This window comes from Mycobacterium sp. SVM_VP21, from assembly GCA_024758765.1.
Taxonomy (GTDB): Bacteria; Actinomycetota; Actinomycetes; order Mycobacteriales; family Mycobacteriaceae; genus Mycobacterium; species Mycobacterium heraklionense_C.
Genome location: CP101406.1, coordinates 3,801,018 through 4,258,499 on the forward strand (window position 1 = coordinate 3,801,018; position 457,482 = coordinate 4,258,499).

Here is a 457,482-nt window from a genome sequence, read left to right on the forward strand (position 1 = left end):
CCGGGCACGTGCCCTCGGCAGCGGTGCCCACCACTGACGATCTGCGGGTGGCTACCGAGCGGCTGCTGGCTCACAAATTGCACCCCGGCACGGACTCCGGAGCCTAAAGCACCCATCTTCCGGCAGCATCTGCATTGGGCGCGATGTCGGCCGGGGGATCAACCACCATGTCGCCGAACAGTTTTCGGGCTCGCTCGAGCAACGCGAGGACCTCGCTCAACTGCGCTGCACAACCCGTGCTCGGGGACCCGACATCAGCCACGATTTGCACGCTACCGACCGCCCCAGGAGCTGACAATTCACCGCGCGCAGTGGCTGTGGAAGGTTGCCCGAAGGCCGTCGGCGACGCGGCCCGATGAGGGCGAATTCGGACAAGAGCGCCGGGACGGCAACGGTACGCTTGCGCGGTGGCACTCTTCGGTCGACGGTCGGCGCGCCAGCGCCTCCGGAGCGCGGCCCGGGAATCACTGACGATCCCGGCCTTCAGCGCTCCGGTCGACTGTAGTTCCTGGGTGCTCGGCGGCCTGTGGCCCGCCGAGCTCGCGACGATCACCCCGGAGACCGCCCCACTTGCCGATTACCTCAATGCCGACCTGCAGCGCATTGCGCATTCGGCCAACGAGAAGCTCCACACCATCAGTCGATCAGATCTGGCCGGCCCGGCACGCCAGGCCGCGGAGACCCGGGTTATCAACGTCGCCAGAGCTTTCGCCGTCCTCCGGGTGGAGTCCACGGTTCGCCAACTCCACAAGGAAGCCCTGGACTTCGGCAGGGAGTACGTGAGCCTCAACCCGGCCCCGGCCGAGCCCGTCGCGGCGCCTCGCCCGCCCGAACCACCCGAGCAGCCTTCGGAGAAACTTGCCCAGCGGGCCCGGCATCGGCTGCCGAAATCCGGTGCCGCCGTCGTGTCTGAGGTAGCACCACCCGATCCGCCACCGGTGACTGCGTCGCCGGCTGCGGTGACTTTTGAGCCTTCCGAGACGCCACCGCAGGCGCCCACGACTCCGGAGGTATTGGAACCGGGGCGCCTCGCGGAGCCATACGCCCCGAGGCCGACCGTGATCGACGGCGGCGAGGACCAGCAACCGCCGACAGCCGCATTCTCGACCGAAGCGATCGACGTATCGCCGCCCGAGCCGGCTCCCGCAGCCCCGCAACCACCTGCGCCGGCCCAACCCGAACCCGTCGCGCCGACGCCCGTCCCGCCAACGGTCGCCGAGTCCGGCGAACAGCGACTCCAGCGCTTACTGGCCTTCGTCGCCCGCCAGGAACCCGGACTGCGCTGGGCGATCGGCGCCTTTGCCGACGGCACCGTCTGCCTGGTCACCGATATCGCCAACGGATGGATCCCGTCCGGGATCGAGCTGCCAGACGGGGTGCAACTGCTCGAACCCGGCCGCCGCAACGGCACCGCCGCCGAGATGCTGGGCAACCCGACGGAGTCGGCCACCTACAGTCCCGGCGATCGTCTCGGGTGGGCCAGTGATTTCGCGGTCACCGACACCTCGGTACAGCCCCGCAACCTGGATCCCATCGACGATCTCGGCTGGCGACTCAGCGAGGCCACGCATTGGCGCGAAGGACTGCCGCGGATGGCCAATACCCTAGTGAAGGCAGGCGCCGCCGGCACCGGCGTAGTCGATGCCGAAATCGACTTGCTACGTGTGCATCTGGACACCATGCGCTACCAGCTGTTGGCGCAGTATCCCGACTCCGACACCGCCTTGGTGCTGAACTGCATGCTGTTGGCCGCCTCCGAAGGCATCGCGACCGGAGACACCGTTTCGGCGAACTACCACTACAGCTGGTTTCGGATGCTCACCGCACCGCCCGCCGGCCCGTGGGATTCACAGACTTAGCTGCCGTCGATGAATTGACGCTGTTCATACCGGCTGGACATACTTAGCCAATGTCGGGGGCGGAGAGCCGCGCGGAACTCAGCGACAAGGACCTCGTGGAGTCCGTGTTGCGGGATCTGCGCGAGGCCGCCGAGAAATGGGAAGCGCTGGTCGCCGAGGCCGAGAACACAACCTACAGTGTCGATCTCGGCGACGTCCGTGCCGTGGCCAACGCCGACGGCCGGCTGCTCGAACTGACGCTGCACCCGTGTGTGGTCAGCGATTACACCCACAGCGAGTTGGCGGATCGGCTCAATCGCGTCTTCACCGCACTGCGCGAGGAAGCCCAGTCGGACTTCGAGACCCGGTACGGCACCAGCGCGGTCTGACAGCGGCCCGCAGTCCTACCAGTTCAGGGCGGCCATCTCGCGCTTTGTGTCGCACACGGCCCGCACCGCGGAGTCGATGTCGACGGCGGTGATGGTCTTGAGGTCGTCGATCGTCACCGGCTGCCCGGCACGCTTCTGGGCGGCCACCCGAGTGTCGCGGGCCAGTTCGGCCTCCTCGATCACGTTGCGGGCGAACCGGCCGTTGTGCATGACGTTGATGCCATGCTCGCCACGTGGGCTGACATAGCCGCGGATCGTGGTCACCATCGCCAGGAACCGCTGGCGTGCCTCGGGATTCAGGACGGTGGCGCGACTGGAGCCGTAGCGCTCACCGATCTCGACGATCTCTTCGGGGGTGTACGACTCGAACCGGATCTTGCGGTTGAACCGGCTGGCCAGACCCGGGTTGACGGTCAGGAATTCGTCGACCTGGTCTTCGTAGCCGGCGGCGAGGAAGCAGAAGTCGAAGCGGTGTTTCTCCAGCGCGATCAGCAGCTGGTTGACTGCCTCCATGCCGATCATGTCCGGAGTCCCGTCCTGGTGACGTTCCACCAGTGAATAGAACTCATCCATGAAAAGGATTCCACCCAAAGCCTTTTCGATCAGCTCATTCGTCTTGGGCCCGGACGATCCGATGTGTTCGCCGCAGAAGTCGGAACGACGGACCTCGGTGATCTCCGGGTTGCGCACGATACCCATGCCGGCGTAGATCTTGCCCAAGGCCTCGGCGGTGGTGGTTTTGCCGGTGCCGGGCGGGCCGACCAGCAGCATGTGGTTGGTCTGGCCTTCCACAGGCAGGCCGTGCTCGAGCCGCATGGCCCGGATTTCGAGCTGGTCTTCCAACGCCTTGACCGCCCGTTTGACCTCGGCCAGGCCCACCTGCTTCTCCAGTTCGGCACGGCCCTGCTCCAACAGCTCAGCGCGGCGGTCCAGCGCGTTGTGCTCGTCGAGTTCCGCGCGGCTCTTCGCCGAACCGGCATCCCAACGGTCGGTGCGGCTGTCGATGATCTGTTCCTCGGTAACCACCAGGCGCAGCTTCGGTTCAGCCAGCGCGGCCTTGGCCGGTTCGGTCAGCACACCGTTGATGGCCGCCTTGGACAACCAGACCTGCGCCTTGTCCTCCTCGCCGAGCTGGCGGTGCACCATGCCACGCAGGTAGGCCAGATCCGCAGCCAACAACGGGATCTCGCTGGGGTTGATCGACGCGGTGAGCACACCTGCCGGGAATCGTTCCGAGGAACGCGTCTGCCCGATGATGTCGACGCGGTCCAGCCAATCCAGTGCTACCCGGCCCTGGCCCAAGTGCGCGGCCGCATAGCCGGCGAGGGCGCACACCGACGCGGTGACCGCGGGCATCACGATCGCCCGGTCGGGGAGTTCTTCGGCGGCGACGGTCAGCAGATCCGGCCAGCGCTGGGTGACGAACATCAGGTAGGCGCGGCCGAGCTGATGCCACTGGTAGTTGATCCAACTGTCGAGCAGGGCCTTGTCGGCCAGCAGGGCGTCGGCACGCTCGTATTCACCGGCAACGGTTAGCGCCGATGCCAGGGCCAGACCCACGTGCGAGGCGTCGGTCACCGTGATCGACAGATACGGTCCCAGCGGGATCTGGGCGGCCAGGTGCCGGCCCAGCCGGGTGGTCTCCTTGTGCAGCCAATCGCTGTTGGCGTACAGACGCTTGAGTGTGTCCAGCTCGGTGTCGCCGCACGCGATACGGCCCAGCCAGGCATCGGCCATAGAGGGATCGGCCTCAGTTGCGGCGACGAAGTCGACTAACGCGTCGGGGGAGCCGTAGCGCCCGTCCATGCTCACCATGGCCCGGTCGAAGTGTCGACGGGCCGCCAGCAAGTCACTCAATGTCTGTCGTCCTCTGTCGCGCGTCCAGGGTCTCCGGCTGACAACCGATGCGATGCGGTGTCATCGCGACGACATCGGGGCCAGCGCCTCCGGGCTGCAGTACCGGTTTTCCGCCCGGAACAACTCCACCGTAGCCAGCCACGATTTCCCGGCGGCCGCAACCCGTACCGCGTTCCGGTCGATCTGCTCGATACTCACTTCGACCGCGTCCGGTGGTGGCGGCGGCGTCCCGGGCGGAGCCACGGTGATCACGGTGGCCGGCCGCGGCGACGGCGCTATCGGCCCGTCCACCACGCTGACGGTGGTGCGTGGCGTCGGCCGGGATTCGCCGACCACGGCCACCTCGGGCATTCGGACGCTGGCCCAGCGGGCCTTGTCCCGGGTGTGCACGCAGACCCGTTCGCCGGCACCCGCGGCCCGGATGACGATGCGCTTGGCGATCAGGTCCTCGGCGGCGATGAAGACGCGGCTCAATTCACCGGAGTCGGTGAGCGGCACCATCAGCCGGTCGCCGTTGGCCAGCTTGCCGATCAGGACGCCCGACGGGCCGATCTCGATGGGCAGGCTGGCCGGCAGCCGGCCGGGGCGCAGCCCGCGCAGCTGTGGGCGGGGGGCACACATGTTGGCCTCCAGCGCAGCGGCCTGCTCCCCGTTGAGCCGGTGCAGCACCACCGACGGGGGAGTCGGGGCCGGCTGCGGGGTCTGCAGGGTCACGGTGGCCGTACACGTCCCGTTCGGGAACACCGTGACGTTCTGGATCACCTCATCGACCGGCAGAGTCCACGCCTGCGCCAGCAGCTGGGCACTGATCTCGCGGGCCGGATAGGCATAGGTCGTCACCCAGCCGCCCTCGGTGCGCAGCGTCTTCCAGCGCTCGGCGCCGGCCAGCAGCGAACCGCCGCCGAGGCGCCGATCCAGCTCGACCAGGTCGCTGGCGGTGGCCACCCGGGTGCGCAGGCCATCGCAACGCAGCAGGCCGGCAATCCGTTGCGCGACGGCAACCGCGGTGGCACCCAGCGTGGTGCGCCACCGCAGCGCCGCGGTGTTGTCGATGACCCGCAGTCTCAGCACCAGCCAGGTTTCCCGTTGGCCGGCGTAGGGCGGGGTGCCGATCTCGGTGTCGTAGACCCGCGGGTAGTCGCCGGTGGTGGCCCGGCGGGCTCCGATGCTGATCACACTCATGGACTCCAGGACCAGCCCGAGTGCGTGCCGCAGCATTGGTAGCAGCTCGGCGACGTCCACGACGTTGTCGGTCTCCACGTTCACCGATCCGGTGGCCACGGTGGCCGTATGCGCCCGGCCCAGCAGATGGACTGCCACCACCGCCACACCGTCGGAGATGCGAACCCCGCCGCCGGCACGGTTGTTGGCCACCGTGATCGGCTCGCTCCAGGCCGCCTTCAGCGCCTTTGCCGGGCGCCGCAACCACAGCAGTGCCCAGGACCACGCCGGCTGCCCCCACCACGGCACCAGCACCACCAGCACCGCCAGCAGGACCGCCACTGTCAGGCCGATCAGCCCACCCAGCGTCCAGCCCGCCAGAGCGGACAGGGCGATCGTCGTCGCGCACAGCAGCCGCCGGTTGCTCGACGCCGGGAACCCGGTCAGCCGGACCCGGTTCTGACTCACTTGCTGGCCCTCCGGATCCGCGCAGTGATCGCGGCGGCCAGGACGGTCGCGGCGATCACGCCGAGGAATCCCAGGGCCACGGTCCGGGCCCGATGGTCCGGCGGCGGTGGCGGCGGCGCCGGGGTGATCACCCGCTGTTGCGAGCCCGGCGTCAGCGGGTCACCCACCGGCACGTTGAAGGTCAGCGCCGCGACCGGGTCGACCAATCCGTAGCCCACCCGGTTGTCGACGCCGGCGGGCGGATTGTGTGCGGTCTGCATGATCCGGTTGATCACCTGATGTGCGGTGAGCTGCGGGTATTTCGCCCGCACAAGTGCAGCGACGCCGCTGACGTAGGCGGCCGAGAAGCTGGTGCCCCAGAACGGCATGTTCTTCTCGCCCACCCGAATCGGCGGGTAGGCGTTGACCGGGACACCGCCCTGCGGGGATAGGCCCATCACGTGGGTGGCCGGGGCGGCCACCCCCACCCAAGGGCCGGCCATGCTCTTGTCGATCGGTGCTCCGGTGGCGTCCACGCCGCCCACAGACAAGACGTAGTCGGAGAACCACGACGGGCTCGAGATCACCTTGACCTGGTTCCAGTCCCGCGGGTCGCTCGGGTTCAGCGGGTCGAACATCGGGTTGTCGGCGCAGCCGGCTTCGCCGACATTGCCGGCGGCCGCGACGATCACCGCGTCCTTGACCGTCGCCGCGTACCAGAGGGCTGCCCCCAGCACCTGCTGGTCGAGTCCGGCCGCCACCTGAACGCAGGACGTCACCGAAATGTTGATGACCTTGGCGCCCATGTCGGCCGCGTGGACCACGGCCTTGGCCAGCGTGGCCAGCGTGCCCGCCTTGACCCGCTCGTCGTCGTAGCTGAACCGTTGCGGGTTGACCGGCTCGAACGCCCGCGACGACTGGCGGATCGAGATGACGGTGGCGTGCGGGGCCACCCCGACCACACCGTCGGGGGCGCCTGGCGGCGGCGGGGGAACTGCGGGCTCGTCTTCGGTCTGCGGATCGGCCGGCCCCGAGGCCGGTGCTACGGCACCCTCCGGCGGTGGGGGTGGAGGTGCCACCTGGGTGATGGTCACGGGAGCCGGGATCGGCGGCGGGGCCGGTGGGCCGGGCACGTCAGCCGGCGGGAGTGGTTCGCCGATGCTTGGCGGAGGACCGCCGGGCGGGGGGAACGCCGGAACTTCTGGCATCGGGCGGGGCATCGGCAGCACACCGAGCGGGGCCGCGGCGATGATCGATGCGGCGATGGTGCCGTGCGCATCGCAGTCCTGCAGACCGTCCAGCCCCTCCGCGCCGCCCATGATGTAGTCGCCGCCGGCGATCGCGGGCAGCCGTGGGTTCGGTGTGACGCCGGTGTCGATGACGGCCACCGGCACGCCGTTGCCGGTGGAGTACTGCCATGCCGCGGCGATCCCCAGCATGTCGAATCCCGGTGCCAGCTGGGCCACATCGGGGTTGCTGACGGTGATCGGCACACTGCACGAATTCGAGCGGCGCATCGGCTGATCCGGCCCGGGTACCCCGTCAGCTGGCACCAGGACCGGATCGACGGACGGCGGCTCGATGGCCCGCGCCGGCGGAGGGCTGCTCGACAGACTCACCAACAGCATCACCGCGGCGACCGCTGCCCAGCGGGCGCGCGCGGGGTTCAGTTGCGCACCCACACGAACAGTCCTCCCAGCCAAGCGCCAAGCACCCCCACCACAATGAACGCCAGTACTTCGAGCCATTCGACGGCCAGCCGGATCCAGGGCACGAACTTGGTCTCGGGGACTAGCAGGCCGGCGGCCACCCCGAGCCCGGTGAAGACCGCGATGGCGGCGGCCGGCCACAAGAACCCGCCGGCGGTGTCACCCGGGTTCGCCAGCGCGTATTTGACGATTCCGGTGAGCACGGCCGCGCACGCCCCGCTCACCAGGGCGATCGCTTGGACGCGGCCGGCGAAACCGCGGCCCTGGGTGACGAACAGGCCTGCCACCAGACCGCACAGCACCAGCGCACCACGTGGCCGGGCGCCGCCCGGTTCCAATACCATCCAGACCGCGATCGGCAGCGCCGTGGCGATCGCGACACACATCCCGACCTGCACCGCGTTGATCAACCGCGCGGAGGCCGCGATCGCGGCGCCGCGTGCCGAGATGTCGACCAGGTCGTCCTCGTCGTCCTCGCCGTCCTCCGGACTGACCGGGGAGACCGTATCGATCGGCATGTTGGCGCGCCGGGCGAACAGATCCCGCCCGGTGATCGAACCGAAGTACGGCGGGCGCACCCGGGCAACCCACAGCGCGATCGTTGGCGACATGCGCAACAGGATCAGCAGGCCCAACAGCATGCAGATACCGATCACCTGCGGCGATACCGGATGCCACATCCGCGCTGCCGCCACCGCCCCGCCGACCGCCGCGGCGGTGACGATCGCGGTGGCTACCGCGGTCTGCGAACGCAGCAGCACGCTTAGCCCAATCGCGCCCAACGCCAGGACCGTCAGCCCGATCAACAGGTGAGGCGCGCCCAGGGCCCCGGGTGCCGCGCATAGTGCGGCGCAGGACAGCGCGAGAACGGCCAGCCAGCCGAATCCGCTGAGCAGGTCATCGCGGGCCGGCCAGTTCCGCCGGATCACCGTGGCACCCAATGCGAGCAGTCCGCCGAGGCCGGCCAGGACCGCCGCGGGCGGCCAACTGTCGCTGAACGTCCGGGCCCGAACCGCCAGCGTCGACAGCACGACCACCGCCATGGCCATCAGCCCGATCGCGGTGTGTGCCGCGGTCAACGCGGTGACCGGGGCGAACATCCGATCGACTTTGACATTGAGCAGCCGTGTCACGGTCTGTTCGTCGGCTTTGTGCCCACACTCCTGGCACTTGATCTCGGGTTGCGCACCGAGTCGGCGGGCCGTCGCGGCCAGCGCACTCGATAGCGATTCGTACTGCGGCTCGAACGAATCGCCACCCACCGCCGGAACCAGAACCAGGGTGTCGCCGTCCTGTACGCCCAGGTCGTCGAGGCTGCGAGTGATGTCCAGCCGGACGCCGTTGACTTTGTGCAGTTCGTAACTGCCTGGGGGGAGAGCCACCCCGTCGAAACCGTGGTGTCGCAGATCCTCGTCGAGCAGCTCGACCATTCCCTCGAAGAATTCCTCCACCGGAATGCCGGCCGGGAAGACCTGGGAGACGAGGTGTTTGTCGTAAGCGAGACTCACCGCACAGCGTGCCGGAAACGCGACTTTAGCTGTTGTCGGAGAAGTCACCGCGCTTACCTTTCGGTGTCGGGCACGAATTTGTCGGCCAGACCGGCGGTTATCTCAAATAACCGCAGCCGGGTCTTCTTCTTCACCTCGTTATGGACGTCGATGATTCCGCCCTTTGCCAGATGGGCGTCGTGCGGCATGACTTCCACGGTGGCGCCGGTTTTGCTGAACCGTTCGGTCAGATAGGCCACCGCGGCGCTGTCCTCGCCCGGTGCGGAGTGGTTGAGGATCACCGTGGACCGTGACACCAGCTCGTGGTAGCCCTGCGAGGCGAGGTAGTCCACCGCCCGCAACACCGGGCGGGACTGGTCCGCGGTGATCCCGGAGACGAAGACCAGGGTGTCGGTGTTCTCCAAGACCGGCTTCATGACCGGGTGCTCCAGGTCTGCCGAGGTGTCGACCAGGATCACGTTGTGGGTTCGCCGAAGCCGCGACAACACCCCGCTGAACATGGCAGGGACGAGCGGGCGCAGCTGATCCGAGGTGCGGTTGCCGGCCAGGACATCCAGGCCGACGGCGTTTTGCCCGAGGTGCTCGCGGATATCGGAATACCCCTGCACGTCGGTGTCGCTCAGAACGGCCGAGTAGTCGCCGGGCGGGTGCTCGTCGATGCGATCGGACAGGGTCCCGAAGCCCGGAACGGCGTCAATCGCGATCACATTTTCCGGTCGGCATTCCCGGAACACGCTGCCGATAGCGGCGGTCATCGTCGTTACACCGGTGCCGCCTTTTCCGGACACTAACGTGATCACGTACTGACGCCGGATGTGCCGCCGAATTCTATTGCGCAAATCACGGTAATGACGTTCGCGCGGAGATTCCCCGGGATTAATAACTTTCGCCGACACGACATAGATCAGTTTGCGCCAGCCCGAGCCGGGAGGAATTTTGCGCGGTGTCGCCAGATCGGAAATGCGCATGGAATCCGATACGGAATCCCGGTAGCGGTGGCTGGATGCCGGATCCCATCGCCCGGATGAGCCTTCGTCAGGCATATTCTGGCTATTCCATGGGCTCGTCACGTGCGTGATGTTAACACGATTGCTGATTCCGTGTTTGCGACGTTTCTGATGGGGGACGGTAATGCACGGTAATGGTGAAGATGTGAATTCACTGTCATACAACGCGCCGATGTGAATGCCAGTCCGCACCGGCTGGGAGTCGAGCGATGAGCCGCAGGATGGCGTTGGCGATGTCGGCACGTGTACCGGGGGAGACGATCTGGTAGCGGCGACCGCTGTTGTCGATGTTCTCCACACAGACGCGGCCCGACGGGGTGTCCGAGATCAGCACCGCGGTGTCCGCGATCGCCATCCGCGCCAGCCCCTCGGGGCCGGCACCTGGCTGGATCGCGACGATGTTGGCCTGGCCGGACAATTCCGGGTCGGCGGCCAGCGCCACCATCTGCTGCTGGTCGATGTCGAGCCGTTGTGCGGCCAGGTAGCGACGCAGACTGTCCTGGTCTCGGACCCGCTCGAGCAGTTCCTTGGTGTCGAGGGTGACCGGCCGCAGCTTGGCGGCCTCGGTGACGCCGCACAACCGCTCGATCTGGCCGACCAGCAGATCACCCGCGGCCGCCTGGTCGGTGGCGCTGCCGGCGGGGTAGAGCCGCACCTCTTGGTCATGGCGTTCGAGCACCACCCACCAGGAGGCGAACCGGCTGATCGAGACGCGGGTCAGGTGCTGGGGCTCGCCGGAGGGCCGCCCGGGGAAATGCAGGTTCAGCATCAGCGCGATGTCGCGCCGCATGATCACCGTCAGCCATTCCCGGACCATCGAGTCCACTTCGCCTTGGTCATCGAGCACACCGATCGCGGTGAGTTCCTCGGCGATGGGGTGTCGCAGCGCCCGCTCGGCGGTGTCCAGGCGGGGCAGTAGGGGGCGAAGTCCCAGTTCCGGACAGAGCGTCTCGATCCCGGTGACGGCCTGCAGTACCCACAGCCCGTCGAGCGTCGTAGTCAGCACGTCACCCTCGTCTCACCTGTGGTTGCGGTAGTCGGCCTGACGCACGAAATGGGGCATCTGCGCCGGTGGCGCAGACACCCCACCTCGGTGACGATCGGGGTCGATCAGAAGAGCGACTGGATCGTCTGGTCGGTCGAAATAGCCCCTTCCAGCACGGAGCCGATGGTCGAACCGTGCTGCCCGATGGTCTCGATCAGGCCCTGCAGGCCGGACAGCATCTGGGCCTGGGCTTCGAAGAAGCCGGTGGCACCGTGGCCGGCGAAGTACTCGGTCAGCATCTGGGTGAGCTGGTGGGAGTCCTGGTGGATCTGGTCGAGGGTGCCGGCGCTGCTGACCACGCTGTGGGCGTGGTCGGAGACGGGGCCGGGGTTGTAGGTGATACCGCCACTGTCTGCCATGGGGATCGTTGTCCTTTCGAGTACGGGGGTGGGGGTTAGGCGGACTGTCCGCCGAAGAGCGCGTGGAAGGCGTGCTCGGAGTGGGACTCGTGAGACTCCATCAGGGCAGCGGCCTGGTTGAGGCCCTCGGTCAGGCGGTGGCCGCCGGTGAGGACTTTCTGCATGTCTTCGTGGATCTGCGCGGCGGTGGCGTACGAGGCCTTGGAGCCGCCACCGTCCCACGTCCCAGCGCCCAGGATGTTCTCGTGGTCGGCCAGGTACTGGTTGGCGATCGCCTGCGCGTGTTCGATGTGCTGCGACAACTTCGACGCGGTGTTCCGCATCAGTTCGGGCGTGACGACAATGGCTGCCATCGGTTCCTCCTCGGTTGTAGAACAACCCCCCCGGGTTCGGTGGGATATAGCTGGCGGTAGTGTATTGGCTCCTCTCGGATGTGTCGATTCACCCTGTATTCATCAAACGCCCAGGTCACACCCGGTCGTCGACAACTCGCACGGTGTTGGTCCGCTCGGAGGACCGGTCGCCTTGACCGTTTCCGGAGCCCTTTCCGCCCGCCCCGGCGCCGTGGGCCATGGGCATGCCGCCCATGCCTCCGGCGCTGGTGGTCGTCACCCGCTGGGACTCGACCGAGCCCAGCGCGCCGCTGGGCCGCAACCCCACCGGACGCCCGCCACCTGACTCGAATGCGCTCACGGGTCGGGTGAACGCTGACACCGGCGCGCCCGCGCCGCCGCCCCCGAAGCCGCCCGCGCCGGGTGCGGACGTCGCATTGGCCAGCATGGCGGTGGCCGGCACGCCACCGGCTCCCGCCGGATTGAGAGCGCCGCCCAGCATGCTCGGGTTCATGAACATGCCCATCAGCGACTGCATCGGGCTCATCATCGACTGGGGCATCTGCATCAGCGACTGCGGCGCCTGCATCAACGTAGAGCCGATCTGCTGGACCGGTCCCAGCATCGAACTCATCTGCGAGCCCATGCCCTGGGCCGCGTTGGCGCCCTGGCCAGCGGCATTGCTTGCCGTCGACGTACCGGTGTAGGCGGCGCGCATGGCACCGCCGGCCGCGGCCTGCGATGCCGCTTCGCCGACCGCGCTGGCCGCTGCCGCCGGAGCCGCGGGTGAAGCGCCCATCCCGGCCACCGGGGCCGGAACCGTCAGGCTGGAAATGAGCGCGGTAAGCACCGCCCCGTAGGAAGCGCCCACCGCGGCGTTGTTGGGCCAGAACAGGCCGTAGTACTCGAATTCGAGCGACGTGATGCGCGGCGTCAACGCCCCCAGCACCGACGGATTGATCCCGTAGTCGGTGGCCGTCTCGACCCGGTTCTCCTCGCACTCCTGAGTGGTACGCATGCTGCCGTAGGCCAGCTGGTAGGCCTCGACTGCCGCCGCGACGATCGGCGCCTTGACATCCACCCAGCCCGCGAGCCCGTGCAGGGCCACGTTCAGCAGGGTTGCGTTGAGAACCGACCCCTCCGATCCGGCGCCGATCCAACCGATCGAGGTCAATGCCGTGTTGACCGCCGAGGCGATTCCCGACGCGTGGTGGGCCACACCCAAAGACGTCCATGCCGCCCCGTTGGTCAGCATGGTCGCAACGCCCGCGCCGGATTTAATCAACATGTCGTTGGTCTCCGGTGTGCGGGCGGCCCACCCCGGGTCGGCCACTGATTAGCCGCCGAGTGCGACGGTGGCGGCTCGCAGCGCTTCGGTGGCGCCGTACACACCCGAGGCGGTGGCCTGCGCACCGGAGAACAGCCCGCGCTGCGCCGAATGCTCGGCGACGATGCCGAGGTATTCGGATCCGGATGCCAGCAGGGCGGCCTGGAACGCGATGGAATCGGGGTCGTTGCCCATCGGCAGAACGCCCAGCAGGGCCGGGCTGGCCGCGGAGGCGGCCGCCTCCGTTTCAGCGGTGATTCCCGCTTCGACGCCCGATGACGCCAGGACTGCTTCCGGTTCGACAGAGAACATAATTTCCTCCCCTATAGGCCTCATCAGCCTCATCGCTGATATGCCGACGTTGGCAGGTCGGAGTTGATCGTAAACCGATATCGGGACGCCGTCACTTCACGATGTAAATACCGGTTATTGCTGCTCGAAATCGTGGATCATCGACGAAGGCACTCCGACCAGCACACCTTCCACCTCGGAATCGTTGACCAGTAAACCCCGGCCCGCGGGCAACGCCTGTGCCCGCACCATCCGATTGACCTTGTTCTGCGGGTCGTTGTCCATGAACAAAGTGGGCACCTTGGCGGCGCGTTGCGTCTTGACCCAGGGGTCCATCTCCAGCTGGCCGAAGTTGGACGAGTTCCTGGTGGTGAACACGTGCAGCCCGATCTGGCGGCCCCGCTCCATCAGCTTCCACAACGCCGCGCCCACCGGGGGCTTGGCCGGATGGATCTGCGCCGGACGCAAATCCTGCACGTCGTCGATCAACACGAAATGGCGCGGTCCCTCCCAAGGCTTGAGTGCGCGCAGCTCCTCCTGGCTGAGGCCCTTGGCGGGCAGCCGGGGCAGCAGAACCTGCTGGGCCAGCGTGGTCAGCACCTCGTCGATCTCGTCCTGGTCGTAGGCGTAGGCATTGACGTAGCCGGCGCCCTGCAGGTCGCGCAACGGTCCGGTCTTGGGGTCGACGATGGTGATCTGGGCGTCCTGCGGGCTGAACCGCGCCATCACCGCTTCGCCGACGGCGGCCAGGGTGGCGCTCTTGCCGCATAGGGCCCGCCCCAGAATCATCATCCCGGGATGTTCGGACAGCATCAGCGGCACCGGCAGCAGATCGTGCTGCTCGCCGATCATGAACGCGATCGACGGGGCGGTCTGGGCGAGCGGACGCTGTGCCACGTCGTAGGCCAGGATCTCCGACAGCGCCACCGCGGGCGGCAGCCGCTTGAGCGTGGCGTGCTTGGTCACCCCGGCGACCTCGGCGACCCGCGCCCCCAGTTCTCGGGTACCGATCCGGGCGCCGTCCTCGGCGGCCAGCTCCGGCACCCCGATCAGCATCTCGTGCAGCGACTCGGTCAGGCCGAAGCCGGGCCGGTTCACGGTGCGCTTGGCGGCATCGCGGGCGTCCAGAGACGCCGTACCCATCTCGTTCTCGCCCGGGTTTTGCAGACGCAGCTGGATGCGTACGTCCGAGTTCTGCAGCAGCGTCTGGCGCTGGCCGTGGATCCAGCCAGAAGCACTGGTCATCAGGTGCACGCCGTACTCGGGACCGACACCACTGAGGGCGATGATCCGGTCGCCGAGCATGGTGTCGGCGGCGTAGAGGTCGGAGAAGTCGTCGATGACCAGGAACACGTCGCCGTACGGGTCATTGGGATCGGTGCCCGCGAGGCTTTCGCCGCCGGAACCGAAGCGCCGCTCCCGAAATTCGTTGATATCGATCTTGTCGCGACGGAAGGTGTCTTGGCGGGCGCTGATCAGCGCGGCCATGGTCGCCACAGTGCGCTCCACGCCCTCGCGGTCAGCCGGTGAGACGATGTCGGCCACATGCGGCAGGGTCTCGGCGTAGCCCAGTGTGGCGCCGCCCACGCAGAAGAACGTCAACCGCGCCGGGGAATACATCAGCGCCGCCGAACACATCAGCGTCATCAGTGTCGTCGTCTTGCCGCGGCTCTTGGCGCCGACCACCATCACGTTGCTGCGCAACACGTCGACGCAGTGAACCAGCTGCTGGGCGTCCTCGGGGATGTCTCTGACGGCCAGCGGCCACACCAGCCCGGGGTTGCGGCCGTAGTCCACGTCCCACGGCTTGCCCCGGTAGCGGGCCACCAGCTCATCGACCGATTCGGAGATCTCCAACGGGGGCAGCCACGGCAGGTGCGGTGCCGTGCGGTCGGCGGCGATCAGGGACTCGCGCAGCACGTCGACGATCTTCTTCTTCTTGAACCCGTCGGCGTGCAGGAGGAACTCGTCGGGCTCGGCGTCGGTGGCCGACATGTCCTGCAGCGCTTGGGCGTCCACCTCGTCCAGCGGCTGGTACTGCCAGGTGTAGAGCCGCGGCTTGGTCAAGGTCATGTCGAGGGTTTTGCCCGTCGACGACTTGCGCTTGGGGACGACGAACGGCGCCGACAGGTAGAAGCATCGGAACGGGTCCAGGTCGCGCGGGCCGACTTTCAGAAGGCCGAAGCCGTTCTCTTTCGAGGGCAGGTGATAGGCGGCATCCGAGCCGATCACCTCGCGGCTGTCGTCACCGGACTCGGCGCGCAGTGCGACCCGGAAGGCGATGTTGGACTTGACTTTCTGCAACGATGACAGGTCCAGGCGCTGCCCGCCGAGCATGAAGAAGACGTTGGCGCCGCGGCCTTCCTGGCCGATGTGGATGATCAGGTCGATCCACTTCGGGTGATTCTGGAACAGCTCCAGGTATTCGTCGATCACCACCAACAGGATCGGCACCGGCTCCAGATCCCGGCCGGCCAGCCGGATCTCCTCGTAGTCGTTGGCATCGCGCGCGCCGACGGAGTTGAACAGGCGGTAGCGCCGGGCGATCTCACCGTCGATGGCCCTGCGCATCCGTTCGGCGAGGTGTCGCTCGTCCTTACCGAGGTTGGACAGCGCCGCCGACACATGCGGGATGCCGAGGATGTCCTGGGCCGCGGACTCGAACTTCATGTCCACGAAGATCACGTTGAAGGTCTCCGGCGAGTGCGTCAGCGCGATGCCGTACACCAGGGACAGGAAGAACTCCGATTTGCCCGAGCCGCTGGTGCCGATCACCACGGAGTGGAAACCGAAGCCGCCGAAGTCTTTTGCGCGCAGCACGACGTTCTGCAATTCGCCGTTGGGTTTGGCGCCGACCGGGATCTCCGCCCAGCGCTCGTCGCCGCGACTGCGTCGCTCGGCCCACAGTCGGTCGACGTTGAGCTCACGCGCGTCGTCGATTCCCAGCGCGCGCAACAGTTCCAGGGCGCCGCTGCCCGCGTCGGCGACATCGACACTGGCCGTCGGGGACCAGCGTGCCATCGCCCGCGCGTACCGGTAGGCGCGCGGCACCGACAGCTGGTCGGCATGGGCGAAGAACTTGCCGCCGGAGCGCAGCATGGGCCGTGAAGGATTGCCGATCACCTCGAAGACCTCGTCGCGGGCGAACCCGACGCCGTTTCCGAGCCGGGAGGCGACCCGCAGCACCGTGATGCCTTCCTTGCCGACGCGCCCGACGACGCTCTCCCAGGCCTCGGGGCTTCCGGTGTTGTCGTCGACGATCACCCAATGCGGACCCAGATCATGCCCGTCAGTGCCGGTCTCCAATGCCGAGCCCATGGTGGTGGGACTCGGCGCTGACGGCGGCCGCCAGGCGCCGCGCTTGCCTTTCATGTGCAGGTCGGCGCCGAGCGTCGCCTCGAGTTCGGTGGGGCTGGTGAACACCAGGCGCCGCCACCCGCAGGCGTCGAACAGCTCGTCGTGCTGGTTGTGCGGCAGCCAGACCATCCACGACCACAGCTCGGGGTGTCGGGTCACCACCATCAACTTGAGGTCCAGCGGATTGTGAAACACCGCCAGCCCACTCAGCACCGAACGCAGCAACGATCGGACCCCGTCGAGATCCTCGCCGACGAAGCTGAAGCCGGGGCGGGAGCGCAGGTTGACCACTTTCGCGATGTCGCGGATCTTGCGTTGTTCGAGGATGAAGTCACGCAATGCCTGGCCGGTGACCGGCTCCAGCTCCTCGTCGATCGGGATCTCCGGCCACTGCACCGACAACACCGAGTCGGGGGCATGCTGCACGCCGACGCCCACCCGCACATCAAGGAAGTCCGGGTCGGAGCGGCGACGTTCCCACATCTGCGGCCCGCCGATGACCGCGCCCAAGCCTTGCGGGTTGGAGTGCACCAACTCCTGGGAACTGCGCTGGGCGCAGACCGCCTTCTGGATTTCGTCGCGCTCGCTGTCGAGGGAACGCAGATAGCTGCGCCGATTCTTTTCCTGCTCACCCCAGCTGATCTTGCGGGCCCGCCCGAATCGCCCGGAGAACATCAACATGCCCAGACCTGCCATGCCCACCATCGGGAACATGCCCGAACCCAAGCTGCGCACCCCGGACACGTAGAGCATGACGATGGTGCCGATCAGCGCGACGATCAGCGCGGGCATGCCGATCATCACCCACAGGTTGCGTGGCTCGCGTTCGGGAAGGGCATCCGGTGCGCGGGGCGCGACCCGCACCGGCTTGGGCTCGGGCACCTGCAGACGGACCGGAACGAATGCGCGCTTTGACATCGCCTCAGTGCCCTCCCGGGACGCCCTGCTGATCGTTGGGGGCCACCGGCTGCACCGCGCCCGTCGACGCCACGGTGTCGCGGGCCAGCAGCGCGGCATGCCGCGACAGTTCCGGACCGGTCGCGAAGGTGCGCAGCAACGGCCACGGCGCCTGCTGCGCCGAGCCGGGATCCAGTCCGAGGCCCCGCAGGGTCTCGCTCTCGCCGGCGATGCCGAACCGAACACCGTTGGGCGACACCCAGAACAGGGTTTCGCGGGAATCGGAGTCGAGCAGTTCGCTGGTCGAGGTGACGAAGTTAGTTGCGCCCGGCAACACCAAGACCTGGTTGGCCACCACCGAGGTGGGGCTGCGGTCATCGCGCACCAACCGGACGATCCGGTTGTCCATCGCGGGCGACACCGGCAGGCCTCGCCCGCTGTACAGGGTGATCCGTGCCTGCCGGTCGCCGGGTGCCTTCTCCCAGCCCACGCACGTGGTCGGGTCGGCGGTGGTGTCGACGAACGTGAGCCTGCTGTTGGGGTAGTACTCCACGGGCAGCGTGCTGACTTCCGGGATGTTGACCAGCTTGTCCGGGCTGACCACCAGCGGCGCCACGGACCCGAACGAGTTCGCACTGCGGATCAGGTCGGCCACGAAACTGGTGATCTTCTGGACCCCGTCGGGCACCAGCACGTAGAACTGGGAGCCGCCACCCGCTGTCCGGGTCTCCAGCACCGCACCGACCTGGGAGCCTGGCACCCACGCCGACGGTGTGCCCGCCAAGGGGATCACCGGGACGCGCAGCGGCTCGGTGCTCGGCAGGGCATCGAACAGCGCCCGCGACATCTCCACCGGAACGGTGAGGCCCGGGTCGATGCCGAGGCTCAGCGTGATCGCCCGATCGGCGGGATCCACCTGGGAGCGCTTGCCGCCCCAGACGACGTAGGTGGCGCCCTGGAAGCGGGTCAGCACGGCTGCGCCCGGGGCCAGCGGGGCGGCGCGGCCGGCCGTGCTCAACGGGCCCGCGATCGAGGTCACCACGGGTGGTTCGGCACGGCGCGGAGAGCCCGCGGTGTCGCAGACCGCCCAGGCCGAGGGGGCGCCGGTGTTGGCGACCAATGACGTCGGGGCGCCGGGGATTCCGATCGTGGGGCCGGTCGGATATTTGGCGATCTCGGCGGGTTTGACCCAGGTGGGTACCTCCGCGTGGCCGACCGCCAGCCGCGCCGAGGTGATGTTCAGCGCCGGGTACAGCCGCCCGTCGATGCGCGCGTAGATCGCACCGGAGTCGCGGTCACCGACGATCGACGATGTGCGCACGATCCCGGCCGGACGCAGCACGTTCAGCAGCAGCATCCAGCCCATGCCGATGAAGATCAGCACGATAGAGAGCACGATGGCGGCGGTCTGTTTGCGGTCGTCGTGCTTCATGCGCACCGAGAATTTGGTGGTGGCTGCGCGCAGTCGTCGGTTGTAGAACAGGTGACCGGAGTTCTGGTCCCGGTTCGACAGACTCAGCGGCATGCTCTGCTACCGTTGCCTTTTGGTGGGCAAACGTGAGTGTGTCCCGTTTGCGTGTTCATTAGGCAGCCTCGCCTTGCGGTGAGGTGGTCCCCGTCTGATCCACCGGCTGGTGGTGCAGGTTTGACGTTTCATCGCCGGCTGCGTTGCCCGCTGGCGCGGGTTCGGTCTCACGCGTGGCTCCACGTCCTGCCGCCGGGCCACTCCCGGCGGGACTGCGTTCACCCCAAGGGGGTTCGCCGAGTCGGGCGAGGTTGATCGCAGCACCCAGATCACGGTCGATCCGCACACCGCAGTCGTCACACTCAAAAACTCGATCGGCGAGGGTGAGGTTTGGCTTTCGCCCCCCACACGCCGAGCACGTCTTCGACGACGGAAAATACCGGCCGGCCTCGATCAGATGGCTGCCATACCAACGGCACTTATAGGCCAGCATGCGCCGGATCTGTGCCAGGGCGGCATCAGCGAGCGCCCGATTCAGGCCGCGTTTGCGGGCGCCACCTTTGGAGCGCATGCCGGAGGCGTTCAGGGTCTCCACCACGACAACGTCGTGCTGTTGGGCCAAAGTGGTGGTGGCCTTGTGCAACACGTCGCGGCGCACCGCCGCAGCATGGGCGTGGACGCGGCCGATGCGGGCCTGGGTGGCCCGCCACCGCTTCGACGGCACACGCCTGGCCTTGGTGGCCGGGTCATACGGGCCGTGCTGGCGGGCAGCGCGGCGCTGCAATATTCGCAACCGGGATTGGGCGGCGGTCAACGACTTCGGCGCCGGCACCCGGGCGACCTCACGCCCGTCCGGGGTGGCCACCACCAACAAGCTGTCGGCTTTCACCCCGACATCGACACCAACCACCCGATGAGCCGAACGGCGTGCGTGTGCAGGCCGCATCTTGGCTTCGACGATCACCTGCAGGGCGCAGTGCCAGCGCCCGGCCGTGTCGCAGCGCACGGTGGCCGACAAGATCCGCGCCGTCCCGGCCTCCATCCGGCGGGCCAACTTACGGGTCGATTCATGCGTGCGGACCGCACCCAACCGCGGCAACGTGACATGGCGACGGTCAGCTTCGACCCGGATGACTCCGGTCGTGAACCGCACTGATTTCGTTGCGCGAGCAGCCTTGAACCGGGGAAATCCGACCGCCTTGCCGGCACGCTGACCACGCCGCGAGGCCGACCAGGCGTCCAAGGCGCGGGCTAACCCGTCCAGGCCGGTGTTATAGGCCTCCTTGGAGTTCTCGCCCCACCACGGCGCCACAGTGGGCTTGCGCGCATTCCAGACCTTGCGCAGCGCCGGCAACGACCACCCCAACACCGGGGTCAACTCAGACTCGCCCACACCGTAGCTACGCTCAGCCGCCCGCTGGTCCATCACGGCCTTCACCAACGCCAACATGTGATTGTGCGCGAACCGCGCCGCACCAGCATGAGACGCCAACGCCCGCAACTGCCCCTGCGTGGGATCCAACGCGAACCGATACGCCTGCGCGGTCCAACCGTCGGGAATCTCGAACCTAGCCATCACCCAACAACCTCAGCGTGTTTGGTTGCGGTGACCGCTCGCATAGCCCGGTTCCGCGCGCCACGGCGGCCATACAGGCGTGCGCACATCAAGGTCAGCACCTCAATCATGTCCCGCACCAGGTCATCGGTGGTCTCGCCGGGGTCAGCGACGATCACCTTGCGGCCCTGCGCGGACAATGCGGCTTCGAGGTGCTCCACCCCAAAGCGCGCCAACCGGTCACAGTGCTCCACAACCACCACGCAAACAGATGGGTCCGACAGAATCCTACGCAACTTCGGTCGTTTCCCGTTCACCCCTGACCCGACCTCGGTCACAACTTCGCCGATTACATGCCCGTTCGAGGTAGCCCAATCAGTCAGTCGTGCAACCTGACGGTCCAGATCCGATCGCTGATCATGCGAAGACACCCGCGCATAGACGACGGTATGACCAGCCTCCCCTGCGGCCGGAGCATCGACCCAGATCGTCCCCGACTCCAACCGACGAGCAGGCACCGGCATCCGGCCCTCACGGAACCACCGGTACGCAGTCTGCGGATGCACACCAGTCGCACGCGCCCACTCAGCCAACTTCACACACTCACCAAAACACACATTCGATCACAAACACTCACATTCAAACGAGCAGTTCAAAACCCCCTAACGGCGCACGCTCGGCGGTGCTGCGCCGCCCCCTGCGGCGACAAAGCGCACCGCGACGACATTACTGGCCTTGGCCAGCGGGAACCAGTCACTTGCGCACACGCGATGACGCCGACGCGCGTACCTTTTGGGCTATGCCTGACCAGTTGGGCGCCTTCGCCGCTGCCGCCCGCACGCGAGAAGAGCAGTTGGTGCAGCGGCTGGTCACGTCGGTGGAACTCGACGGACGCTTCGAGGGGATCCTGCGCGGTGCGCACCAGCACAACGTGCAGGCGCGGCAGCGTTTGGATGCGATCGAGGCCGCGATCCGCCAGGCCGCCGCCAGTTGGCCGGGCCTGGACACCCCGGCCGGGGCCCGTCAGTTCCAGACCTTTCTCGTGGGCAAGACTCGGGAAATCCACCAAGTCGTCTCCGATGCCGCAGCGGATAGTCAGCAGCGGAGCGCGCAGGTGCAGGCGCTGACCGAGCGATACCGGGCTCCTGAAGATCTGGCGTCCAGTGGGCCGAAGGGGCCAACAGGCCCGGACGGCGCGAACCAGTCGGCGCAAATGGTCGGCTTTGGGCACGGCATTGGAAATCCGCAGTCACCTCCGTTCAAGCCGGACCCATCTGATCCGCCGATGCCGCAACCCCCCACCGGGCATCCGCTTTCGGAATTGCCGCCGGAACTCGGTGGTAGACCGTCGGGTGAGACCCCTCAGGTGCCACCGGTGAAATTTGGGCCATATTGGGTTCCCCCTGAAGTCGCGGAAGCAGGGACCCAGTGGATTAACAACCATGTTCCAAACCGGACTCCAGCGGAGTGGACGCAGGCATTGTCCGACACACTAGGAGCGGGCTACGCGAAGGGGCAGCAGGAGCAGGTGATCCGCGTACTGCAAGCGGCGCAGGCGGGCCAATGTAGCGTTGACGACGCAGCTAGAAGCCTTTTCGCGCTCGGATTGGATGGTTTGGGGGTCGCCGGCGCGGTACCGCTTGCGGAGGCTCCGCCGATCGCGATCGTCGCTGCCGCGGGGGCGCTGGGAGACGGTGTGCTGAATATCGGCGACATTATCCGGTGCTTGAGCGGATCAACGTAATGCGGACGGTTTCCTTCGGTGTCGAACTAGACATCCTTCGAGCGCTAGGTGATCAATTTGTTCCGTGATTTATTCCAGGTACTGCTGCCATTGTTAGTAGCGGCAGGGACGTTGCCTTTACTGGATAAAAACCCCGGCCGGGTAAGAGCGTTCGGCGTGGCACTCCTCGTTTTTGCGGTGCTCTGTGTTCCCCTCCTCATGATCGAGCTGTCTTCGGGGAATGGAAAGGTCTGGCTGGCCGCGCTGCGCATGGTGTCCTGCCTACTCGGAGGTGTCTATCTGCTTGTCCGGGTTCATTTTTCGCGGCGCGAGGTGGACCAATGATTCGGCCGAGTGTGTCACAACGGCACATGTAGTCGCCGCTTCGATCAGCGCTGCGACGGGTCTGTCACTTCGAGGAGTCGTTCTTGTCCACGATGCGCTTGAGCGGTGTGATGCCAGGGTGCCCGGGATCTTTTGCGACGGACTTGGTCACCGGCACATTGGGCGGGGCCGTCGTGCGGCCCTTGACGGGCTGGCCGTTGGCCACGCCGGGGGCGGCGATCCGCTTCGCGTCCGTCTTGTCGTCTTTGCCGCCCTTGCCGCCGGCGCCGGCCCCGCCGGGCATCATCGGCATCATCCCGCCGCCGCCCGCACCCGCGGTGGGCGCACCGCCTGCGGGACCGGCCGCACCGGTATTGGCCAGGGAGCTGGCCGGCGTTGTCGGCGTTGAGGTCCCTGGAACCGGGGGCGGGCCGAGGTTGCTGGCCGGCGTGGTGCCCACGCCCAGCCCTCCGCCGCTTCCGCCGGAGCCGATATCTCCACCGCTCATTCCGGGGTCGGGACTGATGTTCGAGGCCAGCGTGGTGCCGCCGAGCCCGGCCTTGCCCAGCGATGACGCAGCGCTCATCAGCGGCGACAACGCACCCTGGCCGGCCTGCATCAATCCCTGGGGCAGCTTGCTCACCGCGCCGAGGGCCCCGCTGAGCGCGCTGGTGATGCCCTGCATCGCGCTGTTGACACCCTGCATCGCCCCGCCCATGGCTTCCTGCGGTGATTGCTGTGCCATCAGGGCGTCACCCTGCGAGGCGACGTTCTGGAACTTCGATGCCGCGTCGGCCTCGTGCTCGGCGAACTTTCGCACGGCATCGGCGGCGTGGCCGGCGCGGTCTCGGTGATCGTTGGCGAGTTCGGTGTTCTCCTCGACCAGGTTCAGGTTGGTTGCGGCACCGAAGGCGGCCATCGTGGCGTCGACCGGGGACGATCCACCGGGATGGACCGGTCCAGGGGGGATCGCCGCCGGGGGCTGGGAGAGCGCAATGTGCAAGAAGTCCGCACCGTAATGCTTAACGAAGTCGTCTGTCATGGCATCACCCCTCCATGCCGTACTGCCACTGCCAGGTACCACGCCAGGTGGTAGCGGGCGAGCTCTTCGCTTCCGTCGATCAGGGCGTCGATGGCCGCCAGCAGCATCCAGTCGGCGACATCCCGCGGAGCATGCTGGGGATAGGCCGACAGTACTCGCGCCTGCGTGTCGGTGACTACCTGCTGAAACAGCTCGATTTCGTTGTCGGCGACGCCGGATCTGCGGGCCACTGCGCGTGCCACGGTCTGCACGATCCGCGGTAGGCCATCGTTGGTGCCGGCGATGTCGATGAGCGTGGGACCGAGTTCGTCGACATGGTGGCCATAGCGGGCGCGCTCCCCGCTGCCGGGAATCGGATCGTTCGGGCTGGCCTCGGTGACGTAGGTGTTCGGTTGATGGGCGGCGGCCGCGATCACCGCACCCAGCAGATCGACCGCGCTGGTGTCGCGGCGGCGGTGGGCCGGATCGAGCAACGTGAGCCCGGGCGGGAGTTTGACGGTGGGCGGGATCCAGCCGCCCGCCAAGTCGGTGGCCAGCACGGTGGTGGTCTCGTCGTCGCGAAGACCGGCCGCCCAGGCCAGATTCGGCGCCTGACGGGCTACCGCGTCGACTTTTCGCTGCAGGTCCTGATGTTCGGCCAAACGCCGGGCCGCCGTACCGGCTCCCGCCCCGGCCGTGCCCCCGGCGCCCATGCTGCCGGCCACCGATGTGCCGGACTGGCTGGGTGCGCCGGGCGCCGGCTTGCCTGGTGCCGGACGATCGCTGGCGGAGGCGACCGCTGGTCCCCCGGACGTCGGCGTCGTGGCGCCGCCGGGCGAGGGCGGGGGAGTTGGGCCCGCGGGTCCGACTGGCGCCGTGGGTGCGGCCGGGACGGCTCCAGCAGCTGGGCGCAAATCTGCCCCGTAGCCGGGCAAGGGGCCCGACGGGGCCACCGGGCCGGCGCTGATCGTCCCCGACGATCCAGAGGTCGGGCTCGCTGTCACTGGCGGTGCCGTTGGTGCTGCCGGTGTCGCGCCGGCGGTGGGTGCGGACGGGGCGATCTCAGTGTTGGGGGTGGCCAATTGGGCCATATTGCCTAGCGCACCACCCGCCATCGGCGTCACCGACGGCGAGGGGGGAATCTGCGATGGCTGACCAAATCCCCCGGGGCCTGCTCCGCCCGGCGCCAATGGCGATGGCGGTCCGCCCGGTCCGGCAGGCCCACCGCCAGGCATACCGGACGCGAACGCCTGAGCGGGCCCCGCGCCGGGAAGGCCGGGGGGCATTACGCCGCCGGGCGAGCCGCCCAGGCCTGACATGCCGGTGGCCACGGGAGGTGGCATGCCGCTGCCCATCGCAGTTGCGTTGGATACGCCGCCGGGGGCAGGCGGTGTGCTTACGCCGGGTGTTCCGAGGCCGGGGATAATTGTTTGGCTGCCTGGCGATCCAAGGTTGCCGCTACCCCCTGTGCCGCTGGATTCGCCGCCCATGCCGCCGCTGGCTCCGCCACCGCTGCCGCTGTTACCCGTGCCGGCCGTGGCGCCGCCTGTTCCACTGCCGCCCGTGCCGCCGCTGTTGGTGCCGCCGGCGCCGCCGCTGGTTCCGCCAACGCTATTGCTGGTGCCGGCTGTGGCATCGCCGGTTCCGCCACCGCTGCCGCTGTTGCTCGTGCCGGCTGTGGCGCCGCCGGTTCCACTGCCCCCCGCGGCTCCAGTGTCGTTGCCGCCTGCGCCGCTGTTGGCGCGGCCTTCCGGAAGAAGAAGAAGAAGGAGTTCGTCCACGCTCTTGGGAGCTGCGTGATTTTCCGCGTACCCGTTGCCGTACGGGAATGGAAGCTGGTCGGTACCAGCCGCCTTTCTGCTCAGATCTTCGGCGGTGGGTAGTTGGGACGGTGGTGGGCCGAATTTTGCGCCGTTATCTTGCAGCCACTTCTGGGCGTCGCCTTCGATGCCCAGATCCTTGAACATCTGTTGGGTTACCTCAATGATCTGTCGGTTGGCTTCTGAGCTATGTTCGGTTGCTTTGCCGTTGGCTTCGACGATTAGTCCGACAGCTTCGGTCATTGCCTCGGGTGTATTTTTCGCTACCAGGCCGTCGATTTTTGGGTTGTACTGGTCGGCGATATTCGTCAAGTTCTGACGGAGGTCTTTAACGGCCTTGGCGACGCTGTCGCTAGCTGTGCTTTTGCTTCTGCAGTGTTCGGCGGCGTTCGTCAGACGGTTGTAGCCGATACGTAGCCGGATCAGCTCGTCTTCCGTAGTCTTTCCACTGTTCCTCGCACTTACGCCGTATGTGAACTCCCGGAGTTCGATAGCCTCATTCTCTTTGGCGCCGGATTGACTAGACCAGTGCTGGGCACCCTCCTCGGGTTCCGTTGGGGGGGCGGGCCACCACGCACCGACCAAGTAAAACGACCATTTACCCGGCGGTAGGTCAGTCGGCAGATCAGTCACCGCACAAATCCTTTAATGCGCCATTCTTTAGCGTTTGCGGCGTCTACCGCTGAATCGAATCGTGAGTCACCCGCTCCACCTCTGGACGACTCAACAACCAAGCTCTCGTACGTCTGCACCACCGCGTTCGCAGAATCGCGATAGGTGGATTCCAATGCGGGGCTGGATGCCGCGGTTTCGAGGATGAGGGCGCCGTTCACCAAGGCGATACGCCCAAAGCCTGCGTCGGGACCGTTGGTCTCGATGTGGACAGCGTCCATGGCAGGTTTGAACTGACCGCATAAATCGGTCTTGGCGACCGTCTTTTGGGCCGCCGAATAGGTCCGGTTGGTTGGGGGGCGAGTGAGCGCCACGATTGCGAGGATCATCGAGGCGATACCCAACAATGCACGTAGTGTCGCGAACACTAGGGCAGACCGCTGGCGCTGCTGACCGGTGGGAAGCGCCGGCCAAGAGGGCGATGGCATGGTCACATTGCGGATGGTAGCCCTCAACGCGATTTCACGTTTACATCCTGATTGAGACTGCGTTCGCTCGGCAGGCGGACGTCCTGGACGCTGAACGTAATGGCAGGGGAAGCGCGTTATCTGGCCCCTGGGAAAGGTCTACTTGACACTTCAGCGGGATACGGTCTCGGCGTTCAAATCGGACAGGCACATCGCGCGAGTGGGTTGTGTAGGAGCCGACATCGCCGCATCGGCGCACCTTCGAACGGTGTCGACGTCCCATCGAAGGAGGCTAATCGCCACACAGGTCGATCATCACGCGGTCCTTGGTGTTTGCGTCGGTGATCGCCGCCTCGAGCTCCGGGTTGCCTTCGCCTCTGCCCGTGGAGACAGCCACAAGGGTCTGGTAAGTGAGTGCGAGTGCGCGGGCAGCATCGCGATACTCAGCGTCGAGGGCGGGGTCCGCTGCGGCCGTCCCCAGGATCAGGGCGCCGTTCGTTGCCGAGAGACGCGCTAGCGCAGTGTTGTTAGGCGTGTTCGTCTCAATGTGTTCCGCGTGAGCTGCAAGCTTGTAGCTGTCGCAGAGACGCTTCTTGGCGTCGGCTTGCTGCGCGGCCGTGTAACGAGGGGTTGACCCGTCTGCTGAGCGGGTTAGCGAAATGATCGCCACGATCAACGCGGCGACTGACAGCAATGCAGCAAGCGCCGCGAATACCGCAGTGGACCGCCGCGGTGACTGAGCGGGAGGCGGCGTGGGCCAAGGAGGTGGTGTGGTGGTCACATTCCGGATGGTAGCCCTCAACCAGGCGCTAAGCCCCTACATCGTTGCCTCGCAATAGGGGCGAACTCAGGGCGGGACAACCTGTTATCCAGGGGACCGGCCGTGCTTAACCGGTTGACCCCTTACCGCCCCAACGGCTTATAGAACACCAGCCCATTGCCCTTGTTGTCGTAGACCACAGCCCGGCGCTCGTGGGCGTCGTCGTAGGGGCCCTTCACGATTCCGCCGCCGCTGGCCTCGATAGCTTTCGCGGCGCCGTCGACGTCGTCGGTCTTGATCCCGACCACCACCTGCCCGTGAATGGGGTGGTCCACCGCGGTCGCCAACGCCAGCGTCACCGACCCGCCGTCGAGCGCAGCGAAGTGCGCGCCGTCGCGAAACTTCAGCGGCATGCCCAGGGTTTCGCTGTAGAACTTGATCGATTCGTCCAGGTCGTCGGTGGACAAGACGATCATCCGAATGTCGTGGTCGCTCACTGCTACCTCCTGTGGATTCGATCTCGATCCAGGCTAGGACCGGGATACGGTCAGCGGGTGGGTAAACGCCTTGCCGCTTTGGTCATCACGCTCGTCCTTGTCGCCCTGCTGGTCAATGCCATGGTTACCGACCGCATCGCACGAGTTGCTGAGCCGTTCGCGCAGGGGCGGGTGCTCGAGTTGCCGGGACCGGATCTCAACGTCCGTGAGTACGGCTCGGGTGGGGACCGAGCCATTGTGCTGCTGCACGGCTATTCGGCGTCGATCCAGTGGTGGGAGGCGGTGGCGCCGGCACTGGCACAAGGTGCCCGCGTGGTCGCGATCGACCTGGTCGGCCATGGCGGTTCGGAGGCGCCGAGCGACGCGGCAGCCTACAGCGCGATGGGACAGGCCACCGCCGTGCACCAGGCGCTCGACGCCCTGGGCGTGCGGCATGCGGTGTTGGTCGGGCATTCGATGGGTGGGACGGTGGCCACCGCGTTGGCCGAGAGCGCACCGGACCTGGTGGACCGCGTGGTCGTCTCCGACACCCCCGCGGCGCTGGGGATGACCGCCATGCCCGCGCTGAGCAACGCGGTGTGCTGGCCGGTGCTCGGTGCCGCAGTGGACAAGTTGCGCAGCCTCGACGCCGTCGACAAGAGTTCGCTGCAGACCGGATTCGACGCCGACTTTCCGGTTCCCGCGTTGGCCTACCGGTCGTTGAAACAGATGACCCACAACGCATTGTGTGACGCGAAGACCGCGGGCTGGATCAACGAACAGCAAGCGGTGGCCGACCGCTTGGCGGGTCTGGGCAAGCCGGTGCTGGTGGTGTGGGGTGACAGTGATGTGCTGACCCCGACTGCCCAGAACGTCGATCGCTATCGCCAGGCCGGCCTGCAGCCGGTCGTCATCGCCGGATCAGGGCACAGCCCACTGGTGGAGAAGCCAAGCGAATTCATCAGCACCATAAAGTCTTTCGTCAACGGAGAACACAGGACCTAGGTCCACCAGGTCTCGCGTGCCACCCGGTGGAAGTTGCGGCCGAGCACGGCGTTGACGTCGCCGTCGGCCCAGCCGCGTGCCGACAGGTGATGGCGCAGGCCCAGCCAGGTCTCCGGAGGCATCCACTGGATCGGGCCCCAGCGGGTGTAGCTCTCGTCGAACAGCTGCGGGTTAGCGAGTAGCTCGGCATTGAAGTCGACGTGGTCGAAGGAGTGGTCGGTGCTGACGCCGACGTGCTCGATACCAACCAGCTCGACCGCGTACTCCAGATGGTGCGCTACCGCGTCGAGGGTTGGAGTGTTGGGGCCCAAGAAGATTCCCACCGCAGTGATGCCGACGACACCGCCGGTGGCCGCGCACGCTCGGGCCTGATCGTTGGTGATGTTGCGCGGGTGATCCCACAGGGCGCGCATACACGAATGGCTGTAGATGACCGGGGCGGTCGAAACAGCACACATATCCAGGCCGGTGCGGGCGCTGCAGTGTGACCCGTCGGGAACCATGCCCACGGCGTTCATCTCGGCCACGATCGCGCGGCCCCACGCGGTCAGTCCCTCGTCCACGGCGTCCAGGCAGCCGCTGCCTGCACGGTTGGCGTGGTTGTAGGTGGGTAACAGGGTGCGAATCCCATGCTCGGCCAATACGGCCAGGTTGGTCAGGTCGTCGTCGAGCGGGTTGGAATCCTCCAGGTCGAACACCACCGCGATGCCCCCGGCGCCGGTGATCGCGTCGACGTCGCGGACGGTGGCCGCCACCGTGAGATCTGGATGGACGTCGATGGCACGGCGGAAGTGCCGCAGGAGGGCCAAGGTGTCGGCCAAGCGCTGCGGAGCGTAGCCCGCATTCACCGACAGCAGTGCGCCGCCAGAGTGCTGGTAGCGGGTCAGCGGGGCCACCTCGGCGCTGTCCTGCAATGGCAGGCAGGTGTGCTGGTCCCACAGCAGCGTGCTCATAGTCGCTGATCTTGCTCTGCACACCGCCCGAATGCGACGCATTAACCTAGCCCCATGGCAATCGACTCGCGGCCCGCGCTGAAATCGGACATCCCCTCGCTGGCGCAGGCGTTGGGGCGCGCGTTCTACGACGACCCAGTATCGATGTGGCTGCTTCCCGACGACCAGGCCCGCACCGAGCAGTTGACGACGTTCTTCGGCACCTCCACGCGGGTTCATCACCTGGCGGGCGGTGGCGTCGAGGTGGCCGACGATGGCGCAGTCGTCGGGGCGGCTGCGCTGTGGGACCCGCCCAACCGCTGGAAGCAGTCGATCTGGTCGCAGCTGCGCATGGTGCCGTCGTTGTTCCGGTCCTTCGGCTTCCGGCTTTCGCAAGGTCGCGCGCTGACAGATCTATTGGATGCCAGCCACCCCGAAGAGCCGCACTGGTATCTGGCGGTGATCGGCAGTGACCCGGCGGTGCGGGGACGCGGCTTCGGGCAGGCCGTCATGCAGCCGCGGCTGGATCGCTGCGATGCCGAACTCTGCCCGGCCTACCTGGAGTCCAGCAAGCACGAAAACGTGCCGTACTACGAGCGTTTCGGATTTCGGGTGATCGGCGAGATCAACGTCCCCAACGGTGGGCCGACACTGTGGAAGATGTGGCGGGAGCCGCAGACTCGCTAGGGGCGCAGGAGTGCAAGGTGCTAGGTGGCAAACAAGCGGAAGCGGCCACCACGGAGGGCATCTGCCACCCGGCGGGCGCTGTGCTCCTCCGCTTCGCTCGAGGTGTCGAGTACGTGGTTGTCGAACTCACCGAGATCGGCGAACTGATCCCACATCGACAGGATCGGCGCCTCGTCGGTGAGGGCGCTCGGCGCTGTTCGGGCCCGGGCCCGCTGCAGCGTGATGGCGCGCTGCGGCCGGAGGACCACGTAGTCGAGCGGCAGGTCCGGGTGCTGTGTTGCGCGGATTCGGAAGTGATCAAGCATCCACGGCCCAATGATCCCGTCGATCACGGTGATGAAGCCGCCGAGCGCATAGGCATAGGCGGCACCCGCGATCACGTCCATGACAGTCTGGTTCTGCGTCTCAGAAGCGGGATCGTACGGGGGTATCGCGCCCGAAACGATGTAGTGCCAGAAGTCGTCCGTGTGCAGATGAACGCCCTTGCCATAGCCGGAGGCAATCTTCGAGGCGAGCGTTGACTTTCCCGACCCGGGTGGGCCGGTCAGGATGATCACGCGTCCGGTCACGGACGCCAAGCTACCCGCGAAGTCGAGCAGCGACGGACAAACGAGGGTCAGTCGCTGACCGAGCCGCCGAGTCGTTCGGCGGCGGCGATGTAGTCCTCAACGAACTCGAACACGACGTCCCGCGCGGGCTTCACCTTGTTCATCAGCCCGACACCCTGGCCGACGAAATAGGTGGACAGGGCTTGGGCCCCAGCGTGTCCGGTGGCAGCCAGCTTGTCGATGCGACGCAGTGTGGGTTCGGCGATCATCGACTGCAGCGGTAGCGGCAGGGTCGGGTGACCCTTGTCGTTGGGCCGCCACGCATCAGTCCAATCGGAGATCAGTTGACGAGCGGGCTTACCGGTGCGTCCGGTGGAGCGGATGGTGTCGCGCGAGGTGGCCGCGAGCATCTTCTGCACGGTGTGCGGAGCCGTTTCGGCCTCCTCGGTGGTGAGCCACACCGAGCCCGTCCACGCCCCGGCGGCGCCCAACGCCACGCAGGCCGCCATCTGTCGACCGGTGACGATCCCGCCGGCGGCAAGCACGGGCACGGCGTTGTCGATGGCTTCGATGACTTCGGGAACAACGACCAGCGTGGAGACTTCGCCGCAGTGCCCGCCTGCCTCAGTGCCCTGAGCGACAATCAGATCCACACCTTGTGCCACCTGCTTGAGAGCATGCTCCTTGGCGCCGACTAGGGCCGCGACCGGGATGTCGTTGTCCTTGCCGGACTTGATCATGTAATCCGGCGGTACGCCCAGCGCGTTGGCCATCATGCGGATGGGATGGGCGACGGCGACTTCGAGCAGTTGTTCGCCGTTGCTACCGGCGAGCATGGCGGATCCCAACCGGGGCTTCTCGTCGGGCTCAATGTCATGCTGCGCCAGCAGGTCTGCGATGAAGGCCTTGTACTCATCGGGGATCCGGTCGGACAGTTGCCGTCCGGAGAGGTTCTCGCCCTTGCCTTCGAATTTGGCGGGCACGATGATGTCGATGCCGTAGGGCTTTCCCTTGACCTGCTCGTCGATCCAGGTCAGTTCCTGATCCAACTGCTCAGGGGTGTAAGCGGCGCCGCCGAGCACGCCGAACCCGCCGGCGTTGGTCACCGCGGCCACCACGTCACGGCAGTGGCTGAAGGCGAAAAGCGGGAAATCGATCCCGTACTGCTCGCAGATGGGGGTCTTCACGGTGTCGCCGCTCCTTTGGTCAACAGAGGTCGAGGAGAGCCGCCAGGCCAGCTCCACTGACCTGGCGGCATATCGGCGTGCGAAGAGCTATTAGCTGACCAGCGAGTCGAGTAGACCCGACAGGTCGAGGTTGGGCAACAACGACTCCAGCCCGGTGTACTCAGAGCTTCCCGGAGGCGGCAGCGGCGCGTCGGTCGGCTCAATGACTCCGGAGCCCGTCAGGTAGCCGACACCATGGGCCACCAGTTGGAGCGCGTCCACCGTCAGCCCGCCAAAGAAATCGTTGATCTGCTGGGCGACTTCGGCCAGCCCACTGATCAGGAAGATGTCCTGGTCGACGATTCCCTGCAGGAATTTGTCGATGTCGGCGACCCAACCGTTGATCACGTAAGGGACGGTGGCGACTGCGGTACGGATGGCCAGGGAGACGTCATTGCCGATGTTCGGGTAGCCGTACATCGCGATCGCGTCGGTGAGCGCCTGCTTGAGGTCGACCGGCGAGACGATGCCGTTCAAAACGGTCGGGTCGAACGCCATCGAGACACCGTCGAAGTCCGACCGCATCGGGACGCCGAACAGCGACAAGATGGTGGGCGTGATGTCGGCGATCGAGTAGTTCAGGTTCTGGCTGCCGTCGGTGGCGTGATCGCCGGCCTGGTCGAAGATGACGAACTGCGTCGTCTCGTTGGGCGACTGGAAGCCGTGCCCGAAGCCGAGTGACTGCTGGTGGCCGTGGTCGGTGGTGATGATGATCGACCAGTCGTCGCCGGTGGCCGCCTTGGCCTGCGCCACTGCGGCCAGGATCTGTTGAATGTTGTCGCCGACGTTGATGACGGCCTGCTTGTATTCCTCGGACCCGCCGCCGAAGCTGTGCCCGGCCTCGTCGGCCTGCACCTGGTAGGAGAACATGAAGGTGTCGATGTTCGGGTTGGTCGTGGTCGCCAGAATCTGGGCGATGGTCTGGGCCGTGACCTCCGCGTCGGTGTCGGCCCAGCTGTTCTGGAACGGCACGAACAGGTTGTTGTCGGCGCCGTAGCCGCCCGCGGCGGCCATGTCGTTGATGTAGTCCCAGTCGGCGATCACCGTGGTCTCGATATTCGGGTTGTGGTACTCGAGCAGGTTGAACACCGTCGGCCACTTGTCGTACGGCTCGGGCTCGAACACGTTGTTGATCACACCGTGCTTGTCGTCCCATACCCCGGTGAGGATCGTCGACCACGACGGACCGGAGATCGTGGTGTGGTTGACCTCGGTTGCGGCCCCGGTGATGCCTTGGTCCATCGCGGTCTTGAAGCCGCTGTCGTAGGCGTACTCCAGGATCTTGGAGAGGTTGGTGCCGTCGGTGCCGATCAACAGCACGTGCTCGGCAGCAAGCAGCCAGTCGGCCGTCGTTGCGGACAGCCCAGCGGGAGCCCCGACGGCGGCACCAGTCCCGGCAACCAGGCCGGCGACGGCCACACCGCTGAGGAACTTCTTGATTGTTGTCACTATCGGATTCCCTCGTCGAGTTGTGCCAGCCAATTGGGCGTAACACTAACAGTTACCCAGCGAAAACTCAGCTTTCTGTCCAAAATCGCTCATGTGAGCAGGGTGTTGCTGAGGAGGACTGTGGTGTTATTTCACCTGATGCGACGCGCGTCAGCGGAGCTGTATCAGCTCAACAGGGCATCCACGTCGGGCAGCGGGGGAAGGTCGGCGCCGCCCAGGTCGGGTGCGGTAGAGCCGTGGTCCGCCAGCAAGGCCTCCAGCCCTCCGGTGAATTCGGCGGCTCCCGGCAGCGGCAGCGGTGCGTCGTTCGGCGGGATGACACCGGCCCCGGTGAAGTACGCGACCACCCGGCCGATGTCGGTGAGTACGTCGGCCGTGGCGGCACCGACGGTCTTGAGCACCCACTGGGCGCCCTCGGCGAGTCCGCTAATCAGGAAGATGTCCTGGTCGACGATTGTCTGCAGGAAGTTGAGGATCGGGGGGAGGGCATAACTCTCGAGGAAGAAGCCGGCGCCGGCAGCCAGCGCACGGAGGCTCAACATGATGTCGGTGCCGATGTCCGGGTAGCCGAAGCTGTTGATCGCGTCGGTGAGGGCCTGCTTGAGATCGGCCGGGAACACCACACTGTTGAGCAGGTCTGGGTCGAGCTGCATCGGGGTGCCGTCGAAGTCTGAGCGCATCGGGATGCCGAAGGCCTGCAAGATCGTCGGGGTGATGTCGATGGTCTGGTAGGCCAAGCTCTGCCCGCCGGCCTGGGCTTCGTTCCCGGCCAGCGACAGCATGACGAAGCTGGACGTCTCATTGGGTGACTGGAAGCCGTGGCCGAGGCTGAATCCGAACAGGTCCGGGTTCTGCTGGTGGCCGTGGTCGGTGACCGCGATGATCGTCCACTTGTCACCGGTGGCCGCCTCGGCGGCGGCGACGGCCTCCAGGATTTCCTTCCAGTTGGCCCCGACGTTGATGACGGCGTCGCGGTACTCGTCCGACCCGCCGCCGTACGAGTGCCCGGCATGGTCGACCTGCGACTGGTAGGAGAACATGAAGGTGTCGATATTCGGATTGTTGGTGGTCGCCAGGATCCGGGAGATGGTCTCCTGGGTGACCAGTGCGTCCATCTCCGCCGAGGTGGAGCCACCGCTGATGCCGATGATGTTGTCGGCCGGGTAGTTGCCGGTGGACGCAATCTCGGTGAACAGGCCGCGGCCGGAGATGACCGTGGTCTCGATCTCCGGCTTGTTGTACTCGAGCAGGTTGAACACCGACGGCCAGGTCGTATACGGCTCGGGCCGATAGACGTTGCTGACCACCCCGTGCTTGTCATCCCAGACTCCGGTGAGGATCGTCGACCACGACGGTGTGGACATCGTCATATGGCCTGCGATGGTGGTGGCCGCGGTGATACCCCGATCCATCAGCATCTTGAAGCCGCTGTCGTCGTTGTAGGCGTACTCCAGGATCTTGTCCAGGTTGGTGCCGTCGGTGCCGAGCAGCAACACGTGTTCCGCGGCGAGCATCCACTCGGCGGTCACGGCAGACAGACCCAGCTGCGTCCCTACTGCCGTGGCTCCCGTTCCGGCAACCAGGCTGGCGACGGCCGTAGCGCACAGAAACTGCTTCACCCTCGTCACGATCGGGTCTCCTCGTTGAAGTGGTTGGTGCGGCTGCCGTCGGCTTCGGCGGATCAGCCCAGCAGGGCCTCGATGTCGAACAGCTGAGCCAGGTCGGAGAACTCGGCGCTGCCCGGCAGCGGCAGCGGTGCGTCGTCGGGCGCGATCACGCCCGCCCCGAGCAGATGCGTGACTCCCATTGCCAGCGTGTTGGTCACGCTCACCGTAAGTCCACCGAAGAAATCGTTGATCTGCTGGGCGACCTCAGCCAGCCCGCTGATCAGGAAGATGTCCTCGTTGACGATTCCCTGCAGGAAGTTGTCGATCTGGGTCATGAACTTGTCGATGAAGTACGGCACGGACCCGAACACCGTCCGGATGGCCAGCGTGATGTCATTGCCGATGTTCGGGTAGCCGTACATCGCGATCGCGTCGGTGAGCGCCTGCTTGAGGTCTTCGGGCGTGACGTGGCTGTTCAGGACGGTCGGGTCGAACGCCATTGAGACACCGTCGAAGTCCGAGCGCAACGGGATGCCCAGCAGCGACAAGATCGTCGGCGTGATGTCGGCGAGCGAGTAGTTCAGGTTCTGGGTGCCGTCGGTCGCGTGATCGCCGGCCTGATCGAAGATGACGAAAGACGTTGTCTCGTTGGGCGACTGGAGGCCGTGGCCCATGCTCAGACCGGGCAGTGTCACTGTTTCCTGGTGGCCGTGGTCGGTGGTGACGATGATCGACCAGTCGTCGCCGGTGATCGCCTGCACCTGAGCGATCGCGGCCAGGATCTGCTGGATGTTGGCCCCGAGGTTGATGATGGCCTGCATGTATTCGTCCGACCCGCTGGCGAACGAGTGCCCGGCGTGGTCGCCCTGCGACTGGTAGGAGAACAGGAAACTCGAGATGTCATCGGGGTTGTCCGCGGTCCCGAGGATCTGAGCGATGGTGAGCGCGGTGACCATGGCGTCGCTGTCGGCGGCACTGTCCCCGGCCGGGACGAAGATGTTGTTGTCCACCGGGTATCCGCCGGCGTCGGCCACCTGGTTGAGGTACTCCCAGTTGCTGATGATCGTGGTGTCGATCTCCGGTTTGTTGTACTCGATCAGGTTGAACACCGACGGCCACGCATTGTAGGGCTCGGACCGGAACAGGTTGTTGAAGACGCCGTGCTTGTCGTCCCAGACTCCGGTGAGGATCGTTGACCACGACGGCCCGGAGAGGGTGGTGTGGTTGGTCAGACTCGCGGTCCCGGTGATGCCCTGGTCCATCGCGGTCTTGAACCCGCTGTCGTCGTTGTAGGCGTACTCCAGAACCTTGGAGAGGTTCACGCCGTCGAGGCCGATCAGCAACACGTGCTCGGCGGCCAGCATCCAGTCGGCGGTCACCGTCGACAGGCCCACCTGCGTCCCCACCGCCGCGCCGGTTCCGGCGACCAAGCCGGCGACGGTCACGCCGCACAGAAACTGCTTCACCTTCGTCACGATCGATCTCCCTCGCCGGAGTTACGCGGACCACTGAGCGGCAAGCCTAGCAGCTGGCCCCCAGGAAAAACTCAGCTTAATGCCCAGTTTCGCTCATTTACCCAGAAAGTTACTGAGGAATCTCGGTTAACCGTCCAGGTGCAGCGTCGTAGGCCGGTTCCGGACTAGAGAATTTTCTCGCTGCTCAGCAACGTCGCGCGAAACTGCATCACCCGGTATGGCCAGCCGTGCGCGGTGTTCCACTGCGACACCATCAGGCCCACCCCGCCGGTGCGATCCACCCGCGAGCCGGGCAGCACATAGCCGCCGTAGAGCTGGGCGACTCGGCCTCGCGCGTGATCCTCGTCGCCCCAACCGCTCCCAAGCAGCGGGCGTTGCAGCGGGGCCCCGGCCAGTTCGGCGGTGGGGGACTCCAGGACTCGGTAACCCAGGGCGTAGCGCGACGATACGAACCCGCCGAGCACCCAGGTTCCGGGAGCCAGTCGTCGCAGCGACAGCTCGCCCCATGCCTCGCCGGGTGGGGTGATGGGCACCGGGGCATGGCCCCAGGCCCGGCGCTCGCCGCGGTAGCCCCAGCCCGCGTATTTGCTCGGATCTCCGAGGTGCGCGGGGCGCACCCTTCGCAGGATGACGCCTTTGTCGCGCTGGAACCCGGTCGAGACCACATAGACCCAGCCGTCCTCGGGGTCGTAGTCCCAGGACCAACATTGGGCGTACCCGCGATGCAGCCGCGCAGGGAACCGCGCCCCCATGTTGTGCCAGCTGATTCCGTTGTCGGCCGATTGCCAGATCTCGGTCCATGCCACCTTGCTGAACCCGCGGTTGACGATGGCGTGCAAGTAGAGCATCTGGTCCACTCGCAGCAGATCGGACGGGATCACGGTGCTGATGGCGTAGCGGTCCAGCCGAGAGACCGGTTGGCGGTGTCGGTAGTGCCATAGCTGGCGGGCGTAGTGCGGGTCGGCGCCGCCGGCTTGCTGGTAGCGCACCCGGTGGGCGGCGTCGCCGGTGCCGATCAGGATTACCGGGGAGCGCCAATCGCCCTGGCCGACCCGCTCGCCGGCGAAGGTGTCACCGAACACCGATACCAGGGTGCCGTCAGGAGCCAGTACCGAGGCGCCCAGGTCCGCGCATGTAACGCCCCACCGGTCGGTGATGCCTGGGCCGGTGATGTCGGCCAGTTTCCCGGGGGCGTTCCGCGCGGCGGGGTGCACCGCTCAAGGCTTGCTGCGCCAGCCGCCGGCGGCGAGCGCGATCATCCGGAGTTGTTTGACGGCAACGTGTTTGATCTCGGCGAGCGTCTCGGCATCCGGGGCATCCTCGATCGCCTCCGCGGTGACGATCATCGCGTTGACGAACAGTCCCGCCAGGACGTTGAGGTCCTCCGCGCTCCAGGCATTGAATCCGGGGAAACGCGCCAGATCCGTGGCCAGCTCGGAAGTGATCAGCCGGATCTCGGTGCGGATCGCATAGCGCAGCACCGTCATCCCGCTGAAGCGTTCCCGGTTGATGAATCGCCAGTACTCGTGGCGGGAGGCGACGCTGTCGACCAGGACCTCGACCGAGGACTCGATGACCCGGCTGGGGTCCACCCCACCGGTCCGGGCGTCGCGCAGCGTCTCGCGCAGCGCCCGAAACGATTCGTCGATAAGCACCAGGCCCAGGGCATCCATCGACTCGAAATGTCGGTAGAAGGCGGCCGGCACGATATGGGCGGCGCGCGTCACCTCGCGCAGGCTCAGTGCGCTGAAGCTGCGTTCGTCCAGCAGGGTGAGCGCCGCGTTGATGATCGCGCGACGGGTGGCTTCCTTGCGTTCCTCGCGCGAAACACGCTCCGGCCGTTCTGGGCGGGGCGTGCGTTCGGGACGGGTGACACGGGGAGGCCGTTCGGGCCGCGGTGGCCGCGTGCGCCCCGACCGTGAATTCGGCGTACGACTGTTCACTGTTGTGAAGCGTAACACAACGGGCAAATAGCCCTTGACTCGTCGTGAACAAGTGTTCACTGTGTACATATGTTCACTCAAACTTTGACGCGGCGGGTACTGGGCTCCAGCCTGGTCGATCTGCTCACCGGTCCCCACGGGGTCGACCGCTACACCGAGCTGGTGTCGCCGACGTGGACCCAGAACGACGCCCGTGCCCGGGTCGTCGCCGTCCGGCGCTCCACCCCGCGCAGCGTGACTCTGCTGCTGGAACCCAACGACGCGTTCGGCTGCTTCCCCCGTTTCCGGGCGGGCCAACACGTCAACCTGTCGGTCGACATCGACGGGCGCCGGCGCACCCGGTGCTACTCGCCGGCCAGCGCCGAAGGCCAACGGCTCCTGGAGCTCACCATCGGACGCCACGAAGGGGGCCTGGTCTCCGAGCACCTGTACCGCAAGGCCCAGGCCGGCATGGTCGTCGGACTGGAGAAGGTCGGCGGCGACTTCGTGCTCCCGGCGATCCGCCCCCGCCGCATTCTGCTGATCTCCGGCGGCAGCGGTATCACCCCGGTGATGTCGATGCTGCGCACGCTGATCGCCGAGCGTTACGACGGCCGGGTGACGTTCATCCACTACGCGCGCAGTCGCGAAGAGGCCTGCTACCACGATGAACTCGCCGAAATGTCGCGGGTGCGCGTGCTGCACGGCTACACCCGCGCCCCCCAAGACGGCGACCTGCAGGGCTATTTCGGCGCCGAGCATCTTGCGGCGGCGATGCCGAATCCGGAGGCGGTGTACGTGTGTGGGCCGCCGGAGCTGGTGTCGGCCGTGCGCGAGCAGTGCCCCGACGCGATCTCAGAGAGCTTCGTCCCCCCGGTCTTCACGGTGCCGGCCGACCCGTCCGGTGGGCAGGTGAGTTTCCTCGGCAGCACCGTCTCGGTGGTCGACGACGGCCGGCCTCTGCTGGAGCAGGCCGAATCAGCCGGTTTGAAACCGGCCAGCGGATGCCGAATGGGCATCTGCCACAGCTGCACGTGCCGCAAAACCACTGGCGCCGTGCGAAACCTGATCACCGGTGCGATCTCCACCGCCGAGAGCGAAGACATCCAGATCTGCGTGTCGGTGCCCGTCGGCGACGTCCAAATCGACCTCTAAACCCCAAGGAGCCAACCATGACGCAGTCAGTCCTCGAGCCGCCGCGGGCGCTCGAACAGTCGCAAGTTCTCCAGCGATCGGATCTGCCGGCAAACCTCGACGCATTCGGCGCCGAGCTCGACGCCCTCCGTCAGAGCGTCCTCGACGACCTCGGCGAGCGCGACGCCGACTACATCCATCGGGTCATCAAGGCGCAGCGCACCTTGGAGGTCGGCGGTCGCGCCCTGCTGTTCCTCGGCATCATCCCGCCGGCCTGGCTGGCCGGCACGGTCATGCTGGGGTTGTCGAAGATCCTCGACAACATGGAGATCGGCCACAACGTCATGCACGGCCAGTACGACTGGATGGGCGAACCGGCCTTGTACGGCAAGGATTTCGAGTGGGACAACGCCTGCCCGGGTGACCAGTGGCGGCACTCGCACAACTACATGCACCACACCCACACCAACATCGTCGGAATGGACCGCGATGTGGGCTACGGCATCCTGCGGATGAGCGAAAAGCAGTCCTGGGAGCCCTACTTCTTGGGCAACCCGCTCTACGCCTTCCTGCTGATGGTGCTGTTCCAATACGGCGTGGCGGTGCACGAGCTGGAGGCCGAGCGCATCCGGGCCGGTGAGATCGGATTCGCCGACAAGAAGGAGATGCTGCTCGAGACCTGGCAGAAGGTACGTCGCCAGACCCTCAAGGACTACGTCGCGTTTCCGCTGCTGGCCGGCCCGTTCGCGCCGCTGGTGTTCGCGGGCAACATGACCGCCAACCTGATGCGCAACGTGTGGTCCTACACGATCATCTTCTGCGGGCATTTCCCTGACGGCACACAGGAATTCACGATCGAAGAGACCGAGAACGAGTCCCGCGGCATGTGGTACTACCGCCAGATCCTCGGCTCGGCGAACCTGACCGGCGGCAAATGGTTCCACATCTTCAGCGGCAACCTGTCGTTCCAGGTGGAGCACCATCTGTTCCCCGACCTGCCGGCACACCGCTACGCCGAGATCGCCCCGCAGGTGCGGGAGATCTGCGAGCGCTATGGCGTCCCGTACAACACCGGCCCGCTGCTCAAGCAGTTCGGCAGTGTGGTCCGCAAGATCTGCAAGCTGGCGTTGCCCTGGAACTGAGTCAGGCCCGGGGGCCCAGCAGCGCGATCGACGCGTCGATGGCCGGCTCGGTGATGACGCCGATGTCGGCGCCGTCCTCGACGGCCAGCGCGGTCAGCTCGCGCAGGCCACCCAGCAGGATCACCGCCAGGGCCGGGCTCAACGCCGGCAGGTTCGCCCGACGAAACCCCGGACTGCCGCTGAGCTCGATGAGCAGGTTTGACATCAGCTCCAGGCCGCGGCGCTGCGCCGGCCGGGCCACCTCGCCCAGTGACGGCATGTCGCGGATCCAGCTGAGCGTGATCGCCGGCCGGGCCCGGATCTGGGCGACGTAGGCGTGCACCGCCTGACGGATCTGGACCTGCCAATCGGCCTCTGGATCCACCTCCGCCTGGATCCGTAGCGCCAACTCCTCGTTGTCGGCGCGCAGCAGTTCCAGCAGGCACTCTTCCTTGCTGGCGAAGTGGTCGTAGAAGGTGCGTTTGGAGGTGCGGGCGGCGCGCACGATCTCAGCGACGGTGCTGGCCCGATACCCGCGCTCGGCGATCGAATCGGCCAGGCCGTCGAGCAATCGACGCCGAAAGGGGTCGGCAGCGGCGGTCGCCGGCGCATCTGTCGTAGGCGTCGTCATCGCCGCACCTCCCCGCGCGTAGACCTTGCCACTTGTTGGTACTAAAGAGTACCGTGTTCCGCAAGCATTGGTACGCGTCGGTACCAAATATCGCGTCGGGAGGCGTTCGTATGACCCACACGGTTGTCAGCACGGCCACGGACACCGTCGAGACCCCGGATTCACCGGAGATCAACCTGCCCCCCGGCCCGCGTGGGTCCAAGCTGGCGGCGGGACTGCACTTCATCCTGGCCCGGCGCCAGGCGCTGCGACGTCAGACCCGTAAATACGGTGCCGCCTTTACCGTCGACATTCCGATGTTCGGGCCGACGGTGATCGTCACCGATCCGGAACTGGCCAGGCAGGTGCTGCTGACCAACCCCGAAGATCTCGGCAATATCCAGCCCAACCTGTCCCGGATCCTCGGATCGGGTTCGGTGTTCGCCCTCGACGGTGCGGACCATCGGCGCCGGCGCAATCTGCTGAGCCCACCGTTCCATGGCAAGCGGGTGCGGGCCTACGAGGAGATCATCGTCGAGGAGACCCTCCGCGAGATCGCCACCTGGCCTATCGGGAAACCCTTCGAAACGCTGCGCCCGATGAACCGGATCACTATCAACGTGATCCTGCGGGCGATCTTCGGGGCCGAAGGCGCCGAACTGGACAAGCTTCGGGTAGGCCTGCCCAAGTGGGTGACGCTGGGGTCCCGGCTGGCGGCGCTGCCGATTCCGGTCCGCGGCTACGGCAGGTTCACCCCGTGGGGCCGGTTGGCCGCCTGGCGTGCCGAGTACGAGACCGTCCTGGACAAGCTGATCAGGGACGTCCGTGCCGATCCCGACTTCGGGAACCGCACCGATGTGCTGACCCTGCTGCTGAACAGCACCTACGAAGACGGCACGACGATGACCCGCCAGGAGATCGGCGACGAACTGCTGACCTTGCTGGCTGCCGGACATGAGACCACGGCATCGACGTTGGCCTGGGTCTTCGAGCGGCTGAGCCGCTACCCGGACCTGCTCGAGGAACTCACCGCCGAGGCGGACGCCGACGGGAGCACGTTGCGGCGCGCCACGATTCGCGAAGTGCAGCGGGTACGCACCGTGATCGACTTCTCCGGACGGCATGTGTACGCGCCCAGCGTTCAGATCGGCGAGTGGGTGATTCCACGCGGCTACTCGGTGATCGTCGCGATCAACCAGGTCCACCAGAACCCCGGCGCCTTCACCGACCCGGAGGGGTTCGACCCCAAGCGCTACATCGCCGGAAGTCCCTCGGCGTTCGAGTGGATGCCCTACGGAGGCGGCACTCGGCGGTGCCCGGGCTCGACGTTCGCCAACCTGGAGATGGACGTGGTGTTGCGGACGGTGTTGCAGCGCTTGATCATCGAGCCCACCACGGCGCCGGGGGAGAAGGTCCATTCCCGCGGCATCGCGTTCACCCCGAAGGACGGGGGCCGGATTACGGTGCGCCGCCGGGACTGACCCCGGTCAGCGCTGTGGCTGCAGCTGCCAGTTCGGCCGGATGTAGTGGCAGGTGTAGCCGTTCGGGAACCGCTCGAGGTAATCCTGATGCTCGGGCTCGGCCTCCCAGAAGTCGCCGGCCGGGCTGACCTCGGTGACCACCTTGCCCGGCCAGCGGCCCGAAGCTTCCACGTCGGCGATGGTGTCCAGCGCGATCTGGCGCTGCTCGTCGTCGAGGTAGAAGATCGCCGAGCGGTAGCTGGTTCCGACGTCGTTGCCCTGCCGGTTACGCGTGGTCGGGTCGTGGATGGCGAAGAAGAACTCCAGCAGGTTGCGGTAATCGGTGGCCGCGGGGTCGTAGGTGATCTCGATGGCCTCGGCATGGGTGCCGTGATTGCGGTAGGTGGCGTTCGGGACATTGGGGTCGCCGGTGTAGCCGACGCGGGTACTCACTACGCCGGGCTGCTTGCGGATCAGGTCCTGCATGCCCCAGAAGCAGCCGCCGGCCAGGATCGCTCTCGGGAAATTGGTCATGCCCCGATTATCCGCAGCTATCGGTGACCCGCCAGTGGATAGGAACGGTAGCTGGTCAACACGGCACTCGGCTCGCGGTGCGGCGGCGCCTGCGCCGTCAACTCGGGGAAACGGTCGAACAGGGCCAGCAGGCCCAACCGGATCTGCATACGGGCCAACGGCGCGCCCAGGCAGACATGCGGACCGAACCCGAATCCCAGGTGGCCGGTCTGCGAGCGGGCCAGGTCCAGCCGGTCGGGGTCGGGGAACATCGCCGGGTCCCGGTTGGCGGCCGCCAACCCGAGCAGGATTGGGGCACCGGTCTCGATCACGGTGTTGTTCCGGTCACCGACTTCGATCGGCGCGCTGGCCACCCGGGAGATCATCAGGGCCGGGCTGATCATTCGGACCAGTTCGTCAACGGCATGCGGGGAGTCGGCCAGCAGGCCGCGTTGCCCAGGGTCGTCGATCAGCAAGGCGGCCGCCCCGGTCAGCACGGCCGTGGTGGTGTCATGTCCGGCCGACAACAAGAAGATGGCGTTGTGCAGCAGCTCATCGTCGGACAGTGGCAGTCCGCTGGTGGCCACCACCGACAGCAGGTCGTGGCCGGGATCGGCGCGGCGCAGCACCAGCAGATCGGCGAGCAGGGCCTTCATCCCGGCGGCGGCGTCGTCCGCGGCAGTGAAAACGGTGCGAGATGCCGCCGGTTCCAGCGCCGCGATCAGCGCCATCGACCAGGTCGCCAGGTTGTCCAGTTCGCTGTCGGGCACCCCCAGCAAAGTGGCTATCGCCCCCAGCGGCAACGGCTTGGCGAACTCTGCCACCAGGTCGAATCCTCCCGGGTCCAGTCCGGCCGCCAAAGACCGTGCCCGGGAGGCGACTTCGGCTTCGAAGGAGGCCAGCGCCCGCGGCGTGAACGCCCGCGACAGCGGCGCCCGTAGCCGGCGGTGGTCGTCACCGGAGCGGTAGAACAGGTTGTGCTCCACGTGGGTCAGATACGGGCGACCCGGATCGAGCTTGTTGCGGTACAGGTTTCGCCGGTCGGTGCTGGCTCGCTCGTCGCGCAGCATCGCCAGCACGTCGGCGTAGCGGGTCAGCACCCACAGCCCCTGGCTGTTGCGGTGCACCGGCTCGGCTTCGGCGAACCGTCGCTGATACGCCAACGGATCGGCGTGCAGCTCCGGGTCGCGGAAGTCGAAGTCGAGCGTGCCCATCAGGTGCGTTCGGCGATCCAGGACGCCACCAGATCGGCGCAGATCGTGCGGCTGTCCGTCGGCTGCTCCAGGTAGTGGTCGCCGGGGATGAAATGGAGCTGCTTGTCGGTGCTGGCCAGCGAGTCGTGGATGTGGTGAGCATCGCTGGGGAAGACGCCGGTGTCCGCGGTGCCCTGGATCACCAACGAGGGCAACGTGATCCGGCCCAGGTGCGGAGCGCCCTGACAGAACGACGTCTGCAGGCTCCACATGGACAGCCAGGTCCGCAGGGTGCAGTGCGCGGCGATGTTGTATGGCGCGCGGTTGGCGCGCCTCGGGTCACCCAGGTAGCACGAGTTCAGCGGACGGTCCGACGGATCGAGCGAGGCGTCGAGGTAACGCGGGTCGGCCCACACCCGGTGCACCGAGAAGGAGCGGTCGTAGGTGCCGCCGGCCTTGAGCCGCTTCAGTTCTGCCTGCGCCCACGCGGTGATTCGGTCATTGCGGTCGCGCTGGGCCTGGCGGTAGCGGGCGATGAATTCCGGGGTGTAGGGCGGGGTGTTCTGCTCGGCGTACATGTCCAGAGACGGGTCGCAGGACAGCGGGTCGGTCTCGTCGGTCACCGACGGGTCGATCCACGCGGTCAGCACCTCCGGGCGCCCGGCGTGCGCCTGGGTGGAGACGTACAGATCGCCGGGCGGCAGCGCATTGACCGCGTCGGGCACCGGGCCGCCGCCGACTGCTGTGATGTGCGGGTCTATCGCCTGCGACTGGTAGGCGGCCATCAACGATCCACCGCCGGAGTTGCCGAGCAAGACGATCGTCTCGACGCCGGCCTGTTCACGCAGCCATTGCACGCCGGCCGCGATATCGAGCAGTGCGTGCTCGAGCAGGAACAACGACTCACCGCTGCGATACCGGGTGTTCCAACCCAAGAAGCCGTAGCCGTGTTCGGCCATGAGCGGCGCCAGGTAGTGCTCGGCGAAGTCCACGTTGTAGTGACTGGCGATCACCGCCACCTTCGGCTTGACGCCGGCCGGGGTCCAGTACAGCCCCTGGGCCGGGTGATAACCGGCGGGGTTGACGCCCGCCGATGCCGAAGTGAGCGAAACGAATTCGCGGGTTACTGCCACTGCATTACTCCTTTGGTCATGAACCCTGATCGCGCCAGCTCACCGAGCGATACCAGGTGTCAGTGAGCGTCTTGATTGCTGCTTCCTCGTCCAGTTCGCGGCCCGCGACGTCGCCGCCGGCCACCAGCCAGACATAGGTGAAGTGGTTGAGCATGGCGACGATGGCGGACCCGACCAGTTCCGGGTCCGCGTCGGGTGAATAGCCCTGGCGTTGCGCCATTCGCACCGTCTGTGCCACCCAGTCGATGGCGTCGGCGCACATCTCCCGCCAGCGCTGGGCGAACGCGTCGTCGATCATCGCCAGCTGGAACACCCCGACCATGACCCCGAGATGCTCGCGATAGGTGTCCCAGTGCGCGCGCACCGACTCCTGGATGATGTCGTGCAGATCCTGGCCCGGGTGCAGGGCCTGCACCGCACGGCTTTTGGCCGAGGCGCGGAAGTCCTCCGCCAGCGACGCCAGCAGGTCTTCCTTGGACCCGAAGTAGTGGTAGAACGACGCCGGCGAGCGTTTGGCGGCGGAGGTGATGTCGGTGATCGTCGTCTTGAAAAACCCCTTGCGGGCGATCACCTCGCGGGCCGCCCGTTCCAGGCGAGCCTGGGTGTCGCGGCCCCGGACGGTGGGACGGGTGGCCGACCCGTCCGCGACTTCGCCGTCCGCGGATGTCACGCCGGCTCCGTCTGCTCTAGGTCGGCAACCAGCTCGGCCAGTCGGCGTTCGCCATCAAGGGTCTGGCCGCCCGCGGCCAGAAAGCGTTGCATCTTCGGCAGCGCGGTGCCGCGGCCGAGCATCTGGGCGAACGCGGAGCGCTCCACCGCCAGGCCCGCGGCGAGGTCCGGGGCGGCCAGGGTGGCCTTGACATCGGCGATGTCGGCCAGCGGCACCGTGGCGATGCGCTGCACCAGCCGGTCCAGGAAGGGTCCGACGACGTCCGCGTCCAACGCCCGGTTGACCAGCCCGTAGCGCTCGGCGAGGCCCGCGTCGAGGTCGTCGTGGGCGAGGATGACCTCCAGCGCCCGGCCCCGGCCCAGTAGGTGAAGTAGGTGTTGCGGACCCGAGCCGGCCGGGATGACGCCGATCCCGGTCTCGATCTGGTTGAACAGCGCTCGGCCGGTGACCGCAAACCGCAGATCGAGGTTGACCAGCAGCTCCATCCCGCCACCGGCCACCCGCCCGGCGACCACCCCGATGGTGACCTGGTCCAGCGCGCGGAAGGCGCCGACCAGGTCCTGGAAGGAGCCGCATGCGGCCTCGGTGTTCTCGACCGAGGCAGCCAGCAGCGCCAGGTCCACGTGGGCGATGAAGAAGTCGGGGTTGGCGCTTTCCAAAACCACCACCCGTACGGTGTCGCCCGCCGCGCGCAGCCACTTCACCAGTCGCCACAGGTCGCCCATCATGGTGGCGTCCATCAGGTTGATCTCGCCGTGGCTGATGCACACCCGGGCCACCGGTCCCTCGTGGGTGACCGTCAGCGACGTCAGCGAATCGAGACCCATGAGTGCCCGGCTCAGCCGAGCTGGGTGGTGGTCGTCTTCGACGTGACCACCTTGGGGTCAGCGGCCCGCTCGGTGCTGTTCAGCAACTTGTGTGCCTGCTCGGGGTCGGGTTCGAACCCGGGAGTGTCGCGGCACAGCTCGATCATGATGCCGTTGGGATCCAGGTAGTACAGCGAGTGGCACCAGCCGTGGTCGACGTCCATCAGCGCCTTGATGCCGGCGGCGTCCATCCGGGCCCGGACTTCGTTCTGCTTCTCTTCGGTGGCCCGGAACGCGAAGTGGTTCACCCAGACCGGCAGTCCGTTCGGACGTGACAACGAGCTGGACCAGTCGGGCTTCTCCCCGACGCCGTGCAGGTCGAAGAACGCGATGCACGAGCCGTCGCCGAGGTCGTAGAACACATGGCGGAAGAAGCCTTCTTGCAGGTGCTCGACTTCGGTGTGCACCAGTGGCAATCCCAGCAGGTCCTCGTAGAAGTGGTTCGTGGCCTCCAGGTCGGCGCAGGCGTAGGCGGCGTGGTGCAAGCCGACGGCGGGCTTAGGGGACGTCACTGGCTGCCGAACCTCCTTACGGCCCGCGGTGGGCCGACGGCGTCACCGTAGCACTGCCGGTGAATATAAACCCAGATTCGATTCTGAGCGTGGACCCTCGACAACCTCGCTAGAACGTGTTCTAGTTCTTGGCATGACGAAACCGCAGTTCAGCCGCGCAGAACTCGCGGCCGCATTTGATGTGTTCGAGCAGACCGTCGCTCGCGCCGCCGAGACCCAGGACTGGGATGCCTGGGTGGCGCACTACACCCCCGACGTCGAATACGTCGAACACGCGATGGGCACCATGCACGGGCGCGACGAGGTGCGCAGCTGGATCCGCAAGACCATGTCGACCTTCCCGGGCAGCTACATGACCGAGTTCCCGGCACTGTGGACCGTCATCGACGAGGACGGCGGGCGCATCATCTGCGAGCTGGACAACCCCATGCGCGACCCGGGCGACGGCACCATCATCAGCGCCACCAACATCTCGATCGTCACCTACGCCGGCGACGGCCTGTGGTCCCGCCAGGAGGACATCTACAACCCGCTGCGCTTCGTCGCCGCGAGCATGAAATGGTGCCGCAAAGCCCAGGAGCTCGGCACCCTCGACGACGAAGCGGCCGCCTGGATGAAGCAATTCGGAGGAAACGTATGAGCCGCAAGCCCAAGCTTGTCATCGGGGCCAACGGGTTCCTGGGATCGCACGTCACCCGCCAGCTCGTCGACGCCGGAGAAGACGTACGGGTGATGGTGCGCCCGAGCGCCAACACCATCGCCATCGACCATCTCGACGTCACGCGGTTCCACGGCGACATCTTCGATTCGGCCACCCTGGCCGAGGCGATGGCCGGCTGCGACGACGTTTACTACTGCGTCGTGGACACCCGCGCGTGGCTGCGGGACCCGAGCCCGCTGTTCCGCACCAACGTCGAGGGCACCCGCAACGTCCTGGCAGTGGCCAAAGATGCCGACCTGCGCCGATTCGTGTTCACCAGCAGCTACGCCACCGTGGGCCGGCGTCGCGGTCACGTCGCCAACGAGGACGACATCATCAACCCGCGCGGACTGACGCCCTATGTCCAGTCCCGGGTGCAGGCCGAAGAGCTGGTGCTGCGCAGCGCCGAAGCCGGCCTGCCCGCTGTCGCGATGTGTGTGTCCACCACCTACGGCGACGGCGACTGGGGTCGGACCCCGCACGGAGCGTTCATCGCCGGGGCAGCGTTCGGGAAGCTGCCGTTCCTGATGAAAGGGATCGAGCTGGAAGTGGTCGGGGTCGACGACGCCGCCCGCGCGATGATCCTGGCCGCCGACCGTGGACGCAACGGCCAGCGTTACCTGATTTCCGAGCGGTTGATCCCGCTGCAGGACGTGGTCAAGATCGCGGCCGACGAAGCGGGTATGCCGGCGCCGTCGCGTTCGATCTCGGTGCCGGCGCTGTATGCGCTGGGCGCACTCGGCAGCCTGCGGGCGAGCCTGACCGGTAAGGATGCCGAGCTGAGCCTGAAGTCGGTGCGGATGATGCGCGCCGAAGCTCCGGTCGATCACAGCAAGGCGGTGCGCGAGCTCGGCTGGCAGCCACGACCGGTTGAGGAATCGATTCGGGAAGCGGCGCGTTTCTGGATGAAACTGCGGAACGCCAAGAAACGAGGTTCGCCGGCATGACACACGGACATTCAGGCAGACGACCGATACACATCCCGAGTGACGAGTACCCGATCACCGTGACCCCGACCGGGCGGCAGGTCACGGTGCGGATTGGTGGCGAGATCATCGCCGACAGCGGCAACGCGCTCACCCTGCAGGAGTCGAATCACCCTGCGGTGCAGTACATTCCACTGTCCGATGTCAAGACCGATCTGCTGACCCGCACCCAGACCACCAGCTATTGTCCGTTCAAGGGCGATGCCGCCTACTACAGTGTCACCACCGTGGCCGGCCAGACGATCGCCGACGCGATCTGGACCTACGAGCAGCCTTTCCCGGCGGTTGCGCCGATCGCCGGGCACGTCGCGTTCTACCCAGACAAGGCCGACATCAGCGTCGCTGAAGCCTGAAGCGCCAGTGTTTCCCTAGAGCCCCAACAGTTGCCCGGCGAACCGGGTGTCGGTGTACTCGCGCACCGAGACGATCCGGCCGTCTTGGGTGTCGACGATGTACGCCAGCGGGCTGTCATAGTGCGAACCGTCGGCGGCGTGACAGTCGCCCAGCGCTTCGATCACCACCGTCTCGTGTTCGTTGATGCACCGGACCAGCTCCAGGTTGATCCGTAAGCCGAGTCGACGCTGCTCGACTTCCAGCCGCAACTCGTCCTTGTCGACGGCCTGGCGGGTCAGGATGCTCCACCAGGTGAAGTCATCGCTGACCAGCGCAAAAATATCGTCCAGGTCGTCGTCGCCGCAGATGCCCTGCAGGAACATCCACGCCAATTCCGCCTGCGGATCGTCGAACGGGGTGGCCATTTGTCCATCGTGACCGGGCAGCGCGGAGCGGTCAACGAAGACAAGCCATCCTTATGATCGCGTCATCAGTAATTCGCTTTGTCGCACCGTTGCTTTCCCCGGCCCGGCCAGCCCGGCGCTGGCGCTGGGCCCACTGCGCCGCGGCCCGGGCGACCCATGCCTGCAGGTTGTAGACGGCGCCATCTGGCGAACCAGCCTGATGCCCAGCGGACCGGTGACGGCGTGCATCGTCCAGGTCGCGCCCGATGCGGTGGATTGCGCGGCCTGGGGCGCCGGCGCCGCGGAGTTTCTTGACGGGGCACCGGGTTTGTTGGGCGTCCACGACGACCCGGCCGACTTCGCGCCGACCGATCCGACGGTGATCGCTGCCTACCGGCGCGTGCCGCACCTGCGGCTGGGTCGCACCGGCCGGGTGCTCGAGGCACTCATCCCGGCGGTGCTCGAGCAGCGGGTACCGGGCGCCGATGCCTTCCGGGCCTGGCGGCTGCTGGTCACCGAGTTCGGCTCACCGGCTCCCGGTCCGGCGCCATCACGAATGCGGGTGCCGCCGTCGGCGCAAACCTGGCGGACCATCCCGTCCTGGAAGTTCCATCGGGCCAACGTCGATGGCGGGCGGGCGCGCACCATCGTCGGGTGCGCGGGGCGCGCGGACGCCCTGGAACGGCTGGTGGCCCGCCCGGCCGCGGAGGCCCGAGCCGCACTGACGTCGCTGCCCGGCGTCGGCGAGTGGACCGCGGCCGAAACCGCGCAGCGTGCATTCGGTGATGCCGACGCCTTATCGGTCGGGGACTATCACCTTGCGACGATGATCGGCCGCACGCTGCTCGGCCTGCCGCTCGACGAGGTGTTCACCGACGAAGCCATGGTCGAACTGATGGAGCCAATGCGGCCGCACCGGCACCGCGTGGTTCGGTTGCTGATCGACAGCGGGCTCGCAGTCAGCAAACGACGGGGGCCGCGGCTGGCCCTGCAGCGGATCAGCTCGCTGTAGACGACTTGCCGGGCGGGTCGTCGGACGCCGTGGCAAACCTCCCGGAGTCGAGCGCGTCGAGCAATTGGGCGGCGATCCACTCGAACGTGGCGGCGTCGCGCGGCAGCAGAGCCTGCTCGTACCCGATCAGCAGATAGATCGCCCAGTTTGCGAACAGTTGCGCCTGGCGTTTGTCGTGGAGGACTTCCTGCGCCGATTCGAAGAGGATGTCGAAACGTTGCTGATCTACTTCGGCCTGCACCGCGTAAACCCGGGCGTCCGCCGAGCTCCAGGACCGGATGGCGGCTTCGGCCCCGTGGGGCAGGGTCAGGCCGATCTGAATCAGGCTGTCGAGGCGCTGCCGCGGGTCGGGTATCGCGCGTACGAACTCCACGTGCTGGAGGGTGCGCTCATCCAGCCAGTGTTGAACCAGATCACGGGTGTAAACCGGCCAGCTGGCGAAGTAGTGGTAGAACGAGCCCGTCGTTACGCCGAGCCGGTTGCAGACTTCGGCGAGCTTGAGGCCGCCGTAGCCTAATTCGGACAGCACTTCGAAACCGGTCTCGAAGTACGCCTGTCGAGAGAGAACCGCGCCCATAAGTCGACTTTAGTTCGCTGGGCGCGGTTGGCATACAACACAGCTGAGTCTTAAGTGAATCTTCGTAATGAGGAATTTTCTGGGGTTGTACGCTAGGCCGTGCCACACTTGTTTAGTGCGGGATGCGGTTTTTCGCAGGGTCGGGCGCCCCCGCGGGGCGCGCTCTGGCATGACCAGGGAACGCATCGTTACTGCCGCCAGCGGCGTTTTCGGCGAATTGGGCTACCACGCAACGACGTTCCAGGCGATAGCGGAGCGCGCACAGCTGACCCGCCCGGCGATCAACCACTATTTTCCAAGCAAGAAGCTGCTCTATCAGGCAGTTCTGACGCAGGCTGAGACCCTGTTCGCGCACGCCGTCGATCACGCGAGCACCGAGCCCACCTTGGTCGGGCAATTGTCTTCGGTCATCGTGAGCTTCACCCAACTCGGCGAAGAGGACCGCACAGTGGCGGCGTTTGCCGTCACTGCGGTGGTGGACGCCCAGCGCGACCCGGTGTTGAAGTCGTTGGTCGGCGACATCCAGGGCGCCCCGCGGGCGTTTCTGGCCGAGGCGCTCACCGAAGCCATCAACCGGGGAGAATTGGTCTCGACCTCGGGTATGGGTGAGCTGACCGAGATGCTGTTGGCCGTGTTGTGGGGTATCACGTTTTATGTCTCACTGGTTGGCAATCAGGCGGCAGCGGCCGGGGTGGTCGCCACACTGCAGGCGCTGTTGACCCAGGAACTCTGGCAGTTGCGTCAGCCAGCCGACGGGTGGAGTTAATAGCCCGGCTAACTTTCATCGGTAGTATCGCGTGCAACACCGGCTGGGACCAAGCGAGGTAAACCGATGAGCGCACTCCGTACCCACGACGACACCTGGGATATCGCCACCAGCGTCGGCTCGACGGCGGTGATGGTGGCCGCCGCGCGCGCATCCGAAACGGCCAGCGCCGATCCGCTGATCAATGACCCATACGCCAAACTCCTGGTCGCCGGCGCCGGTACCGGGATCTGGGAGATGCTGCTCGACGACACGTTGGTCGACAAGGTGGAGGCCATCGACGCCGAGGTCGCTGCCGTCTATCACCACATGCGCAACTACCAGGCGGTCCGCACCCACTTCTTCGACGCCTTCTTCGCCGACGCGGTGGCCGCCGGCATCCGCCAGGTGGTGATCCTGGCGTCCGGGTTGGACTCGCGCGCCTACCGGCTGGACTGGCCGGTCGGCACCACCGTCTATGAGATCGACCAGCCGAAGGTTCTGGCCTATAAAGAGCAGACCCTGACGGCGAACAGCGTGACGCCGGCGGCCGAGCGCCGCGCGGTGGCAATCGACCTGCGGCAGGACTGGCCGGCCGCGTTGACCGCCGCCGGCTTCGATCCCGCGGCCCCGACCGCATGGCTGGCCGAGGGACTGTTGATGTACCTGCCCGCCGAGGGGCAGGACCGGCTGTTCGAGCAGATCACCGAACTCAGCGCCCCCGGGAGCCGTATCGCGGCGGAGACCGCGGGCAACCACCGCTCCGACGAGCGGCGCCAGCAGATGGCGGAGCGATTCAAGAAGATTGCCGAGACGGTCGGCCTGACGCAGAGTCTGGACATCCAGGATCTGATTTACCAGGACGAGGACCGCGCGTCGGTGCGAGGATGGCTCGACGAGCACGGCTGGCGGGCCGCCTCTGTGCCCTCGACCGCGGAGATGCGCCGGCTGAACCGCTGGGTGGACGTGTCGGTGACGGACGACGCCGACGCGTTCTCGGAGTTCGTCACCGCAGTGCGCGGCTGACTCGACATTCCCGACCCGACATAGCGGACTCGATACATCCCCCGTATACAGAGAAGGCCTGGAAGTTGGCGCTAGGCCTTTTCTAGGTCTGTTCTAGCGTGGCGATCGAATCGAGGAAGGAAACTGATGTCCGGAGTGCAGGATCGTGTTGTCGTCGTCACCGGAGCCGGTGGTGGGTTGGGCCGCGAATACGCCCTGACCTTGGCCCGCGAGGGGGCCTGTGTGGTGGTCAACGATCTCGGTGGTGCCCGCGACGGGACCGGTGCCGGGCACAACATGGCCGACCAGGTAGTCGCTGAGATCAAAGAGGCCGGCGGCCGGGCCGTCGCCAACTACGACAGCGTCGCCGACGCCGAGGGCGCGGCCAACATCATCAAGACTGCGATCGACGAGTTCGGGAAGGTCGACGGCGTAGTCAGCAACGCCGGCATCCTGCGTGACGGCACCTTCCACAAGATGACGTCGGAGAGCTGGGACGCCGTGCTGCAGGTGCACCTCTACGGCGGATACAACGTGGTGCGCGCGGCGTGGCCGCACTTCCGCGAGCAGAGCTACGGCCGCGTGGTCGTCGCCACCTCCACCAGCGGACTGTTCGGCAACTTCGGGCAGGCCAACTACGGCGCCGCCAAGCTCGGCCTGGTCGGCATGATCAACACGCTGGCCATCGAGGGTGCCAAGTACAACATCAAGGCCAACGCGATCGCCCCCATTGCGGCAACCCGGATGACCGAGGACATCCTGCCGCCGGAGGTGCTGGCCAAGCTCAAGCCCGAATACGTCGCACCGGTGGTGGCCTACCTGTGCACCGAAGAGGTCGCCGAGACCGGCTCGGTGTTCATCGCCGGCGGCGGCAAGGTGCAGCGGACCGCGCTGTTCGAAAACGCCGGCGCCACCTTCGAGAACCCGCCGTCGGTTGACGAGATCGCGGCGCAGTGGTCGACGATCGCGGACCTTTCAGCGGCCAAGTCGGCCAGTTTCTCGCTGTAACAGCGGGTCAGGTTCGGGACGCGGCGCGCTGCTTTCAGCCGAGCAGCGCGCCGCGCAGCCTGTCGACGTCGGCGTCGGTGACGTCGGCGGCCCGCAGGAACCCGTCGAGCGAGCCGAAGTTCTCCTCGATCGATCGTTCAGCGGCATTCAGATAGTCAGCGCGCACACCGAGCACCTCGTCGGAGAGCCGTGCTTCGGTGAAGGTCAGCACCTCGGGGGTGATCTCGGACTCGGGCCGTGACCGGATCATTTCCATGATCCGATCTCGCAGCACCGGTACCGCAGTGTTGCTGCGCAGGTAGTCCTCGATGACGGCGTCGCGGTCCACCCCGGCCGCCCGCAACACCACCGCGACGACGAATCCGGTGCGGTCCTTACCGGCGAAGCAGTGCGCCAGGACCGGCCGGCCTTCTGCCAGCAGTGACACCACCCGCTGCACCGCCCGGCGGGACCCGGCGAGGGTGGGGAAGCGCTCGTACTCCTCGAGCATGTAGCGGGCGGTGACGTCGGCGGCGGAATCCTCGTCGGGCTTCTCGGCCATCATGTTGCGGAACGCGTCCTCGTGCGGAGCCGAGCTGTCCGGTGATTGGTCGCCGGCCAGATCCGGGAAGGGCAGCAGGTGGATGCCGACACCGGCGGGCACCAGCCCCGGTCCGCGGCGGGTGACTTCGCGCGGTGACCGCAGATCGGCTACGTCGGACACCCCGAGTCGCAGCAGTTCCTCGCGGCCCCGATCTTCGAGGCGACTCAGTTCGCTGGACCGGAACAGGCGGCCGGGGCGCAACGCGCCGGTGGTCTCGGAGACGTCGCGAAAATTCCACGCCCCGGGCAGATTCGGCTGGGAGGTCACCCGGCCACGATAGGACACCATGCTGGTGGCTTGGCCGATCAGACGTGAAACGGCCCCCGATCCGGGCGGATCAGGGGCCGTCAATCAGGTTCGTTGTCGCCGTTTAGACCGGCGGGTAGTTCTGCGGGGGGTAGCCGCCACCGCTTTCAACGCCACGAATGCCCCAAGTCAGGTACTTGAAGAAGAACTCGGCCTCGTCGCTCAGCTCGTAATCCGGATTCGGATCGTAACCGTAACCAGGACCCATGTCGTCAACCCCTTAGCTTGGATTTCCACCAGTTTAGTCGGCCCGTCAACGCTGCGACAGCGGACTGCCTAGAATCCTTCCAACCAGTTGATTGACACGCCGATGACACCGGCCTGGCCGAAGAGTGAGTGGACATGGCAAACGGCAAGGCTACGCCGGGGGGATCGTCCCAGACCCCATCTCGTCGCGAGGAGCTGCTCGCGGTCGCTACCAAGTTGTTCGCGGCCCGCGGCTACCACGGCACCCGCATGGACGACGTCGCTGACGTGGTGGGGCTGAACAAGGCGACGGTCTACCACTACTACGCCAGCAAGTCGTTGATCCTCTATGACATCTACCAGCAGGCCGCGGAACGGACACTGGCGGCCGTGCACGACGATCCGTCGTGGACCGCGCGTGAGGCGTTGTACCAGTACACCGTGCGTCTGCTCGACCAGATCGCGGTCAACCCCGAGGGCGCGGCGGTCTACTTCCAGGAGCAGCCCTACATCACCGAGTGGTTCACCGAGGAGCAGGTGGCCGAGATCCGGGAGAAGGAAGCCCAGGTCTACGAGCACGTGCATGGCCTGATCGATCGCGGTATCGCCAGCGGCGAGTTCTACCCGTGTGACTCGCACGTGCTGGCGCTTGGCTACATCGGTATGACGCTGGGGGCTTACCGCTGGCTGCGGCCCAGCGGCCGGCGTAGCGCCAAGGAGATCGCCGCGGAGTTCAGTACGGCGCTGCTACGGGGGCTGATCCGCGACGAGACGATCCGGGTCGAGTCACCGCTGGGTGTGTAGAACCGCGGGGTCGCACTAAGGCGGAGGCCTATCGCGCTGGACGAGGTTGTAGGCGCGTTCGGCCTCGATGCACCGGAGCCGATCTTGGATGCGAGTGCTCTTGCGCCTGGGCATCATGACGTTGCGATCCGCCGATGACGCGGGAGCGTTGGCCGGTGGCGCGGTGGTCGGCAGACACAGGCTGGGAAACAACAGGCTACTGCCCGGTCGCGTGGTGTAGACATGGCCGGTGGGGGAGCGCCAGTCGATGCTGCCGTCCGGTAGCTGGCGGTCGCACCAGCCACCGCGACCGGTCCAAAACGTCTTGAGCAAGTGGTGTTTTCGGCAAAGGCACCGCAGATTTGACGGGTGAGTCGGTCCCCAGGGAAAGGGGACAGCGTGGTCGATGTCGCAGACGGTGGCCGGCCGGTCGCAGCCGGGGAATCGGCAACTCATGTCGCGGGCGCGGATGAATGCCGCCAGCGTTGCCGACGGCCGGTAGCCCGGTTCGGCCGCCAAGTCCGCCGGTTGCGAGAGGGGCTTGACGGCGGCACCGCCGGCGATGAGTTCGGCCAGTAGGCCTGGCGGTACCTTCCCGCCGCCGATGATCCGCCCCGACGGCGCCGGGCACTGCGGGCGAGCAGGTCTCGTTGCCGCAGGCTCAGGCTTGCCGACGAATTCGCCGGACAGTTGGGGGTCGGGGGCGGCATCGAGGGCGGCGGACTCGGCGACGACGTAGACGACGACGCCCGCAGATCGGGCGTCGGCTTCCCCGGCGGCAGGGCAGTCGGGGCTGCCGCATGCGCAGGCCAACGACTCGGCCCCGGCGGCCAAGGCACCAAGCGCATCGGCGCGGCGCTGGGCCAGGGTGCGAGGGTCGTCGTCGCAGACGCTATGGGCCAGTTGCATCAGACGCTGGTCCAGGGCGGCAGCGTCCACCGCGAACAGGCGGCCCCACACGGCGGTGGTGCCGTCTTCGGTTTGATTGGTGTCGACGACCAACTCGCGCCCGCGAGCCCGGTCCCGTGTCCGACGTACGGCCGCCGGGTCGTGCCGTTCGATCAGCGCGTCAATGGCAGCTGCGGCTTTGGCGACCGAGAGCGGGCCGAGCGAGGTGGCCAGATCGGCCAGGTCGGTGTCAACGAGCAGCAGGACGCCCGGGTCGGTGATCAACGTGGTGTGCCAGGCGATCGCCGAGGCCAGCCGGGCACCGATCCGGCCGGAGAGGAACAGTGCGGCCACCCGGGGGATCCGGTCACGCAGGGCGCTGGCCAGGTACATCTGCGAGGACGCCATGCCGTGGCTGATGTGTTCGGCCGCAGCCAACTCGGCCGCCGCGCCGTCCCAGTTGTCGCACACCCAGCGCGAACGATCAAACCCGTCACCGCTGATGCGGCGAGCGACCAGCTCGCCGATCGCGGCCAGTCGATGGGCGGCTGCGGCCGCCTCCACCCGGGACCAGCCGGTGATCGTCGCTACCAGCGCGTCGTCGTCGACGTCGGCCAGCGCCTCCGGACCCGCCAAGGATGTTTCGAACATATTTTCGATTTTAGGGTGGGGGTCTGACAAGTTGGCTGACAAGTTGGCGCCGCGCGCTCAGGCTCCCACGGTCTTGAGGTTGCGGTCCAAGAACTCCAGCTGATCCGCGACAACGCGCTCGAAGGCGTCGCCGACGTAGATGTCGAAGTGGCCCTCGGGATATCTCTTGACGGTGCCGCGGGGCGCCTTCGCGGCATAGCGCAGGGTCGGCTCCGGCGGGGCGACCGAGTCGGTGTCGCAGACGCAGAACAGAATCGGGCACGACACTTTGGCGGCCAGCCGGCCCGGCCGGTAGGCGAGGATCTTCACCCCGATCCGCGCGGCAACCTCGTTGCGCAGGTTCTGCCCCTGCGGCACCAGCTTCAGGTAACCCGGGTAGGAGTCCGGTGTGCTCATCAGCGCAACCTCTCCGGGACGACCGGCGGTCGCCACCATCACCGGGCGATTGCCGAGCCGGGCCGCAGCCAGATCCCGCAACGCCAGCAGGCTGATCCGCGCGATGGTCAACGGCGGAATCGTGCGCGCAGAGGCGATCCCATCTGTGAACGGGCATTGCGCCACCACCGCCGCCACCCGTAGTCGCGCCGCGGTGGCGATCACGTGGCCGCCACCGAACGACGTGCCCCATAGGCCGATCCGGTTGCGGTCGATACCGGCGAGGGTGTGCGCGAAGTCCACCGCGGCGGACCAGTCCGCCAGCTGCCTGCCCACATCGAGCACCTGGCGGGGAGCGCCGTCGCTGTCGCCGAAGTTGCGGTAGTCGAACACCAGGCAGGCGTAGCCGGCCGCGGCGAACCGCTCGGCATAGGCGTCGAGCCGCATGGTGCGTACCGCGCCCAGGCCGTGCGCCATGACCAGCAACGGCGCGCCGCTAGAGCCGGGGTCGGCGGGGCGGTACAACCAGGCGCTGATGCGGTCCGCGCCCGACCGAAACGAGACGTCTTCGCGGGTAGCCATGCTTAAAGGTAGCCCCGGGTGTGGTAAACCGGCTTCGTGACCGGGGCGGTGACTCAAAGCCAGTTTCGGAGCCTTTTGCAGAGCGTGGCGGAAGTGGTGGGCCCCGCCTATGTCACCGACGATCCCGACGTGCTGGCCGGCCGGAGCGTTGACTACACCGGTCGTTACCGGGGCCGGGCGAGTGCGTTGGTGCGTCCCGGATCGCCCGAGGAAGTCGCCGCGGTGCTGCGGCTCTGCCGTGACGCCGGCGCACACGTCACCGTTCAGGGCGGGCGCACGTCACTGGTGGCCGGCACCGTCCCCGAGCACGACGACGTGCTGCTGTCCACCGAGCGGCTGAACACCGTCGGTGAGGTCGACGTCGTAGAACGACGGGTGAGTGTGGGGGCCGGCGCCACGCTCGCGGCGGTGCAGCGGGCGGCGACCGATGCCGGGCTGATCTTCGGTGTAGACCTCACCGCCCGGGATACCGCCACAGTCGGCGGCATGGCCTCCACCAATGCCGGCGGGCTGTATACCGTGCACTACGGCAACATGGGCGAGCAGGTACTCGGCCTGCAGGTGGCACTGCCCGATGGCGCACTGCTACACCGACACAGCGCGGTGCGCTCGGACAACACCGGCTACGACCTGCCGGCATTGTTCGTCGGCGCCGAAGGAACCTTGGGCGTCATCACCGGGCTGGATCTGAGACTGCATCCCCTCCCGGTCCACCGGGTCACGGCAGTCTGCGGCTTCGCGGAGCTGCAGGATCTGGTCGATGCGGCGCGAATCTTTCGCGACCTCGACGGCATCGCGACCCTGGAGTTGATCGACGCCCGGGTCGCCGCACTGACCGGCGAGCGACTCGGGATTGTCGCCCCGGTGCGCGGTGACTGGCTGCTGCTGGTGGAACTGACCGGCGACACCGGCCAGACCGACCGCCTCGCCGACCTGCTGGCGCAGGTGCGGTTCTGCGACGAGCCGGCGGTGGGTGTTGACCTTGCGACCCAACAGCGGCTGTGGCGGGCTCGCGAGGCGATCGCCGACGTTTTGGGTGCCTTCGGGCCGCCGTTGAAGTTCGACGTGTCGCTGCCCTTGGCGGCGGTTGCCGGATTCGCCGCGGCGGCGAGCACGGTGGTGCGAGAGCATGCACCGGAGGCGATCCCGGTGCTGTTCGGCCACATCGGTGAGGGCAACCTGCACTTCAATGTGCTGCGTTGCTCGGCATCGGCCGAGGCGGGCCTTTACGCGGCGATGATGACGCTCATCGCCGACTGCGGCGGCAACGTCAGCTCCGAACACGGGGTGGGCAGCCGCAAGCGGGCCTATCTGGCGATGTCGCGCGGGCCGGACGACATCGCCGCGATGCGGACGATCAAGGCCGCGTTCGATCCGACCGGCTACCTCAATGCCGCGGTGCTCTTCGACTGAGCCGATGGCGACGACCCGCCGCGCCCGGCTCCGCAGGCTCCGCCGAGCTTGCGATCGCCGCTAGCGGTGCTTGATGCCGACGGCCTGACGCAGCTGGGCGAGGAACTGCTCGGAGTCGTCGCTGCGAATGATGTAGTGCGAGATGGCGATCCGGATCGCGGCGGCCGCTTTCACCGGGGCGTCCGGACCGGTCAGCATCCGCTGCAGGCCCTCGCGCATCGGCACGATGATGCGGGAGAAGTCGGCGAGTACGTGCTTGGGCTCGATGTCGATCATTCGTACACCCGTGTACGAGTGCTGGTAGTCAACGATGAAACGCAGTGCGGCGTCGAGCTTTTCGGTCCCCTTTAGTCCTTCGGTGGCGCGGGCGATGCCGCTGTCGAAGATGTGCCGCTCGTAGCGGGAGAATGCTGAGATCAGCTCTTCCTTCGACGGGAACCATCGATACAGTGTCGGACGGGAGACCCCGGCCTGGGAGGCCACCTCGGACAGGCTGAGCTTCGTCATCCCATTGCGCCCGAGCACCTCGGCGGTGGCCGCGAGGATCCGCTGCCGGGTCGAGCTGTCGGGGCCGTCCACCGTGCTGCGGGTCATAGCGGAGACTTTACAAAAAATAGCGATAGTGTCACGCTGGTTCGGTGCCTGGACATCGTTCCTCACCGTCGCGGGCCTCCCGGATCGGGCCGTAGGGCAATTATTGTGATCGAAGCGCCGCAAGTCACGTGCGAGGAACGCACGCATCCGCCGCGAGCCGTGATGATCGTCATCGAAGCAGCCGGGATTGCCCAGGTGGCCGCGGCTCAGTTGGCCGCTCAAGGACACCTGGTGCTGCTCGGCGGTCGGCGAATCGAGGAGTTCGAACGGTTCGCGGCGCAGCTTCGAGACCGCGGCGGCAGCGCGTTCGCCGCCTACCTCGATCTCGCAGAGCCGCGTTCGATCAACCAATTCCTCGCCGCCGCGCACTACCTCATCGGCACCGCGGACGTGCTCATCACCGATGTCGGTCTCGCCGGACGGGCGGGCGAGGGCCCGGACAGCGCCGGAGTGGGGGCGCAAATTCTTGCCACCCGGGTGATTCCGGCCATGATCGCCCGAGGCAGCGGGGACGTCGTGCTGGTCGGCCCCGAGTTGGCCGGGGTGAGCTGCGCCGCCGCCCAGCGCAAGGTTGACGCTTGGCTGGCGGCCTTGGACGCGGAGTTCGTCGGCACCGGGGTACGGGCATCGGTGGTCCGGTCGGCCCAGGCGGGTGCCTTCGCGCGTACCGCTGAGGCCGGCCGCCTGCTCGCTGGGATGGCCACCGAGTCGCGGCTGCGTCTCGTCGAAATGCTGCCCGGCGCGGGAGCGGCCCGCTAACGGGGGCGCACCAGGACGGACTGTTGAATGCCCGCCACCGCGCCCTGCTGATCGAACAGGGTGCCGATAGTCGTCCCTATGCCGTCGGGGCCGTAGTTGGTCTCGGCCCGGATGCCGATCCACTCGCCGTCGGGAATCCGGTGCACGTGCACCACCAGGTCGGTGTTGAGGAACGTCCACTTCCTGATGTCGAGCTTGGTGCCGACCCCGTTGGCGTCGTCGGCCACAGCGAACAGCCGTTGCAGCGGGGTCATGGATTCCCCCTTGACCAGGTCCACGATCGGTGAGATCCAGGATTCGCCGGCGCCCGGGGCCAACGGCGTGGTCAACCACCGCCAGTCCAGACTGTGCACGTAGTTGCGGTCCCAGTTCTGCTGCATGTTGTTGCTTTGTGCCTCACTGACCGGCCGCAGCGGCGGGGCCGAGGCGTGCTGCAGGTCGCCGGTGTCCAAGGTCTGCAACCGCCAGCCGGACGCACGGGCGACGGGTCGCGGCAGCTGGTCGGGGCCGGGCGCCAGCATCTCGGCGCTGACCAATTCGATCTGCTTGCCAGCCCGGTCGACCTGGCCGCGCACCCACAGCGCGCCTTCGGCCGGCACCGGCCCCAACAAGTCGATGCTGACCCGGCTGAGTCGGGTATCGTCGCGCGGCGCCACGCGCTCCAGTGCCCGCACCAGCAGGGCCGAAACCGGTGCGGCGTGCTGGATCTGGGCCGACCACGTGCCGCGCACCAGATCGGTGGCTCCGAACTTCTCTCCCCGCGGATCGGCGGCATCCAGCAACTCGTAGTAGGCGTCGGTCATCGAATCCCTTTCAGGGCAGTCCGGCGCCGGGAATCTCCACAGTCACCGTGTCCAGGCGCGAGTTGCGGGTGCCGATCAGGTGCTTCGGGTAGGCGGTGGAACTGGACAGCAGGAACAGCGTGCGGCGCTTCGGCCCGCCCAGCGCGCATGCGATCGCGGCCCGCTCGCCGGTTGCGATCCGGTCTGTCACCACACCGCCCTGGGTGATGCGCTCGAACTGATTGGCCAGGGTCATCGCCGTCCAGACCCCGCCGGCGGCGTCCAGCGCAATACCGTCCGGTGGTCCGTCCAGCCCGTCGGCGAACACCCGGCGGTCACGCAGTCCGCCGTCGGCGTCGATGGTGAACTGGGTGAGCCGGCGGCCCATCGACTCGGCGACGATCAGCGTGCCGCCGTCCGGGGTGATCGCCATTCCGTTGGGAAAGTCGAGATCCTCGGCCACGAGGTGGACTTTGCCTTTTGGGGCGTCCGGATCGACGCGCACCACCACGCCGCCGGAGTAGGCCTGCGACCCGATGTAGGCGCGGCCGGCCGCGTCCACCACCATGTCGCCGAGGTCGGCGGGCACCTGGTCGCTCAGGTCGACCAGCGTGGTCACAGTGTCACCGTCGTAGCAGAGCACCTGGCGGTCGGAGGCCGAGGCGATCAGCAGCGATCCGTCCGGCCGAAACCCCAGCCCGCTGGGGGTGTGTCCCGGCAGTGGCACGGTGGTCATCGAGCCGCGCAGGTTCACGGTGTGGATCGCCTCGCCGAGCATGTCCGAGAACCACAGCAGCCCCTCGAACCAGCGCGGGCCCTCCCCGAAGCAGAAGCCGCCGGCCAGCGGTGCGGGGGGCGACGTGGAGCCCGGGTTGTCCTGCTGTGAACTCGTTTCGGCGATGCCCAACACTGTCGCCCTCCTGTCCGGCGGCCGCGGGTGCGGCCAGAGCCTACTTTACAAAATCCGGCTCAAATGTCACGCTCGCGGAATGTCTGAAGCAACCGGGACCACCGAGACTTCCCCCGCGACGAAATGGTCGGTGAGCGGCCTGCTGGACCTATTCGAGGTGACGGAGGACGGCCCGGACCGGTTCACCGGTGCGACCGGCCTGGCCGGCGACGACGAGCGCCAAGTCGTGGAAGGCACCCAGCTGCTGGCGCAGGCCATCGTCGCGGCGGCGAAACGCTTCGGCGACAAGTCCGTCCGATCGGTGCACGCGGTATTCGCCCGGGCTCTGCTGGTGGGACCGGCGGCGGAATACGTGATCGACGTGGTCAACGAGGGTCGTTCAACGGCCACCGCAGTGATCTCGGTGCTGCAGAACCAGAAGCGCTGCGCGACCATCACCGTGCTGGCCGATGTCCCGTCGGCCGACGTGATCACCCACCACCTGCCGCGGCCCGATGTAGCCGGCCCCGCGCAGGCCAACCCCTGTGTCATGCCGATGACCGGACGTGAAGTGCGCCTCGTCGACGTCGTCGACGTCAACAGCCCCGACGAGGTGGGCCCGCCGGAACTCTATGCCTGGCTGCACTATGAGCCCATTCCCGCCCGCGACGACCTCGCCAAAGCGCTGATCGCTTACTTCACCGGACATTTGGGCATCTCGACAACGATGCGCGCACACGCCGGGATCGGCACCAGTCAGTCGCACCTGACGGTGTCCACCGCTCCCATGGGTCAAGTCCACGGGCGTGGTGTACGACGTCGTCGTGTGATTCTTCGAGTTGGTGGTTCAGGCGGTCAGTGCCGCGGGGGTGTCCTCCTGTTCTGTCGGGGTGTCTCCGACCGTCGGCAGTACCGGTTCCAACGCTTCGCCGGTGAGGGTGCGGCGGTCACCCAGTTCGGCGGCCTCCGCCAGACGCCGCCCGGCCTCTCCGCGGGTCAGATGCAACTCGTCGGCCAGCACCCAACGGGGTTTGCCGCCCAACTCGGCGGGGTCGGTGGCGGCGATCTGGTGAACCAGAGGGTGTTCTACCGCCGGGAGCCGGCGCCGTAGCAGTTCGCAGCGCCGCAGCAGGGCTAGGCATTCCCGCGGTGTCAGTGCATCGAAGTCCAGATCCAGCGCCCGATCCAGATCCGCCGACAGCGCGTCGAACACCTCCACGATCGCTTCCCGGCTATTCGAACGCATGTGCTAATCCTATTGCGCCCGTCCCGGCATTGGCGCAGGCAGAACGTGAATCTGTGGATCAAGCCCGAACTGGGGATAACTGCCCTAAGTCGACCCCTTGACAAAAAGATTGCAGGCGCTCACTATCTATTTCAACTTCGAAGTGGGGAGATGTCGTGGGCTATGACCTGATCATCCGCAACGGACTGTGGTTCGACGGCCTGGGCAACGTCCCGCAGGTCCGCACCCTGGGCGTCCGCGACGGGGTGGTCGCCGACATCGTCGCGGGGGAGCTGGATGAGACCGGCTGCCCGGACGTGATCGATGCGGCCGGCAAGTGGGTGGTCCCGGGCTTCGTCGATGTGCACACCCACTACGACGCCGAGGTGCTGCTGGACCCCGGTCTGCGGGAATCGGTGCGCCACGGCGTCACCACGGTGCTGCTGGGCAACTGCTCGCTGTCGACGGTGTACGCCGAGTCCGAGGACGCCGCTGATCTGTTCAGCCGGGTTGAGGCGGTCCCGCGCAAGTTCGTGCTGGACGCGCTGCAGTCCAAGAAGACCTGGTCCACGCCCGCCGAGTACGTGCGCGCCCTCGAGGCGTTGCCGCTCGGGCCCAACATCAGCTCCATGCTCGGCCACTCGGACCTGCGGACCGCGGTACTCGGCTTGGACCGCGCTACCACCGACGGCGTCGTCCCGACCGATGCCGAGTTGGAGAAGATGGCCGCCCTGCTCGATGCGGGGCTCGACGCCGGGCTGTTGGGCATGTCCGGGATGGACGCACCCATCGACAAGCTCGACGGCGACCGGTTCCGGTCCCGGGCGCTGCCGTCCACATTCGCCACCTGGCGTGAGCGCCGTCGGTTGATCAAGGTGCTGCGCAAGCGCGGTCGGATGTTGCAGAGCGCGCCCGACGTCCGGAACCCGTTGACGGCGTTGAATTTCTTCCTGACGAGCAGTGGAATGTTCGGCCGGCGGCGTGGGGTGCGGATGAGCCTGCTGGTCTCCGCGGACGCCAAGTCGGCGCCGGGCGCGGTCCGGGTCTTCGGTCCCGGCGCTCGGCTGCTCAACGCCCTGCTGGGCTCCAGCGTGCGGTTCCAGCACCTGCCGGTGCCGTTCGAATTGTATTCCGACGGAATCGATCTGCCGGTGTTCGAGGAATTCGGCGCGGGAACCGCCGCGCTGCACCTGCGCGACCAGTTGGAGCGCAACGCGCTGCTGGCCGACACCGAGTACCGCCGCAAGTTCCGCAAGGCCTTCGACCGCAAGAAGCTGGGTCCGTCGTTGTGGCACCGCGACTTCCACGACGCGGTGATCGTCGAATGCCCGGACGCCAGCCTGGTCGGCAAGAGCTTCGGGCAGATCGCCGAGGAGCGTGGGCTGCACCCGTTGGATGCGTTCCTCGATGTGTTGGTGGACAACGGCGAACGCAATGTCCGCTGGACCACGATCGTCGCTAACCACCGGCCCAAGCAGCTGGACAAGTTGGCCAACGAGCCGGTGATCCACATGGGGTTCTCCGACGCCGGAGCGCACCTGCGCAACATGGCCTTCTACAACTTCTCGCTGCGCCTGCTCAAGCGCGTCCGCGACGCCGAGGCGGCCGGGCGGCCGTTCATGAGCGTCCAGCGGGCGGTGTACCGGCTGACCTCCGAGGTCGCCGACTGGTTCGGGTTCGACGCCGGAACGCTGAGCAAGGGCGACCGCGCGGACTTCGTGGTGATCGACCCGGCCGGTCTGACCGATGCCGTCGACGGCTACCACGAGGAGAAGGTGCCGTTCTACGGCGACCTGAGCCGGATGGTCAACCGCAACGACGACGCGGTGGTCGCGACCGGAGTGGGTGGCACCGTGGTGTTCCGCAACGGGCAGTTCTGCGACGGTTACGGCACCACGGTGCGCTCCGGCCGGTTCCTGCGCGCCGGAACCCGTGAGCTGCAATCGGTCTAGCTCATGGCCAGAACCCAGCAGGAGCGCCGTGAGACCACCGTCGCGCGCCTGCTCGACGCCAGCATCGCCACCATTGTCGAGATCGGGTACGCGCGGGCCTCGGCCAAGGTGATCGCCGGGCGGGCCGGGGTATCTGACGGGGCGTTGTTCCGCCACTTCGGCACCATGGGTGATTTCATGGCGGCGACTGCCCGCGAGGTGCTGCGCCGTCAGCTGGAGCTAATCGGCAAACAAGTGGCGGAGATCCCGGCCGACGGCTCGGCGCTGGAGGCGGTATTGACTTTGCTGCGTGATCTGACGGCGAACTCCAATAACGCGGTGGTCTACGAGTTGCTGATCGCCGCACGCACCGACGAGAAGCTGCGGTCCACACTGTCGGAGGTACTGGACGAATACGGTGCGAAGATCCACGACACCGCCCTTGGGTTTCCGGGCGCCGACGCATTTCCCGAGGAGATGCTCCCCAACGTGGTTGCGCTGCTCACCAACACCTTCGACGGCGCCGCGATCGTACGGACCGTGCTGCCGCAGCCCGAGATCGAGGCCAATCGCATTCCATTGCTGCTGAAGCTGTTTGAGGACTGGTCGCAGCGCCGGACGTCTTAGGCGATCTCGCCGCTGACGGGCGCGGAGCCGGTATCGCTCGGTGCGGTCGCCGTCGCGTAGTCGATGAAGTCGGCGATCTCGACGACGGCTCGGCGGGCGTCGGGGTTGAAGTCGAAGGTGAGCTGGAACATGTGCAACGCACGGTCCCAGACCTGAACCCAGTTCGGCACGCCCACGGCGGTCAGTTTGTCGGCCAGCACGAAGGTGTCGTTGCGCAGCATCTCGTTGTTGCCGACCTGTAGCAGGAACGGTCCGAGCCCGCGCAGCTCTGCCTCCGGCGGCATCACCGGAAGCTCACGGGTGCCGTTCACGGTGGCGAACACCCGATAGATGAACATGAAGGCCATGAACGGGAAGAACGGGTCGCGGTGGGTGCGCGCGGCCTCACGTTTGATCTCCATGTCCGACGACGTCAGCGGCGACATCAACACTTGGCCTGCCGGCGCCGGCAGCCCGGCATCGCGTGCGGCCAAGGCGGTGTTCACCGCCATCAGCCCGCCGGCCGAATCGCCCGCCACCACAATGTGATCCGCGGTGAACCCCGCGTCCAGTACGCGACGGTAGGCGCACAGACCGTCGGCGACGGCCTCGTCGATACCGGCCAACGGTGCCAGGCGGTAACCGACATTGAAAACCTTGGCGCCGGTGGCGTGCGAGAGCTTGCTGGCAAAGCGGCGGTGGGAATTGAGGCCCAGCGTCACCAGGGCCGAACCGTGGAAGTAGACGATCACTCGATCGGAGTCGCGAGCCGCCGGTGCCACCACCCACTCCGCCGGACAGTCGGTCAACCGCTCCGGTGTCACCTCGGTGCCCGGCAGTGCCCGGATGTAGCGCATCGGTTGGTCGATGAGGTCCAAGCGTGCCCGCTGCAACCCGGCGGGCCAGAACCGGTTGACGACCATGCCGACCAACGTCAGCACTGCGATCGAAGTGCGCAAAAAGATCGCCGCTGCCATAGCCAGCACTCGGGCCTGCCAGGACGCCGGGCCGAAATACGTCTGAGCCGGTCGTTCACGCCATTCCGGAAAGTTCACGGTACCCAGGGTATCGGGTATTGGGTGGTCGGATAAACGCAGGACGCCGTGACGGACCATCACGCCCGTCGTAGCGTGGAGTGGTGACCGCGCCGCATACCCCGCACGATCTGCCCAAGACCCTCGGTGAGCTGCGTGCTGCCGGCCACCGTGAGAGGGGGGTCAAACAGGAGATCGCCGAGAACCTGTTGGCCCGGCTCGGCGACGGTGACGACGCCGCAGCCATCTGGCCCGGCATCTTCGGGTTCGAGGACACCGTGCTGCCGCAACTCGAGCGTGCGCTGATCGCCGGTCACGACATCGTGCTGCTGGGGGAGCGCGGCCAGGGCAAGACCCGGCTGTTGCGTGCGTTGATCGAATTGCTCGACGAGTGGACCCCGGTGATCGCCGGCGCTGAGCTTGGTGAGCACCCGTATTCGCCGATCACGCCCGAGTCGATTCGCCAAGCCAGCGAGCTCGGCGACGACCTTCCGGTGGCTTGGCGGCACCGCAGCGAGCGCTACACCGAGAAGCTGGCCACCCCCGACACCAGCGTCGCCGACCTGGTCGGCGACATCGACCCGATCAAGGTGGCCGAAGGCCGGAGTCTGGGTGACCCCGAGACCATCGCCTACGGGCTGATCCCGCGAGCGCACCGCGGCGTGGTCGCGGTTAACGAACTCCCCGACCTCGCCGAGCGCATCCAGGTGGCGATGCTCAACGTGATGGAGGAGCGCGACATCCAGGTGCGCGGCTACACGTTGCGGCTGCCGCTGGACGTGTTGGTGGTCGCCAGCGCCAACCCGGAGGACTACACCAACCGCGGCCGCATCATCACCCCGCTCAAGGACCGCTTCGGCGCCGAGATTCGCACCCACTATCCGCTGGAACTCGACGCCGAGGTCGGCGTGATCGCGCAAGAGGCGCACCTGAGCGCGCAGGTGCCCGACTACCTGCTGGCGGTGCTGGCCCGATTCGCCCGCTACCTGCGGGAGTCCCGCTCGGTCGACCAGCGCTCCGGCGTCTCGGCACGCTTCGCGATCGCCGCTGCCGAGACGGTCGCGGCCTCGGCGCGCCACCGCGGCGCGGTGCTGGGCGAAACCGACCCGGTGGCTCGGGTAGTGGACCTGAGCACGATCGTCGACGTGCTGCGCGGCAAGCTGGAATTCGAGTCCGGCGAGGAGGGCCGCGAGCAGGCAGTGCTGGAGCACCTGTTGCGCCGGGCCACCGCGGATACCGCATCGCGGGCACTGGGCGGGATCGACGTGGGACCGCTGGTGGCGGCGGTCGAGGACGCGACAGTGACGACGGGAGAGCGGATTTCGGCCAAAGCTGTGCTGGCGGCACTGCCGGATCTTCCGGTGATCGACGCCATCGCGCAGCGCCTGGGTGCCGAATCCGACGGCGAACGCGCCGCGGCACTTGAGTTGGCCTTGGAAGCACTGTATTTGGCCAAGCGCATCGACAAGACCTCCGACGAGGGCGAAACCGTCTATGGCTAAATCTTTTTCGAGCCACGCTCACCGCTACTCGGCCTACAGCGGTGGGCCGGATCCGCTGGCGCCGCCGGTCGATCTGGCCGAGGCGCTGGAGGAGATCGGCCGCGACGTCATGGAGGGGACGTCACCGCGGCGAGCGCTGCAAGAGTTGCTGCGCCGGGGCACCAAGAACCTGACCGGAGCCGATCAGCTGGCTGCCGAGGCGCAACGACGGCGACGGGAATTGTTGCGCCGCAACAACTTGGACGGAACTCTGGCCGAGGTCAAGAAGCTGCTCGACGAAGCGGTGCTTGCCGAACGCAAAGAACTGGCCCGCGCGCTCGACGACGACGCCCGCTTCGCCGAGATGCAGATCGAGGGGTTGTCGCCGTCGCCGGCCAAAGCGGTACAGGAGCTGGCCGACTACAACTGGCGCAGCAGCGAAGCCCGGGAATCCTACGAGAAGATCAAGGACCTGCTCGGCCGCGAGATGCTCGACCAGCGTTTCGCCGGCATGAAGCAGGCGTTGGAAGGCGCCACCGACGCCGACCGGCAACGGGTCACCGACATGCTCGACGACCTCAACAACTTGCTGGACAAGCACTCTCAGGGAAAAGACACACCGCAGGACTTCCAGCAGTTCATGGACCGCCACGGCGAGTTCTTCCCGGAGAACCCGCAAAACGTCGAGGAACTGCTGGATTCGCTGGCCAAGCGGGCGGCGGCCGCGCAGCGCTTCCGCAACAGCCTTTCTGGCGAGCAGCGTGCGGAGCTGGATGCGTTGGCGGAGCAGGCATTCGGCTCTCCGGCGTTGCAGCAGGCACTGGGACGTCTCGACGCACACTTGCAGGCGGCGCGGCCGGGTGAGGACTGGAGCGGATCGTCGGAGTTCTCCGGCAACAATCCGCTCGGCATGGGTGAGGGCGCTCAGGCCCTTGCCGATATCGCCGAGCTTGAGCAGTTGGCCGAGCAGCTCTCGCAGGCCTATCCCGGCGCGAGCATGGACGACGTCGACCTCGAGGCGCTGGCCCGCCAGCTCGGCGGCCAGGCCGCCATCGACGCGCGGACCCTGGCCGAGCTGGAACGCGCGTTGCTCAATCAGGGATTCCTGGACCGCAGCTCGGACGGTCAGTGGCGACTGTCGCCCAAGGCGATGCGCCGGCTCGGCGAGACCGCGCTGCGCGATGTGGCGCGGCAACTTTCGGGACGCCGCGGCGAACGCGATCACCGTCGGGCAGGGGCGGCCGGCGAATTGACCGGGGCGACCCGGCCCTGGCAGTTCGGCGACACCGAGCCATGGAACGTCACCCGGACCCTGACCAACACGGTGCTGCGGCAAGTCGCCGGCGGTTCAGCGAGGCTCGACGGAGGAGAGGCGAAGCTGGGACCGCCGCATGAACCTGAACCCGGCACCGCCGCCACCCGCGGTCGGCTGTCGATCAGCGTGGAGGACGTCGAGGTCTCCGAGACCGAGACCCGCACCCAGTCCGCCGTTGCGCTGCTGGTGGACACGTCGTTCTCGATGGTGATGGACAACCGTTGGCTGCCGATGAAGCGCACCGCACTGGCGTTGAACCACCTGATTAGCACCCGGTTCCGTTCAGATGCGTTGCAGATCATCGCGTTCGGCCGCTATGCACGCACGGTGACGGCCGCAGAGCTGACCGGCCTGGAAGGTGTCTACGAGCAGGGCACCAATCTGCACCATGCGCTGGCGCTGGCCAGTCGGCACCTGCGCCGCCACCCCAACGCCCAGCCGGTGGTGCTGGTGGTCACCGACGGGGAACCGACGGCGCACTTGGAGGACTATGAGGGCCGCGGGACGACGGGCCCGTCGGTGTTCTTTGATTACCCGCCACACCCGCGGACCATTGCGCACACCGTGCGGGGCTTCGATGACGTCGCTCGGCTTGGTGCCCAGGTGACGATCTTCCGGCTCGGGGATGATCCCGGGCTGGCCCGCTTCATCGACCAGGTGGCGCGTCGGGTCCAGGGCCGAGTGGTGGTGCCCGAACTCGACGGGCTGGGCGCGGCCGTGGTCGGGGATTACCTGAGGTCGCGCCGCCGTTGATCTCGCTCCGCCGCGTGCGTGCCCGCTATTGGGCCTTGGGTATCACCTCCTGGGCCACCCACCGCATGTGATCGAGGTAGGCGTCGAGCCCCGCGAGGGCCGGCGGGTTGACCCAGGTGTGGGTGACTCCGAGTTCCGTCAGCCTGCCGCAGCTGTCGATGATCTGTTCGGCGGATTCGCCGATTCGCGAACCGGGGTCGCTGACGACGGCGTGTCCTTCGCCGATGTTCAATCCGGCGAGGCTGTAGGAGACGGCGAACGGCCGGTCGTCGAAGCCCGGCTGTGAGCGGAGGTAGTCGATCCGCGCGGGAAGATCGGTGGGTTTGGTGAGCCAGGGTGCCCAACCGTCTCCGAATCTGGCCGCTCTGCGCAGCGCGGCGTCGGCGTCGCCGCCGATCCAGACCGTCGGCCTGCGTGCGGGCTTCGGGCCGAATGCCACGTTATCGAAGCTCACGAATTCCCCTTCCATACAGGGTGATTCGCTCATCCAGAGTTCGTTGATCGCCTCCAAGTACTCATCGGCCATGCGACCCCGCAAGTGGAAGGGAACTCCCATGGCGTCGTACTCCTCTTTGAGCCAGCCGACGCCGAATGTCACGAGCGATCGACCGCCGCTGAACCAGTCCAGGGTGGCAATCGCCTTGGCGATGACGACCGGATGATGCAGCGGCAGGATGGTGACCATCGACCCGACGGTGATCGTCGAGGTGGCGCCCGCGATGAAAGCTTGAGCGGTGCTGGCCTCGAAGTAGTGATCGCCGGACAGTTCGCGGTGCGCGGTAGGGATCAGGAAGTGCTCCGGGAGTACGACCATCGAATACCCCAATCCTTCTGCCGCCGCTGTCACACCGGCAATGTCGCGACCGGCGACCTCCTTCTCCCACGACTGGCTCAGGGCGGCTACCTGCATGCAATTGGGTAACAGGATCATGAAACGCACCGTTAGGCTCCTTCAGCAGCGTGGGTGTGTGGCTACGGACACTGTCGGTCGCAATGTGGTCAACAACGTCGGCGCGAACGCGTATCTCTGGACTCTGCGGGGTCGTAGATTTGCAGCATGGTGCGGCGCTCACGTCCCTCCTCGCAGGTTGGGCGACACCTGCCGGTGCAGTTCACCAGCTTTGTGGGCCGCGCCGATGTCATGGGTGAGCTGACGACGTTGGTATCGCAGCGGCGGCTTGTGACGGTGTGCGGTGCAGGAGGAGTCGGCAAGACCAGGCTGGCGATCGAAGTCGCTGCGGCGACGAGCCAGCGCTTTCCGGATGGTGTCCGTTACCTGGACCTGGCGCCGATCAGCGACCCTGCTGTGGTTCCGACGACATTGACCCGGGTGCTGGAGGTATCGGATCTGCCGGGGCATTCGTCGTTGGAAACGGTGGTGCGCTGGATCGGCGACAGCCGGATGCTGATGGTGATCGACAACTGCGAGCACCTCATCGGCGTGTGCGTGTCGACTGCGGTGGCGTTGCTGAGTTCCTGCCCCGGACTGAGCATCTTGGCTACGAGCCGTGAACCGATCGGGGTGGCGGGCGAGCTCACCTGGCGACTTGACCCCCTGCCCATGGACGACGAAGCGATTGCGCTGTTCGTGGATCGGGCACGGTTGGCGAGACCGGGATTCACCCCCGACGAGGTCGTGGTCGGTGAAATCTGCCGTCGGCTCGACGGTATGCCGCTGGCGATCGAGCTCGCTGCGGCGCGGCTGCGCGCGATGTCGTTGCCCGAGCTGGCCGGCAGCCTGCGGGACCGTTTCGACCTGCTTGTAGGCGGCGCGCGTTCGGCAACGCAGCGTCACCGGACCTTGCGTGCATCCCTTGATTGGTCGCACGCGCTGCTGACGGATGCCGAACGGATCGTCATTCGTCGCCTGGCGGTCTTCGCCGGGGGATTCGATGCCACCGCGGCAGCGGCCGTGGCCGATGACGGCGCCGGCGGCAGCACTATGGAGTTGTTCAGCCTCGTTGACAAGTCACTGGTCGCCACCGAAGAGCGAGACGGCCGTACTCGCTATCGGTTGTTGGAGACGGTGCGCCAGTACGCGATGGACAAGCTCGACGCGAGCGGTGAGTGCGACGTCATCCGCGAGCGGCATCGCAGGTACTTCGCGGCGCTTGCCGCCAAACTCGACCAGCCTACTCGTGCCGGCGACCAACGATTCATAGATCAGGTGGAAGCCGAGATCGACAATCTACGAACCGCTTTCGCGTGGTCTCGTCAGGTCGATGCCGCCGCCGCGCTGCGGCTCTGCTCACAGCTGCAACCGTTGTGGCTGGGTCGTGGTCACACGCGCGAGGGGCTGGTGTGGTTCGAATCGACAGCGGACCAGGTCGCGACCTGCCGTGACACCACGGCTGTGGTTCGAGCGTTGAGCGACCGGGCGATGATCGACGTGTGGATGGGCGGAGTCGATCTGGCGAGCAGTCTGACGGGCGCGCAGAAAGCGCTTGCGTTGGCGCGGGATTCGGGCGATCCGGCATTGCTGGTACGCGCGCTGACCGCCTGCGGCTCACTGCTGGGTTACAACGCGGCGGAGGCGCGACCGTCTCTTGATGAGGCGATGGAAATCGCTCGTGCGACCGGGGATCGGTGGCGGTTGAGTCAAATTCTGTACTGGCGTGCGGCCGGCGCTTTTGTTGCTGGAGACCCGACAGCGGGCCTGGCCGCGGCCGAAGAAGGCCTCGCCGTTGCCGATGCGATCGGGGACCGTTTTGTCGCCCGATTGTCCGGTGTGTGGCTGGGTTTCGCATTGCTGTGGCGGGGCCACGTGGACGACGCCATCGCACAATTTCAATCGTTGGTCACCGAAGTGGACTGGGGTGGGGACCTGGCGGCGCGAGCGATCGGGCTGCTGAGTTTGGGGCAGGCTCTGGCCTATCGTGGCGATCTGGAGTCGGCCGGGGAGGTCCTTGCCCAGGCGGTTACGGCTGCCGCTGAGTTCGGCGGCAGCTACGAGGGGTTCAGCAGGGCGGCGGTTGCCTATGCGGCGCTGGCGGCGGGCGATGTCGCCGCGGCGGAGCCGGCAGCCGAGGCGGCCTGGCAGCTGCTGCGGGCTCAGCCGGATATCGCGGCGATGTACGGCCACCTTATGGCGCAGGTGGCGCTGGCGTGCGGTGATATCGCGGCCGCCCAGGAACTCGCCGATGCCGCCGTGAACTCGGCGATGGGATGGCACCGGTCGGTCGCGTTCACGGCGCGTGCGCGGGTCGCTCTGGCGCGCGGCGAATACCGCAGTGCCGAGAGTGACGCTCAGTCCGCACTGGCGGGTGCGATCGGTACGCGGGCGTATTTGTGTGTGGCGGATGCGCTGGAGTGCCTTGCCGCGTCAGCCGCTGCATTCGGGGACGGTCTGACGGCGGCGCGGTTGATCGGAGCTGCCGAGTCTGCGCGCGAGGAGACCGGGGAAACGCGGTTTCGGGCCTTCCAGTGCAGTTACGAAGGATTGCTAACGGGGCTTCGGGAAGCCATGGGGGAGGAGGAGTTGGCGTCGGCACGCGCAGCCGGCGCGAAGTTGTCGATCGAGGAGTCGATAGCCTACGCGCAGCGAGGCCGCGGGGAACGAAAGCGCCCCTCGAGCGGTTGGGCGGCCCTGACGCCGGCCGAGCGCGAGGTTGTCCGGCTGGTGAGTCGGGGACTGTCCAACGGTGAGATCGCCACAAAGCTGTTCGTCTCCACCAGGACGGTCCAGACCCATCTGACGCACGTGTACGCGAAGTTGGGTTTGAAGTCGCGGATACAGATCGCACACGAAGCAGGGCGGTACGTCTGATCTGATGCCGCCGTGAACTCGGCGAGGCCGGCGCGCGCCGTATTTACCGGGACAGCAGTCGACGCTTTTGTGCGGCGAACTCCTCGCCGGTCAGATATCCGGCGTCATGCAGTTCGCCGAGTTCGCGGATCCCGGCCGCCAACTCCACCACCGAGGTCAGCGGAGAGTGCGCCGCCGCCACCGCTGTTTGTTCTGCCGAATCCGACGACGGCTTGCCCGATCCTACGGACGCCGGAGCTGCGACAGTCTTCCCGGACTCCGAGCGGCGCTGGTTCATGGCGCCGGCCAAGGCACTGCCGCCCATACCGGCCAGGGCCATCTGGCCGAATGCCGTGCCCAGTCCAGCGGGCGACGTGGCTGGGGCGGCGCCGAGCGGCGTCGAGAAACTGGCATGGCGGATCTCGGGGGCGACCTCGGCCCAACTGATGGGTGTCGAAAGGGTCCCGAGCGGGAACGCCTCGCCCATAGAGACCACGACCGCTTCGTGGGGAATTCGGAGGTTCTCGATGGACGGCAGTTCCTCGTGCACTCCCAACTGGTCCAGAGCGTTCAAGATGCGTTTCTGGCCGGCGCGGAGGATGTCCTGGGTGTCGAAGATCTCTTGAGAGTCCTGCTCGGCGAAATGCATTGCCGCGCCCGCCAAGAAGACACCGAGGATCGACAACGGCAGGGCAACACCGACACCGAGCTCGTCGGCAACTATCCCGAGCCAGTCAAAGGGCCCGGACGGTAGGTCGGCCGGCGCAGGCAGGGCCGTCAACGGCGATGAGGCGTCGGATGAGCCGGGGCCCGACAGCGCCGATGCCAGTCGCGACGACACCGTCTGGGCGATGTTGCCGGTGGGGTCACCGTGCGCGCCGGTCTGGCTCAACGGCCCAGCGGGGTTGGCGGTCTGCGGCGGCGGCGCGAACGGCTCCAGTTCGGAAGCGGTCTTCGACAGGGCCGAGTAGCTGTACATCGCGGTGGCGTCCTGTGCCCACATTTCGCCGTACTCGGCTTCGGTGGCCGCGATCGCCGCGGCATTCTGGCCCAGCACATTGGTGGCCAACAGCGTCAGCAACTGTGCGCGGTTGGCCGCGATGATCGGCGGGGGCACCGTCAAGGCGAACGCGGCCTCGTAGGCGGCCACAGCCGCTTTGGCTTGCAGGGCAGTCTTTTCAGCCTGAGTTGCGGTGGTGTTCAGCCACGTCGTGAACGGGGTAGCCGCCGCCGCCATCGCCGCCGAGGAGGGGCCCGACCATGCCGAGCTGGTCAACTCAGCAACCACCGATTCGTAACCTGCTGCCGCCGTGTGCAGTTCGGCCGCCAGTCCGCTCCAGGCAGTCGCTGCGGCGAGCATCGGACCCGAGCCGGCGCCGAGGTACATGAGACCGGAGTTGACTTCCGGCGGCAACGCAGCGAAATTCATTGGCGGGGCACGCTGGTAGCGGCGGAGCCGGGCGCTGCGGGACGCCGCGCTCGGGTTGCGGCGTTCGCAAGCGCGGCGGAGCCGGGCGCTGCGGGACGCCGCGCTCGGGTACAGCGGTCCATTGCAGTTGCATCCCTCCGGTCACGGGTCGGTGGTGTGATCCGTCGATTTAACTTGCCCGGCGCTCCACCAAGGGGCTCGACACTCCGGGGCGGCAGACACCTCGACCATGGGGTCAAAGCCGACGATGCGCTGGGCGTACCACTATTCTCCGAGCCCGAACCGGTGACTCGCCATGGTGTTTGACACCCATTCGCATGTCAGGGCGACCCGTATGGACATTGCGTGCCGCGCAGACCAGGGTGGTGGTATGAGCCGTTGGACTGGGCTCGTCGACCGATTTCGGCGGCGGGCGAACGCGCCCGCGCGGGGGTTGTTTCGGCGCGTCGTCCTGATCAACGGTTTGGTCTTCACCTTCGGCACCCTGGTGCTGGCCATGTCGCCGGCCACTGTTTCGGGCCCCGTCCGATTGGCCGAGATCCCGGTACTGGTGATCGGGTTGGCAGTCGTGGTTGGGGCCAATGCTCTGCTGTTGCGGTCCAGCCTGGCTCCGCTGGACCGGCTCGCCGCGTCTATGCGGCGGGTTGACCTGCTCCGGCACACCGACCGGGTGGACGATACGGGCGACGGTGATCTGCACCACCTGATGGCGTCGTTCAACGCCATGTTGGACAGGCTGGAAACCGAACGCGCTTCCTCGAGTGCCTTGGTGCTCGTCGCGCAGGAGAACGAGCGGCAGCGGATCGCCAGAGAGTTGCACGATGAGATCGGCCAGACCCTCACCGTCGCCCTACTCACCCTCAAACGGGCCGTCGACGCCGCGCCGGAAGAAATACGCGGGGATCTCGCGGATGCGCAGGAAATCGTGCGGGCCAGTCTCGACGAAGTGCGGGACATTGCGCGACGGCTGCGCCCGGACGCGTTGGAGGACCTCGGCCTGCAGAGTGCCCTGCAGGCACTGTGCAACCAGTTCACCCAGGCGAGCGGCATCGATGTCGTCAAAGACATTGGCCCGCAGGCGGAACGACTGAATCCCAACGTGGAGTTGGTGTGCTATCGCATCGTGCAGGAGAGCTTGACCAATATCGCCCGGCACTCCGGTGCACACAAGGTGTGGCTGGACTTGCATGTCGATACAACGGGGGAGCTGACCCTGCGGATCTCCGATGACGGTACCGGCGGGCTCGACGTCGAAGGTGCGGGAATCACTGGAATGCGTGAGCGCGCACTGCTGGTGCACGGCACCCTAACCATCACCTCCTCAGCCGAGCAGGGCACCGAAATCCGGCTGGTGGTGCCGGCCCGACCGGGGGCCGGACGGTCATGATGCCGACGCAACCGGCACGCATCCTGCTGGCCGACGATCACGCCCTGATGCGCAGTGGGCTGCGGATGATTCTGGACGCCGAGCCCGACCTGTCTGTGGTTGCGGAGGCTGCAGACGGTGCCGAGGCGCTCGCAGCGTTGCAGGAAACCCCTGTCGATCTGGCCATTTTGGACATCGCAATGCCGCGGATGACCGGCTTGCAGGCCGCCCGCGAGATCAACCGCAACCATCCCCACGTGCGGGTACTGATGTTGTCGATGCACGACAACGAGCAGTACTTCTTCGAGGCCCTCAAGGCCGGTGCCTCGGGCTACGTCTTGAAATCGGTCGCCGACCGCGACCTGCTCGAAGCGTGCCGGGCGACGATTCGCGGTGAGCCGTTTCTGTACGCCGGGGCGGTGACCGCGCTGATTCGGGACTACCTGCATCGGGCGAGGCACGGCAATACGTTGCCGGAGACCATCCTCACGCCGCGCGAGGAGGAAGTCCTCAAGTTGATCGCCGAGGGCTTTTCGGCACGCGAGATCGCCAAGACTCTCGGCATCAGCGCCAAGACAGTCGATCGCCACCGAACCAACACCCTGCAGAAATTGGGTCTGCGCGACCGCCTGGCGCTCACCCGGTATGCGATCAGGACCGGTTTGATCGAGCCGTAACGGGACATCGCCCCAGCCGTAGTGGGTGTTGCACCCCCCGCCGAATGGGGGTTGTATTCCATGGCGCGCTGCCGCTGCACCACACAAACTGGAATCAGTGGTGGTGGGGAGATGGGTGCGGCCGTGTTCTGAGCGCGTCCGCGGTCTCCTCACGATTGGCCACGACTAGAACGCATCGACTTAAACGAAACGGCCCGTGGAGCGTGATGCTGGCGATACTGCTTGCCCATGTTGTTGGCACAGCTGCCGCACCAGCGTTGGTGCGCAGGTGGGGCAGGGCGGCTTTCTATCCGCTGGGATCCATCCCGCTGGTATCGCTGGGCTGGGTGGTGGCGAACTGGCCGGCCGGTCCGGCCGACGACCACCGCGTCACGGTGCCGTGGGTGCCCGGACTGTCGATGGACATCGCGCTGCGATTCGATTCGCTGAGCGCAATCATGTGCGTGCTGGCCTTAGGGATCGGCGCACTGGTCTTGTTCTACTGCGCCTCATACTTCCGGCCGGTCGGGGCGCACGAAACCGATCCGCGGCTGCCCAGCTTCGCCGCGAAGATGGTCGGTTTCGCCGGAGCGATGTTCGGGCTGATGGTCGCCGACAACGCGTTGGTGCTCTACGTGTTCTGGGAAATGACGACGGTGCTGTCGTTCCTGCTGATCGGTCACTACGCCGAACGCGCCGTCAATCGCCGCGCCGCCATCCAGGCCTTGCTGGTGACCACTGCCGGCGGGCTGGCCATGCTGGTCGGCATCATCATGCTGGGCAACGCCGCCGGCACGTACCTGCTTTCCGAGTTGGTGGCTCATCCCCCGTCGGGGACGGTCGTCACCGTTGGGGTGCTGCTGATCCTGGTCGGCGCGCTCAGCAAGTCGGCGATCGTGCCGCTGCACTTCTGGCTGCCCGGCGCCATGGCGGCACCGACACCGGTCAGCGCCTATCTGCACGCCGCGGCGATGGTCAAGGCCGGTATCTATCTGGTGGCGAGGTTGGCTCCGGGGTTCGCCGATTCGCCCGGATGGCGGCCCACGCTGCTGATTCTCGGTCTGGCCACCGCGCTGTTGGCGGGATGGCGGGCTGTGCGCGAGTACGACCTCAAGCTGCTGCTGGCCTACAGCACCGTCAGTCAGCTGGGTCTGATGATCGTGTTGGTCGGAGCCGGCACCGGTGACCTCATGCTGGCCGGGTTGACCGCCATGTGCGCGCACGCGGCGGCCAAGGCCACGCTGTTCATGGTGGTTGGGATCATCGACCATGCCACCGGCACCCGCGATCTGCGTGAACTGGCCGGACTCGGACGCCGTTGCCCGGGGCTGTTTGTGATCGCCGCCGCGGCCGCCGCCAGTATGGCCGGAGTGCCGCCGTTCGTGGGCTTCATCGCCAAGGAGACCATCTTCGGGGCCGAGGCCCAGTCCCCGGTCCTGGGTTCGGCCGGTCCGTACGTGCTGGCCGCCGGCGTGGTCGCCTCGATGTTCACCGTGATCTACAGCGTGCGGTTCGTGTGGGGCGGCTTCGCCGGCAAGGGCCGGTCCGCACCGAGTCCGGCCGTGGCGGGCCTGCACCGACCCGACGCGGCGTTCCTGGCGCCGCCGGCGGTGCTGGCCGCCATCAGCCTGGCCCTGGGATTGTGTGCGCTCACCCTCGATACCGTGTTGCGCAATTACGCCGACAACATGCCCGGTGGAACCGGCTATCACCTGGCGCTGTGGCACGGTGTCGGGCTGCCGGTGTTGCTGTCGGCGCTGGTCCTGGTGGTCGGCGCGAGTGTGTTCGCCGCCCGCGGCCCGCTGCGTCTGTCCCGGCTGCGCCGGCTGCCGATGGGCAAGGCCGACCGCATCTATGACGACGCGCTGCGGCTGCTCGATGTGGCAGCGGTGCGGCTGACCAGCTTCACCCAGCGCGGCTCTCTGCCGGTCAACCAGGGGGTGATCTTCGCGACGCTGGTGGTGCTCCCGCTGACGGCGCTGGCATTGGGCGCGCGCAACCACGTCGAACTGCATCTGTGGGATACCCCGCTGCAGTTGACCGTCGCGGTGCTGGTGGTTGCCGGAGGGATCGGCGCCACCATGGCTCGCAACCGGCTGTCCGCGGTGTTGATGGTCGGGGTGACCGGTTACGGGTGCGCGGCGGCATTCGCCTTCCATGGTGCGCCCGACCTGGCCCTGACCCAGCTGCTGGTCGAGACTGTGACCCTGGTGATCTTCGTGCTTGTGTTGCGCACGCTGCCGGCGGAGGCCGAGCGACCCACCATGGCGCTGAACCGGCTGCCGCGCATAGTGCTGGCCGCCGCGGCAGGCATCAGCGTCGCCGTGCTGGCGGCCTTCGCGATGGCGGCGCGCGCCCGCGACGGCGTGGCCGAGGCGTTGCCCGAGGCGGCCTACGTCCGCGGTCACGGCGCCAACACCGTCAACGTGATATTGGTCGATATCCGGGCCTGGGACACCCTCGGTGAGATCTCGGTGCTGCTGGTTGCCGCGACCGGTGTGGCCTCGATGGTGTTCCGCAACCGCCGATTCGGCCGAGCCCCACGGATCGCCGACGCCGGCACCCCGCGCAAGACCGCGGGCATCACCACCCCCTACAGCCCGGCGATCGGGTCCACCACCTGGCTGCGGGGCAGCGCCTACCACGATCCCAACGAGCGGTCGCTGGTGCTGGAGGTCGCAACCCGGATCATCTTCCCGCTGATCATGGTGGTATCGATCTACTTCCTGTTCGCCGGGCACAACTATCCCGGCGGTGGCTTCGCCGGCGGGCTTGCCGCCGGGCTGGGGCTGGCGTTGCGTTATCTGGCCGGCGGACGCTACGAGCTCGGCGAGACGCTGCCCCTGGACTCCAGCAAGATCCTGGGCGTCGGGCTGGCCCTGGTCGGAGGCACGGCGCTGGGGTCGTTGTTCCTGGGGGCGCCGGTGCTGTCCTCGGCGGTGCTGCACTTCACGCTTCCGGTGCTGGGCCACGTCAATGTGGTGACGTCGTTGTTCTTCGATCTGGGCGTGTACCTGGTGGTGGTCGGCATGGTGCTCGATGTGCTGCGCAGCCTGGGCGTGCGATTGGACCAGGAGCTTGAATCGCAGTCCGCTGGCCGACCGATGGCAGGAGTGTCATGACCGCGCATCTGGTTCCGTTGCTGATGGCCGCCGGGCTCACTTCGTGCGGGGTCTACATGCTGCTCGAGCGCAGTCTGACCCGAATGTTGTTGGGCCTGATGATGATCGGTAATGCCATCAATCTGCTGATCATCGATGTCGGCGGACCAGACGGGAATCCGCCGATCCTTTGGGCCAGCTCCGGTAAGGAAACCGACGCCGACCCACTGGCTCAGGCCATGGTGTTGACCTCCATCGTCATCACCATGGGCGTGGGCGCGTTCGTGCTGGCCCTGACCTACCGCTCCTACAACCTGACGACCACCGACGACATCGGTGACGACCAGGAAGCGACCCGCGTCTCGCAGCTGACCGACGAAGAGGTCATCGCCGCCGAACCGGACCAGGGTGTGCCGGTGGCAGCCGGTGACCTCGACGCCGTTCCCGGAAGCGAGGTGTCACGGTGAGTCTTGCCGCCGTCTTGATGCCGCTGCCGGTGCTGCTGCCCACGCTGGGCGCGGCGCTGACGCTGATCGTCGGCCGCCGTCCCCGGCTACAGCGGCCAATCACCATCGGTGTGCTGTGCGCGGTGGCCGCGGTCAGCGCGGCCCTGCTGTATCTGACCGACCGCAACGGCACGCTGGTACTGCATGTCGGAGGGTGGGGGCCAACCGAGCAGAAGATGGGGCCGCTCGGCATCAGCATGGTTGTCGATCGGTTGTCGGCGCTGATGTTGGTGGTGTCGGCGGTCGTGCTGCTGGCGGTCATGGTCTACGCCATCGGGCAAGGCGTGCGCGACGGTGACGACCGCCAGCCGGTATCGATCTTCCTGCCCACCTATCTGACCCTGGCCACCGGCGTCTCCCTGGCGTTTCTGGCCGGCGACCTGTTCAACCTGTTCGTCGGATTCGAGATGCTGCTGTCGGCGAGCTTCGTGCTGCTGACCATCGGTGCCAGTGCCGAACGCATTCGCGCCGGTATCGGCTACGTGATGGTCTCGATGGCCTCGTCGTTGGTCTTTCTGTTCGGCATCGCCCTGGTTTATGCCTCCACCGGAACGCTGAACCTCGCCGAGCTGGCGACGCGGACCGGCGCCCTGCCGGGCGGCACCCGAAGCGCGGTGTTCGCGGTGTTGTTGGTGGCGTTCGGCATCAAGGCCGCGGTGTTCCCACTGTCGGCATGGCTTCCCGACGCCTATCCCACCGCGCCCGCCCCGATCACCGCGGTGTTCGCCGGGATTCTGACCAAAGTCGGTGTGTACGCGATCATCCGGGCGCACTCCCTGCTGTTCCCCGACGGCGGCCTGGACTCGGTGCTGCTGGTCGCGGCGCTGTTGACCATGTTGATCGGGATCTTCGGTGCCATCGCGCAAAGTGACATCAAGCGGGTGTTGTCCTTCACGCTGGTCAGCCACATCGGCTTCATGATGTTCGGGGTCGCATTGTCGAGCCAGCTGGGCATGTCCGGCGCGATCTTCTACGTGATGCACCACATCATCGTGATGACCACGCTGTTCCTGGCGGCCGGACTGATCGAACGCCAAGGCGGCGCCTCGTCGCTGCACCGACTGGGCGGTCTGATCGCTAATCCGTTGTTGGCCTTTGTGTTCCTGATTCCGGCGTTCAATCTCGGTGGTATACCGCCGTTTTCGGGCTTCATCGGCAAGACCGCCGTGCTGCAGGCCGGTGTGGGTGACGGGTCGGTGCTGGCCTGGTGCCTGGTGGGCGGCGCGGTGGTGACGAGTCTGCTGACCCTGTATGTGCTGGCACGGGTGTGGACCATGGCGTTTTGGCGCCGCCGCGTCGACGCCCCCGAGGGAGAGCTGGTGCTTGCCGCTCCGCCGGTGCTGCTTGACGACGTCGGCGACATTGCCTACAACGACCGTGATGACGTCGGAAAGATGCCGACGTGGATGGTGGTCCCGACGCTCGCGCTGATCGCCCTGGGCCTGTCGCTGAGCGTCCTGGCCGGCCCGATTTTCGCCTACACCGAGCGGGCGGCGGCCGAGGTTCTGGACCGGGGCGAATACATCTCGACTGTGCTGTCGGTGGGTACACCATGAGGGCCCTCGCGCTGAGGATCTTCGCGGTGTCGGCGCTGGCCACCGTGTGGGTGCTGTTGTGGGGCCGCTTCACGATCCCCAACATCCTCACGGGGATCGTGGTCGCGATCGTGATCATGGTCTTGCTGCCGATGCCGCCCGTGCCGGTGCAGGGCCGGGTGCATCTGGTGCCGCTGGTGAAGCTGTTGGGGCTGTTCACCTGGTACCTGATGGAGTCCAGCATTCAGTTGATGTGGCTGGCGGTCCGACCCGGACCGCCGCCGCTCACCGGGGTGCTACGGGTGCCGCTGACCATCAAATCCGACCTGGTTTTGGTGCTGGCCGCCAACATCACCACGTTGATTCCCGGATCGATGGTGCTGGAGATCGATCAGGTGCGCCGGATTCTGTATTGCCATGTGATCGATGTCGGGTCTGCGCCAGCGGTCGAACGTTTCTTTCAGCAGGTCGCGCAGGTGGAGCGACTGTTGATCGCCGCGTTCGAGCGTGACGACGAGTGGCTGCCGACGGGAGTAGACGCATGAACGTGATCTGGGGAACGGCGGGTGTGCTGTTGGGCTTCGCCGCCGTCATCACCATGTATCGGCTGCTGGCCGGACCCAGCACCTTGGACCGGCTGGTGGCGCTGGACACGCTGGCTGCGATGACCATGTGCGGTATCGGTATCTGGGCTGCGGTCAGCCGGGACACCACCGTGACCTACAGCCTTGCGGCACTGGCGCTGGTCGGCTTCATCGGGTCGGTGAGCGTGGCACGCTTCCGGGTGCCCGACGACGCACCCGATCTGGGGAGGCAACCGTGATCCTGCTCGACGTGCTCTCCGGGGTGCTGGTGCTCGCCGGTTCGGTGCTCGCGCTGACGGCGGCCATCGGTGTGGTGCGGTTCCCCGACACCTTGGCCCGGATGCACTCGGCCACCAAACCGCAGGTGTTGGGCCTGTTGCTGGTGTTGTTCGGTGCGTTGATCCGACTACGCGGCAGCCACGATGCGGGAATGGTGACCGTGAGCATCCTGTTCACCCTGATCACCGCGCCGGTGGTCGCACACCGAGTGGGTCGGCTGGCCTACCAGGAGCAGGATATGACCGAGGTGCTGAGCGTTGACCAGCTCGGCGAGCTGACCGAGGACGATCAGCTGCCGCTGTGAGCGGGGCGTAGCACCGCGACCAGGAAATCGGAGTCCGCGGTGAAGGGTCGCAGGTCCCAGGTGGCCAGCAGGAGATCGGTCGCGAAACCGGCAGTCGACGCGTCGCGCAGGAACTGATCGAAGTCGTAGTCCCGGTTGGCGCCGAAGCCGATCACGGTCCGACCGTCGTCGGCGCAGTGGGCGCGCAACCGGCGCAGGATCTCCGCGCGCGTGCTCGGGGCCACAAATGCCATGACGTTGCCCGCGGACACGATGAGGTCGAACGGTTCGGAGATGCCGCGGACGGGCAGGTCGAGCTCGGCGAGGTCGCCCACGAGATAGCGCGGTCCGGGATAGTCCTGCTCGGCGGCCTCGATCAGCTCCGGGTCAACGTCGACACCGACCACATCATGACCGCACTTGGCCAGGACGCCGGCGACCCGCCCGGGTCCGCAGCCGGCGTCGAGGATGCGGGCGCCACGGGAAGCCATCGCGTCGATCAGGCGGGCTTCGCCGGCCAGATCGTTACCGGCGCGGGCCATCTCGCGGAAGCGTTCGATATACCACTGCGAATGCCCGGGATCGGCGGCAACTTTCTGCATCCAGAGGCTCTGCTCGACCATGAGTGCATTCTCCCAGGGGCGTCACGGGGTGGGCAGGCGGACTTCCAACGAATCCAGAAGTGCCTGTTTGGCGGCGATGTAGTGGGGGTTGTCGGCGTCGGTGGTTTGCAGGGTGACCGTGATCGCCCAGATCCGGGCTGCTGTGTTCTGCACGGCGATGAGCAGGCCGGTCGCGGGTCGGCCCTGCAGGTTGTAGGTGATCGTTCTACTCGGAAAGCCCGACACCGTTCCGGCGACATCGGTATCGAGCTCACCGATGACGGTGGTCACCGCGGCGCGTTCCTTGGCCAAGGCCTGCGCCGGCAATCCGACCTGGCCGGTGAGGTCTTCCAGCGTCACCACGGCGTTGGGGGTGAAACCGTGCCGTCGCAGTTCCTGGTTGTAGAGCACGCCGCGCACCGGCGGCGACTCGTTGCTGGGCAGGAACTCCCAACCCGGGGGAAGGGGGAGGGTGACCGTCGGCTCGTCGACGTCGCGGGGAGCCAACGTGATCGATTCCTCGGCGGGCGGGCGACCAGAATTTTGCACTGCCAACTCCTTATCGCCCGGGTCGCCAGAGCTTGCGGAGGTAGGCACCGCCGAAGCTGAGGTAGGAAAAGATCGCCCCGGCGGCGACCACACCGATCAGGTCCGTCGGCTCGGGGTTCTTCATCGAGCTGTAGAACGCAATCGCAAACAATGTGGCGGACACCATCGGTCCGACAAGCCAAAAGAGCCACTTCGACATCGCGTCCTTGCGGGGGTCCACCGGGACCGCAATGAGCAGCATCACGAGCAGGGCCGCGCCGACGATGCCGTTTGCGCTAGTGATGATCGATCTCCCTTACCGGTGTGCCCAGCTCAGCCGAACAGGCCGTGCCAAACATTCGAAATTCCCTCGCCCACATCCTTGCCGAACTCGCTGCCGACGAGGCCGCCGACCACCGCACCGGTGCCGGCACCGAGGACCGCGCCAATGGCGGTGCCCGGCCCAGGGCCGAAGAAGGTGCCGACCACGGCGCCGACTTCTGCGCCGGTCTCGGCCCCCAGTCCGGCGCCCACCAAGCCTCCGGTGATATCACCCGCGGTTTTGGGGACGACATCCACCAGGGCGGTGCTCAAGGAGGCCCCGTTGTTCAGATCGTTTTGGATCTCCATGACGCCGTTCACGCCGGTGACGAAGTTCCCCACTAAACCCAGGCGTTTGCCGAACCTCTCGACACTCTCCATAGCCTGCGACATTGGGACGCCGCCGCCGGGAATGGCGGGGTTCGGTGATCCGCCCGGAGTGAATGCTGGCAGATCCGGTCGGACCCACGGAGCATTGGCTTGGCCACCAGACGCGGCTAGGCCGTCGCCGACATTGCCCCATTTGCCGTTGATCTCCGTCGGTTTGGACGGGACAGGGGGCGGGCCCTGGGGCCGGGTCATCACCGGAGTGCCCGGTGGCACCCACGGAGGGTTGGCCCCGGCGCCACCGTCGGCTCCCGTTGGGGTGCCGCCTGTTGGCGGTGTCTGCCCGGCGCCACCGTCGGCTTGGCCGTTGGGTGTGCCGTTCGTCGGGCTGGCGGTGCCCGGAACGCCGTGCGGGGCCGCCGGCTCGCCCTCGGCGTCGAACTTGCGTACCGCGACGTCTGGGTCGTAACCGTCCTTGACGCGCAGGTTGGCCAGGGCCTGCTTCAGTGTCTTGGAGTAGTCGTTGCGGAAAAACGTCTCGTTGTGCAGGGCCGTCAAGGTGTCGGCCTTGGCTGCCTGACGCACATTCTCGATATCGGCGTCGCGATTGAGGCCCTGGCTCTCCAGGTCGAGGTAGTGGCCGATCAGAACGTCGGCGGTCTGCAGGTTCTCGTTGAGTGACGTGATGTTGCCTCGCGAGGTTCCGCGGGCTTGAGCCAGGGCGGCGGCGATGGTCTCCAGGTCAGCGGCGATCTGGCCGAGCTGCTCCTTGGTGGCGTGCAGGCCGTCTTTGACGCGCTGAACTTCGGCGCCGTTGTTAATGGGTTGCTCGCCGTTTTCGCGGTTGTACTGGGTGAAGTGTTCTTGGGCGGTGCGGAAGGACTCTTCGGCGGAGGTGGCCGAGCCGGCGGCGGAGTGGAAGGCCTGGGCCAAGAAGTTGATCTGGGTGGGGCTGCCCGCCTGCAGACTGTCGTCGATCGCCCACGGATCACCGCCGGCCTGCGCGACGAGGTCGTCGACGTTCAGGTGCTGCAGGGTGGGACGACTCACTGTTGGGGGCCGGCGACATCCCGCAACAGTTTGGCGTTGTGGTTGTCCATCTGGGTGAAACCGGCTGCGGCGGTGCGGACGTTCTCGGCGATGCCGGTGAGGTTCTGGTGGTGGCCCTGCAGGGCGTCGCGATGACCGTCCTTGGCGCTGCCCAGCGCGGCGTGGAAACCGTGTGCATCGTCGAAATCGCCGAACATCTTGGCGGTCACGCCTGCTACCTCGAGGCGCTGAGCACCGGCGTTGGCGTGCCCGCCGGCGTCGTCGGACACGTTTGCTCCGGTGCGCAACGCATGGGGGTTGACGTGCATCGCCAGTCACCTTCCGTCCGCCTGTATCGAGATAAAAGCCTACCGACGGGGGCTGAACCGTCAATTCGCCCGCGGCAGATCCGGCAAGAAGCAAGGGAAAACCCTGTTTCGCCATCGCGGCGGCGAATCTTAGATTCGGCCTAGCGGGTCTCCGGGAGGAAGGCCGGGAGGGAAGGAGAGCCAGCCGTGGGCCTGAAAGGTGTTGTCGTTGCGGCGGCCCTGGTCGGCACCGCCGTCGAGGTGTTCAGCCCGAGCGGGCCGGGACCGCTGTCGGGTTCCTACACCATGACCATCACCGACGGCGCCGGAATCGTTCGGGCCGGGTCGGCCTACACCTGGTTCTTGTCCCCGTGCGGCCCGGGCTGTCTCAACGTTCGAGACACCGCCATCGGCTGGGACAAGGATGCCCACCTTGAGGGCAACAGGTGGGTATGGACAATCAATGACGGGAAGCTGACCCATTCCTTCGATCAGAAGACCCTGTCCGGGAAACTGGCCGGCTCGTCAACCACCATCTGGTGGGTGTTGACCAAGAACGCCTGACGGCGGCCCGGTCACACCAGCGGGCGACCGGCGCGGATACGACGGTCGAGGTCCCACAGGATCAGGTTGAACGGGAAGCCGCGCAAGAACTGCGGTAGCAGGTTGTTGATCCCCCGAAGAACGCCCATCAACCGGTCGAACCGGCGTTGCTGCTCGGCGTCCCACGGCAGCTGCATCTCGTCGCGGAAGCGCTGCGGCAGGAAACCGGTGGTAATCAGCAGTGCGAGCCGTTCGTTTGCCCGCTGCAACGGGCCGGGCAGGGTCAGGCCGCGCAGCCGGCTCGCCGCGATCGGCTTCAGGTACTCGCGAACGGCGTCGTCGATATGGACCTTGTCCAGCTGCTCCTGCCAGTACTGGTCAAAGGCGGCCCGGTCGGCGGGCCACATGTCCTCGGGCACCTGCAGCATGGTGGCCATCGCCTTGCCCTCGTTGCGGTAATGCCGGTCGGCATGCTCGTCGTCCATCTCACCGAGGAAGATGCGGTGGATGTCGACGTTGCCCTTGTAGAGGCAGGCTCCCACCCACAGCTGCAGGTCACGGTCGAATGCGTTGTACTTCACCGGGCTGTCGGCGGTTGAGCGAACCTGGCGGTGCGCACTATTCACTGCTTCGCGGAAGGCGGCCTTCTGTGCGTCGTTGCCTTGGGTGGAAACCACCAGATAGGTGAACGTGGTGCGAGCTCGCTTGATCGGATGCAGATCCACCCGGCCGCTTTCGACTTTGCTCTCCATCACGCCGTAGCCCACCCCGGGCCGCGCCAGTTGCATGATCACGTTGGCGGGGCCAGCCAACAACGCCACGCCCATCATCATGTTGTCGTCGCAGCTGACTTGCGGCAGCCAGGAACGTCGACGTGGGGCGGGGTGCGCACCGAGCGAGTCGTTCACCGAACGCTCCACCAGGGGAACCGGCTCGCTGATTGTCATTGCCACACCTCGCTGATTGTGAGAACGTTGGTTTCCTGATATTGCCTAGCTGAGAGCCCGGTGTCAAGATGGTGGACGTGGTCTCCGCCGTTCCCGAGCGTCCCTACCGAGGTGTGCAAGCAGCCGACCGGCTGGCCGAGCGCCGGGAACGCCTGCTAGCTGCCGGTCTCGACGTGCTGGGCGCCCGCGAGTTGGTCGAGCTGACCGTGCGAGGGATCTGCCACCGAGCCGGTGTGGCATCACGGTATTTCTACGAGAGTTTCGCCGACAAGGACGAGTTCGTGGCCGCGGTGTTCGATCGGGTGGTCGGTGACCTGGCGACCAGCACCCAGGCCGCGGTGGCCGCGGTGCCCTACGCCGAACAGACCCGGGTCGGCATGGCCCACCTCGTGTCTGCCATCGCCGGGGACGCCCGTGTCGGCCGGATGCTGTTCAGCACGCAACTGACCAACGCGCTGCTGGTGCGCAAGCGCGCAGAATCCAGTGCACTGTTCGCGATGTTGTCCGGCCGCCACGTGCAGAACGTCTTGCGGGTGCCCGGCAACGACCGCATCAAGGCGGTCGCGCATTTCGTGGTCGGCGGGGTGGCTCAGACCATCAGCGCCTGGCTGGCCGGGGACGTCAGGCTGGCGCCGGACCAACTGGTGGACCAGTTGACCGCGCTGCTGGGCCAACTCGACGATCCGGCGCTGTTCCGGGGCTAGGCCGCTGCGGTCACCGCTAGGCCGATGGCGCTGGCCCGCTGCGCCCGGCTTCGCCGCGCTTGCGACCACCGCTAGATCCATGGCGCTGGCCCGCTGCGCCCGGCTTCGCCGCGCTTGCGACCACCGCTAGATCCATGGCGCTGGCCCGCTGCGCCCGGCTTCGCCGCGCTTGCGACCACCGCTAGGCCAGTTCCCGCGCCATCGCATCGAAAGCGCGCAGGGTGTCGGACAGCATCTGCGAGTCGGCACCATAGGACTGGGTGGACACCTTGGCGCCAACCAGCCCCACGGCCCGATCGACGTAGATCAGCTGGCCGCACATGCCTTGGCACAACACCACGCTGTTGCCCGGGTAGGGGAACCACACCTGGTTGCGGTACATCCCGCCGGGCATTCCGGTGTCGTCCGGGCTGGCGGCGAACGCCTGGCGCGAGTCGGGACCGCCGTCGAGGGTGTCGGCGATCCACGCCGCCGGCACCACCTGCCGGCCGGTCAGCGAGACGCCGTCGCGTGAGAACAGCGACCCGAATCGGATCAGGTCGGTAAGGCAGGCACTGATTCCGCCGTCGAAGAATCCAGTGCCGCCCGGGTCCACGCCAATGGTGGCGTCACATTGCGCACCGATGCGGCTCCACAGCAGTTCCGACATCAGTTGGGGCATCCGCTGTCCGGCGGCGACCTCGCAGATCCAGCCCAGCACGTCGGTTTCGCACGAGCGGTATTCGAACGGGCCGCCGTGCGCCGACTTCTGCCGCAACGTCAGCAGGAAGTCGCGCAGGGTGGCCGGCCCCTTTTCGCTGTCTCGGGGCGCCCACCCGACTGCCGCGTCGAGGGCGTGGATCTCCGCGGTCGGGTGCAGGTAATTGTCCGAGAAGGCGATACCCGACCGCATATCCAGTAGGTGCCGTACCGTCGCGCCGGCGTAGCCGCAGTCGGCCAGGGCAGGCACGTATGTGGTGACCGGAGCGTCGAGGGCGATCACCCCAGCCCCGTGCAGCGCGCCGACGACGGCAGCCACCATCGACTTGCTCACCGAGAACAGCAAATGCCGGGTGTGCGAGCCCAGTGCGCCGACGTACTCCTCGGCCACCAGCGCGCCGCGGTGGGCAACGGCCCACCCATCGGTTGCGGTGGCGTCCATGATGGTGCCGACGGTGGTGACGGCCCCCTCGGTGGTGGTCACCGGGACCGCGGCCAGCTCGGCGCCGGTGGCGGGCAACGCCGCGACGGGGCCGGTCCCACGCGCGATCACCGCGGTCGCCACGAAGTCTTCGACGTGCTGAAACGACCACTGCGAATACGGGTCGGCCAGCCAGTTGTCCAGGGAGATCCCGGCCGGGCGGTGACCGGGCGCGACGTCGCTCACGCTCGCGCGACGAGCCGGGAGACGATCGGCGTGGCTGGTGTCAGGGGCGTTGAGACAAATTTCGCCCGCATGCCCTTGACCCAGCGCTGGCAGCGTTCGGTCAGTCGATAATCGGTGGTCTGCAGGTGTCCGCGGGTGACGAGTACGCCGAGTTGGGCGCCTTCGGATCGCAAGTCGCCGGGCGCCGCGACGCGCATGTAGAACGCCTCGGACCCGTCGAGCAAGGTGGCCCAGTCGTTGGCGGACCGCGCAAAGGACACCCGACCGTCGTCGTCGATGCGCCACACCCCGGTGCGCGGCGTCGCGGTGAAAAGCTCGACATCCGGCGAGGTCTCGTTGATGATCACCTGACCCCAGACCTCGTCCTCGCCATAGCCGCGCTCCCAGCGCGCGTTGATCTCGTCGACGTCGAGCTCATACTCCACGTCCATGTACTCGAGCAGATGGAAGAGGAACAGCGGCATGTCGGCGTAGGCCTCGGTGGTCAGGTTCGTCATCGGGCTGGCGCCGGACAGGCGCGGGTTGACCTCGCCGAGGTAGAGCTCGTCGGAGTCCAAGTCGTGCAGCAGGTCCACCTCGAAATAGCCGCGATAGCCCTCCCGGCTCAGGATGACGCCCAGCTTTCGCACCATTTCTCGCGCGGCGTGCGTCTGCTCTGGTGGAAGCACTTCGCGCCAGATGTCGTTGCCGCACCAGGCGCCGGGATTCGGCGTCAGCTCTGAATAACCGACGAGACTGGTCATCGCGGGGCCGATTACGGTGCCGTGGCGCGTCACCGCACCTTCGATGCACACCTCGACATTGCGGATCCGCTTCATGACTTTGAATTCCTGCTCCGCGGTCAGCTCATCGGCGTGCTGGTCCCAGTCGGCCTGACCGCGCACAAAGAACGTTCCGCTACCCGCGTTGCCATACGGGATGGAGATGACGAGGTCATCCCCCAATCCGGCGTCCCGCGCAAGCGTCAGCAGTTCTTCGTAGGAGCCAGCTCGACCCATCACGTGCGGCACACTCGGCACGCCCGCCGCGTCGGCCAGGCGCGTCATGATGGTCTTCGAGCCCAGTCGATTGCGCACCGCCACCGAGGGGTGCATGACCTCCAGACCGGCCTGCCGCGCGAGCGTTTGCGTTTCTTCTTCCATCATCACGAAGCAGGCTTTGCCACCGGGGCCCCGGCCCGCGATGAACTCGAGTGTCTCGGGATCGGACAAGAGGTGGTTGCAGACGTCCCCCATGGAGTCGAAGTCGATGCGGTCACGCCGCCGGGGTACGAACACCCGCGAATGCGTGCCCTCGAAGGAGTCGAAGTAGGTCAGGTAGAAGAAGTTTCGGATCCAACGGTCGATGCCCAGCAGGTTGAAGGGGGTCGGCGAGATGAAATACAGCGGCGTGGTGTTGGTGTGAAAGAACGCGCGTACGTCGGAGATGCCGTTCAGGCAGCGGCGCTGAGCTTCCATGCCCAAAAGTGTGCGCCTGCTCTAGCGCACGTGTCGAGGCCGACGCGGCCCGGTGTCAGCCGCGACGTTTGCGGCTCTTGCGCCGGATGCCGACCCCGCCCCACAGCGAGAAACCGCGCACCTTGACCGTCGGCGCACCGGGGGTACCGGCGCCCTCGACGTGCTGGTCGAAGCCGCCCATCACGCCGTAACCGTGGATGTCGACGTTGACCTCCGGCGGCAGCAGGATGGTCTGCCCGCCCATGATGGAGTAGGCGTTGATCTCGACGTCCGGCGAGGTGAAGTCCGCGTAGCGCAGATCGATGACGCCGCCGCCCCATAGCGAGAAGGTGGTCAGCCGCTTGGGCACGTTCCACCGCCCGCGCCGCTCGAAGGAACTCATGATCGCCAGCAGCAACGTGGAGGGGGCCGGTTTGCAGTCACCACCGCGGTGCGGGCACACCGAGGAGCCCGGCAGGTCGGCACGCAGGCCGTCGAGCTCGTCGTAGGTCTGCGCCGCGTAGGCCTTGGCGAGCCGGGCCTCGTACTCGCTCATCGGCAACTGTCCCTGCGCGACGGCGTCGCCGAGCACCTGCGCCAGCTGGATCCGGTCGGTGTCAGCGGCGCGCGACTCGGTGCCGTTGGAGTCGACGCCACGCCGGGTTGAGTTCCTCATCGGATACGTAGCCTACGACTAACCGCGTTTGCCGCAAGCTGGGTTGCCCAAAGTACTTACTCTGCCCAGCTGGGCGGGCGCTTCTGCAGGAAAGCCAGCATCCCTTCCCGTGCCTCGTCGGACACGAACATCCGTGCCGACGCGACACTGAGCGGCTCGGCGTCCCGGTCGAACCCGGCCAGCACCGCCGCGGTGGTCAGGGCCTTGGAAGCCGCCAGCCCCTGCGGGGACCCTAGGCGCAGGTTGGCCACCAGGTCCGCCACGGAGGTTTGGACATCCTCGGCCGCCAGGGTGATCAGCCCGATTGCCGCGGCTTCGGCTGCACCGAACTTCTCCCCGGTCAGGAAGTAGCGGGCCGCGGCCCTGGGCGACAGCTTCGGCAGCAGTGTCAGCGAGATGATCGACGGAGCCACCCCGATCCGGGCCTCGGTCAGGGCGAAGGTGCTGGCCGGCCCGGCGACCGCGAGGTCGCAGGCGCCGACCAGCCCCATGCCGCCGGCTCGCACGTGGCCGTTCACCGCCGCGATCACCGGCCGCGGTGACTCGACGATCGCCCGCAGCAGGGCTGCCATTTCACGGGCTCGATCGGCGGCCAGGTCTCCAGGACTGGCGTCTGGGCCGCCGGTGGCCTCGCTGAGGTCCGCGCCGGCACAGAACGTGCCGCCGGTGTGCCCGAGCACCACCACCCGCACGTTCGGGTCGGCCGCCGCGTCGCGCAGACCGGCGTGCAGCTGGGCGACCAACTTCGACGACAGCGCGTTGCGGTTGTGCGGGGAGTCCAGGGTCAGCCGGGCCGAGCCGTCGCCGGTGTCTTCCGGCCCGGCGTAGGAGACCAGCGTGTCCATCAGTACGACCTCAGTAGCTTCGAGGCAGGCCCAGCGAGGTCTGCGCGACGAAGTTGAGGATCATCTCCCGGCTCACCGGTGCGATCCGCGCCAGCCGGGACGAGGTGACCGCCGCGGCGATGCCGTACTCCTTGGTCAGGCCGTTGCCGCCGAGCGACTGCACCGCCTGGTCGACCGCCCGGGTGGATGCCTCGCCGGCGGCGTACTTGGCCATGTTGGCCGCCTCTGCGGCGCCGAAGTCATCGCCGGCGTCATAGAGCGTCGCCGCCTTCTGCATCATCAGCTTGGCCAACTGGATCTCGATGTGGTTGGCCGCCAGCGGATGCGACAGGCCCTGGTGCGCGCCGATCGGGGTCTTCCACACCTGGCGGGTGGTGACGTAGTCGACGGCCTTGCCGATCGCGAAGCGGCCCATGCCGACCGCGCTGGCCGCGCCCATGATGCGCTCCGGGTTCAGGCCCGCGAACAGCTGCGCGATGGCGGCATCCTCGGAGCCCACCAGCGCGTCGGCCGGCAGCCGGACGTCGTCGAGGAACACCTGGAACTGGCGCTCGGGGCTGACCAGCTCCATCTCGATCGGCGTCCAGCTCAAACCGGGGGTGTCGGTGGGCACCACGAACAGCGCCGGCCGCAGGTTGCCGGTCTTGGCGTCCTCGCTGCGACCCACCACCAACACTGCCTGCGCCTGGTCGACGCCGGAGATGAAGGTCTTCTGGCCCTTGAGGATCCAGTCGGACCCGTCGCGGCGCGCGGTGGTGGTGATCTTGTGCGAGTTCGATCCGGCGTCGGGCTCGGTGATGGCGAAGGCCATGGTCAGCGAGCCGTCGGCGATACCGGGGATCCACCGCTTCTTCTGCTCGTCGGTGCCGAACTTGGAGATGATGGTGCCGTTGATGGCCGGCGAGACGACCATCATCAGCAGCGCGCAGCCGTTCGCCGACATCTCTTCCATGACCAGCGACAGCTCGTACATGCCGGCGCCGCCGCCGCCGTACTCCTCCGGCAGGTTGACGCCGATGAAGCCGAGCTTGCCTGCCTCGTTCCACAGTTCGTCGGTGTGCTCGCCGGCGCGGGCCTTCTCCAGGTAGTAGTCCTGGCCGTAGTTGCGGGCCATCGCGGCGACCGACTCACGCAGTGCGCGCCGTTCGTCGCTTTCGATGAAGCTGGTGTCGCTCATTCGGAATCTCCTTCTGCTTCGGATGCTGTTTCGGATTGTTCGACACGGGCCAGCACGGCGCCGACCTCTACTTGGTCGCCCGGCTTGACGTCGAGTTGAGTGAGCACGCCGTCGGACGGCGCGCTGATGGTGTGTTCCATCTTCATGGCTTCCAGCCAGATCAGTGGCTGGCCGGCGCTCACCCGGTCACCGACGGCCGCACCCAGCCGGATCACGTTGCCCGGCATGGGCGCCAGCAGCGATCCCTGCGCGACCGCCGACTCCGGATCGGGGAAGCGGGGCAACGCCACCAGATGGACGGCTCCGGCGGGGGAGTCGATATAGACGTCCGACCCGTACCGCGCCACGGTGAACGTACGGGCGACGCCGGCCGGATCGGCCAGCACCACCTCGTCCGGAGTCGACGAAAGCAGGGTGGCATCGCCGCCGTTGACAATCAATCCCGTTCGGGTGAAGCGGTATTCGATCCGATGCTCGGTACCGGCGTCGTCGAGGTAGCCCTTGGACTGGAAACCCGAGGCCAGGTTGCGCCAACCGCCGGGAATGGAGCTGAACACTTGCGCGGTGGCCCGATTGTGTGCGGCGTCAGCCAAAGCGGCCGCGATCGCACTGGACTGCACTGTGGCGGAGTCGGCCAGTGGCGCCGACAGCTCCGCGAGTCCGTGGGTGTCGAAGAACGCCGTGTCGGTCGCGCCGTCCAGGAAGGCCGGATGACGCAGCACGTTGACCAGCAGGTCGCGGTTGGTGCGCAACCCGTGCAGCCAGGTGCGCGCCAGCGCGCCTGCAAGCACGGCCGCGGCCTGCCGGCGGGTCGGCGCGTAGCTGATCACTTTGGCCAGCATCGGGTCGTAGTAAATGGAAACGGTCGACCCGCCGACGATGCCGGAGTCCAGCCGGACGCCGGTGCGCCGGGACAGCGTCTCGAACTGAGTCGTTACGCCCGGAACGTCGAGGGCGTGCACCGGCCCGGCCTGCGGCTGCCACCCGTGGGCCGGATCTTCGGCGTAGAGGCGCACCTCGATCGAATGCCCGTGTGCGGCCGGCGGTTCGGCGTCCAGACGAGCCCCGTCGGCCACCGCGATCTGCAGTTCGACCAGGTCGACACCGGTGGTCTCCTCGGTGACCGGGTGCTCGACCTGCAGCCGGGTGTTCATCTCCAGGAAGTAGAACTCGCCGCGGGAGTCGGCCAAAAACTCCACGGTTCCCGCGCCGGTGTAGCCGATCGCGCTGGCCGCCAGCCGGGCGGCTTCGAACAGCTTGGCGCGCATCCCGGGGGTGCGTTCCACCAACGGCGAGGGTGCCTCTTCGATGACCTTCTGGTGGCGGCGCTGAATTGAGCATTCCCGTTCGCCGACCGCCCACACCGTGCCGTGCTGATCGGCCATCACCTGGACCTCGATGTGATGCCCGGTCGGCAGATAGCGCTCGCAGAACACCGTCGGGTCTCCGAACGCCGACGCGGCTTCCCGTTGGGCGGCCGCCACTTCGCCTGCCAAGGCTGACAATTCGTTGACCACCCGCATGCCGCGGCCGCCACCGCCGGCGGAGGCCTTCACCAGCACCGGCAGTTGGGCGGCCGTGACGGTCGCCGGGTCGAGTTCTTCGAGAACCGGCACGCCCGCGGCGGCCATCATCTTCTTCGACTCGATCTTGGAACCCATCGAGGTCACCGCGGCCACCGGCGGGCCGATCCACGTCAGCCCGGCGGCCTGCACGGCGGCGGCGAAGTCGGCGTTCTCGGAGAGGAATCCATAGCCGGGATGGATGGCGTCGGCGCCGGAGGCCTGGGCCGCGGCGATGATCGCCTCGGCGTCCAGGTAGCTGTTGGTCTCCGGCAGGCGCACTTTCGCGTCGGCTTCGGCGACGTGCGGCATGCCTGCGTCGGGATCGGTGTAGACCGCGACCGTGCCCAGGCCCAGGCGACGGCAGGTGGCGAAGACCCGTCGGGCGATCTCGCCGCGGTTGGCCACCAGAACAGTGCTGATCATTGACTCTGCCTTCTGCTCTTCGCGCAAGCGCTCATCGCGCTCACATCCGGAAGACGCCGAAGTTCGACGTCCCCTCGATCGGGCCACTGGCGATGGCGGACAAACACATTCCCAATACGGTGCGGGTGTCGCGCGGGTCGATCACGCCGTCGTCGTAGAGCATCCCCGACAGCACGAGCGGCAGCGACTCGGCTTCGATTTGGCCTTCGACCATGGCGCGCATGGCGGCGTCGGCCTGCTCGTCGACCTGTTGCCCGCGGGCCTCGGTGGCCGCCCGGTTGACGATAGACAGCACGCCCGCGAGCTGCGCCCCGCCCATCACCGAGGACTTGGCCGACGGCCAGGCAAACAGAAAACGGGGATCGTAGGCGCGTCCACACATGCCGTAGTGCCCGGCGCCGTAGGAGGCGCCCAGCAGCAGCGAGATGTGCGGCACCGTCGAATTGGATACGGCGTTGATCATCATCGAGCCGTGCTTGATCATGCCGCCCTCTTCGTAGTCCTTGCCCACCATGTATCCGGTGGTGTTGTGCAGGAACAACAGTGGGGTGTCAGACCGGTTGGCCAACTGGATGAACTGGGTGGCCTTCTGGGATTCCTCGCTGAACAAGACGCCCCGGGCGTTGGCCAAGATGCCGATCGGATATCCGTGCAGCCGTGCCCAACCGGTCACCAACGACGACCCGTACAGCGGCTTGAACTCATCGAAGTCGGAGCCGTCGACGATCCGTGCGATCACCTCTCGCGGGTCGAACGGGATGCGCAGGTCTGCGGGCACGATGCCGATCAGTTCCTCGGCGTCGTAGCGCGGTTCGACCACGGGAATAGGCTTCGGGCCCTGCTTGACCCAGTTCAGCCGGGCCACGATCCGTCGGCCGATGCGCAGTGCGTCAAGTTCGTCGTTGGCGAGGTAGTCGCCCAGTCCGGAAGTGCGCGAGTGCATCTCGGCACCGCCGAGTGACTCGTCGTCGGACTCCTCGCCGGTGGCCATCTTCACCAGCGGTGGCCCGGCCAGGAACACCTTGGAGCGTTCCTTGATCATCACCACGTGGTCGGACATGCCGGGTACATAGGCCCCGCCGGCGGTGGAGTTGCCGAATACCAGCGCGATGGTCGGGATGCCGGCGGCCGACAGTCGAGTCAGGTCGCGGAACATCTGGCCGCCGGGGATGAAGACTTCCTTCTGGGTGGGCAGGTCCGCCCCGCCGGATTCCACCAGCGAGATCACCGGAAGCCGGTTCTCCAAAGCGATCTTGTTGGCCCGCAGGATCTTGCGCAGCGTCCACGGGTTGGAGGTGCCGCCTTTGACCGTCGGGTCGTTGGCGACGATCATGCACTCCACGCCTTCGACCGCGCCGATCCCGGTGACCAGGCTGGCACCGACCTGGAAGGCGCTGCCCCAGGCAGCCAGCGGGCACAGCTCCAGGAACGGTGAGTCGGCGTCGATCAGCGCTTCGATGCGTTCCCGGGCGGTGAGCTTGCCGCGGGAATGGTGGCGGTCCACGTACTTGGGTCCGCCGCCGGCGAGTGCCTTGGCGTGCTCGGCATCGATCTCGGCGAGTTTGTCGGTCAGCGCCGATGCCGCGTCGGTGTAGGCCGGTGACGAAGGGTCCAGGGTCGATTTCAAGACCGTCATGATTGGTATCCCAGGGTCTTGGCGGCCAGTGAGGTCAGGATTTCGGTGGTTCCGCCGCCGATGCCGATGATGCGCATATCCCGATACTGGCGCTCCACCTCGGATTCGGCCATGTAGCCCATGCCGCCGAACAGCTGCACGGCTTGGTTGGCCACCCACTCACCGGCCTCCACCGCGGTGTTCTTGGCGAAACACACCTCGGGGATCAGGAAGGTCTCGCCGGCGAGTTGGCGCTCCACCACGTGGCGGGTGTAGACCCGGGCCACGTCGATGCGGCGGGCCATCTCGGCCAGGGTGTTCTGCACCGCCTGCCGCGAGATCAGCGGTCGGCCGAAGGTCTCCCGGTCCCGACACCACGTCAGGGTCAGATCCAGACAGCGCTGCGCGCTGGCGTAAGCCTGTGCGGCCAGCCCGACCCGCTCGGAGACGAAGGCCGCGGCGATCTGGGCGAAGCCGGTGTTCTCGACGCCGACCAGGTTCGCTGTCGGCACCCGGGCGTCGACGTAGGACAGTTCGGCGGTGTCCGAGGAGCGCCAGCCCATCTTCTCCAGCTTGCGGGTCACTTGAAGACCAGGTGAGCAGCCGGGGCCGTCTTTCTCGACCACCAGCAGCGATACCCCGGCCGCTCCCGGCCCGCCGGTGCGGACCGCGGTCACCACATAGTCGGCGCGCACCGCGGAGGTGATGAAGGTCTTGGAGCCGTTGACCACGTAGTGGTCGCCGTCAAGGCGGGCCGTGGTGCGCAGGTGTCCGACATCCGAGCCGCCGCCGGGCTCGGTGATGGCCAGTGAACCGATCTTCTCGCCGGCCAGCGTGGGGCGGACGAACTCCTCGATGAGTCTGGCGTCGCCGGAGGCGATCATGTGCGGCACCGCGATACCGCAGGTGAACAGGGAGGCGAATACGCCGCCCGGCGCCCCGGCCTGGTGCATCTCCTCGCAGACGACCACCGCGTCGGCGCCGTCGCCGCCACTGCCGCCAACCTCCTCGGGGAAGCCCGCGCCCAGCAAGCCGACCTCGGCGGCCTTGCGGTGCAGTTCGCGCGGCAGCTCGCCGGAGCGTTCCCACTCGTCGACGTGCGGCAGAATTTCGCGTTCGACGAAACCGCGCACGGTCTTGCGCAGCGCCTCGCGTTCGGGGGTGGTCCAGATACTCACGGGGTCCCTTCTGGTAGGAGTCGTTCGGGTATCTCGAGATGACGGCTGCGCAGCCATTCGCCCAGCCCCTTGGCCTGCGGGTCGAATCGGGCTTGGTAGGCCACTCCCTGCCCGAGGATGCCCTCGATCACGAAGTTCACGGCGCGCAACTTCGGCAGCAGGTGACGGGTGACGGGCAACTCGGCGGTTTCCGGAAGCAGCTTCCGCAACATCTCAGTGGTCAGCGTGTGGGCCAGCCAGCGCCACTGCTCTTCGGTGCGCACCCAGACCCCGACATTGGCCGAGCCGCCCTTGTCGCCACTGCGGGCGCCCGCGATCAAGCCCAGCGGCACTCGCCGGGTGGGACCGGCCGGGAGCGGTTCAGGCAGCTTGGGCTCGGGAGCCGGGGCCAGTTCCAGGGTCTCGGCCGCCGCAGTGATATCCACCCGGGTGCCGTCGGCGTGCACGGCGACGTGCGGCACCTGGGTGGCATCGACATAGCCGGGGGTGAAGACCCCGTAGACCTGACCGTCTCCGGGCGGGGCGGTGACGCAGAACCCGGGGTAGCTGGCCAGGGCGAGCTCGATGCCGGCCGCGGAGAACTTGCGGCCCACATTGGCCGGGTCGGGGTCGCGCACCACACAGTGCAGCAGGGCGCTGGCGGTTTCCTCGGTGTCGGCGTCCGGGCGGTCGGTGCGCGCCAGCGTCCACTCCAGCTCGGCTGGCCGCACAGTCATGGCCGCCTCGAGCTGGGTGCGCAGCAGCGCGGCCTTGGCCTCGATGTCCAGGCCGGTCAGCACGAACGTGGTGGAGTTGCGGAACCCGCCGATCGAGTTCAGCGACACCTTGTAGGTGGGTGGCGGCGCCTCGCCGGTGACGCCGGAGATCCGCACCCGGTCCGGGCCGCCCGTCTTGTCCAAGGCCAGCTCGATGCTGTCCATTCGTGCGGTGACGTCGGGGTTGGCGTAGCGCGCGCCGGTCACTTCATAGAGCAGCTGCGCGGTCACGGTGTCGACACTGACCAGCCCGCCGGTGCCGGAATGCTTGGTGATCACCGACGACCCGTCGGCGTGGATCTCGGCGAGCGGGAACCCGGGGTGCAACATCTGCTCGGTGGGAATCTCGGTAAAGAAGGAGAAATTGCCGCCGCTGGCCTGGATGCCGCACTCGATGACGTGGCCGGCCACCACCGCGCCGGCGAGCTGGTCGTAGTCCGTGCGGCTCCAGCCGAAGTGCGCGGCCGCGGGCCCGACGATCACCGATGCGTCGGTGACCCGGCCGGTGATCACCACGTCGGCGCCACCGGACAGGCACTCGACGATGCCCCAGGCGCCCAGGTACGCGTTCGCTGTCAGAGGGCTGCCCAGCCCGAGCTCGCCGGCCCGGGGCAGCAGGTCGTCGCCTTCGACGTGCGCCACCCGGGCCGGGATGCCGAGTCGCTGCGCCAGCTCGCGCACCGCGTCGGCCAGGCCCGCCGGATTGAGCCCGCCGGCATTGGCCACGATGCGAACGCCCTGGTCGAGGGCCAATCCGAGGCACTGTTCGAGCTGAGTCAGGAAGGTCTTGGCATAGCCGCGCTCCGGGTTCTTCATCCGGTCGCGGCCCAGGATCAGCATGGTGAGCTCGGCCAGGTAGTCGCCGGTGAGATAGTCCAGCTCGCCACCGGTGAGCATCTCGTGCATTGCGGCGTGGCGGTCGCCGTAGAACCCCGAGCAGTTGCCGATCCGAACGGCTGCTGTCATCCCCAAATCCCATCCCTCAACCAACCGGTAGGTTAGCCGGTACCGCCGGTGCCGCGTCAAGGCGCATCGTCACCGATCGAAGCTATTTTGGAGCCGACGCTGGTCACCGGCTATCCTTTCGGATAGTCCCGCCGCTGGTATCGAAGCGGCACTATGCCAACAACAGGAGAGGCTCGACCATGGCCGTGCCGAAACGCAGGATGTCGCGTGCGAACACTCGTAGTCGCCGCGCGCAGTGGAAGGCTGAGGCAACCGGCCTGGTCAACGTGACGGTCGCCGGTCGCGCGCACAAGGTGCCGCGTCGCCTCCTCAAAGCCGCACGTTTGGGCCTCGTTGACCTCGATCGCCGCTAAATAGGCACCGACACGACCGGCTCCTGACACTCCAGATCGCCTTTCGGATGATTGGATAGCACCCATGGCTACCCGGGTACTGGTTGTTGATGACGATCGCGCTGTGCGCGAGTCGTTGCGCAGGTCTCTGTCGTTCAATGGTTACTCGGTCTCGCTGGCCACTGACGGCGTCGAGGCGCTCGAGGCGATCACCAGCGACCGTCCGGACGCGATGATCCTGGACGTCATGATGCCGCGGCTGGACGGACTGGAAGTCTGTCGCCAGCTGCGTAGCACCGGTGACGACCTGCCGATCTTGGTCCTGACGGCCCGAGACTCGGTGTCCGAGCGGGTCGCCGGCCTCGATGCCGGCGCCGACGACTATCTGCCGAAGCCGTTTGCGCTGGAGGAACTGCTGGCGCGGATGCGGGCGCTGCTGCGCCGCACCACCGCCGAGGACCTGTCCGAATCGGTCGCGATGTCGTTCGAGGACCTGACACTGGACCCGGTGACCCGCGAGGTCACCCGCGGGGACCGGCAGATCAGCCTGACCCGCACCGAGTTCGCCCTGTTGGAGATGTTGATCGCCAACCCGCGTCGGGTGCTGACCCGCAGCCGGATTCTCGAGGAGGTGTGGGGCTTCGACTTCCCCACCTCGGGCAACGCGCTGGAGGTCTACATCGGGTACCTGCGTCGCAAGACTGAGGCCGAAGGTGAGCCGCGGCTGATCTACACCGTGCGCGGGGTGGGTTACGTGCTGCGCGAGACTCCTCCCTGATGCAATCCTTCCGCCGTCGGCAGGGTGAAGAGGCGAAGAAGACATCCCTGTCGCTGCGCTGGCGGGTGATGCTGCTGGCGATGTCGATGGTGGCGTTGGTGGTGGTGTTGATGGCGGTGGCCGTCTACGCCGTGATCTCGGCTGCGCTCTACAACGACATCGACAACCAGTTGCAGAGCCGCGCGGAGATGCTGATCGCCAGTGGTTCGCTGGCCGCCGATCCCCGCAAGGCGATCGAGGGCACCGCCTACTCCGACGTCAACGCCATGCTGGTCAATCCGGGCCGGTCGATCTACACGGCCAATCAGCCCGGTCAGCGGCTTCCGGTCGGACAACAGGAGAAGGCCGTCATCCGCGGCGAGCTGTTCCTGTCGCGCCGCACCGCGTCCGGTCAGCGGGTGCTGGCCGTGCACCTGCCCAATGGCAGCACGCTGCTGATCTCCAAGAGCTTGGCGCCCACCCGGGCGGTGACGATGAAGCTGCGGTGGGTGCTGCTGGTCGTCGGCGGGGTGGGTGTCGTGGTGGCTGCGGTGGCCGGCGGCATGGTCACCAGAACCGGGCTCAGACCGGTGGGCCGCCTAACCGAAGCGGCCGAACGCGTGGCGCGCACCGATGACTTGAGGCCGATCCCGGTCTACGGCAGCGACGAATTGGCGCGCCTCACCGAAGCGTTCAACGCCATGTTGCGGGCCCTGGCCGAGTCGCGGGAGCGGCAGGCGCGACTGGTCGCCGACGCCGGGCATGAGCTGAAGACCCCGTTGACATCGTTGCGCACCAACGTCGAGCTGCTGATGGCGTCCGCGGCTCCGGGCGCCCCGCAGTTGCCGGAGGAGGAGATGGCCGAACTGCGTGCCGACGCAATCGGTCAGATCGAGGAATTGTCCACGCTGGTCGGCGATTTGGTAGACCTCACTCGCGACGACCAACGTGAGGTCGCCTACGAGCAGGTCGACATCACCGAGGTAGTCGACCGCAGCATGGAGCGGGTCCGGCGGCGCCGCAACGACATCGAGTTCGACATTCAGGTCGTTCCCTGGCACGTGTACGGCGACGCCGCGGGTCTGTCCCGTGCGGTGCTCAACCTGCTCGACAACGCGGCCAAGTGGAGCCCGTCGGGCGGGGTCGTGGGCTTGCGGATGCGGCAGCTCGACCCGACGCACATGGAGATGATCGTGTCGGACGAGGGGCCGGGAATCCCGGAGAACCAACGGGAATTGGTCTTCGAGCGCTTCTACCGGTCGGACTCCGCACGTGCCATGCCTGGATCCGGGTTGGGGCTGGCCATCGTCAAACAGGTGGTGCTCAAACACGGTGGGTCCATCACCATCGGCGAGACCGTCCCCGGCGGGCATCCGCCCGGGACATCGTTTCGGATGGTGCTGCCCGGTGGGGCCACGTCGGCGGAAGAAATACCGGTCGGAGCAGTCACAGGCGCTTCTCAGTCCATGTAGGCATGGTGGTGAGGCAACGTCGCCGCAGTGGTGTCCCTAGGAGTAGGCAACAAACATGACGAATTACCCCGGGTACCTCCCGCCGCCTCAGCAACCGGAACGGTCCAACCCGGCCGGCGCAGCGGCGGCGGACCAACGCGGACAGTCCGGTTATCCGGGTCGGCCCGCGCAGGGTTCGTACCCGCCGCCCTACGACTGGCGTTATGCCGCGCACCAGGGGCAGCAGCAGTCCGCCTATCGCTCCGCCTATGACGCCTCCTATGGCCGTCCCGGTGTGCCGGGCGGTCCGGGTGGTCCGCGCGGTCCGGTTGGGACTCAGCCGAAGCGTTCCCGCAGCGGTTTGGTGCTGGGAGCGGTCGCAATCGCGGCGATGTCCGGCGTGATGGGCGGCGTGGTCGGTTCGGCACTGCACTCCGATCACAAGCCGGCCGCCACCGGAAGCCACATGCCGAGCATTCAGGCCCCGGGTGTACCGGCCGCGGTGAATCTGCCGGACGGCTCGGTGGAGAAGGTCGCGGCAAAGGTGGTGCCCAGCGTCGTCATGCTGGAGACCGATCTGGGCCGTCAGTCCGAGGAGGGCTCGGGCATCATCCTGTCGGCCGACGGGCTGATCCTGACCAACAACCACGTGGTGGCCGCCGCTGCCGCCAAGCCCGACCCAAGCACCAAGCTTGACCCGGGCGCCAAGCCCGACGGAGCTCCCAAGGGCGCCCCGAGGACCACGGTGACCTTCGCCGATGGCCGCACCGCGCCGTTCACCGTGGTGGGCACCGACCCGGCCAGCGACATCGCCGTGGTGCGCGCGCAGGGCGTCTCGGACCTGACCCCGATCACGATCGGGTCCTCAGCGGACCTGCGGGTGGGCCAGAACGTGGTGGCGGTCGGGTCGCCGCTCGGCCTGGAGGGCACCGTGACGACCGGGATCGTCAGCGCTCTCAACCGGCCCGTCTCCACCAGCGGCGAGGCCGGCAACCAGAACACGGTGCTCGACGCGATCCAGACCGATGCCGCCATCAACCCCGGCAACTCGGGCGGTGCGCTGGTCAACATGAACGGCGACCTGGTCGGGATCAACTCCGCGATCGCCACCATGGGCGGCGATTCCGCCGAAGCGCAGAGCGGTTCGATCGGCCTCGGCTTCGCGATACCGGTGGATCAGGCCAAGCGGATCGCCGACGAGCTCATCAACTCGCCGGACCACACGGCGTCGCACGCCTCGCTGGGGGTGCGCGTCACCAGCGAGCGCAGCCTGCATGGCGCCAAGGTGGTCGAGGTGGTTCCCGGTGAGGCGGCCGCCAAGGCCGGTCTGCCCGAGGGCGCAACGGTGACGGCGTTCGACAAGCGCCCGATCGGCAGCGCTGACGCGCTGGTGGCCGCGGTGCGTTCCAAGGCACCCGGCGACCAGGTGACGCTGACCTACCTGGATGCCGCCGGAGCGTCCAAGACTGCGCAGGTCACGCTGGGTAAAGCGCAGCAGTGACGGGTTGGTGACTCCGCGGTGCCGATGCGGCGGTCCCAGCTTCGCCTCTCCTTCGTCGAGCCTCGCTGAACCGCGGGTTTGATGCGGCGATCCCAGCTTCGCCTCTCCTTCGTCGAGCCTCGCTGAACCGCCGGGAATCCGCCGTATACGGTTGCACCCATGGAGCAGTCCCGAGAACTCGCCGGCCGCGCCCTTGTCGTCGTTGTTGACGACCGCACCGCCCACGGCGATGAGGACCACAGTGGCCCGTTGGTCACCGAATTGTTGGCCGAGGGCGGATTCATGGTCGACGGTGTCGTCGCCGTCGCCGCCGACGAGGTGGAGATCCGCAACGCGCTGAACACGGCGGTGATCGGCGGGGTCGACCTGGTTGTTTCGGTGGGCGGGACCGGGGTCACCCCGCGCGATGTCACCCCCGAGGCCACCCGCGAGCTGCTGGACCGCGAGATCCTCGGCATCGCCGAGGCGCTGCGGGCCTCCGGACTGTCCGCGGGCATTGCCGACGCGGGGCTCTCGCGTGGTCTGGCCGGCGTCTCGGGCAGCACCCTGGTGGTCAACCTGGCGGGGTCCCGGGCGGCGGTCCGCGACGGGATGGCGACGCTGAACCCGCTGGCCGCGGCGATCATCGGCCAACTGTCCAGTCTGGAGATCTAGACGACCATGCCCGGACTCGAAGAGCATCAGTCGTCGTCGGACGAACGCGATCCCGACGACGCTCGAGAGGCCGAAGAACGTGAGCGCTGGTTGCGGGACAACATCCCGCCGCATCACGGTTGAGGTTCGACTTCGCGAAATCCCCCGTACGGACTCCACAGCGGCTATTACGGTTCGCCGTAGGCGGCGTGGCGCCGCTTCGCAGTGCATCCGTACGGAAGGGGAGTTGCGGTGCTCAAGGGATTCAAAAATTTCCTCATGCGCGATGACGTCATCACGGTGGCCATCGGTCTGGTGGTGGCGCTGGCGTTTTCCAATCTGGTCAAGGCCTTCACCGACAGCGTGATCAACCCGCTGGTCTCGGCCGCGCAGCCCGATACTGCCGGGCTGGGGCTGGGTTACCAATTGGGGGCGGAGGGCAACGAGGCGACGTTCATCGACCTCGGCGCATTCATCTCCGCGATCATCTACTTCGTCGTGTTCATGGCCACGATCTACTTCCTGATCGTTCTGCCCTACAAGCACATCCAGAAGCGCCGCGGGAACACCGTGTTCGGCGACCCGGCACCGACCAAGACCTGCCCGGAGTGCAAGTCCGAAATCGCCGCCGACGCCAACAAGTGCAAGTTCTGCGCCAGCGTGCAGCCCGCCACCGCCGCATAGCGGTGTTCAGCGCAGGGTGAGCGTGACAGCCTGACCGAGAGTGGCGCCGGCCACCGCCACCGCAGCGGTGGCCGGCAACGCCACCAATACCACCCGGTCGTCGTGATTGTGTTTGTCGGACACCAGCACCACGATCCCGCCGCTGGCGAGCACTCGGGCGGCGCCCGGCGGGCCGGCGACATCCTCGGCGGCGGTCGTCACGACGTCGACCACGTCGCCTGGGCGCACCAGATCGATCAGTGCTGCGTCGGCCGGATGCACGCCGACGATGCGGGCGTCGGGTCCGGCGGCGGCCTCGGTGAGGCGGCGGCCGAGCACGCGGACATCGGTGAGTATCTCGCCGCGGCGGGCCGGACCCGCCAGCGTGGTCTGCATCAGCGCCGCCATATCAGTGGCGGCACCGTCGGGAACCATTTGAGCCGAACGGCTTTCGAGGGAAAGGTCGTCGAGGGTCAGCGTTGAGCCAGGCGCGATGTCGCGGCTTGCCACTACGACGTTGAGCCGGTCGCCTTGCGGGTTGGAGCGCACTGCCGTGACGCCGGCCAACACGACGAGGGCTCCTGCGGTCATTCGCCGCGCCCGTACGGTGCGAGTCCAGTCGGGACGCAGTGCCAGCGAGATCCGGCTGATCAGTGTGGGGTTGAGCGAGTCGCCCATGGCGTCACGCTAAGCGGCTGCCGCATAACGGATCGTCAGTCCGGGGGTCGGGCTGTGGATAACGAACTACGCCGAGGTGGCTGCCGGTGCCGACGACGTGGTGCTGGCCTTGGCGCTGTCGCTGGGCTTGGTGCCGCTGTCGGCCGATTTGGTGCCGCTGTCGCCCGAGCTACTGCCCGAGTCGCCCGACGTCGAAGAGCTGGCGGAGCTGCTGCCATTGCTGGAACCGTTGGACGTTGACTTCCCGGACTTGCCCGCTTCCCGGCTGTCGTTGCGGTAGAAACCACTGCCCTTGAAGACCACGCCGACCTTGCCGAAGATCTTGCGCAGCCGGCCGTTGCAGTCCTCGCAGGTGGTCAGCGCATCGTCGGTGAAGGCCTGGACCACGTCGAAGCGGTTGCTGCACTCGGTGCAGGCATAGCTGTAGGTGGGCACGTGAACCTCCGTGAATCGAACAATCGGCTTAGCACTCTACCGTGCTAAGTGCTAGAACCACCATGTGGCCTTCCTCATTCCAAGGCTCGTTGTGGGGCCACTTCGACGTCAGCCCAGCGCCACCAGACCGCGCCCGGGTGTCACGGCATGCGTCATCGGCACGTCGTGGGCCTCCGCGGGCAGCTCGTCGAGAAGCTCCGCGTCGCGAACCACCGCTACCAGCGGAATCTGCGGCCTGCGCCACTGCAGCGAGCGGTCGTAGAAACCGGCGCCGCGCCCCAGCCGGGCGCCTCGGCGGTCGACGGCCACCGCCGGCACCACGATCAGGTCCGCCTCGGCCAGCGCGTCGGCGGCCAGCCAGGGTTCCGGTGGTTCGAGCAGGCCGAACCGGGCGGTGGTGAGGTTTTCGGGCCGGTATTCGCCCCACAGCAGCGCCAGCGGGGTGCCGTCGTCCTCGGTGCGCACCACCGGTAACAGCACCCGCGCGCCACGACGGGCCAGGCCCGCGAGCATCGCGGTCGAGCCCGGCTCGCTGCCCACCGGCACATAGGCGCAGACCGTGCCGGCGTCGTCCGCGAGCCGCTCCAGGTGCTTGGCCAGCGCTGCGGCCTCGGCATCGTGCACGTCGGGGGGTACCGCGCGTCGGTCGGCGAGCAGCCGCGCCCGCAACGCGGACTTGGCGGCCACCACCGCGTCGTCGGTCACGGCAACCAGACTGTCAGCAACGGCTCGCCCACCGCCAGCCGAAGAGGTGAAGTGGATTGCGGTTATCGTGTGAGCAATGCCCACGCCGAAGGTCCCGATTCCGCGCACCGCCATTGTGCCCGCGGCAGGTTTGGGCACCCGTTTTCTGCCCGCGACCAAGACCGTTCCCAAAGAACTACTGCCGGTCGTCGACACCCCCGGCATCGAGCTCGTCGCCGCCGAGGCGGCCGAAGCCGGTGCCGAACGGTTGGTGATCATCACCTCCGAAGGCAAGGACGGCGTGGTCGCGCACTTCGTCGAAGACTTGGTGCTCGAAGGCACGCTGGAGGCCCGCGGTAAGAAGGCGATGCTGGCCAAGGTGCGCCGCGCCCCGCAGTTGATCAAGGTCGAGTCGGTGGTGCAGGCCGAGCCGCTGGGCCTGGGGCACGCTATCAGCTGCGTCGAGCCCACCTTGTCCGACGACGAAGATGCCGTGGCGGTCCTGCTGCCCGACGACCTGGTGCTGCCCACCGGAGTGCTGGAGACCATGTCCAAGGTGCGTGCCCGCCGGGGCGGCACCGTGTTGTGCGCGATCGAGGTCAGCCCCGACGAGGTCAGCGCCTACGGCGTCTTCGACGTCGAGCCGCTGCCCGATGGTGACAACCCGGACGTGATGCGGGTCAAGGGGATGGTCGAGAAGCCCAAGGCCCAAGACGCACCGTCGATGTATGCCGCGGCGGGCCGCTACGTGCTGGACCGGGCCGTGTTCGACGCGTTGCGGCGCATCGACCGCGGGGCCGGCGGCGAGGTGCAGCTCACCGACGCGATCGCGCTGATGATCGCCGAAGGCCATCCCGTACACGTCGTCGTGCACCGGGGGTCGCGACACGACCTGGGAAATCCGGGCGGCTACCTCAAAGCTGCGGTTGACTTTGCCTTGGACCGCGACGACTACGGTCCGGATCTGCGCCGGTGGCTGGTGGCGCGGCTGGGCTTGGCGGAGAACTGAGCTGACGTCAGCGGAGATCGGACCGAGGCTGCAACGGAGAAAGGCACACCGTGCGTTCGGTTGAGGAGCAGCAGGCCCGGGTTTCGGCTGCCGCCGTGGCGCCCCGCCCGGTCCGGGTGGCGATCGCCGAGGCTCAGGGCTTGATGTGCGCTGAAGAAGTGGTCGCCGAGCGGCCGATGCCCGCATTCGACCAGGCCGCCATCGACGGTTACGCGGTGCGCAGCGTCGATGTCCTGGGCGCCGACGCGATCGGCGACAGCTCCGATGGGGCCGGGCGCGATGATGCCTCCAGCACCGTGGTCACTTTGCCGGTACTGGGCGTCATCGAAGCCGGCGCCCGTACTCCCACCCGGCTGCAACCCAAGCTGGCCACCCGGATTCAGACCGGGGCGCCGATGCCAACCCTCGCCGACGCGGTGCTTCCGCTGCGTTGGACCGACGGCGGGACCTCCCGCGTGCGGGTGCTGCGGGGCGTACGCCCGGGCGACTACGTGCGTCGGGTCGGCGACGACGTGCAGCCCGGCGATGTCGCGGTGCGCGCGGGAACGGTGGTCGGGGCGGCCCAGGTGGGGCTGCTGGCCGCCGTGGGCCGCGACCGGGTGCTGGTCCACCCGCGCCCCCGCCTGTCGGTCATGGCGGTCGGCGGCGAATTGGTGGATGTGAACCGCACACCCGGCAACGGGCAGGTCTATGACGTCGACTCCTACGCGCTGGCCGCGGCCGGTCGGGATGCGGGTGCGGAGGTCAATCGGGTAGGCATCGTCAGCAATGACCCCAAGAAGCTGCGCGAGACGGTTGAGGGACAGCTCAACCGCGCCGAGGTGGTGGTGATCGCTGGCGGGGTCGGGGGTGCTGCGGCCGATGAGGTACGCGCGGTGCTGGCCGATCTCGGTGACATGGAGGTCGCCCGGATCGCGATGCACCCCGGTTCGGTGCAGGGCTTCGGCCAGCTTGGTCCCGAAGGAGTGCCGACGTTCCTGTTGCCTACCAACCCGGTGAGCGCGCTGGTGGTGTTCGAGGTGATGATCCGCCCGCTGATCCGGCTGTCGCTGGGCAAGCGTGAGCCGATGCGCCGGATGGTGCAGGCCCGCACCCTCGGGCCGATCGCTTCGATGCCCGGCCGCAAGGGGTTCTTGCGTGGCCAGCTGATGCGTGACGAGGACACCGGCGAGTACCTGGTGCAGGTGCTCGGGGCCACTGGCGGCACGGCGTCGCATCTGTTGGCCACGTTGGCCGAGGCGAACTGTCTGGTGGTGGTTCCCGAGGAGGTCGAGCAGATCGCCGCCGGCGAGTTGGTGGACGTCGCCTTCCTGGCTCAGCGGGGCTGAGCCCGAGTCCATGTTGGTCAATCTGTGGCCGTTCAAGGCCGTTGAGCACCCCGGCTGGCCGAGTGTGCTCGGGCCCCTGCGGGTGCCGGCGGGCGTGATCCGGCTCCGGCCGGTGCGGATGCGTGATGGCGTGGCGTGGAGCCGGATTCGGCTGGCCGACCGCGCCTACCTGGAGCAGTGGGAACCCAGTGTGGAGGTGGACTGGGTGACCCGGCACGGCAGCGCCTCCTGGCCGCCGCTGTGTTCGAGTCTGCGCACCGAGGCCCGCTATGGGCGGATGCTGCCGTACGTGATCGAGCTCGACGGCCGATTCTGCGGCCAGCTGACCGTGGGCAATATCGCCCACGGGGCGCTGCGCTCGGCCTGGATCGGGTACTGGGTGTCTAGCGCGGTGGCCGGCGGGGGAGTGGCAACCGGGGCGGTGGCACTCGGGCTCGACCACTGCTTCGGGCCGGTACGGCTGCATCGGGTGGAGGCCACCGTCCGGCCGGAGAACGCGGCCAGCCGGGCGGTGTTGGCCAAGGTCGGCTTCCGTCAGGAAGGGCTGCTGCAGCGCTACCTCGACGTCGATGGGGCGTGGCGCGACCACCTGCTGGTGGCGATGACGATGGAGGAGGTCGCCGGGTCGGTGACCTCGGCGCTGATTCAGTCCGGCCGGGCCGCCCGGGCCTGATGATATTCGGACGAGATGTTACCCGTGTGGTAGTTGTGACTGGCGAGGTCAGCGAGTAAATTACAACTGTGTAATTGGTTCGGCGCGTCGTCCGAGGTCGTGTGGCTCTCACACCTAGCCTTGGCTCGGAAAGGAGCAGGCCAACCATGCCCAGCATCCCGCAATCATTGCTCTGGATCTCACTGGTCGTTCTCTGGCTGTTCGTACTGGTGCCGATGCTGGTCAGCAAGCGTGACGCGGTCCGTCGTACCAGTGACGTGGCCTTGGCGACCCGGGTATTGACCAGTGGGTCCAGCGCCCGGCTGCTCAAGCGCGGCGGCCCGGCCACCGGCCACCGCAGCGATCCCGACTGGCAACACACCGCCGACGACATCGATGAGGCCGACGACATCAATGACGTCGACGAGGTCGAGGGCGAACCCGCCGAGGGTGGCTCGCGGGTGTTCGTCGCCGCGGCCGCGGTGTTCGTCGCCGCGTCGGAGCCGCAGGTCGGCGAGCAGGCTCAACTCGACTACTTGGACGTCGACGTCGTCGCCGACGACTCCGACGAGCTGCCACTGTCGGACGCGGGTCTGGCCGCCGAGGTTGCGGCCGAGGCGCGCGCCCAAGCCGAAGCTCGGGCCGCCGCTGAGGCGGAAGCGCGCGCTGCGGAGGAGGCCGCCATGGCAGCCGAGGCTCTGGCGGCCAAGGCGGAAGCTGCGGCCGAAGAAGAGGTCGACGCGGAGCCTGCTGCCGAGGGCGAAGCCGAAGCCGATGGCTACGAGTACGAATACGTCGAGGACAGCTCCGGGCTGGAACCTGCGGCGGAGTCCACGCGGGCGGGCGCAGCGGGTCTGTCGGCCCGCGGTCGTCGGCCCCGTATCGACACCGCCGCGGCCGTCAGCGCGCGCAAGTACGAGTTCCGCAAGCGGGTGTTGATGTCGCTCGCGGTCGTCCTGGGGCTCTCGGCGCTCACTGCCTTCACCGTGGCACCCACCGCGTGGTGGATCTGTGGTGGCGCCGCAGGTGCGACGGTGCTCTATCTGGCCTACCTACGCCGACAGACCCGTATCGAGCAGCAGGTGCGGGCGCGCCGCACACGGCGCGCCGAGCGTCCGCGTGTGCAGCGCGAGAGTGTCCACACCGACGCGTTCGAGGTGGTGCCGTCACGGCTGCGCCGCCCGGGGGTTGCAGTGCTGGAGATCGACGACGAGGACCCCGTGTTTGAGCACCTGGAGTACACATCCAGTGCCGACCGGTACGGATGGCGCGGCGACCTGGCGCGTGCGTCCGGTCAATAGGTCTCGGTTTCAGGGCACGGGCTAGGGGCTGGTAATCTCCTAGCGGTCAGGGGCTATAGCGCAGTTGGTAGCGCGTCTCGTTCGCATCGAGAAGGTCAGGGGTTCGATTCCCCTTAGCTCCACAGTGTTTGTGAAGATCAGGCTGCTGCGGTCAGTCCACTCGATCGGTTTTGCGTACATGTTCATCCGCCAGCATCGCCGCGATTTCGAACAGTTGTAGCCGGCTCTGGGGGCGCAGCTCGTTCTGCGTGTCGATAATGCCGCCTTGGGCAAGGTGCGAATCGTACGGCACGTATGCGGCATGGATCTCGGCCTCGGTGAACAGATCGGTAAGGTAGCGTCGCGCATTCGGAGTGGCATGGTTCCGGCTGTTGTTGAGGATGACCATCGAACGCGCCAACAGGTCGTCGTAGTCCATTGCGCGCAGCAGATCGATGGAACGGGCGACCGGCAGTGCGGTATCGCCGGTAAGTCCAGACACAAAGATCAGTGCGTCGCAGGAATTGAATACCGCCTTCATCACCGGATGCTCCAGATTGTCCGACGTGTCGATCAGGACGACCTGGTGAGTGCGGCGAAGACGGGCCACCGCTTCGTTCAGCATCGACGGCAAAAGCGGACGCGGCTGGTCGGACGTTCGATTGCCCGACAGCACATCCAAACCGATGTTGTTGTGGCCCAGATGTTCTCGGATATCGGTGTAGCCCCGAACGTCGATCTTGGTGATGATCTCGGTGTAGCCGTCAGGTGAGCGCGTGTCGATCCGGTCGGCCAACGTCCCGAAGCCCGGTGTGGCGTCGATCGCCACGACGTTGTCTGATCGACATTCCCGAAATATGCCGCCGATACAGGTGGTCATCGTGGTCTTGCCGACGCCGCCTTTACCGGAGACCACGCCGATCACCAAGTTTTTGTGCATCCGCTGACCGATCTGATCGCGGAGTGCGTGAACATGCTGTTCAAGCGGTGATTCCCCGGCATTGATGCCGTGGAACGAGGCGGCATAAACGAGTCGGCGCCAGCCGGAAGCCGGTACGGCTTTGCGCGGCGGGGGCAGATCCGGCATATGCAGGATTTCGGCGATCGGGTAATACCGACGGGGACGGCGGCCCGCCTCGTTTCCGATCCGGTGGGCACCTGCCCGATTCGGACGCCGATGCGAACCCCGCTCCGTGCCGGCAGCGCTGCAATCTGGCAGCTGCGGTGACGGTCGGTGCAGGTCGGTCACGCTGCATTAGTAGCACGGGTGGTCAAGTGCATATCACCGATTTTGGACAGCACAACAGAACTGTTTGCCGGCCGTTACAGTTCTGCAGCTGATCCGGTACGGCGGCAGTCCCGGGATTGGCTGAACCGTCGACGAACAGCGAGAGTTCGCGTTGGACCGCTATTTTCCCAATTCCGACGCGCTGGCGATCGCCAATGCAATGCGTGCGGTCAACGGATTCATCGACCCAATTGCAGACCACGTCAATGGCCTCAACGTCCCGGTCGCTGCTGTGGGCAAAAGCGTCTCGTTCGGAGTTGAGAACCTCTCCGGTGATCCACAGCTGGACGGATTACTGGCCCGGCGCGATGACGGCGAAGCCATCGTCTCGCTGACCTCCGACACGGCAATCACATTCTGCCTGTCTGTTTTTCACCGCTTCGATGTCGATTGGAAGCTTCACGGCTTCGACTCCGCGGCTCTGCGTGAAATCGCCGAGATGACGGTGCAGTCCCTGCTGACTGATCCTGGACAGGCACCGCGCACGGGGCTCGCATTACGCCGGTTCATCGCTCGATGGTTGGGGCCGGCCATCCCTCTGTCCGCGACTGACATCGCTGTTGGCTCGGGGATCGGTCATCGGGAAGCTACGGTGCTAGTACAGCCATTCGGCGACACCGCCGTGGCGCGCGCAGGAGCCCGGACGATGGCTCGAGAAGGAATAGGTGCCGTCTCGACAGAGTGCGTTGGCTCCGGCCGGTGAATCCCCTGGCCGAGAGATGCAGTCGCCGTCGACATTTCGATAGCAGCTCGGAGCTGGGGACGGGCGGGGTGCACGTGGCGGAGGTGGGCTCGGCCGCTGAGCTGGCGGAGCTGAATGTGAAGGCGTGGCACTGCGGCTCGTCAGCACGGGTGGTAGCGCGCTGGCGGGCACGTCGGCTTTGCAGTCGTTGAGGAGGAACGCCAAGGTCTCGTGCTCGTCGGCGGTGATCCATAGTCCGTATCTGGTTTTCACATCAACGATGCGTGCCGCATAGGTACAGCGGTAGGACTTGTTGTCCGGTAGCCAGGTGGCGGCGTCGCCGGAACCCTTTTCCTGATTCACCGCCGCTGTGGTGGCTTGCAGGTTGATGGGGTCGTTGGCGAAGTTCCGGCGGGTCAACTCGTCCCAGCCTTGGGCGCCCTTCTGCCAGGCATCCAAAAGCGGCACGATGTGGTCGATCTGGATGGGACTCAGGGATTCAGGCTCGCGCTGGTAGGGGATGGCTTCGCCGGTGTAGGGGTCGTTTAGGACGCCGGAGAGAACGATGCAGGAATTGCCGGGTTGAAAGCCTGCGCCGCTGAGGTCGCGTCGCAGGATGTCGTTGCGGGTGTCGCAACCGTTGTGGCCGCCCTCCACGGTGACATCGTCGGACCAGGGAGCTCCGAAGAGTGCGCGGTCGTAATTGGTTTTCGGGGCCCGGCCCTTGACGGGCAGGTTGCTGAGCTTCTTTTGCGGGGATTGCGATGAGCTGGGATAGCTTGATGTGAGCGTGGACTCCTTGGCCGAGGTATCCCGGCTTGTTACGAGGACAATGGTAACGAGGATGCCAACACAGACGATCGCACAGATCGAGATGATCAGAAGAACTCTTCGGCGGCTTGGGGACGGCCCGAAGCCATTTGAGCTTGGAATCCTCGTGACTCGGGGGTTGCCAGACTCATCGATGTCGATGCCCACCGACCGGACGCTAGTTCACTTTCCGGTTCCTCCAGGCGCATCTGCGCAAAGTCGCATATCTCAACCCTCAACCCTGCGGCGCCGGTACCAGTGATGAGGTTGCTCAGTCGCGTCCCGGAGTCAACTGCGGCACGGAATTCTCGGGCGGAGGGGGCAGCGGCGCCGGGTCAGGCATGTGCCCCGGCTCGTCGGGGAGAACGTTGTCGGCGCGGACCTGGTAGGTCTCCTGGCTCGATATGCGGGTGGAGACCCAGCCGCCGGGGTAGTACGTGCAGTTGCTGTAGTACCTGCTGTTAGAACAGTGGCTGGTCGCGTTTTCGTAGTGGGCGGGAATCCCGATGATCCGGTCGCGTGTCCAGTAGCCGTCTGGCCGGATCGGCGAATCGCAGATGACGCGCGTCTCTCTGCCCAGAAAGCCCCAGGGGCGGGAATCGCAGTTGGCGGGGACATCGGCGCGGGCGACAGGTGGGCTGTAGGCCCCCGTGAAGGCAACCGCGCCGAAGGTAACGATGGCGATGATCGAACTGTTGATCAGATGAGCGGACATGGGGGCGCAATCCTTAGATTTCGGCTTACAACAACACACGCTCTGACGGGTCAGGCAAACAGTAGTTCACCTGTTGTTCACCGTACCGTCACTTTCCGTACACGTCATTTCGAAGGGAGTCGGCGGCCGAGCGGCGATAGCAAGGAAGTGGTAAGACCATGCTCATGTCAGTTCGTGACGCCCACTCCGGCGGCGATCGTGTCTAGCGCTCGGGAGGCCTGGCGGCTGCTGGAGCCCCTGCACGCGGTTGTCTACTTCTCGCCAGAACCCCTGGCCGCGCTCGATGCCGCCGGCTATCGCGGCTTCTGGATGGGCTACTTCGCGGGCCGTGCCGCTCCCCTGGGTGCGGTCGGCGCTGAAGTCGTGCACGCGGTGTTCTACAACTTCTCCTTCGAACGCGTCTCCAAGGCGCTGCCCGCTGCCTGGCGGTTCGCGCCACCCGACGCTGCCCTCCAGGCACGCCAAGCGGGCGCCGTCGCCGCCTTGCGGCGCCACCTCGCGGCTCTGGCGGACGGCCCGGAGGTGGCCCGCGCGGCCGCACTCGCCGCACGGGCAGCGTCTGCGGTGCCGATCGCAGGCCGTGTGCTGGGTGCCGCCAATCATGCACTGCCGCTGCCTGATCAGCCGTTGGCACAGTTGTGGCACGCGGCCACAGTGCTGCGTGAGCATCGCGGTGACGGCCATATCGCGGCACTGCTGGCTGCTGGTATCGAGGGCCGCGAATCCCATGTATTCCACGCCCTGGCTTCGGGGACTCCGCGCCACACCTACACCGTCGCCCGCGACTTCACCGATGACGAGTGGAACCGGCTGACGACGGCACTGCGCGACAAGGGTCTTGCCGGAGCAGAGGGGCTCACCCCGGACGGTGTCCGGCTCAAGGCGCAGATCGAAGAACAAACCGACCGGCTCGCCGCCCAGGCGTATGAGGCGCTGACCGATACCGAGCGACGCGACCTGATCCGTGCGCTGCAGCCGCTGACCCAGGCCGTCGTGGCGGCCGGCGAGATTCCGCTTGATTCGCCGATGGGCCTTGATCTTCGCCCACTCCTCGACCGGTAGTGAGCGGTAGGATTTCTAAGTGGCTCAGTCTGGTCGGCCGGTCATGTCCTCCTACGAGCGCAAGCAATGGGACGCGCTGCTGGCGGCGGCCACCGGCGCCGAACCGCCCGGATGGTTCGAAGGCCTGAGCCAGGGCATCGCCGATCGCGCCAAAGACGTGGTCTCCCAAGTCCGCTCCGGGGTCGAGCAGGTCCCCGGCGCCACCGCGGCAATCGGCAAGGTGGACCAGCTCACCACCAAGGCCTTGGAAGCCCTGCACACCGTGCTGGTCGAGCGCGGGCTCAATTCGGTCAAGCCGTCCAACGTCTTTGCGATGTTCGCCGATGAGGGCCTCACGGTGCGCTCCTACGGCGAGGTCAAGAGCCTCGACCTGAAACACTGCGACCGCTCGGTACCGCGCCGCAAGGAGCGTTACGTCGCCCTGGCCATTGCCGAAGGTGCGGCGTCTTCGCTGGCGGTGACGGGTTCGGCGGTGACCAGCGCGGTCACCGGCGGCACGACCATGACCGTCGCCGCCTCGGCCGTAGTGGCGGACGTGACCGCGGTGCTGGTGGGCATGGGCCGGATCGTGGCATTGGTTGCGGCGCATTACGGTTACGACGTTCGCGAGCCCGACGAGCAGGCGTTCGCCTCGGGCGTGATCGCCTATTCCACCGCCGGCAATTCCGCGGAGAAGGCGGCAGCCTTGGCGTCGCTGTCGCGCTTGACCCAGCAGGAGTCGTGGCACCAACTGCAGCCCCAGCAGGCCGACAACGTGATCAGCCAGGTCTCCATGGCGCTGGGGTTCCGGCTGGCCAAACGCAAGCTGGCGCAGGCGGTTCCGATCTTGGGAGCGGTGGTCAACGGCGGGCTCAACGCCCGTATCGCGCAGCAGACATTCGAACGCGCCCAGCAGGCCTATCGGCTGCGGTTTCTCACCGAGAAGTACGGCCTGGACGCCGGACTGTGGGCGCCGGCGGTGGTCTCCGACGGCGACGTCGATATCCCGCTGGTCGACGAGATACTTGACCGGTCAGCCCGTCGACTCCAGCCCGGCGATGAAGATCGCCAGCAGCCGTAGGACGGTCGACTCGAAGTCGGTGACTATCGGCTGGGGCGAATCCGGGTTCGTCCAGGCCCACGCAGTGCCGGTGAAGGCGTGCACCGCCGCGGTCAGGGAGCTGAGCTGGTCATCGGAGAGCGGCAGCGAGGGACGCAGCGCCGCACCGAGGCGTCGCTGTGCGTCGTTGGCCTGGTCCGCCAGGACGCGCCTCTCGTCGGGGCTGAGCTTGGCGATCAGCGTGGGCGAGGCTGCGATGAGGTCGCACAGCACAGGGCGAGCGGCAAGGCTGCGAGCCAGTGCCGTCGCCGGGGCGGTATGCGGCAGTTCGCCGGCCAGCGCCTCGATCCAGGCTAGGTGCTCCTCATGCATCACCCGCAGCAGCAGCGCCTCCCGCGACCCGGCGTAGCGCAGGATGCCCGACTTCGCCAGTCCGGCCGCCACGGCGACATCGCCGAGCGTCAGTGCGGTGGCCCGGGTGTGGGTCAGCAGCTCGCGGCTGGCGGCGGTGAGCTGTGTCAACCGGTCTTGGCGCTGCGCCTCGTTGCGGGCGCGGGCGAACGGCAGGGGTGGGGATGCTGTCACCACCACATAATAGAACAACGTTCTGTTATTGTGTCGGCCATGGTGCACCGCTACGAATGCGTCATCTCGAGCCGGACGACGGCTGCGCCGCAGGCCCTGTTCGATCTCGTCTCCGACGGCGCCCGCTGGTCGCAGTGGGCCGCGCCGTTGATCCCGTACTCGACCTGGGAGGCGCTGAGCCCGGCCGGCGATAGCGGCGTGGGCGCAATCCGCGCCGTCGGAAGGCGCAAACGGCCGACCCGCGAGATGGTGACCATCCACGAGCCGCCCGGCCGGCACGGCTACACCATGCTCGTCGATGGTCCGATCCGCGATTATCAGGCGCAGGTGACGTTCGTCGAGGGCAGCGGCGGCACCGAGGTGACATGGCGCGGCCGGTACGAGACGCGTTGGCGCGCCGTGGGTATGGCCTACTGGCTGGTGCTGCGAGTGGTGCTCGGGGCGCTGACGCGCAAGCTCGTCGCCGCCGCCGAACGCAAGGCCGTCTAGGCCGGCGATTCAGTGCAGGGTGTCAGGGCACAGTTCGTGCTGCGCGATATCGATCACCGGGCGCAGGTCGACGGTCAGATCGTCGACCATGGACGGTCCACCGAATGACGGCCGACGCACGTAGTCGTCGACGACCTGGTCGGGAGTGGAACCGGCGCGCAGTTGGTTGCAGAACCGGTGTCCGGCCGACAGGCGGGCATTGGGCGGACCGGACTTGAAGACGCCGTTGGCGTCGAGTGCCGCGAGATAGCTGGCGTCGTCGGCGTACGCCGGTGTGCTGCCGAGCAAGGCGATGGCGGCGCTCCCGGCGAACACGGCTGCACCCAGAATCCGATTCATACCGGCGATGCTACGTCTAATCACGTTGACTCTGCGTCCATGGCGCAGAAGTGCGAGTGCACCCCGCCATGGACGCAGAGCCAACAGGAACTAAATGAGGCCCAGTGCCGTCATCGCGTCGGCGACCTGGATGAAGCCGGCGATGTTGGCGCCCAGCACGTAGTTGCCGGGCGCGCCGTACTCGTCGGCGGTCACCAGGCAGCGGTGGTGGATGCTCTGCATGATCGCCGCCAGGCGCTGCTCGGTGTACTCGAAGCTCCACGAATCCCGCGAGGCGTTCTGCTGCATCTCGAGCGCGCTGGTGGCCACACCACCGGCGTTGGCCGCCTTGCCCGGAGCAACGGTCACACCGGCCTCACCGAACAGCTTGACGGCCTCCGGGGTGCACGGCATGTTGGCACCCTCGGCGACGATCTTGCAGCCGTTGCGGGCCAGCGTGGCGGCGTGGTTGCCGTCGAGCTCGTTCTGGGTGGCCGAAGGCACCGCGATCTGGCAGGCCACGTCCCAGATGGAGCCGTCGCTGACGAACTGCGTCGCCCCGCCGCGGGCCTTGGCGTAGGCCTCGATCCGGTCGCGCTTGACCTCTTTGATCTCCTTGAGCAGCTCCAGGTCGATGCCCTTCTCATCGACGATGTAGCCACTGGAGTCCGAAGCGGCCACCACGGTGCCGCCGAGTTGGTGGATCTTCTCGATGGCGTAGATCGCCACGTTGCCCGAACCGGACACCACGGCGCGCTTGCCCTCGAAGGAGTCCTTGGAGGTCTTGAGGATCTCGTCGGCGAAGAACACCGCGCCATAACCGGTCGCTTCGGTACGGACCTGCGACCCGCCCCAGCTAAGGCCCTTGCCGGTCAGCACGCCCGACTCGTAGCGGTTGGTGATCCGCTTGTACTGGCCGAACAGGTAGCCGATCTCACGGCCGCCCACGCCGATGTCACCGGCCGGGACGTCGGTGTACTCGCCCAGGTGGCGGTAGAGCTCGGTCATGAACGACTGGCAGAACCGCATGATCTCGTTGTCGGAGCGGCCCTTGGGGTCGAAGTCCGACCCGCCCTTGCCGCCGCCGATGGGCAGGCCGGTCAGGGAGTTCTTGAAGATCTGCTCGAAACCGAGGAACTTGATGATTCCCAGGTACACCGAGGGGTGGAAACGCAGGCCACCCTTGTAGGGGCCCAGGGCCGAGTTGAACTCCACCCGGAAACCCCGGTTGATCTGCACGTCGCCGTTGTCGTCGAGCCACGGCACCCGGAAGATGATCTGGCGCTCGGGCTCGCACATCCGCCGGATGACGGCGCGGTCCACGTACTCGGGGTGCTTGGTCACCACCGGGCCGAGGCTGCTGAGCACCTCGAAAACGGCCTGATGGAATTCGGCCTCACCGGGGTTGCGCCGGAGCACCTCGTCGTAGATGTCGTGCAGCTTCGGATTCAGTTCGGTCATATTGGATGATCTCTTCCTCGCGTGTCGCAGTCAGCGGCCACAGGCTAGCGGCCGGAATCGCTAACGCCGAATCCTGGCCGTTACATCGTTGTTAAATCATTAACATTCGCGGGGCACCGGTTAACCTAGATTGGCGGACTAGGGGCGGAGCACTTCAATGGTGATGTCGCGGTGGGACCCGATGACCGCAGCACCCGATGGAGCATTACCCGCCGCTAACCTCGCGGAGATGGAGATCTTCGCCGGGTGTTCCGCGGCTGATCTGGCGCCGCTGGCCGCCGGTTTGCGCCCCCTGCAGGCCCCCGCCGGTACCGAACTGATGCGGCAAGGCGAGCAGGCGCTGTCATTCCTCCTGATCTCATCGGGATCAGCCCAGGTCAAGCATATCGGCGACGACGGCGCCGTGGTAGTCAACGAGGTGACGGCCGGCATGGTCGTCGGTGAGATCGCATTGCTGCGCAAGGGTCTGCGAACCGCAACCGTCACTACCTCGACGCCGTTGACCGGCTGGATCGGTGACGAGCAGGCCTTCCACGAGATGGTGCAGATCCCCGAGGTCATGGGGCGGCTGGTGCGCATCGCGCGCCAGCGCCTGGCCGCCTACCTCACCGCCGTGCCGATCCAGGCCCGCGACGGCACCGAACTGCTACTGCGGCCGGTGCTGCCCGGCGACAGCGCGCGAACCGTGACGGGCCATGTCGAATTCTCCGGCGAGACGCTCTACCGGCGGTTCCAGACCACTCGGACCCCGAGTCCGGCGCTGATGCACTATCTGTTCGAGGTCGACTACGTCGACCACTTCGTGTGGGTGATCACCGAGCTTGACGGCTCGTTCGTCGCCGACGGACGATTCGTCCGGGATCCCGAGAACCCGACCTTCGCCGAGATCGCGTTCATCGTCGGCGACAGCTACCAGGGCCGCGGCATCGGTACCTATCTGATGGGGGCGGTGGCGGTGATCGCCCGGCTCGAGGGCATCGAGAAGTTCACTGCGCGGGTGCTCTCGGAGAACGCGCCCATGCGCGCCATCCTCGACCATCTGGGCGCCTACTGGGAGCGCGACGACCCGGGCGTCGTCACCACGGTGCTCGACGTGCCCGGCGAGGACCAGCTGCCGTTCGACCGGGCGACCGCCGATCAGATCAAAGAGGTTGGCCGCCAAGCGATCCAAGCCGTGGGGTAACCGCTGCCAACGGCCCAGGTCGCGTTGGGTAAATTGGCTGCGATGTTGACCCTTCGCGCGGTATTGGCCCTCGGCTGTGTCTGCCTGCTTGCCGCCTGCAGCTCGAGTCCGGCTGAGGTGTCCGCCGACATCAACAAGGTGGTCGACCTCAAGTCGTCCTTCGGCCCGGAATATGAGGTCAAGGGCATCTCACGCACCGGGATCGACCCGAAACTGCTGGCGGGCACCGCGCTGCCGCCGGGCCTGACCTTCGATCCGGCCGACTGCTCGAAGTTCGCCATCAGCCAGCAGCTGCCGCAGGGCGTGCAAGGCAACATGGCCGCCGTCGCCGCCGAAGGCCAGGGCAACCGGTTCATCACCATCGCCCTGGAGACCTCCGAACCGGTTCCGGTCAATGAGCCGGGCCGCACCTGCCGGCGGATCGGCTTCTCCGGTGGCCAGATGCGCGGACTGATCGAAACCGTCGACGTGCCGCACATCGACGGGGTCAAGACCCTGGGCGTGCACCGAGTGATCGAGGCCGTCGCCGGTGGCAAGTCCCGCGTCGGTGAGTTGTACAACTACTCGGCCTACTTCGGGCCCTACCAGGTGCTGGTCACCGCCAACCCCCTGGTGCAGCCGGGCAAGCCCATCGCCCCAGTCGACACCGCCCGGGCCCGCGAGCTGTTGGTGGCCGCGGTCGACGCGATCCGGAACTAGCGCGTTCGGCTAGCGCACGCCACGCGGGCGGAACTGAATGCTGATCCGCGGGCCGGTGGGCGTCGCCGTCTTGGGAATCGAGTGCTCCCACGTCCGCTGACACGAGCCGCCCATGACCACCAGGTCGCCGTGGTGTTGTGCCAACCGCAGGCCCGCGCCGCCCCCGCGCGGGCGCAGAGCCAGCGTGCGGGTGGCGCCGACGCTGACAATCGCGACCATGGTGTCCTGGCTGGCGCCGCGGCCGATGGTGTCGCCGTGCCAGGCCACGCTGTCGCCCCCGTGGCGGTACAGGCACAACCCGACCGTGGTGAACGGCTCGCCGAGTTCCCCGGCGTAGATGTCGTTGAGCCGGCGGCGCAGCTTGGCGATCGCCGGGTGCGGCGCCTCTCCGGTCGCCAGGTCGTGGAAGCTCACCAGTCTGGGGACGTCGAGCACCCGGTCATACATCCGGCGGCGTTCGGCCCGCCAGGGAATGACCGACTGCAGCTCGCTGACCAGTTCGCTGCTTTCCTCCGAGAGCCAGCCCGGACGAACGTCGAGCCAGGCGCCCTCACCGAGCTGTCGGCGTTCGCTGAGGTCGAACAGCGACTCCTGTACCGGTATCGCCACACCACGCAGTTTATCGCACACCAGTTCGATTCGTCGAGATTGCGTCTACGGCTGTTCGCGGCCGGATTTCACGACCCAGTACGCAATCTCAACGGCTGGCCGCGGCGGGCGAATGCCTCCGACAGCCGATGCAGGATGAACCTCCGGCTATGTTCGGCCACCACTTGCAGGTCTATCCACCCCTGGCTGTAGAGCAGCTCGGCACGCCCGATGCCGTGGACGTACTGCGCCCGATCCGTGCTGTGGTGTTTCCCCTCGTAATCCAGGCCGATCTTCGGCTCGTCGTATCCCATGTCGATGAAGGCGTTGTTGAAGCCGTCGCTCACCCGGATCTGTGTCCTGGGCCGCGGAAGCCCGGCATCGATGAGCAGAAGCCGCAGCCAGGTCTCTCTGGGCGATTCGCCGCCGGGGTCCATCAGGTCGAGTGCAAGTACCGCCCGACGCAATCCGCGAGCCTTGCGATGACGCTCGATCAGCGCCAGGGCGTCTCGAGCCTGAACACCGGTGGCACGACTCAACGAATCGAGGTGCCGCACGGCCAGGTCACGGGGTAGATGCCGGCCGAGGTCCAGAGCCGTACGCGCCGGGCTGGTCACCAGCATCCCGTCGATGTCGACCAGCTCGTCGGCGTCGATGCGTTCGTTGCGCACGATGATTCCCGTCGGCGACCGTCCGTTGCGCCAGATCATCTCGATCGGCGTAGTCGCGTCGATCCACCGGGCGCCGTGCAGTGCCGCCGCGGCACGGCCCGCGATCACGCCCTTGCGCCCCGACCACAGCCAGGCGCCAACGGTATTGGCGCGCAACGCCGGTGGCGCTTCCTTTGGCAGGTAGACGTCGGGAAAAAGCGCGGAGTAGTTCCACCGCAAGGCGCCGCGAGTGAGGCCGCTGGCGAGCGCCTCGGTTCCCTTGAATACCTCAAACATGGGTCGATGGTGATGAGCGGCACCGACATCTAGGGGCCCGCGCGTTGAGATTGCGCACATGGCTGTGGATAAGCTCCGCCAACAGCCCTGCGCGCAATCTCACGCGCAATCTCATGGGCGGCGATGGCCGACGATGGCCGTTACGACGCGGCTAGGACCAGCTGGGCAGCCAGATCTCCATGTTCCAGGTGGCCGGCGAGATCGGCACCCCGGTCAGAATCGGATACAGCCAGGCGAAGTTGGTCAGCACCAGCGCCACGTAGCCCGAAACCGCAAGCAACCCGAGCGCCCACCGCTCCTCGGTACGGGTTCTGCCGTCGTTGATGATGTCGACGCAGATCAGGGCCAGCAGCATCGCCAAAAACGGCGCCATCGGCACCGCGTAGAAGAAGTACATCTGCCGGCCGATGTCGGCGAACCACGGCAGCCAGCCCGCGCAGTAGCCCACCAGCGCCGCGGCGTAGCGCCAGTCGTGACGCACCAGGCTGCGCCACAACGCGTAGCCCAGCACCGGCACGGCCAGCCACCACATCGCCGGCGTGCCCACCAGCATCACCGCCTTGACGCAGGACTGCGCGCCGCACCCGGGAACGTCGTGCTGGTCGATCGCGTAGAGCACCGGGCGCAGCGACATCGGCCACGTCCACGGCTTGGACTCCCACGGGTGGTGGTTTCCGGCGGCGTTCGTCAGCCCGGCATGGAAGTGATACGCCTGATAGGTGTAGTGCCACAGCGAGCGCAGCGCATCGGGCACCGGGAACCGACTCTCGAATCCGATCGACTGGCCGACCTCGTGGCGGTCCACGCCGGTCTCGGAGGCGAACCACGGCGCATACGACGCCAGATACACCCCGAGAGGGATGAGCATGATCGCGTACGCGGTGGGCGCGACGTCGCGGCGTAGTGTCCCCAACCACGGCCGGCGTACCCGGTACTGCCGGCGGGCGGCCACGTCGAACGCCAGTGACATCGCCCCGAAGAACACCACGAAATACAGGCCGGACCACTTGGTGGCGCAGGCCAATCCGAGGAGCACCCCGGCGCCAAAGCGCCACCAACGCACCCCCAGTCGAGGGCCCCAGGGGGTGGCGCCGCTGCGCCCGTCGGTCAAGACGGTGTGCATGCGCATTCGCACTTGGTCGCGATCGACGATCAGTGCCCCGAACGCGGCCACCACGAAAAACGTCAGGAAGCCGTCCAACAGCGCCGTGCGCGCCGCGACAAAACTGACCCCGTCGCCCACCAGCAGCAGGCCGGCGATCCCGCCGGCCAGCGTCGAGCGGGTCATCCGCCGCACGATCCGCACTAGCAGCGCAATCGCCAGCACCCCGAGCAGCGCGCTGGTGAACCGCCAGCCCAGCCCGTTGTAGCCGAACAGCGCCTCACCGATCGCGATCAGCTGCTTGCCCACCGGCGGGTGCACCACCAGGCCGTAGCCGGGGTTGTCCTCGACGCCGTGGTTGTGCAGCATCTGCCAGGCCTGCGGCGCGTAGTGCTTCTCGTCGAAGATCGGGGTGCCGGCGTCGGTCGGGGTGTACAGGTTCGAAAAACGGGTCACCGCGGCCAACAGCGTCACCGCGGCGGTGACGGCCCAGCCCCGGACCCGGTCGGTCGGCCCGAAATCAGCGACCGGCACCAACAGCCCAGGGCTGATCACCGGAGCAGAGCGCTCCGGCGAGGCCGCGGGCCTGGTAGCGGTCGGAGCGCTCATTCCGACGATCGTAGGCTGTGCGCCATGCCCGCGCGCCGACGACGATGCAGAGCGAAGCGATGAGGAGGAGCGGCGCATGACTCATGGTCGATTGCTGCTGGGTGCCACCCCGCTGGGCCAGCCCGGTGACGCGTCGTCGCGGCTGGTCGAAGCGCTGAGCACCGCTGATGTCGTGGCCGCCGAGGACACCCGACGGGTGCGGATGCTGGCCAAGTCCCTCGATGTGCAGATCGCCGGCCGGGTGATCAGTCTGTTCGACGCCAACGAGGCGACGCGGGTGCCGACGCTGCTTGCCGAGATCGAGGCCGGGGCCACCGTGCTGGTGGTCAGCGATGCCGGGATGCCGCTGATCAGCGACCCGGGCTACCGCCTGGTGTCTGCGTGTGCCGAGGCCGGGCTGGCGGTGAGCTGCCTGCCAGGGCCGTCGGCGGTGACGACCGCCTTGGCGCTGTCCGGGCTGGCCTCGGAGCGGTTCTGCTTCGAGGGATTTGCGCCCCGCAAGCAGGCGGCGCGGCGGGCGTGGCTGGCCTCGCTGGCCGACGAGCGGCGCACGTGTGTGTTCTTCGAGTCGCCGCGGCGGCTGGCCGACTGCCTGCGTGACGCGGTCGACGAACTCGGCGGCGACCGTCGCGCGGTGGTCTGCCGCGAGCTGACCAAGACCCACGAAGAGGTGCTGCGCGGGACGCTGGCCGAGCTGGCCGACTGGGCCGTCGACGGCGTGCTGGGGGAGATCACCGTGGTGTTGGCCGGCGCGACCCCGCGCGCTGACTTGGCGACGTTGGTGGACGAGGTGAACCGGTTGGCGGGCGAGGGCATGCGAGTCAAGGACGCCTGCGCGCAGGTGATCGCCGACGTGCCCGCCGCGGTGTCGCGACGCGAGCTTTATGACGCGGTGCTGCGTTCCCGGCAGTAGGGGATATCGGATTCGCCCCGGCGTCGTTAGGCTTTGCCGAAGTAGCTTCTCGAGCTTGAAGAGGACGCCTATGACGTCGAACGACACGACCGAACTGACACCGCTGAAGGTTGCGTTGACCGTCGTCGGCCTGACCTTCATCGTCGGGATCTATCCGCTGACCGTGATCTGGCCTGCGGGCTGGGCCTGGGGCCACGCCGGCACGGATTCGTCGCACTACCTGGTGATGATCCTCGGCATGTACGCCACGCTGGGGGCCTTCCTGTTGTTCGCCGCACGTGATCCGTTGCCCCACCGCAGCCTCATCTGGTTCACGGTGGTCTCCAGCGTGGTGCACGCCGCGATCATGACGGTGCAGGCGATCGGCGACCCGGCCGAACGCGGTCATCTGGTTGGCGATGTGCCGGCGTTGGTGATCGTGGCGCTGGTGCTGACACTGCTGATGCCGCGCCGCGGCGCAACCGTCTGAGGGCCTACGACGCCGTGCTGCTTACTTGGGACTGACCGTCGGTGACGATCGGGGCGGCCTTGTGCAGGCACTCCTGCCACTCGGCGTCGACGTCGGAGTCCGCGGTGATACCGCCGCCCACCCCCAGCACCGCGCCACCGGCGGGGTCGAACTCCACGGTGCGGATCGCGACGTTGAGTTCACAGCCGGCCACCGGCGACGCCATTCCCGCCGTGCCGCAGTAGGCGCCGCGACGCGAAAGCTCCCACTCCGAAAGCAACTGGCGAGCACGGTGTTTGGGGGTTCCGGTCACTGACGCGGGCGGGAACGTCGCCTCCAGCAACTCCGCCATGGACAGCTGCTCGGGCACCCGGGCCGAGACCGTCGACACCAAATGCCACACACCCGGGGCGGGCCGCACCGCCAGCAGTTCGGGCACGGTGACCGTGCCGGTGATCGCCACTCGGCCCAGGTCGTTGCGGACAAGGTCCACGATCATGATGTTCTCCGCGACGTCCTTGGTCGAAGCGCGCAGCGCCGACGGGCGCGCATACAGCGGCAGGGTGCCCTTGATCGGGCTGGAGTCCACGACCTGACCGCGGCGGCGCAGGAACAGCTCCGGCGACAGCGAGGCCACCGCGCCCCAGCCGCCTGCGACATAGGCGGCACGCGCCGGACCGGTGCGCGCCACCGCGTCGGCGAAGAAGTCCAGCGGGGCGCCGGTGACCGTTCCGGTGAAGCGGGTGCACACGCAAGCCTGATACACCTCACCGGACCGGATGGCCTCCAGGCAGGCCAGCACCCCGGCGCGGTGTGCTTGGCGGTCCGGGGTCTCCCAGTAGATGCGGAAGCCGCGGGCCGGGGCGGGAGTCGTCAGCGCCTCGGCCAACCAGCTCGGCATGGCGGCGCCGGACAGGCTTTCGAACCACCACTGCCCGTCGGTGTTGTCCTGACGCAGCACGCAGTCGGTCCAGCCGCCGGCGGCCTCCGGAATGCGAGGCCCCAGGCCGTCGGCACCGCCATCGGGGTAGGACAGATATCCGATCCAGCCGCCACCCACCGCGCCGGGCTGCGGGTCGGCGGGTTCATGCGGCGGTCCGCCGGGTTCACAGAACACCTCGCCGGGGCACACCGGCTCGACGGCCACGCTGGGCGCGACCACCGCTCGCGAGCCGAACCATTCGCCGGTCAGTGCGGCCGGCGATGGCAGCCCATGCCGGTCGGTGGCATCGCCGACCGCGCGCAGCACCTCCGGGGCTGCTCCCAAGTCGCCGAGCCGCTCGATCCGCACGGCACTAGCTTGTCAGACGTCCGCGCCTCGGGTGATCTCGCGGGCGGCGGCCACCGCCGCCAGCTTGTCCGGGTTACGCATCGCGTAGAAGTTCGTGATCAGCCCGTCGACGATCTCGAAGGTGAACACGCCCTCCAGACGCTCGGCGTGAAAGAGCAGCACTGCGGGGGCGGAGTTGCAGACGCCCATGTCCACCCGGACGTCGGGCAGCTGCGCCCCCTGCCGCAGCAGCCCGATGACCGTGCGCGCGACCTTGTCGGCTCCGACGATCGGCCGCCGGGCCGCGCTGGCCTTACCGCCGCTGTCGGCGGTCCACACCACGTCCGGCGCCAGCATCGACAGCACCGTGGTGATGTCGCCGCCCGCCGCCGCGGTCATGAACTCCGCGGTGACCCGCGCGCTCTCCTGCGGGTCGACCGGGGCGTAGCGCGGGCGCCGGGCCTGAACGTGGCTGCGGGCCCGGTGCGCGACCTGACGGGCCGCGGCCGCGGATTTGCCGACCGCGGCCGCGATCTCGTCGTAGTCGAAACCGAACACTTCGCGCAGCACGAACACCGCGCGCTCCTCGGGGCGCAGCGTCTCCAGCACCACCAGCATGGCCATCGAGACTGATTCGGCCAGCACCACATCGGCCGAGGGATCGTGCTCGGTGAGCAGCAGCGGCTCGGGCAGCCACGGCCCGACGTACTCCTCGCGGCGTCGAGCGCCGGCCCGCAGGGTATTGAGCGCCTGACGGGTGACCAGGCTGGCCAGGTACGCCTTGGTATCACGGACTTCGGCCAGGTCGACCTCTGCCCAGCGCAGGTAGCTGTCCTGCAAGACATCGTCGGATTCGGTTGCCGAGCCCAGGATCTCGTAGGCGATGGTGAACAGCAGCGGCCGCAGTTCGGTGAACCGCTGGGTTTGCTCAGCGGTCCCAGTTTCGCCTCTCCTTCGTCGAGGCTCGCTGAACCGCTGGGTTTGTTCGCTTCTCACACCGCAGCCCCCCGTTCCGGTTGCCGCTGTGCGGTACGGGCCGCTCGGGTGCCGCCCTTCATCCAACGGTACGAGCCCGGCTTGGCGGCCTCGCCCCGAATCCACTTCACCGTGTATTTGCAGATCGACTCCTTGACCATGGCGCCCAGCCGGCCACCGACGAACGCCTTGATCGGGGTGTCGTCGCGGCGGGACAACTGCACGGTCGCCGCATCGCGCCCCACGCTGATGCACTGGGCGGCGAAGGACTGATCCAGCGGCACCGGTGAGGTGCCGGCGATGCGGGCCAACACGGTGTTGGCGGCCTGGGCGCCCAGTGGCAGGGCTGCCTGGCAGCTCATTCGCAACGGCTGGCCCGACGGGGCGACGGCGTCCCCGGCCGCCATGATCCACGGGTTGTCGACGCTGGTGAGGGTTTCGTCGGTGAGCAGCCGGCCTAACGCGTCGGTGGCCAGTCCACTGGCTGCCGCCAGATCCGGGACGCCGAAGCCTGCCGTCCACACCGTCACCGCGCTGGGCAGCACGGTGCCGTCGCGCAGCACTAGAGCGTCGGCACGCACCTCGGCGACGACTGCGGCCTCCCGCACGTCGACACCCAGCTTGCGCAGCGCCTTGGCCACCGAGCGCCGGCCCGCCGCGTGCAATGACGGCCCCAGCATCTCGCCGCAGACCAGGGTCACTGGCCGGCCTTGCCCGGCCAGTTCAGAGGCGGCCTCGATCCCGGTCAGTCCACCGCCCACCACGGTCACCGGCGCATCCGGTGCCACCGCGGTGAGCCGGGCCAGCAGCCGGGTCGCATGCTCCAATTCGCTGATCGAGTAGGCAAATTCGGCGGCACCGGGAACTGCCGGGGTGATCGCCCCGGTGCTGCCCACCGTGTAGATGAGGAAGTCGTAGCGCAGGACGGTGCCCGATGCCAGGTGGATGCGCCGATCCGCGGCATCGATCCGGGTGGCGGAGTCGACCAACAGCCGGACTCCGTCGCCGAGCAGTTCGGGGTAGTCGATGGTGGCCGTCCCGGTGCCGGCAACGTACTGGTGCAGCCGGATCCGCTCGACGAATGCCGGGCGCGGGTTGACCAGGGTGATGTCGACGTCGGGGTTCTGGCGCAGCCGGTTGGCGGCCAGGGTGCCGGCGTAGCCGCCGCCGATGATGACGACCTGGATGCGGGTCATGAGGTGCTCCTGTCTTGTCAAGGGTGATGCCCTCAAGACACCGCGGCGCTGCGAAGTGTGACACGTCGTGACCCACGTCACCCCGGCTCAATGTGGTGGCAGCCGCCCACTAGCCAGTTGTATACCCCTGGGGGTAACGTCACGGCCAGAGCTCACGGCTGCCGAGAAGCAGCCCGCAAGCCCGGAACGTCCGCCACAACGGAGATGGAGTATCGATGGCGCGAACCGTTATCCTCGGCGCTGGTATTGCCGGACACACCGCCGCCTTGCATCTACGTCGGATGCTGCCGCGTCAGCACGAAGTCATCGTGGTCTCACCCGAACCGGACTGGAACTGGATCCCGTCCAACATCTGGGTGGGGGTGGGCCGGATGGACGCGGCGAAGGTCCTGATCCCGCTCAAACCGATTTACGACCGTAAACACATCGGATTCCGCCAAGCGTGGGCGACCACCATCCACCCCGAAGGTACCGCCGATCAAGCGCAGCCTTCGGTGGACTTCACCTACACCGACGCGGCACGGCGCGGCGAAACCGACACCCTCACCTACGACTATCTGGTCAACGCGACCGGTCCGAAGCTGAACTTCGCGGCGACGCCCGGGCTCGGCCCGGACGGTCACTCGTGGTCGGTGTGTACGGCAAGTCACGCCGTCGAGGCCGGCCAGGCGTTCGGCCGGGTTATCGACAAGCTGAAAGACGGTGTGCCGCAACGCCTTGTGATCGGAGTCGGGCACGGTACCTGCACCTGCGAAGGCGCGGCGTTCGAGTACACGTTCAACGTGGAGCACGCCCTGCGCGACGCCGGCGTGCGCGACCTCGCCGAGATCGTCTACCTGACCAACGAGTACGAACTCGGCGACTTCGGCGTCGACGGTCTGCAATTCGTCGACAAGGGCTTCACGCAGTCCAGCCGGCTGTGGACCGAGTCGTTGTTCCGCGAGCGCGGCGTGCGGGCCATCACGCAGGCGCACGTGCACGAGGTGATGGAAGGGCGGCTGCGCTACGAGCAACTCGACGGCACCGAAAATCAACTCGACTTCGACTTCGCCATGTTGCTGCCGCCGTTCCGGGGCGCCGATCTCACCGCCTACGACCGGGCGGGCGCGGACATCACCGCGACGCTGTTCGCGCCGTCGGGGTTCATGAAGGTCGACGCGGACTACTCGGGCAAGCCTTACGGCCAATGGTCCGCCGACGACTGGCCGCATACCTACCAGTCGCCGGCCTACTCGAACATCTTCGCGCCCGGCATCGCGTTTGCGCCGCCGCACCCGATCTCGCGGCCCCGCACGAGCCACAACGGCACAGTCATCACCCCTAGTCCGCCGCGTACCGGGATGCCGTCGGGAATCATGGCCAAGACGATCGCCAGAACCATCCGCGACCGGATCACCCGGGGCGCCGAGGCTCCCGCCCACCGGGCGTCGATGGCGACCATGGGTGCGGCCTGCGTCGCCTCGGCCGGAACCGGTCTGCGGCAGGGCTCGGCAGCGGCGATGACGATGTATCCCGTGGTGCCCGACCCGGTGCGCTTCCCCCAGACCGGTCGCGATCTGACAGGAACGTACGGCGAAATAGGCTTGGCCGGTCACTGGATGAAACTGCTGCTGCATTACCTGTTCATCTACAAAGCCAAGGCACGCCCGTTCTGGTGGCTGATTCCGGAATGACTGGAAGGGAAGGCTCGCTCATGGACGAGGACGCGACCAACACGGCGGCGAACCGCCAGACCGCCGAGCGCATCGCCGATGCCCCGCTGCCGACCCGACGGACGTTGCGGCTGCGGCAGAGCCTGCTGGTGCAATGCTGGCGGTTCGTCCGCATCAACCTCAAGATGGTCCGAATCATCGGCCGCGGCCACGGCGACTAGCGTCTCGCGCTACTGGGGCTGATACCGCGGAAACACCCCGGAGGGCGCCGGCAGCGAAAGCCCCGGCGCCAGGCGCTGCGGCACCGCGGTGAACATCCGCTGATCATCGGTCTGCCCCAGCAGGTCCAGCAGCTTGCTCGCCGAGTCCGGCATCACCGGCTGCACCAGCAGCGCCGCGATCCGCACCACCTCCAGCGTGGTGTACAGAACCGTGCCGAAGCGCGCCTGATCCGCCGCGGACTCGCTCTTGGCCAGCTTCCACGGCTCGTTGGCCGAGAAGTACCGGTTGCCTGCGCCCAGCATCTGCCAGATCGCCTCCAGGCCCTGGTGCATGGCCTGGTTGCCGAACGCCGCCCGCATCTTCTCCAGCAGCGCGTCGGCCAGTGCCAGCAGTTCCTCGCCGTCGGCGGCCTGGGCGGTCGGCGCGGGCACCACCCCGTCGAGGTTCTTGGCGACCATCGACAGTGAGCGCTGTGCCAGGTTGCCCAGCTCGTTGGCCAGATCGGCGTTGATGCGGCCGATCATCGCCTCGTCGGAGATGCTGCCGTCCTGGCCGAACGGGATCTCCCGCAACAGGAAATACCGCACCTGGTCGACGCCGTACTTGTCGACGAACTCGACCGGGTCGATGACGTTGCCCACCGACTTGCTCATCTTCTCGCCGCTGTTGAGCAGGAAGCCGTGCGCGAAAATCCGGCGCGGCAACTCGATTCCGGCCGACATCAGAAACGCGGGCCAGTACACGGTGTGGAATCGGATGATGTCCTTGCCGATCATGTGCAGATCGGCCGGCCAGTACCGGCGGAAGGATTCGGAGTCGGTGTCGGGGAATCCGACGCCGGTCAGGTAGTTGGTCAGGGCGTCCACCCAGACGTACATCACGTGGTCGGGGTGTCCGGGTACCGGCACGCCCCAGTCGAACGAGGTACGCGAGATCGACAGGTCGCGCAGCCCGCCGGAGACGAAGCTGACCACCTCGTTGCGGCGCACGTCGGGGGCGATGAAGTCCGGGTTCGCCTCGTAGTGCGCCAGCAGCCGGTCGGCATAGGCCGAGAGCCGGAAGAAGAAGGTCTGCTCCTCGGTCCAGGTGACCGGCGCCCCGGTCTCGACGGCGACGCGCGAACCGTCGTCGCCCAGCCGGGTCTCGCCCTCGGTGAAGAACCGCTCGTCGCGCACCGAGTACCAGCCGCTATAGGCGCCGGGGTAGATGTCACCGGCGTCGACCATGCGCTGCCAGATCACCTTGGAGGCCTCCAGGTGATCGGCGTCGGTGGTGCGGATGAACCGGTCGAAGGAGATGTTGAGTTTCTCCTGTAGCCGCTGGAACACATCGGAGTTGCGCCGCGCCAGATCCGCGGTCGGAATGCCCTCGGCGGCGGCGGTCTCGGCCATCTTGAGCCCGTGCTCGTCGGTGCCGGTCAGATACCGCACGTCGAACCCGTCGAGCCGGTGGAACCGGGCGATCGCGTCGGTGGCGATGTACTCGTAGGCGTGGCCGATGTGCGGGTCACCGTTGGGATAGGTGATCGCGGTGGTGACGTAGAAAGGCTTCATCACCGTTCACCCTATTGTGTGCGGGTGAGCTCGAAACGATCAGGCAAAACTCCGCCGCCCGCACCGCAGGAGCTGAGTCCGCTGGTCGACGCGCACACCCACCTCGACGCCTGCGGCGGCTCCGACGCTGCTTCGGTGCGCGCGATCATGGACCGCGCCGCCGCGGTAGGGGTGCAGGCGGCGGTGACCGTCGCCGACGACCTGGAATCGGCTCGCTGGGTGACCGAGGCCGCCGACGCCGACGATCGGGTCTACGCGGCGGTCGCGCTGCACCCCACTCGCGCCAACTCGCTCACCGAGGCGGCCCGCGCCGAGATCGAGGTGCTGGCCGCTCATCCACGGGTGGTGGCGGTCGGGGAGACCGGGATGGACCTGTACTGGCCCGGGCGCCTGGAGGGCTGCGCGGACCCGCAGACCCAGCGCGAGGCCTTCGCCTGGCATATCGACCTGGCCAAGCGCACCGGCAAGCCGCTGATGATCCACAACCGTGACGCCGACGCCGCCGTGCTCGATGTGCTGCGCGCCGAAGGCGCCCCGGAGACGGTGATCTTCCACTGTTTCTCGTCGGGGCCCGCGATGGCTCACACCTGCATCGACGCCGGCTGGATATTGAGCCTGTCCGGCACGGTCAGCTTCAAAAATGCTCGTGACCTGCGGGAAGCGGCAGCACTGATTCCGGATGCGCAGCTGCTGGTGGAGACCGACGCGCCGTTTTTGACTCCACATCCGTACCGCGGTTCACCCAACGAGCCCTACTGTCTGCCATACACTGTCAGAGCGCTGGCCGAGCTGTTGGGCAGATCGGCAGCCGAGCTGGCGCAGGTCACGAACCGCAACGCGCGGCGGGTGTATGGGCTGGGCTGAAGGTCGAGCAGATCACATTTGGTTGCCGACGGCGTGTCGGTTCGTTACCGTTCCGTTATCGAACCTGGGGCACCGCGAGGGCCCCATTTCCGTGCCTTCAACGTCGTGAGGTTTTTGCCTTGAATGCTTTGACCAGGCTGCATCAGGCGCCATCGCCGATGCTGCGGCTTCTGGTCGGCGCTTTGCTGCTGGTGCTGACCTTCGCAGGCGGCTTCGCGGTCGCCAGCGCCAAGACCGTGACGCTGGACGTTGACGGAACCCCGATCACCGTCACCACGATGCGGTCGCGGGTGATTGACGTCGTCGCCGAGAACGGCTTCGACCTCGGTGAGCGCGACGATGTGAGCCCGGCCCGGACCGCGCGGGTGCGCGATTCCGACACGATCATGGTCCGCCGCGGCCGGCCGCTGCAGGTGTCCTTGGACGGTCGTGAGCCGCAGCAACTGTGGACCACGGCGCTCTCGGTGGACGAGGCGCTGGCCCAGCTGTCGATGACCGACACCGCCCCCGCCGCGGCGTCGCGCGGCAGCCGCGTCCCGCTGGCCGGCATGGCCCTGCCGGTCGTCAGCGCCAAGACCGTCACGATCGACGACGGCGGCGTGGTGCGCACCGTGCACCTGGCCGCGCCCAATGTGGCCGAACTGCTGGCCGCCGACGGCGCCCCGCTGGAGCAGGCCGACAAGGTCATCCCGGCGGCATCGACCCCGGTCACCGAGGGCATGGCGATCCAGGTGACGCGGATCCGGGTCAAGCAGGTCACCGAGCGGGTGCCGCTTCCCCCGCCCGCCCGTCGCATCGAAGATCCGACCATGAACATCAGTCGGCAGGTCGTTGACGACCCGGGCACGCCCGGCACCCAGGACGTGACCTACTCGGTGGCCACCGTCAACGGCGCCGAGACCGGCCGCCTGCCGGTCGCCAATGCGGTGGTGGACCCGGCCCGCGACTCGGTGCTGCGGGTCGGCGCCAAGCCCGGTACCGAGGTACCGCCGTCGGTATACGGCGCTGCCTGGGACCGCATCGCCAACTGTGAGTCGCACGGAAACTGGGCGATCAATACCGGCAACGGCTTCTACGGCGGCGTGCAGTTCGACTACGGCACCTGGGTGGCCAATGGCGGTCTGAAGTATGCGCCGCGCGCGGATATGGCTACCCGCGAAGAGCAGATCGCGATCGCAGAGGTCACCCAGGCCCGCCAAGGCTGGGGCGCCTGGCCGGTGTGCAGTGGGAGACGCTGACCATCGGGCTACTCGGGGCCGGTGACATCAGGGCCCTGGCAAACGAACTCGACCTGCGGCCCCGGAAATCACTGGGGCAGAACTTCGTTCACGACGCGAACACGGTGCGCCGGATTGTCGACGGCGCGGGTATCACCGCCGACGACCATGTCCTCGAGGTCGGACCTGGACTGGGCTCGCTGACCCTGGCGTTGCTCGAGCACGGCCCGACGGTGATCGCCGTCGAGAAGGATCCGGTGCTGGCCGCCCGATTGCCGCAGACCATCTCCGAGCACGCGCCCGCTGACGCGGCTCGGTTGGAGGTGCTCGGCCGGGACGTCTTGGCCCTGCGCCGCGACGAAGTGGCGACCGCGCCGACGGCGGTGGTGGCGAATCTGCCGTACAACGTGGCGGTTCCGGCGTTGTTGTACCTGCTGTCGGAGTTCGACTCCATCCGCACCGTGACGGTCATGGTGCAGTTGGAGGTAGCCGAGCGACTGGCCGCCGAGCCGGGTGGCAAGGACTACGGGGTGCCCAGCGCCAAGGCGCGGTTCTTCGGTGCGGTGCGCCGTTGCGGCACGGTGCCGCCCAGCGTGTTCTGGCCGGTGCCGCGGGTGAATTCCGGGCTGGTGCGTATCGACCGGTACGACGCCCCTGAATGGCCGGTCGATGATGCATTTCGCCGACAGGTCTTCACTCTGATCGACGTCGCGTTTGCTCAGCGCCGCAAGACTATTCGCAACGCGTTCACCGACTGGGCAGGATCGGGTGCGCGGTCTGCTGAGCTGTTGGAGGCTGCGGGCATCGATCCGATGAGTCGCGGCGAGACACTGGGGATCGACGATTTCGTGCGGCTGCTTCAGGTCTCGACAGGCTTGGGCGGCCAGGCGTGCGACATCAGCGCGCGGGACAGCTCTTCGACGAAGTCGGCGCAGGACTCGTAGCGGCGCGCCGGAAACTTCGCCAGCGCACGTTGCACCACCACGTCGGCGGCTCGCGCCGCCGGCCCGAGCGTGTCGGACAGCGGCGGCGGTAGCAGCCGCAGATGCGCATCGGCCAGATCGGCTGCGCACTGAGCGGGGAATGGTGGCGCTCCGGTGAGCAGTTCGACCGCCGTGCAGGCCAGAGCGTATTCGTCGGTGGCTGCTGATGGGGCCTTGCCCTGCAGGATCTCGGGCGCGGTGTAGGGCAACGAGACTTCGGGGTTTCCGGAATGTCGGGCCCGGTGCCACACGTCTTCGACGACGGCGTGGGCTGCTCCGAAATCGGTCAGCACCGCACCGCCTCGGCCGAAGTCGGCGTGGATCAGGACGTTGGCGGGCTTGACGTCACTGTGCACGATGCCGCGACGATGTGCGTAGTCGAGCGCGGCGGCGATCTGGGTCAGCGCGGCCAGGCGGTCCTGCAGCGTGCGTAGGCCGGTCGCCTTGCCGCCGTCGACGTACTGCATCGCCAGCCAGAACGGGCCGTGCCGGTACACCGCGACGATGTTGGGGTGCTTGAGGGCGCTCGCGAATGCGAACTCGCGCTCCAGCCGGCCCTGCTCGGCGGGGGAGCGGTGCGACTCGTCGAGGACCTTCAGCGCCACGCGCGTGTCGGGGTCGTCACGGTGATGGGCCAGATAGACGGCTGCGTGTCCGCCACGCCCGATCTCGCGCTCGATCAGGTAGCCGCCGTAGTCGACGCCGGCTCCAGTCATGGGCCCAGGCTATGGCGCGGCAGCCGGCTGCGGCGCGGATAGGGGCGCATCGCAGAAAACTAAGAACAACATGATTGAATGACTATAAATCGATGACATTTCGCTGGTGCGAGGTGATAATCGTCCGCATAACGTCACCCGGGAGGCCGCCATGACAACTTTGTCCCATCGCAACCTGAGTTCCATCGGCGCGGTACCTCTGACCCTGGCCGCCATTGCCGCGTTGGGTGTCGCTCCCGCGGTCGCACCCGGGCTGGCCGCAACCGCCAAGACGGTGGTCGCCCAGACGACCCTGCTGGACACCGAGTCGTGGATCATGGGCGGCAGCGGGCTGCCGATTCCGCCGCCGCAGTACCTGACCGCCCTCACCGATCGGTTCATCTCGCCGGAGACCCCGAAGTTCGAGGGCCAGCCGACCTTCCAGGTGGACGCTACCAACCCGCTGTTCACCCCCGAGGGCCTTTACCCGCTCACCGGTGTGAAGACGCTGCCGCTGGACACGTCGTTGCATCAGGGCTCCACCATCTTGTACCAGACGATCATGAACGAGATTGGCAAGGGCAATGACCTTGTCGTGCTGGGCTATTCGCAGAGTGGTGTCATCAATGCGCTGGTGATGGACCAGCTAATGGCCCTGCCCGAAGATGAGCGCCCCACCGCCGACCAGCTGTCCTTCGTGTCGCTGGGCAGCCCGTCCAACCCCAACGGCGGCCTGCTGTCCCGCTTCGACGTTCCCGGGGTTCCGCTGAGCCTGCCCGCCCTCGGTGTCACATTCAGCGGGGGCGCCCCGTCTGAGACACCTTGGGAGACAGTCAACTACATCCGGGAATACGACGGATTCGCCGACTTCCCGAAGTACCCGTTGAACTTCCTGGCCGACATCAATGCGTTCTTGGGCATCATGTTCATTCACGGCGGCTACCCGTCACTGACCGACGCCCAGTTGGCGACGGCTATCGAGCTGGACACCTCCGGCGACTACACCGGTCACAACCAGTACTTCATGATTCCCACCGAGGACCTGCCGCTGCTGGCGCTGTTGCGCGGCAACGCATTCGGCAACGCGTTTGCCGACCTGTTGCAGCCGGCGCTGCGGGTGTTGGTCAACCTCGGTTACGGCAACATCGAGCACGGCTGGGATCAGGGGCCGGCGGACATCTCCACGCCGTTCGGCGTGTTCCCCGACGTCAACCCGATGGACGTGCTCACCGCCCTGGCCAACGGTGCCGAGCAGGGTTGGAACGACTTCATCGCCGACCTGCAGAACATCGGGTCCGGTGGCGCGACTGACCTGTTCGGTCTGGACGGCGGCGGTCCCGCGGACTTCTCCTTGCCGAGCCTGATGGACGTCGTCAACACCCTCAGCGGTGCCGCGGCGACCTTGTACGCGACGTTGCTGCCGACTGCCGACATCATCAATTCGCTGATCTCCACGCTGCCGGCCTACTCCGCGAGCCTGTTCTTCAACGAACTGATGTCGGGTGATCTGCTGAATGCGATCGGGATGCCGCTGGCGGCCACTACCGGGCTCGTCACCATGGCCGGCGGGTTCGAGGTCGAGGTTCTGATGAATGCCTTCAGCTCGATCAGCGCCGACTTCTCGGGCCTGTTCTCCTGATCGGTAGGGATTCTCGGCCCGGAGCCCGGGTACCGGGGCTCCGTGGACCGATAGTCTCATCGGCGTGACCGCATCCGACGGCAATACCGCGACCGAGTGGTCCCCGGCCGGTTCGGTCACCGTTCGGGTACCGGGCAAGCTGAACCTCTACCTGGCCGTCGGTGACTGTCGCGATGACGGTTACCACGAGCTGACCACCGTCTTCCACGCGGTTTCGTTGGTCGACGAGGTGACCGTCCGCGACGCCGACGTGTTGTCGTTGCGGGTCAGCGGCGAGGGTGCCGATGTGCTGCCCACCGATGAGCGCAACCTGGCGTGGCAGGCCGCCGAGCTGATGGCCGAGTACGTGGGCCGGGCTCCGGACGTCGCGATCAGCATCGACAAGTCCATTCCGGTGGCTGGTGGCATGGCCGGCGGCAGCGCCGATGCCGCGGCGGTGCTGGTCGGCATGAATGTGCTGTGGGAACTGGGCGTGCCGCGCCGCGACCTGCATTCACTGGCCGCCCGGCTGGGTAGCGACGTGCCATTCGCGCTGCACGGCGGGACGGCGTTGGGCACCGGTCGCGGCGAGGAGCTGGCGACGGTGCTCACCCGGGAGACCTTCCACTGGGTGCTGGCGTTCGCCGACCGTGGGCTGTCGACGCCGGCGGTCTTCAAAGAACTGGACCGGCTGCGCGACACCGGGCGCAAGCTGCCCGAGTCGGGCGACCCCGAGCCGGTGCTGGCCGCGTTGGCCGCCGGCGACCCGCAGCGGCTGGCCGGATTGCTCGGCAATGACCTGCAGGCGGCGGCGATCAGCCTCAACCCTGACTTGCGCCGCACCTTGCGCGCCGGCGTGGAGGCAGGTGCCCTGGCCGGTGTGGTGTCCGGATCCGGTCCGACGTGCGCGTTCCTGTGCAGCTCGGCGCAGTCGGCGGCTGACGTCGCGGTCGAGCTGTCGGCGCTCGGCGCGGGACGCGCGGTGCGGGTGGCCAGCGGTCCGGTCTACGGCGCCCGGGTAGTGCCCTCGTCGGTCAGTGGGGCCTGACCGCCACCCCGTTCCGCTGGCAGATTTGCCCGCGGATTAAGAGGAGTTTAAGATGGCCCGCGGTGATTATTCGCGGCCAGGACAACCTTGTCACCCAGGCGCTCGCCGCTCTGGTGGGTCGCGCATTACGGTATCGAGATCTAACCGCCACCGAATTGTGCGCGTGTGCCTCTCGCGGTGTGGTCAACGGCAGGTGGAACATGAAATCTGAGCCCGTATGGAAAGTACTGGTGCCGGCTAGGAGGCCGTCGTGAGCAGGTTTACCGACAACATGTTCCGTAGTGCCCGGGAATCGTCCAAGGGCATGGTTACCGGTGAGCCGCACACACCCGTCCGGCACACCTGGGCCGAGGTCCATGAACGCGCCCGGCGTATCGCTGGCGGGCTGGCTGCGGCCGGCGTCGGCCCGGGAGACGCCGTCGGCGTGCTCGCCGGTGCCCCGGTCGAAATCGCCCCCACGGCCCAGGGCGTGTGGATGCGCGCCGCGAGCCTGACCATGCTGCATCAGCCCACCCCGCGCACCGACCTGGCGGTGTGGGCCGAGGACACCATGACCGTCGTCGACATGATCGACGCCAAGGCAGTCATCATCTCCGACCCGTTCATGCCGGCAGCCCCGGTGCTGGAAGAGAAGGGCCTGAAGGTCGTCACGGTCGCTGACCTGCTGGCCGCCGAACCGATCGATCCGGAAGAAGCCGGTGAAGACGATCTGGCGCTGATGCAGCTGACCTCGGGCTCGACCGGGTCGCCGAAGGCCGTGCAGATCACGCACCGCAACATCTACTCCAACGCCGAGGCGATGTTCATCAGCGCTGAGTACGACGTCGAAAAGGACGTCATGGTCAGCTGGTTGCCGTGCTTCCACGACATGGGCATGATCGGGTTCCTCACCGTGCCGATGTACTTCGGTGCCGAGCTGGTCAAGATCACCCCGATGGACTTCCTGCGGGACACCCTGCTGTGGGCCAAGCTGATCGACAAGTACAAGGGCACCATGACCGCGGCCCCGAACTTCGCCTACGCGCTGTTCGCCAAGCGGCTGCGCAAGCAGGCCACGCCGGGGCAGTTCGACCTGTCCACGCTGCGGTTCGCGCTCTCGGGCGCCGAGCCGGTGGAACCCGCCGACGTCGAGGACCTGATCGATGCCGGCAAGCCGTTCGGCCTGAACCCGACCGCGATTCTGCCCGCCTATGGCATGGCCGAGACGGTGCTGGCGGTGTCGTTCTCCAAGTGCAACGCCGGGCTGGTGGTCGACGAGGTGGACGCTGACCTGCTGGCCGCGCTGCGCCAGGCGGTGCCCGCCACCAAGGGCAACACCCGGCGACTGGCCTCGCTGGGGCCGCTGCTGGAGGGCATCGAGATCCGCATCGTCGACGAGCACGGCAATTCGTTGCCGCCGCGCGGGGTCGGAGTCATCCAGCTGCGTGGCGAGCCGGTGACCCCGGGCTACCTGACCATGGCGGGCTTCCTGCCCGCGCAGGACGAGCACGGTTGGTACGACACCGGCGACCTGGGCTACCAGATGGAGGACGGCCACGTCGTGGTGTGTGGCCGCGTCAAGGACGTCATCATCATGGCGGGCCGCAACATCTACCCCACCGACATCGAGCGGGCCGCGGGCCGGGTCGAGGGTGTGCGCCCGGGCTGCGCGGTCGCAGTGCGCCTGGACGCCGGGCATTCGCGGGAGACGTTCGCGGTCGCGGTGGAATCCAATGCCTGGCAGGACCCGGTCGAGGTACGCCGCATCGAGCACCAGGTCGCCCATGAGGTGGTCACCGAGGTCGACATGCGGCCCCGCAACGTGGTGGTGCTCGGGCCGGGCAGTATCCCCAAGACCCCGTCGGGCAAGCTGCGCCGGGCCAACTCCGTCGCGCTGGTCACCTAACTTCGCCGAGCAGACGCAGAATCGCGTCCAAGCGGTCCGATTCGTGCGAGTCTGCGTCTGCTCGCGGTCTGCTCGCGCCGGGTTAACCCCAGGCGTGGACCACGTTCTGGGCCGGTTCCAGCCCCAGCTCGATCAGCAGCTCGGTGGCGTCGGCGGACTGCTCGCAGATCCTCGGTAGTTCGTCGCGCTCCCGGGCAGTGAACGCCTGCAGCACGAACGCCGCCGGATCTTGGCGGCCGGGTGGCCGGCCGATCCCGAGACGGACCCGCTGAAAGTCCTTGCTGCCCAGCACGGTCGCGATCGAGCGCAGGCCGTTGTGACCGCCCTCGCCGCCGCCCTGCTTGAGCCGGATCCGGCCGAAGTCCAGGTCGAGGTCGTCGTGAATCACCACGACGCCGCCGGTGGGCACCGAATAGAACTTGGCCAGTGGGCCCACCTGGCGGCCCGACTCATTCATGTAGCAGCGCGGCCGGGCCAGCACCACCGAGCGCCCACTCAGGCGCCCGGTGGCCACGTCGGCACCCGACTTCTTGTGCAGCTTGAACGCCGACCCGATCCGCTCGGCGAGCAGGTCGACGACCATGAAGCCGACATTGTGCCGGGTGCGGGCGTAGGTCGGGCCGGGGTTGCCCAGGCCGACCACCAGTATCGGTGGTGACTCGGCCACGCGGTGCTCGGCTTACTCGGACTCGGCGGCCGCGCCCTCGGCGGCCGGCGCCTCGGCTTCCTCGCCCGCGGCCTCGGCTTCCGACTCCTCTTCGGCCCGCGGCTCGACGACGTTGACCAGCAGCAGCTCCGGGTCGGACACCAGCGTCACACCCTTGGGCAGCTCCAGCCCGCCGGCGGTGAATTGCGTACCGGCCTCGGCACCCTCGATGGAGACGGTCAGCTGCTCGGGGATCGACAGCGCTTCGGCCTCGATCTCCACGCTGGTGGCGTCCTGGGTGACCAGAGTGCCGGACATGGCGTCGCCCTCGATGACGACGTTGACCTCGACGACGACCTTCTCGCCGCGCTTGACCACCAGCAGGTCGGCGTGCTGGATGGTGCGACGGATCGGGTGGATCTCGAGGGCCTTGGTCAGCGCCAGCTGCTCCTTACCCTCGATGTCGAGGGTGAGCACCGCGTTGGTGCCGGAGTGCCGCAGCACGGCCGCGTAGTCGTGGGCATTGAGCTCCAGGTGCTGCGGGTCGGTGCCGTGGCCGTAGAGGACCGCGGGAACCTTGCCCTCGCGGCGGGCTCGGCGAGAAGCGCCCTTACCGGTCTCGGAACGCACCGAGACGGCGAGCTTGTTAGGGGTGGGGGACTTGGCCATGGGGAACTCCTCGGTTGCTGCGGCTGTGTTAGGCACGGCCAGATCGCGACAACCATCTAGGAGGTCCTCGTCGATAACGGCGGCCGAATGGGGGCCGCCCTCGCCGTGACGCCTGGTCAGGCTAGCGCATCGGCAGCTCAGAGCGGAAATTGAACCCCGGTGAGCTGCGCAGACAGCTCCCACAGCCCGGCGGCCGTGGAGCCGCGCTTGGCTAACTAGGCGGGCTCGCCTAGTTGCAGTTGTTGGCGTGCACCCAACGCCCGTTGTAGCCCACACAGGTGTTGGGCGGGGGAGGCGGTGGGGGCGGAGGCATGTCTTCGGGCAGCGGCGCGTAGTAGGCCGGCGGTGGCACCGGGTCGGCGCATCCGCTGACGTAGACGCGGCGTCCCACGGCGACACAGGTATCGGCGGCGGCGGTGCCTGCCGGCGCGACGATGACGAATCCGGGCAGGGCAGTCAGTGCCAGTACCGCCATGACGTGGATACGGCGTGCCATTACTGGTCCAGCAGCGGGCGCTCGGGCTGGGGCAATCCGCACCGGGCGCGGAAGTCGGCCAGCGGCTGGCGCAGCCCCAGCAGGTCGGAGTGGGCCTGCGGATTGTCGGCAAAGAAGCTGCGGACCGCTTCGGGCACCTCGTCGTCGGGCCGGTTGCGCAGGCCGGTGTAGAACTCGTTGACGTCGGGATGCGCGTAGAGGTAACCCGACGTCGAGGCGGCCACGCCGGTGGCCACGTTGGCCATATCAGCGGCGGTGCAGCCGGGTTGCGGGTCGGCCAGCGCCACGGCCGGCGCCAGCAGGCCGGCGGCGACGGCGGCCACGCCCAGACCCGTAAGGCTCAGCGATGACAGGCGAACGAAGGACATGGCGGCACTCCCTTCAGGCGGGTGCGTCACTGTAACAAGGCCGGGTGCCTGAGGAGATCACTTCGCAGTGACGGTGAAGCCCTTCATGATCGCCTCGACGTCGGTGGCGTTCTTGGGCGCCTCGTCGGCCGGGGCGGTGACCGCCAACTGCACCAGATAACGCTGTTCGGCCGGCGCCGAACCGGTGGCGATCACCATCCGGAACCAGCTGTGCAGGCGCTGACCATCCATGTCGTAGGTGCCCTGCACCATCGATGACGGGAAACCTTGGTAGTCCTCGTTGGAGGCGTCCAGCAGCCGGAAGTTCGGCGAGAGCTGGGCGTCGACCACACCGTGCCGGATGGCCTCTTTCGAGTCGAAGTTCCCGTTGAGCTTGACCACACTCAAAATTGCCCGGGGGAACTTCTCGCCCTTGCCGAGGACCAGCGTGGTGGCCGGCAGCATCGGGTTTTCTTTCTTCGTCCAGCCCGGCGGCGTGGGGATCGACACGGTCAGGTCGGTCGGCGCGTTGGGGGCCACCGCCTCCGCGGCCACGCCCTGGTCCTCCAGGTAGCGCCCCACGGTGACCGGAGCCTCCGGTTCCGACGAGGTGGTGGTCGTGCTGCCGTTACCCCAAATCGACTGATAGTCAGGGGTTTTAGCGCCGCACCCGGATGTGGTGCTGGTCAGGGCCGCGCACACCAATGCCGCGACCGTCAAGCGCAGCGGGGTCACAGGATCTCGCGGACCGCGTCAATCGGACGCGCCAAGCGGGTGCCGTTACCGGTGACGACGAATGGCCGCTGAATCAGGATCGGGTTGGCGGCCATCGCGTCGAGCAGTTCGTCATCGGATGCATCGGCCAGGCTCAGCTCGGCGTACACCGCTTCGCCGGTACGCACCGCGTCGCGCACATCGATCCCGGCGGCGCCGATCATCTCCGCCAGCTCCGCACGCGACGGCGGGGTCTTCAGGTACTCCACGACCGTCGGCTCGATACCGTTTTCGCGCAGCAACTCCAGCGTCTTGCGGGAGGTCGAACAGCGTGGATTGTGATAGACCACCGCGTCAGCCATGTCAGGCGTCCCCATCGAAAAGCCCAGTGACTGAACCGTTTTCGAACACGGCCCGGATGGTGCTGGCCAGCAGTGGAGCGATCGACAGCACGGTCAGCTGGCCGAACTGCTTGTCCTCGGTGATCGGCAGCGTGTTGGTGACGATCACCTCGCTGGCGCCGCAGGCCGCCAACCGCTCGGATGCCGGGCTGGACAGCACGCCGTGGGTGGCGGCGATCACCACGTCGACTGCCCCCGCTTCGCGCAGCAGGCCGACCGCCCCGGCGATGGTGCCGCCGGTGTCGATCATGTCGTCGGTGATCACACAGGTCTTGCCGGTGACCTCGCCGACCACCCGGTTGGCTTTGACCTGGTTGGGCACCCGCGGATCACGGGTCTTGTGGATGAAGGCCAGCGGCACGCCGCCCAGCGAGTCGGCCCACTTCTCGGCGACCCGCACCCGGCCGGAGTCGGGGGAGACCACCACCACGTCCTTGCCGTTGTTGAGGTAGTTGTCGCGGATGTAGCCGCACAGCAGCGGCTGGGCCCGCATGTGGTCGACCGGGCCGTCGAAGAAGCCCTGGATCTGGTCGGTGTGCAGGTCCACCGTGACGATCCGGTCGGCGCCGGCGGTCTTGAGCAGGTCGGCGACCAGGCGGGCCGAAATCGGCTCGCGGCCGCGGTGCTTCTTGTCCTGGCGGGCATACGGGTAGAACGGCAGGATGGCGGTGATCCGCTTGGCGCTGCCCCGCTTGAGCGCGTCGATCATGATCAGCTGTTCCATCAGGTGCTGGTTCAGTGGCGCGGGGTGCGATTGCAGCACGAAGGCATCGCAGCCACGCACGGACTCGTCGAAACGCACGAAGATCTCGCCGTTGGCAAAGTCGCGGGCGGTCTGCGCGGTAACCGGGACGTCCAGTTCCTTGGCGACCTGATCAGCCAGCTCCGGGTGCGCACGACCAGCGAAGAGCATCAGGTTTTTGCGATTGTCTGTCCAGTCGTGGCTCACGTGCTGCCCCCGCCGTAGAAGATTGTGGATTTCGGTCGAGTTAACTCGGGCCTCATGGTACGTAGCCCGGCGTGCGATTTCGCCTCGGGCTGCCTCAACGCGATCAAGCTCACGATGACAGATCGGGTGGAGTCTGGCCGACTTCTTCGGCGTTATTTGCCGACTCGGCCGCCGCGGCGGCCTGGCTGCCGGGCCGCTTGCGCTGCACCCAGTTCTCGATGTTGCGTTGCGGGCCGGCCGACACCGCCAGTGCGCCCGGAGGCACATCGTGGCGCACCACGGTCCCGGCGCCGGTGTAGGCGCCGTCGCCGATGGTGACCGGCGCGACGAACATGGTGTCCGATCCGGTGCGCACGTGCGAGCCGACCGTGGTCCGCCGTTTGGTTTGGCCGTCGTAGTTGACGAACACGCTCGAGGCGCCGATGTTGCTGTGGTCGCCGATGTCGGCGTCGCCGACGTAGGTCAGGTGCGGGACCTTGGTCCCGGTGCCGATGGTGGAGTTCTTGGTCTCGACGAATGCGCCCAGCTTGCCGTCCGAACCGAGCACCGTGCCGGGTCGCAGGTAGCTGAACGGTCCGACAGTCGCCCCGGCGCCGATCGCCGACGAGGTGGCGTGGCTGCGGATCACCGACGCACCGTCGCCCACCGTGACGTCGGTCAAGGTGGTGTCGGGGCCGATCGTGCAGTGCGCTCCGACGACGGTGCGGCCGAGCAGCTGGGTTCCGGGCGCAACGGTGGTGTCGCGCCCGATGGCCACGTCCACGTCGATCCAGGTGGTGGTGGGGTCGACGATGGTGACGCCGGCGCGCTGATGGGTGGCTACCAGGCGGCGGTTGAGTTCGCCCGCCAGCGCGGACAGTTGCACTCGGTCGTTGACGCCGGCCACCAATGCCGCGTCGTCGACATGACGAGCGTGCACCACTTGGCCGTCGCCTCGGACGATGCCGATCACGTCGGTGAGGTACAGCTCGTGCTGGGCGTTGTCGGAGCCCAGCCGGCCCAGCGCGGAACGCAACGCGGCGATGTCGAAGGCGTACACCCCGGCATTGACCTCGCGGATCTCCCGCTGCGATTCGGTGGCGTCGGCCTGCTCGACGATCGCGGTGACTTCGCCGTCCTGGGTGTGCAGGATGCGGCCGTAGCCGGTGGGGTCGGCCAGCGTGGTGGTCAGCACGGTGACCGCGGCCGGGGCGGTGCAGTGGGTATCGAGCAGCGCCTGCAGCGTGGCGGTGTCCAGCAGCGGGATGTCGCCGGAGGTAACGACGACGGTGCCGGTGAAGTCGTCGGGCAGGGCCGCCAGGCCGCACAGCACCGCGTGCCCGGTGCCGAGCTGCTGGTCCTGCAGGGCGATGTCGATGCGGCAGTCCAGGGCCTGCGCCAGCTCGGCGACCGGCTCGGTGATGCGCTCGTGCTCGTGGCCCAACACCACCACCAAGTGGCGGGGCTCGACGCCGGCGGCCGCCTGCAGGCAGTGCGCCAACATGCTGCGACCGCCCAGCTCATGCAGCACTTTGGGGGTGTCGGAGACCATCCGGGTGCCGGCTCCGGCCGCCAAGACGATGACGGCGTCCTGGCCGGCATCCGGGCGCGACTTGGGGGTACCTCCCGCTTGCGGGGGAGCGTGTTTGTGCGTCGACACGCCGCCTAGCCTGTCATTCTGCGCACGTTCGCGGCAAAGGGGTGGGCAATTCCGTGAGCTCCGTCGCCAGGACTCGAACCTGAACTATCTGAACCAAAATCAGAGGTGCTGCCGATTACACCACGACGGATCGGTGTTCCGCAGTGACTCTAGTCCAACGGACTACCCTGGTCGCGTGGCTGGTCTGGACAAGGACGGTCGGGCTCCTCGAGCCCGGATGACAGGTAGCGAGCGCCGTCACCAACTCATCGATGTCGCCCGCTCGCTGTTCGCCGAACGCGGGTATGAGGGCACCTCCATCGAGGAGATCGCGCAGCGCGCCAACGTGTCCAAGCCGGTGGTCTATGAGCACTTCGGCGGCAAAGAGGGCCTCTACGCCGTGGTGGTCGACCGCGAGATGTCGGCGTTGCTGGACGGAATCACCACGTCATTGACCAAGGCAACCAACAATCAGTCCCGGCTGCGGGTGGAGCGCGTCGCGCTGGCCTTGCTGACCTATGTCGACGAGCACACCGACGGATTCCGGATCCTGATCCGCGACTCGCCGGCGTCGATCAGCTCCGGCACTTACTCGACCTTGCTCAACGACGCGATCGGCCAGGTGTCGTCGATTCTGGCCGGCGACTTTTCCAAGCGCGGCCTGGACCCGGAGACCGCGCCGCTGTACGCCCAGGCGCTGGTCGGTTCGGTGTCGATGACGGCCCAGTGGTGGCTCGACGTACGCGAACCCAAGAAGGAAGTGGTGGCCGCGCACCTGGTCAACCTGTGTTGGAACGGATTGACTCACTTGGAGTCCGATCCGACCCTGCACGACGAATAAGGCCTGTACCGCAACGCAAATCGTCGGCCTGCACCACACCGCCTAGAATTGCCCACATCATGACCGCGCCGGGGTACCAGACTGTCCAAAACCCGATTGCGGGGCTCGTAGACCTGGCGTTGACCGCGCCGGCTTTCGCCGAACTCATCGAGCGCGCGGGCGATCCGCCCGCCGAACTGGCGCTGGTGGGTCCCGTCGGTGCCCGGCCCTTCACCGCCGCCGCGCTGGCCCGCACCGGCACGCTGCTGGTGGTCACCGCCACCGGCCACGAAGCCGACGACCTGACCGCGGAGCTGCGCGGCGTGTACGGCGACACGGTGGCCCTGTTCCCATCCTGGGAGACGCTGCCGCACGAGCGGCTCTCGCCCGGGGTGGACACCGTCGGCGCCCGCCTGCTGGTGCTGCGCCGGCTGGCCCAGCCCGACGACGCCCGACTGGGGCCGCCCCTGCGCGTGGTGGTGACCACGGCCCGGTCGCTGCTGCAGCCGATGACCGGTCAGCTGGACGCGATCGAGCCGGTCATGCTGGCTGTCGGTGACGAGATCCCGTTCGAGGCGGTGATCGCCCGGCTGGTGGAGCTGGCCTACACCCGGGTGGACCTGGTCGGCAAACGCGGCGAGTTCGCGGTCCGCGGCGGAATCCTCGACCTGTTCCCGCCGACCGCCGAACATCCGGTGCGCATCGAGTTCTGGGGTGACGAGGTCACCGAGATCCGGCCGTTCTCGGTGGCCGATCAGCGCTCCATCCCCGAGGTCGAGGTCGGCACCGTGGTCGCGGTGCCCTGTCGGGAGCTGCTGCTCACCGACGATGTGCGGGCGCGCGCGGCCGAGCTGGCCCGCGATCAGCCGCACACCGAGAACGCCGTCTTGGGCACCGTCGGCGAGATGCTGTCCAAGCTGGCCGAGGGCATCCCGGTCGACGGCATGGAGGCGCTGGGCCCGGTGCTGCGGCCGGGTCCGCAGGCGCTGCTGACCGATCAGCTGCGCCCGGGCACCCCGGTGCTGGTCTGCGATCCGGAGAAGATCCGCGCCCGCGCCGCCGACCTGATCAAGACCGGACGCGAATTCCTGGAGGCGTCCTGGTCGGTCGCCGCGATCGGCGGAGAGGCCCCGATCGACATCGAAGAGCTCGGTGGATCGGGATTCCGTGAGTTCGCCCAGGTGCGCCAGGCGGCGCTGGACACCGGGCATCCGTGGTGGACGCTGAGCCAGCTGCCCGACCCGGACGCGACCGAACTGGACGTGCGCCCGTCGCCGTCGGCCCGTGGCCGGCAGCGCGACATCGAGGCGATCTTCGCCATGCTGCGCGCGCACATCGTGACCGGGGGACGTGCGGCGGTGGTCGCCCCCGGCGTCGGCACGGCCCGGCGGATCGTCGAGCAGTTAGCCGAATCCGAGACTGCGGCAACGCTGTTGGAGCCCGGCGCCGCCCCGCAACCCGGGGTGGTCGGGGTGCTCAAGGGCCCGCTGCACGAGGGCCTGGTGATCCCCGGCGCCAACCTGGTGGTAGTGACCGAGGCCGACCTGACCGGCAACCGGGTCAGCGGCCCGGAAGGCAAGCGACTGGCGGCCAAGCGCCGTAACGCCGTCGATCCGCTGGCGCTAACCGCCGGCGACCTGGTGGTGCACGACCAGCACGGCATCGGCAAGTTCGTGGAGATGACCGAGCGCACCGTCGGCGGGGCGCGGCGCGAATACCTGGTGCTGGAATATGCGTCGGGCAAGCGTGGCGCCAACGGTACCGACAAGCTGTATGTGCCGATGGACTCGCTGGATCAGCTGTCCCGCTATGTCGGCGGCCAAGCCCCGGCGCTGAGTCGGCTCGGCGGCAGCGATTGGAGCCAGACCAAGACCAAGGCCCGCAAAGCGGTCCGTGAGATCGCCGACGAACTCGTCGCGCTCTACGCCAAACGTCAGGCCGCGCCCGGCCACGCGTTCGCCCCAGACACCCCGTGGCAGGCCGAGATGGAAGACGCGTTCGGGTTCACCGAGACCATGGACCAGCTCACCGCGATCAGCGAGGTCAAGGCGGACATGGAAAAGCCGGTCCCGATGGACCGGGTGATCTGCGGCGACGTCGGCTACGGCAAGACCGAGATCGCGGTGCGCGCGGCGTTCAAAGCGGTCCAGGACGGCAAGCAGGTCGCAGTGCTGGTGCCCACCACACTGCTAGCCGACCAGCACCTGCAGACCTTCAGCACCCGGATGGCCGGCTTCCCGGTCACCGTCAAGGGACTGTCACGGTTCACCGACGCACAAGAGTCCAAGGCGACCATCGACGGCCTGGCCGACGGCTCCGTCGACGTGGTGATCGGCACCCACCGACTGCTGCAGACCGGGGTGCGCTGGAAGGACCTCGGCCTGGTGATCGTCGACGAGGAACAGCGGTTCGGCGTCGAGCACAAGGAACACATCAAGGCCCTGCGCACCCACGTCGACGTGCTCACCATGAGCGCCACGCCGATCCCGCGCACCCTGGAGATGAGCCTGGCCGGCATCCGGGAGATGTCGACGATCCTCACCCCGCCCGAAGACCGCTATCCCGTGCTGACCTACGTCGGCGGCCACGATGACAAGCAGGTCGCGGCCGCGTTGCGTCGGGAGCTGCTGCGTGACGGCCAGGTGTTCTACGTGCACAACCGGGTCAGCTCGATCGATGCGGCCGCCGCCCGGGTGCGGGGGCTGGTACCCGAGGCCCGGGTGGTCGTGGCGCACGGTCAGATGCCCGAAGAAATGCTGGAAACCACGGTGCAGGGCTTCTGGAACCGGGAATACGACATCCTCGTGTGCACCACCATCATCGAGACCGGCCTGGACATCTCCAACGCCAACACCTTGATCGTCGAACGCGCCGACACCTTCGGACTCTCGCAGCTGCACCAGCTGCGGGGCCGGGTGGGACGCAGCCGGGAACGCGGCTACGCCTACTTCCTCTACCCGAAGGACAGCCCGCTGACCGAGACCGCCCACGACCGGCTGGCCACCATCGCCCAGAACAACGAGTTGGGCGCTGGCATGGCGGTGGCCATGAAAGACCTGGAGATTCGGGGCGCCGGCAACGTGTTGGGCGTGGAGCAGTCCGGGCATGTCGCCGGGGTGGGCTTCGACCTGTATGTGCGTCTGGTCGGCGAGGCCGTGGAGGCGTATCGAGCGGCCTCGAATCTCGCTGAAGGCGAGACGCTCACCACCGAAGAAATCAAGGACGTCCGGATCGACCTGCCGGTCGACGCCCACCTGCCGCCCGAGTACATCAACTCCGACCGGTTGCGGCTGGAGGCCTACCGGCGGCTGGCCGCCGCCCCCGACGATCGGGCGGTCAGCGCTGTCGTTGAAGAACTATCCGACCGCTACGGGCCGCTTCCCGAGCCGGCCGGCCGGCTGGTGGCGGTGGCCCGGCTGCGGCTGCTGTGCCGCGCCGCCGGGATCACCGAGGTCTCCGCGGCGTCGGCGACGACGCTGCGGCTGGCCCCGATGACACTGCCGGACTCCGCCCAGCTGCGGCTCAAGCGGATGCACCCGTCTGCCAGTTACCGCGCCACCACCGCCACCATCCAGGTCCCGATCCCGCGTGCCGGCGGTGCCGGCGCGCCCGTCGGTGCGCCCCGTATCCGCGACGTCGAACTCGTTCAGATGGTGGCCGATCTGATCTCGGCACTGGACGGCAAGCCGCAGGGCCTCATCGACGTCACCGGCGCGGTGCCCGCAGTACGGTAGCCACGATGACCGTCGTCCTGGTCGACCCCCGCAGGCCCTCGCTTGTCCCGGTCGAAGCCCTCGCGTTGCTCGCCGGTGAGGTCGTTTACACCGAGGAACTGCCGATTGTGGTGCCGTGGTCGTTGCCGGCCGCACGCTCGGTGCTCGTCGGTGCCTCAGACGCGCAAGCCCCGGTGCTGCTGTCTTCGGACCGCAACCATCCCGACGTGGTCGCCCGCCTACAGGCCGGGGAGGCGCTGATCGCGGCGCCGGATGCGCCGCCGGGAGAGCGGCTGATCGACGCGGTCGCGATCATGGACCGGCTGCGCACCACCGGTCCCTGGGAGAGCGAGCAGACCCATGACTCGCTGCGCCGGTTTCTGCTTGAGGAGACCTACGAACTGTTCGACGCGGTCCGCAGCGGCGACGCCGACGAGCTGTGCGCGGAACTCGGCGACGTGCTCCTGCAGGTGCTGTTCCACGCCCGCATCGCCGAGGATGCGCTGGAGCACCCGTTTTCCATCGACGACGTCGCGGATTCGCTGCTGCGCAAGTTGGTCAATCGGGCGCCGGCGGTGCTTGCCGGCGAGGAGATCTCGCTGGCCGACCAGGTGGCGCAGTGGGAAGAGCGCAAGTCGCTGGAGAAGAAGTCCACCAATTCGATTCTCGACGGGGTGCCGACCGCGCAGCCGGCCCTCGCGTTAACCCAAAAGGTGCTGCAACGGCTTGCCCGCGCCGGCGTGCCCGCAGACCTGATCCCCGCGACGGTCACCACCGTCACAGTCGCCGCCGACATCGATGCGGAAATCAACTTGCGGACAGCGGTTTTGGAGCTGATGGACACCGTCCGGGCCGTGGAGAAGGCGATCATCGGGGAGTTCACCGAAGAGCAGTGGCGCGCCCACTGGCCGCAGCTCTAGCGCCCGCGTCCCTGCACTCTTGCGCCGAAACCGACGTTGTGCAGGTGCCTACTCGCACTTTCGCTGCAAAACGTCGGTCTCGATGAGCTGAAGCCGATCAGTTCGGGTTCTCGCCCCAACTGCCCGGCAGCATCGGAACCCGCGGCTCGGTGTCGAGCCCGTCACCGCTGAGCACTGCGATTCCGGACGCCTGACGGCTGGTCCCGGTCGCGGTGCCGGCGAAGCCCAGCGAGCCGGCACCGGAATCCGAGGCGCTTGCCGCACCCGGGGGCCCATCCCACTCCGGCGTCACACCGATGTTCATATCCATGTATTCGTCGCCGAAGCCGCGCTGCTTGGCGCGCTGCCGCTGGCGGCGCTTGGCGGCCAGGCCCTGCGCCGCGGCTTCCCCGGGGGCGCCCTGGCTCTCCGACGCCCCTTCCTCGGCGCCGCGCGAGCGCCGCGCACCGCTGGAGCTCCGCGCCGACGAGGAGACACTGCTCACCAGGTACAGGCAAGAGGTCGGTCCGAATCCCACGCCCGGTCCGCCACCCACCCCGCCGCCGGCCGGCATGCCCGCGCCCGCAGCGGCGGGAGCGGTGGGGCCGGCGGAGGAGATCGGGTCCGCGCAGGCGCACGCCTCGGCTCCCGCGGGCACCGGGGCGCCCGAGGCGACCGGGGCGCCGACGCTGCCGCCCACCGGCATCGGCGGGGTCGGCTCGACCGGTTGGTCGAGCCCGACTGCGCCGATCGCGCCCAGCGCACCGAGCCCGGCGGCAGCGGCCAGCGCCGGCGCCGCGGCCATGATGATCGGGATCGCCATCTGCACCGCAATCTGGCCCATCGGCCACAACAGCATCAGCGTGTGGAAGGTGAACCAGCCCAGTGCCCCGGCCAGAATCGGGGACATCCCCGGGATCTGCACCAGCATCTGGGTGACCGCGCTAGCAAACGGAAACGCCTCGATCGGATATCCGTCGACGCCCAACTGCGCCCACAGCCACTTGGCGATCGGGTCCGCAAATCCCATGTTGTACTGCGTGATCAGGTCCTTGAGCTGCTGTTCCCAACTGGTGGCGGCAGCGGCCTCGGCAGCCCCCGGGGCCACGATCGGCGGCGCGGGCGTGGCAGGAGGAACCGAGGCCAGCGCCGCTCCCGCGACGCTCTGGTAGACGGTCATCATCTCCGCGGCCTGCACCCACATCCGGGCGTAGTCGGCTTCGTTCAGCGCGATCGGGACGGTGTTGATGCCGAAGAAGTTCGTCGCCACCAGCGTGGCGTGCACCGCGTGGTTGGTGGCCAGTTCGGCCAGCGTGGGCATGCCGGCCAGCGCGGCGGTGTAGGCCGCGGCAGCGGTCTGGTGCAGGCCGGCCGCGGCGGTGCTCTTGGCGGCGCTCTCGGCCAGCCAGCTCAGATACGGGGCGTGTGCGGCCGCGTACTGCTGGGCGCTGGGGCCCTGCCAGGCGCCCTGCACTCCGGCCAGCACGGCGTCGAGCTCGGCGGCCACTTCGGCGTATTCCGCGCTCATCGCCGAGTACGCCGACGCCGATTCCAGCAGCGGACCGGGTCCGGGACCGGCGCTCAGCAGCGCCGAGTGCACCTCCGGCGGCGACGCCAGCCAGACCGGTGCGGTCATCGAACGCACCTCCTTCCCGATTCGCGGCAAGCTCGATCTTGTTCGGTCAACCAATTGGTCGCGGCGTGGCCCGGTTTGGTTCCATGCAGACGAATCTTTGTATCCGGGCGCCGAATGAGCGACTATGGCGGCATGCGGTGCGAGGTGGTGCGCGAGACCCTGTCGTCGCTGCTCGACGGCGAGCAGCAAGAGCTGCCGGCGCAGCAGGTTGATGCGCACTTGGCGTCATGTCGCAGCTGCCGGCGCTGGCTGGTCGGCGCTGCCGCCCAGGCCCGCCGGCTCACTGACATCAACAGCGACGCCGATGCCGATGCCGGCCCTGACCTGGCCGCCCAGATCCTGGCGGCCGCTGGGGTGACATCGATCACCGCCCAGAACGCCGACGACGGCTTCTGGTCGCGGTGGGGTTTCCGACGTCCTGCGCTGGTTGCCGTCGGGGTGCTCCAGGTGGCGATGGCGGCTATCCAGATCGCCGGCGTGGACTTCGGCATGGTGTCGGCGCACGTGCACGGGCACGGCGCAGCCACTGGAGCGCATTTGCTGCATGAGTCCACCGCGTGGTTGTTGGCGCTCGGCGGCGCGATGATCGCCGCGGGTATCTGGCCGTCCGTAGCGGCCGGTGTTGCGGCGATCGCCGGGGTGTATGCCCTGGCATTAGGCGGTTATGTGGCTGTGGACGCTTACCACGGTCAGGTGACGGCGGCGCGCATCGCCAGCCACCTGCCGGTGCTGATCGGCTTGGTGTTCGCTTTGCTGGTGGCGCGCCAACGCGTCGGCGGCGCAGGCCCGCGCCCGGCCCGCTGGGACGCCGACGGCGCCGCTGGCGGGGCTGCCCCGGGGGCGGGTGCCGGCCGCGGTCGGCGGCGGCATCTGCGGTCGGTCAACCACACCGACAGCTCTACGACCATGCGTCGTAATAGCGCCGGGGACCCGGGTCTAAGGTGGGTGTTCATGGCGGGAGCTGACCGGGTTGACGACGATGCTGTCACCGCCCTCGCCGTTGCCGCCGCAGCCGGCGATGCCCGTGCCCTGGAGGCGTTTATCAAGGCCACCCAGCACGACGTCTGGCGATTCGTGGCCTACCTCTTCGACGGTGTCAGTGCTGACGACCTGACCCAGGAGACCTTCCTGCGAGCGATAGGCGCGATCCCGCGGTTCGCCGGCCGTTCCAGTGCCCGGACCTGGCTGCTGGCCATCGCGCGGCGGGTAGTGGCCGACCACATTCGCTACCTCAAGGCGCGTCCGCGCACCGCACCGGGCGCCGACCCCGAGCTGCTGCTGGACCGCGACCGGCCCGCCCGCGGTTTCGAAGACGTGGTCGAGGTGACCGAGTTGATCGCCGGTCTGTCAGCCGACCAGCGCGAGGCGCTGCTGCTGACCCAACTGTTCGGGCTGTCCTATTCCGACGCCGCGGCGGTCTGCGGTTGCCCGGTGGGCACCATCCGATCCCGGGTTGCGCGCGCCCGCGACGCGCTGCTGGCTGATCCGGAACGCGGTGAGCTGACCGGTTAGCCGGCGGTTTAGCGAGGCTCGACGCAGGAGAGCCGAAGCTGGAACCGCCGCATAGACTCGGCGGTTTAGCGAGGCTCGACGCAGGAGAGCCGAAGCTGGAACCGCCGCATAGACCGGCTGAATTCGCGCTGGCAGAGCCGGTTTTTGCGGCACGCGCGGGCGGAACGGCCGGTCGGCGATGCCTCGCTCATGGCCTAGTCATGGAACGATGGACGCAAAACCATAGCTTCGAGATTGGGGAGAGCGGTGTCGGCGCTACGTTGGCTGCGGACGGCCGCCGTCGTCGGCGCGACGGCCGTACTGCTGGCATCCAGTTGCAGCTGGCAGCTCGGTAATCCCATCCCGCAGGGCGTGCCACCGCCCCCCGGCGACCCGGTCCCGCCGGTCAGTACTGACGTCGCCAAGGGCCGGCCCGCCGATCAGCTCTATCAATGGGCCGCGGAGCGTGCCCCGATGCTCGGCATCCCCATCACCGCGCTGGAGGCCTACGCCTACGCGGCGCGGGTTGCGGAGGTGGAGAACCCCAACTGTCATCTGGGCTGGACCACGCTGGCTGGCATCGGCCAGATCGAGAGTCATCACGGCCACTACAACAACGCCACGGTGGCACGTAACGGCGACGTGCGGCCCAAGATCCGCGGGGTCCGGCTCGACGGCTCCGGAGGCAATCTGCACATTGTCGAGGACGTGCAACCGGACCTGGCCGACGACGATGGTGTGGTGCGCGCGATGGGCCCCATGCAGTTCATTCCGGAGACCTGGCGGCTCTACGGCGTCGACGCCAACAACGACGGCGTCGTCAGCCCCGACAACATCGACGACGCCGCCCTGTCGGCAGCCGGCTATCTGTGCTGGCGCGGCAAGGATCTGGCCACCCCCAAGGGCTGGATGACGGCGTTGATGGCCTACAACGAGTCGGAGATCTACGCCCGCGCGGTCCGGGATTGGGCCGCCGCGTACGCAGCCGGCCGCCCGCTGTAGAGGTGTCCGATACGGAGTACGGCCAGGTACGGCTAGGCTCCCAACAGGCCTCCGATCGAACACGACGGCCAGCCCCACCCACGCTCAAGGAGAAGTCAGTGCCCATCATCCAGCAGGTCGGCGCCCGCGAGATCCTCGATTCCCGCGGCAACCCCACGGTCGAGGTCGAGGTCGCGCTGGAAGACGGCACATTCGCCCGGGCCGCGGTGCCCTCGGGAGCATCCACCGGCGAGCACGAGGCCGTGGAACTCCGCGACGGTGGCACCCGCTACGGCGGCAAGGGCGTGCAGAAGGCGGTCACCGCGGTACTGGATCAGATCGCGCCGGCAGTCATCGGAATCAGCGCTGACGACCAGCGACTGGTGGACCAGGCGCTGGTGGACCTCGACGGCACCCCGGACAAGTCTCGGCTGGGCGCCAACGCCATGCTCGGGGTGTCGCTGGCAGTGGCCAAGGCGGCCGCCGACTCCGCGGCGCTGCCGCTCTACCGCTACCTGGGCGGCCCCAACGCCCACATATTGCCGGTGCCGATGATGAACATCCTCAACGGCGGCGCCCACGCCGACACCGGCGTCGACGTTCAGGAATTCATGGTCGCCCCGATCGGCGCCCCCAACTTCGCCGAGGCGCTGCGGTGGGGCACCGAGGTCTACCACTCGTTGAAGGCAGTGCTGAAGAAGCAGGGGCTGTCCACCGGGCTCGGTGACGAAGGCGGCTTTGCCCCCGATGTCGCCGGCACCACCGCCGCGCTCGACCTGATCAGCACCGCGATCGAGGCCACCGGGCTCAAGCTGGGCACCGATGTCGCGCTGGCCCTCGACGTCGCAGCCACCGAGTTCTACACCGAGGGCAGCGGTTACGCGTTCGAGAAGCAGAACCGCACCGCGGCCCAACTGGCCGAGTTCTACGCCAAACTGCTCGACAGCTACCCGCTGGTGTCCATCGAAGACCCGCTGTCCGAGGACGACTGGGACGGCTGGGTGTCGTTGACCGCCGCGATCGGCGACCGGGTGCAACTCGTCGGCGACGACCTGTTCGTCACCAACCCCGAGCGGCTCGAGGAAGGCATCGAGCGGGGCGCGGCGAACGCACTGCTGGTCAAGGTCAACCAGATCGGCACGCTGACCGAGACTCTGGACGCGGTCACCCTGGCCCACCACAGCGGCTACCGCACCATGATGAGCCACCGCAGCGGCGAGACCGAGGACACCACCATCGCCGACCTGGCGGTGGCGGTCAGCAGCGGCCAGATCAAGACCGGTGCCCCGGCCCGCAGCGAGCGGGTGGCCAAGTACAACCAGCTGTTGCGGATCGAGGAGGAACTCGGCGACGCCGCCCGTTACGCCGGCGAGCTGGCCTTCCCCCGCTACGCGCCGGAGAGCAAGTAGCCGCTAGGGGCCGCTGCCATGTCCGATCCGAAACGGCCTGACGCCAAGCGGCGTGCCGCGACGTCGCGGCCGGGACGGGGCGGGGAGAACGGACGTGCGCACCCGCGCCGGACGCCGCCGGTGCGCCGGGGGGCAGGCGCCGCGCGGACCCCACCGTCGTCACCGGTCGGTGCGGTCAAACGAGCCATTGCAGCGGCGGCCGAGCAGAGCTCGGACCTGCGGGTGGGCTTCACCGCCCGGCGGGCGGTGATCCTGGCCGCAGTGATGTGCGTCCTCACGCTGACCGTCGCCGGGCCGGTCCGTACGTTCTTCGCCCAACACGCGGAGATGAAACAGCAGTCCCAATTGGAGACCACCCTGCACCGCCAGATCACCGACCTGCAGCAACAGAAAGCCAACTTGGAGGACCCCGCGCACATCCGGGCGCAGGCCCGTCAGCGGCTCGGCTTCGTCATGCCCGGCGAGATCCCGTATCAGGTCCAGCTGCCCGCGCCGGCCGAGGTGCCGGGTGAGCCGGGTGCCGAGCCCCTGGCCGCGCCCAGCGGGGATCCTTGGTACACCGCGTTGTGGCACACCATCGCCGACGCGCCGCATCCTCCGCCGCCGCCGCCCGTACCGCCGTGGCTTCCGGCTCCGCCCGCACCGGTGGTGCCCGTTGGTTGATCCTGCCGACCTGGACGCGGTGGGCCGACAGCTGGGCCGAGAGCCTCGCGGCGTCCTGGAGATCTCCTATCGGTGCCCCAACGGCGAACCCGCCGTGGTCAAGACGGCCCCGAAGCTGCCGGACGGAACACCGTTTCCCACCCTGTACTACCTGACACACCCGGCGCTGACCGCCGCGGCCAGCCGATTGGAATCGTCGGGCCTGATGGCCGACATGACCGAGCGGCTGCGGCACGATCCCGAGCTCGCCGCCGGCTACCGGGCCGCTCACGAGTCCTATCTCGCCGAGCGGGATGCCATCGAGACGTTGGGAACCACGTTCACCGGCGGCGGCATGCCGGATCGGGTGAAATGCCTGCACGTGCTGATGGCGCATTCCCTGGCCAAGGGGCGTGGCGTCAACCCGTTCGGTGACGAGGCGCTGGCCATCCTGGCCGCCGAGCCGGCGATGGCTGGGATCCTGGTGCCGGAGCAGTGGCTGTGACTCGCCGCGCCGCCGACGATGCAGAGCGGAGCGATGAGGAGGAGCGGCGCCGATGAGCATTGCCGGAATCGACTGCGGCACCAACTCGATTCGCCTGTTGATCGCCGAGCCGGTCGACGGCCGGCTGCGCGACATCCACCGGGAGATGCGCATCGTCCGGTTGGGTGAGGGCGTCGACGCCACCGGGCGGTTTGCCCCCGAGGCGATCGAGCGCACCCGCGTGGCGTTGGCCGACTACACCGAGTTGCTTGTGGCACACGGTGTTTCACGAGTGCGGATGGTGGCGACGTCAGCTACCCGCGACGCGGCTAACCGTGACGTGTTCTTCGATATGACGGCACAGGTGCTGGGACGCGCCGTTGCGGGGGCGGTCGCCGAGGTGATCACCGGCCACGAGGAAGCCGAGTTGTCCTTCCGCGGCGCGGTGGGTGAATTGGACAGTGCCGACGGGCCCTTCGTGGTCGTCGACCTCGGCGGTGGTTCCACCGAGGTGGTGCTGGGCGATCCGGACGACGGGGTATCGGCAAGTTACTCGGCCAACATCGGCTGTGTCCGGTTGACTGAGCGCTGCCTGCACTCCGACCCGCCGACCGCTGAGGAAGTCTCCGCCGCTCGCGAGGTGACCCGCGAACTACTCGGCCAGGCAGTGCGGGCGGTGCCGGTGCAGCACGCGCGAACCTGGGTGGGGGTGGCGGGAACCATGACCACGCTGTCGGCCCTGGCGTACGGCCTGACCGAATACGATTCGGCCGCAATACATTTGTCGCGGGTCGGCTTCGATGACCTGACGGCGGTCTGCGATCAGCTGATCGGTATGACCCGCGCACAGCGGGCCGCACTGGGGCCGATGCACCCCGGCCGTGTCGACGTGATCGGCGGTGGGGCGATCGTGGTCGAAGAGCTGGCCCGCATCTTGGCTGAGCGTGCCGGAATCGCCGAGTTGGTGGTCAGTGAACACGACATCCTGGACGGCATCGTGCTCTCGATCGCCTAGCGATTTGCCGGCGAGCTGTAAAGACGTAAAGGTCGCCTCGTCGAGCGTAAAGAAAGCGTCAACGGTCTCCGACGTTCCTGGTAGCCGGGTCTAACTTCAGGTCAGACCCGGTCCCGAGAACGGAGTGCACGTGGCTGTCGTGGCCTACCTACTGTTGACGGCGGTGATCTTCACCCTGCTCGGCGGGGCGTTGAAGTTGGTTGAGCGACTGTGAACTCCGTCAATGTCATTGGTCTGACGCTGGCCGTTGCGGTGGTGGCGCTGCTGGTGGCCGCACTGTTGTTCCCGGAACGGTTCTAGTTGAGTACCACAACCGTGGGCGTCTTGTTCCTGGCGTCGTTGGTGGTGGCGCTGGTGGCGGTGCATGTACCGTTGGGCGACTACATGTATCGGGTCTACACCCGTGAAACGCACTCCCGCAGCGAGCGATTCGTCTACCGGTCGATCGGGGTCAACCCGGAGTCCGAACAGACCTGGGCCGGCTATGCGCGCAGTGTGCTGGCGTTCTCCGCCGTCTGCGTGGTGTTCTTGTTCGTTCTGCAACTCGTTCAGCGCAAGCTTCCCCTGCACCTGCATGATCCGGCGACATCGATGACGCCTGGGTTGGCGTGGAACACCGCGGTCAGCTTTGTCACCAACACCAACTGGCAGGCCTATGCCGGCGAGTCGACGCAAGGTCATCTGGTGCAGATGGCCGGCCTGACGGTGCAGAACTTCGTCTCCGCCGCGGCCGGAATGGCGGTAGCCGTCGCGTTCGTCCGCGGGTTCGTTGGCCGGCGCACCGCAGTGCTGGGCTCATTCTGGGTTGACCTGGTTCGCGGCACCCTGCGTATCTTGTTGCCGGTCGCGGTCGTCGGCGCGACGGTATTGATCGCCGGTGGGGTTGTCCAGAACTTTCACCTCAACGACCAGACAATCACGACCCTGACCGGTGCACCGCAGACCATTCCCGGCGGTCCGGTGGCCAGCCAGGAGGTGATCAAGCTGCTCGGCACCAATGGGGGCGGCTTCTACAACGCCAATTCCGCGCATCCGTTCGAGAACCCGACCGCGTGGACCAACTGGGTTGAGATCTTCCTGCTGGCGGTCATTGCCTTCTCACTGCCCCGCACTTTCGGCCGAATGGTGGGTAACACCAAGCAAGGCCATGCGATCGCCGCCGTCATGGCCGTGATCGCCCTCCTCAGCGTCAGCCTGCTCGGCTGGTCGCAGCTGGCGCACCACGGCACCGTCCCCACCGCCGTGGGGGCGGCGACAGAAGGGATCGAGCAGCGGCTCGGCGTAGCCGACTCGGCGGTCTTCGCCGCAGCGACCACGCTGACCTCCACCGGCGCAGTGGATTCCACCCACGACTCCTATACCAGTCTGGGTGGCCTGCTGACGATGGTCGACATGCAGCTTGGGGAGGTCGCCCCCGGCGGTGTCGGCTCGGGCCTGTACGGCATCTTGATCCTCGCGGTGATCACCGTGTTCGTTGCCGGGTTGATGGTGGGGCGGACCCCAGAATATCTGGGCAAGAAGATCAGTTCACGCGAGATCAAGCTGGCGGCGAGCTATTTCCTGGTCACCCCAGTGGTTGTGCTGTGCGGAACGGCAATCTCGATTGCGTTGCCGGGCCTGCGCTCGGCGATGGCCAACACCGGACCGCACGGACTCTCCGAAGTGCTTTACGCGTTTACCTCCGCGGTGAACAACAATGGTTCCGCGTTCGCGGGACTGGCGGCCGACGGGACGTGGTACGAGACCGCGCTCGGGATCGCGATGCTGGTCGGCAGGTTCTTGCCGATGATCTTGGTGCTTGCGCTGGCCGGGGCGTTCGCTGCACAGGGCCAGACTCCGCAATCCATTGGCACGCTGCCCACCCACAAGCCCCAATTCGTCGGCATGGTCGTCGGGGTGACGCTCATTCTGGTCGCCCTCACCTTCCTGCCGGCACTGGCGTTGGGGCCACTCGCTGAAGGGCTGCACTGAAATGCGCTCGGCCACAACCGTCTCGCTGGCGGCACTGCCCGCGGCGTTGCGCAAGCTCGATCCCCGGACCCTGTGGCACAACCCGGTGATGCTGATCGTCGAGGTCGGCGCGGTGTGGTCCACGGTGCTGGCCATCGGCGAGCCAACTTGGTTCGGCTGGCTGATCGTGTGCTGGTTGTGGCTGACCGTGGTCATTGCCAATCTGGCCGAGGCCGTCGCCGAAGATCGCGGGAAGGCGCAGGCCGACACGCTGCGAAAGTCGAAGTCCGACACCGTCGCACGTCGGCTGCGTGGTTGGGCGCCCAATACGCCCGGCATCGAAGAGTCGGTCGCGGCGCCCCGGTTGCAACGGGGCGACATCGTCGTTGTCGAAGCGGGTCAGATCATCCCCGGCGACGGCGACGTGGTGGAGGGCATCGCGTCGGTGGACGAATCGGCGATCACCGGCGAATCGGCGCCGGTGATCCGCGAATCCGGCGGCGACCGTTCCGCGGTCACCGGCGGAACGCTGGTCTTGTCGGACCGGATCGTGGTCCGGATTACCCAGAAGCCAGGACAGAGCTTTGTCGACCGGATGATCGCGCTGGTCGAGGGCGCCAACCGGCAGAAGACCCCGAACGAGATCGCACTGAACATCCTGCTGGCCGCGCTGACCCTGATCTTCGTGGTGGCGGTCGCAACGCTGCAACCGTTGGCGATCTACTCCAAGGCCAACAACCCGGGAATCTCGGATACGGCGGCGCTCGATGGCAACGGTGTCACCGGCATCGTCTTGGTGGCACTGCTGGTCTGTCTGATCCCCACTACGATCGGTGCGCTGCTGTCGGCCATCGGAATTGCCGGCATGGACCGGCTGGTGCAGCGCAATGTGCTCGCCATGTCCGGCCGTGCGGTCGAGGCCGCCGGCGACGTCAACACATTGCTGCTGGACAAGACCGGCACGATCACGCTGGGCAATCGGCAGGCATCGGAGTTCCTCCCGATCGCCGGGGTAAGCGCCGCCGAGCTCGCCGACGCCGCCCAATTGTCCAGTCTTGCCGACGAAACTCCCGAAGGCCGCTCCATCGTGGTCTACGCCAAGGAGGCTTACGGGTTGCGAACCCGGACATCGGGCGAGCTCACCGCAGCGTTCTGGGTCGAATTCACCGCGGTGACCCGGATGTCCGGGGTCGACATCAGCGGCCGCCAATTGCGTAAGGGCGCCGCCAATTCCGTCAGCGACTGGGTGCGCTGCCACGGCGGTGACATCCCCGCCGAGCTCGGCCGGATCGTCGACGGAATCAGCGCTGCCGGCGGAACACCGCTGGTGGTCGGTGAGGTGCTCGTCGGCGGGCCGGCCGTGGTGCTCGGTGTCATTGCGCTGCGGGACGTGGTGAAGCAGGGCATGCGCGAGCGGTTCGACGCGATGCGGCTAATGGGTATCCGGACCGTGATGATCACCGGCGACAACCCGTTGACCGCCAAGGCGATTGCCGATGAAGCCGGTGTCGACGACTTCCTCGCCGAAGCCACCCCCGAAGACAAGCTGATGCTGATCAAACGCGAGCAGCAGGGTGGACGACTGGTCGCGATGACCGGCGACGGGACCAACGACGCACCGGCGCTGGCGCAGGCCGACGTCGGGGTGGCGATGAACACCGGCACCAGCGCCGCCAAGGAGGCGGGCAACATGGTGGACCTGGACTCCGACCCCACCAAGCTCATCGAGATCGTAGAGATCGGCAAACAGCTGCTGATCACCCGAGGCGCGCTGACCACTTTCTCGATCGCCAACGACATCGCCAAGTATTTCGCCATCATCCCAGCGCTGTTCGTAACGATCTTCCCGGGCCTGGGCCTGCTCAACGTGATGAGGTTGCACAGCCCGCAATCGGCGATCCTGTCGGCGGTGGTCTTCAATGCGCTGGTGATCGCCGCGCTGATCCCGCTGGCACTGCGTGGGGTCCACTACGTTCCGGGCAGTGCGTCGGCGCTGCTCAGCCGAAACCTCGCCGTCTACGGCCTGGGCGGGATCGTCGCCCCGTTCATTGGAATCAAGCTCATCGACCTGCTGGTTCAACTCCTGCCCGGAATGGGGTGACATGAGATTTGCGGGCGTGATTCGCAGCCACTGGGCCGCGCTGCGCGCACTACTTGTCTTCACCGTTGTGCTCGGCATCGGCTACCCGCTGCTCGTCTGGCTGGTGGCGCAGATCCCGGGTCTGCACGCACGTGCCGATGGGTCGTTGATCACCGACACCGTTGGCCGACCGGTCGCCAGCGCACTGATCGGGCAGTCGTTCACCGACACTGCCGGCCGCCCACTGCCGCAGTACTTTCAGGGCAGGCCGTCAGCGGCCGGCATCGGCTACGACGCCTTGGCCAGTGGAGCGAGCAATCTTGGCCCGGAGAGCATCGTCGACCTGCCCGCTGCGCCGAGCCTGCTCACCCAGGTCTGCGCCCGCAGCGTGGCGGTTGCGAAAACCGAAGGCCTTGACGCGGGGGCTGCGTCGCGGCCGTTCTGCACCGCCAAGGGGCGGGGCGCTGTGCTGGCTGTGTTCGGCCCGCGTGGCCCCAGCGGCACCGTCGCCCATCCGACCCGGGTGGTCAGTATCAATGAGCCGTGTGCCACCGGCAGCCAGACGTTTGTCAACGGTTATCACGGCGTTCGGGTGGAATGCGCCCGGCCCGGTGAGGATTCGGCCGGCCAGATCGTGCCGATCCGTGGGCCCGCGTCCGAGCCAGCGCTGGTTCCCGCCGACGCCGTCACCGCCAGCGGCAGCGGTCTGGACCCCGATATCTCGCCGGCTTACGCCGAACTTCAAATCGACCGAGTCGCCAGGGCCCGGGGGATACGCGCCGAGCAGGTCCGTGCCGCGGTCCGCGCTCACCAGAGCGGGCGACTGCTCGGGTTCCTCGGTGAGGCCCGCGTCAACGTGGTTGCGGTGAACCTGGAACTAGACCACGAGCATCCTGTTCCCGGTTGCTGTTCCGATGGATGATCTATCGGTGAGCGCTTTTGGCTCCCGCGGCAGACGTGGGGAGTTGCGTATCTATCTGGGTGCGGCCCCCGGTGTCGGCAAGACGTACGCGATGCTGGGCGAGGCCCACCGCCGGTTGGAACGAGGCACCGACCTGGTGGCCGCCGTGGTCGAGACGCACGGTCGAAGAAAGACGGCGGAATTGCTTGAGGGCATCGAGGTGGTTCCGCCCCGCCTGATCGACTACCGGGGCAAGCGTTTCCCCGAACTCGACGTTCCAGCGGTGCTGGCGCGACGACCGCAGGTCGTGCTCGTCGACGAGTTGGCCCACACCAATACGCCGGGCAGCGTCAACGCCAAACGGTGGCAGGACGTCGAGGAACTGCTCGCCGCCGGGATCACGGTGATCTCCACGGTCAATGTGCAGCATCTGGAGAGCCTCAACGACGTCGTCGCACAGATCACTGGTGTTGAGCAACTGGAGACGGTGCCGGATTCGGTCATCCGTCAGGCCTCGCAGATCGAACTCGTCGATATCCATCCGGAGGCGCTTCGCCGCCGGCTCGCCCACGGCAATGTCTATGCACCGGAGAAGGTCGATGCGGCATTGTCCAACTATTTCCGCAGCGGAAACCTCACCGCGCTAAGGGAATTGGCACTGCTGTGGGTGGCCGACCAGGTGGACGCCGCGCTGGCGAAGTACCGCGCGGACAAGAAGATCACCGACACCTGGGAAGCCCGCGAGCGGGTGGTGGTGGCCGTGACCGGCGGCCCGGAATCGGAGACGCTGGTACGGCGTGCCTCGCGGATCGCATCGAAGTCCAGCGCCGAGTTGATGGCGCTTCATGTGCTGGCCGGCGACGGCCACTCGGCCGTTCCCACGGCACGGATGGGAAAGATCCGTGAGTTGGCGGCTGGGCTCGGCGCCTCACTGCACATCGTCGTCGGCGACGACGTGCCGACCGCGCTATTGGACTTTGCCCGGGAAGTCAACGCCACCCAACTGGTGATCGGGACGTCGCGGCGGTCCCGCTGGGCGCGCTTGTTCGACGAGGGCATCGGCGCAATGGTGGTCCGGCGGTCGGGCAAGATCGATGTCCACATCGTGACTCATGAAGAGTCCAAACAAGGTTTCCGGATCACACCCATCTCACCGCGGCAACGCCGCGCGCTGCCCTGGCTGGCGGCGCTGCTCGTTCCTTCGGCGGTCTGCGCTACTACGACGACCTGGCTGGATCCGGTACTGCGCCTGGGCGGAGAGAGTGCACTGTTCTTCGTCAGCGTTCTGGCGGTGGCCCTGCTCGGCGGTGTGGCCCCAGCAATTCTTTCGGCCGTGATATCCGGTCTGCTCCTCAACTACTTCCTGATCGATCCCCGGCACAGTTTCACCATCGCCGAGACCGATTCGGCGGTCACGGAGATCGTGCTGCTGCTGGTGGCGGTCGCGGTGTCGGTGCTCGTGGATCGTGCGGCCGAACGAGCCAGGGAGGCCGGCCGCGCATCCCAGGAGGCGGAGTTGCTGGCCCTGTTCGCCGGGTCGGTATTGCGGGGCGCCGACCTCGAGACGCTGCTGGAGCGCGTCCGGGAGACCTATGCACTACGGGCGGTGAGCATCCTGCGGATATCTACTGTCGACGGCCAGCAGGCCGGTCAGACGGTGATTGCTGCCGCGGGCGCTGACCCGTGTACGACTATCGACTCTGCGGACACCGCCATCGACGTCGGCGACGACGAATTCTGGATGCTGATCGCGGGCAGACAGTTGGCGGCGCGTGATCGACGCGTGTTGTCCGCAGTGGCCAAGCAGGCGGCCGGATTGATCAGGCAACGCGAATTGACCGACGAGGCGAGCCGATCCGAGGCTGTGATGCGAGCCGATGAACTGCGCCGCTCGCTGCTGTCCGCCGTCAGCCACGATCTGCGTACGCCGCTGGCGGGTGCCAAGGCCGCGGTGTCGAGTCTGCGCGCCGACGACGTCGGGTTCTCACCGGAGGACACCAGCGAACTGTTGGCCACCGTGGAGGAGTCGATCGACCAACTCACCGTTCTGGTCGGAAATCTCCTCGACTCGTCCCGGTTGGCCGCCGGAGTGGTACACCCCGAGCTGGGTCGGGTGTATCTGGAAGAAGTCGTGGAACGGGCCCTGGTCAGTATCGGACGGGGGAAGACCGGCATCTTCCGTTCGGGCATCGACAGAGTCAAAGTCGACGTTGGTGACGGGGTCGTGCTCGCCGACGCCGGACTCCTGGAACGCGTGTTGGCCAACCTCCTCGACAACGCGTTGCGCTATGCCCCCGATGGCCCGATCCGGGTCAGTGCGTGTCAGGTCAGTGGTCGGGTTCTGATCAATGTTGCCGACCAGGGACGTGGCCTACCGCCGGGCGGGGAGCGCCTGTTTGAGCCGTTCCAGCGGATCGGCGATCAGAACAACACCACCGGTATCGGCCTGGGCTTGTCGGTAGCACGCGGGTTCGTCGAGTCGATGGGCGGAACGGTCTCCGCCACCGAGACGCCGGGCGGCGGCCTCACTATGGTGGTGGATCTGGCTCCGCCGCAGGAGACTCCGTGACTCCCATTTTGGTCGCGGCTGAGAGGCTGGCGCAGTTGGTCGTTGTCGAGCGTTCAACTGCGGCGTGCAGTGACCAGGCGTCCTCGTGAGATGAGGGAGGCGGACTGCTTGAGCCGTTGGGTGCGGATGCTTACCTCGCAGGCATGGATGTGGTCAACGGCCGCCAGCTGCTCGGTGAGATAACGATAGAGGTCATCCACGTCGCGACAGATGGCGATGGCTAGCAGATTCCTGCGCCCGCTGATGGCGCCGGCGAACGCGATCTCCCGGTGGGCGGCGATCACCTCGCCGACCTGATGCAGGTGCTGCGGAGCAACGTCGAGCCACAGCATGGCATTGAGTCGGAAGCCCAGCTGCTCGGGGAGCAGGTCGATGTCGTAGAGCAGGGTGCCGGCACTTTCCAGGTCCGCCATCCGTCGTGCCACGCGCGCCACCGACCAGCCGGTGCGCTGCACCATCAGCGCCTGCGGGGCTCGGCCGTCGTCGGCGAGCACATCGAAGAGTGCCTGATCCTGCGCGGTGGGGGCCGGTGGCCGCCCGCTCGGCGACAGGCCGGCCGGGCCATCGAGGATCTGGGCCGTCTGCTCGCCGGTGAGTTGGTGCCCGTAGCCGGACCACGGCGCGGTGGGTGGTTCGCCGAACGCATGCAACAGTAGATCGACGCTGATGTCGAGTACCGCTGCGGTTCGGGGAAGTTGTTGCAGCAGAAGGCCATCTCCGCTCTCACCGACCGGGGCGCGGATAACGCAGACCAGTTCGGTCCCGCCGGACAGGATGTTGGCGTGGGTGACCTCCGATCGGCGCACCAGCGCCTCGGCGAGCTGCGGCATGCGGTCCGGCTTGGCATGGATACGGGTCACCCATTGGGTGTCCCCGTGCACCCGGGGGTTGACCAGTCCGACGACGCGCATCACGCCGGCACGACGCATGCGGTGGTAGCGGCGGGCGACGCTCTGCTCGGATGCGTCGACGGCGTTGGCGATCCGGCGAAACGGCGCCCGTGGCGCCAACTCCAGCGCGTGGAGGATTTGTGCGTCGAGCACATCCATCATGACGAAAGTATGCGCTATCCACCCATCTGATGCGTATTCCTCTACATTCTGCCGGATCGTGTAGATATCACGAGGCTGAGGGTGGGAATCTGGGTTGCGGGATCGAACGGAAGGGCAGCTCATGCAGTGGACCGGCGACACCGTCCTGGTAACCGGCGGCGGTAGCGGAATCGGCCGCGGCCTGGCCGAAGCACTACACCGGTTGGGCAATCGGGTCGTCATCGCGGGCCGTCGCCGCACCCTGTTGGACAGCGTCGCCGCCGCCAACCCCGGAATGGGCTGCCTGCCGCTGGATCAATCCGATGCCGGCGACATCGCGCGGTTCGCCGCCGAACTTGCCGAGCGGTATCCGGATCTCAACGTTGTGATCAACAACGCCGGAATCATGCACGTCGAGGATCTCGCCGGCGGCGCCGCAGCAGCCGCAGAATCCATCGTGGCGGTGAATCTGCTGGGGCCGATCCGACTGACCGCAGCACTGCTGCCGTCGTTGTCGGAGCAACCCCGCGCGGCGATCATCAACGTCACCTCAGCACTGGCATTCGTGCCCAAAGCCGGCACCCCGACATACAGCGCAACCAAGGCCGCGCTGCACTCCTACACTGAGTCGCTGCGGTTTCAACTGCGGGACAGCAGGATCCAGGTCATCGAGTTGATCCCACCGCGGGTCGAGACCGAGATACAGCAGGAACTCGAGCCGGACCCGAACACCGTACCGCTGAACACTTTTGTTGCCGAGACGATCAGGCTGCTGCAGAGCAGGCCGCAGGCCACCGAGATCGTGGTGGGCCAGGCCTGGCCGTGTCGGCTGGCGGCGCGTGCCGAAACCTATGAGCGGATTTACGCCGCCATCAATCCCGCATCATCAACGCGAAAGTAACGGAACTGCAATGCAGATAGGTATCGGCCTGCCGAACCAGATCTCAGGCGTGCCGGGCTCGGTGATCTCCGAATGGGCACGCCGCGCCGAGGAGCGCGGATTCGCCTCCGTGACGACCATCGATCGGGTGGTCTATCCGAGCCTCGATTCGCTCGTCGCGCTGGCCGTCGCAGCGGGGGCAACCCGCGACCTCGGCTTGGTGACCAACGTCCTGCTGGCGCCGCTGTACCCCGCCGCACCGTTGGCGAAGCAACTGGGCAGCTTGGCCGAGATCAGCGGCAACCGGCTCACCCTGGGGCTGGGCGTGGGATCGAGGACCGACGACTACGCAGTCTGTGGCGCCGACTTCCGGCAGCGTGGGCGCAAGCTCGACGAAGCGGTCGAGGTGATGCGGCGGGAGTGGCGAGCCGATCCGTCCAACGTTGCCGCCGCACTCTGCCCGGCTCCCGTACAGATCCCGATCCTGTTCGGTGGTAGCTCGCCGGCCACTGTGCGCCGGATCGCCACGGTGGGGGACGGCTGGGCCGCCGGGGCCGTCCGCGACTACCGAAGTCAGTCGTCGTTCGCCGATACCGTGCGATCGGCCTGGCAGCAGGCCGGGCGAGCGGGCAAACCATGGTTGAATGCCAGCGTCAACTTCGCACTCGGCGACGCGGCGACGGTGCGTGCCGGGCGCGCGAGCCTACGCAACTACTACGGGTTCGCCCCCGAGTACGCCGAACTCAATGTCGCCGACATGGTGGCCGTTCCGGACGACGCGGCGGCCACGGTGCGCGCCTACCGCGATCTCGGCTTCGGGGGGCTGCTGTTTCACCCCACCGTCGCATCGATCGACCAGCTCGACCGGCTCGCCGACGCGGTGCTGTGAGCTCTACCACGCAGGAGGCCGCCATGACCACGTACGCCACCCACGGAATCTCGCTGTACTACGAGGTTTACGGTGACCCCGTCAATCCGCCGGTGCTGTTGATCTCAGGGCTGGGCGGAACCGGAAAGAGCTGGAGCGGGCAGATCGAGCGCTTCGCCTCCGGACACTATGTCGTCGTCCCGGACCAGCGGGGCACCGGGGAATCAAGTCGCACCGAAAGCGGCCACACGATTTCGCAACTCGCGACTGATATGGCCTCGCTGGTCGATCACCTCGGGCGGGGACCCATGCACGTGGTCGGAGCATCCACCGGCGGCGCCATCGGGCAGTGCATGGCGCTGGATCACCCACACACGGTGCGTACCCTGACGATGGTCGCCGCGTTCGCGCGCTTCGACGCCTTTGCGCGACGCGAATTCGCAGTACGACGCAAGATGGCCGCCGAGTGGGACAGCCACGACCTACTGGCCGGCTACGCGCTGTTTCTGTTCTCCCCCAACTACACCCGCGAACATCCGGACCGGGTGGCGGCGTGGGTCGAGCGGGCGGCGGCGCAGCACCGTCGGGCGGCCGACCGCGACATCGCGCTCAAGCGGATCGACATGATCACCGCGCACGACACCCTGGCGCGCCTGGACGGCATCGCGCAACCGGCCCTGGCGATCTGCGGCACCCAGGACTTCTGCACCCCGCCGGCGTTATCCGAAGAGATCGCCGACGCGATCCCGGGCTGCGAACTCGTCGCTGTTCCGGACTGCGGTCATCTGGTCGAATACGAAAACCCCGACGAGTTCCACCGCATCGTCTCCGACTTCATCGGTCGGCATCAGTGACGCCGACCGACAAAAGACGGGGTCAGCCGGCCTTCCAGACAACCTTGTCGACTCCGGCGGCGTCGCGGTAGACGACGCTGTCCGGCGCGGTGCCATTCTTGACGTCGAAGTACAGTCGTCCGCTGGTCTGACTGCCCGTGGCGATCGGTCCGTTGGGCAGGCCGTCGACCTCGTTGCCCTTCATCACCGCGAACGTTGAGCTGTTGACGGCGCGTGCGTTGAAGTCAGCGATGTTCGGCGTAGGCGAACCGCTTACCGCCCGAGCCGTCACATCCGAGTACCAAATGCCGTCGTTGTGCCCGCTGGGTTGCAGGTCGCTGACGGTGTACGCAATGGCCCCACCGGGGCCCTGAATCTCTTGGGTTTGGCCGAATCCGACCACCTGTGGGTCCGCAAAAGCTGGCGACGCCACAAGCATTCCGGCCGTCGTGAGACCGGCCGCTGCTACTGCCGTCTTCTTGGCGATGTGGGAGAACATCACGGCAAAACTCCTTCCGCTAGGTTCTTCCAGGCATATCCGCGCCGGCGGATTTCAAAACCTCAAAAATTCACACTTCGAATCGGTAGCCCATCCCTGCCTCGGTGAGCAGGTGTTTGGGGTTTGAGGGATCGTTCTCGAGTTTGCGGCGCAACTGCGCCAGATAGACCCGAAGATATTGGGTTTCCTTTGCATATGCCGGGCCCCATACCTGGGTGAGTAACTCGTCGCGGCCGACCAGCTTTCCCCGGTTTCGCACCAGCATCTCCAGCATGCCCCATTCGGTGGGAGTCAGATGGACCTCGCCGCCGTTCTTGGTGACTTTCTTGGCTGCCAGATCCACGGTGAACGAAGCGGTTTCCACTATTGGCTGGTCGGTTTCGGCGGTCGCGGCGTTGCGTCGTGCGGCGGCGCGCAGCCGAGCTAGGAATTCGTCCATTCCGAATGGCTTGGTCACGTAGTCGTCGGCGCCGGCATCGAGCGCCTCCACCTTGTCGGCCGAGTCGGTGCGAGCAGACAGCACGATCACCGGCACGGTCAGCCAGCCCCGCAATCCGGCCAGCACCTCGATGCCGGAGATGTCGGGCAGCCCCAGATCGAGGATCACCACGTCCGGGCGCTGCTCGGCGGCGGCACGCAGGGCGCCGGCGCCGGTCGCCGCGGTGACGACTTCGTAGCCGCGCACCGACAGGTTGATCTTCAGCGCGCGCAGAATCTGCGGCTCGTCGTCGACTACCAGGACTCGTGTGCTCATCAGCTCTCTCCCGCCGGTGCGGCCAGGTCCACCACCATGGTCAACCCGCCGCCCGGTGTCTCCGTCGCCGAAATGGTGCCGCCCATCGCCTCAGTGAAACCCCGTGCCACTGACAGCCCGAGGCCGACGCCGCTGGTGTTGTCGCGGTCGCCGAGGCGCTGGAACGGATCGAACACGTGCGCTTCGCCGCCGCGGGGCAGTCCGCGCCCCTCGTCGGCGACATTGATCAGGATCCGGTCGCCGACTTGGCCGGCTGTCACCCGCACCACGCTGTCCGAGGCGTAGCGCAACGCGTTGTCGATCACGTTGGCCAGCACGCGTTCCAACAAGCCGACGTCGGCCATCGCGACGGTCGGGCCCACTTCGACCTTCACCTGGTCGAGGCCGCGTCCGAAGATGTTGCTGCGCTTACCGATTCCGATCAGCGCGCGCTGCACCACCTCCTCCAGGTACACCTTGGTCAACTCCGGGCGGATCACGCCCGCGGCCAGCCGCGAGGAATCGAGCAGGTTGCCCACCAGGCCGGTGAGCTGATCGACCGATTCCTCCACGGTGGCCAGCAGTTCGGCGGTGTCGCCGGGGGAGAAGTCCACATCGTCGGCACGCAGACTCGACACTGCCGCCTTGGCCGCGGCCAGTGGGGTGCGCAGGTCGTGGCTGACCGCCGACAACAGGGAACGGCGCAGCTCGTCGGTCCGCATCACCGCGTCGGCTCGGCCGGCCTCGGCGGCCAGTTCCTCCTGCCGGACCAGTCCGGCCGCCTGCCGAGCCACCACCGACAGCACCCGGCGATCACGCGAGGCCAACTGTCGGCCGACCATCAGCATCCAGAACTCGTCGTCGCCGACATCGATCGCGGTGTCCGCGAGATCTACCGAGGTGCACGGATTGTCACCGACAGAGGCGACGACTTCCGGCGTCGCGCTGCTGTTCGGGACGCGGACGAGGCTGACCGCCCGTTGCGCGTAGGTTTCGCGAACCCGCTCCAGCAGGGTGTCCAGATCCGCGCCGCGCAGCACCGACCCGGCGAACAGCGTCATCAGCTCGGCTTCGCGGGAGGCGCGTCCGGCTTCCCGGGTTCGTTTGGCCGCGCCGTCGACCAGGGCCGCCACCGCGACGGCCACCAACAGCAGGACGACTTCGGTCACGGCGACGTCGTGTTCAGCGATGGTGAAATCGCGTCGAGGTGCGAGCACGAAGTAGTTCAGCAGCACCCCGGACAGCAACGCCGAGAGAACGGCCGGGGCGATACCGCCGAGCAGGGCCACCAACAGCACCCCGACGAAAAACAGTGCGCTCTGACCGGCATCGAAGTAGCGGTCCAGCCAGCCCACCATGATCGCGCACATGAGAAACGGCACGATGACGGCGGCCAGCCAGGACACCGCACGTCGCTCCCGCGGCGAGATCGACAGCCCCCGGAAACTGGGCTTGGCGTCCTCGTAGGTGACGATGTGGACGTCGATGTCGCCGGACTGCTGCACCACCGCCGCGCCGACACCCTCGTCGAGGATGCGGGCCCAGCGGGAGCGGCGCGAAGTGCCGATCACCAACTGGGTGGCGTTGACGTCACGCGAGAAGTCCAGCAGCGCAGTCGGCACGTCGTCGCCGATCACGGTGTGCAGCGAGGCGCCCAGGCTGATCGCCAGTTGGCGGATCTTGCCCACCCGGGGTGCCGGCGCACCAGAGATCCCGTCGCCGCCCAGGACATGCAGCACCAACAGGTCGCCGCCGGCCTTTGACGCGATCCGGGAGGCCCGCCGGACCAGGGCCTCGGACTCCGGGCCACCGGTCACCGCGGCAACGATGCGTTCGCGTGCCTCCCAGGTTTCGGTGATCTTCTTGTCGGCACGGTAGCGAGTGAGTGTTGCGTCAACCTGTCCGGCCAGCCACAGCAGCGCCAATTCCCGTAGCGCGGTAAGCGTCTCGCCACGGAAGTAGTTGGCCAACGCCGCGTCAACCTTCTCCGGCGGATAGACATTGCCGTGGGATAGCCTGCGGCGCAATGCCTCCGGTGCGACGTCGATGAGTTCGATCTGCGTGGCTTGGCGCACGACCGCGTCGGGAACGGTGTCGTGCTGGGTGGTTCCGGTGATCTTGGCGACGACGTCGCTCAGACTCTCCAGCTGCTGCACGTTGACGGTGGAGACCACGGTGATCCCGGCGGCAAGCAGTTCCTCGATGTCTTGCCAGCGTTTGGGATTACGGCTGCCCGCGGGGTTGGTGTGCGCGAGATCGTCGATCAGGACCACTTCGGGATGGCGGGCCAGCACCGCGTCGACATCGAGTTCCCCGCCGGGCTCGCCGACGATCTCGATGCCTTGCAACAGCTCCGCGGTCTTGCTGCGGCCGTGGGTCTCGACCGCGGCGGCGACCACATCGGTGCCGCGGTCGGTGCGGCGGTGCGCCTCACCGAGCATCGCGTAGGTCTTGCCGACGCCGGGCGAGGCGCCGAGGTAGATGCGCAGTTCTCCGCGTGGTTCTCCAGGCTGGCCGGCTTGTCTCACGAGACTCACCAGACCATCATCGCGGCAACCGACGGCATCAGCCAGCGACGACAGGCCGCACCATCACAGTGGGTTTGAACCCGTACCTCGGGTTGCTCAGACCGGAGCCGCTGCGGCCGGCCGATGCCATTCCTGGCACACCGGCCCCCACCGTGTTGACCGTGCCGGCCTCCTCGGCCTCCGTCCAGCCGTGGCTGACCAGCGTGGCGTTGCTCTCGGGGATCGACGTCGCCGTGGTCGGGACGGCCGCCGGCCAACTCTGGGGCACCGACAGCCCGCCCACCGGGGCGGCCGTGCCCACGCCGGCCAGCACCGGTGCGCCGCCTGATGCGGCTCCGGCCGGTGTCGTCACCGCGTCCGCCAGGACCATCTCCGGCCAGACCGGAGCCTGCGCCGGCCCGGTAGCGATGGCGTAGGCGCTGGCGATGCCCGCGAACAGGTGCCAGGCACCGGCGTTGCTCAACGCGGAACTATAGGTCTGAAGCCCGTTCCAGATCCCGATGTTCTGGGTGGAGTTGATGAAGTTGGACAGGAAATCGGTGACGCCACTCTGCGCCGGTTGTGATGCCATCGCCGGAGCCGCCAGCGTCTGCATGGCTGACGGTAGACCGGAGACCAACTGCGACAACCCGTTCTGCGCGCTGCTGGTCGAGGCCTGGGCGACAGCAGCACCCTGACCGGCGATCCCGGCCGGGTTGGTGCTCGGGGCGGGCGAGCTCAGCGGTTGCAGCGTTCCCGCAAGCGCTGAGGAGGCCGCGTAGCCATACATGGCCATCGCGTCCTGTGCCCACATCTCGGCGTACTGGGCCTCAACCGCCGCGATAGCTGCGGTGTTGAACCCCAAGAAGTTCGTTGCCACCAGCGCCGCGAACTGTGCCCGGTTGGCGGCGACCACCGCCGGGGGCACCGTCATCGCAAACGCCGCCTCGTAGGCCGCGGCCGATGCCGACGCCTGGGCGGCGGCATGCTCGGCCGCGGCGGCCGTGGTGTTGAGCCACGCCACGTAGGGGCGTGCCGCGGTCGCCATCGCCGTTGCCGCCGGGCCCCGCCACTCTTCGTCGGTCAACGTCGAGATCACCGACTCGTAGGAGGCCGCGGTAGTGGCCAGCTCGGCGCCCAGCGCGTTCCATGTCGTTGCGGCGGCGGTCATCGGCGCGGCCCCGGCACCGGAGTACATCCGAGCGGAGTTGATCTCCGGGGGAAGTGCTGCGTAGTCCATGTCGTGGAAGTCCGTTTCCTCTGGTCGGTTTCAGCCCGGTGTCGTCGTCGCTAGACGATCGGCTTGCGCGGCATCACGACCGGCTTGACGCCGTAGCGAGGTCGGCCGAACCCGGGGCCACCACGATCCGAGGACGCGACTGCCGGCGCTCCCGCGGGCACCGTGGCGGCGCCACGCGGCTCGACCTCGGTTGATTCCGCAGCGACGAGCGGGCGCGACTCGGCTGCCGGTGCGGCTTCGCCGGCCCAGTTGGGCGGCGCTGACATCTTGTTGACCGAGGCTCCTTGTCCGCCTGCGGCCGCGGCCACCGGGGCGGCGGCGCCGGCCGTGGGCTGTGAGACGAGGTTGCCGTGCTGCTGAACCTTGCCTCCGAGGTCGTGAATGACTCCCGGCGGGTTGGTGATGTAGCCCTTGCCCAGGCCGGTGAACTCCGAGGCAGCCGATCCGAGGTTGGTGGCCTGCATGGCGGCCAGGATGGCGGCGTTGCTGGCGATTCCACCCAGCCCGAATGTGGGGTCGGCGGCGGCTCCGGTTCCTGCCGTCCCCAGCCCTGTGGCAGTGCCCAACCCAGCCGTGGTGGTCGCTGCTGCCGAGTTCGCGGTCTCGGTCTCTCCGTAGGAATCGGCGCTGGTGCGCAGGGTGTGAATGAACATCTCCTGCATCGCCGCGGCCTGGGCACTGATCTGCTGGTACAGCGCGCCGTAGGCGGAGAACTGGGTGGCCTGCAGTGCGGAGACCTCGTCGGCGGCGGCCGGGGCCAGCCCGGTGATCGGGCCGGCTGCGGCCGCGTTCTGGGCGTTCAGCGCCGCGGCGATCGTCTGCAGATTCCCGGACGCCGCGGCCAGCGCCTCGGGGTGGGTGGTCAGGAACGACATGACATCTCCTCGGCGGCTACGAGCCGGACCTCAGCTGGGCTCGGTTACCGCTCCACTGTTTCGTCGGACTCTCGATTGCCAGAGGTCGTTAACGAGTTCTTTACGGTCTCGCGCGGATTATTGACGGTTTGCTTTCAGGCCCAGCTGGAGCCCACGGAGGCGTCCGTGTCGGCCATGTTGTTGCCGGCCGAGCCGGCGCCCCCCCAGAAGTCCCCGGCGGCCAGCACATCCTGCACGATCGCCTGGTGCTCGGCCTCCAGGCCGTCGCCGAGCCGATACCGGTCAATTCGCCGGCCGCGGCCGTCACTCCTAACCGATCGAGCCGGCACGGTGCCGACCACGAGATCCACCGTGCCGCAACGGTGCTCGGTCAGCTGTTGCCCTTCTGCGCTCTTAACGGCGCGGGATTCAACCTTGATGAGTCCTTGATGTCCGGAAATGGAAAAACCCGGCGCAGCCCCCTCTGCTGCGTCGGGTTTCCCGGGTCTTGGCTGGTGTTAGGCCCAGCTGGAGCCGACCGAAGCGTCGGTGTTGGCCATGTTGTTGCCGGCCGACTGCACCTTCTGACCGTGGCTGTTGGCCTGCTCGTAGATCACCGCGAAGTTGCGACCCAATTGGGCGACGAACTCCTGGCAGGCCACCGAACCGGCGCCACCCCAGAAATCACCGGCAGCCAACACGTCGTGCACGATCGCCTGGTGCTCAGCCTCCAACGACGCCGCCTGCGCACGAATCAACGCACCGTGCGCATCCACATCACCGAACTGGTAATTAATCGACATATTCGTGTTCTCCTCTAGCTCGACAGGATCTGCTGAGAAGCAGCTTCCTGCTGCTCGTAGTGGTTAGCGTCACGAATCAACCCATCCCGCACACCGTGCAGCATGTTCACGATGTTGCGGAAAGCGGTCTGCATCTGGCCCATGGTGTCCATCGAGGTCCGCTCCGCCAGACCACCCCAGCCCGCACCAGAGATATTCGTCGACGACGCCCACATCCGACGAGCCTCGTCCTCCACCGTCTGCGCATGCACATCAAAACGGCCCGCCATCGAACGCATCGCGTCCGGATCGGTCATAAAACGTGTTGCCACTGCTCTGTCTCCTTGTCTGCGGTTCCGCTTTGGGGTGAGGGGTTTTATCCGGCAACTACCGGACGGGCCATAACGGTCGGCTTGAAACCGTAGCGCGGGGTGCTCAGACCGAAGCCGCCGCGTTCTGCGCCCATCGGCATTCCGCCGGGCATGGCCGCCGTCGACTCGATCTGTTCGGGGGCGGCTGCCCAGCTGCTGGCCTGCAAGGCGTTGGCGGTGTCGACGGCACTGGCGGCGGGAGCGGCTGCGGCCCAGGTCGGTGGCGTGGACAGCTCGCCGACCAAGGTGGCCTGGCCCACGCCGGCCGATACGGACGGTGCGCTGGCGGTGAAGGCCGATGCGGCACCGCCGCCCAGCGCACCCAGGCTGCTCAACGGACCACCCGGGGCCAGCAGGGCGCCGATACCGGCGCCTGCCGCACCACCGCCGAGGGCGTTGAAACCACCGCCGGAGAAGAACGTGGTCATGGTCGGGATCAAGCTTGCCGGGGTGAACGCTGCGGAGGTTCCGGTGAAGCTCATCAGGCCGTTGAGCGGGTAAGTCACCAGGGACACAACGCCATTGATCGACGCGTTCCGGCCGATGGCTTCGAGCAGTCCGGCGAGCGTGGGCGGCGGCAGACCGGCGTCAGCGGTACCTGGCGAGGTCAGCGTCTGCAGCGTGTTGGGCAGCGACGAAATCGCCTGCGCGGTCTGCGCGGTGTTGTTGGCGGCGGTGTTGCCGGTGGCTTGTCCGACGGCGCCGGCCTGGTTGGCGGTCCCGGCCGGGTTGGTGGTCTGGTTGGGCTCGTTGAACGGTGTCACCTTGGTCGCCGTCGCCGAGGACGCGGCGTAGCTGTACATGACGTCGGTGGCCTGAGCCCACATCTCGAAATACTGTGCGTCGCTTGCCATGATCGCGGCCGAGTTCTGGCCGACGACGTTGGTTGCTACCAGTTGCTTCTGCTGGGCGCGATTGGCGGCGATCACCGCCGGGGGAGGGGTGGCCGCGTGGGCTGCCTCGAACGCCGCGGCTGCGGAGGTGGCCTGGGTGGCCGCCTCCTCGGCTTTGGCCGCGGTGTCGGCCATCCACGCCAGATACGGCTTGGTGGCCGCAGACATCGAGGCCGATGCCGGACCCATCCACTCTTCGTCGACGAGCTGGGTGATCGTCGTTTCGTATGACGTCAACGCCGAGGAGATCTCCGCGGCCAGTCCGCGCCAGGCGGAGGCGACCGTCATCATCGGCGTGGAGCCGGGACCGGCGTACAGGCGCCCGGAGTTGATCTCCGGCGACAGCAGTGCGTAGTCGATCATCGTTGCTCCTAGACCACCATCGGCTTGGGCATGAATTTGGGCCGGAACCCGTAACGCGGCGTGCCGTAGTTCATGCCGCGCTGCCCGACGCCGGTCGGCACCGGAGGCGGCATGGAGGCCATGTTGTTGTGGGTCTCGGTGGGGACCGCCCAACCGCCGGGGCCGCTGGTCAGCGCCGCAGCGCCCGGGGTGGCTGCCGCCCAGCTCGCCGGCGCCGAGAACGACGTCCCGACCAGGGAGGCCTTCCCCATGCCGGCGGTGACAGCCGGGGTGACCGCGCTGACCCCGAAGGCGCTGCTGACACCGCTGGACAGGCCTCCACCGAGCGCACCCAGGGCGCCGAGTGCACCGCCGGGGCTCAACGCCGCACCCAGACCGCTTCCGAGTGCGCTGCCGGTGGTGCCGCTGAAGCCACCACCGGTCATGAAACCGATGAGGGCCGGCAGCAGCGCAGACGGAATGAAGGCTGCGCCGGTGCCCGCGGTGTTGAACAGGCTGTACAGCGGAGTGCCGAACATGAACGCGTAGCCGTTCACCGGGTCGTTGTAGAGGAACTGGATGGCCTGCTCGATCCAGTCGGTCGACGCCGCCGGCGAGGCCATGCTCTGCAGCGCGTTGGGCAGCGAGGAGATCATCTGCGCCGTCTGCGCGGTGCTGTTGGCGGTGCTACTGCCGCCGGCCTGGGTAACCGCAGCGCCCTGGTTGGCCAGCCCAGCCGGGTTGGTGTTCTGGGCCGGCTCGTTGAACGGGGTGACTTGCGTCGCGGCAGCCGAACCGCTGGCGTAGCCGTACATGGCCGCGGCGTCTTGGGCCCACATCTGTGCGTAGTGGGCGTCGAGAGCTGCGATCGCCGGGGTGTTGATGCCAAGGATGTTGGTCGCGACCAGCGCCGCCTGCTGTACCCGGTTGGTGGTGACCGCTGCTGGGGGCACCGTGGCCGCCCGTGCGGTTTCGAATGCGGCGGCAGCGGAGGTGGCCTGGACTGCGGCCTGTTCGGCCAGCGCGGCGGTGTTGTTCATCCAGGCGATGTAGGGCGCCGCGGCCGCGGCCATCGATGACGAAGCCGGGCCGAGCCATTCCTCGCCGGACAGCTCGGTGACCACCGTCTCGTAGGAGTGGGCGGCCGCGGTCAGCTCGGCGGCCAGTCCGCGCCAGGCCGCCGCGGCGGTCATCATCGGGGTCGAGCCCGGTCCGGTGTAGATACGCCCGGAGTTGATCTCGGGGGGCAATGCTCCGTAGTCCCACATGATTTCCGCCTAACCCGCCGCCGCTGCGTTCGCGGCCTCGGTGGCCGCGTACGACTCGGAGCTGCTCTGGAGCGTGGCCACGAACATGTCGTGAATGGCCGAGGCCTGCGCGGCCACCGTCTGGTAGAGGCTGGCGTGCGCGGCGAACTGCGCGGCGGTCAGCGCCGAGACCTCGTCAGCGGCCGCTGGGGTGACGCCGGTGGTCGGGGCGGATGCCGCAGCGCTCTGCGCGTTGAGCGCCGCACCGATCGCCTGCAGGGTGCCCGCCGCCGACGCCAGCGCCTCGGGCTGGGTGGTCACGAAAGACATGGGATTCTCCTTACAGAGCCCGGTGACAAACCGGTTCCTGGCACCACCGTTGCCTATTACTGGGTGATTGTGAAAGCTGGTTAACCGCTTCTTAACCGCGGTGTCGGAACTCTTTACATGCACCTCAATGCAGGTGTGTTCGCGGTGTGCGGGGCGTCACGATTTTGCGGGACCCAGGCCGAACGACGGCTTGGATGCAAAAGCCGTGCGTGGCGGTATTGGGTGTTCGCCGAAGGGCTTTCGCGTCGCCACGACGTGGTCCAGCTCACACTCACACGCTGGGGTGGGGGCGCGGTCATCTCGGACCTGCTTGGTTGCTGTCAATTAGGTTGATGGACAACATTTTTAGCCCGTACCGGCGCATTGGGCCGGCCGCTCGCCCCGGGGCGGTGAGGGACCCGTAACGCGGATTTAACATTCGGATCCGGCGGAGTAAACGGTGCGTAACACGCTATTAACGAACGCTCAGCACACTACGAGCTATGAATCGGTTTCTGCTGCTAGTGGGCCTCACCGCCATGGTCGGTCTGGCGGCACCGGCGCACGCAGAGCCGGTCGGCAGCGATGCTGCCTTCCTGACCCAGCTGACCGGGGCCGGCCTGAGCCACAAGGGCTCGGATCAGGTGGCCATCTCGGCTGGGCACTCGGTGTGTCAGCTGATGGACGCCGGACTCACCCCGATGGACACCGTGGTCGCCGTACAGACCACCAATCCCGGCTTCACGCTGCAGCGTGCCGCGGAGTTCGCGCGGATCGCCGCGCAGAACTACTGCCCCGAGCACGCCTGATTGCTTCGTCTTCCTCGGGGTGCCGGGGCGCTGGTGAGGCCGCCGCGTTAGATTCGCCGCGAGCCCCCATAGCCCAATTGGCAGAGGCAGCGGACTTAAAATCCGCCCAGTGTCGGTTCGAGTCCGACTGGGGGCACCGTAGCTGTATTGCTATATACGCAGTTCAATTCGCTGCATTGGTTTGCTGAGGCGCTTCAGATGTCCGCCGTGCCCACATTTTGCCCACACTCTCGTCTAACTTGTCGGCAACTGCGGTGAGATCGTCATCGAAAAGATCGGCGTAAACGTCCAACGTCATCGCGGCGCTGGCGTGCCCGAGCATCCGCTGAACCACCTTCACGTTGGCGCCGGCCGAGATGGCCAGAGACGCCGCCGTGTGCCGTAATGCATGCGCTGTGACCCGTGGGAATGCCTGGACAGCCGCCGCACCGTCCTTGCTGGCCCTGATCTCCTTATCGCGCGCCGTGTCCGCCGCCGTAATGCACCGCTCCACCGCCCCCGACAGCCACGAATCGTGCGACGACGGTGGCCCCAGGTGCCCGCCCGATCGCGACGGCCACAGCAGCTCGTCACGGCCCTTACCCCTGCAGGTCTTGGCCAGCTCGTCGACAACGAACGCCGGCAGCACCACCGTTCGACTCTTGCCCGACTTCAGCGTGCCGACGTGGGTCTTGGAGCCGACCGCCACCGCGTTCTCGTGCAGCACCACCCGCCGCTTCAGGAAATCGATGTCGGAAACCCGCAGCGCCGCCGCTTCACCCCACCGCAGCCCGGCCGTGCCCAGCAGCAACACCAGCGACCCGTACCGGCCCGCCTCGCCGGCTAGGGCGTGCAGCTGTTCGGCCGTTAGGTACACATTCTTGCGGCGGCTACGGGTCGGGAGCTTGACCCCACGGGCCGGATTGGCGGCCAGCCGGCGATCCCGCACCGCGTCGTCCAAGATCCGCGCCAGCACCGAGTAAGCCGTGATGACAAGCGTGGCCTTGCGTTTCGTTGCCAGCTCCGTGACCCACGACTGGACATCCGAGTAGGCGATCTCGGCAATCTGCTTTCTGGACCACCGCGGTTCGACGTGCACCCGCCAGGCTGACTCGATCGAGTGGAATGCCGAGGGCTTCATTACCCCCTGCTGACGCTTCAGCCAGCCCGGCCCTAACTCCCCGACGGTGGCCTTCCCGAGTGAGGGGGAGACGTAGTCGCCCTTGAGCTTGGTTACCTCGACGGTGGCCGCGAACGCTTCCGCGTCGCGCTTGGTGGTGAAGCCACGTTTGTCGGTCTGTCTCCGGTCCGGTGTCCGGTATCGAACTCGGTAGCGCGTTGCGCCGCTCGCCAATTCGTATCTACTGATCGTGGCCATCTTTAGTGTCCGTCGTCAGGGACTTAATGTGAGCGAGAAGCTCCTTGTTGGACCATGGAGGTGCGGCACGACCCGCCCATTGGAGCCAAGATACCCAGTCGCGGATTCGGTCGCCGAATCGTGCTGGCGACTTGCCTAGCTTCGCGTCGGCCCGCAACCAATGCCATAAGTCTTCTGCCGCCACCGGATCGGCTGACCCGGTAACGGAAACCATTTCGGAGCCAGTCTCGGCGTTGGGCATTAGCAACGTAATCGGCGAGACGTCAAGTGCGAGCGCGATCGCCACCAGATCGTCAGCATCGACCCGCCGGTCTCCGGCTTCAATGCGGCGTAGGCCGAGCGGAGGGATTTCGCGCCCGATCTCGGATAGCTGCCGACTGAGTTCCGCGTAGCCGAGGTTCTTGTCATCCCGGAGACGCCTCATCTGGTCGCCGACGTTAACCCCAGTTGGCCCGAGTTCCGACTTTTTGCCAGCCATATACCGAGAGGGTAGGCGATCAAAGATATCGCGACAAGTGTCATCCTTGACCGCTCTGACGATCAGTGATAAAGATAGACGCCATGCGATCAATTTGATCGTTTAAACGATCAACGATGAAGGGTGTCCCATGTCGAGTCCACCTGTAACCCCAGAGCTGAGATGGCTTGTTGCCGAGCTGGAGAAGGCGATCTCAGCGGATGTCTTGCCGCCCGTAGCAACCAGCAGGCACGTGGCCGCTCTCGTCGCCAGCACCGAGTCATCCCTCGCGCAAGACCGCTACCTGGGCAAGGGGATTCCGTACACGAAGGTCGGCCGTCGCGTTCGTTACCTACGCGCCGACGTTCTCGAATTTCTCGCTGCAAACCGTGTCGGCGGTGCCGCTTGATGTCCTCCACTACGAAAAATGCCCTCGGTCGGTGCGTCAACACCGCCGAGGGCTTGCGGAACAACCCGATCACCAAAGAACAGGAGCTCTGGCGATGACTGTACCTACGACCGGCCCTGAGTCGGCAGGCCAGGCTGAATCCGTCGTCACGTCTGGGGTACGGGACGTAGTTCGGTGCGTGGCGACTGCGTCGCGAATGGTGTCGTGGTGGACTTGCCATCAGTTTCTGGCCGCGGTGTTCGCTCAGGGCAATGTGGGGCCATTGCCGTTGGCCGGCACCCCCGCCTGGTGCGCTCTCGCCGACACCGATCCGGTCAAGCTGCTGGCCCTGGCCGTGGCTGGAGAACACGCCGTCCTGCAATGGGACATCGCCCAGGAGTTCCGCGCCGATGCTGCGAAAGCTATTGCCGCAGAGCAATGCTGGCCCGCTCTAGCCCGGCGCATCCGGGCCGGACGGGGCAACGCATACGTACCGCGGAGGACCGCTTGACCAACATCGATGAGTTCTGGTTAGCCCGGCCGATCCTGACCCACGTCCACACGTTCGCTCGCGCGCGGCGCCGCAACCCCTGGGCGGTGCTCGGCGTCTCGCTAGTCCGGGCGAACGGCGTCATCCCACCTTCGACCGCTCTCCCTCCACACGCGGGTGGTAGGGCGAGCCTCAATACCTTTGTTGCCCTCGCTGGACCATCCGGTGCTGGCAAGGGTACGAGCGAGTCGGCGGCCCGCGACGCCATCGCATTCCGTTGGCCCAACGGTGAATCCGTCGACCTCCCGGAGTTTCCGATCGGCAGCGGTGAAGGCCTCGCCCGTACATTCATGCCACCGACGGGCAAGGGCGGCGTCGATAACCTGGCCGAGCAGATCGTCACCGCGATCTTTTCGGTGCCCGAGGTCGACACTGCCGCGGGGCTGTTCTCCCGCTCGGGCTCAACTCTGGAATCCGAGCTCCGCAAGGTGTTCTCCGGTGAACAGCTCGGATTCGCCAATGCCCAGGCCGCCACCCGCACCCGCGTTCCCGCGCACAGCTACCGTTGCGGCCTAATTGTCGGTGTCCAACCCGGCAGGGCCGGTGCTCTACTCGACGGCGCCGATGGCGGTACCCCGCAACGCTTCACGTGGGCTCCGGTTCTCGATCCTGACATGCCCGACGACCGCCCCGACGAGCCCGCCCCGGCCGTCATCACGGCTCCCAAGTTCACGGGAGACCTCGACGTCCCACAGGTAGCCCGGAATGCCATCGACGCCCACCAACTCGCGATGCACCGAGGTGAGGTCGACCCACTCGACGGACACCGGCTCCTGGTCCGCCTCAAGGTGGCAGTTGGGCTGATGATCCTCGACGCCCGCGACGGTGCCCCTGCCCTCACCGATGAGGACTGGGAGTTGGCCGGCACCGTCATGGCGGTCTCCGATGCCACCCGCGCATGGGTCCAACGCGAACGCGCCGAAGCCGCGCGTCGCAGCAATCGCGGTCGCGCCCTAGCCGCCGCCGACCGCGAAGAGGTCGTGTCCGATCGCAAGCTGCAACGGGCCAAGCAAGCGATCCTCCGGTGGCTCGACAAGAGTCAGGTCATGGCTGGCGCCGACCTGAGGCAGAAGCTAAAGGCGGACATCCGTGACAACTTCGAACCGGCCGCCGCAGAGTTAGCTGAAGAGGGTCTGATCCAGGAGATTGCGGTGAAGAACGGAGTCCATTATCGGATCGCAGATAAAGGTACACCTGTACCCGAGGTACACCACCCAAACTGGCAGGTCGTCCAGGGTGTACCGCAAGGTACAGGTGTACTTGGTGCCACCGTCACTGAACTAGATTTCCGCAGGCCGTATGAAGCCGAGCGGCCAGATCCGGCGCGCAGCGCCATAGCCTTCATTCACGACTACATTGCCTCCCACGGTGATCCCGAGGGCTGGGTGAGAGTTAGCCAGCTGCGCGCTGCAGGCGAGGCTGAAGGTCACTCTTGGGCTGCATTGACCAAAGCCCGCCAGACCGCTACTGAGCCCCGTGTCATCACGGACGGTCGGCCCAACCGGGCCCGCTGGAGGGTCGCCCGGCTAGACGACAAGGCCGTCCTGTGATCGCCCGGTTGGTGCTACCGCCGGCCTACATCGTCACCGGGGCGGCTGAGGTGTCGTGCCCAGAGTGCGGCGCCGAGGCCGGGAATTGGTGCCGCTATCCCGATGGTCGATGCCGCCGCCTCCCGTGTCTGGCACGCCTCCGTGCCACCCCGACGCCCGACGGCCCGCCCTCGTGGCGCGATCCAGCCGAACCACTACATCCGAAGGGTGAAGCACCATGACGCACGACCTGAACCGCACCGAGTCCGCCGCCCGCGCCGACTTCCTGCGCCTCGCTGGGCAGCTGAACTCCGGCGACCAGACCGGCGTTGACGCCGTGCTGGCCGGCCTATCGGCACGGCCCGCTGGTTACGCCGTGACCCTGCTCGAAGCTGGGTTGCGGGAATTCCTCACCGCGCTGCGCGCTGTCGTCGGCGACCCCGCAGCGGTCCAGATGATGCTCAATACCGCCGGGATGGCGGCCCTCGACCGGCTCCGCACACTCGACTAGCATTGTTTCGATTGTTTCGATTGTTTCGATTGGTGTAGCTTTACCGGTGGAAGCACCTTTCTTTCGGGGGATTCCTTCCAGTGCCAGTTGGTCGGCAGCCTCGCGATGGCACTTCGCGGGCTGCCGACCTCGGCGCCAAGATTCATAACGGCCGCACCGCTGGCACTGCAGAGCGGCATCTCGACGGGATACCGCTGGCACTGCGGCCCGTCACTCTCGACCAGTGAGCGCTGGCACTGCGCCCGGTCGAATCAAGACAGCTACCCCGCTTGCGTTGTTTAGCAACGCAATTCAGCCCATTGGAGGCAATCATCGTGAACACGCTCGAAGGACTGACCGACCTTCGCAACAAGCTGAACGCCGGCCGCGCCGCTATAACCGACCGGGTTCGTGCCGAGGACCGCAGCCACCTGAACGCCGGGGAGGACGCCAAGTTTCGCGCCCTGAGCGAAGGGATCGACGAGGTCAACCATCGGATCGCCGACTGGCACCGATCCGGTCGCGGTAATCCCAATGCAGTCCTGGCGGCATCCGCCCAGGCCTCCGTCGACACCAGCGGGTCCCGGGGAGGATGGGCCGACCGCGCGGCCGCAGGTATACAGGCAATGGGGGGCGAGGCCCGCTCGATCGTCTCCGGCTCGATAGACCTACCCAGCTTGATCGAGCCGCAGGTCGAAGCCTTACCCCGACCCGAACGCCTCATCGACTTACTGGTGAGCCGCAAGGCGCTCACAAACGGCATCGCATTCGAGTATCTACGTCAGACGGTGCGCACCACGGCCGCCGCACCGGTCGCCGACCTCGGCGACAAGCCAGCCAGTACCTACACGATGGTTCCGGTCACTGGTGCCGCCGTCGTTCTGGCCCACCTGTCCGAGGGGGTGCCGATTCGGTATTGGCAAGACCATCTTGAGGTCGTTCATTGGCTGGAGAACGAGATGATGGAGGGTGTTCTCGATTCCCTGGAGCGCCAGGTGATTCAGGGCACCGGGATCGGTATCAACCTGGAGGGCGTCGTCAAGGTCGACGGCACCACCGAGGTTGGGTGGGCGGGTGATCTCGGCAGCACTTTGCGCTCGGCACTGACAGCGCTGCAGGTCGCCGCGGTACGACCCAATGCGTGGGTGCTGCACCCCGAGGACGCCGCCCGTATCGACCTGGCCCGGTGGAACATTCCGGGGGCCCCGGGGGAGGATGCCCCCGACGGGGAGCCCGGCCCCTACTTGCACGACGGGTACACCAACGGCGTCGCCGCTTCAGCCAACATCCTGGGAGGGCCCGGCATCCAGCGGGTCGTCTCCACCAGCGTCCCCGTCGGCACCGCGATCCTCGGCGACTGGTCCAAGCTGCGGCTCTACGTGCGCGAACAGATGCGCCTAGACATCGACGCCAGTGGTGAGAACTTCAAGAACAACACCGCCACCCTGCGCGCCGAGTGCCGTGTCGGTGTCGGGCACCTACAGCCCGCTGCGTTCGCCATCGTCGACCTCACCGGCGACTGATCAAAGGCCGAGCCGTGATGCTCGACCACGGCGCCCTGACCGAAGCTGGCTTCGTCGACATCGACGAAGCCGCTTCGATCATGGGTTGGTCAACAACGACCGTGCACGCGGCCGTGAAGGCGGGGACCCTGCGAGCCGTGTCCACCGGTGCGGGCTGGCTGGTGCAGCCGGCCATCGTCACCCACCGCTGACCTCCAGAAGGTGGTGCTGCTGCTGGTGCTGACGGCGGACGCCAGCAACAGCACTACCCACTGAAGGCCCAACCGGCCACAGAATCGCCTCTACCGACGCAAATCCAGCACCATCCTGGGGCCCCCGTTGGCCAACCACCGAACGGCCCGCCACGCCGCCACCAGCCGCCACACCACCCCAACCAAGCACACCCAAGGGGAGGGGGCGGGTCAAAAGTCTCCGAACGAGCCCGGGCCCCTACCGGCGGCACTCACGCCCTCTCCCCCCGAAGAAAAGGAGAAATTGCATACGGGCGAAATGGCCGACCGCGAGGGTGATGTCGGTGCAGGTGATCGGTGGTTTTCGGTGATAGCGCCGGACGTGTCGAGTGTTCGGTTTTTTGACTGCACTTTCCGGCACACTGGAGGACGTGAAAGCGCCTGAACGCAACGCGCGCGATCGGCGGGTGAGACGCATGGTGGCAGCCGGCCGGTCCTATCGCCAGGTAGCTGCGGCAGTGGGCCTATCCAGCCCGGCATCGGTCCACGCGATCATCCACCGGAGTCGCGACGCGGCAACGTCGGCGCTCGACTTATGGCGGGCTAACGGGCCTTCTGACGATCCTGCCGCGAAGCCATTGCTCCGTGCCGATACCCGATAACGCCTCTCGCCCTACTTAGGATCTCTGGGTGGCCGATTTCGTCAGTGGACTGATCCCGGGCGGGGCTGGCCTCGTCGGCGCGCTCATCGGTGCCGTCAGTGCGCAAGCGGCGTCACGTAAGACACGAGAAGCCGACCGATTGAAACGATGTGTGGACCGCGTGCTCGCCGCAATCACCGAGATGGAGAGGGCCTATGCGGTCTACGCCGCCGCCGCGGCGTCGGGGGTCGACGGCCCGAACGAAGCACTCCCGCTACAGGGTGCTCGCCGCAGCTACAACCAGGCAGTGCAAATGTTGAACCACTGGCCGCTTCGAAACGCGGCAATGCGGTACCAAGGCCAGCTCACTGAGTTTTACCTGGTTTATGGGCAACCGCGTGACCCATTGGATGCCGATAGACCCGTGCTGACAGCTCAACAACTCGACGTTGAGCATGCGACGCTGGCGCACAAGCTACGAAACTATGAAAGAACCTGAAGCCGGTCGCCAACCCCATACACGTCTGCGCGGTCACGCAGGTAACCGATAAATTCTTGGTCGGAGACGCTGGTGACCTCAAGTCGCTGTGCATGCCGATCCACGAGTATCGTGCGCACCACCTCGTCGGCGAACGATGCGGCAGCGGCGATCAATGAATCGCATACCAACCGAACGACTGCGTCGGACAGATCGTCGGGAAGTCCGGCGAGGATCTGCTTAGCCCGTGGGCGGGAACCGGCCAAGGCCGGCGCTTCGACGAATGAAACCGTCACGTCCCTTCCTCCCTCTGGCCCGGGTTAAAGCCAGCGTAGATGACCGTTCCTGGGAAATCAGCACCCACCTCGCGACACTCCATAAGGCCCGTCTCAAGTGCACTCTCGCCTGTAGCTGTGCCACTCCATGCCATCAGCTGGCCCCTATGGCGCTTGACGCGCCGGTGGAGGTCGTCAAGGCCCGTTCCCCGTCCCGCCAGGTTAGTCCCCGAAATGGATCGCTGGAACGCTTTCTCCATCGCGTCGACCGGGCCTTCAATCCAATGGCTTCGGCTCAGAGTGAGTTTCAGCCCGTGTCCTGCGTCGGCCACCGCAAACGTGATCAACACTTGGTTCGCACTGCTGCGCATGATCTGCATTGCCGCCCAGCCACCGCCGGCGCCGCTGTGCTCGGTGACATTGTTGATTACTTCGACGATCCCCTTATAGAGCGACCCAGCGTCCTCCCGCTGGTAACCGTCTTCAATCAATGCGCCATACACGCGGTCGGCCAGTTCATCACCGCCGCTACCAGCGTCAAAGCGTCGCAACTCGCACAGGCGGTTCCCTGTCTCCCGCTCGTTCACGCTTGGGAGTGAAACCTCTGGGCAGAACGGTTCGAGGCACTCCTTGAGGTGCATGCGCGACATGTAGGTGCGAACGCTGGGTTGCTGAGGTGGTACGAATCTGACGGCACATCCGCGCATCGATGCGTCCTCAGCTACGGCGCCGATTGCAGTGAGGCCGACACAGTCAATGAAACTTGCTCTCGACATATCGATCAAGACTTCTTTGGAACCGGCAGGAGTGTCCGCGCGCCACTCGTCCAGAGTGGCAGCTTTCAACGGCCATAGGTAGCGAGGATTGCCAGGCGGTGGCCGGAGATTCACCGCACGATCATGGCATTCGTGCCACAGTTCAACGCCTAAAAGCCAGGTGAGGGCGGCGCGGCGCCGGTGCGGTGGCCTTGGCCCATGTGGTGAGGCCGCAGCGCCGGTGAGAGCGGCGGAATTCTCGGTAGATCGCCTATCTCGGCAATGCGCAGGCCGCGTGCGAGGGGTGGTGATCTTGAACTTCATGTCTGCAGGCGCACCTCCGTCGGCGTTGTCTTGACCGTTCTCAAGCTAGGTGAGGTGTGTGACAGATCCGCCCACGTTCTGCCCACAATTTGCCCACAGTTGCAGATAAATGCAGTGAACTACAATGATGTGATTTCGCAGGTGAACATGGTTTCGGGCTGCCTGCCAGGACCGTGAAATCGGTTCGAGTCCGACTGGGGGCACGGTGTTTGTGCAGCTCAGATACAAAGTGTGACGCTGTTGCCGCGTCGAACGCGGTCCTCGCTCGGATGGCGGTTCGACCGTCACTTTGAAATTGCGTCTCCCCAGACGGCGCCCGTCAGTTTCCTGGTGGTGTCGGTGACCTTGCACCAGCCGTTGTTCGGGTCATCGGGGTTGGCGGCGTTGTGGATCGGGCACGGGCCGATCAGCATCACCGCGTCACCTTTCTTGAGCATCCCGATCACGGTGCCACCACCGCCCGGTACGTCGTACAGATCCACGTCGCTGATCACGGTGTGGCCAGCTGGCGCAGGCGCCGGCGCTGGAGCGCCCCCGCCGAGCGGCTCGCCCGGTGTCACCTGCAGGGGCGCGTCCGGGCCAGGAGCGCACTTTTGGCCAGCCGGAACGGTCGGAGTGGGCGAGCCGGGCGGACACTTGATCGGCTTCGGCGGCGTGTAGGTGTAGTCCGAATACGCTGTGCACCAGTCGCCTTCGAGGTCCTTCTTGCGGCAGGCCTGGACTCCGAAGGTGAACGTCGACGTGGGGTCGATGTTGAGACCCCAGCTGACAGACTGGCCATTGATGCATTGGTAGGGATATTCATCCTGACGCCCGTTGATCATCGTGTGCAGGGCGTCGACGACGTAGTCGCCGTGCACCCGCGGGCAGCCACCCATGGTCACGCATTTCACGTGACTGTTGGTGTTGTCCAGAAAGCACTCGATGTCGAGCCCGTTGCCCAGCGGAAGGGTGTTGGCAAGAGGAGCGACCAGTGCTGCCGCCGTCCAGCACAAAGAGCTCAGGGCGGCGACGGCGGCGGATCGTTTCACGACGTGCGGCCACATCTCCATGGTTCTTGGCATGAGGTTCGCTCCGTTCGGCATCGTCCCGGTCATGCGCGCTTCATGATGCGTTGTCGCTGACGGTAAAGAAGGCTCGAGTGCGGACGAATCGGGTGTTTCCCTATGGTTTGGATGTTCTCCCGGGTGGTGTCGTGGCGTCTTGTCGAAGTCAGACCATGCTGGCATCATTTTTGACATCAAATGATGCAGTATGTGAAGCAGGGGGATCGGCAATGAGGACCACCGTGACCATCGACGATGAACTGTTGGCCCGGGCAAGCGAGCTGACCGGGATCACCGAGAAGTCGGCGCTACTCCGAGATGGTTTGCAGACGCTGATTCGCGTCGAGAGTGCCCGGCGGCTCATCGCTCTTGGAGGGTCGGATTCCCGGGCCGCAGCGGCACCGCGGCGCCGGGCCTCAACACCGTGATACTGGTCGATACTTCGGTCTGGATCGACCACCTTCACCGGACCGAGCCACGCCTTGTGGACCATCTGGCGAACGATGAGGTCGGATGCCACCCGTTGGTGATCGAGGAACTGGCTCTTGGATCGATCAAGCAGCGCAACGTGTTCTTGGAGCTTCTCGGGAACCTGCGCCAGTTCCCGCAGCTGAGCCATGCCGAGGTCATGACGTTCATCGATGAGAATCGGCTTTGGGGGCGGGGGCTGAGTGCGGTTGACGCAAACCTGCTGGGCTCTGTGTTGCTCACGGCCGGATCGCAACTCTGGACGCGCGACAAGCGGCTGGCCACCGTATGTCGCGCAGTCGGTGTCGCCCTTCTTGCCGAGTCGTAGGGTGCTCAGCGGGCCGCCCGACACGCGGCCCATACTCGCCCATCCGAAAAATTGCAAGGGCCCTGTGTCATGGACCGTGGAATTTCCTGGTCAGAGTTCTTAATTTCTTATTCAACGTTAATCGCGATGCGCATCACAAGTTGTCTAATTCTGAAAAATATCCTGCTCAAGATGCATAACGACGGTTGCTGGAAGGCCCGGATCCTGCGGTTTCGCCCGGTGTGGCGTGGGGCGGTTGGGATTAGCCTGCGACCTCGATCACAATAATTAGGACATTTTCCTGTTACCTCGAATTCACCGCTAAGATCGACCGGACGCCCCGCCCCGGCATCTCGGTCTCGACCGGGCCGCACTGCGGCAGCCGAGGGGGCGCGTGGGCAGGGACGATACGAACGAAGCGATACGAACAGTGGTTGATAGGAGCGATGTGGACGACGTGCCGACTTATAGATTGGCCAACTCTCCAGCCCGCGTCGCGAACACCGTGACCCTGGATCGCGGCCCGATCGGCGGCATCGCGGTCACCGCGGACGGCCGGCGCCTGCTGGCCACCAACTACGGCGACGACACTGTCTCCATCATCGACACCGTCAGCTGCAAGATCGTGAACACCGTCTTCCAGGCCGACGAGCCGTTCTCGATCGCCGCTGGCCCCGCCGGCACCGGCTGGGCCTATGTATCCGCAGGTTCGACCGCTCTGGACGCCGTGCTCGCAATTGACGTCGACACCGCTGAGGTCGCCGGGTGTTACCCGGTGGCCATGGACATCGGCGACCTGGTCGCCGACCCGACTAGCAGCCGCGTCTACCTCACCCGTACCGGGTCGGCCGGCGTCGACGTGCTCGCGCTCGACGCGGCCATGCGTCCCGCCGCATCCGCCGCAGTGTCCGGGCACCCCGGGGCGGCAGCGGCCGGCCTGCGGATCAGCGCGGACGGCCGGCGGCTGTATGCGGCGGTCCGCCAGCCCACCGGTGACACCGTCACCGTGCTGGACCGCGACCTGAACATCGTCGACACCATCCGGGTCGGCGCGAGCATCATCGATATGGTGGTCAGCCCCGACGGATCCCGCCTGTACGTGGCGACTGCCGGTCCCGACGGCCGCAGCCGGGTCCACGTCGTCGACGCTCGCACCCATGCAGTCAGCGCCACCCGCGCCCTCGAAGCCCAGCTGATCCAGCTGATCGCCGGACGCGACGGCCAGCGGGTCTACCTGGTGACTGACGGCGCGGTCTTGGTGCTGTGTGCGCGCACCAACGAGCCCCTCGGCACCCTGCCGGGCATCACCGAGCCGTCCTGCGCCGCGGAGAGCCCGGACGGCAGCCGGCTCTACATCGCCGGGTTCGACGGCAAGGTGACCATCGCGTCGCTGGCCGACCTGCCGGCCCCGTCGGCGTTGCTGCACGAGCAGCTGGAGCTGGACGACGCCGTCACCCGCATGCTGCAACTCGAACCCGCGGTGTAACCCACGCCACGTTCGGAATGGTGGCGTGATCGAATAGGTCGATGCACAGCACCATGCAGCACTGGCCGTTGACGGTCGGCGCCATCTTGAATCACGTCACCGCCGTCCACGGTGATCGCACCGTCACCACCGTGGCCGACGACGGGTATCGAGTCACCACCTATCGCGAGCTCGGTGGGCAGGCTGCTCAGTTGGCGAATGCGCTGCGGCGTCTCGGAATCACCGGCGACGAGCGGGTGGCCACTTTCATGTGGAACAACACCGAACACCTGGCCGCCTACCTTGCCGTGCCGTCGATGGGCGCGGTGCTGCACACCCTCAACATTCGGCTGTTCGCCGAGCAGATCGTCTTCGTCGCCAACGAGGCCGAGGACCGGGTGGTTCTGGTCGATGCCTCACTGGTGCCGCTACTGGCGCCGGTGCTGGGCGAACTGGAGACCGTGCACACCGTGATCCTCGTCGGCGACGGCGACATCGCAGCATTGGAGGCCTCCGGCAAGACCGTGCTGGGCTACGCCGAGCTGCTGGCCGCCGAGGCGTGCGAGTTCGACTGGCCGGTCATCGACGAGAACTCGGCGGCCGCCATGTGCTACACCAGCGGCACCACCGGCAACCCCAAGGGCGTGGTGTACAGCCACCGGTCCAGCTATCTGCACGCCATGGCGGGATGCACCACCAACGGCACCGGGATCGGCGCGATCGACTGCGTGCTGCCGATCGTGCCGATGTTCCACGCCAACGCCTGGGGCCTGCCGTATTCGGCGCTGATGGCCGGCGCGGATCTGGCGATGCCCGACCGGTATCTGGACGCCAAGTCGCTGGTCGCCCTCATCGAATCGCAGCGGGCCACCGTGGCCGGTGCAGTGCCGACCATCTGGAACGACGTCATGCACTACCTGGAACGTGAACCCGGCCATGACATCTCGTCGTTGCGGCTGGCGGCCTGTGGTGGGTCGGCGGTTCCGGTTTCGCTGATGCAGGCGTTCGAGCAGCATCACAACGTGCAGGTGCGGCAGCTGTGGGGCATGACTGAGACCTCGCCGATGGCCACCATGGCCTGGCCGCCGCCGGGCACCCCGCCCGAGCAGCACTGGGCGCTGCGCGGCACCCAGGGCCGGCCGGTGTGTGGGGTCGAGACCCGCATCGTCGACGACGAGGACGTGGTGCTGCCCAACGACGGTGAGGCGGTCGGCGAGCTGGAGGTGCGCGGCGCATGGATCACCGGCTCCTACTACCGCGGCCAGGACGAGTCCAAGTTCTCCTCGGGCTGGCTGCGCACCGGTGACGTCGGCCGTATCGACCCGCAGGGCTTCATCACGCTGACCGACCGGGCCAAGGACGTGATCAAGTCCGGCGGGGAGTGGATTTCGTCGGTGGAACTGGAGAACGAGCTGATCGCCCATCCCGATGTCGTCGAGGCCGCGGTGGTCGGGGTGCCCGACGAGCGCTGGCAGGAGCGGCCGCTGGCCGTGGTGGTGGCCCGTACCGGTGCCTCGGTCAGCGGCGCCGAACTGCGAACCTTCCTGTCCGACAAGGTTGCCCGCTGGTGGCTTCCGGAGCGCTGGACGTTCGTCGAGGCGATCCCGCGCACCAGCGTCGGCAAGTACGACAAGAAGACCATCCGTGCCCGGTACGCCGAGGAGCAATACCAAGTGAGCGAGGTGCATAACTGATGAGCCTGCGTGTCATCCAATGGGCAACCGGAGGGGTAGGAGTCGCGGCGATCAAGGGCGTGCTCGAGCATCCCGACCTGGAGTTGGTCGGCTGCTGGGTCCACTCGAAGTCCAAGAGCGGCAAGGACGTCGGGGAGATCATCGGCACCGAACCGGTCGGTGTCACCGCCACCGACAGCGTCGAGGAGATCCTGGCGCTCGACGCCGAAGCGGTGATTTACGCGCCCCTGATGCCCAACCCCGACGAGGTCGCCACGCTGCTGCGTTCGGGCAAGAACGTCATCACCCCGGTCGGCTGGTTCTACCCCTCCGAAAAGGAGGTGGGACCGTTGGAGGCTGCGGCACGCGAAGGTGGCGTGACTCTGCACGGCGCCGGTATCGGCCCGGGCGCGGCCTTCGAGCTGTTCCCACTGCTGCTGTCGGTGATGTCCACCGGCGTGACATTCATTCGCGGCGAAGAGTATTCGGACCTTCGCACCTATGATGCCCCGGATGTGTTGCGGTATGTCATGGGCTTTGGCGGCACCCCCGATCAGGCACTGAGCGGCCCGATGCAGAAGCTGCTCGACGGCGGGTTCCGCCAATCGGTGCGACTGTGCGTCGACCGGCTCGGCTTCGCCGCCGACGAGCGCATCCGCTCTTCGCAGGAGGTGGCGGTGGCCACCGCACCGATCGACTCGCCGATCGGTGCGATCGAACCCGGTCAGGTTGCCGGGCGCCGGTTCCACTGGGAAGCGACCGTCGGCGACGAGGTGGTGGCACGGGTCACGGTCAACTGGCAGATGGGCGAGGAGAACCTCGACCCGCCATGGAGTTTCGGTCCCGCCGGCGAGCGCTACGAGATGGAGGTGCGGGGCAACCCGGACACGTTCGTCACCGTCAAGGGCTGGCAGCCCGAAACCGTCGAAGCCGGCCTGGTCAGCAACCCGGGCGTCGTGGCAACCGCGGCGCACTGCGTCAACGCCATCCCGGCGACCTGCGCGGCACCGCCCGGGTTTGCCGGGTTCTTCGAGCTGCCCCTCATCACCGGCCGGGCCGCTCCGCACCTGGCGCGCTGAGCGCTACCCTCGGCTGATGGTCCTGGTTGTCGAGCAGTCTCGGACGGTACATGTGACCGTCGCCGACGCGTTTGCCGGAACATTGCCATTGCCGCTGCCGGAGCTCTTCCGTCGCTGGTACGGGCCGATCCCGCCGATCAGGGAAGTTCGGGGTCAAACCGGTAATTGGGCGAGCGTCGGGCAGACCCGCACCGTCCTGCTGACCGGCGGTGGCAGCATGCGCGAGGAGTTGACCGAGGTCGACCCGCCTCGGGCGTTCGCCTACCGCCTCACCGACATCACCGGCCCCATGGCGCCATTGGTGGCCTACGTCGAGGGCCGTTGGCAGTTCGCACCCGCTGGTTCGGGCACCACGGTCACCTGGAGCTGGGTCATCCACCCGCGGTCGCGGCTGGCCGCGCCGTTGCTGCCGGTGCTGGGCTGGCTGTGGAAGGGCTACGCGCGTCAGGCGTTGGCGCGACTGTCCGTCCTGCTGGAGGGCTGAGTCCGCCGATGTGCCGACTTTTCGGGCTGCACGCCGGGACCGATGCCGTCACCGCCACCTTCTGGCTGCTCGACGCTCCGGACAACCTCGCCGAGCAGAGTCGACGCAACCCGGACGGCACCGGGATCGGCGTCTTCGACGCCAACGGGGTGCCGCACCTGCGCAAAGAACCGATAGCAGCCTGGCAGGATGCCGAATTCTCCACTGAGGCAAACGAACTGACCGGAACTACGTTCGTCGCGCATGTGCGTTACGCAACCACCGGCGTGCGGGACGTCGCCAACACCCACCCTTTCTTGCAGGACGGCCGGATCTTCGCGCACAACGGCGTGCTGCGTGGTCTCGATGCCATCGACGAGCGACTTCGCGAAGTCGGCACCGCGGATCTGGTTGGGGGACAGACCGATTCCGAGCGGGTCTTCGCACTGATCACCGGTTGCGTCCGTGCGCATGACGGCGATATCGGTGCCAGCCTGCGCGACGCGGTCGGCTGGCTGGCAGCCAATGTGCCGATCTATGCGCTCAACATCCTGCTCGCCACGGCCACCGACATGTGGGCGCTGCGCTACCCCGAGACTCACGAGCTGTATCTGCTGGACCGTCGCGATGGATCCACACCGGTCGGGCTGGACCTGCAAACTCCGCGGATCCGGGCGCACTCCGCGCAGCTGCGGGGCCGCCCGGCGGTGGTGTTCGCCAGCGAGCCGATGGACACCGACCCGCGCTGGCATTTGATCGCCCCCGGGGAACTGGTACACGTCGACGCCGGGCTGAGCATCACCACCGAGCTGGCCTTCCCCGAGGCTCCGTCCCGGCAACTGCGCCGGGAAGATCTGACTGCCGCTGCCCGGGAGGCTCAACACCCATGGAAAGGACGGAAATGACGGTCAAACGCGCCCTGGTGCTTGGCGGCGGTGGGGTAGCGGGCATCGCCTGGGAGACCGGCGTCTTGTGCGGCATCGCCGACGAATCACCGGACACCGCAAGGGAACTGCTGGAATCCGCTGTGCTGGTGGGGACATCGGCCGGGTCGGCGGTGGCCGCCCAGATCGGCAGCGGGCTGGGCCTGGAACAGTTGTTCGCCCGCCAGATTTCGGAGACCTGCTCTGAGATCGATCCCGGTGTCGGTGCCGATGCGCTGACCGAGCTGTTCGTCGCGGCGATCACCGAGCCCAACACCACCACCGCGCAGAAGCTGCAGGGCATCGGCGCGGTTGCCCTGGCGGCGCAGACGGTTGCCGCACCGGTGCGACGGGGAATCATCGCCGACCGTCTGCCGTCACACGAGTGGCCGGAGCGCACGCTGCGGATCACCGCGATCGACATCGACACCGGGGAGCTGACGGTCTTCGACCGCGACTCGGGGGTGGAACTCATCGACGCGGTGGCGGCCAGTTGCGCGGTACCGGGCGCTTGGCCTCCGGTGGTACTGGGCACGCGCCGCTACATGGACGGTGGGGTGCGCAGCACGGTCAACCTCGATGTGGCCGCCGACTGCGACGAGGCCGTGCTGTTGGTGCCCACCGGGGGCGGGGTCGACGGTGAGATCGCCGCGTTCGACGGTCGCGTGTGCGCAGTACTGGCCGACGATGACGCGCTGCGCTCCTTCGGCGGCAATCCGCTCGACCCGGCGTGCCGGCTGCCGTCGGCGCAGGCCGGACGCGAACAGGGCCGACGGCAGGCCGGCGCGATCGCCGAGTTCTTGGCTGGCTCTAGGGGTTAGAGCGATTTCGCTGCGTCGAGAGCGCGGGCGGCGAGTTCTCGGCCCAGGTCGATCAATTCCGCGGCGCGGTGGAAGTCCAGACTGCGGCAGGCGACGCGAGGCACCTCGATCAGCAGATCGGGCGGGTGCGACGCGAGCTGATGGCGCGCCAGCGCCGCCTGGGCGATATCGATGGTTCGGTTCATCACCTCGAAGCTGCCGAGTTTGGGCACCACCTCGGGAGTGGACTCCTCGTCCTCGCCGGGCCGATGCGGCGGTCCCAGCTTCGCCTCTCCTTCGTCGAGCCTCGCTGAACCGCCGGCTTCGGACTCACCACTGCTGAACCGGTCCAGGATCGCCCGCGCCGTCGGCCGGTCCAACAGCGAGCGCGCGCCGCTGGTGTCCAGCAACGCAGACGTACTGCGCCACATGCGATTCAACCGACCAGCCGGCGCATCCTTCTCGGAATCGTCGGCGGCCGGGCCGGCGGCAGTAGGGTCGCCACCGTTGAGGCTGACAGCCAGCGTCAGGTCGGCGTTGACGGCGCTCAGCGGGGCCATCGGCAGCGGGTCAAGGATGCCGCCGTCGGCGAGCAGGCGCCCATCGACCACGTGAGGTGCGATCACCCCGGGGATCGCGATCGACGCGCGAATCGCGGTATCGACCGGGCCGCGCTGCAGCCACACCGATCGGCCCGCGATCAGATCGGTCGCCACAGCGGTAAAGGGAATCGGCAGCTCTTCGATGTTGATGTCACCCAAGATGTCGCGGACGACATCGAGAATCTTCTCGGCCCGTAGCACCCCCGCCGCAGTGAACGACGGATCCAGCAGGCGCAGCACCGCGCCCTGCGTCAGCGACTTGGCCCACTCGGCGAAGTCATCGAGCCGGCCGGCGGCCTGCAGCCCGCCCACCAGCGCCCCCATCGACGATCCGGAGATCCCCACGATGTCGTAGCCGCGGTCGCGCAGCTCGGCGATCACCCCGATGTGGGCATAGCCGCGCGCACCGCCGCTGCCCAGCACCAGCGCCACCCGGTGCGCCCGGTGCGCGCGGGATTCCGCAGCAGAGGTCATATCCACCATTTTGCGGGCTATATCCCGCCAGTTCTTTCCGTCATTGCGATTACAACCGTAATGCCGATAGGAAACAGCAGGTCACAGTGGGTATCGCTGGGCTGGGAGAGCCGGAACTTCCGCCCCGCGACTGACGCGCCGATGCGTCCGGCGCGGCACCCGGATAGCATGGCCGCTGTGATGGAGCACGTCGGATTCCAGGGTTGTTGTTGCCGCAGCTGAATGCTGCCGCCGACCCTTTTCTCGAATCCAGCCCATCCCCTTTGGAGTTCTCACCATGGTTATCGCCGATCCCATCGCGTTGCGCCGCCCGGCGGCCCGGCCACGGGCGCTGCGCCTGCCCGACCTCTTACAGACCACCGACCTAGCCGCCGACGCGGTGCTGCAAGGTCGCTACAACCACCTGCTGCCCGCATCTGGGCTGCCCGACGACCAGCGTTGGTTCGCCCGAATCCACGGTGACGAGCGGCTCGACATCTGGCTGATCAGCTGGGTGCCGGGACATGCCACCGAACTGCACGATCACGGCGACTCGCTCGGTGCGCTGACCGTGCTGTCCGGCTCATTGGATGAGTTCCACTGGAATGGTCGCGAGCTGGCGCAACGACGGCTGGACGCCGGGGACCAGGCCGCGTTCACCCAGGGCTGGGTGCACGACGTGGTCTGGGCGCCCCCGACAAACCAGTTGGAACCGGCCGCCCCGACGCTGAGCGTGCACGCCTACTCGCCGCCACTGGCGGAAATGTCCTACTACGACGTCGCGCAGGACCATACTCTGCGTAGGCAGCGCACCGAACTCACCCAGCACCCGGAGGCGTCATGACCACCACCCACGTCACCAGCCGCATCGATCACTTGCTCGAATCGGCCCGCGCCAAGCTGCACCGGCTGACCGCTGACGAGGTGCCCGAGGCGCTGCGCGACGGCGCATACCTGGTCGACATCCGTCCGGCGGCCCAGCGTGCGGACGAAGGTCAGGTGCCGCAAGCGCTGGTGATCGAGCGCAACGTGCTGGAGTGGCGCTGCGACCCGACCAGCGATGCTCGGCTGCCGCAGGCGGTCGACGACGACGTGCAGTGGATCATCCTGTGCTCGCAGGGCTACACCTCGAGCCTGGCCGCGGCTGCGCTGCAGGACTTGGGGCTGCACCGCGCTACCGATGTCATCGGCGGCTATCAGGCCCTGGCCGCCGTCGGGGAACTGGTGGAGCCGGCTCCACTGGCCGCACTAAGCGTTGGAGTGCAACAGGGGTCGGAGTCGTTCAGTCTTCTCCGGGGTCCACGCCGCTGGATGTAGGATCGCCGCCCACGCATTGGCGGCGTCGGCGACGTAGCTGTGGCCGTGGCCGTCGGGCACATCGATCGCCACTGCCATGTCGGCGGAGACCTGCAGGAACGTCACGATCGGGGTCCAGCGCACCTGCGGCAGCACGTCGTAGCCGCGAGGCTCTTTCAGCCAGTCGGGCTTGTGGTACAGCAGGTCCGGATGCCACCAGGCGATCGGGTCGGAGGCGTGCTGTAGGTACACCACGCGTGGCGTATCCGGTGCGCCCCAAGGGTTGTCGGGGCGGTCCAGGTCGTCCGGGCGGGCCACGAACCGCACGGCGCGGCCGTCGTGGTAGATCGGCAGCCATTGCGGGGAACCGGGATCGCGGTTGATGGTCAGGTCTGTCCAGATGGTGTTCTGAAAGGTGGGACCGGAGAACAGTGCACCGTCGGTACGCGCCAGCACGTTGTTGAGGCTCATGAAGGAGGCCTCGCCACCGAAGGAGCCGAGGCTTTCGCCGAACACCACCAGCTTGGGCCGCTGCGCCTCCGGTAGGGCCCGCACCTGTTTGTCGACGGCTTCGAACAGGGCCTGGCCGGCCTGGCGCGCGTTCTCCTTGTCGACCAGGAAGGACAGCCAGCTGGGCAGGAACGAGTACTGCATGCTCACGATCGCGGTGTCGCCGTTGAACATGTACTCCAGCGCCGAGGCCTCCGCCTCGTTGATCCAGCCGGTGCCCGTCGTGGTGGCCACCGCGACTACCTCGCGGCTCAGTCCGCCGGTGCGGGCCAGTTCGGCCGCGGCCAGCTCAGCGGTCTCCTTGATCCCGTGGGCCGAGTTCAGGCCGGCGTAGGCCCGAATCGGTTCGGTGGCCGGTGTGCCGTTGAACTCACTGAGTTGCGCGACGGTGGGTCCACCGGCGACGAAGATGCGGCCCTGATGGCCCAACGACTCCCATGAGGCCAGCGACTCCGGCCCGCCGGAACGCAGCCGGGTCGACGGGGCGGCCCGGTCGGGGCTGGCCTCCTCGTTGACCGAAGCAAAGGTGCTGTTCATGACGTGCATCGCGGTCTTGAGCACCAGACCGTTGAGTACCGCCACAAACAGAGCAATCAGCAACGACACCGCGACTACGGCCGAAACACGCGGCGGGGCAACCCGTTCGAGCTGGCGGACCAGAAAGCGGATCAGCATCCGGATCAGTTGGCCGATCTCGACCAGGATGAACAGCGTGACCACCGCTATCGCGCCGGCTTGGGGGTAGTTGTACCAAGTCAGCCGCGGCACACCCATCAGGTCGCGCATCTGGTCCTGCCAGCCGTGGATCGTCCACACCACCCATAGATGGACGATCGCCGCGGTGGGGATGAGCACCAGCCAGGCCCATCGGGGGGCCGGTGGGCTGGTGTCCTTCGAGCGCATGTAGCGGACCAGCCAGACGCTGAACACGCCCAGGGCATAGCCGATGGCGCCCGAGCCGCCGCTGACCAAACCCTGGAACAGCGGCCCGCGCGGCAGCAGCGACGGCGTCAGCGACAGCCACAGGAACACCAGGCCCACCGCGGTGCCGGTGAACGTGTAGTGCCGGACCCACCAGGGTGCGCGCGCGGTCGCTTCCGGGATTGGGCCCGCGGTTGCGGTGTCGGTGGCTGTCGCGCTCATCGGGATCGACTCAGCGGTGGGTGAAGTTCGGCGGGCGCTTCTCGGTGAACGCCGCCATGCCCTCGGTCTGGTCATCGGTGGCGAACGCGGAGTGGAACAGTCGACGCTCGTAGAGCAGTCCTTCGGCCAAAGTGGATTCGAAGGCCCGGTTGACGGCTTCCTTGGCCATCCGGGCGGCCGACAGGCTCATCCCGGCGATGGTGGCGGCGACCTTGCCGGCCTCGGCCAGCAGATCGTCGGCAGGCACCATGCGGGACACCAGGCCGGACCGCTCGGCCTCGGCGGCGTCGATGGTGCGACCGGTCAGGATCAGGTCCATCGCCTTGGCCTTGCCGATGGCCCGGGTCAGGCGCTGGGAGCCGCCCATGCCGGGTAGCACGCCCAGCTTGATCTCCGGCTGGCCGAACTTGGCGGTGTCGGCGGCGATCAGCAGGTCGCACATCATCGCCAGCTCGCAGCCGCCGCCCAGGGCGAACCCGGCCACCGCGGCGATGGTCGGGGTGCGTACCGCGGCCAGCTTGGACCAGGCGGCGAAGAAATCGGCGGCGAAGACCTCGGCGAAACTCAGATCGGCCATCTCTTTGATGTCGGCTCCGGCGGCGAACGCCTTGGCGCTGCCGGTGATGATGATCGCCCCGATGCCGGGATCGGCGTCGAATTCGGCTGCGGCGGCGGTGACTTCATTCATCACCTGGCTGTTGAGGGCGTTGAGCGCCTGCGGCCGGTTCAAGGTGATGGTGCCGACGCGGCCGTCGCGGTCGACGAGGATGGTCTCGTACTTGTTCTGGCTCATGGTGACTCCTTAGAAGGTCAGGTCGGGTTCGGCGGAAACGAAGTAGCTTTCGATGTCGGCGGCGGTCACCTCGGCCAGCGTCGCCGGCGACCACTGCGGATTGCGGTCCTTGTCGACCAGCTGGGCGCGGATTCCCTCCACCAGATCATGCGAGCGCAGCGACGCGCACGACACCCGGTACTCCTGAATCAGAACGTCTTCCAGGCTGGCGAGCTGGGCCGTCCGGCGCACCGCCTCCAACGTCACCGCGCAGGCGATCGGGGACCGGGTGCCGATCAGTTCGGCCGCGGCGTTGGCGTCGGGGCTGGCGTGGCCGGCCAGCGCGTCCACGATCTGCGCGACGGTGTCGTGCGCGTAGCACTCATCGATCCAGTCACGGTGTGCGGCAAGCTGACTCGGCGGTGCGTCGACCGCGTATGCGGCCAGGGCGTTGGCCACTCCGTCGGCGACGATCGCCGCGGTGAAGGCCTCCAGCGCCGCGTGCGGCACATAGTGGTCGGCGAAACCCAGGGCGATGGCGTCCGGACCGGAGAACGGTGCGCCGGTCAATGCCGCGTGCAGACCGAGCCGGCCGGGGGAGCGCGAGAGCAGGTAGGTGCCGCCGACATCGGGGATGAAGCCGATACCGACCTCGGGCATGGCCATCTTGGTGGTGTCGGTGACCACTCGGGTGTTGGCGTGTGCGCCGACTCCGACGCCGCCGCCCATCACGATGCCGTCCATCAACGACACGTACGGCTTGGGGTACCCGCCGATCTGAGCGTTGAGCAGGTACTCGTCGTACCAGAATCGGCGCGCGTCGGCGCCGTCGGCTTTGGCGCTGTGATAGATCGCGACCACGTCGCCGCCGGCGCACAGTCCGCGCTCGCCGGCCCCGGTGAGTACCACCGCCGTGACCGCCGGATCCTCGGCCCAGGTGGACAGCGCCGCGGTCATGGCGGTCACCATCGGAAGGTTCAGTGAGTTGATCGCCTTCGGACGGTTGAGTGTCAGCAGGCCGACCCCGTTGTCAACGTGGGCCAGGACCTCGTCAGATTCACCTGTCACGCCTTCGCAATGTAGATCCCTACGCGCGGTCACTGATCCGCGGGTAAGGTTTGGCGGCAGAGCGGCCCGAACGCCGTCGGGAACTCCGGCGGGTCGGGAAACGTTGATTCAGTATTCGTAACCCTTCGCTTCACAGCCCCAAGAGAGGATCGGGACGGTGCGGGAGACCAGCAACCCGGTATTTCGTTCGTTGCCCAAACAGGGCGGCTACGCGCAGTTCGGAACCGGCTTAGGACAAGCCACGGCCGGTGCGACTCAGCAGATGAGCCAGGCCTACCAGGTCGACCCGTCGCTGGCGCAGTACCAGCAGCGGGAGGTCACTCGCCCGCTGACCATCGATGACGTCGTCACCAAGACCGGCATCACGCTGGGCGTGCTGAGCGTGGCGGCGATCATCTCCTTCTTCATGGTGTCGGCCAATCAGGCGCTGGCCGGGCCGCTGACCTTCGTCGGCGCGTTCGGCGGCCTTGCCGTGGTCATGGTGGCCATGTTCGCCCGCAAGCAGGACAACAAGGCGGTGGTGCTCAGCTACGCGGTGCTGGAGGGCTTGTTCCTCGGCGCCATCTCCTGGGTGCTGACCGCCTTCACGGTGGGGACCGGCAACGCCGGCTCGATGATCGGCCAAGCCGTGATGGGCACGCTCGGGGTGTTCGGCGGCATGCTGGTGGTCTACAAGACCGGTGCCATTCGGGTCACCCCCAAGTTCACCCGGATGCTTGTCGCCGGCATGTTCGGTGTGCTGGCCCTGATGATCGGCAACCTGGTGCTGTCGCTGTTCGGCGTCGGCGGCGGTGAGGGCCTGGGCCTGCGCAGCGGCGGGACGCTGTCCATCATCTTCTCGCTGGTGTGCATCGGGATCGCCGCGTTCAGCTTCCTGATCGACTTCGACGCCGCTGACCAGCTGATCCGTGCCGGCGCGCCGGAGAAGGCCGCCTGGGGCATCGCACTGGGCCTGACCGTGACCCTGGTCTGGCTGTACCTGGAGATCCTGCGGCTGCTCAGCTACTTCCAGAGCGAGTGACCCGCTAGCTTTCCCCGTTGACTCTGCGCTGAGGGCGCGAAAGTGCGAGTAGCACCCGCCCTCAGCGCAGAGTCGTTTTTTGTGTCGGTGGCCCCGGGCAGGCCGCAGTTCGTCAAAGATGCGAAGACGCTGGAATACATCCAGAGCGTCGGCTAGACGCACATCACGGTGCTCGCCGAACACCGGGGCTACGACGTCGTCCGCCGCGTCAGCGAAGCCTGGGATGCCCTAAAGCGACGTTGACTCTGCGCTGACCAGGCGAGTTACTCGCACTTTTGCCTGGTAGGCGCAGAGTCAACGGGAAAACCGGAACTAGGAGAGCCGCTCGACCACCATGGCCATGCCCTGGCCGCCGCCGACACACATGGTCTCGACGCCGAACTGCTTGTCGTGGGTCGCCAAGTTGTTCAGCAGGGTGGCGGTGATGCGGGCGCCGGTCATACCGAACGGGTGGCCCAGGGCGATCGCCCCGCCGGACACGTTCAGCTTGTCCTCGTCGATGCCCAGCTCGCGAGCCGAGCCGAGCACCTGCACCGCGAAGGCCTCATTGATCTCGAACAGGTCGATGTCGGAGACCGACATCTTGGCGTTCGCCAGCGCCTTCTTGACGGCCTCGATCGGGCCCAGGCCCATGATCTCCGGCGACAGGCCCGACACCCCGGTGGACACGATCCGGGCCAGCGGCTTGAGGCCCAGGTCCTTGGCCTTGGCGTCGCTGGTGATGATCACCGCGGCGGCGCCGTCGTTCAGCGGGCAGGCGTTGCCGGCGGTGATCGTGCCGTTGGGCCGGAACACCGGCTTCAGCTGGCTGATCTTCTCGTAGGTGGTGCCGGCACGCGGGCCGTCGTCGGTGCTCACCACGGTGCCGTCGGGCAGCGTGACCGGCGAGATCTCCCGGGCGAAGAAGCCGCTGTTGATGGCCTCTTCGGCGCGGTTCTGGCTGCGCACGCCCCAGTGGTCCTGGTCCTCGCGGCTGATCCCGGTGTGCAGCACCACGTTCTCGGCGGTCTGGCCCATCGCGATGTAGACGTCGGGCAGCAGGCCGTCGGCGCGCGGGTCGTGCCACTCGGTGGCACCGGCCGCGGCGGCCTCCGAGCGAGCCATTCCCTCGTTGAACAGCGGGTTCTTGCTGTTCGGGGCGCCGTCGGCGGCACCGATACCGAACTGCGAGACGGTCTCCACACCGGCGGAGATGAATGCGTCACCCTCGCCGGCCTTGATCGCGTGGAACGCCATCCGGGTGGTCTGCAGCGACGACGAGCAGTACCGGTTCACCGTGGTGCCGGGCAGGAAGTCGTAGCCGAGCAGCACCGAGACCACGCGCCCGATGTTGTAGCCAGAGGCGCCGCCCGGCTGCCCACAGCCCATCATCAGGTCGTCGATCTCGCGCGGGTCCAGCGCGGGCACCTTGTCCAGGGCGGCGCGCACCATCTGGGCGGCGAGGTCGTCGGGCCGCATGGTGACCAGGGATCCCTTACCGGCCCGGCCGATCGGCGAACGCGCAGTTGAGACGATTACAGCTTCAGGCACTTCTGGCTCCTTGAGATCGGGTAATAGAGCCGAATCTAGCCCGACGAGGCCACTACGCGGGAATCGGGCCGGTCCAGCACAGCGCAGAGGGCCGGGATCATTTGGCCCGCCGCCAGAGCGTAACCCGCCGCCGACGGGTGGTACTGGTCCGCGGCGAACAGCAGTTCGGGACTGTCGTGGAACTCCCGGGCCCGGAAGTCGGCGAAGGGCACGGCAATACCGCCAGCTGCTTTGACCGCAAGGGTCTGCGCCCGGGCCAGCTGGCACGCCCGGGCGTGTGCGACCCAGCGCAGCGGCCGCGGTATCGCGCTGATCGCCCCGAACTTGGGGCAGGTGCCCACGATCACCACCGCGCCGCTGGCGCGCAGTCGCTTTACCGCGGCGCGCAGTCGCTGCACCGAGCCGGCGATGCTGTGCAGTGCGGTCACGTCATTGGCGCCGATCATGATCACGGCAACGTCCGGTGGTGGACCCGCGACGAACATCGCGTCCACCTGCCCGGCCAGGCCCTTGGAGGTGGCACCCACAATTGCCTTAGTGCTCAACCGAATCCGCGATCCGGTGCGCTCCGCCAGTGCTCTGGCGATCAGCGCGCCGGGTACCTCTGCCGCCGAACGGCAGCCGTAGCCGGTCGCGGTGGAGTCGCCGAAGACCATCAGCTGCAGATCGACATTCGCCCCGCGGCGAAACGGCTGAACTTCGGTGTCGTCGGGACCGTATAAACCGTCAGCACGCGGTGGAAGATCCCAAGCCTTGGGGATCGTCTGACGGGCCCGGTCGGCCTGGCCCGCCAGAAGATTGCGCACACCCAGATAGAGGGTGCCGCCAAAAGCGAACACGCCCGCAGTGGCCAGCGTGACCGCCGAACCTCGCGTTGCCCCGATCGCCATGTCGGTGATTCTAGGGAAAGGACGCCCATGTCACCTGAGCGCAGCAAACAAATATGGTCACGAAGCGGACCCGATGCAGTATCGGAACGAATCGTAAGATTTCTTCTCAATTTTTCGCGTGTGACGATAAGTGGAACCGCGTTGGCTGTGCCGGCCCGGGCCGGCTGGAGGGAGTGTCCGTCATGACCGCACCCGACACAATTCCCAGCTCGTTACGTGTTCGTACCCGCCTGTATCCCAGTCCGCGACCCTACCGTTACGGCCGTCATGACGGGCTGCCCGTCGAGGTTTCCGAGGAGTCGACCAGCGTCGAGGGCCGGATGGCGTGGCTGGCGGCCCGGGCCACCATTCGGCCGGTTCTCTCGGTCGGCAGCTACCTTCCGAGGATGCCGTGGCCGTTCGGATTGCTCGACTTCGCCGCGAAGGCGATGTTGCCGGCGCCGGGCACCATCCGCGCCACCATCCGGCTGCCGCGCTGCAAAGCCCAGATGGTGCGCGCTGCCGGTGTCCTGCCCGCCGACGGCACCCGTCGCGTCGTGCTCTACATGCACGGCGGGGCCTTTCTGACCTGTGGGGCCAACACCCACGGCCGGCTCGTCACCAAGCTGTCGAAGTATGCCGACAGTCCGGTCTTGGTGGTGGAGTACCGGATGATCCCGAAGTACTCCATCGCCGACGCGGTCGACGACTGTTACGACGCCTACCGTTGGCTGCGCCGTCAGGGGTACGAACCCGACCAGATCGTGCTGGCCGGCGATTCAGCCGGCGGCTATCTGTCGCTGGCGCTGGCCGAGCGACTGTTGGACGAAAGCGAGGAGGAAGTGCCGGCCGCCATCGTCGCGATGTCGCCGCTGCTAGAGATCGCCAAGGAAGCCAAGAAGGCACACCCCAATATCCATACCGGTGCGATGTTCCCGCCCAAGGCATTTGACGCGTTGGTGGAACTGGTCGAAGCGGCCGCCCGCCGCGACCGTACCCATGGCAGTGAAGTTCTCGAGCCGCTGCAGCATGTCCGGCCCGGGCTTCCGCGCACCCTGATCCACGTCTCCGGCTCCGAGGTGTTGCTGCACGACGCCCGGCTGGGGGCCAACGTGCTCGCGGCCGCCGGTGTACCGGTGGAGCTGCGGGTGTGGCCCGGCCAGATTCACGTCTTCCAGATCGCCGCCCCGTTCGTGCCGGAGGCCACCCGCTCGTTGCGCCAGATCGGCGAATACATCCGGGAAGCCACCGGTTGAACGGCCCGGGTGAAGGCCCGTCGAGCCTCGCTGAACCGCCGGGTTCGTGGGGCGGTCCCAGCTTCGGCTCTCCTCCGTCGAGCCTCGCTGAACCGCCGGGGCAAATAACCTGAGACGATGGCAGGCATGCGGATAGCGAGCCACATCAGTGAACTCATCGGCAACACCCCACTCGTCGAGCTGAATTCGATCGTTCCCCCCGGCGCAGGCCGGGTGGTGGCCAAAGTCGAGTACCTCAACCCGGGTGCCAGTTCCAAGGACCGCATCGCGGTGAAGATGATCGACGCGGCCGAGGCCAGCGGCGCACTCAAGCCCGGCGGCACCATCGTCGAACCCACTTCCGGCAACACCGGTGTCGGCCTGGCGCTGGTGGCCCAGCGCCGCGGCTACAAGTGCGTGTTCGTCTGCCCGGACAAGGTCAGCGAGGACAAACAGAACGTGTTGCGGGCCTACGGCGCCGAAGTGGTGGTGTGCCCGACGGCCGTACCACCGGACGACCCGGCCAGCTACTACAGCGTCTCCAACCGGCTGGTCGAGGAGATCGAGGGCGCCTGGAAGCCGGATCAGTACTCCAACCCCGCGGGCCCCGAGAGTCATTACGAGACCACGGGTCCCGAGATCTGGGGCGACACCGACGGCCAGATCACCCATTTCGTCGCCGGGATTGGAACCGGCGGCACCATCACCGGCACCGGCCGCTACCTCAAAGAGGTATCGGAAGGCCGGGTTCAGATCATCGGCGCGGACCCCGAAGGTTCGGTGTATTCCGGCGGTACCGGCCGGCCGTATCTGGTGGAAGGCGTCGGCGAGGACTTCTGGCCGGCCGCCTACGACCCCAGCATTCCCGACGGCATCATCGCGGTCTCCGACGCGGATTCGTTCGACATGACCCGGCGCCTGGCCCGGGAGGAGGCGCTGCTGGTCGGTGGCTCCTGCGGGATGGCCGTGGTGGCGGCCGTCGAGACCGCCGTCAAAGCCGGCCCCGACTCACTGGTCGTCGTTCTGCTGCCCGACGGCGGGCGCGGCTACATGTCGAAGCTGTTCAATGACTCCTGGATGTCGTCCTACGGGTTCCTGCGATCCCGGCTGGACGGTTCGACGGTGCAACCCACGGTCGCCGACGTGCTGCGGGCCAAGTCGGGGGTGCTGCCGGACCTGGTGCACACCCATCCGGCCGAGACTCTGCGCGACGCCATCGGGATCCTGCGGGAGTACGGGGTATCGCAGATGCCCGTCGTCGGCGCCGAACCGCCGGTGATGGCCGGAGAGGTGGCCGGCAGCGTGTCCGAACGCGATCTGCTCTCCGCGGTGTTCGAGGGCCGCGCGAAGCTTGCCGACGCGGTGTCGCAGCACATGGGACCGCCGCTGCCGCTCATCGGGTCCGGCGAGGTCGTCGGCGTCGCCGCCACCACGTTGGCCGAGGTCGACGCGGTGATGGTGGTGGAGGACGGCAAACCGGTGGGCGTCATCACTCGCCACGACCTGTTGGGCTTTTTGTCCGACGGGCCACGCCGCCGATAAGGCGTTGACGTTCACTGTCCTGCGGTAGCGTTTGGACCGTTCACCGACACGACCCGAAAGGGTGGAGATGACCGACTTTCCGCCGCCCCCGCAGGGCAACTACCCACCCCCGTCCGGTGACTTCCCGTCGCAGGGCAACTACCCGCCACCTCCCGGCAACTACCCGCCGCCTCCGGGTAACTACCCCCCGCCACCCCCGGGCAATTACCCGCCTCCGCCTCCCGGGAACTACCCCCCGCCGCCGCCGGGAAATTACCCGCCACCACCTCCGGGCTACGGCGCGTATCCGGGAGCGGTCGGAAACCCGGTGGGCCAGCTGCCGCAAGAGGCCTACACCTCATGGCTGACTCGCGTCGGCGCCTACTTCATCGACTTCCTTCCGATCCTGGTGCTCTACGGCATTCCGTCGATCATCGCCGGAACCACCGCCGACAGGGAGTGCATCACCAGCTCCGACGGATTCGCCTGCACGGTCACGCCGTCGAGCACCGGAGCGGCGCTGATGTTCGTCGGCTGGCTCGCCGCGCTGGCCTACGGGATCTGGAACTTCGGCTATCGGCAGGGCACCACCGGATCGAGCATCGGTAAGTCGGTGCTGAAGTTCAAGGTGGTCTCCGAAGCCACCGGCCAGCCCATCGGGTTCGGGATGTCGATCGTGCGCCAGTTGGCACACATCATCGACGGCGCGATCTTGTGCATCGGCTACCTGTTCCCGCTGTGGGACGCCAAACGTCAGACGATCGCTGACAAAATCATGACCACCGTCTGCTTGCCGATCCGTTGAGTCAGAAGCAACCCCACGGCAATACGGGCCTGTCCACTACTGCGATTCACGCCGGGTTCCGTCCGGATCCGGCAACCGGGGCCGTCAACGTACCGATCTACGCCAGCAGCACCTTCGCCCAAGACGGCGTCGGCGGTCTGCGTGGCGGATTCGAGTACGCGCGCACCGGCAATCCGACCCGGTCCGCACTGGAGACTGCGCTCGCCGCCGTGGAGCGCGGCCGATTCGGTCGGGCCTTCGGTTCGGGGATGGCCGCCACGGACTGCGCGTTGCGGTCGATCCTGCGCCCCGGCGATCATCTGATCATTCCCGACGACGCCTACGGGGGCACCTTCCGGCTGATCGACAAGGTTTTCACCCAGTGGGGGGTGGCACACACCCCGGTGGCGCTGTCCGACCTGGACGCGGTCCGCGGGGCACTTACGGACAAAACCAGGCTGATCTGGGTCGAGACCCCTACCAACCCGCTGCTGTCGATCGCCGACATCGCGGGCATCGCGGCCATCGGCAAAGAAGCCGGCGCAAAGGTCCTGGTGGACAACACCTTCGCCTCGCCCGCGCTGCAGCAGCCGCTGACGCTGGGCGCCGACGTGGTGTTGCATTCGACCACCAAATACATCGGCGGCCACTCCGACGTGGTGGGTGGCGCGCTGGTCACCGATAACGAAGAACTCGACGCGGCATTCGCGTTCCTGCAGAACGGGGCTGGCGGCGTACCTGGTCCCTTCGATGCCTACCTGACCCTGCGCGGCCTGAAGACCTTGGTGCTGCGGATGCAGCGGCACAGCGAGAACGCCGCCGTGGTCGCCGAATTCCTCAACGGGCATCCGGCAGTGAGCCAGGTGCTCTACCCGGGCCTGCCGGAGCACCCCGGCCACGATGTCGCCGCGGCGCAGATGCGCGGGTTCGGCGGCATGGTGTCGGTCCGGATGCGTGGTGGACGAGCCGCCGCCGAAAAGCTGTGCGCCGGAACCGAGATCTTCATCCTGGCCGAGTCGCTGGGCGGCGTGGAGTCACTGATCGAACTACCCGGCGCGATGACGCATGCCTCGACGGCGGGTTCGCAACTCGAGGTTCCCGACGACCTGGTGCGCCTGTCGGTGGGCATCGAGGACATCGATGACCTGATCGCCGACCTGAAGCAGGCGCTGGACTAACGCGACGAGCCCCCCAATCGGGGCTCAGGGGCTCAGGAGTGGTAGGGCTCCGCGCTGACCAGGGTCACCTTGACGGTCTTGCCGCTGGGCACCGTGTAGCTGCGCTCCTCGTCGACCTTGGCGCCCAGCAGGGCGTGGCCGAGCGGCGAGTTCGGTGAATACACCTCGAGCTTGTCTTCGTTGACGCCCTCCTGGCGGGTGGCGATCAGGAACGTCTCGGTGTCGGACTTGTCGCCGTCGTAGAAGACCTTGACCACCGAGCCCGGCAATGCCACACCGGACTGCGTCGGAGCCTCGCCCACCTTGGCGTTGTTGAGCAACTCCTGCAGCTGCCGGATGCGGGCCTCCTGCTGGCCCTGCTCCTCACGTGCGGCGTGGTAGCCGCCATTCTCGCGCAGGTCGCCTTCTTCGCGGCGGTCGTTGATCTCCGCGGCGATCACCGGACGGTTCGCGATCAGCTGGTCGAGCTCCGCCTTGAGCCGGTCGTGTGACTCCTGCGTCAACCAGGTCACCTGGGTGTCCGTCATCTCACTGTGCTCCTTGCGTCGTCGGATCCGGCGCCATCGGGCAGCGGGGGGCGACATCGTTCTAATGCAGCAATACACGGTCCCAGCTGGAACCGTGTATCCATACAGGGTACCACCGCGGCATCATGGCGATCGTAAGTAATCGGGCACGTCGCTGCCGCAACCGTAGACGTCGCCCATGACAGGTTGCTGGGAAGATTTCACCGTCGTGGTCACCTGTACGGTGGCCGACTCCGACGGCGGAATCAGCACTTCCCGGCGGCCAACCTCGCTGCCGTCGCTGGATCGGACCCGCACGATGCAGGCCGCAGGAGTCGACGGGTCTGATCGAGTCACGCTGAACTTGACCGAGACCGTCTGGTCGTCGAGCACTTCGTAGCCGTACAACTCGCCCTTGACCTCGGCGGTGGCAAAACGCTGGTAGCCCACTACCGCGATGGCGGCGACAGTGGCGATCGCCAGCGCACCCAGGGCGATTGCCAGCAACCGACGGGGCAGGGCACGGCCCTGGGTATCCCCGTATCGGGCCGGCTTGGAGTCGGTCATCGTGAGGTGTCCCATGGTCAACGGTGGATTCGGGAGCGATTACCGCACCCGCCGCAGGTGGTGTAACGATGGGGGCCGGAAACCATCTGGAACTATAGGCGTCCGGTCCGGGGTTCCGGCAGGAGGAACCTGGAGGGAACGGGGAATGTGCGCATGAGTGGACTGCGACTGATGGCGGTGCACGCCCACCCCGACGACGAGTCGAGCAAGGGCGCGGCTACGGTGGCCCGCTACACCGCCGCTGGGCACCGGGTGATGGTGGTGACCCTGACCGGTGGCGAGCGCGGCGACATTCTCAACCCCGCGATGGACCTGCCCGATGTGCACGGAAACATCGCCGCGGTCCGGCGCGACGAGATGGCGAAGGCCGCCGAGATCCTCGGGGTCGAGCACCACTGGCTGGGCTTCGTCGACTCCGGCCTGCCCAAGGGCGACCCACTGCCGCCGCTGCCCGAGGACTGTTTTGCCCTGGTGCCGCTGGAGGTGTCCACCGAAGCCCTGGTGCGGGCGGTGCGCGCGTTCCGTCCGCATGTGATGACCACGTACGACGAAAACGGCGGCTACCCGCACCCCGATCACATCCGTTGTCACCAGGTGTCGGTGGCCGCGTTCGAGGCCGCCGGCGACCATCGACTCTTTCCCGACGCCGGTGAGCCCTGGTCGGTCGCCAAGCTCTACTACAACCACGGGTTCCTGCGGCAGCGCATGCAGCTGTTGCAGGACGAGTTCGCCCGCAACGGCGAGGTCGGCCCGTTCGCCAAATGGCTGGAGCACTGGCAGCCCGACCACGACGTGTTCGCCGACCGGGTGACCACCCGCATCGAATGCGCTGACTACTTCAGCCAGCGTGACGACGCACTACGCGCGCACGCCACGCAGATCGATCCCAACGGCGACTTCTTCGCCGCGCCGATCGAGTGGCAGCAGCGGCTCTGGCCGACGGAGGAGTTCGAGCTGGCCCGGTCTCGGGTGCCGGTTACTCTGCCGGAGACGGACCTGTTCGCCGGGATCGAGGACAACGGATGAACCATGCTGTGCTGACCATGCTGTGGCTGGCGGCCGACGATATCGTGGCCGATGGCGTGCCCCGCGATACCGGGCCGGATTTCGGCAAGGCCAGCCCGTTCGGGCTGTTGGTCATCGTGCTGCTGATGCTCGGCACGTTCGCGCTGGTGTGGTCGATGAACCGTCAGCTCAAGAAGTTGCCGGAGTCGTTCGACCGGGACCACCCCGCCGCGGACCAAGCCGCCGACGAGGGGACCGTCGGGTCCGGTCTGTCCGGGGATCTCCCGGGCGACGACGGGCCGGGCTCGCCGCCGCAGACGTCGTAGCTAACAACTCCCGAACGAGGAGTTTCGTGCATGCGACCTCCGGATTAACCTTTGCCCCTTCGGGTTTCGGCAGTAGCGCGCGTATCGCCGACGCTGGCACAGCGTGAGATGATTGCCCGGACCGCGGCGTGGGAGAAAGGTTCGGGGTTGGCCATGCTCGGAGATCGCTCACCCGGGTTGGCGGTTTCGCCGATCATCTTGATGGTGCTACTGGTCGGCCTCATCAAGGTTCCCGCCGTGCACGCCGATGCGGTCGACACCACTTTCCTGGGCGCGCTCAACTCCAAGGGCATCGACTTCGCCAATGGTCAGTCGGCGGTCATCGCCGGCCATGAGGTCTGCGACGAGCTCGACAGCGGCCGGCAGAAGAACGATGTGGTGTCCGAAGTGATGCAGAGCAGTCAGCTCGACGGCTACCACGCCGGTTTCTTCGTCGGGGTCAGCGTCAGCGCGTTCTGCCCGAGGCATCACGGCTAATCCTGCTCAGCCCGCAGATGGTGGCTTCGGCATGACCGGGCCCCGCAGCTCCAAACCGACTTCCAGGTCCTCGTACTTTTGCTGCTTGCGTTTACGCCAGCCACTGCCCGCGGCATTCGACGGGGGCATGATCGGCGGCATGATCGGCGGGACGCCGGCGAACGTCGTGGACTGGCCTGCGGGCAGCGGTGCCGCCGACGACGCCAGCTGCACCGGCGCCTGTGTCGCGGCCAGAAACCCCGCCGCGGCGGGTGGCGCGGTCAGCGGGCCCACCTTCACCCCGACACCGATAGCCGCCGCGGGCATTTCGGTAAGGCCGGCGGCGCCCAGCGCTCCCAGGCCCCCGAGCGGCATCGCCGGGATCAAGGCGGACTCGCCCTCGGCAAGGCCTTGCGCCATGGCGGTATTGACGTTCTGCAACGCCTGCGCCGACGTGTTCTGGGCGAGGTAGCTGAGCAGGTTGATCGGGAATCCGGATGACACGAACTGGTTCGCGTAGGTGTTCGCCAGGCCCGTCCAACTAGCGTTGGGGTCGAATGTGGGCAAGGACGACTCCAATGACGCCAAAGTTGAACCCGCAGAGGTGGTTCCGCTGTTGGCTGTCGCGGGTGCCGGAGGGCTGAACGAGGGAAGTGTGGTGGCTTGCGCCGAGGCCGCCCGGTAGCGGGTCATCGCGGAGGTGTTGTTCGTCCACATGCCCAGATACTGGCTCTCGTTCTCCGCGATTGCCGCGGAGTTGGTCCCGAATCGATTGGACGCCAGTAGTTGCACTCGGCGAGTGCGGTTGGCGTTGATCGCTGCAGTCGGGGCCACCGCCGTGCGGACCGCTTCGAAAGCCGCAGCGGCTTGCTGCATCGAGGCGGCGGTGCGCCGGCACTGCTGTGCTGTGGCACGCAGCCACAGCAGGTAGGGCTCGGCGGCCTGCACCATGGCTGTCGCGGAACGCCCGCGCCATGAATCGACCAATGACGACAGCGCGGCGACATAGTCGTCGGCGTATTCATCCAGGCAGGTGCCGAGCTGTCGCCACGCGGCCGACCCCTCAATGAGGGATCTCGCGCCGGGTCCGTTGTGGACCAGCGCGGAGGTGACCTCGGGGGGCGCCGCAACGAACCGCATGGCGTGGTTTCAGGTGATCGCGCTGATGGCGGCCGAGAGGCGCGACTTGAACGCATCGGGGATGGAGACGTAGCCGTGGTCGGCCAGCTCGTTCTGGCCGTCGCCGATCGCGCTCTGCAGGAACGCGCGCACCGCGGTTCCGACCTGCGGATCGGGATACTTCGAGCAGACCACCTCGTAGGTGGCCAGCACGATCGGGTAGGCGCCGGTCTGGTTGGGTCGATAGAAGGAGATGGTGTCCAGCGCCAGGTCGTTGCCTTCGCGGATGAACCAGGCCGACAGGATGGTCTTGCTGACGGATTCCTCACTGAGTGACACCGGATCTGGGCCGGCCGAGGTGATGACGGCGGCCATGCCCAGGTGGTGGCTCTGGGCGAATGACCACTCGGTATAGGTGATCGATCCCTCGAGGTCGGCCGCGGCCGCGGCGACGCCCTCGTTGCCCTGGGCGCTCCGGCCGGCAGCGCCGTTGAACGTTCGACCGGCCCCCTTGCCCCAGGTGCCCGCGGATGCGGTGTCCAGGTAGCGCTGGAAGTTGTCCGTGGTCCCGGACGCGTCGCTGCGCGACACCACTCGAATCGGCAGGGCGGGCAGGTCGGCGCCGGTGTTGAGGGCGGCGATCGCGGGATCGTTCCAGGTGGTGATGGTGCCGTTGAAGATGTTGGCCGCGGTGGGGCCGTCCAGATTCAGCGAGGCCACACCGCCTAGGCGGAACGCGATGGCAACGGGCCCGAACACCAACGGCAGGTTCCATACCGGCGCGCCGCAGCGCTGCTGGGCGCGATCGTATTCACCCTTGCTCAGCGGCGAATCAGATCCACCGAAATCCGTTTGGTCGGCCATGAACTCGTCGATGCCCGCGCCGGATCCGTTCGGCTGGTAGGTCAAGCTCTGGCCGGGGCAGGCTCGGCTGAACGACGCGGCGAACCGCGTCATGGCGTTGGCCTGAGCGGTGGATCCGCTGGCCTTCAGGTTCGGGTGCCCGCCACAGTCCACGCCGGAGTCTGGAGCCGGTGCCGCGTGGCGCGGAGCTGTCGCGTCATGGCTCTCGCTGCACCCGGCCAGCAGCACAGCGCCCGCGGCCAGCAAGCTCGGTACGGCACGTCGATTGATGTCAATCACATCCCTCGGGTCGTCTCACCGGCGAATGCTAGCAATGGTGTAGTCCTGCAACAATGGTGCTCTACAGGCGAATTCAAGTATTCAGCAACCGTTTTCGAACTGGTCATGAGCTGTATGGACATCGTCCGCGCGTGGGTCTCAGCGTCCGCTGTGTCGCTCAGGATTAGCGTGGATGGATGGCCAACCGTCTCGCAGCGTCCGCCAGCCCCTACCTGCGTCAACACGCCGACAACCCGGTGCACTGGTGGGAGTGGACGCCCGAGGCGCTGGCCGAGGCCGCCGAGCGTGACGTGCCGATCCTGCTGTCAGTCGGCTACGCGGCCTGCCACTGGTGTCACGTGATGGCGCACGGTTCCTTCGAGGATGCCGAGGTCGCCGCGGCGATGAACGAGGGCTTCGTGTGCATCAAGGTGGACCGGGAGGAGCGCCCGGATATCGACGCGATCTACATGACCGCCACCCAGGCTCTGACCGGGCGCGGCGGCTGGCCGATGACCTGTTTCCTGACCCCCGACGGCCGGCCGTTCTACTGCGGCACGTACTACCCCAAAGATGCGTTCTTGAATTTGCTTTCGGCGATCACCGGCACTTGGAACGAGCGCCGTGACGAAGTCGAGGAGGCTTCGGACAACATTGCCAACGAGCTGCGCTCGATGGCCGCAGGACTGCCGGGGGAGGGGCCGCCGGTCGACGCGATGCTCTGCGACGCCGCGGTGGCCGCGGTGCTGCGTGATGAGGATGTCACCCACGGCGGATTCGGCGGTGCACCGAAGTTCCCGCCCTCGGCGCTGCTGGAAACCCTGCTGCGTCACCACGAACGGACCGCGACCCGCCCGGCGCTTCAGGCGGTGGAACGCGCCGGTGCGGCGATGGCCCGCGGCGGGATCTACGACCAGCTTGCCGGCGGATTCGCCCGCTACAGCGTCGACAATGCCTGGGTGGTACCGCATTTCGAGAAGATGCTCTACGACAACGCGTTGCTGCTGCGGGCCTACGCGCATTGGGCCCGGCGCACCGGCGATCCGCTGGCCACCCGGGTGACCGCTCAGACTGCCCGATTCCTACTTGAAGAGTTGTCCGACGGCGGGATGTTCATCTCGTCGCTGGACGCCGACGCCGCCGGACAGGAGGGCTTGACCTATGTGTGGACGCCCGAGCAACTGACCGAAGTTCTCGGCGCCGACGACGGGGCCTGGGCGGCAGAGATTTTCGAGGTGACGGCAAGCGGCACGTTTGAGGCCGGCGGTTCAGCGAGGCTCGACGCAGGAGAGGGGAAGCTGGGACCGCCGAATGAACAGGGTACCTCGGTGCTGCAGTTGCTGGTCGATCCCGATGATCCCGAGCGCCTTGACCGGGTTCGCCAGCGGCTGCTGGCCGCCCGGCGGCTTCGGCCCCAGCCTGGCCGCGACGACAAGGTGGTGACCGCTTGGAACGGCATGGCGATCACCGCGCTAGCCGAAGCCGCTGTGGCACTGGGAGATCCGAGCCTGGCTACCGCGGCGCAGGAGTGCGCCGCCAAGCTGCTCGACCTGCACCTGGTGGACGGCCGGCTGCGGCGGGCCAGCCTGGGTGGCCGGGTGGGGGACAGTGCCGCGATCCTGGAGGACTACGGCGCCCTGGCCACCGGACTGCTCAGCCTGCATCAGCTCAGCGGTGAGCAGAGTCTGCTCGATGCCGCCGCCGGCCTGCTGGACACCGCGCTGGCCCACTTCGCCGATCCGGACGCACCCGGGCGCTGGTTCGACAGCGCCGACGACGCCGAAGCACTGATGCTGCGCCCCAGCGACCCGATGGACGGTGCCACTCCGTCGGGCGCGGCGTTGATCACCGAGGCGCTGCTGACCGCGGCCCACCTGGTCTCCGCGGACCGTAGCGAGCGCTACCGTCAGGCGGCCACCGATGCGCTGGCGGCGCATGCCGCGTTGCTGGAGCGGGTACCCCGCGCGGTCGGGCACTGGCTCGGCATCGCCGAGGCCTCCGTGCGCGGTCCGCTGCAGATCGCGGTGGTCTGCGAGAGCCCGGACTCGGCACTGTTGGAGCAGGCGCGCCGGCTGGCGCCCGGCGGGACGATCGTGGTCGGCGGAACGGCTGACTCATCGGGGCTGCTGGCCGGACGAGGCCGGGTCGACGGCAGCGACGCGGCCTACGTCTGCCGGGGCCCGGTGTGCGACCTGCCGGTGCGCAGTGCGGCGGAGTTGGCGGCCGCCCTTGGAGTGCCCGCGGATCCGGCATCCGTGTAACGTGCGGCACATGACGAGCGCACCGGACAAGGCACAGGCCATCACCGAGACCGTCCACCGCTACATCGAGCTGGTCGGCGGCGGCGACGCCGATGCGCTGGTCGGGCTTTACGCGTCCGACGCCACCCTGGAGGACCCGGTGGGTGGCGAGGTGCACATCGGCCATCAGGCCATTCGTAACTTCTACTCGGCCATCACCGGACTGGACCGCAAGTCGGAGCTGGTGTCGCTGCGAGTCGCCGGTAACGAGGCTGCCTTCCAGTTCGCGCTGACCATCACCAACGGTGACCACCGGATGCTCATCGAACCGATCGACGTGATGGTGTTCGACGGCGAGGGCAAGATCGCCGGGATGAAGGCCTACTGGTCGGCGGAGAACATCACCCAGCTGTAAGCCCGTGAGGTAGGCACCGCTAGTGCAGCACCGCGAACCAGATCGCGATGTACTGGCAGATCGCGGCCACGGCGGTGCAGGCGTGGAAGAACTCGTGGTAGCCGAACGTCGCCGGCCACGGGTCCGGCCATTTCAGCGCGTACATGATCGCGCCGACGCTGTAGAGCATTCCGCCGGCAGCCAGCAGCACCATCGCCGCGACGCCGGCGTTGTGCATGATCGTCGCGATGAAAAACGCTGACACCCAGCCCAGCAGCAGGTAGAGCGGCACCCCGACCCACTTGGGCGCGGTCGGCCAGCACAGCTTGAGCACCACCCCGGCCAGCGCGCCACCCCACACGATCGTCATCACCAGCCGTTCTTGGTCGCCGTGGTCCATCGCCAGCAGCGCGAACGGGGTGTAGGTGCCGGCGATGAAGACGAAGATCATCGCGTGGTCGAGCCGCTTCATCCGCATCCGGGCGGCGACGGTCTTCCAGGTGATCCGGTGATAGGTCGCGCTGACCGCGAACATGCCCACCACCGAGATGGTGTAGGCCAATGTCGCCAGACCGGCCTCGAGCCCGGACATCGACCAGGCCACCGCGGTCAGGGTGATCCCGGCGATGACGGCGACGATTGCCGACACGAAGTGAATCCACCCGCGTGCCCGCGGTTTGGTGTGCGGGCCGGTGATGTCTGCCGGCAGATCGTTCGGATTCGGCTCGGCGATGGTGTCGGTGTGGGTGCTCATGCGCCTTCCTGAACTCCACGCGGATCCCGGACTGATTCCCGTCATTGCTTTCAGATCACAGTAGTCTGGGTTTTTGTGGCAATCATCCCGGCGCGCTTGAAGGAGCCGCTGTACCGGATCTACGAACTGCGCCTCCGGCAGGGCCTGGCGGCGTCGCGGTCGAACCTACCCCGCCACATCGCTGTTCTCTGCGACGGTAACCGCCGGTGGGCGCGCGATGCCGGCTACGACGACGTCAGCTACGGCTACCGGATGGGCGCGGCCAAGATCGCCGAGATGCTGCGGTGGTGCGCCGACGCGGGCATCGAGATGGCCACCGTCTACCTGCTGTCCACCGAGAACCTGCAGCGCGACCCCGCCGAACTGGCTGCACTCATCGAGATCATCACCGATGTGGTGGAGGAGATCTGCGCGCCCGCGAACCGGTGGAGCGTGCGCACGGTCGGAGACCTGGCATTGCTGGGTGAAGAACCAGCTCGTCGCCTGCGTGAGGCCACGGAAGGCACAGTAAGCACCGCCGATCCTGACCGCGCAAGCTCGCGCCTGCACGTCAACGTCGCAGTCGGCTACGGCGGTCGGCAGGAGATCGTCGACGCTGTGCGCGGCCTGCTCGGCAAGCAGCTGGCCAACGGCGCCACGGCCGAGGAACTGGTCGACGCGGTGACCGTCGAAGGCATCTCGGAGAACCTCTACACCTCGGGTCAGCCCGACCCGGACCTGGTGATTCGCACCTCCGGGGAGCAGCGGCTGTCCGGCTTCCTGCTGTGGCAGAGCGCCTACTCGGAGATGTGGTTCACCGAGGCGCACTGGCCGGCGTTTCGCCGGGTCGACTTCCTGCGCGCGCTGCGCGACTACAGCGTGCGGCACCGGAGATTCGGGCGGTAGCGAGGGAGTGGTTGTGTTGTCGGCGCTGGTCTTCACCCTGAGTTGGTGGCTCGGGATGTACCTGTTGGCGCGCGACCCGCGCAAACCGGTGCTGGTGCTGGCCGCGGTCGGGTTGTGCGGCTTCGCCGCCGTGGTGGCCGCCGACGCGGTCCGTGCGGTGTGGCATCCGGTGCTGCTCGGTCGGGTGGAGATCTACCTGGCGGTGGTTCCCGGGGTGGCCTGGTTCGCCGTGCTGTTGGAGCTGGCCCGGCCGTGTGATCGCTGGACCGGTCGGGCGCGCGACGTGACGTTCATCGGCGCGGTTGCAGCGGCGGCACTGGTTGGCGCGACCTGGGCCGGCAGCGTCGAAGGCCCGCCGCGGGCCGGACACTGGCTGCTGTTCGCGGTGATCTCGGTGTCGACGTTGGCGGCGATGGTCAAGGCGCTGATCCGGCCCGCGCAACCCGGTTCGGTGCTTGGGGTGGCCGCCGTCGCGACGCTGTTCTTCGCCCTGGCCAACGCGATCCTGATCATCCCGCTCGGCGTGGTGCCCAGCGGGATCGCGCTGGCCAGCACCGGCGTCGACGTGCTTCTGCTGGGCCTGGCGGTGGCGCTGTGGGATGCCTTCGACGAAGGCCAGGCGCTGCGGCTGGACATGCTGCGGTCATTTCTTGCCTGCGTCGCGATGGCGGCGTTGCTGGGTGGGCAGGCGCTGATCGGATTGTGGTTGACCCGGCCCGAACCCGTGGCGCAGACCGCGCTGACGGTGCTGCTGTTCACCACGATCGCGGTCGGGATCGAGGTCCAGGTGTTCGTCGACCGGCTGGCCGGATTCTGGGACCGGCTGGCGTTCTGGCGCTCGCCGGCGTTGCGCGCCGACCGAGCCGTGCTGCGCGGCACCGAGGCGGCGCTGGCGCTGCGCTCGACCGGCCCGCTCGACGACCTCGACGAGGAGACCTTCGTCCGGCTGACCCGCCGGGCGCTGGGGCACTACGGCGACCTGTCGAAGCTCGTCGCCAGCCCGCTGACCGCGCTACCGGTCATCGACGAGCGATTGGCCGCCCGCGGCGCGCCCGACGCACCGCTGGAACGAGCCAACGAACTCAAAGCTCTGCTCGCCGACCGAATCGCCGCACTCAAGCCGCGTGACTGCGGCGAGTTCGGCACCACCGAACAATGGCGTCACTACAACGCCCTGTACTTCCCCTACGTGGTCGGCGTGCGTGCCTACGCACAGAACGCCACCGCGGCCGGACTGGATCCCACCGCACGCCAAGCTTGGCAGTGGCTGGTGACCGAGGTGCCGCAGCGTTCGCTGCACAACTGGCAGAACGCCGGGGCCCGGGTGATCGCTGCAGACCTGCGGGGCCGGATGACGGTGTCGCCGGCTCTCTGACCTGCGCTTGGCAGCGCTTGGCAGCGCCACGGGTCGATGTGGCAGCGGTTGCGCCGCAAGGTCGAGGGGTGTCCGCACCACACTCGAAGGGAGTTACCTCATGACTGCCATCACCACCCCGGTCCTGTCCGACTCGACCGACTCGTTGTTGCGCTTCGCACTGCGCGCCGACGCCGCCGTCACCGGAACCATCGGCCTGGCCGGTGTGTTCGCCGCCCGCCCCATGGCCGCGCTGGAGGGCCTGACCCTGGCCCACGAATACGCCCTAGCCGCGTTCTGCGTCCTCTACGGCGCAGTGGTCTACTTCCTGTCCGCGCTGCCGGACCTTCGCCGCGCGGGTATTGGGGTGATCGCCGCCAATGTGGCGTGCACCATTGCCGCTGTCGGTGTGGTCGAGGCCGGGGTGCTGCCGCTGACCGGGATCGGCGTGGTGGCAACACTGGCGAGCGCGGTCTACACGGCGTTCTTCGCGTTGATGCAGTACCGCGGGCTGCGCCGCCTGGGCTGAGACGCAGCCCACTCAAAGTGTCGCCGCGGCCGTCACCGTCTACAGTTCTCTCCCATGAAGTGGCGGCTGGCGGCGACGACGCTGATCCCCGGAATCCTGATCTACGCCGCGGCGCCGGCGCAGGCCGACGAGAAGAGCTACCTCAGTTACCTTGAGTCGCACGGTTTCAAATACCAGAACAGCCCCGGCCTGACCACCCCGTCCGGGGCGCTGCAGTTCGGCAAGATCATCTGCGAGAACCTGCGGAAGGGTCGCCCGGCCAAAGACCGGTTCGGCACGAAGGTCGCCGACGGCGTCACCAAGGTCATGATCGACGGGGCGCAACGCGAAATGTGCCCGGACACCTTGGCGGCCGCCGCCAACCCGACTCCGACGCCGGCCGTGCCGCCACCGGGTGCCGGTGAACCGCCGTCGCCGGGGCCTGAGGTGCCGCCGCCGGGCGACCCGGCACCGCCGCCAGGGTTCCCGCCGCCTCCGGGCTTCCCGCCGCCCCCTGGTTTCCCGCCGCCGCCGGACTTCCCGCCGCCGCCGGGTTTTCCCCCGCCGCCTGAGCCGGCACCCGCACCCGCGGGTGAGCTGCCGTCCCCGCCGGCACCTGAGCCGCCGCCGGGACAGCCGCAGCCGGGTACCGCGACGCAGCCCTAGCGCCGCACGCTAGAGCTTGCGCAGCCGCAGCCTGTTGATGGAGTGATCGGCGTCCTTGCGCAGCACCAGGGTCGCTCGCGGCCGGGTGGGCAGGATGTTCTCGATCAGGTTGGGCCGGTTGATCGAACGCCAGATGTCACGCGCGGCGGCCACCGCCTGCTGGTCGTTCAGGGCCGCGTAGTGGTGGAAGTGCGAGTCAGGGTTGGCGAACGAGGTGGAGCGCATCGCCAGGAAGCGCGAGACATACCAGTGCTCGATGTCTTCCACCCGGGCGTCGACGTACAGCGAAAAGTCGAACAGGTCGGAGATCATCAGCGTCGGCCCGGTCTGCAGCACGTTGAGACCTTCGAGGATCAAGATGTCGGGATGGCGGACCACCTGCTTGGCGCTGGGCACGATGTCGTAACTCATGTGTGAGTAGACCGGCGCACACACGTAGTCCGCGCCGGACTTCACCGAGGTGACAAACCGCATCAGCGCGCGACGGTTGTAGCTTTCCGGGAACCCTTTGCGGTGCATCAGGTTCCGGCGCTGCAACTCGTGATTGGGGTACAGGAACCCGTCGGTGGTGACCAGGTCCACCCGCGGGTGATGGTCCCAGCGGGCCAGCAGCGCCTGCAGCACGCGGGCCGTTGTCGACTTACCGACTGCCACGCTGCCGGCCACCCCGATGACGAAGGGCACCGGCCGATCGGGATTCTGGTCATTCTCGGCACCCAGGAACTCCGCGGTGGCGGCGAAGAGCTGCTGGCGGGCGGCGACCTGCAGGTGCAACAGACGCGCGAGCGGCAGATAGACCTCTTCGACCTCCAACAGGTCGACCTGCTCGCCGAGGCCGCGCAGTGCGACGACTTCTTCTTCGGTGAGCGGCATCGGCGTCGACATACGCAGTGTCCGCCATTGACGTCGGTCGAACTCCACGTAGGGAGTCGGCTCACTAAGCCGCCGCATGACCGTACAGTCTTGCAGGAGCCGCGACGGTTAGCCTGATCGGGTATGGAGCCCGCCGAATTGATCCGTGAATACCTGTTGCTCGGTCTGCGCTTTGACCGCATCGAGCAGGGTTACGTCGACGCCTTCACCGGCGACCCCGAGCTGCAGCGGCTTGTCGCGAACGAGCCGATGCCCAACCCGTCCGACCTGGCTCGCCAGGCCGAGAAGCTGCTCGCAGCACTGCCCGGAGGTCTCGATCCGGCGCGCGCCGAGTACCTGCGGGTACACCTGCGGGCGCTGGCGTGCGCCGGGCGCAAGTTCGCCGGGGAGCAGGTCGGCTTCGTCGAGGAGGTCAGTGACTACTTTGACCTGCCGGTCATCGTCAAGGGCGACACCGACCGCTATCGCCAAGCCCACGCCCGGCTGGACGAAGCGCTGGGTGGTACGGGGCCGCTGGCCGAGCGGATGGCCGCGCACCGGAAGGCCGAGGAGATTCCGCCGGACCGGCTCGAAGCCGCTATCCACGCGTTTTCCTCGGCGCTGCGCGACCGGGTGCGGGTGGACTTCCCGCTGCCGGAGACCGAAACCATCACCTACGAGGTGGTCACCGACAAGCCGTGGTCGGGATTCAACTACTACCGCGGCGACTACCGCTCCACGGTGGCGGTCAACGCCGACCTCAAACAGTTGATGTCGAATCTGCCGCGGCTAGTGGCCCACGAGTCCTACCCAGGTCATCACACCGAGCACTGCCGCAAGGAGGCCGGCCTGGTCGAAAAGCTCGGCCAGACCGAGCAGACCATCTTCTTGGTCAACACGCCGCAGTGCCTGATGGCCGAGGGCCTGGCCGACTTGGCGCTGTATGCCGCGGTCGGGACGGGTTGGGGTGCCTGGGCCGCCGAGATCTACGCCGACCTGGGCCTGCAGTTCGACGGTGCGCGGGCCGAAGCAATCTCCGAGGCAGCCGCGGCGCTGGCCGACGTGCGGCAGGACGCGGCGCTGATGCTGCACGACGAACATCGCGACGCCGACGAGGTGGCCGACTACCTGCGCCGCTGGCTGCTGGTCACCGACGACCGGGCCCGCCAGACCCTGCGGTTCCTGTCCTCGCCGCTGTGGCGGGCCTACACCTCGACCTATGTGGAGGGCTACCGGCTACTGCGCGGCTGGCTGGACGCCGCGCCGCCCGGAGTGAGTCTCACCGAGCGGTTCCGTCGGCTGCTCGACGAACCGTTGACCCCGTCGACGCTGCGGGCCGACTGACGCCCCGCCGGCCCGGTCGGTCGGGTGAGTGTGCGGTTTTACACACCGGACCTCGTGATTTGCGAATAAATCCGCACAGTCTGCGCGCGGGGGACGATCGCTGGCCTGCGGCAATCGGGTGAAGGTCCGCGTGACAAACTGGAGTGCGTGACTGCCGCACCGAACACCCGCCCCGCCTCCACCATGTCGACCCCGCTGGCCGAACTCGACCCCGACATCGCCGAGCTGCTCGGCAAGGAACTGGGGCGACAGCGCGACACCCTGGAGATGATCGCCTCGGAGAACTTCGTGCCGCGGGCGGTGCTGCAGGCACAGGGCAGTGTGCTGACCAACAAGTACGCCGAGGGCCTACCGGGCCGGCGCTACTACGGCGGGTGCGAGCACGTCGACGTGGTGGAGAACATCGCCCGCGACCGCGCCAAGGAACTGTTCGGCGCCGACTTCGCCAACGTCCAGCCGCACTCAGGTGCGCAGGCCAACGCCGCGGTGCTGCAGGCGTTGATGGAGCCCGGCGACCGCCTGCTGGGCCTGGACCTGGCCAACGGGGGACACCTCACCCACGGGATGCGGCTGAACTTCTCCGGCAAGCTCTACGAGAACGCCTTCTACGGCGTCGACCCGGTCACTCACCGCGTCGACATGGACGTGGTGCGCGCCCAGGCGCTGGAGTTCAAGCCGAAGGTGATCATCGCCGGCTGGTCGGCCTACCCGCGTGTCCTCGACTTCGCGGCGTTCCGGTCCATCGCCGACGAGGTCGGCGCGACGCTGTGGGTGGACATGGCGCACTTCGCCGGCCTGGTGGCCGCGGGACTGCACCCGTCGCCGGTGCCGCACGCCCAGCTGGTCTCCACCACCGTGCACAAGACCCTCGGCGGTCCGCGGTCCGGTCTGATCATCGGCAAGAAGGAGTTCGCCAAGCAGATCAACTCGGCGGTGTTCCCGGGCCAGCAGGGCGGCCCGCTGATGCACGTCATCGCCGCCAAGGCCGTCGCGCTGAAGATCGCCGGCACGCCCGAGTTCGCCGAGCGCCAGCAGCGGGTGCTGTCCGGCGCGAAGATCCTCGCGGAGCGGCTGCTGGCCGCCGACGTGGCCAAGGCCGGTGTCTCGGTGGTCAGCGGCGGTACCGACGTGCACCTGGTGCTCGTCGACCTGCGGGACTCGCCGCTGGACGGCCAGATGGCCGAGGACCTGCTGCACGAGGTCGGCATCACCGTTAACCGCAACGCGGTCCCGAACGACCCGCGGCCGCCGATGGTGACCTCGGGGCTTCGGGTGGGCACCCCGGCGCTGGCTGCCCGTGGTTTCGGCGACGCCGAGTTCGCCGAGGTCGCCGATGTCATCGCCACCGCGCTGGCGGCCGGTTCAGCCGCTGACGTGCCAGCGCTGCGGGCCCGGGTTGCCAAGCTGGCGCAGGACTTCCCGCTGTACGACGGCCTGGAGGACTGGAAGCTCGCCTGAGTGGCGAACACGCCGTACCCCGAGTTGACAGGATAGTGTGAATTCGGGTTACAGTTACTTTCATGGCTGAACGTCCCGTTGCTAATGCACTGATCCGCGAGCTGGAGCCGGTGGTCGACGCGAACTTGGTCCGACACATCGACACGGTGGACCCGTGGTACGCGCACGACTTCGTGCCGTTCGAGCAGGGCCAGAACTTCGCGTTTCTGGGCGGCAAGGACTGGGACCCGTCGCAGGTCACGCTCCCCAAGCTGATCACCGACGCTTGCGAGATCCTGCTCGTCGAGAAGGACAGTCTGGCCGGCTACCACCGTGAGCTGGTCGAGCACTTCATCCTCGAGGACAAGTGGGGTCGCTGGATCGGCCGGTGGACCGCCGAAGAGCACCTGCACGCCATCGCGCTGCGCGAGTACCTCATCGTGACCCGGGAGATCGACCCCGACGAGAACGAGCGTGTTCGCATGGAGCACGTGCAGAAGGGCTACCGCGCCGACCGTTACAGCCAGGTCGAGACGCTGGTGTTCATGGCCCTCTACGAGCGTGCCTGCGCCGAGTTCTGCCGCAACCTGGCCGACAAGACCGATGAGCCGGTACTCAAGGGGCTGATCGGCCGGATCGGCGGCGACGAGGAACGTCACGAGGAGTTCTTCGCGAACCTGGTCGCGCACTGCCTGGACTTCGTGCACGACGAGACGGTAGCCGCGATCGCGGCCCGGGCCGCCGAGCTCAAGGTCGTCGGCGCGGACATCGATGCCTACGCCGACCGGCAGGCCGCAATCGCCGAGGCCGGCATCTTCGGGCCCGACCAGTTGCGCCGGGTGATCTCCGATCGAATCAGCGCTTGGGGCTTGGCCGCCAACCCCGATCTGAAGCCGTTCGTCATCGGCTGAAAACTCCGGCGCGCCTGCGCAGCGCCCACGCGCCGACGGGGGTACCGTCGCAATCGATGGCTAGCCATACGCTTCGCTGTCTCATCGGCACCACCGGTCGAGATTACGACAGGACCGGCCCCGGTCCTGTGCCGTGCCCCCCGTCGAAATGTTCGCGCGGGGTCGCGCGTGCCCTCACCGCTGGAGCGCTTAGTGCCTGAAATCCGGACGTACGTGCTCGACACCTCCGTACTGCTGTCGGACCCGTGGGCTTGCACCCGGTTCGCCGAACACGAGGTTGTCGTCCCGCTGGTGGTCATCAGTGAGTTGGAGGCCAAACGCCACCATCACGAGCTCGGCTGGTTCGCCCGCCAGGCGCTGCGCATCTTCGACGACATGCGACTTGAGCACGGACGGCTTGACCAGCCCATTCCCGTTGGGACACAGGGCGGTACGTTGCACGTTGAGCTCAATCACAGCGACCCCGCGGTGCTGCCGACCGGGTTCCGCACGGACAGCAACGACTCTCGGATCCTGACCTGTGCGGCCAACCTGGCAGCCGAGGGCCGCCGGGTCACATTGGTGAGCAAGGACATTCCGCTGCGGGTCAAGGCCGCCGCGCTGGGTCTGGCCGCCGACGAATATCACGCCCAGGATGTCATCGTCTCCGGCTGGACCGGGATGGACGAGGTTGAGGCGTCGGTCGAAGACATCGACGCGCTGTTCGACGAGGGGGAGATCGACTTAGCCGTTGCCCGGGATCTGCCGTGCCATACCGGAATTCGGCTTCTCGCCGGCAGCTCGCATGCTTTGGGTCGGGTCAACGCGGCCAAGCGGGTGCAGCTGGTGCGTGGTGACCGGGAGGCGTTCGGCCTGCGCGGGCGTTCTGCCGAGCAGCGGGTGGCGCTGGATCTGCTGCTCGACGAATCGGTGGGCATCGTTTCGTTGGGCGGCAAGGCCGGCACCGGCAAGTCCGCGCTGGCGCTGTGCGCCGGCCTGGAGGCCGTCTTGGAGCGGCGCACCCAGCGCAAGGTGGTGGTGTTCCGCCCGCTCTACGCCGTCGGCGGCCAAGAGCTGGGCTATCTTCCGGGCAGCGAGAACGAGAAGATGGGTCCCTGGGCTCAGGCGGTGTTCGACACCCTCGAGGGTCTGGCCAGCCCGGCGGTGCTCGAGGAGGTGCTGTCGCGCGGCATGCTCGAAGTCCTGCCGCTGACGCACATCCGGGGCCGCTCGCTGCACGACTCGTTCGTGATCGTCGACGAAGCGCAATCGCTGGAGCGCAACGTGCTGCTGACCGTGCTGTCACGCCTGGGCACCGGCTCGCGGGTGGTGCTCACCCACGACGTCGCGCAGCGGGACAACCTGCGGGTCGGTCGGCACGACGGCATCGCCGCGGTGATCGAAAAGCTCAAGGGCCACCCGCTGTTCGCCCACATCACCCTGCTGCGCAGCGAGCGCTCGCCGATCGCCGCCCTGGTCACCGAGATGCTGGAGGAGATCAGCGGACCCGACCTGGGCTGAGTCCCCGGTAGGCTGCCGGGGTGGCAAAACCCTGGCATGTCGGTGTTGTTGCGATGGCCGTTGCGGTGCTCGGCGCCTGCACCAGCCATGTCCACGAGGCGTCGGCCGAACCGGTGGACTGCGCCGTGGACAAGTGTGTGGCGTTGACCTTCGACGACGGTCCTTCGCCCTACACCGACCGGCTGTTGGGGATCTTGAACGATGCCGGTGCGCGCTCCACGTTCTTCCTGATCGGCAACAAGGTGGCGGCCGACCCGGCTGGCGCCAAGCGGATCGCCGACGCCGGCATGGAGATCGGCAGCCATACCTGGGAACACCCGAACATGACGACGATCCCGGCCGCGGATGTGCCCGCGCAGTTCGCCAAGGCCACCGACGCGATCCGTGCCGCCACCGGGGTCACGCCGACGCTGTGGCGCCCACCCGGCGGGCTGACCGACGCGGCGGTCAACGCGCGGGCCGCCGAGGCCGGACAGGCCGCGATCCTGTGGGATGTCATCCCGTTCGACTGGATCAACGACGCCGACACCAATGCCACCCGCTACATGCTGATGACCCAGATCAAGCCCGGGTCGGTGGTGTTGTTCCACGACACCTACTCGTCCACGGTGGATCTGGTCTACCAGTTCCTGCCGGTGCTCAAAGCCAATGGCTACCACGTGGTTACGGTCAGCCAGCTGCTTGGTCCGCGCGCGCCGGGCAGCGTGTACGGCAGCCGGGAGAACGGCCCGCCGGTCAACGAGCTGCAGGACATCCCGCCCGCGGAGATCCCGGGACTGCCGGCGACGCCGTCGCCGCCGCCGATGCCGAACTTCCCGATCACCGACATTGCCGGGGCGAATTCCGGGGGCCCCAACAACGGGGCGTGATCCCCGGGGTGCTTGTTCGCGAGATTGTGCTCACGCAGGTAGCTACTCGAACTTTTCCTGCATAGTTGCGATCTCGCGGCTTGAGTTCATCTCCGTCGTGACTGTGCTCGACCCTTGACACCTTGACACAAAAAACTATTCTTTGTGTCAAGCGAGCCGAGGAGGCCTGAGATGACGGCAGTGATCAATCGCGTCACCAGCATCGACCCTGCGGCTCGGGTTCGGCCCGAGGTGATGGCCCAGTTCCGCCGACACTCCGGCAGCGTGCTGTCCGGCTTGTTCGGCGCCGCGGCGTTCGACGAGGTGGCGTTGGTGCCGGTGGCCGCCGCGGTGGACAAGACCGGGCGTTTCGAGCGCAACTTCACCGATCGCGCCATTCGTAGCGGATTCTCTGCGCTGCTTGCCATCTGGGGCGATGCCGAGGATCGCGCCGCCGAAGGCGAGCGGCTCAAGCGGATGCACCGCGACGTGCACGGCCAGGGCAAGGGGGACTTCGCCGATGTCCGCTACAGCGCGCTGAACCCACGCCTTTGGAACTGGATTGCCGTCAGCGGCATGTTCGTGACGCTCAATTCGTTCACCCCGGTCACCGGCATCAAATGGAACGACGCCGAGCGGGAGGCGGCCTACCAGCAACTGGTCGAGGCGTTCAGCGCTCTCGAGCTGCCCGGCAAGGCCGGCAAGTTCCCCGCGACCTACGTCGAGGCCGCCGAGTACTACGACCAGATGGTGCAGACCGACTTGGCGGCCAACCCGTTCTTGGATCGGGTCACTGCCGGGCTGGGCAAGTTGCCGCTGCCGTCGGCGCTGCCGGCCCCGGTGCGGGCCGCGGCCGCTCCGCTGTGGTCGGTCGTCAGCGCGGGGGCCGGCCGGGTGGTGAAGATCTGTTCGTTCGGGATCATGCATCCCGGGGTTCGGGAGCTGACCGGTTTCCGGTGGCAGCCGCACCACGACCTCGAATTCAACTTCTACACCCAGCTGCTGCAGATGGCGTGGCGGGTGTTACCCGATCGCGTCGTGCTGGTGCCGCTGGCGTACAACCGGCTGCAATACGAGAAGCTGGTGAAGATGCACCGCTCGGTCGCGCTGGATTCCTTTGCGCCGCCCGGCGGCTGCCCGATGGGATGACACACTGGTGCCGATGACATCGCGACGCAGTACCGCGAGCCCAGCCGAGCAAGAGGCGGCCATCCTCAAAGCGGCCGCCGAAGAAGTCGGTCTGGTCGGGGTGGGCCGTGCCAGCCTTGATGTCATCGCCCGCCAGGCGGGGGTCAGCCGCAGCACCTTGTACCGTCGGTTCCCGACGCGCGACGCACTGATCACCGAGCTCGGTCGCCGGTCCTTCGACAACGCGATGATGCAGCTGCGCACCGTCGCGGTGGACTCCGGGCCGAAGAACGCCGCGGTTGCGGCCTTTCGCGCCGGGTTGCGGCTACTCACCACCGATCCGGTTGTGCGTAAACTGCTGCGGCTTGACGCCGGTGTACCGATGATGGCCGGGATGTATCAGGAGGCCGAAGCATTCCTGGACAGCGCGTCGAGCGCGATGGCCAAGGCGCTGCGTGCCGCCGGAGCCACCATGCCCGACGCCGACTTGCTGGCTGCCGCCGAACTGCATGTGCGCTTGGCTGCCTCGATCGCCCAGGTGTCGACGTCGGTGCTCGACCCGGCCGACGGCCAGGCGGTCAGCGCTTACGCGAATAAGTATCTGGCGCCGCTGGTTTGGTAGACGGGGCGGCGCCGAGAAGGATCACCACGGCGGCCGACGCGAGCGAGAACGCCCCGACCACCCACAGTGCGGCCTTGCCGTCGCCGGTCAGATCGGTCAGCCAACCCGTGACGTAGGGTCCACCGAAGCCGCTGATGTTGCCCAGCGAGTTGATCAGGGCGATGCCTCCGGCCGCCGCGGTTCCGGTGAGGAACGTCGAGGGCAGCGCCCAGAAGACCGGCATGGCGCACATGATCGAGCATGTCGTCACCGTGATCGCGATCATCGCCAGATACGGGTTGGCCATATACAGCGCCGCCGGAATGCTGATTCCGCCGGCGATCGCCGGGATCGCCACATGCCAGACGCGTTCGCCGGTCCGGTCGGCGTGGCGAGCCCAGGGCACCATCACGATCGCCGCGATGGCGTAGGGAATGGCGGTCACGAGGCCGCGCCCGATGATGCCCAGGTGGCTGCCGTATTGCTGCTGAAATCCCGAGATGATGGTCGGTAGGAAGAATCCAACGGCGTACAGCCCGTAGACGATTCCGAAGTAGATGAACGCCAGCGCCAGGATCCTGGGGTGGCTGAGCGCCTTGCGCAGCGGCCAGTGCTGACCGGCCTCGGCCGCCGCACGCTCCTCGGCCAAGGTGGATTCCAGCCATTGCCGCTCGTCGGTGTCGAGCCAGTCGGCCTGCGTTGGGCGATCAGTCAGGTAGAGCCAGCAGGCGAACGCCAGCGCAATGGCCGGCAGGCCTTCGGTCAGGAACATGAACCGCCAGCCGGCCAGGCCAAAAACGCCATGGCCCCAGTCGATGACGAGCGCGGACAGGGTGGCGCCGATGGCTGTGGACACCGGCACCGACACCATGAACAGCGAGACCGCCCGGGATCGATGCTTCTCCGGGAACCAGAACGTGAGGAACAGGATGATGCCGGGGAAGAACCCGGCTTCGGCCACGCCCAGCAGGAACCGCAGTGCGACCAGCGTGGCCGCGTTGGGTGCGAAAGCGATTGCGGTGCTGACGATTCCCCAGGTCAGCATGATACGCGCCAGCCAACGTCGACCACCGAAGCGGTGCAGCGCAATGTTGCTGGGTATCTCCAGCAACAGGTAGCCGAAGAAGAAGATCCCCGACGCGAACCCGAACGTGGTGGCGGTCAGGCCGAGTTCGGCGTTCATGCCGTTGGGCCCGGCGAAGCCGATGTTGACCCGGTCCAGGTAGTTGACGAAGAACAGCAGCGCCAGGAACGGAATGAGCCGACGAGAGACTTTCGTCAGCGTCGCCCGGCCGAGCGCAGCCGCGGCGGGGTCAGGATTCATCCGCGGCCCGGCGGATTAGTCCTTCACCTTGGCCATGGCGAGTACGTCCAGGCGCTTGTCCAGCTCGGCCTCGCTCAGCTTGTCGCCGATCAGGCCGCGGTCGATCACGGTCTGGCGAATGGTCTTGCGCTCCTTGAGTGCCTGCTTGGCCACCGCGGCGGCTTCTTCGTAGCCGATCGCGGAGTTCAGCGGCGTCACGATCGACGGGCTGGACTCGGCCAGCTCACGCAGGTGCTCCTGGTTGGCGACCAGCCCGACGATGCAGCGCTCGGCGAACAGCCGCGAGACGTTGGACAGCAGCGTGAAGGACTCCAGCATGTTGCGGGCCATCATCGGGATGTAGACGTTGAGCTCGAAGGCGCCGTTGCCGCCGCCCCAGGCGATCGCCGCGTCGTTGCCGATCACCTGCGCCGCCACCTGCGTGACGGCTTCGGGCAGAACGGGATTCACCTTGCCCGGCATGATGGAGCTGCCCGGCTGCAGGTCCGGCAGCTGAATCTCGGCCAGCCCGGTCAGCGGACCCGAACCCATCCAGCGGATGTCGTTGGCGATCTTGGTCAGCGACACCGCGATGGTGCGCAGCGCCCCGGACGCCTCGACCAGGCCGTCGCGTGCCGCCTGGGCCTCGAACGAGTTTGCCGCGGTGCGCAGCTCGGTGATCCCGGTCTCTTTGACCAGTACCTCGACCACCTTGGCGCCGAAGCCGTCCGGGGCGTTGAGCCCGGTGCCGACGGCGGTGCCGCCGATCGCCAGCTCACCCAGCCGGGGAAGGCACGCGCGCACCCTTTCTATGCCGGCCTCGATCTGGCGGGCGTAACCGGAGAACTCTTGGCCCAGCGTCACCGGGACGGCGTCCATCAGGTGGGTGCGGCCGGACTTCACCACCGTGCGCCACTCGGTGGCCTTGGCGGCCAGCGCGTCGTGCAGCACCTGCAGGGCCGGAATCAGGTGGCGCACCGCGGCTTCAGTGGCCGCGATGTGGGTGGCGGTCGGGAAAGTGTCGTTGGACGACTGCGACATGTTCACGTCGTCGTTGGGGTGCACCGTCACGCCGTTCGCGGCGGCGATCGAGGCGATCACCTCGTTGGTGTTCATGTTCGAGCTGGTTCCCGAGCCGGTCTGGAACACGTCGATGGGGAACTGGTCGTCGTGGCGGCCGTCGGCGATCTCGGCGGCGGCGGCCTTAATGGCGGCGGCCTTCTCCGGGGCCAGCAGACCCAGGTCGGAGTTCACCTGCGCGCAGGCGCTCTTGAGCAGGCCGAGCGCCCGGATCTGGGTGCGTTCCAGGCCGCGCCCGGAGATCGGGAAGTTCTCCACCGCGCGCTGGGTCTGCGCGCGCCACAGTGCGGTCACCGGCACCCGGACCTCGCCCATGGTGTCGTGTTCGATGCGGTATTCGATCTCGCTCATAGCTTTTCCGGTCCTCGCTTGACGGTCAGGGCAGGGGGTAGGCGGCGTGGGAGTCGCCGGTGAAGTCGACGGCCGAGTACTCGTTGAGCTTCGACAGCCGGTGGTAGGCCTCGATCATCCGGACGGTGCCGGACTTGGAACGCATCACGATTGACTGGGTGGTGCAGCCGCCGGGGTAGTAGCGAACCCCCTTGAGCAGGTCGCCGTCGGTGACGCCGGTGGCACAGAAGAACACGTTCTCCCCGGAGACCAGGTCTTCGGTGGTCAGCACCGCGTCCAAGTCGTAGCCGGCATCGAGGGCCTTCTGCCGCTCGGCGTCATCGGTGGGCGCCAGCTGGGCCTGGATCGCCCCGCCCATACAGCGGATCGCGGCCGCGGCGATGATCCCCTCGGGGGTTCCGCCGATCCCGGCCAGCATGTCGGTGCCCGAGTCGGGCCGGCACGCCGAGATGGCGCCGGCGACGTCACCGTCGGTGATCAGCCGGATGCGGGCGCCGGTGGCACGTGCGTCGGCGATGAGCTGGGCGTGCCGGGGCCGGTCCAGGATGCAGACCGTCATGTCACGGGCGGACAGGCCCTTGACCTTGGCGACTGCGGCGATGTTGTCCGCGATCGGCTTGGTGATGTCCAGGACGTCCGCGGCCTCCGGGCCGACGGCGATCTTGTTCATGTAGAACACCGCCGACGGGTCGAACATCGCACCGCGCTCGGCCACCGCCAGCACCGAGATGGCGTTGGGCATGCCCTTGCTCATCAGCGTGGTGCCGTCGACCGGGTCGACGGCGAAGTCACAGTCGGGGCCGTCGCCGTTGCCCACTTCTTCGCCGTTGTAGAGCATCGGCGCGTGGTCTTTCTCGCCCTCGCCGATCACCACCACGCCGCGCATCGACACCGAGTTCACCAGCTCGCGCATCGCGTCGACGGCGGCGCCGTCGCCGCCTTCCTTGTCGCCGCGGCCCACCCAGCGGCCGGATGCCATGGCACCGGCCTCGGTCACCCGCACCAGCTCCAAGGCCAGGTTGCGGTCTGGGGCTTCGCGTCGCGTGGGTCCCGTCATGCCAGTCACGGCTGTTGATTCTCCCAGAACCAGATCAGCACTAGCGAGCTGGGATACTGGCGTCCGTGACCACAGAGCCCCAACCGGCGCCCAAGCCTGCCAAACCCCGCATATTGCAGGACTGGCGTGACATGTTCTGGTCGATCGTGCCGCTGGTGTTGGCCTGCGTGGCGCTGGCCGGTCTGGCCGGGACGTGCGCGTTTCGGCCGGGTGGGATCACCGCCGGGCCGGTGCCGTCCTACGACGCCGCCGCCGCGCTGAAGGCCGATGCGCAGACCCTGGGGTTCCCGGTCCGACTGCCACAGCTGCCCGAGGGATGGCAGCCCAACTCCGGCTCCCGCGGCAGCATCACCGACGGGCGCAGCGACGCTAAAGGCCAGCGGTTGCGCGCGGTCACCTCGCGGGTGGGCTACGTCAGCCCGACCGGGATGTACGTCAGCCTGACGCAGAGCAACGCCGACGAGGTCCCGCTGGTCGCGTCCGTCAGTCCCGGACTACACCCGACCGGCAGCGAGGACGTGGACGGCACCCGCTGGGTGGTCTACCAAGGCGACGGCGACCCGGTGTGGACCACCCGGTTGGCCGGAAAGGCCGGCGCGGCCCAACTGGCGATCTCCGGCTCGGGTGGCCCTGAGCTGTTCCGGACTCTGGCGGCGGCGGTCCAGTCGCAGGCGCCGCTGCCGGCGACCCGGTAACCGTGACCCGGTAACCGGATACGACCCCACAAATTTCGGCTACGCCTTTTGGCCGATGGTGCGAGCCTGCCCGTGCCACATCCTGAGCTGAAACAGGAGGTGGACGGTGATCGGGAATCACGCGATCGTGTTGGGCGGAAGCATGGCCGGCCTGCTCGCGGCACGCACCCTGGCCGACTTCTATACGACGGTGACGGTGATCGAGCGAGACACCGTGGACGAGTCGGCGTTGGTTCGCCGCGGAGTGCCGCAGGGGCGGCACACCCACGGCCTGTTGATGCGCGGTGCGATGGCGCTGGAAGAACTGTTTCCCGGCTTCTTGGATCAACTCGTTGAGCGGGGCGCGGTCCTCAATGACGGCACGGACCTGTCGCGGCTGCATTTCTGCATGAACGGGCATGTGGCCGTCCATTCCGGCACCGCCCCGGCGTTTCGGGCCTACAACATGACGCGCCCGTTCCTCGAACGGCACGTTCGTGGTCGGGTCGTGGACCTGCCCAACGTCAGCGTGCTCGGTGGCCGTGAGGCAGTGGACCTCTGCCTCACCGAAGCGGGCCGGGTGTGCGGGGTGTGCGTCGTCGACCGCACCGACAACGTCGCCGCCGAGTGGCCAGCCGACCTGGTGGTGGACGCGACCGGGCGCGGTTCGCGGACTCCGGCGCTGTTGGAGCGGAACGGGTTTGCCGCGCCCACCGACGACGAGGTTCGCGTGGACCTGTTGTACGCCAGCCAGCTGCTGCGGCCACCCGAAGCTGCCGTGCGGGAATACGGTCTGATCGTGTCGCCGGTGCCGGGCCGCCCGACCGGTGTAGCGCTGGCCGCGTGCGAGAACGACACCGTCTTCTTCACCGTCTTCGGCATGGCGGGGCGTCATCCGCCACTCGACCTGGAGGGCATGTGCAAGTTCGTATCCGCCGTGACACCACCGCACATCCTGGCCGCGGTGCGCTCCGCGGAACCGGTGAGTCCGGTTGCCCAACATCGGTTTCCCTCCAGTCGTTGGCGTCGCTACGACAAGCTGCCTCGGCTACCGGAGGGGCTGGTGGTGGTCGGTGACGCGGTGTGTAGTTTCAACCCGATCTATGCGCAGGGTATGACGGTGGCGGCAATGGAAGCACTTGTGTTGCGCGACTGTCTATCCCACGGCGAAAAGGATCTGCCGCGGAGGTTTTTTCGGGCAGCGGCCAAGCCGATCCGGCAGGCATGGCAGATGGCCGCCGGTGGTGACTTGAGCTTGCCTGAGATCGCCGGAACTCCACCGCTTGCGACGCGGCTGCTCAACGGCTATCTGGACCGAGTGCTGGCGGCCGCCGAGCAAGACATCGATGTATTCGAGCAGTTCATCAAGGTTGCGTGGCTGGTCGACCAGCCGAGTCGGCTGCTGCGTCCCGGGATGATTCGTCGGATCGCCTTCAGGCGTCGTGGCGTGCGGCTTCCTGAACCAGCTGTACCCGTGAGGTTAGGTTGAGTTTGGTGTAGATGTGGGTCAGGGTTGCGTCCAGCAGAGTGGTGTACGAGTCGGACCTGATCAGCGGGACCGGCGTGTCGTTGCCGAATGATTGAAGGTCATCGCGTGATTCTTCGAGAGACCCGTCAAAGCGTATGCCGCCGGCGCTTCTTGGCTGCCATGTCGTTGCCGATTCTTCCTGCCCGAACACCGGGCATCAGAGTCGCACAACAACTGGACCACTACGAAGGGCTCACCTCAGTCTCCCTGGATATTCCGCGGCTACCGGCCCGGCATGCACCTCACACCGACGCATCTCCGAAATCACCTGCGCCCCGTGCTCGCCTCCCTGGAAGCGCGCCTCGGCACACTCAACGAGCTGACCCAGACCACCCCAATCGCCATCCTTGCCGAAACGCTCGGATATAGCCCGCAGACCCTCGAAGTCCACGCTCGAGCGTCGGCGTCGACCTACGCGAGATACATCGCCACGCATCTGGATTGAACACTGCAACTTGCCGATTCGACTTCGAGGTGCGCCTGGGGGCTAGATGCGAACCCGGCCCCCAGGCTCACCGGGACTACGCCGCGCGAACCTTGAGTCGGGTTCCTGCGCTGATCGCCGTTGCAAGCTCCGTCAACTTCGCGTCATCCAGCGTCAATCCGATCCGACCGGTTTCGCGCTTTAGCGCAGCCTTAACTTCTCCCACTGCCTGACCGGCGCGGCGACTGTAAACCGAGTCGAATACCTTCTGGAGCTGTGCGTTGAACTGACGGGCGAACTCGCGCTCGAAGTTTGGGTTCATCTTGAATCCGGCCATGTCACACTCTCTGGGTGATCGTCTTGTCGGGATGACGCTTGGCAGTGGCCTCAGTGACGAACCGGCCAGTAGCAGCCGAACGATGAACGGTCGACTTGTTCGACGTACCCCGACCCACTTGCTCGGTCGTGGTTCCGCTCGGGTTGCGCCGGGCGGTTGACGCGGTAACAAACCGGCCAGAGCCTGCGCTCCTATTCACATTTCGTGCCATTTGACACCTCCATATTCCATCACCTCGACCCTTCGCAGCCGGCTAGCAAGGTGAGCCATTCCGATTTGACGGGACCGTGGAGTGGATTACAGTGATGGTTCCTACACGCATCTCCGCACCCCGTCTCCGTGGTCTACACCCCACGGTTGCGGGGTGCCCTGCATCAGCAGGATAGAACACACGTGCGGCTCCTCAGGTTCTTGTGGGTAGTTTGACCTGCAGTCCGCCGAGGCAGAGGTAGATCATTGCGGTCAGGGTTTGGGCGGAGTGGTGGCCGTAGCCGCGGGCGTTGATGAGGCGGATTTTGGCGTTGATGCCTTCGATGAGTGCGTTGGAGATGCCGAGTTCGATGGCGGCCAGGATGGGTTCGAAGTAGATCTGGAAGCGTTTGCTCAGGGCGACGAACGCGGGGATGCGGGAACGCTTGGCCGCGGTGATCCAGGCTTTGAGTAGGTGGCGGGCGATACCGGGTTCGTGGTCGTAGCGGTAGAGGTCGCGCGCTTGTTCTTTGAGGGTCCAGGCCCGGCCGATACGCCGGTTGGTGCACGCGATCTGGTTGACCAGAGCGCGTTTGTCATCGGTGAGTTTGTTCTCTCCGGTGCGTAGCGCCCAGCGGGCGGTTTTCCAGTCTGCGGTGGCGTATCCGGGCAGGCGGATCGATTCGGCGAAGACGCGGTCCAGGGCGCGGTTGATCCATTGCATGATGTGGAACCCGTCGTAGCAGATGACTGCGTGCGGGACTGCGGTGGTGGTGGCGCCGGTGTAGGCGCGGGAGACATCCATGCTGACCAGTTCGATCTGTGCCAGTGCTGAATCCGATTGGGTGGCATAGAAATTGGCCAGCGATTGTTCGCTGCGCCCGGGCTGGATGTCCACGACAGTGCCCGTGTCGTGATCCCCGATGACGGTCAGATACTTATGCGGGTGGCGATAGCAGATCTCATCGACACCGATGCGGTAGAGCCTCTGCAAGCGACGCTGATCGAGCAACTCGGTGACCCCGCGGCCGATGATCGCGGTGACGGTTTCCCAGGCGCAACGCATCAGCGTGGCCACCGAGGTGCGGTCGGTGCGTTGGGCCAGCCACAGCACGATGTCTTCGAAGTCGCGGGTGTGCCGCGCACCGGGACGGGCCCACGGCAGATCCTCGGTGACGATCCCACAGTCCGGGCAGTCCACCCGTCGGATCTTGAAGACCAGCCACAGTCGTCGGCCGGCCAGATCGAGGTGTCGCCACCGTCGCTCGCGGCGATCGTAGAAACGCCGGAATCGTTTGCCGCACGGGCAGCTCACCAGTCGCGCCGTCGGGCGCAGTCCGATGATGACGGCGCCATCGCGGATGTCTACTTCGGTGACCGTGGCTCCGGGGATGGACAGCATTCGGTTAAATGCAGTACTGACGCGCACGCGGATCGTCCTTGTGGTTGAGGTTGGTGTGGTAACCCCGAAACCTAGAGGCACACCGCGTGCGCGTCCTTTAATTCACCAACGAAGCACCGAAACCGTTGAACCCCACCATAAAAAGCCACTGACCAGCGAAAAGCGCCCACTAAAACCCTAGGAGCGCCACACACGTACGACGAAAGTCGCCGCGGCGCGCCGTTGGTGGACACAATCTGTAGTGCCCATAGGTTCGGTTAACCACCACAGGTTGTGTCGTGGGGCAGGGGATTCTTCCATTAGGCGGTAAATCGACGCCTTTCAAACTGGGGATCCTCGAGCGCGTGGGAGCTGCCCGGTGCGCACGCCAACTAGAGTCGATGGGAAGTTGCTAGGTTGATCGCGACCTCGCACTCGTTAGCGCTGGAGGGCCATAGTGGCAGGGTTGGCGACACCGCAGCGGGTAGATCCGCGAAACCTTCTCAGTGAATGGGCGAATGCTTCAGACGAGTGGGTGCGCTTCATCGTCAGACACGTCCTCCAGGGTGGCGGGCCGCTTGGAAACGAAGAAGAGGCCGACGCATACGCACTTTTCCGACAGGAGAAGGCCTTCGACACTCGCGAACTTGCCGTGGAGCTGCCATTGGCCACCTTCGAAAGCGAGGACGAAGCGATCGAACCCCTGACCCTGACCTCACTCTCAGGGGTCACCGGCGTCAACGCCCTCGTCGAAGGTGGCCTCATCGAGCCCCATGAGGGGCTCACGATCCTGTTCGGGGAGAACGGCACTGGGAAGACGGGTTACTCGCGGATCTTCAAGGCCCTCGCCGCCAGTCGAACTGCCGACGAAATCCTCGGGAACATCGAAGAAACCTTGCCGCAGGCGAAGTCTGCCGTTGTGTTCCTACACGCTCTGTTGATGCGGTAACTGGCCCCTCGATGTTCGTGTTCAGACGATGTTGATTGAGCCGAGCAAGCGGGTGACTTGTTCGAGGTCGCCGGTGAGTTCCAGCCCGGCGCTGTGCCAGTCGGTCCGGGTGGTTGCCCACGATGGGAAGGTGTTGACGTCGCTGCGAATGGCGCCGGCTTCGTCGCGGCATGTGCCGTCGTGAACGGTAAGCGATCCGTTGGGGTCGATCTGCCAGCGGCCGCCTCCGGCGCCGTGTAGTTCGAGAGTGATCGGGCCGCTGAGCCAGGATGGGGGTGTCGCCTTGAGTTGGTTTGCAAGCACGGCCAGCATCCATTCCACGACGACGGTCATGCGCTGTGCGTCGGTGGTGGGCGCGGTGAGTCCGACAGCGGGTGCGATGTCGTGGCGCAGGTGAACGTGGTGGTCGAAGACCAACGCCCCGGGCAGGACGAGATCCATTCTGAACGAACCGAGTTCACCCAGACGCGTGCGCAGTGCCCGGGGCGGCGTCGCGGCGATGATCGCGGCGGCCCGTAGGGTCCAGGCGCTCCACCTGTCGTACTCGGCGAGCACGCGATGGACCGACCAATCACGTCGGGAATCGACCGGGCGGTCGTTGGCCCGCTCGATATCGCGTGTGGTGAGCACGGTGATGGCAGCGGGTGTGAATAGCGTCTTGCAGCTGGCACCCAGGTGGGCGACGACATCGCGCACGCGCCACCCGGCGGCCGCACTGTCGGCGTGCCACTGCGCTTCGGAGAGTCCGCTGCAGAAACTCAGCACGGCCGAACGTTCGCGGGAGAACGCCGCGACGCGGTCGACCGTCATCGGGCTGCTTCCCCTTCCGGGATCTCGGTGGGGCCGTCGTTGCGTGCGTCGATGGTCTTGGCGAGCCGGTCGCGATAGCCGGCACGTTGTTCGGTATCGACGTCGTGCATCGCGCGGCCGTAGTCGACCGCGCGCAATAGCGGTTGTTGCAGACGTGGCGGCAGCATGGCCAGGGTCCGGATCAGGCCGCCCGCCGACTTGGGAACTGTGGTCTCCGGCCTGGCTTTGACGCTCGTCTCGACGACGGCCGCGGCGACTGTCGAGGGATCAGATACCGGCACTCCGCGCTCGGAGACCCCACTGGAGAGATCGGTGCGGACCACTCCCGGCAGCACGACGGAGGCCGTCACGCCGGTGCCCCGTAACTCCTGCTGAAGGGCGTGGGTGAAACCGACGACACCGAACTTGCTGGCGCTGTAGGCGGCCACACCGCCGCCGGCGAGGCGTCCCAGCGCCGAGGCGATGTTGATGACCTGTCCGTGACTCCGCGCCACCATTGTCGGCAACACCAGGTGGCAGCCGAGCATGACGCCCCAGAGGTTGATGTCGAGCGTCGCGCGAACAGTGGCCAGCTTGGTGTCGGTGAAAGACCCGACCGCCATGATCCCCGCGTTGTTGACCAACACCTCGATGGGCCCTGCCTGGTCTTCGATCGTGCCGATGAAACTCCGAAACGAGCTCTCCGATGACACGTCCAGACCCAGGCCCACTGTGCCGCGACCGATCCTGTCGGCAGTCAGCCTTGCCGCGGATTCGTCGATGTCGCCGATGACGACCCGCGCTCCCTGCTGGGCGAACGCGATCGCGGTCTGCTCACCGATCCCGCGGGCTCCGCCGGTAATGACCACGACGGCATCGCGGAGGTTGAGTTTGGCCATATCCTGGGTTCCCTTCAAAGTTTGACCACCGGTCAAACTTGACCGCTGCTGCTACCGTGAAGCAAGTCTGACCGAAAGTCAATATCGGGAGGTCTCGTGACCAGCAGCGCTCGCCGCCATCGCGATCCCGCCCGACGGGCAGAGTTGTTGGCCGCGGCGGCGGACTGCTTCTCGCGCCGCGGATTCGATGACGTGTCGATGGACGACATCGCCGCCAGCGCCGGCGTCACCAAGGGCCTGCTCTTCTACTACTTCGGATCCAAACGGCAGTGCTATCTCGCCGTCATCGCAGACTTCCACCAGCAACTGCGCGACTACGCACAAACACACACCGCCGACCTGTCCGGCCACGACCTCACCGCGGCGCTACTCGACCGCTACCTGGAGTTCGCCGTCAATGCCGAGCCGGCCTACCGACTCATCATGGGCGGGGGCCTCGGCGCCGACCCCGAGGTGCAGGCCTTCATCGCGTCAAATCGCGCCCAGTACCGCGCGCTGTTCACCCAGATGGTGCTCCCCGGCCAGGCAGAGCCACCCGCGCTGCGCGTAGCCCTCGAGGGATTCCTGAGTTTCATGGAAGGCGCCACCCTCGACTGGCTCAATCACCGCAACATCAGCCGAGAAGCACTGCACCGCTTGATCATGGCCGTCACCCCGGCCATCCCCCTGGCAGCCGTTGCCGCCGACGCGACCCTCAAACCCACACCCATCACCTGACACGACCGGCCAGCTCCAAACGCCGGGCCACAGTCCCGGGTCGCTAGTTCCTCGGGGTCTATGCCGCGGTTAGTTCGAGGCGTTGGGGACAGGGCCTTGAGATCGGCGAACGTCATTGGGCCTGATCGCTTTTCGCTGCAGCACCATTGATCGACAGTGGCAGATGAAATTGGTGACGGAACCTACTGCGGCAGGGCACAGATACGAAGCGGTGTCACAGGTAGAGCCCCCCGTCGACCATCAGCGTCTGTCCCTGCACCATTGCGGAGTCGGGTGAGGCAAGTTGTTCTACTGCGCGAACCACGTCGATCAGTGTCACACCACGACCGCTCGGATTGGCTGCCGCCGCGGCGTCGAGTCGGCTCTGCGCCCGATCTCCGAACATCGTGCGGAAGGCGGGGGTGTCCACGGGGCCTGCCGCAACTGTGTTCGCCCGGATTCCGCGCGGTGCGAGCTCCACAGCCAGGTATCGGATCAGCGCCTCCCCCAACGCTTTGGAGGGGCCGAGTGCAACATAGGACGGTACGTAACTGCGGGCTCCGCGACTGCTGATGTAGATCACACTGCTGCCGCGTTGAAGGACCGGGAGTAGACCCTGAACCATGGAAATCATCGAGGTGGCGTTGACCGAGATGGCGTGCGCCAAGCGTTCAGGATCGATGTCCAGGGGTCCGCCGGGGACTGCCAGAGCTGCACAGTGCACGTAGAGGTCGATGGACTCGGTGACTTCTTTCACCGCGGCCGCCACCGCGTCGACGCCGAGTTGCGTGCCGACGTCGGCCTTGATCAGATGCGCTCGGCCGCCTGCACTTTCGACTGCGGCGGCAGCCTCTTGCGCAGCCTCGTTCTTCGCGTGGTAGTTGATGATCACATCGTGCCCCAGCGCACCCCAGCGCTCAGCGACGGCACGTCCGATACCGGACGAACCACCGGTGACCAGGACTGTCATGACGGCCGCACGTGTGCTTCGACCTCGGTGCCGATGCCGACTTCCAGGCTGACCCCAAAGCGTGCCGCTATGGCTCCAGCGTCAGTTCGCATCGCTGCCCACTCCGGCGATTGTTCGCTGGCATGCAGAGCCTCAGGCGAGTCGAAGTGCATCTCTGCGACGCGGTAGAACGCCGGTCGGTCGCCCTCCAGGCCGCTTGCGGTCCGCGTGAGGACCAAACGGACCAGATTCGGCACGGCCGCGGCAGCAGGCGCATGCACCTCCGTGTAGTGCTTCTCGAAGGCCTCGATGTCCTCGGAGCGGGGCGCCGACCAGCAGGCGATAAGTTTGTACAAAGGTGTGTCCTGATTCTCGTTGGTGCTGTTCGTCTTTCCAGACGAAGGCCAGATGTTGGTGCGGTTACCGGCCTACCGCAACGGCGTCGCGGAGTTGCTTCTTGTCGACTTTTCCTGTCGAGGTCCTCGGCAAAGACGGTGTGACCTCGGTCTGGTCGGGAACCCACCAGCTAGGTACCCGTTCTTCTAGGAAGGTGCGAAGCTCTGTGAGGCAGAGTTCTGGCTCTGCTACCACAAATGCGTACGGCCGCTCGCTCCAACGGAGATCGGGCCGACCGACTACTGCTGCCTCATGAATCGACGGGTGTTCGAGGAGCGCGGATTCGAGGTCAGCGGATGAAATCCATTCTCCCCCAGACTTGATCATGTCTTTGGAGCGGTCCACCACGGTGACCCAACCGTCGGGGCTGACGGTGCCGATGTCACCGGTCCGCAGCCAGCCGTGGTCGAACTCTTCCGCGGCAGAGTCTCCGAGACGGAAGTAATCGGAGGCAACCGCAGGGCCGCGTACCTCGATCTCGCCTCGGCTCACACCGTCATGGGGCACAACGGTCCCTTCGTCGTCGACCAATCTGATCTCATAGAACGGGCTCACCCGGCCGGCGGTAGCCTGCCTGGCGAAGTTCTCCCCGTCGGTCTTGCGCGAGTCGACGTTCGCTACGGTGGCACCCGGGAAGATCTCGGTCATCCCCCAGCCGGACACGACGGTGGTACCAACTTCATTCGCAAAACGGCGGATGAGATCGCCCGGCACCTGGGCTCCCCCGAGGATCAGCTTCCTTAGGGACTTCAAGTCCGATGGGGCTGCGTCTTCCTCCGCAGTACTGACATACCTGAGAAGATCCGTCCACACCGTGGGGACACCACTGGACCATGTCACGTCTTCGTCGCGGATCACACGATGGAGACTGCGCGGGTCGAGGTGTCGGCCCGGCATGACCAGTCTTGCACCGCTGATGATCGAAACAAACGGAAGACCCCATCCCATTGCATGAAACATGGGAACTGTGGCCAGAACCGTGTCGTCGTTTCGGACAGCGAAGACGTCGCTGCCGGTCATGATCAACGCATGTATCGCGATCGAGCGGTGGCTATACAGCACGCCCTTGGGGTCACCGGTCGTGCCGGAGGTGTAGCAGAGAGCCGCAGCCGCCCGCTCGTCGAGATCGGGAAACCGGTAGTCCGCGGGGTCGGCACTGGCGAAGTCGTCGAATGCCATCGCCTGGACCCCACTCGGGACGTCGATCGTGCGCGGGACCTCACCGATGATGACGACGGCGTGGACGCTCGGCATCTGGCTCAGCAGCGGAAGGAACCGTCCGGTCAAATCGGCGTCGACAAAGATGACCCGGTCCTGCGCGTGGTTCACCATCCACACCAGTTGACTGTCGTGGACTCGCACGTTGATGGTGTGTAGCACTGCACCCATCGACATCACCCCGAGGTACGCCTCGAGATGGGCCGCGCTGTTGAAGGCGAATGTCCCGATCCGGTCGCCGGGTCGCACGCCGAAACGGGCAAGCGATGCGGCGAGCGCGAGGCTGCGGTGTGCAGCTTCGGCAAACGAACTGCCGGAGCAAGTACCGTCACCGTCAGTGACGGACACGATGCCAGTCGTTGGGTGCACATTGCGCATACGCCAGAGGAAGTGCTGCGTGGTGAGCGGGAAATCCATCATGAGGCCAAGCTGAACGTCGCTCATTGCTCGGAACACTCCTTCTGGTGTTGATCGAGATACAAAGGCCAATGCGAACATTCGCGAAAAGTGGCTGCACTTGACGTCAAGCGCATCGACCGTTGTTCCCCGACTCCTACACCGCTGTTCGCTCGACCTTTGCCGTGGAGTCGAACCTGACCTCACTCGACCCGGTCACCCGCTCCACCATTTGAGGCATCGCCGAATGCACCATGTTCCGGGCCAGCTTGTCGCACAGCGGGCGGGCCAACGGCAGCTGCCGAGCCGCGCCCAGGATGCGAGTGAGCGTTGCCGCGACGGGACGGATGACCGTTCCTGTTGCGGGGACGCGGATGTCCCATTCGTCGCTGAGTGCGGGGCCAAGACTACGGCGGGTTTCGGCGAGCACGTAGGCGTTGAAGAGATACGTCACCGTTTGGGAGGCGCTGATCGGATAGCCGTTGTCGATCAGCGGGCGCAGAACCCGCGCCGCGCTCGCCCGGTCCTTGGGAAGTGGCGCCGGCACACCGCTGAGGTAGAAGTAGAGGAAATCGCTGTAGTCCTGGTGGGTGGTCAGCAGGTCTTCCTCGGGCACGCCCTGCAGGTACGACTGGTACGCGCTGAACATCGCGATGTCGTCTTTCTCCTGCGCCGTGAGGCGATATCCCTGCTTTTCGAGAAGGGGTACGGCCCAAGATCCTTGGACCGCGGCTGCGGTAAGAACCGCGGTCAGGTGGATGGGGGTCCCGTACGCCGCAGTGTTCCATTCCACGTGGCGACTGACCTCGGTACGCACGAACCCGTGAACCAGGCGCACCCGGCACCCGGTCCGGAATGCGCTGTCGCCAGCGGGATCAACCAGGAGGTCATGAACGTACTTTGCGGTCTCCACATAGCGCTTGTGCGTCGATTCGATGATGGCTTCGTTGAGCGCCAACGTGAGTGCGGAGTTCGGTGAGATGGCCCCGAACATGAAGCCCGCAATGACACCATGCGCGACCCAGGCAGGCATCGGTATCCGGCAGAACGCTTCAGCGCCACGGGCAATGGCCGCGCGGTCCAGACGCGCCGGCAGTGTCAGCACGGGGGCGAGGAAGTCGACGATCTCGGGAGCGGCATCCGCGGTGTCGACCAGACCGCTGGCCAACGTGTCTTCAAAAGCCGCTCGTGACACCCGGCGGTCGATGATCGCAGCGGCCAGTCGATCCGCCGCAGCATCCCCCATCGTGTGCAGATGAGCCCACCGATCGGCGTAACGCTGACGGTCAACGTCGACGCGCCGCTTGCTTTCCGTTACCCCGTAGTAGTAGTCCGCGAAATGCTGCCACGGCCGACCGGTCCCCTGCTCAACACTCATCTTTCACTCCTATGTACGGGCCGCCGGCAACCGATCCGGAGAGACACGGGCCATGGCAACGCCAGGAGACTAACATTTATTCCCACTAATGGGAATATGTTGAAGGCTAATGCACCTCACCCCTCGGCAGCACCCCTGCGCTCGCGATACTGCATGACAGCCCGGTGGAACTATCGAGCCCCAAATAGTTGCTGCGCGGCGGCAACCCAGTCCCGAATCTCACGGTCGAGCGATACGTTGTCCGGATCCCGACACCACCGGAATGTCATCCCCGTGGTGGCATCGACCGCGACCTGCGCCGCACGCGCGGCATCCAGATCAGCGCGCACCGAACCGTCGCGCTGCCCGTCCACCAGGGCCCGCTCCACAGCATCGCGCGCGGCATCGATCCACTGCTCGAAAACTTCGTTGAGATCCGACGACGTTCCTGCGACCTGAAACGCGACGGTGAAGACCGCTCGGAGGAAGGCGGGGTCATTTCGCCACATGTCCTCCAGGGCGAGCATGGTGTTGAGCGCCCGATCCAGACCGGGTACTCCCGCTTCGGCGGTCGGAGCGAGCAGAGGCTGCTGGATACTGCGTTCGAACAATGCTCGGAAAAGACCTTCTTTGGATCCGAATCGATGGTGGACCATCTTCCGGTCGAAACCTGCATGGGACGCGATCAGCGCAGGACTGGCCCCGGCATACCCCCGCTCGGACACAACTTTGACGGCGGCATCGAGTAAGGCTTCGGTGGATGCTCGAACCCGTTGCTCCTGCGTGTTTCTGTCGGCCATGAACGGATTGTCCCATCGACGGTTACGTGACCTGCTGATCGAGTCGGGTCACGACGTCCTCCACGTGCGCGATCTGCGCATGGTGGGCTCAATGGGACGAGGAAGTGATAGCGCAGGCTGCGGCTCAAGGCTGGGTACTCATCAGTGCTGACACCGACCTTGGAGCGCTGCTTGCTCGAACGCATGCGATCGAGCCGTCCTTCGCGCTGATTCGCCGCGCCAGCAATCGGCGTGCCGTTGAGCTATCGAAGCTCCTGACCGACAATCTTCAAGTCGTTGCTGAGGATCTGGCTGCAGGCGCGATCGTAGTTCTCGGCGAAGATGTAATTCGCATTCGTCGCCTGCCGATATGAGCACTGCCGGTGCTCCTGCTCGAACAAGCACGTGGGGCAGACCGCTCGACATCCGGTTCATCTGAAATCCGTCAGATATAGCGCCGTACGGCGCACAATACTCGAAAGCTGTTGTGGCACCGCTTAAACGGCGTAGTTGATCATAGATAACCACTGTTATCCACGATCTTCTGACGGCGGCCGGCGGCGATCCACACTGTTACCGCTCCCCTACACCAACTCGCACCTGTTGAACACGCACCGTTACCAGCTAACCAATGCGAGTTCTGCTTGGACTGCAGAGCAATTCGGGGTGAACACCATCAATTGGATGCTCTTCGGCTGCCGTGGTCAGATGCCCAGAACGCGTCGGAGTCCTAGGTTGATCTCGCGCTTCAGGCTCGCCCGCACGTCGCCAACTCGGTCGGTGAGGTCGTTCTTGTTGAGCGTGACGAGCGCCGACAGTCTTCACCTCACCGGCGGAGCGCCCTCTGGAGTGACGTCGTCGTCGTGCCCAACCGTCACCTGCCGCGACCCCTGGCGTGACTACTCGATCGGACGGGACCGATCCGGGTCGGCCCCCTCTCGCCCGGGTCGACTTGCATCAATACGTCACAGTGACGAAATGATGATGATGCCCCGGAAGGGGTGATCTGTGCGAAATCGGTTCTCGGAGCGGCGAATCAACAACCATGGCCAGACTGAGGGGCGTTCTGGCACGCGCTGGCCTACTCTGATTAGCCTACCGACGTTGACGAGTTGGGTATGGCATGAGCACCTACGACCGCACTGGAGCGGCCTACTCGGTGACCCGCGTTCCCGATCCCCGTATCGCCGCAGCCATCGACGAGGCCTTGCGTGGCGCTGCATCGGTGGCGAACATCGGTGCCGGGACAGGTTCCTACGAGACCGCGTCCACCGTGGTGGCCGTCGAACCCAGCCGGGTGATGATCAACCAACGGTCCTCGGCGGGACCTCCGGCGGTTCAGGCAGCCGCTGAAAATCTACCAATCCGGACGGGCGCCGTCGATGCCGCGATGGCTCTGCTGACGGTTCATCACTGGACTGACCTCGCGGCCGGCTTGGCGGAAATGACTCGTATCGCACGCCGACGCATAGTCGTATTCACGTGGGATCATGCCATTTTTGGTCAGTTCTGGCTGTTGCGCGAGTATCTTCCGGCTGCCGCGGCGACCGATGCCCGGCTGGCTGTCCCGATGGACATGTTGATCGAACTCCTTGGTGGGGAACGAGTCTCAGTCGTTCCGGTACCCGTCCCGCGCGACTGTCGGGATGGTTTCGGAGGGGCCTATTGGTGCCGCCCGGAGTTATACCTCGACGTTGCTGTTCAGAACGGAATGTCGTTGTTTGCGCTGACGCCGAAAAGTCAACTACAGGAAGGCCTATCTCGCCTGCGCGCTGATGTCGCAACTGGCTCCTGGCAGCGGCGACACGCCGAACTCCTCCGATCGACACAACTTGACCTTGGATACCGACTCCTAGTTGCCGACGTCGCCGAATGACATTGCGGCTCCTCCCCTATGGGCAACATCACGACAACATCACGTGACGTATTGGTGGAAGTGTGTGTCCCACTGATGATCTGCCTGTGAGTTCGCTCAACTGGCCTGTCGACATCGACCTGCAGTGTCCAGGCAGTGTATGGTTCGTCGGGCTGGGGGGCCATCCCGAGAGCCGTAGAGGGGGATGCGATGTCGAGGCAGTTGACCGATCTGGAGATACTTCGCGAGTTGGAGCCCGTTGCGGCAACCAATGTGAATCGGCATGAGTTGGTCGCGCCCGCGTGGAATCCCCATGACTACGTGCCCTGGGACCGTGGCCGTGATTTTGCGCGGATGGGCGGCCTCGACTGGTCACCGGAGCAGTCGCAACTCAGCGACGTCGCGAAGGCGGCGATGATCACCAACCTGCTTACCGAGGACAATTTGCCGTCCTATCACCGTCAGGCGGCCAAGTACTTTTCCCATGACGGTGCCTGGGCGGCGTGGGTGGGCCGATGGACCGCCGAGGAAAACCGCCATGGCATCGTGATCCGCGACTACCTCCTGGTTACCCGAGGGGTCGACCCGGTGGCGCTGGAACAGGCACGAATGCAGCACGTGACCAACGGATTCGGGGCCACGGCTGAGGAGGAGGCGCGACACAAGACCGACTTTCTGCTGTCGGTCGCCTATGTGACGTTCCAGGAACTCGCCACTCGTGTCAGCCACCGCAACACCGGCAAGGTGTGCAATGACCCCGTTGCCGACCGGATGCTGCAGCGCGTTGCAGCCGATGAGAACCTGCACATGATCTTTTACCGCAACGTGTGCGATGCGGCATTGGACCTGGTGCCTGACCAGGCGCTGGAGGCGGTCGCCGACGTCGTGGAGAACTTCCGGATGCCCGGTCAGGGCATGCCGAATTTTCGCCGTAACGGGGTGCTGATGGCTAAACACGGGATCTACGACCCGCGGCAGCATCTGGACGAAGTCGTGCGGCCGAACCTGCGCAAGTGGCGGATCTTCGAGCGCGATGATTTCACTCCTCGCGGCGAACAGCGCCGGGAAAAGCTTGCAACGTACCTCGAAAGTCTTGAGCGCCATGTGATCCGGTTCGAGGAGCAACGCGACCGTCGTCTAGCCCGCGACGTACATAGCCGGGAGGCGAAAGTCGGCTAGACCTGCGGACTCGGATCTGCAGCCATGGCGACCGTTCCCGCAGTCGGATGACCGCCATGGCCGAGCTCCTGCCGCTAACGTGGCGGGGGCGGCGCTACCGGCTGGCACGCATTGACTGCCGGATTCCACCAGTTGCCCGGGCCGCAATTCGGCGGTGCGGTGGGCTGACACGCGTTGTCTCCCGGGTTCCACCAGTTGCCCGGACCGCAGTCCGGGGGCTGGGCCATGGCCACACCAGGTGACACTGCGACCACGAATGACATGGGCGTCAACGCAATCGCGACCGCGCACGCTATACGGCGAACGAACACATTCATCGAATCCTCCCATCAGAAGCGTCCACTCGAAGCTGGACGTGATCATGGGACGACTACCCACTGGGGCGATTCCACAATCACCCGGTGAAAGGCATGCCCGAGAAAGCTATCGGCCGACGGCGGCCATTGCCGGTCGCACATCCCCTACGCGGAGCGCACCGCCGCAGGATGGCCGCGACTATCTGGCGCGGCATCGACCAGCTCGTGGTGCACCCCGTAGCGCTGCCGTTGTTCGGCCATCAGCCTCGGGTAGTTGGCCAGAGCGCGTCGAGTCCGCAGTTTGTTGACCCCGGGAATGCGCGCGAGTACTTCGTTGACCCCGCCGACAACCGGGCCGAGCACCCGCGGCAGGTATTTGAACGGCGTGTCGGCCACGCCCAGACGGCTGGCATTGGCATCGCCCAGAAATGCCCGAGTCATGCCGTTGATAATGTTCAGGCCCACGCGGTGCTTCCACGATCCACCGACGGGCAGCAACTCGGCAATCTCGCGCGCCAGATAGTCGTGCGTCAATGCGCGGACGAAGTCACGGTCTCCGTCGTCGGGTTCCACCGCGGTCAGTGCATACAACTCCGCGATACGGACCTGATCGGCCTCGGTGGCCGGATTCAGTTCGTCCGAAACGCCGTTGAGCAGACCGACGTAGCGCCAGAAATGGTAGATGTCGTCGAGTTCGTCCTGGGTATAGCGAACCCCCAGTTGGTGCATTGCCGCCAGGGCGATCTGACCGAACTCGACGATGGTGAACGCCATGTAGCTCTGCGGAATGGGTGCGCCCCATGCATCACTGTCCCAGTCGCCCTCGGTCAGCAGATGGCGCCGCACGAACGCATGAATCATTCGGACCCGTAACGTCGTCGCCAGGCCGGCGCCGTCGCGACGCAGCCCACCGGGAGTGAGGATCGCCTCCAACCATGCGCCGACCTCGATCGACCGCACGGCCGCCTGGCTGGTGTAGCGACCCGTGAGCACCAGCGGCATCCCGGCGACGGAATTCATGGCTCCGGCCGTCAACGAGGCCGCACCCAAGACGATGCCGTAGGACGCGGTGTGCCGCACGATATGACCCGCAGCGCGATCTAGGCGGTCGTGGTCGAGCCAGTCGGGTTCGTGGTCGATCTCGGCGAACAACGCCCGCAGCGACTCCGGCGGCGACTCCACAGCGTCGATGCCGTGCTGGATCGCGGTCCGCAGCATGACCATCCCCGCGCCGCGAGGCAGTGTGGCGAAATCAGCGACCACGGCGTCGGCCAGCGGATCGGTGATCCGCGTTCCGTCGATCCAGTCGCGGCCGGCCTGGCCGTACCGCGCGACGGCGAGGTCGGCGTTGGGGGTATGGGGCACATTTGCCATACAAATATGGAAACATGAGAATCTCTCACTTACTACTCACTTTTGATGCGGAGGCGAAATGCCCGTCCAGGCACGTTCGCGGCCGCAGCAGCAGCGAGCCCGCGAGATGCGCAGCCGGCTGCTTGACACCGCTCGCCAGCTGATCGCGCGCCGCGGCGCGGAAGCGCTGACTACGCAGACCATCGCCGACACCGCGCACGTGAGTATTGGCACTGTCTACCGGTACTTTCCGGACCGCGCCGCCATCATCGCCGAGTTGGTGGACGCCGCAACCCGCGACATCTCCTTCCAACTGGTCCGCAGCGTCGGACAGGCCATCGACCTCGAGGTCGACCAGGCCGCGTTGCTGGTCGTCGACACTCTAACGACGGCCTATGAGCAGCACGCCCCGATCCTGTTGGCCGCGCTGACATCCTCATCTTTCGACCTGCCGCCCTACCTCAACCACACCGCGATGGACGAGATCGAACGCAGCCTGCTGCCGCTGGGCAGCGTGATCCCGAGCAAGTCCCGCCCGGACCTGTCGCCCGCGGAGTTGGACGATTTGGTGTTTGTGACCATGGGCGTGACGTCCAGCGCCTGCCTGCGCATCGCATTGCAGCGGCCCGCGACCGCGGATCGTGACGCGATGGTCCGGCTGACCGCGACGATGCTGGCCGCCGCGCTCACGGCTCCTGGGGCTGCCTGACGCGGTCTACAATTCTGCGCCGCCCAGCACCACCGGCCGGTGCTACGTCGACCGGCCGCTGGGCGTCGGGGTCGACGTGCGCTAAGGCGTTGCGCTCCAGCGGGGTACGCGTCGTTGGAGATACGCCTCGACGCCTTCGCGCGCATCAGGGGTCCCCATCACCTGGTGATGGAGTTGGGTTTCCAGCTCAGCGACCTGCCGCGGGGCATAGCCGTTGATCACCGTGTCCCACAGCAACCGCTTGCTCAGCGCCGCCGACGTGGGTGCCACATTGATGGCAATGTCACGGGCGATCGTCAGCGCATGGTCGAGGACGTCCCCGGCCGGCAGGCAGCGGTTGGCGACGCCCATCTGGGCGGCCTCGTGCCCGTCGAAGGTGCGCCCGGTCAGCAGCACGTCGGCGGCGACGGCGGTGCCCGCCAGTCGGGGCAGCGTCCAATGCGCCATGCAGTCCGGAACGACGCCTCGGCGGACCTGCGGCACAGCGTATTTCGCGTCAGCGGCCATGATCCGGATATCAGCCTGCAAAGCGATGGTCAGCCCGATCCCGATTGCGTGACCATTGACCGCGGCGATAACGGGAGTGTTCAACTCAAATGCCGCCGGGCTTATCGGCGAGGCGGTGAACGCGTCCTCATCCTCGGGTGCCTCGAAGGGACTTGTCGGCGATGACAGGTTGGCTCCGGCGCAGAAGGCGTCGCCGGCACCGGTCAGAACGATCGCGCGAACCGCGTCGTCAGCGTCGCAGTCGCGGTAAGCCTGGCTCAGCAGCTGCCCCATTGCCGCGGTGTAGGCGTTGCGGGACTGTGGCCGATTCAGCGTGAGCAGCGCGACGCCGTCCGCGATGCTGACCGTCAGATCGGTCGTCAGCGCAGGTAAACCTCGCTGCCGCTGGGGTACCCGCCGCCGGTGGTGGTGACATGGACGTGGTCGTAGTGGCCGTAGCCGCCGCGCTGGGCCCCGCCGCCGGGTGTGTAGTAGACACCGCGCCAGATGGCGTCCTGCAGGCCGAACCGGCCGGCGTTCTCCATCACGTAGGCCACGATCGAATCGCCGAGCGCGATTCCTTCGGCGCTGCCCGGGTTGGGGACCATCACGTCGAGCGCCAACCCGTTGGGGTGCCAGCGCAGCGCGTCGGCCCGTACGCCACCGATCTGCATGATCTGGGGAAAGGCGTCGCTGATGCTGCGAGCGGCCTGGATCGTGCGGACCTGCAGGCCCCGCTCCGGGGCGACTCCCGCGGGCAGGAACCGCGGCACGGTGCGCGTTCGTGAGGCAACGGCGAACCGCGCGGGTGGTCCCGTTTCGGGCGTCGCTGCGGGTGCGGCTACCAGCTGCAAACCGCCTGGTGAATTGTCTTCAGCAACCACGGCAATGGATTCTTTCGGCACCGCAGGATTGGCGCTACCTCCCACAGCAAAGAACAATGCAGCTGGTGCGAGGACTGCCGCCATCAATACCGATGATCGTTTGCGCTGGCTGGCTAACTCGTGTCGGCCCACGGGGAGACACAATACGAGAAATTTGGCTAATAGTCACAAATTTATAAACCTCATAAATTCCTTATTGTCTTGCTCGTCACATCTGAATGGGCGACGGGCGCCACATTGCGTGCGATTCGCGCAGGTGAGCGCGGCCTCGCGCCGGCCTCCCCTGCCTGCAAAGGAAGACCACCTAAGCAGATGGGTCTACACTGCATCTCATGAAATCGACGACCCTCGCCGCAGCGGTCTTGGGCTTGGCCGTGACCCTGGCAGCACCCGCTCACGCCGACCCCGACACCGATTTCGCCCGAGAACTGCACACCTATGGCATCTACGGCCCGCGGGACTACAACGCCTGGCTGGGCAAGATCGTCTGCGAGCGGTTGGACAAGGGCGTTGACGGCGACGCAGCCAAGTCGGTCCGCTTCATCACCCCCAACCTGCAGAAGGGCACCAACCAGGCGCAGGCCTGGCAGTTCCTCGGCGCCTCGGTCAACACCTACTGCCCGGACAAGCGGCCGGTGCTGGAGCGCGCGGCCCAGCAAGGCTGATTGAGGGCCTTCTCCCCCTGGTCCCGTCGGTAAAGCGGACCTAGGGTCGGTGATAACCGATCCGACCGGTGGGAGGGCCCGCAATGGCCGCAGACAGAAACCTCGACAGCTTCGGAACCCGGGGCCAGCTGAGCGTCGACGACACCACGTATCAGATTCGACGACTCGATCGCGTCGATGGCTCGGCGCGACTTCCCTACAGTCTCAAGGTTCTGCTGGAGAACCTGCTGCGCAACGAAGACGGCCGGCTGGTGACCGCCGAGCAGATCGACGCGATGGTGGCCTGGGACCCGAGCGCCGCGCACGGCCGGGAAATCGCCTATACGCCGGCGCGGGTGTTGATGCAGGACTTCACCGGAGTGCCGTGTGTGGTCGATCTGGTCGCGATGCGCGATGCGATCGCCGAGCTGGGCGGCAAGACCACTCGCATCAACCCGCTGTGCCCCACCGAGCTGGTGATCGACCACTCGGTGATCGCCGATGTCTTCGGCCGCACCGACGCGTTCGCGGTCAACGCCGAGCTGGAGTTCGAGCGCAATGCGGAGCGCTATCAGCTGCTGCGCTGGGGCCAGCAGGCATTCGATGACTTCTCCGTGGTCCCGCCCGACACCGGCATCTGCCACCAGGTGAACCTGGAGTACCTGGCGCGGGTGGTGTTCACCCGCGCCAGCACCGAGGGACCGCTGGCCTACCCCGACACCCTCGTCGGCACCGACTCGCACACCCCGATGGTCAACGGACTCGGCGTCCTGGGCTGGGGCGTCGGTGGGATCGAAGCCGAGGCGGCCATGCTCGGTCAACCGATGAGCATGCTGATCCCTCCGGTGGTCGGCCTGAAGCTGACCGGCGAACTCCCACCCGGCACCACCGCCACCGACCTGGTCCTCACGGTCGCCGAGCTGCTGCGCGCCACCGGGGTGGTCGGCAAGTTCGTCGAGTTCTTCGGCCCTGGCGTAGCCAATGTGCCACTGGCGAATCGCGCCACGATCGGCAACATGAGCCCGGAGTACGGGGCCACCTGCGCCATTTTCCCGATCGACCGCGTCACCTGCGACTATCTGCGCCTGACCGGCCGCTCCGAGCATCAGATCAAGCTGGTGGAGGCCTACGCCAAAGAGCAGAGCATGTGGCACGACCCGGATCGGGAACCGGTCTATTCGCAAACGCTGGAATTGGATCTGAGCAGTGTTGAGCCGTCGATCGCCGGCCCCAAGCGGCCGCAGGACCGCATCCCGCTGCGGTTGGCCCCGCACACCGTCGCTGCGCTGCTCGACGGCGCCGAGACCACCGCTCAGGCCCTGTCGGATCTGGACAAGGCGTCGGCGGCTTCGTTCCCGGCCAGCGACCCGATCGCGTTCGGCGAATCCCAATCCGAAGGCAAGCCCCGGGAACAGTGGGCCGGCGGCGACAAGCTCCCCTGGCGGACCGATGCCAAGCCGATCGAACTCGCCGACGGCACCCGCACCGAGATCGACAACGGCGACGTGGTGATCGCCGCGATCACCTCGTGCACCAACACCTCCAACCCCTCGGTGATGGTCGGCGCGGCACTGCTGGCCCGCAACGCCGTCGACAAGGGTTTGTCGCGCAAGCCGTGGGTAAAGACCACCCTGGCGCCCGGATCGCGAGTGGTTACCGACTACTACGAGCGGGCGGGCCTGACGCCCTACCTGGACAAACTGGGCTTCAACCTGGTCGGCTACGGCTGCACCACCTGCATCGGCAACTCGGGACCGCTGATCCCCGAGGTGAGCAAGGCCGTCATCGACAACGATCTGACCGTGTGCTCGGTGCTGTCAGGCAACCGCAACTTCGAGGGCCGTATCCACCCCGAAGTCCGAATGAATTTCTTAGCCTCCCCGCCGCTGGTGGTCGCCTACGCGCTGGCCGGCACGCTGCGCGTCAACCTGCTCACCGATCCGCTGGGCACCGGCAGCGACGGCGAACCGGTGTATCTGCGCGACATCTGGCCCACCACCGACGAGATCGCCGCCGTGGTCGACGACAACTTGCAGGCCGAGATGTTCACCACCAGCTACGCCGACGTCTTCACCGGCGACGACCGTTGGCGTTCCCTGGACGTTCCCGACACCGACACCTTCTCCTGGGCACCGGCTTCCACCTACGTGCGCCAGCCGCCGTACTTCGACGGCATGACCCGCGATCCGGCGCCGCTGACCGACATCGCCGGCGCCCGGGTGCTGGCCAAGCTCGGCGACTCGGTCACCACCGACCACATCAGCCCGGCCGGGTCCATCCGATACGACTCACCCGCGGGAAAATACCTGTCCGAGCACGGAATCGAGCGCACGGACTTCAACTCCTATGGCTCGCGACGCGGCAACCACGAGGTGATGATCCGCGGTACCTTCGCCAACGTACGATTGCGCAACCAATTGGCACCGGACACCGAGGGCGGCTTCACCCGCGACTTCACCCAGCCGGACGGTCCGGTCAACACCATCTACGACGCGTCGGTGAACTACCTCGCCGCCGGCACTCCCCTGGTGATCCTGGCCGGCAAGGAATACGGATCCGGCTCCTCGCGCGACTGGGCCGCCAAGGGCACCGTCCTGCTCGGTGTGCGGGCGGTGTTGGCGGTGTCCTACGAGCGCATTCACCGGTCCAACCTGATCGGGATGGGGGTGCTTCCGCTGCAGTTCCCCGACGGCGCCGACGCCGAATCGCTGGGCCTGACCGGTGAAGAGACATTCGACATCACCGGGGTGACCGCACTGAGCGACAGCATTCCCGACACCGTGCAGGTGAAAGCCGGTGACATCGAATTCGATGCCACGGTGCGCATCGACACTCCCGGCGAGGCCGACTACTACCGCCACGGCGGCATCATGCAATACGTACTGCGCCAATTGCTCGACTGATGGGCATCCAAACGGGGGCGACGGTCCCGGCGACCGGGACCCGTGCGGCGATCCGCACGCTCAACCCGGGCTACTTCGCGCTGGTGATGGCCAGTGGCATGGTGTCGACCGCGATGTACCACCAGAACTCCCAGTGGGTTTCGGTGCTGCTGCTGTGGGTAACGGTGATCTCGTACCTGGTGTTGATCGTGGTATCGACGGTGCGCGTGATCGCCTTTCGGCGCGAATTCCTGGCCGATCTCTACGATTCCGGCCGCGCCTTCGGCTTCTTTACGTTCGTCTCGGCCACCAATGTGCTGGGAGCGCGGCTGGTCATCGACGGGCACAGCACTGTCGCGGTGGGCCTGCTGGCGGTCAGCACGCTGACCTGGCTGGTGCTGGGTTATCTGATTCCGTGGACCGCGGTGCTGGGGACCTCGGAGCGGCCGGTGGTGCGCCGGGCCAACGGCACGTGGTTCATCTGGGTGGTGGCCAGCCAGTCCATTGCGGTGTTGGCCGCAGTGCTCGAGGTGGAGGTGTCCCAGCCGTGGCGCCAAAGCCTGGCGCTGCTCGCGGTGGTTTCCTGGTCAATCGGAGTGTTCCTCTACGGTGCCGCCGGAATCTTTGTGGCGCTGCGGCTGTTGCTTTACCCGCTGCTCCCCGAAGACCTCGTTCCGCAGTACTGGGTGGCGATGGGAGCCACCGCGATCACCGTGCTGGCCGGTGCGCACATCGTCGAGATGGCCGAAGCGCCGATGGTGCACGCCACTCGCGGTCTCATCGCCGGAACGTCGGTGATGTTCTGGGCGTTTGGCACCTGGCTGATCCCGCCGATGATCGCGGCCGGAGTGTGGCGCCATGTCGTGCATCGTGTTCCACTGCGCTACGAAGCGCCCTGGTGGAGTGTGATCTTCCCGCTGGGCATGTATGGGGTGGGCAGTCACTACCTGGGCCAGGCCGACCAGCTGCCGATCGTCTATTTCATCGGTTCGGTCGAGAGCTGGATTGCGCTGGCCGCCTGGAGCGTTGTGTTCGTCCTGATGCTGCACCACCTGGCGGTCACCCTGGGGCCTGGGCGGAGCGCCAAGCTGACGGGCGGTAATTCAGCCGAGCCGGCCGCCGTCGGAGCCGAAGAAGTGCAAAGCAGTCACGTCGAAGCCCAGCGACAACCGGGCGCCGCGGTGCACCTCGGTGTTACCGGGAACCCGGGCGACTACTGACTGCGGGTTCTGCGGGTCATCCGTCCCGCCATACAGGTAGGTGTCGGCGCCCAGTTCCTCGACGAAGTCCACCTCGACACCGATCCCGCGATCGGCGATCTGCAGGTGCTCGGGCCGAATGCCGACAACCAGCTGCGTTGCCGCAGCGGATATTTCCGTCGGGATGCTGATGTGATGGCCGCCCAGCGACACCGCGCCGTCGACGACGGACATAGTGAACAGGTTCATCGCCGGCGATCCGATAAAACCGGCGACGAACACGTTGGCGGGCGTGCGGTAGAGCTCGCGCGGTGGGGCGCATTGCTGCAGCACCCCGTCGCGTAATACCGCGACGCGATCGCCCATCGTCATAGCCTCCACCTGATCGTGGGTGACATAGACGGTGGTGATCCCCAGCCGCCGTTGCAGTTCGGCGATCTGGTTACGGGTCTGCACCCGCAGCATGGCGTCGAGGTTCGACAGTGGCTCGTCCATCAAGAAGACCTGCGGACGACGCACGATCGCGCGGCCCATCGCGACGCGTTGGCGTTCGCCGCCGGAGAGGTCCTTGGGCTTGCGCTCCAAGAGCTCGGCCAGGCCCAGCAGCTGGGCCGCTTCAATCACCCGGGCGCGGATCTCGGCCTTAGGGATCTTGGCCACCTTCAGGGCGAAACCCATGTTCTGCGCCGCGGTCATGTGCGGATACAGGGCGTAGTTCTGGAACACCATGGCGATGTCGCGATGGCCGGGATCGGTTGCGGTGACGTCGTGATCGCCGATGTAGATCTGACCGGCGTCAACAGGCTCCAGGCCGGCCAGCATCCGCAGCGTCGTCGTCTTGCCGCAACCCGACGGCCCGACCAGCACCATGAACTCACCGTCTTCGATCGCGAGGTCGAAGGCGTCCAGGGCGGGGCGATCGGCACCCGGATAGTGCCGGGTCACCGAGTCGAAGGTCACTGAAGCCACTGTGTTCTCCTGACTACCGGCCACCGAAGCCCGTGGCCGCGATCCCGCTGACGAACGCCCGCTGGGCGATCGCGTAGATGACCACCAGCGGGGCCAACATGAGCATGGAGGCGGCCATTAGCACCGGCCATTCGGCGACGTACTCCCCTTGCATCCACACCAATCCGAGGGTCAGGGTGGCGATGCCCTTGCGCTGAATCATCAGCAGCGGCCACAGAAAGTCGTTCCAGACGTTGATCCAGGTCAGCACCGCCAGCACCATCACCGCGGGTTTGGCGTGCGGCAACAGGATCCGCCAATAGATCGCCCACGGTGAGCACCCGTCTAAGATCGCGGCTTCCTCCAGATCGGTGGGCAGGGTGGCGAAGAACTGTCGCATCAAATAGGTGCCGAACGCGCTGCCGAACAGGCCGGGGATGATCATCGCCCACATGGTGTCGGTCCAGCCGAATACCCGCATCAAGATGAACTGCGGAATCACCGTGACCGTCAACGGCACCATCAGCGTGGCCAGATAGACCACGAACAGCGTGTCTCGACCGGTGAACGGCAATCGGGCAAAGGCATACCCGGCCAGCGAACAGAAGAACACCTGTCCGGCCGTCACGCAGCCGGCGTAGAGAATGGTGTTGAACAGCATCCGCCAGAACGGCATTCGGGCGAAGACTTCGACGTAGTTCGACCATTGCGGATGGGCCGGCAACAACATCGGTTGGCTGATCTCGGCTTGGCGCTTCAGTGACCCCGACAGCGCCCACAGAATCGGGAACAATGCGCAGGCGGTGACGGCGCCCAATCCCGCATAGGTGCCCAGCAGCCCGGCAATGCGATGCCGGGTCGGCGGGCCGGTCACTGATCCACCGCGTTCCTGCGTGACAAGCGCAGTTGGATGACCGTCAGGACCAGCAGCACGGCGAACATCACCCAGGCCAGCGCGGACGCATACCCGAAGTCCAAGAAGGCAAAGGCCTGCTGGAACAACATGATGGCCAACACGTAAGTACCAGTCTCGGGCCCGCCGCTGCTGCCGGTGAGCACATACACCAGATCGAATGCCTGGAACGCATTGATCACCGAGATCACCACCACAAACCACACGGCGCCGCGGATCATCGGCACCGTGATGGACACGAAGCGCCGCACCTCGCCGGCGCCGTCGATGCGGGCTGCCTCGTGCAGGGAGTCGGGCACGCTCTGCATGGCCGCGAGCAGGATCACCGTCGCAAACGGCACGCTCTTCCACACGCTGACCAGACATAACGAGGCCATCGCCCAGTGCGGTTCGGTGAGCCACGGTACCGGTGCGATGCCGAACCAGCCGAGCATGATGTTGAGCAGGCCGCTGTCGGTGTTGAACACGAACTGCCACACCACCGCGATCACCACCGAGGACACCGCCAACGGCAGAAAGGCAATCGCCCGAAACAGGCCGATTCCCTTGATTTTCCGGTTCAGCAATCCCGCTACGGCCAGACTGATCAGCACCGTCGGGACCACGGTGCCCAGGGTGAACACCGTCGTGTTGCGGACCGCGATGCCGAACAGCGGATCACCGGTGAACAGGTCGCGATAGTTCGTGGCGCCGACGAATGACGGCGAGGAGAACAGATCCCACCGCTGGAAACTCATGTAGAGCGAGAAGGCGAGTGGGAACGCCATGAACACCGCGACCGCCGCCAGGTTCGGGGCGATGAACCAGCGGCCTGCGCGTGCTCGTCTGCGGGTGGGATTCATGCGGTGGCCAAAACTTCGTCGATCTGCGGTGTCAGACCGGTCTTCAGTGTTGCCGCGGGCCGCTTGCCGCGCAGTACCGGCCCGATGGCGCGGTCCATCAGGGCGTGGACCTTCTGCCAGTCCGGGGAGATCGGCAGCCCTTCGGAGTGCGCCGGGCCGCCGGTCAGCACCGCAAGGTTACGGATCCTGGTGTGGGCGGCGGTGAATCCGGGTGTATCGATCGCCGAGCGCAGCACCGGTACGAACAGGCCGGACTCCCCGATCAGCGACTGTCCTACCGGACCCGCCGCGAATTTGAGGAATTCCCAGGCCTGTTCCCGGTGGCGACTGTCTGCGGCGATGGCCAGACCGGTGCTGCCGATGGCGGATTGAGCCGCCATGCCCTTGGCTGCGGCGGCCGGTCCGGTCGGCAGCACCGCCACGTCGAATTCCAGATCGTCGGCTTGGACGAAGGTTTGGTAGCGCCAGTGCCCGCCGAGTGCCATCGCCGCGTTGCCCGCGGTGAACAGGCCCATCGTGGAGATCGACTGGGTGTCTGCGGCTGCGGGCGCCACGCGATGCACGTTCGACAGATCCGCGTAGAACTGGATCCCGGCCAGAAAATCGTCGTCGTCGAAGTTCAGGTGGGTCGGGTTGACTCGCGGCACCGCCCACGGCACCCCGTTGTTCATGCCGAACAGCGCTGCAGAGTACGGCGGCGACCAGGTGTCGACGAAGCCCCATTGGATGACTCGGCCGTTGCCGGTCCGCCGGGTGAGTGCGGCGGCCGTGGCCAGGAACTCGTCGAACGTCCAAGGCGTATCCCAGCGGCCCGGTGGTGGCGGCACACCGGCTTCGGCGAAGATCTTGGTGTTATAGAACAGGAACGCACCCGACCACTGCTCCGGGAACGCGTACTGGCCGCCGTTGAAGCCGAACGTCTCGTAGAGCGCAGGAATGCTGTCGGCGCGTAACGTCGCCGCGAACTGCCGATCCCGATCCAGCAGGGTGTTGAGGTCCAACAGCACACCGCGATCGGCAAGTCCGGCGTAGTTGAACTCCCACGCCATCAGCACATCCGGGCATTTCCCGCCGGCGCAGAACGTCGACATCTGCTGGGTCGGGTCGCCGCCGGCCAGAATCGTGCGCACCCGAATGCCGGGGTGTTCGCGCTGGAACGCGTTGACGATCCGCATCCGGGCGTCGGCTTCTTCGGGATTGGCTGCGAAGAAGAAGGTCAGTGCGTCGTCGTCGCTGCCGCAGGACGACATCGCGGGTAACAGTGCTGCGGCCCCGACCGCTCCGGCGCCGCGCAGCACGCTGCGGCGCGTAAGCGGTCGTGGACCGGAGGCCAGCACCCGCGAAACCGTCAGACTTCGATCGGCGGGTAGAGGCGTTCGAGGGTGAACTGACGATCTCGGCGCGCAGCCCAGGAGCTGGCAACAAGTGACACCACCAGGATCCCGGCCAACACGGCCACCGACGTCCACAGCCGCTCGTCGATACCACCGACGGTCAGCTGGCGTAACCCGTTGACGGCGTAGGTCATCGGGTCGTAGGGGTGCAATATCTGGAACGGTTTCGCCGTCGTCTCCACCGGATACACCCCTCCCGACGACACCAGCTGGAACATCAGGAAGGCCAGGGTAAACACCCGGCCCACGGCCACTCCGAGCACGGCGTTGAACGCCTGGATCATCGCCAAGAATGACGCGGCGATCAACGCCAGGAAGGCGACCATGCCCGCGGCATGGCGCGCCTCCAGCCCCACCCCGAAGTGCACCACCGTGTACATGAGCAAGACTTGGCACACCCCCAACAGCAGGGCCGGCCAGTACGAGGCGAGGACCACCCGCAACGCGCCCAGGCCGTTGACGATGGCGCGAGTCTGCAGCGGGGTCAACAACATCCACACGATGAGCGAGCCGATGAACAGCGCCAGCGGCAAGAAGAACGGGGCGAACCCGGTGCCGAAGGTGGCGGCGTGATGGGTGAAGTCCATGTCCACCCCGACCGGGCTGGCCAGGATTGCCGAGACGTCCACACGTTGCTGGTCGGTGATTGTCGATGCGCGCTGGTCCGCCTCGCCCAATCCCGTGGCCAGCTGGGCGGCCCCGTTCTTGAGCTGATTGCTGCCGTCGGCCAGTTGGACCAGGCCGTCACTCAGCTGGTTCGCCCCGGCTACCAGCGCGGTGGCGCCGTCGCGCAGCGCGACCACATCCGACCGGAGACCGCCGTCGAGGGCGTGGGTCATGAAGGTGCGCAGCCCGCTGTTGGGATTGGCCAGATCGTTCTCCAACTGTTGGGTGTCGGTGCGCAGTTGGGTCAGGCCCTCGTCGGTGGCCGGGTCCAGCCCCTCAACGTCGAGCAGCCGCTGGGCGCCGGCGAGGGTGTCGCCGAGCCCGCGTACCGCCGGGTCGGGGTTGCCGCGCAGGGCGTCTACCACCTGGTTGACGATCCCGGCGGCCTGTTGGTAGTTGACGTTGAGCGATGCGATCCGGTCACTGACCGTCTTGAGATTGCCGCTGAGGCTCGCGGCGGCCGCACCGGCGGCGTTCGGGTCGAAGCCCATGTTGGCGAGGTCATCGGTCACCTTGAGCAGTGGATCGGTCGCCTGTTGGACACCGTGGTTCAGCTGCCGGATTCCGTCGGCGAGCGCCGTCGAGCCGTCCCGGGCGGTGCCCATGTTGTCGGCCAACGTTTTTGAGCCGTCCGAGAGCTGGCTGGCTCCATCCGCCGCCTTCTTGACCTCGTCGGTCACCTGGGTCAGTGCGGTGCCGATCACCTGTTGGCCGACCTTGGAGCTCACTTCGTTGAGCACCTCGCGGGCGGCGTTCTGCCCCATGACCGAGGCCAGGTAGTTGTTGGCGTCGTTGAACCGGAACTGGATCTGTGCTTTTTGCGGATGCGGGCCCGCCGGGGACACCACCGCCGCGCTGAAGTCGGACGGCAGGGTGATCGAGAAGTAATAGGTTCCATCGGAAACACCTTTGACGGCTTCGCTTTCCGACACCTGGTGCAGATCAAGCTGCTTGGAGTCGATCAGCGCCCGGGTCACTTCATCGCCGGCGTGCAACTGCTCGCCGGACACCACGGCACCGGTGTCCTCATTGACCAGGGCGACCGGGATCTTGTCGATGGCGGCGAAAGGATTCCAGAACGCCCACAGATACATCGCGCCGTACAGCAAAGGCAGCACGATGATGGTGATCAGGGCCAGCCGCGGCATGGTGCCACGCGAATAGCGTTTGAGGTCGGTTCCCAACGACATTCCGGCGAGCATGGTCAGCGGTTCCCCTTCTCGTGTCGGCCGGGAACGAGCTCGGCGCGCTCCAGCCGGTCGACGGTGATCTGCCCGGCGAGCCCGAACCCGTCGGGAATCGGATTGGCCGACGAGGTGATCACGGTCTGCTTCTCCCCCAGCGCCACCAGCCGGGTAAGCAAGATGGCGCGGTCGCGGCTGTTCTTGATCTCATCGATGCTGCCCACCACCAGCAGCGGTGGACGTGCGGTGTTGGCCAGTGCGATGCGCAGCAACAGCCCGGTCATTTCATCGAGATGCTCGACGTAATCGTGCAGTTGGGGTACCGGCAGGTCGCCGAAGACCGGGCCACAGATCGCGTCGCGCTCGGCGTCACCGGCCCGGCGGACCAACTGGTACCAGGGTGCATCCCAGCGGATCTGTTCAGTGATCAGGTCCGCGACCGTCACCGACTCGAAAATCGCGTCGAGCTGTTCGATCCCCGCTAGGGCAGCGACGCCGAAGATGTCGCGGGCTTTGTTGCGCCCGAGCACGGTGAGCGTGCCCGACGACGGCTTCATCCGTCCGGCCAGGTTCATCATCAAGGCGGTGCGACCCGACCCCGGAGTTCCGACCAGCACGGTGGTACCGCCGGCCGGGATGTCCAAATCAAGCGGTCCGAAGACTCGTCCCCACGGCCCGGTCATGGTGATGCCGCGGGCCGTCACCGCGGGCGGTGACGGCGCTGCCGCCGTACTCTCCCCCGCCGCTGTGGCCTGCCCTGCGGCGGTCGTTTCGTCTGGCATGGACGCCCCCTCACACATCGGTTCGCGTGACCCATCAAAGCAGAACCCGCCGCCATGGGCGGCCGTCACGTGTTCTTGCAGCGGATCAGGTCTATGGGAGTTGCAGCGTTGCCGTGCGCAACCGCACGGGATCACCTGCGATGTCAATGGTGTGGATGCGCCCATCGTCGGCGATTCCGATGCGCAACAGCGCCAGCAGGCGACCGCCGGGCGCGATCGCGATGCCCGGTGTGCCGTCGATGAGCAGCACGGCACCGGCCCGTGCACGCCAGGTGAAGCGCCGCGTCTCGGTCGCGACATCCTCGGCGCCGCGCATCTCGGTGGGCACCCCGGCAGGTATCAGCACCGGATCCACGCGGCGCACCACGTCGGGCGCCAACAACTCCAGCAGGGTGGGGATGTCGCCGCCGCGCGAAGCGGCCAGGAAAGCGCTCACGATCTCGAGATGCTCGGCGCGGTGTCGCGGCTGCTCGGCCGACGCGGCCTGCAGTCGGACCCGGGCGCGGCTGGCCAACTTCTTGGCCGCGTCCTGCGAGCGGTCCAGCACGTCGCCGATCTGCTCGAACGGCACGTCGAACACGTCGTGCAGCACGAAGGCGACTCGCTGCGCCGGCGACAACCGATCCAGCACTACCAGCAGCGCGCGGCTGACCGCCTCGGAGCGCAACGCCTGTTCGTCGGCGGCCGGTGCGGCCAGGGCTGGGGAGCTGTCCAACTCGGGCGTCTCCGAGAGAGATTGCTCGATGCGGCGCGAGCGTGCCCGCAACTGGTCTATGGCGGTGCGTGCGGTGATGGTGGTGAGCCATCCGGGCAGATTGTCCACCGCGGCGAAATCGGCACTGCTGGCCTTCAGCCAGGCGGTTTGGACAGCGTCGTCGGCGTCTGCCGTCGAGCCGAGCAGATGAAACGCCACCGAATGCAGATGTCGGCGGTTGTCCTCGAACCGTTGGGCCAAAACGTCGGTGTTGCCCATGGGTCACCTTTCCCGTTCAGGGGTCGTCACAGGGATAGAGCCACATCCACAGACGACAGGAAGAGCAACACCATGAGCGTACAGACGATCTATCTGGTGACCGTCGTGGTTACCGCGGTCACCACCATCGCCATCGCCGTACCCGACTTCATTCCGGCGCAATTCGTCCTGGCCAATTCCGCGCGGGTGGGCGTGCCGCGGTCCTGGTTGCCGCTGTTGGGCGGGCTGAAATTGGCCGGCGGCGCCGGCCTTCTCGTCGGTCTGGCCGGAGTCCCGCTGCTCGGCGTCGCCGCCGCTGCCGGCCTGGTCGCGTACTTCATCGGGGCCGTGGTGACCCACGTGCGGGCCGGGGTGCTGTCCAACATCGGATTCCCGGCCGCCTATCTGCTGCTATCGACGGCGTCGCTGGCGATCCTGCTGGCGTGAACTAGCCGAATTCGGCGGCCGGGTCGGTGTGGGTGGCCGCACCGGTACGTCGTGGCAGCTCGACGACGACGTTGGTGGCCTTGACCGAGGCGACGACCAGGCTGCCGGGCTGCAGCTGCAGTTCGTCGGCGGCCTCCCTGCTGACCAACGAGACCAACCGGAACGGTCCGGCCTGAACCTCGACCTGCGCCATCACCGTGTCCCGGGTGACCTTGGTGACCAGCCCGACCATCCGGTTGCGTGCCGACTGGCCCACCACCGGATTGCGTGACACCGGTTCGACGGCGGCGCGCTCCTGGGCGAACCGTGCCAGCTCGGCACCGTCGACCATGCGGGGCCCGCTGCCCGTCGTCAGCGACAGGCGACCGGAGTCGATCCACCGGCGGACGGTGTCGTCGCTGACCCCGAGGAGCTCGGCGACTTCGGCAATTCGAAAGCTCGGCACGTAGGTGAGTTTATCGCCGCGGTGGTGCCTAATCAGGCTCCTGGGAAATACCGGATTGTCGTGATCGGCGCCCCACGGCCGGCCACGTCGAAGAAGAGCACGGCGCGTCGCTGCGCGGAGGTGGTTGACACCGCGACGGTGCTGCCGGCGGCCAACATCTTCGTCAGGCCCGCGCCGTCCAGCTGGGCACCGAGCTCGGCAAGGTCCACGGCGGTTTCATCGCCGTAAGTGACTGTGGCACTAGGTGATAGCAGGCCCCTGGCAGTAGCAGTGTTGCCGGCCGCGACCGCCTCCAGGAATGTTTGCACCGACTTCTTGCCCTTGCTGCCCGGTCGGCGGAACCCCGCGACGAACCCGGCGGTGCCGGCCAGCCGCTGATTGCGCAGCAGCGATCGTGACAGCCCGATCCCGGCGGGCAGCGCGGCGATACCGTTACCGAGGAACTGGCCCACCATGGCTGGCAGCTCCCAGTAGGCGCGCAGCCGCTGCAGCTCCCAATCGCCCGAGGACCCCTGCAGGTCATAGCGCAGGATCGCCGGCATGTGCATGGTGACCGACGGCCCCATCGCGACTTCGAGCTGCAGATCCCGTACGACCGTCGTCCCGCGCACAATGTCCAGATCGCGATGAAAGGTGATATCGCGCGGACCGATGAACGTGTCGTAGAACCGCCCGATCTGGTCGGGACCGACGTGCGGGCGTGAACCCACCGGATCCTCCACCCGGCCGTCGGCGCTGAACAGCCCTGCCCAGCCGGCCCTATCGTGGGCGGCTGCCGCAGCCGGTGACTGCTCGACGGCGTCCAGCAGCTCGGCGGCCTTAGCGTTGGTCATCAGATCGCCTCCATCACAGTGACACCGTCGTTGCGCATCGCCGCCAGCGCGGCGGCCGTCGATTCGGCCGAGGTGCCCGCGGTCAGGGGCGACAGCACGGTGGTGGAAAACCCTTTGCGCACAGCATCTTTGGCGGTAGCGCTCACGCAGTGCTCGGTGGCGACGCCGACCACGTCGACGTTGCCCACTTCGTGTTGGTTCAGCCACTCGGCCAGTGACGTGCCCTGGTCATCGACCCCCTCGAAGCCGCTGTATCCCGCGCTGTAGGCGCCCTTTTTGAAGACCGCTTCGATCCGCTCGGTGCTCAATTCCGGATGAAATTGCGCCCCGGGACTTCCCGCGACGCAGTGCGGCGGCCAGGACGTCTGGTAGTTCGGGTCCTCGGCGAAATGCGCGCCGGGGTCGATGTGCCAGTCCTGAGTGGCCACCACGTGCGCGTAGCGGGCCTTGCCGTCCGGGCTGTCCACGTAACGGCTGATCTGCTGTGCGACGGTGGCAGCGCCGGTCACCGGGATCGCTCCCCCATCGCAGAAATCGTTCTGCACATCGACGATCACCAGCGCCCGCATGCGTCCACAGTATCGTCGGCGCCGCAGCGCTTCTCGGCCACACAGCGCCCAGGAGCCGAGCACCGTCACCAGCACCGCGACCTCGACTGCGGTGGTCCACGCGGTCGGGTACAGCACACCGGTCAGATAGTGGGCGATGAATCCGTCCGGCGGCAGCGCGGCCATTCCGGCGGCGGCGCGCGCCCGGCGCTCCAGCCAGGTCAGCGGGCAATCCAGATGTGCGACCACGATCAGCACCGCCCAGAATGTCGCCACGCCGTGCAGCCACAGGGTGCGTGGCCACCGCACGGCGAGAAAGCCGCCGACCACGACGTAGCCGACGAACGCAAGATGCGACGCGACGATGAGCACCATCGCGATCTGGTACATCAGTGCGCCGTTTCGCCCTCCGCGGAAACCGCTTCCGTCCCTGATCGTCACGGTACATTGGCGGACATCCAACGTGGTCAGGAGCAAATCTGATGACAACCGGCGATTTCGGCCCGAACGGCCCCGGCTACGGCCCCGGATACGGTCAGCCCGGCGGCTATCCACCGCCGCAGGGTTGGGGGCCGCAGCCCGGATGGGGTCAGCAACCGGGCGGGCTGGGCAGGCGCTTTTGGGCCCGCGCGCTCGACGGAGTGCTGGTCGGTATCGTGTCGTTCTTCCTGTCGGTGTTCTTGTTCTCCGACGATTACCCGTTTCTGGTGACCGGCCTGTTCTCCGGGGCGCTGACCTTCGGCTACTTCGTGCTGTTCGAGGTGACGCAGGGCGCCACCCCGGGCAAGCGGCTGCTGGGCCTGGCGGTGCACGGGCCAGATGGGGTGTCGAAGCCGACGGCTTCGGAGTCGGCCATTCGTAATTCGTTCACTCTGCTGGCCATGGTCCCCTACCTCGGTGGGCTGCTGGCCTTCGTGGCCTACGTCGTGATCGCCGTGACGATCAGCGGCAGCCCGACCAAGCAAGGCAAGCACGACGAGTTGGCCGGCGGCACCCGGGTGACCCGGACCTAGTTCGGCTGGCGTTCCCCTCGCGAGCAGACGCAAAGTTGCCCCTTTTTGGCACTTTTAGGGCAACTTTGCGTCTGCTCGCGGGAGTTGGTGGGCGCTCGGAAGGCTAGTGGGCCAGCGAAAAGCCTTGCCAGGCCTTGCGTCGCTCGGGGGCCGGGTCGTATTCCAAGCGGGTCTTGCGGTCGAACACCATGACGGCACGCTCGTCGGCGGTGTAGGCCGGCCAGTTCTCGCCCGGCGCCCCCGCCCGGCTGAACGCTCCCCACCGGCGCTGCACCTGCTTGCTGACCTGCAACGCCGTCCGGCGGTCCGCGCCGGCGGTCAACAGCCGACCAAACCCGCCACTGCGGTACACATCGAACACGGCGAACAACTCGGTCGCGTGCGTGGCACCCATGCCCGACCAGCGCAGCATCCGCGGCGCGTAGTCGTAGCGGTAGACGTAGGTGGGCGCATGGGCCCCATGGGCATCGGCGATCTGCCACACCGCAGCATTGAAGGCGAAATCACCGCCGAGCCGGACGCAGGCCGCCCGCTTCGGGTAGTCCGGATAGGCGGCGATGATGCGGTCACGCACTCCCGCGTCGGTGCCGGCCAGTACCGCCTCGACCATCGGCTCGTCGACCGGCAACATCCGCAAGAACCGGGTGAACAGGCGCCCCTCATCGGCGTTGCTGCCCACGATCAGCGGAACACGGTGCGCGGAACCCTGCCGCATCGCCTCAACCGGATCCACCGGCAGCACATCGTCGCCGCAGACCGGGCCGATCGGGAACGCGCCCAGCATGTCCCGGTTGCCGTCGGCGATCAATCGGTCCTGGGCGGCCAGCAGCTCCGACGGCGTCACGCGCAGCAGTGTCTGGGCGCCGTCGGACGGCCGCACCCCGAGCAACGCAGCGAATCGCTCGGCGAATGCCGCGGCAATGTCGGTGTTGCGCACCAGCCCGGCGGCCGGGCTTTCGGCGATCGCACGGGTGAACAGGCCTTGCGCGGCGGGCACCGCCAACAGGGTGGCCACCGCGTGCGCGCCCGCGCTTTCCCCGAAGATGGTGACGTTGTCGGGGTCGCCACCGAACGTCGCGACGTTCTCCTGGACCCAGCGCAGGGCGAGCACCAGGTCGCGCAGGTACAGGTTGCTGTCCAGGGTGACGTCGGACGTCGACAGCGACGACAGGTCCAGACACCCCAGCGCACCCAGCCGGTAGTTGACCGAGACGTACACACAGCCGCGCCTGGCCAGCGCCGCGCCGTCATAGATGGGGGTGGCCGAGCTGCCCATGATGTAGCCGCCACCGTGGATGAACACCATGACCGGCAGCGGGCCCGCGTCGGTGTCCTCCGGGGCCACCACGTTGAGCGTCAGGCAGTCCTCGCTGGTCGGCTGAAACCGGCCGGGGCCCAGGACGGTGTAGAGCCGTTCCTGCGGCGCGCAATTGGTGAATCCGTGGCAATGGCGCACCCCCGACCACGATTCGGCCGGCTGGGGAGCCCGGAACCGCAGCGGACCCACCGGTGGTCGGGCAAAGGGGATGGATCGCCATCTGCGCACCCCGTCGCGGACGAATCCCTCCACAACGCCGGTGGCGATGCGGGCCTGCACAGGGTGGTTATGCATGAGGCGAACGGTAGCGAATCACCCGGTGGTTAGCGAACCTCGACGAAGGAGAGGTGAGGCTGGACCGCCGCTTGAGCCCGGTGGTTAGCGAACCTCGACGAAGGAGAGGGGAGGCTGGACCGCCGCTTGGGCCCGGTGGTTAGCGAACCTCGACGAAGGAGAGGTGAGGCTGGACCGCCGCTTGGGCCCGGTGGTTAGCGAACCTCGACGAAGGAGAGGTGAGGCTGGACCGCCGCTTGAGCCCGGTGGTTAGCGAACCTCGACGAAGGAGAGGTGAGGCTGGACCGCCGCTTGAGCCCGGTGGTTAGCGAACCTCGACGAAGGAGAGGTGAGGCTGGACCGCCGCTTGGGCACGGCCGGTTAGCCTAACGGCATGCGTCTCACCGGGCTGATCGCCGTATTGCTGTTGGTCGCGGGATGTTCTGGCGCCAAGGTCGAAGAGCCGACCCCGACTTCGGCTGGGACGTCTCCCGCCAGCACGGCACCGCCGTCGGCATCGGTGACGTCAACATCGGCGAAGCCGTCGGGGCCGCTGGCTCCCCCTGCTGCGGGCGCAGCGATCGCCGATGTCATCGCCTGGATAGAAGCCGGCCACCCCGTCGACGCCGCCGAGTACCACAAGGCCACCCGTGACGGCGAGGTCACCGATCTCATCGATGATGTCGCCTTCACGGTGGCGGCTGCGCCCCGCCGCGCCACCACCTGCATCAGCGATTCCGGTTCCCCCGACAGCGCCCTGGCCTGCGTGGTGGATCTGGCGAACCCGCCGGCGCAACCCGCCGACATCTACGGCGAGTGGAAGGGCGGCTGGGTCGACTTCGGCGGCAACACGCTGCGGGTGGGCTCCGCGCACGGCGATCCGGGCCGGTTTGTGCACGGTGATGGGGCGCAGCTGACGGACGGATCCGCCTTGTCGTTCGGCGACTACCGCTGCCGGGCGGATCAAGTGGGCCTGATCTGCGTGAACTACGCCCACCGGTCGGCGGTGCTGTTCAGTCCCGCGGGCATCGGAACCTTCGGCTGCCTGCACCCGGTGCCGCCTGCGGCCGACGCCGGCGAGCAGTTCAGCTGCGCCAGCTGAGCTTCAGCGCCAGCGGTCGGCCGAATCGACGGCCTGCAGCAGAATGTCGCACAGTTTCCGCAGCTCATCGTGGGGAGCTTCTTCGGACAGCGCGGTCGCGATGTCCTCGGCCGCGCATCGCACCTGATAGACCCGATCGGACAGGGCGTTGGCCTCGTCGGCGGAGAGCACCACGGAGTCGGGTGTCAGCCCGGTCGTCTTCCCGCTGCTGATCAGGGCGCGTTGCTCGTAGGCGCGCTGTCGGCAGGACTGCCGGCAGTACTGCCGGCGCCGGCCGATCCCGGCATCGCCCACGTCGCGGCCGCACCATCGGCAGGGCTGGGGGCGGGGACTGCGAGGCACGTCGCACACCTTAGTCCGAGGGCCGCGACGTTCCCGGTATCATGAGAGGTCGCGCCATCTGCGCCGGGAACTTCACAGGGTTCGCTCGCGTTGACACTCGCGAGGCATTTTTCACCAATAGGCATAAGGAGAGTGGGTCATGGCTGATCGTGTTCTGCGGGGCAGTCGGCTGGGAGCCGTGAGCTACGAGACCGACCGCAATCACGACCTGGCGCCGCGTCGCATGGCGCGCTACCGCACCGACAACGGTGAAGAGTTCGAGGTGCCCTTCGCCGACGACGCGGAGATCCCCGGTACCTGGATGTGCCGTAACGGCCAGGAAGGCACCCTGCTCGAGGGTGACCTGCCCGAGCCGAAGAAGGTCAAGCCGCCGCGCACCCACTGGGACATGCTGCTGGAGCGCCGCTCGGTCGAAGAGCTCGAGGAGCTGCTCAAGGAGCGCCTGGAGCTGATCAAGACGAAGCGGCGCGGCTAAAACGACGGGCTTGTCTTCACCGCGGCGTCTCACTAGGGACGCCGCGGTGTTTTAGCTGCGGGCTCCCCGCAGCCGGTTCACCCGGCCACCGATCCCCCACCGCGCGACCTTGACCATCGCTTCGCGGATGTTCGAGCCGCTCATCTTCGACACGCCAAGCTCACGTTCGGTGAACGTGATCGGCACCTCGGTGATGGTGAACCCGCTGTTGACGGCCCGCCAGGTGAGGTCGACCTGGAAGCAGTAGCCCTTCGAGTCGACCGCGTCCAAACCGATCTTCTCCAGCACGCCGCGACGGTAGGCCCGATAACCGGCGGTGATGTCGTGGATTCCGACGCCGAGCAGCAGACGCGCATAGGTGTTGGCGGTCTTGGACAGCACCAGCCGGCGCACCGGCCAGTTTCGCACTGTCCCGCCGTCGACGTAGCGCGAGCCGATTGCCAGGTCGGCGCCCGCGTCAATGGCGTCAAGCAACCGGTAGAGCTGCTCGGGCGCGTGGCTGCCGTCGGCATCCATCTCCACGATCACCTCGTAGTTGCGGTCCAGCCCCCAGGCGAAACCGGCCAGGTAGGCCGCGCCCAGTCCGGCCTTGGAGGTCCGATGCATCACGTGGATGCGCGCCGGGTCGGCGGCGGCCCGCTCGTCGGCCAGCAGCCCGGTACCGTCCGGGCTGCCGTCGTCGACGACGAGGACGTGCACGTCGGGTCGGGCCTGCTGTAGCCGGTCCAGGATGATCGGCAGGTTTTCCAACTCGTTGTAGGTGGGGATAACCACCAGCGTGTGCAGGCTGGGACGCTCACTCATCGGCGCCGTTCCTCCCGTTCTCCGCATCGGCGCCGGTGCGGCCCCGCTTGAAATGACGTCGCGTAATCCGACCGCGCATGAAGTTTCCATTTTGCCGTATGGCGGCCAGCAGGGACGCAACGGCCGCTCCGAGCAACACCCACTGCAGCACCGGCGCCCACCGCGTCGCCGGGGTCAGTGCGGTCTTGAGCCGTATATGGCTGTCGAGGTAGGCGGGCTCGAAGAAGGCGGTCCGGGCCAACTCACGGCCGTCGGGGGCGATCACCGCACTGATTCCGGTGGTTCCGGCGACGACGACGTAGCGATCGTGCTCGACAGCGCGCACTTTGGCAAACGCCAGCTGCTGGTCGCTCATCGTCTCGTCGAAGGTGGCGTTGTTGGTCGGCACTGCCAGCAGCTGGGCGCCCGCGAGCACCGACTGACGCGGCGCGCGATCGAAGATCACTTCCCAGCAGGTGGCCACCCCGACCGGGACGCCGGCGACATGCACCACCCCGTTGCCGTGCCCGGGAACGAAATACCCGGCCCGATCGGCATAGTCGGACAGGTGACGGAAGAACCCGCGCCACGGCAGGTACTCACCGAACGGCTGCACGATCCGCTTGTCGTGGCTCTCCCCCGGCCCGGTGCGCGGATCCCACACCAGCACCGAGTTCGACGCTACTGGATTGTCCCGGCTCCAGCCGGGCGCGGCACGTACCGTGCCAACCAGGATCGGGGCGTCGACTGCTTGGGCAGCGACGGTGATCTGCTGCGCGGCATCGATGTTCGTCAAAGGGTCGATGTCCGAGGCGTTCTCCGGCCAGATCACGAACAGTGGTTGCGGGACGCGCCCGGCCGCGACATCCTCGGCCAACCGCAGGGTTTCGCGGACGTGATAGTCCAGCACCTCCCGGCGCTGGGCGTTGAAGTCGAGCCCGAGCCGCGGCACGTTGCCCTGCACGGCGGCCACCGTGACCGACGGTTCGTCGCCGGCGCCCACACCGGAACGGCGCACCCCCGGCCACACCACGACGGCGGTCAACATCACCAGGCAGATACACAGCCCGGGAACCAGCACCGCCGGCGGGCGGTCGGTGGAGTCAGGCGCAGGCGGATTCCGCAGCCACCGCACGATCTCGATCGTCAGAGCGGTGCCGGCGCAACCGATCAGCGCCACTCCGGTCGACAACAGCGGAACGCCACCGAGCGCGACCAGGGGCAGCAACGGTCCCGCGGTCTGGCCGTATCCCAGCGCGCCCCAAGGGAACCCACCGAACGGGAACACCGACTTCGCCCATTCCTGGGCAGCCCACAGCAGCGCGAACCAGATCGGCCAGCCGGCCAGCGACCGCACTGCCACCGCCGCCGATCCGAACAGGGCGAGAAACAGCGCACACATCAGCGCCAGGATCAGCCAAGGCACCGCGCCGACCAGTCCGCCCACCCACGGCAGCAGCGGCAGGTAGAACGCCAGGCCGCACAGCAGGCCGTATCCGAAACCGCCGGCAACGGTGGTCTCGCGGCGAACGAGGACCCAGCTCAGCAGGCCGAAGGCCAAAATTGCAGCCCACCACCAGTTCAGCGGGGCGAAGCTGGAACGCAACAGCATGCCCGCAGCCACCGATGCGGCCAGCTGCGCCCAGCGATCCGCCGCGGCGATGCCCAACCGTTCTAGTCGGTTCGGCCCCGGCGCGTCGGCGTGGGTGAGAACGTCGCCGTCAGGTTCGGTGGACAGGTCACCCGCCCGCTCGGCGGAGGTTTCAGCTGCCGGGTCGTCGGTGGGCTCAACCATGCAGGACCACACCACGGTGCACAGTGCGACGGCATTGGGGGCTGGCGCCGGGCTCGAGCACCGGCAGCGCGGGCACCCGGGCGCGCGGATCGGTCGACCACCGCTGGACGGAATCGCGAGGCGCCTCAACGGCCAGTGCGGTGGTCTCCCAGATCGCGTAGGACGCGGGTGCACCGGCCACCAGAGTCCCGGTGAGGCCGTCGTTGACACCGGCGGCCCGCCAGCTACCGCGCGTCGACGCGGCGAAAGCCGCCCGCACCGAAACCGCACTGCCCGGGGTGCGGTGGTTCGCGGCGGCGCGCACGGCAGCCCACGGATCCAATGTGGTCACCGGGCTGTCAGAACCGAATGCGAGGGGCACGCCTTGGGATGCTAACAGCGCAAATGGGTTCAGCCCGGCGGCTCGCTCGGCGCCCAGACGCTGGGCGTACATGCCGTCCTGGCCGCCCCACAGTGCGTCGAAAGCCGGCTGCATGCTGGCGATCACACCCCACGAACCCAACTTGGCGGCCTGCTCGGCACTGACCATCTCCAGGTGCTCCAGCCGGTGCCCGCAACGGGCCACCGCGGGCACCCCGAATTTGTCCACCACCCGTTCCAGCGCCGCGACCACCGTGGCGACCGCGGCGTCGCCGATCACGTGGAACCCAGCGGTCACCTCCGCCTCGGTGCAGGCCCACAGATGGGCCGTGACCGCGTCGAGGTCCAGGTGGCACACGCCGGTACAGCCGGGGGCATCGGCGTAGTCCTGGTGGAGCCAGGCGGTGTGCGAGCCCAACGCCCCATCCACGAAAAGGTCACCCCCGAGCCCGCGCGCACCGGTCTGGACGATCAATTCGCGTGCCCGGGCGGCGCTGGTGACCGCTTCGCCCCAGTAGCCGACGACCTCGACGCCGTGGCCGGCTTCGCCCAGGGCCCGCAGTTCGCGCCAGTCGTCGAGACCACCGATGTCCGGCCCGGCACATTCATGCACCGCGACGATCCCGGCTGCCGCGACGGCATCCAGCGCAGCCACCCGGGCCTCGGCGCGCTGCGCGGCGGTGAGCAGGGTGCCGGCCATGGCACGGACCTGATGGTGGGCATCGCCGGACAGCGGGACGGCAGCGTTGATTCCGGCCGGTAATTCCGGCACCAGGTTGCGCAGCGCGGTGGAGGCCAACGCGGAGTGGACGTCGGCGCGAGACAGGTATGCGGGTCGATCCCCCACCACGGCATCGATGGCGGCCGTGTCTGGGGCACGGCCGTCGGGCCAGCCGGATTCGTCCCAGCCGTGGCCGCGGATCGGCTCACCGGGGTGGGTTGCGGCGTAGTCGGCGATCAATTGCAGGCAGTGTTGCGCCGAGGTCGCCGGCCGAAGGTCCAGGCCGATGCGGCACAGGCCGGTCTCGGTGACGTGGACGTGGCTGTCCACGAATGCCGGTGTCACCAGGGCGCCGTCGAGTTCGATCACCTCGGCCTGCGGGAACTGCTCGCGGCCGACGTCGTCGCTGCCCAGCCAGGCCACCACGCCATCCCGCACCGCCATCGCGGTGGCATCGGGATGACTCGGGCTGTGGATTCGCCCGCCGAGCAGCAAAGTGGCAGGCCTGCCGGTCACAACAGTCACGACGTAGAAAGTACGGGTTGGCGCAGGCAGCCGGTCAGGCGACCGGAAGGGCGCGCTGCCCCGTGTCGGTGACGTCGACGAATTCGGCGTCGATGTAGTCGGCGCGGCTTCGGGGCGGGCGCCGGGTGGTGTACCACTGCCGGCCGACCGTGGCCGCAGCCACCAGCGGGGTGTGCCTGCCCAGCGCGGTGGCCGCCACCGCTGCCAGTAGCGGGCGGGCGGCGGCGCGGGTCGGGGGCGCCAACAGCAGCAGACCCACCAGCGAGGTCACCGGCCCCGGAACGAGAACCAGCACGCTGCCGGCTGTGACCAACCCGCTGTCGGCGAGCACACCCGGATCGGTGGGCTTGCGCAGGCGGCGGATCTGGCGCCTGACCTGCCCGCTTGCCAGCACCAGTCCGGCCAGGAAGATGCCCAGCAGCAGCAACGTCGTCCAGCCGAAGCCGATCGCCCAGATCAACCCGGCAACCGCCGCCAGCTCCACTAGGGCGTAGAGACCGAAGATCCGCAGCACACCGCTCACCATGCCATCCCAACGTTCGGGCCGATGATGTGGTTCCAGGCCGGCACGGCTACACCGTGGCTGCGACCGCCGATGCCTGGGAGCGGGTGTTCGGCTTCTTCGGCGAGCACCTACGGCCCAAATCGTGACCGCTCAGGCTGGACCGCCGGCCGCCGCCAGCACCCGCGGGAACAGCACGTTGTTCTCCTTGTGTACGTGTAGGTGGACATCGGACTCTAGGTCCGCCAGACCGGCCAGCATCGCGGTGTAGCTGGCGCAGGCATCCACCGGGGCGGTGTAGCCGTTGGTGAGCTCACGCAGTTCGGCCAGCAGATGCCCGGCATTGTCATGCTCTTGCTGGTTCTCGGCCACTGCGGTGCCCACCTCGTCGGGCAGCGGTCGGCCCGATCCCCCAGCATGCAGGCTGATCTGAGGGAACAACAGGGTCTCTTCGGTGCGCAGGTGCGGTTCCATGCCGCTGCGGAGCTGATGGAAGACCTCGCGGACCCGCAGCAGCTCGCCATGGTTAGGACCGTGCACCCGCGCCACCTTGTCCACCAACTCTGCCAGCCGCGGGAACTCATCCCACAGGAACCGGTGATGGGTGCTGACGATGTGGGCGATCAGCGAGGCGTCGTCGTATTCCGCCCAGTCAGCCGGCCGGCCCGGTGACGTGGCGTTGAGCGCGGCCAACAGCTCGTCGGCGTCGACTCCGTCAGAGGCGCACGCCGCACCCAGAGTCCGCTGACCGTGGCAGCAGAAATCGATCCCGAACCGGCTGAGGATGCGGGTGGACGACGGGTCGGCGGTGACGATGTCACCGAGAATCTGATCGGAAGTGACGGTGGCCATGGTGGCTCCTAGAGGTCGGGGTTCCGACCCAACAATGCTCATTTCAATGAGCAAAGTCCATTATATGTGATGCAGTCGATCACTCGGCGCCGGGCGGGGTCAACGCGATCCCGACGTTGGTGCGCATGCCGCCCCGTAGTTTGCTGAAGAAGTTGAACACCGGCCCGATCAGCTTGTAGCGCTTGCCGATTGCCGCATAGACGGCGCCGTTGTCCGATTTGTCCAAGACTGTGGCAACGGCCTCGATGGCCTCGCCCTTGGGCCGTCCCCGCACATCGCAGACCGCCAAGGTCACCCGCGGGGTGTTGCGGATTCGCTTGACCTTCCAGGACGACTCCTGGGTGATCACCAGCAGTCGGTCACCATCGGCCGCGGCCCACACCGGGGTCGGCTTGGGCCGGCCATCCTTGGTGAACGTGGTCAGCAGCAAATAGTCGGACTTGGCGATCTGGGCGAAAGTTGGGGCCATGACCGCGAACCTACCCGCCCGGAGCCCCGCGTACCTGCTCAAAGTGCGGAGCGGGCGCCGCGGCGAACAGCCCAACCGCTACAGCGGTGGGCGGCTTGCGATGGGGTGCAAGTCGGCAAGCTTGGGTAGCTCGGACTTCGGCTGCTCTGCATCCACAAAGGCCGTCACGGCATCCCGGGTGATCAGTCCGTAACGGACCAACAGATCAACCGCGTTCAAGCCGAAGTGGGTGGCAACCCGGATCAGGTTGTCGGCAGTGATCAAACGCCCTTCGTGTGCAGCCTTGTAGTAGGCAGATTTCCGGTAGCCGAAGGCCTCGTATACCTCAGTTGCCGGAAGCGGCCTACCGACCAGGTAAGGCAGCACGACCGAGGGGTCCTTGTTCCGATCGTCCATGGTTTTACACTCTAGTCCTGTGAGGCGGGAAGAGGTTAGAAAACTTTACCGAAGTTCTTCGTCTATTCCCACAACGTAGGAATGTCGCGTTCCGTTGCATCGTACTAACCGGCCGGTCGCGGCCCTGCGCCGGGTTCCCGGTTTTGTTAACGCGGCATACGGCGCCACGCAGATTGCGGGAGGAGTCGCAGGGTAGCGAACAGCGGTCGCAGCGCCCACGGCACCCACACGGTCCGGCGGCGCTTGCGTAGTGCCCGGGCTGCCGCGAGCGCTACCTGCCGCGGGGTGCTCGCCAGTGGAGCGGGGTCCATGCCGGTGGTCATCCGGCCGACGACGAAACCCGGTCGCACGAGCAGCAACTGCACACCTGTGCCGTGGAGTGCGTCGGCGAGCCCGCTGGCGAAGCCGTCGAGGCCGGCCTTGGCCGAGCCGTAGACGTAGTTGGCCCGTCGGACCCGCACCCCCGCCACCGAGGAGAACACCACCATGCGGCCGCGCCCGGCGGTCCGCATGGCCGCGGCCAGGTGGGTGAGCAAACTGATCTGGGCGACGTAGTCGGTGTGCACGACGGCCACCGCGTGTGCCGCATCCGACTCCGCCCGGGTCTGATGGCCCAGCACGCCGAATGCCAACACGGCGGTACCGATCGGGCCGTGCTCGGCGATCAGTTCCGCCACCAAGGGGCCGTGGGCGTTCACGTCGTCGGCATCGAACTCTTTCGTGTGTACCGCGGCCGCGCCCGCGTTGCGCACCGCGGTGACTTCGGCGTCGAGCCGATCCGCCGAGCGTGCCGCCAGCACCACCGTCGCCCCCGGCGCGAGCTGCTGCGCCAACTCGATGCCGATCTCACTGCGTCCGCCGAAAATCACCACCGGCCCGTCAACCGTGTCGTTCACGGCTGAGATTATCGCCTGCGCTAGCGTGGGCGGTGATGGCGAACGCGACGACTCGACTGACCAGTGACGCGTTGGCGTTTCTTACCGAACGCCACCTGGCGATGCTGACCACCTTGCGCGCCGACAATTCGCCGCACGTGGTCGCGGTGGGCTTCACCTTTGATCCGAAAACCCACATCGCCCGGGTGATCACCACCGGCGGTTCGCAGAAGGCGGTCAACGCTGAACGGGCCGGGGTTGCCGTGCTGAGCCAAGTCGACGGGGCACGCTGGCTCTCGCTGGAAGGCAGCGCCACTGTCAACGACGCCCCCGCGGCGGTTCGTGACGCCGAGCTGCGGTACGCCCAGCGCTACCGCACCCCGCGGGTGAATCCACAGCGAGTGGTGATCGAAGTGCAGGTGGAGCGGGTGTTGGGTTCCGCCGACCTGCTCGACCGCGGCAACCGCTAGTCCGCCGACTCCGGCACCGGCACCACCACCAGGTCATGCGGCCGACTGTTCAGTGATTCCACGCCGTCAGCGGTGACGATCACGATGTCCTCGATGCGGGCGCCCCAATTGCCGGGAAAGTAGATGCCGGGTTCGACCGAGAACGCCATCCCGGCCCGGAGCGTCTCGTCATTGCCGGCAACGATGTAGGGCTCTTCGTGCACCGACAGGCCTATGCCGTGTCCGGTGCGGTGCACAAAGTATTCGGCCAGGCCGGCCTTCGCCAGCACGTCACGGGCCGCCGCGTCGACCTGCTGTGCCGTCACTCCCGGGCGAACGCTGGCGACCGCGGCCCGCTGCGCCTCCTGTAGCACCGAATAGTGTTGGGCTACCTCGGGATTCGGCTCGCCTAGGCTGTAGGTTCTGGTCGAGTCGGAATGGTATCCGGGCTCGACCGGCCCGCCGATGTCGACGACCACGATGTCACCGGCCTGCAGCACCCGTTCGGAGCATTCATGGTGCGGGTCGGCGCCGTGCGGGCCCGAACCCACGATGATGAAGGCAACCTCCGAATGGCCTTCGGCCACGATCGCTTCGGCGATGTCGGCGGCGACGTCGGCTTCGGTGCGGCCCGGCACCAAGAACTCCGGCACCCGGGCGTGCACCCGGTCGATCGCTGCGCCGGCCTTGCGCAGGGCATCGATCTCGCTGGGGTCCTTGATCATTCGCAGGTCACGAAGGACACCGGTCGCCAAGACAGGCGTGGTGCCGAGCACGTCCACCAGGGGCAACAGATGCAGTGCCGGCATCGCGTCGGTGACAGCGACCGCCGACGAAGCTGCACCGCCCAGCGCCTCGCCCACCATGCGATAGGGATCCTCGCCGTCAACCCAGTCCCGCACCGCCACACCCAGGTCGGCCACCGCGGATTCCCGCAGCGCCGCCAGCTCCAGTCGCGGCACCACCATGGTGGGCGAACCCGAGGCCGGCAGCACCAGGGCGGTGAGCCGCTCGAACGTCTGGGCCCGGGATCCGATCAGGTAGCGCAGGTCGTATCCGGGGGTGATCACCATGCCGGCCAGACCGGCGTTCGCGGTGGCGGCGGCCGCGGCGCTCAGGCGGTGGGCGTAGACGCTGCTGTCGAAGCGTTGGGCAGACATGTCCCCAGGCTAGTGCGCGCGGGTTCGCAGTGATCTCAGCCGGTAAATTAGACAGGTATAACTGTTCAGTTTAAACTGTTGATATGCCCGGGGTTGACGAATCGGCGGTACGCGCCGCCAGGGACCTGCGCGTGATGTTCAGCAGGCTGCGCAGGCGCCTGCGTGAGGTCGCCACAGCCGATGACCTCACACCGTCGCAGACCGCGGTGCTGTTGCGACTGGTCAAAGACGGGCCCGCGTCGATCAGCCAGCTGGCCGGAGCCGAACGGGTGCGGCCCCAGTCCATGGCCGCCACCGTGGCCGGACTCGACCGCCATGGCCTGATCGAACGCCGCCCCGATCCCCACGACGGCCGCCGGCAGCTCATCGCATTGACCGCCGTCGGCCGCCGTCGCGCCGAGAGCGACCGCAAGGTCCGCGACGAATGGCTGGTACGCGCGATGCAGGACCGCTACAGCGAAGGTGAGCGCCAGGTGATCAACGAAGCCCTGACCCTGCTCGACCGACTCAACGACTGACGACAAGCAAGGAGACATCATGAGACTCGGCGTCCACTTCATCGACTTCCTGCCCGGCGCGCCGGAGCGCCTCGGCCCGACGCTCGCGGCGACCGCCAAAGCCGCCGAACAGGTCGGTGCCGAAATGTTCACGCTGGCTGACCATTTCTTTCAGATGGAAGGCGTCGGCCGAGCCGAGGACCCGTTCCTGGAGGGCTACACCTCGCTGGGATATCTGGCCGGTCTCACCGAACGCATCACGCTGACCATGCTGGTCACCGGTGTCACCTACCGTTATCCCGGGGTACTGGCCAAAACGGTCGCCACTCTGGATGTCCTGGCCGGTGGCCGGACCATGCTCGGAATGGGCGCCGCCTGGTACGACCGCGAACATCACGCCCTGGGCATCCCCTACCCGCCGGTGCGCGACCGATTCGAGATGCTCGAAGAGACCCTGCAGATCTGTCAGCAGATGTGGGGCGCCGACGAGGGCCCGTACCAGGGCAGGCACTACCAGCTCGCCGAAACGATCTGCTCACCCCAGCCGATCTGCCGGCCCCCGGTACTCATTGGTGGTTCGGGTGAGAAGAAGACGCTGCGCCTGGTCGCCCAATACGCCGACGTCTGGAACACCACGGCCGCGATCGAGGAGTTGCCGCACAAACTCGAGGTGCTGCGTCGGCACTGTGACACGGTCAACCGCGACTTCGACGACATCCGTCTCACCGCGGGACTGTTCGCCGACCCCTTCGCCGACGTCGATGACTACCTGCGCACGCTGGACCGGTACGCCGAACTCGGCTTCGACCTGATCAACACCGGACCGATTCCCGGCAACCCCGACCCCGTCGGCTGGGTCAACCGGCTGGGCGACGAGGTACTGCCACGTTTAGCGGGATGACGGCGCCCCTCGCGCGGTGACGCGCCCCCGCGAGGCTTTAGCCTGAGGGCCATGCCCGCTCCCGTGCTGTTGCTCGACGGTGCCAGTATGTGGTTTCGCTCCTACTTCGGGGTGCCGTCCTCGATCACCGCACCCGACGGGCGGCCGGTGAACGCGGTGCGCGGCTTCTTCGACTCGGTGGCCACCCTGATCACCCGCCAGCGCCCAGGGCGGCTGGTGGTCTGCCTGGATCTGGATTGGCGGCCGCAGTGGCGAGTGGACCTGATTCCGTCCTACAAGGCTCACCGGGTGGCCGAAGAGGTCTCCGATGATTCCGATGTCGAAGAGGTGCCCGACGAGCTGAGCCCGCAGGTGGAGATGATCGCCGAGCTGCTCGATGCGTTCGGCATCACCACCGGTGGGGCGCCCGACTTCGAGGCCGACGATGTGCTGGGCACCTTGGCGGCCACCGAACGTCAGGATCCGGTGGTCGTCGTCAGCGGTGACCGCGATCTGTTGCAGGTGGTCACCGACCAGCCGGTGCCGGTATCGGTGCTCTACCTGGGCCAGGGTCTGGCCAAAGCGACGCTATACGGCCCGAACGAGGTGGCCGAACGCTACCGCCTGCCGCCGGAGCGGGCGGGGGCTGCCTACGCCGAGATGGCGCTGTTGCGCGGTGATCCCTCCGACGGGTTGCCCGGGGTGGCCGGTATCGGCGAGAAGACGGCGGCCGGCCTACTGACCCAGTTCGGCTCGCTGGCGGCAGTGCTGGCTGCCGCCGCTGACCCGGGATCGCCTATGGCCAAAGGGGTTCGGGCCAAACTGCAGGCCGGGCAGGACTACATCGAGGCGGCCGGTCCGGTGGTGCGCGTGGCCACTGACGCGCCGGTCACGTTGTCGACACCGTCGGACAGCCTGCCGCGGGTGGCCGCCGACCCGGCGCGGGTCGCCGAATTGGCGGAGCGCCTGGGCGTCGGATCCTCGATTGCCCGGCTCCAGCGGGCGCTTGACGCGCTGCCGGATTAGGCGGGCCCGGTTAGTGCGGGACTACTTGGGTCGGCCGACCTCGTAGGTGCCCGAGTTGTCCTGGAAGGTGACGGTCACCTGACGCTTGGTCCCGTCGATGCTCACCTCGCAGTTGAAGGTGTCGCCCTGCTTGACCACCGGGCTCTGCCCGTTGTTGCAACGGACGTCCTTGACGTTCTTGGCGCCGTAGCCGTTGGTCTGGTCGGCCAGGATCTGCTGCACACCTTCCTGGGCCTTGTCGATGTCGAGCTTGGTGGTCACAAAGAAACCGGGCTTCCAGAAGCCCAGCACCAGCAGCACCAGCACGGCGATGCCCACGCACCCGGCGATCACCGTGCTGACCATCCCGGACGGGCGCTTGGTCGCGGTGCCTGGCGCCGGGTACTGGCCCGGCTGCTGAGGGTACTGACCGTACTGGCCCGGCTGGCCATATTGCCCCGGCTGTCCGTACTGACCGGGTTGACCGTACGGCGACTGCTGACCGTACTGGCCCGGTTGGCCGTACGGCGACGGCTGACCGTACTGCTCGGGCTGGCCGTAGCCGGGATATTGCTGCGGCGCCGACGGGTACGCGCCCTGCTGCGGGTATTGGGGGTACTGCTGCGGCGTGTAGGCCGGCGGCTGCCACTGCTGCTCAGCACCGGTCGCGGGACCCTGTCCGGTGCCCTGGTCCTCGGGCTGACCGGGCTGCTGAGGCTGCCACGGCTGCGTCGGGTCGTATCCCTGCGGTCCGCTCATCGTTGTTCCTCAAGTCCTCTCACGTAGCGGGTGCTGATCACCGCCGGCTCTCCACCGTAGCGCCCGGACCAGCCTACCCGGCGTCAACGGCAACGACCCCGCGCAAAACCGTGTCGATCGCCTGTTTTGCTGTGGCCCGCAACTCCGCACTGGGTGCCGCATTCCGCAGCTGATCCAGCAGGTCGAGCACCTGCCGGCACCATCGCACGAAATCACCCGCCGACAACGGCGTTCCCCCGCCGGCGGCATCCGACGCGGCCAGCGCCGAGGCCAGATCGCCGCTACGGGCCCACCGGTAGACCGCGGCGACGAACCCGTCGTCGGGCTCCCGGGTCGGGTTGATGCCGTGCCGGCGCTCGTCGGACCGCAACGCGGCTGAGAGCTTGCGGGTCTGATGCAACGCGCGGCGCACCGCTTCGGTGGGCGCCTCCAGGGTCGGCGGTCCGCCGGGCCCGTCAGCGCCGCGGGTTTCGTAGAGCACCGCGGAGACCACCGCAGCCAGTTCCGGCGGCTTGAGGCCCTGCCAGGCCCCGGTACGCAGGCACTCAGCCACCAAAAGGTCGCTCTCGCTGTAGATCCGGGCCAACATCCGGCCGTCGTCGGTGACTTTCGGATCGCCGCCCTCGGCGCCTTCACCGATGAAGCCGCGTTCGGTCAGCAGCCCGACGATCCGGTCGAAGGTGCGCGCCAGCGAATTGGTTGCGGCCTCGACCTTCCTGCGCAGCTGCGCGTTGTCGGCTTCCACGCGTAGGTAGCGCTCGGCGACACGCACCTGGGCTTCGCGGTCCGGCGCGTCGTGCACGGGATGGTCGCGCATGCGCTGGCGCAGGGCCGCCAGCTCCGGATCCACCGGTGCGTCGTCGTCCGCGTCGCCGGGGCGTTTGCGCGAGCTGGGAACCACCAGGCCGGCGGCCGCGGATCGCAGTGCCGAGGCCAGGTCGCGGCGCACTCGCGGCTGGCGGTGTTCCACGCGCTTGGGCAGGCTCATGGTGCCGATCGGCGGGACGGCACCCGAATAGTCCGCCGAGGAGATCCGGCCGGCCCAGCGATGCTCGGTGAGCACCAGCGGCCGTGGTTCGTCGGAATCCCGGTCGGCCTGCAGCACCACCGCCAGTCCCCCGCGACGGCCGTGGCTGAGGTTGATGATGTCGCCGCGGCTCAGCGCTGCCAGGGCGTCACCGGCTGCCCGACGGCGCTGCAACCGCGAGGCCCGCGCGTGGGCGCGTTCGCGTTCGGAGATCTTCGCCCGCAGCCGGGCATAGTCGAGCACTGCCGAGTCGCGCCCGCCGAACTCGGCGGCGATCTCGTCCAGGGTGCGCTCGCCGCGCTCGGCGCTGCGCACCAGGCCGACGACCGACCGGTCGGCCTGGAACTGGGCGAATGACTGCTCCAGCAGCTGGTGGGCCTGCTCGGGACCCATGTGCTGAACCAGGTTGATCGTCATGTTGTACGACGGTGCGAACGAGCTGCGCAGCGGGAAGGTGCGGGTGGAGGCCAGCCCGGCTACCTGGTCGGGGTCGGCAGTGCTCTCCCCGGGGTGCCACAGCACCACCGCATGGCCTTCGACGTCGATGCCGCGCCGGCCGGCCCGGCCGGTCAGCTGGGTGTACTCCCCTGGCGTCAGCGCGGCGTGCTGCTCACCGTTGAACTTCACCAGCCGTTCGAGCACCACCGTGCGGGCCGGCATATTGATGCCCAGCGCCAGGGTTTCGGTGGCGAACACGGCTTTGACCAAGCCCGCGGCGAACAGCTCTTCGACGGTGTGACGAAACACCGGTAGCAGCCCGGCGTGGTGGCCGGCTAGGCCGCGCAGCAGTCCCTCACGCCATTCGTAGTAACCCAGCACGTCCAGGTCGTTGTCGGCCAGATCACCGCAGCGGTGGTCGATCACCTCGGCGATACGGGCCCGTTCGGACTCGGTGGTCAACCGCAGTGGCGAGCGCAGGCACTGCTTGACCGCGGCGTCGCAGCCGGCCCGGGAGAACACGAAGGTGATCACCGGCAGCAGACCCGCGGTGTTCAGGACCGCGATCACGTCCGGGCGCATCGGCGGCCGGAAGGTCGGCCGATCGGGGCGGCCCGAACCGCCGTGCCGTCGGCGGCCGGAGCTGCCCCAGTCGGTGAGCCGGTCAGCTTCGCGGCGATGGGCGATGTGGCGCAACAACTCGGGATCGACATGCGGCCGGCCTCCAGCGGCGCGACCATCGGAATCTGGCCGGGACCCGAAAAGATCGAAGAGCCGTTTGCCGACCATCATGTGCTGCCACAGCGGCACCGGGCGATGTTCGTCGACCACGACGGAGGTGTCGCCGCGCACTGTCTGAATCCAGCCGCCGAACTCCTCGGCGTTGCTGACCGTCGCCGAGAGGCTGACCAGCCGCACCTCCTCGGGCAGATGCAGGATGACCTCCTCCCACACCGCACCGCGCATCCGGTCTGCCAGGAAGTGCACCTCGTCCATGACTACATGGGAAAGCCCTTGCAGTGCAGGAGAATTCGCGTACAGCATGTTGCGCAACACCTCGGTAGTCATCACCACTACCGGCGCATTCGAGTTGATCGACAGGTCGCCGGTCAAAAGCCCGACCCGGTCCTTGCCGTAGCGGGCGACGAGATCGGTGTGCTTCTGGTTGCTCAGCGCCTTGATCGGCGTGGTGTAGAAGCACTTTCCACCGCCGGCCAGCGCCAGGTGGACCGCGAACTCGCCGACGACGGTCTTGCCGGCGCCGGTGGGCGCACACACCAGCACTCCCCGACCGTCCTGCAGAGCCTCGCAGGCCCGATGCTGAAAGCCGTCCAGTCCGAAGGGCAGTTCCGCGGTGAACCGACTCAGCTCGGTCTGTCCGGGGGTCTCCGGCGGACTACTCATGCGGCGTAGTGACCGGTGTGGGCGCTTCGATGGGCGAGGCTTGGTCGTCGGCGAGCGCGGTGGCTGCCTCCCGCTTGGCCTTGCGCTTGTCGTGCAGCCGGGCGATCTGGATGGCGAACTCCTGCAACAGGGTCAGCGTGCAGCCGAGCACGATCATCGAGAACGGATCCGAGCCCGGCGTGAAGAACGCGGCGAATACGAACATCGCGAAGATCAGCCCGCGCCGCCACTCCTTGAGCCGGGCGTAGCTGATAACGCCGACCATGTTGAGCATCACGATCAGCAGCGGGAACTCGAAGCTGATGCCGAACACCACCAGCAGATTCAGCAAGAACCCGAAATAGCGATCGCCCGACAGAGCGGTCACCTGGACGTCGCTGCCGACGGTCAGCAGAAATCCGAGCGCCTTGGCCAGCACCAGGTAGGCCAGGATGGCGCCGGTGACGAAGAGCACGGCCGCCGAGACGACGAACACCACCGCGAAGCGCCGCTCTTTGCGGTAGAGGCCGGGAGTGATGAACGCCCACAGTTGGTAGAACCAGACCGGGCAGGCCAGCACGATTCCGGCGGCCAAGCCCACCTTGAGCCGCAGCATGAATTGGTCGAACGGCGCGGTGGCAAGGAGCCGGCACTGCCCGTCGGGTGCGATCGACGCGCGCGAGGATGCCGGCAGCTCGCAGTACGGGTGACGCAGCCACTCGCCGAGGCTTTCCAGCCCGAAGAGCGGTTGGGTGTACCAGATGAAGCCGATGATCGTGGTGAGCACGATCGCGGCCATCGAGATCAGCAGCCGGGTACGAAGCTCCCGCAGGTGGTCGACGAGCGACATCGTCCCGTCGGGATTGGTGCGGCTACGCCGCTGACGGGGGTCGAGCCGCCGCAGAACTCCGAGCGTGCGCACAGTCGAATGGGGCGCGGTCGCCGCGACGGCGGGACCGGGTTACGCCGACTGGCCGCCGGCCGCCGGCGGATCGACCCGCTCGGACTGGACGGTGGTCGAGGTGGCAGTCGAATCCGGCTTGCTCTCGTTCTGCAGCTCGCGGACCTCGGACTTGAAGATGCGCAGCGACTTACCCAGCGAGCGTGCCGCATCGGGCAGTCGCTTGGCGCCGAACAGAATGATCACGGCGACGGCGAGGATCGCCAGGTGCGACGGTCCTAAAGCGTTCACTTTGGTTACCTCCAGACGTCGACACGATGCTACCGCAGCTCATTAACCCGGCGGTTCAGCGAGGCTCGACGAAGGAGAGGCGAAGCTGGAACCGCCGCATTAACCGGGCGGTTCAGCGAGGCTCGACGAAGGAGAGGCGAAGCTGGAACCGTACATTGCCAGTGCGGCGGTCGAGGCGTCACGCACCCCGTCAACCACCGACTCCGGCGCCATCACCTGCACCTCGTCGCCCATACCGAGCAGCAGCCGGATCAGCCACTCCTGCGACGCGTACGTCAGCTGGGCTTCCCGCCAGCCGTCGGCCAGCTCGCCGAGGGCCTGCATCGGGTAGTACTCGAACATCCACGCCGCCGAGGGCGCGACCCGCACGATCGCGACCGGCAGTGACGGGTCGGCGTCGAACAGTGAGGTGTCGGTTTCGGCTTGGCGTGCCGGCTCCGGCGGCGCCGACGGCTCGTCGAGCAGCCGGGCGCCGTCGATGCGATCGAACCGGAACAGCCGCACCCCCTCGGATTCGCGACACCAGGCCTCCAAGTAACTGTGCGCGCCGATCAGCACCACCCGGATCGGGTCCACGATCCGCTGCGACACGCTGTCGCGCGATGCCGCGTAGTAGTCGATCGCCAGCGCTCGGTGTTGCTGGACGCCGTCGCGGACGACGTCTTGTCGGACAAAGTCGGCGGCCGACTCGTCGTGCGTGGCGGAGGTGGGCGCCACGGGTGCCGCAGCCCCGGCGGCCTCCTCGATCTTGGCGATCGCGCTGCGGGCGGCCCGCGGGTCGACGATGCCGGGCATGTCGACCAGGGTGCGCAAGGCCATCAGCATGGCCGTGGCTTCCCGCGAGGTCAGCCGCAGCGGCCGATCGACGCCGGCGGATTCGAACACGTCGAGACGGTCTTCGTAGAACGTCACGTCGATCAGTTCGCCGGGCCCGTAGCCGGGCAGGCCGCACATCACCAGCTGCTCCAGATCGGTCTGCAGCTGGCTGAGGCTCACGCCGAGTTCGGCGGCGGCCTGTTCCTTGCTGATCCCGGGGCGAGCCTTCAGATACGGCACCATGTTCAGCAGCCGGACCAGGCGTTTGGACAGCTGGGTCATACCGGCACCTCCCCCACGCGAGCGGTCAGGCGCGCCACCACGTCGTCGCGCAGCGAGGGCGGGTCCAACACGAGGGCGTCGGCCCCATATCCGGCGACCTCCCGGGCCAGCCGGTCATGGGTTCCCATGTCCACGCCGATGATGTCGCCGTCACGGCCGGCCAGCGCCTGCCGGCTCAATACCGTGCCGGCCCGGCGCAGCGCCACCGCGCGGCCATCGGCGACCCAGATGCGGGCCTGCAGCCCGCTGGGTGCATCGCCGACGGCGTCGGCGACGATCGCGCGCAGATCGGCGGTGTCGGGTCGGCTGACGGCATCGGTCGGCCCGATGGGGTGAACTTCCGGCGCGATCCTCGACATCCGGAAGGTGCGTACTGCGTTGCGGTCGCGATCGTGGCCCACCAGATACCAGCGTCCGGCGTGGGTGACCACTCCCCACGGCTCGACGGTGCGGGTGACATACGGCTCAACCGGTGAGGGGCGGTGCCCGAACTGCACGGCCTGCCCCGCCTGGACGGCGTCCATCAGCGCGCCCAGCGCCGGCTCGGCCCGGTGCATGCCCGGCAGCGCTGTCGGCGGCGCCACTAGCACGTCGGCCTGATTCGGGTCCACTTCGACGCCGGCGGCATGCAGCTTGGCCACCGCGCCCTCGGCGTTGGCACGCAACTCCGGGGACTGCCACAGCTGCACCGCGACCGCGACCGCGGCGGCTTCTTCGCGGGTCAGGTCGATGGCCGGCAGGGCGTAGGTGTCGGGGTTGATCCGGTAGCCGTCCACGGTGTCGAACCCGGACACTTTGCCGGTCTCCAGCGGAATGCCCAGGTCACGCAGTTCGTTCTTGTCGCGCTCGAACATCCGCGAGAACGCGTCGTCGCTGGGGCTGTCGCCGTAGCCGACCACGGTGGCTCGGATCTTCTCGGCGGTGAGGTAGCTGCGGGTAGCCAGCAACGCGATGACGAGATTGAGGAGTCGCTCGACTTTCGCGGTCGCCATGACAAGAAAGGATAAGGCTCGCGGGTTGGGTGGTCATTCAACTGTGGGTCGCCGGCGCGCATGTCATTCCCGGGAAGTCCCAGGTGCTGCACTGGTAATCCGAGAATTCAGGGTCTTCGGCGCGTGGCTCGCCCGGACGGTCGGTACGAGCCGTCATCTTGGCGCCGTAGACACCCGGGTACAGCGGCATTAGCCGCTCGTCGTTGGGGAACGCAACCGAGAAGCTGTCGCCGTTGTGCACCGCACGGGTTTCGGAGTAGGTGAGGGTGTGCGACGGACCAGCCAACTCCAGCGGCGCGCCGGAGGCGGTCAAGTGCATTTGCAGGGTCAGCGGCGTGCCGGGCAGATCGGTCCGGCAATCGCTGACGTCGACGCGGCTGCCCATGTAGTCGGCACCGTTGACCGAGTAGACGAACGGCTTTGCCACCCTGAACTGGCAGATGACCACGCTGTCGGCGTGCGCGGCCGGTGAGCCGGCCAACGCTATGCCTAGCGGGATGAGCGCGGCCAGGCCGCTGAGCTGAGTCATCGCTGGTGCGCTACATGCTGGCGATCAGGCGCTTGACCCGCTCGTCGACCGACCGGAAGGGGTCCTTGCACAGCACGGTGCGCTGGGCCTGGTCGTTGAGCTTGAGGTGCACCCAATCGACGGTGAAGTCGCGGCCGGCTGCCTGTGCGGCACTGATGAATTCGCCGCGCAGCTTGGCGCGGGTGGTCTGCGGCGGGGTGTCGACGGCCTCGTCGACGTCCTCGTCGGTGGTGACGCGGGTGGCCAATCCCTTGCGCTGCAGCAGATCGAACACCCCGCGCCCGCGCTTGATGTCGTGATAGGCCAGGTCCAACTGGGCGATCTTGGGATCGGACAGCTCCATGTTGTAGCGATCCTGGTAGCGCTGGAACAGCTTTCGCTTGATCACCCAGTCGATCTCGGTGTCCACCTTGGCGAAGTCCTGGGTTTCGACGGCGTCGAGCTGGCGGCCCCACAAATCGATGACCTGCTCAAGCTGCGGGTTGCTGGCTCGGGTCTGGACGTACTCCACGGCCCGCCCGTAGTACTCGCGCTGGATGTCCAGAGCACCGGCTTGGCGTCCGCCGGCCAGGCGTACCGGGCGCCGGCCGGTGACGTCGTGGCTGACCTCGCGGATCGCCCGGATCGGGTTGTCCAGCGAGAAGTCCCGGAAGGACACCCCGGCCTCGATCATCTCCAGCACCAGCGCCGCGCTGCCCACCTTGAGCAGGGTCGAGGTCTCGGACATGTTGGAGTCGCCGACGATGACGTGCAGGCGCCGGTACTTCTCGGCGTCGGCGTGGGGTTCGTCGCGGGTGTTGATGATCGGCCGGGATCGGGTGGTGGCGCTCGAGACGCCTTCCCAGATGTGCTCGGCACGCTGGGACAGGCAGAACGTGGCGGCCTTGGGGGTCTGCAGCACCTTGCCGGCGCCGCAGATCAGCTGGCGGGTGACCAGGAACGGCAGCAGCACGTCGGAGATCCGGGAGAACTCCCCGGCCCGCACGATCAGGTAGTTCTCGTGGCAGCCGTAGGAGTTGCCGGCCGAATCGGTGTTGTTCTTGAACAGGTAGATGTCGCCGCCGATGCCCTCATCGGCCAGCCGCTGCTCGGCGTCGATCAGCAGGTCTTCGAGTACGCGTTCACCGGCCCGGTCGTGAGTGACCAGCTGAATCAGGTTGTCGCACTCGGCGGTGGCGTACTCGGGGTGACTGCCGACATCCAGATACAACCGAGCTCCGTTGCGCAGGAACACATTCGAGCTACGTCCCCAAGACACCACCCGGCGGAACAGGTAGCGCGCCACCTCGTCGGGCGACAACCTCCGATGACCGTGGAAGGTGCAGGTGACACCGAACTCAGTCTCAATGCCCATGATTCTGCGCTGCACGTCATCGAGCGTACTGGTTGAACCAGCGCGGCGGGGCTCAGCTCCGCTGGTGGCGTGGCGGTCAGGCCGGTGGGTTGACCGGGGCCTCGACGTTTTCCAGCACCACTTCGGCCACCTGCCGCATGGTGGTCCGCTTATCCATCGCCGCGCGCTGAATCCACTTGAAGGCCTCGGGCTCGGTGAAGCCGTGCGCGGTCTGCAGCACGCCCTTGGCCCGCTCCACGAGCTTGCGGGTTTCCAGCTGGTCGGACAGGTTGCTGACCTCGCGTTCCAAAGCGGTGATCTCCTCGGCCCGGCTGAGCGCCAATTCGATGGCCGGGACCAGGTCACCGGCGGTGAACGGCTTGACCAGGTAGGCCATCGCCCCGGCGTCGCGGGCGCGTTCGACCAGGTCGCGCTGGCTGAACGCGGTCAGGATGACGATCGGTGCGATCCGCTTGGCGGCGATCTCCGAGGCCGCGTCGATGCCGTCGCGGCGCGGCATCTTCACGTCGAGGATCACCAGATCCGGGCGCAGCAGCTCGGCCAGCTCGACGGCTTCTTGACCGTCGCCGGCCTCGCCCACCACCTCGTAGCCTTCTTCGCGCAGCATCTCGGCGAGATCCAGCCGGATCAGCGCCTCATCCTCGGCGATCAGCACCCGTCGGGTGGGGCGTGGGCTGCTGTCGGACGTCGGGTCGGTCATCCCCCTATTCTGTCGTGGCTGCCGGCTGGGGCAACCCCGAGGGGCATCGTCTAAGGTAGGAAGCCGCGCGTCAGCGCGGGGCCCTCGTATCCCAACTGGCAGAGGAAACGGATTCAAAACCCGTGCAGTGTGAGTTCGAATCTCACCGAGGGCACTCAAGTTGTATCGACATATTGGCTGGTAGACGAGGTTTTAGCGGTAGCTAGCTGCCGATATCTGCCCTCCGTGCCCACATTTTGCCCACACTTTCGTCTAACTTGTCGGCAACAGCGGTGAGATCGTCGTCGAATAGGTCGGCGTAAACGTCCAGGGTCATGGCCGCCGAGGCGTGCCCCAACATCCGCTGCACCACCTTTACGTTCGCGCCGGCCGAGATCGCCAGAGACGCCGCCGTGTGCCGCAACGCATGTGCGGTCACCCGCGGGAATACCGGCGTAGTCGCCTCGCCGCTGTCGCTGGCCTTGATCTCCTTGGCCCGAGAAAGAAGCCAAGCTGCAGGTCATCGCGCACCTGTCCGAGCAGATCCCGCACTACGCACTGAGCGACAACGCCAACCTCGAGCAGTTCGTCGCCGACGAAATGCTCTACGGGCTGCAGGTCGCCATCGAGAACCAGGTTGTCAACGGCAACGGCACCGCGCCAGCGCTGCGAGGCATCCTGGCAACCTCGGGAATCCAGACCCAGACATTCGCCACCGACATCCTGACCTCGATCCGCAAGGGCATCGCCAAGCTCGAATCGCAGGGCATGAGCGCCGACCTGCTGATCATCTCCGCGACAGACTGGGAAGCCCGTCGAGCTGCTCTCGGTCACCGAGGGGGCGACCGACGTTCGCGGCGTGCCGGTCGATGCGACCGCCCGCCGCCTGTGGGGAGTGCAGGCCGTCTTGTCCACGGTGCTGCCGGCCAAGACGGCGGTCCTGCTCGACGGCAGCGCGGTCAGCGTCGACCACGATGGCAACATCGACACCCGCTGGTCGGATGCGGTGTCCGACGACTGCTCGAAGAACTACCTCCGCTGCCGTGTTGAGGGCCGGTTCGGCGTCAGTGTGTACCGGCCCCTCGGCGTCGTGTCGGTCGGTACCGCCGCGGCATAGAACCGGGTAGCGGAGGGCGCTCAGAAGCTGACCGGACCGGCCGTGGGCCATCTCCTCCCATCGGTCGGTCACAGCACCGGACAGCGCTCAGCGCCCGCCGCCAACCCTCACCGGAAGCAAAGGAAACCACCAGTTGCCCCTACAGCACCACCGCACTGCGCGCTCGGATCGCGATCCGAGATCGACTCGGCCCCAACCTAATTCATGCATGCATCATGCATATCCATGCATAAAACGTGCCGCGCCAGCAAGCTCCAGCAAACTTGGTCGCCCCGCCAGCAAACGACCAACGGGCTCTGACGGTGTTTATGCATGGGTTATGCATCACCGTCAGATTCCGTGGCAGCCGTCCTTGAGCACCAGGCCGACGACCAACGAGGCTTCGTCGTAGTCGTTGTAGATGCCCCGGTCGACCAGGGTCAACGCCAGGTCCACCGGTTGCATCTGCGGGTACTGGTAGTGCAGTGAGCAGATGATCGGCTCGGCGATCCGCGCCTGCGGTGTAGCCAGCGGCGGCACCGACGTCGTTGCAGCTGTTGGTGGGGCCGGCGGCACGGCGGCGACCGGCGGCGGGGCGACAGGCTCAGGCGGAGGCGCCGCGACCGGCGGCGGAGGGGTCGTGGAGGCTGCCGGTGCAGGGACAGCCGGCTCCGGTGGCGCGGTGGTGCGGCTGAGGAAGAACGCCGCAGTCGCCATCATCACGCCGGCCGCGAGCAGCGCCAACCCGACGATCCATGCTGGCCGAACCTGCGGTGGCCGGTAGTCGACGACGGGCATGCTGCTGGTGTGGTCGCTGTAGGCCACCGGGCCAGCTGCCGCGGTCACGGCCGGGTCCAGCTCAGTGGTGGGCAACGGCGCGTCGGCCGGTGCCTCCTGAGTCGCGTCATCATCGACAGCCATGACTCGTTTCCTCTCTCGCGTAACGTCTGAACGGTAGTACGTCGACCCCCGCCGCCTACCTGATTTCCCTGCGCTCGGACGCCTCCAGTCGCTCGGCCGCAGCGAGCAGCTCGGCCGCTTGACTTCGGAGATCCTCGATCGTCGTCCCTGCATCGACCTTGGACGGCTCCATTGTTGCCAGGCCGAACGGATCGAGCAGCTGAATCCCCTTGGCGCGCTGCTCGTCTGCGATAGCGGTGTAGACAGCTGTCGACGAGAGGTTCTGGTGCCGCATCAACGTCTGCACGGTGCGCAGATCGACGCCGGCCCGAACCGGGGCGGTCCCGAACCAATGCCGCAGACAGTGCGCTGAGCCGGGTACGCCGACGCGCACCATCGCATCCTTGATCGTTCCCGATACCGACTCGCGCCGCTGGTGGCCGCGATCGGGCCCCGGAAACCATGGGCCCTTGCGTGGCATCTGGTAGGCGATCTCAACGACAAGATGATGGATCGGCAGAGTTGCGGTCACGCCGCCCTTACCGGTCACGATCATCGTCCGGTCGATCAAGTCCAGGTGCTCACCCTTGACCTTGGCGATCTCGTGAGCGCGTAAGCCCTCCATGGCGCCCAGGAGGACCATTGCTCGAGTTCGGCGATGCATCCGCGAGCGCAGCAGGCGTCGAATGTTCTCGTCGGAGACTGGGCGAGGTTCGCCGCGAGGCCGCTTCGGCCGGCCTACCTTCGCCATTGGGTTGTCGGCGCGGTACTCCATCGTGGCGAGCCACCGAAACCACGCCGCCACGGCCGTGTAGTACGTCCACCGTGTGTTCATGGACCAGTCGCCCGAAGCAAGCCATCCCGAGGTCTGATCTGGCCGCATCGACTCAGGGGCGGCTTTCGCCCACTCAGCACAGCGCAGAACCGCGGTGACACGCTCGTCGACAGTGCGCCCCGACAAAGACTGGCCTCGCTGCCAGATTCGCCACTCGACCACGCGCACCGGAAGCAAGTCTGGTACTACCTGGCGGTCCTCGTACCAGTAAGGTGCCCGCGCACTGTCATCGACCAGCTGGACGACCGGGCGGCTCACACAGTGCTGCCGCCTGGTCGATCAGGTCCGCGGCGGCGACGAGCTGACGCGCGAGCTCCCGCGCTTGCCGCGCCGTCCACCCGCTGTCGGGTTCCTCAGTACCGAAGATCCGCGGTTCCGACCGCAGCACCCGGCCGGCAACCACCTCGTCCTCGCAACCGATGTGTAGGCAGCAGTCACCGAGACTGCGACTCCACATGCAGGCATACCCGCCGCCGGCCGCCGCGGTGCATGCAACCCAGTCCGGTTCAGTGCCTGGTAGGCACCAGCCCGGTGCGGGTGTGGCAGGCCCGACATCAAGGGGATGGTGGGGTGGCGTCTGGATCATTGGTGTTCCTCTCGGTCGAAATCGGATTGATCTGTTCGTCAACCTCGTCGACCAGCTGCCCACGCCGTGCCCACATTCTGCCCACAGTTACAGATAACTCAGGTGATCTGCTGTGATGTAAATGTGCAGGTAAACGGGTGTCCGGCCCGCTGATCAGCGGCTCGAAAACAGTTCGAATCTCACCGAGGGCACCCACGGAACCACCGGTATTTCGGCTATGCGGAGATGAGCTGCTGGGCGCGCTGGAATGACACCCCCAGCACCACGCCGACATCACGGACAGCGACCCCGTGCGCCGCGAGACTACGCGCAAGGCAGCGCGCCTCCTCCTGAGCGGCGGCTGCGAGCTGATCCGCCCGCTTTTTGTCGCGGGCAACCTTCTCGGCCGCGGCGGTGACGTCGATCCCCTCGACTCTGATCGCGATCGTCACGCCGACCTCGGAAGGTGCCGAGTCCGTCACGGTGCAGATGAAATCGACCGCTTCGCCAGGCACATCGGCGAGCCGGCGGGCCTGGGTGCTGGTGCTGAGGTTGACCGCACCGTCAGCGCCGACGCGCCCGTTGAGCTCTGGCACGTCGATCATCCACCACCTGTCGTCGCGGGTGACGTCGACGTCGTAGGTGTGCATGTCAGTCCTCCTTGCAGTTGGTGGAGCAGGTCTGGATCGCGGTGTCGACCTGGCGGCGGACGCCCGGGCTAATGGTGCGGTGTCCGTCGGCCAGGGAGACGCTGTAGTTGCCATGCGGGCAGGTCCACATGGTGTGGCTGCCTTTGCCGGGGCGCGAGGCGAAGCCCGCCCTCTTGAGCTGCTTGACGATTTCTCGTGTCGGCGCCGGCGCGATCACCACCTTAGTCTATAGCGCTAGACTATTTATAGTCAATCGAGATAGACAAATAATGCGGCTGATGAACCAAGCGGCCGCCGCGTCACCGTAACCGGACAAGTCCGTCGCGTGTGCGGGCAACCTTCGACCGCTGGGAATTTGCTTGGAGGACAGCCGCGTCAACTTGATCCCTGAGGAAGCTGGCCTAAGCTCAGTCAACCTTCGTAATGCCTCAATTCCGGCTCAGGTTCGCGCGCAAGCAATGGAGGGGACCCGATGGCCAACAATGCCCAACGTTGGGCTGCCGGTGTGACTTTGGCGGGTGGAGCAGCGGTCGCTGCGGCGATGATCGGAGCCGCCGGAATGCCGGCGGCCCGCGCCGATTCCATTGATGACCCGTTGACTCAGGCTGAGGGCAACTTCAACGATGCTGCCACCCGCTATTCCGGTATCGATGCTTCGCTGCTTCCAGCACATCAGGCGGCGAATATAGGAGTTGAAGTATCGGATCTGCACAACCAAGCCGACCTGGTCTCGCAAATTCAGTCTCAACAGGACGGGCTATCTGAAACTCTGCAAACCAACCCGCAGCTCGCCGCTGCCGACAACCAACTCGCCACGGCCTCCGGCGATCTGCTCTCAGCGGTGAACGCCTCCGTCAATGCCGCTGACGCGGGCGACTACGCGACGGGGGCCACCCTGTCTGGTGAAGTAACCGGATACTTCGACAGACTTAATCTGGCCGGCACTGAGATTTTTCAAGTCCTCCCCGCCGAACTCAATGCCGAGTTCACGACCCTGTTCGTAGGATTCCCCAAGGTGGAACCCATCACCGTGCCAGCGGGTATAGCGACCGGCGCCGACAGTACGGCCCTTGCTTCCTCCGTAACCGGCACTACCCCGGCTGGCTTGTTAAGCGACGCAACCACAAACTACATCGACGCCAACCACCTATTGTCCGAGCTTCCCGCCAGCAGCTTCGGTCAATATGCGCCGGCGTTGGCCACCGCAATACAGTTTGACGACAGCACGTTGCAGAACATTGCAAACGTGGGATCGGCGGAGGCAGCGCTGTCGTCCTACGACAATGGTGCACTGTCCGAACTTTTGACCCCGCTGTTCACCAGCGTGAATCAAAGCTGGGATCAAGCCAGTGAGGCTGCACTCGCCGCGGACCAAGCCGTGGGGAACGTAGTCGGCAGCGGTTCAACGGCAGATATCACTGCGGCGATGATCGGCATCTCGGGACCCGAGTACGACGCCATCGGATCGACTATCCAGTCGGAATTCATCGACCTTGGGGCTCACTTCCTGACCGGTGGTGATTTCACCTCGATCGGAGACCTCGCCTCTGGTTTCGACCCCGCGTCTGCTATTGACCCGTCGATGTTTGCCGACCTGTCGTCATCGATCGGGCTGTAGCCCTGCGCATGGTCGCAAGGTTCGCGGCGATTCTTGCCGCTGTGATCGTTCTGATAAGCGCAGCGACCGGTATCGCCGCAGCAGACAGCCCAGCACTGCTCGGCGGCGGCGCAGGAATAATGGTCGACGGCACTTACTGCACATTGACCACGATTGGTCACGACTACTCCGGCGGGCTGCTTGGATTGACCGCATCAAGTTGCGGGGGTCCCAATAGCCCGGTCGACATCGAAGGCGGACCTGCCGGCGTCGGAACCGTGGTCGACGCCAACAATGACTTGGGCTACGCGGTAATCAAGTTCGACCCGGCCAAGGTAGCCCCGACCGCAAATTTCGCCGGGTTCCCAATCAACGGCATCGGTCCAGACCCCAACCGCTTTGGACAGCCGGTGTGCACACAAGGCGGCGCTACCGGTTTCGGCTGCGGCACCTTTAAGTTCGGAGGCCCCAAGCCGGGGTTCGTCGCAGCTAACGTACCGGCGTGGCAACCAGGCGACGACGGGGCACCGGTGACCGTCAATGGCCAGCTCGTCGGCATGACCCGCACGGGCTCGACTACCGCTGTTCTTGGCCCGATTCCCGAGATGAGCACCCATATCGGTTTCACCTTATTCAGCGCGATCCTGAACGACGTCAACGCCAAAGGCGGTCCTGGTGCCGGATTTTCGCCGGTTCCGCCTTAAGGGGCGGTCGTCGTGTAGCTGTGGCAGTGCGCATCCTCTCTACCCGGAATGCCCGGTACCGCCCACGAGGGAGGTGTCCCGACCGCGGCGGCGATCGCCGCCGCCGCATCGACCAACACCATGCGAATTCTTCTCATGACCCGGACCCCGTCACCGCCACCGCCACCGCCACCGACATCTTTTCTCGACTCACCACCGCTCGCATCGAGATCAGCGCGGCGAATACATGATCACGCCCACCCCGATCAGACAGATCAGCGCACCCAGGACGTCAGCACGGTCGGGCCGGAACCCGTCGAACGCCATCCCCCACGCCAGCGAGCCGGCGACGAACACCCCACCGTAGGCGGCCAAGATCCGGCCGAACTGGGCGTCGGGCTGCAGCGTGGCCACGAAGCCATAGAGCCCCAGGGCGATCACCCCGGCGCCGGCCCACAGCAGGCCGCGGTGCTCTCGCACTCCCTGCCACACCAGCCAGGCCCCGCCGATCTCGGCGACGGCAGCCAACACGAACAGCGCGATGGAACGCATCACCATGAGCGCTGACCCTAGACGCAAGCCTCCGACCTGGTGAAACCACCAACGGCCCAGCTCACCGGATTAGGCTGTCGCTTGTGTCCGTCAAGCGGTTCCTCGCGGTGCCGGCCGAGGCCCAGAGCCCCTACCGGCGCACCCATTGCATACCGGCCCGGACCCGCCATTACGCGGCGCGACTGTCGCAGCGGCTGCGGATCCTCAAGGTGTCCGCGGCGCTGGCCGCGACCATCAGTGCGGGCTGGGGAATGCTGGAGATCTGGGCCGACCCCACCTACTGGTGGATCGGTGCCCTCAACCTGGTGGCCGCCGCCGCCCTGGCCCTGACCCCGCTGCTCTACCGCTACGGCGAGCTGATCGCACCGCTGACCTTCGTCGCCATCGCCTATCTGACGACGTCCGTCGTCTGCTGGGTGGTGGGAACGGGGTCGGGCATGCAGTTGTACTTCCTAGCTGCGGCCTCGATCAGCGTGCTGATTCTGGGTGTGGACCGGATCAAGCTGGCCGCCGTCGTCGCCGGCATCGGTGCGGCGCTGACCATCGCCCTGCAGTTCACAGTTCCCGCCGACAACCTGCACCAGCCGGCGTGGCTGCACAACCTGTCCTACGTGCTGGTGGTCGTCTCGGCATGCTTCATGGTGGTCGCCACGGTCTGGTTCGCGCTGCGCGAGATCTCCCACGCCGAAGCGGCGATGGAGGCTGAATACGAACGGTCCGAGGCCCTGCTGGCCAACATCTTGCCCACGGCGGTCGCCGATCGCCTGAAGAACCCGGCGGTGGACGTGATCGCCGACAGCTACCCGGACGCCTCGGTGCTGTTCGCCGACATCGCCGACTTCACCCGACGGGCCAGCCAGACCGACCCGGGCCAGCTGGTCGAGTTCCTCAACGAGCTCTACAGCGGGCTGGACCGGCTCGTCGATCAGCACGGCCTGGAGAAGATCAAGACCAGTGGTGACTCCTACATGGTGGTCAGTGGAGTTCCCGACCCCAGACCGGATCATCTGCATGCGCTGGCGCGGCTGGCGCTCGACATCGCCGCCACCGTCGCCGAGCTGCGCGATCCGTTGGGCCGGCCGGTGTCGCTGCGGATCGGGCTGGCCACCGGGCCGGTAGTGGCCGGCGTGGTCGGCAACCGCCGGTTCTTCTACGACGTGTGGGGCGACGCGGTGAACCTCGCCTCCCGGATGGAGTCGACCGGCGCGCAGGACCGCATCCAGGTGCCGCAAGCGGTCCACGAGCGACTCAACGACGACTTCGTGTTCGAGGAGCGCGGCGACGTCGACGTCAAGGGCAAGGGCGTCATGCGCACCTGGTTTCTGGTCAACGCCCGTACCCCGACCTCCCACGGCCCGGCGCCCCGATCTCTGTCGGCGACCCCAGCGGGCTGACCCGGTGGTTCAGCGAGCCTCGACGCAGGAGAGGCGAAGCTGGGACCGCCGCACAGACCGGGTGGTTCAGCGAGCCTCGACGCAGGAGAGGCGAAGCTGGGACCGCCGCACAGACCGGGCCCTTCGGCCGGCTTCGGTAGGGTGCCGAAAGCAGGTCGTCCCACAACGCTAAGGAGCGCAATGCGAAGGCTTTTGGCCGTGCTCGGTTCGCTGGCCGGTCTGGCCACCACCCTCAACGGGTATCGCCCGCTGACCAAGCGCGGTTATCCGTCGCTGTACGCATTTGCCTTCGGCCTGTTCGCTTCGGAGCTGCCGTTGCAGCTCATCGCCGGCCAGTCCGCGGCGTTGGCGGCGGTGAGCCGGCGGCTGTCACCGCGGGCTCGGCGGACCACCTGGCTGCTGTCGGCGATCTCGTGGCTGGGCCTGTTGGGGCTGAACTACGCCGGGCGTACCGCCAATAAGCCGCTGACCGCGGCACTGGACGCCGAACTCGGTGCGGGACGACGCACCGAAAGCCGGGACCTGTGGAAGCGGCCGGGCCCGGACGCGGAAATCGCCAAGGCACCCGGTGTGGTGCGCATGATGCGGGTCTACCAGGACTATGCCACCGACTCCGACATCCCTTACGGCGAATACGGCGGCCGCAACACCCTCGATGTGTGGCGGCATCGCGACCTCCCCCGCGATGGTCGCGCACCGGTTCTGCTGCAGATTCCCGGCGGGGCCTGGATGGTGGGAAGCAAACGCGGCCAAGCACATCCGCTGATGTCCCACCTGGTGGAACGCGGTTGGGTGTGTGTGTCGATCAACTACCGGCTGAGCCCACGCTCCACCTGGCCCGACCACATCATCGACGTCAAGCGCGCCCTGGCGTGGACCAAGGCGCACATCGCCGACTATGGCGGCGACCCGGATTGGGTCGCGGTGACCGGAGGCTCCGCAGGTGGTCACCTGTGCGCCCTGACCGCGCTGACCGCCAACGATCCGCGTTTCCAGCCGGGTTTCGCCGACGCCGATACCAGCGTGCGGGCGGCGGTCCCGTTCTACGGGATCTACGACTTCACCGGCGAGACCGGATTGCACCCGTTGCTGACGCCGGCATTGGGGGCCTACGTGTTCAAGCAGAGCCGGCGGCGCTTCCCCGACACCTACCGCGACGCGTCCCCGATGACGTACTTATCTGCAGAGGCGCCACCCTTTTTCGTGCTGCACGGAACCAATGATTCGTTGGTGCCGGTGGAGCAGGGCCGCGCATTTGCCGACCGGCTACGGGAAGCCAGCACGAGCCCGGTGGTCTATGCCGAGTTGCCCTTGGCCCAGCATGCTTTCGACATCTTCGGCTCGCCCCGGGCTGCGCATACAGCGGTAGCCGTCGAGCAATTCCTAGCCGAGATCTATGCGAGGCAGACCATGCAGGTCGTCTCCGGTCGCTGAAGAGGACCAATACCCGGCCGGAAAGCGACATCTGTGCCAGACTGCGGCCATGGAAACATCGGTTTCGAACCTGCTGCCGAATCTGTGGAAGTCGACACTAGTTTCTGGTGTCTTGGCCCTCGTCTTGGGCGTACTGGTCTTGGTCTGGCCGGGACGGTCCATCCTCGCCGCTGCTGTGCTGTTCGGTGTGTATCTGGTCGTCACCGGCATCGCGCAGTTGATCTTCGCTTTCAGCCTGCCCGTCATGTCTGCCGGCGGACGGGTGTTGCTGTTCCTCAGTGGCACCGCGTCGGTGATTCTGGCGGTCCTGTGTTTCCGTCACTTCAACTCCGACGAAGAAGCCCTGGCGGTGTTGCTGCTGGCCATCTGGGTCGCGGTCGGCTTCATCTTCCGCGGGGTGGCGACCGCCGTGGCGGCCATCAGCGACCCGGCGCTGCCGGGCCGGGGCTGGCAGATCTTCATGGGCGTGGTCAGCCTGTTGGCTGGTCTGGTGACTTTGGCGTCACCGTTCGCGTCGCTGTGGGTGCTGGCGTTGGTCGTTGGCAGCTGGCTGATCGTCATCGGCATCGTCGAGATCGTCACCGCGCTCAAGATTCGGAGCGCATCCCACAACGTCGCTACCGCGCTGTCGGAAGGGTAGCCGAGACAGACGGACCGCGGCCTGTTCGCCCAGTCGCGGGTACCCTTGGGTTCTGACCTATTTTGATACCTGCGTGAAGCTCTGATCTGGAGTCTGCTCAATGCCCGAGTCCGGCATGCCCTCGCTATCGCCTGAGTCTCAGCAATCCTGGCCGTCACCCGGTCCCAGCTATCCCCCGCCGCCGGGCTATCCCTACTCCTATCCGGCGCCCGGGCAATACCCCGGCTACCCGCCGCCTGCGGCGCCTCCAGTGCTCAAGAATGGTGTGGGCATCGCGGCCCTGATCGTGGCGATCGCCGGCATCGTGACCGCGTTGTCGGTGATCGGTGGCGTGGGATTAGGCCTGGCAGCGGTGGTGCTCGGCATCATCGGCCGTGGCCGCGCCAAGCGCGGCGAGGCCGACAACGGCGGCGTCGCTCTTGCTGGGATCGTGTTGGGTGCGCTGGCGGTGATCGCCGGTATCGGCTGCATCTTCGTCTACGTCGGCATCTGGCGGACCGCCGGCGCCGGCGACTACGTGGCGTGCATGTCGAAGGCCGGTTCGGACACCGACGCCCAGCAGCAGTGCACCGAACGGTTCCGTGAGCACTTCGAGAACACCTTCGGCAGCGGTGCCGACGCACCCATGGTGCAGGAGGAATCCGACTCCGCGCTGATGCCGGCCTAGCGGGAACTGCGAGCGCGGCGCAGCCGGGCGACGCAGGTTCCCGCCAGCGATCTATATCAGCGCTTCGAGCTCGGGAAGTACTTCAGCACGCCTTCTTGCGTGACGGTGGCTAACAGTTGCCCGGATCGGTCGAAGAAGTGTCCGGTGCCCAAACCGCGGGAGTCCGCCGCCACCGGCGACGATGTCGCGTACAGCACCCAGTCGTCGAACCGAATCGGCCGGTGAAACCACAGCGTGTGGTTGGCACTGGCCGCGAAGATCCGGTCGAAGCCCCATGACAGCCCGTGGGTGGTGATGATCGAGTCGAGCACCGTGGTGTCCGACGAATAGACCATCATCGCGGTGTGCAGCACGGGGTCCTCGGGGATAACCCCGTCGGCCTTGACCCAGACTCGGTTGTGGCCCAGTTGACCACCCTTGTTGCGCATCACCCAGGCCGGGTCGTTGGTGTAGCGCCACTCGATCGGGTGCGGCGCCTTGACGAAGCCCGGGACGACTTCCTCGTAGCCGTTGAGCAGTTCGCGCAGTCGGGGCAACGACTCGGGCTCGGCGACCGTGGGCGCCTCGATGCTGTGCTCCAGCCCGCTCCCCCCGGAGAGGTAGGAGACCATCGACGTCGCGATCAAAGTGTCACCCTGCAGCGCGTCGACGCGGCGGTTGGCGAACCGGCGTTCGTCGCGCAGCCGGTGCACCCGGAATTCGATGTCGCGGGCCGGATCACCACCGTTGATGAAGTGGACCGACAGTGCACCGGGCGGCAGGTGCTCGGCCACGGTGCGGCTGGCGGCGACGAACGACTGCGCCATCAACTGGCCGCCGAACGTGCGCAACGGCGTCTTGCTCGGGTGCGATCCGACGAACACGTCGTCATCGGCACTCTTGAGATCCAGTACGGCCAGCAGCTCCTCGAGATCCGTGTTCGGCTCGGCCGTCACTAGATGTCGTCCTCCCCGAGACGGTGCACGTGGATCATGTTGGTCGAGCCCTCGGTTCCCGGCGGAGCGCCCGCGACGATCACCATCAGATCACCGCGCTCGTAACGACCCAGGTCGAGCAGCGCCTTGTCCACCTGGCGGATCATCCCGTCGGTCGTGTGTGCCTGCGGGACGATGAAAGTCTCAGTCCCCCAGGTCATCGCCAACTGGCTGCGGATCTCGGGCAGTGCGGTGAACGCCAGCAACGGCAGCGGGGTGTGCAGTCGGGCCAGCCGCCGCACGGTGTCACCCGATTGGGTGAACGCCACCAATGCCTTGGCATCCAGGCGTTCACCGATCTCGCGTGCCGCGAACGAGATCACGCCCCGCTTGGTACGCGGCACGTGCGTCAACGGCGGTGCCGCCGTGGAGTTCTGCTCCACCGCGCAGATGATCCGGCTCATGGTGCGCACGGCATCCAGGGCGTGCTTGCCCACCGCGGTCTCCCCGGACAGCATCACCGCGTCGGCGCCGTCGAGCACCGCGTTGGCCACGTCGGAGGCCTCCGCCCGAGTGGGCCGGAAGTTCTCGATCATGGACTCCAGCATCTGGGTCGCCACGATCACCGGGCGCGCGTTCTCGCGTGCCACCTGGATGACGCGCTTCTGCACCAGCGGCACCTCTTCGAGTGCCAGTTCCACACCTAGGTCACCGCGAGCCACCATGACCGCGTCAAAGGCCAGGACCACGGCCTCGAGATTCTCGATGGCCTCCGGCTTCTCCATCTTGGCGATCACCGGGACGCGACGGCCGACCCGGTCCATCACCTCGTGCACCAGTTCCACGTCCGACGGCGAGCGCACGAACGACAGCGCCACGATGTCGACGCCGAGCTCCAGCGCGAACTCCAGGTCCTCGATGTCCTTCTCGGACAGCGCCGGCGCGGAGACGTTCATGCCGGGCAGCGAAATGCCCTTGTGGTTGCTGACCGGACCGCCCTCGGTGACCGTGCAGACCACGTCGTCACCGTCGATGTGTTCCACCACCAGGCCGACCTTGCCGTCGTCGACCAGCACCCGGTCGCCCGGAGCGGCATCAGCGGCCAACTGCTTGTAGGTGGTCGACACCCGGTCGTGGTCGCCGGGGCAGTCGGAGACGGTGATCCGCACCGTCTCACCGTTGGCCCAGTAAACGGGTCCGTCGGCGAAACGCCCCAACCGGATCTTGGGGCCCTGCAGGTCGGCAAGCACACCGACCGCCCGGCCGGTCGCATCCGAGGCGGCACGCACCCACTCGTAGGACGCCTGGTGGTCTTTGTGATCACCGTGGCTGAAGTTCAGGCGGGCCACGTCCATGCCCGCGTCGACCAGTGCCCGGACCATCTCCGCGGAGTGAGTCACGGGACCAAGAGTGCAGACGATCTTTCCGCGTCTATTCACGGCGCCAGCATAGTCGGGCCGGCTGAGTCGACTCCCTCAGGAATGGTTGCCGCCAACGAAAAACCGTGTGACGCACGGGTGCGCCGGTCGGTCAGGTGCCGTCGCGCAGCGGTCGACCGCACCAGGCCCAGCCCGGTGTGGCGCAGATGTACGCGACCGAACCCCAGGAATCCGAAGAACGCCAACAGCTGCAACAGTGCCGCGGTGACTTTCGCCCCCGGCGAATAGGGCGGCGGCGGGTAGGACGTCTAGCCCGCTGTCAGTGCTGGTCAGCCTCGTCCGAGACGTCCGGTTCTTCGGATTCGCCCGACTCATCCGAGTCGTCTCGGTCAACCGGTTCGTCCGACTCCTCCGAATCGGCTTCGACGGCTTCGGGTTCGTCGGCCACCTCGTCAACGGGATCGTCGAGGTGTTCGGCGTCCTCAGAGTCGTCGGATTCTTCTGCGACGTCGCTGTCCGGCTCGGAATCAACCGCTTCGTCTTCGTCGACGTCCGTCACCGCTTCGGGCTCGGCCGACTCCTCGGCTGCATCCTCCTGCGTGACCTCCGGCTCCGCGGAGTCCTCAGCGTCGTCAGCCGGCTCGGCCTCGGCTAGCTCCTCGTCGCCGCCGTCCTCGGCCTTCTCGTCGGCCTCGTCGGCGTCCTCAACGGGGGCTTCCTCGTTGGCGTCGCCGCCGTCCTGGGCCTCCGACTCTTCCTCGTCGGAAGCCTCGGGCTCGGCGTCGCCGGCATCCGCTGAATCGGCTTCACCGGTAAGCCTTTTCGGCACCCGAACCACTGAGCCGACGCCGTTGGCGACGCCGGCCGCCACCAGCTCTTTGTCGTCGGACTCTTCGGGCTCTTCGTGGGGCTCGACTTCGGGCTCCGCCTCTACAGCAGCGTCTTGGTCGGCGGTCTCCTCGGGTTGCCAAGCTCGACGGATGGCTTCGGGATGTTCGCGACCCTTGGTTGCGAGCAGGATGTATACCACCGCTCCGATGAAGACGAACGTCGACGTGAACGAGTTGACCCGAATACCGGCGATATGGGTCGCCGCATCGTCACGCAGCAGCTCAATGCCGAACCGGCCGATGCAGTAGCCGGCGACGTAGAGCGCGAACAACCGTCCGTGCCCCATCCGGAACCGTCGGTCGGCGTAGATCAGCACGAGGAACACCACGAGGTTCCACAACAATTCGTACAAGAACGTGGGTTGGACGATCTTGTAGAGCTCGCCGGTCGACACCCCGTCAAGCAGGTGTGGGTCGCGGACCCCGGCGGCGTCTTCGCGCCAGAAGATCTCCAGGCCCCACGGCAGCGTTGTCTCCCGGCCGTAGAGCTCCTGATTGAAGTAGTTCCCGATCCGCCCGATCGCCTGCGCCAACACGATCCCGGGCGCGACGGCGTCACCGAACGCCGGCAGGGAGATCCCGTGGCGACGGCAGCCGATCCACGCACCGACCCCACCGAGGGCCACCGCGCCCCAGATTCCCAGGCCGCCATCCCAGATCCGTGGCGTCGCTTCCCATCCGACGCCGCCCTCACCGAAGTAGGTCCGCCAGTCGGTCATCAGGTGATAGAGCCGACCACCGATCAGCCCGAACGGCACCGCCCACAACGCGATGTCATAGATGACGCCCGGTTCGCCGCCACGGGCCCGCCACCGGCGATCGCCGAGGAGCAGGGCGACGACGATGCCGATGATGATGCACAGCGCGTAGGCCCGGATCGGCACCGGTCCGAGGTGCCAGACACCGCGGGCGGGACTGGGGAAATAGGTCAGCCAATCCAACGTCATTGCGTTGAAACCTTTTGCCGCACACCCGAAGCAAGCTCTTGCGTCAACGCCCGAAGCTCGGCCAGACCATCGGCGAGTGCGGTGACCAGAGCCGAACCGACGATGACGCCGTCGGTGTAGGCACCGATCTCGGCGGCCTGCGCGCCCGAGCGCACGCCCAGCCCCACGCCGACGGGAATGTCGGAGACCTCGCGCACCCTGGCCACCAGTTCCGGCGCCGCGTTCGATACCGTGTTGCGGGCGCCGGTGACACCCATCGTGGAGGCGGCGTAGACAAATCCGCTGGTCGCTTTGACGGTCTCGGACAGTCGCTGCGGCGTCGAGGAAGGCGCCACCAGGAAGATCCGATCCAGTGCGTGCTGTTCGGAGGCGGCCAGCCAGTCATCTGCCTCGTCGACGATCAGGTCCGGGGTGATCAGACCCAGCCCACCGGCCGATGCCAGGTCGCGAGCAAACGCGTCGACGCCGTAACGCAGCACCGGGTTCCAGTACGTCATCACCACGGCACGTCCGCCGGCCTTTGTGATGGCCTCCACCGCGGTCAGCGTGTCGCGCACCCGCACTCCGCCCTGCAGGGCGGTCTCGGTGGCGCGTGCGATGGTCGGGCCGTCCATTCCGGGATCGGAATAGGGCACGCCGACTTCGATGAGGTCACAACCGGATTCGACGAGGGTGGTCAACGCGGCGATGGAGCCCGGCACGTCCGGGTAGCCGGTCGGTAGATAGCCGATCAGCGCGGCGCGGCCCTCGGCTCGGCACGCGGAGAACATCGGGGCCAGCCGGTCGCCGGCGTGGTCGCTCACGACCCATCTCCTGCCTCGTCGAACAGACCGAACCACTTGGCCGCGGTCTCCACGTCTTTGTCGCCGCGACCGGACACGTTGACCACGATGACCTTGCCAGGTCCCAGCTCGGTCGCCAGCTTGAGCGCTCCGGCCACCGCGTGTGCTGATTCGATTGCCGGAATGATTCCCTCAGTGCGGCAGAGGATTCCGAACGCATCCATCGCCTCGGTGTCGGTGATCGGCCGGTATTCGGCGCGGCCGGTCTCACGCAGCCAGGCGTGCTCCGGGCCCACACCCGGGTAATCCAGACCGGCCGAGATCGAGTGCGACTCGATGGTCTGACCGTCCTCGTCCTGCAGCAGGTAGGAGAACGATCCCTGGAAGGCGCCCGGTGTCCCTCCGGCGAATGTCGCGGCGTGCCGGCCGGTGTCGACGCCGTCGCCGCCGGCCTCGAACCCGACCAGTCGGACCGCGGGATCGTCGAGAAACGCGTGGAAGATGCCGATAGCGTTCGACCCGCCGCCCACACACGCCACCACGGCGTCGGGAAGACGACCCGCCATCTGTTGGATCTGAACGCGCGTCTCCAGGCCGACGATCCGCTGGAAGTCACGCACCATGGTCGGGAACGGGTGCGGCCCGGCCGCGGTGCCGAAGCAGTAATAGGTGCGGTCGGCGTTGGTGACCCAGTCCCGGAAGGCTTCGTTGATGGCGTCCTTGAGGGTCTGCGAACCGGATTCGACCGAAATCACTTCGGCGCCCAGCAGCCGCATCCGTGCCACGTTGAGCGCCTGACGACGAGTGTCGACGGCACCCATGTAGATCACGCATTCCAGGCCGAGCAACGCGCACGCGGTGGCAGTGGCAACCCCGTGCTGACCGGCGCCGGTCTCGGCGATCACTCGGGTCTTGCCCATGTGTCGCGCCAGCAGAGCCTGCCCGAGCACGTTATTGATCTTGTGAGAACCGGTGTGGTTCAGGTCTTCTCGCTTGAGGAAGATACGGGCCCCGCCGGCATGCGCGGTCAGACGCTCGGCCTCATACAGCGGTGAGGGCCGGCCGGTGTAGTGCGTCTGCAGGTCGTCGAGGGTGTCCAAGAACGCCGGGTCGTTGCGCACCTTGTCGTAGGCGGCGGTGACCTCTTCGATGACCGCCATCAGCGCTTCGGCGACGTAGCGGCCTCCGTAGACACCGAAGTGCCCACGGGCATCGGGGTCGTGCGCGGTCGGCTCAGCCACTCCGGCGCTGGCACGCGGTAGGCGTGGGTGCGAGGTGTCTGACATTTAGCGAGCCGACTTCGGGCAGGACGGATGCTTACCCGCACTGACCAAATCGGCAACGGCCGCCCGCGGGTCGCCACTGGTGACCAGTCCCTCGCCGACCAGGACAGCGTCCGCACCGGCACCGGCGTAGGCCAGCAGGTCCGCGGTGCCCCGCACCCCGGACTCGGCGATCTTGACCACCTCGGTGGGCAGCCCGGGTGCGATCCGCGCGAAGCAGTCGCGGTCGACCTCCAGCGTGGTCAGGTCACGCGCATTGACGCCGATCACCTTGGCGCCGGCGGTCAATGCCCGGTCGGCCTCTTCTTCGGTGTGTACCTCGACCAGTGCGGTCATGCCGAGTGACTCGGTGCGATCCAGCAGGGATTCCAGTGCCTGTTGCTCAAGCGCCGCCACGATCAGCAGCAGCATGTCTGCGCCGTGGGCGCGGGCCTCATGAATCTGGTACGGCCGCACGATGAAGTCCTTGCGCAGCACCGGAACCGACACCGCGGCGCGTACCGCGTCCAGGTCGGCCAGCGAGCCGTTGAACCGGCGCTGTTCGGTCAGCACGCTGATCGCACGGGCCCCGCCATCGGCGTAAGAACTGGCCAGCTCCGCGGGGTCGGCGATGGGCGCCAACTGGCCCTTGGAGGGGCTCGCGCGCTTCACCTCAGCGATGACGGCGATGCCGGGCTCACGCAGTGCGGCCATCACGTCGCGCGGCGGCGGCATGGCCTCCGCCGCTGCCTTGACTTCCGCGAGCGGGACGAGGGCCTCTCGGGCGGCAAGGTCGGCGCAGACTCCCTCAATGATGGAGTCGAGCACGGATGCCGAAGTCATGACTGCCGCTTCCTCTCCCGCGTCCAACGGACCTTCGTCGAAGACCTTTATCGAAGGGTAACGACCGTCGCTGCCCGCGGTGTCACCGGCCCGTCAAGAACACCTAGCCGTCCGGGCCCGACGCCGCACCATCCGGATCCCCGGTGGGGTCACGGCCCTCGTCGAGCGCGTCCCACATCATGCGTTCGGACAACTGTCCATCCGCGTCGGCGCGCTTGTCTGCCTCGACATCACGCGCAGCCGCCCGGCGCTCCGCAGGCGTCGAATACTTGGTGACCCGACCGGCGCTGTGTGCGGCGACGCGCATCAACAACACCGCCGCAGCCAGCACAACCAGGGCCGCGACCAGGCTCAACACGGCGCCGGTGAGACGGCGCTCGGTGCCCAGCAGCGAAGTCAGCGGAATCTCGGCTATGTCCAGGGCCCGCAGAGTGATGTCGCGGGCCACCCACATGCCGGTGGCCAGATAACCGCACGCCAGGCTCACCGCGGCCAACACCACCGCCAGCACCCGCAGCCGCCACCCGCGCACCGCCATCGCGGCGACGGCGGCGGCCAGGCACAGCAGCGCCAGGGGCAACAGCGCCGTCGACCAGGCCGCGCCGGTGAGGGTGATCTCCTTCGGCTGTCCGAGCCCATCGAACGAGCGGATCAGGACCCACGGCAGCCGCGCGGCGCCCCACAGAACTCCGGCGGCCGCTACCAGCAGCAGTTGTGCACCGCGCAATGCGCGGGTGTCGTGGCGTTCGCGACCGTCAGCCATCGGTCCCGGGCGCTGCCAGGGTCTCGGCGGCGGCGATCGCAGCCAGCACGGCCCTGGCCTTGTTGGATGCCTCGGTGTATTCGTAGGGGCCGTTGGAGTCGGCGACCACTCCGCCACCCGCCTGGACGTAGGCGGTGCCGGCGCGCATCAACGCGGTGCGGATCGCGATCGCGAAGTCGGCGTTGCCGGCGAAGTCCAGATATCCGACGACGCCGCCGTAGAGGCCGCGCCGGGTCTTCTCGACCTCCTCGATCAGCTCCATCGCGCGCACTTTGGGCGCCCCGGACAAGGTGCCCGCCGGGAAGCACGCCGTCACGGCGTCCAGCGCGGTCCGGCCCTCGGCGAGCTCTCCGGTGACGGTGGACACCAGATGCATGACGTGGCTATAGCGCTCGATGTGGCTGTAGTCAGAGACCCGCACGGTCCCCGGAACACATACCCGGCCCAAGTCGTTGCGACCCAGATCGACCAGCATCAGGTGCTCGGCGAGTTCCTTTTCGTCGTTCAACAGGTCTTTGGCCAGCAGTTGGTCTTCGTCCTCGGTCGCCCCGCGCCACCGGGTGCCGGCGATCGGGTGGGTTGTCGCGCGGCCGTCCTGCACGGTCACCAGCGCCTCGGGACTGGAGCCCACGATCGAAAAGGCCAGGCCCCCGTCCTCGTCGGGCACCTGCAGTAGATACATGTACGGGCTCGGATTGGACACCCGAAGCATCCGGTAGACATCGAGGGGGTCTGCCGGCGTGGCCATCTCGAAACGCTGGGACGGAACCACCTGAAACGCCTCGCCAGCCTCGATCTCGCCGACCAACCGCTCGACGATCGCCCCGTACTCCTCGGGGGTGCGCTGACCGCGGTAGACCGGGTCGGGCCGGTCGAAAGTGGCGACACTGGACCCCAGCGGCTGGCTCAGTGCCGCGGTCATCACATCGAGGCGGGCGATCGCGTCGTCATAGGCCTCATCGACGCGTTCGTCCGTGCCGTTCCAGTTCACCGCGTTGGCGATCAGCGTGATGGTGCCCTCGTGGTGGTCGACGGCGGCCATGTCGGTGGCCAGCAGCAGCAGCATGTCCGGCAGCTGCAAGTCGTCGACGGCCAGCTCAGGCAAGCGCTCCAGGCGGCGCACCAGGTCGTAGGCGAAAAAGCCCACCAGGCCGCTCGACAGCGGCGGCAGGCCGGGGATGGCGGCCGTCTCCAGCAGCGCCAAAGTCTCGCGCAGGGCCTGCAGCGGATCGCCACCGGTGGGTGCGCCCTGCGGTGCAGCGCCCAGCCACACCGCGTCGCCGTCCCGCACCGTCAGCGCCGAGGTCGTGCCGGCGCCAATGAACGACCACCGCGACCACGACCGGCCGTTCTCGGCCGACTCCAGCAGGAAGGTGCCCGGGCGGTTGGCGGCCAACTTGCGGTATGCCGACAGCGGTGTCTCGGCGTCGGCCAGCACCTTGCGGATCACCGGGACCACGCGGTGCTCAGCCGCCAGCGCCCGGAAGTCCGCCCGGGATGTGACGCCGGCCCTAGAAGTGCTCGTGGTTTGCACGCGCCCATCTTCCCAGACATTGGCGATCGCAAGCGCGCCCACCACTATCACCGCCGCCGCACGCGCACCCGGAGTAGCGTGACCGCCATGAAAACCGGTGACACCGTGGCCGACTTCGAGCTCCCCGACCAGACTGGGGCGCCGCGCAAACTCAGCGACCTGCTGGCCGGCGGGCCGGTGGTGCTGTTCTTCTATCCGGCCGCCATGACGCCGGGGTGCACCAAGGAAGCCTGCCACTTCCGCGACCTGGCCGGCGAGTTCGCCGCGGTCGGGGCCACCCGAGTCGGCATCAGCGCCGACGCGGTGGCCAAGCAGGCCAAGTTCGCCGACCAGCAGGGCTTCGACTACCCCCTGCTGTCCGACACCGACGGCACGGTGGCCTCCCAGTTTGGCGTCAAGCGCGGCATGCTGGGCAAGCTCATCCCGGTGAAGCGCACCACCTTCGTCATCGACACCGACCGCACCGTGCTGGACGTCATCGCCAGCGAATTCTCGATGGACACCCACGCGGACAAGGCGCTGGAGGTGCTGCGGGCGCGCTCGTCGGCCTAGCAAACAGGCGGTCGACGCCCGGCGTTTCAGGCGGGGTTTGTGGAACGTATAAAGCCGGTACTGACGACAACCACTTCATCCATCGGGTACCGACGATCAGCCCGGACGGCCGCCTACCGCCCTTGAAGAGTCATCGGACTCCCCTAGTCGGCGTCCTGCTCTACTGCGGGCACTTCCGCGACCTGGGCGGCCGGGCCGTCAGGCGCGTCGGGCAGATCCGGCAGTGAGCGGCTCTCTCCGACGGTGGTGTCGATCCAGTTCCTGATCTCGCTGAGGTGGGTGACGATCCCGGCACGCTCACGCTTGAGCAGATCGACTTCGGCCGCCGTGCGCTCGGTGATCACCTTGGCTTCGCGCTTGGTCCCGGCGATCAATGAGGAGGCCTCCAGGCGGGCCTCCTTGTCGAGCTTGGCGATGTTGGCCTCGGCCTGCTCCCACGCCGCCTTCATCTTCTGGTCCAGGCGGTGCTGGGCCTCTCGACGGTTGCGTTCGTCCTCTTCCCAGGCCAGCTTGATCTGTTCATCGAGGGATTCCTGGGCCGCCCGACGGTTGCGTTCGTCCTCTTCGGCCAGGCGCTGGTACAGCTCGCGGCGGCTGCGTTCGGCCTCCTCGATCTCCTGGGCGATACGACTGCGCTCCTCGTGCGCAATTTGCAGGATCTGCTCGGCCTCCTGGGTCGCGGCCTCGAGGATCTTCGTCCGGCGGGCGTTGGTGGACGCCTGGAACTCGGCGAGCGCCTCACTGGCGGCGGCCCGGTCGTGTTTGGCGGCTTCCAACTGCTCGCGCAGTTCGCCGGTCAGGGCCTCGGCGTCCTGGCGGGCCAGTTCTTTGGTGCGCCGCGCTTCCTCGGAGGCGATGCGCATCATCCGAGCAATCCGGTCGGACATGCCTTCGACAGAGTCCACCGGCCCGGTGACCTGCTCGAACTGCGATCGCAGTTGTGCCAGCTCGGCGGTCAGACGTTGGCGCTCCGAATCCGCTTCAGCGGTCATCCGCACCACGTCGTTCTGCAGCCGGGTGACCTCCGCGACGAGCTGCTCGCGGTCGATGAGCGTTTGCGACTTCGTCGCTTCGAGAGATTTGCTGCGGTCCTGCAGAATATCGATTTCGTGGTGCAGCCGCGCGATGTAGTCGGCGACCTCATTGCGATCGAAACCGCGCATCTGCGTTTCGAATTCGGGAATCTCTAGTGCCACCGGCGTACTCCTAAGCACCTGACAGGTTCGGTCTTCGGTTCGATGGGCAACCAGCGTTCAACCGAGTTGGCTTGTGCGCGAGGCCAAATGGGCATGCTGGCTCCAGTCGCCATGCGACGGAGCGTATCAGACCCCCAAGTGCGTGTCACCGGCCTCGCAGTGAGCAAAAGCCCCTTGAGTGCGGACGATTTTCGCGAAACGAGGACTCATCTGCCGGCTGAACGGATTGGCGGTTGACCCGCGCAGCGGCATTAGGTTACCTAACGGGTATTGATCCAGTTCTTGATCAGTTTGAGGTCGGCGACGAGTTCGGTGCGCTCTTGCTTCAGCAGCTCCACTTCCGCCTCAGCATGTTCGCTGATCGCCTTGACTTCGTGCTGAGCGGCGGCAACCAGTGTCGCGGCCTCCCAATGCGCCTCCGTGTCGAGCTTGGCGATGGCGGCCTCGCTCTGTTCCCATGCCGCCTTCAACTGCTGCTCCAGACGACGTTGCGCCTCACCGCGGTGCAGCTCGTCTTCCTCCCAGGCCAGCTTCAACTGCTCGTCAAGCGTTTCGTGCGCTGCCAGACGGTGGCGTTCTTCCTCCTCGGCAAGCCGCTGGTACACCGCACGGCGGCGGCGTTCGGCATCTTCGGTCTCCTCGGTGATGCGGTCGCGTTCCTCGTGCGCCAGCCGGAGAATCTCGTCGGCCTGTGCCGTCGCGATCGCCAGGATCTTCGTCCGGCGGGCATTGGCGGAGGCCTGCAATTCGGCCAGCTCCGCGGCGGCGACGGCCCGGTCGGCTCTGGCGGCCATCAACTGCTTGCGCAGGTCACCGCTCAGCGATTCCGCCTCGTGGTGGGCCAGTTCCTTGGTGCGCCGGGCCTCCTCTGAGGCGATACGCATCATCCGAGCGATGCGATCGGACATCCCTTCAACGGTGTCAACCGGTGCCGTGACCTGTTCGAACTGACTGTGCAACTGCGTCATTTCGGCAATGAGTTCCCGACGCTTTGCATCGGCGTCGGCAGTCCGCTGCGCGAGGGCATTCTGCAACCGTGTGACCTCGGTGGTGAGCCGTTCGCAGTCGGATCGCGCCTGCCCCCTGGCCGTATCGAGGGATTTAACGCGCTCGCGCAGAATTTCAACTTGATGGTGGAGGCGACCAAGGTAATCGGCGACCTCATTGCGATCGAAACCGCGCATCTGCGTTTCGAATTCAGGAATATGCAGCATCGGCGACTGACCCCTTCTCCCGACAAGACCTGGTCGTCTGCCGGGCGCTACCCGGCTTCTGGCCGAACATAATTGCTAATGAAAGCAAGTCGGCTATTGTACGAAAGCCGCCGCGCGAGGAATCGTAGCAGACGTGCGCGGTCGTGTCACCGATGAATCAAATGGCAGCGCGGCGGTTCAGTGTGGGCGATTTTCGCGAAACCAGGTTTCTCTCGCAGACAAAGCAGATTCGCGATCGGCTTGAAGCGAGGAATTCACGTAAGTTTCGGGGTTAGCTTGATTCGGGCGATTAACTTGACCCGTTGAGCGCTCTATCTGGCCGACGATTTTCGCGCGCGCGTCGATCAGTTCGGCCAGGCGCCGTTGAGCGTCGGCGACGTGGCTGGTGATCGCCTGGTTCATCTCCGTCAAGATCGCCGAGGCATGACTCTCGGCTTCCTTCATGATCTCGGCCGCACTCAGCACGGCCTGTCGTCGCAGGTGCGCGGCCTGCGCCCGCAGGTGTTTGTGCTGAGTTTCCAGATCGGCCCGCAGCTCAGCCGCCTCCCGGCGCTGTGCCTCGGCGTCCGCGAGAATCGCCGCGGCTTCGTTCTCGGCAGCAGCGCGCAGTTCGTCCGCGAAGTGCTGCGCCTCCGCGCGGATGCCGTCCGCCTCGGCAACCGCGCCGTTGAGGATTCCGGAAAGCCGATCACTTAGATCGACAATGTCGCCCGGAATCGCGGACGCTAACTCATTGAACTTCGCCGATGCGGACTCCAGGTTCGCCTGCGATTCACTTAGCTGGTTTGTCAGCGCGACTATCCGCGATCCGTCCCGCGGCATGTGCGCCTCTATGTCGCTGACGGTGCCTTGCGCATAGTGCGAGTCGATCTGCAGCGACAGCCGCTCCAACTCTAAACCCCTGGGGCGCTGCTCGTGTTCCAACTGGTACCAGTCATCAGGCTCGTCGGAGTTCACAATCGGCCAGCATACCGTTCCGCCGCTATCGGAGAATCAATCTGCAGGGCCGAGCAAGACGTCCGCGTCGAAACAGCTGTGGTCGCCGGTGTGGCAGGCGCCACCGGTTTGATCGACCGTCAGCAGCACCGTGTCGCCGTCGCAGTCCAGCCGTACCGAATGCACGTACTGGGTGTGCCCGGAAGTCGCGCCCTTGATCCACTGTTCATTGCGGGATCGCGAAAAATACGTCGCTTCCCGGGTTGCCAGGGTGCGGGCCAAGGCGTCGTCGTCCATCCAGGCGACCATCAGCACGTCGCCACTGCTCCGCTCCTGCGCCACCGCCGCGATCAGTCCCTCGGCGTTTCGCTTGAGCCGCGCCGCGATCGCCGGATCCAGCTGGTGAGTCATCGGACCACGATCCCCTCGGCCGCCATCGCGGCTTTGACCTGGCCGATGGTCAGTTCCCGGAAGTGAAACACGCTGGCGGCCAGAACCGCATCGGCACCCGCGGCGACTGCTGGGGCGAAATGCTCTGCCGCACCGGCTCCCCCACTGGCGATCACCGGCACGCTCACCGCTGCCCGAACTGCGCGCAGCATCGACAGATCGAAACCGGCCTTGGTGCCGTCGGCGTCCATCGAATTCAGCAGGATCTCCCCCACGCCGAGCTCCACACCACGGATGGCCCATTCGACCGCGTCGATACCGGTGCCCTGCCGGCCGCCGTGGGTGGTCACCTCCCATCCCGAGGCGGTGGGCGGCGAACCTGCCGGGACGGTACGGGCGTCGACCGACAATACGATGCACTGCGAGCCGAATTGGCGGGACAACTCCGCCAACAGTTCCGGGCGCGCGATCGCGGCGGTGTTCACCGACACCTTGTCCGCGCCGGCCCGCAGCAACACGTCGACGTCGGCGACCGTGCGGACTCCGCCGCCGACGGTGAGCGGGATGAACACCTGATCGGCGGTGCGCGCCACGACCTCCAGCATGGTGGCCCGACCCGACGACGACGCCGTCACGTCGAGGAAGGTCAGCTCGTCGGCGCCCTCGGCGTCGTAGGCTGCGGCCAGCTCGACCGGGTCGCCGGCATCACGCAGGTTCGCGAAGTTGACTCCCTTTACGACGCGGCCGCCGTCGACGTCCAGACACGGAATGACCCGTACCGCCACATCACTGTGCCTATGCATCGGTCCCAGCTTCGCCTCTCCTGCGTCGAGCCTCGCTGAACCGCTGGGCTTATGCATCGGTCCCAGCTTCGCCTCTCCTGCGTCGAGCCTCGCTGAACCGCTGGGCTTATGCATCGGTCCCAGCTTCGCCTCTCCTGCGTCGAGCCTCGCTGAACCGCTGTGTTGTTCCATGTCAGTAGTCCCCCGGTGCGCCGACTCGCTTGAGGATGTCGAGAATCTGATCGTGTACTCCGGGTGCGGCGACCAGCGCCGAGTCCGAGTGGGCCGTCCACGGTGCGCCGGCCAGGTCGGTGACGATGCCTCCGGCCGCGCGCACCATGGCCACACCGGCGGCATGGTCCCAGATGTGGTCGCCGAAACTGATTGCTCCGCCGAGGGTTCCGTCGGCGACGTAAGCCAGGTCGATTCCGGTAGCGCCGTGCATCCTCGTGCGTGAGGTCACCCGCGTCAGGCCCTCGAGCACCGCGAGCCGGTAGCGGCCGGGGAACCGGCCGCGCCACTCGACGTTGAAAGTGCCGATGCCGACCAACGAGTCGGCCAGGTCGACGGGTTTCAGTGGCGGCTGCGCCACCCCGTTGCGGATCAACGGGCCGTCGGCAACCGCGGTGTAGCGCTGGTCGGCGAACGGCAGCCAGGTCAATCCCGCGACCGGCTCACCGTCGCGCAGCAAGCCCAGCAGGATCGCGGACATCGGTGATCCGGCGGCGTAGTTGAAGGTCCCGTCGATGGGATCCAGCACCCACACCAGCGGCGAATCAATCGGTGGCCCACCGAATTCCTCGCCGTGCACCCCGATTCCGGTCGCCGCCACCAATGCCTCGGTGATCTGCCGTTCCAGGGCCAGGTCGACCTCGGTGGCGAAGTCGTTGGCGCCCTTGCGGACTGCACAGTCGGCCCGGTGACCGGCCAGGAAAGGCTCGGCGGCGACATCGAGGATCTGCGACGCCGCTGCGACCAGCGCGTCCAGATCCGCGGTGTCCAGCGCCATGTCGGCCTACTCCTGCACCGTGGACAGCGCCTCGGGCAGGGTGAATCGGCCCGCGTACAGGGCCTTGCCGACGATAGCGCCTTCGACGCCGCGGCCGACCAGTGTGGAGATCGCCCGCAGGTCATCCAGACTCGACACTCCCCCGGAGGCGATCACCGGAGCGTCGGTGCGGTCGGCGACTGCGCCGAGCAGTTCCAGGTTGGGACCGCCCAGCGTCCCGTCCTTGGTCACGTCGGTGACTACGTAGCGTGAACAGCCCTCCCGGTCAAGACGTTCCAGCACCGGCCAGAGGTCGCCGCCGTCGGTCTCCCAACCGCGGCCCCGCAGACGGTGGATGCCCTCGGGGTGATTGGGGTCGATCTGCACGTCCAACCCGACCGCGACCTTCTCGCCGTGCTCGGCGATCGCGCGTGCGCACCACTGCGGGTTCTCCAAGGCCGCGGTGCCCAGGTTCACCCGGGCGCAGCCGGTGGCCAACGCCGCCGCCAGCGTCTCGTCGTCGCGGATGCCACCGGACAGTTCGACCAACACATCAAGGCGCCCAACGACATCGGCAAGCAGCTCGCGGTTCGACCCGCGCCCGAACGCGGCATCCAGATCGACCAGGTGGATCCATTCCGCACCGTCGCGCTGCCAGCCCAGGGCAGCGTCCAGCGCCGATCCGTATTCGGTCTCGCTGCCGGCCTTGCCCTGTACGAGGCGTACCGCACGCCCGTCGACCACGTCGACGGCCGGCAACAAAACCAGTGCCTTGTTCACAGCAGTACTCACAACGCCTCCACCCAGTTGGTCAATAGTGTCGCCCCGGCATCCCCACTCTTTTCGGGGTGAAACTGGGTGGCGGCCAACGGCCCATCCTCGACAGCCGCCACGAACGGTACCTGATGGGTTGCCCAGGTCACCAAAGCCTCCGGACGCCCCTCCCAGGTCTGCGCGGCATAGGAGTGCACGAAGTAGAACCGGGTGTCGGCGTCCAGACCGGCGAACAGGGTGCTGCCGGGCGCGGCGTCGACGACGTTCCAACCCATGTGCGGGATCACCGGGGCGTCCAGCCGGGTGACGGCACCCGGCCATTGGCCACAGCCGGCGGTGTCCACCCCGAACTCGACACCGTGGGCGAACAGGATCTGCATCCCGACGCAAACTCCGAGTACCGGGCGGCCGGCCTGCACGCGTTCGGCGATGATCTTGTCGCCGTTGACCTTGCGCAGCCCGGCCATGCATGCCGCGTACGCCCCGACGCCCGGCACCAGCAGACCGTCGGCAGCGGCGGCAGCGTCGGCGTCGGCGGTCACCTCGACCTGGGCACCGACCCGTTGCAGGGCACGCTGAGCGGAGCGCAGATTCCCGGAACCGTAGTCCAGGATCACCACCCTGGGAGAGCTGCTCACAGGGCTCCCTTGGTGGACGGCACGCCGGTCACCCGGGGGTCGGGCTCCACCGCCTGGCGCAGCGCACGCGCGACCGCCTTGTACTCGGCCTCGGTGATGTGGTGCGGGTCCCGTCCGTAGAGCACCCGCACATGCAGTGCGATACGTGCGTTCGACGCCAGCGTCTCGAATACGTGCCGGTTGATCACGGTGTGATATGGCGCCTGCGTTCCAGCAATCGTGGTGTGCATCATGTGATCCGGTTCCCCGGTGTGCACGCAGTACGGTCGGCCGGACACGTCGACGGCAGCGTGGGCCAGCGTCTCGTCCATCGGGATGAACGCGTCGCCGAATCGGCGAATGCCCTTCTTGTCGCCGAGCGCCTCGCCCAGCGCCTGGCCGAGCACGATCGCGGTGTCTTCGACGGTGTGGTGGGCCTCGATCTCGACGTCCCCGCGGGCGCGCACCGTCAGATCGAAGCTGGCGTGACTGCCGAGTGCGGTCAACATGTGATCGAAGAACGGCACGCCGGTCTCGATATCAACGATGCCGGTGCCGTCCAGGTCGAGTTCGACCGTGATGTCGGATTCGCGGGTGGCGCGTTGCACCCGGGCGCGGCGGGTCACGATGCTCCTAATGGCGGTTGGGCGAGTTCGGTGGCCGCAAGCTGTTTGCTGGCGGCGAGCAACGCGTCGTTCTCCTCCGGAAGTCCGGTGGTGGCCCGCAGATAGCCGGGGATGCCGACGTCGCGGATGAGGATGCCGGCGTCCAGGTAACGCTGCCAGGTTGCCGGTGCGTCGGCGAACCGGCCGAACAGCACGAAATTGGCATCGCTGGGTATGACCTGAAATCCCATGGCGGACAGCTCGGCTGAGACGCGCTCCCGTTCGGCAATCAACTGTGCGACGCTGCCGAGGGTATCGTCGGCGTGGCGGAGCGCGGCCCGAGCGGCTGCCTGGGTGACCACCGACAGGTGGTACGGCAGGCGAACCAGCAACATCGCATCGATCACCGCCGGGGCCGCGATCAGGTAACCGAGCCGGCCGCCGGCGAATGCGAACGCCTTGCTCATCGTGCGGCTGACGATCAGCTTGGCCGGGTAGTCGGCGATCAGCGCGATCGCGCTGGGCTGCGACGAGAATTCACCGTAGGCCTCATCGACAATCACGATCCCGGGCGCGGCATCGAGCAGGCTCCGCAGATCTTGGAGCGAGATGCTCTGCCCGGACGGGTTGTTCGGGGACGCGACGAACACCACGTCGGGGTGGTGCTCGTCGATGGCGGCGCCGGCCACATCGACGTCCAGCCCGAAGTCGGAGGTCCGATTGGCGGCCAGCCACCGCGTCTGGGTGCCGTCGGAGATGATCGGGTGCATCGAGTAGGACGGAACGAATCCGATGGCGCTACGGCCCGGGCCGCCGAATGCCTGCAGCAACTGTTGCAGGATCTCATTGGAGCCGTTGGCCGCCCACACATTGTCCGGCCCCACCTCGACACCGGTCTGTGCGGTCAGATAGGCAGCCAGGTCGGTGCGCAGCGCCAGCGCATCGCGATCGGGATAGCGGTGCAGCTCAGCCGCGACCTCACGCACCGAACGCGCCACGTCCTCGATGAGCGCCTGGCTCGGCGGGTGCGGATTCTCGTTGGTGTTGAGCCGCACCGGAACCTCCAGTTGCGGTGCACCATAGGGCGACTTGCCGCGCAGGTCGTCGCGCAGCGGCAGATCCGCCAGGGTGATTTCAGCGCCCGGGCGGGCTGGTGTGCCGCTCACTGCTCGAACCTCCGTCGTACCGCTTCGCCGTGTGAGGGCAGATCTTCGGCCGTAGCCAGCGCGATCACGTGTCCGCTGACATCTTTGAGTGCGGCTTCGGTGTAGTCCACGACGTGGATGCCACGCAGGAAGGTCTGCACCGACAGCCCACTGGAGTGCCGCGCACTGCCCGCGGTGGGCAGCACGTGATTGGAGCCGGCGCAGTAGTCACCGAGGCTGACCGGTGCATACGCGCCGACGAAAATCGCACCGGCTGAACGGATTCGAGCCGCTACCGACTGGGCGTCGGCGGTCTGGATTTCGAGGTGTTCGGCGGCATAGGCGTTGACCACGCGAATACCGGCATCCAGGTCGTCGACCAGAACGATCGCCGACTGCGGTCCAGACAGTGCGGTGGTCACCCGCTCGCGGTGCACGGTGGTCTGCAGCTGAGCAGTCACCTCGCGGTCCGTGGCATCGGCCAACTCGGGGCTGGTGGTGACCAGCACGCTGGCGGCCATCTCGTCGTGCTCGGCCTGACTGATCAGGTCCGCGGCCAGATGCGCCGGGTGCGCGGTGTTGTCCGCGAGGATGGCGATCTCGGTGGGGCCGGCTTCGGCGTCGATCCCCACCTGCGAGCGGCACAACCGCTTGGCGGCGGTGACGTAGATGTTGCCGGGGCCGGTGACCATATCGACCGGCGCCAGCTCCCCCCCGTCGGTGTCAGTGCCGCCATAGGCCAGCAACGCCACCGCCTGGGCACCGCCGACCGCCCAGACCTCCTCGACACCCAGCAGCCGGGCTGCGGCCAGGATCGTCGGGTGCGGCAGACCGTCGAAGGCGGCCTGGGGCGGACTGGCGATCACCAGGGACTCGACACCGGCGATCTGGGCCGGGACGACGTTCATCACCACGCTGGACGGGTAGACCGCGTTACCGCCCGGCACGTACAGGCCCACCCGCTCGACCGGAAGCCAGCGTTCGGTGACGGTGGCACCCGGCGCCAGCGTGGTGGTGGTGTCGGTGCGCCGCTGATCGGAGTGGACCGCCCGGGCGCGGCTGATCGCCACCTCCAGAGCGGCGCGTACGGCGGGGTCCAATTCGGCCAGCGCGCGCTCCAGCGCCGCATCCGGCACCCGGATCGTGGCCGGTCGGATCCGGTCGAACGATTCGCCGAACTCCAACGCTGCGGCGGCCCCACGCTCGGCGACTGCCTCGACGATGGGGCGCACCCTCGGCAGCACCGCCTCCACGTCCACACCGCCGCGCGGCAGGACGGCACGCAGCTCGGCCTTGGATAGGTCCGACTGTTCGGTGCCGCGCAGGTCTATGCGTCCCATCAGGCCGGTGTTCACACGGTCCATTGTCCCAGAGGGGCTCAAGTCAATATCGCAGCGCCGGGACGATCCGCTGCACAGCGGCTCGCGGCTAGGGTGGGGCGCAGTGCGACGACGGCGAACACCGATCGCCGACGCTCCCGTCCCGCCCCATCAAGAACGGAGTTGCCATGGCTTCCGACAAGGGTGCCGCTGATCCGTCCACGCTGCCGGCAGTGTTCCCGGCGTGGTTCGACCGGCTGCAGATCAAATACATAAACCCGGTGCTCAAACCGCTGTCCAAGTACGTCCCTGGCACATCGGTGATCACTCATCGGGGCCGCAAGTCCGGCAAGTCGTACCAGACGGTGGTGACCACGTATCGCAAAGGCGACATGTTGGCGGTCGCGCTGGGCCACGGCAAGACCGACTGGGTCAAGAACGTAGTTGCCGCAGGTGAGGCCGACGTCCGGCTGTCCCGCAGTGAACTGCACCTGGTGAATCCGCGGATTCTGCCGGCCGGCTCGGGTGACACCTCGCTGCCGTTCCTGCTGCGGGTGCAGAACCGCAAGGTGGCGGTACTCGTCACCGACATCAGCTGAGTCGGACCGTGACTTCGGCGCGGTTCTGCCCGCTGAGCGGGCAGGATCGCGCCGAAATCGCTGGTTGAAGCTACATGTCCAAGCCGATGTCGAGTACCTGCACCGAATGGGTGAGGCCTCCCACGGCCAGGTAGTCGACTCCAGTGGCGGCGTAGGCGCCCGCGCAGTCCAGCGTGAGTCCGCCCGATGACTCCAGCAGTACGCCGGGGGCGCGCGAGTCGCGCCGCTGCACCGCCATCTGGGTCTGCCAGACCTCGAAGTTGTCCAGCAGCACCAACTCGGGTCCCTCGGCGAGCACCTCGTCGAACTGTTCGAGCGAATCCACTTCGACCTCGCAGGGCACGTCGGGCGCGGCCGCCCGTACCGCCCGCAGCGCCGCTGCGACCGAACCCGCCGCGGCCACATGGTTGTCCTTGATCAGGGCGGCGTCGCCCAGGCCCATCCGGTGATTCACCCCGCCGCCGACGCGTACCGCGTACTTCTGCAGCACCCGCAGCCCGGGCAGCGTCTTGCGGGTGTCGCGGATGCGCGCCGACGTGCCGTCCACCGCATCGACCCAGGCCGCGGTGGCCGTAGCGATCCCGGACAGGTGGCACACCAGGTTGAGCATGGTGCGTTCGGCAGTCAGCAGCCCACGGGTGTCGGCCTTGAGGCTCAGTACCGGTGCGCCGGCAGCAAGCCGGGCACCGTCGGCGACCTTGTCCAACACCTGGTAGCCGTCGGCTCCGAGAACTTCGTCGAGTACCAGCAGGGCCAGGTCCACCCCGGCGATCACCCCGGGCACCCGAGTGACCATGGCCGCTTCGGCCGTCACGCCGGCGGGAACCGTCGCAGCGGTGGTGACATCGGGCCCGTAGCGCAGATCCTCGTCGAGCGCGCGGGCGATGACCTGGCGCGCCTCGCCGAGTTCGGTTTCGGACAGCATCACGATGCGACTCCCGCGGGTGTCTCGAGCGCGACAACTCCGTCGCGCAGCCGGATGGTGGAACTGCGGGCTTGACCGGGGTCGGCGGCCGGGTAGTCAGCGCGGTGGTGGCAGCCTCGGCTTTCAGTACGAGCTGACGCCGCCGCCGCGACCACCCGGGCGGCCAAGGTCAGTGCGGCGTCCTCCACCCCGGCCCGGTCGGCGACCTGGCGTGTACCGGCGCCCGCCAACAGCTCCTGCAGTCGGGTGAGCCCGCGCGCATCGCGGACCACCGAGGCGTCGCGCGACATCGCATCCTGCAGCGTCTGCCGGTCCAGTGCCGTGTGCAGGACAGGCTCGGGTACTGCGGCGTCGGACTGACCCACCGCGGCGGAGTGTGCCGCAGCCGCAGTGCCCGCGCGGTCACCGACCACCAGGCCTTCCAGCAGGCTGTTGGAAGCCAATCGGTTAGCACCGTGCATTCCCGTTCGTGCCACCTCGCCCGCGGCGAACAGGCCGGGCAACTCGGTGCAGCCGGTGACGTCGGTGATCACGCCACCACAGCTGTAATGCGCGCCCGGAACCACCGGAATCGGTTGGCGCACAGGGTCAATACCGGCGTCGCGGCAGGCGGCGGTGACGGTCGGGAAGCGTTCTGCGAAGCCGTCGATCCCGCGCGCATCGAGATACGCGCACTCGTCGCCAGTCTCGCGCAGGCGCGCGTCGATCGCCCCCGCGACCACGTCGCGCGGAGCCAGATCTCCCATCGGGTGCACCCCTGCGGTGATCGATGCACCGCGGGAGTCGATCAGCTTGGCTCCTTCCCCGCGCACCGCCTCGGTGATCAGCGGCCTGCGCCCACCGGTCCCACCGCCGTTGGCGGCTCCCGAGAACAGCATGGTCGGATGGAACTGGATGAATTCCAGGTCGCTGACCGCGACACCGGCCCACAGCGCCAGGGCTACCCCGTCGCCTGTCGCCCCCCCAGGATTGGTGGTCGCCCGGTACAGATGGCCCAGACCACCGGTCGCCAGCACCACCGACGGGGCGTGGATCACGCCGATTCCGTCGACATTGGCCACCAGTACACCGGTGACACGATCGGCGTCACGCAGGATCTGCAGCACCACCTGACCGCAGCGAACATCGAGTTCGGCGGCGGCCTGATCCAGGGCACGTTGCACCTCGGCCCCGGTGGCGTCGCCGCCGGCGTGAATGATCCGGCGCCGGGAGTGTCCGCCCTCGCGGGTGAGCGCCCAGTTCCCGTCCGAGCCCTGGTCGAACACCGCACCCGCGCCGGCAAGGTCGGTAACCGCGCGATAGCCGTCGGCCACGATCGAGGTCACTGCGTCGCGGTCGCACAATCCGCCACCGGCGGCCAGGGTGTCGGCGACGTGTGCCGCGACCGAGTCGTCATTGCCGGGCAGGACCACCGCGATCCCGCCCTGGGCGTAATGCGTCGCCGTTGCCGTGGAGCCCGCAGCGGACTTGCTGAGCACCACGACCTCGCGCCCGGCACGATGCGCAGCCCGCGCCGCCGCCAGCCCGCCGACACCCGTGCCGATGACGACGACATCGGCCCGCTGCTGCCAACTGGGACCAGCGGTCACTTGCTGACCGGGACGGAGTGTCCGATCGCGATCATCCGCTGCACGCTGCGGGCGGCCAGACGCGCCGTCTCGGGGTCGACGTGAATCTCGTCGGCGCCCTCGGTCAGGCTGCGCAGCAGGGCCGCCGGGGTGATCATCTTCATGTACTTGCAGGCCGCCTTGCGGTTGACCGCCTCGAAGTCGACCTGCGGGGCAGCCTTGCGTAGCTGGTGGATCATGCCGACCTCGGTGGCAACCAGCACTTTGCGGGCCCCGGTACGCGCGGCCTCTTCAAGCATTCCGCCGGTGGACAAGATCTTGACCTGCTCTGAGGGGAAATGGCCCTCGCCGACTAGGTACAACGACGACGTCGCGCAGCCGCACTCGGGGTGCACGAACAGTTCGGCGTCGGGGTTGGCCCGCGCCTTCTCCGCGAGCTCGTCGCCGTTGATGGCGGCGTGCACGTGGCACTCGCCGGCCCAGATGTGGATGTTGTCGCGGCCGGTGACCCGTTTGACGTGCTGGCCCAGGAACTGGTCAGGCAAAAACAACACCTCGCGGTCCGGATCGATCGCGTTGACCACATCGACGGCATTGGAAGAGGTGCAGCAGTAGTCGGTCAGCGCCTTGACCGCCGCGGTGGTGTTCACGTAGGACACCACGACCGCGTCGGGGTATTCGTCGCGCCAGGCCTGCAGTTCCTCGGCGGTGATCGAGTCGGCCAGCGAACAGCCCGCCCGGGTATCGGGCAGCAGCACCGTCTTGTCCGGAGACAGAATCTTGGCCGTCTCGGCCATGAAGTGCACACCGCAGAACACGATGGTGTCTTCGTCGGCGGTGGCCGCGATCCGGGCCAGCGCCAGGGAGTCCCCGACGTGGTCGGCGATGTCTTGGATCGCCGGAAGTTGGTAATTGTGGGCGAGAATCGTCGCGTTGCGTTCCTTCTTGAGCCGCAGAACCTCGGCCACCCATTCCTCGTCGGGTTCGATACCGCTGTAGCCGGCCGGCGAGTTCACGATGCGGTCTGCCAGGCTGCTTGCCTGCACACCGCTGTCGGTGAGGGTGGTCATGAGTGACTCCTTCTCAAAACAGGTTTTCGACTTATAATCGAAAACGTGGTCCATACTAGCACCGCGCACGAAGTGCTCACCGTCGTCTTCCAGGTCGGCGGCCTTGACCAGCGCCGACCCCGACTCAACGTGCTGCTGTGGGAACGAGCGCGCGAACCGCAGTCGGGGCGCTGGTCACTGCCCGGTGGCCTGCTGCGCAATGACGAGGATGTCACGGCATCGGCCCGCCGCCAGCTGGCGGAAAAGGTCGACTTACGTGAGATCGCCCACCTTGAGCAGCTCGCTGTGTTTTCCGACCCGAAGCGGGTGCCCGGCGTGCGCACCATCGCCTCGACATTTCTGGGCCTAGTGCCCTCCCCTGCCGATCCGGAACTGCCGAGCGACACCCACTGGCACCCCGTCGACGACTTGCCGCCGATGGCGTTCGACCACGGACCGATGGTGGCACACGCGCACAGTCGCCTGGTCGCCAAGATGTCCTATACGAACATTGGATTCGGCTTGGCGCCAACGGAATTCATCTTGTCAACGCTGCGCGACATCTACAGCGTCGTGCTCGGATACCAGGTCGATGCGACCAACCTGCAACGGGTGCTGGTGCGCCGCGGGGTGATCACCCGCACCGGTACCACCGCCCGCTCGGGGCGCAGCGGCGGCCGTCCGGCGGCCCGATATCGGTTCACCGACTCCGAACTGCGCGTCACCGACGAATTCGCGGCATTGCGGCCGCCCGGGTGAGTCGACTGGAATCTTAACGCCCTCTTAGGTAAGAATGCGGGGATGGACGTCGACAGTCTGGCCCGCGAAACATCTGTCGAGTGGATCGGGCAGGCCCCGCACCAGCCGCTGCAATCCGGCGAACGCCCCCTGCAGCCGGCCGAGGATCCGTTCTATGAGCCGCCGGCAGGCTTCCAGCACGCGATAACGGGCACCGTGCTGCGCTCTCGTGACGTCGAGCTGGCCTTTTTGGGCCTGGTCCCACAGCAACTGCAGGCCACCCAGCTGCTCTACCGCACCGTCGACCGCAACAGCGTCCCGCAGGTGTCGGTGACCACCGTGGTGGTGCCCGCCGACCGGGATCGGACCCAGCCGTGTCCGATCGTGTCGTACCAGTGCGCGATCGACGCGGTGGACGGCCGGTGCTTCCCATCCTTCGCGCTGCGGCGCCACGCCCGCGCACATGGGTCTTTCACCCAGCTCGAGTTCGTGCTGATCGCAGCCATCCTGTCGCAGGGGTGGGCGGTATCGATCCCCGACCATGAGGGCCGCTTCGGCCATTGGGGGGCACCGCACGAACCCGGCTACTACGTGCTGGACGGGCTGCGGGCCGCACTGAGCACCGAGCAGCTGGGACTGTCCCCCGACGCCCCGGTGGGTCTCTGGGGCTATTCCGGCGGCGGCCTGTCCACGGCGTGGGCAGCCCAGGTCTGCGGCGACTACGCGCCCGACCTCAACATCGTCGGCGCTGCGCTGGGCTCACCGGTGGGCGATTTAGGCAACACCCTGCTACGCCTGAACGGATCGTTCTGGTCCGGCCTGCCGGCACTCATGATTGCCGCCCTGAGGCGGGTCTACCCGGAACTCGACGAATTCGTCGAGGAACACGCCACCGTCGACGGACGTGCGCTGATGCGCAAGCTGGAGTCGACCAGTACCGCGGCCGCGGTAGTGCGGCTGCACCACCGTTCCCTGAGTTCCTACATCGACAAGCCGCTGGACGAACTGGTGGAGACCCCGGTGGTACAGCACGTCTTCAATGACACTCGCCTGGGCGGCGAGATCCCGGCTGTCCCGGTGCTGATGCTGCAGGCGATCCACGACCAGGTGATCTCCGTCGACGACATCGACACCCTCGCCGAGACCTACGCCGCCGGCGGCGTGCGGATCACCTATCACCGCGATCTGCTCAGCGAGCACGTGACACTGCATCCACTGTCGGCACCGATGGTGCTGGACTGGCTGCGCGACCGGTTCGCCAACCGGCCGCTGCCGCAGGCCGCGGTGAGCAGCGCGTGGCCGGCGCTGCTGAACCCTAAGACCTACCTCGGGCTGTTGCGCCTGGGCGTGGTCGCGGGCCGGGTCATCACCGGCGGGGCGGTGCGACGCCTTCCGCTGTGACGGCCGGCTGCGGTCGCCGCACGGGCTCCGGCGGATAGCCGCCGAGGTCATCACGAGTGCTCCACGTGGCGCACATGCCGTACACCAGCGCCGCAGTAGCGGCGGGCAACAGCAGCGAGGCCGCGATCTGCAGCGGAGTGTGTCCGAAGAACACCGGTGGCCCCTCGGCGACGTAGTGCACCCGGTGTTCCGGGCTCACCGGTGCGGCATCCACGTCGATAGTGCCGTACCGGCGGTGTACCAGGACGGTGCCGGTCAATACCGCCAGCGCTGCCCCGGCACTCAGCCCCACCAATAGGCTGGCGATCATTCCCGGTCCCCGATGCGCCCGCCACTGCCAGGCCAGAGTGGCCGCTACCACCGCCACTACGCCTAACAGGCCGAGCAGCAGCAATGGCGCGATGAAGAAGTGCTCGGCCTCGTTGCCCAGATAGGCCTGCACCCGTTCCCCGCTGCGGGTCAGTGCCACCACCCCGTTGATGGGCGGGGCGACCCACGCCCACAGTGCGCCGATCGGCAGGCCGACGGCGGTCAGTCCGGCGGCCATCAAAAAGAATGCCCGAGCCCGCGTGGTACGGGGGGCAGCCGCTGGTCGGGCGACCTTGCCGACTGTCGAACGTTCAACCACCTGCCCACCCCTTCCCCTCACACGGTCGACCAACCCTACCGGGCCGCCCGTACCACTCCCGCCGCCCCCAATTCATAGGGAAACACCTGATTTATCGCCGTCGGCCGCGTCGATACCGTCGGTCCATGACCGAACTCGACGAACCATGCCGGCCGACAGAATTGCTGCCGTTCTTGCTGTGCGCGGTGTTGTTCGGGACCGTCGCCTGCGGATCAGGCGCGAACGACAGCGCTCCCAGCAGGAACGCCTCGACCCCGGCCGGCACTGCCATCGATGCCTGCGCGATGGTGCCGGCCCAGGACATCACCGCGCTGCTCGGTACGACGGTGCACGGCAAGTCCTCGTCGATCCGGGCGGACATGGGCGAATGCACGTGGGAGAACGGGGAAACCTACGAATCGGTATCGCTGGAAATCGGCAATCCCGGAACCGCGCCCAACAACACGTTGCCGCCGGTCGATCCGGTATACGGCTTCACCTCCGGCCCCTACGGCACCCGATACATGGGGTCGGGACAGGTCGGGTTTGCCGCCGGCGACCGGTCGAACACGGTGCAAGTGGCGGTGCTACGACTGTCGGCCGCCGAGGCCAACGCGGCCGCGGTGGACCTGGCGCGCAAAATCGCACCGAAGGTCCCCTCCTAGCGAGGTCCCCGCCTAGCGGCTTCGGCAGCGGCAGCTCGCCGCAGTGCCTGCAGGGACCCGGCAGGGATCGGGATTAATCCGGGGCGAGCATGCAGACGTCGGTGTTGTATTTCTGGCCCGCCTGCTGCTGAAATGGGCTCGGGTTGCACGCGTTGGGCCCGTCAAGCGGATCGCCACTGCCCGCGGTGCCGGCGGGGGCACCGGACGGCGGTTCGTTGTCTTCGCGGCGCTCTCGCGGCTGCGGATCGGGATGATTGCGCTGATACCGGGATTGGGCGGCGGCGTTGTGCCGCCTTGCCTGGTCTCGAACGCCGGGGTCGACGCAGACGGTGTCACCGTCGAATGCCTCGCGCCACACGAAACCCGACTTGCAGGTGGCCGGGCCGTAAGCGCCGCCATTCGGCTCGCGGTTTTGGGCGGCACTCGCGTTCTGTCGGGCGGTGTCATCCCGGATTCCTGGCGCTACGCACACGTCGTCGCCGCCACGTGCCTCGCGCCAGACAAAGCCCTGCACGCAGGTGTCGGGACCGTAGGGCAGGTCATCGGCTACCGCCGGCGCCGGAAAGGCGGTGGCCAATCCGGTGATCGCCAGAGTCAGCGGTAGCGATGACGAATATTTGGCCTTGGTTTTCATGATGCGTTCCTCCGGTTTGCTCGTGAACGCATCCGACGTTAGGAGGCCCGACGGCAAAGATAAATCGGGTGTTTCCCTATCGATTCGGCGACGGCCTCACCCATCGGGTCGTCAAGGACCGGCTACCGCTGCGCTTCCAGTTCCGACGAATCCACCAGGCCGTGCCGCGAACACTTCGCCCACCACCCGTCCGGGCGGACCTGGACCGTCATCCGGCGTCCGCAGGAGGCACAGAATCGTGGCGGCTCCAGACCCAACTGGGCCGCGGTGGGCAGCGATGCGCCGGCCGGATCGTCGATCTGCACGCCGGTGTAGACGTTGTAGACGCCGGCTCCCACCGGAACGGGCAGGTCGCGGACCATCACAGAGTGGCGTTGAGTGCCTTGATCGGCATCTGCAGGTCGTCGAGCAGTTCCAGGTCGGTCTCGGCCGGCCGGCCCAGGGTGGTCAGGTAGTTACCGACGATGATGGCGTTGATGCCGCCCAGGATGCCCTGCTTGGCGCCCAGGTCGCCCAGCGTGATCTCCCGGCCGCCCGCGAAGCGCAGCATGGTGCGCGGCAGGGCCAGCCGGAACGCAGCGACGGCCCGCAGCGCGTCGGCGGCCGGCAGCACCTCCAGGTCACCGAACGGGGTGCCCGGGCGCGGGTTGAGGAAATTCAGCGGTACTTCGTCGGGATTCAGCTCGGCCAGATCGGCCGCGAACTCCGCGCGCTGCTCCAGCGTCTCGCCCATGCCGAGGATGCCGCCGGAGCAGACCTCCACGCCGGCTTTGGCCACCATCCGCAGGGTCTCCCACCGCTCTTCCCAGGTGTGGGTGGTGACGACGTTCGGGAAATGCGATCGCGCGGTCTCCAGGTTGTGGTTGTAGCGGTGCACGCCCATGGCGGCCAGCTTGTCCACCTGCTCCTGGGTCAGCATGCCCAGCGAACAGGCGATCTGGATGTCGACCTCGTTGCGGATCGCTTCGATACCGGCAGCGACCTGGGCGAGCAGCCGCTCGTCGGGCCCGCGCACCGCGGCGACGATGCAGAACTCGGTGGCTCCGGTCTTGGCGGTCTGCTTGGCCGCCTCGACCAGGCTGGGAATGTCCAGCCAAGCGCTGCGCACGGGTGAGGAGAACAGTCCCGACTGCGAGCAGAAGTGGCAATCCTCCGGGCAGCCACCGGTTTTCAGGCTGATGATGCCCTCGACCTCGATCTCGGGACCGCACCAGCGCATCCGCACCTCGTGGGCCAATGCCAGCAGCTCATCGAGGCGATCGTCGGGCAGCTGCAGCACCTCGAGAACCTGATCCCGCCGCAACGCCTCGCCGCGCTCCAGTACCTGTTCCCGGGCCAGCGCCAGGATGTCGTCAGTCATGCGCGCCGCTCCTCCTCATCGCTTCGTCCCCCTCGCCGCTGCGCGGGCTGGGGTGCCCCCACTACATCGTCGCCGCCGCGGGTCACGCGTGCTCCCTCAAGACTTGAACGGTGTTCAGGTTAGGCTAGCGGGGTGCAGCTGCACAAACCTGACGTGGTCGCCGCGGCGACCACCATCCTGGACGACTACGGCATCGCCGATCTGTCGATGCGCCGGCTGGCGCGCGAACTCAACGTCAGCCCCAGCGCGCTGTACTGGCATTTCGCCAACAAGCAGCAGCTCCTAGGTGCGGTCGCCGACCGCGTATTGGCACCTGCCTGTGCCGACCCAGGCCCGGGCGGCTGGCAGTGGCGGATCCAGACCGTCGGCGAACGCCTGCGGAACGCGCTGCTGTCCCACACCGACGGCGCCGAACTGGTGTCGGCCAGCATGGCGGCGGGCCAGTCCCGCGCGGCCACCGACATCCTGGCGCTGCTGGCGGAGGCGGCGACGGCTGCCGGCGTGCATCCTGATCAGGCCGGCCAAGTCGCCCGCACCGTCGTCTACTACGTCTTGGGGTTCACCGCCGACGAGCAGTCCCGCCTGCAGTGGGACGCCGCCGGGGCTGCCGAGATCACCCCCGAGGCCGACCCGAGCAGCGCCTTCGCGTTCGGGCTGGGATTGCTGGTCGACGGGCTGGCGATGCGCGCCGGGCTCTCCGTCAGCTGAGCAGATATTCGGTGCGCGCGTTGCCATCCCAGCGTCGCAGCCCGACAAACCGTCCGGTGATATCGGAGCGGCCGGCGATTCGCTGAGCCCGGCCCAACTGGGCCGGACCGACCCGGCGGGCCAGCGTGGTGTGCGCCGTCCACTGGCCGGGCGCCACGTTGGCCAGCGGGCCGGGTATCAGGTGGGGAGCGCATAATCGGTAGACCTGCTCGTGCAGCTCCAGCAGTGCCAGCGTCGGCACCACCAGCCGTGCCAGTACCCCGTGCGAGCGGCCGAAGATCAGCGTCGCGCCGAGCGTGCAGGCCATCGGCAGTCGGTCGGCAACCGCGACTAGAGCGGCGTCGACCTGCGGATCGATGCGCTGGGCGACCACCAGGGTGACGTGCGGTCGAGCGGCCGGGGCCTGGGTGGGCACTTCTGCCGCGGCCAGATCGGACCAGATCCGCCGGAGCGCGGTCTCGGTGTCGGCGTCGAAGACCAGCTCGATCGAGTGCACCATCGCTACCCCCCTAGGGTGCGCACCCAGTCGGTGTCGAACGCTGCGGTACTCATCGCGGCGAACTCCGCGCCGCCCAGCGCGCCGGCTCCGGCCGGCAGCACGGCGCGTACCGGCGCCTGCTGGGCAAGCGCCCCGCGATTACTGGTGGCGGCCGGTCCAGGCTGAGCCGGCCAGCTGCCGATCACCAATCCGGCGCACGACAGTCCTTGTCCGGCAAGTGATTCCAGGGTCAGTGCGGTGTGATTGAGGGTGCCCAGTTCGGCGTCGACCACCACCAGCACGGGGGCCCCCAGGTCGATGGCCAGATCGCGCAGGGTGACGCCGTCGGCGGCCAGCTCGACCAGCAGGCCACCGGCGCCCTCCACGAGGGTCAGTTGTCCCGGTCGGTCGGCGGCGCGGATCATGGCCAGCAGGTCTGCCCGGGTCGGCAGCGCCATCCCGGCCTGCTCGGCCGCGGCCACCGGGGCCAGCGGCGCCGGGTAGCGGGCGGCGGCGAACAGTGCGGTCACCCCCGACAGTCGGCCGACCTCGGCCAGGTCGTCGTCGCCGTCAGCGGTGCCGGTCTGGACCGGCTTGCACACCGCCACCTCCAGACCCGCCTGGCGGGCAGCGCCGGCCAGCGCGGCGGTCGCGATCGTCTTGCCCACCCCGGTGCCAGTGCCGGTGATGACCAGGACGGTCATGACGGCAAGGCGGGGTGGTGGCGCAGCACGTCGCGCAGCACCCGTCGCGCCAGCTCCAGATCGTCGGCGGTCAGCGAAGCCCGCGCAGTCAACCGCAGTCGCGACGTGCCGGCCGGCACGGTGGGCGGCCGGAAACAGCCCACCCGCACCCCGGCGTCCAGGCATGCGGTGGCGGCGGCCACCGCCACTTCGGCGTCCCCGAGGATGACCGAGACCACCGCGGATTCCGGTGGTTCAGCGAGGCTCGACGAAGGAGAGGTGAAGCTGGGACCGCCGCACGAGCCCTGCTGGTGGTGCAGCCCGCAGATCTCCGCTAGCACGCCGGCGTTTCGCAGCACGTCGGCGGCGCGGGACGGTTCGGCGACCAGCACATCCAGGGCGGCCGATGCGGCGCCCAGCGCCGCCGGCGCAAGACCGGTGTCGAAGATGAACGAACGGGCCGAATCGATCAGGTGGTCGCGAACCTCGACCGGCCCCAACACCGCGCCGCCCTGACTGCCCAAGGCCTTGGACAACGTCGTGGTGATCACCACATCGGGCGCCCCGGCCAGTCCGACCTCGTGTACCAGCCCGCGGCCGCCTGCGCCACGCACGCCCAGCGCGTGCGCCTCGTCGACGAGCAACAGTGCGCCGTGCCGGCGGCACACCTCGTGCAGCTGCCGCAGCGGGGCCAGCGCGCCGTCGGTGCTGAACACCGACTCGGTGAGTACCACGGCGCGTTCCTCGGTCCGGCCGGCCAGTGCGGCGGCCACCGCGTCGACGTCGCGGTGCTCGGTGACGACGACTCGTGACCTAGACAGCCGGCAGGCGTCGACCAGAGATGCGTGACAGTAGGCGTCGGAGACCAGCAGTGCACCCGGCCCGGACAGGCTGACCACTGCGCCGAGGTTGGCGGTGTAGCCGGAGGAGAACACCAAACCCGCTGGGGCGCCGACGAAATCGGCCAATTTCTGCTCGAAGTGCTGATGAAGTTCGGTGTTGCCGGTCACCAGGCGCGATCCCCCGGCGCCGCCGCCCCAGGTCTGCAGCGCCTGCACGCCGCCGGCGATGACGGCCGGGTGGGTGGACAGGCCGAGGTAGTCGTTGGATGCCAGGTCCAGTTCGCCGGTGACGACGGGCCGCGCCCGCAGTGAACGTCGCAGGCCGGCCTCGCGACGCCGCTGCTCCACCTCGGCCAGCCAGGCCAGTGGCGACACATCGGTGCGGGTCACGCGGCGCTCCCTGTGCGGTCTCGAGACGACTTGAACACTGTTCAGGCTAAGGCATGAACAGTGCGCACCATCGCGCCGCCGATCCGGGCGATCTCCTCGGACGTACAGACGTAGGGCGGCATCGCGTAGATCAGGTTGCGGAACGGGCGCAGCCACACGCCCTGGGACAGCGCGGCTCGAGTCGCGACGGCCAGGTCCACCGACTCTCGGCATTCGATGACGCCGATGGCGCCGCAGACCCGGACATCGACGACTCCCGGCAGGTCGCGCGCGGGTTCTAGGGCGGTGGCCAACCCGGCGCCGAGCGCGGCGACCGACGAGCGCCAGTCCTGACGCAGCAATAGCTCCGTGCTGGCGACCGAGACCGCGCACGCCAGCGGGTTCGCCATAAACGTCGGCCCATGCATCAGCGCGCCGGCCTCGCCGCCGCTGATCGTGTGGGCAATCTCGCTGCTGCACAAAGTGGCGGCCAGGCTGAGGTAGCCGCCGGTCATGGCCTTGCCGACACACATGATGTCGGGGCTCACGCCCACGTGGTCGGCGGCGAAGAGCTCGCCGGTGCGGCCGAAGCCGGTGGCGATCTCGTCGAAAATCAGCAGCACGCCGTGGCGGGTGCAGGCCTCGCGCAGGTCCGCCAGATAACGCGGATCGTGGAAGCGCATACCGCCGGCGCCCTGCACCACCGGCTCGACGATCACGGCCGCCACCTCTTCGCGATGGTGCTCCAGCTGCGCCTCGAACGCGGCACTGTAGGCCGGGTCGTAGTCCCGGGGCACCTGCGGGGCGAACAGCTGCGCCACCAATACCTCGCGCCACAGCGAATGCATGCCCCCGTCGGGGTCGCAGACGCTCATCGGGGTGAAGGTGTCGCCGTGGTAGCCGCCGCGCCAAGTCATCAACCGGTGTTTGGCGCCGCGGCCGCGAGCGCGCCAGTACTGCAGCGCCATCTTGACCGCGACCTCCACCGACACCGACCCTGAGTCGGAGAAGAACACCGTGTCCAACCCGGCCGGGGTGATCTCCACCAGCAGCTTGGCCAGCCGGGCGGCGGGTTCGTGGGTGAGCCCGCCGAACATGACGTGGCTCATGGTGCCCACCTGCGCCGTCAGCGCGGCGTCCAGTTCGGGGTGGCCGTGGCCGTGAATCGCAGTCCACCAGGAGCTCATCGCGTCGAGCACATCGACCGGTGCATCGTCGACGACCAAAGTCAGGTAGGCGCCCCGGGCGGCCAGCGCCACCGTCGGCGCCAGGGATTCGGCGCCGATTGTGCTGTACGGGTGCCACAGGTGCGCGGCGTCGATGGCGCTGATCTGGTCGGGACTCAACGCGGACATGCCTGACGACAGTAGTGGCCGCCGGCATAACCGTTGGGTCACAGGTTGCGCAATTTCTCTTCCACGGCGGCTGACTGCGCGTAAACGCCGGTAGTCTCTGTGACAGAAGTGACGAGTGATTCTGCCGTGAATATCGGCCGATAAGGGGGTTGTTCGAAGATGAAACGCGTCTGCGCTACCGCGATCGCATTGGCGGCGGCCCTGGCTCCGGCGCTCAGTGCCGCGCCCGCCTATGCCGACCCGCTGTCACAGACCGGTCAGAACCAGCTGGTCGAACGGGTGATCCAGCGTGCGCTGTCGCAGCGCGGGGTGCCGTTCGTCTATGGCGGCGGTGATGTCAACGGGCCCACCAACAGCGCGCGGGCTCGAGCGGCCACCACTCGCAGCTCGTTGACCGACATCACCGGCCGCGCCGGCCTCCCGCGCACCTCAGGCAACCCGCTGATGCCGGGCAGCGTCACCCCGGGCCTGCCGGGAACGTCGCTGGTGCCCACCGAGGACATTCCGGACACCACCACCGTCGGCTTCGACGCATCCGGCCTGATTCAGTACGCATTCGCCGGTGCCGGGATCAGGATGCCGCGTACTTCCGGCGAGCAGTGCAGCGTCGGCCAAAAGGTGCCGCCCGCCCAAGCCCGTCCCGGCGATCTGCTGTGCTACGGCCCCGGCGGAACCCAGAGCGTCGCGCTGTACCTGGGCAACAACCAGATGATCGAGGGCACCAGCCCCGCGGTCTCGGTCTCACCGGCGCGCACCTCCAACATGGTCCCTTACCTGACCCGGGTGCTCGGTTCCTGACCGACTCGGTCGACATCACAACGCGCAGAATGCGGTTTCTCCAGGCAGGTTAGGTAGATTGTCGGGCGATCATGATTGCCCTGTCCCCGCCCCGACCGGCGGTAACACCTGTTGCGGCACCCGCGTCCGGGTCGGTACCGACCCCCGGGTCGGCCACCGTGATGGGCACCCGCAAACAGGGCTTCTACCGCCACGATCTGGACGGTCTGCGGGGCGTCGCGATCGCGTTGGTCGCGGTGTTCCACGTCTGGTTCGGGCGGGTGTCCGGCGGGGTCGATGTCTTCCTGGCGCTCTCGGGTTTCTTCTTCGGCGGCAAGCTGCTGCGGGTCGCGCTGAACCCGGCCTCGTCACTGTCACCAGTCCCCGACCTGGTCCGGCTGGTCCGCCGCCTGCTGCCCGCCCTGGTGGTGGTGCTGGCCGCCTGCACGCTGCTGACTATCTGGATCCAGCCGCAGACCCGTTGGGAGACGTTCGCCGATCAGAGCCTGGCCAGCCTCGGCTACTACCAGAACTGGGAGTTGGCCCGCAGCGCCGCCGACTACCTGCAGGCCGGTGAGGCCGTCAGCCCCCTGCAGCACATCTGGTCGATGTCGGTGCAGGGCCAGTTCTACCTGAGCTTCCTGCTGCTGGTCTTCGGCTTCGCCTTCCTGTTCCGGCGCGTGCTCGGCAAGCACCTGCGTGCCGCGTTCATCGTGCTGCTCACGGCGCTGACCGTGGCCTCGTTCTGGTATGCGATCGTCGCGCACCAGGCCAATCAGTCGCTGGCCTACTACAACAGCTTCGCCCGCGCCTGGGAGCTGTTGATCGGTGCGCTGGTCGGCGCGCTGGTCCCCTACATCCGCTGGCCGATGTGGCTGCGGACCGCCGTCAGCACAGTGGCGCTGGCGGCCATCCTGAGCTGTGGGGCCCTCATTGAGGGCGTGCGGGAGTTCCCTGGCCCGTGGGCGCTGGTGCCGGTCGGCGCCACAGTGGCATTCATCCTGGCCGGGGCCAACCGGCAAGCCCGCCCGAATACCAGCGCCATGCTGCCGTGGCCCAACCGGTGGCTGGCGTCGGCGCCGCTGGTGACGCTCGGCTCGATGGCCTATTCGTTGTACCTGTGGCACTGGCCGCTGCTGATCTTTTGGCTGTCCTACAGCGGGCATCGGCACGCGAGCCTGCTGGACGGCGCGGTGATCCTGTTGGTGTCGGGTGTCTTGGCATATCTGACCACCCGGTTCGTCGAAGATCCGCTGCGCTCCCGCAAGCCGGCCGGCCAGGCCGCTGCGCAGGTGGTGCGCCCGCGGTGGCGCAGGCCCGCGGCCGGCTGGTGGCGGCGCCCGACGTCGGTGCTGGGCTCGACGGTGGTGCTGCTGGGGGTTGCGCTGACGGCAACGTCATTCTCCTGGCGCGAACATGTCACAGTGCAGCGTGCCAGCGGCACCGAGCTGGTCAAGCTCAGCAAGGACGACTACCCCGGCGCCCGCGCGCTGCTGAAGCACAAGCGCGTCCCCAAACTTCGGATGCGGCCCACCATCCTGGAGGCCAAGAAGGATCTGCCGCGCTCCACTCGGGAAGGTTGCATCAGCAACTTCACCAACCCGGACCTGATCAACTGCACCTATGGCGACAAGGAGGCGACCAGGACGGTCGCGCTGGCCGGCGGATCGCATGCCGAACACTGGCTGCCCGCGCTGGACATTCTCGGCCAGCGGCACCACTTCAAGGTGGTCACCTACCTCAAGATGGGCTGTCCACTGTCCACCGAGAAGGTCCCGCTGATCATGGGCAACAACGCCCCCTACCCGCAGTGCTACCAGTGGGTGGGCAAGACGATGGAAAAGTTGATCGCCGACCACCCGGACTTCGTATTCACCACCGCTACCCGGCCGTGGAACATCAAACCCGGCGACGTGATGCCCGGAACCTATATCGGGATCTGGAAGCAGCTGTCGGACAACCACATTCCCATCCTGGGAGTCCGCGACACCCCGTGGCTGGTGCGCGACGGCGACCCGTTCCAGCCGGCGGACTGCCTGGCCTCCGGCGGTGACGCGGAGTCCTGCGGCATCAAACGCTCCGACGTGCTCGTCGAGCGCAACCCCACCCTGGACTTCGTCGGAAAATTCCCGCTGCTCAAGCCGCTGGACCTCTCCGACGCCGTCTGCGACAAAGAGATCTGCCGCGCGGTCGAGGGGAATGTGCTGGTCTATCACGACTCTCACCACCTGTCGGCGACCTATATGCGCACCATGACCGGAGAACTCGGTCGTCAGATGGGCGCGGCCACCGGCTGGTGGTGAACCCTGCCATGCTCCACGGCGGACGCCGGGAAAGCGGATAAGGTCAAGCGGTGTCGTCGGCTGAGTCGGGCCCTGAGCCCCCACCAGAGCCGTCCGCGCCCACGGTCTGGCCCGGAAACAGCTATCCGCTGGGCGCGGTATACGACGGAGCCGGCACCAACTTCGCGGTGTTCTCCGAAGTCGCCGAGCGTGTCGAACTCTGCCTGATCGACGACCGCGACCACACCGAGACCCGGATCGGTCTCGACGAGGTAGACGGCTACGTCTGGCACGCGTACCTGCCCGGCGTCGGCCCCGGTCAGCACTACGGTTTCCGGGTACACGGCCCGTTCGACCCCGCCGCTGGCCACCGCTGCGACCCCAGCAAGCTGCTGCTGGACCCGTACGGCAAGGCCTTTCACGGCGCCTTCGACTTCGGTCCGGAACTGTTCTCCTACGACCTGGCCAATCCCGACAATGGTGCTGAGCCCCCCGCACTCGACTCGTTGGGCCACACCATGACCAGCGTGGTGATCAACCCCTACTTCGACTGGGCGGCCGACCGATCACCGCGCACCCCGTATCACCAGACGCTCATCTACGAGGCGCACGTCAAGGGCATGACCCAGACCCACCCGGGTGTTCCGGCCGAACTACGCGGCACCTACGCCGGGCTGGCGCATCCGGTGATCATCGATCACCTCAAGTCGCTGAACGTCACAGCCATCGAGCTGATGCCGGTCCACCAGTTCCTGCACGATCAGCGGCTGCTGCAGCTGGGACTGCGAAACTACTGGGGGTACAACACATTCGGCTTCTTCGCGCCGCACAACGAGTACGCGGCCAACCGTCAGGCCGGCGGTGCGGTGGCCGAGTTCAAGGCGATGGTGCGCGCGTTCCATCAAGCCGGCATCGAGGTGATCCTCGACGTGGTCTACAACCACACCGCCGAAGGCAACCACCTGGGCCCGACGCTGAACTTCCGCGGAATCGACAACGCCGCCTACTACCGCCTCGACGAGGACGACCTGCGGCACTACACCGACTACACGGGAACCGGCAACAGTCTCAACGCCCGTCATCCGCATACCCTGCAGCTGATCATGGATTCGTTGCGCTACTGGGTAACCGAGATGCACGTCGACGGTTTCCGTTTCGACCTGGCCTCCACCCTGGCTCGGGAATTGCACGACGTCGATCGGCTGTCGGCATTCTTCGACCTGGTGCAACAGGACCCGGTGGTCAGCCAGGTGAAGCTGATCGCCGAGCCCTGGGACGTCGGCGAAGGCGGCTACCAGGTGGGCAACTTCCCCGGGCTGTGGACGGAATGGAACGGCAAATACCGCGACACGGTGCGCGACTACTGGCGTGGCGAGCCGGAAACCCTCGGCGAGTTCGCCTCCCGCCTGACCGGCTCCTCGGACCTCTACGAGGCGACCGGGCGACGTCCCAGCGCAAGCATCAACTTCGTCACCTGCCACGACGGTTTCACGCTGGCGGATTTGGTGTCCTACAACGAGAAACACAACGAAGCCAACGGCGAGGACAACCGCGACGGCGAGAGCCACAACCGGTCGTGGAACTGTGGTGTGGAGGGTCCGACCGACGACCCCGCGATCCTGGCCTTGCGGGCCCACCAGGTCCGCAACATCATGGCGACCCTATTGATCAGCCAGGGCACCCCGATGATCCTGCACGGCGACGAGATGGGCCGCTCCCAGCGCGGCAACAACAACGTCTACTGCCAAGACTCCGAATTGTCCTGGATGGACTGGACGCTGGCTGAACACAACGCCGACCAACTCGCATTCACGCGCGCGATGACCGCGTTGCGCGCCGCACACCCGGTGTTCCGTCGGCGTCGGTTCTTCGAGGGCCGGCCGATCTGCGGGGGCGACGAGGTGCGTGACATCGCCTGGCTGACCCCGGCCGGCGACGAGATGACTCAGCAGGACTGGGGCAGCGAATTCGGCAGGTGCGTCATGGTTTTCCTCAACGGCGAGGCCTTGCCGGAACCGGATCTGCGCGGGCAACGGATCATCGACGACTCATTTCTGTTGTGCTTCAACGCCGGTGAGACACCGGTGGACTTCGTGACGCCCAATACCGATTACGCACAGGTCTGGACCGCGGTGATCGACACCGCGCATCCGGCCGGCAGCACTGACCTGGTGGTTGACGCCGGGCAGGCGGTAACGGTGATGGGACGCTCGCTGACCGTGCTGTGCAAGAGCCGGTGAGCTGCTAATCGGTTGACAGCAGGTCCGCCACATCGCTGTGCAGTTGCGCCATGCCCTGGTCGAAGGTGGCGAGCCGCCCGCTGTGGGATCTGGCCAGTTGGGCCAGGTACGCGTCGGTCACCTGCCGATGGCCGATGACGCCGGTGAAACTGACCTCGGTGAACGGCAGACTGTCCGGCCAGAATTCGTGTCGGGGATCGCGTGTCACGGCACCGACGAACTCCCTCGCAGTCGCGGCCGTCTGCCCCTGCCTGATCAGTAGGCGGACAAGGCTGCCCTGGGTAATGGGGCACGTCGCAAAGGCGGAACTGGTCGCGGCGAGCCACCGCTCGGCCGGGCCGTGGTGAACATGGTCTTCGACCAGCAGTGCTACCAGCACGTTGGCGTCGAGCAGTGTGGTCAACCCTCGTCCTCCAGGGATCGGACATCCTCAGAGGTCACCACGGTGCCGAGATGTATCACCGGAAGGCCGGTCACGTGACTTTCGTGTACGCGCGCGTCAGCGCCCTGGCCCAAGCCGCGCCGCATCAGATCGGCGATCGTCTCACTGATCGTGCGGCGGGTGTCCCGCGCAATCGCCTGCGCCTGTCGGTGCAAGTCGTCGGGCAGATCCACAGTCGTCCGCATCGCAACATCTTAGCATCGGCGCATCATGATGCTGAGATGGGCGATCACCGGGCCCCCGACAGTGGCGACAATGAAATGGTGAACGGCAACGGGATACCGCCATTGGCCGGCGAAGACCATGTCTGCGCGACCTGCGCCCTGACGTACGCCGACATCACCATCGAGCGTGCTGTCGATGAGATCAAGCGGCTGCCGCCGGCGGTCCTCCGCGACGTGGCTGCCCTGAGCGCCGATGCCCGGCGGCTACGACTGGATCCGTCGGAGTGGTCTGTCACCGAATACGTCTGCCATCTGCGCGACGTCTACATGGCCTCGACGATCCGACTTCACCGCATCCGCACCGAGGATCGACCGGCGGTCGAGCCGCTGTTCAACGACCTACGGGCGGTGAGATTTCGCTACAACGAGTGTGACCCGATCGGGATCGTCGACGAACTCGCATCGGCCGTCGCCGGATTCCTCGACGAGGTAGCCCGGACCATCGGACAAGACTGGGACCGCACCGCGACCCGTCTGCCGGGCGAGACGCGCTCCGCTCGTTGGATTGTCCGCCAAGCGATGCACGAAGGGATTCACCATCTCGCCGACATCCGTCGGATCGCCGGCAGCGTGCCCCCTGGCTCACCCTCCTGAATGACCCAACCGGCGCCCGAAGTAGCGAATGCCGGCGAGCTGCGGGATGCGATACGGGCTGCGGAGACGACGCGTCGCCTGCCCACGTCCACGCAGGTGATAGCGGCCGAGTTCGCGTCGCACCGAGGGCGCCAGCAACGGCCCCAACACCGCGCCGGCGCCGAGGGCCAGTGCCAGCCCGGCGGCCATCCCCAGTGAGCCTCCGGCGTTGGGCTGCCCGTTGACCAGTTGCACGAAGCCGCGGAACAGGGTCAGCCCGGGGACCAGCGGGATGATGCCGGCCATGATGATCACCAGCGGCGTGACGCGCAGCCGGGGCGCAAGCAGGGTGCCGACCAGACCGGTCGCCGCGGCGGCCGCAAATGAGCTCACGATCGGATTGGCCTGCACCAGTTGCAGCCCGAAGAACAGCAACGTTGCGGTCGCCCCGGCAAGTCCGGCCGCCAGGGCCGCCTTGAGTTGCGCATAGCCCGCGACAGCGGCGGCGGCCGCACCGATCGCGCCGGCCAGGAGGTAGACCGGGACGCTCAGCGCCGCGACCGGCATCTCGGGGCTCACCCGGACTTGCACTCCGAACGCCCCGCCGATCTGCACCGCGATCGAGACGCCGACCAGGATGCCGACCGACAGCAGCAGGATGTCCATGCCCCGCGAGACGGCCGTGAGTTGGTAGCCGGTGATGGCGTCCTGCACCGAGCCGACGGTGGCCAGCCCGGACAACAGCACCACGATGTTGGCGGCCACCACCGGCGATACCGGGGTTCCGGCGGGCAGCCAGCCGGCGGCGTGCAGGCTGATGGCGACCCCGGTGGCCACCGCGGCGGCGACGACTTGCTGGAACAGCAGTGGCAGCTGCCAGCCGTTGAGTACACGGCCGATCCGGTCGATCAGGGCGGTGGTGACCGCCGAAACCAGGGCCACCAGCGGACCGGCGCCGATCAGTACGGCGAAGCCACCGGCCATCACCGCCCAGCCGGCGGTGGCGACCCACCGGGGATAGGGATGAGCGGCCCGGTTCACGATGTCCAGCTGCTGCTGCACCCACTCGGGATCGGGCGTCGTGTTCACGACATGCTCGGCGAGATCGGTGGCCAGCTGCAGCCGCGTGTAGTCCAGTGAGCGCGACTGCACCAGATACATCGCGGTGACCGGGGCGCCCGGCACCCCTCGCGGTACCGACACCCGGATCGAGTTCGCCATGATGTCCACCTGGGTCTGCGGCAGCCCGTAGGCGGTGGCGATGGCGAGCATGCTCGAGGCGACGTCGGCGGTTCCCGCCTGTGAGCCCAACAGCAGCTGCCCGAATCGCAGGGCGATATCGAGAACCCGCCGGACGTCGGTTTCATCCATGCGCGTTGTCTCCGATGACACCATGAGGCGTCGGCTACCCGTTCGGCGCCCGGAGCTCACCTGCTGCGGCGGATCCGCGTCTCTACAGCAGGTAGCGATACGCCGGAGAGCCGGGCTCCAGTGGCTCGACGTGGATCTCCGAGGTGCGCATGCGCTCCAGCAGTCCGTCGAGATCGGCGGCCGATCCCAGTTGCACGCCGACCAGGGCCTCACCGGTCTCCCGGTTGTTGCGCTTGACGTACTCGAACAGCGTGACGTCGTCGCCGGGCCCGAGAACCTCGTCGAGGAAGCGCCGCAGCGCCCCCGGTTCCTGGGGGAAGTCGACCAGGAAGTAGTGCTTGAGGCCCAGGTGCACCAGCGAGCGCTCCAGGATCTCGCCGTACCGGGAGACGTCGTTGTTGCCACCGGAGATCAGGCACACCACCGTCGAACCCGGGGAAATGTCAGCCTCCAGCAGGCCGGCCACCGACAGGGCGCCCGCCGGCTCGGCGATGATCCCCTCGTTCTGGTACAGGTCGAGCATCGCGGTGCACACCGCACCTTCGTCGACGGTGGTCACCGACACCATGTCGCCGGCTCCGGACAGCACGGCGTACGGCAACGCACCGGCGCGCCGGACGGCCGCCCCGTCGACGAACTGGTCGACATGGTCCAGGCTCACCAGTTCCCCAGCGGCCAGCGCAGCCATCATCGAGGCGGCTCCGGCCGGTTCGATGCCCAGCACGGCACTGTTGGCGGTGCGCTCCGCCAGGTAGGTGGTGATGCCCGAGATGCAGCCGCCGCCGCCGACCGGCACGATCACCAGGTCCGGTTCGGTGTTGAGCTGGTCGAGGATCTCCACCGCGATGGTGCCCTGGCCCGCCATCGTCCGCAGGTCGTCGTAGGGCGGCACCAGGGTGGCACCGGTGCGGGCGACATCGGCCAGGGCCGCCTCCGCGGCCAGGTCGTAAGTCGCGCCGCCGACGATCAGCTCGATGAATTCGCCGCCGTGGTAGCGGATGCGGTCACGCTTCTGCTTCGGGGTTTTGGCCGGCACGTAGACCCGGCCGTGGACACCCAGCGCCCGGCAGGCGTAGGCGAATCCCTGCGCGTGGTTGCCGGCCGACGAGCACACCACGCCGGCGGCGAGCTCGGATTCGCTGAGTTGGACCAGCAGGTTGTAGGCGCCGCGCAGCTTGTAGGACCGCACCGACTGCAGGTCTTCGCGCTTGAGATACACGTCGGCACCGGTCAGCTCTGAGAGCCGGTCGCTGTGCTGCAACGGGGTGGGGGCGACCACGCCGGCGATCCGCTTGGCCGCCGCGTCGATGTCGGCCGCGGTCAACGGACCCTTCAACGGGCCCTGCGCGGGGCCTGAATTGGAGCCACTTCGGTTCTGGCGCAGTTCGGCGGACACCGCAATATGGTGTCACCCAGCAGGGGGTTCAGCCCACCGGGGTCAGCACGAACACCGGGATCTGGCGATCGGTCTTCTCCTGGTACTCCGCGTACGGCGGGTAGGCCGCCACCGCACGTTCCCACCACGTCGCCTTCTCGTCGCCGAATACCTCGCGGGCGTCGTAGTCGCCGGTGACGGTGCCGTCCTGCAGTTCGACCCGCGAGTTCTTGACGACGTTGTAGTACCAGACCGGGTTCTTCGGGGCGCCGCCCAGCGAGGCGACGATCGCGTACTGACCCTGGTGCTCCACCCGCATGAGCGGCGTTTTGCGCAGCTTGCCGGTCTTGGCTCCGACGGTGGTGAGCAGCACCACCGGCATGCCCTGCATCTCGGTGCCCTCGGTGCCACCGGAGGCCATGTACTTCTCTGCGTTCTCTCGAGACCAATCCCACGGGCTGGGTGCGTATTCTCCGCTCAGAGGCATTCCGCCAGCGTAGTCCGGCGACCCGACACGATGATCCGACCAACAGATTTCGGCTGGCCTAACAATTGGTTATCGCGTACCGTTAAATCTATGACTACCGCCGAGCTCTTCGGGCAGCAAGTGCCCATCGCCGGCGTGCCCTGGCCGGCCTACAAATTGGTTGCGCTGGGCATCGGCTTGGTCGCCCTGTTGATCGTCGGTGCCGTGACATCCAACGCCGCGGCCGCGGTTCTGACCGCTGCGGGTGCCTGTACCGCGGTGTGGCTCGTCTTGGGCTCGCAGCATCCTTCGCGGCGCTGAGCGCAGCTATTCCGGTTCGGTCGCCGCACCGTTCTAGAGCAATAACGACGTGGCGTTCTCCTGTCAGACTGCGGCGGTCGGCGTGGCTTCGGCGGCGCGGGGCTGATGCACTTGGGGCCCAGGGTCGCGGGTGTAGAGACTTTCGATCTCCTCGGCGTATTTCTCCGCGATCGGCCGTCGTTTGAGTTTCATCGTCAGCGTCACCTCATCGCCGCCGGGTTCCCATAACGCCGGCAGGACCCGGAAACGCTTGATCTGTTCGACCCGGGACAGCTTGGCATTGCCCTCGGCGACGCCCGCGGCGATCTGTGCGATCACCCCCGGGTCATCGGCCAGCGCTGACGGCGTCGCTGCCGACAGGCCATGGGCAGCGGCATAGGGCGCCACCGAGTCGGCGTCGAACACCATCAGCGCGGTGTTGTAGGGCCGGGAATCGCCAATGGTGACCATCGCCCCGATCATCGGGCAGGCCGCCAGGATCGCGTTCTCGATGTTCGCCGGCGACATGTTCTTGCCGGCCGCGTTGATGATCAGTTCCTTCTTGCGGTCGACCACCCGCAGATAGCCCTCGGCATCCTGTTCGAGGATATCGCCGGTGTGCAGCCATCCGTCGGCGTCGATCGCCTCGGCGGTCTTGGCCGGCTCCCTGCGGTAGCCCCGCATCACCAGGGGTCCCCGCACCAAGAACTCACCGTCGTCAGCGATGCGGCTTTCCAATCCCGGCAACAACTTTCCGACCGTACCGAGCCGGGCATCCCGTGGATGCACGGTCGTCGCCACGCAGCTGAGTTCCGACATACCCCAGACCTCGCAGATCGGAATCCCGAGACCCGCGAAGAACGCGATGGTCTCCCTGGGAATCGGCGCCGCGCCCGACACCGCCCACCGCAGCTCATCCAGGCCCAGCTTGGCCCGAAGCGCCGACAGCACCAGCTCGTCGGCCTGCGCCCACTGGCCGGCCAGCTCGTCGGAGACCGGTTCACCGGCCAGTTGCGCCGCAGACCGTTTCGCACCTACTGCCATCGCCCACTGCAACGCGGCGCGACGATTGTCGTCCGGCTCCCCCGTGACAGCGAATTCGATTGCTGCCTTGAGCTTCTCCCAGACCCGCGGCACCGCGCCCCAGATCGTCGGCCGCACATCCGGCAGGGCCGCACCGATCTGGCGTGCATCGGGCACCACGGTCACCTGCACTCCGGCGATCTCGGAGTTGTAGAGGCCCATCGCGCGGTCGGCGATGTGCGCCGAGGGCAGATACGAGGTGATCCGGTCCCCGAAGCGCACCCCGAGCACCGCGTCGAGGGCAGCCGCCTCGAACAGCAGATTGGTGTGCGTCATCTCCACCCCCTTGGGCAGGCCGGTAGTTCCTGAGGTATAGATCAGCGTCGCGATATCGTCGGGTTGCACTGCCCGCCAAGCGGATTCGAAATCAAAGTCGTCGGCGGCGGCGGCCAGCAGCTCCTCGACTGACAGGGTGCCGTCCGGATGCCCGTCTACGCAGACGATGTGTTCGATCGCCGCTCCGCTGGCCCGGATGGTCTCGACATACGCCTGCTCGCACATCACGACTTTGGTGCCGGCATTGGCGAACAGGTAGCCAAGCTGCTCGGCGGGCAGGGTGTTGTACACCGAGAAGGATGTGGCGCCCACATGCTGGGCGCCGACCTCCAGCGGGTAGAACTCGATCCGATTCGCCATCATCAGCGACACGGTGTCGCCACGGCGTACCCCGAGCCCGGCCAGGCCGGCCGCGACTTGGCGCACCTGCTGGGCGTAGTCACGCCAGGTCAGCGTCTGCGTATCGCCGACGGTGCGCAACGCGACCGCGTCCGGATCGATTGCGGCGGTGCGCTGAAAGGCCTCGCATAAGGTGGCCGCCGGCGGTGTCTGCGTCATCCGTTCCTCCTGTTCGCGGCCGCCTCAGCGGCGACTGACTCGTTCCAGATATGCCATGGCCGATGCCTGCGATTCGGGATCGTGCACCGCGGTGACCAGTGCATCGGCGTCGTTCCAGCTGCGTGTGGTCCCTACCATGCCGTCGGTCACGGCATTGACTTGCCGTTTGGTGCCGCCCAAGGTGAGGGCGGACTTGTTGACCAGCTGGCCCACCAGTTCGTCGACCGCCGCATCGAGGTCGGCCTCGGGCACCACCCGGTTGAGGAAACCGATCGCCTTGGCCTCGGCGGCGCCGAACGGGCGGCAGGTCAACACCAGTTCCTTGGTGAGCGCCGGACCGATCTCGCGGACCAGACGCGGAATACCGCCCCAGGCCAGCGGAATACCCAGGTCGACCTCTGGAATCGAGAATCGGGTGTCCTCGGCGGCCACCCGCAGATCGCACGCTGCGGCCAACACGACGCCGCCGCCCACACAGTGACCGTGCAGCCGTGCCACCGTCACCGCCCGCATGGCCTCGATCGCGTCCGCCATTCGTCGTCCCGCGTCGGCGGCCTCCCGCAGGGCTCCCGCCCCGTCGGCGGCGGCCACGAACGCGGCCAGGTCGGCGCCGGCCGAAAACGCCCGGCCGGCGCCGGCCACCACCACGACCTTGACTGCGGGGCGGGCGTCGAACCAGCGGGCCGCCGCCACCAACTCGTCGAGCGTCACGGTGCCCAGCGGGTTGAGCTTGTCCGGACGACTCAGCGTGATCGAGCCGAGCGCACCGTTGGCCGCCACCACGATGGTCGAGGCCGGCAGAGTTTCCGTGGCGGTTTCCATGGCGTCGACGTTAGTGGCGCCACCCCGGCCGAGGCGCGGGATTGCCGTTACGGGCCGCTGCCGCCGACATCGCTTACGGTGAGCCCATGTCGATTGCCGTCACCGGGTTCAGCCTGGTCGAACAGACCGCCTTCCTCACGGCGTACGCCCGCGCATTGGACTGTCGTGCTCCCGTCCCGATCCTCGGTGACGAGTTCTCCGACCGCGTCGTCGGCCTGATCGATTACGACTTCCCGGCATTCCGGATCCCGGCGAGCGTGGTGCGCCAAACCGCCCTACGCGCCAAGATGCTCGACGAGCGTGTCCGCGCGTACACGGCGGCGCATCCCGATGCGGTGGTGATCGACCTCGGCGCCGGGCTCAACGAGCCGTTGGCCCGGGTACAGCCGCCGGCCGGCGTCGATTGGTACAGCATCGATCTGCCGCACGTGATCGCGTTGCGCGAGAAGGTGGTGCCGGCTCAGGATGGGGAGCACGTTATCGCCGCCGATCTCACCGGCACGGACTGGACAGACGGCATCCCGGTCGGTCGACCCACCATGGTGATCGCCGACGGACTGTTCGCCTTTCTCACCGAGCCACAGGTCATTGCGCTGATCGGGCATACCATCGACCATTTCGGGACTGGCGAATTGGCGTTCAACGACTACGGCCGGGTCGGGCCGTTCAGCTGGTTGGGCATGAAGCTGGCGCCCCGGGGGATGTTCACCGTGCTGCGCCACGTCTGGGCCAACCCCGGCTTCACCGACCCTCACACGCCCCAGCGGTGGGAACCGCGGCTGCGCCTGGTCGAACAGGCCTGCCTGGCGCACGCCGCCGAGGTGGATTCGTTTCCCGGCCCGGCTCGCACGATCACCCGGCTTGCCGGCCGATTCAAGTCGGTGGCCGGCAAGGCCCGGGTGCTGCGCTACAAGTTCTGAGGCGACGGGCCGTCGCAGATCGTGATGTAGGCCGCCCACAGAAGATCCAAGTCGGCGAGCAGGTTTCGGGTTGGCGACGAAGGCTTAGGCTTTCGGTGGATGGATTCCACAGGTGCAGGCATCGATGGACGGACACGTGCACTGCATTCCCCACTCGATGACCGCGCGAGCCCGCGACAGCGACTCCAACTGGGCGTCGATCTCGGCAAGTTTCGCCTGGGCCAGCGCATGACTCGCCGGACGCCCGGGTGCGTCGTCGGCGAACAGCAGCGCAATCTCCTCGAGCGCGAACCCCGCCGCTTTGCACAGGCCGATCACCTCGAGTCGGGCCAGCACCGCATCGTCATAGCGGCGCTGGCCGCCCACCCGGTCCGGCGCCGTCAGCAGGCCGATCCGCTCGTAATAGCGCAAGGTGGTGGCGGCGACGCCGCTGCGGTGAGCCACCTCGCCAATGGTCAATCGACCGGACACCCGCGCCTCCCGAGACTTGACTTGAAGTCAACTCTAAGTTGTTCCCTGGTGGTATGCATTCCCAATCATTCGACGAGCTGCGAGACGCCCGCTACGCGCTGTTGCGCACCTTTCGCCGCGATGGCACGCCCGTGGACACCCCGGTGTGGTTCGCGATCGACGACGACACCGTGTTGTTTCGGACCAAGATCGGCCCCAAGACCAGGCGCATGACGCTGCGCCCGGACGTCCAGCTGACCGCCTGCGACTATCGCGGCCGGCGCCGAGGCAACGCGACGGTGCTGCTCGGCCGGGCCAGCGTTCTCAGCGGCGACGAGGCCGAAGCCGCCAACCGCACCCTGCATCGGCGCTACGGCTGGCAGTGGAACGTCATGCCGATGCTCCCGGTACCGGGTGTGACCAACGTGCATCGGAGTCTGCCACTGCGGGAGAAGTTGCGGCGCACCCGAACTCGTAACCTGTGGCCGGACAGTGTGATCGTCCGGGTTGGTCTGGCCACCCGGTAGCTCCCTTACCCGCCCAAGCAGCCGGGACCGAGCAATGCCTTCAGGTCCCCCATCAGCGCCGAGGACGGCGTCACGCGCAGCGAGGGATCCAACTCCAGCACGGTGATGCGCTCCCCGCTGATCAGCCGCAGCTGCACCTGTGCGGTGCCGGGATGGCGGGTCAACACCTGCTTGAGCGCGCTGACCTTGTCCATGGTGCATTGGCGGGTCGGAAGGCTCACCGCCAGCGGCCGATCCGGGGCATTGGCGGAAAAATCGGGCACCACCAGCTCGTTGGCGATCAACGAGATCCGGTCGTCGCGGATGTTGACCTTGGCGCTGACCAGCACCACGGCGTCGTCGGCGACGTCGGCACCATACGCCGAGTACGTCTGCGGAAAGAACATCACCTCGATGCCGCCGGTGAGATCCTCCAATTGCGCCGAGGCCCAGGGCAGTCCGTTCTTGTTGACCCGGCGGTTCACCGATGCCAGGATGCCGCCGACCCGCACCTGGGTGTCGGCGGCGACGTCACCTTCCAGGATCGCCGGGATCTGGGTGTCGACCTGGGCGGCCAGCAGATGCGCAATGCCGTTGAGCGGATGTCCGGACACATAAAGGCCGAGCATCTCTCGTTCCAGGGCCAGCTTGTGCTTGTCGGCCCACTCCTCGTCGGGCACCTTGATGCCGAAAACGGTCTCAGCCCCGGCGCTTTCGCCGTCTCCCCCGCCGAACAGGTCGAACTGCCCCACCGCCTCGGCCTTCTTGGTTCCCAACACCGAGTCGACGGCGTCGGTGTGCACCAAAAACAGCCCCTTACGCGGATGGCCCAGCGAGTCGAAGGCACCGGCCTTGATCAAGGATTCGGTGACCTTCTTGTTGCAGGCCGCGATATCGATCTTGTTGAGGTAGTCGGAGAAGTCGGTGAACCGGCCTTTGTGTGTCCGGGTGGTGATCAGGGAGCCGACAACATTGGCGCCGACGTTACGTACAGCACCCAGCCCGTAGCGGATGTCTTCACCCACCGACGCGAAGTTCAGCTCGGACTCGTTGACGTCCGGCGGCAAGACGGTGATCCCCAGCCGGCGGCAGTCAGCCAGGTACACCGCGGCCTTGTCCTTGTCGTCACCGACCGATGTCAACAGTCCCGCCATGTATTCGGCCGGATAGTTCGCCTTCAAGTAGGCCGTCCAGTACGACACCAATCCGTATGCGGCCGCATGCGACTTATTGAAGGCGTACCCGGCGAACGGAAGGATGGTGTCCCACAACGCTTTCACGGCCTTCTCGGAGAACCCGTTGGCCGTCATCCCCTCATAGAAGCCCTTGTACTCGGCTTCCAGCACTTCGAGCTTCTTCTTACCCATGGCTTTACGCAGCGCATCGGCCTTGCCCATCGTGTAGGAGGCGACCTTCTGCGCGATGAACATGATCTGCTCTTGATAGACGATCAGGCCATAGGTCTCCGACAGGATGCTGCGCAGCGGCTCCTCGAGCTCGGGGTGGATGGGCTTGATGACCTGACGGGCGTTCTTACGGTCGGCATAGTCGTTGTGGGCGTTCATGCCCATCGGGCCGGGCCGGTATAGCGCCAGCACCGCGACGATGTCGTTGAACTCGGTGGGCTGCATGCGGCGCAGCAAGTCGCGCATCGGGCCGCCGTCGAGCTGGAACACCCCCAGGGTGTCACCGCGGCCCAGCAGTTCGTACGTGGCGGGATCATCGAACGCCACGGTGTCCAGGTCCAGGTCGATACCCCGGTTGGCCTTGATGTTCTCCAGACAGTCGCCGATGATCGTCAGGTTGCGCAGGCCCAGGAAGTCCATCTTCAGCAGGCCGATTTCTTCACACGACGGGTAGTCCCAGCCGGTGATGACTGCGCCGTCCTGCGGGCGCTTCCACAACGGGATCGCGTCGATCAGCGGCTCGGAGCTCATGATCACCGCGCAGGCATGCACGCCGGCGTTACGCACCAGCCCCTCCAGGCCGCGTGCCGTCTCGTAGATGGTGCGCACGTCGGGATCGGTGTCGATGAGCGCGCGAACCTCCGCGGCCTCCTTGTACCGCTCGTGGTTCGGGTCGGTGATTCCCGACAGCGGAATGTCCTTGGCCATGATCGGCGGCGGCAGCGCCTTGGTGATCCGGTCGGCGATCGCATAGCCAGGCTGGCCGTAGTGCACACGGGCTGAATCTTTCAGCGCCGCCTTGGTTTTAATGGTGCCGAAGGTGATCACCTGGGCGACCCGGTCACTACCCCACCGCTCGGCGGCGTAACGCACCATCTCGCCGCGGCGGCGGTCGTCGAAGTCGATGTCGATATCGGGGGCCGACGGCCGTTCCGGGTTGAGGAAGCGCTCGAACAGCAGACCGTGCGGGATCGGGTCGATGTTGGTGATGCCCAGCGCGTAAGCCACCAGTGACCCAGCGGCCGAACCTCGGCCCGGGCCCACCCAGATGTTGATCGAGCGGGCGTAGTTGATCAGATCCGCGACGATCAAGAAGTAGGACGGAAATCCCTTGCCGCAGATGACGTCGATCTCGTAGGAGGCGCGGTCGGTGTACTCGCTCGGCACACCAGCCGGAAAGCGTCGTTCCAGACCAGCCTGCACCTCGTGGCGCAGCCAGGACCCTTGGTCATGGCCGTCGGGGACGGGAAACACCGGCATCCGGTCGCGCGGCGCCCAGACGTCGGCGTAGGACTGCACCCGCTCGGCGATCAGCAGGGTGGAGTCGCAGGCGTCGGGCAGCTGGGCGTCCCAGAGCGCGCGCATCTCGGCGGCCGACTTCAGGTAGTAGCCGTCCCCGTCGAACTTGAACCGGGTGGGGTCCGACAGCGTCTTGCCGGTCTGAATACACAGCAGCGCCTCGTGGTTGCCCGAGGCATCGCGGGTCACGTAGTGGCAGTCGTTGGTGGCCAGCGTCGGGATGCCGAGCTTGCGCCCGACCTCCAGCAGCCCGTCACGTACCCGGCGCTCAATGGACAGCCCGTGGTCCATCACCTCCAGGAAATAGTTCTCCGCGCCGAAGATCTCCCGCCATTTGGCGGCCGACTCCAGCGCCTCTCGCTCGTGGCCCAGCCGCAGCCGGGTCTGCACCTCCCCGGACGGGCAGCCGGTGGTGGCGATGATGCCCTCGGCGTGCTCGGCGATGATCTCGGCGTCCATCCGCGACCATTTGCCGAGCTGGCCCTCGAAGGAAGCCAGCGAGGACAGCTTGAACAAGTTGCGCAACCCGGTGGCGTTCTCGGCCACCATCGTCATGTGGGTGTAGGAGCCGCTGCCGGAAACGTCGTCGCTCTTCTGGCTGGGATCACCCCACTGGACCCGGCGGGTGTCGAATCGAGACGCGGGGGCAATGTAGGCCTCTACTCCGATGATCGGCTTGATACCGACCTTGGTCGCCGCGTTGTAGAACTCGCTGGCGCCGAACATGTTTCCGTGGTCGGTCATCCCGATCGCGGGCATCTCCAACCGCTGCGCCTCGGCCAGCATCGGGGCGATCTTCGCCGCGCCGTCGAGCATCGAGTACTCGGTGTGGTTATGCAGGTGCACGAAGGACCGCGACGATGAACTGTCCATAGGACCGCCAGTCTATGGCCGACCACCGACGCTTCTCGGGCGTGTCGTCAACCGTGTCTTTCCCGCTGCCGTTTCCCGGGACAGCGGGCGTTGCCGTGCACTACGTTGAGGTTCGGCTGAAGCGGAGGAGAGTCACACATGAGCGTGTACCGGGTGATCGACATCATCGGGACCAGCCCGTCGTCCTGGGAGAACGCCGCAGCCGAAGCGGTGCACCGGGCCAAGCAGACCATCGACGACATCCGGGTTGCTCAGGTCGTCGAGCAGGATCTCACCCTTGATGACAAGGGCGGGATCATCTACCGCACCAAGCTGCGCATCTCCTTCAAGATCCGGCCGCCGAAGTCGGCCAAGCCGGACGACGAATAGAGCTACCGAACTCGATGTCGCGCAGCTTCGACGACTTGGTGGCCGAAGCCGCCGCCGCACCCGTTGACGGCTGGGAATTCTCCTGGCTTGACGGCCGCGCCACAGAACAGCGCCCGTCCTGGGGCTATCAACGTCAGCTGGCCGGGCGGCTGTCGGGTGTCTCGGCCGCAGTCGACCTGAACACCGGTGGCGGCGAGGTGCTAGCCGGGATCGAGCGGTTCGGGACCTTCCCGCCCACCATGGCCGCCACCGAGTCGTGGCCGCCGAACGCCGCACGCGCCACCCAACTGCTGCATTCGCGTGGCGTGGTGGTGGTGACGGTGCCGGACCGGCCGCCGCTGCCGTTCGGCGACGAAGCATTCGATCTGGTCAGCAGCCGGCATCCGTTGGCGACCTGGTGGGACGAGATCGCGCGCGTGCTGCGGCCCGGCGGTCACTACTTCGCCCAGCAGATCGGGCCGGCGACGATGCTCGAGTTGAGCGAGTTCTTCCTCGGGCCAATGCCGGGCAAAGGTGCCCAGTATCAGCCGGAAGCGGTGCGAGCCGAGGCGGCAGCCGCCGGCATGGAGGTGCTCGATCTGCGGCTCGAGCGACTGCGGGCCGAGTTCTTCGACGTGGGCGCGGTCATCTATTTCCTGCGCAAGGTGATCTGGACCGTGCCCGACTTCGTGGTCGAGGATCACCGTGATCGGCTGCGCGAGATGCACGAGCGGATCGAGGCCGAGGGGTGCTTCGTCGCACACGCGACCCGGGTGCTCGTCGAGGCCCGCAAACCGGATTCACCGCGGTGATTCTGCACCCGAGCCAGAAGCGGCCGAAGTCAACACAGCCGGTATGGGGGCTGGTTCCCCGCAGGTAACCGTGGGTTGCCGCCCCATGTCTGGGCGGGCACCAGGAGCCCTGTTGGGTTTGCTGGGGAGTTGCTACCATCCGGATCGGGTGGAGGGGGTGCACGCTGGGGCACCCGTTCAGAGGGGAGCTCCCACCATGCACGTCAAAGTCGCGAAGACGCTTGGTATCGCCGGTGCCGTCATGTTGACCGTCGGCGCTGTCGCCGGTGCATCACCGGTGCAGGCATCCGCACCCACGCGCGACGTCCTGCTGACCGCCGGTCCAAGCCTGGGCGACAGCACCACAGCGCTGATCATGGGGCCCGGGGGGTGGCCAGACCCCAACGTCACCTATATGTCGGCTATCGACCGGATATACCTGGAACCGGGTGGGTTCACCGGCGACACCGTGGCTGCGCCATACCCCTGGTCGGCCATGTTCGATGGCTGGGACGATCGGGTCAGCGCCGAAAGCAACGCCCTGGTCGAGGCAGTCGAGAAGGAACTGGCGTCGGGCGACTTCAGCGCGACGAATCCGCTGGTGATCGTCGGTTATTCCGAGAGCGCGGTGGCTGCAGGACAAGCAATGTCGCTATTGCACGAGCGCGGCGTCAACTCCGACCTCCTGCATTTCGTTCTGCTCGGGGACACCGCCTCGGCCCACGGCGGCTTCCTCAGCAATTTGCTGCCCTCGCTGCCCGAGTCGCTTCGTGAGCCCATCGAACAGTTGCTGGCGTGGTCGGGCCTCAGGGATCTGCTCGGTGCCACGACCCCCACCAACCTCTACCCGACCGATGTGTACAGCATCAGCGGCGACCCGTGGGCCGACTGGCCGAGGGACCTGATCTCGGGTCCGTCGACGTTCTCGACCACCCTGACCGGGATGTTCAGTACACATCTGGAATACCTCGGGTTGACTCCCGGCCAGATCAGCGATGCGGTCCTGTCAAACTCCGACGGACTGACCGACTACTACACGATCTCCGATACCGGCATCAACTTCCTGAACGCACTCTGGAATGCCGCAGTAAGTATGGGCGATATACCCGATTGGTTAACTGCACTAGTCGGTTAGCCACTCGAACTCTGGCCGTTGACCGCCGCGTCAACGGCAGCGCTCAGCGGTTCAGGACGTCCAAGGCGTGTTGCAGGTCGGCGGGGTATTCGCTGGTGATCTCGATGCGCCGCCCGTCGCCGGGGTGGGCGAAGGCCAGTGAACGGGCGTGCAGCCACTGGCGGTCCAGCCCGAGCTTGCGCGCCAACGTCGGGTCGGCGCCGTAGGTGAGGTCGCCGCAGCAGGGATGCCGCAGGGCCGAGAAGTGCACCCGGATCTGATGAGTGCGGCCGGTTTCCAGGTGCACGTCGAGCAGGCTCGCGGCGACGAACGCCTCCACCGTGTCGTAGTGGGTGATGCTGTGCCGTCCGTCGGCGGTCACGGCGAACTTCCAGTCCGGTCCGTGATGCCGCCCGATCGGTGCGTCGATGGTGCCACTGGACGGGTCCGGATGGCCCTGCACCAGGGCGTGGTAGCGCTTCTCGACGGTGCGCGCCTTGAACGCGCGTTTGAGCGCGGTGTAGGCGCGTTCGGAGATCGCCACCACCATGACTCCCGAGGTTCCGACATCGAGTCGGTGCACGATGCCCTGCCGCTCCGGAACCCCGGAGGTGGTGATGCGGTAGCCGGCTGCGGCAAGCCCGCCCAGCACGGTGGGCCCGGTCCAGCCCACGGACGCGTGCGCGGCGACCCCGGGGGGTTTGTCGACGGCGACGATGTCGGCATCGGAGTACAAGATCGTCATGCCCTCGACCTCGGCCGGGGTGTTCTCCAGCGGCGGCGGTGCTTCGGGTAGCCGCACCTGCAGCCACGCGCCGGCGGCGAGCCGGTCGGACTTGCCGGCGGCGACACCGTCCAGTTCCACGTCGCCGTTTTCGGCCAGGGTCGCCACCACATTGCGCGACAGGCCCAACAGGCGGGCCAGCCCGGCGTCCACGCGCATGCCGGCCAGCCCCTCGGGGACCGGCATGGATCGTTCGGTCACAGCCGCATCAGGCTTGCTCGCCGTCGCCGTCGCCGGCATGCCGGCGACCCACCGCGTCGAAGTCGAAGCCGAACACCGACAGCGCCACCAGCAGGATCGCACCGCCCACCACGGCCGGGTCGGCGACATTGAAGACCGGCCACCAGCCGATCGACAGGAAGTCGACCACGTGGCCCTGCAGATGCCCGGGCGCCCGGAAGAACCGGTCCACCAGGTTGCCCAGCGCGCCGCCGAGGATCATTCCCAGCCCGATCGCCCACCACGGCGACACCAGGCGGCGCGACATCCAGATGATGCCGAGCACCACCGAGCTGGCGATCAGCGTCAACACCCAGGTGTAGCTGGTGGCCATCGAGAACGCGGCGCCGGAGTTGCGGACCAGGGTCCAGGTCACGGTGTCGCCGATGATCGGCACCGGCTGGCCGGGGGTCAACATCTTCACCGCGAGCACCTTGGTGACGACGTCGGCCAGCAGCACCACCGTGGCCACTGAGAGCAGTAGCCCCAGCCGGCGGGGCGGGGCGGCGGGCTCCGTCTCAGGTGCCGCGACCGGGTCCACCTCCGTCTCGGTCGAGTCGGTTGTCTCGTCAGTCACGCTCCCATCATCCCTTAACCCAGGTGCGGCATGATCGCGGCATGCTGTCCAAGCGCCTGACCGTCATCACCACCGGCGGCACCATCTCCTGCAGCACCCAGGGCGACGGGGCGCTGCGGCCCGCCCGCAGCGGCTCGGACCTGCTCGCAGACACCGGTGCCGCGAACGTCACCGTGGTGGACCTGATGGCGCGGGACAGCTCGGAGCTGGGCCCGGGGGACTGGGCTGCGCTCCTCGCCGCGGTGCATGCCGCGGTGGACGGCGGCGCCGACGGCGTGGTGGTCACCCACGGCACCGACACTTGCGAAGAGGGTGCGCTCTGGCTGGAACTGGGCTACCGCGGGGACGTGCCCGTCGTGCTGACCGGGGCCCAGCGCGGTGCGGACGCCCCCGACGCCGACGGGCCGGGCAACCTGCGAGACGCCCTGGCACTGGCTGCGGATCCAGCAGCCCGAGGACTAGGCGTGCTGTTGTGCTTCGCCGGCCGGGTTCTGGCTCCGTTGGGGCTGCAGAAGGCGACCGTCACCGGTCTGACCGGATTCACCGGTACGGTGCTGGGCAGCGTCACCGAGGGCCGGGTCACGCTGTCGCGCGACAAGACTCGGCCCTACCTCGGTGCACCGGCCACTGTGCCGCGGGTGGATGTCGTGGCGCTGTATGCGGGTGCAGACGCTGTCGCCCTGGACGCCTACGCCGCCGCCGGTGCGCGCGGGGTGGTGTTGTCCGCGCTCGGGTCGGGCAACGCCACGACGGCAGTGATCGAGGGCGTGCGACGGCACTGTGCGGACGGACTCGTGGTCGCGGTGTCCAGCCGGGTTCCGGATGGGCGCATCGGCGCGGATTACGGTCCCGGCCGAGCCCTGGTGGAGGTGGGCGCGGTGCTGGTGCCGCGGCTGCGGCCGCCGCAGGCACGGATCCTGCTGATGGCGGCGCTTGCGGCTGGACAGCCGGTCGACGACGTCATCGAGCGGTGGGGCTGACCGATGGCCAGGATTCTCGCCCTCGTCGGCGCCGCCGTTTTCACCGTCGGGACGGCTGCTGCGGCTCACGCCGAGCCGCCTCCCGGCGCGGACGCCGGCGACGACTACCCGGTAGCCACCGGCCGGTACTCGTCCCCGACCGACTTCTACTGGGTGTTCTTCAAAACACCGGACGGCCGCTCATGCGGGATCGGCCCCAATGGTGGGCCGATCGGCTGCGATGCCGTGCCGATGGACGCGCCCGCCGGCGCCAACCAGACCGTGCTCGAAGCCGGCGGGGTGCCCGCGGTCTACCGCCACACCGACATCGCCTCCTTCACCCGGGACGTGGACGTGTTGCCGGAGGGGCACCGACTCCAAAACTGGGGCTCCAGCTGCGCAGTCGGCTACCAGGGCACGGTGACCTGCAAAGGATATGGCCAGCATGGCTTTACCCTGTCCAGCGTCTACGGTGTGCTGTGGTGATCCGGCGTAATCTGCCCTCGAAGTACCTGCGTGTTCAGCCCGTGGTTGTGCGCGCGGGCACGGAGTCGAGGTTCGGGAGCTGCGCCAGACGCCACTCTCGGGCGATGAGAAAGAGCGGAACGGCCACGCTGATATCGACGACGAAGCCCAGCACTACGTACACCCACAGGTACTTGATGCCGATCCTGCGTGCCTCGACGACCATGAAGATCAGCGCTGCGACCGAGACCAGTGTCAGGTCGATGCTCATGGAGCTGACCGCGTGATTGGCGAAACAGCTGGCGACGAAGTCGAGCGGGCCTCCGCCGGCCGAGAAGTACGCGATGTTGTGCGCCCAGGTGGCGATGAGCGCCACCAGCGCGAGCAGACCGTAAAGGATGCAGCGATTTCTTCGGGCAGCGGTCATGCCGGTCAGTATGTGGTCATCAGAGCGATTGTCAATACCTGTGGTTCGGGTTGGTCAAACAGCGCGCCGGCAGCGACGAGGGCGACCGGGTGCGGTGCGTTGACGGCCCGCCGGCATGCTTGTGCAGCAGCAATGCGCCTGTAGGCCATGGCGATACCGGTCGATGGCGCCGTAGTCGATCTTGAAGGCCTTGACCGCAACCTGGGTGTTGGTCCGGACTGCGATTCGCATTCCGTGCAGGAGGGTAGATAACCGTTGTCAGTCTTGCGCTTTCGAACCGGCCAGGTAGTCCGGCCAGTCGAGGCTGTCGACGGGGTCGGCGCGAACGACCCTGGGAGTGTCGACCGGGAAGGTCCGGACCAGACCCGGACCCGAACTGCGGGTCTCGAATCGCACCGTCATCACGCCGTGGCCGGCACCCTGCACCCAACCGTGCCCGAACTCATCGTGGGAGACGTCGTCGCCGACCCGCCACGGCGAGGTGACCGGTCCCGAACTTGGCCAGGAAATCGGTTCCGGCGCTGGCATTTCCGGAGAAGCCGGTACCGAGTCGCCGAAGTCCAAATCCGGGAACAGCGATTCCTGGCGAACATCGGTCAGCCCGGAGAACCCCACACCGAGCAGCCGGATCGGTCCGATCTCCTGCGGATCGAGCAGCAGCCGGCCGGCCGCCGACGTGAGTGCGGCGGCGTCGGTGGTCGCATAGGGCAGCGTGGCCGAGCGGGTCAGCACACTCATGTCGGCCTTCTTGAGTTTCACCGTCACAGTCCGAGCGCCGCGCCCATCGCGCAGCAGCCTGCGGTAGGCGTGCTCACCGATCGGACCGATCTCAGCGCGCAGCTGGTCCAAGGTGGTCAAGTCGACCGCGAAGGTCGATTCGGCGCTGATCTGTTTGGCTTCAGCACGTTCGGCGACCCGCCGGTCGTCGATCCCCCGGGCCAGCCGGTGCAGTGCGGGACCGATGGTGGCGCCCAGAATGTCGGCGACCTCACTGTCGGTCAGTGCGGCGAGCTGACCGATCGTGTCGATGCCCAGCCGGTGCAGCTTGTCCTCGGCGACCGGACCGATCCCCCACAGCCGGCGCACCGGCAGCCCGTCCAGCAGCAACCGTTCCTCGGAGCGGCTGACGACCCGCACCCCGTTCGGCTTTGCCAGATCGGAGGCGATCTTGGCGATCTGCTTGCCCGAGCCCGCCCCGACCGACGCCACCAAGCCGGTCTCGTCGAGCACCCGTGCGCGCAGCCGTTCGCAGAACCGCAGCACATCCGCAGCGGTTGCGCCGGCCAGCTCAGCCGGTTCCCCGAATGCCTCGTCGAAGGAGAGCTGCTCGAGGACCGGAATCACCGCGCGCACGGTTTCGAAGACCCGTCGGCTGGCCATGCCGTACACGGCGCCCCGCGGCGGCAGCACCACGGCCGGGGCCCCGACCAGCCGGCGTGCCTGGTGCATCGGCATCGCCGAGCGGGCGCCGAAAACCCGCGCCTCGTAACTGGCCCCGGCCACCACGCCGCGACCCCCGAGCCCGCCGACCAGTACCGGCCTTCCCCGCAACGTCGGGCGGGTCAATTGCTCGACGGACGCGAAAAACGCGTCCATATCCAGGTGCAGGACCCATCGGGCGTCCACGGGGTTCAGCCTATGGGGCAGACCGACTCCCGGCCGCATCCGACTAGTGTCGAGACGATGGCGATGAATCTGGTTCACCGGTTGTGTTGCAGCTCGCGATACTGGGCACGCAGCGTCGAGCGCGAGCTCCTGCCGTGGGCGCTGGCAGACGTCGATCTCGGCGAGAACACCCTGGAGATCGGGCCGGGCTACGGCGCCAACATGCGGTGTCTGGTCAACATGACGCCGCGTCTGACTGCCGTCGAGATCGACCCACCGATGACCAGGCGCCTGCAGGAGAAGTACGGGTCGCGCGCCCACATCATCAACGGTGACGGCACCGCTACCGGGCTGCCGTCGGACGCGTTCAGTTCAGTGGTGTGTTTCACCATGCTGCACCACGTTCCGACGCCGGCGTTGCAGGACCGACTGTTCGCCGAGGCATTTCGCGTGCTGCGCCCCGGTGCGATCTTCGCCGGCAGCGATGGCGTGCACTCAACGCTGTTTCAGCTGACGCATTTTCGCGACACCTATAATCCGGTCTCGCCCGATACGTTGCCAGACCGCTTGCACAACAGCGGTTTCCGCGACGTACAGGTGGTCACCGCGGGTGGTCAACAGCGCTGGCTGGCCGTCAAACCCTGACGGATCGGTTACTTCGACCCGCCGCCACCCTTATTGAGCTGGTGCGGACAATAGGTTTTCGCCGAGATCGCCGCGAACCGCGCCGCGTCGGCCACGGTCAGGTCGGGATTGGCTTCAGTGATGTCGTTCAGCAGTTCCAGGCTCGTTTCACCGTTGGCCGCCAAACCGCAAAGCGCTTCAGCTGCGGCCACAGCTTGAGCGGGGTCGTCGAAGACGATCCCGACCTGCCGAAGCGATGAGATGAACTCCGCGCTGTCGACCGCGCTCACCTCCACCACGCTGGGATCGGCATGCCCGGGTACAGCGAGAGCAAGCGCTGCCGCGGCGGCAAGCGGGACGAACAAGAGCTTCATAGGGGTCCTCCTGGAGCGGCTGAGATCGTGGGACATCGTGACCTCGTCAGCCGAGCGCGGACTGCGATCCGGCAAGCGCACTGTCCTCGTCGTCGAGGACATGCACCGCGTGGATGCCTGGTTTCAGCGACAGCTTCGCCACAAGTTCGTCGAGGCCGGCCTGATCGACGTTCCAATGCTGCACCACATCCGGCGTCTGCTGCAATTGCGCGATGACCTGATCCAGTGGGACCGGTGCCTCGCGATCCTTGATATTGGTCGACACCACGCGGGCCACCGGGGCCACCGTCCGGGTGGCCGGCGCGCCCAAGGCACCACCGGCCGCGCTGCCCAGGGCTGCCGGGGCGAGCATGCCCGGGACGGTTCCCGTTGCGGGGGCAGCGCCGAGCGCCGTCGCCGGCAGCGAGGTGGAGGCAAGCTGGATGGCCGAGGTGGCGCTGGCCCAGTTCGGCGGCACCGACAACACACCCACGCGCATGGCGCTGCCCGCAGCCGCCCCGGCGGCCCTGCTCAGACCGGCACCCGCACTCAATCCGGAGCTGTGCAGGCCGCCGAGCGCCGACTTCGGGATGGCCGGGAGTACCGCCTTGTACCCAGCCCGGAACTGGGTGATCCCCAGGTTGGTACTGGCGTTCACGGCGTTGACCCACCCGGTCTGGCCACTGACTCCCGACAGCAGTGAGAGGTCGCTTTCCAGCACCGAGCTCACCTGGGGAATGCCCGTGACCGAATCGATCAAATTCTGCCACCCAGAGGTGTACGCGGCAGTCAGCGCATTGATCTGCTGGGTGATCTGCTGTATCAGGTCGGGTTGAGGTGTGGCGGCCGCGGCCTCGGCACTCCCCGCGTCGCCTTTTGTGGTCTGCGGTGCGGCGGTGAACGAGGTCAGATTGGTTGCCGCCGACGAAGCGGCGGCGTAGCCGAGCATCGCGGCGATATCCTGTGCCCACATCCGGCCGTACTCCGCTTCGACAGCGGCGATCGCGGTGCTGTTCTGCCCCAGGATATTGCTGGCAACCAGCGATGCCAGCTGGCTGCGGTTGGCGGCGATCGCCGGCGGCGGCACGATGCCGGCGAAGGCCGATTCGTAGGCGGCTGCTGCCGCCGTCGCCTGGGCGGCGGTCTGTTCAGCCTGAGCCGCCGTGGTCGACAGCCACGTCACGTACGGCGCTGCGGCATCCGCCATCGCCGCCGCCGCCGGCCCCTGCCAGCCTCCGCTGAGGCTTGCCAGCGCCGACTGGTAGGACAACGCGGCGGCGTGCAACTCGGCGCCCAGCCCCGACCAGGCCGCCGCGGCGGCGAACAACGGGTCCGCACCCGGACCCGAATACAACTGGCCGGAGATGATCTCCGGAGGTTGCGCTGCGAAGCTCTGAAATACCATGAACGCGACCTACTTTCGTTATTTCGCGATCGGCGGGATGACGATGACGGTGGCGGTGGTGGCGATATCCGGAGCCGTCTGGTTGTTGGTGACGTGAGTGATGGCGCTGATCGCGCGGGTGGCGGTGGCGCCGGCCGCCTGACGTATCGGGGTGCCGATCGCGCGCCCGGCCAGACTCGACAACGCCATCTGGCCGGCCAGCATGCCCTCGCCGTTCACCGCCAGCGCCGGGGCGGCTTCGAGCACGCTGGCCTGCAGGGCCACGGTGGCGGTCTTGACCGCCGGAACTGCGCTGGCCCAGTTCGACGGCACCGACAGCGACCCGATCAGGCCGGCTCGGCCTACGGTCGCCGACACCGCGGCCGGGGCGGCGTGCGCGCCGCTGAGGAGCGGGCTGGACAGCAGAGGCGCCAAGGCACCGACGATCGGCTTCGGGTTGAGTGTGTTGCTCAGGTTCGCAAGTGCGGTGGCCACCGATGGAATGCTGATGGACATCTGGTAAACGCTCCGTGCCGAGCTGGCCACCCCAATGCCATACGGCCCGTTCACGGTGCTCATTACGTTGGCCAAGGTCTTCACGACGGCCTGAAAATCGTCGATAACCTGCGTGACGCCCGGAGGCAGCGTCACGGCGTTGGAGGCGGCCGCGTTCTGCAGGGCATTGGTGGCTGCCGCGGGCTGGCTGACGGCCCCGGTGGAGTTGGTGGTCTCCGGCGGATTGCTGAAGGGGCTGAGCTGGCTGGCCGCCGCCGACGAGCCGGCGTAGCCGTACATCGCGGCCGCATCCTGCGCCCACATTTCGCCGTACTGCGCTTCGGTCGCCGCGATCGCGGGAGCGTTCTGTCCGAGGAAGTTGGTGGCCACCAGCGAGGCCAGCAGGGCGCGGTTGGCGGCGATCACCGGTGGCGGCACGGTGGCGGCGTAAGCGGCCTCATAGGCGCCGGCTGCTGCCGTGGCCTTCAGCGCCGTCTCTTCAGCGCCGGCGGCGGTGGCCTTCAGCCACGCCGCGTACGGGACCGCCGCTGCCGACATTGACGCCGCCGAGGGGCCCTGCCACGCCGAGTCGGCCAGGTCGGCGATAACCGAGGCATACGACGTGGCGGTGTAGTGCAACTCGGTCGCCATCGCCGACCAGTTCGCCGCGGCCGCCAGCAACGGTGCCGAACCCGGACCGGCGTACATTCGCGCGGAGTTGACCTCTGGCGGGAGCGCCCCGAAATCCATGAATCTCCTGCCCCTCTAGCCAAGTAATGAACCGACCCACCCGAGTTGCGTCACGCAACGGCTTGCCAGGTTCCTGGCAATTCGGGTGGGTCAGAACCAACCGCAGACAACTGTTCGTATGGCCTGAAGGTTAATCGGGGACGAACGGCCCCCGAAGTCGCCGACATGGCAGTTCAGGGCTATTTCGCCGATGTTTCACGTACCTCGGCGGTGTTGCCTTCGCACGCCGCCGAAGGGGCTTTTTACCACCGCAAACTGCACAAATGCCTTGATCGAGCCGCCAACGACGAACGGCACAGGCCCCGTGCGCGCGCCACCATCGACCATAAGAATCTGGGCGCGAGAAAGTCGATCCTGGACGAGATCGGCAATTTCGGCGGCTGAACCCTCAGGCCTTGGCGATCGACACCCGCACACCGTCCCCGATTTCCACGGGATCGGCCGGGTCACCGAATTCGAAAGTGGTCGCCAAGATTTCTCCGGCGATCAACTCGGCATGATTCTGCGCCCATTCCAGCCGCTGCTCGGGTACCGCAATGACCACACTGATCCGGTCGGACACCTCAAAGCCACTGGTTTTGCGCAGCTCCTGCAGCTCCCGGATCCGGTCCTTGGCCCACCCCTCGGCTTCCAGCTCGGGCGTCACCGCACTGTCGAGCACCACCAGACCGGCGCCCTCGGGCAGCGCCACGGTGTATTCCGGATCCGCGGCCACCAGTTTGGCGGTGTATTCCCCCTCGAGCAGCACCACCGGTCCCGCGCTCAACGTGCCGTCGGTGTTGACGACGCCGTCGCCGGCCTTGAGCGCCTTGATCGCGGCTTGGACGTCCTTGCCCAGCCGCGGTCCGGCCACCTTCGCGTTGACGGCCAGGTCGAACCGGCCGTAACGCGCGATGTCGGCGGTCAGCTCGACGGCCTTGACGTTGAGTTCGTCGGCGATCAGATCGGTGAACGGCTCCAGCCGCTGCGGGTCGTCGACGGCCACCGTGAGCTTCGGCAGCGGCAACCGGACTCGCAGCTGGTGCGCCTTACGCACCGACGACGCCGCGGAACAGACCTCGCGGACCTGGTCCATCGCAGCCACCAGCGCGGCATCGGCGGGCAGGTCGGCGGCCTCGGGCCAGTCGGTCAGATGCACCGAGCGTTCCCCGGTGACGCCGCGCCAGATCACCTCCGTGGTCAGCGGCAGCAGCGGTGCGGCCAGTCGCGCGGTGACTTCCAGCACCGTGTGCAGGGTGTCGATCGCGTCGGCGTCCTCGTCCCAGAATCGTTGCCGGGACCGCCGCACGTACCAGTTGGTCAGCGCCTCGGTGAACTGCCGCAGTTGCTCGCAGGCACCGGAGATGTCGCAGACGTCCAGCGCCGCCGTCAGATCGTCGCGCAGCGAGGCCAGCTTGGCCAGGATGTAGCGGTCCAGCACGTGCGTCGAATCGGTGCGCCAGACACCGGGTTTCGGGGCATACAGCGTCAGGAAGCTGTAGGCGTTGGTGAGCGGCAGCATCACCTGCCGTACGCCTTCCCGGATGCCCGCTTCGGTGACGATCAGATTCCCACCGCGCAGGATCGGTGACGCCATCAGGAACCAGCGCATGGCGTCGGAGCCGTCGCGGTCGAACACCTCACTCACATCCGGATAGTTGCGCAACGACTTGCTCATCTTCTGCCCGTCACTGCCCAGCACGATGCCGTGCGCCACACAGGTTTTGAACGCTGGACGGTCGAACAGCGCGGTCGCCAGAACATGCATCATGTAGAACCAACCGCGCGTCTGACCGATGTATTCGACGATGAAGTCGCCCGGGTAATGGGCAGCCTGCCCCCCGCCGCCGTCGAACCATTCGGAGTTCTCGAAGGGGTAATGCACCTGGGCATAGGGCATCGAACCCGAGTCGAACCAGACGTCCAGTACGTCGGAGATGCGCCGCATGGTCGAACGGCCGGTCGGGTCGTCGGGGTTCGGCCGGGTCAGCTCGTCGATGTAGGGGCGATGCAGATTGTCCGGGCGCACCCCGAAATCGCGTTCCAGCTCATCGAGGCTGCCGTAGACATCGATCCGCGGATAGGTGGGATCGTCGGACTTCCAGACCGGGATCGGAGTGCCCCAGTAGCGGTTTCGGGAGATCGACCAGTCGCGCGCACCGCGCAACCAGTTGCCGAAGATCCCGTCCTTGATGTGCTCGGGATACCAGGTGATCTGCTCGTTGAGTTCCACCATCCGGTCCCGGAATTCGGTGACGCGCACGAACCACGACGACACCGCCTTGTAGATCAGCGGGTTACGGCAGCGCCAGCAGTGCGGGTACGGGTGCTCGTAGGTCTCGTGGCGCACCAGCACCGCTCCGTTGGCGGCAGCCGGGCCGGTGCCGTTCTTCAGGTCGGCGATGATCGCCTTGTTGGCGTCGAACACATGCTGGCCGACGTAGTCGGCAACCGTGGCATCGAAGCGGCCCTTGGCGTCCACCGGAGTGACCGGGATGATTCCGGCCGGGTCGGTGGTGTTCTTGTCGTCTTCGCCGTAGGCGGGCGCCAGGTGCACGATGCCGGTGCCGTCCTCGGTGGACACGAAGTCGGCGGCCAGCACCCGGAAAGCATTCGCCGAATCCATGAAATACGGGAACGGCGGCGCGTAGCGCATATCGAGCAGCTCCGACCCGCGGTAGCTGCCCAGCACCTGCGCCTGTTCGCCCTCGCCCAGGCCGAGCTCGCGTGCGTAGGCGCCCACCCGCGCCTCGGCCAGCAGGTATCGCCGCTCCCCCGCCGCGACCAGCACATAGGTCACATCCGGGTTGACCGCCACCGCCTGGTTGGACGGCAGTGTCCACGGAGTGGTGGTCCACACCAACACGTGAGCGCCCTCGAGTTCACCGGCCGGTCCCCCGCCAAGGATCCGGAACCCGACGGTCAGCGCCGGATCTTGGCGGCTCTTGTAGACGTCGTCGTCCATCCGCAGCTCGTGGTTGGACAACGGGGTCTCGTCACGCCAGCAGTACGGCAACACCCGGTAGCCCTCGTAGGCCAGGCCCTTGTCCCAGAGCTGCTTGAATGCCCACAACACCGACTCCATGAACGGCAGGTCGAGGGTCTTGTAGTCGTTGTCGAAGTCCACCCAGCGGGCCTGGCGGGTGACGTAGGCCTGCCATTCAGACGTGTAGCGCAGCACCGATTCCCGGCATGCCTGGTTGAACGCGGCGATGCCCATGGCGTCGATCTGTGACTTGTCGGTGATGCCGAGCTGGCGCTCCACCTCCAGTTCGGCGGGCAGCCCGTGGGTGTCCCAACCGAACCGGCGCTCCACCTTGTAGCCGCGCATGGTGCGGTAGCGCGGCACGATGTCCTTGACGTAGCCGGTCAGCAGGTGCCCGTAGTGCGGCAGGCCGTTCGCGAACGGTGGCCCGTCGTAGAACACGTATTCTTGCGCGCCGTCGCGGCGAGCGATGCTGGCCCGGAAAGTGTCGTCGGCCGCCCAGTAGTCCAAGACGGCGAGTTCAGCCGATGGGAAGTCGGGGGCGCCGGCGGCCGGCTTCGGATAGCTGCGTTCGCTCACGGTGTGTCGTCTCCCAAGGGCCCGGCCCGGGGACGACGCCGCGCGGTTGCGCGAGCGCCGCGGTACCACCCCGCTTGCCGCACTCCTGTCCTGGGGCGCGACCGCTCGATGAAGGGCTGTGACGGGCCGTCCCGTTCGGTTCTACTGAGCCGGTCGCTAGGCGGTGCGGCTGTTCTTCCGAAGGCTCCCCGGTGATGGCCGGTTCAATGCCGTTGGTCAGAAGTCTAAAGCCTGCCACCAACACCGGCTCTGGCAGGGCTGGAGCTTCTACACTGTTCAACGTGGCTTTCAGCCCGTCGTACGCCCGCGATGTGGTGCAGCCGCTGGCGTCGGCGGCCTACACCGTGATGTCCGGCGCCGAGCCCACGCTGCCGCCCGGGTTCAGCCAGACCGCCCTCATCAAGGCCGACCAGGCGCACCTGGCCGCGCTGCCCGAGCAGCATCCTGCGACGGCTATGGCCAAGGACACCAACATCTTTGGGTTGATGGGCCGCGACACCACCAGTGGCACCGCGTTCATCGCATTTCGTGGCAGCTCCGATGTGGCGGACTGGATCGCCGATCTCGACTTCATCCCGACGCCGTATGCGCCGGTGGCGGAGTTCATGCGGCGGTCCCAGCTTCGCCTCTCCTCCGTCGAGACTCGCTGGAGCGCCGGATTCGGCCAGGTGCATGCCGGCTTCCAGGACACCTACGACTGCGTCCGGGCCTCCATCGCCGCCAACCTGCCCGCGGCGACCAGCGGGTGCAGCCAGATCCTCATCACCGGGCACAGCCTGGGGGCCGCCTTGGCCGTGCTGGCCGCACCTGATGTCGAGCAAGGGATGCCCCCCAACACCCTCGAGCCGCGGCTGACCACCTTCGGTGGCCCACGCGTCGGCGTGCCCGACTTCAAGGCCGCGTTCGACGCAGCCATCGAATGCTGTTATCGCGTGGTGAATTTCCTCGACATCGTCCCGCTGGTGCCGCCCGCGCCGTATGTACACGTGGGCGCCGAGATCGCCGTGGACAGCGGCGGTGCGATCGACATCGGCTGGCGGCACAGCCTGGCCGCGTACCACGCCGGCCTCTCGGCGGTCATCTCCGCCGAATCCTGATCGCTCAGGCTGCTCCCCTTGCGCAGGTCCACCCTTCTGGCATCTGGCCCGCAGCAAGGAATTCGGCCACTTCTGCGGCGACTTCCGGCGCCAACCCGGTGTCGGCGGCCGGGTAGATCACCGGCTCCTCCACCTTGTTGTGGTCGGCCAGCTGGTCCAACAGCCGGCAACAGGCGGCCCGCAGGGCGGCATGGTCGGCGCCGGCGCGGGCCAGATCGTCGAGAGCGTTCATGGTGCGCCAGATCTCGCCGTGGCCTCGGATCATCCCGAAGACCGCCATCATGTGGGCGCCCCTGGCGATCGGCGGGAACAGCAGTTGTTCCTCCAGGTAGATGTGGCGCCGCAGCACAGCCAGAGTCGCACCCAAGCCGTCGGCGTCGACGCGGCCGACATCGAGGCCGTCCAAAAACGCGCCGATCCCCGCGTCGACCTCCAGATGCTCGCGCTCCAACGCAACCGAAAGGGATTCGTGGGACATGTGTGGCGCTCCCTTCAGACCAGCCTCACATCGACGCTGATCTCAGCGCCGACGAATAACCCGGCGCGCTCGCACCTCCTGACAGCACCCGTCCCCGGGCGCCCTCTACGGACCGGGCCGAAATGCTCATCTACCGACTCCTTTATCGGCCTTATCGGCGCGGAATCACCAGCTGAAACCGTGCCGGAACCCGCGACTATTTTCTACAACCAGAACTTGTCTAAATCTAGCCCACGGTGCAGGGAACTGGCCAGAGTCGGCATTGGAACCCGACAGGGTCCGCTGCGACAGCCGAGTGGTCAAGGCGAGTGACCGGCTAGCTGATGCCCGACCGAACTAGATACCGAGGCCGGAGAAGAAGTCCACCAGCGGATCTCCAAGAGCTTCGGGAATCCAACCAACGTTGGTTCCCGCTGCGGTCAGCAGAGTCAAAAAGCCCTCGGACGGGCTCAAGTCGATGTGGTGGACCATGTCATTGGGGTCGATGCCCTCCAATGCAGCGTAGATGTCATTGGCTGACACTCCCATGTACAGCTCATGACTGGTGAACAGTCCCAGGAGCTGCAGGAACCATGAGCCGTCAGCAAAACTCGTGGGGCTCCAGCTTGCATAGCCGTCGGGAACCGACATCCCTCCGAAACCTTGAAGAGTGAATACGCTGCCGTGAAAGTGATCCGGAGTGATGTAGAGCGAAGGCTCGTGCTCCCCGAAGTTCAGTACACCACCGTCGAGACTCAATTGAGCTGCGGCGGATCGTAGGATGTCCTGCGCCCACGACGGCAACGAGGCGTAGATCATGTTCATAATGCCGTCCGGTGAACCACCGTTGCCGACCAGTACGAAGTTGACGCGACCGGTGACGTCGTCACCGTAGGTGTCGTACAGCTCGTTGAGTGCCCCGTTGACGGCCGCCGCCGATTGCGAATACCCGAACAACGTGACTTCATGACCGCTCTGCAGCAGAGGAACCAGCGCCGCCATGATGTCAGCCTGATCCCGCGGGAGGACACCGCTGGTGTCGTAGCCAAGCTCCGGGGTGGTCAAGGCGTACACGTGGCTCAAGTCCCCGTCGAACAGCCCGCTGGGGGCCAGATACGTGTTGAACGCGGTCTCGACGTAGGTTTCGGACGGAGTAGGAATTCCACTGGAGCCGAGAACCAGCGCCACGCTCTGCCCGTAGGGCAGGTCATTGAGGCCGCCGATGTTCCACACACCGCCCGTGGCGGTGAGCGAAACGTCCAGGGGCTGAACAGCATCAGCGGCCGAAGCGACAGCAGACGACATGGACAGCGTCGTGACGGCAGCGACCGTTGCCGCGACGCCCGTCATGAGTGCATGTCTCACGCAATGAAGCTATCAGGTTTTTATCAGGCTATCAAAATTAAAGCAAGGACTTGATGGCGCCAACCTAAACAGGCTGCTGATGCCAGCAGAACAACAGAACTTGCCTAAATCTAGTGCTTAACGGGGAACGCTGACCAGCGTAGGGACGAGCGCCATGCAGGGATAGCGTGGCGATCGAGTTGTCATGGCGTCCGCGAAGTCAGGCTCACGCTTGGGAGCGGCCGGTGGACCTGAGATGTGCGGCCGCGGGTACTTACCTGCTGGGGCCACCAGAACCAGCGACCCAGCAGCGCGGCCGCCGACGGGGTCATGAACGAACGCACCACCAAGGTGTCGAACAGCAGCCCGAGACCTATCGTCGTACCAACCTGCCCGACCACCCGCAGGTCGCTGACGATCATCGCCGCCATGGTGAACGCGAAGACCAGGCCTGCCGTCGAAACAATTTTGCCGGTCCCCCCCATGCCACGGATGATGCCGGTCTTGAGACCGCCCGCGATTTCCTCCTTGAACCTCGCGACCAGCAACAAGTTGTAGTCGGCGCCCACCGCCAACAAAATGATGATCGCCATCAGCGGCACCATCCAGTGCAGGTTCAAGCCCAGCAGGTACTGCCAGACCAGGACCGACAGCCCGAACGAGGCACCCAACGAGCCGACCACAGTGCCTACAATCACCAGCGCCGCAATCAGGCTGCGGGTGAGAAGCAGCATGATGGTGAAGATGATGCACAGCGACGCCGTGCCCGCGATGAGCAGGTCGTAGGCCGATCCTTCTTTGAGGTCCTTCAGAACCGCCGCGTTGCCGGCGACATAAATCTTGGCGGTAGCCAACGGCGTGCCCTTGAGCGCCTCCTCGGCCGCCGTGATGATCGGATTGATCCGCGCGATACCCGCTTCGGTGCTTGGGTTGCCCCGGTGCGTGATGATGAAGCGCGCGGCCTTGCCGTCGGGTGACAAGAACAGCTTCATCACACGCTGGAAATCGGGGTTGCCGAACACGCTGCGGGGTAAGTAGAAGGAGTCATCATTTTGGGCAGCGTCGAAATCCTGCCCCATCGCCGACGCATCCGTGCCCAGCTGCTCCATTTGCTCGATGATGCCCACCATAGTGCTGTTGGCAGTCAAGAGCATATTCTGCACATTTTTCATGGTGGCGATCTGTGGCGGTACCAGAGCAAGGACCTGGGGCATCACCGTGTCGAAATTGTCCAGATCCGGCGTCAACTCATCCAGTTTTTCGCTGACCCTGTCGATACCATCCGAGGCGTCATAGGCTGACCGCATCGCCGCGCATACCGGGATATTGGCGCAGTGCGGCTCCCAGTAGAAATAATTCCGAAATGTTCTGAAGAAATCATCGAAATTTGCAATGTCGTCGCGTATTTCCCGGGTGATCTCTATCGTTTCCTTGCTGACCCCGACGATATGGTGCGTTGTGTGCTCGAACTCCTGCATCAACGTGTAGGCGCGCTCCAGCGACGCGATCGTGCCGGACAGTTCGTCAGCCTGCGCATGCATATCGGCGATCCGGTCCTTCACGAACTTGATGTTCTGTAACTGACCGGCGCTCTGCAAGCTCAGCAGAAACGGCACTGACGTATGCTCCAGCGGCGCGCCCTCCGGCCGGGTAACGCCCTGTACCAGCGCCACGCCTTCGACACGGAAGATCGCCTTGGCCAGTCTGTTCAATACCAAGAAATCCGCTGAATTACGCATGTCGTGATCGGACTCGATCACCAATACCTCGGGCCGCAATCGCGCTTCGGAAAAATGGCGCTCCGCTGCCGCCCAACCGACATTGGCCGGCGTGTCACGGGGCATGTACGGACGGTCATCGTAATTGACGTGGTATCCCGTTAGCGCCAACAAACCCACCAGCGCCACTGCACAGGAAGCCAGGAAGATGGGCACGGGCCAGCGTACGACCGCCGTTCCCACCCGCCGCCAACCGCGAGTCGACATGGTGCGCTTAGGCTCAAGCAAGCCGAACCGGCCGGCCACCGCGAGAACGGCCGGCACCAACGTAAGCGCGACCGCAACCGCGACCAGCATCCCTACCGCGCACGGGGCACCCATGGTCTGAAAGATTGGGAGCCGGGTGAAGCTCAGGCAGTACGTTGCCCCCGCGACGGTCAAGCCCGAAGCCAGAATCACATGCGCCACACCGCGATATGCGGTGTGGTAGGCCGACATCCGGTCTTCGCCGGCCTGGCGCGCCTCGTGGTACCGCCCGATGAAAAAAATTACGTAGTCGGTACCCGCAGCGATCGCCAAGCAGACCAGGATGCTGATCGCGAACGTCGAGATTCTGATAACGCCGGTATTACTGAGAAAGGCGACGACGCCTCGCACCGCCGTCAGTTCCACCCCGACCATCATGAGCACAAGCGCCACCGTCGCAACGGAGCGGTACACCAGCAGCAGCATGATCGCTATCACCACGACTGTTGCCAGCGTGATCTTCGTGATGGCGCGGTCACCGACCTGCATCATGTCTGCGCTCAGCGGCGTCGGACCGGTGACATAGACGCTGACTCCAGGCGGCGGGGGGATGCGGTTCACGATTTCCCGGACCGCCTCAACGGACTCGTTCGCCTTCGCCTCACCCATGTTTCCGACGAGATTCAGTTGGACGTAGACGGCCCTGCCATCGGCGCTCTGGACCCCGGGCGCGGTCAACGGATCACCCCAGAAATCCTGCACATGCTGCACGTGCGCCGAATCGGCGTTCAACTGACCGACGAGTTCGTCGTAGTAGCGGTGGGCAGCCTCGCCAAGCGGCTGCTCGCCTTCCAGCACGATCATCGTGATGCTGTCGGTATCGGATTCCTGGAACAGCTCGCCGATGCGCGCCATCGCCTTCAACGACGGTGCATCCTGGGCGCTCAGCGATACGGCGCGGTCCTTGGCGACCTGTTCGAGCGGCGGAACGCCGAGGCTGACCAGCAGGGAGATTCCCAACCAGGCAAGAATTACCGGGATGGCGAACTTATGGACGGCCGCGGCGAAGGCCGGGCGGCGGGCGCTCATGCGCCCTGCACCTCGCAATGCGTATAGGCGTTCACCCCGTGCGACACCCTCTCGGCCTCGACTTCACCGTCCACCATGATGCGGCAGCCCAGACTGGGGCTATCGCCCTGCGCCACAACATTTGCTATGACGGCAGGTGCATTGATCGACAAGGTCAACGACCACGGCAAGAGAGCGGCGTTCACTTGCTGCGGCTGGATATCGGCATTGAAATAGCTGATGTCGGCCACCGCGCCGGGCGGACCGAAGACCTCGTACACCACCTGCTTGGGGGTGTACGAGTTGGTGCCGGCGACGTGGCTGTCGGTGTAGAGCGGGCGCTGCTCCGAGCCGAAGATCCCGTGAACTCGCGAGACTATGAAGGCTCCGCCTCCGATCACCAGCAGAATGACCAGCGGTATCCATACCCGCCCGAAAAGTCTGACAACCAGGATCTCCCTCACCCGTTCCCCCCCGCACGCCAACGAATCGGTGAGCGCACGAACTGCACCAATGAGTAAAACATGGGGCGGCGTGCAGAATCAGCCTCCGCATGCGTCGGGGTAGGTGCACGAACCCCGCAACCGCGCGCGCCAACGGCAACAGTGCTCACGTGATCGCGTAGTCGGTCAGCGGGAAGCTGTCCTGCTCGTTGACGGCGCTACGAACCGAGGTGGGCCGGAAAAGCGGCGCCTCGCCGGTCTGCTGGTTGAACCAGTAGGAATTCGAGGTGGCGCAGTTGCCGAGGTGGAACACCGAGCTGTCCAGCAGGCCCATCATCCGCTCGTAGAAGCGCGTGTTGGCCTCCTCGGTGACTTCGAACGTCTGCGCACCGCGCCGCTGAACCTCGCCGAACAACCGGTTCATGTGCCGGGTCTGGTATTCCACGGTGTTGAACCAGGACAACCCGACCCAGGAGAACGGGCTCGCCATATTGATGAAGTTCGGGAAGGCAGGGGCGGTCATGCCCTGGTAGGCCTGGAAACGAGTCTCACGCCACCACTTCCCCAGGTTGCGACCGCCGCGACCGATCACCTCGATCGCCGGCAGGTTGCCCTCCCACACGTCGTAACCCGTCGCCAGCACCAGGGTGTCGATCTCGCGCTTGGTGCCGTCCCGCGACACGATGCCGTCCGGCTCGATCCGCTCGATTCCCTCGGTCACCAGGTGCACGTTCGGCTTGGCGAATGTCGGGTAGTAGTCGTTCGAGATTGACGGGCGCTTGCATCCGAAGTCGAAATCGGGCCGCATCCTGTCGGCAAGTTCACGATCCCGCACCGCCCGGCGTCGATGCAGCGCCGATTGGGCCGCCATCGCCTTGTTGAGGAACTTGAAGCGACGGTAGCGCCACATGGTGAGGACCATCATGAAGTCCGTGGTGTTGTCGGTGAGCCACCGGATGATGCGCTGGGTGAACGGAATCCGGGCGAACATCCGTTGCACCGCCGGCGGGAACACCACGTCGGACTTGGGCGTCACCAGGATTGGGGTGCGCTGATACACCGTCAGATCGGCGACCTCTTTAGCCAGCTCGGGGATCACCTGAATCCCGGTGGAGCCGGTTCCGATGACCGCCGCCCGACGGCCCGCCATCGAGTAGTCGTGGTCCCACTCCGCGGTGTGTACGACGTGGCCGGCGAATGTCTCGATGCCGGGGATCTCCGGGATCTTCGGCTGGCACAGGAAGCCGGTGGCGACGATGAGGAACTGCGAAGTCAGCGTCTCGCCGCCGGCCAGCGTCGTCCGCCACACCTTGGCGTCCTCGTCCCACTGGGCGCCGTCGACGGTGGTGTTGAAGCGCATGAAGCGCGTCACGTCATATTTGTCCGCCACATGCTCGGCGTAGGCCTGGACCTCGTTACCGGGCGCGAACAGCCGCGACCAGTACGGGTTGGGCTCGAACCAGTAGGAATAGGTAGTCGAGGGCTGGTCGACGGACAGACCCGGGTAATGGTTCACCCGCCACGTTCCGCCAAGACCGTCCAAGCGATCGAGGATCACGATCTTGTCGTAGCCCAGCCGGCGGAGTTGGATCGCTGCGCCGATGCCGCCGAAGCCCGCGCCCACGATGATGGCGTCGTAGTCCGCGTCCTGCTGGGTCCCCATAAGGACAACACGCTACCGCAACGGCCAGGCATTTCCCCGTCTGCGGAGATCAGCCCTGATCTCCGCCCCACGCCCAGGCAACGAGATGGCAGCTAGCGCAGGGGCGACGCCGCGGCATCCGACAAGTGTGTCACTTTAACGATAAGATGCTCGCAAGTCTGCTATTGGACCTAAATCATCCGTTTCGGATCTACTAACGGGGACAGTGCGATGTTTGGTATGTCGGTGGAGATGCTCGTAAGCGTGTTGCTCGGTGCCATATGCACAGCCGGACTGGCGCTGACCATCACTTCTCGAGCCACCCGGCGGCAGCTGCGCGCCACCGCAAGCAGCGACGACGCTGACTATGCAGCCCTGCTGGCTGGCCTTTCCGCCAGTTCGCTGCGGCATCAGTTCGATCCCTTCGCCGACGTGGACTGGGACGCCGCCGAGCATGCCCTCACACCGGAAGACCCGCGGTGGGTACTGACGGAGGGCCCGCTCGCGCGCACGTCCTGGTATCGCCGCCAACCCCTCGACAGGCAGATCGCGATGGGCATGTGGCAACAGGCCAACACCGCCAAGGTCGCGATGCAGTTCGAGAGCATGCTGATCCGCGGCCTGGTTCAGTACGCGTCTCGGATGCCCAACGACTCCCCCGAACACCGCTACTGCATGCACGAGACCATCGAAGAGTGCAATCACGTCCTGATGTTCCAGGAGCTGGTGAACCGCATCGGCTTCAATGTGCCGGGCATGCCGAACTGGATGCGCTGGCTTTCTCCGCTGATGCCGCTGTATGCCGGGCCCTTCCCCAATGTGTTCTTCTTCGGCGTCCTGGCAGGCGAGGTGCCCGTCGATGTGATCCAGACCAGAGCATTGCGCAACCCGGGGTCAACACATCCGCTGGTAGAGAAGATCATGGCCATCCACGTCGCCGAGGAAGCCCGCCACATTTCGTTCGCGGATGCCTACTTACGTAGACGCGTCCCAAACACACGCTGGATCAACCGGGTGTGGATGTCCTTTTATGTACCGGTCGTCATGCGAGTGCTCGCCCAGCCCATAGTGGTGCCGCCGCGCCGGTTCTGTCGGCAGTTCCAGGTACCGCGATCGGTTCGCAAACAGTTACGGGCCGGCACACCCGAGTCCCGTCAGGAACTGCGCAACACCTTCGCCGACATCCGGATGCTCTGCCACGACATCGGCCTGATGACTGTCACCGGAAAGATGATGTGGCGGCTCTGCAACATCGGCGGGCCACCCTCGCGCTACCGTAGCGAGCCCCGGCGCACGGCCGTGCCGACCGCCACCACCGGCGGCTCGGGCCACCACTGAGCTGTGCCATACTTTCGGTATGGTGCGTTCCCCATCTGAGACCTTGGAAAAAGTCGGTGCCGACCTGGTTTACCGCATCTCGGCGTTGCCGCTTTACAAGAAGGTCTTCAAATACTGGTACCCGTACATGACCAAGCGGATGGGGCACGACGACGTCGTCTTCCTCAACTGGGGCTACGAGCAGGATCCGCCGCTGGGGCTGAAGCTCGACGAAGCCGACGAGCCCAACCGGTACTCGATCCAGCTCTACCACCAGACCGCGACGCAGATCGACCTTGCCGGAAAGAAGGTGCTTGAGGTCAGCTCCGGCCACGGTGGCGGTGCTTCCTTCCTGGCTCGCACCCTGAAACCAGCCTCTTACACCGGTCTCGACTTCAACCCCGACGGGGTGGCGTTCTGCCAGCGGCGTCACCAGGTGCCGGGTCTGGACTTCGTGCAGGGCGACGCGCTGAACCTGCCCTTCCCCGACGAGTCCTTCGACGCCGTGATCAACGTCGAGGCCTCCCACATCTACCCCGACTTCGGGCAGTTCGTCCGCGAGGTTGGGCGGGTGCTGCGCCCGGGTGGCCATTTCCTGCACACCGACTTCCGGACCCGGGCGGAGATCGAGTCCTGGCAGCAGACCCTGGCCAAGCCGCCGCTGCGCCTGGTCAACGAACGCGACATCAGCAGGGAGGTCGTCCGCGGCTTGGCGGCGAATTCACCGCGCTCCAACGAGCTGATCAATGAGCGGCTGCCGTTCTTCCTGCGCCGGTTCGGCCGGGAGTTCGCCGTAGTCGAGGGATCGCTGTTCTTCCGCGATCTGGACCGCGGGGAGATGACCTACCGCATCTTCGACCTCGTCAAGGACTGACATCCACCGAACCGTCGGATCTCCGGAGCAGGCCGTGGTAAGCCACCTGCGGTCCACCAACACTCGATGCTGAACGCCGAACCGGTCGCACTGGTCACCGGGGCAACGAGCGGGATCGGTAAGGCCATCGCCGAGCGGTTGCATGCCGCCGACTACCGTGTCTTCGCGGTTGGCCGCGATCCGGAAGCACTGCAACACCTGCAGTCGCGCGGGTTGACCGCGCGCTCCCTCGACGTCACCGACGAGGCGGCAGTGGTTCGGCTTGTTCAGGAAATCCAGACCTCTCACGGTGGCGTGGACTTGCTGATCAACTGTGCGGGCTTCCCGTTGACCGGTCCGCTCGAACAGCTGACGCGGAGTGACCTGCGCAGCCTGTTTGAGACGAATTTGGTTGCTGCCCTTCATTTATCACAGCTCGTCCTGCCTGGAATGCGTGAGCGCGGGAACGGCACGATCATCAATATCGGCAGCACCGCGGGACGTTTCGTCGGCCCTGGGGCTGGCGGATATCACATAGTCAAGTACGGCATGGAGGCGTTGTCGTTGGCGCTTCGGGCCGAGGTAGCGCCCTTCGGTGTACGGGTGGTGTTGCTCGACCCGACCGGGGTACGAACGCCGTTCGTGACCAAGCAACTAGACGCGCACCCCACTTACGACGATGACGATCCCTACGGCGGGTTCAAACGCCGCTACGCCGAGAGCACCCGCCGGCTCAGCGAAATGCCCCGCGTAATGGTCAAACCCGAGACCGTCGCACGCGCCGTGGTGCGGGTGGTCGAGACCAAAAACCCCAAACCCCGCTACACCATCGGGGCTTCGGGGAAAGCCACTGTCTTTCTGCGGGCACTGTTCACCGACCGGATGTGGGATCGCGTCCTGATGCTTGGGCTGCGCGACTGAGTCGCTGCGGACCCCTGCCCCCGGCCCGGCTACTGATCCGATGACGCAGCAGCGGCGACGGTGACGAATCCCCGTCCCGCGGTCGTCATCCAGAGAGACGCTGATAGCCGGCGCTACAGGCCGCGGTCGCCGAGCCAGCCATGGATTCGTTGGGCCACGGCCTCCCAGCCCGGCTCAAGCATCATGTTGTGTCCCATGTCGGGGAAGAACTCGGCCTCGGTGCGGTAGGCGCGCGCCGTCGCCTCGACCTCCTTGTGGGTATGCGCGCCGTCCTGGTCTGCTCCCAGCACCAGTAGCGGCGTCGTCACCCGGTCCGGGTGCGGCAAGTCCAGCAGTAGGCAGTCGATGCTGACCCGGGCACTGTCCTCCTGTAGTCGCGCTGCGCATTGCACTACCCGCTCCTCAGGAGTCCCCGCGGAGAAGAATTTCTCCCGGGCCAACGCGGGCGTATTGATGTAGGGCAGCGACCTTCCGGTGATCACCATCTTCATCGCATGCCACGGACGGTTACGCAACCAGCGCAGATTCGACCCGAAATTCCCTTGCGGGGGAATCGACGACATCAGGACTGCCGCCGGCGACGGCCGATTCTCGAGGTACTTCTGCACGATCAGTCCGCCCAAGGAATGCCCGATCACCACCGGTTGCTCCGGCAGGGTGTCGGCAACCGACCGGATGTCCGCGACATAATCCGCGACGCTGCACGCTCGCAGAGGCTTATCGGTGGCACTGCCGCCATGGCCCCGAAAGCTGAGCGCCAGAGCACGGTAACCCAGATCGGCGAAGTATCCGAGGAAGTTCTCATCCCAGCACCAAGCCGCATGCCAGGCGCCGTGGACGAACAGCAGCGGAACGGGATGGGCGTCGCTGACGCTGCCCTTGTCGATTACCTCAAGCATCACACCCCTCCCCTCGAGGCCGACGTGTCAGTACGCCGGAGGAGGAACGAACCGCGCTGCCATCGGCGGGACGACACGCTGGTAGGCGGACCCGGTGAGACGCACCAGCAGATCGAGGATCTTGGTATCGGGGCCGATCAGGATCCGAGGTTGGTCGCGACGGACCGCACGCAGGATGACCTGCGCGGCACGCTCCGGTGAGGTTGTCCAGGCGCGTTTGTCATACCTGCTCACCAGGTCGACCTCGCCGAGGTGTTCGGCCGCCCCCATGCTGTCGATGAACGAGGTCTTGGTGCCGCCGGGATATACCGCGGTGACTTTCACCGGGCGCTTGGCCAGAACCATCTCCTGACGTAACGCTTCGGTGAACCCACGCACGGCGAACTTCGCCGAGTTGTAGGCGGCCTGGCCGGGCAGCGCGAACAACCCGAATGCGCTCGAGACGTTCACCACATGGCCGTCTCCAGAAGCGATCAGGTGCGGCAGGAATGCCTTGGTCCCGTTGACCACGCCCCAGAAGTCGATGTTCATCACGCGCTCGAACTCGTCGAATCTGGTGATCTCGACGTCTCCGAAGAACGCAATACCGGCGTTGTTGTAGATGTGGTTGACGCTCCCGAAGTGCTCCGCGACCCGATCGGCGTAGTCAAGAAATGCAGCCCGGTCGGCTACGTCGAGCGAGTCAGAGCGCACCTCGGCGCCGACGGCGGTCAGTTGCCGTTGGGTTTCGGCGAGCCCGTCTGCGTTCACGTCGCTGATCGCAACCCTGGCCCCGGCATGGGCCAGCTCCATTGCCAGAGCCCGGCCGATGCCCGAACCGGCCCCGGTGACGACCGCAACCTTCCCAGCGAAACCTCGCGTCCTCATAATCCGGCGAGCTGCCCGTAGACACGACCGATGATCGGCACACTAATGCGGCGCGGCGCGTACTGGTTAGCGAGTGACATGACCTTCGCCGGACCGCCCGGAACGACCCGGGTCTTGTTGCGCGCCAGGCCATCCAACGCAGCCTTCGCCGCGTGTTCACCCGAGACCCAGAGATAATCCGGCACCAGCCTGCTGCTGGTCGCTTCATCCACCGACTCCACCGTGAAGGTCCGCACGGGACCGGGCGCCAGCAGTGTGACGTGCACACCCGATCCGCGCACCTCGTGGTGCAGTGATTCGCTGAAGCTGTTGATGAAGGCCTTCGTGGCGGCATAGGTGGCGTTGTTAGGAATCGGCGCGTTGCCCGCGGTCGAACCGGACATCAGGATGCCGCCGGACCTCCGCTCAAGCATGCCTGGCAGCACCGCCAACACCAGGTCGTGCACGCCCGCGGCATTGAGCTGCACCAGCGCACGCTCCCCTGCCGCGTCAAGCTGCGCGACCGGCCCGATTGTTGCGGCACCGGCGTTGGCGCACAGAACCGAGATATTGCGAGTCGCCAGCTCGTCTCGCAATTCGGCTCGCTGGGCTGCGTCGGCCAGGTCGGCGGGTCGGACTTCGACCGAGACGTTATGCCGGTCCGTCAGCCGGCCGGCCAGGTCGTTGAGTAGCTCTTCGCGTCTGCTGGTGATGATCAGATTGTGACCACGGGCCGCCAGCTCTGAAGCCAATGCCTCGCCGATACCGTGGGACGCACCGGTGACTACTGCGCGCGCATCTGGATGGGGAACGGGTAGTGACACACGCCGCAGTCTACAGCGCGCCTGCCCCCGCTCTGGCCCACGCTCGGCGTGCGGGTGATCAGGCCTCGTCTGCGGCCAGCCGGTGCAGCAGAGCCCGTCGCAACGGTGCGTCGTCGCCGACGACTTCGGTCTTGTAGCGCCCGATGATGGTCTCGACCAGAAGCCGCAGCCGGACAAGGACAGGGTCTCGCCGAACCGCACCGAGGCCCTGCGAACCCGCATCCAAACGGTGGATCATGTTGTCCAGCAACGGATTGCCCTCATGCTTGCGTAGCTCAGCGGCCCGTCAAACCTGGGGAATCAGGCGACCGCTACCCCTACGCGGAGAGACCGAATAGTCCGTCGAGCCCCCAGTGGCCAAGCAACGTGTCGTACCACGGCACAGACGCGTCCGCCGGGGCAACGGCATCGTCGCCGTAAATGGGCTCATACCCCAGGAAATCTGCCACCTTGTGGACGAAGTCCTGCACCCCGAGATCCTTCATCAGGTTGATGAGCCACTGCATCTCATCGGAGATCGGCGTCGAGATCGGGGTGTCGACCGAGCTGGGCGGATTCGCCGGTGACGGATTGCCGAAGTCGAACAACTGCCGAAGGACCTCGGTGTACGTGATCTGGTGGTTGGTGGGCGCGTTGACAGACCCCCAGCCTGCCGGGGTCCCGCCTTCCACCGGGGATTCGATAGCCGCCAACCTGAGCCACTCCTCGATCGAGGCATTGCCCGGCCACAGCGCATCCAGGCCCTTCACCAGCGACGGCAATTGCAGCCAGACCGGAATATCGCACTGCCCCAGGCAGACCACACTGCCGGGCACGAGCGGGTCGAAACCGATCAGCAGTCCGGCCAGCAGGGTTTGCACTGCGCGGGCCATCTCCTCAAGAGTCGGCAGGTCGAACCCGTCCAGGTAGGCCTGCATGCTGTCCGGAGTCTGCTGCAGTTCGGTCCAGAACTGCTGGAACGGGTAGGCCAGATCCAACTTCCAGGTCAGGCCTTCCCAGGGCATCAAGTTCACGCCGTTGCCGTTGGCGTTGAGCACCGGGTTCCCGTCAGCATCGAGCAGCGGGTGAGTGCCGACGGTGCCCCAGATCGGATTGTCCGGCACCTCACCGTTGACTCCAACACCCTGCGAGGGGTTGATCACACCGGCGCCAGGGCCGGTGATGGTGCCGTGCACCGGATCCGGGTCGTAGTTGTCGCTGGTGATGTGCGGGAACGTGTAGCCGTTCAGCAGATCGCTCAGCGAAACCTGCGACCAGTTGTCGATCAGCGGAAACTTCTGCAGACCCGTCATCATCGCGATGAACCAGATGCCCAAGTCGATCCCGGTAATACCAGTTATCGGATAGGTCGGGATCCCCGGTGCGCTCCAGTCCGCGTCACTGGATGCGTTCACCGGAATCTCGGCATTCATCCACAACGTGATCTGCTGCCCGAGACCCAGGTGGCCCAGTGCGGCCTCGTTCGGGTCAAACGGCTTCACATAGCCGGGGTCACCCGGCTGCAGGCCCAGAGCACCACTCGGGTCGAACGGCAGACCGTCATTGCCGACCCCCGGCGCCGCCTGGCCAATCCCCGAAATCGTCCTGAACGGAAACAGCATGTCGATGATGCCCATGAAGTGCAACGGGTCGCCCGGGTCCTCACCCCAGATGTTGGTGGCGCTGGCACCGAACCAAGGACCGCTCGAAATCAACGAGTTACCCAGTACCTGCATCCCCGCGAACTCGTTGGCAGGAATGTTGACCAACTGCTGGAACAGATTCAGCGGTACGTTGAGCAGCGACTCGCCGCTCATGAGGTTCGCGGCTCGCTGCGTGATGGAGCCCTCGGCCACCCACGGCGCAGGCGCCAGCAGCGGCGTAACACCAATCAGACCGGACGCGGCCATCGCAATGCCCAGTCGGACGTGCTCACGTCGGCGTGCAGCGGCACCCATGCGTGTTCCTCCCAAAAACCACAGAGCTGTAAGGACTGCGTCGAAACTACCTGAAGAGTTATCGAAGTGCGACTTATGCAGCTCTGATATGCCGTGGGGTGGCGTGGAGTCGGTTTGCTCGATTTCGGGCCACGACGTCCACCCACCGAAGGATCCGCGGCCGCCCCAAGCGTTATCCCGCGGACTTCCGCCCGCCGCGAGGTACTCGATCTGGTTGCCGCCGGTCGGCTAGATCGCTGCCGATCTGGCCATCAGGACCAGACGATCTACAACGCGACCGGCTGGGCGTTCACTGCGCGCCGATGGCCCCCAACTGTGCCACTCTCAGGTCCGGATCGTCGTCGGCGAGCACCAATTCAACGGGCAGGTGCTCCAGCCCGCGCATCGTCGCATTGACCATGTAGCGGTACTCCCCGTCCAGCCGGATCGCCTTGACCCGCTGGATCAGCTGCGTCAGCACTCGGCTGACCTCCATACGGGTCAGGTGGGTGCCCAAGCAGTAGTGCGCACCGCCGCCGAACGCGACGTGGTCGGTCGGATTGCGGTCCAGGTCGAAATTATCCGGATCCGAGTAGTGACGTGGATCCCGGTTGGCGGCCGCGTACAGCACCAGTACCCGCGCACCGGCCGGGATCGTGTGCTCGCCGACCGGGTAATCGCGGGTCGCGGTGCGGTAGAACCCCTGAACAGGGGAGACCAACCGCAGCTGTTCGTCGATCGCCGGGCGGATAAGTTCTGGGTTCTCGCGTAGCCGTGAGTAAACGTCCGGACGCTGCGCCAGGGTTAAGAACAGGCCGGATATCAGGTTTGTCGTGGTCTCGCTGCCGGCTCCGACGAGCATCGAGGTGGTCCAGAACACCTCGTCATCGGAGAGCGTGTCCTCCCCGCCGGGAGCCGCCAGCATCGAGATCAGGTCGTCACCCGGCGCAGCCCGACGTGCCTTGATCATCGGGTAGAGGCTGCGGTACATCGCGATGACCGCCTGGCTGGAGCGCATATTCATCGCGACGCCGTGCGGGGTCAGCGGCGCGAACGCCGCCTCGTTGATGGTGTCTGCCCAATCCAGGAATTGTTGACGGTCTTCCTCCGGTATTGCCAGCATCATCGTGATCAGCCGGTTAGGGAGCGGTTTGGCCAGGTCAGTCACGATCTCGACCCGCCGGCGGCGGAGCATCGAGTTGACGAGCTCGTCGGCAGCCCGGTTGATGTGGACTTCCCACGACTTCATCGCTCGGGGGGTAAAGGCCCGGGACACGGAATGGCGCAGCCGGGTGTGCTCCGGCGCGTCGGTAGCGTTCATCGTCTTCAGGCGGACCCGGAAGCGGGCCTGGCTCTCCGCCGAGGACAACGCATCGTCGTCTCGCAGAGCCTGCCAGACCTCGTCGTAGCCCGGAATGATCCAGATGCCGCGCTTGCGGCTATACCAGACCTTCGACCCGGACAGCAGCGCGCGGTATCCCGGGTAGGGATCGCGCATCGTCTCGGGTGCGAACGGGTCGAAGTCGGTCAGCGGGGCGGTCTCGCGTCCGGTTAGGGCGTACCGATAAGCGGTAGCTCGATCGCGGGCTACGCCGACCAGCCCGTCGGCGCCGATCTTGAGCAAGCTGGCGCGAAATCGAATACGGCGCGTCACTTCCTTCTGATCCATCTCTGGCACGCCCCTTGTCACGATCGTCGGTGGCAGTTGATCTCGCAGGCCACGCGGGGTGACCTGTGTAGCTGCACCGCGCAGCGTACATGTAGCCCAGCGCAGAATGGCAGTAACTGTGGATGTGGTCGTGCTTAGAGTGGCCTTGGGCGGCATGGAATCGGTTTGCTCGATTTCGGGCCACGACGTCCACCCACCGAAGGATCCGCGTCCGCCCCCAAGCGTTATCCCGAGGACTTCCGCCCGCCGCGAGGTACTCGATCTGTGCTCCGCCGCTCGGCCGGATCGCTGCCAATCTTGCCCTCAAAGACCAGACGGTCTACAGCTGGCGAAAACAAGAATCGGCGAACTCGTCGACACGAGCCAACTACCTGCCCCCGACCGCAGCGAGCACGCCAGACTGACTGCCGCCAACAGCACATCCGAGAGCTGCAGACCGAAGTCGCCATCCGCAAAAGGGCACATTTGTGCGGAGAGAGCCACCGGGCCCAAAAGGCGGTACGCGACGGTAGCCAGCATGGCCGCAACAGGACTACCCGCAGCAGCCGTCGCGCCCGGCATACCGGTCACACGGCTTCAGTCAAGATGCGCCGAATCACTGGTGAGTCAACGACATTCCCAAGAACTCACCCTAGCCGCAGCGATTGCGGCGAGTGCAGCGATTACCGGCCCACAAGCCGTCGGAACATCGATGATCGAGGCTGATGTTCTGACGGTCGGGTCTGACTCCCGGCTCAGAACCCCAGACCGGCGAACAGCGAGGCGAGCCATTCTTCGATGGTGTTCGGCGGTATGGCATCAATCAACCAGTTGGGGTCGCTGTAGTCGATCGGTGTGTAGTGGAAAGCGGCCGCGATGGAGCCGACGAAGTCCTGCACGCTGCTGTCATTCAAGCCCGGAACCAGGTCCTTCTGCATCAAGTCGATCAAGGCCTGAGCAGTCGGGCCTACCGGGAACTCAATCGGGGTATTCACACCCTCCGGCGCCTGATCTGGAAGCGGATTGCCGAGATCGAACTGTGAGCGAATCCCCAACATGAACAAGTTCGAAAAGTTAACTGATGTCTGCACCGGGTTGTTGGTCATACCGAACGGGTTGGCCAGGTCACCTGGGCCCGTACCCGGGGTGTTATACAGCTCAAGCCAGTGCTCAATCGAGGTGTTTCCCGGCCACAGCTGGCCAATAGTCTGGACGATCCCCGGCATGCTCAACCCGTCCGGTATGGAACCGCAGACCTGCAGGCAAACCGGGCTGCCCACAACAAATGGGTCGAAGCCGACGACCGAGCCCGCGGCGAAGCCCTGCAGGGCCCGGCCCAATTCGATCAAGTCGGGCAATTGGAAGCCCTGCAAGTAGGTGTTGGGGTCGACCGGAGCCTGCAAGCTCTCCCAGAAGTGTTGGAAGGGATACGCCAAATCCAGCTTGAACTCCTGGTTAGACCACGGCATGAGTTGGATCACGTTGCCATTGGCGTTCAGGACGGGGTCACCGTTTTCGTCCAGCAGCGGATGCGTGCCAGGCATCTGGTAGACGTCGTCGGCGGGAACCGCCCCGTTCTCGCCGACCCCGGCGGAGGGGTCGACGACGTTACCGAACGCGTACCCGTCCTGCAGATCAGACAAGGGAACTCTGAACCAGTTGTCGATCAGCGGGAACTCCTGCAGCCCGGTCCATATCATGGTGTTCCACAGGGCCGAGTCGAGCGGGGCATAACCGGTGATGGGAGCTATCGGAATCACCGGCCCGCTCCAGTCGGCCTCGCTGGATGCACTGACCGGGAGCTCAGCGTCCAGCATCAGGGCGATCTGCTGGCTCAGGCCCAAATGACCAGCCGCCGCATCATCCCAACTGAAGTCGCCGTATCCGGGGGCCGGGTCATTGATCCCGGAAATCGCCGGGAACGGGAACAGCATCTGGGTGAGTGCCATGAAGCGCCCCCCGTCGCCCGGGTCCTCACCCCAAAGGTTCGTGGCGCTGGATGTGAACCAAGTCCCGCCGAAAAACATCGCGTTCCCGAAGTTCTCAATCGCCTGGATCTCGTTAGACGGGATGTTCACGATGTTCTGGAACAGGTTCAACGGGACGTTGAGAAGCGAATCCGCAGCAAGCAGGCGCGCCGCGCGCTCCGCACTCGGTATGCCCGGGAGCGGCGCAACAGCAAACGTCGGTCCGGCGACGACCGCGGCGACGGCAGCGGCCACGCCCCCTTTGACCTGCCGACGGTTGCAAGCGGCAACATACATCGTTCTTCTTCCCCCCAGAAGTGAAGCAACGTTGGACCACAGGCTACCCCGAGGGTTGCGAAAATGCGACCTATGTAGACCTGTGCGTCTCGGGGTCTCGGCGGTGCAACCACTCTCTGTTGTCATAGCCGTCGAGATGAGCCACCTCCCCGACCGGCCTGCGGGTGGTCGGGCCGTAGCGCCCACGCGGCCATCCGAGCGGCACGATGCAACATGGCGTGACCGCGTGCGGCAGGCGCAGGACACGCCGCACGGCGCGTTGATTCCACAGCGGGAGGGTGATCAGCGACGCACCCAAGCCCATGGCACGGGCCGCGAGCAGCAGATTCTGCACGCTCGGGTAGATCGACCCCCAGTAGGCGGATTCGGCGATGTGCGGCATTCGCACTACCGGCAACCGGCCTTCCCGTGCGCCCAGCCGCAGGCAGGCCACCACCAGCACGGGGAGCTCGGCGAAATGATCGATCTGCCACTCCATCGCCCGGGCGATACCGGCGATCGATTCGTCGGTCTTGATTTTTCTCCGCAACACCACACCGCGCTGAATTTTCCACGCCTGCCGATATCGCTTGGCCAATTCTTCTTTGACCCGGCGATCCTTTACGACGATGAATTCCCAGTTCTGCCCGTCATTTCCGGTCGGGGCCCGCAACGCCAGCTCGATGCACTTGAGCACCACCGCGTCATCGACCGGGTCGGAGTACACCCGCCGTATCGCACGCTGGGTCATCATGGCCTCGCCCAGCGGCATGTCCAGCCGTGCCAACGCCTCGGCCGTTGTCGGCACATGCGAATAAGTGAACTCAGATTCAGCCATTTTCACCCAGCCAGGTCGTGGTGAACCGTTGAATTTCCGGAATGCCTTGCGAGAATTCGCGGGCCAGGAAGCTCTCGATGGGACCGCCCACCAATGGCATCTTGAACCGGATCGTGCCATTCAACGCCAGCTTCGAGCCGGAGCCCTCGCGTTCGAGCATCGCGGTGCCGCTCCCCGACCCCGGAGCGCCGGTCACCGCAACCGTGATCTCCCCGTTGACCCGTCCGTCCCCGGCCGGCGTCCAGACCTCGGTGGTGACGATGTTGAGGTCGCCGCGGTACACCTTCGCCAACATCCCGGGCAACGCGCCGTGGCGCAGGTCCTCAGTCACCACGACCCGAATACGGCCGTCCGCATCCACATCCAGGGAATCCAGGGTCTTGCTTCCGCCAAAGGCCTCCAGCCGGGCCGCCCAGTAGGAGCGGTTCCCGAAGGCACCGTGGACCTGTTCGACGGAGGCAGGCGAGGAGAACGACACCTCAAAAGAACGGGGCATTACCGCTGACCTCTCACTTGCCGAACAACCGGCGCACCAGGCCCGCAGCGAACTTGCGGACCCGGTCGAGCTGTTCGGGTTGGACGTTGGTGGGTGGCAGGCGCAGGCCCAGGTAGCGCTCCCGGTAGCGGCCGCTGCCCAGGTAGCTGGTCAACGCCAGCATCGAGCGCAGCGGGTCACCGGGGTAGCTGAGGTGAATCTCATCCTGATAGCGACCGCCGCACTCTTCGGCGAGCCGACAGACCTCGGCATAGTTCTCCTGCCAGAACTCGCGGCACACGGTGAACACCACAAACGGCTTGCCGTCAAGAAGCTTTCGGGCCTCATCGGTTTGCAGAAACGACCTGATCGGCATGGCGGGCGCCTTCCACCAGGTCGGCGAGCCGATACAGATCAAGTCGTACTCACCGTCGCGCACCGCATCGGGAGTGCGGATCTCCCCCGTCTCGCCTCGCTGCTGCGCCTTGAGCACGCTGAGCATGTCCGGCCAGACCTTGCGCAGCGGGAACTGTGCAAAACGCTCGGAGTAGCGCGGATCGGTGAATTCGATACCTGCGGTGACCACCTCGCAGCCCCGCTGGGCGAACACCTCGCCGGCAGCCTCGAGCACCTTGCGCGACTGCCCGGAGAAGCTGTAGTACAACAACAGGATCCGCGGCGCTCGCCCGCTGCTTTCAGTCATCTGTGCCTCCTGGTTCATGCGGGTTCGCCCGTGCGGTGCATCGACTTTCCGTCAAGCGTATTAGGCTCGCCGACGTGGCAGACAAGATCCCCGTCGACCTGCACGGCGCCGCGGCAACCATGCTGACGACGCTCTACCTCAAGGCACTCGACGCCGATTTCGACCGGCCGGTGCTGGGCGATCGGTACGCCAAAGAGGCGGTCGCGCGTATGGACTTCGACTGGGACGCCCTCAAGGCTCCCGGCCGCTGGGCGCCCCTGGTGACGGTGCGCACCGCGCAGTACGACATCTGGGCGCGTCAGTTCCTGGCCGCCCACCCGAATGCGACCGTCATTCACCTCGGCTGCGGTATGGACGCCCGAGTCTTCCGGATCGATCCCGGTCCCGAGGTGGCCTGGTACGACGTCGATCAGCCACCGGTGATCGCGTTGCGCAAGCAGGTGTACCCCGACCGCCCGGGTTACCACCTGGTGGCGACGCTGGCGACCGACCCGTCCTGGCTCGACGACATTCCCACCGATCGCCCGGTCCTGCTGCTGGCCGAGGGCATCAGCATGTACCTGTCCGAAACCGATGGTGTGGCACTGCTGCAGAGCATCGTGGACCGATTCCCGACTGGCGAACTGCAGATCGACTTCTACAACTGGTTCGGTATCAAGACCCAGAAAACCCATCGGCTGCAACGACAATCCGGCGCCACGCTGCACTGGGCGGTCAACGATCCCGCCGACATTCTGGGCAAGGTCACCGGCATTCGGTTGCTGGCTGCCGCGAATTTCTTCGACGCCGAGACCTTCAGTCGGGTCCCGGCCGGATTCCGGCGGTCCAGCCGACTGGCCCGGGCGGTGCGGCCGCTGCGCGGAATGCTGCAGTACCACCGCTACGCCTTCGGCCCGGTCAGCTGACGCCGGCGGCGTGCCGATCGGCGATATCGCACAGCAGCGCGCGAATCGCCTCCACCGAGCGCTCCGGCGCCGGTCCGTGGGAGTGGTATTCGATGTTGAGCTGCCCGGAGAAGATCTGGGTGAAGTAGATATCGATACCCGCGCTCACGGCGAAGTACAGCTCGCCATGTGTCGTGGTCACCTCGACGCCCGGTGGCGTCCGCACCGGCGGAACCAGACCGTTGTTACTCAAGACGACGACGTCGGGCAGTCCCGGCGGGTTTCCGACGTACTGCGGACTGAAGTGCAACCGGGACTGTTGGATGACGCCTTCGTCGAGGTCCTTCTGGAAGTTCGCGGCAATATCGCGAGCCATCTCCACCAGATCGGTCTTGGCGTCGACCTCGGCGAGGTAGGTGGCCAGCCCGATCGGGTTGGTGCATCCGGTAGCCGAAACCGGCGGTGACAGAAAGTATCTCAAGTCAACGGTGTAGACGTAGGGCACCGGGATACTCAGCTTGCCGCGCAGCTGCCATTCAGCGATCAGCACCGCAGCCGAGAGCACCGCGTGCAGGCTCAGGTCGTGGGCCCGGCCGAACGCGACCACGTTGTCGGTCTGGCTTTCGGTCAACCGGCACGACGCCATCGGCACAAGCATCGGCGATGACGGCGTCTCCTGCCCGACGGCCCGACGGGTGGGCGGCAGGTCGTAGGCGAACAGCGCCGGCATGAACCGCTCGATCCCGGAGCGCTGTTGCTTCGCGATCCCCCGATCGGCCAGCACCGCTTCAATGGACAGCGGGGCGGGTTCAACGTTGATCGCACCGATCCGGCCGGTCGTGACCAGGTCGGTGTAGAAGGACAGCATCTCCTCGATCAGCGCGTACATGTGGTGACCGTCGGCGACGGCGTGGTGCACGTACAGAGTCGGCTGGGCCTGCCCGTCACGGATGATCACCCGCATCGCCACCAGCGACTCGGTCTGGTCGAAGCGCGGCGCGGGCGGCTGCGCGTCGGGCCCGTCGAGCTCAATGACTTCGATGCCGTCGGGCATCAGGTCGTCGGTGACGAACTGGTGGCGCCCGTCGGGCAGTCGCTCCAGGCGCCCGGTGAGGATCGGATGCGCCTCCAGCAGCGCCTCGTAGGCCTCCGAGAGCAGATCGATGTCGACCGGACCGGTGACGTGCGCGGCCAGGCCCACGAAATTGTGGGTTTCGGCCAGCATCTCCTCACTGATCGCGAGCTTCCTAATGACCGATGTGGCAAACACTTTCGGTTCTCTCCTAAATCAAAGGCCTAAGACAGCTCGACCAAGGTCATTTCGTCTTCGCCTTCCGAGGCCATGTCCTCTTCGGCGAGGGCCGCGCGGACCAGGTCCATCACCGCCGCGGAGAATCCGTCGGCGATCGCGCGCACCACAGACTCCTCGATCCGCCGACTGTCATGCCACCAATCCAGGTACAGCACGCCGCCGGTGCGATAGGCCCGCAGCTCCAGCGCGTGGCCCAGCCCCGGGATCGCCTCGCGGACCGGCATCGCGGTATCGGGGTCGAACTGCACGGGAGCATCACCGAGCGACGGCGGCTCGGGAATCGCCCCGACGTAGGAGAAGTGCACGTCGGCAGGGGCAACCGAGCCGAACAGCCGCGCGGTCGGTGCGTACAGGTAACGGAGTAGGCCGTAGCCGATCCCGTAATGCGGTACACCGTCCAACGTTTCGTGGATCGAGTCCAGCAGCTGCCGAGCACTTGCCTGGCCGTCGGCGGAACAGTCCAGCGCGACCGGATAGAGCGTGGTGAACCAGCCCACCGTACGACGCAGGTCGACCTCGGGCTTGAGCACCGAACGGCCCGCTCCCCCCATGTCGACGGCGAGAGTGCCCTCACCGACCGCCGATGCCACCGCCCGGCTCAGCCCGGCCAGCAGGATCTCGTTGATCGGCAGCCGCAGCCGCCGACGCGCATCGTCGATCTCGCTGGTGTCGGCGGCGGGCAGCGTCGTGGTGAGCTTGGACAGGTCGGCCGCAGCCGGGGGCTCGGCGACATCTGCGGCCAGCCGCAGGGTCGCCGACTTCGTTGTCTTCAACCAGAATTCGCGGCGTTCCAGCACTGCCGGGTGGGTTGCAAGCCCGGCGCACCGCTGCGACCACTCGGTCCATCCGACCCCGACGGGCTGCAGCTCGATATCGTTGCCGCCGAGCTTCTGGCCGAACGCGGTGAAGATGTCCGTGACCAGGATGTCGCGGGAGGCCTCGTCGCCGACGGTTGCGTGCAGGCTCAGCGCGAGGTAACACAAGTCACCCGAGGCGCCGCGGATGTAGAGCGCGGTCAGCGGGGGGCTGGACAGATTCTGGTCGCGGATGTGCTCGCCCAGCAGCGTACGCACCGCGTCGCGTTCAGCTGTCATGCCTTCAGGCAGCGAGTGGGTGCTGATCTCCCCGAACTCGCCGGGCTCGACGATCCGCTGCTCCCAGGTACCGGCTCGCTCGGTGATGCGCAACCGTAGTGCGTCGTGGTGGTTGACCACCGCGGTCAACACGGTTTTGACGTCGTCGACCGAGACGTCGGGCCGCAGCCGCAGGATCAACGGGATACGCCAGCGACCGTGTTCGCGGACGCCGTTTTCCAGGAAGTAGGTGATGTTCGGGGGAACCGGCGGGTGCTCCACCTCGCCGAGCGACTGGCGGCCCAGCCCGCCGGCGGCGTAGCGGGCGGTCAGTGCTTTGGCCAGCGCCGCGACCGTCGGGTTGTCGTAGAGGTCCTGCGGGGTGAGGTCCAGTCCCTCGTGCGAGGCGGCCATGGCGACGCTGATCGCCACCAGCGAGTCGCCGCCGACATCGAAGAAGTTGGCGGTGCGCTCGACTGAGCCGACCCCTAGGCAGACCGCCCAGATCCGTTGCAGCGTCGCTTCCATCGATTCGCCGCCGCCGGCACCGTCGCCGCCGCTTTGCCCGCCCGCGGAACCGCCCGCGGCGCCGGGGCCGGACACCCAGGTGGCGCCGGTATTGTGCTCAAGCCAATGCCGTTGGCGCTCAAAGGGGTAGCCGGGAATAGTGACCCGCTTGGGCTGGTAGTCGCCGCGCAACGGCGACCAGTCCACCTCGACACCGGCAGCCCACAGTTGGCCAAGCGCCAGCAGGAAGGTGTCGCGGTCGTCGCGGTTCTGGGCGTGGTGGCGCATCAGCCGGACGGCCCGATGTCCATTTGCGAACTTGGGGTTGCGGGCCGCCGACGCGGTCAGCGTGGCGCCCGGGCCGACCTCGACCAGGACTCGGTGCGGGTCACCCAGCACGGTGTCGATCTCGTCGGCGAACCGTACGGTGGCCCGCACGCTGCGCGCCCACGTCGCCGGGTTGGTCGCCTCGCTGGGCGCCAGCCAGGTGCCGGTCAGGTTCGACAACAATGGGATCTGCGGTTCGTTCAGCGTCTGCCGAGACAGGAACGCGGTGAACTCCGAGATCATCGAGTCCATCAGGCGGGAGTGGAACGCATGCGAGGTCCGCACCCGGCGCGCGTTGATCCCGGCCTGCTTGAGCGCGTCGGAGAACGCGCGGATGTCGGCTTCGGTTCCGGCGACGACGCAGCCGTCCGGGTCGTTGACCGCGGCCAGGTCCACATCACCGGTCAGGTAAGCACCGACCGCGTCGGCACTGATCGGGACGGCCACCATGACACCGCGCGGTGCTGCGTGCATCAACCGGGCCCGCATCGCCACCACCTTGATCGCGGTGTCGAGGTCGAAGACACCGGCGACGGTGGCTGCGGCATATTCGCCGATGCTGTGGCCGACCAGAGCCGCCGGCCGCACACCGTAACTCTCGACCAGCTTCGCCAGCGCGTATTCCACGGTGAACAGGGCCGGCTGGGTGCGGTCGGTGCGCTCGAGGTCACGCGAGGTGCCCTCGAAGATCAACGTGCGCAGGTCGTAGCCCAGCTCCGCCTCGAAGCCCGCGACGCAGCGATCGAAGTACTCCGCGAACACCGGCTCGTTGTCGTAGAGCCCGCGGGCCATCCCGATGTGCTGGGCGCCCTGTCCCGGGAACAGGAACACCACCCGGTCGGCGGCGTCGTATCCCACCTCTTTGAGGTCCACGCCCTCGCCGATGAAGACGTTCTCGCTCTCCTCGGCGCCCAGTACCGACGCTGCGTCGGTGCGATCGGCGACCACCGCAGCCAGCCGCAGGTTGTCCGGGTGCCGGTTGGCCAGCGTGTAGGCCACATCGGGCAGGTTGGGCGCGTCGTCGCCGCCGGACAGCTCAGCGGCCAGATCGATGCGTCCCTGCGCCAGTGCCTCGGCGGTACGCGCCGACAGCAACAGCACCTCGGGGCCGGGCTTGGGTGCGGCGCCGGCGGTCTCCTCTTGCGGCCACTCCTCGACGATGACGTGGGCGTTGGTGCCGCCGACGCCGAACGAGCTGACCCCGGCGCGCCGGATGCCGTCGGCTTCCCACGGCCCGTACTCGCCGCGGATCCGGAAGGGCCCGTCCTCGAGGTGCAGTTCGGGGTTCGGGCTGGTGTAGTGCAGGGTGCCGGGAATCGCCCGGTGCTTGAGGCACAGGATGGTCTTGATCAGGCTGGCGATACCGGCTGCCGACTCCAGGTGCCCGATGTTGGACTTGACCGAGCCCACATAACAGGGGCCGGACCGCTGTTCCTCGGAGACCGCGAAGGCCTGTCGCAGGCCCTCGATTTCGATCGGGTCACCTAGCGGCGTGGCGGTGCCGTGCGACTCGATGTAGCTGATGGTTGACGCGTCGACCTCGGCGACCGCGTGCGCCTCGGCGATCACGTCTGCCTGGCCGGCAGCGGTGGGCGCGGCGTAGGTCATCTTGGTGCCGCCGTCGTTGTTCAGCGCCGAACCCCGGATCACCGCGTGGATCTGGTCGCCGTCATCGACGGCCGCATCCAGCGACTTGAGCACCACCACACCGACACCGCTGGAGAAGATGGTGCCGTCGGCCCGCACGTCGAACGGCCGACAGTGCCCGCTCGCGGAGACCATCGAGCCCGGCTCGTGCCAGTACCCGACGTGGTGCGGGACCCGCAGCGACGCCCCACCGGCCAGCGCCATGTCGCATTCCCCGTTGAGGATGCTCTGGCAGGCCAGGTGCAGTGCGACCAACGCCGACGAGCAGGCCGTCTGTACCGACAGCGCCGGGCCGTGCAGGTTGAGCTGGTGGGCCACCCGGGTGGCCAGATAGTCCTTGTCGTTCTGCAACGACAGGTTGACCATCTCGAAGCTGACGCCCTGCCCGATGATCAGGTTCGGGTCGTAGTGCGACATCAGGTTGTGCAGCAGGTAGCCACTGGTGGTGCTGGTCCCGTAGACGCCGACCGATCCCTCGATCTCGCCGGGCCGGTAGCCGGCGTCCTCCAAAGCGTGCCAGGCGGTCTGCAGGAACAGCCGGTGCTGCGGGTCCATGGTGCGGGCAGCCAGCGGGGTGAAGCCGAAGAAGCCCGCATCGAACTCGTCGATACCCTCCAGCAACGCAGCCCGCCGCACATAGTTGTGGTTCGCCAGCGCCTTGTCGCTGACGCCGCTGGCGCGCAGCTCGTCCTCGGACAGCGTGACGATGGATTCAGTGCCGTTGCGCAGGTTGTTCCAGAATCCGGTCAGCGTGCGGGCACCCGGAAAGCGCCCCGCCATGCCGACGACCGCGATCGCGTTGGGCGGCACTTCGTTGTTGGTCACGAACGATCTCCTACTTTTCGCCGTGCCGCGGCCCGCTGACGTGCCGCGGCACGCTGCTGGGCCCGGCCTCGAACACCCCCGACGTCGGCAGCGCCGTCGGCCCCCTCCGGCTCGGCGAGGCCGAGTTGGCGGGCCAGGTCGGCGGCCAGGTCGGTCAGGGAAGCACCCTGCAACAGCAGTGCCACCGGGGGCTCCGCGCCGAAGTCGCCACGAACAGTGTTGCGGATGCGCACCGCCATCAGCGAATCCATGCCGAGCTCGGTCAACGGCCGAGCAGGATCGATGACACTGCCCTTGGGGTAGCCCATGATGGCCATGATCCGCGAACCCAACCGTGCAACAACGGCTGTGGTGGCCTCGGCAGCGCTGAGCTGCTTCAATCCCTCTGGACCGGGCCAGTCGTCGTCCTCGTCGTCGAGGTCGAGTTCTTCGGCCAGTGTCGCGAAGTACCCGAGTTGCTGCAGTTCCGGGAAGGCCGCGGCCACCCGGTCCAGGCGCAACCGCGCAACGCCGATCCGGGAGAGGTCGCCGCCGAGAATCGCGTCCAGGGCCTCCATGCCTTCATCGGGGTTGATCGGGTCCAGCGCACTGAACTTGAGCTCTTGGGCGACACCGACCCCGGACCACTGGCCCCAGTTGATGGTGATCGCCGGCAGCCCGGCTGCCCGCCGCCACGCCACCAGACCGTCCAGCCAGGCGCTGGCCGCGGCGTAGGACGCCTGACCGGGTGCCCCCAGCAGCGAGGAGGTCGAGGAGAACCCGACCCACCAATCCAGCTCTTTGCCGACGGTCGCGACATGCAGGCGCAGCGCCGCCGCCGCCTTGGGCGCCCACACCCGGCCGAGCGTCTCTTTGTCGATACCGACCACGATCTGGTCATCGATGACCGCGGCACCGTGGATGACACCGCGCAGCGTCAGCCCAGTCTGTTCGGCGGCGGCGACCAGGCTCTCGGCCACACCCGGTGTGGCGAGATCGCCCGAGACGACCGCGATCTGGGCCCGCGCCTCGAGTTCGGCCAAGACGGCACGCTGATCCTCGGAGGGCTGCGAGCGGCTGTTGAGCACGATCCGCGCGGCACCGTGCTCGATCAGCCACCGGGCGACGACCAGCCCGATACCGCCCAGGCCACCGGTCAAGACGTAGGCGCCGTCGCGCCGGACGGTCGGGACTCCGTTCGGTGTCAAGGTCGCGCGCTTGAGCCGTTCGGCGTAGCGATTCTCCCCGCGCCAAGCGACCACGTCGTCGGTGCTCGCCAGCCCCAGCTCGGTGATCAGGGCTGCCGCCGGGTCGGCCGAAGCGTCCAGGTCGACCACTCCGGTGTGCAGGTCCGGGTGCTCGTAGGCCAGCACCCGCACCAGCCCCTTGAGGGCGCTGATCGACGGGTCGCCGTGCTCGCCGTCCTTGACGGTCAGACCATTGCGACCGACCAGCCACAACCGCGGCGCGGTGCCGTGCCAGCCGCCGACAATGGTGCGCACCGTGGCGGCAACCGACCAGGCCAGGTCGCGACCCCGTGCCGGCGCGTCACCGGTCTCGGTCCCGTCAAAGGCACTGCGGGCGGCCAACACAATCACCCCGACCGGAGGCCGGTCCGGGTCGTCGGCGGTCTGTGCGAACGCCTCCCGCACCGCGGGTTCACTGGTCAGATCCGCGGTGATCACCCGGCGGCTGTCCGAGCCGAAACGAGCGGCGAAATCGGCTGCCAGCGCTTCGGTTTCGGAGCCGTCGGTCAGCACCAGCCAGCTGCCGTCGGCGGCCGCCGACGGTTGGGCGGGAGCCGAGGCGTCGACCCATTCGGTGTCGAAGATCTTCTGGGTCAACGGCAGCGGCACGGTGCGGCGCTGCACCCGCTGCAGATAGATCCCGGACAGCTCGGCGGTGACCGTCCCGGTCTCGTCGGTCAGGGTGACCCGGCCCAGGATCCCGCCGTCGTCGTGGCTGACCAGCTCGGCGTGCCCGCGGGCCCGGCGGCCGACGTCGCCGAAGATCCGGATGTTCTCGACCGCCACCGGAAGATAGGTCGCCTCTTCCATCCCGGCCGAGCCCATCAACGACTCGTCGGGCAGCGCCGCAGCCAGGCACTGCAGGGCGGCGTCGAGCATCACCGGGTGGATGCGATAACCGCGGTGCGCGGTCGCCTCATCCGGCAGCACGATCTCGGCTTCCGAGGCGCCGCCGGGTTTGCGCACGATCCGGGTCAGTGCGGCGAACGCCGGCCCGTGCTGCAGACCGGTGCGGCGCAGCGCCGTGTACAGGTCCGCCGGTGAGAGCGCGGTACCGCCTCCAGTGGGGGCCGGGCGTTGCGGTTCCGCGGCCTGGGCCGCCGCGGCCCGGGCCACGGCGTGCCGAGACCAGCTGCCGCCGGCCGGGCGGGAATGGATCTCGATGCGCAGTTCGTCGGATCCGTCGGCGTCGTGCAGCAGCCGGGTGGTGACCTCGGTCCGCTCGTCGACGCGCAGCATCTGCTCGACCTCGACCCGGTCCACAGCAACAGCCGAGGGCGGCAGCCCCAAAGCCTCACCGGCGGCGGCCAGCGCCATCTCGGCGAATCCGGTGGCGGGCATCACAACCTGACCGTGCACCTTGTGGTGCGCCATCCACGCGACGAGGTCGGTGCCCACGTCGGCCTGCCAGACGTGGCCATGCCCCGACGGCAGCTCGACATGAATGCCCAACAGCGGATGCGCATCGACCGAGGCGCGGCTGGCGGCGGTCGGTGCCGCCCAGTACCGGACGTGCTGCCACGGCCGTGGCGGCAGATCGGCGCGGCCGATCCCGCCGTCGGGTTGCGACGAGTCGGACGCCGGCGGCGCGACGGTCGCCAGATTGGTGTGGAAGCTCAGCGCTTCCGGCTGGTCGCGCAGCAACGTACCGGTCACAACGCTGTCGCCGGCGGGCCGCGCCGTTTCCAGGTTGCCGTTGATCGCGTGGCTGAGCAGCGGATGCGGGCTGACCTCGATGAAGGTCGCGTGTCCAGCGGCGGCCGCGGTCACGGCTTGGGCGAACCGCACCGGGTTGCGCAGGTTGTGCACCCAGTAGTCGGCGTCGAACGCCGATGTGTCGCTGCCGGTTTGACCGACGGTGCTGATCAGCGGGATCTTCGGCGGTGACGGCTTCAGGTCGGCCAGCGCGGTCCGCAGGTCGCCCAGGATCGGGTCGACGGTGGGGTGATGCGACGCCACGTCCACCTCGACACGCCGGGCCAGCTTGCCCTGGGCGTCGACGATCGCGACCACCGCATCGACCTGGTCGGGCGGGCCAGCAATCACGGTCTGCTGCGGCGCTGCGTAGACCGCCACAGTGATGTCGGGGTGCTCGGCGACCAGCTTCTCAGCGGCGTCGGCATCTAGCTCCAGCAGTGCCATCGCACCCTGGCCACTCAATCGGGCCATCAGCTTCGACCGGGTGGCGATCACCTTCAGGCCGTCCGCGGGGCTCAGTGCGCCGGCCACCACGGCCGCGGCCACCTCCCCCATCGAATGCCCGATCACCGCGTCCGGCTCAACGCCGTGGGATCGCCACAGCGCCGTCAATGCCAGCTGCATGCCCACCAACACCGGCTGGATTCGGTCGATGCCGACCACCGGCTCGCCGGATTCGAGGACCTGACGCAGCGAAAATCCGACCTGCGCAACGAAATCGGGCTCCAGCTCGTCGACCGCGGCGGCGAACGCCGGCTCATCGACCAGCAGTTGACGGCCCATGCCGGCCCACTGGGATCCCTGACCCGAGTACAGGAAGACGGTTCCTTTGCCACGCACTGCGGTGTGTATACCCACCACGCCGGGGGCCGGGTAACCGCCGGCGACCGCCCGCAGCCCGGCCAACGCCTGCTCGGTGTCGCGGGCGCAGACGGTGGCGAACTTGGCATAGCGGCTGCGGCGGTGATTGAGGGTGTGGGCAATGTCGGTCAGCGGTACAGCGGCGCCCGGCCCGGCGAGCCAGTCGGCCAGGGTGGCAGCCCAATCCGCCACTCGCTGCTCGGTTTTACCCGAAATCACCAGGGTGGCCACCGGGTCGGCCGAAGCCGGCGCGGGGACCGGGTCGGGGCCCTGTTCGAGCACCACGTGCGCGTTGGTTCCGCCCAGCCCGAACGATGACACCGCGGCACGCCGCGGTCCCTCGGCCGCCGGCCACGGCGTCATCTCGGTGGGGACGAACAGCCGCGTCGGGGACGGGTCGATCGCCGCGTTCCACTTGGAGAAGTGCAGATTCGGCGGGATCTGTCCGCGTTGCACAGACAACGCAGCCTTGATGAAGCCGGCGATCCCGGCGGCCGCCTCAAGGTGGCCGATGTTGGTCTTGACCGCACCCAGCGCACACTTGTCAGCGCCGCGCCCGTACACGTCGGCGAGCGCCTCGAACTCGATCGGGTCGCCCAAAGCTGTTCCGGTGCCGTGAGTTTCGATCAGGTTCACCGAGTTCGCGGCGACGTCGGCGCTGCGCAAGGCCCGGCTGATCGCGTCGATCTGGGCAATGGTGTTCGGCGCGGTAAGCCCGTTGGACTTGCCGTCCTGATTGATCGCCGAACCGCGCACCACCGCCAGCACTCGGTCGCCGTCGCGGATGGCGTCGGTGAGGCGCTTGAGTACGACGATCCCGGCGCCCTCGCCGCGCACGAATCCGTCTGCGCCGGCGTCGAAGGTGTGGCATCGGCCGCGCGGTGACAGCATGCCCCACTTGGCCATGGCGATCTGGGTTTCCGGCCGCAGGATGAGGCTGACGCCGCCGGCCAGAGCCAGGTCGCTTTCGCGCATGCGCAGGCTCTGGCAGGCCATGTGGATGGTGACCAGCGATGACGAGCAGGCCGAGTCCATCGCGACCGCGGGACCGCGCAGACCCAGCAGGTAGGCGATCCGGCCGACAGCGACGGCGTGGGCGTTACCGGTGGCCGAGTAGCCGTCGATCGCGTCGGGGTTGGCCGCCGAAATCCCTTGGTATTCGGTGTAATACACACCCATCATTACCGCGGACCGAATGCCTGTCAGGGTTTCCGGCGACAGTCCGGCGTGTTCGAGAGCCTCCCAGGCGACCTCGAGCATCAGCCGCTGTTGCGGGTCCATGGCCTCGGCTTCGCGCGGCGAGATCCCGAAGAAGTCGGCGTCGAATCCTGCGACATCGGAGATGAAACCGCCCCACTTCGATGACATCCGGCCTGGGGCGAGCGGGTCCGGGTCGTAGTACTCGTCGGCGTCCCAACGATCCGAGGGGATCTCGGTGATGGCGTCGCGCCCTGTCTCCAACAGTTCCCAGTAGGCGTCCGGGCCGGAGGCGCCACCCGGGAAGCGGCAGCCGATTCCGACGACCGCGATCGGTTCGGCGGCGGCGATCCGCGACGCCTTGTCGAACTGCTCGGTCAGCGCCCCCCGTTTGTCGGCGCCCATGGCCGACATCCTGTTGAAGATCGACGTCGTGGAGGTTCCCGTCATCAATAAATACCGCTCTCGCTACCGGTCGAAGCCGACTCGACCTGATCGAACAACTCATCCAGCACGCCGCCGGATGAGCCGAACCCCAAATCATCGTCGTCTTGCCCCGCGGTGCTGTCCGGCTCGGCGTAACGCGACGCCAGCAGTCCCACCAGGTGCGTCGTCAACGCTGAGATGCTGGGGTGATTCCACAGCATTGATGCCGACAAATCCACCCCCACCAACTGTTGTGTCTCTTTCAGAACTGTCATCGCGATCATGGAATCGAGGCCCATCTCTGGGAAGGGCTGATCCACGTCGACCGCTGACGCCGATGTCCGAAGTTCGCGGGCCAGGATAGCTTGCAGCCGGACCACCAGCTCCTCGCGCCGCTGATCGGCGGGGATGGTCGCCCAGTCCGGCACGCCGCCCGCCGACGCTGCAGCACCGGCTTGCTCACCGGTCGCAGCAGCACCGACCGTCACTCCGGCCTCAGAGGCCTCACCGACGAGGTCTTCGAAGAAGGTCAGATCCCGGAACTCCGGCGAGGTGGCGACCGCACGGTCGATGCGCAGTCGTCCCACCCCGATCCGAGCGCCGATCAGGCCGGAGTCCGCACCAAGCACGGCGTCCAGCGCCTCGATGCCTTCGTCCGGGCTGATCGGGTCGAGGACGCTCAGCGTCATCGACCGGCCCAGACCCACGTCCGACCACTGACCCCAGTTGATGGCGGTAGCGGGCAGGCCCGACGCATGCCGCCACGCCATCAGTGCGTCCAGCCAGGCGTTGGAGGTGGCATATCCGAGCTGGCCGGGCAGGCCCAGCAGCGCGGCCATCGAGGAGAAACCCACCCACCAGTCGAGCTGGGCGGCTGCGGTGGCGGCATGCAGCCGCGCGGCGCCGACGGCCTTGGCCGACCAGACGCTCTCCAGGCTCTCGCGAGTCACGGCCGTCACCAGGCCGTCGCCCAGCACACCGGCGGCGTGCACGACACCGCGCAGCGGCTTTCCGGTCTCCTGCGCGGCGGCCACCAGACGGTCGGCCACCCCCGGCGAGCTGATATCGCCGGCGACAAAGACCACTTCGGCGGCGGCAGCCAACTCGTCGAGGACGGCGCGCTGCTGCTCGGCGGGCTCGCTGCGGCCGTTGAGCACGATGCGCCCCGCGCCGCGGGCCACCAGCCACCGGGCCACCACGATGCCCAGTCCGCCTAGACCTCCAGTGAGCAGGTAGGAGCCGTCGGCGCGGACCTCGGCTTGCGGAGCCGGGACCGTGCCTGCGGCACCGTCGAGGGTCGCCCGGGTGAGGCGTTCGGTGTAGCGCTGTCTACCGCGCCAGGCGATCACGTCGTCGCGCAGCGGCGCGCCCAGTTCGGCCAGCAGGGCATCGGCCAGGGCCACGGTGTCCGCCGAGGCGTCCAGGTCGACCAGGGTGGCGCCCAGGTCGGGCTCGTCGGCGAGCACCCGGGCGAGTTCGCCGGGGAACCGCCAGGTGCGGACCACGCCCTTGAGCGCACCGACAGCCGGGTCGCCGGGCTCATGCGGCTCGTCGCTGCCGAAGGCCAGCCCACCCCGACTGACCAGCCACAGCCGCGGCTTGGTCGTCCCGGATACGCCGGACCAACCGTCGACTGCGGCCCGGGCCGTCGACGAAGCGGTCCAGATGAGCTCGCGGGCGCGAGCCAGTGCACCATCGGGGTCCGTTCCGTCGAATTCATGCCGGTCCAGGAAGACGACGATGCCGGCCGGCGGGTGCGCGGGGTCGGCGGCGGCACGGGCCACCGCCTCGGCCAGGGCCGGTTCGTCGGCGAACGGGCCGGTCACGACCTTGCGATTCGGCCCGGCCAGGCGTGCCCCGAACTGCGCGGCAAGATCACCGCCAGACGGCTCGGAAAGCACCAGCCAGCTGCCGGGGGCCGCTCCGGCGGCATCCGGCGTAGGCGACAGCGCCCACTCGGTGGCGAAGAGCTTCTGGTCCAGCGGCACCCGCAGGGCGCGGGGGTCGAGCGGACGCAGCTCGACGCCGGTGAGTTCGGCGACGGCGGCGCCCGAGTCGTCGGTCAGGACGACCCGGCCAACGGCCACCTTGTCTTCGTGACTGCTGACCTCGGTGTGGCAACGCACCTGGAGCCCGACCGGGGCGAACACCCGCACCGCGGCCACCGCCGCCGGCACGTAACCGCCGTGCTCGGCGTCATCGGCTTCGATACCCGCCGCAAGCTGCCGCAGCGCGGCATCGAGCAAGGCCGGGTGTAGGCGGTACGCGGGATGGGTGGCCACATTCTCGGGCAGGGTGAGCACACTGTGCTCGGCCCCCTCGTCATACTCCGAGGCCGACTGCTCCGTCGGCGCCGCTGCGATGTCGGCGACCGCATAACGGGTCCAGGCTTCGCCGGTCGGGCGGGCATGGATCTCGACCCGGGTCTGGCCGTCGGCCCCGCTGAGCTGGGTGGTGACCTGCATCCCACTGTCGAACACCAGCGGCTCTTCGATCTGCAAGCCGGTCACCGCGATCGACTCGGCGGGTCTGCCGAGGGCCTGGCTGCCTGCCGCCACCGCCATCTCGATCAGTGCCGCCGCGGACGCGACGGCCTGGCCGTGCACCGGCTGATCGGCCAGCCACGGCATGGCGTCCGCACGAAGGTCGTTCTGCCACATATGGTCGCCGCCGGTGAGCATCTCGACGTGGACGCCGAGCAGCGGATGCACGTCCGGTGCCTGGCCGGCCCGTCCGGGCACGTGGAGCCAATGCCGGCTGTGTTGCCAGGGGGTGCTGGGCAGTTCGGCGAATCCGCCGGCCTTAGCGGTCCCGGTGCCGCTGTGCTGCCCGCCGAGTTCGGTGAGCTGAACATGGAAGCTCAGGGTCTCGTCGTCACCCCTGCGCAGGGTCGAGGCCACAGTCACCGGTTCGGCGGCGGCAGCTTCGACCGTCTCGATGATCGAGTGGGTCAACAGCGGGTGGGGGCTGACCTCGATGAACGTGTCGTGGTCCGCCGCCGCCACGGTCACGGCCTGGCTCACCAACGCGGGCTTGCGGACATTGGCCACCCAGTAATCCGCGTCCAATCGTGGCGTGGGCCCGGTGGGATCCACCGCCGTCGAAATGAACGGGATTTGTGGCATTTGTGGGGTGATGTCGGCTAGTTCGGCGCGCAGCTCGTCAAGGATCGGATCCATGAACGCAGTATGGGAAGCCACTTCCATATTCACCCGCCGCGCAAACCGCTCCTGGGCAGCCACCGCAGCAATCACCGCATCCACATCCGCCGGCGTACCAGCCACCACCGTCTGCCGCGGCGACAAATACCCCGCCACCTCAACACCGGGATAACCCGCCAACAACTCACCGGCAGCAACGGCATCCAACTCCAACAACGCCACCGCACCCTGACCAGCCTGCCGCGACATCAAGGCCGACCGCACCCCGATCACCTTCAAACCCTGCTCGGGCGTCAGCGCCCCGGCCACCACCGCCGCAGACACCTCCCCCATCGAATGCCCAATCACCGCATCCGGAACAACCCCATAGGAACGCCACAACGCAGCCAACGCCAACTGCAACCCCATGATCACCGGCTGCACCTGCGCATCACCGGAAATCTCCACACCGTCAGCAATCACCTCACGCAGCGAAAAACCCACCTGCGCAACAAAAACCGGCTCCAACTCAGCAACAGCCGCAGCAAACACCGGCTCATCGGCCAACAACCGACGACCCATCCCCACCCAATGTGAACCCTGACCCGAAAACACAAACACCGGCCGAGATGTCGCCGGCCGCGGCCGGGGCTCGGTAACGCCGGGGGCGGACTCGCCGGCAGCGAGTGCGGTCAGTCCGGCCACCGCGGCGGCGTGGTCGCGAGCGGATACGCCCGCGGTGTACTTGAAGCGGCTTCGGTTCTCCCGCAGGGTCTCTGCGACATCGGCGAGGGCCACACCAGCGCCGTCGTTCTGCAGCCATTGTGCGAGCACCCCGGCGGTGGCCGCGATACGCGCCGGCGACTTCCCCGAAACCACCAACGTACTCACCGGCACCGCAGCAGCCGCCGCCACCACCTCAACATCGGGAGCCTGCTCCACAATCACATGCGCATTAGTGCCCGACACCCCAAACGAAGACACCCCCGCCCGACGCGGACGCGACACCACCGGCCACTCCATCGCCTGCGCCGCAACCACAAACTTCGACGCCCCCACACCCGCATTCGGCGTCAACTCCGAAAAATTCAAATGCCGCGGAATAAAACCCCGCTGCACCGACAACACCGTCTTGATAAACCCCGCCACACCCGAAGCCGACTCAAGGTGCCCCAGATTAGTCTTCACCGACCCCAACACCAACGGCGCCGACGACCCACGCTCACCAAACACCGCCGACAAGGCATCCAACTCAATCGGATCACCCAACGCCGTCCCAGTCCCATGCGCCTCGACATAATCAATATCCGCCGGGGACAACCGCGCCGACGCCAACGCCGCCCGCACCACCCGCTGCTGCGCCGGACCCGACGGCACCGTCTGACCCGACGACGGCCCATCCTGATTCACCGCCGAACCCCGCACCACCGCCAAAACCCGGTCACCATCACGCTGCGCATCCGAAAGCCGCTTGAGCACCACCACCCCAGCACCCTCAGACCGCACATAACCATCAGCAGCCGCATCAAACGTCTTGCACTGCCCATCCGGCGCCAACATCCCCCACCGCGACGTCGCAATGCTGTTCTGCGGAGTCAACATCAAATTCACCCCAGCAGCCAACGCCTGATCCGACTCCCGACGCCGCAAACTCGCACACGCCAAATGAATCGTCACCAACGACGACGAACACGCCGTATCCAACCCTCATCAAGGGAGTGTCAAGGATCAACCGAAGCAACTGTCAAGCCTCAGCCGAAACACCGTCAAGCATCACCCGACACCGAAATGTCAAGCATCAACCGAGGTCATACACACACATGAGTGCCCCCGGCAGGATTCGAACCTGCGACACCGGCTTTAGGAGAGCCGTGCTCTATCCCCTGAGCTACGGGGGCGGCGAACCTAGCGATGTAGGTACTGGAACCCATAGGGACAGCTCATGGTAGTCGGCGAGCTGGCGTTGCACGTATGGGGCTCGCGACTTTCCTTCGGAGTTCACTCGCCGGTCGTGGTCCTGCTCCGCTGGTAGTGCCGGCGTGCTTTCATGCGGTTGCCGCAGATGGCCATCGAGCACCACCGGGCAGTGTTGGGCTTGCTGCGATCGATCAGGAACAGCTGGCATTCGGAGTTGGCGCAGGGGCGCAGCCGGCTGGGACTGGAGATCCGTAACGCGTCCCAGGCGAGTATCACGCGCGCGACGGCTTGGGAGGTCTTGCTCGCGGACAGGGTCCAGGCGATGCCATCGTCAGACAGGACGGGGGTCAGCTCAACGCCGTTGAGGAATGGCTGCAAGGTCTGCGGGGCCAGCTCGCCACGCACCACCGCCTGCAGCGCGGCCCGGACGTCACGAAGTTCCTCAAGCTGCGCCCCGGCGAGGGCGATGCCGTGCGCATTCAGCCACGCCTGCGTGCTGGCCGGATCTTCGAGCTCGTCGTGTGGCACGCCATCGATGACCGGAGTGGTGTTGAGCAGGTCTAGCAGCAGGGCCTCGTCGGCGGGCCCGGTCGCAATAATTTCCATATAACCTCCAAAATGCTATTGACAGGTTACACCACGAGTGTTTGACTCCTAACTATCAACAGTTATTTAAGGGGTTAGCTATGGTTACTTCTGTCCGGTACCAGTACGCCACCGTCGCCTGGCGACGCTTGTTCTATCGGGAGGCCGGAAGCCCTGATGCGCCGGCGATCGTGCTGCTGCACGGCTTTCCGACCAGCTCGTACATGTTCCGGGACCTCATCACTCGCCTGGCGGATGACTATCACGTGATCGCTCCCGATCACCTCGGCTTCGGCTACTCGGACATGCCGCTGGTGACCGAGTTCGACTACACCTTCGACAATCTCGCCACACTCACCCAGGGGCTACTGGATCACCTCGGGCTCCAGCGTTACGCGATCTACGTCCAGGACTACGGGGCGCCGATCGGTTGGCGGCTGGTGCTGAACCGGCCCGAATCCATCAGCGCGATCATCACGCAGAGCGGCAACGGCTACGACGAGGGCTTCGTCGAAACCTTCTGGAAAACCGTCTGGGACTACCAGCGTGAGCAGACTGCGGTGACGGAGGCGGCCATCCGCACGGCGCTCGATGTCGAGTCGATCAAATGGCAGTACCTGACCGGCGTGCCGGACGAGTCGCTGGTCAGCCCGGATACCTGGACCCTGGACGCTGCGCTGCTGGCTCGCCCCGGCAATGACGAGATTCAGCTCAAGCTGTTCCGGGACTACGCCACCAATCCGCCGATGTACCCCGCTCTGCACGAGTACCTGCGCACCAGCGGAGTTCCGGTGCTGGCCGTCTGGGGACAAGGGGACCCGATCTTTGGGCCGGCGGGCGCCCAGGCCTTCGGCAGGGACGCGCGCAATGCTGAGATTCACCTGCTCGACGGCGGCCACTTCTTGCTGGAGACCGCCGCCGGTGAAGTCGCCGAACTGGTCAAAGACTTCTTGCGCCGGGTCGGCGGCTGCCGGTGACCGGCATGGTCGGCGAAACGCGCCCCGCGGTGCTGGTCTTCGACGTCAACGAAACGCTCCTCGACATTGAGGCGTTAGAGCCCCTTTTCGCGAGGCTTTTCGAGCGCCCCGGCGTGCTGCGAGAGTGGTTCGGCCAACTGATCACCTATTCGATGACCGTGACCCTGTCGAGGTGTTACGCAGACTTCTTTGCCCTGGGGCGGGCCACGCTGCGGATGCTCGCCGAAATACACCGGGTTCCGCTGAGTGATGACGATGTGGCCACCGTGGCTCGCGCGCTGGCCACCATGCCGGCGCACCCCGACGTCGCGCAAGGCCTTTCGCGTCTACGCGACGACGGATACCGGTTGGCGGCGCTGACCAACTCGCCGAACTCGCCTGGTCGGCCAACGCCGTTGGCACATACGGGACTGGCCGGCTATTTCGAGCGGCAGTTCAGCGTCGACGAGCTTGAGGTCTTCAAACCGGCAACGGCGCTGTATCGGCACACCGCAGACGGGCTGGGGGTACCGCCCTATGCCTGCATGATGGTCGCCGCGCACGCCTGGGACACCATCGGTGCGCAGGCTGCCGGGTTCGGTGCTGCCCTCATCACCCGACCCGGCAACGCGCCGTTGCGAATCGAGGGAGTACACCAGCCCGACTTCATCGCGCCCGACTTGCTCGATCTTGCGCGACAAATGGCGGAAGCGTTCGAAAAGTAATTCGTATCAGCACTAGTCAAAGGAGCAGACCATGGGTGCAAAAAGCACGCCGGACCTTCCTGTTGCGCCCGCAGTGGTGCGCGAAGTTCCAGGCGGCCCAACCATGCGGGCGATCATTCTCGACGGGTTCGGCGACCTGGACGTCTTGACCTACACCGACATTCCCAAGCCGCTGCCGAAGCGTGGCGAGGTGGTGATCAGGGTCAAGGGATTCGGCATTAATCACGCCGAAATGCACATGCGTCGAGGCGAGTGGGCGCAGGCCGCCGAGGTCAGTGGTATCGAATGCGTCGGCGTCGTCGACGCCTGCCCGGGCGGAGAATTCCCCGTCGGCGCCAAAGTCGCGGCCCTGATGGGTGGACTGGGCCGCACCATCAACGGCAGCTACGCCCAATTCACCCGGGTGCGGGCCGAGAACGTTGCGCTGATAGAGACGGACCTGTCGTGGGATCAGCTGGCCGCGTTGCCGGAAACCTACGCCACCGCATGGACCTGTCTGTTTCGCAACCTCGACCTGACCGCCGGGCAGACCATCGTGATCCGCGGGGCGACATCGTCTTTCGGTCAGGCGGCCGTGAAGCTGGCCGTGGAGGCCGGTGCACGGGTGATCGCCACCACCCGCGCCCGGGCACGGTTCGGTCTGCTGACCTCGCTCGGCGCCGAACGGGTCGAGCTCGAGATCCCCGATCTGAGTGCACACATCGCCGAGGCCCAGCACATCGACGCCGTTCTCGACCTCGTGGGCAACAGCACGATCCTGGATTCCCTGAACATGCTGCGCCGGGGCGGCACTGCGTGCTTGGCGGGCTGGCTCGGAGGACTGGACCCGATCGCTGACTTCAACCCGCTGTTGCAGATGCCCAGCGGCGTCAATCTCAGCTTCTTCGGCAGCTTCGTGTTCGGTACACCCGGCTTTGCGCTGTCGGATGTTCCGCTGCAGGACATCGCCGACAAGGTTCGTGCGGGATGCCTCGAAGCCGCGCCCTCCCATGTCTTCTCCTTTGATCAGATCGGTGATGCGCATCGCGTCATGGAAGCAGGAGACGCGGGCGGCAAGATGGTGGTGTTGGTCGACTGATCCAGACCAGGAGGGAACACCAATGAAGATCGCGGTTGCCGGCGGTACCGGCAAGACCGGCCGTAAAGTGGTCGAGCATCTCCACGTCCAGGGGCACCAGCCGGTGATCCTTGCCCGCGCGCACGGGGTTGACCTGATCCAGAACACCGGAATCGACGCCGCGCTCGACGGTGCCGAGGCCATCATCGACGTCTCCGACTTCGCGACCATGAACGCCAAGAAGGCACGGGCCTGCTTCGGCACAGCGACCACGAATCTGCTGGCCGCCGCGCAGCGCAGTGGAGTTCGCCATCATGTCGCGCTGTCGATCATCGGCATCGACCGGGCGACCAGCGGCTACTACCAAGGCAAGCTGCGGCAAGAGGAATTGGTGCAGACCGGCGCCGTCCCGTGGACGATCCTGCGGGCCGCCCAGTTTCACGAATTCGCCGACCAAGTCCTGGCGCAGGTTCCCGGCCCCATCGCACTGGTCCCGAAAATGCAGTCGCAACCCATCGCGGTCACCGAAGTCGCCGCTCATCTGTGCGGCCTGGCCACCGCCGAACCCCAGCAGATGGCACCCGAACTCGCCGGCCCCCGCGTGGAATCGGTCGTCGACATGGTTCGGCAGCTGATCCGGCGGCGCGGGCAGCACCGGCCGGTCATCGGACTGCGGATTCCTGGGGCGGCCGGAAAGGGCATGGCCAATGGCGCGTTGCTGCCCACCGGTCCCGGCCCGAGGGGACGGCAAACCTATGCCGAGTGGCTGGCTGAGCTGACACCGGACGGCATGTGAGTGCCCACGATGTCACAAACTCGTTCGCTGCGCCGTCTACCGGGCATGAACCTCATCGTGCATCGGCTGTGCCTGCTCCTGTTGACCATCGTGGGCTTTGGCCTGGGACTGTGGGCGTATTTCGCTCCGCTGCACTGGTACAGCACGTTTCCCGGTATGGGCATGTCCTGGTTGCCGGTGCTCGGCCCGTACAACGAGCATTTCGTGAAGGATGTCGGCGCCATGTTCCTGGCGCTCGGGGCGCTCAGCGCCATGGCGGTGTACCACCTGGGCAACCGTGCCGTCGTCGTGATCACCGCGACGGCCTGGTCGATTTTTAATGCGCTGCACCTGATTTACCACGTCGGGATGCTGCACATGTATGGCGCGCGTGACGCGGTCCTCAACGCGGTCAGCCTCAGCTCGCTTCTGGTGGTCTCGCTGCTGCTGTTCCTGCCCGGCCGCCGCCACAACGGGGGATAGCGCCACAGCCCGGGGCGGCGGGAAGGCAAAGCGGTGCGCGAGCCGTCGACGACGTGCTTCACTACGCCATACGATCGCGCCCGCGCGGGCGAACGCACCAGGAGCCCGAAGTGACATATGACTACGACGTTGTGGTGATCGGCTCGGGATTCGGCGGCAGCGTGGCCGCGCTGCGCCTGACCGAGAAGGGCTATCGCGTCGGCGTGTTGGACATGGGCCGGCGCTGGACCCCCACCGACTTCCCGCCCAACAACTGGCACGTCCGCAAGGCGATGTGGGCACCGAAACTGGGCTGCTTCGGTCCGCAACGACTGACCGTGCTGGGTAAGACATTCATCGCCAGCGCCGTCGGGGTCGGCGGCGGGTCGTTGATCTACGGCAACACCCTCTACGAGCCGCTGGAACGGTTCTTTCATGACCCGCAGTGGGCCCACATCACCGACTGGAAGTCCGAGCTGGCCCCGTACTACGAACAGGCCCGCCGGATGCTCGGGGTGACGTCCACCCCGCACACCACGCCGGCAGATGAGGTGTTGCTGGCGGTGGCCCGCGATCTGGGGGTCGAGGACACCTATCACCCCACCAATGTCGGAGTCTTCTTCGGTGATGAGCCCGGCCAGACCGTCCCGGATCCATTCTTCGGCGGGGCAGGCCCCGACCGCGCCGGCTGTATCGGCTGCGCGCAGTGCTTCACCGGTTGCCCGCACAACGCGAAGAACACCACCGAGACCAACTACCTGTATCTGGCCGAGCACGCCGGCGCCCAGATCCATCCGATGACGATGGTCACCGATGTGCGCCCCGACGGCGACGGCTATGTGGTCAGCACGGTGCGCACCGGCCGGTGGGTGCGCAAACATAGGCGGGACTTCACCGCGAGCCAGGTGGTGTTCGCCGCGGCCTCGCTGGGCACCCAGCGGTTGCTGCACCGGCTGCGCGACACCGGATCACTGCCGAATCTCTCGCCGCGGCTGGGTGAGCTGACCCGCACCAATTCCGAAGAGGTGCCGGTGGTGTTCGCTCCAGATCGTGACGACTTCGCCCAAGGCGTCGCGATCACCTCATCGATCCATCCGGAGGCCAACACCCACGTCGAGGTGTGCCGCTATGGCAAGGGATCCAACCTGTTGTCCATGATGGGCACTCATCTGATCGACGGCGGGCCGTGGCGCTTCGCCCGGCTGATGCTGACCATCGCGCGCCACCCGGCGATGATGCTGCACAGCATGTTCCCCCGCAACGCCTCGTCGCATTCGATCATCGTGCTGGTGATGCAGTCGCTGGACAATTCGCTGACCACCTATCGCAAGCGTGGCCTGTTCGGCACCCGAATGACGGCGAAACAGGGTGTGGGAGAGCCCAATCCAGACTGGATCCCGACCGCCCACGATGTGGCGCGCCGGATAGCCGAAAAGGTCGGCGGGATGGCCGGTGGCACCTACCTCGATGCGCTCAATATCCCGTTGACGGCGCATTTCATCGGCGGCTGCCCGATCGGTGAATCCGCGGATACCGGGGTCATCGACCCCTATCAGCGTGCCTACGGGCATCCCGGTGTGCACGTGGTCGACGGGTCGGCGATCACCGCCAACCTGGGCGTGAACCCGTCGTTCACCATCACCGCGCAGGCCGAGCGGGCGATGTCGTTGTGGCCCAACAACGGTGAGGCCGACTCCCGCCCGCCGCTTGGCCAGCCGTATCGGCGCATCGCGCCGGTGGCACCGCACCACCCGACGGTTCCGACGGGTGCCCCCGGTGCGCTGCGGTTGCCGCTGTCGCCGGCCTGACCGCAGCGATATCGTTATCAACCGTCATGAAACCGGATAAGGATGCTGTTGGCCGAGCCGCGCTGGAGTCGTTGATATCTGCCGATATGCGCGAGCTGGCCGCCGAATCCGAACAGATCGGCCAGCGGTTCGCCGGCGCCAACAACGTGCGCCAGACCGATTTCCGCGCCTTGCTGCACATCATGGTCGCTGAGACTGCAGGAACCCCGATCAGTCCCAGTGAGCTGCGTCAACGTATGGGATTGTCGGGTGCGGCCATCACCTATCTCGTCGATCGTCTCATCGAGTCCGGCCACGTGCGGCGCGAAGCGCACGCCTCGGATCGACGCAAGGTTGCGTTGCGGTACTCCGAACTCGGCTTGGACACCGCCAGAGCGTTTTTCACCCCGCTGCAGAGTCACACCCAGCGTGCCCTGGCGCAGTTCTCCGACGCCGACCTGCAGACTACGCATTGGGTCTTGGCTGCCGTGATCTCCGCCATGCGACAGTTCGATTCCGAGCTGGAGAAGTAGTGCCGGTCCTGCTGTGGTACCGCCGCGACCTGCGGGTCGACGACTTGCCGGCCTTGACGGCCGCGCTCGCTGAAGGCCCCGAGGTGTTGGCCTGCTTCGTGCTGGACCCGCAGCTGGAGACCTCGGCTGGGCAGCGTCGACTGCAGTTCTTGGGCCAGTCTCTGCGGCGGCTGCGCGATGACCTCGACGGCCGGTTGCTGATCACGCGCGGACGTCCAGAGGAGCGGATCCCGGCGATCGCCGCCGCTATCAGCGCGTCGGCCGTGCATGTGTCAGAGGATTTCGCCCCTTACGGGTGCCGGCGTGACGAGCGGGTTCGCGCCGCGCTCGGTGACATACCGCTGGTGGCCACCGGCTCTCCGTACCTGGTCTCTCCCGGACGAGTTGTCAAAGACGATGGGACTCCCTACCGGGTCTTCACCCCGTTTTTTCGCCGGTGGCGGGAGCACGGCTGGCGGCGTCCGGCGAACTCCCGGCCGGACTCGGCGCACTGGATCGATCCTCTCGATGTACCCGACGAGTCCGGTCAACCGGTGGACATCCCTGACTTCGGTGGTCGACCCGAGTTGCCCGCAGGGGAAGCTGCGGCGCTCGAGCACTGGCGGGGGTTCGTCAGCGGCGGGCTGGAGCGCTACGAGCAGGACCGCGACCGAGCCGATCTCGAAGGTGGGAGCCGGATGTCGGTCTACCTGAAATTCGGCAACATTCATCCGCGCACTATGGCTGCCGACCTTGATCTCCAGCAGCCGGGTGCCGCGTCGTATCTGCGGCAACTGGCCTTTCGGGATTTCTATGCCGCCGTACTGCACTTCTGGCCCCGCAGTGCCTGGCGCAATTGGAACCAGGATTTCGACTCCATCCAGATGGACACCGATGCCGACGCGTGGAGCCGCTTTGAGCGTTGGAAGGCCGGGGAGACCGGTTTTCCGATCGTGGACGCCGGCATGCGTGAACTGCGCCAAACGGGCTTCATGCACAACCGGGTGCGCATGATCGCCGCATCGTTCTTGGTCAAGGACCTGCATCTGCCGTGGCAGTGGGGGGCTCGCTGGTTCTTGGAGCAGCTGATCGACGGCGATGTGGCCAACAACCAGCACGGTTGGCAGTGGTGCGCGGGGTGCGGGACCGACGCGGCCCCTTACTTCCGGGTTTTCAACCCGACGTTGCAGGGCAGCAAATTCGACCCCGAAGGCTGTTACGTGCGTCGCTGGGTTCCAGAACTGGCCGACCTCCCCGACGCACATCTCCGCCGGGCTGCGCCGCCGCCGGGATACCCCCGGCCCATGGTGGACCACGGGCGCGAACGTGCCGAGGCGCTACGTCGCTACCGGTACCTGAGTAATTCAATAAATGAATGATTCATTTATTGAATGTACTTCCCCGATCGGTCTACTGTCGTTGGTCAGGCGATAGCACGGGCGGTGGAGGGCGAGCATGAGCGGAATCCTCTCGGCGGCAGGGGCCGCCGTTGCGGCCGTCGGGTCAGTGGTCGGTGTGCGTAACGGAACCGAAGAGCCTCCTTTCACGGTGCAGCGGCGAACGCGCGATGTGGAGATTCGCCGCTATGCCGAACGCGTGGCGGCGGAAACCGTGGTTGACGGTGATGAGGAGAGCGCGCGCAGCGCGGGCTTTCGGCGCCTGGCCGGCTACATCTTCGGCGGCAATAACTCGCGTACCAAGTACGCCATGACCGCTCCCGTCGCTCAGGACCCCGCCGCTCCGGCGGGTGAGCAGATCTCCATGACCGCGCCGGTCGCCCAGCAATCCGGCACTGAAGGCCAATGGTTGATTCGTTTCTTCATGCCGACCGGTATCGGCCTGGAATCGCTGCCGGAGCCTGACAACGCCAAAGTGCAATTGGTGCGGGTGCCGGCTGAAACCGTCGCGGTGCACACCTTCTCCGGAGATCGTGGCCGTCGTGCTGTTGAAATGCACACCGCGACGCTGCTCAATGCCCTCAAAGAACTGCAGTGCGAGCCAGTCCGGGTACCGCAGGCGTGGTTCTACGATCCGCCATGGACCCTGCCGATGTTTCGCCGCAACGAGATTGCGGTAACTGTCACCCAGAACGATTGACCTACAAGGAGTCACGTGCGCATCTCAACCCTGCTCGGCACCGGGTCCGCCGTCACCGCGGCAGCCGTCACGGGAGGTCTCGCCACCACCCCCGCGGTCCAATCTGACTGGTACGAAGGGCTGGTCAAGCCCGCATACCAGCCACCGCGACAAGCCTTTCCGATAGTGTGGCCTGCGCTCTACGCCGACATCGCCGCGGTGTCGGCGGCCACTATCGATGAACTCAGCGACCGCGGGGAGGTCGCGCAGCGCCGCAACTACATAGCGGCGCTGGTGCTCAACCTCGTCCTCAACGCGGGCTGGTCGTGGCTGTTCTTCAACCGCCGCCGTCTCGGCCCGGCCACTGCGGTCAGCGTGGCGCTGGCGACCAGCAGTGCTGACCTGGCGCGCCGGGCCGTCGCCGTTCGGGGTGCGCGGGCGGTGCCCCTGGTGCTGTATCCGCTGTGGGTCACCTTTGCCACCGTGTTGTGCGGACACGTCGCGATACTCAACCCCCGCCGGTGAGACTCACTGCGGTCCCGTACGCCCCAACAGGTGGCGCAGCAGCGGCTCGAGTTCGGGCATGCGGAACGGGTGACCAGCGTCGTTGAGGCGGCCGGGCAGCGCGCGCTGACTGGCGCACGCGAGTTCACGAGCACCTTGCGCGCCGAGCAACAGTCGCGGGCCCAGGCTCGGTACCGGCAGTGCGGTCGGTCGATGTAGCACGCGACCCAGCGCCTTGGTGTAGTCGACGTTGCGCGACGGGTTCGGGGCGACCGCGTTCACCGGTCCGCGCAGCCCGGTGTCCCACAGCGCTCGGTGATAGATGTCGATCAGGTCATCGATGCCGATCCACGGCAGCCACTGCCGTCCACTCCCGAGCCGGCCACCGAGCCCCGCCGCGAACAATGGCCGCATCAGGCGCAACGTCCCGCCGCGCGGGGACTGCACGATGCCCGTGCGTACCCGCACCACGCGGGTCCCGGACTGTTCTGCCGGCGTGAGCGCGCCCTCCCAGTCGGCTACGACGTCGGCCAGAAAGCCGTCACCGCGTTCGGCGTCTTCGGTCAGTACGTCGTCACCGCGGTCATACCCGTAATAGCCGACTGCCGAGGCGCAGATCAGCACGCTCGGTCCCGCGGGCGTGCCGGCGACCAGCTCGGCGAGCTTGCGGGTGGGCCCGATTCTGCTGTCACGGATCTGGCGGCGGTGCTCGGCGGTGAATCGGCCGGCGATCGACGCGCCGGCCAGATGGATCACGGCGTCTATTCCGGTCAGCAGATCAGGGTCGGGATGGTCGGGATTCCACTGCCGCTCATCAGGATTGTCCGCGGCATGGCGCACCAGGCGAATCACCCGGTGCCCGCCGGTGCTCAGGAACGCCGCCAAAGCCGAACCGACCAGCCCGGTCGCGCCGCTGATCGCCACGGTCAGCGGTGTAAGGCCTGCCTGCTGAGCACGCCGATGCGCTGCGGTGTCATCGGCGAGTTGGCGATGCCGGTAGACGAACATCGGCCGCAGCAGGGCCCCAGGGATGGGGGTTTCGACGTGGTCGATAACCCGCGTCCGCCCGTCGCCCAGATCCTCGAACTCGTGAGTGTGCGTCCAACTGAGCGTGGCCCGGGTGGGAAGTGATGCCAGGCCGTGCCCGCCGAGCGCGTCGACGAATCGCGCCGGCGGGTCGTAGCCGTCGGGCTGGTGTTCGGCGACCCACCGGAGTCCACCGGGAAGGGCTAAGACGGCCGTCCCGTCGCGGAGCGAATGGGCCTCGCTGACCAGGTTCATCGGCTGCCACGGCGGACTCAGCCGGGTGAACGCACCCGGCCTCTCATGCCATGCGAAGACCTCCGCGCGCGGCGCGGCAACTGTGCTGGAGAAGTCCACGCTCATGCCCCGACGCTACTTGGCGAATTCGGTTGTGCAAGAGGCGTCGGCACGCTGCCCGCGGACACCGACCACCGCGCCTTCGGTTCCGAATCACTGTCACAGCCACGACGTCAGGCCGGAGGAGCAGTCATGATCACCATGCAGCGTGAGGTGAGCAGTGACGTCGCGCAGGATGTGGCTTTTGTCTACCTCGCCGATTTCACCACCACGCAGCAGTGGGACCCGGGGACCATCACGACGGTGCGCGTCTCGGGCGATGGCGGGGTGGGAACTCACTACGAGAACACCTCCCGGTTCGCCGGACGGGTGAGCACGATCGACTATGTGGTGACCGCGCTGCGGCCGGGCCGGTCGATCGACCTGCGCGGAGAGAACGCCTCCGTCATCGTCTGCGACACCATCACGGTCGCCGCGCGGCAGTCCGGCTGCGTGATCACCTATCGGGTGCGGTTCGCCTTTCAGGGGTGGTTGAAGTGGATCGAGCCCCTGCTGCGCCCAGCCGTGATTCGGTTGCTCGACGACGGCGTCCGCGGACTTCGGGAGGAGCTGCGGCGCCTCGGCGACCAGGAGTGCTGACCGGCCCCGGGGATCGGCGAGGGCAAGGGCTGCGGACCGGTCCAAAGTTGGTTGTCGGTCGAACCCGACCCGCGGCGGTGCGGCTCCGAATAACTCCGATGTATGCCGTACCGAACTCTGCAGCGCCTGTCCCTGGCGACGAATCCTCGGCCCGGATCCTGATCGTCGTTCCAACGTCGCACCCGGTAGCGGAGATCACCCACACGTTCTTCTCGCACGAGAACGACGACACCACCCGGCGCATGGAAGTGGGAAGTTCCTCCTTCGCGCCACAGGTGACGGGCCCTACGGTAATGATCACCTGGGTAACAGACACGGGTCGGCCCAACCCGCTGCGGCACGTTCAGAACAGACCCCACCACCGTCGAAAGGGAAGTCACATGCGCGCTTTCACGCCTAGTCGTATCACCGCCGTTGTTGCCGCCACCGGTCTGACTGCCGGCGCGCTGGCGGACCTGCCTGTCGCATCGGCGACTTCGGTGGCGCCCATCGAGGTTGCGCTGACTGCCGGGGGATCGCTCGGTGACGGGACCGCTTTGATCATGGGTGGCACCAGCATTCCGCAACCGAACCAGCTCTACCTGGACGCGGCCAACCAGCTCTATCTCGAGCAACTCGGGTTCGGGGGAACCCTTCAATCGCTGTTCACCCCCGAGAACATCAGCTCGACCTCGCAGGCACGCGGCATGCAGATTCTCGATTCCACCATTCTGCAGAAGATCGCCAGCGGCGACGTCAGCGCCGAGAACCCGCTGGTGGTGTTCGGCTATTCGCAGAGCGCGGCGATCTCCTCGGCGGTCATGCGGCAGCTCGCCGGGCAGGATGTTCCGAGCGATTTCGTGCGCTTCGTCCTGATCGGCAATCCGGACAACCCGGTTGGCGGCATGACGGTGGAGACCAGCGGCCTCTACCCGCAATACCTGGCCGACAACGTTGCCACGCCGAACAATCTCTACCCGACTGACGTCTACACCCATGAGTACGACGGAGTCGCCGATTTTCCGACGTATCCACTCAACCTGCTGTCGGTCCTCAACGCCGCGATGGGCTTCATCTATTCGCACGGCACCTACTTGAGCCTGACTCCCGAACAGATCAGCAATGCCGTCCTGTTGCCCACCTCCGACAGCGACACGCTGGTCAACTACTACATGATTCCGTCCGAGAGCCTGCCGCTGCTCAACCCGTTGCGTTTGATCCCCATTGCCGGGCAACCCCTGTATGACCTGCTCGAACCCGTGACTCGAATTCTGGTCAACCTCGGCTACGGCAACATCGAACACGGCTGGTCGCCCGCCGACGCCGACGTCGTCACCGGCCCCGGCCTGTTTCCGACCGACCTGAATCTCGGCGATGTGGTGGCGGCACTGGGCAACGGACTGCAGCAGGGAATCAACGACTTCGTCGAGACCCTCTTCGATCCGGCCACCTACCAGATCACGCCGCTGCTGGACAACCCCTCGCTGACCGATCTCGAGGTGGCCGGCTACCTCTTCGGCTTCCTGCCCTCACCGAACCCTACGGGGGCAGAGGCGCTGCAGGGAATCAGCGAGTTGTTTCAGGCCTTCAGTGCTATGACCTGAGGTGGTTGCCCCGACGTGGCGGGCGGGGCACCAGGCGTGGCACGCGGTCGATCACATGCTGGTATTCGGGCCGGCGCTGCAGGCTGCGCTCCTCCATCATCGGAATGCTGGCGCCCAAGAACATCGCTACCATCGCCAGCACACCGAAGAACATCCACCACGCCTGAGCCGGTGCGGCGGCGACCCCGAACAGCGCGCACGCAAACCAGAAGCTGATCTCACCGAAGTAGTTGGGATGCCGTGACCAGCCCCATATCCCGCGATCCATCGCCGTGCCCGGCGCTCGATCCCGCACGAACCGGTGTAACTGCACGTCCGCCACCAGTTCCAGCAGCACCGCGGAAATGCCGATGGCAAACGCGACAACAGAAAGCCAGACCAGGCCCCGGTCCGGCCGTGTCACGGCGACATAGACCGGCACCAGGCCGACGAACACCTGCAGGGTGGGTACCAGGTGAATGGCGAACAGGTCCGCGACGAACTCCCAGCGTCCCGCGCGTTCGCGCAGCAGCGGATACCGCCAATCCTCATGGTGCATACCGGGAAATCCCCACACCCAGTTGGCGGTAAGCCGCACCGCCCACAGCCCCACCACCAGAGCGATCAATACGCAACGCGCGGTATCGACGTGAGGAAGCGACTGAAACCACCAATAGGCCACCAACAGGGGCGGAATGGCGCTCCAATAGGCGTCGTAGAAGCTGGAGTTGCCGAAGCACCTACTGAAGACGAAGACCACCACGGTGGCCAATACATCAGCGATCAACGTATCCAGCCAGAGCCGCCCGGTGCCCGGCCCCCAGCCCAGCCACGCGCCGGCGACGCCGACCGCGACGAGGTAGGCCGCGCCGATCAGCGACAGTGACGCGGTCTTCCCCATCGTCGGCCTCACCATGTGTTCACGCGGCTTGGTCTGTGTGTGTCAGCGGATACATGAGCCTTCATCTCGAAGTGGGGGTGCCGGCAGTTCTCGACGCTACCGGGAGACCGAGGCGGCGCAACCTGTTTCGATCGGCTTGTCGCCAAGTCCCGACCACGGCGCTCGCGGCTCCGAATAACTCCCATGCACAGTGCACCGCAGCGAGCGCGGTCGATAGCCGTGGTCGGCAGCGGCATAGCGGGCCTGACGGCGGCCTACATCCTTTCCCGCCACAACCGGGTCACGCTCTATGAGGCCGACTCTCGATTGGGCGGGCATGCCCACACCCACCTGCTCGAGGCTGATGACGGCAGCGCCCTCGCCGTCGACTCGGCCTTCTTGGTCTACAACGATCGGACCTACCCGACGCTGTGTCGGCTGTTCGGAGAACTCGGTGTGCACGGCACCGAGACCGAGATGTCCCTATCGGTGCGCAACGATGCCACCGGCTTGGAATACGCCGGGGCACGAGGAATAGGAGGCCTATTCGCCTCGCCGCGGACGCTGCATCCTCGCAACCTGCTGATGCTGGCCGAGATCCGGCGCTTCCACGCGGCGGCCAACGCGGTGCTGCAGCAATCGGGCGTCGAAGAGCTGGAAACCCTCGAAGCCTTCTTGCTGCGCCACGACTTCTCCGCCTACTTCAGAACCAACTTCATCGCGCCGTTGGTGGCGGCAGTGTGGTCCTGCCAAGCCAATGACGCGCTGAGCTACCCCGCCCGCTACCTGTTCACATTTCTCGAGCACCACGGCATGCTCTCGGTGTTCGGATCCCCGAAGTGGCGCACTGTGACCGGCGGCTCGATCACCTACGTGCAACGCATCGCCGCGAACCTTGACGAGGTACTGACCAGCGCCGCCGTGCGCTCAGTGCGCCGGGTGTCCGATGGAGTCCTGGTAGACGTGCGTGGATCGCAGCAGCGGCATTTCGATGCTGCCGTGGTGGCTGTCCACCCCGATCAGGCCCTGCGCCTACTCGATGGACCCACGGCCCAAGAACGTGCCGTGCTCGGGGCTATGCCCTATTCGACCAACCACGCTCAACTGCACACCGACGAATCGATGCTGCCCCGCCACCCCAGAGCCCGGGCGTCGTGGAACTACCGAGTCGCCCCGGACCGCCCGGCAGTGCTGGTCACCTACGACGTGAGCCGGCTGATGCGAATCCACTCCCGCCGGCGCTTCCTGGTCACCCTGGGCGGATCAGATCTGATCGACCCGCGCGCGGTGCTGTCCGAGATGACCTACCACCACCCGCTTTTCACTCAGGAGTCTGTCGCCGCCCAGCGGCGGATTCCCGAGCTCGGCGATGACCGCATCGCATTTGCCGGCGCCTACTACGGCTGGGGCTTCCACGAAGATGGTGCGGTCTCCGGAGTGCGGGCGGCGTGGCGGCTGGGCGCGGACTGGACGCCAACCGCCGCCCGCGGTGAGGCGTGCGCATGCTGACCCCAGCGATCTACCGCACCACTGTCACGCACCGCAGAAGGACTCCGGTGGTCCACCAATTCGCTTACCCCAGCTACAGCTGGTACGTCGACATCGATGAGCCGCCCCGGCTGCCCTGGTGGTTGAGACCGTTCGCCGTGTTCGACGCGAGTGATCACCTGGTGGGCAGCAGCGGTGACACCTTGCGCCAGCGCGTGGAGCGATTTCTTGCCCAACGCGGCGTTCCTGCACCCGCAGGCCGCATCTACGCCTTGCTGCAGGCGCGAGTTCTGGGCTACGTGTTCAACCCGATCAGTCTGTTCTGGTGCCACGACCGTGACGAGCAGCTGCAGCACGTGATCGCCGAGGTGCACAACACCTACGGAGAACGCCACGCCTACCTGCTGCCGCCGGCCGAGACGCCGGTCCAGGTGGCCAAACAGTTCTATGTCTCGCCGTTCAATCCCGTTGACGGCCACTATTTGGTCCGGGCTCCCCGTCCCGGTGCGGACGTCGACGTCAGCATCGCGTTGTACCGTGCCGAGGAGCCGGTGTTCGACGCGACGATGCGCGGCATCGGATACCCGGCCACCGACCGCCGCGTCGCCCGCATGCAACTCATCGCGCCGTTGTCGCCGCTGCTGGTCGCGGCGCGTATTCGCCTGCAGGGCACCACGTTGTGGTTGCGACGCGTTCCGGTGGTGAAGAAATGAGTACCGCATCAGATCTGCGTCCGGCGGTGCCGGTCGATCCGAACCAGTGGCCGCAGCTGGCGCACGTCCCCTCGGGTCCGCTGGCGGCCGCATCCGCTGCGGTAGTGCACGCGTTGCTGCGACGCACCGCCGGGCGTCTGCCGGTCCGACTGGTCTATCCCGGGGGCGATCGCTACGGCGCGCTCGACCCCCACGCCCCGGAGCTGGTGATCCGTGATCCGGACCGCATGGCCAGGCGCATCGGAAGATCCGGATTGATCGGCTTCGGCGAGGCGTACATGGCCGGCGAGTGGGATTCGCCGGACGCGGTGGCGCTGCTCAGCGTCTTGGCCGGCTCGATGGGCGAGCTGGTCCCCGCGGTCTTGCAGCGGTTACGGCCTCTGGTGCTGGCCCGGCAACCACGGTCGCGCAATACCGTCACGCGTGCCCGCCGCAACGTATCGGCACATTACGACCTGTCCAACGAGCTGTTCGCGCTCTTCCTCGATGAGACCATGACGTACTCCAGCGCGCTGTTCGACCAGCTCCCCGGATCCTCCGAAGACCTCGCGGAGGCCCAGCGCCGCAAGATCGATCGCCTTCTGGACACGGCCGCCGTCGGTCCTGGGACCCGGGTCCTCGAAATCGGCACCGGCTGGGGCGAGCTCTGCCTGCGCGCGGCGGCCCGCGGCGCATCCGTGCGTTCCCTCACGCTGTCGCGGGAGCAGAAGCTGCTCGCCCGGCAGCGGGTGGCGGCCGCGGGCCTCGCCGACCGGGTCGAGATCGAGCTCCGGGACTACCGCGAAGTTACCGGCAGCTATGACGCGGTGGTTTCGGTGGAGATGATCGAGGCGGTCGGCTATCGCGGTTGGCCAGGCTACTTCCGGGCACTGGAACGCCTGACCGCACCTGGCGGCCGGGTGGCGATCCAGGCGATCACGATGCCGCACGACCGGATGATGGCCAGTCGCCACACCCTGACCTGGATTCAGAAGTACATCTTCCCCGGCGGACTGCTGCCTTCCACCCAGGCGATCATGGACATCACGGGGTATCACACGGGCCTGCGTACGGTCGACATGCGGTCGCTGGGCCCGCACTATGCAGACACGCTGCAGCTGTGGCGGGAACGCTTCCGGCGCAACAGTGCCGCCGTCGCGGCCCTGGGCTTCGACGAGGTGTTCTCTCGGATGTGGAATCTTTACCTGGCCTACTCCGAAGCGGGCTTCCGCTCGGGATATCTGGATGTCTACCAATGGACATTCGCCACATCGGACCAACGGCAGCAGTGAGGCGACGTCGATGCCTGCCGTCTCCGAACCCCTCGATGACTGGTTCCCAACCGCCCCACCTGGGACGGGGCGGCGGCTAGGCTGTCGTCCGATGAATCAGATCGCGGATTCCTCCGAGCTGGATGCGGTACTCCACCGGGTGGCGGGGGGAAGTCTCGCCGACTTCGCGACGCTCTATGACCGCACTGCCTCGCGGGTGTACGGCTTGGTGCTGCGGGTCCTGCGTGACACCGGCTACAGCGAGGAGACCACTCAAGAGGTCTACCTGGAGGTGTGGCGTAACGCCGGCAAGTATGACCCGGCCAAGGGGTCGGCGCTCGCGTGGCTGCTGGCCATGGCGCACCGCCGCGCCGTGGACCGCGTTCGCGCCGAACACGCTGCCGGACTGCGGGAATCACGCTACGGCGCCGCCAGCGCTGAACCGGCCGCCGACGTTGTCGTCGATGCGGTGATCGTCGGCGACGAACATCAGCGCGTCGTCGAGTGCCTGGGCGGTCTGCCCGAGAAGCACCGGGAGTGCGTCGAGCTGACCTACTACACCGGCTTGACCTATCGCGAGGTTTCGGAACGGCTTTCGGTCGCCACATCCACGATCAAAACGCGGATGCAGGACGCATTGCGCCGCCTGCGTGAATGTTTGGGCATGTCATGACCGAGCCGCACGGCTTCGACCTGCTCGCACTGGCGACGCCGTATGCGCTCGACGCCGTCTCCGACACCGAGCGGCGCGAGGTCGAGCGAGGTGTCGCCGGCGCACCGACGGCTGTCGCGCAGGCCTTCGGAGCCGAGGTTTCGGCGGTGCAGGAGACCATGGCAGCCATCGCGGAGACCACCGCCGCGAAGCCGTCGCCGGCGCTGCGTGAATCGATTCTGAGCCGAGCCGCGAAGCTCTCCGCCGCCCGTTCTCGATGGCGTACCGCGGCTGTTGCCGCGGCGGCAGCCATCGTGGTGGGACTAGCGGCGTTCGGGTTCGGAATCCAACTCAGACCCACCGGCCCACAGTCGGTCTCGGACCGCGTGCTCGCGGCGCCCGACGTGGAGAGTGTGACGACTCCGCTCGCCACCGGTACTGCGACGGTGCTCTTCTCCAGGGAACGCAGTGCCGGCGTCCTGGTGATGAACAATGTGCCCCCGCCCGAACCGGGCACGGTCTACCAGATGTGGCTGCTGAGTCCCAGCGGTGCGACGCTGGCCGGCACCATGGACGCCGCCGCTGTGTCGCCGTCGACCACCGCGGAGATTCCTGCCCTTGGCGACTCGACGGCGCTCGGGTTCACCGTGGAGCCCGATCCGGGGTCGCGCGAGCCCACCGGGCAGATGCTCGTTGAGATACCGCTGCGCTGAGACGAGGTCGGTCGGATGGGTCTGGGGTCGGTAGTCGATTCGGTGCTGGACCGTGCCGTTCTTCCCGGCTACAGCCGCCTGGGGTACCGGATTCGGGAGCACGCGTGGTCTGGTGATCCCGAGCCACAGGCACTGCGCGGCAAGACCGCGATGGTGACCGGGGCCAACAGCGGCATCGGGAAGGCCATCGCCGGGGGACTGGCGGCGCTGGGTGCCACGGTTGTGATGGTCAGCCGAAACCTCGAACGTGTCGAAGGTGCCCGAGCCGAGCTGATTGCCGAGCACCCGGATGCCGACCTGCGCGCAGAGGTCTGTGATGTGGCGGACTTGTCGGCGGTGCGATGGTTCGTCGCCGATCTCGGCGCTCGTCTGCCCAGCCTCGACGTGGTGATCCACAACGCCGGGTTGCTGCCGGCAGCGCGGGCCGAGACCGCTGACGGACACGAGATCACCCTGGCCACGCATGTGCTGGGCCCGGTGCTGATGACCGAACTACTTGTCCCCGTCTTGGCCGCATCCCAGGACCCTCGGGTCATCTTGATGTCCTCGGGCGGCATGTACACCCAGGGGCTGGCTGTCGACGACCCCGAATACCGGGTCGGACGTTACCGCGGTGCCACCGCCTATGCCCGAACCAAGCGGATGCAGGTGGCGCTGACCCCGGTGCTGGCCGAACGCTGGAAGGCGGCCGGAATCTCGGTGTACTGCATGCACCCGGGTTGGGCTGACACACCGGGAGTGGTTACGTCGCTGCCGACTTTCCAGAAACTGACCAAGCCGCTGCTGCGCACGGCATCGCAAGGTGCCGATACCGCGGTCTGGTTGGCCGCAACGCAGCCCGCGCCGCCGACCGGCCGGTTCTGGCACGACCGGCGGCAGCGCCCCGAGCACTATCTGCCGTTCACCCGAGAAAGCGGTGCGGACCGTGAGCGAATCTGGCGATACTGCGCACGAGCCATCGGACTGCGCGACAGCTGAATTCGGCAGCGCTCCGTTGCCTAGCCGTACTGCTTGCGCAGTTGCGGCTTGACCACCTTGCCGCTGGCATTGCGGGGCAATGCGTCGATCAGCACCAGTTCTTTCGGGTGCTTGTAGCGGGCCAGGCGCTCGTTGAGGAAGGGTTCGAGGTCCTCCAGCGTCAGCGGCGCCTCGCCGGCCGCTACCGCCACTATGGCCACCGGAACCTCGCCCCACTTGTCGTGGGCACGCCCGATCACGGCGGCCTCCTGGATCAGTGGGTGCTCGAACAGTACGTTCTCCACCTCGGCGCAGTAGATGTTCTCGCCGCCGGAGATGATCATGTCCTTCTTGCGGTCGACGACGTAGACGAAGCCCTCGTCGTCGACGCGGACCAGATCCCCGGAGTGGAACCACTCGCCGGCGAACGCTTCGGCTGTCGCCTCGGGCTTGTTCCAGTAGCCCTGCATCATGGTTGGCCCGCGGTAGACGATCTCGCCGATCTCACCGGGTGCCACGTCGTTCATGTTCTCGTCGACGACTCGTGCCGCGATGGTCGGGATCACCTTGCCCACCGAGCCGAGTTTGCGGATCGCGTCCTTGCCCTGGAGCACGCAGGTGACCGGTGACATCTCGGTCTGGCCGAACACCGCGACGTTGAGCGCGTCCGGGAACGTCTCCGCCATGGCCCGCAGCACCGTGTCGGACGCCGGCGCCGCCCCCCAGCTGATCACCTCGAGCGCCAGGTCACGTTGCCGCACAGTCGGATCCGCGCAGATGACCTGCCACTGCGCCGGCACCAGGAACACCGACGTGGCGCGCTCGCGCTCCCAGGCGTCGAGGGTGTCGGCGGCGTTGAACGCACCGAGCGGGTGAATCACCGTCTTGGTGCCGAGCATCAGGTTGGGCGCGATACTGCCCAGGCCGGCGATGTGGAACATCGGCGCGGCGCAGAAGTACACGCTGTCCGGGCTGATCTGCAGCGCCTGAATGCAGGTCAGCGACTGGGCCAGCAGGTTCGAGTGGGACAGGATGGCGCCCTTGGGACTTCCGGTGGTTCCCGAGGTGTACATGATCAGCGCCGGGGTGTCTTCGGGAACATCCGCGCCGGGGTGCGGGTCGCCGGGTTCGGCGATCAGCGACTCGTAGTCATCGCCGAGTACCACGGCCACGTCGAGTCCGGGGGTGTTCTTGCGGACGGCCTCTATCAGCGGTGCAAGCAGCTGATCGGTGATGACGCCCTTGGCTCCGCTGTCGGTGACGATGTAGCTGATCTCGGGGTCGGTGAGGCGGAAGTTGACCGGTACGGCGATGGCACCCAGGGCGTTGATCGCCAAGGTCGCCTCGATGTATTCGGTGTGGTTGAGCATCACGATCAGCACGCGATCGCCGAAGGAGATGCCGCGCCGGCACAGTGCCCCGGCCAGGCGCTGCGAGCGATCGTGCAGTTCTTGCCAGGTGGTGTCGTTGCCACGACAGCGGAAGGCAACGGCATCGGGACGCATTTCGGCGTGGGTTGCCACCTGATTCATCCAGTGGTTGCGGCGAGACCGCAGTGGCTGAGCGATCATTCGCCGAACACCGCCTTGCGCTTCTGCAGCATCGCGGCGGCGCCCTCGAAGAAGTCGGGGGAGCCCAGCAACTCCACCTGACCGGCCTTCTCGCGGGCCAGCGCGGCATCCAGTGCGGCGAGGTTGGTGGCGTTGAGCGCGCGTTTGGTCAATTCGATGGCGCGACGCGGTCCGTGGGCCAGCTTCTCGGCGGCCTCATTCACCCGGGCATCCAACTCCGCCTCGCCGAGCACCGCGTTGATCAGGCCGGCATCCCGGGCGGCCGTCGCCGATAGGCGTTCACCGAGCAGGGCCATCTCGTTGGCCACGGCCCGTCCGGCGGCCGCTGCGATCAGGGCGGTGGTGCCGCCGTCGGGCATCAGGCCGATGTTGGTGAACGAGAGCAGGAAGTAGGCACTCTCGGCGGCGTAGATCAGATCCGCGGCCAGCGCCAGACCCACGCCGACGCCGGCGGCCGGACCGTTGATCCGCGCGATCACCGGCACCGGGGTCTGCGCGACCGAGTTGACCAGCCGGGAGGCGCAGTCCATCACCTCCTCGGGGCCGACGCCGCCGGCCGTGGCCGACAGGTCGGCGCCGGTGCAGAAGGCCTTGCCTTCCCCGGTGATCACGATGGCCCGCACGCCCGGGTCGTCGGCCGCGCCGGCGATGACGTCACCCAGGCCCGCCATGGTGGCGTAGTCGATCGCGTTGAGCCGGGCGGGATTGGTGATCGTCACCCGCAGCACCCGGCCGTCGCGCGTCGCGGTGAGTTTGGCGGAGCTGGCGTTCTCGGACACGGTCAGACCCACCCTTCGATGAACCGGGATTGCAGCACGTCACTTCCTCCGTGGATGAAAATGTAAATTGTGGTTAACGTATGGGCGTCGGGTCCAACAGTCAACACGGGGGTGAAAATGGCCGCGTCCATGGCTGCGGGATCGGTCACTGCGGTGCAGCGGCGCCCCAAAGACCGCAAGGCGCAGATCGTCCGCGCGGCGGCCCGTGCGTTCAGCGAGCGCGGCTACCACGCGGTCGGGGTTGACGAGATCGCCGCCGAGGTGGGGATCTCCGGACCTGCGCTGTATCGGCACTTCGCGAACAAGTACGCGCTGCTGGTCGCGACCGCCCAGTACACGGCGGGGGTGCTGGTGAACGCCGCGCGCTCCGCCGACGATCCGGGCCGACCGGCGCCGGAGCGGTTGCGCGCGATCACCGCCGCGCTGATCGAGACCACGATCGGGACGCGACGCGAGGGCGCGTTCTACCGGTGGGAACGGCGCTACCTGCAGCTGCCGGATCGTAAAGACATCCGAGCCGGCTACGACGCGCTCAACGCCACGATCGCCGAACCACTGGCGGTGCTGCGCCCGGACCTTCCCGAAGCCGACACCGCGATCCTGGCCGCTGCGGCCCTGAGCGTCATCGGCAGCATCTCGGCGCACCGAACGCGACTGCCTGCCGCCGCACTTCAGGAACTGCTCGCTGAGCTGTGCTGGTCGGTGCTCACCGTCGAGCTGCCCCCGGCGCCTTCGGGTCCGCCGCCGCGGCGACCGGCGCGGGGCCTGCCCAGCGCATCAAAGCGTGAACGGCTGCTCGCCGAGGCCATCCGCATGTTCGGCCAGCGCGGCTTCTACGAGGTCAGCATCGAGGAGATCGGCACCGCCGCCGGACTCAACGGCTCCAGCGCCTATCGCTACTACCCGAGTAAGGCGGCCCTGCTGGCCGTCGCCTTCCATCGGGCCAGCGCCCGGGTGCTGATGGCCATCACCGACTCCCTGGCCGAGTCGACCAGTCCGCGGCAGGCTGCCCTGCGGATCGCCGAGCGCTACACCGCGCTGGCGTTCGCCGCGCCCGAGCTGATCAACATCTATTTCGCCGAGTTCGCCAACCTGCCCGAATCCGACCGGGTTGAACTGCGCCGTCTGCAGCGGCAGAACGTCGACGAATGGGCGCATCTGGTGAGCCAGGTCGGCGCGGCCGACACCGAAGCGGTGTTCCGTGTCCACGCGGCGCTTGCTCTGGTTGTCGATATAGGACGCCTGGTTAACTTTGATGATCGAGACGAACAACGGTCCCGGATCCATGCCTTGATGGCGGCCGTCCTTTTCGGCACCGGCGGCCGGTGACTGCAGGCGGCCACGCTGGCTACGATCGAGCGATGACTGCCGCACTGTCAGGACGCGAAGTGCCGTCACCGCTGCCCCCGAGGGTTCCGATGATCGTCGCGGCGTTGCGGGTGTGGCGCGCCGGCTAGGGGTGGCTTGATGAATGTGGTGGCCTAGATGGCCTACGTCAAGGCGTCCGAGCGCGAGGGTCAGATCGTCGCGGCCGCGATGCGCGTTCTCAGTGACGTCGGCGTGGCGGGCACGACATTGCGCGGGGTTGCCGCTGAAGCCGGGATCCCGCTGGGCACCTTGCACTATGTGTTTCCGTCCAAGGACCAGCTGCTGCGAGCGGTGATCGCCGCGGTCATGGACGACGTCGTGGACGCAGTGCGCGCCGATCTGAAGCCCGACCGGGGAGTGGCCCACGCGCTTCGCCAAGGCGTGACGAATTTCTGGAGCACGTTGGTCGAAAGCGACACCGGCCTGCAGATCATGCAATACGAGCTGGCCATGTACTCGGTGCGCAGCGAAGGCTCGGGCGGTCTGGCCCAGCTGCAGTATGAGCGCTACGCCGCGCTCGTCACTGAGTTCTGCGCCCAGGCCGCGCAGGCGGCGGAGGAGCGCTGCGCCGTCGATTTCGACAGTCTCGGGCGGCTCGCGCTCGCCCTGGTGGACGGGCTGATCGTGCAGTACGTGACAAGCCCGGACTCCGAGCGGGCCCGACGCGATCTTGACCGAGCCGTCGACATGGTCGTGCAATTCGCCGATCCGCAGCCCGTCGGCACACGCCCAAGCCACGCCGGCTGATTCCTTCGACCGCTGCCCGGTAAGCCGCCGGAGCCTTGACTCGGTCGGTTGACCGACTTAGATTGTCGAGCGTGCAGTCAGATGACGCGGCGGTGGCCACCACGGTGGCCGTAGTGGGCGCGGGGATGTCCGGGTTGACGGCTGCCCGCGATCTGCACCGGGCCGGCGTCGACGTGCTCGTTCTCGAGGCCGCGGAGCGACTCGGCGGACGGGCCATGACCGAGACCAGCGCGTTGGGGTCACGGGTCGACCTCGGCGGCCAGTGGATCGGCCACGACCACCACCGGATCAAGGCGCTGGCGTCCGAACTGGGCGCCACGCAGTTTCGGATGCACACCCGGCCGTTGCCCATCGTGGTCGACGGATCGCGTCGGCTGCGCGCCGCGGGACCGTCGATGCTGGTGGCCTTGCTCGTTCTCGTCGGCGTCGAAGCCTGGTCCCGTATCGCCAAGACGCAACGGTGCAATACCACGACGGTGCAGGCCCGGCTGCGCCGAGTGCCGGGGCGCGCTCGGCGGCTGCTCGAAGTGCTGGCCTACATCTCGTGGACGGCTGACCTTGATCGCTGCTCCCTTCACGCGATGGCGCAGAGCATCCGCCAGCAGGGCGGGCTGCGTACCATGCTGGCGACGGCCGGGGGCGCTCAGGAGTCCTTGGTGGCCGAAGGGATCGGCACGCTGATCGAGGGCCTTGCCGCCGAACTCGGTTCGCGTGTGCTCCCGGGTCGCCGGGTCACCTCGATCGTGTGCGGCGCGAACGGCGTCACCATCGACACCACCGCGGGTGCGATCCATGCCGCGAAAGTCATTGTGACGGTTCCGCCGCCGCTCACCGGACGAATCACCTACGACCCGCCGCTCCCGCCCAGCCGTGCCGCATTGGCGTCCGACACCTATATGGGCTCGGTGTACAAGGGCGTGGCGGTCTATCCGCGCCCGTTCTGGAGGGATCGAGCCGGCGGCGAGTTCCTGGTTCTCGACAAACCCGGACGGGCGGTGTTCGACACCGGCGCGCCGGGCGGTCCGGGCCACCTGTGTGTGCTGGTGGGCGGACCAGAGGCGCGTGAGCTCGACCGGCTCGATGCAGCCGAGCGGCGCAACGCGGTGCTCGGTGCGCTGGCCCGCTACGTCGGTCCCGACGTTCTCGAACCGGCGAGTTGGCATGAAAAGTCCTGGCATCTCGATGAATATGTCGGCGGCGGCTATATCTCGTTAGCCCTTCCCGGAACCACCGACGGCATCCCGCCGATTGATTGCACGCCGACCGGTGACATTCATTGGGCTGGTACCGAGACGGCGCGTGACCACGCGGGGTATCTGGAGGGCGCCATCGAGTCGGGCACCCGGGTTGCGCGTGAGGTGATCGAGGTGCTGTCTCCTACCCAGTGACGCTGGGCGAGTTTAGATCTGGCGTTGCCCGTAGCGGCGGCGGAATTTCTCGACCTGCCCGGCGGAGTCGACGATCCGGCTGTTGCCGGTCCAAAACGGATGTGACGCAGCGCTGATCTCCACGATCACCAGCGGGTAGCTGCGCGTGCCCGTCGGGGTGGGCCACTCGATGGTGCGGTCGCTGGTGACGGTGGAACGGGTCAGGAACGTCTGGCCGGTGGTGGCGTCCTGGAAGACGACGGGGTGGTAGTCGGGGTGGATGCCGAGTTTCATCGTTGGTCTCCTTCTTGGGAGCGGTACAGGGAAATATCTGCCGTGGCCGTGGGGGTCTCGTCGCACGGTTCTTGGTGGTGGTCGCCGAACGGGTCGGGGTAGCCGGCCCACTGGTGCGGGCTGCGCAACTCGACGTCGGTGAGCAGTGCGGCCGACAAGGCCTCGCGGATCTGCTCGGGGCGGGCGCCGCAGACCAGGATCACCACCGAGGTGTGCCGGTCTCCGTAGCGGTGGTCCCAGATCAGATCCGCGAACGCGTGTCGCTCCGGGGACACGCGGGCGGCCTCCTCGGCTGTCATCGCGGCCAGCCACTTGCCCACCGCGGCGGTATGCAACCCGCCGCCCGCCGACTCCAGCCAGATCGCTCGCTCGCCCCGGTTGGCCAGCCACAGCCGCCCGCGCGCCCGGATCACGCCGTCGAGCAGGGCATCGAGGGCCGAGTGCAGACGCTGCGGGTGAAACGGTCGGCGGGCGTGGAATTCGATCAGCTCAACCGGGCCCTCGGCCCGCAACGGCGGTTGACCAGCCAGCAGCGGGGCGTGCGGATCATCGGCTCGACCGCGGCGGGCGCCGTCATCGAGGTGGGTCACCGCCTGTTCAAGGCGAGCGGTGCCGGCGGTGATGCGCGCCAGCGGAGCCAACCGGCGCAGTACCGCCAACGCCGTCGGGTCGGGGGCGTAAACCACCAGGGCGTCGGCGGATTCAGCCTGGCCGACCACCACCTGGGCGATGGTGCGGCCGTCATCGAGTTCGTCGTCACCGAGCGCTTGCGGCAGCCACGCCGTGGCGTCGAGACAGGTGATGACCGCGGCGACCACCACGTCGCGGCCGGCTGGGCCGTCGATGTATCCCGGTCCAACGCGGACTCGCACGTTGCGGATCGCCCAGCAGATGGGCTGCGGCTCCAGCCAATTGGGCAACTGCACGACGATGCGCTCAACGCCGGCCCGGCGATGCAGCCGGCGCAGCAGCACCAGCAGGTCGTTGCGCAGCGTGCAGGACACGCAGCCGTGCGCCAACTCCAGGGCCAACGTCGTGGCAACCGCTGTCGTGCTGGTGGTTTCCCGCACCACCACGTGACCATCCAGTCCGTAGGCGACGGTCACCGTGCCCGCCTTGGCCTGCAAGGCTTTGGTCGCTGCGTCGGTGCCGTACTGCCCGGCCACCAGGATCACCGGAGTCCGCATCACCCTCCTAATGAAAATCATTGTCATTAATGCCGTCCCTACGGTAGCCTCCAGTCGGTCGCTTGTCGACAATGATTTTCAATAAGACCGTCATGAAGGAGAGTTCCGTTGTCTGCACGCTGCCAAGTCACCGGCCGGGTGCCCGGATTCGGGAATGCGGTGTCGCACTCGCATCGCCGCACCCGGCGCCGCTGGTCGCCGAATATCCAGGTCCGGACCTACTATCTGCCGTCACAGGACCGCCGGATCCGGCTTCGGGTCAGCGCGAAGGGCATCAAGGTCATCGACCGTGACGGCATCGAGGCCGTGGTGGCCCGACTGCGGCGCGAAGGTGAGCGGATCTGATGGCGCGCACCGACATCCGCCCCATCGTCAAACTGCGCTCCACGGCGGGCACCGGCTACACCTACGTCACCCGCAAGAACCGGCGCAACGATCCCGACCGCCTGGTGCTGCGTAAATACGACCCCGTCGTCCGTCGCCATGTCGACTTTCGCGAGGAGCGCTGAATCGTGGCTAAGAAGTCCAAGATCGTCAAGAACGAGCAGCGCCGAGAGCTGGTGGCCCGCTACGCCGAACGGCGCGCTGAGCTCAAGGAGATCATTCGTTCGACGTCGAGCAGTCCGGAACAGCGATGGGCCGCCCAGCGCGCGTTGGCTCGCCAACCCCGTGATGCCAGCCCGGTCCGGCTGCGCAACCGCGACAGTGTCGACGGGCGTCCCCGCGGCCACCTGCGCAAATTCGGGCTGTCACGGGTGCGTGTGCGTCAGCTTGCGCACGACGGCCACCTGCCCGGCGTCCGGAAAGCGAGCTGGTAGATGGCGATCAAACCCAAAGATTCGCGGCGTGTTTCGCGGAGCGGAGCCAGGTCCGCCAAGCCGAACCTGCTCGCCAAACTGGGCCTGGCGGTCGTCGACTACAAAGACACCGCCACGCTGCGCGTCTTCATCTCCCCGCGCGGCAAGATCCGCTCGCGTGACGTCACCGGACTCAGCGTGCGGCAACAGCGCCAGGTGGCCACAGCCATCAAGAACGCCCGGGAAATGGCACTCCTGCCGTATCCGGGGCCCACGGTCGACGGCTGACGACGCCGGGTCGGTCGTGGACCACGATCGGCCACCAGAACCAGCGACCGGCCAGGGTCGCGACGGCTGGAATGACCAGGGACCGGATGAGCAGCGTGTCCAGCAACAGCCCCAGACCGACGGCAGTGCCGGTCTGGGCGATGTTGTGTGCGTAGCCGGCCAGCATGGCGAACATGGTGAACCCGAACACCAATCCGGCGGTGGTGACCACCCCGCCGGTGTTGACCATGGCGCGGATGATTCCAGTCTTGATGCCGGCCCCGATCTCCTCCTTGAATCGCGCAACCAGCAGCATGTTGTAGTCGGCGCCCACCGCGACCAGAAACACGAAGGAGACCGGGGCCACCGACCAGTGCAGCGGGTTGCCGATCAGGTCCTGCCAGACGAAGGCGGTCAATCCCAGCGCCGCCAGATAGGACAGGGCTACGGTCCCGATCACCGCGATCGCTGCGACCAGACTGCGGAGCAGGATCAGGATCACGCAGAACACGAACGCGAACGCGGCTATCGCACTGGTGATGAAGTCTTCCCGCGCGAAGGCCTCGATATTGAGCAAGGTGCCGCCGGGGCCGCCGAGGCTCACCGTGCTTCCGGCCAGCGAGGTGCCTTTGATCGCCTGCAGTGCGGTCGGGATGACCTTGGCGCTGACATCCATCGCTTCGCGGCTGAACCCCTCCATCTCGGGGGTGACAACCATCCGAGTCATCGTCCCGTCGGGGGAGAAGAAGTACGGCATCGCATTCTTGAACAGCGGATTGTCGAAAGCCTGGCTGGGCAGGAAGAAGGCGCCGTTGGGATCGCCTCCCGCGAAGCTCTGGCTGAGTTCCTCGGTGAACGTGGTGATTTCGGTGATCTGGGGAACCAACGTCTGCAGGGTGGCGCGCAACGGTACGGTCGCGGCGTGGACCTGGACCGCGAAGTCCTTCACGTTGTCGAGTTGTGCGGACAGTTCGGGCAGGGTGTGAGCGACCGCGTGGGTTCCGCCGGCCAACCGGTCCACCAGGCCGTCGAAACGATGAAGGTCTTCGAACAGAGATAAGCTGGTGAGTGCCGCCCGGCAGGGTTCGTTGTCCCGGCAGTTGGGGATGGAATCGATGAACGTGCGGGCGGGTGCGGTGGCGTCGCGCAGCGAATCCATCTTCGTCACGACGCCGCTCAGTGCGGATTGGAGTTCGGTTGCGCTGCCGTCGATCTCATCGCTGCCGGCGCGCCCGCTATGCAGGGCCTGCTCAATCCCGGCGATGGTGAGTTGGAGTCGTCCCACCTCGCCGTCGAGGATCAGCAGGTCATCGGCTCGTTGGCTGAGCACATCGGTCATCTGCGTCAGTCGTTGCCCCAGGTAGCCGGCCTGGGAAGTCAGCGTGCCCTGCTGTAGCGGCGCGCCCAGCGGGCGGGTGATGCCTTGAACGTTGGAGACTCCGGGAATGGCCAGTACCGCGTTGGCGAGCTTGGCCAGGGCGATCATGTCCGACGGATTGCGCATGTCGTGATCGGATTCAACCAGAAAAACGCTGGGAGCCATGATATTCGGCGGAAGGTGGCGGTCGGCCGCGGCGATGCCCAAGTTGGCCGGTGAGTCACTGGGCTGGGCGATGCGTTCGTTGTAGCTGGGATGAAACGTCGGCAGGATCAACAGAGCCAGGCTCAACACCGCCAGCGAACCCACCAGGACCGGGCCTGGCCAACGCACCACGGAGGTGGCGATCCGACGCCAGCGACGCAGCGACTTCTGATCGCGGCCTTTGTGCGGCTCGAAGAACCCCAACCGGCTGCCGACCGCGAGGACGGCCGGCCCCAGCGTCAGTGCCGCGGCCAGGGTGATGACGACCGCGATGGTGCACGGCAACCCGGAGGTGCTGAAGATCGCCAGTCGGGTGAACGTCATGCATGCGGTCGCCCCGGCGATGGTCAGGCCCGAGGCGATGATGATGTGTTGCACACCGCGCAGCGCCGCGTAGTACGCGGCGGTCGGGTCCGCTCCGGCCCGGCGTGCCTCCTGGTAGCGGCCCAAAAGAAAGATGCCGTAATCGATTCCCGCGCCCAGAACCATGACCGCCATCAATGCCGAGGCGAAGATGGAGACGCCGATGATCTGGTGGTTGCCCAGCAGCGCGACCACCGGTCGTCCCACGCCGAGCCCTGCTCCGGCGACCAGCATCGGCATTGCCACCGTGATCGGTGAGCGGTAGACCCAGAACAGAATGGCGCCGACGAGCGCACCGCAGGCGATGAGCAGCAGCAGGATCGAGTCGTTAATCGACACGAGTTCGTCGTTGACCACCGCTGACGGCCCGGTCAGGTGTGCGGTGACTCCCGGCGGGGCCTCGGTGTTGGCGATGATGTCGCGAACGGCCTGGGTCGAGGCCATCGCCAGCGCGGTGCCCATGTTGCCGCTCAGGTTGAGCAAGACGTAGGCGGCATGACCGTCGGCGCTCTCGTTTGCCGCGGCGAACTGGGGATCGGACCACAGGTCCATTGCAGAGTTGACGTGTGCGGTGTCGGCAGTGATCCGATCCAGCAATGTCGAGTAGTACCGGTGGGCGTCGGGGCCCAGGGGTTCTTCGCCTTCGAGGAGGAGGTAGACGAAGTTGTTGGTGCCGGCGCCGCCGAAGTGTTCGCCGAGCTTCACGATGGCCTGCACCGACGCGGCATCGTCGGGCAGAAACGACTTCGCGTGCTCGGTGATGACCGTTTCCAATTGCGGGACGGCGAGATTGAGCGCGCCGGCGGCGCCCACCCACAGCACGATGATGGGCATTGCGAACCTGTAGAGCAGCCGTGCGATTAGGGGCCGGCCGGCCGGCGCGGTCATGCGACCGGCTCCTGGCATGCCACCGCCGAGGACGTGGACGATTGCTCGTCGCGGACCTGTCCGTCGATGACGACGCGACAGGACAACGGCTCGTTCTCGGTTTGTGCCATCACCCCGGTGGGCACGGTGATGCGCTGGGTGCGCAGGGTGGTCTGCCAGGGCAAGGTCGTCGATACCTGGCGCACCGAGCCGTCGACGTCGAGATAGGACGCGAAGACCGGAGTGCCTGCCGGACCGTCCACCCGGTATTCGACGACCTTCTCTGTGAGTCGGCCGACCGCCGGTGGGCGCGGTGAGTGGCCGACCGCGGGGTCGGGGATCTCGCTGAGCCTCAGATGGGCGATGAACACCCCAGTGGCGCATAGCGTTGCCGCGGCGACCAGATACACCCAGGCGGAACGCATCTCACACGGCACCGTCGGTGAAGGTGATGCGCACCGAGACCGGCGTGCTCGCGAGCGCACGAAACGTGGCCGCGGCCAAGCCTGCGAAGACGGGCCGGGACGCGAAGCTGCGCGCGCGGGCCGTCACGTCGTCGTCGGGTTGGAACTGCGCGACGCCGCTGCGCCACCGCGAGCCCTGGCGTATGCGGACTTGGGGATTGGCGGTGATGTTGGCTCCCCACCCCGACCGTGCCCCGTGCTGGGAGATCACCCAGGCGCCGCCGTCGTCGAAACAGGCGGCGACCGGAACGTGCCGCGTCTTTCCTGTCTTGCGGCCGGTGGTCTGTAGTTCGGTGGCCAGTGTGGTGCTGACACCCAGGCGGGCCAGCGCCGATACCAGGGGGTTGGCGAGATAGCGCCCGACTCGGCGTTCGACGCGGAACTTGCGTAGGGCTTGTTCGTCGCTTCGTGTCATGGCTGCTCCCCATCCCCTGCGCCGATCGATGAACCAGTCCGGCGACCGCGGTATACCGATTGGTCTACTCGCGTGCTGCGAGGCTAGTAGACTGATCGGTATATCGCAAACAGTCGGGGTCGGGAAAGGTGATGGTGATGGCGGCGCGTGACCGGCTCATCAACAGTGCAATCGCACTACTGCAGCGCAAGGGTGTTGCGGGTACCGGGATTTCCGAACTGCTCGCCCATAGTGGGATCGCGCGCCGCTCGGTCTATCTCAACTTTCCTGGCGGCAAAGCCGAACTCGTCGCCAATGCGGCCAGAGCCGCGGGGCGGACCACCTCGGACATGATCGGGCGGTTGCTGGCCGAAGCGGACGCAGTGACGGCCGTCGAGACGTTCATTGCGGTGTGGAAGGACGCCTTGACCGGCAGCGAGTTTCGTGCGGGCTGTCCGATCGTCGCCGCAGCGTTGGGACGCTCCGAAGCGCCCGATGCCGCCGATGTCGCCGGCGCAGTGTTCGCCGACTGGGAACGCCTGCTGGCCGATCGGTTGGAAGAAGCCGACGTCGCGCCCGAGACCGCTGAACAGCTGGCCACCACCACCATCGCGGCGGTTGAAGGCGCGGTGATCATGTCGCTGGCTGCGAAATCGGCGGCGCCATTGCAGCGCACCGGACGGCTGCTGAAAGAGCTTGTCGCGCAGCACACCCGGTCTTAGTGGTCGACGGAACTTCAGCCGATGTGGAACACGACCTCCAGGGTCAGGAATCCGAAGACGAGCAGTCCGAGGATCCCGGCGAGCACCGGCAGAACAAGCACTGGATCTTTCATGGATCGAGACGTTATACAGCCCCCGGTTGTAAAAAACTGAAGTGTGCTGCCAGTCACCGGATCTCGGGACTTTCGTCCGTGACCGGCGTCACGTTCGTGGCGGGTCGGGTGCCAGGCTGCCGTCCGGGGCGATGTGGGCGAAGATCTGCTGGAGCAGTGTCAAGATGTGCGGGTCATCGACGGTGTAGATGTGGTGACGCCCGTCGCGCCGTGCGTTGATCAGGCCGGCCAGCCGCAGCTTGGTCAAGTGCTGGCTCATGGTGGCGACATTGACGCCGGCCCGCCGGGCCAGGGTTGTCACGTCGTAGGCATCCTGGGCGGCCAGCCACATCACGTGCAGGCGCGCCGGACTGCTGAGCAGCGCGAACGTGCTCGCGGCGGAAGCTAGTTGGGGTTGGGTCGGTTCATCGGGCCGGCCACCTGAACTGATTTCTTCGGGCGGCCGTTCTTCATCTTTAGCCATGGCGGCATTCATTTTGTCCCAACTCCCATGACGGGATTCGCCGAACGTCACATTCGCATAGTTGCGCAATCGCCAAAGTATCGCCAGAATTGGGCCGTTCACGCGGCGCATTGGCCGCCCGGCGGGCGCCGTCCAGGCCCGCTCTCAGACCACAGGATGGGTTGCTGCCGAATTGATTCCGACATCGTTGCTGCTGCGCCCGGCCACCCTGGGCATCCGTGCGGCATCAGCCGTCGTCGACGCGGCCGCTCGCAGTGCATCGGCCACCACCGAGGCCGTCGGTGCCATCGCCTCGGCCGGACTGCAGGTCGCCGCGCTGCCAGTTCGGGAAGCCAGCCGGATGCTGTCCGGCGAAGCCACCACGGCGACGCTGACCCGCAGGTGCTGGCGCGGGGAGAACCGCGCCTGGATCGAGGTCCGCGGCCTGACTGAATCCGCCGAACTGGGGCAGCGGGTGCTCGACACGCTGGTCGCCGAACCCGCCGTGGTGTCGGCGCGACTGAACCGCCCGCTGTCTCGAGTCGTGGTGGAACTCGCGGTCGATGGTGAGCAGGTATCACTGAATGACCTGTGCCGCCTGATTACCGGGGTCGAACGCGGCTACCGCCGGTCCGAAGGCACGGCAGCTCAGACCAGTGCCGCACCGCCTACGGTCCTGCCCGGCGACGGGTTGCTGCTGATGGCCCGGGGCCTGATGGTCGGCGTCAACGCCGCCGGGCTGGCCATCGCGGTCGCCGGGCGCGCGCTGCGGCTGCCGCAGGCGCCGATCACCGTCGACGCCGTCGCGGCGCTGGCGAACTACCAGCCGTGGCTGCGCCAGCAACTGGCCGAGCGAATCGGCCGGGGTCCGGCCGACACGGTGCTGTCGCTGATCTCCACCGGGGCGCGCATCGCCACCTTGTCGCCGGCCACGCTGGCAGTGGACTTGGCGTTGCAAGGCGTCAAGGCCGCCGAATCGCAGGCCGCGGCGCAGGCCTGGATCCGCCACGAGCCGCACCTGGCCCGGCACGCCGACCAGGCGCAGGTACACGTGTCGTCGCGGCCGGTGCCCCTGCCGGAGGGGGCGATCGACCGGCACGGACGGCGAGCGGGCTACGTCCAGCTGTTCGGGGCCGGCCTGGTGGGCGTGCTGTCCCGCAATGTCACCACAGCCGCCACCGCGGCCGTGGTCGCCGGCCCGAAAGCCATGCGCACCACGACCGAATCCTTCGCGGCCACCCTGAGTCGGTCGTTGGTCGAACAGCACTCGGCGCTGCCGTTGCGCCCGGAGGGGGTGCGCCGACTCGATCGCGTCGACTCCGTCCTCATCGATCCGCGGCTGCTCTGCACCGTGAACGCACGCCACCCACTGGCCGCGGCGCTGCTGGCCGAGGCGCGGGCGTCCGGCGCCGAACTGGTCACCCTCGACGTGGAGGCCCTCGGGGAACTGCGTCCCGCCTTCGACGAACTGGCGCCGGTCGACATCGCCGCCGACGACGAACAACTCGACCAGGCGCTGTCCGCTGTGTTGACCGAACGTCAGCGAGACGGCCGCACCGTTACGGTGCTGACGTCGACCGGCGCGCAGGCACTGGCCGGCGCCGACGTGGGCCTGGGGATCATGCCCGACGATGAGCAGACGCCGCCGCCGTGGGAAGCGGATCTTCTGCTGGCAGACCTGGCCGGCGCCTGGCGGGTGCTGCACGCGATACCGGCGGCGCGCGCGGCCGCTCAGCGCGGCATCTCGCTGTCCACCGGCGCCTCGACACTCGGTGCACTGCTGATGGTTCCCGGCGTGCGCGCCGGCCGAGGCAGAGGAGGTCCCGGGCCGGTCACCGCCGGGGCAGCCACCGGGCTGCTCTCGGGATACCTGCTGGCTCGCCAGGTCGCTCGGACGCCGGCGCCGCGACCCGCACCTTCTTACGAGTGGCATGCGATGTCGCTCGACGAGGTCCGCGCGATCTTGTCGGCCCCCGGCGTCGCCTGCGCCGCTGCCGAACTCGACGCCGCGCCGCCGCACATGGCCTGGCAGTTCATCAAGGCGGTGCGCGCCGAATTGTCGGATCCGCTGATGCCGGTGCTGGCGCTTAGCTCGGTGGCGACCGCAATGCTGGGCTCGCCGGTAGACGCGATGATGGTCAGCACGGTGCTGATCGGCAACTGCATGCTCGCGGCAGCCCAGCAACTGCAGGCCGAGAACCGGCTGAACCGGCTGCTGGCCCAACAGACCCCACCGGCCCGCACCGTCGAGCCGGGCAGCGACCGCTACGCCGAGATCGTCGCGGACCGCCTGATCCCCGGCACCGTGATCGAGGTCCGCAGCAACGAGGTCGTACCCGCCGACGCGCGGTTGATCGAGGCCAGCGATCTCGAGGTCGACGAATCCTCGCTCACCGGCGAATCACTGTCGGTGGACAAGCAGACCGCGGCCGTGCTGCCCGGTGCTGAACTCGCCGAACGGCGCTGCATGCTCTACGCCGGCACGACGGTTGTCGCCGGCACCGCGCGGGCGGTGGTGACCGCCGTCGGCGCCGACACCCAGGCCCGTCGTGCCGCCGAACTGGCCGCCGGGGATCTGCCGGTGGTCGGCCTGCAGCATCAGCTCAGTCAGCTGATGAGCCGCGCGTTCCCGGCCAGCGCCGGCGGCGGCCTGATGGTCGGCCTGCTGGGGATGCTGCGCGGCGGTGGGTTGCGGCTGGCGCTGGGCAACGCGATCGCGGTCGCCGTCGCCGCGGTGCCCGAGGGTATGCCGCTGATGGCGACCCTGGCCCAACACGCCTCGGCCCAACGCTTGACCGATTCCGGTGCGCTGGTGCGCATTCCCCGCTCGGTCGAGGCGCTGGGCCGCGTCGAGGTGGTCTGCTTCGACAAGACCGGAACGCTGAGCGAGAACCGGCTGAGGGTCACCCGGGTGTACCCGGTCTCCGGCCACAGGCACGACGACGTGCTGCGCTGCGCGGCCAACGCCGCGCCCGCACCCGAGGGCGACCCGCACGCGCATGCCACCGACCAGGCCGTCACCGAGGCCGCCGCCGGGATATCCGACGGCGGGGCACCCCTGTGGACCACCCCGGACGCGCACCTGCCGTTCCGCTCCGGCCGGGCATTCTCGGCATCGGTGTTGGGCAGGGAGCTGATGATCAAGGGGGCTCCGGAAGTGGTGCTGGCCGCCTGCACCGGCCTCGGTCCGGACAGCGACGCGCCCGTCGCCGAACTCGCGGGCGGCGGGTTGCGAGTGATCGCGGTGGCGCAGCGTCGGCTCACGGCCGCACAGGTGAAGTCTTTGGCCGACGACCCGGACGCCCTCGCCAGGCTGTGCCAGACCGGGGTGATGCTCACCGGCTTTCTCGGCATCTCCGACACCCCACGCGCCGAAGCGCCGCAACTGCTCGCCGCCCTCGCGGACCGGGGCGTCGGGATCCGGCTGATCACCGGTGATCACCCCGTCACCGCCACCGCGATCGCCGCGGAACTGGGGGTACCGGTCGCCGCCGATCAGGTCATCACCGGAGCCCAGTGGAACGCGCTGTCGCGCAAGGATCAAGAACGCGCGGTCGGAGAGCGGGTGATCTTCGCCCGGATGTCGCCGGAGAACAAGGTGCAGGTCGTGCAGACCCTCGAACGCAGCGGACGGGTCTGCGCCATGGTCGGCGACGGTGCCAACGATGCGGCGGCGATCCGCGCCGCCAGCGTGGGCCTCGGTGTGGTCGCGCGCGGCAGCGACTCGGCGCACCTCACCGCGGACATCGTGTTGACCGACGGGCGCATCGGTGCCCTGGTGGATGCCATCGATGAGGGCCAGCGACTGTGGCGCGGCGTGCAGTTGGCGGTGACCGGCTTGCTCGGCGGCAACGTCGGCGAGGTGATCTTCGGAGTCATCGGCACCGCGCTGTCGGGAACCTCGCCGCTGAACAATCGCCAGCTGCTGCTGATGAACATGCTGACCGACGCGCTGCCGGCCACCGCGGTCGCGGTCAGCACCCCCGCGGGCTCCTCACACCGGGTGGTGCACGGCATCGACGAACGCAGCCTGATGCGCGCCGTCGCGGTCCGCGGGGCGATCACAGGCGCCGCGGCCAGCGTAGCCTGGGGGATGGCTCGCCTTTCTGTTGTACCGGGCGCCCGCCAGCGCGCCGCCACCGTCGCATTGATCACCCTGGTCACCACCGAGCTGGCCCAGACCCTGGTCGACTCCCACGCACCGTTGGTGTTGCTCACCGCAGCCGGTTCGTTCGCGGCGTTCGCGGCGATGATCAGCCTGCCCGGAATCAGTCAGCTGCTGGGTTGTGTCCCAGTGGGGCCGCTGGGCTGGTCGAAGGCCCTGGGCGCCAGCGGCGCCGCAGTCCTGGCGATCGCCGCGGCGCCGCACGTGTTGCCGGCCGGGCGGGGAGAGTCGGCGGAGGCCAGCGCCGCGACCGAGTCCGGCCCGATGGCCACCGTGGCTGTACTCCGGCCGGTAGGCGACGAGGGCTCCTCGGCCGCGAGCGTCGGTGGGTCTACCGTGAGGGTCAGCCGTACCAACTGACCAGCGGAGGCGTGGCATGCACCCATTCCGGCAAGCCGTCGAGGCCGGGGACGCCGCGGCCATCGAGGCGCTGCTGTCCGATGATGTCGTTTTCACCAGCCCCGTGGCGTTCAAGCCCTACCCGGGCAAGCCGGTCACCGCGGCGATCCTGCGCGCGGTGATGCGGGTTTTCTCCGACTTCCACTACGTGCGCGAGATCGCTGACCCGTCGGGGCGCGACCACGCCCTGATCTTCGAGGCGTCGGTCGACGGTAAACGGCTCACGGGATGCGACTTCCTGCATTTCGACGACGACGGCAAGATCGACGATTTCGTCGTGATGGTCCGGCCGCTGTCGGCGGCTACCGCACTGGCCGACGCCATGGCGCAGCAGTTCGAGCAGATAACGCGTGAGGCGGCGGCGGACGGTGGTCGTTCTGCGGCGCCGTGATTGGCGCGCAGTCTGATACTTCGCTTGCCGTTTTCCCCCGCGTTCCGGTGAGTTGCTGCGTGCAGGGTTGCCGAAGCTTATAGTTGGCGACGGTGATGAGGATCGCCATAACCGCCGACTCGGCTGATGGCTTCTACCCAACTGAATGACCATGGGCGAAGGCTGGGGGCCTGGAATGGTTTTGCGGAACATCACGGTTGACCATCCCGAACCGCGTAATCTCGTTGATCTGCCGCGGTGCGGACAGCGGCGCAGCGCCGACGTCCCCCGAGACTGTCTCCATCGTAACAATGCACCCGCGGGCGACCATGCCGCTGTTCCGGTATGGGCTTGCTGCCCAACCCTTCCCAGGCAACGTCTGCTGGTCCATGTCAGCTCGGCCAAAGCCAAAGCCATGGTGCCACGCCAGGGAACCCATTACGCCCGCAGGCCGGTGAGAGATTCAGCGCCGGCAGCTCCGCGTGTATTCGCCTGGAGCACAAACGGGTACCCCCGAAACGCCGCCGCTGGTAGGTAGCAGGCGGCCAGCGGTGCCGAACGGAAGGCGGGCGATATGGATTTTGGAGCGTTGCCACCCGAACTCAATTCCGCGCGGATGTATTCCGGACCTGGAGCCGGGCCGATGTTGGCGGCCGCCGCTGCCTGGGATGCGGTGTCGGCAGAACTCAGCTCCACGGCATCTGCCTACGACTCGGAAGTGTCTGGTCTGGCCAACGAATGGGCCGGCTCGTCCTCGAACGCGATGGTTGCAGCCGCTGCGCCCTATGTGATGTGGATGTCGAGAACCGCCGGGCATGCCGCACGTACTGCTGCGGGCGCTAGGGCCGCGGCCACGGCGTATGAGGCGGCGTTCGCGGCCACGGTTCCTCCCGCGGTGATCGCGGCCAATCGCAGCTTGCTGGCGACCCTGATAGCTACCAATATCCTGGGACAAAACACCATTGCGATCGCGGCGACCGAAGCTCACTACGCCGAAATGTGGGCACAGGACGCAGCCGCAATGTACGGCTACGCAGGCGCTGCTGCCGCTGCCGCGCGGGTGGCGCCCTTCGGTGAGCCCCCGCAGACGACCAACCCGGCCGGTGCGACGACTCAAGTTGCGTCCGTCTTCCAAGCCACCGCAACGTCGGCCACATCGCACTCGCAGGTTCTACCGCAGCTGCTCACGGCGCTTCCGGAGTCGCTCAATGGCCTTGCCGCGCCGGTCTCGGCGGCTGCCAGTCCTGCCGCAGCGGGTGATTTGGGGGCACTGCTAACCGCCCTCAACTCGTTTATCGTCGGCCCGCTGTCGCCGGCGTCCTTGTTCACCATTGCCGGGGTGCCGGGGCTACTGGGAGTTCAGTCCTATCTCCTTCCCCAAGCCGCCGCCAACCTGACGAGCAGCGCGGAGAAGGTATCCAAACTTCCCTACGACGTCGTTGGCGAACCCTTGGCAGGAGCGCTGGGAATGAAGCCACCGACGCTGACCTCGACGGCACTTCCTGGGGTAGCTGCGCAGACTGCAGGCGCCGGTCGACTTGCGGGCATGTCGGTACCGTCGGGCTGGTTCTCGGCTGCGCCCGAGATCAAGACAGTGGCAGCGATGTTGCCCGAAAGCAATTTCGCGACTGCGCCGACAGCCCTTGCAGCGGAAAGTGATTCAGCGATGCTAAACAACATTGCCGTCTCCGGCTTGGTCGGCCGGGGCATGGTCGGAACCGGCGAGAGCGCTTCCCGGCAGATGACTGCGGCGAGTCCGCCGTCGACCAAGGAATTCGCCCCCGCCACCGACTTTGTCACGTCGGTGAACATCTTCGTGCTTCGCGAGGGTGACTGATGTCGTTCTGCAGTGATCGAGGAGCCTAGCCATGGATTTCGCAACTCTGCCTCCAGAAATCAACTCGGCGCGTATGTATGCCGGTCCAGGTCCGGAATCGCTGCAGGCTGCCGCGGCGGCATGGGACCTCCTTGCCTCCGACCTACGCGCGGCGGCAAGTTCGTATTCGTCGGTGATCTCCGCGCTGACCGCGGCCTGGACTGGACCGTCATCGGTGAGTATGTCGGTCGCTGCCGCTCCCTATGTGTCCTGGCTGGTCACCGCGTCGGCGCGCGCCGAGCAGACCGCCGGCCAGGCCAGGGTCGCGACCGCTGCCTACGAAGCCGCCTACGCGGCCATGATCCCGCCGCAGGTGATTGCAGCGAACCGGACTGTCCTAGCAGAACTGATCGCCGCCAACATCTTTGGCCAGAACGCCATGTCGATTGCCGCTACCGAAGCCCAGTACGCGAGCATGTGGGCACAGGACGCGGCCGCGATGTACAGCTACGCCGGCGCGTCCGCGGCTGCGACCAGGATGGCGCCCTTCACCCAGCCCGCACAGAACTCCAATCCGGCAGCTATGGAGAATCAGGCGGCCGCGACGGCGGCCGGCCTCGGAAATGGCTCCACGTCCAGCACTTCCGCCGTGTTGTCGCAAGCGATGTCGGGGGCTCCGGCGGTGTTGCAGAACCTTGCATCGCCAGCGGCGGCTAGCGACCCGATCTCCGCGTTGACTGATTTGTTGAACGCCATCAATGCATCCCCGTTGGCGCCGGTGGCCGCGCAAGTCGAACTGTTGCCGAAGTTGATCCTCCCGGCCAACGATGTCCTCATCAGCACCATCATGGGTGTGGTGATCGGCGGGAGAGCATTGTCGGACGTCGCCGTTGGGGCAGCGGCGGCCGCGACTGCCGCGCCCGCGGTCGCCTCGACAGCAGCGGCGCCGGCGGTTGTGGCGAGCGTTGGACAGGCGGGAATGGTCGGAGCGCTGGCGACCCCACCGACCTGGGCGGCGGCCACCCCAGCGATCAGGACCGTGGCCGCGGTGTTGTCCTCCTCCGGCCATGCGGTTTCTGCCGCGGCGGTGAGCGAGGGGGGTCTCTTGAGCGACGCCGCCCTCGCCGGCATGGTGGCGGGGGCAGCGGGTACCGCCGCCACCCGCGGCCTGGTGGGGGGAAACGCCGGCCGATCTGTGATGAGTAAAGACGTCAAGGCCGTCAAAGATCTGCAGGACCGGCGGTCGTCGCCGGGGCTGCAGCGTCTGGTGGCCGAAATGGCTGAGCGGCCGGACAGCGTGCAACATTGGCACACCGATTCCGAGCACCTCGACTCCCTGTTGGCCGAACTGGAACACAAGCCCGGCATCCACGCTGTGCACGTGGGCAAAGTTGACAAATCTGGGAACGTTCTACCAAATTCACAGCCTCGGTAGGCGCCCGTACCGGTACCGCCGCACTTCGTCACCTCCTCGTGTGGGACGCGTCGCTGTCGTGCTACCCGTGAGGCGCGTCCGGAACGACTCCGCTAGCCGGCGTTGGGCATTGGGGTTGCCCTTACGGGCCCCTTGGAGTGAGTCATGTCGAGGTGGCCCAGCCGTATGGCGCCACGTCGGCGCGGCGAACTGACTCGACGCAACATGCCAGTGACCCGCCAACTGGTCGACAGGGAGCCTCCAGCTCGATGGGGGAGCATTAAAAATCAGCATGAGTAAAACTCTGGCGTGATCAGAGTGTCCGTGTCGCCCGACTCAGGGGCGGGCCACGGATTGCTGGGTGATATTTCGGCGGGTTCTGCGGCGGACTACATCGGTCCGCGAGGCCGGATCCACATGCGCATTCGAAGGAGCGTTGATCATGGAGAAACAAATGGTCGCCCCGCAGAGGGTCCTCCGGGACTACCTCTCGGATTCGACCGTGTGGTTGGGCTTCTTGGCGCAGGGTGGTTTCGTCGAGGGCGATATCGTTGTTGCGGACCCGTTCAAGGCGG

At 66.9% G+C, this 457,482-nt stretch carries 439 protein-coding genes, 5 tRNA genes, 11 pseudogenes and 1 riboswitch (2 of these 456 running past the window's edge); of the genes and pseudogenes, 204 read left to right on the forward strand and 251 right to left on the reverse strand.

Features of this window, described 5'->3' with window-relative positions:
- From NM962_17720 to NM962_17730, 3 genes are all read left to right on the forward strand, one after another.
- Positions 1-107, forward strand: partial view of a DUF2694 domain-containing protein gene (locus NM962_17720; protein UVO11752.1) — the final stretch only. Its footprint begins 208 nt before the window's first position; the window shows 107 of its 315 coding nt (coding positions 209-315); its start codon lies off the left edge, out of view; its stop codon occupies positions 105-107.
- A 300-nt stretch (positions 108-407) separates the two neighbouring features.
- The gene (locus NM962_17725) at positions 408-1,859 is read left to right on the forward strand and encodes a DUF5631 domain-containing protein (protein ID UVO11753.1); all 1,452 of its coding nucleotides are present in this window, start codon (positions 408-410) and stop codon (positions 1,857-1,859) included.
- A 50-nt stretch (positions 1,860-1,909) separates the two neighbouring features.
- Positions 1,910-2,227 (forward strand): DUF2710 domain-containing protein, encoded by a 318-nt coding sequence (locus NM962_17730; GenBank protein UVO11754.1) that lies wholly within the window; start codon positions 1,910-1,912, stop codon positions 2,225-2,227.
- Between the two features lie 15 nt (positions 2,228-2,242).
- On the opposite strand, the gene eccA is transcribed toward NM962_17730, so the two are convergent.
- From eccA to NM962_17800, 14 genes are all read right to left on the reverse strand, one after another.
- Positions 2,243-4,042: a type VII secretion AAA-ATPase EccA gene (gene eccA, locus NM962_17735; GenBank protein UVO14807.1), complete on the reverse strand. Its 1,800-nt coding sequence runs from the start codon at positions 4,040-4,042 to the stop codon at positions 2,243-2,245.
- Positions 4,043-4,144: 102 nt separating this feature from the next.
- Positions 4,145-5,713, reverse strand: a complete 1,569-nt coding sequence (eccE, locus tag NM962_17740) for a type VII secretion protein EccE (GenBank protein UVO11755.1) — start codon at positions 5,711-5,713, stop codon at positions 4,145-4,147.
- A complete protein-coding gene (mycP, locus tag NM962_17745; protein UVO14808.1) occupies positions 5,710-7,320 on the reverse strand; it encodes a type VII secretion-associated serine protease mycosin in 1,611 nt (536 codons plus the stop codon). The genes eccE and mycP overlap by 4 nt, the downstream gene beginning before the upstream one ends.
- Positions 7,321-7,358: 38 nt before the next feature.
- Complete coding sequence (gene eccD / locus NM962_17750; GenBank protein UVO11756.1) at positions 7,359-8,957, reverse strand: type VII secretion integral membrane protein EccD; 1,599 nt, start codon at positions 8,955-8,957, stop codon at positions 7,359-7,361.
- A 5-nt stretch (positions 8,958-8,962) separates the two neighbouring features.
- A complete protein-coding gene (locus NM962_17755; GenBank protein ID UVO14809.1) occupies positions 8,963-9,979 on the reverse strand; it encodes a MinD/ParA family protein in 1,017 nt (338 codons plus the stop codon).
- 94 nt (positions 9,980-10,073) lie between these two features.
- The gene (locus tag NM962_17760; protein UVO11757.1) at positions 10,074-10,922 is read right to left on the reverse strand and encodes an ESX secretion-associated protein EspG; all 849 of its coding nucleotides are present in this window, start codon (positions 10,920-10,922) and stop codon (positions 10,074-10,076) included.
- A 104-nt stretch (positions 10,923-11,026) separates the two neighbouring features.
- Positions 11,027-11,320 carry a secretion protein gene (locus tag NM962_17765; protein ID UVO11758.1) on the reverse strand — a complete coding sequence of 98 codons (294 nt, stop codon included), beginning with the start codon at positions 11,318-11,320 and terminating at the stop codon, positions 11,027-11,029.
- Positions 11,321-11,355: 35 nt separating this feature from the next.
- Positions 11,356-11,673 (reverse strand): WXG100 family type VII secretion target, encoded by a 318-nt coding sequence (locus NM962_17770; GenBank protein UVO11759.1) that lies wholly within the window; start codon positions 11,671-11,673, stop codon positions 11,356-11,358.
- A 115-nt stretch (positions 11,674-11,788) separates the two neighbouring features.
- Positions 11,789-12,985, reverse strand: a complete 1,197-nt coding sequence (locus NM962_17775) for a PPE family protein (protein ID UVO11760.1) — start codon at positions 12,983-12,985, stop codon at positions 11,789-11,791.
- 3 nt (positions 12,986-12,988) lie between these two features.
- Complete coding sequence (locus tag NM962_17780; protein ID UVO14810.1) at positions 12,989-13,294, reverse strand: PE domain-containing protein; 306 nt, start codon at positions 13,292-13,294, stop codon at positions 12,989-12,991.
- Positions 13,295-13,405: 111 nt separating this feature from the next.
- On the reverse strand, positions 13,406-17,545 hold the full coding sequence (gene eccCa / locus NM962_17785) for a type VII secretion protein EccCa (GenBank protein UVO11761.1): 4,140 nt from the start codon (positions 17,543-17,545) through the stop codon (positions 13,406-13,408).
- Between the two features lie 4 nt (positions 17,546-17,549).
- The gene (gene eccB, locus NM962_17790) at positions 17,550-19,049 is read right to left on the reverse strand and encodes a type VII secretion protein EccB (GenBank protein UVO11762.1); all 1,500 of its coding nucleotides are present in this window, start codon (positions 19,047-19,049) and stop codon (positions 17,550-17,552) included.
- A gap of 58 nt (positions 19,050-19,107) precedes the next feature.
- Complete coding sequence (gene tnpB / locus NM962_17795) at positions 19,108-20,565, reverse strand: IS607 family element RNA-guided endonuclease TnpB (protein UVO11763.1); 1,458 nt, start codon at positions 20,563-20,565, stop codon at positions 19,108-19,110.
- Complete coding sequence (locus NM962_17800; GenBank protein ID UVO11764.1) at positions 20,565-21,143, reverse strand: IS607 family transposase; 579 nt, start codon at positions 21,141-21,143, stop codon at positions 20,565-20,567. The genes tnpB and NM962_17800 overlap by 1 nt, the downstream gene beginning before the upstream one ends.
- Before the next feature lie 200 nt (positions 21,144-21,343).
- Here NM962_17800 and NM962_17805 point away from each other — a divergent pair, with 200 nt between their 5' ends.
- Together NM962_17805 and NM962_17810 are read left to right on the forward strand one after the other, a co-directional pair.
- Positions 21,344-22,288 carry a DUF4226 domain-containing protein gene (locus NM962_17805; GenBank protein ID UVO11765.1) on the forward strand — a complete coding sequence of 315 codons (945 nt, stop codon included), beginning with the start codon at positions 21,344-21,346 and terminating at the stop codon, positions 22,286-22,288.
- A gap of 48 nt (positions 22,289-22,336) precedes the next feature.
- Positions 22,337-22,612: a hypothetical protein gene (locus NM962_17810; protein UVO11766.1), complete on the forward strand. Its 276-nt coding sequence runs from the start codon at positions 22,337-22,339 to the stop codon at positions 22,610-22,612.
- 64 nt (positions 22,613-22,676) lie between these two features.
- Here NM962_17810 and NM962_17815 read toward each other — a convergent pair whose 3' ends face one another.
- The 5 genes from NM962_17815 to NM962_17835 form a co-directional block, all read right to left on the reverse strand.
- Complete coding sequence (locus tag NM962_17815; GenBank protein ID UVO11767.1) at positions 22,677-23,633, reverse strand: hypothetical protein; 957 nt, start codon at positions 23,631-23,633, stop codon at positions 22,677-22,679.
- Positions 23,630-24,325, reverse strand: a complete 696-nt coding sequence (locus NM962_17820) for a DUF5631 domain-containing protein (protein UVO14811.1) — start codon at positions 24,323-24,325, stop codon at positions 23,630-23,632. Before NM962_17820 ends, NM962_17815 begins: the two co-directional genes overlap by 4 nt.
- Positions 24,326-26,061: 1,736 nt before the next feature.
- Positions 26,062-26,538, reverse strand: a complete 477-nt coding sequence (locus NM962_17825) for a hypothetical protein (protein ID UVO11768.1) — start codon at positions 26,536-26,538, stop codon at positions 26,062-26,064.
- 265 nt (positions 26,539-26,803) lie between these two features.
- Positions 26,804-27,292, reverse strand: a complete 489-nt coding sequence (locus NM962_17830; protein ID UVO11769.1) for a hypothetical protein — start codon at positions 27,290-27,292, stop codon at positions 26,804-26,806.
- A gap of 122 nt (positions 27,293-27,414) precedes the next feature.
- Complete coding sequence (locus NM962_17835; protein ID UVO11770.1) at positions 27,415-27,768, reverse strand: VOC family protein; 354 nt, start codon at positions 27,766-27,768, stop codon at positions 27,415-27,417.
- A 57-nt stretch (positions 27,769-27,825) separates the two neighbouring features.
- Here NM962_17835 and NM962_17840 point away from each other — a divergent pair, with 57 nt between their 5' ends.
- A complete protein-coding gene (locus tag NM962_17840) occupies positions 27,826-28,752 on the forward strand; it encodes an alpha/beta hydrolase (protein UVO11771.1) in 927 nt (308 codons plus the stop codon).
- Here the strand turns inward: NM962_17840 and NM962_17845 are convergent.
- Positions 28,749-29,705, reverse strand: coding sequence for a dipeptidase (locus NM962_17845; protein UVO11772.1), 957 nt, complete (start codon positions 29,703-29,705; stop codon positions 28,749-28,751). The genes NM962_17840 and NM962_17845 overlap by 4 nt on opposite strands.
- Before the next feature lie 54 nt (positions 29,706-29,759).
- Between NM962_17845 and NM962_17850 the strand changes: the two genes are divergently transcribed.
- Positions 29,760-30,371, forward strand: coding sequence for a GNAT family N-acetyltransferase (locus NM962_17850; GenBank protein UVO11773.1), 612 nt, complete (start codon positions 29,760-29,762; stop codon positions 30,369-30,371).
- Between the two features lie 20 nt (positions 30,372-30,391).
- Here NM962_17850 and NM962_17855 read toward each other — a convergent pair whose 3' ends face one another.
- The 7 genes from NM962_17855 to NM962_17885 form a co-directional block, all read right to left on the reverse strand.
- A complete protein-coding gene (locus tag NM962_17855; GenBank protein ID UVO11774.1) occupies positions 30,392-30,940 on the reverse strand; it encodes an AAA family ATPase in 549 nt (182 codons plus the stop codon).
- A 47-nt stretch (positions 30,941-30,987) separates the two neighbouring features.
- Entirely contained in the window at positions 30,988-32,106 is a 1,119-nt protein-coding gene (locus NM962_17860) for a nitronate monooxygenase (GenBank protein ID UVO11775.1), read from the reverse strand.
- Between the two features lie 90 nt (positions 32,107-32,196).
- Entirely contained in the window at positions 32,197-33,594 is a 1,398-nt protein-coding gene (locus NM962_17865) for an alkaline phosphatase family protein (GenBank protein ID UVO11776.1), read from the reverse strand.
- A 164-nt stretch (positions 33,595-33,758) separates the two neighbouring features.
- Positions 33,759-35,222 (reverse strand): alkaline phosphatase family protein, encoded by a 1,464-nt coding sequence (locus NM962_17870; protein UVO11777.1) that lies wholly within the window; start codon positions 35,220-35,222, stop codon positions 33,759-33,761.
- 53 nt (positions 35,223-35,275) lie between these two features.
- Positions 35,276-36,676, reverse strand: coding sequence for an alkaline phosphatase family protein (locus NM962_17875; GenBank protein ID UVO11778.1), 1,401 nt, complete (start codon positions 36,674-36,676; stop codon positions 35,276-35,278).
- Positions 36,677-36,840: 164 nt separating this feature from the next.
- On the reverse strand, positions 36,841-37,890 hold the full coding sequence (locus tag NM962_17880; protein UVO11779.1) for a DUF4185 domain-containing protein: 1,050 nt from the start codon (positions 37,888-37,890) through the stop codon (positions 36,841-36,843).
- A 3-nt stretch (positions 37,891-37,893) separates the two neighbouring features.
- Complete coding sequence (locus tag NM962_17885; GenBank protein UVO11780.1) at positions 37,894-38,619, reverse strand: TetR family transcriptional regulator; 726 nt, start codon at positions 38,617-38,619, stop codon at positions 37,894-37,896.
- 69 nt (positions 38,620-38,688) lie between these two features.
- Here NM962_17885 and NM962_17890 point away from each other — a divergent pair, with 69 nt between their 5' ends.
- Together NM962_17890 and NM962_17895 are read left to right on the forward strand one after the other, a co-directional pair.
- On the forward strand, positions 38,689-39,753 hold the full coding sequence (locus NM962_17890) for an iron-sulfur cluster-binding domain-containing protein (protein ID UVO11781.1): 1,065 nt from the start codon (positions 38,689-38,691) through the stop codon (positions 39,751-39,753).
- A 17-nt stretch (positions 39,754-39,770) separates the two neighbouring features.
- Entirely contained in the window at positions 39,771-40,874 is a 1,104-nt protein-coding gene (locus NM962_17895) for an acyl-CoA desaturase (protein ID UVO11782.1), read from the forward strand.
- Between the two features lies 1 nt (position 40,875).
- Here NM962_17895 and NM962_17900 read toward each other — a convergent pair whose 3' ends face one another.
- Positions 40,876-41,484 (reverse strand): TetR/AcrR family transcriptional regulator, encoded by a 609-nt coding sequence (locus NM962_17900; protein ID UVO11783.1) that lies wholly within the window; start codon positions 41,482-41,484, stop codon positions 40,876-40,878.
- A 110-nt stretch (positions 41,485-41,594) separates the two neighbouring features.
- Between NM962_17900 and NM962_17905 the strand changes: the two genes are divergently transcribed.
- Positions 41,595-42,944, forward strand: coding sequence for a cytochrome P450 (locus NM962_17905; GenBank protein ID UVO11784.1), 1,350 nt, complete (start codon positions 41,595-41,597; stop codon positions 42,942-42,944).
- A 6-nt stretch (positions 42,945-42,950) separates the two neighbouring features.
- Here the strand turns inward: NM962_17905 and msrA are convergent, their stop codons facing one another.
- Genes msrA through NM962_17935 form a run of 6 tightly spaced genes read right to left on the reverse strand, consistent with a single transcriptional unit; the run spans position 42,951 to position 47,810 of the window.
- A complete protein-coding gene (msrA, locus tag NM962_17910; protein ID UVO11785.1) occupies positions 42,951-43,457 on the reverse strand; it encodes a peptide-methionine (S)-S-oxide reductase MsrA in 507 nt (168 codons plus the stop codon).
- 17 nt (positions 43,458-43,474) lie between these two features.
- The gene (locus NM962_17915) at positions 43,475-44,650 is read right to left on the reverse strand and encodes a cytochrome P450 (GenBank protein UVO11786.1); all 1,176 of its coding nucleotides are present in this window, start codon (positions 44,648-44,650) and stop codon (positions 43,475-43,477) included.
- A complete protein-coding gene (locus NM962_17920; protein ID UVO11787.1) occupies positions 44,650-45,762 on the reverse strand; it encodes an alpha/beta hydrolase in 1,113 nt (370 codons plus the stop codon). The genes NM962_17915 and NM962_17920 overlap by 1 nt, the downstream gene beginning before the upstream one ends.
- Positions 45,763-45,778: 16 nt before the next feature.
- The gene (locus NM962_17925) at positions 45,779-46,432 is read right to left on the reverse strand and encodes a TetR/AcrR family transcriptional regulator (GenBank protein ID UVO11788.1); all 654 of its coding nucleotides are present in this window, start codon (positions 46,430-46,432) and stop codon (positions 45,779-45,781) included.
- Positions 46,429-47,259, reverse strand: coding sequence for an enoyl-CoA hydratase/isomerase family protein (locus NM962_17930; GenBank protein UVO11789.1), 831 nt, complete (start codon positions 47,257-47,259; stop codon positions 46,429-46,431). Before NM962_17930 ends, NM962_17925 begins: the two co-directional genes overlap by 4 nt.
- A gap of 11 nt (positions 47,260-47,270) precedes the next feature.
- Positions 47,271-47,810, reverse strand: a complete 540-nt coding sequence (locus NM962_17935; protein ID UVO11790.1) for a VOC family protein — start codon at positions 47,808-47,810, stop codon at positions 47,271-47,273.
- Positions 47,811-47,943: 133 nt separating this feature from the next.
- Here NM962_17935 and NM962_17940 point away from each other — a divergent pair, with 133 nt between their 5' ends.
- From NM962_17940 to NM962_17950, 3 genes are read left to right on the forward strand one after another with little or no spacing between them, the layout of a single operon-like run.
- A complete protein-coding gene (locus NM962_17940) occupies positions 47,944-48,450 on the forward strand; it encodes a nuclear transport factor 2 family protein (protein ID UVO11791.1) in 507 nt (168 codons plus the stop codon).
- The gene (locus NM962_17945) at positions 48,447-49,457 is read left to right on the forward strand and encodes an NAD-dependent epimerase/dehydratase family protein (protein UVO11792.1); all 1,011 of its coding nucleotides are present in this window, start codon (positions 48,447-48,449) and stop codon (positions 49,455-49,457) included. Before NM962_17940 ends, NM962_17945 begins: the two co-directional genes overlap by 4 nt.
- On the forward strand, positions 49,454-49,849 hold the full coding sequence (locus NM962_17950; GenBank protein ID UVO11793.1) for a DUF427 domain-containing protein: 396 nt from the start codon (positions 49,454-49,456) through the stop codon (positions 49,847-49,849). Before NM962_17945 ends, NM962_17950 begins: the two co-directional genes overlap by 4 nt.
- Positions 49,850-49,864: 15 nt before the next feature.
- Here NM962_17950 and NM962_17955 read toward each other — a convergent pair whose 3' ends face one another.
- Positions 49,865-50,254: a nuclear transport factor 2 family protein gene (locus NM962_17955; protein ID UVO11794.1), complete on the reverse strand. Its 390-nt coding sequence runs from the start codon at positions 50,252-50,254 to the stop codon at positions 49,865-49,867.
- A gap of 199 nt (positions 50,255-50,453) precedes the next feature.
- Here NM962_17955 and NM962_17960 point away from each other — a divergent pair, with 199 nt between their 5' ends.
- Positions 50,454-51,245: a DNA-3-methyladenine glycosylase 2 family protein gene (locus tag NM962_17960; GenBank protein UVO11795.1), complete on the forward strand. Its 792-nt coding sequence runs from the start codon at positions 50,454-50,456 to the stop codon at positions 51,243-51,245.
- Here NM962_17960 and NM962_17965 read toward each other — a convergent pair.
- Positions 51,232-51,822, reverse strand: a complete 591-nt coding sequence (locus NM962_17965; GenBank protein ID UVO11796.1) for a TetR/AcrR family transcriptional regulator — start codon at positions 51,820-51,822, stop codon at positions 51,232-51,234. The genes NM962_17960 and NM962_17965 overlap by 14 nt on opposite strands.
- 169 nt (positions 51,823-51,991) lie before the next feature.
- Here NM962_17965 and NM962_17970 point away from each other — a divergent pair, with 169 nt between their 5' ends.
- From NM962_17970 to NM962_17980, 3 genes are all read left to right on the forward strand, one after another.
- The gene (locus NM962_17970) at positions 51,992-52,588 is read left to right on the forward strand and encodes a TetR/AcrR family transcriptional regulator (GenBank protein UVO11797.1); all 597 of its coding nucleotides are present in this window, start codon (positions 51,992-51,994) and stop codon (positions 52,586-52,588) included.
- Positions 52,589-52,654: 66 nt separating this feature from the next.
- Positions 52,655-53,593, forward strand: coding sequence for a class I SAM-dependent methyltransferase (locus NM962_17975; GenBank protein UVO11798.1), 939 nt, complete (start codon positions 52,655-52,657; stop codon positions 53,591-53,593).
- A gap of 126 nt (positions 53,594-53,719) precedes the next feature.
- Positions 53,720-54,580, forward strand: a complete 861-nt coding sequence (locus NM962_17980; protein ID UVO11799.1) for an SDR family oxidoreductase — start codon at positions 53,720-53,722, stop codon at positions 54,578-54,580.
- A gap of 34 nt (positions 54,581-54,614) precedes the next feature.
- Here NM962_17980 and NM962_17985 read toward each other — a convergent pair whose 3' ends face one another.
- Both NM962_17985 and NM962_17990 read right to left on the reverse strand, forming a co-directional pair.
- Entirely contained in the window at positions 54,615-55,451 is an 837-nt protein-coding gene (locus NM962_17985; GenBank protein UVO11800.1) for a tyrosine-protein phosphatase, read from the reverse strand.
- Between the two features lie 82 nt (positions 55,452-55,533).
- Entirely contained in the window at positions 55,534-55,677 is a 144-nt protein-coding gene (locus tag NM962_17990; protein UVO11801.1) for a hypothetical protein, read from the reverse strand.
- A gap of 134 nt (positions 55,678-55,811) precedes the next feature.
- Between NM962_17990 and NM962_17995 the strand changes: the two genes are divergently transcribed.
- A complete protein-coding gene (locus tag NM962_17995) occupies positions 55,812-56,459 on the forward strand; it encodes a TetR/AcrR family transcriptional regulator (GenBank protein ID UVO11802.1) in 648 nt (215 codons plus the stop codon).
- Positions 56,460-56,474: 15 nt separating this feature from the next.
- On the opposite strand, the gene NM962_18000 is transcribed toward NM962_17995, so the two are convergent.
- Together NM962_18000 and NM962_18005 are read right to left on the reverse strand one after the other, a co-directional pair.
- Positions 56,475-57,977, reverse strand: coding sequence for an HNH endonuclease (locus NM962_18000; protein ID UVO11803.1), 1,503 nt, complete (start codon positions 57,975-57,977; stop codon positions 56,475-56,477).
- 57 nt (positions 57,978-58,034) lie between these two features.
- Positions 58,035-58,934 (reverse strand): alpha/beta fold hydrolase, encoded by a 900-nt coding sequence (locus NM962_18005; GenBank protein UVO11804.1) that lies wholly within the window; start codon positions 58,932-58,934, stop codon positions 58,035-58,037.
- A 48-nt stretch (positions 58,935-58,982) separates the two neighbouring features.
- Between NM962_18005 and NM962_18010 the strand changes: the two genes are divergently transcribed.
- Positions 58,983-60,347 carry an FAD-binding oxidoreductase gene (locus tag NM962_18010; protein ID UVO14812.1) on the forward strand — a complete coding sequence of 455 codons (1,365 nt, stop codon included), beginning with the start codon at positions 58,983-58,985 and terminating at the stop codon, positions 60,345-60,347.
- 60 nt (positions 60,348-60,407) lie between these two features.
- Here the strand turns inward: NM962_18010 and NM962_18015 are convergent, their stop codons facing one another.
- Positions 60,408-60,941 carry a TetR/AcrR family transcriptional regulator gene (locus NM962_18015; protein UVO11805.1) on the reverse strand — a complete coding sequence of 178 codons (534 nt, stop codon included), beginning with the start codon at positions 60,939-60,941 and terminating at the stop codon, positions 60,408-60,410.
- 105 nt (positions 60,942-61,046) lie between these two features.
- Here NM962_18015 and NM962_18020 point away from each other — a divergent pair, with 105 nt between their 5' ends.
- On the forward strand, positions 61,047-61,700 hold the full coding sequence (locus NM962_18020; protein ID UVO11806.1) for an SDR family NAD(P)-dependent oxidoreductase: 654 nt from the start codon (positions 61,047-61,049) through the stop codon (positions 61,698-61,700).
- On the opposite strand, the gene NM962_18025 is transcribed toward NM962_18020, so the two are convergent.
- Positions 61,697-62,503 carry a thioesterase family protein gene (locus NM962_18025; GenBank protein UVO11807.1) on the reverse strand — a complete coding sequence of 269 codons (807 nt, stop codon included), beginning with the start codon at positions 62,501-62,503 and terminating at the stop codon, positions 61,697-61,699. The genes NM962_18020 and NM962_18025 overlap by 4 nt on opposite strands.
- 10 nt (positions 62,504-62,513) lie before the next feature.
- On the reverse strand, positions 62,514-63,383 hold the full coding sequence (locus NM962_18030; protein ID UVO14813.1) for an SMP-30/gluconolactonase/LRE family protein: 870 nt from the start codon (positions 63,381-63,383) through the stop codon (positions 62,514-62,516).
- 88 nt (positions 63,384-63,471) lie between these two features.
- On the opposite strand from NM962_18030, the pseudogene NM962_18035 reads away from it, so the two are divergent.
- Positions 63,472-64,161, forward strand: a pseudogene (locus NM962_18035) (thioesterase family protein).
- A 57-nt stretch (positions 64,162-64,218) separates the two neighbouring features.
- Here NM962_18035 and NM962_18040 read toward each other — a convergent pair.
- Positions 64,219-64,617, reverse strand: a complete 399-nt coding sequence (locus tag NM962_18040; protein UVO11808.1) for a 13E12 repeat family protein — start codon at positions 64,615-64,617, stop codon at positions 64,219-64,221.
- Between the two features lie 128 nt (positions 64,618-64,745).
- Here NM962_18040 and NM962_18045 point away from each other — a divergent pair, with 128 nt between their 5' ends.
- On the forward strand, positions 64,746-66,548 hold the full coding sequence (locus NM962_18045) for an amidohydrolase family protein (protein UVO14814.1): 1,803 nt from the start codon (positions 64,746-64,748) through the stop codon (positions 66,546-66,548).
- Between the two features lie 3 nt (positions 66,549-66,551).
- A complete protein-coding gene (locus NM962_18050; protein ID UVO11809.1) occupies positions 66,552-67,154 on the forward strand; it encodes a TetR/AcrR family transcriptional regulator in 603 nt (200 codons plus the stop codon).
- Here the strand turns inward: NM962_18050 and NM962_18055 are convergent.
- Positions 67,151-68,188 (reverse strand): alpha/beta hydrolase, encoded by a 1,038-nt coding sequence (locus NM962_18055; GenBank protein ID UVO11810.1) that lies wholly within the window; start codon positions 68,186-68,188, stop codon positions 67,151-67,153. The genes NM962_18050 and NM962_18055 overlap by 4 nt on opposite strands.
- Before the next feature lie 80 nt (positions 68,189-68,268).
- On the opposite strand from NM962_18055, the gene NM962_18060 reads away from it, so the two are divergent.
- On the forward strand, positions 68,269-69,669 hold the full coding sequence (locus tag NM962_18060; GenBank protein UVO11811.1) for a sigma 54-interacting transcriptional regulator: 1,401 nt from the start codon (positions 68,269-68,271) through the stop codon (positions 69,667-69,669).
- Positions 69,662-71,716 carry a VWA domain-containing protein gene (locus NM962_18065; protein ID UVO11812.1) on the forward strand — a complete coding sequence of 685 codons (2,055 nt, stop codon included), beginning with the start codon at positions 69,662-69,664 and terminating at the stop codon, positions 71,714-71,716. Before NM962_18060 ends, NM962_18065 begins: the two co-directional genes overlap by 8 nt.
- Positions 71,717-71,741: 25 nt before the next feature.
- Here NM962_18065 and NM962_18070 read toward each other — a convergent pair whose 3' ends face one another.
- Complete coding sequence (locus NM962_18070; GenBank protein UVO11813.1) at positions 71,742-72,656, reverse strand: TIGR03619 family F420-dependent LLM class oxidoreductase; 915 nt, start codon at positions 72,654-72,656, stop codon at positions 71,742-71,744.
- 117 nt (positions 72,657-72,773) lie between these two features.
- On the opposite strand from NM962_18070, the gene NM962_18075 reads away from it, so the two are divergent.
- Positions 72,774-75,482 (forward strand): LuxR C-terminal-related transcriptional regulator, encoded by a 2,709-nt coding sequence (locus NM962_18075; GenBank protein ID UVO11814.1) that lies wholly within the window; start codon positions 72,774-72,776, stop codon positions 75,480-75,482.
- Between the two features lie 43 nt (positions 75,483-75,525).
- On the opposite strand, the gene NM962_18080 is transcribed toward NM962_18075, so the two are convergent.
- Both NM962_18080 and NM962_18085 read right to left on the reverse strand, forming a co-directional pair.
- On the reverse strand, positions 75,526-75,948 hold the full coding sequence (locus tag NM962_18080; GenBank protein UVO14815.1) for an SHOCT domain-containing protein: 423 nt from the start codon (positions 75,946-75,948) through the stop codon (positions 75,526-75,528).
- 396 nt (positions 75,949-76,344) lie between these two features.
- Positions 76,345-76,890, reverse strand: a pseudogene (locus NM962_18085) (PPE family protein).
- A 370-nt stretch (positions 76,891-77,260) separates the two neighbouring features.
- On the opposite strand from NM962_18085, the gene NM962_18090 reads away from it, so the two are divergent.
- From NM962_18090 to mnhG, 8 genes are all read left to right on the forward strand, one after another.
- The gene (locus tag NM962_18090) at positions 77,261-78,277 is read left to right on the forward strand and encodes a histidine kinase (GenBank protein UVO11815.1); all 1,017 of its coding nucleotides are present in this window, start codon (positions 77,261-77,263) and stop codon (positions 78,275-78,277) included.
- Positions 78,277-78,933, forward strand: a complete 657-nt coding sequence (locus NM962_18095) for a response regulator transcription factor (GenBank protein ID UVO11816.1) — start codon at positions 78,277-78,279, stop codon at positions 78,931-78,933. Before NM962_18090 ends, NM962_18095 begins: the two co-directional genes overlap by 1 nt.
- A gap of 206 nt (positions 78,934-79,139) precedes the next feature.
- On the forward strand, positions 79,140-82,034 hold the full coding sequence (locus NM962_18100; GenBank protein ID UVO11817.1) for a Na+/H+ antiporter subunit A: 2,895 nt from the start codon (positions 79,140-79,142) through the stop codon (positions 82,032-82,034).
- Entirely contained in the window at positions 82,031-82,480 is a 450-nt protein-coding gene (locus NM962_18105; protein UVO11818.1) for a Na(+)/H(+) antiporter subunit C, read from the forward strand. The genes NM962_18100 and NM962_18105 overlap by 4 nt, the downstream gene beginning before the upstream one ends.
- Before the next feature lie 17 nt (positions 82,481-82,497).
- Positions 82,498-84,075 carry a Na+/H+ antiporter subunit D gene (locus NM962_18110; GenBank protein ID UVO14816.1) on the forward strand — a complete coding sequence of 526 codons (1,578 nt, stop codon included), beginning with the start codon at positions 82,498-82,500 and terminating at the stop codon, positions 84,073-84,075.
- Entirely contained in the window at positions 84,072-84,599 is a 528-nt protein-coding gene (locus NM962_18115; protein ID UVO11819.1) for a Na+/H+ antiporter subunit E, read from the forward strand. Before NM962_18110 ends, NM962_18115 begins: the two co-directional genes overlap by 4 nt.
- Positions 84,596-84,877, forward strand: coding sequence for a monovalent cation/H+ antiporter complex subunit F (locus tag NM962_18120; protein ID UVO11820.1), 282 nt, complete (start codon positions 84,596-84,598; stop codon positions 84,875-84,877). The genes NM962_18115 and NM962_18120 overlap by 4 nt, the downstream gene beginning before the upstream one ends.
- Positions 84,874-85,221 carry a monovalent cation/H(+) antiporter subunit G gene (mnhG, locus tag NM962_18125; GenBank protein UVO11821.1) on the forward strand — a complete coding sequence of 116 codons (348 nt, stop codon included), beginning with the start codon at positions 84,874-84,876 and terminating at the stop codon, positions 85,219-85,221. Before NM962_18120 ends, mnhG begins: the two co-directional genes overlap by 4 nt.
- Here mnhG and NM962_18130 read toward each other — a convergent pair.
- From NM962_18130 to NM962_18150, 5 genes are all read right to left on the reverse strand, one after another.
- Positions 85,206-85,823 (reverse strand): class I SAM-dependent methyltransferase, encoded by a 618-nt coding sequence (locus NM962_18130; GenBank protein ID UVO11822.1) that lies wholly within the window; start codon positions 85,821-85,823, stop codon positions 85,206-85,208. The two genes, mnhG and NM962_18130, sit on opposite strands and share 16 nt — an antisense overlap.
- Before the next feature lie 21 nt (positions 85,824-85,844).
- Positions 85,845-86,351, reverse strand: a complete 507-nt coding sequence (locus NM962_18135) for an LpqN/LpqT family lipoprotein (GenBank protein UVO11823.1) — start codon at positions 86,349-86,351, stop codon at positions 85,845-85,847.
- Between the two features lie 10 nt (positions 86,352-86,361).
- The gene (locus NM962_18140) at positions 86,362-86,592 is read right to left on the reverse strand and encodes a hypothetical protein (GenBank protein ID UVO11824.1); all 231 of its coding nucleotides are present in this window, start codon (positions 86,590-86,592) and stop codon (positions 86,362-86,364) included.
- A gap of 71 nt (positions 86,593-86,663) precedes the next feature.
- Entirely contained in the window at positions 86,664-88,028 is a 1,365-nt protein-coding gene (locus tag NM962_18145) for a hypothetical protein (GenBank protein ID UVO11825.1), read from the reverse strand.
- Positions 88,025-88,336, reverse strand: coding sequence for a DUF2563 family protein (locus tag NM962_18150; protein UVO11826.1), 312 nt, complete (start codon positions 88,334-88,336; stop codon positions 88,025-88,027). The genes NM962_18145 and NM962_18150 overlap by 4 nt, the downstream gene beginning before the upstream one ends.
- A gap of 186 nt (positions 88,337-88,522) precedes the next feature.
- Here NM962_18150 and NM962_18155 point away from each other — a divergent pair, with 186 nt between their 5' ends.
- Complete coding sequence (locus NM962_18155) at positions 88,523-88,879, forward strand: hypothetical protein (protein UVO11827.1); 357 nt, start codon at positions 88,523-88,525, stop codon at positions 88,877-88,879.
- A gap of 11 nt (positions 88,880-88,890) precedes the next feature.
- Here NM962_18155 and NM962_18160 read toward each other — a convergent pair whose 3' ends face one another.
- On the reverse strand, positions 88,891-89,805 hold the full coding sequence (locus NM962_18160; protein ID UVO11828.1) for an oxygenase MpaB family protein: 915 nt from the start codon (positions 89,803-89,805) through the stop codon (positions 88,891-88,893).
- Positions 89,806-89,873: 68 nt separating this feature from the next.
- On the opposite strand from NM962_18160, the gene NM962_18165 reads away from it, so the two are divergent.
- A complete protein-coding gene (locus NM962_18165; GenBank protein UVO11829.1) occupies positions 89,874-90,509 on the forward strand; it encodes a TetR/AcrR family transcriptional regulator in 636 nt (211 codons plus the stop codon).
- A 181-nt stretch (positions 90,510-90,690) separates the two neighbouring features.
- On the opposite strand, the gene NM962_18170 is transcribed toward NM962_18165, so the two are convergent.
- The 9 genes from NM962_18170 to NM962_18210 are packed head-to-tail and all read right to left on the reverse strand — an operon-like array spanning position 90,691 to position 102,511.
- Complete coding sequence (locus NM962_18170) at positions 90,691-91,875, reverse strand: beta-lactamase family protein (GenBank protein UVO11830.1); 1,185 nt, start codon at positions 91,873-91,875, stop codon at positions 90,691-90,693.
- Entirely contained in the window at positions 91,872-93,332 is a 1,461-nt protein-coding gene (locus NM962_18175; protein ID UVO11831.1) for a biotin carboxylase, read from the reverse strand. The genes NM962_18170 and NM962_18175 overlap by 4 nt, the downstream gene beginning before the upstream one ends.
- Before the next feature lie 55 nt (positions 93,333-93,387).
- Positions 93,388-93,987, reverse strand: coding sequence for a DUF1707 domain-containing protein (locus NM962_18180; protein UVO11832.1), 600 nt, complete (start codon positions 93,985-93,987; stop codon positions 93,388-93,390).
- Between the two features lie 56 nt (positions 93,988-94,043).
- Positions 94,044-94,832: an enoyl-CoA hydratase family protein gene (locus NM962_18185; GenBank protein UVO11833.1), complete on the reverse strand. Its 789-nt coding sequence runs from the start codon at positions 94,830-94,832 to the stop codon at positions 94,044-94,046.
- A gap of 10 nt (positions 94,833-94,842) precedes the next feature.
- Positions 94,843-96,009: an acyl-CoA dehydrogenase gene (locus tag NM962_18190; GenBank protein UVO11834.1), complete on the reverse strand. Its 1,167-nt coding sequence runs from the start codon at positions 96,007-96,009 to the stop codon at positions 94,843-94,845.
- Complete coding sequence (locus NM962_18195) at positions 96,006-97,997, reverse strand: biotin/lipoyl-binding protein (GenBank protein ID UVO11835.1); 1,992 nt, start codon at positions 97,995-97,997, stop codon at positions 96,006-96,008. The genes NM962_18190 and NM962_18195 overlap by 4 nt, the downstream gene beginning before the upstream one ends.
- A gap of 40 nt (positions 97,998-98,037) precedes the next feature.
- A complete protein-coding gene (locus tag NM962_18200; GenBank protein ID UVO11836.1) occupies positions 98,038-99,633 on the reverse strand; it encodes an acyl-CoA carboxylase subunit beta in 1,596 nt (531 codons plus the stop codon).
- Entirely contained in the window at positions 99,630-100,790 is a 1,161-nt protein-coding gene (locus NM962_18205; protein ID UVO11837.1) for an acyl-CoA dehydrogenase family protein, read from the reverse strand. Before NM962_18205 ends, NM962_18200 begins: the two co-directional genes overlap by 4 nt.
- The gene (locus NM962_18210; protein ID UVO11838.1) at positions 100,787-102,511 is read right to left on the reverse strand and encodes a DUF1446 domain-containing protein; all 1,725 of its coding nucleotides are present in this window, start codon (positions 102,509-102,511) and stop codon (positions 100,787-100,789) included. Before NM962_18210 ends, NM962_18205 begins: the two co-directional genes overlap by 4 nt.
- 179 nt (positions 102,512-102,690) lie before the next feature.
- On the opposite strand from NM962_18210, the gene rpmF reads away from it, so the two are divergent.
- From rpmF to NM962_18240, 6 genes are all read left to right on the forward strand, one after another.
- The gene (gene rpmF, locus NM962_18215; GenBank protein UVO11839.1) at positions 102,691-102,864 is read left to right on the forward strand and encodes a 50S ribosomal protein L32; all 174 of its coding nucleotides are present in this window, start codon (positions 102,691-102,693) and stop codon (positions 102,862-102,864) included.
- Between the two features lie 64 nt (positions 102,865-102,928).
- Positions 102,929-103,621 (forward strand): response regulator transcription factor, encoded by a 693-nt coding sequence (locus tag NM962_18220; GenBank protein UVO11840.1) that lies wholly within the window; start codon positions 102,929-102,931, stop codon positions 103,619-103,621.
- Positions 103,621-105,072, forward strand: coding sequence for a HAMP domain-containing histidine kinase (locus NM962_18225; GenBank protein ID UVO11841.1), 1,452 nt, complete (start codon positions 103,621-103,623; stop codon positions 105,070-105,072). The genes NM962_18220 and NM962_18225 overlap by 1 nt, the downstream gene beginning before the upstream one ends.
- A 55-nt stretch (positions 105,073-105,127) precedes the next feature.
- The gene (locus NM962_18230; protein UVO11842.1) at positions 105,128-106,552 is read left to right on the forward strand and encodes a trypsin-like peptidase domain-containing protein; all 1,425 of its coding nucleotides are present in this window, start codon (positions 105,128-105,130) and stop codon (positions 106,550-106,552) included.
- A 159-nt stretch (positions 106,553-106,711) separates the two neighbouring features.
- Positions 106,712-107,206 (forward strand): MogA/MoaB family molybdenum cofactor biosynthesis protein, encoded by a 495-nt coding sequence (locus NM962_18235; protein UVO11843.1) that lies wholly within the window; start codon positions 106,712-106,714, stop codon positions 107,204-107,206.
- Between the two features lie 258 nt (positions 107,207-107,464).
- A complete protein-coding gene (locus NM962_18240) occupies positions 107,465-107,869 on the forward strand; it encodes a zinc ribbon domain-containing protein (protein ID UVO11844.1) in 405 nt (134 codons plus the stop codon).
- Between the two features lie 6 nt (positions 107,870-107,875).
- Here NM962_18240 and NM962_18245 read toward each other — a convergent pair whose 3' ends face one another.
- The 3 genes from NM962_18245 to NM962_18255 all read right to left on the reverse strand — a co-directional run bounded on the left by NM962_18245 (position 107,876) and on the right by NM962_18255 (position 109,666).
- Positions 107,876-108,526 (reverse strand): SAF domain-containing protein, encoded by a 651-nt coding sequence (locus NM962_18245; GenBank protein UVO11845.1) that lies wholly within the window; start codon positions 108,524-108,526, stop codon positions 107,876-107,878.
- Positions 108,527-108,592: 66 nt separating this feature from the next.
- The gene (locus tag NM962_18250) at positions 108,593-108,961 is read right to left on the reverse strand and encodes an FmdB family transcriptional regulator (protein UVO11846.1); all 369 of its coding nucleotides are present in this window, start codon (positions 108,959-108,961) and stop codon (positions 108,593-108,595) included.
- Positions 108,962-109,069: 108 nt separating this feature from the next.
- A complete protein-coding gene (locus NM962_18255; protein ID UVO11847.1) occupies positions 109,070-109,666 on the reverse strand; it encodes a 5-formyltetrahydrofolate cyclo-ligase in 597 nt (198 codons plus the stop codon).
- Positions 109,667-109,742: 76 nt separating this feature from the next.
- On the opposite strand from NM962_18255, the gene NM962_18260 reads away from it, so the two are divergent.
- The 5 genes from NM962_18260 to NM962_18280 all read left to right on the forward strand — a co-directional run bounded on the left by NM962_18260 (position 109,743) and on the right by NM962_18280 (position 114,057).
- Positions 109,743-110,654, forward strand: coding sequence for a UTP--glucose-1-phosphate uridylyltransferase (locus NM962_18260; GenBank protein UVO11848.1), 912 nt, complete (start codon positions 109,743-109,745; stop codon positions 110,652-110,654).
- Positions 110,655-110,704: 50 nt separating this feature from the next.
- Positions 110,705-111,982 (forward strand): molybdopterin molybdotransferase MoeA, encoded by a 1,278-nt coding sequence (locus tag NM962_18265; protein UVO11849.1) that lies wholly within the window; start codon positions 110,705-110,707, stop codon positions 111,980-111,982.
- Between the two features lie 10 nt (positions 111,983-111,992).
- A complete protein-coding gene (locus NM962_18270; protein ID UVO11850.1) occupies positions 111,993-112,655 on the forward strand; it encodes a GNAT family N-acetyltransferase in 663 nt (220 codons plus the stop codon).
- Positions 112,656-112,801: 146 nt separating this feature from the next.
- Complete coding sequence (locus NM962_18275) at positions 112,802-113,935, forward strand: hypothetical protein (GenBank protein UVO11851.1); 1,134 nt, start codon at positions 112,802-112,804, stop codon at positions 113,933-113,935.
- A 49-nt stretch (positions 113,936-113,984) separates the two neighbouring features.
- Positions 113,985-114,057 (forward strand) — tRNA-Ala (locus NM962_18280).
- 29 nt (positions 114,058-114,086) lie between these two features.
- On the opposite strand, the gene NM962_18285 is transcribed toward NM962_18280, so the two are convergent.
- Entirely contained in the window at positions 114,087-115,163 is a 1,077-nt protein-coding gene (locus tag NM962_18285) for a MinD/ParA family protein (protein UVO11852.1), read from the reverse strand.
- A gap of 157 nt (positions 115,164-115,320) precedes the next feature.
- On the opposite strand from NM962_18285, the pseudogene NM962_18290 reads away from it, so the two are divergent.
- Positions 115,321-115,801 (forward strand): annotated as a pseudogene (locus tag NM962_18290) (TetR family transcriptional regulator).
- On the opposite strand, the gene NM962_18295 reads toward NM962_18290, so the two are convergent.
- Together NM962_18295 and NM962_18300 are read right to left on the reverse strand one after the other, a co-directional pair.
- A complete protein-coding gene (locus tag NM962_18295) occupies positions 115,798-116,862 on the reverse strand; it encodes a DUF3761 domain-containing protein (protein ID UVO11853.1) in 1,065 nt (354 codons plus the stop codon). The pseudogene NM962_18290 and the gene NM962_18295 sit on opposite strands and share 4 nt — an antisense overlap.
- Positions 116,863-116,965: 103 nt before the next feature.
- Complete coding sequence (locus tag NM962_18300) at positions 116,966-117,409, reverse strand: hypothetical protein (protein ID UVO11854.1); 444 nt, start codon at positions 117,407-117,409, stop codon at positions 116,966-116,968.
- A 174-nt stretch (positions 117,410-117,583) separates the two neighbouring features.
- On the opposite strand from NM962_18300, the gene NM962_18305 reads away from it, so the two are divergent.
- Positions 117,584-118,471, forward strand: a complete 888-nt coding sequence (locus NM962_18305) for a hypothetical protein (protein ID UVO11855.1) — start codon at positions 117,584-117,586, stop codon at positions 118,469-118,471.
- 19 nt (positions 118,472-118,490) lie between these two features.
- Positions 118,491-119,531: an EcsC family protein gene (locus NM962_18310; GenBank protein ID UVO11856.1), complete on the forward strand. Its 1,041-nt coding sequence runs from the start codon at positions 118,491-118,493 to the stop codon at positions 119,529-119,531.
- On the opposite strand, the gene NM962_18315 is transcribed toward NM962_18310, so the two are convergent.
- Positions 119,484-120,095, reverse strand: coding sequence for a TetR family transcriptional regulator (locus tag NM962_18315; GenBank protein ID UVO11857.1), 612 nt, complete (start codon positions 120,093-120,095; stop codon positions 119,484-119,486). The two genes, NM962_18310 and NM962_18315, sit on opposite strands and share 48 nt — an antisense overlap.
- Positions 120,096-120,134: 39 nt before the next feature.
- Here NM962_18315 and NM962_18320 point away from each other — a divergent pair, with 39 nt between their 5' ends.
- The gene (locus tag NM962_18320; GenBank protein ID UVO11858.1) at positions 120,135-120,584 is read left to right on the forward strand and encodes an SRPBCC family protein; all 450 of its coding nucleotides are present in this window, start codon (positions 120,135-120,137) and stop codon (positions 120,582-120,584) included.
- Positions 120,585-120,593: 9 nt separating this feature from the next.
- Here NM962_18320 and NM962_18325 read toward each other — a convergent pair whose 3' ends face one another.
- Entirely contained in the window at positions 120,594-120,923 is a 330-nt protein-coding gene (locus tag NM962_18325) for a DUF732 domain-containing protein (protein UVO11859.1), read from the reverse strand.
- A 90-nt stretch (positions 120,924-121,013) separates the two neighbouring features.
- On the reverse strand, positions 121,014-122,363 hold the full coding sequence (gene gdhA, locus NM962_18330) for an NADP-specific glutamate dehydrogenase (protein UVO11860.1): 1,350 nt from the start codon (positions 122,361-122,363) through the stop codon (positions 121,014-121,016).
- A 181-nt stretch (positions 122,364-122,544) separates the two neighbouring features.
- Here gdhA and NM962_18335 point away from each other — a divergent pair, with 181 nt between their 5' ends.
- Positions 122,545-123,546 carry a GNAT family N-acetyltransferase gene (locus tag NM962_18335; GenBank protein UVO11861.1) on the forward strand — a complete coding sequence of 334 codons (1,002 nt, stop codon included), beginning with the start codon at positions 122,545-122,547 and terminating at the stop codon, positions 123,544-123,546.
- 42 nt (positions 123,547-123,588) lie between these two features.
- Entirely contained in the window at positions 123,589-124,245 is a 657-nt protein-coding gene (locus tag NM962_18340) for a DUF5642 family protein (GenBank protein ID UVO11862.1), read from the forward strand.
- Between the two features lie 9 nt (positions 124,246-124,254).
- On the opposite strand, the gene NM962_18345 is transcribed toward NM962_18340, so the two are convergent.
- The 3 genes from NM962_18345 to NM962_18355 all read right to left on the reverse strand — a co-directional run bounded on the left by NM962_18345 (position 124,255) and on the right by NM962_18355 (position 127,491).
- Positions 124,255-124,854, reverse strand: a complete 600-nt coding sequence (locus tag NM962_18345) for an alpha-ketoglutarate-dependent dioxygenase AlkB (GenBank protein ID UVO11863.1) — start codon at positions 124,852-124,854, stop codon at positions 124,255-124,257.
- A gap of 68 nt (positions 124,855-124,922) precedes the next feature.
- A complete protein-coding gene (locus NM962_18350) occupies positions 124,923-125,780 on the reverse strand; it encodes a hypothetical protein (GenBank protein ID UVO11864.1) in 858 nt (285 codons plus the stop codon).
- 151 nt (positions 125,781-125,931) lie between these two features.
- Complete coding sequence (locus NM962_18355) at positions 125,932-127,491, reverse strand: phospholipid carrier-dependent glycosyltransferase (protein ID UVO11865.1); 1,560 nt, start codon at positions 127,489-127,491, stop codon at positions 125,932-125,934.
- A 76-nt stretch (positions 127,492-127,567) separates the two neighbouring features.
- Here NM962_18355 and rsmI point away from each other — a divergent pair, with 76 nt between their 5' ends.
- Together rsmI and NM962_18365 are read left to right on the forward strand one after the other, a co-directional pair.
- Positions 127,568-128,404 (forward strand): 16S rRNA (cytidine(1402)-2'-O)-methyltransferase, encoded by an 837-nt coding sequence (rsmI, locus tag NM962_18360; protein ID UVO11866.1) that lies wholly within the window; start codon positions 127,568-127,570, stop codon positions 128,402-128,404.
- Between the two features lie 70 nt (positions 128,405-128,474).
- Complete coding sequence (locus NM962_18365) at positions 128,475-128,873, forward strand: hypothetical protein (protein UVO11867.1); 399 nt, start codon at positions 128,475-128,477, stop codon at positions 128,871-128,873.
- Positions 128,874-128,877: 4 nt separating this feature from the next.
- On the opposite strand, the gene NM962_18370 is transcribed toward NM962_18365, so the two are convergent.
- From NM962_18370 to NM962_18380, 3 genes are all read right to left on the reverse strand, one after another.
- Positions 128,878-130,143, reverse strand: coding sequence for an aminodeoxychorismate synthase component I (locus NM962_18370; GenBank protein ID UVO11868.1), 1,266 nt, complete (start codon positions 130,141-130,143; stop codon positions 128,878-128,880).
- Positions 130,144-130,155: 12 nt separating this feature from the next.
- The gene (locus NM962_18375) at positions 130,156-131,028 is read right to left on the reverse strand and encodes an RNA polymerase sigma-70 factor (protein ID UVO14817.1); all 873 of its coding nucleotides are present in this window, start codon (positions 131,026-131,028) and stop codon (positions 130,156-130,158) included.
- Positions 131,029-131,114: 86 nt separating this feature from the next.
- On the reverse strand, positions 131,115-132,293 hold the full coding sequence (locus NM962_18380; protein ID UVO11869.1) for an FAD-dependent oxidoreductase: 1,179 nt from the start codon (positions 132,291-132,293) through the stop codon (positions 131,115-131,117).
- Between the two features lie 215 nt (positions 132,294-132,508).
- On the opposite strand from NM962_18380, the gene NM962_18385 reads away from it, so the two are divergent.
- Both NM962_18385 and NM962_18390 read left to right on the forward strand, forming a co-directional pair.
- On the forward strand, positions 132,509-133,966 hold the full coding sequence (locus tag NM962_18385; GenBank protein UVO11870.1) for an NAD(P)/FAD-dependent oxidoreductase: 1,458 nt from the start codon (positions 132,509-132,511) through the stop codon (positions 133,964-133,966).
- Between the two features lie 20 nt (positions 133,967-133,986).
- A complete protein-coding gene (locus tag NM962_18390) occupies positions 133,987-134,166 on the forward strand; it encodes a hypothetical protein (protein ID UVO11871.1) in 180 nt (59 codons plus the stop codon).
- 9 nt (positions 134,167-134,175) lie between these two features.
- On the opposite strand, the gene metG is transcribed toward NM962_18390, so the two are convergent.
- Positions 134,176-135,720: a methionine--tRNA ligase gene (gene metG / locus NM962_18395; protein ID UVO11872.1), complete on the reverse strand. Its 1,545-nt coding sequence runs from the start codon at positions 135,718-135,720 to the stop codon at positions 134,176-134,178.
- 18 nt (positions 135,721-135,738) lie between these two features.
- Between metG and NM962_18400 the strand changes: the two genes are divergently transcribed.
- From NM962_18400 to rsmA, 3 genes are all read left to right on the forward strand, one after another.
- Positions 135,739-136,584 carry a TatD family hydrolase gene (locus NM962_18400; GenBank protein UVO11873.1) on the forward strand — a complete coding sequence of 282 codons (846 nt, stop codon included), beginning with the start codon at positions 135,739-135,741 and terminating at the stop codon, positions 136,582-136,584.
- A 119-nt stretch (positions 136,585-136,703) separates the two neighbouring features.
- Positions 136,704-137,822: a transglycosylase family protein gene (locus tag NM962_18405; protein UVO11874.1), complete on the forward strand. Its 1,119-nt coding sequence runs from the start codon at positions 136,704-136,706 to the stop codon at positions 137,820-137,822.
- Positions 137,795-138,745, forward strand: coding sequence for a 16S rRNA (adenine(1518)-N(6)/adenine(1519)-N(6))-dimethyltransferase RsmA (gene rsmA, locus NM962_18410; GenBank protein UVO14818.1), 951 nt, complete (start codon positions 137,795-137,797; stop codon positions 138,743-138,745). Before NM962_18405 ends, rsmA begins: the two co-directional genes overlap by 28 nt.
- Here the strand turns inward: rsmA and NM962_18415 are convergent.
- Complete coding sequence (locus NM962_18415; GenBank protein ID UVO11875.1) at positions 138,661-139,500, reverse strand: serine/threonine protein kinase; 840 nt, start codon at positions 139,498-139,500, stop codon at positions 138,661-138,663. The two genes, rsmA and NM962_18415, sit on opposite strands and share 85 nt — an antisense overlap.
- Before the next feature lie 151 nt (positions 139,501-139,651).
- Here NM962_18415 and NM962_18420 point away from each other — a divergent pair, with 151 nt between their 5' ends.
- The 3 genes from NM962_18420 to NM962_18430 all read left to right on the forward strand — a co-directional run bounded on the left by NM962_18420 (position 139,652) and on the right by NM962_18430 (position 144,030).
- Positions 139,652-141,118, forward strand: a complete 1,467-nt coding sequence (locus NM962_18420) for a PE-PPE domain-containing protein (GenBank protein UVO11876.1) — start codon at positions 139,652-139,654, stop codon at positions 141,116-141,118.
- 64 nt (positions 141,119-141,182) lie between these two features.
- On the forward strand, positions 141,183-142,145 hold the full coding sequence (locus NM962_18425; GenBank protein UVO11877.1) for a 4-(cytidine 5'-diphospho)-2-C-methyl-D-erythritol kinase: 963 nt from the start codon (positions 141,183-141,185) through the stop codon (positions 142,143-142,145).
- A gap of 250 nt (positions 142,146-142,395) precedes the next feature.
- Entirely contained in the window at positions 142,396-144,030 is a 1,635-nt protein-coding gene (locus NM962_18430; protein ID UVO11878.1) for a fatty acyl-AMP ligase, read from the forward strand.
- 82 nt (positions 144,031-144,112) lie between these two features.
- On the opposite strand, the gene pth is transcribed toward NM962_18430, so the two are convergent.
- From pth to NM962_18475, 9 genes are all read right to left on the reverse strand, one after another.
- Positions 144,113-144,697: an aminoacyl-tRNA hydrolase gene (pth, locus tag NM962_18435; GenBank protein ID UVO11879.1), complete on the reverse strand. Its 585-nt coding sequence runs from the start codon at positions 144,695-144,697 to the stop codon at positions 144,113-144,115.
- A gap of 12 nt (positions 144,698-144,709) precedes the next feature.
- A complete protein-coding gene (locus NM962_18440) occupies positions 144,710-145,345 on the reverse strand; it encodes a 50S ribosomal protein L25/general stress protein Ctc (protein ID UVO11880.1) in 636 nt (211 codons plus the stop codon).
- A 229-nt stretch (positions 145,346-145,574) separates the two neighbouring features.
- Entirely contained in the window at positions 145,575-145,841 is a 267-nt protein-coding gene (locus tag NM962_18445; protein UVO11881.1) for a hypothetical protein, read from the reverse strand.
- Positions 145,841-146,209 (reverse strand): heme-binding protein, encoded by a 369-nt coding sequence (locus NM962_18450; protein ID UVO11882.1) that lies wholly within the window; start codon positions 146,207-146,209, stop codon positions 145,841-145,843. Before NM962_18450 ends, NM962_18445 begins: the two co-directional genes overlap by 1 nt.
- 57 nt (positions 146,210-146,266) lie before the next feature.
- Positions 146,267-146,923 (reverse strand): LpqN/LpqT family lipoprotein, encoded by a 657-nt coding sequence (locus NM962_18455; protein UVO11883.1) that lies wholly within the window; start codon positions 146,921-146,923, stop codon positions 146,267-146,269.
- Positions 146,920-147,264 (reverse strand): arsenate reductase (glutaredoxin), encoded by a 345-nt coding sequence (gene arsC, locus NM962_18460; GenBank protein UVO11884.1) that lies wholly within the window; start codon positions 147,262-147,264, stop codon positions 146,920-146,922. Before arsC ends, NM962_18455 begins: the two co-directional genes overlap by 4 nt.
- Position 147,265: 1 nt before the next feature.
- The gene (locus NM962_18465) at positions 147,266-148,252 is read right to left on the reverse strand and encodes a ribose-phosphate diphosphokinase (GenBank protein UVO11885.1); all 987 of its coding nucleotides are present in this window, start codon (positions 148,250-148,252) and stop codon (positions 147,266-147,268) included.
- Positions 148,253-148,361: 109 nt separating this feature from the next.
- The gene (gene glmU, locus NM962_18470; GenBank protein ID UVO14819.1) at positions 148,362-149,783 is read right to left on the reverse strand and encodes a bifunctional UDP-N-acetylglucosamine diphosphorylase/glucosamine-1-phosphate N-acetyltransferase GlmU; all 1,422 of its coding nucleotides are present in this window, start codon (positions 149,781-149,783) and stop codon (positions 148,362-148,364) included.
- 166 nt (positions 149,784-149,949) lie between these two features.
- Positions 149,950-150,021: transfer RNA gene (locus NM962_18475), tRNA-Gln, on the reverse strand.
- Between the two features lie 87 nt (positions 150,022-150,108).
- Between NM962_18475 and NM962_18480 the strand changes: the two genes are divergently transcribed.
- Genes NM962_18480 through NM962_18490 form a run of 3 tightly spaced genes read left to right on the forward strand, consistent with a single transcriptional unit; the run spans position 150,109 to position 155,323 of the window.
- Positions 150,109-150,711, forward strand: coding sequence for a TetR/AcrR family transcriptional regulator (locus NM962_18480; protein UVO14820.1), 603 nt, complete (start codon positions 150,109-150,111; stop codon positions 150,709-150,711).
- Positions 150,712-150,770: 59 nt separating this feature from the next.
- On the forward strand, positions 150,771-154,424 hold the full coding sequence (gene mfd, locus NM962_18485; GenBank protein UVO11886.1) for a transcription-repair coupling factor: 3,654 nt from the start codon (positions 150,771-150,773) through the stop codon (positions 154,422-154,424).
- A 5-nt stretch (positions 154,425-154,429) separates the two neighbouring features.
- Positions 154,430-155,323, forward strand: a complete 894-nt coding sequence (locus NM962_18490) for a nucleoside triphosphate pyrophosphohydrolase (GenBank protein ID UVO11887.1) — start codon at positions 154,430-154,432, stop codon at positions 155,321-155,323.
- Positions 155,324-155,420: 97 nt separating this feature from the next.
- On the opposite strand, the gene NM962_18495 is transcribed toward NM962_18490, so the two are convergent.
- Complete coding sequence (locus NM962_18495) at positions 155,421-156,938, reverse strand: PPE family protein (GenBank protein UVO11888.1); 1,518 nt, start codon at positions 156,936-156,938, stop codon at positions 155,421-155,423.
- Between the two features lie 132 nt (positions 156,939-157,070).
- Between NM962_18495 and NM962_18500 the strand changes: the two are divergent.
- From NM962_18500 to NM962_18555, 12 genes and pseudogenes are all read left to right on the forward strand, one after another.
- A pseudogene (locus tag NM962_18500) lies at positions 157,071-157,682 on the forward strand (DUF2275 domain-containing protein).
- Between the two features lie 207 nt (positions 157,683-157,889).
- A complete protein-coding gene (gene sigC / locus NM962_18505; GenBank protein UVO14821.1) occupies positions 157,890-158,450 on the forward strand; it encodes an RNA polymerase sigma factor SigC in 561 nt (186 codons plus the stop codon).
- A 246-nt stretch (positions 158,451-158,696) separates the two neighbouring features.
- Positions 158,697-159,431 (forward strand): lytic murein transglycosylase, encoded by a 735-nt coding sequence (locus NM962_18510; GenBank protein UVO11889.1) that lies wholly within the window; start codon positions 158,697-158,699, stop codon positions 159,429-159,431.
- A gap of 98 nt (positions 159,432-159,529) precedes the next feature.
- The gene (gene eno / locus NM962_18515) at positions 159,530-160,819 is read left to right on the forward strand and encodes a phosphopyruvate hydratase (protein ID UVO11890.1); all 1,290 of its coding nucleotides are present in this window, start codon (positions 159,530-159,532) and stop codon (positions 160,817-160,819) included.
- An 18-nt stretch (positions 160,820-160,837) separates the two neighbouring features.
- The gene (locus NM962_18520; protein UVO11891.1) at positions 160,838-161,482 is read left to right on the forward strand and encodes a septum formation initiator family protein; all 645 of its coding nucleotides are present in this window, start codon (positions 160,838-160,840) and stop codon (positions 161,480-161,482) included.
- Entirely contained in the window at positions 161,475-161,966 is a 492-nt protein-coding gene (locus NM962_18525) for a DUF501 domain-containing protein (GenBank protein ID UVO11892.1), read from the forward strand. Before NM962_18520 ends, NM962_18525 begins: the two co-directional genes overlap by 8 nt.
- Positions 161,967-162,018: 52 nt before the next feature.
- A complete protein-coding gene (locus NM962_18530) occupies positions 162,019-162,960 on the forward strand; it encodes a Ppx/GppA family phosphatase (protein UVO11893.1) in 942 nt (313 codons plus the stop codon).
- Between the two features lie 210 nt (positions 162,961-163,170).
- On the forward strand, positions 163,171-163,260 hold the full coding sequence (locus tag NM962_18535) for a potassium-transporting ATPase subunit F (GenBank protein UVO11894.1): 90 nt from the start codon (positions 163,171-163,173) through the stop codon (positions 163,258-163,260).
- Positions 163,261-164,931 (forward strand): potassium-transporting ATPase subunit KdpA, encoded by a 1,671-nt coding sequence (gene kdpA, locus NM962_18540; GenBank protein ID UVO11895.1) that lies wholly within the window; start codon positions 163,261-163,263, stop codon positions 164,929-164,931.
- Between the two features lies 1 nt (position 164,932).
- Positions 164,933-167,011, forward strand: coding sequence for a potassium-transporting ATPase subunit KdpB (kdpB, locus tag NM962_18545; protein UVO11896.1), 2,079 nt, complete (start codon positions 164,933-164,935; stop codon positions 167,009-167,011).
- Position 167,012: 1 nt separating this feature from the next.
- A complete protein-coding gene (locus tag NM962_18550; GenBank protein UVO11897.1) occupies positions 167,013-167,912 on the forward strand; it encodes a potassium-transporting ATPase subunit C in 900 nt (299 codons plus the stop codon).
- Positions 167,913-167,919: 7 nt separating this feature from the next.
- Positions 167,920-170,460 carry a sensor histidine kinase KdpD gene (locus NM962_18555; protein UVO11898.1) on the forward strand — a complete coding sequence of 847 codons (2,541 nt, stop codon included), beginning with the start codon at positions 167,920-167,922 and terminating at the stop codon, positions 170,458-170,460.
- 53 nt (positions 170,461-170,513) lie between these two features.
- Here the strand turns inward: NM962_18555 and NM962_18560 are convergent, their stop codons facing one another.
- Positions 170,514-171,512 (reverse strand): Lrp/AsnC family transcriptional regulator, encoded by a 999-nt coding sequence (locus tag NM962_18560; protein ID UVO11899.1) that lies wholly within the window; start codon positions 171,510-171,512, stop codon positions 170,514-170,516.
- A 121-nt stretch (positions 171,513-171,633) separates the two neighbouring features.
- Between NM962_18560 and NM962_18565 the strand changes: the two genes are divergently transcribed.
- Genes NM962_18565 through NM962_18575 form a run of 3 tightly spaced genes read left to right on the forward strand, consistent with a single transcriptional unit; the run spans position 171,634 to position 174,093 of the window.
- Positions 171,634-172,392 (forward strand): SDR family NAD(P)-dependent oxidoreductase, encoded by a 759-nt coding sequence (locus NM962_18565; protein UVO11900.1) that lies wholly within the window; start codon positions 171,634-171,636, stop codon positions 172,390-172,392.
- Between the two features lie 10 nt (positions 172,393-172,402).
- On the forward strand, positions 172,403-173,260 hold the full coding sequence (locus NM962_18570) for an LLM class flavin-dependent oxidoreductase (GenBank protein UVO11901.1): 858 nt from the start codon (positions 172,403-172,405) through the stop codon (positions 173,258-173,260).
- A 23-nt stretch (positions 173,261-173,283) separates the two neighbouring features.
- Entirely contained in the window at positions 173,284-174,093 is an 810-nt protein-coding gene (locus NM962_18575) for an alpha/beta hydrolase (protein UVO11902.1), read from the forward strand.
- Between the two features lie 22 nt (positions 174,094-174,115).
- Here NM962_18575 and NM962_18580 read toward each other — a convergent pair whose 3' ends face one another.
- The 12 genes and pseudogenes from NM962_18580 to NM962_18635 form a co-directional block, all read right to left on the reverse strand.
- A complete protein-coding gene (locus tag NM962_18580) occupies positions 174,116-174,574 on the reverse strand; it encodes an MPT63 family protein (protein UVO11903.1) in 459 nt (152 codons plus the stop codon).
- Positions 174,575-174,641: 67 nt separating this feature from the next.
- Positions 174,642-175,325, reverse strand: a complete 684-nt coding sequence (locus NM962_18585; GenBank protein ID UVO11904.1) for a response regulator — start codon at positions 175,323-175,325, stop codon at positions 174,642-174,644.
- On the reverse strand, positions 175,325-177,832 hold the full coding sequence (locus NM962_18590) for a sensor histidine kinase KdpD (protein ID UVO14822.1): 2,508 nt from the start codon (positions 177,830-177,832) through the stop codon (positions 175,325-175,327). The genes NM962_18585 and NM962_18590 overlap by 1 nt, the downstream gene beginning before the upstream one ends.
- Before the next feature lie 37 nt (positions 177,833-177,869).
- Positions 177,870-179,051, reverse strand: a complete 1,182-nt coding sequence (locus tag NM962_18595) for a PPE family protein (protein ID UVO11905.1) — start codon at positions 179,049-179,051, stop codon at positions 177,870-177,872.
- Positions 179,052-179,101: 50 nt separating this feature from the next.
- Complete coding sequence (locus NM962_18600) at positions 179,102-179,317, reverse strand: hypothetical protein (protein UVO14823.1); 216 nt, start codon at positions 179,315-179,317, stop codon at positions 179,102-179,104.
- Positions 179,318-179,632: 315 nt separating this feature from the next.
- Positions 179,633-179,926 (reverse strand): annotated as a pseudogene (locus NM962_18605) (PE family protein).
- 134 nt (positions 179,927-180,060) lie between these two features.
- A pseudogene (locus tag NM962_18610) lies at positions 180,061-180,186 on the reverse strand (type VII secretion protein EsxI).
- A 237-nt stretch (positions 180,187-180,423) separates the two neighbouring features.
- Positions 180,424-180,708, reverse strand: a complete 285-nt coding sequence (locus tag NM962_18615; GenBank protein UVO11906.1) for a WXG100 family type VII secretion target — start codon at positions 180,706-180,708, stop codon at positions 180,424-180,426.
- Positions 180,709-180,722: 14 nt separating this feature from the next.
- Complete coding sequence (locus NM962_18620; protein ID UVO11907.1) at positions 180,723-181,019, reverse strand: WXG100 family type VII secretion target; 297 nt, start codon at positions 181,017-181,019, stop codon at positions 180,723-180,725.
- Between the two features lie 44 nt (positions 181,020-181,063).
- Entirely contained in the window at positions 181,064-182,314 is a 1,251-nt protein-coding gene (locus tag NM962_18625; protein UVO11908.1) for a PPE family protein, read from the reverse strand.
- 8 nt (positions 182,315-182,322) lie between these two features.
- Positions 182,323-183,561: a PPE domain-containing protein gene (locus NM962_18630; protein UVO11909.1), complete on the reverse strand. Its 1,239-nt coding sequence runs from the start codon at positions 183,559-183,561 to the stop codon at positions 182,323-182,325.
- A 9-nt stretch (positions 183,562-183,570) separates the two neighbouring features.
- Entirely contained in the window at positions 183,571-183,870 is a 300-nt protein-coding gene (locus NM962_18635; GenBank protein UVO11910.1) for a PE family protein, read from the reverse strand.
- A gap of 482 nt (positions 183,871-184,352) precedes the next feature.
- Here NM962_18635 and NM962_18640 point away from each other — a divergent pair, with 482 nt between their 5' ends.
- Positions 184,353-184,658, forward strand: coding sequence for a DUF732 domain-containing protein (locus tag NM962_18640; GenBank protein UVO11911.1), 306 nt, complete (start codon positions 184,353-184,355; stop codon positions 184,656-184,658).
- Between the two features lie 62 nt (positions 184,659-184,720).
- A tRNA-Leu gene (locus tag NM962_18645) sits at positions 184,721-184,794 on the forward strand.
- A gap of 27 nt (positions 184,795-184,821) precedes the next feature.
- On the opposite strand, the gene NM962_18650 is transcribed toward NM962_18645, so the two are convergent.
- Both NM962_18650 and NM962_18655 read right to left on the reverse strand, forming a co-directional pair.
- Positions 184,822-186,015, reverse strand: a complete 1,194-nt coding sequence (locus NM962_18650) for a site-specific integrase (protein UVO11912.1) — start codon at positions 186,013-186,015, stop codon at positions 184,822-184,824.
- Complete coding sequence (locus tag NM962_18655; GenBank protein UVO11913.1) at positions 185,999-186,493, reverse strand: helix-turn-helix domain-containing protein; 495 nt, start codon at positions 186,491-186,493, stop codon at positions 185,999-186,001. The genes NM962_18650 and NM962_18655 overlap by 17 nt, the downstream gene beginning before the upstream one ends.
- Before the next feature lie 566 nt (positions 186,494-187,059).
- Here NM962_18655 and NM962_18660 point away from each other — a divergent pair.
- The 6 genes from NM962_18660 (at position 187,060) to NM962_18685 (ending at position 192,262) form a co-directional block, all read left to right on the forward strand.
- Positions 187,060-187,371 (forward strand): DUF2742 domain-containing protein, encoded by a 312-nt coding sequence (locus NM962_18660; protein UVO11914.1) that lies wholly within the window; start codon positions 187,060-187,062, stop codon positions 187,369-187,371.
- Positions 187,372-187,457: 86 nt separating this feature from the next.
- Positions 187,458-188,960: a hypothetical protein gene (locus NM962_18665; protein ID UVO11915.1), complete on the forward strand. Its 1,503-nt coding sequence runs from the start codon at positions 187,458-187,460 to the stop codon at positions 188,958-188,960.
- A gap of 217 nt (positions 188,961-189,177) precedes the next feature.
- Positions 189,178-189,450: a hypothetical protein gene (locus NM962_18670; GenBank protein ID UVO11916.1), complete on the forward strand. Its 273-nt coding sequence runs from the start codon at positions 189,178-189,180 to the stop codon at positions 189,448-189,450.
- Positions 189,451-189,764: 314 nt separating this feature from the next.
- The gene (locus NM962_18675) at positions 189,765-190,952 is read left to right on the forward strand and encodes a phage major capsid protein (GenBank protein UVO11917.1); all 1,188 of its coding nucleotides are present in this window, start codon (positions 189,765-189,767) and stop codon (positions 190,950-190,952) included.
- A gap of 14 nt (positions 190,953-190,966) precedes the next feature.
- Positions 190,967-191,143 (forward strand): helix-turn-helix domain-containing protein, encoded by a 177-nt coding sequence (locus NM962_18680; protein ID UVO11918.1) that lies wholly within the window; start codon positions 190,967-190,969, stop codon positions 191,141-191,143.
- Positions 191,144-191,812: 669 nt separating this feature from the next.
- Positions 191,813-192,262 carry a hypothetical protein gene (locus NM962_18685; GenBank protein ID UVO11919.1) on the forward strand — a complete coding sequence of 150 codons (450 nt, stop codon included), beginning with the start codon at positions 191,813-191,815 and terminating at the stop codon, positions 192,260-192,262.
- Here the strand turns inward: NM962_18685 and NM962_18690 are convergent.
- The 3 genes from NM962_18690 to NM962_18700 all read right to left on the reverse strand — a co-directional run bounded on the left by NM962_18690 (position 192,247) and on the right by NM962_18700 (position 194,659).
- Positions 192,247-192,537 (reverse strand): hypothetical protein, encoded by a 291-nt coding sequence (locus NM962_18690; GenBank protein UVO11920.1) that lies wholly within the window; start codon positions 192,535-192,537, stop codon positions 192,247-192,249. The two genes, NM962_18685 and NM962_18690, sit on opposite strands and share 16 nt — an antisense overlap.
- Positions 192,534-193,103 carry a hypothetical protein gene (locus tag NM962_18695; GenBank protein ID UVO11921.1) on the reverse strand — a complete coding sequence of 190 codons (570 nt, stop codon included), beginning with the start codon at positions 193,101-193,103 and terminating at the stop codon, positions 192,534-192,536. Before NM962_18695 ends, NM962_18690 begins: the two co-directional genes overlap by 4 nt.
- A 776-nt stretch (positions 193,104-193,879) precedes the next feature.
- Positions 193,880-194,659 carry a hypothetical protein gene (locus tag NM962_18700; protein UVO11922.1) on the reverse strand — a complete coding sequence of 260 codons (780 nt, stop codon included), beginning with the start codon at positions 194,657-194,659 and terminating at the stop codon, positions 193,880-193,882.
- Positions 194,660-194,871: 212 nt separating this feature from the next.
- On the opposite strand from NM962_18700, the gene NM962_18705 reads away from it, so the two are divergent.
- From NM962_18705 to NM962_18740, 8 genes are all read left to right on the forward strand, one after another.
- Positions 194,872-195,069 carry a type II toxin-antitoxin system VapB family antitoxin gene (locus tag NM962_18705; protein ID UVO11923.1) on the forward strand — a complete coding sequence of 66 codons (198 nt, stop codon included), beginning with the start codon at positions 194,872-194,874 and terminating at the stop codon, positions 195,067-195,069.
- A complete protein-coding gene (locus tag NM962_18710) occupies positions 195,066-195,437 on the forward strand; it encodes a type II toxin-antitoxin system VapC family toxin (GenBank protein UVO11924.1) in 372 nt (123 codons plus the stop codon). Before NM962_18705 ends, NM962_18710 begins: the two co-directional genes overlap by 4 nt.
- A 427-nt stretch (positions 195,438-195,864) precedes the next feature.
- Positions 195,865-196,902: a YncE family protein gene (locus tag NM962_18715; GenBank protein UVO11925.1), complete on the forward strand. Its 1,038-nt coding sequence runs from the start codon at positions 195,865-195,867 to the stop codon at positions 196,900-196,902.
- A 41-nt stretch (positions 196,903-196,943) separates the two neighbouring features.
- The gene (locus NM962_18720) at positions 196,944-198,575 is read left to right on the forward strand and encodes a long-chain fatty acid--CoA ligase (GenBank protein UVO11926.1); all 1,632 of its coding nucleotides are present in this window, start codon (positions 196,944-196,946) and stop codon (positions 198,573-198,575) included.
- Positions 198,575-199,633, forward strand: a complete 1,059-nt coding sequence (locus NM962_18725; GenBank protein ID UVO11927.1) for a dihydrodipicolinate reductase — start codon at positions 198,575-198,577, stop codon at positions 199,631-199,633. The genes NM962_18720 and NM962_18725 overlap by 1 nt, the downstream gene beginning before the upstream one ends.
- A 16-nt stretch (positions 199,634-199,649) precedes the next feature.
- Entirely contained in the window at positions 199,650-200,117 is a 468-nt protein-coding gene (locus NM962_18730) for an SRPBCC family protein (protein UVO11928.1), read from the forward strand.
- An 8-nt stretch (positions 200,118-200,125) separates the two neighbouring features.
- On the forward strand, positions 200,126-201,001 hold the full coding sequence (locus tag NM962_18735) for a class II glutamine amidotransferase (GenBank protein UVO11929.1): 876 nt from the start codon (positions 200,126-200,128) through the stop codon (positions 200,999-201,001).
- On the forward strand, positions 200,998-201,840 hold the full coding sequence (locus tag NM962_18740) for a patatin-like phospholipase family protein (GenBank protein UVO11930.1): 843 nt from the start codon (positions 200,998-201,000) through the stop codon (positions 201,838-201,840). Before NM962_18735 ends, NM962_18740 begins: the two co-directional genes overlap by 4 nt.
- Here NM962_18740 and NM962_18745 read toward each other — a convergent pair.
- Positions 201,837-202,895, reverse strand: a complete 1,059-nt coding sequence (locus tag NM962_18745) for a patatin-like phospholipase family protein (protein ID UVO11931.1) — start codon at positions 202,893-202,895, stop codon at positions 201,837-201,839. The genes NM962_18740 and NM962_18745 overlap by 4 nt on opposite strands.
- 277 nt (positions 202,896-203,172) lie before the next feature.
- Between NM962_18745 and NM962_18750 the strand changes: the two genes are divergently transcribed.
- Together NM962_18750 and NM962_18755 are read left to right on the forward strand one after the other, a co-directional pair.
- Positions 203,173-203,718 (forward strand): cysteine dioxygenase family protein, encoded by a 546-nt coding sequence (locus NM962_18750; GenBank protein ID UVO11932.1) that lies wholly within the window; start codon positions 203,173-203,175, stop codon positions 203,716-203,718.
- Positions 203,715-204,191 carry a rhodanese-like domain-containing protein gene (locus NM962_18755; protein ID UVO11933.1) on the forward strand — a complete coding sequence of 159 codons (477 nt, stop codon included), beginning with the start codon at positions 203,715-203,717 and terminating at the stop codon, positions 204,189-204,191. The genes NM962_18750 and NM962_18755 overlap by 4 nt, the downstream gene beginning before the upstream one ends.
- Here the strand turns inward: NM962_18755 and NM962_18760 are convergent.
- From NM962_18760 to NM962_18770, 3 genes are read right to left on the reverse strand one after another with little or no spacing between them, the layout of a single operon-like run.
- A complete protein-coding gene (locus NM962_18760; GenBank protein ID UVO11934.1) occupies positions 204,123-205,823 on the reverse strand; it encodes an alpha/beta-hydrolase family protein in 1,701 nt (566 codons plus the stop codon). The genes NM962_18755 and NM962_18760 overlap by 69 nt on opposite strands.
- Before the next feature lie 10 nt (positions 205,824-205,833).
- Positions 205,834-206,616, reverse strand: coding sequence for an enoyl-CoA hydratase (locus NM962_18765; GenBank protein ID UVO11935.1), 783 nt, complete (start codon positions 206,614-206,616; stop codon positions 205,834-205,836).
- A gap of 9 nt (positions 206,617-206,625) precedes the next feature.
- Positions 206,626-207,663 carry an enoyl-CoA hydratase/isomerase family protein gene (locus NM962_18770; GenBank protein ID UVO11936.1) on the reverse strand — a complete coding sequence of 346 codons (1,038 nt, stop codon included), beginning with the start codon at positions 207,661-207,663 and terminating at the stop codon, positions 206,626-206,628.
- Positions 207,664-207,820: 157 nt separating this feature from the next.
- Here NM962_18770 and NM962_18775 point away from each other — a divergent pair, with 157 nt between their 5' ends.
- Positions 207,821-208,684 (forward strand): Bax inhibitor-1/YccA family protein, encoded by an 864-nt coding sequence (locus NM962_18775; protein ID UVO11937.1) that lies wholly within the window; start codon positions 207,821-207,823, stop codon positions 208,682-208,684.
- A gap of 312 nt (positions 208,685-208,996) precedes the next feature.
- Here the strand turns inward: NM962_18775 and NM962_18780 are convergent, their stop codons facing one another.
- Together NM962_18780 and NM962_18785 are read right to left on the reverse strand one after the other, a co-directional pair.
- Positions 208,997-210,214, reverse strand: a complete 1,218-nt coding sequence (locus tag NM962_18780) for an acetyl-CoA C-acetyltransferase (GenBank protein ID UVO11938.1) — start codon at positions 210,212-210,214, stop codon at positions 208,997-208,999.
- Between the two features lie 35 nt (positions 210,215-210,249).
- Positions 210,250-211,104 (reverse strand): SGNH/GDSL hydrolase family protein, encoded by an 855-nt coding sequence (locus NM962_18785; GenBank protein ID UVO11939.1) that lies wholly within the window; start codon positions 211,102-211,104, stop codon positions 210,250-210,252.
- A gap of 182 nt (positions 211,105-211,286) precedes the next feature.
- Here NM962_18785 and NM962_18790 point away from each other — a divergent pair, with 182 nt between their 5' ends.
- The 4 genes from NM962_18790 to NM962_18805 all read left to right on the forward strand — a co-directional run bounded on the left by NM962_18790 (position 211,287) and on the right by NM962_18805 (position 215,801).
- Positions 211,287-212,339: an alpha/beta hydrolase gene (locus tag NM962_18790; protein UVO11940.1), complete on the forward strand. Its 1,053-nt coding sequence runs from the start codon at positions 211,287-211,289 to the stop codon at positions 212,337-212,339.
- Positions 212,340-212,465: 126 nt separating this feature from the next.
- A complete protein-coding gene (locus NM962_18795) occupies positions 212,466-213,860 on the forward strand; it encodes a cystathionine beta-synthase (GenBank protein UVO14824.1) in 1,395 nt (464 codons plus the stop codon).
- A 67-nt stretch (positions 213,861-213,927) separates the two neighbouring features.
- Positions 213,928-214,644 carry an RDD family protein gene (locus tag NM962_18800; protein ID UVO11941.1) on the forward strand — a complete coding sequence of 239 codons (717 nt, stop codon included), beginning with the start codon at positions 213,928-213,930 and terminating at the stop codon, positions 214,642-214,644.
- Complete coding sequence (locus NM962_18805) at positions 214,641-215,801, forward strand: cystathionine gamma-synthase (protein UVO11942.1); 1,161 nt, start codon at positions 214,641-214,643, stop codon at positions 215,799-215,801. The genes NM962_18800 and NM962_18805 overlap by 4 nt, the downstream gene beginning before the upstream one ends.
- A 32-nt stretch (positions 215,802-215,833) precedes the next feature.
- On the opposite strand, the gene greA is transcribed toward NM962_18805, so the two are convergent.
- Both greA and NM962_18815 read right to left on the reverse strand, forming a co-directional pair.
- Positions 215,834-216,328 carry a transcription elongation factor GreA gene (greA, locus tag NM962_18810; protein ID UVO11943.1) on the reverse strand — a complete coding sequence of 165 codons (495 nt, stop codon included), beginning with the start codon at positions 216,326-216,328 and terminating at the stop codon, positions 215,834-215,836.
- A gap of 123 nt (positions 216,329-216,451) precedes the next feature.
- The gene (locus NM962_18815) at positions 216,452-216,874 is read right to left on the reverse strand and encodes a DUF4307 domain-containing protein (GenBank protein ID UVO11944.1); all 423 of its coding nucleotides are present in this window, start codon (positions 216,872-216,874) and stop codon (positions 216,452-216,454) included.
- A 153-nt stretch (positions 216,875-217,027) separates the two neighbouring features.
- Here NM962_18815 and mca point away from each other — a divergent pair, with 153 nt between their 5' ends.
- From mca to NM962_18830, 3 genes are all read left to right on the forward strand, one after another.
- Positions 217,028-217,900 carry a mycothiol conjugate amidase Mca gene (gene mca, locus NM962_18820; protein UVO11945.1) on the forward strand — a complete coding sequence of 291 codons (873 nt, stop codon included), beginning with the start codon at positions 217,028-217,030 and terminating at the stop codon, positions 217,898-217,900.
- A gap of 17 nt (positions 217,901-217,917) precedes the next feature.
- On the forward strand, positions 217,918-218,205 hold the full coding sequence (locus tag NM962_18825; GenBank protein UVO14825.1) for a hypothetical protein: 288 nt from the start codon (positions 217,918-217,920) through the stop codon (positions 218,203-218,205).
- Positions 218,206-218,313: 108 nt separating this feature from the next.
- Positions 218,314-218,682, forward strand: a complete 369-nt coding sequence (locus tag NM962_18830) for a DUF732 domain-containing protein (protein ID UVO11946.1) — start codon at positions 218,314-218,316, stop codon at positions 218,680-218,682.
- Positions 218,683-218,688: 6 nt separating this feature from the next.
- Here the strand turns inward: NM962_18830 and NM962_18835 are convergent, their stop codons facing one another.
- Positions 218,689-219,801, reverse strand: coding sequence for a PPE family protein (locus tag NM962_18835; GenBank protein ID UVO11947.1), 1,113 nt, complete (start codon positions 219,799-219,801; stop codon positions 218,689-218,691).
- A gap of 9 nt (positions 219,802-219,810) precedes the next feature.
- A complete protein-coding gene (gene pstS / locus NM962_18840; protein ID UVO14826.1) occupies positions 219,811-220,920 on the reverse strand; it encodes a phosphate ABC transporter substrate-binding protein PstS in 1,110 nt (369 codons plus the stop codon).
- Between the two features lie 179 nt (positions 220,921-221,099).
- Here pstS and NM962_18845 point away from each other — a divergent pair, with 179 nt between their 5' ends.
- Both NM962_18845 and NM962_18850 read left to right on the forward strand, forming a co-directional pair.
- A complete protein-coding gene (locus NM962_18845) occupies positions 221,100-223,163 on the forward strand; it encodes a thioredoxin domain-containing protein (protein UVO11948.1) in 2,064 nt (687 codons plus the stop codon).
- 10 nt (positions 223,164-223,173) lie between these two features.
- The gene (locus NM962_18850; GenBank protein UVO11949.1) at positions 223,174-223,557 is read left to right on the forward strand and encodes a nuclear transport factor 2 family protein; all 384 of its coding nucleotides are present in this window, start codon (positions 223,174-223,176) and stop codon (positions 223,555-223,557) included.
- Positions 223,558-223,576: 19 nt separating this feature from the next.
- Here the strand turns inward: NM962_18850 and NM962_18855 are convergent, their stop codons facing one another.
- Positions 223,577-224,290, reverse strand: a complete 714-nt coding sequence (locus NM962_18855) for a hemolysin III family protein (protein ID UVO11950.1) — start codon at positions 224,288-224,290, stop codon at positions 223,577-223,579.
- Between the two features lie 75 nt (positions 224,291-224,365).
- Between NM962_18855 and NM962_18860 the strand changes: the two genes are divergently transcribed.
- From NM962_18860 to NM962_18875, 4 genes are all read left to right on the forward strand, one after another.
- The gene (locus tag NM962_18860) at positions 224,366-225,175 is read left to right on the forward strand and encodes an isoprenyl transferase (protein ID UVO11951.1); all 810 of its coding nucleotides are present in this window, start codon (positions 224,366-224,368) and stop codon (positions 225,173-225,175) included.
- 7 nt (positions 225,176-225,182) lie between these two features.
- Positions 225,183-226,550 carry a hypothetical protein gene (locus NM962_18865; protein ID UVO11952.1) on the forward strand — a complete coding sequence of 456 codons (1,368 nt, stop codon included), beginning with the start codon at positions 225,183-225,185 and terminating at the stop codon, positions 226,548-226,550.
- Between the two features lie 100 nt (positions 226,551-226,650).
- Positions 226,651-227,058 carry a hypothetical protein gene (locus NM962_18870; protein UVO11953.1) on the forward strand — a complete coding sequence of 136 codons (408 nt, stop codon included), beginning with the start codon at positions 226,651-226,653 and terminating at the stop codon, positions 227,056-227,058.
- 54 nt (positions 227,059-227,112) lie between these two features.
- Positions 227,113-227,703 (forward strand): DUF732 domain-containing protein, encoded by a 591-nt coding sequence (locus NM962_18875; protein UVO11954.1) that lies wholly within the window; start codon positions 227,113-227,115, stop codon positions 227,701-227,703.
- 9 nt (positions 227,704-227,712) lie between these two features.
- Here the strand turns inward: NM962_18875 and coaA are convergent, their stop codons facing one another.
- Positions 227,713-228,654: a type I pantothenate kinase gene (gene coaA / locus NM962_18880; GenBank protein ID UVO11955.1), complete on the reverse strand. Its 942-nt coding sequence runs from the start codon at positions 228,652-228,654 to the stop codon at positions 227,713-227,715.
- A 45-nt stretch (positions 228,655-228,699) separates the two neighbouring features.
- Here coaA and NM962_18885 point away from each other — a divergent pair, with 45 nt between their 5' ends.
- The 7 genes from NM962_18885 (at position 228,700) to NM962_18915 (ending at position 236,345) form a co-directional block, all read left to right on the forward strand.
- Positions 228,700-229,899: a DUF885 domain-containing protein gene (locus tag NM962_18885; protein UVO11956.1), complete on the forward strand. Its 1,200-nt coding sequence runs from the start codon at positions 228,700-228,702 to the stop codon at positions 229,897-229,899.
- 183 nt (positions 229,900-230,082) lie between these two features.
- Positions 230,083-231,357 (forward strand): serine hydroxymethyltransferase, encoded by a 1,275-nt coding sequence (locus NM962_18890; GenBank protein UVO14827.1) that lies wholly within the window; start codon positions 230,083-230,085, stop codon positions 231,355-231,357.
- A gap of 62 nt (positions 231,358-231,419) precedes the next feature.
- Positions 231,420-232,247 carry an acyl-ACP desaturase gene (locus NM962_18895; GenBank protein ID UVO11957.1) on the forward strand — a complete coding sequence of 276 codons (828 nt, stop codon included), beginning with the start codon at positions 231,420-231,422 and terminating at the stop codon, positions 232,245-232,247.
- Between the two features lie 192 nt (positions 232,248-232,439).
- Complete coding sequence (locus tag NM962_18900) at positions 232,440-233,747, forward strand: PhoH family protein (protein UVO11958.1); 1,308 nt, start codon at positions 232,440-232,442, stop codon at positions 233,745-233,747.
- Between the two features lie 53 nt (positions 233,748-233,800).
- Entirely contained in the window at positions 233,801-234,616 is an 816-nt protein-coding gene (locus tag NM962_18905) for a polysaccharide deacetylase family protein (protein ID UVO14828.1), read from the forward strand.
- Between the two features lie 171 nt (positions 234,617-234,787).
- On the forward strand, positions 234,788-235,744 hold the full coding sequence (locus tag NM962_18910; protein ID UVO11959.1) for a DUF2236 domain-containing protein: 957 nt from the start codon (positions 234,788-234,790) through the stop codon (positions 235,742-235,744).
- A gap of 13 nt (positions 235,745-235,757) precedes the next feature.
- Complete coding sequence (locus tag NM962_18915; GenBank protein UVO11960.1) at positions 235,758-236,345, forward strand: TetR/AcrR family transcriptional regulator; 588 nt, start codon at positions 235,758-235,760, stop codon at positions 236,343-236,345.
- Here the strand turns inward: NM962_18915 and NM962_18920 are convergent.
- The 3 genes from NM962_18920 to glpX are packed head-to-tail and all read right to left on the reverse strand — an operon-like array spanning position 236,302 to position 240,115.
- Complete coding sequence (locus tag NM962_18920; GenBank protein UVO11961.1) at positions 236,302-237,648, reverse strand: MFS transporter; 1,347 nt, start codon at positions 237,646-237,648, stop codon at positions 236,302-236,304. The genes NM962_18915 and NM962_18920 overlap by 44 nt on opposite strands.
- A gap of 15 nt (positions 237,649-237,663) precedes the next feature.
- Positions 237,664-239,058 carry a class II fumarate hydratase gene (locus NM962_18925; GenBank protein UVO11962.1) on the reverse strand — a complete coding sequence of 465 codons (1,395 nt, stop codon included), beginning with the start codon at positions 239,056-239,058 and terminating at the stop codon, positions 237,664-237,666.
- Positions 239,059-239,083: 25 nt separating this feature from the next.
- Complete coding sequence (glpX, locus tag NM962_18930; protein ID UVO14829.1) at positions 239,084-240,115, reverse strand: class II fructose-bisphosphatase; 1,032 nt, start codon at positions 240,113-240,115, stop codon at positions 239,084-239,086.
- Positions 240,116-240,180: 65 nt separating this feature from the next.
- On the opposite strand from glpX, the gene NM962_18935 reads away from it, so the two are divergent.
- From NM962_18935 to NM962_18945, 3 genes and pseudogenes are all read left to right on the forward strand, one after another.
- Positions 240,181-240,810 (forward strand): DUF4245 domain-containing protein, encoded by a 630-nt coding sequence (locus NM962_18935; protein UVO11963.1) that lies wholly within the window; start codon positions 240,181-240,183, stop codon positions 240,808-240,810.
- Between the two features lie 106 nt (positions 240,811-240,916).
- The gene (locus NM962_18940) at positions 240,917-242,278 is read left to right on the forward strand and encodes a 2-polyprenyl-6-methoxyphenol hydroxylase-like oxidoreductase (protein UVO11964.1); all 1,362 of its coding nucleotides are present in this window, start codon (positions 240,917-240,919) and stop codon (positions 242,276-242,278) included.
- Between the two features lie 241 nt (positions 242,279-242,519).
- A pseudogene (locus tag NM962_18945) lies at positions 242,520-242,762 on the forward strand (Fis family transcriptional regulator).
- 76 nt (positions 242,763-242,838) lie between these two features.
- On the opposite strand, the gene NM962_18950 reads toward NM962_18945, so the two are convergent.
- Both NM962_18950 and NM962_18955 read right to left on the reverse strand, forming a co-directional pair.
- Entirely contained in the window at positions 242,839-243,078 is a 240-nt protein-coding gene (locus NM962_18950) for a hypothetical protein (protein ID UVO11965.1), read from the reverse strand.
- A gap of 403 nt (positions 243,079-243,481) precedes the next feature.
- Positions 243,482-244,669 carry an ISL3 family transposase gene (locus NM962_18955; GenBank protein UVO11966.1) on the reverse strand — a complete coding sequence of 396 codons (1,188 nt, stop codon included), beginning with the start codon at positions 244,667-244,669 and terminating at the stop codon, positions 243,482-243,484.
- A gap of 445 nt (positions 244,670-245,114) precedes the next feature.
- Here NM962_18955 and NM962_18960 point away from each other — a divergent pair, with 445 nt between their 5' ends.
- Positions 245,115-245,597, forward strand: coding sequence for a hypothetical protein (locus NM962_18960; GenBank protein ID UVO11967.1), 483 nt, complete (start codon positions 245,115-245,117; stop codon positions 245,595-245,597).
- A gap of 21 nt (positions 245,598-245,618) precedes the next feature.
- Here NM962_18960 and NM962_18965 read toward each other — a convergent pair whose 3' ends face one another.
- Both NM962_18965 and NM962_18970 read right to left on the reverse strand, forming a co-directional pair.
- A complete protein-coding gene (locus NM962_18965) occupies positions 245,619-246,407 on the reverse strand; it encodes a maleylpyruvate isomerase N-terminal domain-containing protein (protein UVO11968.1) in 789 nt (262 codons plus the stop codon).
- Positions 246,404-247,285: an SDR family oxidoreductase gene (locus NM962_18970; GenBank protein UVO11969.1), complete on the reverse strand. Its 882-nt coding sequence runs from the start codon at positions 247,283-247,285 to the stop codon at positions 246,404-246,406. The genes NM962_18965 and NM962_18970 overlap by 4 nt, the downstream gene beginning before the upstream one ends.
- 96 nt (positions 247,286-247,381) lie before the next feature.
- Here NM962_18970 and NM962_18975 point away from each other — a divergent pair, with 96 nt between their 5' ends.
- Positions 247,382-248,002, forward strand: coding sequence for a TetR/AcrR family transcriptional regulator (locus NM962_18975; protein UVO11970.1), 621 nt, complete (start codon positions 247,382-247,384; stop codon positions 248,000-248,002).
- Positions 248,003-248,216: 214 nt separating this feature from the next.
- Here the strand turns inward: NM962_18975 and NM962_18980 are convergent, their stop codons facing one another.
- The 5 genes from NM962_18980 to NM962_19000 all read right to left on the reverse strand — a co-directional run bounded on the left by NM962_18980 (position 248,217) and on the right by NM962_19000 (position 253,097).
- Positions 248,217-248,951 carry an SDR family oxidoreductase gene (locus tag NM962_18980; GenBank protein UVO11971.1) on the reverse strand — a complete coding sequence of 245 codons (735 nt, stop codon included), beginning with the start codon at positions 248,949-248,951 and terminating at the stop codon, positions 248,217-248,219.
- Positions 248,948-249,286 carry an EthD family reductase gene (locus NM962_18985; protein UVO11972.1) on the reverse strand — a complete coding sequence of 113 codons (339 nt, stop codon included), beginning with the start codon at positions 249,284-249,286 and terminating at the stop codon, positions 248,948-248,950. The genes NM962_18980 and NM962_18985 overlap by 4 nt, the downstream gene beginning before the upstream one ends.
- Positions 249,287-249,350: 64 nt before the next feature.
- Positions 249,351-250,988 (reverse strand): long-chain-fatty-acid--CoA ligase, encoded by a 1,638-nt coding sequence (locus tag NM962_18990; protein UVO11973.1) that lies wholly within the window; start codon positions 250,986-250,988, stop codon positions 249,351-249,353.
- Positions 250,989-251,097: 109 nt separating this feature from the next.
- A complete protein-coding gene (locus NM962_18995) occupies positions 251,098-252,318 on the reverse strand; it encodes a DUF2236 domain-containing protein (protein UVO11974.1) in 1,221 nt (406 codons plus the stop codon).
- Positions 252,319-252,488: 170 nt separating this feature from the next.
- Positions 252,489-253,097 carry a TetR/AcrR family transcriptional regulator gene (locus NM962_19000; GenBank protein UVO11975.1) on the reverse strand — a complete coding sequence of 203 codons (609 nt, stop codon included), beginning with the start codon at positions 253,095-253,097 and terminating at the stop codon, positions 252,489-252,491.
- 104 nt (positions 253,098-253,201) lie between these two features.
- Here NM962_19000 and NM962_19005 point away from each other — a divergent pair, with 104 nt between their 5' ends.
- Positions 253,202-253,450 (forward strand): hypothetical protein, encoded by a 249-nt coding sequence (locus NM962_19005; protein ID UVO11976.1) that lies wholly within the window; start codon positions 253,202-253,204, stop codon positions 253,448-253,450.
- Between the two features lie 330 nt (positions 253,451-253,780).
- Here the strand turns inward: NM962_19005 and NM962_19010 are convergent.
- Positions 253,781-253,891 (reverse strand): annotated as a pseudogene (locus NM962_19010) (type II toxin-antitoxin system PemK/MazF family toxin).
- Positions 253,892-254,199: 308 nt separating this feature from the next.
- Between NM962_19010 and NM962_19015 the strand changes: the two are divergent.
- Positions 254,200-254,952: a class I SAM-dependent methyltransferase gene (locus NM962_19015; GenBank protein ID UVO11977.1), complete on the forward strand. Its 753-nt coding sequence runs from the start codon at positions 254,200-254,202 to the stop codon at positions 254,950-254,952.
- A gap of 189 nt (positions 254,953-255,141) precedes the next feature.
- Positions 255,142-256,110: an acyl-ACP desaturase gene (locus NM962_19020; GenBank protein UVO11978.1), complete on the forward strand. Its 969-nt coding sequence runs from the start codon at positions 255,142-255,144 to the stop codon at positions 256,108-256,110.
- Between the two features lie 461 nt (positions 256,111-256,571).
- On the opposite strand, the gene NM962_19025 is transcribed toward NM962_19020, so the two are convergent.
- On the reverse strand, positions 256,572-257,780 hold the full coding sequence (locus NM962_19025; GenBank protein UVO11979.1) for a DUF2236 domain-containing protein: 1,209 nt from the start codon (positions 257,778-257,780) through the stop codon (positions 256,572-256,574).
- Positions 257,781-257,838: 58 nt separating this feature from the next.
- Between NM962_19025 and NM962_19030 the strand changes: the two genes are divergently transcribed.
- The gene (locus NM962_19030) at positions 257,839-258,468 is read left to right on the forward strand and encodes a TetR/AcrR family transcriptional regulator (protein ID UVO11980.1); all 630 of its coding nucleotides are present in this window, start codon (positions 257,839-257,841) and stop codon (positions 258,466-258,468) included.
- Between the two features lie 81 nt (positions 258,469-258,549).
- On the opposite strand, the gene NM962_19035 is transcribed toward NM962_19030, so the two are convergent.
- Entirely contained in the window at positions 258,550-259,338 is a 789-nt protein-coding gene (locus NM962_19035; GenBank protein UVO14830.1) for an enoyl-CoA hydratase-related protein, read from the reverse strand.
- Entirely contained in the window at positions 259,335-259,970 is a 636-nt protein-coding gene (locus tag NM962_19040; GenBank protein ID UVO11981.1) for a hypothetical protein, read from the reverse strand. The genes NM962_19035 and NM962_19040 overlap by 4 nt, the downstream gene beginning before the upstream one ends.
- Before the next feature lie 200 nt (positions 259,971-260,170).
- On the opposite strand from NM962_19040, the gene NM962_19045 reads away from it, so the two are divergent.
- From NM962_19045 to NM962_19055, 3 genes are all read left to right on the forward strand, one after another.
- Positions 260,171-260,503 carry a DUF732 domain-containing protein gene (locus NM962_19045; GenBank protein UVO11982.1) on the forward strand — a complete coding sequence of 111 codons (333 nt, stop codon included), beginning with the start codon at positions 260,171-260,173 and terminating at the stop codon, positions 260,501-260,503.
- A gap of 83 nt (positions 260,504-260,586) precedes the next feature.
- Positions 260,587-263,385, forward strand: a complete 2,799-nt coding sequence (acnA, locus tag NM962_19050; protein UVO11983.1) for an aconitate hydratase AcnA — start codon at positions 260,587-260,589, stop codon at positions 263,383-263,385.
- Positions 263,385-264,584 (forward strand): tellurite resistance/C4-dicarboxylate transporter family protein, encoded by a 1,200-nt coding sequence (locus tag NM962_19055; protein UVO11984.1) that lies wholly within the window; start codon positions 263,385-263,387, stop codon positions 264,582-264,584. The genes acnA and NM962_19055 overlap by 1 nt, the downstream gene beginning before the upstream one ends.
- Here NM962_19055 and NM962_19060 read toward each other — a convergent pair.
- The 7 genes from NM962_19060 to NM962_19090 form a co-directional block, all read right to left on the reverse strand.
- On the reverse strand, positions 264,468-265,532 hold the full coding sequence (locus NM962_19060; GenBank protein ID UVO11985.1) for an ABC transporter ATP-binding protein: 1,065 nt from the start codon (positions 265,530-265,532) through the stop codon (positions 264,468-264,470). The genes NM962_19055 and NM962_19060 overlap by 117 nt on opposite strands.
- Before the next feature lie 13 nt (positions 265,533-265,545).
- On the reverse strand, positions 265,546-266,385 hold the full coding sequence (locus NM962_19065; protein UVO11986.1) for a carbohydrate ABC transporter permease: 840 nt from the start codon (positions 266,383-266,385) through the stop codon (positions 265,546-265,548).
- Positions 266,382-267,266 (reverse strand): sugar ABC transporter permease, encoded by an 885-nt coding sequence (locus NM962_19070; GenBank protein ID UVO11987.1) that lies wholly within the window; start codon positions 267,264-267,266, stop codon positions 266,382-266,384. The genes NM962_19065 and NM962_19070 overlap by 4 nt, the downstream gene beginning before the upstream one ends.
- Positions 267,263-268,600, reverse strand: coding sequence for a sugar ABC transporter substrate-binding protein (locus NM962_19075; GenBank protein ID UVO14831.1), 1,338 nt, complete (start codon positions 268,598-268,600; stop codon positions 267,263-267,265). The genes NM962_19070 and NM962_19075 overlap by 4 nt, the downstream gene beginning before the upstream one ends.
- 14 nt (positions 268,601-268,614) lie before the next feature.
- Positions 268,615-270,528, reverse strand: a complete 1,914-nt coding sequence (locus tag NM962_19080) for a YhgE/Pip domain-containing protein (GenBank protein UVO11988.1) — start codon at positions 270,526-270,528, stop codon at positions 268,615-268,617.
- Between the two features lie 2 nt (positions 270,529-270,530).
- The gene (locus NM962_19085) at positions 270,531-271,193 is read right to left on the reverse strand and encodes an ATP-binding cassette domain-containing protein (GenBank protein ID UVO14832.1); all 663 of its coding nucleotides are present in this window, start codon (positions 271,191-271,193) and stop codon (positions 270,531-270,533) included.
- Positions 271,194-271,383: 190 nt separating this feature from the next.
- Entirely contained in the window at positions 271,384-272,265 is an 882-nt protein-coding gene (locus NM962_19090; protein ID UVO11989.1) for a sigma-70 family RNA polymerase sigma factor, read from the reverse strand.
- A 72-nt stretch (positions 272,266-272,337) separates the two neighbouring features.
- Here NM962_19090 and NM962_19095 point away from each other — a divergent pair, with 72 nt between their 5' ends.
- Positions 272,338-272,691 (forward strand): DoxX family protein, encoded by a 354-nt coding sequence (locus NM962_19095; protein ID UVO11990.1) that lies wholly within the window; start codon positions 272,338-272,340, stop codon positions 272,689-272,691.
- 1 nt (position 272,692) lies between these two features.
- On the opposite strand, the gene NM962_19100 is transcribed toward NM962_19095, so the two are convergent.
- The 4 genes and pseudogenes from NM962_19100 to NM962_19115 form a co-directional block, all read right to left on the reverse strand.
- A complete protein-coding gene (locus tag NM962_19100; protein UVO11991.1) occupies positions 272,693-273,136 on the reverse strand; it encodes a helix-turn-helix transcriptional regulator in 444 nt (147 codons plus the stop codon).
- 32 nt (positions 273,137-273,168) lie between these two features.
- Positions 273,169-273,969 (reverse strand): ketosteroid isomerase family protein, encoded by an 801-nt coding sequence (locus NM962_19105; GenBank protein ID UVO11992.1) that lies wholly within the window; start codon positions 273,967-273,969, stop codon positions 273,169-273,171.
- Positions 273,969-274,538 (reverse strand): isochorismatase family protein, encoded by a 570-nt coding sequence (locus NM962_19110; GenBank protein UVO14833.1) that lies wholly within the window; start codon positions 274,536-274,538, stop codon positions 273,969-273,971. The genes NM962_19105 and NM962_19110 overlap by 1 nt, the downstream gene beginning before the upstream one ends.
- Positions 274,539-274,640: 102 nt before the next feature.
- A pseudogene (locus tag NM962_19115) lies at positions 274,641-274,892 on the reverse strand (DUF2784 domain-containing protein).
- Between the two features lie 107 nt (positions 274,893-274,999).
- On the opposite strand from NM962_19115, the gene NM962_19120 reads away from it, so the two are divergent.
- Positions 275,000-275,530 (forward strand): RDD family protein, encoded by a 531-nt coding sequence (locus NM962_19120; protein ID UVO11993.1) that lies wholly within the window; start codon positions 275,000-275,002, stop codon positions 275,528-275,530.
- A 103-nt stretch (positions 275,531-275,633) separates the two neighbouring features.
- Here the strand turns inward: NM962_19120 and NM962_19125 are convergent, their stop codons facing one another.
- Positions 275,634-277,142, reverse strand: a complete 1,509-nt coding sequence (locus NM962_19125) for a carboxylesterase/lipase family protein (GenBank protein ID UVO11994.1) — start codon at positions 277,140-277,142, stop codon at positions 275,634-275,636.
- A gap of 373 nt (positions 277,143-277,515) precedes the next feature.
- Here NM962_19125 and NM962_19130 point away from each other — a divergent pair, with 373 nt between their 5' ends.
- Positions 277,516-278,223, forward strand: a complete 708-nt coding sequence (locus NM962_19130; GenBank protein UVO11995.1) for a hypothetical protein — start codon at positions 277,516-277,518, stop codon at positions 278,221-278,223.
- A 3-nt stretch (positions 278,224-278,226) separates the two neighbouring features.
- Here NM962_19130 and NM962_19135 read toward each other — a convergent pair whose 3' ends face one another.
- Positions 278,227-278,565: a hypothetical protein gene (locus NM962_19135; GenBank protein ID UVO11996.1), complete on the reverse strand. Its 339-nt coding sequence runs from the start codon at positions 278,563-278,565 to the stop codon at positions 278,227-278,229.
- A gap of 139 nt (positions 278,566-278,704) precedes the next feature.
- Between NM962_19135 and NM962_19140 the strand changes: the two genes are divergently transcribed.
- Positions 278,705-279,040 (forward strand): RNA polymerase-binding protein RbpA, encoded by a 336-nt coding sequence (locus tag NM962_19140; protein ID UVO11997.1) that lies wholly within the window; start codon positions 278,705-278,707, stop codon positions 279,038-279,040.
- A gap of 51 nt (positions 279,041-279,091) precedes the next feature.
- Here NM962_19140 and NM962_19145 read toward each other — a convergent pair whose 3' ends face one another.
- The 8 genes from NM962_19145 to NM962_19180 all read right to left on the reverse strand — a co-directional run bounded on the left by NM962_19145 (position 279,092) and on the right by NM962_19180 (position 286,339).
- The gene (locus tag NM962_19145; protein ID UVO11998.1) at positions 279,092-279,844 is read right to left on the reverse strand and encodes a polyprenol monophosphomannose synthase; all 753 of its coding nucleotides are present in this window, start codon (positions 279,842-279,844) and stop codon (positions 279,092-279,094) included.
- Positions 279,837-281,618 (reverse strand): apolipoprotein N-acyltransferase, encoded by a 1,782-nt coding sequence (lnt, locus tag NM962_19150; protein ID UVO11999.1) that lies wholly within the window; start codon positions 281,616-281,618, stop codon positions 279,837-279,839. Before lnt ends, NM962_19145 begins: the two co-directional genes overlap by 8 nt.
- A complete protein-coding gene (locus NM962_19155; protein ID UVO14834.1) occupies positions 281,611-283,143 on the reverse strand; it encodes an amidohydrolase family protein in 1,533 nt (510 codons plus the stop codon). Before NM962_19155 ends, lnt begins: the two co-directional genes overlap by 8 nt.
- A 115-nt stretch (positions 283,144-283,258) precedes the next feature.
- On the reverse strand, positions 283,259-283,747 hold the full coding sequence (locus NM962_19160; protein UVO12000.1) for an FxsA family protein: 489 nt from the start codon (positions 283,745-283,747) through the stop codon (positions 283,259-283,261).
- A gap of 132 nt (positions 283,748-283,879) precedes the next feature.
- Positions 283,880-284,578: an iron-sulfur cluster repair di-iron protein gene (ric, locus tag NM962_19165; GenBank protein ID UVO12001.1), complete on the reverse strand. Its 699-nt coding sequence runs from the start codon at positions 284,576-284,578 to the stop codon at positions 283,880-283,882.
- 79 nt (positions 284,579-284,657) lie between these two features.
- The gene (locus NM962_19170) at positions 284,658-285,047 is read right to left on the reverse strand and encodes a PPOX class F420-dependent oxidoreductase (protein UVO12002.1); all 390 of its coding nucleotides are present in this window, start codon (positions 285,045-285,047) and stop codon (positions 284,658-284,660) included.
- Positions 285,048-285,125: 78 nt separating this feature from the next.
- Positions 285,126-285,443: a hypothetical protein gene (locus NM962_19175; GenBank protein ID UVO12003.1), complete on the reverse strand. Its 318-nt coding sequence runs from the start codon at positions 285,441-285,443 to the stop codon at positions 285,126-285,128.
- 146 nt (positions 285,444-285,589) lie between these two features.
- A complete protein-coding gene (locus NM962_19180; GenBank protein UVO12004.1) occupies positions 285,590-286,339 on the reverse strand; it encodes an SDR family NAD(P)-dependent oxidoreductase in 750 nt (249 codons plus the stop codon).
- 35 nt (positions 286,340-286,374) lie between these two features.
- Between NM962_19180 and NM962_19185 the strand changes: the two genes are divergently transcribed.
- A complete protein-coding gene (locus tag NM962_19185; GenBank protein UVO12005.1) occupies positions 286,375-286,788 on the forward strand; it encodes a F420-dependent biliverdin reductase in 414 nt (137 codons plus the stop codon).
- Here the strand turns inward: NM962_19185 and NM962_19190 are convergent.
- Positions 286,785-287,927 (reverse strand): Xaa-Pro peptidase family protein, encoded by a 1,143-nt coding sequence (locus tag NM962_19190; GenBank protein UVO12006.1) that lies wholly within the window; start codon positions 287,925-287,927, stop codon positions 286,785-286,787. The two genes, NM962_19185 and NM962_19190, sit on opposite strands and share 4 nt — an antisense overlap.
- 83 nt (positions 287,928-288,010) lie before the next feature.
- On the opposite strand from NM962_19190, the gene NM962_19195 reads away from it, so the two are divergent.
- From NM962_19195 to NM962_19205, 3 genes are read left to right on the forward strand one after another with little or no spacing between them, the layout of a single operon-like run.
- Positions 288,011-288,445, forward strand: a complete 435-nt coding sequence (locus tag NM962_19195; GenBank protein ID UVO12007.1) for a MarR family transcriptional regulator — start codon at positions 288,011-288,013, stop codon at positions 288,443-288,445.
- A 19-nt stretch (positions 288,446-288,464) separates the two neighbouring features.
- Positions 288,465-289,325, forward strand: coding sequence for an LLM class F420-dependent oxidoreductase (locus NM962_19200; protein UVO12008.1), 861 nt, complete (start codon positions 288,465-288,467; stop codon positions 289,323-289,325).
- A gap of 51 nt (positions 289,326-289,376) precedes the next feature.
- Positions 289,377-290,330 carry a 5'-3' exonuclease gene (locus NM962_19205; protein ID UVO12009.1) on the forward strand — a complete coding sequence of 318 codons (954 nt, stop codon included), beginning with the start codon at positions 289,377-289,379 and terminating at the stop codon, positions 290,328-290,330.
- Between the two features lie 21 nt (positions 290,331-290,351).
- On the opposite strand, the gene NM962_19210 is transcribed toward NM962_19205, so the two are convergent.
- The 9 genes from NM962_19210 to NM962_19250 all read right to left on the reverse strand — a co-directional run bounded on the left by NM962_19210 (position 290,352) and on the right by NM962_19250 (position 299,781).
- Entirely contained in the window at positions 290,352-291,068 is a 717-nt protein-coding gene (locus NM962_19210) for a DUF4333 domain-containing protein (GenBank protein UVO12010.1), read from the reverse strand.
- Between the two features lie 73 nt (positions 291,069-291,141).
- Positions 291,142-293,937, reverse strand: coding sequence for an RNA helicase (locus tag NM962_19215; protein UVO12011.1), 2,796 nt, complete (start codon positions 293,935-293,937; stop codon positions 291,142-291,144).
- Positions 293,930-294,838, reverse strand: coding sequence for a twin-arginine translocase subunit TatC (gene tatC, locus NM962_19220; GenBank protein UVO12012.1), 909 nt, complete (start codon positions 294,836-294,838; stop codon positions 293,930-293,932). The genes NM962_19215 and tatC overlap by 8 nt, the downstream gene beginning before the upstream one ends.
- Before the next feature lie 39 nt (positions 294,839-294,877).
- Positions 294,878-295,108 (reverse strand): Sec-independent protein translocase subunit TatA, encoded by a 231-nt coding sequence (gene tatA, locus NM962_19225; protein UVO12013.1) that lies wholly within the window; start codon positions 295,106-295,108, stop codon positions 294,878-294,880.
- 99 nt (positions 295,109-295,207) lie between these two features.
- Positions 295,208-296,206 (reverse strand): YafY family transcriptional regulator, encoded by a 999-nt coding sequence (locus NM962_19230; GenBank protein ID UVO12014.1) that lies wholly within the window; start codon positions 296,204-296,206, stop codon positions 295,208-295,210.
- Positions 296,203-297,198, reverse strand: coding sequence for a YafY family transcriptional regulator (locus NM962_19235; protein ID UVO12015.1), 996 nt, complete (start codon positions 297,196-297,198; stop codon positions 296,203-296,205). The genes NM962_19230 and NM962_19235 overlap by 4 nt, the downstream gene beginning before the upstream one ends.
- A 37-nt stretch (positions 297,199-297,235) precedes the next feature.
- Entirely contained in the window at positions 297,236-297,727 is a 492-nt protein-coding gene (locus NM962_19240) for a hypothetical protein (GenBank protein ID UVO12016.1), read from the reverse strand.
- 10 nt (positions 297,728-297,737) lie between these two features.
- Positions 297,738-299,096 (reverse strand): Pup--protein ligase, encoded by a 1,359-nt coding sequence (gene pafA / locus NM962_19245; protein ID UVO12017.1) that lies wholly within the window; start codon positions 299,094-299,096, stop codon positions 297,738-297,740.
- Between the two features lie 61 nt (positions 299,097-299,157).
- Entirely contained in the window at positions 299,158-299,781 is a 624-nt protein-coding gene (locus NM962_19250; protein ID UVO12018.1) for a response regulator, read from the reverse strand.
- 80 nt (positions 299,782-299,861) lie between these two features.
- Between NM962_19250 and NM962_19255 the strand changes: the two genes are divergently transcribed.
- Positions 299,862-299,935: transfer RNA gene (locus NM962_19255), tRNA-Leu, on the forward strand.
- 48 nt (positions 299,936-299,983) lie between these two features.
- On the opposite strand, the pseudogene NM962_19260 reads toward NM962_19255, so the two are convergent.
- A pseudogene (locus NM962_19260) lies at positions 299,984-300,205 on the reverse strand (tyrosine-type recombinase/integrase).
- 414 nt (positions 300,206-300,619) lie between these two features.
- Between NM962_19260 and NM962_19265 the strand changes: the two are divergent.
- Positions 300,620-300,877 (forward strand): hypothetical protein, encoded by a 258-nt coding sequence (locus NM962_19265; GenBank protein ID UVO12019.1) that lies wholly within the window; start codon positions 300,620-300,622, stop codon positions 300,875-300,877.
- Between the two features lie 330 nt (positions 300,878-301,207).
- Here the strand turns inward: NM962_19265 and NM962_19270 are convergent, their stop codons facing one another.
- The 4 genes from NM962_19270 to NM962_19285 all read right to left on the reverse strand — a co-directional run bounded on the left by NM962_19270 (position 301,208) and on the right by NM962_19285 (position 304,023).
- Positions 301,208-301,777, reverse strand: a complete 570-nt coding sequence (locus NM962_19270; GenBank protein ID UVO12020.1) for a hypothetical protein — start codon at positions 301,775-301,777, stop codon at positions 301,208-301,210.
- 55 nt (positions 301,778-301,832) lie between these two features.
- Positions 301,833-302,399 carry a site-specific integrase gene (locus NM962_19275; protein UVO12021.1) on the reverse strand — a complete coding sequence of 189 codons (567 nt, stop codon included), beginning with the start codon at positions 302,397-302,399 and terminating at the stop codon, positions 301,833-301,835.
- Between the two features lie 993 nt (positions 302,400-303,392).
- Entirely contained in the window at positions 303,393-303,806 is a 414-nt protein-coding gene (locus NM962_19280) for a HicB family toxin-antitoxin system (protein UVO12022.1), read from the reverse strand.
- Position 303,807: 1 nt separating this feature from the next.
- Positions 303,808-304,023 (reverse strand): type II toxin-antitoxin system HicA family toxin, encoded by a 216-nt coding sequence (locus tag NM962_19285; GenBank protein ID UVO12023.1) that lies wholly within the window; start codon positions 304,021-304,023, stop codon positions 303,808-303,810.
- Between the two features lie 255 nt (positions 304,024-304,278).
- Between NM962_19285 and NM962_19290 the strand changes: the two genes are divergently transcribed.
- On the forward strand, positions 304,279-305,424 hold the full coding sequence (locus tag NM962_19290; protein ID UVO12024.1) for a hypothetical protein: 1,146 nt from the start codon (positions 304,279-304,281) through the stop codon (positions 305,422-305,424).
- A gap of 257 nt (positions 305,425-305,681) precedes the next feature.
- Positions 305,682-306,107, forward strand: coding sequence for a S1 family peptidase (locus tag NM962_19295; protein ID UVO12025.1), 426 nt, complete (start codon positions 305,682-305,684; stop codon positions 306,105-306,107).
- Between the two features lie 210 nt (positions 306,108-306,317).
- On the opposite strand, the gene NM962_19300 is transcribed toward NM962_19295, so the two are convergent.
- Entirely contained in the window at positions 306,318-306,644 is a 327-nt protein-coding gene (locus NM962_19300) for a YnfA family protein (GenBank protein ID UVO12026.1), read from the reverse strand.
- A gap of 77 nt (positions 306,645-306,721) precedes the next feature.
- On the opposite strand from NM962_19300, the gene NM962_19305 reads away from it, so the two are divergent.
- The 4 genes from NM962_19305 (at position 306,722) to NM962_19320 (ending at position 310,773) form a co-directional block, all read left to right on the forward strand.
- The gene (locus NM962_19305) at positions 306,722-308,032 is read left to right on the forward strand and encodes an adenylate/guanylate cyclase domain-containing protein (protein UVO12027.1); all 1,311 of its coding nucleotides are present in this window, start codon (positions 306,722-306,724) and stop codon (positions 308,030-308,032) included.
- A 180-nt stretch (positions 308,033-308,212) separates the two neighbouring features.
- Positions 308,213-309,466, forward strand: coding sequence for an alpha/beta hydrolase (locus NM962_19310; protein ID UVO12028.1), 1,254 nt, complete (start codon positions 308,213-308,215; stop codon positions 309,464-309,466).
- Between the two features lie 49 nt (positions 309,467-309,515).
- Entirely contained in the window at positions 309,516-310,106 is a 591-nt protein-coding gene (locus NM962_19315) for an HdeD family acid-resistance protein (GenBank protein ID UVO12029.1), read from the forward strand.
- Positions 310,107-310,206: 100 nt separating this feature from the next.
- A complete protein-coding gene (locus tag NM962_19320) occupies positions 310,207-310,773 on the forward strand; it encodes a DUF4190 domain-containing protein (GenBank protein ID UVO12030.1) in 567 nt (188 codons plus the stop codon).
- Between the two features lie 56 nt (positions 310,774-310,829).
- On the opposite strand, the gene NM962_19325 is transcribed toward NM962_19320, so the two are convergent.
- The 8 genes from NM962_19325 to NM962_19360 form a co-directional block, all read right to left on the reverse strand.
- Complete coding sequence (locus tag NM962_19325; GenBank protein ID UVO12031.1) at positions 310,830-311,708, reverse strand: acyl-CoA thioesterase II; 879 nt, start codon at positions 311,706-311,708, stop codon at positions 310,830-310,832.
- Positions 311,708-313,126 carry a pyruvate kinase gene (gene pyk, locus NM962_19330; protein UVO12032.1) on the reverse strand — a complete coding sequence of 473 codons (1,419 nt, stop codon included), beginning with the start codon at positions 313,124-313,126 and terminating at the stop codon, positions 311,708-311,710. Before pyk ends, NM962_19325 begins: the two co-directional genes overlap by 1 nt.
- A 259-nt stretch (positions 313,127-313,385) precedes the next feature.
- The gene (lgt, locus tag NM962_19335; GenBank protein ID UVO12033.1) at positions 313,386-314,903 is read right to left on the reverse strand and encodes a prolipoprotein diacylglyceryl transferase; all 1,518 of its coding nucleotides are present in this window, start codon (positions 314,901-314,903) and stop codon (positions 313,386-313,388) included.
- On the reverse strand, positions 314,900-315,673 hold the full coding sequence (gene trpA / locus NM962_19340) for a tryptophan synthase subunit alpha (GenBank protein ID UVO14835.1): 774 nt from the start codon (positions 315,671-315,673) through the stop codon (positions 314,900-314,902). Before trpA ends, lgt begins: the two co-directional genes overlap by 4 nt.
- Positions 315,674-315,702: 29 nt before the next feature.
- Complete coding sequence (gene trpB / locus NM962_19345) at positions 315,703-316,971, reverse strand: tryptophan synthase subunit beta (GenBank protein ID UVO12034.1); 1,269 nt, start codon at positions 316,969-316,971, stop codon at positions 315,703-315,705.
- Positions 316,972-317,790 (reverse strand): indole-3-glycerol phosphate synthase TrpC, encoded by an 819-nt coding sequence (trpC, locus tag NM962_19350; protein ID UVO12035.1) that lies wholly within the window; start codon positions 317,788-317,790, stop codon positions 316,972-316,974. It abuts the gene before it with no gap.
- A gap of 103 nt (positions 317,791-317,893) precedes the next feature.
- Positions 317,894-318,553 (reverse strand): TIGR02234 family membrane protein, encoded by a 660-nt coding sequence (locus NM962_19355; protein ID UVO12036.1) that lies wholly within the window; start codon positions 318,551-318,553, stop codon positions 317,894-317,896.
- A complete protein-coding gene (locus NM962_19360) occupies positions 318,546-320,087 on the reverse strand; it encodes an anthranilate synthase component I (GenBank protein ID UVO12037.1) in 1,542 nt (513 codons plus the stop codon). The genes NM962_19355 and NM962_19360 overlap by 8 nt, the downstream gene beginning before the upstream one ends.
- Positions 320,088-320,174: 87 nt before the next feature.
- On the opposite strand from NM962_19360, the gene NM962_19365 reads away from it, so the two are divergent.
- The gene (locus NM962_19365) at positions 320,175-320,639 is read left to right on the forward strand and encodes a peroxiredoxin (protein UVO12038.1); all 465 of its coding nucleotides are present in this window, start codon (positions 320,175-320,177) and stop codon (positions 320,637-320,639) included.
- A 143-nt stretch (positions 320,640-320,782) separates the two neighbouring features.
- Here NM962_19365 and NM962_19370 read toward each other — a convergent pair whose 3' ends face one another.
- The 11 genes from NM962_19370 to hisD all read right to left on the reverse strand — a co-directional run bounded on the left by NM962_19370 (position 320,783) and on the right by hisD (position 330,629).
- Entirely contained in the window at positions 320,783-321,835 is a 1,053-nt protein-coding gene (locus NM962_19370; protein ID UVO12039.1) for a hypothetical protein, read from the reverse strand.
- A gap of 260 nt (positions 321,836-322,095) precedes the next feature.
- Entirely contained in the window at positions 322,096-323,049 is a 954-nt protein-coding gene (locus NM962_19375) for a hypothetical protein (protein ID UVO12040.1), read from the reverse strand.
- A 177-nt stretch (positions 323,050-323,226) separates the two neighbouring features.
- Entirely contained in the window at positions 323,227-324,006 is a 780-nt protein-coding gene (locus NM962_19380) for a M protein (GenBank protein ID UVO12041.1), read from the reverse strand.
- 36 nt (positions 324,007-324,042) lie between these two features.
- On the reverse strand, positions 324,043-324,396 hold the full coding sequence (gene hisI / locus NM962_19385; GenBank protein ID UVO12042.1) for a phosphoribosyl-AMP cyclohydrolase: 354 nt from the start codon (positions 324,394-324,396) through the stop codon (positions 324,043-324,045).
- Positions 324,393-325,178, reverse strand: a complete 786-nt coding sequence (gene hisF, locus NM962_19390) for an imidazole glycerol phosphate synthase subunit HisF (GenBank protein UVO14836.1) — start codon at positions 325,176-325,178, stop codon at positions 324,393-324,395. Before hisF ends, hisI begins: the two co-directional genes overlap by 4 nt.
- A 172-nt stretch (positions 325,179-325,350) precedes the next feature.
- Positions 325,351-326,166, reverse strand: coding sequence for an inositol monophosphatase family protein (locus NM962_19395; protein ID UVO12043.1), 816 nt, complete (start codon positions 326,164-326,166; stop codon positions 325,351-325,353).
- Between the two features lie 6 nt (positions 326,167-326,172).
- Complete coding sequence (priA, locus tag NM962_19400) at positions 326,173-326,913, reverse strand: bifunctional 1-(5-phosphoribosyl)-5-((5-phosphoribosylamino)methylideneamino)imidazole-4-carboxamide isomerase/phosphoribosylanthranilate isomerase PriA (GenBank protein UVO14837.1); 741 nt, start codon at positions 326,911-326,913, stop codon at positions 326,173-326,175.
- A 20-nt stretch (positions 326,914-326,933) separates the two neighbouring features.
- A complete protein-coding gene (gene hisH, locus NM962_19405; GenBank protein ID UVO12044.1) occupies positions 326,934-327,557 on the reverse strand; it encodes an imidazole glycerol phosphate synthase subunit HisH in 624 nt (207 codons plus the stop codon).
- Positions 327,554-328,174 (reverse strand): imidazoleglycerol-phosphate dehydratase HisB, encoded by a 621-nt coding sequence (gene hisB, locus NM962_19410; GenBank protein ID UVO14838.1) that lies wholly within the window; start codon positions 328,172-328,174, stop codon positions 327,554-327,556. Before hisB ends, hisH begins: the two co-directional genes overlap by 4 nt.
- The gene (locus NM962_19415) at positions 328,159-329,307 is read right to left on the reverse strand and encodes a histidinol-phosphate transaminase (GenBank protein UVO12045.1); all 1,149 of its coding nucleotides are present in this window, start codon (positions 329,305-329,307) and stop codon (positions 328,159-328,161) included. The genes hisB and NM962_19415 overlap by 16 nt, the downstream gene beginning before the upstream one ends.
- Positions 329,304-330,629: a histidinol dehydrogenase gene (gene hisD, locus NM962_19420; protein ID UVO14839.1), complete on the reverse strand. Its 1,326-nt coding sequence runs from the start codon at positions 330,627-330,629 to the stop codon at positions 329,304-329,306. Before hisD ends, NM962_19415 begins: the two co-directional genes overlap by 4 nt.
- A gap of 164 nt (positions 330,630-330,793) precedes the next feature.
- On the opposite strand from hisD, the gene NM962_19425 reads away from it, so the two are divergent.
- Complete coding sequence (locus NM962_19425) at positions 330,794-331,204, forward strand: nitroreductase family deazaflavin-dependent oxidoreductase (GenBank protein UVO12046.1); 411 nt, start codon at positions 330,794-330,796, stop codon at positions 331,202-331,204.
- A 70-nt stretch (positions 331,205-331,274) separates the two neighbouring features.
- Here the strand turns inward: NM962_19425 and nadC are convergent, their stop codons facing one another.
- The 3 genes from nadC to nadA are packed head-to-tail and all read right to left on the reverse strand — an operon-like array spanning position 331,275 to position 334,767.
- Positions 331,275-332,132 carry a carboxylating nicotinate-nucleotide diphosphorylase gene (gene nadC, locus NM962_19430; protein ID UVO12047.1) on the reverse strand — a complete coding sequence of 286 codons (858 nt, stop codon included), beginning with the start codon at positions 332,130-332,132 and terminating at the stop codon, positions 331,275-331,277.
- Entirely contained in the window at positions 332,129-333,718 is a 1,590-nt protein-coding gene (locus tag NM962_19435; protein ID UVO12048.1) for an L-aspartate oxidase, read from the reverse strand. The genes nadC and NM962_19435 overlap by 4 nt, the downstream gene beginning before the upstream one ends.
- Entirely contained in the window at positions 333,715-334,767 is a 1,053-nt protein-coding gene (nadA, locus tag NM962_19440; protein UVO12049.1) for a quinolinate synthase NadA, read from the reverse strand. Before nadA ends, NM962_19435 begins: the two co-directional genes overlap by 4 nt.
- Positions 334,768-334,812: 45 nt before the next feature.
- Between nadA and NM962_19445 the strand changes: the two genes are divergently transcribed.
- Together NM962_19445 and NM962_19450 are read left to right on the forward strand one after the other, a co-directional pair.
- A complete protein-coding gene (locus NM962_19445; protein ID UVO12050.1) occupies positions 334,813-335,505 on the forward strand; it encodes an NUDIX hydrolase in 693 nt (230 codons plus the stop codon).
- 42 nt (positions 335,506-335,547) lie between these two features.
- Complete coding sequence (locus NM962_19450; protein ID UVO12051.1) at positions 335,548-336,885, forward strand: lipase family protein; 1,338 nt, start codon at positions 335,548-335,550, stop codon at positions 336,883-336,885.
- On the opposite strand, the gene NM962_19455 is transcribed toward NM962_19450, so the two are convergent.
- On the reverse strand, positions 336,851-337,432 hold the full coding sequence (locus NM962_19455; protein UVO14840.1) for a DUF2567 domain-containing protein: 582 nt from the start codon (positions 337,430-337,432) through the stop codon (positions 336,851-336,853). The genes NM962_19450 and NM962_19455 overlap by 35 nt on opposite strands.
- Positions 337,433-337,638: 206 nt before the next feature.
- On the opposite strand from NM962_19455, the gene NM962_19460 reads away from it, so the two are divergent.
- The gene (locus NM962_19460; GenBank protein ID UVO12052.1) at positions 337,639-338,157 is read left to right on the forward strand and encodes a hypothetical protein; all 519 of its coding nucleotides are present in this window, start codon (positions 337,639-337,641) and stop codon (positions 338,155-338,157) included.
- A gap of 73 nt (positions 338,158-338,230) precedes the next feature.
- On the opposite strand, the gene NM962_19465 is transcribed toward NM962_19460, so the two are convergent.
- The 3 genes from NM962_19465 to bioB form a co-directional block, all read right to left on the reverse strand.
- On the reverse strand, positions 338,231-338,791 hold the full coding sequence (locus tag NM962_19465; GenBank protein UVO12053.1) for a hypothetical protein: 561 nt from the start codon (positions 338,789-338,791) through the stop codon (positions 338,231-338,233).
- Positions 338,792-338,913: 122 nt separating this feature from the next.
- Positions 338,914-339,153 carry a hypothetical protein gene (locus tag NM962_19470; protein ID UVO12054.1) on the reverse strand — a complete coding sequence of 80 codons (240 nt, stop codon included), beginning with the start codon at positions 339,151-339,153 and terminating at the stop codon, positions 338,914-338,916.
- Positions 339,153-340,151: a biotin synthase BioB gene (gene bioB / locus NM962_19475; GenBank protein ID UVO12055.1), complete on the reverse strand. Its 999-nt coding sequence runs from the start codon at positions 340,149-340,151 to the stop codon at positions 339,153-339,155. Before bioB ends, NM962_19470 begins: the two co-directional genes overlap by 1 nt.
- A gap of 132 nt (positions 340,152-340,283) precedes the next feature.
- Here bioB and NM962_19480 point away from each other — a divergent pair, with 132 nt between their 5' ends.
- The gene (locus NM962_19480) at positions 340,284-340,859 is read left to right on the forward strand and encodes a TetR/AcrR family transcriptional regulator C-terminal domain-containing protein (GenBank protein UVO12056.1); all 576 of its coding nucleotides are present in this window, start codon (positions 340,284-340,286) and stop codon (positions 340,857-340,859) included.
- On the opposite strand, the gene NM962_19485 is transcribed toward NM962_19480, so the two are convergent.
- From NM962_19485 to NM962_19500, 4 genes are read right to left on the reverse strand one after another with little or no spacing between them, the layout of a single operon-like run.
- A complete protein-coding gene (locus NM962_19485; protein ID UVO12057.1) occupies positions 340,852-341,358 on the reverse strand; it encodes a 2'-5' RNA ligase family protein in 507 nt (168 codons plus the stop codon). The genes NM962_19480 and NM962_19485 overlap by 8 nt on opposite strands.
- A gap of 2 nt (positions 341,359-341,360) precedes the next feature.
- Positions 341,361-342,041: a dethiobiotin synthase gene (gene bioD / locus NM962_19490; GenBank protein ID UVO12058.1), complete on the reverse strand. Its 681-nt coding sequence runs from the start codon at positions 342,039-342,041 to the stop codon at positions 341,361-341,363.
- Positions 342,038-343,252, reverse strand: a complete 1,215-nt coding sequence (locus NM962_19495; GenBank protein UVO12059.1) for an 8-amino-7-oxononanoate synthase — start codon at positions 343,250-343,252, stop codon at positions 342,038-342,040. Before NM962_19495 ends, bioD begins: the two co-directional genes overlap by 4 nt.
- A 41-nt stretch (positions 343,253-343,293) precedes the next feature.
- Positions 343,294-344,586 carry an adenosylmethionine--8-amino-7-oxononanoate transaminase gene (locus NM962_19500; protein ID UVO12060.1) on the reverse strand — a complete coding sequence of 431 codons (1,293 nt, stop codon included), beginning with the start codon at positions 344,584-344,586 and terminating at the stop codon, positions 343,294-343,296.
- A 159-nt stretch (positions 344,587-344,745) separates the two neighbouring features.
- On the opposite strand from NM962_19500, the gene ripD reads away from it, so the two are divergent.
- From ripD to glgX, 3 genes are all read left to right on the forward strand, one after another.
- Positions 344,746-345,384, forward strand: a complete 639-nt coding sequence (gene ripD, locus NM962_19505) for an NlpC/P60 family peptidoglycan-binding protein RipD (protein UVO12061.1) — start codon at positions 344,746-344,748, stop codon at positions 345,382-345,384.
- A 161-nt stretch (positions 345,385-345,545) separates the two neighbouring features.
- Positions 345,546-347,666 carry an acyltransferase gene (locus tag NM962_19510; GenBank protein UVO12062.1) on the forward strand — a complete coding sequence of 707 codons (2,121 nt, stop codon included), beginning with the start codon at positions 345,546-345,548 and terminating at the stop codon, positions 347,664-347,666.
- A gap of 50 nt (positions 347,667-347,716) precedes the next feature.
- The gene (gene glgX / locus NM962_19515; protein ID UVO12063.1) at positions 347,717-349,885 is read left to right on the forward strand and encodes a glycogen debranching protein GlgX; all 2,169 of its coding nucleotides are present in this window, start codon (positions 347,717-347,719) and stop codon (positions 349,883-349,885) included.
- 4 nt (positions 349,886-349,889) lie between these two features.
- On the opposite strand, the gene NM962_19520 is transcribed toward glgX, so the two are convergent.
- Together NM962_19520 and NM962_19525 are read right to left on the reverse strand one after the other, a co-directional pair.
- Positions 349,890-350,288, reverse strand: a complete 399-nt coding sequence (locus tag NM962_19520; protein ID UVO12064.1) for a PIN domain-containing protein — start codon at positions 350,286-350,288, stop codon at positions 349,890-349,892.
- The gene (locus NM962_19525) at positions 350,285-350,512 is read right to left on the reverse strand and encodes an antitoxin (GenBank protein ID UVO12065.1); all 228 of its coding nucleotides are present in this window, start codon (positions 350,510-350,512) and stop codon (positions 350,285-350,287) included. Before NM962_19525 ends, NM962_19520 begins: the two co-directional genes overlap by 4 nt.
- 36 nt (positions 350,513-350,548) lie before the next feature.
- Between NM962_19525 and NM962_19530 the strand changes: the two genes are divergently transcribed.
- Entirely contained in the window at positions 350,549-351,145 is a 597-nt protein-coding gene (locus NM962_19530) for a DinB family protein (protein ID UVO12066.1), read from the forward strand.
- Here the strand turns inward: NM962_19530 and NM962_19535 are convergent.
- The 3 genes from NM962_19535 to NM962_19545 all read right to left on the reverse strand — a co-directional run bounded on the left by NM962_19535 (position 351,134) and on the right by NM962_19545 (position 354,357).
- On the reverse strand, positions 351,134-352,495 hold the full coding sequence (locus tag NM962_19535; protein ID UVO12067.1) for a threonine/serine exporter family protein: 1,362 nt from the start codon (positions 352,493-352,495) through the stop codon (positions 351,134-351,136). The genes NM962_19530 and NM962_19535 overlap by 12 nt on opposite strands.
- Before the next feature lie 82 nt (positions 352,496-352,577).
- Complete coding sequence (gene ilvA / locus NM962_19540) at positions 352,578-353,831, reverse strand: threonine ammonia-lyase IlvA (GenBank protein ID UVO14841.1); 1,254 nt, start codon at positions 353,829-353,831, stop codon at positions 352,578-352,580.
- An 88-nt stretch (positions 353,832-353,919) separates the two neighbouring features.
- Entirely contained in the window at positions 353,920-354,357 is a 438-nt protein-coding gene (locus tag NM962_19545; protein UVO12068.1) for a nitroreductase family deazaflavin-dependent oxidoreductase, read from the reverse strand.
- Between the two features lie 90 nt (positions 354,358-354,447).
- On the opposite strand from NM962_19545, the gene NM962_19550 reads away from it, so the two are divergent.
- Complete coding sequence (locus NM962_19550) at positions 354,448-354,657, forward strand: hypothetical protein (GenBank protein ID UVO12069.1); 210 nt, start codon at positions 354,448-354,450, stop codon at positions 354,655-354,657.
- 63 nt (positions 354,658-354,720) lie between these two features.
- On the opposite strand, the gene fadD11 is transcribed toward NM962_19550, so the two are convergent.
- Both fadD11 and NM962_19560 read right to left on the reverse strand, forming a co-directional pair.
- Positions 354,721-356,553: a fatty acid--CoA ligase FadD11 gene (gene fadD11, locus NM962_19555; GenBank protein ID UVO12070.1), complete on the reverse strand. Its 1,833-nt coding sequence runs from the start codon at positions 356,551-356,553 to the stop codon at positions 354,721-354,723.
- A 24-nt stretch (positions 356,554-356,577) separates the two neighbouring features.
- On the reverse strand, positions 356,578-357,375 hold the full coding sequence (locus NM962_19560) for an enoyl-CoA hydratase/isomerase family protein (protein ID UVO12071.1): 798 nt from the start codon (positions 357,373-357,375) through the stop codon (positions 356,578-356,580).
- 86 nt (positions 357,376-357,461) lie between these two features.
- Here NM962_19560 and NM962_19565 point away from each other — a divergent pair, with 86 nt between their 5' ends.
- Positions 357,462-358,295 (forward strand): class I SAM-dependent methyltransferase, encoded by an 834-nt coding sequence (locus NM962_19565; protein UVO12072.1) that lies wholly within the window; start codon positions 357,462-357,464, stop codon positions 358,293-358,295.
- 84 nt (positions 358,296-358,379) lie between these two features.
- Here the strand turns inward: NM962_19565 and NM962_19570 are convergent, their stop codons facing one another.
- A complete protein-coding gene (locus NM962_19570) occupies positions 358,380-358,766 on the reverse strand; it encodes a MerR family transcriptional regulator (protein UVO12073.1) in 387 nt (128 codons plus the stop codon).
- A gap of 53 nt (positions 358,767-358,819) precedes the next feature.
- On the opposite strand from NM962_19570, the gene NM962_19575 reads away from it, so the two are divergent.
- On the forward strand, positions 358,820-359,272 hold the full coding sequence (locus tag NM962_19575; protein UVO12074.1) for a PPOX class F420-dependent oxidoreductase: 453 nt from the start codon (positions 358,820-358,822) through the stop codon (positions 359,270-359,272).
- Positions 359,273-359,277: 5 nt separating this feature from the next.
- Here the strand turns inward: NM962_19575 and dnaE are convergent, their stop codons facing one another.
- Positions 359,278-362,829 carry a DNA polymerase III subunit alpha gene (gene dnaE, locus NM962_19580; GenBank protein ID UVO12075.1) on the reverse strand — a complete coding sequence of 1,184 codons (3,552 nt, stop codon included), beginning with the start codon at positions 362,827-362,829 and terminating at the stop codon, positions 359,278-359,280.
- Positions 362,830-362,967: 138 nt separating this feature from the next.
- Between dnaE and NM962_19585 the strand changes: the two genes are divergently transcribed.
- From NM962_19585 to NM962_19595, 3 genes are all read left to right on the forward strand, one after another.
- Positions 362,968-363,198 carry a dodecin family protein gene (locus tag NM962_19585; protein ID UVO12076.1) on the forward strand — a complete coding sequence of 77 codons (231 nt, stop codon included), beginning with the start codon at positions 362,968-362,970 and terminating at the stop codon, positions 363,196-363,198.
- A 14-nt stretch (positions 363,199-363,212) separates the two neighbouring features.
- Positions 363,213-363,989 carry a class I SAM-dependent methyltransferase gene (locus NM962_19590; GenBank protein ID UVO12077.1) on the forward strand — a complete coding sequence of 259 codons (777 nt, stop codon included), beginning with the start codon at positions 363,213-363,215 and terminating at the stop codon, positions 363,987-363,989.
- Positions 363,990-364,185: 196 nt separating this feature from the next.
- Complete coding sequence (locus NM962_19595; GenBank protein UVO12078.1) at positions 364,186-365,103, forward strand: PE-PPE domain-containing protein; 918 nt, start codon at positions 364,186-364,188, stop codon at positions 365,101-365,103.
- Between the two features lie 43 nt (positions 365,104-365,146).
- Here the strand turns inward: NM962_19595 and NM962_19600 are convergent, their stop codons facing one another.
- Together NM962_19600 and lspA are read right to left on the reverse strand one after the other, a co-directional pair.
- Positions 365,147-366,067: an RluA family pseudouridine synthase gene (locus tag NM962_19600; GenBank protein ID UVO12079.1), complete on the reverse strand. Its 921-nt coding sequence runs from the start codon at positions 366,065-366,067 to the stop codon at positions 365,147-365,149.
- Positions 366,068-366,074: 7 nt separating this feature from the next.
- A complete protein-coding gene (gene lspA, locus NM962_19605) occupies positions 366,075-366,626 on the reverse strand; it encodes a signal peptidase II (protein UVO14842.1) in 552 nt (183 codons plus the stop codon).
- Positions 366,627-366,703: 77 nt separating this feature from the next.
- Between lspA and NM962_19610 the strand changes: the two genes are divergently transcribed.
- The gene (locus NM962_19610) at positions 366,704-367,642 is read left to right on the forward strand and encodes an asparaginase domain-containing protein (GenBank protein ID UVO12080.1); all 939 of its coding nucleotides are present in this window, start codon (positions 366,704-366,706) and stop codon (positions 367,640-367,642) included.
- Positions 367,643-367,645: 3 nt separating this feature from the next.
- Positions 367,646-368,107, forward strand: coding sequence for a hypothetical protein (locus tag NM962_19615; GenBank protein UVO12081.1), 462 nt, complete (start codon positions 367,646-367,648; stop codon positions 368,105-368,107).
- Between the two features lie 34 nt (positions 368,108-368,141).
- On the opposite strand, the gene NM962_19620 is transcribed toward NM962_19615, so the two are convergent.
- Together NM962_19620 and NM962_19625 are read right to left on the reverse strand one after the other, a co-directional pair.
- On the reverse strand, positions 368,142-368,513 hold the full coding sequence (locus NM962_19620; protein ID UVO12082.1) for a DUF2834 domain-containing protein: 372 nt from the start codon (positions 368,511-368,513) through the stop codon (positions 368,142-368,144).
- A 258-nt stretch (positions 368,514-368,771) separates the two neighbouring features.
- Positions 368,772-370,178 carry a DNA polymerase IV gene (locus NM962_19625; protein UVO12083.1) on the reverse strand — a complete coding sequence of 469 codons (1,407 nt, stop codon included), beginning with the start codon at positions 370,176-370,178 and terminating at the stop codon, positions 368,772-368,774.
- Positions 370,179-370,196: 18 nt separating this feature from the next.
- Here NM962_19625 and NM962_19630 point away from each other — a divergent pair, with 18 nt between their 5' ends.
- Positions 370,197-370,763: a class I SAM-dependent methyltransferase gene (locus NM962_19630; protein UVO12084.1), complete on the forward strand. Its 567-nt coding sequence runs from the start codon at positions 370,197-370,199 to the stop codon at positions 370,761-370,763.
- Between the two features lie 8 nt (positions 370,764-370,771).
- Here NM962_19630 and NM962_19635 read toward each other — a convergent pair whose 3' ends face one another.
- From NM962_19635 to NM962_19645, 3 genes are read right to left on the reverse strand one after another with little or no spacing between them, the layout of a single operon-like run.
- Entirely contained in the window at positions 370,772-371,116 is a 345-nt protein-coding gene (locus tag NM962_19635) for a DUF732 domain-containing protein (protein ID UVO12085.1), read from the reverse strand.
- A 46-nt stretch (positions 371,117-371,162) separates the two neighbouring features.
- Entirely contained in the window at positions 371,163-372,500 is a 1,338-nt protein-coding gene (locus NM962_19640; protein ID UVO12086.1) for a PPE family protein, read from the reverse strand.
- Between the two features lie 18 nt (positions 372,501-372,518).
- Complete coding sequence (locus tag NM962_19645) at positions 372,519-373,724, reverse strand: PPE family protein (protein UVO12087.1); 1,206 nt, start codon at positions 373,722-373,724, stop codon at positions 372,519-372,521.
- Between the two features lie 165 nt (positions 373,725-373,889).
- Between NM962_19645 and NM962_19650 the strand changes: the two genes are divergently transcribed.
- Positions 373,890-374,108 carry a hypothetical protein gene (locus NM962_19650; protein UVO12088.1) on the forward strand — a complete coding sequence of 73 codons (219 nt, stop codon included), beginning with the start codon at positions 373,890-373,892 and terminating at the stop codon, positions 374,106-374,108.
- Positions 374,109-374,112: 4 nt separating this feature from the next.
- On the opposite strand, the gene ileS is transcribed toward NM962_19650, so the two are convergent.
- Positions 374,113-377,268 (reverse strand): isoleucine--tRNA ligase, encoded by a 3,156-nt coding sequence (gene ileS / locus NM962_19655; protein UVO12089.1) that lies wholly within the window; start codon positions 377,266-377,268, stop codon positions 374,113-374,115.
- A gap of 281 nt (positions 377,269-377,549) precedes the next feature.
- On the opposite strand from ileS, the gene NM962_19660 reads away from it, so the two are divergent.
- Positions 377,550-378,365, forward strand: a complete 816-nt coding sequence (locus tag NM962_19660) for a lipase family protein (GenBank protein ID UVO12090.1) — start codon at positions 377,550-377,552, stop codon at positions 378,363-378,365.
- 4 nt (positions 378,366-378,369) lie between these two features.
- Here NM962_19660 and NM962_19665 read toward each other — a convergent pair whose 3' ends face one another.
- The 5 genes from NM962_19665 to NM962_19685 all read right to left on the reverse strand — a co-directional run bounded on the left by NM962_19665 (position 378,370) and on the right by NM962_19685 (position 385,304).
- Positions 378,370-378,843 carry a hemerythrin domain-containing protein gene (locus tag NM962_19665; GenBank protein UVO12091.1) on the reverse strand — a complete coding sequence of 158 codons (474 nt, stop codon included), beginning with the start codon at positions 378,841-378,843 and terminating at the stop codon, positions 378,370-378,372.
- A 336-nt stretch (positions 378,844-379,179) separates the two neighbouring features.
- Positions 379,180-380,187, reverse strand: a complete 1,008-nt coding sequence (locus NM962_19670) for a PE-PPE domain-containing protein (GenBank protein ID UVO12092.1) — start codon at positions 380,185-380,187, stop codon at positions 379,180-379,182.
- Positions 380,188-380,369: 182 nt separating this feature from the next.
- Positions 380,370-383,219 carry an RND family transporter gene (locus tag NM962_19675; GenBank protein UVO12093.1) on the reverse strand — a complete coding sequence of 950 codons (2,850 nt, stop codon included), beginning with the start codon at positions 383,217-383,219 and terminating at the stop codon, positions 380,370-380,372.
- Complete coding sequence (locus tag NM962_19680; protein UVO14843.1) at positions 383,216-383,653, reverse strand: MmpS family protein; 438 nt, start codon at positions 383,651-383,653, stop codon at positions 383,216-383,218. The genes NM962_19675 and NM962_19680 overlap by 4 nt, the downstream gene beginning before the upstream one ends.
- 154 nt (positions 383,654-383,807) lie before the next feature.
- A complete protein-coding gene (locus NM962_19685; GenBank protein UVO12094.1) occupies positions 383,808-385,304 on the reverse strand; it encodes an NAD(P)/FAD-dependent oxidoreductase in 1,497 nt (498 codons plus the stop codon).
- Positions 385,305-385,523: 219 nt separating this feature from the next.
- Between NM962_19685 and NM962_19690 the strand changes: the two genes are divergently transcribed.
- The 3 genes from NM962_19690 (at position 385,524) to NM962_19700 (ending at position 388,374) form a co-directional block, all read left to right on the forward strand.
- Positions 385,524-386,621: a diiron oxygenase gene (locus tag NM962_19690; protein ID UVO14844.1), complete on the forward strand. Its 1,098-nt coding sequence runs from the start codon at positions 385,524-385,526 to the stop codon at positions 386,619-386,621.
- Between the two features lie 19 nt (positions 386,622-386,640).
- Positions 386,641-387,474 (forward strand): class I SAM-dependent methyltransferase, encoded by an 834-nt coding sequence (locus tag NM962_19695; GenBank protein ID UVO12095.1) that lies wholly within the window; start codon positions 386,641-386,643, stop codon positions 387,472-387,474.
- Positions 387,475-387,540: 66 nt separating this feature from the next.
- Positions 387,541-388,374, forward strand: coding sequence for an SDR family NAD(P)-dependent oxidoreductase (locus NM962_19700; GenBank protein UVO12096.1), 834 nt, complete (start codon positions 387,541-387,543; stop codon positions 388,372-388,374).
- Between the two features lie 113 nt (positions 388,375-388,487).
- Here the strand turns inward: NM962_19700 and NM962_19705 are convergent, their stop codons facing one another.
- From NM962_19705 to NM962_19750, 10 genes are all read right to left on the reverse strand, one after another.
- Positions 388,488-389,273: an alpha/beta hydrolase gene (locus NM962_19705; protein UVO12097.1), complete on the reverse strand. Its 786-nt coding sequence runs from the start codon at positions 389,271-389,273 to the stop codon at positions 388,488-388,490.
- A gap of 27 nt (positions 389,274-389,300) precedes the next feature.
- Positions 389,301-390,140: an SDR family NAD(P)-dependent oxidoreductase gene (locus NM962_19710; GenBank protein UVO12098.1), complete on the reverse strand. Its 840-nt coding sequence runs from the start codon at positions 390,138-390,140 to the stop codon at positions 389,301-389,303.
- On the reverse strand, positions 390,137-390,943 hold the full coding sequence (cmrA, locus tag NM962_19715) for a mycolate reductase (protein UVO12099.1): 807 nt from the start codon (positions 390,941-390,943) through the stop codon (positions 390,137-390,139). Before cmrA ends, NM962_19710 begins: the two co-directional genes overlap by 4 nt.
- A gap of 58 nt (positions 390,944-391,001) precedes the next feature.
- Positions 391,002-391,181 (reverse strand): hypothetical protein, encoded by a 180-nt coding sequence (locus NM962_19720; protein UVO12100.1) that lies wholly within the window; start codon positions 391,179-391,181, stop codon positions 391,002-391,004.
- 79 nt (positions 391,182-391,260) lie between these two features.
- Positions 391,261-392,880 carry a hypothetical protein gene (locus NM962_19725; GenBank protein UVO12101.1) on the reverse strand — a complete coding sequence of 540 codons (1,620 nt, stop codon included), beginning with the start codon at positions 392,878-392,880 and terminating at the stop codon, positions 391,261-391,263.
- Between the two features lie 289 nt (positions 392,881-393,169).
- Complete coding sequence (locus tag NM962_19730; GenBank protein ID UVO12102.1) at positions 393,170-394,528, reverse strand: cytochrome P450; 1,359 nt, start codon at positions 394,526-394,528, stop codon at positions 393,170-393,172.
- A 734-nt stretch (positions 394,529-395,262) separates the two neighbouring features.
- Positions 395,263-396,729, reverse strand: coding sequence for a hypothetical protein (locus NM962_19735; protein ID UVO12103.1), 1,467 nt, complete (start codon positions 396,727-396,729; stop codon positions 395,263-395,265).
- Positions 396,730-396,841: 112 nt separating this feature from the next.
- Positions 396,842-397,588 (reverse strand): nitroreductase family protein, encoded by a 747-nt coding sequence (locus tag NM962_19740; GenBank protein ID UVO12104.1) that lies wholly within the window; start codon positions 397,586-397,588, stop codon positions 396,842-396,844.
- A complete protein-coding gene (locus NM962_19745; GenBank protein ID UVO12105.1) occupies positions 397,581-398,084 on the reverse strand; it encodes a DUF2505 domain-containing protein in 504 nt (167 codons plus the stop codon). Before NM962_19745 ends, NM962_19740 begins: the two co-directional genes overlap by 8 nt.
- Before the next feature lie 13 nt (positions 398,085-398,097).
- On the reverse strand, positions 398,098-398,766 hold the full coding sequence (locus NM962_19750; protein UVO12106.1) for a flavodoxin family protein: 669 nt from the start codon (positions 398,764-398,766) through the stop codon (positions 398,098-398,100).
- A gap of 74 nt (positions 398,767-398,840) precedes the next feature.
- Between NM962_19750 and NM962_19755 the strand changes: the two genes are divergently transcribed.
- Positions 398,841-399,671 carry a class I SAM-dependent methyltransferase gene (locus tag NM962_19755; GenBank protein UVO12107.1) on the forward strand — a complete coding sequence of 277 codons (831 nt, stop codon included), beginning with the start codon at positions 398,841-398,843 and terminating at the stop codon, positions 399,669-399,671.
- On the opposite strand, the gene NM962_19760 is transcribed toward NM962_19755, so the two are convergent.
- From NM962_19760 to NM962_19785, 6 genes are all read right to left on the reverse strand, one after another.
- Positions 399,664-400,920, reverse strand: coding sequence for an acyltransferase (locus NM962_19760; GenBank protein UVO12108.1), 1,257 nt, complete (start codon positions 400,918-400,920; stop codon positions 399,664-399,666). The two genes, NM962_19755 and NM962_19760, sit on opposite strands and share 8 nt — an antisense overlap.
- A 26-nt stretch (positions 400,921-400,946) precedes the next feature.
- Positions 400,947-405,296 (reverse strand): acyltransferase domain-containing protein, encoded by a 4,350-nt coding sequence (locus tag NM962_19765; GenBank protein ID UVO14845.1) that lies wholly within the window; start codon positions 405,294-405,296, stop codon positions 400,947-400,949.
- Positions 405,297-405,337: 41 nt separating this feature from the next.
- Complete coding sequence (locus tag NM962_19770) at positions 405,338-410,773, reverse strand: type I polyketide synthase (GenBank protein ID UVO12109.1); 5,436 nt, start codon at positions 410,771-410,773, stop codon at positions 405,338-405,340.
- On the reverse strand, positions 410,773-415,566 hold the full coding sequence (locus NM962_19775) for an SDR family NAD(P)-dependent oxidoreductase (GenBank protein ID UVO12110.1): 4,794 nt from the start codon (positions 415,564-415,566) through the stop codon (positions 410,773-410,775). Before NM962_19775 ends, NM962_19770 begins: the two co-directional genes overlap by 1 nt.
- 148 nt (positions 415,567-415,714) lie before the next feature.
- Positions 415,715-415,787, reverse strand: a tRNA-Arg gene (locus tag NM962_19780).
- Positions 415,788-415,887: 100 nt separating this feature from the next.
- Positions 415,888-416,412, reverse strand: coding sequence for a CGNR zinc finger domain-containing protein (locus NM962_19785; protein UVO12111.1), 525 nt, complete (start codon positions 416,410-416,412; stop codon positions 415,888-415,890).
- Positions 416,413-416,492: 80 nt separating this feature from the next.
- Here NM962_19785 and NM962_19790 point away from each other — a divergent pair, with 80 nt between their 5' ends.
- From NM962_19790 to NM962_19835, 10 genes are all read left to right on the forward strand, one after another.
- Positions 416,493-417,368, forward strand: coding sequence for an alpha/beta hydrolase (locus NM962_19790; protein UVO12112.1), 876 nt, complete (start codon positions 416,493-416,495; stop codon positions 417,366-417,368).
- Between the two features lie 5 nt (positions 417,369-417,373).
- Positions 417,374-418,072: a haloacid dehalogenase type II gene (locus tag NM962_19795; protein ID UVO14846.1), complete on the forward strand. Its 699-nt coding sequence runs from the start codon at positions 417,374-417,376 to the stop codon at positions 418,070-418,072.
- 31 nt (positions 418,073-418,103) lie between these two features.
- Complete coding sequence (locus tag NM962_19800; protein UVO12113.1) at positions 418,104-419,150, forward strand: zinc-binding alcohol dehydrogenase family protein; 1,047 nt, start codon at positions 418,104-418,106, stop codon at positions 419,148-419,150.
- Between the two features lie 22 nt (positions 419,151-419,172).
- On the forward strand, positions 419,173-419,925 hold the full coding sequence (locus tag NM962_19805; GenBank protein UVO12114.1) for an NAD(P)H-binding protein: 753 nt from the start codon (positions 419,173-419,175) through the stop codon (positions 419,923-419,925).
- Between the two features lie 9 nt (positions 419,926-419,934).
- Positions 419,935-420,387: a hypothetical protein gene (locus NM962_19810; protein ID UVO12115.1), complete on the forward strand. Its 453-nt coding sequence runs from the start codon at positions 419,935-419,937 to the stop codon at positions 420,385-420,387.
- 110 nt (positions 420,388-420,497) lie between these two features.
- Complete coding sequence (locus tag NM962_19815) at positions 420,498-422,174, forward strand: GMC family oxidoreductase (GenBank protein ID UVO12116.1); 1,677 nt, start codon at positions 420,498-420,500, stop codon at positions 422,172-422,174.
- A 26-nt stretch (positions 422,175-422,200) separates the two neighbouring features.
- On the forward strand, positions 422,201-422,686 hold the full coding sequence (locus NM962_19820; GenBank protein ID UVO12117.1) for a MarR family transcriptional regulator: 486 nt from the start codon (positions 422,201-422,203) through the stop codon (positions 422,684-422,686).
- Entirely contained in the window at positions 422,686-424,044 is a 1,359-nt protein-coding gene (locus tag NM962_19825; protein ID UVO12118.1) for a DNA photolyase family protein, read from the forward strand. The genes NM962_19820 and NM962_19825 overlap by 1 nt, the downstream gene beginning before the upstream one ends.
- 76 nt (positions 424,045-424,120) lie before the next feature.
- Positions 424,121-424,762 (forward strand): heme-binding protein, encoded by a 642-nt coding sequence (locus tag NM962_19830; protein UVO12119.1) that lies wholly within the window; start codon positions 424,121-424,123, stop codon positions 424,760-424,762.
- Positions 424,763-424,777: 15 nt separating this feature from the next.
- Positions 424,778-425,266 (forward strand): tryptophan-rich sensory protein, encoded by a 489-nt coding sequence (locus tag NM962_19835; GenBank protein UVO12120.1) that lies wholly within the window; start codon positions 424,778-424,780, stop codon positions 425,264-425,266.
- A gap of 3 nt (positions 425,267-425,269) precedes the next feature.
- On the opposite strand, the gene NM962_19840 is transcribed toward NM962_19835, so the two are convergent.
- The gene (locus NM962_19840; protein ID UVO12121.1) at positions 425,270-426,631 is read right to left on the reverse strand and encodes a TIGR01777 family oxidoreductase; all 1,362 of its coding nucleotides are present in this window, start codon (positions 426,629-426,631) and stop codon (positions 425,270-425,272) included.
- Between the two features lie 126 nt (positions 426,632-426,757).
- Here NM962_19840 and NM962_19845 point away from each other — a divergent pair, with 126 nt between their 5' ends.
- Both NM962_19845 and NM962_19850 read left to right on the forward strand, forming a co-directional pair.
- Positions 426,758-427,204 carry an SRPBCC family protein gene (locus tag NM962_19845; protein UVO12122.1) on the forward strand — a complete coding sequence of 149 codons (447 nt, stop codon included), beginning with the start codon at positions 426,758-426,760 and terminating at the stop codon, positions 427,202-427,204.
- A 380-nt stretch (positions 427,205-427,584) separates the two neighbouring features.
- On the forward strand, positions 427,585-428,787 hold the full coding sequence (locus NM962_19850) for a PE-PPE domain-containing protein (GenBank protein ID UVO12123.1): 1,203 nt from the start codon (positions 427,585-427,587) through the stop codon (positions 428,785-428,787).
- On the opposite strand, the gene NM962_19855 is transcribed toward NM962_19850, so the two are convergent.
- A complete protein-coding gene (locus tag NM962_19855; GenBank protein ID UVO12124.1) occupies positions 428,777-429,667 on the reverse strand; it encodes a DUF1295 domain-containing protein in 891 nt (296 codons plus the stop codon). The two genes, NM962_19850 and NM962_19855, sit on opposite strands and share 11 nt — an antisense overlap.
- Before the next feature lie 183 nt (positions 429,668-429,850).
- On the opposite strand from NM962_19855, the gene NM962_19860 reads away from it, so the two are divergent.
- From NM962_19860 to NM962_19885, 6 genes are all read left to right on the forward strand, one after another.
- Entirely contained in the window at positions 429,851-431,155 is a 1,305-nt protein-coding gene (locus NM962_19860; GenBank protein UVO12125.1) for an FAD-dependent oxidoreductase, read from the forward strand.
- Complete coding sequence (locus tag NM962_19865; GenBank protein UVO12126.1) at positions 431,149-431,847, forward strand: DUF1365 family protein; 699 nt, start codon at positions 431,149-431,151, stop codon at positions 431,845-431,847. Before NM962_19860 ends, NM962_19865 begins: the two co-directional genes overlap by 7 nt.
- Positions 431,844-433,118, forward strand: coding sequence for a class I SAM-dependent methyltransferase (locus NM962_19870; protein UVO12127.1), 1,275 nt, complete (start codon positions 431,844-431,846; stop codon positions 433,116-433,118). Before NM962_19865 ends, NM962_19870 begins: the two co-directional genes overlap by 4 nt.
- A gap of 91 nt (positions 433,119-433,209) precedes the next feature.
- Complete coding sequence (gene sigK / locus NM962_19875; GenBank protein UVO12128.1) at positions 433,210-433,770, forward strand: ECF RNA polymerase sigma factor SigK; 561 nt, start codon at positions 433,210-433,212, stop codon at positions 433,768-433,770.
- Positions 433,767-434,462, forward strand: a complete 696-nt coding sequence (locus NM962_19880) for an anti-sigma factor (GenBank protein UVO12129.1) — start codon at positions 433,767-433,769, stop codon at positions 434,460-434,462. The genes sigK and NM962_19880 overlap by 4 nt, the downstream gene beginning before the upstream one ends.
- Positions 434,463-434,477: 15 nt before the next feature.
- Positions 434,478-435,440 carry an SDR family NAD(P)-dependent oxidoreductase gene (locus NM962_19885; GenBank protein UVO12130.1) on the forward strand — a complete coding sequence of 321 codons (963 nt, stop codon included), beginning with the start codon at positions 434,478-434,480 and terminating at the stop codon, positions 435,438-435,440.
- A gap of 20 nt (positions 435,441-435,460) precedes the next feature.
- On the opposite strand, the gene fadD5 is transcribed toward NM962_19885, so the two are convergent.
- Both fadD5 and NM962_19895 read right to left on the reverse strand, forming a co-directional pair.
- The gene (gene fadD5 / locus NM962_19890) at positions 435,461-436,990 is read right to left on the reverse strand and encodes a fatty-acid--CoA ligase FadD5 (protein ID UVO12131.1); all 1,530 of its coding nucleotides are present in this window, start codon (positions 436,988-436,990) and stop codon (positions 435,461-435,463) included.
- Complete coding sequence (locus tag NM962_19895; GenBank protein UVO12132.1) at positions 436,987-437,769, reverse strand: enoyl-CoA hydratase; 783 nt, start codon at positions 437,767-437,769, stop codon at positions 436,987-436,989. Before NM962_19895 ends, fadD5 begins: the two co-directional genes overlap by 4 nt.
- A gap of 117 nt (positions 437,770-437,886) precedes the next feature.
- Here NM962_19895 and NM962_19900 point away from each other — a divergent pair, with 117 nt between their 5' ends.
- The 3 genes from NM962_19900 to NM962_19910 all read left to right on the forward strand — a co-directional run bounded on the left by NM962_19900 (position 437,887) and on the right by NM962_19910 (position 441,272).
- A complete protein-coding gene (locus NM962_19900) occupies positions 437,887-439,098 on the forward strand; it encodes a TetR/AcrR family transcriptional regulator (GenBank protein UVO12133.1) in 1,212 nt (403 codons plus the stop codon).
- 156 nt (positions 439,099-439,254) lie between these two features.
- Complete coding sequence (locus NM962_19905; GenBank protein ID UVO12134.1) at positions 439,255-439,884, forward strand: TetR/AcrR family transcriptional regulator; 630 nt, start codon at positions 439,255-439,257, stop codon at positions 439,882-439,884.
- Positions 439,885-440,009: 125 nt separating this feature from the next.
- Positions 440,010-441,272, forward strand: a complete 1,263-nt coding sequence (locus NM962_19910; GenBank protein UVO14847.1) for an FAD-dependent oxidoreductase — start codon at positions 440,010-440,012, stop codon at positions 441,270-441,272.
- Between the two features lie 12 nt (positions 441,273-441,284).
- Here NM962_19910 and NM962_19915 read toward each other — a convergent pair whose 3' ends face one another.
- Positions 441,285-441,545, reverse strand: coding sequence for a type B 50S ribosomal protein L31 (locus NM962_19915; GenBank protein ID UVO12135.1), 261 nt, complete (start codon positions 441,543-441,545; stop codon positions 441,285-441,287).
- A complete protein-coding gene (locus NM962_19920) occupies positions 441,542-442,732 on the reverse strand; it encodes a GTP-binding protein (protein ID UVO12136.1) in 1,191 nt (396 codons plus the stop codon). Before NM962_19920 ends, NM962_19915 begins: the two co-directional genes overlap by 4 nt.
- A gap of 108 nt (positions 442,733-442,840) precedes the next feature.
- Here NM962_19920 and rpmB point away from each other — a divergent pair, with 108 nt between their 5' ends.
- From rpmB to rpsR, 4 genes are read left to right on the forward strand one after another with little or no spacing between them, the layout of a single operon-like run.
- Positions 442,841-443,077, forward strand: coding sequence for a 50S ribosomal protein L28 (rpmB, locus tag NM962_19925; protein UVO12137.1), 237 nt, complete (start codon positions 442,841-442,843; stop codon positions 443,075-443,077).
- A complete protein-coding gene (gene rpmG / locus NM962_19930) occupies positions 443,077-443,241 on the forward strand; it encodes a 50S ribosomal protein L33 (GenBank protein UVO12138.1) in 165 nt (54 codons plus the stop codon). Before rpmB ends, rpmG begins: the two co-directional genes overlap by 1 nt.
- Positions 443,242-443,244: 3 nt before the next feature.
- Positions 443,245-443,550: a 30S ribosomal protein S14 gene (rpsN, locus tag NM962_19935; GenBank protein ID UVO12139.1), complete on the forward strand. Its 306-nt coding sequence runs from the start codon at positions 443,245-443,247 to the stop codon at positions 443,548-443,550.
- Positions 443,551-443,817: a 30S ribosomal protein S18 gene (rpsR, locus tag NM962_19940; protein ID UVO12140.1), complete on the forward strand. Its 267-nt coding sequence runs from the start codon at positions 443,551-443,553 to the stop codon at positions 443,815-443,817.
- Here the strand turns inward: rpsR and NM962_19945 are convergent.
- From NM962_19945 to NM962_19955, 3 genes and pseudogenes are all read right to left on the reverse strand, one after another.
- Positions 443,759-446,629, reverse strand: a complete 2,871-nt coding sequence (locus NM962_19945) for an RND family transporter (GenBank protein ID UVO12141.1) — start codon at positions 446,627-446,629, stop codon at positions 443,759-443,761. The two genes, rpsR and NM962_19945, sit on opposite strands and share 59 nt — an antisense overlap.
- Positions 446,626-447,033, reverse strand: coding sequence for an MmpS family protein (locus NM962_19950; GenBank protein ID UVO12142.1), 408 nt, complete (start codon positions 447,031-447,033; stop codon positions 446,626-446,628). Before NM962_19950 ends, NM962_19945 begins: the two co-directional genes overlap by 4 nt.
- A gap of 1 nt (position 447,034) precedes the next feature.
- Positions 447,035-447,475, reverse strand: a pseudogene (locus NM962_19955) (nitroreductase family deazaflavin-dependent oxidoreductase).
- A gap of 149 nt (positions 447,476-447,624) precedes the next feature.
- Between NM962_19955 and NM962_19960 the strand changes: the two are divergent.
- Entirely contained in the window at positions 447,625-448,188 is a 564-nt protein-coding gene (locus NM962_19960) for a TetR/AcrR family transcriptional regulator (protein ID UVO12143.1), read from the forward strand.
- A gap of 201 nt (positions 448,189-448,389) precedes the next feature.
- Here the strand turns inward: NM962_19960 and NM962_19965 are convergent, their stop codons facing one another.
- Entirely contained in the window at positions 448,390-448,764 is a 375-nt protein-coding gene (locus NM962_19965) for a metalloregulator ArsR/SmtB family transcription factor (GenBank protein UVO12144.1), read from the reverse strand.
- Between the two features lie 286 nt (positions 448,765-449,050).
- Between NM962_19965 and NM962_19970 the strand changes: the two genes are divergently transcribed.
- From NM962_19970 to NM962_19990, 5 genes are all read left to right on the forward strand, one after another.
- Positions 449,051-453,268, forward strand: a complete 4,218-nt coding sequence (locus NM962_19970; protein ID UVO14848.1) for a cation-translocating P-type ATPase — start codon at positions 449,051-449,053, stop codon at positions 453,266-453,268.
- Positions 453,269-453,284: 16 nt separating this feature from the next.
- On the forward strand, positions 453,285-453,698 hold the full coding sequence (locus NM962_19975) for a nuclear transport factor 2 family protein (GenBank protein ID UVO12145.1): 414 nt from the start codon (positions 453,285-453,287) through the stop codon (positions 453,696-453,698).
- 82 nt (positions 453,699-453,780) lie between these two features.
- Positions 453,781-453,841: riboswitch (Fluoride riboswitch) on the forward strand.
- 410 nt (positions 453,842-454,251) lie between these two features.
- Entirely contained in the window at positions 454,252-455,514 is a 1,263-nt protein-coding gene (locus NM962_19980; GenBank protein ID UVO12146.1) for a PPE family protein, read from the forward strand.
- 31 nt (positions 455,515-455,545) lie between these two features.
- Complete coding sequence (locus tag NM962_19985) at positions 455,546-456,928, forward strand: PPE family protein (protein ID UVO12147.1); 1,383 nt, start codon at positions 455,546-455,548, stop codon at positions 456,926-456,928.
- Between the two features lie 421 nt (positions 456,929-457,349).
- Positions 457,350-457,482: the beginning of a sulfotransferase domain-containing protein gene (locus NM962_19990; protein ID UVO12148.1), read on the forward strand. The gene runs 794 nt beyond the window's last position; 133 of the gene's 927 nt are visible here — the first part of the coding sequence; its start codon is at positions 457,350-457,352; its stop codon lies off the right edge, out of view.

Bases quoted from the DNA above. Each gene is read 5' to 3' on its own strand.
- NM962_17730 (UVO11754.1), top strand. From the start codon at position 1,910: ATGTCGGGGGCGGAGAGCCGCGCGGAACTCAGCGACAAGGACCTCGTG.
- eccA (UVO14807.1), bottom strand. From the start codon at position 4,042: ATGGTGAGCATGGACGGGCGCTACGGCTCCCCCGACGCGTTAGTCGAC.
- mycP (UVO14808.1), bottom strand. From the start codon at position 7,320: ATGCTGTTGGTGAGTCTGTCGAGCAGCCCTCCGCCGGCGCGGGCCATC.
- NM962_17765 (UVO11758.1), bottom strand. From the start codon at position 11,320: ATGGCAGACAGTGGCGGTATCACCTACAACCCCGGCCCCGTCTCCGAC.
- NM962_17770 (UVO11759.1), bottom strand. From the start codon at position 11,673: ATGGCAGCCATTGTCGTCACGCCCGAACTGATGCGGAACACCGCGTCG.
- eccCa (UVO11761.1), bottom strand. From the start codon at position 17,545: ATGTCAAAGCGCGCATTCGTTCCGGTCCGTCTGCAGGTGCCCGAGCCC.
- eccB (UVO11762.1), bottom strand. From the start codon at position 19,049: ATGCCGCTGAGTCTGTCGAACCGGGACCAGAACTCCGGTCACCTGTTC.
- tnpB (UVO11763.1), bottom strand. From the start codon at position 20,565: ATGGCTAGGTTCGAGATTCCCGACGGTTGGACCGCGCAGGCGTATCGG.
- NM962_17805 (UVO11765.1), top strand. From the start codon at position 21,344: ATGCCTGACCAGTTGGGCGCCTTCGCCGCTGCCGCCCGCACGCGAGAA.
- NM962_17815 (UVO11767.1), bottom strand. From the start codon at position 23,633: ATGACAGACGACTTCGTTAAGCATTACGGTGCGGACTTCTTGCACATT.
- NM962_17820 (UVO14811.1), bottom strand. From the start codon at position 24,325: ATGGGCGCCGGGGGCACGGCCGGGGCGGGAGCCGGTACGGCGGCCCGG.
- NM962_17845 (UVO11772.1), bottom strand. From the start codon at position 29,705: ATGAGCACGCTGCTGTGGGACCAGCACACCTGCCTGCCATTGCAGGAC.
- NM962_17850 (UVO11773.1), top strand. From the start codon at position 29,760: ATGGCAATCGACTCGCGGCCCGCGCTGAAATCGGACATCCCCTCGCTG.
- NM962_17890 (UVO11781.1), top strand. From the start codon at position 38,689: ATGTTCACTCAAACTTTGACGCGGCGGGTACTGGGCTCCAGCCTGGTC.
- NM962_17895 (UVO11782.1), top strand. From the start codon at position 39,771: ATGACGCAGTCAGTCCTCGAGCCGCCGCGGGCGCTCGAACAGTCGCAA.
- NM962_17900 (UVO11783.1), bottom strand. From the start codon at position 41,484: ATGACGACGCCTACGACAGATGCGCCGGCGACCGCCGCTGCCGACCCC.
- NM962_17905 (UVO11784.1), top strand. From the start codon at position 41,595: ATGACCCACACGGTTGTCAGCACGGCCACGGACACCGTCGAGACCCCG.
- msrA (UVO11785.1), bottom strand. From the start codon at position 43,457: ATGACCAATTTCCCGAGAGCGATCCTGGCCGGCGGCTGCTTCTGGGGC.
- NM962_17915 (UVO11786.1), bottom strand. From the start codon at position 44,650: ATGGGCACGCTCGACTTCGACTTCCGCGACCCGGAGCTGCACGCCGAT.
- NM962_17930 (UVO11789.1), bottom strand. From the start codon at position 47,259: ATGGGTCTCGATTCGCTGACGTCGCTGACGGTCACCCACGAGGGACCG.
- NM962_17940 (UVO11791.1), top strand. From the start codon at position 47,944: ATGACGAAACCGCAGTTCAGCCGCGCAGAACTCGCGGCCGCATTTGAT.
- NM962_17945 (UVO11792.1), top strand. From the start codon at position 48,447: ATGAGCCGCAAGCCCAAGCTTGTCATCGGGGCCAACGGGTTCCTGGGA.
- NM962_17950 (UVO11793.1), top strand. From the start codon at position 49,454: ATGACACACGGACATTCAGGCAGACGACCGATACACATCCCGAGTGAC.
- NM962_17955 (UVO11794.1), bottom strand. From the start codon at position 50,254: ATGGCCACCCCGTTCGACGATCCGCAGGCGGAATTGGCGTGGATGTTC.
- NM962_17960 (UVO11795.1), top strand. From the start codon at position 50,454: ATGCCCAGCGGACCGGTGACGGCGTGCATCGTCCAGGTCGCGCCCGAT.
- NM962_17965 (UVO11796.1), bottom strand. From the start codon at position 51,822: ATGGGCGCGGTTCTCTCTCGACAGGCGTACTTCGAGACCGGTTTCGAA.
- NM962_17970 (UVO11797.1), top strand. From the start codon at position 51,992: ATGACCAGGGAACGCATCGTTACTGCCGCCAGCGGCGTTTTCGGCGAA.
- NM962_17975 (UVO11798.1), top strand. From the start codon at position 52,655: ATGAGCGCACTCCGTACCCACGACGACACCTGGGATATCGCCACCAGC.
- NM962_17980 (UVO11799.1), top strand. From the start codon at position 53,720: ATGTCCGGAGTGCAGGATCGTGTTGTCGTCGTCACCGGAGCCGGTGGT.
- NM962_17985 (UVO11800.1), bottom strand. From the start codon at position 55,451: ATGGTGTCCTATCGTGGCCGGGTGACCTCCCAGCCGAATCTGCCCGGG.
- NM962_17990 (UVO11801.1), bottom strand. From the start codon at position 55,677: ATGGGTCCTGGTTACGGTTACGATCCGAATCCGGATTACGAGCTGAGC.
- NM962_17995 (UVO11802.1), top strand. From the start codon at position 55,812: ATGGCAAACGGCAAGGCTACGCCGGGGGGATCGTCCCAGACCCCATCT.
- NM962_18000 (UVO11803.1), bottom strand. From the start codon at position 57,977: ATGTTCGAAACATCCTTGGCGGGTCCGGAGGCGCTGGCCGACGTCGAC.
- NM962_18005 (UVO11804.1), bottom strand. From the start codon at position 58,934: ATGGCTACCCGCGAAGACGTCTCGTTTCGGTCGGGCGCGGACCGCATC.
- NM962_18015 (UVO11805.1), bottom strand. From the start codon at position 60,941: ATGACCCGCAGCACGGTGGACGGCCCCGACAGCTCGACCCGGCAGCGG.
- NM962_18025 (UVO11807.1), bottom strand. From the start codon at position 62,503: ATGACCGACGCCTACTACGAGTTGCTGGATGCCGCCGATCCGCGGGGA.
- NM962_18040 (UVO11808.1), bottom strand. From the start codon at position 64,617: ATGCGTTCGAATAGCCGGGAAGCGATCGTGGAGGTGTTCGACGCGCTG.
- NM962_18050 (UVO11809.1), top strand. From the start codon at position 66,552: ATGGCCAGAACCCAGCAGGAGCGCCGTGAGACCACCGTCGCGCGCCTG.
- NM962_18065 (UVO11812.1), top strand. From the start codon at position 69,662: ATGGCTAAATCTTTTTCGAGCCACGCTCACCGCTACTCGGCCTACAGC.
- NM962_18075 (UVO11814.1), top strand. From the start codon at position 72,774: ATGGTGCGGCGCTCACGTCCCTCCTCGCAGGTTGGGCGACACCTGCCG.
- NM962_18080 (UVO14815.1), bottom strand. From the start codon at position 75,948: ATGGGCGAGGCGTTCCCGCTCGGGACCCTTTCGACACCCATCAGTTGG.
- NM962_18090 (UVO11815.1), top strand. From the start codon at position 77,261: ATGAGCCGTTGGACTGGGCTCGTCGACCGATTTCGGCGGCGGGCGAAC.
- NM962_18095 (UVO11816.1), top strand. From the start codon at position 78,277: ATGCCGACGCAACCGGCACGCATCCTGCTGGCCGACGATCACGCCCTG.
- NM962_18100 (UVO11817.1), top strand. From the start codon at position 79,140: ATGCTGGCGATACTGCTTGCCCATGTTGTTGGCACAGCTGCCGCACCA.
- NM962_18105 (UVO11818.1), top strand. From the start codon at position 82,031: ATGACCGCGCATCTGGTTCCGTTGCTGATGGCCGCCGGGCTCACTTCG.
- NM962_18110 (UVO14816.1), top strand. From the start codon at position 82,498: ATGCCGCTGCCGGTGCTGCTGCCCACGCTGGGCGCGGCGCTGACGCTG.
- NM962_18115 (UVO11819.1), top strand. From the start codon at position 84,072: ATGAGGGCCCTCGCGCTGAGGATCTTCGCGGTGTCGGCGCTGGCCACC.
- NM962_18120 (UVO11820.1), top strand. From the start codon at position 84,596: ATGAACGTGATCTGGGGAACGGCGGGTGTGCTGTTGGGCTTCGCCGCC.
- NM962_18130 (UVO11822.1), bottom strand. From the start codon at position 85,823: ATGGTCGAGCAGAGCCTCTGGATGCAGAAAGTTGCCGCCGATCCCGGG.
- NM962_18140 (UVO11824.1), bottom strand. From the start codon at position 86,592: ATGCTGCTCATTGCGGTCCCGGTGGACCCCCGCAAGGACGCGATGTCG.
- NM962_18150 (UVO11826.1), bottom strand. From the start codon at position 88,336: ATGCACGTCAACCCCCATGCGTTGCGCACCGGAGCAAACGTGTCCGAC.
- NM962_18160 (UVO11828.1), bottom strand. From the start codon at position 89,805: ATGACAATCAGCGAGCCGGTTCCCCTGGTGGAGCGTTCGGTGAACGAC.
- NM962_18165 (UVO11829.1), top strand. From the start codon at position 89,874: ATGGTGGACGTGGTCTCCGCCGTTCCCGAGCGTCCCTACCGAGGTGTG.
- NM962_18175 (UVO11831.1), bottom strand. From the start codon at position 93,332: ATGGAAGCTCAGCGCCGCTGCCTGAACGGCATCTCCGACGTACGCGCG.
- NM962_18180 (UVO11832.1), bottom strand. From the start codon at position 93,987: ATGAGGAACTCAACCCGGCGTGGCGTCGACTCCAACGGCACCGAGTCG.
- NM962_18185 (UVO11833.1), bottom strand. From the start codon at position 94,832: ATGGACACGCTGGTCTCCTACGCCGGGCCGGAAGACACCGGCGACGGC.
- NM962_18190 (UVO11834.1), bottom strand. From the start codon at position 96,009: ATGAGCGACACCAGCTTCATCGAAAGCGACGAACGGCGCGCACTGCGT.
- NM962_18195 (UVO11835.1), bottom strand. From the start codon at position 97,997: ATGATCAGCACTGTTCTGGTGGCCAACCGCGGCGAGATCGCCCGACGG.
- NM962_18200 (UVO11836.1), bottom strand. From the start codon at position 99,633: ATGACGGTCTTGAAATCGACCCTGGACCCTTCGTCACCGGCCTACACC.
- NM962_18210 (UVO11838.1), bottom strand. From the start codon at position 102,511: ATGACAGCAGCCGTTCGGATCGGCAACTGCTCGGGGTTCTACGGCGAC.
- rpmF (UVO11839.1), top strand. From the start codon at position 102,691: ATGGCCGTGCCGAAACGCAGGATGTCGCGTGCGAACACTCGTAGTCGC.
- NM962_18220 (UVO11840.1), top strand. From the start codon at position 102,929: ATGGCTACCCGGGTACTGGTTGTTGATGACGATCGCGCTGTGCGCGAG.
- NM962_18225 (UVO11841.1), top strand. From the start codon at position 103,621: ATGCAATCCTTCCGCCGTCGGCAGGGTGAAGAGGCGAAGAAGACATCC.
- NM962_18230 (UVO11842.1), top strand. From the start codon at position 105,128: ATGACGAATTACCCCGGGTACCTCCCGCCGCCTCAGCAACCGGAACGG.
- NM962_18235 (UVO11843.1), top strand. From the start codon at position 106,712: ATGGAGCAGTCCCGAGAACTCGCCGGCCGCGCCCTTGTCGTCGTTGTT.
- NM962_18240 (UVO11844.1), top strand. From the start codon at position 107,465: ATGCGCGATGACGTCATCACGGTGGCCATCGGTCTGGTGGTGGCGCTG.
- NM962_18245 (UVO11845.1), bottom strand. From the start codon at position 108,526: ATGGGCGACTCGCTCAACCCCACACTGATCAGCCGGATCTCGCTGGCA.
- NM962_18260 (UVO11848.1), top strand. From the start codon at position 109,743: ATGCCCACGCCGAAGGTCCCGATTCCGCGCACCGCCATTGTGCCCGCG.
- NM962_18270 (UVO11850.1), top strand. From the start codon at position 111,993: ATGTTGGTCAATCTGTGGCCGTTCAAGGCCGTTGAGCACCCCGGCTGG.
- NM962_18275 (UVO11851.1), top strand. From the start codon at position 112,802: ATGCCCAGCATCCCGCAATCATTGCTCTGGATCTCACTGGTCGTTCTC.
- NM962_18300 (UVO11854.1), bottom strand. From the start codon at position 117,409: ATGTCCGCTCATCTGATCAACAGTTCGATCATCGCCATCGTTACCTTC.
- NM962_18320 (UVO11858.1), top strand. From the start codon at position 120,135: ATGGTGCACCGCTACGAATGCGTCATCTCGAGCCGGACGACGGCTGCG.
- NM962_18325 (UVO11859.1), bottom strand. From the start codon at position 120,923: ATGAATCGGATTCTGGGTGCAGCCGTGTTCGCCGGGAGCGCCGCCATC.
- gdhA (UVO11860.1), bottom strand. From the start codon at position 122,363: ATGACCGAACTGAATCCGAAGCTGCACGACATCTACGACGAGGTGCTC.
- NM962_18335 (UVO11861.1), top strand. From the start codon at position 122,545: ATGACCGCAGCACCCGATGGAGCATTACCCGCCGCTAACCTCGCGGAG.
- NM962_18340 (UVO11862.1), top strand. From the start codon at position 123,589: ATGTTGACCCTTCGCGCGGTATTGGCCCTCGGCTGTGTCTGCCTGCTT.
- NM962_18350 (UVO11864.1), bottom strand. From the start codon at position 125,780: ATGTTTGAGGTATTCAAGGGAACCGAGGCGCTCGCCAGCGGCCTCACT.
- NM962_18355 (UVO11865.1), bottom strand. From the start codon at position 127,491: ATGAGCGCTCCGACCGCTACCAGGCCCGCGGCCTCGCCGGAGCGCTCT.
- rsmI (UVO11866.1), top strand. From the start codon at position 127,568: ATGACTCATGGTCGATTGCTGCTGGGTGCCACCCCGCTGGGCCAGCCC.
- NM962_18365 (UVO11867.1), top strand. From the start codon at position 128,475: ATGACGTCGAACGACACGACCGAACTGACACCGCTGAAGGTTGCGTTG.
- NM962_18380 (UVO11869.1), bottom strand. From the start codon at position 132,293: ATGACCCGCATCCAGGTCGTCATCATCGGCGGCGGCTACGCCGGCACC.
- NM962_18385 (UVO11870.1), top strand. From the start codon at position 132,509: ATGGCGCGAACCGTTATCCTCGGCGCTGGTATTGCCGGACACACCGCC.
- NM962_18390 (UVO11871.1), top strand. From the start codon at position 133,987: ATGGACGAGGACGCGACCAACACGGCGGCGAACCGCCAGACCGCCGAG.
- metG (UVO11872.1), bottom strand. From the start codon at position 135,720: ATGAAGCCTTTCTACGTCACCACCGCGATCACCTATCCCAACGGTGAC.
- NM962_18415 (UVO11875.1), bottom strand. From the start codon at position 139,500: ATGACTGGAGCCGGCGTCGACTACGGCGGCTACCTGATCGAGCGCGAG.
- NM962_18420 (UVO11876.1), top strand. From the start codon at position 139,652: ATGACAACTTTGTCCCATCGCAACCTGAGTTCCATCGGCGCGGTACCT.
- NM962_18440 (UVO11880.1), bottom strand. From the start codon at position 145,345: ATGGCCAAGTCCCCCACCCCTAACAAGCTCGCCGTCTCGGTGCGTTCC.
- NM962_18445 (UVO11881.1), bottom strand. From the start codon at position 145,841: ATGGCACGCCGTATCCACGTCATGGCGGTACTGGCACTGACTGCCCTG.
- NM962_18450 (UVO11882.1), bottom strand. From the start codon at position 146,209: ATGTCCTTCGTTCGCCTGTCATCGCTGAGCCTTACGGGTCTGGGCGTG.
- arsC (UVO11884.1), bottom strand. From the start codon at position 147,264: ATGGCTGACGCGGTGGTCTATCACAATCCACGCTGTTCGACCTCCCGC.
- glmU (UVO14819.1), bottom strand. From the start codon at position 149,783: ATGGTCTCCGACACCCCCAAAGTGCTGCATGAGCTGGGCGGTCGCAGC.
- NM962_18480 (UVO14820.1), top strand. From the start codon at position 150,109: ATGACAGGTAGCGAGCGCCGTCACCAACTCATCGATGTCGCCCGCTCG.
- mfd (UVO11886.1), top strand. From the start codon at position 150,771: ATGACCGCGCCGGGGTACCAGACTGTCCAAAACCCGATTGCGGGGCTC.
- NM962_18490 (UVO11887.1), top strand. From the start codon at position 154,430: ATGACCGTCGTCCTGGTCGACCCCCGCAGGCCCTCGCTTGTCCCGGTC.
- NM962_18495 (UVO11888.1), bottom strand. From the start codon at position 156,938: ATGACCGCACCGGTCTGGCTGGCGTCGCCGCCGGAGGTGCACTCGGCG.
- sigC (UVO14821.1), top strand. From the start codon at position 157,890: ATGGCGGGAGCTGACCGGGTTGACGACGATGCTGTCACCGCCCTCGCC.
- NM962_18520 (UVO11891.1), top strand. From the start codon at position 160,838: ATGTCCGATCCGAAACGGCCTGACGCCAAGCGGCGTGCCGCGACGTCG.
- NM962_18530 (UVO11893.1), top strand. From the start codon at position 162,019: ATGAGCATTGCCGGAATCGACTGCGGCACCAACTCGATTCGCCTGTTG.
- kdpB (UVO11896.1), top strand. From the start codon at position 164,933: ATGCGCTCGGCCACAACCGTCTCGCTGGCGGCACTGCCCGCGGCGTTG.
- NM962_18550 (UVO11897.1), top strand. From the start codon at position 167,013: ATGAGATTTGCGGGCGTGATTCGCAGCCACTGGGCCGCGCTGCGCGCA.
- NM962_18560 (UVO11899.1), bottom strand. From the start codon at position 171,512: ATGATGGATGTGCTCGACGCACAAATCCTCCACGCGCTGGAGTTGGCG.
- NM962_18565 (UVO11900.1), top strand. From the start codon at position 171,634: ATGCAGTGGACCGGCGACACCGTCCTGGTAACCGGCGGCGGTAGCGGA.
- NM962_18570 (UVO11901.1), top strand. From the start codon at position 172,403: ATGCAGATAGGTATCGGCCTGCCGAACCAGATCTCAGGCGTGCCGGGC.
- NM962_18575 (UVO11902.1), top strand. From the start codon at position 173,284: ATGACCACGTACGCCACCCACGGAATCTCGCTGTACTACGAGGTTTAC.
- NM962_18585 (UVO11904.1), bottom strand. From the start codon at position 175,325: ATGAGCACACGAGTCCTGGTAGTCGACGACGAGCCGCAGATTCTGCGC.
- NM962_18595 (UVO11905.1), bottom strand. From the start codon at position 179,051: ATGGACTACGCAGCACTTCCCCCGGAGATCAACTCCGCTCGGATGTAC.
- NM962_18600 (UVO14823.1), bottom strand. From the start codon at position 179,317: ATGTCAGCGCCGCCCAACTGGGCCGGCGAAGCCGCACCGGCAGCCGAG.
- NM962_18615 (UVO11906.1), bottom strand. From the start codon at position 180,708: ATGTCGATTAATTACCAGTTCGGTGATGTGGATGCGCACGGTGCGTTG.
- NM962_18625 (UVO11908.1), bottom strand. From the start codon at position 182,314: ATGATCGACTACGCACTGCTGTCGCCGGAGATCAACTCCGGGCGCCTG.
- NM962_18630 (UVO11909.1), bottom strand. From the start codon at position 183,561: ATGTGGGACTACGGAGCATTGCCCCCCGAGATCAACTCCGGGCGTATC.
- NM962_18635 (UVO11910.1), bottom strand. From the start codon at position 183,870: ATGTCTTTCGTGACCACCCAGCCCGAGGCGCTGGCGTCGGCGGCGGGC.
- NM962_18640 (UVO11911.1), top strand. From the start codon at position 184,353: ATGAATCGGTTTCTGCTGCTAGTGGGCCTCACCGCCATGGTCGGTCTG.
- NM962_18650 (UVO11912.1), bottom strand. From the start codon at position 186,015: ATGGCCACGATCAGTAGATACGAATTGGCGAGCGGCGCAACGCGCTAC.
- NM962_18655 (UVO11913.1), bottom strand. From the start codon at position 186,493: ATGGCTGGCAAAAAGTCGGAACTCGGGCCAACTGGGGTTAACGTCGGC.
- NM962_18670 (UVO11916.1), top strand. From the start codon at position 189,178: ATGACGCACGACCTGAACCGCACCGAGTCCGCCGCCCGCGCCGACTTC.
- NM962_18700 (UVO11922.1), bottom strand. From the start codon at position 194,659: ATGCCAAGAACCATGGAGATGTGGCCGCACGTCGTGAAACGATCCGCC.
- NM962_18705 (UVO11923.1), top strand. From the start codon at position 194,872: ATGAGGACCACCGTGACCATCGACGATGAACTGTTGGCCCGGGCAAGC.
- NM962_18720 (UVO11926.1), top strand. From the start codon at position 196,944: ATGCACAGCACCATGCAGCACTGGCCGTTGACGGTCGGCGCCATCTTG.
- NM962_18725 (UVO11927.1), top strand. From the start codon at position 198,575: ATGAGCCTGCGTGTCATCCAATGGGCAACCGGAGGGGTAGGAGTCGCG.
- NM962_18730 (UVO11928.1), top strand. From the start codon at position 199,650: ATGGTCCTGGTTGTCGAGCAGTCTCGGACGGTACATGTGACCGTCGCC.
- NM962_18735 (UVO11929.1), top strand. From the start codon at position 200,126: ATGTGCCGACTTTTCGGGCTGCACGCCGGGACCGATGCCGTCACCGCC.
- NM962_18740 (UVO11930.1), top strand. From the start codon at position 200,998: ATGACGGTCAAACGCGCCCTGGTGCTTGGCGGCGGTGGGGTAGCGGGC.
- NM962_18745 (UVO11931.1), bottom strand. From the start codon at position 202,895: ATGACCTCTGCTGCGGAATCCCGCGCGCACCGGGCGCACCGGGTGGCG.
- NM962_18750 (UVO11932.1), top strand. From the start codon at position 203,173: ATGGTTATCGCCGATCCCATCGCGTTGCGCCGCCCGGCGGCCCGGCCA.
- NM962_18755 (UVO11933.1), top strand. From the start codon at position 203,715: ATGACCACCACCCACGTCACCAGCCGCATCGATCACTTGCTCGAATCG.
- NM962_18760 (UVO11934.1), bottom strand. From the start codon at position 205,823: ATGAGCGCGACAGCCACCGACACCGCAACCGCGGGCCCAATCCCGGAA.
- NM962_18765 (UVO11935.1), bottom strand. From the start codon at position 206,616: ATGAGCCAGAACAAGTACGAGACCATCCTCGTCGACCGCGACGGCCGC.
- NM962_18785 (UVO11939.1), bottom strand. From the start codon at position 211,104: ATGGCGATCGGGGCAACGCGAGGTTCGGCGGTCACGCTGGCCACTGCG.
- NM962_18790 (UVO11940.1), top strand. From the start codon at position 211,287: ATGACCGCACCCGACACAATTCCCAGCTCGTTACGTGTTCGTACCCGC.
- NM962_18795 (UVO14824.1), top strand. From the start codon at position 212,466: ATGCGGATAGCGAGCCACATCAGTGAACTCATCGGCAACACCCCACTC.
- NM962_18800 (UVO11941.1), top strand. From the start codon at position 213,928: ATGACCGACTTTCCGCCGCCCCCGCAGGGCAACTACCCACCCCCGTCC.
- greA (UVO11943.1), bottom strand. From the start codon at position 216,328: ATGACGGACACCCAGGTGACCTGGTTGACGCAGGAGTCACACGACCGG.
- NM962_18815 (UVO11944.1), bottom strand. From the start codon at position 216,874: ATGACCGACTCCAAGCCGGCCCGATACGGGGATACCCAGGGCCGTGCC.
- mca (UVO11945.1), top strand. From the start codon at position 217,028: ATGAGTGGACTGCGACTGATGGCGGTGCACGCCCACCCCGACGACGAG.
- NM962_18825 (UVO14825.1), top strand. From the start codon at position 217,918: ATGCTGTGGCTGGCGGCCGACGATATCGTGGCCGATGGCGTGCCCCGC.
- NM962_18830 (UVO11946.1), top strand. From the start codon at position 218,314: ATGATTGCCCGGACCGCGGCGTGGGAGAAAGGTTCGGGGTTGGCCATG.
- NM962_18835 (UVO11947.1), bottom strand. From the start codon at position 219,801: ATGCGGTTCGTTGCGGCGCCCCCCGAGGTCACCTCCGCGCTGGTCCAC.
- NM962_18845 (UVO11948.1), top strand. From the start codon at position 221,100: ATGGCCAACCGTCTCGCAGCGTCCGCCAGCCCCTACCTGCGTCAACAC.
- NM962_18850 (UVO11949.1), top strand. From the start codon at position 223,174: ATGACGAGCGCACCGGACAAGGCACAGGCCATCACCGAGACCGTCCAC.
- NM962_18855 (UVO11950.1), bottom strand. From the start codon at position 224,290: ATGAGCACCCACACCGACACCATCGCCGAGCCGAATCCGAACGATCTG.
- NM962_18870 (UVO11953.1), top strand. From the start codon at position 226,651: ATGACTGCCATCACCACCCCGGTCCTGTCCGACTCGACCGACTCGTTG.
- NM962_18875 (UVO11954.1), top strand. From the start codon at position 227,113: ATGAAGTGGCGGCTGGCGGCGACGACGCTGATCCCCGGAATCCTGATC.
- coaA (UVO11955.1), bottom strand. From the start codon at position 228,654: ATGCGGCGGCTTAGTGAGCCGACTCCCTACGTGGAGTTCGACCGACGT.
- NM962_18885 (UVO11956.1), top strand. From the start codon at position 228,700: ATGGAGCCCGCCGAATTGATCCGTGAATACCTGTTGCTCGGTCTGCGC.
- NM962_18890 (UVO14827.1), top strand. From the start codon at position 230,083: ATGTCGACCCCGCTGGCCGAACTCGACCCCGACATCGCCGAGCTGCTC.
- NM962_18895 (UVO11957.1), top strand. From the start codon at position 231,420: ATGGCTGAACGTCCCGTTGCTAATGCACTGATCCGCGAGCTGGAGCCG.
- NM962_18905 (UVO14828.1), top strand. From the start codon at position 233,801: ATGGCCGTTGCGGTGCTCGGCGCCTGCACCAGCCATGTCCACGAGGCG.
- NM962_18910 (UVO11959.1), top strand. From the start codon at position 234,788: ATGACGGCAGTGATCAATCGCGTCACCAGCATCGACCCTGCGGCTCGG.
- NM962_18915 (UVO11960.1), top strand. From the start codon at position 235,758: ATGACATCGCGACGCAGTACCGCGAGCCCAGCCGAGCAAGAGGCGGCC.
- NM962_18920 (UVO11961.1), bottom strand. From the start codon at position 237,648: ATGAATCCTGACCCCGCCGCGGCTGCGCTCGGCCGGGCGACGCTGACG.
- NM962_18925 (UVO11962.1), bottom strand. From the start codon at position 239,058: ATGAGCGAGATCGAATACCGCATCGAACACGACACCATGGGCGAGGTC.
- glpX (UVO14829.1), bottom strand. From the start codon at position 240,115: ATGACGGGACCCACGCGACGCGAAGCCCCAGACCGCAACCTGGCCTTG.
- NM962_18950 (UVO11965.1), bottom strand. From the start codon at position 243,078: ATGGCCGGATTCAAGATGAACCCAAACTTCGAGCGCGAGTTCGCCCGT.
- NM962_18955 (UVO11966.1), bottom strand. From the start codon at position 244,669: ATGCTGTCCATCCCCGGAGCCACGGTCACCGAAGTAGACATCCGCGAT.
- NM962_18965 (UVO11968.1), bottom strand. From the start codon at position 246,407: ATGACGGTCGACCGCGTCGCGGCGTTCTCCCGCGAACGTTCGGCCGTG.
- NM962_18970 (UVO11969.1), bottom strand. From the start codon at position 247,285: ATGGCCAAACTCAACCTCCGCGATGCCGTCGTGGTCATTACCGGCGGA.
- NM962_18980 (UVO11971.1), bottom strand. From the start codon at position 248,951: ATGACAGTCCTGGTCACCGGTGGTTCGTCCGGTATCGGACGTGCCGTC.
- NM962_18990 (UVO11973.1), bottom strand. From the start codon at position 250,988: ATGAGCGACGTTCAGCTTGGCCTCATGATGGATTTCCCGCTCACCACG.
- NM962_18995 (UVO11974.1), bottom strand. From the start codon at position 252,318: ATGAGTGTTGAGCAGGGGACCGGTCGGCCGTGGCAGCATTTCGCGGAC.
- NM962_19000 (UVO11975.1), bottom strand. From the start codon at position 253,097: ATGGCCGACAGAAACACGCAGGAGCAACGGGTTCGAGCATCCACCGAA.
- NM962_19015 (UVO11977.1), top strand. From the start codon at position 254,200: ATGAGCACCTACGACCGCACTGGAGCGGCCTACTCGGTGACCCGCGTT.
- NM962_19020 (UVO11978.1), top strand. From the start codon at position 255,142: ATGTCGAGGCAGTTGACCGATCTGGAGATACTTCGCGAGTTGGAGCCC.
- NM962_19025 (UVO11979.1), bottom strand. From the start codon at position 257,780: ATGGCAAATGTGCCCCATACCCCCAACGCCGACCTCGCCGTCGCGCGG.
- NM962_19030 (UVO11980.1), top strand. From the start codon at position 257,839: ATGCCCGTCCAGGCACGTTCGCGGCCGCAGCAGCAGCGAGCCCGCGAG.
- NM962_19045 (UVO11982.1), top strand. From the start codon at position 260,171: ATGAAATCGACGACCCTCGCCGCAGCGGTCTTGGGCTTGGCCGTGACC.
- acnA (UVO11983.1), top strand. From the start codon at position 260,587: ATGGCCGCAGACAGAAACCTCGACAGCTTCGGAACCCGGGGCCAGCTG.
- NM962_19055 (UVO11984.1), top strand. From the start codon at position 263,385: ATGGGCATCCAAACGGGGGCGACGGTCCCGGCGACCGGGACCCGTGCG.
- NM962_19070 (UVO11987.1), bottom strand. From the start codon at position 267,266: ATGAATCCCACCCGCAGACGAGCACGCGCAGGCCGCTGGTTCATCGCC.
- NM962_19080 (UVO11988.1), bottom strand. From the start codon at position 270,528: ATGCTCGCCGGAATGTCGTTGGGAACCGACCTCAAACGCTATTCGCGT.
- NM962_19085 (UVO14832.1), bottom strand. From the start codon at position 271,193: ATGACCGGGCCGTGGGGACGAGTCTTCGGACCGCTTGATTTGGACATC.
- NM962_19090 (UVO11989.1), bottom strand. From the start codon at position 272,265: ATGGGCAACACCGACGTTTTGGCCCAACGGTTCGAGGACAACCGCCGA.
- NM962_19095 (UVO11990.1), top strand. From the start codon at position 272,338: ATGAGCGTACAGACGATCTATCTGGTGACCGTCGTGGTTACCGCGGTC.
- NM962_19105 (UVO11992.1), bottom strand. From the start codon at position 273,969: ATGACCAACGCTAAGGCCGCCGAGCTGCTGGACGCCGTCGAGCAGTCA.
- NM962_19110 (UVO14833.1), bottom strand. From the start codon at position 274,538: ATGCGGGCGCTGGTGATCGTCGATGTGCAGAACGATTTCTGCGATGGG.
- NM962_19120 (UVO11993.1), top strand. From the start codon at position 275,000: ATGACAACCGGCGATTTCGGCCCGAACGGCCCCGGCTACGGCCCCGGA.
- NM962_19125 (UVO11994.1), bottom strand. From the start codon at position 277,142: ATGCATAACCACCCTGTGCAGGCCCGCATCGCCACCGGCGTTGTGGAG.
- NM962_19130 (UVO11995.1), top strand. From the start codon at position 277,516: ATGCGTCTCACCGGGCTGATCGCCGTATTGCTGTTGGTCGCGGGATGT.
- NM962_19140 (UVO11997.1), top strand. From the start codon at position 278,705: ATGGCTGATCGTGTTCTGCGGGGCAGTCGGCTGGGAGCCGTGAGCTAC.
- NM962_19145 (UVO11998.1), bottom strand. From the start codon at position 279,844: ATGAGTGAGCGTCCCAGCCTGCACACGCTGGTGGTTATCCCCACCTAC.
- lnt (UVO11999.1), bottom strand. From the start codon at position 281,618: ATGGTTGAGCCCACCGACGACCCGGCAGCTGAAACCTCCGCCGAGCGG.
- NM962_19155 (UVO14834.1), bottom strand. From the start codon at position 283,143: ATGGCGGTGCGGGATGGCGTGGTGGCCTGGCTGGGCAGCGACGACGTC.
- ric (UVO12001.1), bottom strand. From the start codon at position 284,578: ATGGCCACCGTCACTTCCGATCAGATTCTCGGTGACATCGTCACCGCC.
- NM962_19170 (UVO12002.1), bottom strand. From the start codon at position 285,047: ATGGCCCCAACTTTCGCCCAGATCGCCAAGTCCGACTATTTGCTGCTG.
- NM962_19175 (UVO12003.1), bottom strand. From the start codon at position 285,443: ATGGACGATCGGAACAAGGACCCCTCGGTCGTGCTGCCTTACCTGGTC.
- NM962_19185 (UVO12005.1), top strand. From the start codon at position 286,375: ATGGCGAACGCGACGACTCGACTGACCAGTGACGCGTTGGCGTTTCTT.
- NM962_19190 (UVO12006.1), bottom strand. From the start codon at position 287,927: ATGTCTGCCCAACGCTTCGACAGCAGCGTCTACGCCCACCGCCTGAGC.
- NM962_19195 (UVO12007.1), top strand. From the start codon at position 288,011: ATGCCCGGGGTTGACGAATCGGCGGTACGCGCCGCCAGGGACCTGCGC.
- NM962_19200 (UVO12008.1), top strand. From the start codon at position 288,465: ATGAGACTCGGCGTCCACTTCATCGACTTCCTGCCCGGCGCGCCGGAG.
- NM962_19205 (UVO12009.1), top strand. From the start codon at position 289,377: ATGCCCGCTCCCGTGCTGTTGCTCGACGGTGCCAGTATGTGGTTTCGC.
- NM962_19210 (UVO12010.1), bottom strand. From the start codon at position 291,068: ATGAGCGGACCGCAGGGATACGACCCGACGCAGCCGTGGCAGCCTCAG.
- NM962_19215 (UVO12011.1), bottom strand. From the start codon at position 293,937: ATGAGTAGTCCGCCGGAGACCCCCGGACAGACCGAGCTGAGTCGGTTC.
- NM962_19230 (UVO12014.1), bottom strand. From the start codon at position 296,206: ATGACCCAGCTGTCCAAACGCCTGGTCCGGCTGCTGAACATGGTGCCG.
- NM962_19235 (UVO12015.1), bottom strand. From the start codon at position 297,198: ATGGCGACCGCGAAAGTCGAGCGACTCCTCAATCTCGTCATCGCGTTG.
- NM962_19240 (UVO12016.1), bottom strand. From the start codon at position 297,727: ATGACTCAGCTCAGCGGCCTGGCCGCGCTCATCCCGCTAGGCATAGCG.
- NM962_19250 (UVO12018.1), bottom strand. From the start codon at position 299,781: ATGACCGACCCGACGTCCGACAGCAGCCCACGCCCCACCCGACGGGTG.
- NM962_19270 (UVO12020.1), bottom strand. From the start codon at position 301,777: ATGGCTGTCGATGATGACGCGACTCAGGAGGCACCGGCCGACGCGCCG.
- NM962_19275 (UVO12021.1), bottom strand. From the start codon at position 302,399: ATGGTCCTCCTGGGCGCCATGGAGGGCTTACGCGCTCACGAGATCGCC.
- NM962_19280 (UVO12022.1), bottom strand. From the start codon at position 303,806: ATGCACACCTACGACGTCGACGTCACCCGCGACGACAGGTGGTGGATG.
- NM962_19290 (UVO12024.1), top strand. From the start codon at position 304,279: ATGGCCAACAATGCCCAACGTTGGGCTGCCGGTGTGACTTTGGCGGGT.
- NM962_19300 (UVO12026.1), bottom strand. From the start codon at position 306,644: ATGGTGATGCGTTCCATCGCGCTGTTCGTGTTGGCTGCCGTCGCCGAG.
- NM962_19310 (UVO12028.1), top strand. From the start codon at position 308,213: ATGCGAAGGCTTTTGGCCGTGCTCGGTTCGCTGGCCGGTCTGGCCACC.
- NM962_19315 (UVO12029.1), top strand. From the start codon at position 309,516: ATGGAAACATCGGTTTCGAACCTGCTGCCGAATCTGTGGAAGTCGACA.
- NM962_19320 (UVO12030.1), top strand. From the start codon at position 310,207: ATGCCCGAGTCCGGCATGCCCTCGCTATCGCCTGAGTCTCAGCAATCC.
- lgt (UVO12033.1), bottom strand. From the start codon at position 314,903: ATGACGTTGGATTGGCTGACCTATTTCCCCAGTCCCGCCCGCGGTGTC.
- trpA (UVO14835.1), bottom strand. From the start codon at position 315,673: ATGTTCTCCGCGTGCCGAGCCGAGGGCCGCGCCGCGCTGATCGGCTAT.
- trpB (UVO12034.1), bottom strand. From the start codon at position 316,971: ATGTCAGACACCTCGCACCCACGCCTACCGCGTGCCAGCGCCGGAGTG.
- trpC (UVO12035.1), bottom strand. From the start codon at position 317,790: ATGACTTCGGCATCCGTGCTCGACTCCATCATTGAGGGAGTCTGCGCC.
- NM962_19355 (UVO12036.1), bottom strand. From the start codon at position 318,553: ATGGCTGACGGTCGCGAACGCCACGACACCCGCGCATTGCGCGGTGCA.
- NM962_19365 (UVO12038.1), top strand. From the start codon at position 320,175: ATGAAAACCGGTGACACCGTGGCCGACTTCGAGCTCCCCGACCAGACT.
- NM962_19375 (UVO12040.1), bottom strand. From the start codon at position 323,049: ATGCTGCATATTCCTGAATTCGAAACGCAGATGCGCGGTTTCGATCGC.
- hisI (UVO12042.1), bottom strand. From the start codon at position 324,396: ATGACTCACCAGCTGGATCCGGCGATCGCGGCGCGGCTCAAGCGAAAC.
- hisF (UVO14836.1), bottom strand. From the start codon at position 325,178: ATGCATAGGCACAGTGATGTGGCGGTACGGGTCATTCCGTGTCTGGAC.
- NM962_19395 (UVO12043.1), bottom strand. From the start codon at position 326,166: ATGGCGCTGGACACCGCGGATCTGGACGCGCTGGTCGCAGCGGCGTCG.
- NM962_19425 (UVO12046.1), top strand. From the start codon at position 330,794: ATGGCTTCCGACAAGGGTGCCGCTGATCCGTCCACGCTGCCGGCAGTG.
- nadA (UVO12049.1), bottom strand. From the start codon at position 334,767: ATGACCACCCTCACCGACAGCGGTGTGCAGGCAAGCAGCCTGGCAGAC.
- NM962_19450 (UVO12051.1), top strand. From the start codon at position 335,548: ATGGACGTCGACAGTCTGGCCCGCGAAACATCTGTCGAGTGGATCGGG.
- NM962_19455 (UVO14840.1), bottom strand. From the start codon at position 337,432: ATGGCCGCCGGACTGACCGCCGTCGGCCTGCCGATCGGCGCACTGTGG.
- NM962_19460 (UVO12052.1), top strand. From the start codon at position 337,639: ATGACCGAACTCGACGAACCATGCCGGCCGACAGAATTGCTGCCGTTC.
- NM962_19465 (UVO12053.1), bottom strand. From the start codon at position 338,791: ATGAAAACCAAGGCCAAATATTCGTCATCGCTACCGCTGACTCTGGCG.
- NM962_19470 (UVO12054.1), bottom strand. From the start codon at position 339,153: ATGGTCCGCGACCTGCCCGTTCCGGTGGGAGCCGGCGTCTACAACGTC.
- bioB (UVO12055.1), bottom strand. From the start codon at position 340,151: ATGACTGACGACATCCTGGCGCTGGCCCGGGAACAGGTACTGGAGCGC.
- NM962_19485 (UVO12057.1), bottom strand. From the start codon at position 341,358: ATGGTGCACTCGATCGAGCTGGTCTTCGACGCCGACACCGAGACCGCG.
- bioD (UVO12058.1), bottom strand. From the start codon at position 342,041: ATGACCGTCCTGGTCATCACCGGCACTGGCACCGGGGTGGGCAAGACG.
- NM962_19500 (UVO12060.1), bottom strand. From the start codon at position 344,586: ATGTCCGCGTTGAGTCCCGACCAGATCAGCGCCATCGACGCCGCGCAC.
- ripD (UVO12061.1), top strand. From the start codon at position 344,746: ATGAAACGCGTCTGCGCTACCGCGATCGCATTGGCGGCGGCCCTGGCT.
- NM962_19510 (UVO12062.1), top strand. From the start codon at position 345,546: ATGGGCACCCGCAAACAGGGCTTCTACCGCCACGATCTGGACGGTCTG.
- NM962_19525 (UVO12065.1), bottom strand. From the start codon at position 350,512: ATGCGGACGACTGTGGATCTGCCCGACGACTTGCACCGACAGGCGCAG.
- NM962_19530 (UVO12066.1), top strand. From the start codon at position 350,549: ATGGGCGATCACCGGGCCCCCGACAGTGGCGACAATGAAATGGTGAAC.
- NM962_19535 (UVO12067.1), bottom strand. From the start codon at position 352,495: ATGGATGAAACCGACGTCCGGCGGGTTCTCGATATCGCCCTGCGATTC.
- NM962_19545 (UVO12068.1), bottom strand. From the start codon at position 354,357: ATGCCTCTGAGCGGAGAATACGCACCCAGCCCGTGGGATTGGTCTCGA.
- NM962_19550 (UVO12069.1), top strand. From the start codon at position 354,448: ATGACTACCGCCGAGCTCTTCGGGCAGCAAGTGCCCATCGCCGGCGTG.
- fadD11 (UVO12070.1), bottom strand. From the start codon at position 356,553: ATGACGCAGACACCGCCGGCGGCCACCTTATGCGAGGCCTTTCAGCGC.
- NM962_19560 (UVO12071.1), bottom strand. From the start codon at position 357,375: ATGGAAACCGCCACGGAAACTCTGCCGGCCTCGACCATCGTGGTGGCG.
- NM962_19565 (UVO12072.1), top strand. From the start codon at position 357,462: ATGTCGATTGCCGTCACCGGGTTCAGCCTGGTCGAACAGACCGCCTTC.
- NM962_19575 (UVO12074.1), top strand. From the start codon at position 358,820: ATGCATTCCCAATCATTCGACGAGCTGCGAGACGCCCGCTACGCGCTG.
- dnaE (UVO12075.1), bottom strand. From the start codon at position 362,829: ATGGACAGTTCATCGTCGCGGTCCTTCGTGCACCTGCATAACCACACC.
- NM962_19585 (UVO12076.1), top strand. From the start codon at position 362,968: ATGAGCGTGTACCGGGTGATCGACATCATCGGGACCAGCCCGTCGTCC.
- NM962_19590 (UVO12077.1), top strand. From the start codon at position 363,213: ATGTCGCGCAGCTTCGACGACTTGGTGGCCGAAGCCGCCGCCGCACCC.
- NM962_19595 (UVO12078.1), top strand. From the start codon at position 364,186: ATGCACGTCAAAGTCGCGAAGACGCTTGGTATCGCCGGTGCCGTCATG.
- NM962_19610 (UVO12080.1), top strand. From the start codon at position 366,704: ATGCTGTCCAAGCGCCTGACCGTCATCACCACCGGCGGCACCATCTCC.
- NM962_19615 (UVO12081.1), top strand. From the start codon at position 367,646: ATGGCCAGGATTCTCGCCCTCGTCGGCGCCGCCGTTTTCACCGTCGGG.
- NM962_19620 (UVO12082.1), bottom strand. From the start codon at position 368,513: ATGACCGCTGCCCGAAGAAATCGCTGCATCCTTTACGGTCTGCTCGCG.
- NM962_19625 (UVO12083.1), bottom strand. From the start codon at position 370,178: ATGCGGCCGGGAGTCGGTCTGCCCCATAGGCTGAACCCCGTGGACGCC.
- NM962_19630 (UVO12084.1), top strand. From the start codon at position 370,197: ATGGCGATGAATCTGGTTCACCGGTTGTGTTGCAGCTCGCGATACTGG.
- NM962_19635 (UVO12085.1), bottom strand. From the start codon at position 371,116: ATGAAGCTCTTGTTCGTCCCGCTTGCCGCCGCGGCAGCGCTTGCTCTC.
- NM962_19640 (UVO12086.1), bottom strand. From the start codon at position 372,500: ATGGTATTTCAGAGCTTCGCAGCGCAACCTCCGGAGATCATCTCCGGC.
- NM962_19645 (UVO12087.1), bottom strand. From the start codon at position 373,724: ATGGATTTCGGGGCGCTCCCGCCAGAGGTCAACTCCGCGCGAATGTAC.
- NM962_19650 (UVO12088.1), top strand. From the start codon at position 373,890: ATGGCAGTTCAGGGCTATTTCGCCGATGTTTCACGTACCTCGGCGGTG.
- NM962_19665 (UVO12091.1), bottom strand. From the start codon at position 378,843: ATGTCCCACGAATCCCTTTCGGTTGCGTTGGAGCGCGAGCATCTGGAG.
- NM962_19675 (UVO12093.1), bottom strand. From the start codon at position 383,219: ATGAGCGCCCGCCGCCCGGCCTTCGCCGCGGCCGTCCATAAGTTCGCC.
- NM962_19685 (UVO12094.1), bottom strand. From the start codon at position 385,304: ATGGGGACCCAGCAGGACGCGGACTACGACGCCATCATCGTGGGCGCG.
- NM962_19690 (UVO14844.1), top strand. From the start codon at position 385,524: ATGTCGGTGGAGATGCTCGTAAGCGTGTTGCTCGGTGCCATATGCACA.
- NM962_19695 (UVO12095.1), top strand. From the start codon at position 386,641: ATGGTGCGTTCCCCATCTGAGACCTTGGAAAAAGTCGGTGCCGACCTG.
- NM962_19700 (UVO12096.1), top strand. From the start codon at position 387,541: ATGCTGAACGCCGAACCGGTCGCACTGGTCACCGGGGCAACGAGCGGG.
- NM962_19705 (UVO12097.1), bottom strand. From the start codon at position 389,273: ATGCTTGAGGTAATCGACAAGGGCAGCGTCAGCGACGCCCATCCCGTT.
- NM962_19710 (UVO12098.1), bottom strand. From the start codon at position 390,140: ATGAGGACGCGAGGTTTCGCTGGGAAGGTTGCGGTCGTCACCGGGGCC.
- NM962_19720 (UVO12100.1), bottom strand. From the start codon at position 391,181: ATGATCCACCGTTTGGATGCGGGTTCGCAGGGCCTCGGTGCGGTTCGG.
- NM962_19725 (UVO12101.1), bottom strand. From the start codon at position 392,880: ATGGGTGCCGCTGCACGCCGACGTGAGCACGTCCGACTGGGCATTGCG.
- NM962_19730 (UVO12102.1), bottom strand. From the start codon at position 394,528: ATGGATCAGAAGGAAGTGACGCGCCGTATTCGATTTCGCGCCAGCTTG.
- NM962_19740 (UVO12104.1), bottom strand. From the start codon at position 397,588: ATGGCTGAATCTGAGTTCACTTATTCGCATGTGCCGACAACGGCCGAG.
- NM962_19745 (UVO12105.1), bottom strand. From the start codon at position 398,084: ATGCCCCGTTCTTTTGAGGTGTCGTTCTCCTCGCCTGCCTCCGTCGAA.
- NM962_19750 (UVO12106.1), bottom strand. From the start codon at position 398,766: ATGACTGAAAGCAGCGGGCGAGCGCCGCGGATCCTGTTGTTGTACTAC.
- NM962_19765 (UVO14845.1), bottom strand. From the start codon at position 405,296: ATGGCGGGGCGCTTTCCGGGTGCCCGCACGCTGACCGGATTCTGGAAC.
- NM962_19770 (UVO12109.1), bottom strand. From the start codon at position 410,773: ATGACGGGAACCTCCACGACGTCGATCTTCAACAGGATGTCGGCCATG.
- NM962_19785 (UVO12111.1), bottom strand. From the start codon at position 416,412: ATGGAAATTATTGCGACCGGGCCCGCCGACGAGGCCCTGCTGCTAGAC.
- NM962_19790 (UVO12112.1), top strand. From the start codon at position 416,493: ATGGTTACTTCTGTCCGGTACCAGTACGCCACCGTCGCCTGGCGACGC.
- NM962_19795 (UVO14846.1), top strand. From the start codon at position 417,374: ATGGTCGGCGAAACGCGCCCCGCGGTGCTGGTCTTCGACGTCAACGAA.
- NM962_19800 (UVO12113.1), top strand. From the start codon at position 418,104: ATGGGTGCAAAAAGCACGCCGGACCTTCCTGTTGCGCCCGCAGTGGTG.
- NM962_19805 (UVO12114.1), top strand. From the start codon at position 419,173: ATGAAGATCGCGGTTGCCGGCGGTACCGGCAAGACCGGCCGTAAAGTG.
- NM962_19810 (UVO12115.1), top strand. From the start codon at position 419,935: ATGTCACAAACTCGTTCGCTGCGCCGTCTACCGGGCATGAACCTCATC.
- NM962_19820 (UVO12117.1), top strand. From the start codon at position 422,201: ATGAAACCGGATAAGGATGCTGTTGGCCGAGCCGCGCTGGAGTCGTTG.
- NM962_19830 (UVO12119.1), top strand. From the start codon at position 424,121: ATGAGCGGAATCCTCTCGGCGGCAGGGGCCGCCGTTGCGGCCGTCGGG.
- NM962_19840 (UVO12121.1), bottom strand. From the start codon at position 426,631: ATGAGCGTGGACTTCTCCAGCACAGTTGCCGCGCCGCGCGCGGAGGTC.
- NM962_19845 (UVO12122.1), top strand. From the start codon at position 426,758: ATGATCACCATGCAGCGTGAGGTGAGCAGTGACGTCGCGCAGGATGTG.
- NM962_19850 (UVO12123.1), top strand. From the start codon at position 427,585: ATGCGCGCTTTCACGCCTAGTCGTATCACCGCCGTTGTTGCCGCCACC.
- NM962_19855 (UVO12124.1), bottom strand. From the start codon at position 429,667: ATGGGGAAGACCGCGTCACTGTCGCTGATCGGCGCGGCCTACCTCGTC.
- NM962_19860 (UVO12125.1), top strand. From the start codon at position 429,851: ATGCACAGTGCACCGCAGCGAGCGCGGTCGATAGCCGTGGTCGGCAGC.
- NM962_19865 (UVO12126.1), top strand. From the start codon at position 431,149: ATGCTGACCCCAGCGATCTACCGCACCACTGTCACGCACCGCAGAAGG.
- NM962_19870 (UVO12127.1), top strand. From the start codon at position 431,844: ATGAGTACCGCATCAGATCTGCGTCCGGCGGTGCCGGTCGATCCGAAC.
- sigK (UVO12128.1), top strand. From the start codon at position 433,210: ATGAATCAGATCGCGGATTCCTCCGAGCTGGATGCGGTACTCCACCGG.
- NM962_19880 (UVO12129.1), top strand. From the start codon at position 433,767: ATGACCGAGCCGCACGGCTTCGACCTGCTCGCACTGGCGACGCCGTAT.
- NM962_19885 (UVO12130.1), top strand. From the start codon at position 434,478: ATGGGTCTGGGGTCGGTAGTCGATTCGGTGCTGGACCGTGCCGTTCTT.
- fadD5 (UVO12131.1), bottom strand. From the start codon at position 436,990: ATGATCGCTCAGCCACTGCGGTCTCGCCGCAACCACTGGATGAATCAG.
- NM962_19900 (UVO12133.1), top strand. From the start codon at position 437,887: ATGGCCGCGTCCATGGCTGCGGGATCGGTCACTGCGGTGCAGCGGCGC.
- NM962_19905 (UVO12134.1), top strand. From the start codon at position 439,255: ATGGCCTACGTCAAGGCGTCCGAGCGCGAGGGTCAGATCGTCGCGGCC.
- NM962_19910 (UVO14847.1), top strand. From the start codon at position 440,010: ATGTCCGGGTTGACGGCTGCCCGCGATCTGCACCGGGCCGGCGTCGAC.
- NM962_19915 (UVO12135.1), bottom strand. From the start codon at position 441,545: ATGAAACTCGGCATCCACCCCGACTACCACCCCGTCGTCTTCCAGGAC.
- NM962_19920 (UVO12136.1), bottom strand. From the start codon at position 442,732: ATGCGGACTCCGGTGATCCTGGTGGCCGGGCAGTACGGCACCGACGCA.
- rpmG (UVO12138.1), top strand. From the start codon at position 443,077: ATGGCGCGCACCGACATCCGCCCCATCGTCAAACTGCGCTCCACGGCG.
- rpsR (UVO12140.1), top strand. From the start codon at position 443,551: ATGGCGATCAAACCCAAAGATTCGCGGCGTGTTTCGCGGAGCGGAGCC.
- NM962_19945 (UVO12141.1), bottom strand. From the start codon at position 446,629: ATGACCGCGCCGGCCGGCCGGCCCCTAATCGCACGGCTGCTCTACAGG.
- NM962_19950 (UVO12142.1), bottom strand. From the start codon at position 447,033: ATGCGTTCCGCCTGGGTGTATCTGGTCGCCGCGGCAACGCTATGCGCC.
- NM962_19960 (UVO12143.1), top strand. From the start codon at position 447,625: ATGGCGGCGCGTGACCGGCTCATCAACAGTGCAATCGCACTACTGCAG.
- NM962_19965 (UVO12144.1), bottom strand. From the start codon at position 448,764: ATGGCTAAAGATGAAGAACGGCCGCCCGAAGAAATCAGTTCAGGTGGC.
- NM962_19975 (UVO12145.1), top strand. From the start codon at position 453,285: ATGCACCCATTCCGGCAAGCCGTCGAGGCCGGGGACGCCGCGGCCATC.
- NM962_19980 (UVO12146.1), top strand. From the start codon at position 454,252: ATGGATTTTGGAGCGTTGCCACCCGAACTCAATTCCGCGCGGATGTAT.
- NM962_19985 (UVO12147.1), top strand. From the start codon at position 455,546: ATGGATTTCGCAACTCTGCCTCCAGAAATCAACTCGGCGCGTATGTAT.